Genomic DNA, 458,274 nt, shown 5'->3' on the forward strand with positions numbered 1-458,274 from the left:
TCGGACATGCGCCCCTCCCTGTTTGTGGAATACGCCACCTATGCTCTCAGCTCGTACAGGTGGTCGAGACCATCGCGTTCGAGTCGTCGGTGATGTTCGGGCCGTCGACCGTGTTCGGGTTCGGGTCGTCGGCCATCGGGTGGTCGTGTTCATGGAGCGAGGGGTTGGGATGGCGGGAGAGCGTGTGCGGTGGGGCGTGCTGGCGACCGGTGGGATCGCCGGGGCGTTCACGGCGGATCTGATCGATCTGCCGGACGCCGAGGTGGTCGCGGTGGCGTCGCGCACCGAGGAGTCGGCGAAGGCGTTCGCGGAGCGGTTCGGGATCCCCCGGGCGTACGGCGACTGGGAGAGCCTCGCGGCGGACGAGGACGTGGATGTCGTGTATGTCGCGACTCCGCACTCGGCGCACCGGACGGCGGCCGGACTCTGTCTCGAGGCGGGCCGGAACGTGCTGTGCGAGAAGGCCTTCACGCTGAACTCGCGCGAGGCGGAGGAGTTGGTCGGCCTCGCGAAGGAGCGCGGAAGCTTCCTGATGGAGGCCATGTGGATGTACTGCAACCCGCTGATCCGGCAACTGAAGGCGCTGGTCGACGAGGGGGCGATCGGTGAGGTCCGCACGGTCCAGGCCGACTTCGGGCTCTCGGGGCCCTTCCCTCCCACCCACCGGCTGCGCGACCCGGCGCAGGGCGGCGGCGCGCTGCTCGACCTGGGCGTCTACCCGGTGTCGTTCGCGCACCTGCTGCTCGGTGAGCCCTCGGAGGTGATGGCGAGAGCGGTGCTCTCCGACGAGAGCGTCGATCTCCAGACGGGAATGCTGCTCTCCTGGGAGAGCGGCGCTCTCGCTTCGTTGCACTGCTCTCTGGTGGGCGGCACGTCGACCTCCGCCTCGGTCACCGGATCCGAGGGCCGTATCGACATCCCGTCCGGCTTCTTCCACGCCGACCGCTTCGTACTGCACCGCGACGGCCGCGACCCGCAGGAGTTCACCGCGAGCGCGACCGACGGAACCCAAGCCAGCCTCAAACACGAGGCCATCGAGGTCATGCGCTGCCTCCAGGCCGGCGAGACCGAGTCCCCCCTGGTCCCCCTCGACGGCACCCTGGCAGTAATGCGAACGCTCGACGCGGTACGAAACCGCGTCGGCGTCACATATCCGGGCGAGGTGGCGCCCCTTTAGGGGCGCGGGGAACTGCGCAGTCCTTTGGCTTTCAGGGGCGCGGGGAACGGCGCAGTCCTTTGGCTTTCAGGGGCGCGGGGAACGGCGCAGTCTTTCGGCTTTAAGGGGCGCGGGGAACTGCGCACCCAGCCACGACCGACCCGCACCCGACGAGCCACAGCCACCCACAGTCCCCCACCCTCCAACCCCTCCAAACCGCAGGCACTACACCGGCTTCAGCCCCTGGTCCCCCACCTCGGTGACAAACGACGCGGCGGTCGTGATCGCAGCCCCAGGCGTGGTCACGGCAGCCACCGTCTTGAAGTCCACCCGAGCAAGTTCCCGCCCGAGGCGAACCGTCGAATACCCCCGGTGCCCGTTGTAGTGCTTCATGTGCGGGTTGGCGGCAAGGTAACCGGCCCAGTTGGCGGGCCGGGCGGCCCCGTTCTGCCCGCTGGTGACCGACGTGGCGACGATCTCCGTACCCACCGTCCGCGACCCCGGGTCGGCGAAGTCCCGCTTGAGGTCGAAGGCGTACGACACATGGACGTCGCCGGTGAGCACCATCAGGTTCTCCACACCGGCGGCCTCGGCGCCCGCGAGGAGCCGTCGGCGCGAGGCGGGGTAGCCGTCCCAGGCGTCCATGCTGAGGGTGGTGTTTCCGGCGGTGGCGTGGTTGCGGCGGGCGAAGACGACCTGCTGCGGTATGACGTTCCACAGCGCGTTCGACCGCTTCCAGCCGTCGGTCAGCCAGCGCTCCTGGGCGAATCCGGGCAGGGTCTGCGACTCGGCCTCCGACTCGGGGGTGGGCGTCTTCCAGCCGTCGCCGTTCGCCTGGTCGGTGCGGTACTGCCGGGTGTCGAGGATGTCGAACTGGGCGAGCCGACCCCAGTTCAGACGACGGTAGAGCTTCATGTCGGCGCCCTCGGGCCGCTGCGGGTGGCGCAGCGGCAGGTTCTCCCAGTACGAGCGGTACGCGGCGGCGCGGCGCAGCAGGAACTCCTCCGGCGGTACGTCGTTCTCGGGGATGTCGTCCGCGTAGTTGTTCTCGGTCTCGTGGTCGTCCCAGGTGACGACGAAGGGGTGCACGGCGTGCACGGCCTGCAGATCGGGGTCGGTCTTGTAGAGGGAGTACCGCAGCCGGTAGTCCTCCAGCGTGATCGTCTCCCGGTTGAAGACGTCGGGCAGCACACGGTCGGTGTAGTTGCGCACGCCGCCGACCGAGCTGACCGCGTACTCGTACAGGTAGTCGCCGACGTGGAAGACCACGTCGACGTCGTCCTCGGCGAGATGGCCGAACGGGGTGAAGTACCCGTCGTGGTACGCCTGGCAGGAGACCACGCCCAGCGTCAGTTCGGAGACGTCCGAGCGGGACGAGGGCGCGGTGCGCGTACGGGCGGTCTCGCTGACCCAACTGCCCACGCGGAAGCGGTAGTAGAAGACCCGGTCGGAGTCGAGGTGGCCGACCTCGACGTGTACGGAGTGGTGGAACTCGGGGTGGGCGACGGTCGCACCGCGTCTGACGATGTGTCTGAAGCGATCGTCGCGGGCCAACTCCCAGCGCACGACGACACGTTGAGACGGCAGACCGGAGTCGGCCTGGAACGGGGCGGGCGCGAGCCGGGTCCACAGCACCACGGAGGTGGGCAGCGGGTCACCGGAGGCGACGCCGAGCGTGAAGGGGTTGTCGGTGATCTTCGCCGCGTCGAGTTCCGCGGCACCCGCCACGCCCGCGGTCGGCAGGTTGGTGGCGAAGGCGAGCGCGGCGGCGGCGCCGGTGACCGTGAGGAAACGGCGGCGTCCGAGGTGACGGGCGGCGGCGCGGAGTTCGGGGGCGTGCTGCGACTGTTGCTGGTGGCCTGCGAGTGTCATCTGGCCCTCCCCTGACTGTTGTTGTACTTGGTATTGGAGTGATCAGATTCGACGCCGGACTGTCACGTACACACCAGTCAGATGTCGGACAGATGAGATTCGTGTGGCGGAAGATCGCCTGTCCTCACGTACGCTGCTGGGCCATGAACGCCATGGGAACGAAGATCGCGGTCGTGACGGGAGCGGGCTCGGGGATCGGCCGGGCCGTGGCCGTGGAGCTGCTGCGCACCGGCTGGTCGGTGGCGCTCGCGGGCCGCCGGGCGGAGCGCCTGGAGGAGACGGCGGCGCTCGCGCGGACGGCACGCCCGGGGCAGCCGGCCTCGGAGGACGGCACGTCCTTGTGCGTGCGCACCGATGTCTCGCGCCCCGACGAGGTGGCCGCGCTCTTCGCCGCCGTGCGGGACCGCTTCGGACGGCTCGACCTCCTCTTCAACAACGCGGGCACCTTCGGCCCGGGCGATGTGCCGTTCGAGGAGCTGCCGTACGAGGCCTGGCGGCACGTGGTCGGCACCAACCTCGACGGGGCGTTCCTGTGCGCGCAGGCGGCGTACCGGCAGATGAAGGAGCAGGATCCGCAGGGCGGTCGCATCATCAACAACGGCTCGATCTCGGCGCACACACCCCGCCCGCAGTCGGCCGCGTACACGGCGACCAAGCACGCGCTGACCGGTCTCACGAAGTCGCTGTCGCTGGACGGACGGCCGTACCGGATCGCCTGCGGGCAGATCGACATCGGCAACGCGGCGACGGACCTGACCGAGCGGATGCAGACGGGGGCGCTGCAGGCGAACGGGGAGGTGGTGGCCGAGCCGGTGATGGATGTGGCGGACGTGGCTCGTACGGTGCGGCACATGGCGGAGTTGCCGTTGGAGGCGAACGTGCAGTTCGCGACGGTTCTGGCTACCGCGATGCCGTATGTGGGGCGGGGCTAGGCCGCCGCCGGCCGTACGGGAGAGTGCGGGCCCGCCGTGGCTGATCGCGCCCACGCGGCTGAGCCGCACATCGATACAGCCCCGCGCCCCTGAAGGGGCGGGTACAGCCAGCCAATCTGCACAAACGGAATGGCACCCTCCGGACCATACCTGCCGGTAGCAGGCCTATGCTCGACACTCCTCCACCAGAACTTCACACTTGGAGCACAGGACTTCCGTGCCACACCTCTGGGGGGAGGCGGCAGCCGTTCCGGCGGTTCGGGTGGGGGGATTCCGCGTGGGACCGCGGGATTGCGACCCGGGCCACGGAACGGCTGCCCATCAATCCGGGCTCCGGGCGAGAGCTTGTGCGTGCGCCGCTCAGCGGCCCAGGGCGTCGTCGATCTCGGTCAACTGCCCTGCGGTGAGCGGGCCTTGGGCGAGTGCGCCCGCGTTCTCCTCCGCCTGTGCGACCGAGCGGAAGCCGGGGATGGGCACCGTGCGCGGGCTCCGGGCCCACAGCCAGGCGAGGGCACCCTGGGCGAGCGTACGGCCGTCGCTGGTGAGGACGGACCGGAGGGCGTCGACGCGTGCGAGCCACTCGGGGTCGGCGCCGCCGCCGTCACCGAAACCCGGGAGCCAGGCGGGCGGCCGGCTGCGGATGTCACCCGCTTCGAGGGACCGGCCGGGCCCCCGCCTGCCGGTCAGCAACCCCATCGCCAACGGACTGCGGTTGATGCTCGCGAGGCCCGACTCCTCGCAGAGCACGAGCATTTCGGGCGCGTCCTGGAGGACGTTGAGGCGGTGCTGCACGGCCGCGCAGTGCTCGCCCTGCGCGAAGACCGCGGCCCGCTCCGGGTCGTCGGTGCTCCAGGCGTACGCACGGACGAGCCCCTCCCGGACGAACTCCTCGCAGGTGTCCCGGAGTTGGGCGGCGCGCTCCGGGTCGGCGTCGGAGATGTGGAGCTGGTACAGGTCGACGTAGTCGGTGTCCAGCCGTCGCAGTGAGGCGGCCAGCGCGCGTCGGGCGTACTCCGGGGAGTCGTCGCTGCCCAGGGCGAGCCGGCGCTCCTCGTCGATGACGTTGCCCCACTTGGTCGCGACGACGACGTCGGCCCGCCGCTTGCCCAGCGCCCGCGCCAGGACACGCTCGCTGTGCCCGGTGCCGTACGCGTCCGCCGTGTCGAAGAAGGTGACGCCGAGGTCGAGGGCACGGCGGACCGCCCGTACGGACTCGTCGTCGTCGACCTTGCCCCAGCCCAGGGGCTGCCCGTCGGGGCTCGCCCACTCGCCACCGATGGCCCAGCAGCCGAAACCGAGGGCGCTCACCTCGATACCGCTACGCCCCAGAGTCCTGCGCCCGTCGTCGCTCCGCGTGCTGCTTCCGCTGCTCTCCATGCCTATGGACGCTAGGAGTTGGAGTGCGGGCGAAGGCAAGACCGCGACGGCGGAATCGCCGCGGTCGTTACGCCTGGCCTGTCTCGAAGCGGGAGATCCTGCCGCCGCCGTCGACGGTGAAGCTCCACCGCGTCCGCATCTCGCCCCAGGCGTCGTTGCTGTAGCGGGCGAGGAGGGCGAGGCCGCCGTCCGACTCGTTGTCGACCTCCATATGGCCGTGGGAGTCGAAGATCTCCCGCTCGGTCCACTCGTCGAGGTCGCGGTCCGAGCCGTCGTCGGACATCGTCGCGTCGGGCGTGAGGACCGCCCGGAAGGCGTCCCGGTCATGGGCGTTCACGGCGCTGACGAACTCCCGGACGGCCGGGTTGCTCAGCTTGGCTACCTGAATCGTCATGGACGCCAGACTCACACCGCCCGGCCGCCCCCGCCACCCGAACGGCGGCGCGGGCCAGGACCCGGGATCCCGTTCGGTGCGACGGTGGACAGGCGGCGTACGAGACAGAAGGGGCCGTTCGCGTGAGAACGGCCGACCGGGACACCGGCTGGAAAACGGCTGGACGACGGCTGGGACATCCGAGGAGTGACGACAACCGTGACCTCTTTCGACCGACGCGACCTGGGACTGCTGCTGCTCCGCCTCGGCACGGGCGGGGTGCTCGCGGCGCACGGGACGCAGAAGCTCTTCGGCTGGTTCGGCGGGGGCGGGCTCTCCGGGACCGGACAGTTCATGGAGTCCGTGGGGTACGCGCCCGGCCGGGCGAGCGCCGCAGCGGCGGGCCTGGCGGAGGCAGGCGGCGGCACGCTCCTCGCGCTGGGCCTCGCGACCCCGGCGGCCGGTGCCGCCGCGGCCGGTGCGATGGCGGGCGCGTCGGCGGTGCACGCCCCGAACGGCTTCTTCAACCAGAGCGGCGGCTACGAGCACGCCGCGTCCCTGGGTCTCGCGGCGGCGGGCCTCGCCGTCACGGGCCCCGGCCGGCTCTCCCTGGACCACGCCCTCGGCCACGCGGTCGACCGCCGCTGGATGGTGCCGGTCGCCCTGGCCGGCACGGCAGCCGCGACGCTGGCCGTGGTGGGGCTCCGCAACAAGCGGCTGCGGAGCGAGAAGGAGGGCGAGCAGGGGGAGTTGTTCGACGAGGACAGCATGTCCTACAGCGCATAGGACTACTTGAGACAGCCCAGGACCACTTGGCACCGCCCAGGAGAGGGACCATCACAGGAGAGGGACCGTCAGCGGCACCCGCCCTGGTGCGGCCGGGCTCGTGACAGGCTGATCGTCATGAGCGACGACGATCTCTGGGAGTCCATCGACCGCATCGAGGACCGGCTGACGAGCGCCCAGCCGTCCCGTCCGCACCAAGAGGCCCTGCTCCTGCGGATGTTGAAGCTCTCGGAGGAGGTCGGCGAGGTCGCCGAGGCGGTGATCGGCGCCACCGGGCAGAACCCGCGCAAGGGCGTGTCCCACACGTGGGACGACGTCCAGTCCGAGCTGTGCGACGTGATCATCACGGCCGCGGTGGCCCTGCGGACGCTGACGCCGGAGGCCCGCGAGGTGTTCGCCACGCACCTGGCGCGCGTGACGGACCGCTCGCTCGACCCTGGGGCGTAGGGCTCCGTGCGGGAGATTCCGCGCGCGAAATGTCGTACCGAACCTGCAAGGTCGTCGACGGTCTCAGGACGAGCTCAGGACGAGCTCAGGACGAGTCTCCGTAGCGGGCGACGATCGCGGCGGCACGGTCGCGCAGGGAGGCGCGCAACGACTGCGGAACCAGCGCTTCCGCGTCCGTGCCGAGCTGCCACAGTGCCCATTCGGCGTGCCGGGAGTCCTGGAAGGTCACCTCCAGCCGCAGTCGACCGTCCGCCTCGGGCTCTTCCGCGCGAACGGCCAGGGCGGTGTCCAGCAGTTCCTCCCGCCGCGCCGGATTCACGCGTACCAGCACGGTGAGGTGGTCGCCGCCGGAGAGGAACTGCGCGGAGCGTTCCCGCCAGATCCGGTCCAGATCGACCCGGTTCGGGCGCTGGGCGGGTTCGGGGAGTTCCTCGGCGGCCAGCACCCGCGACAGCCGGTAGGTGCGGTCCGCGCCGGATCTCGTGGCCAGCAGGTAGGCCCGGTCGCGTGCGGTGACCAGGCCGATCGGGTCCACCGTGCGCCACCGCGGCACCTGGCCTGTGGCCGCGTAGTGGATACGCAGCTTGTGTCCGGCGAGCACCGCGCGCCGGACCTCGATCATGGTGGCGCCGGGCACCTCCTCGGTGACCAGCCGGCGTGAGAGCAGGTCGGTCTCCGGCTCGACGAGAAATCGCTGGGCCGCGTCGCTCGCCGCGGCCTGGTGGCTCTCGGGCAGCGCGTCGACCACCTTCCGCATGGCCGAAGCGAGCGCCGAGCCGAGGCCGAACGCCTGCTCGCCGCGCCCCGATCCGGCGGTCAGCAGGGCGAGGGCCTCGTCGTGGTTCAGCCCGGTGAGCTCGGTCCGGAAACCGGGCAGCAGCGCGAACCCGCCGTGCCTGCCGCGTTCGGCGTAGACCGGGACACCGGCCGCGGACAGTGCCTCGATGTCGCGCAGCACGGTCCGGGTGGACACCTCCAGCTCGCGGGCCAGCGTGTCCGCGGTCAATCGACCGCGCTGACGCAGCAGCAACACCAGTGAGACCAGCCGGTCGGCGCGCATACGAGCACGCTATCGAAGACACGACCGAATGCCTGACCGCATGCCTGACTGAATACGTGACTGAGGATGTCGTGATTTGTTGCGAGGCTCGTCAGCAGGACGTCGAAGCCGACGGCTACCGAGCCGATGGCCGTACGTACTCCCCGTGAATCGACATGAGTCGACATGGATCGAATGGAGCTGACGTGGCAGTGGAACGAACGGCGGTCAACCCGGTGGCGTGGTCGGCGGAACTGGGCTTCAACCAGGGCGAGGTCGTCTCCAAACACACCCGGACCCTCTATATCTCGGGGCAGACCGCGATGAGCGGCGACGGCAAGCCCCAGCACGACGGCGACATGGCGGCGCAGTTGGCGCTGAGCATCGACAACCTGGAGGCCGTGCTCGGCGAGGCCGGTATGTCGCTCGCGAACCTCGTCCGGCTCAACGTCTACACGACCGACGTCGATCTGCTCTTCCAGCACTACGGCGTACTGGCGGGGCGGTTGGGCGCGGCCGGGGTGGCGCCGACCACCACGATGCTCGGGGTGACACGGCTGGCGATCCCCGGCCAGCTGGTCGAGCTCGAAGGGACCGCCGTCGCCTGACGCGAGCCCCTTGAGGGCGTCAACTCGGCGGCAGGCAGCGGTCGTCCGGTGCGACGGTCTGCCAGATACGGCGGCCGATGTCGCGCAACTGCCGCTCCTGGGCCCGGGTCAGCGGTTCGAAGACGTAACGGCTCACGGCCTCCGCGTGCCCGGGCGCGGTCGCTACGACCTTGTCCCGGCCCGCGTCCGTGAGGACGGCGAGGGTGTAGCGGCCGTCGGCGGGATCCGGCGTACGGCGCACCCAGTCGCTCTTCTCCAGCCGCTTGACCAGGTGGGAGAGACGGGACAGCGAGGTGCCCGTGAAGCCGGCGACCTCGCTCATCCTCATCGTGCGCTCCGGGGCCTCGGAGAGCATCGCCATCACCTGGTACTCGACGTGGCTGACCCCGGCGTCGCGCTGCAGCTGCGCGTCGAGCGCGCCCGGCAGCCTGACCAGCACGCCGGCCAGCGCGTGCCAGGCCTCCTTCTCGCCGTCGGTCAGCCGGCGAGGCTCCTGCGGGGTCTCCATGGCCGTCACTTTAACGTGACGGTTCAAGTCATCGCCCCGCCCCGCGAGCCCCGTCCCGTACGTGGATTCGCCTACGCCGGCGTACGCGTGAAGGCGAGCGTCGCCGTGACGGTGGTCAGGCCGCGGATCATGCCCAGCTGGTTCCAGCCCATGCCGAACTGCTCCCGGTCCACGGTGAATTCGGCGGTGAGGGTGACCGCGGAGGCGGTCGCGCCGGTGACGCGGGCGGTGACGGTCTGGGGGCGGCTGATGCCGCGGGCGGTCAGCTGGCCGGAGATCTCGACGGTGTCGTCCTGCCGGACCGTGGCGTTGCGGACGGCGAAGACGAGGGAGGGGTGCCGGTCGGCGTCGAAGAAGTCGCCGCCGCGCAGGTGCTCGTCGCGCTTGCGGTTCTTGGTGTCCAGGGACGCGGCGTCCAGGGTGATCGTGCCGCGGGCGGTGCCGTCGGGCTGGACCTCGCCCTCGCCGGTGACGCCGGCGAAGACGCCCTTCACGCCGACCAGGCCCCACATCGTCTTGTGCTTGATGGCGACGGTGGTGCGGGCGGGGTCGAGCTGCCACAGGCCGGTTTCTACGGCGACGGTCATGGGACTTCTCCTGACGGTTTCGAACGATCGACTCAGTAATCCAAATTTGGATGACCCCACGCTAGCCGATTATCCAAAATTGAACAACGGTAGACTTGTGGACTATGGCCGACTCCTCCGCACCCGCCGACCAGCCCGAACGCGAGCCGACGGGCAGCGAAGGGCTGCCGACGGAGGGAAACGGGCTGCCGACGGGCGGAGACGGACTGCTGGCGGGCTGCGACGGGCCGCCGGCCGACGACGCCGGGCTGCTGCCGGCCGAGCTGCGGTCCTGGATGCGCCTGCTGGCCGCGGCCGGGGCGATCGAGCAGTCGCTGCGTTCCCGGGTCAAGGACGCCATGGGGATCTCGCACGACGAGTTCCTGGTGCTGTGCCTGCTGGCCGACCAGCCCGGCTCCAGCCTGCGGATGACCCGGATCGCGGAGTTGCTGGGGCGTCCGAAGACGCGCCTGACCTATCAGGTCGCCTGTCTGCAGCACGCGGGGCTGATCAGCAAGAACTCGGCCTGCGGCGACCGGCGCGGCATCGAGGTGACGCTCACGGACAAGGCCCGCCGCCTGCTGAGCGAGTCCTCGCGCCCCCTGGCCGACGCCGTCTCCGAGGCCATCGCCCGGACGGCCTGCGCCCAGCGATACACGCAACTGCACGACCTGCTGCCGACGCCGCCGGTGTCGCCGGTCCCGGCGACCGAGGGACACGGCACCGAGAAGCCGTAGCAGCCGTAGTCGCTAGTCGCAGTCGCAGTCGCAGTCGCAGTCGCCAAACAGTGAGGGGCTGTGGTGTGCGGGGGCACCCCCGCACACCACAGCCCCTCACCCTCCTTCGCGTACGTACCGGCTAGAAGCCGGGAAACACCTTGCGCAGGTCGTCCAGAGTCAGGCCGTCCCCGGTGAGGGTCACGCCCTTGGGTGTGTTCGCGGGCGCGTGGCGGCCCGTGACGAGCCGCAGCCACCACTCGGCAGGTGTGCTGAGCACGGCGTCGGGCTCGGCCGGTTCGTCGGTGAGCGCGACCGCGTCCCCCAGGTCCAGCCCGAACGAGCGCTCGGGGGACGTGGTGCGGACGGCGACGCGGACGTGCCGGCCGCCGAGGGCGTCGGCCTTGCCGACGAAGCCGATGAGCATGCCGACCTGGTCGAGGAGCGGCTCGGTCGCCGCCCGCGCCAGGCCGACGGTCCGGTCGAAGGCGACCTCCACGTCCCAGGAGTGGTTGGCGAACTCGCTGAGCCGCATGCTCGCGGCGGTGGCCACGTCCACGGGTGCGGGCAGGAACCCGAGGTCGATCCGCAGGTCCTGGCGCGTCTGCGCGTCGAGGTCCTCATAGGCGCGCACCAGCGCCTCGTTGGAGGCGACGAACCCCTCGGCCTGCTCGGCCGGGGGCATCGCGTCCCAGCGCGCCCACACGGACTTGTTGAAGTCCATGTCCTTGGGCCCGGTGCCGCTCAGCGCGCCCTCCAGGGCAGCGAGGCCTATCTCCGCGCCGCTGCCGAGGTGGCTGAGCACCTGGGCGACGGTCCACTCCGACGCCCCGGAGGGCCGGTCGAGGTCGGCGGCGGCGAGGCCGTGCACGACGGTGGTGAGGTAGTCGTGCCCGCTGCGCAGAGCGTCGATGATCCGGTCGGCACGTTCGGTCATGTGTCTCAACTCCGAGGAGATGGGGGTGAATTGGCGGCCCGGTTCGGGCCGCACTCCGAACGGGGCCGGCCTGATGCATCCTTGACTTGCCGCAGTGATTAACTTGAACCTTCAAGCTGGACCGTAGGTCATTCCACTTGAACCGTCAACCGACATCGAGCCGCGCGGGCGCCTGCCGGAAGAGCCGCAGCGGGACGGCCGCGGCCAGCACCCGATAGCCCTCCGGGTTGAGGTGCAGCCAGTCCCCGTCGTGCAGGGTGGACAGCAGCCGGCGCGGATCCCCCGGGTCGCGGACGGCACGGTCGAAGTCGATGACCGCGTCGAACGTCCCGCTCGTACGGATCCAGGAGTTGACCGCCTGCCGGGCCGACTCACGGTGCCCGTCGGGGTCGTCGTACATGGTGTTGCCGCCGAACGGCGTCAGCGTGGCCCCGTACACCCGGATGCCCTGCGCGTGCGCGCGGACCACGATCTGCTCGTAGGCGGCGATCAGTTCGGCGGTGACGCTCCGCTGGGCGGCCGGGGTGGCCGCGGCGGTGCCGAGGTCGTTGACCCCCTCGAAGACGACCAGCCAGGAGACGCCACTGCGGGACAGGACGTCGCGGTCGAGGCGGGCGAGGACGTTGGGGCCGAGTCCGTCGTTGAGGACGCGGTTGCCGCCGGCCGCCTGGTTGAGGACCGCGACGTCCGAGGTCGCGGCCCGGGCGTGCAGCCGGTCCAGGAACCGGTCGGGCCAGCGGTTGTTCCCGTTGGTGGTGGAACCGCGGCCGTCGGTAAGCGAGTCGCCCACGATCGCGACCGCCGCCGTGCCGCGCCCGGAGAGCACCTCGACATCACTGAGCAGGTACCAGTGGTTGACCGGGGTCGCCTCCGGCAGGTCCAAGTCCCTTGTGCGGTCGGCCTTCTGGAGGTACGAGGTGGTGCGTGATCCCGGGTGCGAGGTGAGCGCGAGGGAGGGCTGGCCCTCGGCCAGGTAGGCGGTCACGGTCAGGTTGGAGCCCGGCCGGAGGTCGAAGTCCAGTGCGTCCGAGACGACTTGGGCCCCGGCGGGCACGGTCGCCGAGCCGCGCCCGCCGAAGGTCACCCGCCGCAGCGAGCCGGGCTCGATCGCCGCGACCCCGGCCCGTCCGTCGAGCGGGAGCGCCACGCTCACGGCCGTGAGCGGCAGCGCGGTGTCACCGAAGGCGTTGGAGAAACGCAGCCGCACACGCTCGCCCCCGGTCGAGACACGCACGGTCTGCCGCAGCGTCGTGTCGGCCAGGACGGCACGGTCCTCGGTGAACGGCGGAGGCGGCATGTTGCCCGGCTCGGTGAGCTGCGGCATCGCAGTCCAGGTGTTGACCCAGTGCCGGGCGGCGGCGGGCGACGCGGTCAGACGTCCGGTGCCCCCTTCCTCGGCCCGAGGCCCCTTGACCAGGGCCACCAGGGCGGACGAGGTCACGACGAGGGCCAGGACGAGGACGAAGGGGGTGAGCAGACGGGGGATCAGGTGGGCGAACGGGGCTCTTCTTGATGTGGACGGTCTCGCGGGCATGCTGAACTCCTCCGGAGCGACGGGCGGGGGTCCTGGCGGCCGAGGACGCACCCCCGGCCGCCAGGATGTGACAGAGCATCAAAACGAACGACTACTGATGACCCGTCAACTCACGCTGCATGCCGTTCCGTTGAGGGTGAACGCGGTCGGTGGCCCGCTGTTTCCGCCGTGATTCGCCTGATAGCCGATGCCGACGCTCGCGTTCGGCGCGATCGTGCCGTTGTACGTGGCGTTGGTGGCGGTGACCGCCCCGCTCGCCGGGGCGTAGGTGGCGCCCCAACCGTTGGTGATCGTCTGCCCGGAGGGCAGGGTGAAGGCCAGCTTCCAGCCCTCGATGCGGGCGGTGCCGGTGTTGGTGATCGTCACGGAGCCGGTCAGTCCCGTACTCCACGCGTTGGTCGTGACGGCCACCTTGCAGGCGCCGGGCTGAGGTTGGGGCCCGGGGCCCGAGCTGTCCAGGCCGAAGAACGTGAGGACCCGGGCCGCCATGCCGTACGCGTACAGGTTGTGGCCGACGCCCTGGAGGCTGATGGCCTCGACGGGCGCCCGGTCACCGGTGGAGCCGTACCGGGTGCGGGTCCAGCCGGACTGGGGCGAGTCCGTCGCGGCCGGGGTCTGACCGACGCCCAGCACATTGGTCCACTGTTTGATCTCCTCCCCGAAGTTGGGGTACCGCAGGACGTCGTCCTCGGTGCCGTGCCACACCTGCATCCGCGGCCGGGGACCGGTGTAGCCCGGGTAGGCGGTGCGGACGAGGTCGCCCCACTCCTGCGGGGTGCGGATCACGGTGCCGCCGGAGCACGCGCTGTTCCACTCGGAGCCGTCGGTGGTGGCGAAGCAGCCGAACGGCACGCCCGAGAACGCGGCGCCCGCCGCGAAGACGTCCGGATAGTCGCCCAGCAGGACGTTCGTCATCATCGCGCCGGAGGAGATGCCGGTGGCGAAGATGCGGCTGGTGTCCGCGGAGTAGGTGCGCGTCACCCAGTCGACCATCGACTTGATGCCGACGGGGTCGCTGCCGCCGCCGCGCCTCAGCGCCTGCGGCGAGGAGACGTCGAAGCACTTGCTGGCGCGGGTGACCGACGGGTAGACGACGATGAACCCGTAGCGGTCGGCGAGCGAGGCGTACTCGGTTCCGGAGTACATCGCCGGGCCGGATCCCGTGCAGTAGTGGACGGCCACCACGACCGCGGGGTTCGCGGTGACGCTGTCCGGCACGTACAGGTACATCTGGAGGTTGCTGGGGTTGGTGCCGAAGCCGGTGACCTCGGTGAGTGCGGCGGCGGGTGCGACGATCGGCGCCGCGGCGGGAGCGGCCGTGCGGGCCGCCGCCCCGGACGTGGTCGGCTCCGTGCGGGCCGCGGCCCCGGGTGCGCCGAGAAGCAGGGTGGCGAGGAGGGACACGAGCGCTCCGAAGAGCACTGCGAGCCCCGAACGCGACGGTCTCCTCACGGTGTTGCTGCTGCCAGTGGCGGACATGTCCGTCCCTTCCGGATCGCGGCTCGTGGGGAGGCCGCGATGGAGTGGTGGCGTGATGGAGCGACACCATGCGACGGGGCCGGTCGCATGGCATGGTCATGACTGTCGTGGAAGCGCTCCCACAACGGGAGACCGAAACCGGCCACTGCGTGACGTGCGAACCGCCGGACACTCCCCCTCGCAGACCGTTGCGCGTTCACCCTCGCGGGCATAAGTTACCGATAGGTAACCTCACGAGGGAGTCATCATGCCCATGCTCGACCGCCAGGACGACGTCTTCGTACTCGACCTCGGGGACGGCGAGAACCGCTTCCACCCCGACTGGATCGCGTCGGTCGACTCCGCCCTGGACGAGGTGGAGAAGGCGGAGGGGCCGCGCGCCCTGGTGACCGCCGCGACCGGCAAGTTCTACTCCAGCGGCCTCGACCTGGACTGGCTGTTCGCGCACGCCGACCAGCAACAGGAGTACGTCAGCAGCGTCCAGGAGCTGTTCGCGCGGATGCTCTCCCTGCCCGTGATCACGGTGGCCGCTCTCCAGGGGCACACCTTCGCGGCCGGTGCGATGTTCTCGCTGGCCCACGACTTCCGTGTGATGCGCGCCGACCGCGGTTTCTGGTGTCTGCCCGAGGCCGACATCAACATCCCCTTCACACCGGGCATGTCCGCGCTGATCCAGTCCCGGCTGACCCCGCAGACCGCGCACGAGGCCATGACCACGGCCCGCCGCTACGGGGGCGGCGACGCCCTCACCGCCGCCCTCGTCGACCACGCGGTGGCCGAGGACGCCGTACGCACGACCGCCGTGGAACTCGCCCGGGCCCAGGTGGGCAAGGCCGGCCCGACCCTCGGCACCATCAAGTCCCGTATGTACGAGCCCGTTCTCGCGACCCTGCGGAACGGGGACACCCCCCTCGGCTGAGCCTCAGACGGCGGCCCAGCCGTTGTCGACCGGCAGGATGACGCCGTTGATGTTGCTGGCGGCGTCCGAGGCGAGGAAGACGATGGCCGCCGCCTGCTCGTCGGCGTCCGCCGCACGGCCGATGTTGCCCCGGTAGCCCATGATCACGGACGGGCCGAGGGCATCCTGGTCCAACTGGACCTGGATGCCCGTCACCGTGCCGCCCGGAGCGATGGCGTTGGTCCGTACGCCCTTGTCCCGGTACATGACGGCGAGCGACTTGGTCAGACCGGCGACGCCGTGCTTCGAGACGGTGTACGCGGCTCCGGCGGCGCTGCCGCGCAGGGACGCCTCGGACGCGGTGAACACGATCGCGCCCTTGCCGTTCGCGAGGAGGTGGGGCAGCGCGGCGCGGGTGAGCAGGAACGGCGCGGTGAGGTTGATCCGCAGGACGCGCTCCCACTCGTCGTCGTCCGTCTCCCCCGCGGCGGACATCCGGTCCATGATGCCCGCGTTGTTGACCAGTACGTCGATGCCGCCGAAGGTGTCCACGGCGGTGGCGACGACCTGGTCGACGGTCCGCTGCTCGCTGAGGTCCCCGACCACGGTGACCGCGGTGCCGCCCGCCGCGACGATCTCCTCGGCGGCCCCCTTGGCACCGTCGGCGTTGAGGTCGGCGAGGACGACACGGGCGCCCTCCGCCGCGAAGCGCAGGGCGGCGGCGCGGCCGATGCCGGAGCCGGCCCCGGTGACGACGACCGACTTGCCCGACAGACCTGTGCTGGTGCTCATGACTGGTTCTCCCTCGGGGTGTTCCCGGGCCCGGGGGTCGTGGCCCGGCGTACGTGCGCGGCGATCAGGGCGTACACGTCCCTGGCCGTTTCGGCGTCCTTCTGGTCGTATCCGTGGTCGGCTCCGGGGACGTCGTAGTGGTCGAGCAGCGCACCGGCCTCGCGCAGCCGGTCGGCGTACCGGACGCCCTCCGCGCGCAGGAGGTCGTACTCCGCGGTGACGACGAAGGCCGGGGCGATGCCCGTGAGGTCCGCGGTGTCCGACGGATGCGCGGGCGAGACCAGGGGGTCGGTGCGCCGCCGCGGGTCGGGCACGTACGCGGAGTCGAAGACGTCCGCCATCCAGGGGCGCAGCATCGGCTTTGCGATGGCGGCGCGCTTGTCGCGGGCGTCGGTCGCGAGGTCCAGGGGCGGGTAGTGGAGAACTTGGAGCGCGATGGACGGGGCCTCGCCGTCCTTGGCCTCCAGGGCCTGGCGGGCCACCGCCGCCGCGAGACCGCCGCCCGCGCTCTGGCCCCCCACCGTGAGCCGGTCGCCGTCCCAGCCGTGCTCGGCGCCGTGCCCGGCGACCCATCGGACGATCTCGTACGCCTGACGGGGCGGGGCAGGAAACGGGTGCTGGGGAGCGACGGCGTAGTCCACGTTGACCACCGCGACGCCCGCTTCCGCGGCGAGGAAACGGCACAGGGGGTCGTCGAGTTGGATCGGCGGGAGCACGTAGCCGCCGCCGTGGAAGTTGACGTGCACGGCCGGGGCCGGGGTCGAGACGGAGGCCGTGCCGGTGCCGGGCAGGTAGACGACCGCGCGGGCAGGGCCGGCCGCGGTCGGGACGGTCAGCTCGCGGGTGTTCCCCGGGTACTCCGGATAGCGGCCGAGCAGGGAGGACGCGATACGCCGGTCCGCCAGGGCGGTGAGACGCTGCATCGCCCTGGCGGCCAGGGAGGCGATCGCCGGCCGGGCGAGAAGGGACATGACGGCTCCGTTCGGTGGACCCCCGCCACTATCCAGCATATGTCGGTTAACCAACAAGTGGCGGAAAGGATACGCTCACAGAATGCCCGCACGTCCCATGGATCCCCGCACCCGCCGTTCCCGCTCCGCCCTTGAGACCGCCCTGCTCGAACTCATCGCCGAGCGGGACCTCAGCCAGATCTCGGTCTCGGACATCACCAAGCGCGCGGGGGTCAACCGGTCGACGTTCTACGAGCACTACACCGACGTGCACGACCTGGCCGCCGCCGCGTGCACGACGGTCTTCGACGAGTTGGTCGCGGCCAGCCCCGCGGCGGTCCCGCCGACCACCCCCGACGGCGATCCCCCGGACAACCCCCTGCCGGACCTCTTCGCGCACGTGGCCGAACACGCCCCGCTCTACCGGGCCCTGCTCGGCGACGACGGCAGCGCGCGGGTCATCAACCACCTGCTCCAGCGCATGACGGTGACCGCCCGCGTTCGGAGGAGCCCGGCCCCCGAGGACCCGGCGGACGCCGTCGGCGCCCCGCACGACCCGGCGGCCGCGTTCGTAGCGGGGGCCGTGCTCGGCAGCGTCGTCGACTGGCTGCGCCACGACTGCCCCGGCACGCCTCATGAGATGGGCGCCGCCCTCTGGCCGCTGCTCATCGGTATCGCGGCGGCGGCCGGCTGGGAGACCGAGCGGCCGGGATCCCCCGCGGCCGGCTGACCGTGCGCCGAGGGGCGTATTCCACAGGATGAGGGCGGTCTAGTACCCCGGTACTAGGCCGCCCTGCCGTTTCGCATCTCCGGTGCCGCAGGTGGCCGGGATTCCCTTCCTAGCGTGGGACACGGGTCGCGCAGGCCCTCTTTCTTCCGTCCCGATGCTGATTCCGCTGGGAGTAATTCCGTGGCCACCTTCCTCTACCGGCTCGGCCGGTTCTCGTTCAGGCGACGACGGCTCGTCCTGATGCTGTGGATCGCGGTCCTCGCCGCCGTCGGCATAGGCGCGGCCAGTGTGTCCTCCGGTACGTCGGACACCTTCTCCATCCCCGGCACCCAGTCGCAGAAGGCGCTGGACCTGCTGGAGAAGGAGTTCCCGCAGGCGTCGGCCGACGGGGCCACGGCGCGCGTGGTGTTCGAGGCGCCCGACGGGCAGAAGCTGACGTCAGCGGCGCACAAGGCCGAGGTCGAGTCCCTGGTCGACGACCTGAAGTCGGCGTCCCAGGTGGCGAGCGTCGCCGACCCCTACACCGGAGGCACCGTCAGCAAGGACGGCTCCGTCGCCTACGCCCAGGTGACCTACAAGGTCGTCCCGGACGAGATCACCGACGCCACCCGCGCCGGCCTGGAGCACGTCGCCGAACAGGGCGAGCGGGCCGGTCTCGCGGTCAGCATGGGCGGATCGGCCGTCGCCGAGGAGGCCCACCAGAGCACGGCCGAGCTGATCGGCATCGTGATCGCCGCCCTGGTCATGGTCATCACCTTCGGCTCGCTGGTCGCGGCCGGGCTGCCGCTGCTGACCGCGCTCTTCGGCGTGGTCGCGGCGATCTGCGGGATCACCGTGGCGAGCTCGGTCATCGGCCTGAGCTCCAGCACGAGCACGCTGGCGCTGATGCTGGGCCTGGCGGTGGCCATCGACTACGCCCTGTTCATCGTCTCCCGCTACCGCGGCGAGCTGAAGGAGGGCCACGACCCGGAGGAGGCCGCGGGACGCGCTCTGGGCACCGCCGGATCGGCCGTGGTGTTCGCCGGGCTGACCGTGGTCATCGCACTGGCCGGACTCAGCGTCATCGGCATCAAGATCCTCACCGACATCGGTCTCGGCGCCGCGTTCGCCGTCGTCATCGCCGTGGTCATCGCGCTCTCCCTGCTGCCCGCGATGCTCGGTTTCGCCGGTACGCGGATCTCGGCGGGCAAGCTCAAGACCCGCCGTATGCGGGCGGTCGAGCGCGGCGAGCGCGAGCCGATGGGTGTGCGCTGGTCGCGGTTCGTCCTGCGCAACCCGGTGAAGGTCCTCGGAGCCTCGGTGGCCGGCCTGCTCCTGCTCGCCGTCCCGGCCCTGTCGCTGCAACTCGGCATGGCCGGCGACGAGATGGCCGCCCCCGGCAGCACCCAGCGCATCGCCTACGACACCGTCACCGACGGGTTCGGGGCCGGCTACAACGGGCCGCTGACCGTTGTCGTCGACGCCCGCGGCAGCGACGACCCCAAGGCCGCCGCCCAGGACGCGGTCACCCTGCTCGAAGACCTGCCCGACGTCGCCTCGGTGAGCCCCGCGTCGTTCAACGGGACCGGTGACGTGGCCCTGATCCGCGCCGTCCCCGGCTCCTCCCCCACCAGCGAGGACACGGTCGCCCTGGTGTCCGACATCCGCGACCGGGGCCCCGCCCTGCACGACGACACCGGCGCCGAACTGATGGTCACCGGCACCACCGCCCTCAACATCGACATCTCCGGCAAACTGAACGACGCCCTGATCCCGTACCTGTGCGTGGTCGTCGGCCTCGCGCTGATCCTGCTGATGCTGGTGTTCCGCTCGATCCTCGTACCGCTCAAGGCCGCCGCGGGCTTCCTGCTCAGCGTTCTCGCCACGCTCGGCGTCGTCGTCGCCGTCTTCCAGTGGGGCTGGTTCGCGGATGTCTTCGGCGTCGACCAGACCGGCCCGATCGTGAGCGTGCTGCCGATCTTCATGGTCGGCGTGGTGTTCGGCCTCGCGATGGACTACCAGGTCTTCCTCGTCACCCGGATGCGGGAGGAGTACGTCCACGGGGCCGAGCCCAAGGAAGCGGTGATCGCCGGGTTCCGGCACGGGGCCCGTGTCGTCACGGCCGCCGCGGTCATCATGATCTCCGTGTTCGCCGGGTTCCTCTTCAGCGACACCATGCTGATCAAGTCGATCGGCCTGGGCCTGGCCGCCGCCGTGTTCCTCGACGCCTTCGTCGTACGGATGACCATCGTCCCCGCGGTCATGGCCCTCCTCGGCCGCCGCGCCTGGGCCCTGCCCGGCCGACTGGACCGGATACTGCCCAACGTGGACGTCGAGGGCGAGAAGCTGCGGCACCTGCTGGAGGAGGACACCGAGAGGACCGAGGGCGAGGGGATCCCCGAGCCGGTCCACACCGGCAAGGGCTGAACCGCCCCCGCAGGCAGGGGCCGGGGCCCAGCCGCCTCCCGTCGGTGAGGGCCGAGCCCCTCGCCACCGGCCGCGACTCGGCCGCCGCCACCGGCCAGGGCCCGGCCGTCGGCCGTACGATCCCCAGCAGGGCGTACGGCCGGCGCCGGCCCTGCCCACCCGGCCCCGCCCGCCGGTCCCACTCCCCCCGGGGACCGGCGGGCGGCCCCCGCACAACGAGAGGCCGTCAGGACGTGACCGCACCAACCGCCCCCGGGCCATCGGCTCCCTCCGTCGCGCCCGAGGCCCTGCTGGACGGGACGAACCGGACCACGGACGTCGCGGTCATGAAGTGGCTCATCGGGATCAGGCAGGCGGACCTGACTCATCCGGGGTTCAGACGCTGGGTGGTGCCGCTGCTCTGCGCCGGTCTCGGCATGCCGGCCGTCCAGAACTCGGCGAAAGGCATCGGAGCCCCTGTACCGACGTTGCTGGCCCTGATCGTCGCGTTCTGTGTCCCACTGCTGTGGCGGCAGCAGCGCCCTGTCCTGGTCTTCGCCCTCACCTCCGCCGTCTCCGCGGTGGCCCTCGCCGCGGACGCCGACACGGGCGCGGAGGCCGCGCGGATCGTGGCACTGCTCAATGTGGGCCGCAGCGTCAGGCCCGCCCAGCTGGCGGTCTGTCTGGGGATCGCCATCGCGCAGACGACCGTGGGGGTCGTCGTCCGCGGCGCCGAACAGCCCAACGAGCAGTTCCTGCAGACGCCGGTGCTGGCGATCGTGCAGTCGGCGCTCATCGCGGCGGTCGCCGCGGCGGGCCTGGTCGGCCGGGTCATGAACGCCTACATCCGGGCCCTGCACGAACGCGCCGTCCGCCTGGAGGTGGAGCGCGACCAGCGGGCCCGCCTCGCCGCCGCCGCCGAACGCGCCCGCGTCGCCCGGGAGATGCACGACATCCTCGGCCACACCCTCGCCGTGATCGTCGGCCTCGCGGGCGGCGCCGCCGGACTCACCGAGGCGAAACCGAAGCGGGGCGCCGAGACCCTGCGCATCATCGCCGACAGCGGTCGCGGCGCCCTGGCCGAACTGCGCCGCCTCCTGGCCGTCATCGGCGAGGAACGCGACACCGAGGACGGCCGCCCCCTCGCCCCCCAGCCGGGCCTCGCCGACCTCGACCCCCTCCTGGAACGCGTCCGCGGCGCCGGCCCCACCGTCACCCTGCACACACGGGGCGCCCTCACCGGTCTCGCCCCCGGCCTCCAACTGGCCGTCTACCGCGTGGTCCAGGAGTCCCTGACGAACACCCTCAAGCACGCGGCGTCCGATACGAGGATCCACGTCTCCCTCACCACGGACGACACGTCCGTGCACGCCACGGTCGAGGACGCCGGTCCCTCCCGTACCCCACGCTCCTCCGCCCCGCGGGAAGAGGGCCGCGGCCTGGTGGGCATGCGCGAACGGGCGGCGCTGTACGGAGGAAGCGTCACCGCGGGCCCGAACGCCCAGGACGGCTGGACGGTGGAGGCCCACTTCCAGACCGCCACGCCACCCCCGCCGCACACCACACCCACGGAGAAGCGTCCCGCATGACGACTGTCCTCATCGTCGACGACCAGGCCCTGCAACGCCTCGGCTTCAGCATGCTCCTGGAGCAGCACCCCGACCTGACGGTGGTCGGCGAGGCCACCCACGGCGCCGAGGCGGTCCGCCTGACGGCCGAACTACGCCCCGACGTCGTCCTGATGGACGTCCGCATGCCGGGCATGGACGGCATCGAGGCCACCCGCCGCATCGTGGAGTCCGGCGGCCGCTCACGAGTCCTGGTCCTCACCACCTTCGACCTGGACGAGTACGCCTACGCGGCCCTGCGCGCCGGAGCCAGCGGCTTCCTCCTCAAGGACGCCCTCCCCGACGAACTCACGGCGGGCATCCGGGCGGTGGCCTCCGGCGACGCGGTCATCGCCCCCGGCCTGACCCGCAAACTGATCGACGCCTTCTCCGCCCACCTCCCGGGCACCACCCCCGCCCAGGACCGCCAGCTCACCGCCCTCACCACCCGCGAACGCGAGGTGTTGACGGCCATCGCCACGGGCTGGTCCAACGCCGAGATCGCCACCCGCTTCTCCCTGGCCGAGTCCACGGTCAAGTCCCACGTCAGCCACATCCTCGCGAAGATCGGGGCCCGGGACCGGGTCCAGGCGGTGATCTTCGCCTACGACATGGGGTTGGTACGGCCGGCCTGAGCGGGCCCCGGCCGGTCAGGGACGCGGCAGGCGGGGGTGTTCCGGGCGGCGCAACTGCTGGAAGGCCCGGTCGTGGTAGACGAGCGGTTCGCCCCGGCCGGGGAGGACATGGCGCACGGCGCCCACCAGGATCATGTGATCGCCCGCGGGGTGGCGGGCGTGCACGTCACAGTCCAGGACCGCGAGCGCGCCCTCCACGGCCGGGAGCAGGCGGGGGGTGGTCACGGTGTCCTCGGCACGGAACTTGTCCGCGCCGGTGGTGGCGAAACGGGTGGCGAGAGCCCTCTGCTCCTGGCCCAGCAGACTGACCGCGAAACCCCGGCAGTCCATGAAGGCCTCGTAGGAACTGGAGGTCTCGGCCAGGCAGACCAGGACCAGTGCCGGATCCATGGAGACGGAGCAGAACGAGGTGGCGGTGAATCCGTACGGACGGCCGTCGGTGTCCTCGGTGGTGACGACGACGACTCCGCCGGCGAGCTGGGCCATGGCGGCCCGGAACCCCTCACGGACCTGAGAGGGCTCGACGTCGGCGACGGCCCGCCGGTCGGTGCGGTTCACGGCAGAACCACCACCTGGGAAGCGAAGTTGAGGCCGGCTCCGAAGCCCACGAGGAGCGCGGTGTCCCCGGTGGACGCCTCCTGGGAGGCGAGCAGCGCCTCCAGGGCGAGCGGTATGGACGCCGCCGACGTGTTCCCGGAGCGCACCACGTCACGGGAGACGGCGGTGGCACCGGTGAGTCCGAGCCGCTCGGTCATCAGCTCGATCATGCGGAGATTGGCCTGGTGGGGAACGAAGGCGCCGAGCTCGGCCGGTGTCAGCCCGGCCTCGCCGACCGTCCGGGCCAGGGCGGGGGCCACCTCGTCCATGGCCCAGCGGAAGACCCGGCGGCCGTCCATGCGCATCCACGGCCGTTCGGGGGCGGCCCCGTCGGCCGTGGCCCAGGGGGCGGTCATCCTCAGCGCCTCGCTGTGGGCGCCGTACGCCCGCCGTACGACCGGGCCGATCCCCGGCGTGTCGGAGTCACCGACGACGACCGCGCCCGCGCCGTCCGCGAAGAGGAAGGAGATGGTGCGGTCGGTGGGTTCGACGATGTCCGTCATGCGTTCGGCGCCGACGACCAGCACCCGGCGGGCGCTGCCCGCGCGGACCGCGTCGGAGGCCATGGCCAGCGCATGGCAGAAGCCCGCGCAGGCCGCGGACAGATCGACGCCGGCGGCGGCGCCCGCGCCCAGCTCGTGTGCCACGCGCACGGCGAGCGGAGGCGTCTGCACCAGATTGGACATGCTGGCCACCAGCACGAGATCGACTTCGGCGGGCGTGGTTCCGGCCTGCGCCAGGGCCTTCTCCGCCGCCGTGGCGGCCATCATCAGCAGGGTCTCGTCGTCGTCCGCGAAACGGCGTTCGACGATGCCGCTGCGGGTCTCGATCCACTCCTCGGTGGAATCGATGAGCCGGCAGATCTCGGCGTTGCCGACCACCCGGCGCGGCCGGTAGCCGCCGATCCCGAGAAGCGCGCTGTGGCGGGTCCCGGCTGTCAGGACGGTCCGTGTCATCGCCCTCTCCTCCGTATCGGCTGCGGCATCCGTGAACGGATACGTTCTTCGCGCCCAGCGTCGACGGGGACGGTGGAGAAGCCCTTGAGCTCAGCTCAGGGCGCGGGCGGCGGCGGTGAGCCCGGCGGGCGGACGACTTCCGCGCAACTGCCCGTGCGGTGGCCTCTTTTCACCACGACCCACCCATTTGGAACTCAGGAGGAATATCCGCCATTCGCAAGAGAGTTCACACTACGATGACGGTGGCCGGATGGCTGATGACCAGATGATCGATCCGCTTTCCGGACCGCGCGGATAGGTGAAGAGCGTCTGGAATCGATGGTGTTGACACTCGTTCGACTTCGGGGGGTTCGCGTGCACGCCGAACAGCACACTCTTGTCTTCGCGCCGCATGCCGGACCGGATGGCGGCATCGCCTCTTTTCCGCGGGACCCGCAGCTCACCCGCGTGATCACCGGCCTGCGGGCCAAGAACTCCAGCGGCTCCGGACTCTCCGCACGGCGATCCGGCGCAACAGGGCCGAAGGCGACGAAGAAAGCGATTGCCAGCCCTTTACCACCACATCGAGCCGCTGACGAGTGAGTGAAAGCTGAACAATAAATTAGGGGGAACGGCTCGTGATACGGCTGATCATCGCCGAGGATGTACCCATGCTCCGCGGGGCACTGGTGGCGTTGATGGAACTGGAACAGGACCTCAGCGTCGTGGCGGAGGTGGGCAATGGCAACGACATTCTTCCCACCGCGCTGGAACACCGGCCCGACATCGCCGTGATCGATATCGATCTGCCCGGCACCGACGGGCTCACGGCCGCCGCGAAGCTCCGCTCCTGTCTCCCCTCCTGCCGGGTCCTCATCATCACGAGCCTCGGCAATCCGGCCGCGCTCCGCCGTGCGCTCGCCGCCCAGGTGGACGGATACGTGCTCAAGGACGCCCTGCCGAGCGAACTGGCCCAGGCGATACGCAAGGTGGCGGCGGGTCAGCGGGTCATCGATCCGCAACTCGCCCTGCTGGCCTGGGACGGCCCGGCGCAGCAGCTGACCCCACGCGAGGTCGATGTACTGCGCCTGGCCGCCGCGGGCGAGGACGTGCGCGTCATCGCGAAGGAACTGCACCTGAGCGTCGGCACGGTGCGCAACTACCTCACGACGATCGTCCACAAGCTCGGTGCCCGCAATCGGGTCGACGCGGTCCGGATCGCCAGGGACAACGGTGTCATCTGACCACCCCTCATGTCAGCGTGCGTGGTGAGGCGTGGGCTGCCGTCCGGGACGGGGCTGATGTACGGCGGGCCGGGCCGGCAGAACGGCGCGCAGATGGAACCAGCCCCACTCGGTGGTGACGTTCAGCTCCCCGCCGACGGTAGCCAGCCGGTCGGCGAGATTGCCGAGGCCGCCGCCGCGGCGGCCGGCCTCGGTGCGTGACATCCCGTCCTGGACGCCGTCGTTGGAGATCGCCAGCCACCGCTGCCCGTCGGTCTCGCCGAACTCGATGCGGCAGTGCCTCGCCGCGCTGTGGCGCAGCAGGTTGGTGACGGCCTCCCGCAGCACTATGGCCAGGATCGAGCCGGTTCCCGGGTCGAGGTCACCCGGCTCGCCCTCGATGGTGGTCTCCACGTCCGCCGCGTCGAGCACTCCGGACACCGAGCGCAGCTCCGCCGTGACGGACAGGTTCCGGCAGCCGCGGGCGACGGCCCGGACGTCGGCCAGTGCCTGCCGTGCGATGTTCAACGTCTCGACCAGTTCCTTCCGGGCGCGGTCGTCGTCGACTCCCACCTTCCGCAGCGTCAGTTCACTTTTCAGCGTGATGGCGGAGAGGCTGTAGCCGAGCAGGTCGTGCAGGTCGCGGGCGACGCGGAGGCGCTCTCCGGAGACCGCGGCCAGGGCCGTCCGGTGGCGCAGCCTGTACTGCTCGACGACGATGTCGCTCAGCCGGGTCAGCCCGTAGACCATCAGCCCGATGACCACGGTGGCGAGCGTCAGATAGAGCGACGGGGAGAGGGCGAACGAGCCGAGGGCGAGTCCGAACACGGCGGCGGCGTTGAGGACGAAGAGGACCCAGGCGAGCGCCGATCCCCGGAGCACGACCAGCACGGCCCCCGAGAGGAATCCGCCGAAGCCGCCCCACAGCACGCCGAACATGGGAAACGGCGCATAGGCCAGTGCGGCCTGCGGGACGAGTGTCCAGGGGCCGATCCTGGCCCTGAGATGAACGGCATAGGGATTGCAGTGAAATAGCTGCAGCCCGAAGAATGCGATCAGTATCAGCACGGCGCCCACGAGACTCAGGGATTCGTGGTGCCACTTCAGCAGATTCAGTATCGCCATCAGCGCGTAGCCCAACTGGACCGCGCCGGTGATGAACAGGGCCAGTCGCAGCCCGGTCGCACCTAATTCCACTCCGATTCCCGATTCAGTGCCATCGGAGTCGAAGTCGTAGTCGTAGTGGTGGTCGTAGTCGTGGAGCCGATTCTCTGCGTAGACCACGTAGCTTTCCCCCTGCGCATACATGGACCGACCCCCGCAGTCGTTCACGAGGGCGTGCGAACAACCGTCACATCACGGAGTGGCGGACCCGCCCTTCGGCGGGCCGTTCCCGCGAGAGGCACGCCACGGCGCGCGCCTGCGGACGTCGAATCAGTCTGCGGTGGCAGCGACCGACTGTCGCTCCTGCGCGCCCATGAGCTCCCGCTCGTACACACGCAGGGTGTCGATGAAGGTCTGCCGTTCGGCCGGGCTCAGCGGTTCGAGCGCGACCCGCCAGGCGTTCACACCGTTCTCCAGCCAGGCGCGTACCGCTTCCCGGTACGGCTCGGCGATGCTGACGATCTTGCGACGCCGGTCGGCCTCGTCCTCCTTGCGGTCCACCACCCCGTACCGGTTCAGCTCCCCGACCAGCAGGCTGACCGTGGCCGGGACCAGCTCCAGCCGGGTGGCCAGCTCACTGACGGCGAGCGGCCCGTCGAAGAACAGATAGGCCAGCAGGGACAGATGGCGCGGAGCGAGGTTGTACTCCTCCAACTGCTGAGGCACCGGCGTGCGTTTGGTGCGTGCGACGACACGCGGCATGAGGAGCAGGAGCGTCCGGACCCCGTTGTCGACGCTCAGCCCTGCCCCCTGCCGACCATCGCTTGACATGACGCAGCCCCCGCAATAGCTTTGCTTTGAAAGCAAAACAGATTTGTCTTGCTTCCCTTGCTGCTCCCGAGCCTACCGGAAGGGCCGTCCCATGACGGTGGAAGAACAAGCTGATACGGCGCCCCCCGCGCAGTACAGCCCGAAGCGCTGGGCGACGCTGGGCGTCACCCTGTTCGCGGTGTTCATGGACATGGTGGACAACACCGTCCTCAACGTGGCCCTGCCCGCCGTCCAGCAGGACCTGGACGCCTCCTCCGCCCAGCTCGAATGGTCGGTGGCGGGATACACGCTGGCCTTCGCCGCCGCCATGATCACCGGTGCCCGTCTCGGCGACCAGCTCGGGCGCCGGCGGATCTACCTCATCGGCCTCGGCGCCTTCGTCGTCACCTCGGCACTGGCGGGCGCGGCCGTCAACCCGGAGATGCTCATCGCCTCCCGGATCCTCCAGGGCGCCGCGGCCGCGCTGATGGTGCCGCAGGTCCTGGCGATGCTCCAGGTGGACTTCCCGAAGTCCGAGCGCCCGAAGGCGATGTCCATGTACGGCATGTCGCTGGCCGTCGGCGGCATCGGCGGCCCGCTGCTGGGCGGCGTCCTGCTGGAGGCCGACCTCTTCGGCCTGGGCTGGCGGCCGGTCTTCTACGTCAACGTTCCCGTCGGACTGGCCGCGCTGGTCGCCGCCGCCATCCTGACCCGTGAGTCGCGCGTGGAGACCCGGGAGAGCTTCGACATCCGCGGCACCCTGATCGCGACCGTCGGCCTGATCAGCCTGCTCTTCCCGCTCGTACAGGGACGCGAACTGGACTGGCCCTGGTGGACCTTCGCCCTGATGATCGCCTGCCCGGTGATCCTCTGGCTGTTCGTCCGTTACGAGCACCGGGTCATCGCCCGCGGCGAGTCGCCGATCATCGACCCGGCCCTGCTGCACCACCGCAGCTCGCTCGGCGGCCTGCTCGTCGCCATCCTGTTCTTCTGCGGCATGGCCTACCAACTGGTCCTCACGGTCCACCTCCAGACGGGCGAGGGGTACTCCCCCCTGCGCACCGCGGTCGCACTGGTCACGTTCACCGTGGGTGTGGGCATCGGCTCGGCGGTGGCCCCCCAGCTGATGCCGCTCGGCCGCCGGGTGGTGCTCCTGGGCTGCGCGGTCATGGCCGTCGGCATGGGTGTCATCACCTGGACCGTCGACCACTACTCCGGCTCGCTGGAGTGGTGGCACCTGGCACCCGGCATGATCGTCTCCGGTATCGGCCTCGCCATGGTCGCCGGGACGCTGCTCACCATCGTGCTGGCGCAGATGCCCAAGTCCGCCTCGGGCGCCGCGTCCTCGCTGATCAACACAGCCATCCAGATCGGCGTGGCCACCGGCGTCGCGATCGTGGGCACCGTCTACTTCACGCTGCTGGAGGACCGGCACACGCCCACCGACTCGGCGGTCGTCGGCCTGCTGACCGTCGTCGGCCTCTACACCCTGGCCGGACTGCTCGCCTTCGTGCTGCCGCCGGGACGGGTCGACGTGAGCGACGTCGACGCGGACACGGACACCGATGCCGACTTCGACCACCACCACGCGACGGCCGCCGGCACGGCCCTGCCCCCGGAGGCCGGGACGAAGGCGCGCGTCGCCCCCTGAGAGGGCCCCCCGCCCTCGTCAGGAGTGCCCCGCCGCGGTCGGTCGCGGCGGGGCACCGGCATGTCCGCGCCCAACGCCGCGGACACCCCCGACGCCCCGGACGCCCTCGACCGATCCTCGATCATGACGGACCACAGTGTGCGGCACAGGACCTTCAAGACCCTGGCGGCCTTCAGAGCCTCCAGGACCTTCAGGAAAGGAACGTGCCCATGCTCTCCATACGTTCGCGGCGCCTCGTCCGGGGCGGCCTCGGGACACTCGTCGGCGTGCTCGTGCTCCCGCTGATCGGCTCGGCGCCCGCCGGGGCCCAGCAGGACGCGAGAGGGTCGGCCAAGGCGGTCGCCATGACGGAACTCGACTTCCTGCTCGGCGACTACACCTGCGCCTACACCGACCTCACCCTCGAGGAGCCCACCACGGTCACCCTCAACTGGGACACCAAGAAGACGCTCGAGGGCAAGTTCTACGAGATGCACCTCAAGAGCCCCGCCTTCGAGGGGCGCTGGGTCTTCGGCCTGAACACGGTCGACAACCGGTACACCTCGTTCTACTGGGACACCTGGGGCAACACCGGAACCGCGTCCTCCGTCGGCTGGAAGCGCGACATGCTGCGCTTCCAGGGCCCGTACATCACGCCCGGCGGGCACGCGGACAGCAAGGACGAGTTCCGGGTGGTCAACAGCGACCGGTTCACGGACGACGCCTTCATCCGGTTCGAGGGCCAGCCGTGGAAACAGATCAGCCATGTGGACTGCCGCCGGTCCTGAACCGCACGCGGCGCCCAGGCCGGCCCCGAACCGCACCGAGCGCCGCACAAAGCCCCGCACCCGACTCCCGGGCCGGGGCTTTTACATTCCGGCCAACAGGTCGATAAATGCGCGTTACAAAAGGTTGCCCGGCCCGCCGAAGGTGTGCCAGAATTCACATTACCTGGGTGCGATGCCCGGACCGGCATCGCACAAAATTGGCTGGTTCTCGCCCCACCTTTTCCTCCCCGAGCCGATCACCCGCGCCGGGTATGAGGAATTCATAGGCACAGCCATGGCGGATTCACTATGGCGATCCGAAGTCCTCTGCGAGGCTCCCAATTGGAATTTTCCGACAGGGGGCCTGGATATGGAAATCGAAGTTTTAGGACCGCTCGACATCCGTCTGGACGGCACGTCGATCGTGCCGAGCGCGGGCAAGCCTCGGCAGATACTGGCACTCCTCGCCCTGCGAGCCGGACGGATCGTACCCGTACCGGTTCTCATGGAGGAGATCTGGGGTGACCGAATACCCCGGAGCGCACAGACCACCTTGCAGACCTACATCCTTCAACTCCGCCGCAGGATCAGCGCAGCCCGGCCGGACGTCCGGCGACCGACCGCGAAGGACGTACTGTCCACCCGGTTCGGCGGATACCTGTTGTCCGAACCGGTGCTCAGCAGTGATGTCGGAACGTTCCAACGGCTCACGGCGGAAGGGAGCGCCGCACTGGAGAGGGGCGAGGCCGGCCTGGCCGCCGACGTGCTCGGCAGGGCCCTGAGCCTGTGGCACGGCTCGGCCCTCATCGACGTACCGACGGGGCATGTCCTGGACACCGAGATCCTCGGCATCGAGGAGGCCAGGGCGCGGGCGCTCGAACTGCGGATCGAAGCCGATCTGCGGCTCGGCAGGCACGCCGAACTCCTCGGCGAGCTGCGGATGCTGGTCGCCCAGCATCCGATGCACGAGAGCTTCCACGCGCAGCTGATGATCGCCCTGTGCCGTTCCGGGCACACCTGGCGGGCCCTCGACGTCTACCAGCAACTGCGCTCGGCGCTCGTCGGGGAACTGGGCGTCGAACCGTCCGACCGGATACAGCGGCTGCACCAGCAGGTCCTGGGCGGAGGCCTGGACAAACCGCGAAGCACCTACGTGGAGCGCGATCTCGCCCTCGAACTGCGGTAACTCGCGGTTCGAAGCTCGGTGTTGAACCCTGCGCGCCGGTGAGAACCGGTCGCACGCACAGAAGCGGGGCCGTCGTAGTGCTGACGGCCCCGCTCCCTCATGTCCCGTGATCCGCTCCCCCGGTCAGGGCCTGCGGATCACCTTCGTCCAGTCAGCCCTGATCTCGGAGCCCTGGCCGAAGAGCCGGTTCTCGACCTTGCTCTCGGGGTCGAAGAACTTCTGTGCCACCGGCTCACCGCGCCGCGGATCGAAGTAGAAGCCCTCCTTGTGCTTGAGCCGCACCAGCGCCCCGCCGTCGGCCGCGCCCGGCTTGGCCCCGTCCAGCAGGCTGCCCAGCCCCATGCCGCAGGTGATCTGGTCGAGCTCGACCCGCTCCTCCGTGCCGCCGTGGTCGAGCGTCATGTACTTGCGGTCGAAGGCGCGCGTGCCGATCTTGTCGGTCTGGAGCTTCTGCCGGCCGTCCACGAACCAGGTCACGCGCTTGCCGCTCTGGTCCAGCCGGACCTCCAGTTCGTGCATCGCCCCCGGCGCCGTCTTCGCCAGCGGGATCGCGTAACCGTAGGAGGCGTAGTCCTCCGTGTCGCTCGGCAGGCGCTCGTAGATGGCGTAGATGGTGTCGTTCGTGACCGAGAAGTCGGCGATCGCCCGGGACTCGAAGTCGGCGGTGATCAGCGCGATCGAGGCGAGCCTGATGTCGGACGCCGGGTCCTTGACGGTGCTCCCGAACGGGTTCTCGGTGCCGAAGGTCCGGCCCGCCACCTTGTGCACACAGCTGATGGAGCCGGTGTCCGGCACCTCGAAGCCCGGGACGTTCTCGGCGGTGAACCGGTTGGGGAAGGCGATCCACTTGATGTGGTCGTCCGAGTCCGCGCCGCCGTCCGGTCCGGTGCTGCGGGCGTAGGCCGGGTCGCCCGTCTTCGGGTTGACGCCGGTGGGCACCACGTTGAGCACGCCGCCCGGCGTGGTGACGACGGCGTCCCCGGTCGGCCACTCCGCATCGCCCTGGAGCAGCCAGTTGCCGTTCTCACCGGTGGTGAATCCGGAGCCGTACGTGTCCTGGAACAGGACGGTCCCGCCGCCCGCCCCCGCCCGCGACGCCGTCGGCGCGGACTGCGCGGTCGCCGGCAGCAGCGCCACCACGGCCGCCGCGGCCACCACGGCGTACGCAACCTTGTGTCTCATCGTTCCCCTTGCCACAACTACCCCCTGTTTCAGCGGTTTCCGGTTCCGCGACCGTGCCGGAAGGCACCGGAGTTTCTCTTGAGGACCGCTGCGGCACGGGCTTCGACAGCTCCTCGACCGGGGCTCCAGCGGGGCCGGGGAGGGTGACCAGGCGAGTCAGTTCCCGCACCTCAGGAAGGACACCCCGGACATGGAACGACAGCCCGACCAGCTGCTAGAGGTCAGCGACGAGATCGCCACGGCGCTCGCGGAACGGCGTCCGGTGGTGGCGCTGGAGTCCTCGCTCATCACCACCGACCCCTCGTCCGAGACCGCCTCACTGATCGAGAAGGCGGTACGGGGCGCCGGGGCCGTACCCGCCACCATCGGGATCGCCGGCGGGAAACTCGTCGTCGGTCTGACCGACTCCCTCATCGACCGCTTCGCCTCCACCAAGGGCATTCCGAAGATCAGCGCGCGGGACATCGGCGGCGCGCTGGCCGGCGGCGGCCTCGGGGCGACGACGGTGGCCGGCACCATCGTGATCGCCGAGCGGGCCGGCATCCAGGTCTTCACCACGGCGGGCATCGGCGGTGTGCACCGCCGGGGCGAGGACACCCTCGACATCTCCCCCGACCTGCTCCAGTTCCGCAAAACGAAGATGACCGTGGTCTCCGGCGGCGCGAAGAGCATCCTGGACCACCGGCTGACCGCCGAGTACCTGGAGACGGCCGGTGTCCCCGTGTACGGGTACCGCACCGACAAACTCGCGGCCTTCGTGGTGCGCGAGGCCGATGTGCCGGTGACCCGCATGGACGATCTGCACACCGCCGCGCGCGCCGCCGAGGCCCACTGGCAGGTCAACGGACCCGGCACGGTGCTGCTCACCAGTCCCATCGACGAGCAGGACGCGGTGGACGAGGCGATCGTCGAGGCCGCCATCGCCGAGGCCCTCGCCCAGTGCGACCAGGAGGGCATCGTGGGCAACGCGGTCAGCCCGTACCTGATGAAGGCGCTCGCCAGGGCCTCCGGCGGCATGCTGCCCAAGGCCGGCCGCTCCCTGCTGCTCAGCACCGCCCGGGTCGCGGGAGAGTTCTCCGCCGCCCTGAGCGCCGTACAGGCCGAGCGGTGACCGGCGACCCGGCCGCGGCGGACCGTGGTGTGATCCTCGACCTCGACGGCACGCTCGCGGACACCCCCGCCGCCATCGCCACCATCACCGCCGAGGTCCTGGCGGCGATGGGCACGGCGGTGTCCCGAGGGGCGATCCTCTCCACGGTCGGCCGCCCGCTGCCGGCCTCTCTCGCCGGGCTGCTGGGCGTTCCCGTGGAGGACCCGCGGGTGGCCGAGGCGACCGAGGAGTACGGGCGGCGGTTCGGCGCCCATGTGCGGGCGGCCGGGCCGCGGTTGCTGTATCCCGGGGTCCTCGAAGGGCTCGACCGGCTGTCCGCCGCCGGTTTCCGGCTGGCCATGGCGACCTCGAAGGTCGAGAAGGCCGCGCGCGCCATCGCCGAACTCACCGGTCTGGACACCCGGCTGACGGTCATCGCGGGCGACGACAGCGTGGAGCGCGGCAAGCCGCACCCCGACATGGCCCTGCATGTCGCCAAGGGGCTCGGGCTCGCTCCGGAGCAGTGCGTGGTGATCGGAGACGGGGTGCCCGACGCCGAGATGGGGCGGGCCGCCGGAATGACGGTCATCGGGGTCTCGTACGGCGTGTCCGGCCCCGACGAACTGATGCGGGCGGGAGCGGACACGGTCGTGGACTCCTTCCCCGCGGCGGTCACCGCCGTACTGGACGGACACCTGTGAACGCGCCCCGCACGCCCGGCACTCCGCGCACGGACGCACCGCTGGACACCCCGAACACCCCTAGGAAAGGAGCGGTTCCGATGCCGCGCAGAACGTTCGTCTCCCGGCACGGCCTGCTGCTCGCCGCCGCCGCACTGGGCACCGTCATGACGACGCCGGGGACCTCCACCGCCAAACCCGGCAGCCGTGGCTACCGGATGGTCTGGGACGACTTCGCCGAGGGGTTCCGCACCGAGGGCGAGGGCGCCCGGTGGTTCCACGTGGCGGGCGGCCCCTACCGGGCCGACGACGGCATCGTCACCACCCGCCCGGGCGAGCTGTCCGTACGGGCACGTGGCAGCCACCCCGCGACCGGCGAGCCGGCGTTCACACAGACCATCCCCGCCGAGAACCCGGTCGGCATGCCGGGCTCCGGGGACCACGCCAAGTTCATCGCGTACACCAGTCACACGGCCTCCAGCGGCCACCCGGGTTTCGACGCCCACGAGGGCTACGAGCTCCTCTTCGAGACGCGGCTCTCCGGGCGGACCTACGGCACCGCGGACCACCCCTTCGGGGACGCGGTGCGGGATCCGGAGGACGATCTGCGGCTGGCCTCCGCGATGATGCTGACCACCGACCCGGAGACCTCCGTCTCCTTCGACTTCGTGGTCACCAACAAGCGGATCTACGCCTGGTACGGGCGCCCCACCTTCCTGCGCGGCCAGTTGGGCGACTACGCCTCGTTCGCGCACACCGTGCCGCTGGTCGCGCGGCGGCCCGGCGACAGCCACGACTTCGGCATCGCCTACGACCGCGCCGCCGGGGTGGTGCGCTGGCTCATCGACGGCGAGGAGCACTTCCGGGTGGACCGCATCGGACACCGTCTCGACCGGTCCACCGCGACCCTGGACGAGGGCGGCGAGGAGACGCTGGTCAGGCCCAGGCAGCTCAACGCCGGGCTGGGACTGCTGACCCTGCTGGACGCGTCCTGGCCCACCGACAAGGGCCTCGTACGGCTCTCCGCGCGCAAGCACACCACGTACTACCGGCCCTCGGTCGGTGCGCCGCAGGAGCAGACCTTCGCCGACGAGGACAGCACCGACGCCGGGCGGCTCTTCGGACAGGGCGCGGCCGTGCGGCTCGGCTCCTACCGCGTGACCAGCAGGCGCTCGCGGTGACGCCGGAGGAGGTCGTCGGAGTGTGGCGGCTGGCCTCGTACACGGAGGTGGGCGAGGACGGGGGCACGGTGGCGGGGCCGTTGGGCGAGGCGCCGGCCGGGCTGCTGATCTACACCGCGGACGGCCATGTCGCGGTGAGCATGATGAAGACCGGGGACGCCCCGGCCCTGGAGACCTACATGGGCTACTCCGGGCAGTGGCGGCTGGCCGGGGACCGGATGACGCACCGGGTCCAGGTCAGCGCCCACCCGCGGATGGCGGGCACCGAACAGATACGCCGCGTCGCGCTCGACGGCGAGACGCTGTCGCTGCGCGGCACGGCCGTGACACCGGTGGGGGGCCGCGCGCCGGAGCGCGTACTCACCTGGCGGCGCGCGAACCCGGACGGCATCGCAGCCGACGGCATCGCGACCGACCGCATCGCAGCCGACGGCACGGCATCCGGCAGCACGGCGATCGACAGCACAGCTTTCGACAACACGGCGTCCGACGAGACGGCGAAGCAGCAGGAGAAGGAGACGCACTGATGCCCAACTACGTGGACGCGCCCGAGGGTTGGTGGCGGGAGTTCATCATGGCCGATCCGCCCAGGACCGCGAAGGCCTCGGTGGTCCGCAAGGACGGCAGCCCTCATGTCGTCCCGGTCGGAGTCATCATGGACGGCGACGACATCATCTACACCTGCCAGAAGGACAGCGTGAAGGGCCGCTCCCTGCAACGGGACGGCAGGATCGCGATGTTGTGGGACGACGAGCGCCCGCCGTTCTCGTTCGTGCTGGTGCGCGGGCGGGCGACGCTCAGCGAGGACATCGACGAACTGCGCGCCTGGACCGCCCGGATCGGCGGCCGATACCACGGCAAGCGGCGCGAGGAGGAGTTCTCCGAGCGGTTCACCATCCCCAACGGCGTCGTGGTCCGGGTGAAGGTGGAACAGATCGTCGCCAAGGTGAATCTGTCGGAGACCGTGAACGTGAAGGACTCGTAGCCCTCCCCGGGGGCCTCTCCCGGGGCCTGTGGAGTGACACAACAGTGCGGCGGAGCGGGCCGGTTGGCCGCTCCGCCGCACTGTTGTGTCAGGCACCGTACTTCCGGCGGAGCGCTCAGGCCGCCCCGTACCGGTCGTCGGCCGGTACCCGTCGCGCGGTCGTCCGCAGGTCGTCGACCTGCTGCCAGCGGTCGCCGTAGATGGCGTCCCGCATGGCCGGGAAGCGCAGGAAGTCGTGCGGGAAGCCCGGCGCCACACTGCTGACCCGTTCCAGGCCCGCCAGCCAGTCGTCCTCCAGCACCGCTTCGACGGCCCCCAGGTTGTCGGCGAGCTGCTCGGGCTTCGTGGCGCCGAGGATCGGCACCACGTTTGCGGGCCGGGACAGCAGCCAGGCCAGCGCCACCTGGGCGGGGCTGATTCCGGCGGCCTCGGCGACCCGTACGGTCTCCTCCACGACGTCGTCGCCGGGACCGGTGCCGCCCTGCCCCCAGGCCACGTGGTCCAGCCGCCCCTCCTCGGAGCGCAGGTACTTGCCGGTGAGCCGCCCGTCGGCCAGCGGCCCCCAGGCGAACACCGGCAGGTCGAAGGCGTGGGCCATCGGGAGGAGTTCGCGCTCGACGGTGCGCTCCAGCAGGTTGTACCTGATCTGCAGTCCCGCGAAGGGCGACCAGTCGCGCAGCTCGGCCAGGGTGTTGGCCTGGGCCACCTCCCAGGCGGGCCAGTCGGACACACCGACGTAGAGCACCTTGCCCGCACGCACCTGGTCGTCCAGCGCCCGCATCACCTCGGGCACCGGCGTGAGGGTGTCGCGGGCGTGCACCCACAGCATGTCGATGTGGTCCGTGCCGAGCCGGCGCAGGCTCGCCTCCAGGGAACGCACCAGGTTCTTGCGGTGGTTGCCCGCGGAGTTCAGGTCACCCGGCCGCGTCTGCATCGTGTACTTGGTGCTGAGGACGAACTCGTCGCGGCGGCCGGCGAGCAGCTTGCCGAGCGTCGTCTCCGCCGATCCGTCGCCGTACTCGTCGGCGGTGTCGATGAAGTTGCCGCCGGCCTCGGCGTACTGGTCGAAGATCCGCGTGCGCGTCTCCTCGGGGAGCTTCCAGTCGTCGCCGAAGGTCATGGTGCCCAGTGCCAGCCGGGAGATCCGGACTCCGGTCCTGCCGAGAAGCGTGTAGCGCACGGGTCAGTCCTTCCGGCTCAGTATGACCAGGGGGATCTTCCGTTCGGTCTGGGCCTGGTAGGCGGCGAAGGCCTGCACCTCGGCGGCGGCCTCGGCGAAGAGGCGGTCGCGCTCCTCGCTCCCGGCCGGCACCTCGGTCGCGACGGCCGAGTAGGTCTCCTCGCCGGTCTCGACGGTCACCCGGGGATTCACCCTGATGTTGTGGAACCAGGCGGGGTGGGTGTCCGCGCCGCCGTTGCTGCCGAAGATCAGCAGGCTGCCGTCGGCCTGGGCGAAGAAGAGCGTGGGCACCGTGCGCACCACGCCGGACTTCGCCCCCTTGGTGGTGAGCAGGATGAGCGAACCGCCCTCGAAGGGACCGCCGACCTTGCCGCCGTTCTGCCGGAACTCCTGCATGACCGGGAGGTTGTAGCTGCCCGGGTCTCCTTCGGCGGGGGTGGTGGGCGCGGGGTCGAACTGGTCAGCAGCCACGGGGACTTCCTCTCGGCGAGACAAACGGAGAACTCTCCACATCAGTACGCGCGCCGAGCCTAAGCGGAGAGACTTCCGTATCGCAAGCAACGACCTCGTACGCCGCTGGAGCAGGGGCGAACTATGCTCACGGCCATGGCCGCAGCCCCCTCCGAACGCGCCGACGCGGTGCGCAACCGACAGAAGATCCTGGCCGCGGCGGCCCGCCTGGTGGCCGCCGGAGCGGCCGAGCGGCTCTCCCTCGACGAGGTCGCGCGGGTGGCGGATGTGGGCGTGGGCACGGTCTACCGCCGCTTCGGCGACCGCGCCGGACTGGTCTTCGCGCTCCTGGAGGAACAGCATCAGCTGTTCCGGGCCCGGGTGGTGGAGGGCCCGCCCCCCTTGGGACCGCGGGCCGACGCCGGTGACCGGCTGCGCGCCTTCCTGCACGCGCTCGTCGACCTCTCCGTCGGGCAGCGGGAACTGCTGCTGCTCGCCGAGTCCAGTTCGCCGCCCGCGCGTTACCTCAGCGCCTCCTACGACTTCCAGCACGCGCATGCCGGCCGGCTGATCGCCGAACTGCGCCCGGACGCCGACGCGGACTTTCTGGCGGACGCGCTGCTGGCCCCCTTCGCGCCCAGCCTGATCGACCACCAGTGCCGGGTCAGGGGCTTCTCACCGGAGCGGATCAAGGCCGGCTTCGACCAGCTCCTGCGCAGCACGCTGGAGTCGGGGCGGTGACGGCGGCCGCTGTCGAGCCGACCTCCAGCCGCCTTCCAGCGGAGACCGGGACCGTGGCGGACGACGGGTGCGCGAACGCACGCCGCTGACGGCATGGCCGCCTGGAGCGCGACGTCCATGCCCACGGCTGCTTCCCCGCACGACGCGGTCCATGGGAGGCGCAAGGATGCTGGACACCGAGGAACTGGCCCAACAGGCCGCCGAATCCGCGCGAGGGGCCGAGGAAGCCCGCAAGCTCGACCCCGACGTGGTCAAACTGCTGGTCGAGGCCGGCTTCGCCCGGCACTTCGTACCCCGGGAGTGCGGCGGCGCCGAAGGCACCTTCGCGGAGCTCACCGAGGCGGTGGCGCGGGTCGGCGCCGCCTGCCCCGCCACCGCCTGGTGCGCCTCGCTGGCCGCCAACCTGGGCCGGATGGCGGCGTATCTGCCCGCCGAGGGCTACCGCGAGGTGTGGGCGCAGGGGCCCGACGCGCTCGTCGTCGGATCCCTCTCCCCCTTCGGGAAGGCCGTACCGGCGACCGGCGGATGGACACTGTCCGGGCGCTGGCCCTACATCAGCGCCGTGGCGTACTCGGACTGGCTGCTGCTGTGCGGCACGCTGCCCGACGGAGCCGGGCCCCGGGTCTTCGCGGTTCCCCGGGACGAGGTGGAGGTCGTGGAGAGCTGGGAGAGCGTCGGGATGCGGGCCACCGGCAGCCACACGGTGGTCGCCTCCGGTGTGTTCGTTCCCGAGCGGCGCGCCTTCGCCCGCGCCGACCTGCTGACGGGCCGCCCCACGGCGTCCACGGCGGCCTGTCACACCGTGCCGCTGGAAGCGGCCAACGGTCTCTCCTTCGCCGGACCGCTCCTTGGCGCCGCCGAGGGCGCGCTCGGCCAGTGGTCGGCCTACGCGGTGGTCAAGGCGCGCTCCGTACTCCTGCGGCCCCAGGCGCCGGGCCCCAGCCGCGAGGCGCTCGCCGGCGTACTGGCCCACTCGGCCGGGGAGACGGACGCCGCCCGGCTTCTGTTGGAGCGGTGCGCGCAGGTCGCCGACCTGGGCGCGGAGGTGACTCCCGAGCAGACCCGGCGCAATCTGCGCGACACCGCCCTGTCGGTACGGATGCTGGCCTCCGCGGTCAACCGCCTCGCGGCGAACGGCGGCACCACGGGCTACGGCGAGAGCGCCCCGCTCCAGCGGTACTGGCGGGACGTCAACACCTCGGCCACCCACGTGGCCCTCCAGTTCGAATCGGCGGCACTCGCCTACGCCGAGGGACGACTGTGGACCACGGAGACCCCGGAGACCACGCAGACCAGCAGCCCGGCAGCGGCCCGGTAGCGGCCACGCGGCACGGACAGAGCCGGCCGGCCCCGGGAGACGGGGCCGGCCGGCTCTGTCACGGCAGTTCGCGCGGGGTCACGGCAGTTCGGCCGGGATGTGGGACGCGTCGGCGCGGCGGTGGTGAACTTTCACCACCGCCGCGCCGAGTGTTCTGCCAGGACGGCTCTCAGGCGTGGGAGACGGGAAGTACTCCCCCGTTGTACTCGACCATCTCGCCGAAGACCGACACGACGTCGAGGGCATGGCCGAGCTCTTCGCCGGCCAGTTCCGAGTAGGCCCGGTGCAGGTTGGCCGGCAGCCGCTCGGGGTCGCGGAGGTCGCCGTACGGGCCGGGCCCCCTCTCGCGGGCGAGCTGGAGGGGGGTGAGCCCCGCCGCCCTGCCCTCGGCGGCAAGCTCCGTCAGCCAGTGGAAGTACTCCTCGGTCCGGGTCAGTTCCTCGGGGCCGCTGACGGGTCCGTGGCCGCCGACGACGGTCAACGGGTCCAGCTTCCGCAGGAGTTCCAGGGTGGCGAGGGACCCGGCGACGGAGCCCATCAGCACGAACGGCGTACAGCCGGGAAGCACGACGTCGCCGGCGAACAGCACGCGCTCCTCGGGCAGCCACACCAGCGTGTCGTTGGTGGTGTGCGCGGGGCCCGGATGGATCAGCTCGATCCGGCGCTCCCCCTGGTGGAGGGTGAGCCCCTGACGGTACGTCAGGTCGGGCAGCATCAACTCGATGCCGCCCCACTCGACGTCGGGCCACAGCCCGGTCAGACCGAGTCCGGCGGCTGCCATCTCGCTGCGGGTGCGCTCGTGCGCGACGACGACGGTGCCGGGGCCGGCCAGTACGGCGTTGCCGAAGGTGTGGTCGCCGTGGAAATGGGTGTTGACGATCAGCCGCGGGGACTCGGGCGTGAGCCCGCCGAGGGCGGTCCGCATGGCGCGGGCCCGCTCGTGGGTGGCGGCCGTGTCCACCAGCACGGGCCCACCGCCCCGCCCCGGTTCCAGCAGGATGCCCGCGTTGCTGACACACCAGCCGCCGTCGGGCTGGATGTACGCGAACACGCCGTCCGCCAGCTCTTCCAGCCTTCCCGGGGCGGCGGTCCGGGCCCCGTTCACGGTGCGGCCACTCACTCGGCGGCCCCCTTCTCGAGGTGGCCCCGGGCCGTCCGAAGCGTGCCCCGGCTGTTGGCGCCGATGATGTCCCGGGCCTTGGCGAGGGCCTCGGCGATGGTGGTGCCCGGTCCGAAGACGCTCTCCACCGCGGCGGGATCGAGGGCCACCGTGTGCCGGGCGGTGACCCGGGTGCCCTCCGGCCCGCTGTTGAAGAGCCACTCGCCGGAGTGCGCCAGCAGTCCGCGCGGCGGGGTGGTCTGCTTGTAGACGATCCGCTCGCCCTCGAAGCACAGCCGCACCGACTGGGTGGTGTGCGTACTGCCGTCCGCGGCGGAGGTCTCCATGTCCATCGTCTGCACCTCGGCGCCCGCGGTGGCGGCCTCCGCCGGGTTGGTCTCCAGATCGAGCCCGGCCACGTGCGGCAGCCGCTCGGGCCACAGATCGGCGCGGTACAGGAAGTCGTAGACCTCCGCGGCCGGCGCGGCTATGAGTTCCTCGTCGCTGAAGCTCAGGATCAACTCGTGCGGCTCCTCGGGGCGTTCCGCCCAGGCCCGGAGCGACCCGATCTCGGCGTTGCTGTTGGAGTCCAGCGCGGCGGCGATGCGGTCGGCCGCGCCCGGCTCGCCGTCGGTGGTCCACCGGTGCCCGAGTTCCAGCCGCCCGGGGGTGCCGGGCGAGGCGTCCTGGAACCGCCAGTGACCCGACATCTCCGTGATCGGCGCCGCCGGGGTCTCCTGGGCGAAGTCGATCCGGTTGCCCTCCGGGTCGAGCACCCGCCGCGAGGTCCAGCTGCGCACCCCGTTGCCGACGACCGCCCAGAGCCGGATGCGCTGGACGCCGCCGGTGCGTTCCAGTTCCTGGGACCAGATGCAGGGCGCGAAGAGCAGCGGCCAGCGGCCGACGTCCTCGATGAGCGCGTAGGCGCGGCGGGCCGACGCGGCCAGCTCGGTCACGTGCTCGGCGCTGCGGGTGGGACTGTCCGCGGTCCTCTCGTGCGTCTCCGTGTCCACGCGGTGGTTCTCCTCAGCCTCGGTGATGTGCGAGATCTCAGTGATGTGCGGGGCGGCTCAGTAGTTTCCGAGGCCTCCGCAGACGTTGATCGCCTGCGCGGTGACGGCCGCCGCCGCGTCCGAGACCAGGTACGCCACCATGGCGGCGACCTCGTCGGGGTCGGTGTAGCGGCCGAGGGGGATCTTGGCGTTGAACCGCTCCAGGACCTCGTCCTCGGTGGTGTTCCAGATACGGGCGTAGTGCTGGCGCACGTTGCCCGCCATGGGCGTCTCCACATAGCCGGGGCAGACCGCGTTGACGGTGATTCCGCTCTTGGCCAGTTCGAGGCCGAGGGCCTTGGTGAACCCGACCACGCCGTGCTTGGAGGCCGAGTAGGGCGCCCCGAACACGACGCCCTGCTTACCGCCCGTGGAGGCGATGCTGACGATCCTGGCGCGCTTCAGCTCACGCATCCGGCCGGTGGTCAGCACCTGCTTGGTGACCAGGAAGACGCTGTTGAGGTTGGTGTTGATGACGTCGAACCAGAGCTCGTCGGGGATCTCGGCGGTGACGCCGCCACCGCTGCGCCCGGCGTTGTTCACCAGGACCTCCACCGGACCGAACCGGTCGACGGCGGACTGGACGAACCGCTGCACGCTCTCGGCCGAGGTCACGTCGCACACGGTTCCGTCGGCCGTCACACCGCTCTCCTGGAGCTCCTTGACGGTCTGGGTGAGGGCTTCCTCGTCCCGGGCGCAGAGGTAGACGGGGTGTCCGAGCGCGCCCAGGGAGGCCGCGACGGACCGTCCGATGCCCCGGGTCGCTCCGGTGACGACGGCGGTGCCCCGGGGGGCCTGTACCTGCTCCATGGTGTCGGGCCCGTTCTCTCAGGCGGCCTGGGCCGCGGCGTGGTTGACCCGGTCGAGGAACTCCCGGGGAGTCTCGATCCCGGTGACCTCCTCGTCGGTGAGGTCGACCGCGAACCGCTGCTTCATCAGGGCCGCCGTCTCCAGCAGCGCCAGCGAGTCGTAGCCGAGGTCGGTGAAGGGCACGTCCAGGTTCTGGCCCGTGAGCGTGACGTCGTCGTCGGCGCCCGCGCACTCGGTGAGCACGAGGACCAGGTCGTCGAGGGTGATGGCCATGATGCGAACTCCTTGCGTACGGAATCGGATGGGGGTGGGGGTGTGGTGCGAGTGCGGGTGAGGTGCGGGGTGGAAATGGAGGTCAGGCGGCCTCGGGCGCACGGACCACCACGGCGGCGTTGAAGCCGCCGTGGCCGCGTGCCAGCACCAGCGCGGTGCGCAGCGGCGCCTGGCGGGGTGTGCCGCGCACCAGGTCGAGCCGGTGCTCGGGAACGGGGCGGTCGATGCCCGCGGTGGGCGGGATGACTCCGTCGCGCAGGGCGAGCAGGGCCGCGGCCACGTCGAGCGGGGCCCCACCGCCGAAGAGCCGGCCCGTGAGGGTCTTCGGGGCGGTGACCGGCACACCGTAGGGGCCGAAGAGCGCGCGCAGTGCCGCGGCCTCTTCGTCGTCGGCCGTGGGCAGTCCGGCTGCGTCGGCGAAGACCACGTCCACGTCCTCGACGCCCAGCCCGCCGTCGGCGAGGGCGAGCCGTGCGGCGCGTTCGAGACCGGGCGGGCGTCCGGAGCCCGGCCGCGGCGAGAAGGTGGCCGCGTATCCGGCGATCTCGCCGTACACCCGGGCGCCGCGCGCACGGGCCGCGTTCTCCTCTTCGAGTACGAGCATCGCGCCCCCCTCGCCCGGCACTTGACCGGCGGCGCGGGTGTCGAAGGGCAGGTAGGCGGTGGCGGGGTCGTCGGAGCGGGAGAGCCGGCCGCTCGCGAGGTGGGAGACGAGCCCCCAGGGGTCGAGGGAGGAGTCCATGCCGCCGGTCAGCGAGAGCTTGACGCCCTGTCCCAGCGTGCGGCGGGACTGGCCGATGGCGTCGAGGCCGCCCGCCTGTTCGGAGACGAGGACGCCGCTGGGTCCGCGCAGCTTGTGGCGGATGGAGAGCTGGCCGGTGTTGACCGCGTAGAACCAGGCGAAGGACTCGTAGACGCTGACCTGTTGCGGGCCCTGGGTCCACAGTTTGCGGATCTCCCGGTGGGTGAACTCGAATCCGCCGGTGGCATTCGAGGTGACCACGCCGCAGCCGTACTCGCCGTATCCGTCCTGTTCCGCCAGTTCGGCGGGGTTGGCGTCGGCGTCGGCCAGCGCCTCGGCGCCCGCGACGAGGGCCAGCCGGGTCACCCGGTCGGTCTGCGGCAGCAGCCGTCCCGGGATGTGCTCGGACGCTTCGAACCCCGCGATCCGCCCGACCAGCCGGGACGGGTAGCGGGAGGCGTCGTAGTCGACGACCGGCCCGATACCGCTCGTGCCGCGCAGCGTGGACTGCCACCACTGCTCGGTGCCGAGGCCGTTGGGGGCGGCGACGCCGATGCCGGTGATGACGGCGGTCGGCCGCCCGGTGCGCTCAGGGGTCTCCTGGGCCGCGGGAGTGGCCAGTGTCATCGCGTGGTTTCCTCTCGGGTGATGACCATGGCGGACTGGAAGCCGCCGAAGCCGCTGCCCACACTGAGGACGGCGTCCACGGCGTGCTCCCGGGCCTCGTTCGGCACGTAGTCCAGGTCGCATTCGGGATCGGGCTCGTGAAGGTTGGCCGTGGGGGGAACGGCGCCGTTCTCCATGGCCAGCGCGCAGGCGGCGATCTCGATGGAGCCGATGGCGCCCAGTGAGTGCCCGACCATGGATTTGATGGAGCTGATCGGCACCTCGTAGGCGTGCTGCCCGAGGGTCTCCTTGAAGGCGGCCGTCTCGTGCCGGTCGTTCTGCTTGGTGCCCGACCCGTGCGCGTTGACGTAGTCGACGAGGTCGGGGTTGAGCCGCGCCTGGTCCAGCGAGTGCCGGATGGCCTCGGCCATCTCGTGGCCGTCCGGCCGCAGACCCGTCATGTGGTACGCGTTGCAGCGGGTGGCGTAGCCGCCGATCACCCCGTAGACATGGGCGCCCCGGGCCCGCGCGTGCTCCAGTTCCTCCAGGACGAACATCGCGGCGCCCTCGGCGAGTACGAAGCCGTTGCGGGTGCGGTCGAAGGGCCGGGAGGCGTGCTCGGGGTCGTCGTTGCGGGGCGTGGTGGCCTTGATCGCATCGAAGCAGGAGACGGCGATCGGCGAGATCGGGGTGTCGGCCGCCCCGGCGATCATGACGTCGACGGTGCCCTCGGCGATGAGGTCACGCGCGTAGCCCACGGAGTCCAGCCCGGAGGTGCAGCCGGTGGAGACGACCGTGGCGGGGCCTTCGGCGCCCACGGTCCATGCCACCTCGGCCGCCAGGGAACTGGGCACGAAGGCGTCGAAGAGGTGGGGCGAGACGTAGTCGCTGTCCACCTCCCACAGCCGGCCGCTGTCGCTGAGGACGAGATATTCGCGTTCCAGTCCGGTGGTGCCGCCGACCGCGCTGCCGATGCTCACCCCGGTGCGGTGCGGGTCGAGTTCCACGAATTCGAGGCCGCTGTCCGCCATGCACTCCCTGGCGCTGACGACGGCGAACTGTGCGGCCCGGTCCAGCCGCCTCGCCTCCCGCGGGCTGAGCCCGGACCGCTGCGGATCGAAGTCGACTTCGGCGGCGACCTGTGAGCGGAAGCGGGAGGGGTCGAAGAAGGAGATGGTGCGGGTGGCGGTGCGGCCCGAGACCAGGAGATCCCAGAACGCCTTCTTGCCCACCCCACCCGGCGCGACGACGCCTATCCCGGTGATTGCGACACTTCGGTTCACTGTCCTGCCCCTCGTTCGGCTGCCTTCGACTGTCGGCGCAACCCCTTGACCACGGCTCGAATTCGACTGGCGGCCCCGTCTCGCCGGGTCCAGCGGTGGTCCACTCCAGGTCGAGACGGGTCGGACAGGCTCGGCCCGCCCGCCGGAGGTGCCGGGGGCCGAGGCGAGGGAGGTCCCGTGGAGCGCCGACGAAGTGTGCTGCTGCTGCCCGGACAGGGTGCGCAGCGGGAACGTATGGCCGCCGGACTGTACGGCGCGCGGGAGGAGTTCACCGCGCCCATGGACGAGTTCTTCGGCCGGCTCGGCTCGACGGGATCACGGCTGCGGTCGGCGTGGCTGCGCCCCGCGCCCAACCCGGAGCTGGACGAGTCGGCGGTGGCGCAGCCGCTACTGCTCGCCGTGGGCCACGCGCTGGGACGTGCGGTGGGCGCGGCGGCGGAACCTCCCGCGCTGCTGCTCGGGCACAGTGTGGGCGAGCTGGCGGCGGCCTGCCTGGTGGGCGTCTTCGATCCGGCGGACATCGGCGCGCTGGCCGCCGCCCGTTCCCGGGCGCTGGAGGGTACGGGGCACGGCGGGATGCTCGCGGTGGCGGCGCCGGAGGGGCAACTGGCCGAAGAGCTTGGGGGGTTCGGCGACGGGTTGGCTGTTGGGGCCGATCGGGCGGTTGCCGGGGCCGACGGGTTGGCTGTCGGGGCCGACGGGGTAGCAGCCGGAGCCAACGGGGTGGCTGTCGCGGGGGTGGCCGACAGGGCGGCCTTCGCCGGGGTGGCCGTCGCGGCGCTCAACGGACCGCGTCAGACGGTGCTGGCGGGCCCCCGGGAGGCGCTGGCCGCCGTGGAGCAACACTTGCGGGACCGCGGGATCCTGGTACGCGCGCTGCGGTCGGGGCACGCCTTCCACAGCCCCGTCATGGCAGGGGCCGCGCTGCGCTTCGGTGAGGCGCTGGCGGGTTTCGGGCCGCGTGCTCCCCGGGCGGCCGCCGGCACGGTGGTGTCGACCCGCACCGGGGTCGCGGTGACCGAGGACCAGGCGCGGGATCCGCACTTCTGGGGCGGGCAGTTGGCCGCCCCGGTGCGGTACTGGCCGGCCCTGCGGGAACTGCTGGACACCTTGGGGAGGCGGCCGGGGCTGCTGCTGCTCGACGGCTCCGCGGACCGGAGCCTGAGCGCCCCCGCCCGGCACCACCCCGCGGTGCGGGACGGCGCCAGCGAGGTCGTCCCCCTGCTGGCCGTCGGCCGGGACGCCGGTGGCCCGGCCGACGCGCGGGTGTTCGCCGAGGCGCTGCACCGGCTGGGGGAACAGCGGGATCACACAGGGGATCACACGGTGGTGAGCTGACCTTGGACGTACTGGATGAGGGCGGCGGGAGTGGTGAGCTCGTCGAGCTGTTCGTCTGGCACGCTGACCTTGAAGTCGTCCTGGATGCGGGTCACGATCTCGTACACGGTGAGCGAGTCGAAACCGAGGTCGGTGAACTCGGTGTGCAGCGTGGAATCCTTGATCTCCTCACTGGTGGCTCCGTCGAAGCAGGCGTTCACGACGCTCTGGAACTCGGTGATGGTGAATTCAGCCATGCGGCACACCCTGTGCGGTCGCACTCGACGGCTGCTGGAGACCGGCTCGACGGCAGCGGGACTCCGTGGGCTCCGCCGCCGCTCGATCCGCCCTCCAGTAGGCGCCCGCAGCATCGCCACCATGACGACTGACGAGACGACAGCCGAGACGACGAACGCGCCCAAGCTCCCCTCCCCCGAGCTGTATGTGGAGGTGACCCAGTTCTACGCCCGGCAGATGCACCGGATGGACGGGGACGACTTCGGCGGTTTCGCCGCCACGTTCGTCGCGGGCGCGGAGTTCCGCCTCGCGGGCGGCACCGTACTGACCGGCCCCGAGGCGATCGAGGCGGGCGCGCGGGCGGCGGCGGGCAGGTTCGACGGCGCGCAGCCCCGGCACTGGTTCGACATGATGACGGTCGAGGAGGCCGACGACGGCACGGTGTCCACCAGCTACTACGCGACGGTGACGGTCACTTCCGCAGAGGGTGCCGTCCTGGTGGAGCCGACCTGCTTCGTCCGGGACACCCTGGTCCGGGTGTCCGGTGTGCTGCGCAACCGGTCCCGGGTCATCGAGCGGGACGACCTCGTGGTGCGCGCCCGGACGCAGGGCTGAGCCCGTGTGGTCGGTGGTGCTCCCGGTCAAGTCGTTCAGCAGGGCCAAGAGCCGGCTCGCGGCGGGCCTGGGACCGTGGCGCCAGGAACTGGCCCACGCCTTCTTCCTGGACACGCTCTGGGCCGTACGGAACACCGAAGGAGTCCGTACGGTCGTGGTGGTGACGGCCGATCCACTGGCGGCCTCGCAGGCCCGCACCCTGGGCGCGCTGGTCTGCCCGGACGCACCGGATCCCGACCTCAACGACGCCGTACGCCTGGGGGCCGCCAAGTGCCGCTCGGTGGGCCCCGAGGGTCCGGTGGCGGCGCTCACCGCCGACCTGCCAGGCCTGCGTCCACGCGAACTGGAGCATGTCCTGCGGGAGGCGAGTCACCATCCGCGGGCCTTCGTCGCCGACCACACCGGCGAGGGAACCACCGTCCTGACCGCACTCACCACCGCCGGCCTCGCACCCGCCTTCGGCACGGACTCCGCACACCGGCACGCCTCACTCGGGGCGTTCCCCATCGACATGCCGAGCGACTGCGGCATCCGCCTGGACGTGGACACCCCGGAGGACCTGGCGCGAGTGGCGCTGCGAGGAGTGGGGCCGTACACGGCGGCGCTGTTCCGCCTACGAAAGGCGAGATTCCCGGTGGCGGCGGACCCCGTTGAAGGATTTCAGGGCGTCCAGGACGTTCAGGGTGCTTCGGCGACGGCTTCCTCGTAACGCTGGATGGCATGCACAAATGTCGCGCGCTCCTGCGGACTGAGATCGTCGAAGACCTTGCGCCAGGCCCTGGCCCCGCTGGCCAGCCAGGCGTCGACGGCCGCGCGGGTGGTGGGGTCCTCGGTGAGCGAGACGATGCTGCGCCTGCGGTCGTCGGGATCGGAGCGGCGCTCCACGACCCCTTCGCGCTGCAGGTCGCTGACCATCAGACTGACCGTGGTCGGCGCGACCTCCAGCCGAGCGGCGAGGTCCTTGACGGACGTGGGCCCGTCGAAGATCAGACAGGACAGCAGGGAGAGATGCCGGGGCGCCAGCCGCAACGAGCGCAACTGCTCGGGCACGGGGGTGCGCTTGGCGCGGGAGACCAACCGCGGCAACGTGACGAGCATCGCCCGAACCGCCTCTTCGGCGCTGAGACGACTACCCGCCTCCGCCTCCGGCTCCGTCTCCTCTGACATCGCTTCGACCTCCAGATCCGCCACGGTACCGGACGGTGGGGCGGGGCCGTCCTAGGAGGTGGGGCCGGGCGGGGTCACCCCCAGGGCGGGCAGCAGATACGTCTCCTCGTAGACGAAATGCTCCTCGATCCCGGCCACGGTCCGCTCCAACTCCCCCCGCAGCCAGGTCAGGTCCTGCCCGTCATCACTCTCCACGAGCTTGGTGAGCCGGTCGAGCCCGGCGGCCACCTGCCGATGCTCTTCCCTCAACCGCTCAATGACGGGGGCGATCTCGGGATACCGCTGCTCGAAGACGGGGAAGGCGCCGTCCTCCATGGTGTGGTGGTGGTGAAGCCCGAGGCAGTACTCCAGGCAGCGGGCTCGTAACTGCTGCACGAGGGAGACACCGTCGCCGTTCCCGCCCACGGCCTCCGCGAGCCCGCCCTCTTCGTCGAGCGCGGTCCGCAACGCCGCGAGCTGCGCGCGCAGTTCCCGGTGCCCGACGAGCAACTGCCGCCCGGCGGCTTGGCTGTCGATGTGCTGAGGAACTGGCATGGAGGCCCTCCAGAAACAGTTTGTTTTCAAAGCAAACTCACCTTGAGATTACAGAGGCTCCCGGACTGCCGTCAATCACTCAACTGCCTGACCTGTCCGGCCCTAGCGAGCCACGAGCGGACAGCGGCAGTCCGCCGGCGGCCGTCCCGCCCCACCCCGTAATCCGATCGAGTGGCGCGCGCACTGGGCGCGTACAAACGGGGTTCGGTCTGGTCGGGTGATTGCACCAGGGACGAGAAAGACCGCGGTGCCGACCGGGCCGCGACTGTCCGCTTCCTGGTGACGAGCTGGGCATCCCTCCGCCCCGCACCAGGTCCGTCGGTCGTACGTACGGACCAACTGCCGCTCCCCGAAAGGCCCTTACGATGCCCAGTCCTGCCCCCGCCCCGGGCTCTACACCACCACCTGCCGGCGCACCGCCCCGCACTCCCTGGTGGCGAACGGGATGGGCACGCGTCGGCTTCGTTCTCGCCGTACCGGCACTCGGCGTCCTCAACGCGTTCCTCGGATTCCTCATGCTGGTCCTCGCGCTCGTGCTCTTGTGGTGGGGCAATGTCTGGCGGAAGCGGTGGAAGGCGACCGCGACGGTCGCGGCGGTGATCCTGTTCGGGGCGATCCTGCCGCCCGCGCCCCGGGACAGGACGTCGGACACCGTGGCGGAGGCGGACGAGAAGGCGCGCATCGCCGGAGGACCGGACGGCACCTCCACCCCGGCACCGGGGACGAACCCGAAGGTCGCTCCCAAGGTCCCGGACTACCGGGGCATGCGGCTGGACAGAGCACGAAAGAAGGCAGAGGCCGACGGGTTCACCGTCGGCGACCACAACGCGTCCGACCAGGACGACGCCATCTGGATGCGCTCCAACTGGACCGTCTGCTTCCAGCGGGCCCGCACGTCGTCGAGCAGCGCAAGTACGATCGACTTCGGAGCAGTGCCGACCGACGCTCCGTGTCCCGAGCGTGACGGCGAAGCGATCCCCTGGCCGCCGATGCCGGATCTCGTCGGCGCGACGTGGAAGGCGGCCCAGAAGAAGCTCGTCGCTCTCGGCGTACGACCTGATCGCGCAAACGCGGACACGGCGTACGTGAACGACCAGCTCCCCGACGAGGGCGAGTACGACAAGTGGCAAGTGTGTGCGCATGATCCCGCCCGAAAGCAGCCGGTCACCGACACCACTTGGGTGAGGCTGCGGCTGTCCGCTCCGGACAACGACTGCCCTGCCGGGGCAGGCAGGGACAACGGATCGGCCGAACTGCCCGACCGCGACGACGACGGGGACCCCGACTACCACGACCCGTTCCCCGGCGACCGGAACCGCAACAGCACTTTCCCGGACGGCATGTCCGGCGGTTCGGGAAGCTCGGGAGGCTCGTCGAGTGGCTCATCCGGCGGAGGAGGTTGGGGCGGCTGCCGCTCCCGCTGGTGTTGAGCCGAACGCCTGGGACGGTTCTGCGAACGCGCGGCGCAGGCGCCCCCGAGCGTCCGCCGACTCCCTCACCCGCGGCGTCACGGCCGCGAGCCGAGGGGCCAGTTCCGCGCTCACATAGCGGCCGATCGCCGAGATCTTCTCGTCGTTGACCAGGGGAGCATCAGGAAAGTGAGGCATTTCCCAAACCGCTGTAGAAGTAGGAAGAGGACTCGTCACCGGACTTGGTCATCACGCAGGAGATTTTGACCTGGTCCTGCCCGGAGATGTCGACCGAGAGATCTTCGATTCTGCTGGACTGGATGGACACTTCTTCGCCGATCGGATTCCCCGCAGCGTTGGCAACCTGAATCGATCCCACCGAACCGATCGCGTTGGTCGAGTCGGCCAGAATGCCCACCTTCGCCTCCAGCCGCGTGTATCCGCTGGTGCTGTAGACGACACTCTCGCCTTCGCTGTCGCACGTGAGCCGGACGCTCTTCGCAAAATGCTTACCGCGGATGGTCACCGGCTGGGCGCTCGCATCGCCGCCGCCGTCGACCACGTCACGATCCGCGAGGTAGACGACGGAACCGGGCTCGGGTGACTCCGGCCCACCGGAATCCGACGGATCGACCTGGGTGCGCGGCTCGTCGTCCGCGTTCGTGCTGGGCCCGGGCGTCGCCGTGACCGTCGCTGTCGCGGTGACAGTCACGGCCGGCTTCGGATCGTCGGCTCTGATGACCGTTTCCCGTCCACCGAAGAATCCCGCCGCGATGGTCGCCGCACAGATGGCCAGCAGTTCGAACCATTTCGGAATGACGCCCCATCGGCGTTGAGCACGGCGCTCCTGTTTGGTGAGATCCATTCCCGCCCCTCATTTTTTTTCGGTCTTTCCGGCCAGGGCCGGGACACACGTCACCGTCAATTCCGTCGGACACCCGATTGGGCGTGCGACACGGAAACGGTGGCGATGGAGACGACCGTGCTGACGGCGCAGCGGTATTTCCGGCCTGCCCAGCCCTCCCGCTTCCCCCCGGGTCAGGTCCGTTCACTCGCCGGCGCCTGCACTTGCCGACCGCGACCACAGTAAAGACTGCGCAGCGTGATGACATCGGAGTATGAAATTCCTTTTGCCATCACGGAAGCGCGGGGGCTCTCTTGGGGGCGCTCATTCTTGACTCACGCCCTTTGTGCACGCCCCTTGAACCACTTCGCACGGCCGCGGGAATGCGGACCGGAACTCCGGACGATCTGCCGTCGGCTGACCCATGCGGAAGGGATGATCTCCATCGCCCGGCCGGCACAGTGCGGCCGGCCGACGTTCAGGGCGGAGCACGCCGGGGCCCCTCGTCGTGGCCACAGCCTGCCGGGGGGGCAGAGGCAGACGAGTCGGGCTGTACGCCGGGGAGGTCGGTACCGGACACCACCCGCGGTTGCACCCACCAGACGGGTTCTCCCCGGCAGCCTGTGAACGCTTTCGTATCGCGCTCGTCGACACGGCCCGAAGCCTTCCGAACCGGCAGGGCTCCTGGCGCGCCGGTGAGTCCCGGTGATCATTGCCGTGCCGTCCGCGCTCTCGCACGTCACCTGCGATTTCATCGTCGGTGCAACCAATCCGGGGTCTCGGCGGGAACGGATTACGCCCGGACATGTCCAGACCGTGGAGGCCCTCGGTGAAAGAAGTAGTGCAGATCAGTGGAAATCCCTCGGCGGGGCCTGACTTGCAGGAGTTGGTGAGCCGTGTGGCTCTGGGTGACGAGGACGCGTTCGCCGGCGTCTACGACGCCGTGGTCAGTCCGGTGATGGGTGTGGTGCGCGCCGTGCTGCGTGATCAGGCGCAGTCGGAGGAAGTGGCGCAGGAGGTTCTCGTGGAGGTGTGGCGGACCTCTCCCCGCTACCGGCCCGACGTCGGCACGGCCATCAACTGGATCCTCACCCTGGCGCACCGCAGGGCGGTGGACCGGGTGCGCTCGGTGGACGCCGCGGCCGCCCGGGACCACAAGGCCGCGCTGCTGGAGCAGCTGCCCGAGTACGACGAGGTGGCCGAGCACGTCGAGGCGCGGCTGGAGCGCGAACAGGTACGGCGCTGTCTGCGCACGCTGACCGAGCTCCAGCACCAGTCCGTCACCCTGGCGTACTACCGGGGGCTGACCTACCGCGAGGTGGCGGAGGCGCTGGCGGTTCCGCTGGGGACCGTCAAGACCCGACTGCGCGACGGGCTCATCCGGCTGCGTGACTGCCTGGGGGTGACGGCGTGACGACCATCGATCTGCACCGGCTGACGGGCGCCTACGCACTGCACGCTCTGTCCGACGAGGAGAGTGCCGCGTTCGAGCGCCACCTGCCGGGCTGCGAAGCGTGCGCGCAGGAGACGGCCGAACTGAGCGCGACCGCGGCCCGCCTGGGACTCGCCGTCGCCACGGCGCCCCGCCCGGTGCTGCGCGAACAGGTGCTGCGCCGGATCACCGCGGTCCGGCAGGAGACGCCCGGCCGGCCGGCCCAGGCCCTCCCCCTCCGGGCCCGTCTGCGGGCCGGGGTGCTGTCCAGGTGGGCGCTCGCCGCCTGCCTCGCGGCGGCCACGGCGCTCGGCGGGACAGCTGTGTGGCAGCACCAGCGGGCCGAGGACGCCCGCGACCAGGCGCGCCGCACCGAGCAGGCGGCGGACGAGGTCGCCGCCGTACTGGCCGCGCCGGACGCCAGAACCCGGGCCGCCGGGCTGGCCGACGGCGCGACCGGTACTGTCGTCGTCTCCCGCAGCCGGGACAAGGCCGTGTTCGTCGCGTCCGGGATGGCCCGTCCTCCCGGCGGGAAGGTCTACCAGCTCTGGTTCGACGACGGCGGGACCATGCGGTCGGCCGGCCTGATGGACCCCGACCGCAGTGACCAGACCGTCCTGATGCAGGGCACCGTCGACAAGGCGTCGGGCATGGGCATCACCGTCGAACCCGGCGGCGGCTCGAAGGAGCCCACATCCGCACCGGTCGCCCTGATGACCTTCCCTGGCTGAACGGCCGACCGGCCGACCGGCGACGGCCAGGCCCGATCGTCCACGGTCCCGTCCTGGGAGACGAGCCGTATCGGTTCGTGGGCCGGACCCACTGCGGTCTGGCTCACGGACCGGTGCCCGGCCCGGCCGACGGCGGGTGCCGTACAGCCCGCCGCACGGCCGTCCCGGCACGGCGTGTGATGGGACGGCTGCCGGAGGAGGCCGGGCTCGATTCGGTGATCCGGCGTCAGACGAGGCCCGTGACCGTCACGGTGACCCTGGGCGCCGGGTGCGCGGGCACCAGGGAGTCCAGGCGGCGCTCGACGGTGCGCCGGACGACGCGGGCCACGTCCAGGGTCCTGGCGTGCCGAAGTGCGACGACGTGGATCTCGACGTGCCACGGGCCCTCGCCGTCCGGCCGGGTCATGCGCACTCCGGAAGGTGCCCCGCCGGTGCCTGACGTGGGCCGTGACGGCGCGGAGCGCAGCCGGTCGGCCAGACCCGGTCTGAGGAAGGCCACTCCCGACACGCCCTGAACAGCCGTGGCGACTTCCTCGACGAGCTTCGCGTGCGCGGTGATCTCGTGGTGCGCGGTCATGGCGTACGACCTTCCTGGCCGTCGTCGGCCGTGCCGGCGACGAGGTCGGTGACACGGATGTCCACGGACGCCAGGACCATGCCCAGTTCGCGGTCCGCGGCCTCCCGCACCCGGGCGCGTACCCGGTCGGTGAGTTCCGGTAGGGGGACACCGACCGGAGCGTGGATGTCCAGGCGGACCGCGACGGAATCGCCGGTGCCGTCGGCGCGGGCGTCGACAAGGCGGCAGGAACCCGTCCGGACGCCCGCGACCGTCTCGGCCGCCGCGCGCAGCGTGCGGGCCGCGACGGCCTCCATGATCCACAGATCCTCGGCGGGTTCGCCGAGGGGCAGGGGACGGCCCGGTCGCAGTTCGAGGCGTACGACGTCCATGATCCGCCGGGTCAGCGGCTCGGCGTCGTAGGCGGAGGTGTCCGCCGATTCCGCTCGCAGGCCGCGCACCACGGACTCCAGGTCGTCCAGTCCCCGCACTGCGTCCCGGCAGTGCGGGCACGACCGCAGGTGTGCGTCGTCGGTCTGCTGTTCCCAGTCGTCCCAGGTCCGCGACACCAGCCGTCCGCACGGCAGGAGTTCGTCGTCGTCAGCGTGGGTGAACGCGCTGTTCGACGGGTCGGTGCGGTCGGTCATCGCCAGGCCCCCAGTGCTTGTGTGAGACAACGACGTGCTCGGAAGACACGGGCGCGGACGGCCTCCTGGCTGATACCGACCGCGTCCGCGACGAACTCGTAGGACCGGCCGTCCAGTTCCCGCAGTACCCAGCAGGCCCGTTGTTCGGCCGAGAGCAGGTCGAGGGCTTCCCGCAGTTCGCGGACGGCGTCGCGGCCCTCGGTGATCCGGGCCGGGGAGCTGGTGTACTCGGCCGCGGGCACGTCACCGGCCGCCTCCAGCGGTGCCACGGGCTTGCGGGCCCGCAGCACGTTCAGACAGCGGTTGGTGACGATCCGGTACATCCAGGTGCCGAAGGAGGAGCGCCCCTGGAACTCCGGCAGCCGCCGCCAGGCGCTGAGGAAGGCGTCCTGTACGGCGTCCTCCGCCTCGGCGCCGGTCCCGAGCAGACTGGTGGCGAGGCGGATCAGCGCCGCCGCGTGGCTCTGCACGAGCACGGCGAAGGCGTCCTCGTCCCCTTCCGCGGCACGGACGACCAGCAGGACGTCGTCCGGGGCCGTCGTGTCGGCGCGGGTGTCCGGTGGTTCGCTCTGTGTGCGGGCCCCCGCCACTGCGCGACTCCTCTCGTCCGGTGTTCTGAAGGTTGGACACCGTGGAACCGTCCCCGTTACGGAGAACTTCGGGAAACGGGCACCGTACGGATGCGGGGCGGGGCCGGCACGGGCAGGAAGGCTCCGGTGCGCGTCGGCACAATGCGTTGCCGCTCGACGGCCAGACGACAAGGGGCCCTTTTGGATACCTCTTTGATTCGCGATCCGTAGCCGAAGCGGGCGCGGATTGGTCGGAAAAGGAAATTCATCCGATCGTGGGAGCGACCAATCCGCGCGGCTTTCGGAGCCGGATTCCCCCCGTGACCGAGAACGAGCAGGAACCACGGAGCGGATGTCGCCGCGGCGGCCCGGCCCGACCGCTGCTGGGCGCGCTCAGCGGTGCGTTGACGGGTTTCGCGGCACTCGCGGTCGCCGAGCTGGTGGCGGGCGGAGTGCGTCCGCAGGCCGGTCCGCTTGTCGCGGTCGGCGGCGCGGCGATCGACCGTACGCCCGCCGCGGTGAAGGACTGGGCGATCCGCAATTTCGGCAGCGACGACAAACTGGTTCTGCAGCTGGGAATTCTCGCGGTACTGGCGCTTTTCGCGCTGGCGCTGGGAATTGCCGCGCTGCGGTTCCGGCGGACCGGGGCGGCCGGCGTGCTGCTGTTCGGAGCCGTCGGCGCGGTCGCCGCGACCGGCAGGCCCGACTCGACCGGTGTCGCCGACGCGCTGCCGTCCGTGGCCGGCGCCGCCGCCGGAGCCGTACTGCTGTACGTCCTGGTGGGCCGCCTCACACCCCCGAAACCCGCGCCCGGCGCACCGGCGTCCAACGAGGGATGGGACCGCCGCGGCTTCGTGATCGCGGCGAGCGCTGCGGCTGTCGCGTCCGCCGGCGCCGGGCTGCTCGGCCGCTCCTTGAGCGGTTCGAGCGGCCGGGACGCGGTCGCCTCCCGCAGGAACCTGGTGCTGCCCGCGCCCGGCTCCCCTGCCCGGGCCGTACCCAAGGGTGCCCGGCTTCGGCTCCCCGGGGTCAGTCCCTTCGTCACACCCAACGGTGACTTCTACCGCGTCGACACCGCCCTGGTGGTGCCCAAGGTCGACGCGACCGCATGGCGGCTGCGCATCCACGGCGAGGGTGTCACCCGGCCGGTCACCCTCACCTTCGACGACCTGATGCGGCGCGAGCTGATCGAGCGCGACATCACGCTCACCTGCGTGTCGAACGAGGTCGGCGGCCCGTACGTCGGCAACGCCCGCTGGATCGGCGTACGACTGGTGGACCTGCTGGCCGAGTGCGGGGTGAAGCCGCCCTCGAAAGGAGGCCCGGCGGACCAGTTGGTGGCCCGCTCGGTGGACGGCATGACGATCGGCAGCCCGGTCGAGGACCTGATGGACGGCCGCGACGCCCTCCTCGCCCTGGGCATGAACGGCGAACCGCTGCCCTTCGAACACGGCTTCCCCGTCCGCATGGTCGTGCCCGGCCTCTACGGCTACGTCTCCGCCTGCAAGTGGATCAAGGACATCGAGCTCACGACGTTCGACAGCTACGACCCGTACTGGGTCAAGCGCGACTGGGCCCGCAAAGCACCGATCAAGACCCAGTCCCGCATCGACACCCCCAAGCCGTTCGCCCGCCCGAAGGCCGGCACGGTCATGGTCGCCGGGGTCGCCTGGGCCCAGCATCGCGGCATCGACAAGGTCGAGATCCGCGTCGACGACGGCCCCTGGGCCGAGACCCGGCTGGCAGCGGAGGACTCGCGCGACACCTGGCGCCAGTGGTCCTTCGCCTGGCGGGCCGCCAAGGGCGGTCACACCCTCACCGTGCGCGCCACCGACCGCGACGGCCGGGTGCAGACCGAGAAGCGCACGCGGACCGTCCCCGACGGCGCCAGTGGATGGCACTCCGTCGTCGTCACCGCCGAGTGACACACCGAGCCACTTTTCCCACCCCCGTACGAGCGCGGCCACTGCCGCGCCGACCAACAGGAGAATCATCATGAACACCCGTATCCGCCGTGCCGCCATGACCGTGGCCGCCGCCGCAGTGCTCCCGCTGACCCTGAGCGCCTGCTCGGACGACAGCGGCGACTCCGCCAAGTCGGACTCCTCCACCAAGGCGTCGGCCCCGGCGGCCGACGACGGCATGGGCAGCTCCGGCGATGCCTCCACGACCGACCAGCCCTTCGGTACGGCCTGTTCCGCGGTCCCGAAGGACGGCGCCGGCTCCTTCGACGGCATGGCACAGGACCCGGTGGCCACCGCCGCGTCCAACAACCCCGCCCTGTCCACGCTGGTCACGGCGGTGAAGAAGGCCGGGCTCGTCGACACCCTCAACAACGCCCGGAACATCACCGTGTTCGCGCCGACCAACGACGCCTTCGCGAAGATCCCCAAGGCGACCCTGGACAAGGTCCTCAACGACAAGGCCCAGCTGACGAAGATCCTCACCTACCACGTGGTGGGCCAGAAGCTGGCACCGAAGGACCTGGAGAACGGCTCCTTCGACACGCTGGAGAAGTCGAAGCTCACCACCTCCGGCTCGGGCGAGTCCTACACCGTCAACGACTCCGCCAAGGTGGTCTGCGGCAACGTCAAGACCGCCAACGCCAACGTCTACATCATCGACACCGTCCTCATGCCCACCAGCTGACGGACCGTCGACCTCGGGGCGCCACTTCGGTGGCGCCCCGAGGTCTTTCCGGGTACCCGCGTCACAGACGCGGCCGGGCCGGGTCTGAAGGAGTGAGAGCACATCGGCAACGAGGCAGGACAAGTCGGAAAGGGACATGCCATGACCACGCAGACCGCACCAGTCGCCAAGGAACTTTCCACCCCGCAGACCGTCAGGTCGCCCCAGGCCCAGGCCACGACGGCCGTGTCCGGCGGCACGGCGGGAGCCGACCAGCCGGCCGCGAACCGGGGCCGGACGTCGATCGCCGACGTCGTCGTCGTGAAGGTGGCGGGCATCGCCGCCCGGGAGATCCCCGGCGTGTACGACATGGGCGGCGGCCTCTCGCGCACCATCGGCGCCGTACGCGACCGCGTGCCCGGCGGCCGCCCCAACGTGGGGCGGGGAGTGAAGGTCGAGGTGGGCGAGCGGCAGACGGCCATCGACCTCGACCTGGTCGTCGAGTACGGGGTGTCCGTCATGGACGTCGCCCAGGACGTACGGGAGAACGTCATCTCCGCCGTGGAGCGCATCACCGGGCTTGAGGTCGTCGAGGTGAACGTCACGGTCAACGACGTCCACCTGCCCGACGAGGACGAGCCCGGGACCACGGCCGAAGCCCGCGTGGAGTAGAGCACCCGGTCAGGGGCACCGTCAGGAGTGGATCGGGTGAGAGGTGGATGGGCATGAGTACACCGTTCATGGGGATGGTCGCCGGCATGGCCCTGGCGTTCGCCGGGTACTTCGGCGGGTTCGGCGCGTTCCTGCTCGTGGCCGCTCTCGGCGGCCTGGGCTGGGTGGTGGGCCGGTGGGCCGAGCGCGGCGGCAGCGTCCAGGACGTACGGGACGCGTTCGAGCGGAGCCGTCGATGACCGCCGCCGCTCAGCGGGGCACCACCACCGTCTCGGAGCGGGCGGTGCGCCGGATCGCCGAGCGGGCCACCACCGAAGCACTGCCCGCACCGGGCGGTACCCGCACGGCCCGGGCCGCGACGTCCGTGCGCGGCAGGAGGGCGGAGGTGTCCCTCGGGGTGACGCTGCCTTATCCGGCTCCACTGGCCGACACCGTGCGGGAGGTTCAGCGGCATGTGGTGGAGCGCACCCGGGAGCTGACGGGGCTGGAGGTATCGGCCGCGCGCATCAGCGTCATCGCGCTTGCCGCGCCGACGTCTGCCCAGCCCCTGGTGTCCCCGGCCGAGGACGCCGTCCCGAAGAGCGCTCCCCGGCGCTGGTGGTCCCAGCGCCGTGTCCCGGTCGCCGTCCTCACCTCGGTGGCCGCCCTGGGCTGCGGTGCGCTCGCCCTCGACGTGGTTCAGGTGCACACCGCGCACCTGCCGGCCGCGGCCTGGCGCACCTCCGCCGTGCACTGGCTGGCCGGGCACGGGCCCGGCGACCCGGCCGTCCTCGTCGCGGGCGGGCTGACGGCCCTGGTCGGCGTCTGGATGGTCGTCCTCGCCCTCACCCCCGGCCGCCGTCACCAGTCCACCGTCCGCACCTCGGCGTATCACGTCGACGCGGCAGTGGACCGTTCGGCGGTTCAGTCCCTGGTCCGCGACGCCGTGGGAGACGTGGAGGGCATCGGAGCGGTACGAGTTCGGGTACGACGCCGACGGGTCACCGTGCGGGCCGGGCTCGCCTTCGGCGACCGGGCAGGCGCCCACGCCGCCGCCACGGCCGCCGCCCGAGCCGCCGTGACCGCCTGCCATCTGCGCCGCGACCCCCGGTTGCGGGTGGTCGTGGCTCCGGAACCGGTCTGGCAGCCGCCCGCCCCGACGGCGGACGCGAGCGGGGCGACACCGGGAGACGGTGACGGGCGATCCACACCCGCCTCCGCCCTCGCATCCGCCCCGGGAGGTGACCGGTGATGGCCCGCACCCGTACCGCCGTCAACCGGACCGTCCTCGGCGCCGTAGGACTCTCGCTCTTCCTGGCGGGCTCATGGCTCACCGCCGCGGACCCCGCCTTCGCGGACCGGTTGCCGACGTGGTGGCCCACCGCCGGTACGGGCACCGTCCTTCTGGACGGGGACCGGCTCGCGCAGTTGCGCGGCGAGGGCTGGTGGACGCCCACCGTCGTGACCGCGTCGATCGGCCTCGCCGTGCTGTTCGCGCTCTGGTCCCTCGGGCAGTTGCGTTCGGGCCGAGCCCGGCGACTCGCCCTGCCCTCTCCCGGCTGCACAGTGCGCCCTCAGGCCCTGGCCGAGGCGCTGGCCACACGCGTGGCGACCCTCCCCGGCATCGCCCACAGCCGCGCCCGGGTACTTCCCCGTCGCCGACAGCGGCTGGAGGTGCGTCTGCGCGTCTGGCTGGAACCGGACACACCCCCGGACGCCGTCCTGCCCGCTCTCCGTACGGCGGCGGCAGAGGCCGACAGGGCGGCGACGCCGTACACGGCCCGTACACGGGTCCGCCTGAGTGCCGCCCCACACCGAACACGCCATGTCCGCTGAGCCGTACACCGACGTGCCCGGCGGGGTCCGCCCGGCACGTCGGCCCGGGCGGCCGCAGTGGCCACGGCTGCCGACCACCTGGTGGCCCGCACTGCGGCGCACACCGGCGTCCCTGTGGAACGACGACATCACGGACTACGCGGCGGCACTGACGTACTACGCGATCCTGGCCGTGCTCCCCGCGATGCTGGCCACCGTCCTGGCGTTCGGCATGATCAGCCCGGACACGGCCGAGGAGTTCGTCACCCACGTCACCGCGTACGCCCCGGCCCAGTCCGGTGCCGAGCTGCACGCCGTCCTGACGCGCGCGCTGGGCACGGACGGGACGGCCTGGCCCCTGCTCGTGGCGGGTGCGGCCAGCGCTCTGTGGTCGGCCTCCAGTTATCTCGCCGTCTTCCGCCGCGCCCTGCACCTCATGCACCGTGTCGAGGACCGGCGTTCGCCCTGGCGCAAAGCGCCCCGCATCGTGCTGACCGCGCTCGCGCTGCTCGGCCTGCTCCTCGTCGGCTCGCTCACCCTGCTGCTGACCGGCCCGCTCGCGGAGGCCGTCGGCCGGACCCTCGGCGTGGACACCACCGCCGCCTGGGCGTGGAGCCTGCTGCGCTGGCCGGTGCTGCTGTGTCTGGTCGCCCTGCTGGTCGTGGTCGTCTTCCACACCGGCCCGACCGCAGCACGTCGGCGCGGGCACAGCCTGCCCGGCGGCGCACTGGCCGCCGCGCTGTGGCTGACCGTCTCCGCGGGATTCTCGTCGTACGCCTCGACTCTCGGCGCCTACAGCAGGCTGTACGGCTCGCTCTCCGGCATCGTCGTCTTCCTGATCTGGCTGTGGCTGTCGAACCTCGCGCTGCTGAGCGGCGCGCAGTTCGCCGCGGAACTCGCCAAGGGTGCGGACGTCCGTGCCTGCGAGACCGGTCAGAGCACGGGGAAGGTCCCTGTGCCGTAGCACGCCTCGGGCAGCGGGTCGAGTGCGCCGGACGGGTCGAGCAGGTGGGCGACGACGGCGCCGGTGGTGTCATGCCAGAAGCGGTGGCGGCGCAGCATCGCGTGGTCGCCGTCGGCGATGACCGCCATCCCCGCCAGCGCCGCCTTGTCCCGTGCCCGGCGCACGCCGGCGGCCGACTCGGTGGGCGAGGTCACGCGGTCCCGTTCGCCGTGCAGGACGACGACGTGCCGGTCCGCCGTCTGCTCCACCGGCTCGCCCGGCGGCCACCACGGCGCGAGGGCGACCACACCGTGCACCAGCGGGTGACCGGCGGCGTGCAGGGCCGCCCGGCCGCCCATGGAGTGGCCGAGCAGTACGGTCGGCACGCGGCCGGCGAGTTCGGCGAGGCCGTCCAGCGCCCGCAGGGTGTCCCGTGCAGGGTCGGCTCGTTCGCCGTTCCAGCCGCGGAGGCGGTAGCGGACCTGGGCGACCAGGACGTCCTGGTGCGGCAGGGCGGTGGTCACCGCGCGCACGACAGGGTCCATGCGCAACGCGGCGAGCTGCCAGGGCCGCGCGGAGCGCTCGCTCGTCGCCCGGCCGCCGTGCAGCACCAGGACGGCCGCCCTCGGGCGCGACGGATGCCGTCGCACCGTCAACGGAACGTGTCCGGTGTGCTCCTGTGGCTCGATGAGGCGCTCCTCATGTCTGCGTGCACGCACCCGCGCGGATGGTGCTGTGGTCCTCGGGCAGCCGTATCCTCCCCGGTCCGGTCCGTCACGCCTGCCCCGGCCCCCTCGGTCGAGGCGGGCGGGGCAAGAACCCGCTGGTGCGGGCCCGGTACTCGGCATACCCGGGCCGGTCGGCCATGTGCCGTTCCAGCAGCCGCTGCCCGCTGCCCCGGGTCAGCAGCAGGCTCATCACCACCGGGGACACGACGGACACGGCGGCGGCGCCCAGGGAATCGCAGGCAAGCAGGAACAGGCCCCACCACACGCAGAAGTCCCCGAAGTAGTTGGGGTGCCGGGTCCAGGCCCACAGCCCCCGGTCCATGATCCGGCCCCGGTTGGCGGGATCGGCCCGGAACCGGGCCAGTTGGGCGTCCCCGACCGCCTCGAAGCCGATCCCGACCGCCCACAGCGCCGTACCGGCCCAGGCGAGGGCGGACGGTGGGCCGGGCACGTACTGCGCGGCCTGCACGGGCAGGGACACCAGCCAGACCAGCGCGCCCTGGAGGAGGTAGACCATGCGCAGCGCGTACGCGTTCCGGCTGCCGGGTGCCTTGGCCAGCATCGCCTCGTAGCGCGGGTCCTCGGCGTGGCCCCGGCCCCGGCGGCCGATGTGTACCGCCAGGCGCAGACCCCAGACCGCCGTCAGCGAGGTCACCAGCAGCCGTCGTACGAGATCGCCCTCACCGGTGGAGAGGGCGAAGGTCACGCCGGCCACCGCCGTGAAGCCGATCCCCCAGGCGACGTCCACGATCCGGTGCACGCCCGCGCGCACCGCGACGGCGAACGTGGCGAGCATGACCGTGAACGCCGCGGCGGCGGCCCAGACGAGGTTGGGCACGAACGCGCTCCACGGGAAGCCGTTCACGGTCGGCCCACTCCCCCGGCAGGGTTCTGCTTGGTGAAGAGGTACTGCTGTACGTCGAGGTAGCCGGACCGGAACCCGGCCTCGGAGTAGGCGAGATAGAAGGTCCACAGCCTGCGGAAGACGTCGTCGAAGCCGAGCGCCTCGACCTCGTCGGCCCGTTCGGTGAACCGCTCGCGCCACAGGCGCAGGGTCTCGGCGTAATGGGCGCCGAAGGCGTCGCGGCGGGCCAGGCGCAGCCCGGTGTCGGCTCGGGCGGTCTCCTCGATCGCCTCGGTGGACGGGATGAGGCCGCCGGGGAAGACGTACTTGTGGATCCAGGTGAAGGTGTCGCGGGAGGCGAGCATCCGGTCGTGCGGCATGGTGATGGCCTGGAGTGCCATCCGGCCGCCCGGGTCCAGCCGCTCGTCCAGGGCGCGGAAGTACACCGGCCAGAACTCCGCGCCGACCGCCTCGATCATCTCCACACTGACCACGGCGTCGTATTTCCCGCGGGCCTCGCGGTAGTCGCAGAGCTCGACGGAGACCCGCTCGTCGAGGCCGGCCGCGCGCACCCGCTGACGTGCCAGGTCCCGCTGTTCCCGGGAGAGGGTGAGCGAGGTGACGCGGGCGCCCCTCGCGGCGGCCCGCAGGGCGAGTTCGCCCCATCCGGTGCCGATCTCCAACAGCCGGGTGCCCTCGCCCACGTCGGCTAGGTCGAGCAGCCGGTCGATCTTGCGGTGCTGTGCCGCGGCGAGCCGGTCCCGGCTCGCGGGGAAGCCCCGGAAGACGGCGGAGGAGTAGGTGAGGGTGTCGTCGAGGAAGAGGGCGAACAGGTCGTTGGACAGGTCGTAGTGGCGGCTGATGTTGGCGCGGGAGCCGTCGGGGGTGTTGCGCTCGTCGTGCGGGTGGCGCGGTGCCCACAGGCCGCGCAGCCGTTGCAGCGGGGCCGGGATCAGGTCGGCGGCGTGCCCGGCGAGCACGGTGAGGGCGGCCACCAGGTCGGGAGCGTCCCACTCGCCGGCCATGTAGGACTCGCCGAACCCGACCAGGCCGTGGGTACCGATGCGGGCGTGGAAGGCGGCCGGGTCGCGGACGTCGATCAGCGGCCCGCCCAGCCCGATGTCCTCGGAACCGGCGAACCGGACCCGCAGGGGCAGCCGGTCGAGGGCCCGCCGCACGAGGGCGGCGGTCACGGCGGTACGGAGCCGTGAGGCGGTCGGTACGGCGGGGACGTCGGGCCGGTCGGCGGCGTCGACGGTGGCAGTGTGCACGCGGGGAGCGGCGTGTTCGTCGGGGGCGGAGGGCCTGTCGGGGGTGGTCCCGGGCTCTGCTGTCCTCATGTTGCTTTCTCCGAGGTGCGGTGTTCGGGGCGGGGCTGGACGGGCAGTCCTCGCAGGTAGAGGCGTATGCCGTGGATTCGGATCGCGGCCGACACCGTGAGGGTGGACCAGGGGTGCCGCAGCGCCAGCCGCAGCAGGGAAGCCGGGCTCGGCCGGCGCCGGGTGCCGTGCACGGTCGCGGTGAAGGCCCGGCCGCCCTGGCGGTCCAGGTGCACGGTCAGGTCGAGCCGGGGTCCGGGCACCGGCAGCCGCATGCGGTAACGGCCGTCGACGGGGAAGAACGGCGAGACGTAGAACTCCTTCTCGGTGCGCGCGGTCCCGGACGCGTCGGGGCGCAGCAGGTAGGAGTGCCGGCCGCCGTACGTGTTGTGCACCTCCGCGACCACGCAGCGCGGTTCCCCGTCGGGGCCGTAACACCAGTACAGGGTGAGCGGGTTGAAGACGTATCCGAACACTCGCGCGTGGGTGAGCATCACCACCCGGCCGCCGTCCAGGTCCACGCCGTGCGCGGCCAGGAGGGTGTCCAGGCCGGCTCGGATCGAGGGCGCCTCGCCGGTGAAGTGGTCGCGCGGGTCGAACCGGGCCAACGGTCGGAGCAGGAGCGGCAGTCGGGGCGGACGGTCGGGGTCGATGAGCCACATGTATGTGCGGTGGCGCAGCGAGTACTGCCGGGGCGTGGTCCGCACGTGGGTGATCGCACAGGAATAGAGGGCGGGTGCGGCGTTCACCAGCGCACTCCCAGCGCCGCGGCGGCCGCGACGCCGGAGCGGCAGCCGTCCTCGTGGAACCCCCAGCCGTGATACGCGCCCGCGAACGCGCAGACGCCACTCGCCAGTTCGGGCAGAAGCTGCTGCGCGGCCACCGACTCGGGGGTGTAGACCGGGTGTTCGTAGACCATGCGGGCCAGCACCCGGCCCGGGTCGACGCGGTCCTTGCCGCCGAGAGTGACCACGAACGCCTCGGTGGCGTCCAGGCGTTGCAGGCGGTTCATGTCGTAACTGACACGCACCTGCTCGGAACCGGCCGCGCACGTCGGCATCAGGTAGTTCCAGGAGGCGCGGGCGCCAGGGGCGCTCGGCAGCAGCCGGGTATCGGTGTGCAGGAGGGTCGTGTTGCGCGAGTAGCGGAACGCGCCCAGCACCTCCCGCTCCCGCGTGGTTGCGTCGGCCAGCAGGCGCAGGGCCTGGTCCGGGTGGACCGCGATCACCACCGCGTCGTACGACTCGGTGGTGCCGTCCCGGGCCGTCACGTCGGCGCCGTCGGCATGGCGGCGTACGGCCCGCACAGGCGTGCCGGTGCGTACCTCGCCGATCTGCTTGGCGATCCGGTCGACGTACGCGCCCGAACCGCCGGTGACCGTGCGCCACACCGGTGAGCCGCTCACCGACAGCATCCCGTGGTGCTCCATGAAGCGGAACAGGTAGGCGGCCGGGTAGCGCTGGGCGGTGACGGCGTCGCAGGACCACACGGCCGACACCAGCGGCGTCACGAAGTGGGCGCGGAAGTAGTCGGAGAAGCCGCCGCGCGCCAGGAAGTCCCCCAGCGTGAGCGCCTTCTCGCCACCGCGGGCCAGCAGCCGCCTGGCTCCCCGGTAGAAGACGGGTACCTCGGCGAGCAGCCGCAGATAGGAACCGCGCACGAGGTTCCGGGGCTGAGCGAACAGGCCGGCCATCCCGCGGGCTCCGGCGTACTCCAGGCCGCACCCCTCACACCGGACCGACATGCTCATCTCCGACTCCTGCGTGGGCACGCCGAGTTCGTCGAACAGCCGCAACAGATGCGGGTAGGTGCGCCGGTTGTGCACGATGAACCCGGAGTCGACGCGGTGCACCCGCCCGTCGTGCGGCGACGTCAGCTCGTGGGTGTGCGCGTGTCCACCGAGCCGGTCGTCGGCTTCGTACAGGGTGACGTGACCGGCACGGCCCAGGACATACGCGGCGGTCAGCCCGGACACTCCGGCGCCCACCACGGCCGTCCGCCGCCCGTGGCGTGCCGTGTGCTCCGGACCGGGCGGGGCATCTCTCGGCGGCCGTTCCATCGCTCCTCCTCGCATACCGCCCCTCGTGATCAGGGGCTCGCGGGTAATCCGGAGCAGGTCGAGCGGCGGATTGGCCGAGCGGCGAATCATCCGGGTCGACGCCGGAGGGCGGCCGACACGTACACCGGGAAACGGGCGGGATGCGTGACGGGCGGGGGCACGGTCGGTCCGGCGGCAGGGAACCTCCACGGGGGAGGCCCAGGTTGCTCCAGCTCCGGGCAGGCGTCGAGTACCGCCTTGAGCTTCTGCCTTTCGTCCTCGGTGAGAATGTCCCGGGGGGCGGGTGCTCCAGCCGACGACGGTGCGGACGGACACCGCTGCATCGGTCGGCGGTGGCGTATCGGCCAATGCAGGTGGCTGCCGGCCCAGTCGCGCAGGCTGCTGTAGGGCACCGGGTGGCCGTGGGCAGCGAGCTCTTCGCGCAACTCGATGATCGTGACCTTGCCGTCCGTCTCGTCGATACGTCGTTGCAGGGCGTTCCATCAAGGGACAAGTGACTCGTGCGGGAGGGGGTATGTCCTCGCGCAGGGAAAACCCGCCGGCCCGCAATTGGTACGGGTGATCTGAGTTACCCACGGACGTGTTGGACGAGCCTGCTACGCGGCCAAGCGGCGGATTCCCGCCCGGCTCGGAGTCGCCGTCACGGCCTGGATCCCGGTGACCTCGACCGCGACGCCCCACGCCTCAAGGAGCTTGGCCGTCTGTACGAGGGTGACCTGCGAAAACGGGAAGAGCGTGTCGGCGGTGAGGTGGGTTCCGTTCTTCAGCAGGATCGCGAAAGTGACCTTCGAAGGCCGGAAGCCTTCCGCCAGCCCCCTGCCGGGCCGGGCCATGGCCACCTTGCGAGCGAACCCGTCCATCGCCTCCGGCGAGTGCAGCAGGGTCTGCACGGCGACCACGGCCTGACCGAACAGATGGCTCAGCGCATCGGACCCCTTGGCCCGCTTCACCATGACCAGGACGTCGTCCGGGCTCAGCAGGTCGCAGATCTCCACGCCGTTGCCCCGGTGCAGCGCGGTCCGTACGTTGTCACGGTCGAAGCAGACGTACCCGGGCCGCAGGTCGGGCACCGACTCGTTGTACTTCCGTTCCGTGTCCCCGAGCACCCAGGCCGGAAGGTCGACCGAGGGCGTGCCGGTGATGAGCCGCTCGACCTGCGAACGGATCGCCGCCAGATACGCCTCGCCGATCTCGTACCACTGCCCGTCCAGCAGGAAGAACCGGCGGACGCCGAGCGCCACCTCCGCCTCGATCCAGCGCAGCACGTGCGAGGTCCAGATGACGTCGTCCTTCTCCGCCCGGGTGTGCGAGTAGAGGGTGACCGTGCCGTCCCGGAGCGCGGCGAAGCGCGTTCCACGCCTCTGCACGCGGGCCCGGTTGAGGATGTACTCCAGGCTGAAGTCGTCGGTGAGGTAAGCGTCCTTGCTGTGCACCTTGGTAGCAAACACCTGTGCGGCGGCGTAGTCGTCCCAGTGGTCGGACGGGACGGCGACGGCGATACGTCCGTCCGGCTGCTCGCCGAGCAGGTCGTCAAGCCGCGCCTCCAGCCGCGTGACAAGGTCGTCGTCCTTGACCGGGACGATGTGCTCGACGAATTCCAGTGCCGGGCTCGGGGTCTCGTCCCGGAGGACACCAGCGATGGCCCGGATGTCCGCGACCAGGTCCGCGGCGTCGACGCCGAGCCGCATCCGCAGCCCGGTACCGCCTTCGACGCTGGAGATCTTCGTACGGTTGTCCTGGCCGATCGTGAGCCGCATCCCGTCCAGCCGACCGCCCAGCCGACGCACGATCTGCGCGTGCTCCTGGACGCCCAGGCTCCAGACGGGGGTGCCGCCGGGCACCAGGGTGATGTCGGTCCGTCCGCCGCCCGGCGTGTGGGCGACCAGGTCGCGGATCTGGGCGGGGTCCACTCTGCGGATCACGAACCCCAGTCCGAACCGCCGGTCCTTGATGCGATCGGGCACCAGGCGGAATCCCTGGTCGTATCCGATGGCGTACACCTCGCCGTCGACCGCGAGCATCAGCAGCCCGGCCGACCGGTTCACCGGCCGCGACACCTCGCACCCGGTCGTGCGGTTGATCTCGCCGCACCAACTCGCGACCGGCTGCTCGAAGCTGCCCGTGACCAGCAGCGCCGGAACCCCCAGCCACTCCTCGGGAAGCTGCAGTTCCGCGTCGACGACTTCGAGCTGCTCGGGGGAGAGAACGTCGAACATCGCGTCGACCGTGGGGGCGACACCCGTGAGCCGGTACAGGGTGCGCTTGGAGGTACTGGAGGTACTGGTTGCCATGGCGCCGCTCCATCCAAAGGAGTTGTGGGCAGGGGGAGGCCTGGGAGTCCCGGGGAAGCCGGGAGGCCGAGTGAAAGCACACCCAGTACATCTCCAACTGAAAGCACTGTCAAACACTTCACGACAGTGAGGCGCTGGTATAGAGTGGGACCGTCCAGCCCGCCCGTCCCTACGTCACCGGCAGGAGCCCATGAACCAGCAGGCCAGTGCCCTCGTGACCGCCGCCGACATCTCCCGGCTGGCCGGGGTCACCCGTGCCACGGTGAGCAACTGGCGCCGTCGGCACCCGGACTTTCCCGCACCGGCCGGAGGCACGGACACCAGCCCCACCTACGACGTCGACGCCGTACGCGCCTGGCTCTCCGCCCGTGGCCAGCTCCCCGAGGACACACCGGCGGACGAACTCCGCACCGCGCTGCGCGCCCACCCCGGCGATGGCGAACCGGCCCTGCATCTGCTCCCCGCGCTGCTCGCAGCCGCCCGGCTGGGCCGGAAGGAGCGCGAAGCTCTCCCCGAACTACGTGCCGACGGGCTGCTGCGGTGGGCCCGGTCGGCCACGACCGACGAAGCGGATGACGTTCCCGGAATCGAGGGCCCCGCATACAGCGCCGACGCGGTCGGACCGCTGAGGGCCTTGGTGCGGTGCGTCGCGGCGGACGGCGCCGAGGCAGCGATGGACGTCCTGGCCGAACGCCTGCTTGAGGACACCGGGGGCACCGGCACCTACCGCACGCCACGCCCTTTGGCCGACCTCATGGCCCGACTTCTGACCGACAGCGCGGGCGACCTCCCCACGAGCGTTCTCGACCCCGCGTGCGGCACCGGATCGCTGCTCGCCGCGGCGGCATCCGCAGGGGCGACCGAACTGCGCGGCCAGGACATCCTGGTTGCCCAGGCCGCCCAGGCCGCCGTGCGGCTCCGGCTCAGCACTCCCGGGGCGGCGATCTCCGTACATGCCGGGGACAGCCTGCGCTCCGACGCCTTCAAGGGCCTGACCACGGTCGCCGTCCTGTGCAATCCGCCGTACGGCGTCCGTGACTGGGGGCACGAGGAGCTGGCGTACGACCAACGCTGGGCCTACGGCGTGCCACCCAAGGGCGAGCCCGAACTCGCCTGGGTCCAGCACTCCCTGGCCCACCTCGCGCCCGGCGGCCGTGCCGTACTCCTGATGCCGCCCGCCGTCGCGGAACGCACCGCCGGCCGACGTATCCGGGCGCAGCTCGTACGTGACGGAGCCCTCCGCGCGGTCGTCTCGCTTCCCCAGGGCGCGGCCACCCCGCTCCACATCGGCCTGCACCTGTGGGTGCTCGAACGGCCGGATCCGCAGGCCGAACCTCCGGGGACGGTTCTGCTCGTCGATGCTTCCGCTTCCGAGAACCGGGATCTCGACTGGGCCGCCATCGACGACACCGTGCTCTCGGCGTGGCGGCGTTACCGTGCCGATCGGGACGGCTTCACAGGAACCCCGGGCATCGCCGGCGCCGTGCCGATCACGGACCTCCTCACGGAGGCCGTGGACCTGACCCCGGCCCGCCACATCCGAACCGCTTCCCGACAAGCTCTGCGCCCCACCCTGCTGGCCCGGCAGGCATCGGAGCTGTACGGCCAACTCCACCAAGCCGCAAGGGACCTGACCGACCTCAGCGCCGAAGGCGACTGGCCACCGGCCGACGACCGCCCCCGCGACTGGCGCACAGCGACGGTCGCGGATCTGCTGCGCGGCGGCGCTCTCAGCCTGCTTCGCACCGCGCCCGCAAGCCGCCGGACTCGTAGCGGCGAACCGCTACCGCGGCCCGAACCAGAACCCGGCGGACGTCCGACACTCACGGCGGCCGACGTCGTGCAGAGCCGACCCGCCTCCGGAACGACAGCGGACCTTCCCACCGACGCCCCTCCCCCCTTGATCGAGGGAAGTGACGTGCTACTCACGGAGACACTCCGCGTGGGGCACAGTGTCGTGGCCCGGGTCGTCGAGCCGGACGAGACCGGTTGCTTCCTCGGACCCCATCTGCTGCTCTTCCGTCCGGATCAACGTCGGCTCGACCCCTGGTTCCTGGCCGGGTTCCTCGCGGCGGAACAGAACGTCAACGCCGCGGCCACCGGCACATCCATCGTTCGGGTGGACCCCCGACGGCTCCGCGTTCCCTTGCTCCCACTCGTCGAACAGCAGCGCTACGGCGCCGCGTTCCGCCACCTGCACGAGCTGCGTACCGCCGCACGTCGTACCGACCGGGCCGCCGAGGACGTCACGCGGCTCCTCAGCACCGGCCTCACCGGCGGCGCGCTGTTGCCGCACGGTCACGGATCGGCGTGAAACCTTCGGCCCGGCATCGCGAGCGGCCAGACTTGACCTCTCCGTCCCTCGGGGACGGCGAAACTCCGGAAGGACAGTGTTGAACAGCAGTAAGCACACGGAACTGGCGAACCACGCGTGGTCGGTAGCCGACCTCCTGCGCGGCGACTACAAGCAGTCCGACTACGGCAAGGTGATCCTGCCGTTCACCGTGCTGCGGCGCCTGGAGTGCGTCCTCGCCCCGACCAAGGACAAGGTCCTGGAGGTCGCGGCCCGCTACGAGGGCCAGGACATCAACCCCGACCGCTTTCTGCGCAAGGCGTCCGGCCACAGCTTCTACAACACCAGCACCTACACGCTGAAGGCCATCGCGGGCGACGCCTCGCACGCGGCGAAGTACCTCAACCAGTACTACGGCGCCTTCTCCCCCAACGCGCGGGAGGTCCTGGAGCGGTACGACTTCGCCCAACAGATCAAGCGGCTGGAGGCGGCGGACCTGCTGTACCAGGTGGTCGGACGGTTCGCCGACCTCGACCTGCGGCCGGTGGAGAGGGACGCGGACGGCAATGTCGTGCTCGACGAGGACGGCAAGCCGGTCGAGATCGTCACCAACCACCAGATGGGCTACACGTTCGAGGAGTTGATCAGGCGCTTCGCAGAGCAGTCCAACGAGACGGCTGGTGAGCACTTCACGCCCCGGGAAGTCATCCGACTGATGGTCAACCTGCTCGTCGCCCCGGACAGCGACGCCCTCGCCCTGCCGGGCACCGTCCGTACGGTCATGGACCCGGCCTGCGGCACGGGCGGCATGCTCAGCGCGGCCGAGGAGCACATCACCGCCCACAACCGGGACGCCACGGTCAAGGTCTTCGGCCAGGAACTCAACCCCGAGTCCTGGGCGATCTGCCGGTCGGACATGATGATCAAGGGCCAGGACCCGGAGAACATCAAGTTCGGCAACTCGTTCAGCGACGACGGCCACACCGGCGCCACCTTCGACTACCTGCTGGCCAACCCGCCGTTCGGCGTGGAGTGGAAGAAGGTCAAGGACGCCGTCGAGGACGAACACGAACGCCTCGGTGACAGCGGGCGGTTTGGGGCCGGCCTGCCACGCATCAACGACGGGTCACTGCTCTTCCTCCAGCACATGATCTCGAAGATGAAGCCGGTGGACGCGTCGGGGGCAGGCGGCAGCCGGATCGCGATCGTCTTCAACGGCTCCCCGCTGTTCACGGGAGCGGCGGAGTCGGGTGAGTCCCGGATCCGGCAGTGGATCCTGGAGAACGACTGGCTGGAAGGCATCGTCGCCCTCCCCGACCAGCTCTTCTACAACACCGGCATCTCCACGTACTTCTGGGTGCTCAGCAACCGCAAGGCTAGGGACCGGCGCGGCAAGGTCGTCCTGCTGGACGCGCGCGACTACTGGCGCAAGATGCGGAAGTCGCTCGGCGACAAGCGCAAGGAACTGGGCGAGCAGCACATCTCCGAGATCACGAGGCTCTACACGGAGGCGCTGGCAGTCGTCGACGCGGCGGAAAAGGGCGGCGGACACGACCTGGCCGACCGCGCCGGGAAGATCAAGGTCTTCCGCAACAAGGACTTCGGGTATCACCGGATCACCGTCGAACGTCCGCTGAAGCTCCGCTTCGAGGTGACGGAGGAGACGCTGGTAGCCCTCACCGCGTCGAAGCCGATCGCACGGGCCACGAATGTTGAGGAGTTCGTGGTGGCGCTGCGCCCGCTGGTCGGCAAGGCGTGGACGGCGAAGTCCGACGCGTGGATCGACTTGAAGGATGCGGTTGTTGCGGCTGGCCTGTTGTGGCCTACGGGTGCACCGTTCAGCAAGGCGCTGCGCGAGGTGGTCGGCGTGCGGGACCCGGAGGGCGAGGTCCAGCGCGTCAAGGGCGAGCCTGAGCCGGATCCGGAGCTGCGGGACTACGAGAACGTACCGCTGGAGGAAGACGTGGAGGAGTACTTGCAGCGGGAGGTGCTGCCGCATGTGCCGGACGCGTGGATCGACCACGGTAAGACGAAGGTAGGGTACGAGATCCCGTTCACGCGGCATTTCTATGTATACAAGCCGCCGCGGCCGTTGGGGGAGATCGACGCAGAGCTAAAGGCTATGGAGATCGAGATCCAGGCGCTGTTGGGTGAGGTGACGGAATGACTGATCTTCTCCCATTGAAGCGCATCACCCGCCTGACCTATGGGGACGCGCTTGCCGCGGACAGTCGCGTCGAAGGCGAGTACGCGGTCGTGGGTTCAGGAGGTGTGTCTGGAACTCATAAATCCCGGAATTTCCGGGCGCCGGGAATTGTCATCGGCCGAAAGGGTAGCTACGGCTCCATTCATTGGGTTCCCGGGGGCGGATTCGCCATCGACACCGCTTATTACATTGACGAGACATGCACATCGGCAGATCTCCGCTGGCTCTACTATGCGCTCCAAGCAGTGGATCTGCGCGGAGTGTCGCAAGACGTTGGCGTTCCTGGGCTATCCAGGGAGTCGGCCTACCAAGTACTGCTACCTGCAGCACCGCCACTGGAGGAGCAGCGCCGCATCGCCGACTTCCTCGACGCCAAGACCTCCCGCATCGATGAAGTCACCAATGCGATGCAATCAGAGATTGCCTTGCTTATCCAGCGCCGGGTGCAGACCATCGATCGGATTTGGGAGCCCGCCAGCAGCGTCCCTCGCATGAGGCTTGGATATACGACCAGCCTGGTGACAAGCGGATCACGCGGATGGAGTGACTATGTATCCGATTCGGGCGCACTCTTCTTCCGCAGCGCCAATCTTCAACCTGACAGCATCCAACCAAAGCTGACGAATTCAGTCTACGTTCAGATTCCCGCCGATTCTGCAACAGAGGCTATCAGAGCGCGCATCGCTGACGGCGACGTCCTGGTGGGTATCACGGGCGCAAATTGCGGCTGGGTCGCACTCGCGAATGGCGCAGTCACTGGCGGATACGTAAGCCAGCACGTCTGTTTGGTGCGCCCAGACAGGCACCGAATCAGCAGCAAGTGGCTTGCATACCTCATCGCTTCGCCATCAGTGCAGGACAGACTTATGGGCAGTCAGTACGGCGGAACCAAGACCCAGCTGTCGCTTCCAGACATTCGCGATCTACGCGTACCAGTCATTCCTATTGAAGAGCAGGAGAAGCTGAGCGGCGAGATCACTCTGCAAGTCAACCGGATCGACAGCTTGCGCAGTCTAAGGTCCCGTCAACTCGGCCTCCTCGCCGAGCGCCGCCAAGCCCTGATCACCACCGCCGTCACCGGGCAGATCGATGTGTCCACCGCCAGCGGACGTGGGATCGAGGAATGATCACACGCCATGAGTCCCGCTCCGTCTCACCACCCGATGCCGCTCATCACCCGTGTCCGCGTCGACAACTATAAGTCCATCGCCCATTGCGACGTGACTCTCGGCCCGTTCACCGTGTTGCTCGGACTGAACGCCGCAGCCAAGTCGAACTTCCTGGACGCCCTGCGCTTCGTCCGCGACGCGATGCGGCCGGGCGGGGCTCGCCGAGCACCTAAAGGTCCCGGCCAACAGCGAGACGCGACGCGACTGCAAGGGCTGGCTGACCCACCACCGCCGCGACGGAGTGCCTTACCGCCCACGCGTGGACCAGCCGGCCCTGACCCAGGACATGGAACTCGACCTTGCCCGCGCCAACTCACCGTCCTTCGACAAGTTCTGCCGCGACATCACGTACCTGATCACCGGAAAGCGGGGGAATAACCGCTCATGTCCGTCCACGACGAAGCAGCATTCGGAAACGCCATAGTCGCCGCCTTGTTGGAGCGCGGTTGGACTGAGGGAAACAAGCGGCACTACCAACCCCAACTCGGCCTGGACACCGCCCAGCTCACCGAGTTCATCGGCAAGACCCAAGCTGACGACTGGGCCGAACTGATCGCCCTCTACGGCGAGGATGCCAACGCCGCCCAGGCCGGGTTCGCCAAGCGCGTGGACCAGGCGATTGGAACCGACGGTGTGCTGGACGTACTCCGCAAGGGCGTGAAGGACCACGGCATCCTGATCAGGCTCGCCTACTTCAAGCCGTCGCTCGTCGCCTCGGACACCGTCCTGGACGACTATCGGGCGAACCGGCTGACCTTCGTCAAGGAGTTGCAGTACGCGGCGAAGCAGGCCGACAAGGGCAACGAGCTGGACCTCACCCTGTTCCTCAACGGAATCCCCCTGGCGACCGCCGAGTTGAAGAACGCCCTCACCCGGCAGGGGGCGGAGCACGCCAAGGAGCAGTACCGACTCAAGCGGGACCCCACTGAGCTGATCTTCGCGCGCCGCGTCATCGCGAACTTCGCCATCGACACCGACGTGGTCTACGTCGCGCCCGAACTGCGCGGCAAGCTGACGCGGTTCCTGCCGTTCAACACCGGGTCGGAGGGCCCGGGGAAGCCCGGCGGCGCGGGGAATCCAGCGCCCACCGTCCCCGGGACGTACGCGACTTCCTACCTCTGGGAACAGATCTGGGAGCGGGACACCTGGATGGACCTGATCGAGCGGTTCGTGCATCTCAGCAAGGAGAAGGGGCCGGACGGGCGGACGCGGAAGAAACTGATCTTCCCGCGCTACCACCAGTGGGACATCGTCAAGAAGCTCGCCGGGCACGCGGCCCGTCACGGCGCCGGACACAACTACCTGGGCATGGCCTCCGCCGGCTCCGGCAAGTCGAACACCATCGGATGGCTGGCGCACCGCCTGTCGTCGCTGCACACGCCCACCGACCCCGACGAGATCGACCCCGACGCCCTCGCCGCCGGACTCAAGCACGGTGCGCCCGTCTTCGACAAGGTCGTGATCATCACCGACCGCCGCAACCTCGACGCCCAACTCCGCGAAACCGTCGGCAGTTTCGAGAAGAACGCCGGTCTGGTGGTGAAGATCGACGAGAAGCACGGCGCGAAGTCGGAACAGCTCGCCAAGGCGCTGTCCCGCGAGACCGGGAAGATCATCACGGTCACGCTGCACACCTTCCCCGCCCTCATCGACTACCTGCGCCGCAGTCCGACCGAGATACAGGGCCGCAACTTCGCGATCATCGTGGACGAGGCGCACTCCTCACAGTCCGGCGACGCAGCCACGGCCGTACGCGCGGCGCTGCGTGACCTCGGCCTGGACTCGGACTCCGACGAGGCCGGGGCGACCGAGGTGGAAGCGGCGGCTGGCACCACCGACGCCAAGCTCATCCGCAAGGCCACCCAGCGCAGCAAGGCCTCCAACCTCTCCTACTTCGCGTTCACGGCCACGCCCAAGGCCAAGACGCTCGAACTCTTCGGCACCCTGGACACCGTCAACGGCAAGCCGACGTACATCCCCTTCCACACCTACTCGATGCGCCAGGCCATCGAGGAAGGCTTCATCCTCGATCCCCTGCGCACCTACGTCACGTATGACACGTACTGGAAGCTGGTGAACAAGAACCCCGACGAGCGGAAGGTGGACCCGTCCAAGGCGAATCCGCTGCTCGCCCGGTACGCACTCACGCACGACTCCACCGTAACCCAGCAGGCGCACGTGATCGTGGAACACTTCCGCACGCACACCGCCGGCCGGCTCGGCGGGCGGGCCAAGGCCATGGTGGTGACGGCCTCCCGGCACAGCGCCGTGCAGATGGCCCGTCAGATCAGGAAGTACATCGGTGACCAGGCGTACGCCGATCCCGGCGTCCTGGTCGCGTTCTCCGGGAGCCTGACGTACGACGGCGAGGAGACCACCGAGCCGAAGGAGAACGGCGGCCTCGCCGAGTCCGCGCTGCCGAAGGCGTTCGCGTACACGCGCAAGGACGACAAGGCCGTGCGCACCGGCGGGAGGGCGACTCAGCGCGAGTACCGCATCCTGGTCGTCGCCGAGAAGTACCAGACCGGCTTCGACCAGCCGCTGCTCACCACGATGTACGTGAACAAGAAGCTCGCGGGTATCAGCGCCGTCCAGACCCTCTCCCGTCTGAACCGCACCGCCGACCGCAAGTCACAGGCGGACCTGGCCGTACTGGACTTCGTCAACGACGCCGAGGACATCAAGGAGTCCTTCCGCCCGTACTTCGAGGAGGCGAACACCCTCCCCTCCGACCCCAATCTCCTCTACACCGCGCAGAGCCAGGTCATGCAGCCCGACATCCTCGTCGAGGAGGAGATGCGGGAGTTCGCGGATGCCTATCTGGCGGCTGAGGAGCAGGCGGCGGGCTCGGTGGCCCGCTGGGAGAAGCTCCACGCGGAGCTGTACCGGCAACTCGGCCCCGCCGTCGGGCGGTTCACCGAGTTGCTGGACCGTAAGGACGAGGCGGGCGACCCCGACGAGGAAGCCGCCGAGGCCGCCGAGCAGTTCCGCGCGGATCTCAACGACTACGTACGGAAGTACGGTTTCCTCTCGCAGATCGTGCCCTACCGCGACGCCGACCTCGAATGCCTCTACCTCTACGGCCGCCACCTGCTCAACCGTCTGCCGCGACGCGGAGACGGCGGCGTGGACATAGGAGACGTCGACCTCAGTCACCTGCGCATCCAGAAGACCGGCGAGCACGACCTCGCGCTGACCTCCGAGGGAGCGGCGGAGCTGCGCGGCTTCGGCGAAGGTGGGGGCGGTGCCAAGGAGCCGGAGAAGTCACTGCTGTCGGAGCTGATCGAGAAGTTCAACGACAAGTACGGCACCAATCTCACCGATCAGGACGTGATCACACCGTTCTTGGAGACGAACGCGGAACCGAGGGTCCGCTCAGCTGCCGTCAACGACCTGGAGAACTTCGGTCTCGTCTTCGACGAGGTCTTCGAGGACAAGATGGCCGAACACATCGACACCATCGCCGACCTGGGACGGCAGTACTTCAGCCACGACGACAGTTTCAAGCAGTCCCTGAACCAGAGTGCGCGCCGGGCGGCCTGGCGGATGATCCGCCGGGAGGAGAACATCGACGACGAGGCGGCCTGACCCGCCCGGCCTTCCGTCCCCTCCCTGCCGACCGCTCCGCCTGGTCAGCCTCCCTGATGGAACGAGAGCCCCGCGATCACGGACGTTCCGCGCGTGGGGCGGGGCCGGACGGTCCAGGCTGTGGCGAGGCTCTCGACGAGGATCAGGCCCCGACCGCTCTCGGAGTCGGCGCCCGGGTGGGCCAGTACGGGCTTGCCGGTACCCGGGTCGGAGACGGCCAGCCAGTAGTGCCCGTCGGCCGGCCACAGAACGAGTTCGACGAGGTCCCCGTCCTTCCCGCAGGCGCCGTGACGGATTGCGTTGGTGAGCAGCTCCGAGGTCAACAGGCCCAGGTCGTCGCCGAGTTGTGGACGGAGGACGTCCGGCAGCGATTCGGCGACGGCGTGCCGGGCCCGCCGTACGGAGGCGGGATGGGCGGGGAAGCGCCAGTGGGCGGGGACGAGGGGGATCTCGGGCATGGCGAACTCCACGACTCTGTGAGGGGTTTGGGGTCGCCGGTGGCCTACCGCCCTGGCCGCGGGCACACCCGTCCCAGGGCAGACGGGCATGCTCGCGCGGTGCGCTTCCGGCATTGCGGTGTGTAGCGTGCGCGATACTCACAGTAGGGCAACGGGGATACATGTGCTACCAAGTCCCGAAGGTCCGTTGGAACGAACTTCGCTTCGCGGCAAACTGAGCCGCACGCGACGAGAGGGAACACATGCCGCCGAGGAGCAATCCGACCGCACGCCAGCAGCGTCTGGGCGCAGAGCTTCGCAAGCTACGGGAAGGGGCGGGACTGTCCACCGAACAGGCCGCCGTGCTGCTGGACACGAAACGGACCGTGATCACCAGCACCGAGGCCGGACGCCACGGCGTCAGCCCGGAGCGTGTCCGGCGCATCGCCTTCCGGTATGAGTGCACCGACCAGGCCCTGGTGGATGCGCTGGTCGCCATGTGCGGCGACCGCACGATCGGCTGGTGGGAGGCGTATCGCGACCTCCTGCCCACGACATTCTTGGACATCGCCGAGTTGGAATGGCACGCCCAGGGCTTGCGTGTCAGCACGATGACGCACATGCCGGGACAGTTGCAGACCGAGGCATACGCGCACGCTCTCTTCCAAGCCGCCATCCCGCCGCTGCCCGCCGAGGAGTTCGAGGCCAGAGTCGCCCACCGCGCACAAAGGCACCAGGTCATCGACCGGCCAGGGGCTCCGGACTACGTGCTGGTCATCCACGAAGCCGCCCTACGGATCGAAGTCGGTGGACGCACGGTGCTACGAAACCAACTTGGTCACCTCATGACAGCCGCAGACCGCGGCAACGTCACAATCCAGGCCATCCCCTTCTCCGCAGGGGCGTTCCCCGGTTCGGGCCAGGCGATCCTGTACGCCCACGGCCAGATGCCCCCGCTCGACACCGTGCAGCTGGACCGCACCACGGCAGGAGAATTCCTTTATTCAGGCGCCCACTTGTGCAAGTACCGTCTGCAACTCGACGAGATGCAGAGGATCGCGCTCAAGCCTCAACAGACCCTCGATCTCATGCACACCATTTCCCAGAGCCTTTAGGAGAGTTGGCCATGCCCGACATCAGATGGGAAGCCCCTTTCTGCCAAGATGCGAGCAACTGCTTCCGCCTCGGCACGGACGCCGACGGCAACGGATACATAGCCGTCAACGGCCAAGAAGACCGATACCTCACCGACTCCCTCCAAGCCCTCCGCACCCTCATCACCGACATCAAGGCCGGCAAGGCCGACCACCTCCTGTAACACCTGCCGCACGCCCCGCCAATAGGTACCGTGTACAGCGATCGACTGACGTGGCATCAGGACGACGGGGGCGCAACGCGTGTCGCAGGCCAGGAGAATCGGCGAGCAGGGCCGCTATGAGCTGATCGAGGAGATCGAGTCCGGCGGTATGGGCACGGTCTGGCGCGGCTACGACGCCGTCCTCGACCGGGAGATCGCGGTCAAGCTCATCCGGCCCGACGTCGTCGCAACACCCGCGCAGGCAGAGGAGTTCGCCCGCCGCTTCGAGCGCGAGGCGCGCGTCACCGCCCGGATCGGGCATCACGGAGTGCCGCAGGTGTTCGACGCGGTCCTCGACGAGGCGTCGTACGACCGGCTGTACCTGGTGATGGAGTACGTACGCGGGATCTCCCTGCGCGGGGTGCTGGCAGGCACGGAGGACGGAGCGGCGGCCCGGCTCCCGGTGAGCTGGGCCGCGTCGATCGCGGCGCAGATCTGCACCGTACTGTCGTATGCGCACGCGATCCCGGTCGTGCACCGCGACCTGAAGCCGGACAACGTCCTGATCGCCGCTGACGGCACGGTCAAGGTGCTGGACTTCGGCATCGCGAAGCTGCTGCACACGGACGTCACCCGGCTCACGGCCACCGGGAGCCGGATCGGGACCAGCCGGTACATGCCGCCCGAGCAGATCGACGGCGCGCAGATCACACCGCTGAGTGACCTCTACGCGCTCGGCTGCGTGCTGCACGAACTCCTCGCCGGAGAGCCGGTGTTCAGCGGCGACAACGACTACCAGCTCCTGCACCAGCACATGGACGTGCCGCCGAAGCCACTGCGCACCCTGCGGCCCGAGGTGCCGGAGGACCTGGAGGCGCTGACCCTGGACCTCCTGGCCAAGGTGCCCGAGCAGCGTCCCGTCGACGCATACGCGGTGTACGAACGCCTGTCGCCACACCTGCCGCAACCGGGATCGGCAGCCGAACCCGTGGCCCTCACCAACGGCGGCTCCCCTTCCGAGGTTCCCGACCCGACGGTGGTCTACCGGCAGCCGAACGCACCCTTACGGCGGACCACGACGCCCGCACCCTCATCCGAGCCGACGGCGCCGGTGCCGGCCCCGGCGCGCGTCGACACCGCGCTCCGGGACGCGATCCGGGAGGCCTACGCCCGGTCCGCGGACCTCGCCGAGAACGGGCGGTTCGCCCAGGCCGCGGACGTCCTCAAGGCGGTGATCGCCACGGCGGCCACCACTCTCGGCGCACACAACCCCCGTGTACTCGGTCTGCGGCGGCAGCGCGCGGCGGTCCTCATGGCCGGCGAGGACTTCCGGCGTGCCTTGCCGGAGTTCGACGCGCTGGCCGCCGTTTACGCCCGTACCTCGGGGCCGTCCAGCGAGAGCGCGCTGGAGTGCCGCCGACGCGCCGCCCACTGCCGGGCCAACCTCGGCCAGGCCACCGCCGCCCTGCACGAGTTCCAGGAGGTCCTGGAGGTCGTCTCCGACGCGGACGGGGACGCTTCCGAGACCGCTCTCGACCTGCGCCGCAGCATCGGCCTCCTCCTCTTCTCCGAGGGCCGCCGCACCGAGGCCGAAGGCGTCCTCGACGCCCTCCACGAGGACATGTGCGTCCTCCTCGGCGAGGACGACGAGGAGACCCGCGAGATTGCCGATCTCCTCGCCCGGCTGCGCGGCCCCGAGGGACCACGCCCCTACTGACGTCCTGCCGGTCCGGTGTGCACGCCGTCAGGCCTCGTCATCGGCCTCGTCCTCTTCGCTGTGGATGCGCTGAGCCAGATCCCACAGGCTCAGGCCGTCCGACTGGAACCAGCGAGCCGTTCCCTGATTGGCAACCGGGCGGTCGCCCCAGTCGGCGTCCGCCCACATCTTCGACACCAGCCCGGACGGCGAGTACTGCTTCTCGTCGTACGCCCACAGGATCGACTTGGTCCGGTGATTGACCCAGGTCGCCTGGCGCCGCCGTTCGTCCTGGACAAGCCACTCCTCCATGGCGTCTCGCTCGGGCTCGTTCAGAGCCACGTACCGGAGAGGCGCTCCGTCCTTGATGACACGGCGGTCGACCAGGAGCGGCACGGTGTTGGGGCGACGCGGCTTGCGCTCCTTCACGGGAGGTGCGGGAACGGCGACGCCATCGGCCAGGTCGCCGAGGACGTGCTTCGCGAGCTCCCGACACGTCTCCGCGGTCTGGAAGGTGGTCCTGATCTGGGGACGTGGCCCATAGCGAGAGACGATCTGGTGCGTCAGCCGACGCACCAGATCCGGTGCGAGGGCGGGAATCTTCTCCAGGACCTCGCTGTCCCAGTCGAAGTCGGGGTCATCGATACTCGTGGCGCCTAGATGCTGGAAGAGCAGGTGGGTGACGAGAAAACCACCGTGCTCGGTGGTCGCGGCCTCGCGGCTGTTCTGACCACTGCCCAGTTCGTAGACCGCGCTCCGTGCCGCACGCAGCGTGAGCACGGAGCGCCACACCTTCTGCGGCGAGGGTTCGCGTTTGAACAGCAGGGTGTGGCTGCCCTTGGGGCCCTGCTCCCAGAGGTTCTCCGTCGAACTGGCGGCCCTGGCAGCCTGTTCCGCATCCGGGTGCAGGCATGCGAGTGCGAGAGCGAGTTCGTCCAGTGAACAACCGGTCTCGGGCGCGGCGACCGGCTCGCCGCGCTTGATCACGTACTGCTTGCGCAGTTCGGCGCGCAGGTTGGCCTTGATCGCCTGGTGCACCGGTTCCAGCGCGATGTGATCGCGCTGCTCGATGGCGTTCTGCCGGTTCGCCGCCTGCGAGACCTGGACTCCGAATTCCCGGTCTTCGTGCGTGTTGATGACCTTGATGCTCAGGGTGGCGTTGGCCGCGGCCTCACCGTCCTCATGCATGGCTCTGGCGACCGCCCGTACCGTCTGCGCGCCGTTGACGATGCTCGCCCCCGTCACGGTGAGAGTGGTCGGCTTGCTCTGCGGTGCCCTGGCGCTGTCGTTCTTCGCCGTGAGCGAGTCGCAGATCATGGTGATGCCGTTGTTCAGGTGCCAGAATCTGGTCGGATCGGAGGTAAGGGTCAGACCGATCTCCGCATTGGTGACGGTGGGCCCGAGCGGGGCCCGGAGATTCTGCTCGAACAGACCGGTACCGTGCGTCTCGTACCACTCGGCGACGCTCTCGGCGGAGACCGTCCCCTGATAGGCCTCTAGTGGTCCCTGTTGCTGGTACCAGTCGTCAAGGCGTACGTCCAGACAGATAGGCTCCGGCCGAAGATCCGCATGGATCTGATCATGGAAGTCGGCGGCGTACAGCACCTCGACGCTCATGCGGGCGCCATGCTTGTTGAACTCGTCGAGAGCGTTGTCGAGAACCTCGCGTGCGGGTGGAGAGGGCGCCACAGTGCCCATCAGCGCGATGACCAGAGTGGCTCTCTCGTTGATGATGAACGGCCTGGCCTCCAGGGCGAGCGCGCCGGCACGCTGGTTGAACTGGTCGTACAACTCGTTCTCGATACGGTTCAGGCCGTCCACCATCGCCTTGGCGGCGCCTACGTCGAAGGTCGCCGTGCCCTTGTCGCTCCACTTCGCCTGGACGAGCAGAGCCCGCTGGCTGTCTGGCAGGGGGGCGATGGCGTCCATTCCCTGGTCCGCGATGCCATCCGTGACGAACCGGGCCGCCTCGGCCACGCTGCACTTGGCCACGCGTCGTACGGCGAGGGCTGCAAGGGCGCGAGAGAGGAAACGCTGTTCGTAATTGTCACCTCGGAAGTGAGCGATGTCGCTGTCGTCTATCACCCCGTCAAACGTCTCGTGCAACTGCTCGCGGACCTGCGTGACCTGGCGAGGTGTGTCCGCCCCCGAGGTGACCATGATTAGCCGCTCTCCCCCTTAATGGTGTCCTGTGATTTGGCCTAAGCCCGTATGCCGAGCCCCGCACCGTTGCCACGCGGCCGCCCGTTGAAGTCGACGACCACCAGAGCCGCGCCGACCGTCTCGACGGAGGCCTTCACCGAGTCCGAGGCTATCTCCAAGGGCACGCCGCGAGCGCCGAACCAACCGTCGCGGACCAGGCTTGCGAAGTCGGTCGGTACCAGGTGGCGGGTGAGCGCGTCGACGGAAGAATCGGGGAGACCGGTCTCCACCGCGACCGGGATCGCAGCTGCGAACTGGCTGTAGGGGTAGATCGCGCCGGAGCTCGTCCGGTGCAGAGTATGGGTGAAAGCCACCTGCTCATGAATGCGGAGGAAGAGGGGGTCGTCCAGCAAGCAGTAATCGTCGGTCCTGCGCCGAGCACCTTGTTCCGGCCTGTGGACTCGGCCGTGCAATTCGTCCAGGCTGCGCCGGGCATCGGGCGAGAAGGTCCCGTTCGGCCCGGGACTCAAGTAGCGCAACACGACAAGCGTCCCGGTGTCGTAGTGGTAGTAGAAGGCGTCGAGGGAGCCCTCCGCACCGCCGACCACCCTCGGATTGATGATCGACGTGGCTTCCAGGTCATAACTTCGGCGATTGTCACGGCTCGTGAACGCCTTCATGACGGTGACCCCGATACCGCTGAGCCGCTCCGCCACCCGTTCGCGCTTGTCGTCGAACGTCGGCTGCACCGCAACCCCGGTGAGCCCGCTGATGTAGCTCTCCTCGGCGGCTGTCCTGTCCCAGGGGTGTGCCCGTGTGAAATCCTTCGCGGTCATCCCGGCCGTCTTGGCGAAGAGCAGCAGCGCATCACGCTCATCGCGCCAGCGGAGCTCCTGTTCGGTCGAGCCTTCGACATCGTCGAGCAAAGGCGTCAGCCTCTGGACTTCCGCTGCTACGGCAGCGGAGATCCGCTGGAGACCGGCTAACACGACGTCTGCGCCGACCGTGGCAGGGCCGCTTTCCGGTAACGACCGGGAGAGTGAGTCATCCCCGGCTCCAGCAGCGGACCAGAGCTCTGAGACAGGAACCGGCTCTCGCAACCTTCGAGCATGAGTGACGAAGACCTTTCGGTCCCAGTCGGTCTCGTGAGCGGGACGCACGATCCCCAGTCCCCAGATCCGCTGCCGATCCTCCTGGCCAGTTTCATCGCGGCCAGGTTCATCGTTCTGCCGGTCCGGAGGAGCGAGCAGGATCGCTAAATGCGATTTGACTTCGGGCCAGTCACGACAGCTCTGAGAGTAGGACCTCTCCCCGGTGGGGTCCCGATCCAGGAGACCGAGCAAGCCCATGGCAGGGCGGAGCACCGCCAGCCGCGGCGATCGTGCCGGAGACGGTAACTCTGCCCGCTCTGGTTGTGCGAATGCCATCCACTCCCCCGAACCGCCTGCCACCACACCGAGCCAGGCTCAGGGGGATGGTAGCGCGCCAGTACCAGCTTCCGGCTTACACGTCCCCAGTTCTCGCCGCCCCGCCCAACTCCGTTACTTCTTTCCTTAGTTCCTCGGAGACCAGGCCCACGGACTCACCGATTGCATGGCACCCGGTTCACGGTGCGCGCAGGTCACTGTCCCCCGCGCCAAAACGGGCCACCCTGGAATCGACGTTGTCCCGCACCGAGTCTTTCGGCCCCGCCTACACAGCCCTTCGTCACCAAGGCCGACCTGCACAGGCCAAGTACGCCGTCGATGCCACGCCCGGATCCGCCGCCCTCGCCGCACATCCCCCGGTCATCCTGCTCACCCCGGCCCTGATCAACTCACCATCGTATGCACGGGACTCGTCACGGTGAACAAGGTATGAAGCGATGTAGGAAGACAGCGAGGCCTTGGCGAGGCGGCCAGATCGAGCCCATCTCTTGGCCTTGCTCTCCATCTTCTCCGCGAGTGCGTCGAGCCGACGCAACGCGTACACCTGGGTCGCCGCAATCGCCCCCGGCGTGGCCTGCACCTTCGACCACGTGATCTCGGAAACCCGGCCCACCTGCTCCCGGATGGTCATGGCTTCCTCGATCACGAGCTCCGCTCCGACCATGTCCGACAACGCGGCGTCCTGCTGAGCGCGGAGCACGTCCTCGACCTTCTCGTCGATCGTGGCGAGATAGTCGGTGATCTCGTCCATGGTCTGCTGCATCGCGAGCTGCGCCATGATCCCCGCAGCACGAGCGAGAACCGCTGGGTTACCCAGAAGCGATCGGCGCCCGCTCGCGAATTCGACGAAACCCCTGACCTGGCCCTTGGGCCCCTTCACCACACCGGTGCTGAGGCCCGTCTTCGAGCTTTCCCTCAGCCCGTACTTCTTGACGACCCGTGCCGACTCCCGGGTCAGCTTCACCCAGCAAGCCGATTCGGCGGCAATGTCCGAACCTGCCTGCGCGACCACAGCCCCGGTACCGGCGACGGACTTGAGCCGTCGCAATCCGAGGCCCTTCGACGACAGTCCCTCCGAGACGAGGAAATGTTCGACATCCGCCTCACTCCCTATGACCGTCAGTCCGTCACCGTCGCTGATCAGCTGAATCTCGTTGTCCACCCAGCTGATTCTTCACCAGTCGCCAGCTGAGCCCGCCCGATTTGTGAAACTCCCCCAACAGCGTTGCTGTCAACAGCCCAAGAGACACAGACCCTCAGTCGTCCCTTGCCTCCGGCGCGACAGGCCGGTTCTCGTGAGCGCGCTCGTCCACTGCTCGGCACGCCCGCTGCACGCTTGTCCACCGACTCCCCGACCGGCGGCCCTCGGGCAGGTCAGGGGCAGCGACACCCGTTCACAGAACGCTAATAGGCTCAGGTCAACGGGGAGGCAAGTCCCCGAAAGACCGGACCGGGCCTCCATCACAGATCAGAGGCCCGTTCCAAGGCAAAGCCAGGTGGCGGCAGACGAGTCGGGCTGTACGCCGGGTTCTGTCTCCCGGTCGCCTCGCGGCGGCCGGGGAGACGGCCATCCATCTAGGGCCGGCGTTGCCGCCGGCCTCGTGCGGTCTACCCGCGGACTCGGGCGGGCAGCCCTCGAACGTCCGCGCAGGGCACGTGTTACCGCGCCCCTCTTGACCTTGCTCCGGGTGGGGTTTACCTAGCCGCCTGAGTCGCCTCAGGCGCTGGTGGTCTCTTACACCACCGTTTCACCCTTACCTGGGACCGAGGTCCCTGGCGGTTTGCTTTCTGTGGCACTGTCCCGCGGGTCACCCCGGGTGGCCGTTAGCCACCACCCTGCCCTTTGGAGCCCGGACGTTCCTCGGGAAGCGCCCCCGAAGGGGACTCCACGCGGCCGTCCGCCCGGCTCGTCTGCCGTGTCGACCATGGTACCGGGCTCGCGGCCCGGCCCGGAACGCGAGCGGTCGGAGCCCGCCGTCGCCAGGAACGAGCCCAGGAGGATGAGGGTGAACGCCGCCACCACTCCCGCCGTCAGCTCCTCGTCCAGGAACAGCACGCCCGCCGTCACCGCCACCGCCGGGTTGACGTACGTGAAGACCACCGCCCGCGTCGGGCCCGCCTCCCTGATCAGTTCCAGGAAGACGACGAAGGCCAGGGCCGTGCAGATCACCCCCAGGCCCGAGAGCGACGCCAGCACCGACGAAGAGGGGGCCTGTGACGGCCACGTCAGCGCCGCGGCCGGGGCGTATACCAGCGCCGCCAGGAGCAGGCACGGGGCTATCAGTTGCAGGGTCGGGACCGGCTTCAGGTAGCGGGCCATGATCAGCGGGGCCGTCGCGTAGCCCACCACCGTCACCAGCATCTCCGTCAGGGCGCGGGCGTTTCCGCCTGTCAGGTGTGGGGCCGTCAGGACCGCCACGCCGGCCAGGCCCAGCGCCAGGCCGGACATGCGGCGAGCGCCCAAGCGTTCCGTGTCTCCGAAGTAGCGGGCCAGGAGTACGCCCACGATCGGTACGCCCGCGATCAGCAGGCCCGCCGTCGAGCTGGAGAGGTGGCGTTCGGCGTCTGTCAGGGTCCACCAGGGGCCGATGATCTCTATGCAGGCGAAGGCCAGCATGGGGCGCCAGTGCGCTCGTACGACTCCCACCAAGTTTCCCTGGCGGATTGCGAAGGGGAGCAGTAGGGCCGCGCCCAGTGTGCATCTGGCGAACACCACCATGGACGCGGACATGCCACCGTCCACCGCCACTTTGATCATCAGGTAGGGGATGCCCCAGAGCACTCCCATCAGGGAGAAGAGAAACCAGCCGCGTGCAGTCATGCGCGCAGTCTCGGCCGGGTCAGCGGTGGGTGTCTTGAACGCTGTTGCGGTACGCCGCCGGGGTCACGCCCAGTACCCGGCGGAACCAGCGCGTCAGGTGCGCCTGGTCCGCGAAGCCGACCAGCGCCGCTGTCTCGGCCGGGCGGTGGCCCTTCTCCAGTAGGCAGCGGGCCCGGTTCACGCGGTGCTGGGCCAGCCAGGTGTACGGGGGCATCCCCGTGCTCGTACGGAAGGCTCGGAGCAGTTGGTAGCGGGACAGGTCCAGGTCCGCGGCCAGGGCGGAGAGGGAGGGTGGGGAGAGGAGTTCGTCCGTCAAACGGGCTCGGACCGTCTCGGCTATTCGGTCCGCGCCCGGGATTCTGTCGCACACTGGGCGGGCCGTGGAGTGGCGGCGGGAGAGGGCCGTGAGCAGCCATGGGATGCGGGACTCCGCCTCCAACGGGTCCGGGCAGACGCTCAGTTCGGTGTGCGTGACGCGGAGGGCGGTGGCCAGTTCGGGGTCGTCGATGATGGGGTCGCGGAAATGCGGGATGCCGTACGTGCCCTCCGTGAGCAGGGGGACCTCTGCGTACAGGGCGCGGTAGGCGTAGCCGTCGGATGCCGCCGGGCCGCCGGTGTGCGTCTCGCCGGGGGCGAGAACGACTATCGAGCCGGGGCCCGTCTCGATCCGGCCGCCTCGGTAGTCGATGATCTCGGAGCCGCCGACGCAGACTCCGATGGTGAACTCCTCGTGGGCGTGCGGCGCGTAGCGGTGACGGTCGAAGCGGGCGGTGAGGAGGTCGAGGGGGCGGCCGCTTCGGCCGAGGGTCGCCCGGGTCCAGACTGCCTGCTCGCGCCCGCCCATCGGCTCACGGCCAGTCGCTGGCTCACCGCCACTCACCGGTTCGCGGCCAGCCGCCTGCCCGTACTCGCCCGGCCGGCGAAGCCCATCCGCGCGCTCACCATCACCCCGTGCCCCCATGGCGTCGTACCTCCTCAGGGGTGCAACGCCCCCGTGCCCTTCTTCCATGCCCCGGCCAGGTCGGCGTCGTCCGGAAAGCGGCCGTGGATCTCCAGGATCACCATCCCGTGGGCGAACGCCCAGGTCGCCCGGGCCAGGTCCATGTCGCCGCCGCAGGCCCGGACGAGGGGTGCGGCGGCGCGGTCCTCCAGGCCGGGTGGGAGGAAGGCGCGGGGCAGGGGGCGCTCGGTGGCCAGGCAGTAGAGGTGGGGGTGTTCGAGGGCGTACGCGCGATACGCCTCGGCCAGGGCCGGGATCGAGCCCGGGGCCCGGGCCTCGGCCTCCTCCAGCGCCGCCGCGGACTCGGCGAGCATCTGCGCGATCAGCTCGACCTCTACGGCCGACTTGTCGGGGAAGTGCTTGTAGAGGGATGGGGCCTTGATGCCCAGGTGGTCGGCGAGGGCCCGCATGGTCAGCGCCGCGGGGCCTGACTCCTCCAGGAGCGCCCGGGCCGCCGCCACGATCGAACGGGCCCGCGGGGAGAGCCCACCGGGCCCACCGCCCTGGGCGCCCCAGCCGCCCTGAGGACCCCGCCCGTCACCGACTTGAGTGCCCCGCCCGTCGGCACCTCGGTCGCCCTGCCCGTCAGTCACGCTGGAAGCCCTCCTTCGTCCGCAGGCCGTAGCCGAAGGCGCGATCGTACGAGATGTGGGCGAGCCAGCCGCACAGGGCCGCGAAGGCCGGGGCCCAGGGGACCGGTCCGAAGGCGTACAGCGTCATGAGGGCGAGTGGGACGAGCGCGCGGTGGGCGGCGTTGTAGTACGGGACCGCTCGGGGCTGGAGGCGGCCCTTCGCCATCCCGCGCGCTTCGCCGATGCCGACCAGGAACGTCAGGTCAGGCGCTATGAAGAACGCGACGGCCAGGAGTCCCGCGAGCCAGCCGTGGTTCACGGCTTCCAGCACCGCGAAGGCCGACCAGAAGAGCGCGTTCAGCAGCCAGGCGGTGCGGCGGATGACCGAGAGGACGCTGCGGCGCCGGGGAGCGGTGGCCGTGCCGTCGGCGTCCGCGGCCTCGGCGGTGCCGGGCGCGGTGATCGTACTCATTGCTGCGTTGCTCATTGCTGCCTCCTGCGGCTGGCTGTCGGGCTGGGCGGCGAGCTGGCCACGGGCACCTGGCTAACACCGTTAGCCATGACCGTACGGCTAACGGTGTTAGCCGTCAATGGGTGTCCCGCAACCCGCCGGGAAGGTCGCCACTTGACCCTGCCGCAACGTCAACGTTTCTACTGAGAGCATGCGGATCGGAGAACTCGCCGCGACCGTCGGCGTCACGACGCGGACCGTCCGGCACTACCACCACCTCGGGCTGCTGCCCGAACCCGAGCGGCGCTCCAACGGCTACCGCGACTACGGCCTGCGGCACGCGGTCATGCTCGCCCGGATCAAACGGCTGACCGAGCTGGGGCTCGGTCTAGCCGAGGTGCGGGACGCCCTCGCGGACGACGCGGGGCGCGATCTCGCCGAGGTGCTCGCGGAGCTCGACGACGACCTGGCCCGCCAGGAGGCGGCAATCCGGGAGCGGCGGCTGCGGCTGCGCGCCCTGCTGGACGGGAGCGGGCTGACCGCCGAAGGGCCCGTGTCTCCCGAACTGGCCGCGATCTTCGGCGAGTTGACCCGGAGCCCGGAACCGGCGATGGCCGCGAAGGACCGCGAGATGATCGCCTTCCTCGAAACGGTCGCCGCCCCGGAGGACCGTGAGCAGCTGCTGTCCGCACTGCGCGCCACCGCGGACGTGCCCGGCGCCCTGGAGCGGGCGCACGAGGCGTACGCCCAACTCGACGCGCTCGTCGACGTCGACCCGGCCGACCCCCGCGTCGAGCAGGCCGCCCGCGCCCTCGCCGACTGCCTGCCCGACGAGGCCCTGGAGGGCATGGGCCTCGGCCAACTCGACCTGGAGGGAACCGACATGACCGGCAACGGCAGCTTCTTCCGCGCCTTTCTCGACGACTTCGCCCCCGCGCAGGCCGCGGCGGTCCGCCGGACGATCGAACTGCTCGTGGAGCGTGCGCGATGAGCGCGGCGGCGGACACGGTGACGACGGCGGGCAGCACCCCGGCCGGCGGTGTGCTGGCGACCGGCGCCGTGCGGACCCTTCGGACCGTGCGGCACCTCGTCGCCCACGAGGTGCGGTTGCTGGCGAGCATCGCCCGGTGGGTGGCCCGGCGGCCGCACGGCATCGGGCGTGGGCGGGCCTTCTCGTACGGGCGCGGTCAGGGCGCGATGATGTTCGGCTTCGGGTTCGTGTCCGTCCTCGAAAGCGTCTGTATGGCGGTGCTTCTGCGGAACCATCCCGCCGTCCACCGGGTCGTGTTCGCGCTCGATGTCTACACACTGCTGCTGATCGTCGGCATGCACGCGGCGTCCGTGACCCGGCCGCACGTACTGGACGACACGGGGGACGAGGACGAGGCCTTCCTGCGTATCCGCCGCGCCGCCCACGTCGACGTGCGCGTCCCGCTCGCCGCGATCTCCTCCGTACGCCGCGAGTTGGTCACCACGCACGAGAAGCGCGACGGCCGACTCGACCTGGCCATCGGCGCGCAGACCACGATCACACTCGAACTCTCCTCCCCCGTACGGCACTTCACCTTCCTCGGGCGCCCCAAGGACGTAACCATGATCCGCTTCCACGCCGACGAACCCGAGGCGCTGGTACGGGAGATACGCACCGCTCTGGAGCCGACTCAACGGCCCGCGTAGGAACTCACGCGGGAGCGAACAGCACCTTCGCCGAGCCCGGGTCGGCCTGTGTGAGCCGTACCCGCAGGCGCTCCCCCAGAGGCAGCGGCAGCTTCTCGGCCCCCTCCTCGCTCTTGATACGGGCGACGACGGCGGGGGACTCCAACTGGACGGTTCCCACGGTGGGTTCACGTTCCTGTACGTCCACGACGGTGCCGTCGAAGAGTTCGCCGACGCGGTCCTTGAGCAGCGCCGCCTCGACGATGTCGACGCACTCGCGCTCGGCCGTGCCCGCACGGCGGGTGCCCTCGGCCATCCGCTTCGGCAGGTCGTCGAGGGCGGCGAGCACCCACTCCGGCGGTTCCTCCCCGACTGCCGCCGCAAGGCACAGTTCCGAGGCGTAGCGGTCGACCAGGCGGCGGAGCGGGGCCGTGCAGTGGGTGTAGGGCGCGGCCACGGCGGCGTGGGTGGTGAGGTCCGGGGTGACACGGCCACGAAAGACCGTGTAGCCCGCGCCGCGCAGCAGCGTCGTGCACTCCTGGAGGAAGGCCGCGTGGTGGGGCAGGTGCGGGTCGAGGGAACGGATCAGCTCGGCGTACGAGACGTGGTGCGGCCAGTCGATGCGCAGTGCCCGGGCTGTACGCCGCAATCGGCCGACCGCACCGTCCGGCGCTGCCGGGAGTGTGCGCAGCACGCCCGTGCCGTGCGCGAGCATCAGTTCGGCCGCGGCCATGCCCGTCAGGAGGGAGATCTGCGCGTTCCAGCCGTCGGCGGGGAGCGGGGCGCGGTAGGCGAGTTCGTACGTGCCGTCGCGCTCGGTGATCTCCTGCTCGGGGACGTTGAGGGAGATGCCGCCGCGGGCCACTTCCTGTTGTTCGCGCAGGAGTCCGATGTCCTTGAGGAGGGCGAGCGGTTCCTCGGCGGTGCCCGTGTCGAGCTGCTTCTGCACGGACTCGTAGTCGAGCTTGGCGCGGCTGCGGACGAGGGCGCGGCGGACGTCGGTGGCTGTGGGGCGGCCGTCCGCGTCCAGGTCGATGGTCCACAGGACGGCCGGGCAGGTCTGGTCCGGGAGCAGGCTCGCTGCGCCCTCGCTCAGCAGCGGCGGGTGGAGGGGGATCCTCCCGTCCGGGAAGTAGAGGGTCGTGACCCTGCGGTGTGCCTCCGCGTCCAGGAGACCGCCCGGTACGACGAAAGCCGCGACGTCGGCGATGGCGTACCGCACGCGGTAGCCGTCCGGGCGGCGGGACAGGTGCATCGCCTGGTCGAGGTCGGTGGACGTCGGCGGGTCGATGGTGAAGAGGGGGATGTCCGTCGCGTCGTACGCCGGGAGCGTCGGTTCACGGGCGGCCCGTTCCGCCTCGGCGAGCACCTGCGGCCCGAAGGCCTCGGGTACGTCGAGTTCGGTGCGCAGTGCGCGCAGCGCGGCCCGCAGGGGCGCCTCGGCTGCGCCGGTCACACGTATCTGGCGGCGGGGCATACCGCGAGCGTATGGCGGGGTGGGGCGGGCGGCACCCCGTAGGCTTGCGCGTACCCCTTTCACGTACCGAACGCCGTACCGAATGCCCTATTGAACGCCGTACCGAATGCCGTACCGAACGCCCCAGGGAGAACCGCCGTGCTTGTGCTGCTGCCGCCGTCCGAAGGAAAGGCTCCCTCCGGGCGGGGCGCGCCGTTGAAGCCGGAGTCGCTGTCGTTGCCGGGGCTCGCCGAGGCGCGGCAGGCTGTGTTCGAGGAGCTCGTCGAACTCTGTGCGGGCGACGAGGAGAAGGCCCGTGAGGTGCTCGGGCTGAGCGAGGGCCTGCGCGGCGAGGTCGCCAAGAACACGGAGCTGCGGACCGCGGGGGCGCGGCCCGCCGGGGAGATCTACACGGGGGTGTTGTACGACGCCCTCGACCTGGCCTCGCTCGACACTGCGGCCAAGCGGCGGGCGGCGCGCTCGCTGCTCGTCTTCTCGGGGCTGTGGGGTGCGGTCCGGGTGACGGACCGGATTCCCTCGTACCGCTGCTCGATGGGTGTGAAGCTGCCGGGCCTCGGGGCGCTGGGTGCGCACTGGCGGGCGCCGATGGCCGCCGTGCTGCCCGAGGCGGCCGGGAACGGGCTCGTGCTCGACCTGCGGTCCTCGGCGTACGCGGCCGCGTGGAAGCCGAAGGGGGAGGTCGCGGGGCGCACGGCGAGCGTACGGGTGCTGCACGCGCCGACCCGGAAGGTCGTCAGCCACTTCAACAAGGCGACCAAGGGCCGCATCGTCCGCAGCCTCATGCAGTCCGGTGCCGTGCCTTCGGGGCCCGCCGAGCTGGTGGAGGCGCTGCGGGATCTCGGGTACGCGGTGGAGGCGGCTGCTCCTGCGGGGGCGGGGCGGGCTTGGATGCTGGACGTGTTGGTGGACGAGATTCACTGAGTAGGCGCGATGACTTACTGAGCACGCAAGCTGGCTATTGCAGCATGCGCAACGGCCTTTGCGCATGATGAGTGGCGCGGGCAGGATGAGCGCATGGTTTCGCCGCTGCCCTCGTCGTCGCTGTCCTCGTCCGTGCTCGAACTGGCGCCCGTCGTCCCCGTGGTCGTCGTCGACGACGTCGCGGACGCCGTGCCGCTGGCCCGTGCGCTCGTCGCGGGCGGGCTGCCCGCGATCGAGGTGACGCTGCGGACGCCGGTGGCGCTCGACGCGATCCGGGCGATCGCCGACGGGGTGCCGGAGGCAGTGGTCGGGGCCGGCACGGTCATCTCGCCGGAGCAGGTGGCGCAGTCGGTGGCCGCCGGGGCGCGCTTCCTGGTGAGCCCGGGCTGGACGGACGTACTGCTCGATGCCATGAAGGCGTCCGGGGTCCCGTTCCTGCCGGGGGTCTCCACGACGTCTGAGGTCGTGGCTCTGCTGGAGCGGGGCGTGAGCGACATGAAGTTCTTCCCGGCCCAGGCGGCGGGGGGTACGGCGTACCTCAAGTCCCTTGCGGGGCCGCTCCCTCAGGCCCGCTTCTGCCCGACCGGGGGCATCGGTCCGGCCGTCGCACCGGAGTACCTGGCCCTGCCCAACGTCCTGTGCGTGGGCGGAAGTTGGATGCTCCCGGCGGATGCGATCGCGGCCCGGGACTGGGCAAGGGTGGAAACCCTGGCAAGGGAGGCCGCGGGCTTGGGACGCACCCTCGGCTGAGGCGCGCCCCTTCAGTGGCTCAGCGCAGCGGTGACGTGTCGTTGAGCAGCCGCACGCTCGCGTTGCCGTCCCCGTAGTACGCCACCACCGACAGCGAGGCCGCCGACAGTTCCATGCGGAACAGGGCCTCCGGCGGGGCGCCCAGGGCCAGCCGTACGAGGGTCTTGATGGGCGTGACGTGGGAGACGAGGAGCACGGTTCGGCCGGTGTGCGCCGCGAGCAGCTTGTCGCGGGCCGCGGCCACCCGGTGGGCCACCGCCTCGAAACTCTCGCCGCCGCCGGTGGGTTCGACGTCCGGGGAACTCAGCCAGGCGCTCATGTCGTCCGAGTAGCGGTCGCGGACCTCTGCGAACGTCAGGCCCTCCCATGCCCCGAAGTCCGTCTCGCGGAGCCCGTCCTCGATCCGTACGCCCAGTCCGAGCCGGGCCGCCACGATCGCTGCGGTTTCGCGGCAGCGGGCGAGGGGGGACGCGATGACGTCCTGTACGGTCCCGCGGGCGGCGAGTGCGGTCGCGACGCGGTCGGCCTGGTGGCGGCCCGTGTCCGACAGTGCGGGGTCGCTGCCGCCGCTTCCTGAGAACCGCTTCTGGGGGGTCAGGGGGGTCTCGCCGTGCCGGAGCAGTACGAAGGTCGTGGGGGTGCCGAGGTCCGGGGGTGCGGCTCCGGCTCCGGTGGCCGGCGCCTCGGAGGCCACGTTCCGCGCGGCTCGGATGTCGTCGGTGTCGGGGGTGGTGGCGGGAGTTGTCCGGGTGGGGGTCGGTCGTGGCTGGTCGCGCGGTTCCCCGCGCCCCTTACGGGGCGCTGCCGACCTCGCGGCGGCCCCCGCGTCCAGGTCCGCCGTCGACTGCGACGGCGACCACTGCTCGCCCCTCTTCCCCGCGTCCATCGCCTCGTTCGCCAAGCGGTCCGCGTGCTTGTTCTCGGCTCGGGGGATCCACTCGTACGTGACCCGGTCGGGCGGGAGGATGGCGCGGGCCTCAGCTGCCAGGGGGCGCATGGCGGGGTGTTTGATCTGCCAGCGGCCCGACATCTGCTCGACCACGAGCTTGGAGTCCATGCGGACCCGCACGGTGGCCGTGGGGTCGAGGTCGCGGGCCGCGCGGAGACCTGCGACGAGGCCGCTGTACTCGGCGACGTTGTTCGTGGTGACGCCGAGGTACTCCGCGGCCTCGGCCAGCGTCTCCCCCGTTGCCGCGTCGATGACCACGGCTCCGTAGCCCGCGGGCCCCGGGTTTCCCCGGGAACCCCCGTCCGCCTCGACGATCAACTCCCGCAAGCCGAAGCTCCTTACAGACCGGAACAGGCCTCGAAAGACCCCTACAAACGCCTACAGACGCCTACAGACCCGACTCCGACGTGCGGATCAGGATGCGGCGGCAGTTCTCGCAGCGCAGGACCGTGTCCGGGGAGGCCGCCTTCACGTCGTTGACCTCGGTGATGTTGAGCTCCAGGCGGCAGCCCTCGCAGCGGCGCTGGTAGAGGCGGGCCGCGCCGACGCCGCCCTGCTGCTCGCGGAGCTTCTCGTAGAGCTTGAGCAGGTCGGCGGGGACGGAGCCCGCGATGACCTCGCGCTCCTTCGTCGCCGAGGCGGCCTCGCCGTCGAGGGACTCCTGCGCGGCGTCCCGGCGGGCCGTCGCGTCGTCGATCTTCGACTGGACGGAGGAGACCCGCTCGGTCAGTTCGGCGACCCGCTCCTGCGCGGACTCGCGGCGCTCCATGATCTCCAGGACGACGTCCTCCAGGTCACCCTGGCGCTTGGCGAGGGAGGCGATCTCGCGCTGGAGGTTCTCCAGGTCCTTGGGGGACGTGACGGCACCCGAGTCGAGGCGCTGCTGGTCGCGGGAGGCGCGCTGGCGCACCTGGTCGACGTCCTGCTCCGCCTTGGTCTGCTCGCGGGAGCAGTCGCTCTCCTCGGTCTGCGAGGCGACGAGCAGGTCCCGCAGCTGCGTGAGGTCCTTGGTCAGCGACTCGATCTCGGCGTGCTCGGGCAGCGACCTCCGCTTGTGCGCGAGTTGCTGCAGGCGGGCGTCGAGGGACTGGACGTCGAGAAGTCGGATCTGGTCGGCGGGCGCGGCGTTCAGTTGGGGGCTCCAGGTGAAGGGGAGTGGGAGTTCCACGGGTCGGTGACCGTCTTCGAGACGTGGACCCGCAGGTCCCAGCCGTGACGGTCGGAAATCTCGTCGAGCTGGGCGGCGGCCAGCTCGCACCAGGGCCACTCGGTGGCCCAGTGCGCCGCGTCGAGCAGCGCGAGGGGACTGTGGGCGCGGGCTTCCGACGCCGGGTGGTGGCGCAGGTCCGCGGTGAGGAAGGCGTCCACGCCGGCGGCGCGTACGTCGGCGAAGAGGCTGTCGCCGGAGCCGCCGCTGACCGCGACGGTCCGCACCAGCGCCTCGGGGTCGCCCGCGACGCGGATGCCCTGCGCGGTGGCGGGCAGCCGCGCGGCGGCGCGGGCGGCGAACTCGCGGACGGTCAGCGGATGGTCCAGCTCGCAGACCCGGCCGAGGCCCCGGCGGCCGTCGGCGTCGGTGGGGTCCGGCACGAGGGGGCGTACGACGCGGAGGTCCAGGGCTCCGGCGAGGGCGTCGCTCACGCCCGGGTCGGCGCGGTCGGCGTTCGTGTGGGCGACGTGCAGCGCGATGTCGTTCTTGATGAGGGTGTGCACGACGCGGCCCTTGAAGTTCGAGGCCGCGACCGTCGTCGTACCGCGCAGATAGAGCGGGTGGTGGGTGACCAGCAGGTCGGCGTCCAGCTTCACCGCCTCGTCCACGATCTCCTGGACCGGGTCGACGGCGAAGAGTACGCGGGAGACCTCCTGGTCGGGGTCTCCGCAGACCGTCCCGACCGCGTCCCAGTCCTCCGCGCTCGCGGGGGGCCAGAGAGCGTCGAGCGCGGCGATGACTTCAGACAGACGGGGCACGAACAAAAGGCTACCTGCCTTGTGTCCGTGCCCCACCGGTCGCGGGTTACTTGACCAGCTGTGACCGGCCGACCCCGCAGCGGGCGACTGTACGGCTGTCCGTCCGGCTGTCCGTCCGGCTGTCCGCCCCGCCCCGGCCGCTCGGCGAGGTGGCCGTGCGGTCGTCGTCCTACTTGGCGAGGAAGCCCTTGAGGTCGTCGAGGACCTCACCGGCCGCGGTGACGCCGAGGCCGAGGTACCAGGTCTCGTCGGGTACGTCCTTGGCCTGGCCGTCCTCGACCGCGCCGAGCTTCTTCCAGAGCGGGTTGTCCTCGGCGGTGGCGCGGTCGGTCTTCCTGGCGTCGCCGTAGACGCCGGTGAAGATCCAGTCGGCGTCGGCGTCGTCGATCTTCTCCGGGCTGATCTCCGCCGCGAGGTCGTTGATCTGCTGGTTCTTGGGGCGCGGGATGCCGACGTCCTCAAGGATCGTGCCGATGAAGGACGCCTTCGCGTAGAGGCGGATCATGCCCGGCAGGTAGCGGAGCATGGTGACGGTCGGCTTGTCGGGGCCGAGTTCGTCGCCGAGGGCCTTGGCCTTCTTCTCGTACGCGGCGAGCTGCGTCTTCGCCTCGGCGGTCTTGTCGAGCGCCGCCGCGTTGAGGAGGTAGTTCTCCTTCCAGGTGAAGCCCGGACGGATGGAGAACACGGTGGGGGCGATCTTGGAGAGCTGCGGGTAGAGCTTGGCGGCGCGCAGCTCGCTGCCGAGGATCAGGTCGGGCTTCAGGCCCGCGATCGCCTCCAGGTTGAGGGCGTTGATCGTGCCGATGTCCTTGGGGCTGCCCGCGTCCTTCTTCAGGTACGAGGGGATCCCGTCCGAGCCCTCGGTGGGCGCCCAGCCGACGGGCTTCACACCGAGGGAGACGACGTTGTCGAGCTCGCCGACGTCGAGGACGACCACGCGCTTGGGCTGGGCCTTCAGCTCGGTCTCGCCCATCGCGTGCTTGATCGTGCGCGGGAACTCGCCGGCCTTGGCCGTGGTCCCCATCTTGGCCGTCTCCTCGGCCGCCTTCGCGAAGTCCTCGCCGCCGGTGGCGACGGACTTGCTGCCGGCGCCGTTGTCGGACTTTCCGGAGCCGGAACCCGAGTCCGAGTCGCCCGAACCGCAGGCGGCGAGCGAGAGAGCGGCCGCCACGGCGAGGGCGACGGCGGCGGAACCGCGGCGTCGTAGGGACATCAGGCACACACTCCGGTGGTTCATGATCTGGTTCGGGATCGGGCCCGGGGTCGAGGTCGGCGTCGGGCCCTGCCCCAGGTGGCGCACGAGGGGCACGGCGGGGAACTCAGGAACCCCACAGGCAGCCCTCAGACGCCACTTAGGCAGCCCTAACCATAAACCGCCCCAGCGCCGCTCAGCACACCCGCCCCCGTTCCCTCAGGCGAATCAGAAACGGGCCACTCTTATGTGTGAAGCGGTCACCTGCCGGTCCCACGCCTGTGCGTGCGAAAACTAGGTTTCGTGGCCGGAGGTGACCGAACGATGACGGCCTGTGCCTCCCCCGAGGTCTCGACTTCGCTCGAGCAGGGGGGAACCCCATCGTCCGCGGCGGTGAACGAGAACGAATGGGCCGCACGAGCAGGGTGCGTGATCACCGTCGACGGGTCGTACGCGGCCCGCCTGGCCCGAAGCGGCGACTCCTGGTTCCCGGAGCGCTGGACACTGGACGGCCCCGAGCCGTACGCCGTGCCCCTGCCCGGCAACCAGCCGGAGGAGCCCGGCACGGAAGTGCTGCCGATGGCGGACGGGCGGGTGCTCATCCACCGCCTCGTCGACGGACGGCACACGTTCTCGCTGCTGTATCCGACGGGCCCGGGGACGGGTGAGGTACTGCTCGGCGCGGTGGAATGCCCGGACGTGGGCACGGAGTTGCGGCTGCTGCCGCCCGCACCGGCCGGCACGCGTGCGTACGCCCTTGCCGTTGGCCGGGGTTCGACGGCCGTGTGGCTCGTCGCGGGCGGCGCCTTCGGGCCCGAGCACCTCGCGGAGGTACCGGGCCGCTGCTCGGGCGGGGTGTGGCTGGGCGGCGGGGACCGACTGCTCGCGCTGGACCGGGAGTTGAACGGCCGGACCAAGACGGTCGTGGTCGATCTGGAGCGCGGGGGCGAGGTGTCGCCGCTGTTGCAGATCTCCGAGCAGAGCAACGACCGGCTGCTCCTCGCGGACGCCGACAGCGGGCTGCTCCTGATCCGTTCGGACGCTCCGTCGCCCGGCCAGGAGCGGCTCGGCTGGGGCGTGTTGGGGAGCACTCTGCCGGTGCGCTTCCCGGAGTACCTGCAACTGCCCGGCCGCGCGGTCACTCCGTTCGCGATCCAGCCGGGGCAGGTGCTCACCCCGGAGAGCTGCGCGGTCGCCCTGCGAATCGGCGGGCCCACCGGCAGCTGGCTCGGCATGTGGCGTCCCGCCGAGCGGTACCTCCATCAACTGCCCGCGCCCAACGGATGGTTGGCGGGCTCGGGCCAATGGACCAGGGACGGGGTGCTCCATCTGCCGTACGTGACGGGGGCGGTGCCGTGCGGCGTGTCACGGGTGGGAGCGCCCACGGGGGCGGGGGACGGGGGCCCGGGGGATCCGGACCGTACGGCCGAGGCGCGGGGGGACGCGTCACGGGGGTCGTCGGTCACGGGTCCCCCGGAGTCCGCGGCGACCCGTCCCGTACCGCTCCAACAGGCCCCGCTGACGGGACGCCTGATGGCGAACGCGTTCGCGGGCCGTCGGTTGGCACAGGGAGGGCGGCCGGGAGCGGGACGGCCAACCGGCCCTGGTGCGGGGCCGGTTGGCGCAGGGCCGCTTGGCGCGGCGGGCGGTTCGGGCTGGGTCGCCGCACAGGCCCCGGAGCCGGTCCGAAGGGAGGGCACGGGCTGGACCCCTGTCGAGGGAGTGGGGCAGGTGGGTGCGGGCTGGACTGCCGTCGAGGGCACGGGGCAGGTGGGCACGGGTTGGACTGCCGTCGAGGGCACCGGGCAGGTGGGAGCGGGCTGGACAGCCGTCGAGGACCCAGCGCTGCAGTTGGGTGCGGAGGGCGCAGGCCACTCGGTCGCCGAGCACGCGGGCCGTGCGACCGTCGAGAGTGCGAGCCCCGTGCCGCCCGTCGAGGTCAGCGGCCACACGGGCGCTGAGCGCACGAACCACGCGAGCCACGAGGGCGCGGGCCGCGCACCCGTCGAAGGCGCCGGTGGCGCGGCTGCCGAAAGCCCCCTTTGCATGGTCCCGGCGGATATGGAAAGCACCCTCAGTCTGACCCCGATCGACCCGGACAGCTCCGGCCCCGTGGCCGCCGAGGGGACGGGCTGGGCTCCCGCTGAAAGCATTCGCCCAGCGGTCCGGACGACAGCCCAGCCGGCGGACCACGAGGCAGCCCAGCCGACGGACCAGGCGGCCGACCAGGCGTCAGCCCAGCCGGCGGACCAAGTGGCGGTCCACGCCTCAGCCCAGCCCGAGATGCCGCCCGCGATTCAGGCGACGGTTCAGCCGGTGCCCCCGCCCCCAGCCACACCCCCACCCCCCACTCCACTCCAGGTGAACCCACTCCAAGTCGAGCAGGTAAGTACCGAGTGTCCACCGGCCCTCCGCGCACTCCGTGCTCTCCGGGTGAGCGCCGAAACGACGCCCCCTTCCACCCCCCTCAAAGTGACCACCGAGTAGCCCCAACCACCCCTCAGCACTGTCACACCCGCCCGTTAGACTCGCCCGCGCTGTACCGAAGGATCTTGTTGACACGGGGTGAATTTCCACATGAGCGACACGAACACCATGGAGACGACGGCCACCGACCCGCGGGCGACGGTGGCCCAGGTAGCAGACGACGGTGGCCACGGCCGGCACCGGGGGCCCGTCTCCGCGCAGGAGGGCGAGGCGACCCCTCGCGGCCGGCACCGCAAGCCCGCCGAGTACGGCGACACGGGGGCCTGACGACCTCAGGTCCGTAGCGTCACACGGCCCCGCCCGACACTCGTCGGGCGGGGCCTTTCCGTGCGAGCGGCACCACAACCGGTCACTCGTGCTTGAGCCCCAGCACCTCCGCCGCAGCGAACGTCTCCCCCGCCGGCCGGTCCGCGTAGTGCGGCGTGAGCAGCGCGTCGAGTTCGTCGTACGTGAAGGCGTCCTGCTTGGTGTCGAACTTGGCGGCCACGCGCGGCCGTTCGACGACCGCGACCATTCCGCCGTGCACGACGAGCAACTGCCCGTTGACATGTGCGGCGGCGGGCGAGGCCAAGTAGCCCACGAGTGGGGCTACATGCTCGGGAGCGAGCGGGTCGAGCCGGTCCTCGGACCCGTCGCCCGCCGGTTCCTGGAAGCCCGCGAAGACGTCCGCCGTCATCCGGGTCCGGGCGCGCGGGCAGATGACGTTGGCCGTGACGCCGTACTTCGCGAGCGCCAGTGCCGTCGAGGTGGTGAGGCCGACGATTCCGCCTTTCGCTGCCGCGTAGTTGGGCTGTCCGGCGGAGCCCGCGAGGAACGCCTCCGAGGAGGTGTTCACGATCCGCCCGTACACGGGCGCGTCCGCCGCCTTGGACCGGGCCCGCCAGTGCGCGGCGGCGAAGTGGGTGGTGTTGAAGTGGCCCTTCAGATGGACCCGGATCACCGAGTCCCACTCGTCCTCGGACATCGAGAAGACCATCCGGTCGCGCAGGATGCCCGCGTTGTTGACGAGGATGTCCAGCTGTCCGAACTCGGCGACCGCCAACTCGACCAGTTCCCGGGCCTGTTGGTGGTCGGCCACGTCTCCGGTGTGCGCGACGGCACGACCGCCCGCCGCCCGGATCCCGGCGGCGACCTCCTCGGCGGGCGTGGCGGACGCGGCACCGGAGCCGTCCCGGCCGGGCTGTCCGAAGTCGTTGACGACGACGGCGGCGCCGAGCAGAGCCAGTTCCAGCGCCTCCGCCCGGCCCAGGCCGCGGCCCGCACCCGTGACGATCGCGGACCGGCCCTCAAGTGGCAGTGACATCAAGGTCCTTTCAGGGATCGGCAGTTGGACGTCCCGCTTCGACGGGCGCTCGACGGGCGGGCGCCGGATCTCGACGCACGGGCGTCAGATCTCGATGCACGGGCGTCAGATCTCGATGCACGTACGCAGCGCCACACCCGAACGCATCTGGTCGAGCGCCTCGTTGATGTCGCTCAGCGGCACCCGGTGGGTGATGAGCCCCTCCAGGTCGATGCGTCCGGCGCGCCAGAGCGCGATGGTCCGCTCGTACGACCGCAGGACGTCCCCGCCGCCGTACATGGACGGCAGGATCCGCTTCTCGTCGAAGAACAGCTCGAACATGTTGAGCTGGAGGTGGTCGTCCATGGCGCCCGCGCCGACGACGACCAGCGTGCCGCCGCGGCGGGTGTTGTCGTACGCGGTGCGGGCGGTGGCGGAGCGGCCGACGACCTCGAAGACGTAGTCGAAGCCCTCGCCCGCGGTCACCGTCTGCTTGGCGTCGGGGAGTTCGTCGGGCGATACGGCCCTGGTGGCGCCGAACTTCAGCGCGGCCTCGCGGCGGGAGGCGACCGGGTCGACGGCGACGATCTCGGCGGCGCCCTTGAGCCGGGCGCCCTGGATCGCGGAGATGCCGACGCCTCCGCAGCCGATGACGGCGACCGACGAACCGGCTTCCACGTCGGCGGTGTTGAGGGCGGCGCCGAGTCCGGTGGTGACGCCGCAGCCGATGAGGGCGGCGATGTCGAAGGGCACGTCGTCCGGGATCGGCACGGCGCAGCCCGCGTCGACGACGACCTCCTCGGTGAAGGTCCCGGTGCCCGCGAAGCCGAACACATCGCCGCCGGGGCGCTTGAAGTTGGGCGTGCCCGCGTTCATGAACCCGGCGAGACACAGCTCGGTCTGACCGCGCTTGCAGGCGGGACAGGCGCCGCAGGCGGGCAGCCAGCAGACGACGACCCGGTCGCCGGGCTTGACGTTGGTGACGCCCTCGCCCACCTCCAGGATCTCGCCCGCCCCTTCGTGCCCGGGGACGAACGGCGCGGGCTGCGGCAGCACCCCGGCCATCGCGGAGAGGTCCGAGTGGCACAGGCCGGTGGCCCGCACCCGGATCCTGACCCGGCCGGGGCCGAAGCCCGTCGCCTCGACGTCGTCGAGTATCTCCAGCTTGTCCTGGCCTATCTCGTGCAGTACGGCTGCGCGCATGGTGCGGCTCCCCTCGGAAACGTACGTAAGTCCCTAGTCCCTCAAGTCCCTGGTCCCTCAGCTGTGCTCGACGACGGTGTCGGCGAGGACCGGTGCGTCGTCCCGGTCGGCCGCGCCCACCGTCACGCGGACCGTGCCGTCCCCCTGCCACATGCGGATGCGCAGGGTCTCGCCCGGGTACACGACCCCGGCGAAGCGCGTGGTGTAGGAGCGGACCCGGCCGACGTCGCCGCCGAGTGCCGTGTCCACGACGGCCTTCAGCGTCATCCCGTACGTGCACAGCCCGTGCAGGATCGGCCGGTCGAAGCCGGCGAGCTTCGCGAACTCGGGGTCGGCGTGCAGCGGGTTCCAGTCGCCGGAGAGCCGGTACAGGAGCGCCTGGTCCTCGCGGATCGCACGCTCGACTGTCCTGTCCGGCTCGCCTGTCGGCGGTTCCGGACGGCCCGAGGGGCCGCGGTCGCCGCCGAATCCCCCTTCGCCGCGTACGAAGATCTGGGCGTCGTTGGTCCACAACGGGCCCTCGTCGTCGGCGACTTCGGTGCGCATGACGAGGATGGCGGCCTTGCCCTTGTCGTAGACGGCCGCGATCCGTCCGGTGGCGGTCGCCCGGCCCTCGACGGGGATCGGGCGGTGCAGCGTGACGGTCTGGCCGCCGTGCAGGACGTGCGCGAGGTTGACGTCGATACCGGGCATGGAAAGGCTGTTGATCACGCCCGGTGAGCCCGCGCCCGCGACGGTGGCGAAGCTCGGCAGCACGTGCAGCCGGGACTCCAGGGTGTAGCGCAGCTCGTCGGGGTCCGTCGCGGGGCTGTCCTTGTCGGGGTTCGCGCCGGCGCCGAGGCCGAGGTGGTAGAGCTGGACGTCCTTGTGACCCCAGGCGATCCCGGCGGACCGGGGCTCGGCCGCGAGGGCCTGGGCAACGTCGATGGGCATGGGGCTCCTGACTGCTGGCGGGGAAGACCCCGGTGCGGCCGTCCGCACCGTCGGCCGCACCGAGGTCGACACTGAGCCGAGGAACCCGCCTGTTCTAGAACGCGTTCCAGTCCGGCGACCACCTGTATAGCTCAGGGTCCGGCACATGTGAAGACTCCTGACGGCATGTCAGATGGGCGGCGCGGACGCGGTAGTGACAGCGGCAGTGACATTTGTCCTGCCCGAGTCCGTACATTGCGCATCTGCCCCGCCGGCCCCCGGATTCGTAGCGTCGTACCCATGACGAAGACGGGGACGAAGACGGGGACGGGGACGATGGCGGACACGACGGAGACGGCGGCGGACGCCTCGACGCGCGAGGCCGCTGACCAGGCCGTTTCCTTCGCGGGGGCGGTCAAGGCCTTCGGTGCGGTACGGGCCGTGGACGGTGTCGATCTGGAGATCGCGCGCGGCGAGACGGTCGCGCTGCTGGGCCGCAACGGCGCCGGAAAGTCCAGCACGATCTCGCTCCTGCTGGGCCTGAACGAGCCGGACGAGGGTGTCGTACGCCTCTTCGGCGGCAGCCCGGAGGAGGCCGTACGGGCGGGGCGCGTGGGCGCGATGCTCCAGGACAGCCGGCCGGTGCCGCGGGTGACGGTGGGCGAGCTGGTCGGGTTCGTGGCCGGTACGTATCCCGCGCCGATGCCCGTCGCCGAGGCGCTGGAGCTGGCGGGCATCGCCGAGCTGGCCGGGCGGCGCGTGGACCGGCTCTCCGGGGGCCAGACGCAGCGGGTGCGGTTCGCGGTCGCGCTCGTCGGGAACCCCGCGCTGATCGTGCTCGACGAGCCGACCGCGGCGCTGGACGTGGAGGCGCGGTACGCCTTCTGGGACTCGATGCGGGCGTTCACGCGGCGCGGTCACACCGTCCTCTTCTCCACCCACTATCTGGAGGAGGCGGACGCCAACGCCGACCGGATCGTCGTCATCGACCACGGCCGGATCGTCGCCGACGGCACCGCCGAGCAGCTGAAGCGGGCCGCGGGCGGCAGCCTCGTCGCCTTCGACCTCGCAGGCACCGGCCCGGACGGGCTGGCGGACCTGCCCGGGGTGGTCTCCGTGGAGGTGCGCGGCGACCGGGCGCGACTGCGGACCGACGACTCGGACGCGACGGTGATCGCCCTCGCCGAACGCGGCGCGATACGCGCCCTGGAGGTCGCCCCGGCCTCGCTGGACGACGCGTTCCTCGCCCTGACCTCCTCAGACGCCCCTGTCTCTGCCTCTGCCCCTTCCTCTTCCTCTTCCCGTACCTTCCTGGAGACGGTGTGATGCTCGACTATCTGCGGCTCGAAGTGCGCCGGACGCTGCGTGACACCGGCTTCGTGATCGGCGGTGTCGTGATGCCGGTGGTGATGTATCTGCTGTTCACGAACCTCGGCGACGGCGCCGACAACGAGTGGCGGACCGCCTCGATGATCGGCATGGCGGCGTACGGCGCGATGGGCTCGGCCCTCAACACCGGCGGCGGGGTGGCCGAGGACCGGAGCATCGGCTGGCTGCGACAGTTGCGGATCACGCCGATGAGCCCGCGCCAGGTCGTGACGGGCCGGGCGCTCACTGGTGCGGTGACCGTGCTGCCCGCGATCGTCGCGGTCCTCGTGGCGGGCGGCCTGGTCAACGGCGTACGGCTCGACGTCTGGAAGTGGGCGGTGATCGCGCTGCTGCTGTGGCTGGGCTCGATCCCCTTCACCCTGCTCGGCCTCGGCAACGGCTACCGGCTGACCGCGCAGGCCACAGGCGTGATGAACATGGTGTGCAACCTGACGCTCGCGGTCGTCGGCGGCCTGTGGTTCCCGCTGAGCCTCTTCCCCGAGTGGCTGCGGTCGCTGTCCACCTACACACCGACGAACCGGTTCGCGCAGCTCGGCACATCGGTCGCCGACGGGCACGCGCCGGCCCTCGGTGCGGTGCTGGTGCTGACCGGATGGCTGCTGGCCTTCGGCTCGTACGCTGTGGTCTCGTACCGCAGGACCGCGCGGACCGTCTGAACGGGGGGGGCTGGAGACATGTCCTGGATGCGAAGGACCATCTGCCAGATGTCCGCGTGGCAGGAGAAGCGGACGGACTGGAAGGCCGACCGGGACGCGTTCGTCGCCGACCAGAAGGCCGTACGGAAGACCGGAAAGCTCCCGGAGCACCTGGGCCCGCCACCCAGCGGTTTCGCCCTCCTCCCCTGGCTGCTCATGGGCATGGGCGCCTTCTCCAACCTCTTCCAGGGCAAGACCCCGAACCCGTGGATCGGCGGCATCGGCCTCCTCGTCTTCAACTCCCTCTACATCCATGTGGTGTTCCGGGCCTTCACCAAGGAGGCCCGGGAGGCCCGCTCCACCCGGGGCGCGCTGCTCGCGCTCGGCATCGTGACCTGTCTCCTCGGCGGCCTGTACGGCGGCAGCTGGCTGCTCTTCTTCCCGCTGCTCGGCCTGGCCGCGGGCGCGATCGTCCGGGGCCGGTGGCTCGGCAAGACCGGCCTCGGGCTGAGCGCGCTCGCGGGTGTCGTGGCCGGGCTGCGGGACGGGTGGGGCGCGGTGAACGTCGCGTACGGCACGTTCCTTTCCACCATGGTGACCGCGGCGATCCTGTCCCTGTCCGATGCCGTACGTGAACTGCGCGCGGCCCGCGAGGAGTTGGCGCGCCAGGCCGTCGAGAAGGAGCGGCTGCGGTTCTCCCGTGACCTGCACGATCTCCTCGGCCACACACTCTCCGTCATCGTCGTGAAGTCGGAGGCGGCCCGTCGGCTCGCGCCCCGCGACATGGACGCGGCGCTGGTCCAGGTCTCCGACATCGAGTCCGTGGGCCGCCAGGCGCTCACCGAGATCCGCGAGGCGGTCACCGGCTACCGCGAGGGCAGCCTCGCGGCGGATCTCGACCGGGCCCGCTCGGCCCTCCTGGCCGCCGGTGTCGAGCCGGTCGTCCGCCAGTCCGGGCCGCCGCTCGCCGCCCAGACCGAGGTCCTGCTCGGCTGGGTCGTCCGCGAGGCGGTCACCAACGTGGTGCGCCACAGTGGCGCGGGGCGCTGTGAGATCACGGTGGACGGCTCGGCCGAGCATGTTCGGCTGCGGGTCACGGACGACGGTCGTGGGGCGGCGCCGCCTGCCGCGCCGGAATCGCCCGTGTCCGGCATCGGCGGTACGGGTATCGGCGGCACAGGCCTGAAGGGGCTGACCGAGCGGCTCGCTGCGGCCGGGGGGCTGCTGGAGGCGGGGCCCGGGGCGCGGAACGGGTTCACTGTGACGGCGGAGCTGCCGGTGTATCCGGTGGATCCACCGGATCCGGCGAGGATGGCGGAGCCGGTGGATGCGGTTGGGCGGGTGCGCAGCCTGTAGGTGTGGGGTGGCTCCGCCGGGGGGGGGTGTGTTGATGGCTGCGGGCATGTCGTGGCTGGGTGCGCGGTTCCTCGCGCCCCTGAAGGCGAGCGGTACCCCCATGCTCTTTGGGGGCGCGGGGAACCGCGCACCCCAGCCGCATCCCACCCGCAGCCGAACACCGCAGCCCGGCGGAGCCCTACCCTTGGGCCGTGAACGAGATGCCCCGGGACTACCGGCCCGCCAAGTCCATCCGCGTTCTGCTCGCCGAGGACCAGGGGATGATGCGGGGCGCCCTCGCCCTCCTGCTCGGTCTGGAGGCGGACATCGAGGTGGTCGCGCAGGTCGGGACGGGGGACGCGATCGTGGACGCAGCCCTGGAGTCGCGGCCGGACGTGGCACTGCTGGACATCGAACTGCCCGGGATCAGCGGCCTGGACGCCGCCGCGCTGCTCCGGGACGAGGCGCCCGACTGCCGGGTGCTGATCCTCACCACCTTCGGCCGGCCGGGCTATCTGCGGCGGGCCATGGAGGCGGGCGCCGCGGGGTTCCTCGTCAAGGACGGGCCCGTGGAGGAGCTGGCCGAGGCGATCCGCCGGGTGCTGACCGGTGAGACGGTCATCGACCCCGCGCTCGCGGCGGCGGCGCTGAGTGCGGGGCCCAATCCGCTCACGGCCCGCGAGTGCGACGTACTGAAGGCCTCGGCGGACGGTGCGACGGTCGCCGACATCGCGTCCAAGCTCCACCTCTCCGAGTCGACCGTCCGCAACTACCTCTCGTCGGCGATCGGCAAGACGGCGACACGGAACCGCATGGAGGCCATGCGGGAGGCCCGCCAGCAGGGGTGGCTCTGAGCGGGGTGTGTTTTCGGTGCGGGTGGGTGGGGCCGGAGTGCGCGGTTCCCCGCGCCCCTGAAGGCGAGCGGTACCCCATGCTCTTCAGGGGCGCGGGGCTGTGACATTTGCGGCTCCGCCGCGGGGCGCACCCCAGCCACGACCCACCCGCACCGAACCTCAACCCCGCCCAACAACCCCCCGCGGAAGCCACACCAGCATCAGCACAACACCCCCGAGCAACACACCCCCACCCGTCCGGAACACCAGCGCGTACCCCTCCGTCAACGCCTCCGGCGACCCCCCACCCCCGGTCCGCGCAGCGGCAATCGTGGACATCACCGAGAGCCCGATCGCACCACCCATCGTGCGGGAGGTGTTGACCAGCCCCGACACCAGCCCGGCCTCCCCCGGCTCCGCCCCCGACGTGGCCAGCGCGGCGAGGGGCGTCGCGGACAGCCCCGCGCCGAGCATCATCAGGATCCCGGGGAACATGATCGCGGTGAGGTACGCGCCGTCGGCGGTCATCGTGGACTGCCAGCCGAACCCGGCGGCGGCCACCAGCGCCCCGAGCACGGCGACATTGCGCGCTCCCACAACGGGCATCAGCCGCGGCGCCAGCTTCGAGCCGAGGATCACCGCGAGCGAGCTGGGCACGAGCGCGAGTCCGGCGTCCAGCGGCGAGTAGCCGAGCACGTTCTGCGCGTACAGCGTCATGAAGAACCACATGCAGAACATCGCCGAGCCGCACAGGAACATCGCCACGTTCGCCGAGGACACCGACCTCAGCCGGAACAGCTTCAGCGGCATCAGGGGCGCCTTCGTCCGCGCCTCGACGAGCAGGAACAGCCCGATCAGGGCGGCCCCGGCGGCCAGCGGCACCAGGGTCTCGGCCGAGGTCCACCCCTCGGCCTCGGTCTGCACGATCCCGTAAGCGAGGGTCGCGAGGCCTGCCGTCACCAGCAGGGCTCCCGGCAGGTCGATCCGGCGTCCGCCGCCGGCCCGGCTCTCGACCAGCCAGAGCAGGGCGCCGGCCAGGACCACCGCGCCGATGGGCACGTTGATCAGCAGAACCCACCGCCACGAAAGCCCGTCGACCAGGACCCCGCCGACCAGCCCGCCCGCCGCGCCGCCGCCTCCGCCGACCGCGGTCCAGGTCGCGATGGCCCGCGCGCGTGCCGCGCCCTCGGGCACGGCCGACGTCAGGATCGTCAGCGTCGAGGGCGCGAGGACCGCCGCCCCGAGACCCTGCACGGCCCGCGCGGCCAGCAGTTGCCAGCCCTCCTGGGCGAGCCCGCCCGCGAGCGAGGCCAGCGTGAACAGCGCGAGCCCGATCAGGAACATCCGCTTGCGGCCGTACAGGTCCCCGGCCCGCCCGCCGAGGAGCATGAATCCGGCGAAGGCGATGGTGTACGCGTTGACGACCCACTGGAGCCCTGGGGCGCTGAGCCCCAGGTCGGCCCGCATCGACGGCAACGCCGTATTGACCACGGACACATCGAGGACGACGAGGAACTGTCCCGCGCAGGCGAGTGCGACCACCACCCAGGTGGGCGGCGCGGGACGACGGGACACGGGTATCTCTGCGGCGGCTCTGAGGGTGGGCATGGGTGTCATGCTCGCAGCGGTCCTGTGCCCCGTACATCGGAATTTCGCTGGACGGACCGTCCGCCGCAGGACCTAGGTCCCGGGCAGCACCCTCTCGCCCGCTAGCCCCGCCTCAGCAGGGTCACCACCGCCGCGCCCCCGAGCCCGATGTTGTGCGCGAGGCCCACCCGCGCGTCCGTCACCTGCCGGGCCGCCGCCTCGCCCCTCAACTGCCAGACCAGTTCGGCGACTTGGGCGATCCCGGTGGCTCCCAGGGGGTGCCCCTTGGAGATGAGGCCGCCCGAGGGGTTCACCACCCAGCGTCCGCCGTACGTCGTCGCGCCCGACTCCACCAGCTTCCCGGACTCCCCCTCCTCGCACATGCCGAGCGCCTCGTACGTCAGCAGTTCGTTGACGGAGAAGCAGTCGTGGAGTTCCACGACGTCGACGTCCTCGATGCCGAGCCCGGCCCGCTCGTACACCTGCCGGGCGGCGGCCCGGGACATCGGCTGCCCGACGACGTCGATGCACGACCCGGACGCGAACGACTCCTCCGTGTCCGTGGTCATCGCCTGCGCGACGATCTCCACGGCCCGCTCCCCCAGCCCGTGCCGCTCCACGAACCGCTCCGACACGACGACGGCCGCGGCGGCCCCGTCCGAGGTGGGCGAGCACTGGAGTTTGGTCAGCGGCGCGTGCACGGTACGCGCGGCGAGGATCTCGTCGACCGAGTAGACGTCCTGGAACTGGGCGTAGGGGTTGTTCGCCGAGTGCCGGTGGTTCTTGGCTCCCACGGCGGCGAGCTGCGCCTCCGTCGTGCCGTACTTCTCCATGTGCTCGCGCGCCGCGTTCCCGAAGATCTGCGCGGTGGGCGGAGTCATCTCGAAGCCGTGGCGGGCGGCCATCACCCCATAGTGCCGGGCGACGGGTGACGTCTTGAAGTCACCACCATCGGCCCCGCCCCCCAGCGCGCCCCGCGCCATCTTCTCGAACCCCACCGCCAGTACGCAGTCGCTCGCGCCGCCCTCCACGAACTGCCGGGCGAGCATCAGCGCGGTCGAGCCGGTCGCGCAGTTGTTGTTCACGTTGTAGACGGGCACACCGCTCAGGCCGAGTTCGTAGGCGGCCCGCTGTCCGGCCGTGGAGGCCTGGAAGCAGTAGCCGACGGGCACCTGCTCCACGGCGTCGTACGAAATCCCGGCGTCCGCAAGGGCGTTGGTGCCCGCCTCCCGGACCATGTCCCAGTACTGCCAGTCCCGGGTCTCCGGCTTCTCGAACTTGGTCATGCCCACACCGACGACGTATGCCTTCATGACTCTCCCCGGTCTTCCGCTCGCTCTTCCGCTCGCTGGTCCCTCGGCAGGCCGAGGATGCGCTCCGCGACCACGTTCAGCTGCACCTGCGTCGTCCCGCCGGCGATGGTCAGACACCGGCTGAGCAGGAATCCGTGCACGGCCCGCTCCCCGGCGCCCTCGCGCAACGCACCGGCCGGGCCGAGGAGTTCGAGTGCCAGCTCGGCGACCTTCTGCTGGTGCGCGGTCTGGACGAGCTTGCGTACGGAGGCACCGGCGCCCGGGTCCACGCCCGAGACCTGCCGCATGGTCGTGCGGAGCCCGATGCAGCCCAGTGCGTGGGCCTCCGCGATCAGCGTGCCGACGCGTTCCCGCACGGTGTCGTCGAGGCCGGCGGAGCGGGCGACGATCGCTTCGAGACCGGTGCCGAAGGTCAACTGGTCGGCCATGTGGACGCGTTCGTTACCGAGGGTGTTGCGTGCGACCCGCCAGCCGTCGTCGACCGAACCGACCACGGCGTCGGCGGGCAGCACGACGTCGTCGAAGTAGACCTCGTTGAAGAGCGATTCGCCGGTGATCTCCTTCAACGGACGGATCTCGATGCCGTCCGTCTCCTTCATGTCGACGACGAAGTACGTGAGCCCCTTGTGCTTGGGCGCGTCCGGGTTCGTCCGGGCGAGGAGGATCCCGTAGTCCGCCCACTGGGCCGAACTCGTCCACACCTTCTGCCCGTTGACGCGCCAGCGCCCGTCCGCGGTCCGCTCGGCCCGCGTACGGAGCGAGGCGAGGTCGGACCCGGCACCCGGCTCCGAGAAGAGCTGGCACCACAGCACGTCCCCGCACAGCGTCGGCAGCAGATACCGCTCCTGCTGTTCCGGGGTCCCGTAGGCGATGAGCGACGGTACGACCCAGGTGGCGATCCCCAGATCGCCGACACGCACTCCGGCGGCGGCCAGCTCCTCCTGCACGGCGAGCTGCTGGACGGGACCGGCACCCAGTCCGTACGGCGGAGGCAGGTGGGGTGCCGTGTACCCGGTGGGCGCCAACTCCCTTCGAACAGCTGCCGGTTCGAGGCCGCGTACGCGTGCGATGACGGCCCGGGCCGCCACCCGGTGCCGCGCGGCCTCCGCCTCCGGAAGCTCGGTACGGAGCTCGCGTCTCGCCCCGTTCTCCGCCGCTCCGACCGCCCGCAGGAGATGCCCGCCACCGAGCAACTGCCGTGCCACCAGGGCCCGTCGGAGGTAGAGATGCGCGTCGTGTTCCCAGGTGAAGCCGATGCCGCCCAGCACCTGGACGCAGTCCTTGGCACATGTGAGGGCCGCGTCGAGCGCGACACCGGCGGCGAGGGCGGTCACCAACCCCCGTACGTCGTCGGGTTCTTGTACGGCCCTGGCCGCGTCCCACGCCAGCGCGCCGGCCCGTTCGACGCGGACCAGCATGTCGGCGCACAGGTGCTTGATCCCCTGGAACTGGCCGATGGGCCGCCCGAACTGCTCCCGCACCTTCGCGTACGAGGCCGCGGTCTCCAGCGCCCACGCGGCGGTCCCGCACGCGTCGGCGGCGAACACGGCGGCGGCGAGGTCCCGCACGAGCGCCGAGTCGACGTCGAGGACGCGGTCGGCCGGGACCCGTACAGCCGTGGCCACGACCTCCGCGGTCGCGCGGGTCGGGTCTGCGCTCTCATGGACGCGGACGGAGAGCTGCGAGGCGTCCACGGCCAGCCACAGCGTGCGCCCGCCCGGCACCCCTGCCGCCGACGCCGATGCCGGGACAGACCCAGGCACCGACGCCGCCAGGATCAGCAGGTCCGCGTCGCCGCCGGACAGTACGGGCGGGGCTGCCCCGTCGAGGACGTACCCGCACCCGTACCCGTCCGCGTACTCGTCCGCGTCGGCCACGGCGGTCAGCGTCCCGGTCCCGAGGGCGACCGCCCCGATCCGCTCGCCTCCGGCCATGTCCCGCACCAGTTCCTCGGCCGCGGCGCCCGCCCTCGCGAGCACCAGCGAGGCGAGCGCGTTCGCCGCGTACGGCCCGGGGAGCGCCGCCCGTGCGGCCTCCTCCAGTACGACGGCGAGGTCGAGCACCGTCCCGCCGCCGCCTCCGCACTCCTCCGGGAGGTGCACCGCGAGGAATCCCTGCGCGGCGAGCGCGTCCCAGTGGGCGGGGCGTCCGCCCTGGCCGCCGGGTGCGTCGAGCAGCTTGCGCGTTTCCTCTGGTGGCACCGTCCGGGCGATCCAGCCGCGTACGGCCTCGGCCAGGTCCCGCTGTTCCCGCGTGATCCCGATCCCCATGCGGCGCAGACTAGAACACGTTCCAATCTGACGGAAGGTCAGATACGGACCGATCCACTTCTCCACGTAATGAGAAAGTCAAGAATTCGTTAGCGGCTCGAAGCAACGGAATAGTTGCCTGGGCGCACGGGGTTCACCCTGCACCTACCCCGCTCTCGCCTCTGGAGGCAGCACGTAATGACCCGGACAACGACGGAACCGCGCACGCGAAGGCCCAGCGGCAGCGGAATCGTTCCGGTGCTGGCCTTCGCGGGCATCGTTGTCGCGGTGATGCAGACCCTGCTCGTGCCGGTCATCAAGGACCTGCCCGAGCTGCTGGGCACCTCGCCGAGCAACGCCACCTGGGTCATGACCTCGACCCTGCTCGCGGGCGCCGTGGCCACACCGATCATGGGGCGCCTCGGCGACCTGTTCGGCAAGCGGCGCATGCTGATCGCGAGCCTGGCCGTGATGGTCGTGGGCTCGCTGATAGCCGGCTTCACCAGTGAACTGCTCGTGATGATCGTCGGCCGTGCCCTTCAGGGCTTCGCGATGGGCGCCATCCCGCTCGGCATCGGCCTGATGCGCGATGGGCTGCCCCGCGAGAAGCTCGGCTCGGCGATGGCCCTGATGAGCTCCTCGATCGGCGTCGGCGGCGGGCTGGCCCTGCCGGTCGCCGCCCTGGTGGCGCAGCACGCCGACTGGCACGCGCTCTTCTTCGGCTCCGCGGGCCTCGGCGCCCTCTCGATCCTGCTCACCCTGGTCTTCGTACCGGAATCGCCGATGCGGGCCGTGGGCACCTTCGACGTCTGGGGCGCGCTCGGCCTCTCCGCCGGTCTCGTCCTCTTCCTCCTGCCGATCACCAAGGGCAGCGACTGGGGCTGGACGTCCGGCACCACGCTCGGCCTGTTCGGCGCGGCGGCCGTCGTCCTCCTCCTGTGGGGCCTGATGGAGCTGCGCGTGAAGGCGCCGCTGGTCGACCTGCGCACCACGGCCCGCCCCGCGGTGCTCTTCACCAACCTCGCCTCGATCATGGTCGGCGTCGCCTTCTACGCCGTCTCGCTCGTCCTGCCCCAGCTCCTCCAGCTGCCCACGTCGACCGGTTACGGTCTCGGCCAGTCCATGGTCGTCGCGGGTCTGTGCGTGGCGCCGCTCGGCCTGACGATGATGTTCACGGCTCCGGTGTACGCCCGTATCTCCGCCAAGTACGGCCCCAAGGTCACCCTGATGATCGGCATGCTGATCATCGCGGTCGGCTACGGCGCCGGCCTCGGCCTGATGAGCGCGGCCTGGCAGACCATCGTCATCGCCGTCGTCCTGGGCGCGGGCATCGGCCTCGCGTACTCCTCGCTGCCCGCGCTGATCATCGGTGCCGTGCCCCCGTCGGAGACCGGCGCGGCGAACGGCCTCAACACGTTGATGCGCTCGATCGGTACGTCCGTGTCGAGTGCCGTGATCGGGATGGTCCTGGCGAACACCGCGAACCAGGTGGGCGGTGTGGCCGTTCCCACGATGCACGGCTTCCGGGTGTCCTTCATGATCGCCACGGGTGCGGTGCTGCTGGGCCTGGTGTTCGCGGCGTTCCTGCCGGGGCGGCGGGCGGCTGCCAACGCGGAGAAGCCGCATCTGGTGGCGTCCAGCGAGGACGTCGAGTACGTCGAGGTCTCGCCTGAGCCGGTCCCGGCCAGCCAGGTCGGTCAGACCGCTCCGGCCGGTTTCCGTGGCCGTGTCCTCACCGCCGACGGTGTTCCGGTCGCACGGGCCAAGGTCACGCTGATCGACCGGCGGGGGCGGCAGGCGGGGGCGACGCTCTCCGTGGAGGACGGGAGCTATGCGCTCGCCGTGCCCACCAAGGGGGCGTACGTGCTGGCCGTCACGGCCGGGGGGCATGGGCCGCTTGCCTCGGGGGCGAACCACCCCGGTGGCGCGCGGGCGGTCGAGATGGATCTCGCGCTGCCGAGCGTCGTCCCGGCGTAGCGCTCCGCTGGCCGGGGCGGATTGAGGGTGCGGGTCGGATTGAGAGTGCGGGTCGGTGGGGGCCGGGTGCGCGGTTCCTCGCGCCCCTGAGGGCGGGGGCGCGCCCCCGCCCTGCCACCATGGGGCGCCCGGACACCCGTACGACCTGGAGGAACCCCATGCCCGCCGTGCCCAAGCCGGAGATTCTCGCTGCCTTTGAGGGTGCCAAGGGGTTCATGCCCGTGGGGGAAGGGCTCGCGTTGTACGCGGCCGCCGTCGAGGCGGGGCGGCTGGGGCTGCCGTTGCTGGAGGTGGGTACGTACTGCGGGCGATCCACCGTCCTGCTGGCCGGTGCCGCCCGCGAGGCCGGTGTCACGGCGGTCACCGTCGACCACCACCGCGGCAGCGAGGAGCAGCAGCCGGGCTGGGAGTACCACGACCCGGCGACGGTCGACCCGGAGCTCGGCGTCATGGACACACTCCCGACCTTCCGCCGTACGCTCCACCGGGCGGGCCTGGAGGACCACGTGGTCGCCCTCGTCGGCCGCTCCCCGCAGATCGCCGCCTTCTGGAACTCCCCTCTCGGCCTCGTCTTCATCGACGGCGGCCACACCGACGAGCACGCGACCGGTGACTACGAGGGCTGGGCGCCCCATGTCGCCGAGGGCGGGCTGCTGCTCATCCACGACGTGTTCCCCGACCCGGTGGACGAGTTCACCGGGCAGGCGCCGTACCGCGTGTATCTGCGGGCGCTGGCGTCGGGCGCGTTCACGGAGGTCTCGGCGACGGACTCCCTGCGGGTGCTGCGGCGGACGGGCCCGGGGATCTGAGGCCGAGGGGTGGTCGCGATGTCCGGCCCGAGCCGGCTTACCGAGGCACCCGAATGCACCGTATGAAGATTGAAGTACCCTCCGCACGGGCGAAGTTGGGCGGCGATGCGCCCGGCGGCCGGGGAGGGACGGGGCGGGATGATCGGGACGGTGTTCCGGAGCGAGGACGTACCTGCGGAGCACAGGTTCGACTACTGGCGTGAGCTGGTGCACCGGGCGATCGCACCGAGCGACATCACCAGTGACCACGCCGGCGACTTCTGGGCGGAACAACGCCTGCTGGAGCTGGGGCCGGTGATGGTGTGGCCGACGTCGTTCCTGCCCTCGCGATTCCTGCGCACCGAGAAGATGGTGCGTCAGTGCGACCCCGAGATGTACCACTTGTCCCTGATGCTCGGCGGCGGGCTGGGGCTGGACCACATCGGGCGGACCGACCTGTACGGCCCGCGCGACCTGTGGGTGACCGACACCTCCGAGCCGTACGACGTGCAACCGCCGGACGGCGAGGGCCGCCAACTGATCACGGGTGTGGCCGTGGACTTCCCCAAGGCGCTGCTGCCCCTGTCGCCGGACCGGGTCCGGGAACTGCTGGGCAGGCGACTGTCGGGGCGAGAGGGGACCGGCTCGCTGCTGACGGAGTTCCTCATCGGCCTGGACCGGCAGTCCGCCGCCCTCCAGCCGTCCGACGCACCCCGCCTGGGATCGGTGCTGCTCGACCTGCTGTCGGCCTGGTTCGCCAACGTGCTCGACGTGGAGAACGCCCTGCCGCCGGAGACCCGCCACCGGGCCATGACCACACGCATACGGGCGTTCATCCGGCAGAACCTGCGCGACCCGGGGCTCACACCACCCCTGATCGCCGCCGCACACCACATCTCCGTCAGCTATCTGCACCGGCTCTTCCAGGAACAGACGCCGGGCGAGGACGGCGAGGGCGAGACGGTCGCGGCCTGGATCCGCCGTCTGCGACTGGAGGGTGCCCGGCGCGACCTGGCGAACCCCGCGCTGCGCGCCGTCCCCATCCACACCGTCGCCGCCCGCTGGGGCCTCCCCCGCGCCTCCGACTTCACCCGCGCCTTCCGCACCATGTACGGGCTCACGCCCAAGGAGTACCGGCTCCAGGCGCTCTCCCCGCCGGAGCAGACGGAGTAGAGGCAGAGCGCAGGAACTGTGGACTCATACCTAACGACAGCCCCAGGAGTGACAGACATTCTGATGCGGGGGAAGGCTGCGCAGCCTTCAGGAGGAGCGTCCCACGGGGGAGGACGCCCCTCCTTCCCTTTTTGAGTCTTTTCGAGTCTGCGGAAAGAAGACGAAGAAAGAGATGAGCAGTTGATGCGGAGCAGAGTGCCAGGAACGTCCAGGGTGCGAAGACGAGCCGTCGCCGCGGCGGCCGTCGCACTGCTGAGCGCGCCCGTACTGACGGGGTCCTCACTCACCAGCACGGCGTCGGCGGCGGAGAGCACCGAGACGGCCGGGACGACGGTCGCAGCCGCGGCGGCCGAAGAGCCGGTGTACGCCCGGCTCTACAACCAGGGCACCGGAAAGTGCCTCGCCGTCCCCAGCGCGAATCCGGCCAACGGGGTCGTGCTGATCCAGTGGACCTGCAGTACCAGCGCGAGCCAGTACTGGACGCTCGAACCCGTGACGAACGGCTACCGGGTGCGCAACCAGGCGACCGGCAAGTGCCTCGCCATCGGGAGTTCGAGCACCGACGGGGGCGCCAAGGCCATCCAGTGGCCGTGCAGCGACAACACCGACCAGGTCTGGGCCCACGACGGGACCGACCGGCTGCGGAACGCCAACAGCTCCCTCTGCCTGGCCATCCCCAACAGCACCACGACCAACGGAACCGAGGCCATGCAGTGGACCTGCTCGGGGAGGGACCAGCAGTGGCTCTGGTAACGGGACAGCGGCCCTCGGGAGCACCTCGGCCGATCTACCTGACGACGTTCCTCACCCTCGCCGCCGCGCTGCTCGCGGCCCTCCTCATCGCCCCCGACAGCGCGTCCGCCGCGGGGGTCTCCGACGTCCGGACGGTCCACACGAACCAGGAGACCGAGGGCGACGGCCCCCGCGTCCCCGACATCATCAGCACCAGCGCGGACAACGCGGTCGTGGCCTGGCGGGAGGGCACCCTGCCCGGCAGGGTCGACGAGGGGTACATCCGGTACTCGTACACCACCGACGGCGGGGCGAAGTGGTCCCACCCGAAGGTGCTGGCGCAGGAGACCAGTGAGTACCTCTGGCACTACGTCACCCTCTACCAGGTGGGCGACGAGCTCTTCGCGTATCTCGGCCGCACCCCGGTCCTGGACGACAGCGAGACCGACGGCGACGGGAACAACGACAACGGTCTGCCGATCAACGACATCGTCGTCAAGCGCAGCACCGACCAGGGGCACACCTGGCAGGACTACGCCGTCGACATGCCGCTCGACGACCCGGCCACCACCGCCGACGAGGGCCTGGGCAACCTCGCCTTCGCCGGACGTCCGCTCCAACTGGCCAACGGGGACCACGTCATGCCGTACTGGGCGTCGGGCAGGGAGAACGGGGTGCTGTACTCCACCGACCTCAAGAAGTGGGTCGCCCGCCCCGCCATCCCGGACCCGAACAAGTACATGGGCGGCGAACCGCAGCTCACCGTCTCGCAGGACGACCCGAACAAGCTGATCATGGTCGCGCGCAGCAACTACGCCGTGTCCAAGGTCTCCGCGGTGACGGCCACCAGCGACAACGGCGGCCAGTCCTGGACCGACTGGGCCCTGGACAGCAACGTGCCGTCCAACGACTCCAAGGTGTTCTTCACCACGGACAGCGCGGGCAGGTATCTGACCATCGCGAACACCTCCCTCGATGCCAGTGCCTACCGCAAGGTCCTGAACTACAAGGTCAAGAGCCCCGGCAAGGCGTGGGGAGCCGCCAAGCTGTTCGCCGACGGCCCCGCCGACGACCCGACACCGGCCGGTACGGGCGCCGGCTGGGACACGTACCCGATGGCCGACGAGTACGCGCCCGGCAAGTTCTTCGTCGTCTGGGAGCACGACACGTCCGCCATCAAGGTGAGCAGGCTCGACATCTCCGACACGTAGACGTCCGACACGTAGGCGTCCGGCCCTGCGGCCGTACGTGACGAATGCGGGCCGGAGCACCCCGATCAGGGGCGCTCCGGCCCGCACGGCGTGGTCGCCGACACCGTCACAGACGTGATCGTCGACACCGTCACCGGCATGGCCCAGGGAAACCTGCGGACCCTGAGGGCGGCCCGTAAGGTGGCAGGCGTGTCGTACGTAGGTCCTGACTTCGAACCTCCCCGTCCCCCGCGCCACCCTCTGCGCGGCCCCCTGACCGTGGCGGTCGCCGCGCTCGTGCCGGGCGCGCTGGTGGGCTGGCTGGTGTGGCAGACAGTGGGCGACTCCGGCGGGGACGCGCAGGCGTCGCCCTCGTCCACGTCCTCCTCATGGGGCAGGCCCGCCACGCCGGGCGCCTCGGACGACGGCAAGGAGCAACCCGGCGACCCCGGCGGGACAGGTGCCGGCGAGAAGCCCAACGGGTCGCCCTCCGCCTCGGCCCCCGCCGGCTCCGGCCCGCTCAAGGGCAAGGTCGTCGTCATCGACCCCGGCCACAACCCCGGCAACTTCCAGCACACGTCCGAGATCAACCAGCAGGTGAACATCGGGACAAACTCCAAGGAATGCGACACGACCGGTACGGCGACCAACGACGGTTACACCGAGGCGAAGTTCACCCTCGACGTCGCCCGCCGTATGCGCACCGTCCTGGAGAAGCAGGGCGCCACCGTGAAGTTCACGCAGGACGGCGACCGCTCCTGGGGCCCGTGCGTCGACGAGCGGGCCGAGATCGGCAACAAGGCCGACGCCGACGCCGTGGTGTCGATCCACGCGGACGGCGCGGGCGCCGGCAACCGCGGCTTCCACGTGATCCTGCCCGGCTCCGTGCACTCCGGCGCGGCCGACACCCGTCCGATCGTGGCCTCGTCCCGCGAGCTCGGCGAGCGCGTCGCGGGCAGCTTCCTGCGCGTCACCGGCAGCGCCCCCTCCAACTACATCGGCGGCGGCACCGGCCTGGACGTCCGCAAGGACCTCGGCGGTCTCAATCTGTCAACGGTTCCCAAGGTCTTCATCGAGTGCGGCAACATGCGCGACGGCAAGGACGCCGCCCAGCTGACCAGCAGCGCGTGGAGGCAGAAGGCGGCGCAAGGAATCTCTGAGGGAATCGTGAGTTTCCTGCACGGGTAGTGATCAGCGCACATATACGTGCGGACACCCCTGTGGGCCTGACGATAGTGTCGTCTCTACGATGAGGGGCCACCCCCGCGCTTCACACCGCGGCCTTACGGCGACATGGTGACAGCGACGCCTCCACCGATGACGAGACGACTGACGAAGGACCTGAAGTGAATATCCGCTCCCTCACTCGAGGCGACGGCGTGGTGATCGGAGCAGCGGTTCTGCTGTTGATCGCGTCGTTCCTCGACATTTACTCGATCGACGGGGCCAGCGACAGCGCCGACATTCCCAACGCTTGGGGAAGTGGCCCTCTCCTCCTGAGCGTCACCTTCGCCGGCCTCATCGGCGCCGCGCTGATCGTTGTCGCCCACGGCCTGCCGCAGTTGCCGAAGGTCGCCGGTCTCGAACTCGGCCCGTTCGGCATCGCCTTCACGGTGTTCGCCGCCTGGAGCGCGCTCGGGAACATCTTCGACCCGGCCGGTGGCTTCGACAACAACGGCGGTCTCACCAACTTCGGGGCTGGCACCGGTCTCATCCTCAGCCTGATCGCCACGCTGGCCCTCGCCGGCGCCGCGGTCGCGACTCCCCTCGTGCCGGCCCTCAAGGGCCCCCTCCTCCCCGCCCCCAAGCCGGCCGCCCCGCAGCCGTACGGCGGTCAGCCGCAGGGTGGTTACGGCTACCCGGGCGCCGGTGCTCCGCAGCCGGGCCAGCCCTACGGCGGTCAGCCGCAGCCCGGTCAGCCGGGGCAGCCGTTCGGTACGCAGCCCCAGCCGCAGCAGGCTCAGGCCCCGCAGGCGCAGCCGGCCGGCGGGGACTTCTCGCCGTTCTGGTTCGCCGTTCCGGTGCCGCGTCCGCTGTTCGCGGAGGACGGTTCGCCGACGCCGATCGCCGAACTGGCGCCGGGCACCTGGTACCTGGCCGTCGAGCAGCGCGGCCCGAGCCTGGTGGCGCAGACGCAGGACGGCCGCCGCGGTGTTCTGCAGGACACGTCCGGGATCCAGCGCGGCTGACCCACGGTCGCCGGGTTCCACCACGGCCCTCCACCCTCACGAGCTCTTCGGCGCTCTTCCGGGTGGGGGGCCGTCGGCGTACAGTCGCCGGGGTATCCGGCATCTGACGGACCGTCAGGAGTGGTGTGCATGCGGCTCGGACTCGCTCTCGGTTACTGGGGACGCGGCCCCTCGGCGGACCATGTGCCTCTCGCCCAGGAGGCGGAGCGGCTCGGTTACGACTCCGTGTGGACCGCCGAGTCCTGGGGCTCCGACGTCTTCACACCGCTCACCTGGATCGCCGCGCAGACCTCAAGGATCAAGCTGGGCACGGCGATTGCCCAGATGGCCGCCCGCTCCCCCACCACGACAGCGATGCACGCGCTCACCCTCGACCATCTCTCGGGCGGGCGCGTGATGCTCGGCCTCGGCCTGTCGGGCCCGCAGGTCGTCGAGGGCTGGTACGGGCGTCCGTTCCCCAAGTCGCCGCTCACCGCGACCCGGGAGTACGTCGACGTCGTACGCCAAGTCCTCAGGCGTGAGGGGCCCGTGGAGCTGGACGGGCGGTTCCACTCTCATCCGTACCGGGGCGAGGACGGGACGGGGATCGGCAAGGCGCTCAAGCCGATCACGCATCCCCTGCGTGCCGAACTGCCCATCCTCCTTGGCGCCGAGGGGCCGAAGAACATCGCGCAGACCACCCGGATCGCGGACGGCTGGCTGCCGCTGTACTGGTCGCCGTTCAGGACCGATGTGTACGAGGCCTCTCTCGACACGGCTCCCGAGGGCTTCCTCGTCGCGCCCATGGCCCGGGCCAAGGTCTGTGACGACGTCGCCGAAGGGCTGCTGCCCGTCAAGGCGATGCTCGGCTTCTACATCGGCGGCATGGGGCACGCGGCGCGCAACTTCCACGCCGATCTGATGGCGCGGATGGGCTTCGAGGAGGAGGCTCGCCGGATCCAGGAGCTGTTCCTGGCGGGCCGTCGCGAGGAGGCCGTACTCGCCGTGCCGGACGCCTTCGCCGACGAGATCTCGCTCGTCGGCCCGCGCGAACGGATCGCGGAGCGGCTGGAGTTGTGGAGGAAGGGTCCGGTGACGGACCTGCTGGTGCTGTCACCGGACCGGCTCACCCTGCGCACGCTGGCGGAGCTCAACTCGTAGCGCGTCCAGAAGGGGCGGCAACTCCCCGCCGTCAGCGGAATATGGCGATCGCCTCCAGCGTGACCTCGCGGCTGTCCGACCGCCAGCCGGTCATCTTGCCGAGACAACGCGCCTGGAAGGAGCCGTCGTTGATCCGCTCGCCGCGCAGGCCGCCCGCTGCGCAGGTGACGCGGACGTGGGCGGGCTGCCCGGGATCCCCGTACGGAGCGCGCAGCACGATCTCCTCGGTGGACTCCGACTCCACGAGGAAGCGGCCCCGGACCGAGACGAACTCCTCGATGTCGCTGAGCGCGAGTCCGCCGCGCCCGGCGTCGGGGCCGAGGGTCTCGGCGAGGGCGCGGTTCGGGGTGACGTCCCCGGAGCGGAGGTCGGCGTGGACGATGACGTCGGCGCGCTCGAAGGCGTCCATGAGCATCCCGATCACGGAGATCGGCTCGCTCTTCTGGACGTAACTGCTGAACTTCTCCTGGCTGATGTCCCGGTTGGCCTTGACCGTCCACGGCAGCAGCCTGCCCCAGAGCCCCAGGCTGGTGTTGACGTTGGTCCGGTGCTCGACCGCCTGCTCCAGTGCCGCGCTGTAGTTGCCGATCCGGTAGAGGTCCATCACCGCCTTCTCGTCGAGGTAGAAGCAGATGCTGTACGCGGACCGCTGTCCGAGCGCCCGCCGTCTTCGCTCCCGGACGTGCCGCGCCAGCACGGCACCGAGCGTCACCAGTCCGGCCGCGGTGACCAGCCACACCGTCATCCAGGGCCACCACACACCCCACCACTGCGCGTCAACGACAGCCACGGATCTCCTTGAACGCCTCGGAAAGGGATGAGCCCTGCGCGTCCACCATGCGTCCGCCCGTCTTCGTGGCCGCGCGCCGCAGTGCGCCTGCGTCGGCCTCTCCGAAGTGCACGGGGTAGGTGTGGACCGCGGCGCGGGTCTCGGCAGCCCGCGCCTCGTAGCGGCGTACGAACTCCTCGTACGCGATACCGGAGTTGTTCTCGCCGTCCGTCATCAGGACGATGGACACGGCCCGTTCGGGGTCGTCGGCCACCACGGTCGAGGCCGTGCGGTAGCCGTGGTCGAGGGCGGTCCAGACGGCGGTCGCGTCGCCGTAGCCGCCGCGCGCGACGAGGTCGGCGAGCGTCGTCAGGTCCTTCTGCCCACCGACGGTGACGGTCCTCTCCTCCAGCACTCGGCCGCCGAACCGTACGACGGTCAGCCGCTCGCCCTGGTAGAAGCGGGCGAACTTGCCCGTCGCCGAGGAGTCCGCGCCGCTGAGATCCGCGAAGGCCTCACGCAGGGCCGCCATGCGCTCGCCGCGCATCGACCCGGAAAAGTCGAGCAGGAAGATCACCTGGTCGGCGACCCGTCGCCGGGGATCGCCGTAGTCGTCCAACAGGCTCTCCACGACCGCCAGTTGGTCGGGGAAGTAGAGCGCGTTGCCGACCGGCGCGCGCAGTTGCCCGTCCCGCCGGACGGACGCACTCACCGGCCGCCGCAGGGCCGTGCGCATGATCTTCTCCTGTACGGAGTCCCTCTGAAGCCACTCCACGACCTTGTCGTAGGCGGCCCGTCGGTCCGGGTCGTCCTGGTCGAGGAGCAGTAGCGGGAAGTCTGCGAGGACCATGCCGTCCTCGGGGCGAACGATCTCCAGCTTCTCCTTCAGCCGGCCACCGGAGTTGAGGGCGAGCAGGTCGGACTCGTACGTGATGAGGGCGTTGGCCGTGCCGGGGTGGTCGACGAAGTCGTCGAGCAGGTCGCGGGTGGAGTCGGCGGTGAGTCTCTGGCCGGAGCGGAAGCCGCGCAGCCGGTCGCAGGAGACGTCGTTCTCGCGCAGGGCGCCGCCGGTGCCCGCCGCGGCGGTCGCGACGCCGACGAGCGCGGCGAGCCCGCTGCCCGTCTGCCGGGGGTCGGCCATCCCGAAGCGTACGGTCCCGGTGGCGGCGGCATCGGCGATGTCGGCCCAACTGAGCTTGCCCTCCGGCGACTTGGCGCGCAGCTCGCGTGCGACGTCGGGCCGCAGGCCGACGACGACCGGCGAGAGCATGGTCGGCGTACGCAGCAGCCGCTGGGCGGTGTCCTTGTGGCGCAGCCGGAAGGAGCGGTCGGTGGAGAGCCAGGCCAGATCGTGCCCACCGCCCTTTCCGGTGCCGGGGACCAGGTCGTCACCGGTGTCCGCGTCGGCCCGGTAGTCCATGTCGAGCTCGACACCGGTCTCGTCCCTCAACTCGTCGAGGAGCGGCTCCAGTACGGCGAGGTCGGGGCCGGCGAGGACGCGGAGGGTGGTCTTCTCGTCGTCCTCTCCGGTGCAGCCGGTGACGGTGACGGACAGGGTGAGCGTCAGACACAGGGCCAGGCCCCGTAGCCCGCGTCTCACTTGGGGTCCTTCTGCGGCTCCGGGCAGTCGCCGACGATCTGGATCATCCGCTCCAGGACGGACAGGCTGGGGAGGACCGCCTTGGTGTCGTCGGCGGAGGTGACGGGCGCCTGGATGTGGCGGTCGGTCAGGAACTTCGCCAGCTGGTCGCTCATCTCGTCGGCGGTGGCGTCCCGCGGCCGGAAGCCCAACTCCACGGCCCGCGCCTGGAGTTCGGAGTTCTTCGTGACGAGTTCGCCGAGCCGCTCGCCGTCCTTGGTGAGGGCGACCAACTGGGGTTCCGTGACGAAACGGGTGTCCGGGTAGAGAAGGACGCGGTCGGTGTCGGGCCTGCCCTTGGCCTTCTGGTGGCGGATCTGGTGGGCCAGGTACTGGTGCTCGTAGAAGACCGCGATCGGCGAGATGCTCTTGCCGTTCGGGGACAGATACGTCTCGGCCATCTCGGAGGCGGGCAGGCCCTGTTCCACGAGCAGCGGCTTGATCTCCTGGGCGAGAGCCTCCGCCTCGCGCTTGCCGTTCGGAGCGTCGTTCCCGTGCCGTACGAAGGCGACGAGGCCGAGATACGTGCCGCCGGAGTTGGCCTGGCAGATGTTCGAGGTCTGGGCGAGGATCTTGTTGCCGTTCTCCACGCCATGGTTCTTGATGCCGATGTCCTTCCAGCGTTTGTCATCCTTGGTCAGCTGCAGGAACCTCCCCATGTTGAGCGTGTAGTAGAGCGGCTTGCCGCCGACGCTCCCGTTCCGCTGGGGCTCCGCGACCTTCGCGTCCTTCAGCGTCTCGGCGTACGCCCGGTACGTGCCCAGCACGATCGGGCTGACGAACGGCCGGTAGGTGAGCACCGGGTTGCCGGCCCTCGCACGCTTGTTGGTGATCAGGTCCGCCGCGGGCTGTCCGGAGGGGAACACCACGTCGTATCCCTCGACGTCCTGGTTGGCGATGTCGCGGGAGCCCATGTTCGTGATGTGGACGCGGAAACCGTGCTCCATCAGGATGCGCCGGACTTCGGGATCCTCGAAGAAGTCCCTTTTGGAGGCCATCTTGGCCTCGATCGTGACGACCCGGTCGAGCGGCATCAGCAGATGGCCGGAGGCCAGGAGCAGGACCAGGCCGACCACGGGGACCGGGAGTGTGAGTGCGAGTGTGCGGCGCAGGCGACTGCGCTCGGGTCTGTTGACGACCAGACGGGGTTCCTCTGACACGGATCTGTTCGCGGACACCGGCGTCTCCCCCTAGCGTGGGGCAGGATCGTCGGTGACAGCGCTTACCGCCGAACCACCTCACGACGAACGGCAGTTGGAACCAAGGTTAATCGCTGACGAACCATCACCGGGAGGGCCTGGCACCACCCTTCGACGGCGCCTTGACCTCGAAGGATTCCAACGTGTTCGAACACAACAGGTTTCATTCGGGATTCAAGGGCAACTCGCAGAGCATGTCCTCTCGAACTCGCAGCAACGGTGCCAACCAGGCCGGCACGGTCATCGCGGTCGTCGCCGACATCATGGCCCTCATCCTTGGCCTCTGGATCCTGATGTACCTGCTGGATGCCAACCAGGGCAATGACTTCGTCCAGTTCATCCATGACGCGGCACGCTGGCTCGCCGGCTGGTCGCACGACCTGTTCACCTTCGACGAGCAGTGGGCACGGGTCGTCGCAGGGTATGGCCTCGCGGCCGTCGTGTACCTCTTCGTGGGGCACGCGATCGCCAACCGCGCCCACCGTCACTGACGTACGTACCGAGTACTGACGTACGTACCGAGCAGGTGCGAGCACGTACACGTACCGAGCAGGTGCCCGGCCCCTACTGACAGCAGTCCGGGTCCAGGCCCGTCGGCAGGCGGTCGCCGCTGAAGACCGCGCACGTCGCCTCGTCGCCGCCCAGGGCGGCGACGGCGAGGAGCAGGGAACCGGCCGTCCAGGAGGTCAGCTCCTCGGGCCAGACGGCCTGGGCGTCGAAGACATAGCCCGTCCAGTACAGGCCGGTTCCGGGGTCCCGAAGATGCTGGATCGACTGGAGTATCTCCAGGGCCCGGTCGGACTCGCCCACGGCCCACAGCGCCAGGGCGAGTTCGGCCGACTCCCCGCCCGTCACCCACGGGTTGGGAACGACACATCGCACGCCGAGCCCCGGGACCACGAAGCGGTCCCAGCCCTCCTCGATGCGGTCCTTCGCCTCGGCGCCCGTCAGGGCGCCGCCGAGCACCGGGTAGTACCAGTCCATCGAGTAGCGGTCCTTGTCGAGGAACCGCTCCGGGTGCCGGCGTATCGCGTGGCGCAGCGCGCCCACCGCCAACTCCCAGTCGGGCTGCGGCTCTTCGCGTTCCTCGGCGATGGCGAGCGCGCAGCGCAGCGCGTGGTGGACGGACGAACTCCCGGTCAGCAGCGCGTCGTTGACGGGCGTCCCGTCATCCTCGCGCTTCCAGCCGAGCTGCCCGCCGGGCTGCTGCAGTTCGAGGACGAACTCGACCGCCGCGAACACGGTCGGCCACATCCGGTCCAGGAACATGTCGTCGCCGGTGGCGAGGTAGTGGTGCCACACGCCGACGGCCACATAGGCGCAGAAGTTGGTCTCGCGGCCGCGGTCGGTGACGTCGGCGGCGTCCCCGTCGGCGTAGGCCGCGTACCAGGAGCCGTCCTGGTTCTGGTGCCGGGCCAGCCAGTCGTACGCCCGCCCGGCGGCCTCGTGCTCGCCGGCCGCGTCCAGGGCCATGGCGGCCTCGGTGTGGTCCCACGGGTCGAGGTGGTGACCGCGGAACCACGGTATGGCGCCGTCCGCGCGCTGCACGTCCAGGATGCCGCGGACGGTCTGCGCGGCCTGCTCCGCGGTGAGCACTCCGGTCAGGACGAGGTGCTCCGTGCGCGGTGTCGTCACGAAGGGTCCACCGTGGCGTCGGAGGGGTTCACCGCGGCGGCGTCGGAAGGGGCCACCGCGGCGGCGTCGACGGGCAGGTGGGGCTTGGTCGCGTACGCCACGAAGCTCTTGCCGATCAGCGGGTTCAGCGCCTGTTCGGCGACCCGGGTGGCCAGGGGTTTCTTCATGATGTCCCAGACAAGGAGCTTGTGGTACGCCCGCACCGGCAGCGCCTTGTCGTTGTCGACGCCGAACGCGCACTTCAGCCACCAGTAGGGGCTGTGCAGCGCGTGGGCGTGATGCGTGCCGTACGGCCTGAGGCCGGCCTCGCGGATCTTGCCGAGCAGTTCGTCCGCCTTGTAGATGCGGATGTGGCCGCCCTCGACCTCGTGGTACGCGTCCGAGAGGGTCCAGCAGACCTTCTCGGGCCCGTAGCGCGGGACCGTGATGGCTATCCGCCCGCCGGGCTTCAGCACGCGGACCATCTCGGCGAGTACGCCCTTGTCGTCCGGGATGTGCTCCATCACCTCGGAGATGATGACGACGTCGAACGACTCGTCGGGGAAGGGGAGTTGGAGCGCGTCACCCTCCATGGCGGTGGCGGTCGCGCCCTCCGGCGCCTCCCCCGCCTCCTTCATCGCGGCGAACCACTTGGCGACCTCGCGGATCTCCTCACCGTTCTGGTCCACCGCCACGACATGCGCGCCGCGCCGGTAGCACTCGAACGCGTGGCGCCCCGCCCCGCACCCGAGATCCAGCACACGGTCCCCCGGAGCAAGCGGAAACCGGGAGAAGTCGACGGTCAGCACGTGGTCCTGCTTTCACGGTGAGGGGTGTCCACGGGGGTGGTGGCGGGGGCCACGGACAAGGGGGTGGCGGGGGCCACGGTCGCGGGGGTGGCGGGCGCCGGGGCCGGTGGGGTCGTGGACGCCATGCCCAGAGGGATGGCGGACGCCCCGCCCGGCGGGGTGGCGGACGCCAGATCCGGAGGCGTGGCGGACGCCAGGTTCAACGGGGTGGCCGACGCCAGGGCCGGAGAGGTGGCGGGCGCCGGGGCCGCGTCCTGTGTGGCCGCGGAGCGGCCGGGAAGCTGGGGCGCGGAGCGGTCGTCGCCTGCCGCGGAGCGGCTTTGTGGCTGGGCCGCGGAGCGGTCGCCGCCCGCGATCGCCTCACGGTAGCGGGCTACCGTGCCCTCCGCCGCCTTGGCCCACGTGAACCGCTCCAGCACGCGTGAGCGTCCGGCCGAGCCGAGGCGTTCACGCAACCGGGGGTCCCCCAGCAGCCTACTCAGGCCGGCGGCCAGCGCCCCCGCGTCGCCGGGCCTGACGGCCAGGCAGGTCTCGCCGTCGGGGCCGGTGACCTCGGGGATGGCTCCGCCGGTCGTGGCCACGAGGGGCGTACCGGTGGCCATCGCCTCGGCGGCGGGCAGCGAGAAGCCCTCGTACAGGGAGGGCACGCAGGCGACCTCGGCGGACCGTACGAGGTCGACGAGCTCCGCGTCCGAGATGCCCTTCACGAACTCGACCGAGCCTTCGAGGCCGTACCGCTCGATGAGCTGGGCGACCGGCCCGTCCTCGGCACGCTTGCCGACCACGACGAGGTGGGCGGCGGGATGCTCCGTACGGACCTTGGCGAGCGCCTCCACGAGGAAGACGAGGCCCTTGAGAGGAACGTCCGCGCTGGACGTGGTGACGATCCGGCCCGGCACCTGCGGCACGGACGGATCCGGCGAGAAGAGGTCGGTGTCGGCGCCGATGTGGACGACGTGGATGCGGTCGTCGCGTACGCCGAGGTGGTCGACGATCTCCTGGCGGGACGTGCCGGAGACGGTGAGCACGGAGGGGAGGCGGCGGGCGACGCGCTTCTGCATGCGCGTGAACGCGTACCAGCGGCGTACGGACATCCGGCGGCGCCGACCCTCCGCGGCGTCCAGCTCCAACTGCCGGTCCACGGTGATGGGGTGGTGGATGGTGGTGACCAGCGGGGCGCCCACGTCCCCCAACAGCCCGTAACCCAGGGTCTGGTTGTCGTGCACGACGTCGAAGTCGCCGCGGCGGGCGCGGAGATGGCGGCGGGCCCGCAGGGAGAACGTCAGCGGTTCCGGGAAGCCGCCGGTCCACATCGTGCCGACCTCGATCGCGTCGACCCAGTCCCGGTACTCGTCACGCTTCGGCGTCCGGAAGGGATCCGGGTGGCGGTACAGGTCGAGGCTGGGCAGTTCGGTGAGCGAGAGCCCGTCGAGCCCCTCGCCCTCGTCGAGCACGGGGTAGGGCTGGGAGCCGATGACCTCGACCTGGTGGCCCAGGCGGGCGAGCTCGCGCGAGAGGTGCCGTACGTAGACGCCCTGGCCGCCGCAGAACGGGTTCCCCTTATAGGTGAGGAGCGCGATGCGCAGCGGTCGGTCGGCGTCGGCGGCCGAGCCCGCGTGGAGGCCTGCCTCCATGGCCTCATGGGTCACTCTCGGCCCCCTTCTTCCAGCACGTTCCCGCGAGATTACTTCGGGACGGTAATCTAGAACAAGTTTCAGACTTGATCGTTCAGGGAGCACAGAATCTACCGGCAGGTAGCTCTCCTGTGAGCGGTGGATCAGGTGATTCACGCCACGGCCGGGCTCTACTCTGCTGTCGCCCACTCGTCCCCATCGAGCCCTCTGTTGTACGAATCTTGTACGAACGTCACGGAATCGGGATCCATGCCTGCGGAAGCCAAGACTTCGGCGAAGGCCGCGCAGCCGGCGCTACGGGCCGCGCAGCCGGTCACTCCCCCGCTCACCGAGCGCCAGGAGGCGCGGCGGCGGCGCATCCTGCACGCGAGCGCGCAGCTGGCGAGCCGGGGTGGGTTCGACGCGGTGCAGATGCGGGAGGTCGCGGAGTCGTCCCAGGTGGCCCTGGGCACGCTCTACCGCTACTTCCCGTCCAAGGTGCATCTGCTGGTCGCGACGATGCAGGACCAGCTCGCCCATATGCACGGGACGCTCCGCAAGAAGCCGCCGGCGGGCGACACGGCGGCGGAGCGGGTGGCGGAGACGCTGATGCGCGCCTTCCGCGCCCTCCAGCGCGAGCCGCATCTCGCCGACGCGATGGTCCGGGCCCTGACGTTCGCCGACCGCAGCGTCAGCCCGGAGGTCGACCAGGTCTCCCGCCAGACCACGGTGATCATCCTCGACGCGATGGGCCTCGACGACCCGACCCCCGCCCAGCTCTCCGCGGTCCGCGTCATCGAACACACCTGGCACTCGGCCCTCATCACCTGGCTCTCGGGCCGCGCCTCCATCGCCCAGGTCAAGATCGACATCGAGACGGTGTGCAGGTTGATCGACCTGACGTCAACGGACGATTGACGGGTGCCGTCGAGGGGCTGACCGGAGGAGCTAGCGTGACCGCATGCCCGTGATCACGGTGGAGTTCACCGACCGAGAGATGGCTCAAGTGGAGGCGAGCGCCGCCTCCCTCGGCAGGACGACCAGTGCCTACGCGCACGATGTCGTCATGGCCGACGCACGGCGTACGGCGCTCCCGGAGACCCGCACCCCGTCCGGGACGCCCACCTCGGACGTCCAGACAAAGCCACGCCGAACCGGCTGACATCGCACATCCGAGCAGCCGCACCAGCAGCCACGCCCCAGGGAAGCCGACCTCCGGGACGCAGCCCGCGCCATCACCTCCTGGCGGTAGGGCCCGGCACCCTGTGCGCCCCGCCGCTCACCCGACCCGCCGACCTCCGCGGAACCCACTCCCGCAGCCGATCCGGCCGCCCCCCACCCGGAAAGGGGCGCGGGGCTGTGCCGATGGGCGGCTCCGCCGCGTGGGCGCGGCCGACCCCCACCGGCGGGCAGCCGTACACACACCCCGCGCCCCTCCCCTCACTCCTCCGGAGGAAACACCGCCTCCCCGCTCCCCAGCAGGGTGATCATGATCGCCTCCACCGGACACCCCTCCGCCGCCTCCAGGACCTTCTCGTTGGCGTCGGATTCCGGCTCTGCCGGGTGGGACTGCATGGCGGAGTCGAGGTGGAAGGCGGTGGGGGCGAGGTGGGTGCACTGGGCCGAGCCGATGCAGAGGGAGCGGTCGACCTCGACGTGCCAGCGGTCGCCCATCGGTCAGGCCTCCCAGCCGGCGGGCAGGTGGATCATCTTGTGCTCCAGGTACTCGCTGTAACCCTCGGGCCCGAACTCCCGCCCCAGGCCGGAGTTCTTGTAGCCGCCGAAGGGTCCGAGCATGTCGAGGCTGAAGGTGTTGACGGAGTACGTGCCGGTACGGACCTGGCGGGCCACGTCGATGCCACGGGCCACGTCGCCCGTCCAGACGCTGCCGCTCAGCCCGTACTCGGAGTCGTTGGCGATCTTGACCGCCTCGGCCTCGTCGCCGTACGGGAGCAGGCAGATCACCGGCCCGAAGATCTCCTCGCGAGCGATCCGCATGGAGTTGTCGACGTCACCGAAGAGCGTCGGCTCGACGTACCAGCCGCGCTCCAGGCCGGGCGGACGCCCGCCGCCCGTGAGGATCTTGGCGCCCTCCTCCTGGCCGATGCGGATGTAGTCGAGGTTGCGCTGCTGCTGCCGCTGGGCGACGAGCGGGCCCACCTGGGTCGCCGGGTCGAGCGGGTCGCCGACCACCAGCGCCCCCGCCGCCGCGGCGAACGCCTCCGCGAACTCGTCGTAGCGCGACCGCGGCAGCAGGATGCGGGTCTGCGCGACGCACGCCTGCCCGTTGTTCATCCAGGCCGCCGAGACGATGCCCGGCACGGAGGTCTCGATGTCCGCGTCCGGCAGGACCACCGCCGCCGACTTCCCGCCCAACTCCAGTGTCACGCGCGTGAGATTGCGTGAGGCGACCTCCATGACGCGCCGGCCCGCGGCCACCGATCCGGTGAAGGAGACCTTGTCGATCCCGGGATGCCCGACGAGATACTCGCTCACCTCGCGGTCCGCGGGCAGGATCGACAGAACCCCCTCCGGCAGCCCGGAGTCCTTCGCGATCTCGCCGAGTATGTACGCGTCCAGCGGCGACTCGGGCGAGGGCTTGAGCACGACCGTGCAGCCGGTCAGCAGCGCGGGCGCGAGCTTGGCCGCCGCCACGAACTGCGGGACGTTCCAGGGGGCGACGGCCGCGACGACCCCGACCGGCTCGCGCCGCACGAGGATCTTCCCGAGCACTCCGTCGCGCGTCTCCTCGTACGTGAAGTCCCGCGCGACCGTGATCGCCGCGTCCCACACCATCATCGCGCCGAGGGCCTGCGCGAGGACGCTCCAGGAGTACGGGGAGCCGTTCTCGGAGGAGATGACGCGGGCGATCTCCTCGTGGCGTACGGCGATCCCGTCCTTGATCCGGTTGACGACCTCGATGCGCTCGTCGAGGGACATCCGCGGCCAGGGCCCCTCGTCGAACGCGGTCCGCGCGACCGCGACGGCCCGGTCGACGTCCGCCCGCGAGGCGTGCGGCACCCGGCCGATGACCTCCTCGGTGTGCGGGGAGACCACCTCGATCACGTCCTGGCCCAGGGGAGCGGCCAACTCCCCGCCGATGAACAGCTGTCCGTGTTCCACGAGCTCGGTCATGGCCGACTGCCTCTCCGCGGGACGTTTCCTGACGGTGCATCAGAAACAACAACACTGGAACTGATACCAGTTCCGGTTGGAGGAGTCCACGGACCTCACACCACTTCACCGCTCCCGCGATCGATCGTGATCCATCGCACCGACCCGGTGAGTGACTTGGGCTCCCATTGGAACCGGTTCTAGTTATAGTGGCCGGGAGTCGGCGACAGGGGAACCCATGGCACAGGTGACCGATCACGGCGGCGGCGTACGGTCCGTCGCGGTTCCCATCCCGGACAATCCCCTCGGAACGACACTCGTGTACGTCGTGGACACCGACCGCGGGCCGGTGCTGATCGACACGGGCTGGGACGATCCGGCGTCCTGGGACGCGCTCGCCGAGGGATTGACGGCCTGCGGAACATCGGCCGGGGAGATCCACGGAGTGGTGATCACCCATCACCACCCGGACCACCACGGCCTGTCGGGCAAGGTGCGGGAGGCGTCCGGCGCCTGGATCGCGATGCACGCCGCCGACATCTCGATCGTACGGCGGACACGCGGGACGAAACCCGGGCGCTGGTTCACGTACATGGCGGACAAGTTGACCGCCTCGGGCGCGCCCGAGGAGCACGTGGCGCCGATGCGCACCGCCCGCTCCCGGATGTTCCCCGGTGCGTCCCCCGCGCTCCCCGACCGCGAGATCGTCCCCGGCGAGCTCCTCGACCTGGCCGGCCGCCGGCTCCGCGCGATCTGGACGCCGGGCCACACCCCCGGCCATGTCTGCCTCCACCTGGAGGAGGCCCACCCGGCCCAACTCCCGGGCCACGGGCGCCTGTTCTCCGGCGACCACCTCCTGCCGAGGATCACTCCGCACATCGGCCTGTACGAGGACCCGGACGACGAGACCGTCGCCGACCCGCTCGGCGACTACCTCGACTCCCTGGAACGGATCGGCCGCCTCGAACCGGCCGAGGTCCTCCCGGCCCACCTGCACGCCTTCACCGACGCCCCGGCCCGCGTAAGGGAGTTGCTCGACCACCACGAGTCCCGCCTCACCGACCTGCGCTCCCTCCTCGTCACCCCGCTCACCTCCTGGCAGCTCGCCGTCCGCATGGAGTGGAACCGCCCGTGGGACGACATCCCCTACGGATCACGGAACATCGCCGTCTCGGAGGCGGAGGCCCACCTGCGCCGACTGGTGAAACTGGGCCACGCGGAGGCGGTCCCGGGGAGCGATCCGGTGACGTACGTGGCCGTTTGAACCTGCCCCTCGGGCGGCAGGGCATGGTGCATGCCCTGCGGCTCCAGGTGGAAGCGTCCGCGCAGGAGCCGGGACGGACAGGAGCTAGTCCAGCAACCTGCGGATCAACTCCCCCGCCTCACCCAGGAGTTCGACCTCGTGGCGGCTCATTGTCGGGTTGGCGGCCCGCTGTCCCGTCGCCCAGCCGAGGCCGCCGTCCGGGCCCGTCAGGAGTGCCGGGTCGGGGCAGTCGGCCAGCAGCGCCGACAGCATCTCCTCGGCCAGGGGCGCGCGGGGATCGTCGTCGACGGCCACCTGGGCCACGATCACGGCGGACATGCTCCAGTCGTGGCCGGGCGGGCCCTCGTCGGTGTTGGCCCAGTCGATCACCATGGGTCCGGCCGGGGTGAGGAGCACGTTCTCCGGGTGCAGGTCCAGGTGGAGGACGCGTACGGCGGGGTCCGTGGAGCGGCGGGCCGGGATCGCGTGCAGGTCGCGCAGGAGCCGCGCGAGCGCCAACCCCGCCTCCCCGGCGGTGAGTTGGCCTGCTACCAGCGCCTCGACCACGGTCGGCCCGTACAGCCGCTCCATCACGAGGTCGGTGCGCGGGCGCGCCTCCGCCGCCCGCACGCGCGGCACGGGATAGCCGTGGCCCCGTACGTACTCCATGACGGCCGCCTCGGCCGGCGCGTCCCCGTAGCCGTCCCGGTACCGGCGCAGCACCCACTCCCCGCCGGAGCCGTCACCGAGTCCGTCGTGGCCGTCGCGATCGCCGAGCGCGTAGACATCCGCCGTGCGCCCCGAACCGAGCAGGCGGCCGGCCCCCGCAGGTATCCCCATGGGCAGAAGCTACCCGGAGCCGCCGCCCGGCCTCACAGGCAGCCTCACGGACAGCCCCACAGGCGACCCCACGGCCGCCCCTCAGGGTCTTGCTACGGGCCGGTACAGTGAGCGGGTCGTCATCACAGTCGTACGGGGGGAAGCCGGTGCAAATCCGGCGCTGACCCGCAACCGTGTGCCGCCCGGCCGATCGGTCGATCACTGGATCCGTGGATCAATGGATCAATGGATCAGCCGATCAGGGGCGGTGAGCCGGACTGCCCCGTACGGACGTGACCGGCTCGCGTCACCGGGACCGCCGGTGACCGGCACCGTCGAGGCATACGGGGCCGAGCCGCCTTGGATTCCAGGCTGCCCGGCTCCCTGACCGGGAAAGGCATCCGCCGATCATGTTTGTCCGCCGCAGCGCAGCGGTACTGGCCGCCACCGCCGTGATCGGTACGGCGTTCGCGCCGGCCGCCCTCGCCGACGAGTCGCCCGGCGCGAGCCCGTCCCAGGCGTTCCCCTCCGCCCTGTACGGCAGCACCGACCCCACCTACGACGGCGTCTGGCGGCAGTCGCTCGCGCTGCTCGCCCAGGACACCGTGGATGTGAAGCCCGCGAAGAAGTCCGTCGACTGGCTCGTCGGCCAGCAGTGCGAGAGCGGGGCCTTCACGGCGTACCGCCCCGACCCGAGCGCCAAGTGCGACGCCAAGACCAAGGTCGACACGAACAGCACGGCCGCCGCGCTGCAGGCCCTGGAGGCCCTCGACGCGAGCGACGCCGTGACGGGCGCGGCCGTGAAGTGGCTGAAGTCCGTGCAGAACAAGGACGGCGGCTGGGGCTACTTCCCCGGCACGCCCAGCGACACCAACTCGACGTCCGTCGTGATCGGGGCCCTGGACGCCGGGGACACCGACCCGAAGGACGTGCCCTCGAAGGACGACCGGACGCCGTACGACGCCCTGCTCGGCCTCTCCGTCCCCTGCGACGAGACCGGCGGCGGCGCCTTCGCCTTCCAGCCGGACAAGAAGGGCAAGCTCGCGGCGAACGCGGACGCCACGGCGGCCGGGGTACTGGGCGCGCTCGGCGAGGGCCTGGACGCCGATCCCGACGAGGACGGCGCCGACAAGGCATCCCCGAAGGCGTCCGAGTGCGCGGGCGGTGACTCCTTCACGATCGAGGACGCGGCGGCCAACGGCGCCCGGTACCTCGCGGGCGCGGTCGCCAAGAACGGCTACCTGAAGTCGTCCCTCCCCGGCGCCGAGGACCAGCCCGACTACGGCAACACCGCCGACACGGTCGTCGCGCTCGCCGCCGCCGGCCGCACGGCCGACACCGAGAAGCCGCTGGCCTGGCTGGAGAAGAACTCCGGTACCTGGGCGGCGAAGAGCGGCCCGGCGGCGTACGCACAGCTGATCTTCGCGGCGAACGCCACCGGCACGGACCCGCGCGCCTTCGGCGGCGCCGACCTCGTGAAGCAGCTCGGCGCGACCGGCCCCGCGGCAACGTCCTCCGACGCCTCCACCGCCCCGGCGAACGGCAAGAGTGACGAGGCAGATGCTTCGGACGAGGACGACGGCGGGGTCAGCCTCTGGTGGATCATCGGGGTCGGCCTGGTCGGCGGCATCGGAATCGGCTTCCTCCTCAGCGGCCGTAACAAGAAGCAGCAGCCGTGACCTGCCGCCGCCTGGTTCTGCCGGTCCTGTGTCTCCTGCTCGCCGTCCTCGGCACGGCGGGGCAGGCCCAGGCGGTCGGCTACCGCTACTGGTCCTTCTGGGACCGGAATTCCACCGCCGATACTGCCGATACGGCCGACACGTGGGTGTACGCGACCCAGGGGCCGTCGACCGCCCGCCCCTCGGACGGTGACGTCCAGGGGTTCCGTTTCTCGGTGAGCGAGGACTCCAAGGACTCGGCGAAGCCGCGCGGCACCGCCGACTTCGCGACGATCTGCGCGAAGACGCCCGCACGGGAGGGGTCCAAGCGGGTCGGCCTTGTCCTCGACTTCGGCACGCCCGCGGACGCCCCGTCCGGCTCGACCCCGCCCCGCCCCCGCACGGCCTGCGCCCGCGTGGACGACGACGCCACGACCGCGGACGCCCTCGCCGCCGTCGCCAAGCCGCTCCGCTACGACACGAACGCCCTGCTCTGCGCCATCGCGGGCTACCCGACCACGGGCTGCGGAGAGCCGGTCGCGGACGACCGCCCGAAGGCTTCGGCGTCGCCCGGCGAGGAGGCGGAGAGCAATTCCGCCGACGGGGACGACAACGGCGGCCCCTCGCTGGGCCTACTGACCGGAATCGCCGCGGTAGCAGCCCTGGGCACGGCAGCGGTATGGCAAGCCCGCCGCCGCCGGGGTTGACGGGCCTGTGCAATGACCGCCAGCAAGGACGACCGACACCGGGGACGCAATACCGCAGCTACAAGTGCTGTGGGCAGGCGTTCCGCAGGGCGGAACGGGTGGGCACAGCCCATGGCACCGGGCACCCGATCCAGAAAAGTCCAACACAGACTCACCGCCCCACAAGCAACCAGAACCAACGCAATCCACCCAGGCGCCTGGTGGCTCTGGGCCCTCGGCCTGGGAACAGCCGCCTCCCGCACCACGAACCCCCTCCTCCTGGCCCTCCTGATCGGCGTAGCCGGCTATGTAGTAGCGGCCCGCCGAACAGAGGCCCCCTGGGCCCACTCCTACGGCGCTTTCGTAAAACTGGCCCTCGCCGTCCTGGCCATCCGCCTCGCCTTCGCGGTCATCCTCGGCTCCCCCATCCCCGGCACCCACACCCTCCTCACCCTCCCCGAACTCCCCCTCCCGGCCTGGGCGGAGGGCATCCGCATCGGAGGCCGAGTCACCGCCGAAGGCCTGACCTTCGCCCTCTACGACGGCCTGAAACTCGCCACCCTCCTCATCTGCGTAGGCGCCGCGAACGCCCTCGCGAACCCGGCCCGCCTCCTCAAATCCCTCCCAGGAGCCTTGTACGAAGCGGGAGTTGCCGTAGTGGTGGCCCTCACCTTCGCCCCGAACCTGATCGCGGACGTCCAACGCCTGCGCGCCGCCCGCCGCCTCCGAGGCCGCCCGGACAAGGGCCTGCGCGGCCTGCTCCAGGTCGGACTCCCGGTCCTGGAGGGCGCGTTGGAGCGATCCGTCGCCCTCGCGGCGGCGATGGACGCACGCGGCTACGGCCGCACGGCGGACGTACCACCCACCGTCCGCCGCACCACCACCGCACTCACCCTCGGCGGCCTGGTCGGCGTCTGCGCCGGAACGTACGGCCTGCTCACCGCGGAGGGCGGCAGCTACGGCCTGCCCGTACTGCTCGCCGGACTCGCCGCGGCCCTCGCCGGCCTGTGGCTCGGCGGGCGCCGCTCGCTGCGTACGCGCTACCGCCCCGACGCGTGGGGCGTACGCGCGTGGCTGGTCGCCGCGTCCGGCGCGGCGGTCGCGACGCTGCTGATCCTCTACGCCTCCCACGCCCCGTCCAACTCCGCGGCCCTGCACCCCGGCGTCGTCCCGCTGACCGCTCCAACACTCCCCCTGTGGCCCGCGGCGGCGATCCTCCTGGGCCTGCTCCCCGCCTTCATCGCCCCGGCACCCGAGCACACCCGCCCCAAGAACACCCGCAAGGAACCCTCATGATCCGCTTCGAGAATGTCTCCGTGACATACGACGGAGCGGCAGGGCCGACCGTCCAGGGCATCGAACTCACCGTTCCTGAGGGCGAGTTGATGCTGCTGGTGGGACCGTCCGGGGTCGGCAAGTCGACGGTGCTCGGCGCGGTGAACGGACTGGTCCCGCATTTCACGGGCGGCACCCTGCGCGGCCGTGTGACGGTGGCGGGCCGTGACACGCGGACCCACAAGCCGCGCGAACTCGCGGACGTGGTCGGCACGGTGGGCCAGGATCCGCTGTCGCACTTCGTGACGGACACGGTCGAGGACGAACTCGCGTACGGAATGGAGTCGTTGGGCCTCGCCCCCGACGTGATGCGCCGCCGCGTCGAGGAGACCCTCGACCTGCTCGGCCTCGCCGACCTCCGCGACCGCCCCATCGCCACGCTGTCCGGCGGCCAGCAGCAGCGCGTCGCGATCGGCTCGGTCCTCACCCCGCACCCCAAGGTCCTGGTCCTCGACGAACCGACCTCGGCCCTCGACCCGGCCGCCGCGGAGGAGGTGCTCGCCGTCCTCCAGCGCCTCGTCCACGACCTCGGCACGACGGTCCTCATGGCCGAGCACCGCCTGGAACGCGTCATCCAGTACGCCGACCAGGTCGCCCTCCTCCCCACCCCCGGCGCCCCACTCGTGCTGGGCACACCGTCCGAGGTCATGGCCGTCTCCCCGGTGTACCCGCCGGTGGTGGCACTGGGCAGGCTCGCCGGTTGGTCACCCCTGCCGCTGACGGTGAGGGACGCCCGACGAAGGGCGGGCACACTCCGGGAGCGGCTGGAGAACACCACGTACGAAGCCGCGAGCACGTACGCGAACACGGCACCCCTGCTCCCGGCGGAAAGCACCCCGACGCCCACCCGTCACCCCCGCCCGCGCCCCCGCCTGTTCCGCAAGCGCACCCCCGAACCCGCACCCACAACCACACCCCTCACACCCACAACTCCACACCACTCAGCGACAGTTGAGAACCTCTCCGTCCGCCGAGGCCGCACCGAGGTCCTCCACTCCGTCACCCTCACCGTCGACCCCGGCGAGACCGTCGCCCTCATGGGCCGCAACGGCGCCGGCAAGTCCACGCTGCTCTCCGCCCTCGTGGGCCTGGTCGCGCCGGCGTCGGGATCCGTGCGCGTGGGCGGTGTCGAGCCCCACCGCACGGCACCCCGTGAACTCATCCGCCACGTCGGCCTCGTACCACAGGAGCCCCGCGACCTGCTGTACGCCGACACGGTGGCCGGGGAGTGCACGGCCGCGGACTCCGACGCGGGGGCGGAACCGGGCACCTGCCGGACCCTGGTGTCCGAGCTGCTCCCGGGCATCGCGGACGACACGCATCCGCGGGACCTCTCGGAGGGCCAGCGGCTCGCCCTCGCCCTGGCGGTAGTCCTGACGGCCCGCCCACCCCTGCTCCTACTCGACGAGCCGACCCGCGGCCTCGACTACGCGGCGAAGTCCCGGCTGGTCACCGTCCTGCGGGGGCTGGCGGCCGAGGGCCACGCCATCGTGCTGGCCACCCACGACGTCGAGCTGGCCGCCGAACTCTCCCACCGGGTCGTCATCCTCGCCGACGGCGAACCCGTGGCGGACGGCCCGACGGCCGAGGTCGTCGTGGCCTCCCCGTCCTTCGCCCCACAGGTGACCAAGATCCTCGCCCCGCAGAAATGGCTCACGGTCCCGCAGGTACGCGAGGCACTCCGCGCGACCGAGGGGGAGAAGGAGCCGGGCTCATGAACGAGAAGCCGCACCCCCGCCCCGAGCCTCGCCCCGAGTCTCTCCTCATCCCTGAACCCCTCCCCCAACCCCAAGCCCGCCCCATCCGCCTGGGCCCCCGTTCCCTCGCCGCCCTCCTCCTCGTCAGCCTCGTCGGTCTGGCGGCGCTGACCTGGCCGTTCTTCAGCGGGCCCACCTCCCAGGTGAGTGCGCACGCCAAGGACGCGCCCTGGCTGTTCGCGGGGCTGCTGGTGCTGCTGGTCGGGGTCATCGGGGCGACGATCTCCGAGTCGGGGCTCGGCCCCAAGGCCGTGGCCATGCTCGGCGTGCTCGCCGCGACGGGGGCCGCGCTGCGGCCGATCGGAGCCGGAACCGCCGGCATCGAGCCGATGTTCTTCCTGATGGTGCTGAGCGGGCGAGTCCTCGGGCCGGGCTTCGGATTCGTGCTCGGGGCGGTCACGATGTTCGCGTCGGCGCTGCTCACGGGCGGGGTCGGGCCGTGGATGCCGTTCCAGATGCTGTCCATGGGCTGGTTCACGATGGGCGCGGGCCTGCTGCCGGGCCCGGACAGGCTGCGCGGCCGGGGTGAGCTGTCGATGCTCGCCCTGTACGGGTTCGTCGCGGCCTTCGCGTACGGCACGTTCATGAACCTGGCGGGCTGGCCCTTCATGGACGCGCTGTCGTCGAACGTCGCCTTCGACCCGCACGACGACGTGGACGCCAACCTGGCCCGTTTCGTCGCGTACTGTCTGGCCACCTCGCTCGGCTGGGACCTGGGCCGGGCCGTCGTGACCGTCGTACTGACCCTCACGCTCGGCGCGACCGTCCTCAAAGCGCTCCGACGGGCCACGCGGAGGGCCGCCTTCGAGACCTCGGTCACCTTCGAGGAGCCACGTGATGCGGCGCCCGTCACACCGTCCGGCCGCACACCGTAGACACTTCAACCACTGCGGGTTACACCCACCGTGAGGCGGCCCACAGGACTTAGGTCACTTGCTAAGTGCGGTAGTAGATCATTCCGCTTGTCATGCGCACGCCTTTATCACCCCTGACCTGCGGATTGAGAGCCACGTCACAGAAGGACCTTTTGCGGCGGATACGACCACAACTAGCAAAAGGGGTCATTGCGGACGCCCTTCGAGCCTGTTTCTCTGGAGGAGTCGCAAGGCGCCGACGAGCCCGCCCGGGCCTCGGCGCCAACGCATGCCAAGGCCTTACGGGTCACGGCGTACGAGCGACCGCCATGTCCCCGAAGGAAAAGGTTCTCTGTGTCCATCTCCACCCGCATCCGCCGCATCGCCACTCCGAAGAAGGCCCTCACCGGTGCCGCCGTGGCCGCTGCCACCGCCGGCATGGTGTTCGCGGCGGGCCCCGCTCAGGCCGCGGCCCCCGCGAAGGCTTCCCCCACCTCGGCCAAGGCGATCGCGCAGAAGATGATCCCGAACGACTCGCAGTACAAGGCGTTCAGCAAGATCGTCGAGCACGAGAGCGGCTGGAACGTCACCGCCACCAACTCCTCGTCCGGCGCCTACGGCCTGGTCCAGGCCCTGCCGGCCTCGAAGATGGCCTCGGCCGGTTCCGACTGGAAGACGAACCCGAAGACCCAGATCAAGTGGGGCCTCGACTACATGAACGACCGCTACGGCAGCCCGACCGGCGCCTGGAACTTCTGGCAGGCCAACGGCTGGTACTGACCGGCCGGACGGCGCCCACCAGGCACCGCGCATGACACCCCCGTACGCGAAGGCGGCGGCCCCCGATCCCCGGGGCCGCCGCCTTCGTCATGTTCCGGCGGGGCACATCCGGAATCCCGACGGCCGCCCGTGGTGAACTTGCGAACACCGAGCCCACCCGCGCCGACCGGAGGCCCTCATGAGCGCCGAAGAGACAGAGGAGACAGGCGGCCCCGAGCCCACGCGGACCCCCGACACCGGCCCCGCTCCCGGCCCCGATCCCGAGGCACGCGGCCTGCGGCTGGTCGTCGTTCTGCTGGCCCTGACCGTGGTCAGCGGGCTGATCGACGCGGTGAGCTATCTCGGCCTCGAGCACGTCTTCACGGCGAACATGACCGGCAACGTGGTCGTGCTGGGCTTCGCCGCCGCCGGCGCCCCCGGCTTCTCGGTGTCGCACACGCTGACGTCACTGGGCGCCTTCCTGGTGGGCGCGGCGGCGGGCGGACGCGTCGCGGTACGCCTGGGCAAGGGCTCCCGCCGGACCTGGGCCCGCCTCACGCTGGCCGCCGAGGCGGTACTGGTCGGTGCGGCCTCCGCGGTCGCCTTCGCCGCACCCGACGCGACCGCAACCGTCTACACCCTCATCGCGGTGACGGCCTTCGCGATGGGCCTGCGCAACGCGACCGTACGCAAACTGGGCGTCCCCGACCTGACGACCACCGTCCTGACAATGACCCTGACCGGCCTCGCAAGCGACTCCCGCGCCGCGGGCGGCACCGCCCACCACTCCCCCCGCCGCACGGCATCGGTGATCGCGATGCTCGCGGGCGCCCTGCTCGGCGCGTGGCTGGTGCTGAACCACGGCCTGGCCATTCCGTTGCTGGTCGCGGCGGGGGTGGTGGGGGTGCTGGCGGTCATGGCTTCGGGGCGGGAGTGAGGACGGCAAGATCGTCGAGCACTGGAGCGGCTGGAACGTCACCGCCACCAGCTCCTCCTCCGGCGCCCATGGCGAAGACGGCGGCCCCCGATCCCCGGGCCGGACGCGTCAGTCCCAGTCGCTGCCGTTGAAGCCCCACCAGACGAACCGCGTGATGTCGATGTTGTAGTCCGCGATCACGCTCCAGGGGCTGGTGTAGACGCCGTCACCGCTCGGAGAGGTACGGAGGTAGTTCCCGTTCTGGTTCTGGAAGTAGTCGCCGTCGGCGGTCCAGAACTGTCCGGAACGGTTGCCACAAGGCTCCGTCCGAACAGCGTTCGTCTCGGCCCCGACATCCGTGGTGAGGCAACCACCGTTGGCGTTGCTCACCAGTCGGCGCATCGTGTGGCCGCCCCACTGGTTCGACTCCGTGCCCCAGTGCCACCAGACGGAGCTGTTGTCCGGACAACTGGTGCTCACCCAGACGTTGGTGCTCGCGGTCGACGAGCGGAGACAGGGCTGTCCGAAGTCGTTGAAGTACGACCAGTTGGTCGCCGCCGCCGCGGGGGTGAGGGCACCCGCGACGGCCAGCAGGAGGGCGGAGAGCCCCATGGACAGGCCCAGTCTCAGCGAGGTTCTTCGAGATGTCATGAGCGCGAGAATCGAGGGGAGCGGCAGACTTCCCATGACGCAACTATGAACACGGCATGGCGTTCTCCGGTACCCGAGAAGTCGACCACCCCGAAGCCAGGCGTCAACACCCCTACAGCGACGCGGAGTTACTGCGCCCGACAACCACCCTCACACTCGAACCACACGCTCTTCCCGCCGCCGGACAGGGGATCGACTCCCCACTTGTCGGCCACCGCGTCGAGCAGCACGAGCCCGCGACCGCCCTCCGCCTCCAGCGACAACTCGGCCGGAATGGACGGCAGGCGGGGGCATCCGTCCATGACCTCCACCCGAACCCCCGCCACCTGCCTCAGCAGCAGGAACTCACAGCGCCGGTCCGGGACATGGCGCACGACGTTGGCGAGCAGCTCGGTCACGCCCAGCTCCACGGCATCGGTCAGCTCGGCCATCTCCCACTCGCGCAGGTACGACCGGACAATCCGGCGGACGTACTGCGGCGAGTGCTCGCCGACGGTGAGGCGCATGCGGTACTGGGTGGTGCGGGGGCCCGAGAGGGTGGGGGGAATGATGTAGTTCACCCCACAAGGCTGACCTCGCTTGACTACCCTCGGCTACAGAACGGATACAACTGGTCCGGTGGTGGGCCGAGTTGCACATCGTGCGAGAGAGGTCCGTACGTGACCCACATCAACGTTCTCGACCCGGGCGCATCGCCGCTCGACTACTACGGGTTCGAGTTGCGACGGCATCGCGAGGCCGCCGAACTCACCCAGAAGCAGCTCGGCGACATCGTCAACTACACGGGCTCACTGGTCGGCCAGATCGAAACGGCCCGCAAGCTGCCCACGCAGGAGTTCAGCGAACGGGTGGACGCGGCGCTGGGGACGGGTGGGTTGCTGTCCAGGCTCATCGACCTGGTCATGCGCAGTCAGCAACCCGCGTGGTTCCAGCAGGTGGCGGAGTTGGAGGCACGAGCAGTTGAGATGTGCACCTTCCATACGCACCTGGTACACGGCCTCCTTCAAACCGAGGCGTACGCACGTGGCGTGCTCGGCTCACTGGACCAGAGTGACCTCGACGACCGCACCACTGTACGGCTGGCCCGTCAGCGCATCTTCGAGAAGAAGGAGCCGCCGGTCTTCTGGGCGATCCTCAGCGAAGCCGCGCTCTACCAGATCATGGGCGGCCCGGAAACCATGCGGGGACAACTGACGCATCTGTTGGCCTTCAAGGGCAACCCCCGGATCAACATCCAGGTGCTGCCATTCTCGGCCGGAGCGCACGCGGGACTGCAAGGCTCATTCGACCTCTTCCGCTTCGCGAGCGACCCGGCCATCGTCTACACGGAGGGCTATGGGAGCGGACATCCGACCGCCAACCCGGACACCGTCAAGGACTGTTCACTCCGTTACGATCATCTTCAGGCCGCCGCACTCTCCCTGAATGAATCGGCGGAGCTGATCCGGCGAGTGATGGAGGAACGCTATGGGGAACAACGCGATTCCGACCGGGATCCAGTGGCGTAAGTCCAGCTACAGCGGCGACCAGGGCGGCTCCTGCGTAGAAATCGCCGAAGCCCCCACCACTATCGCCATCCGCGACTCGAAGAACCCGGCGGGGCCAACCCTCACCCTCGACCCCGCCGCCTTCACCACGTTCCTCAACTGGGCCGCTACAACCGCTGGATGATCGTCCCGGTCGCCAGCGCCCCGCCCGCGCACATCGTGATGAGGGCGAACTCCTTGTCCCTGCGCTCCAGTTCATGGAGTGCCGTGGTGATGAGCCGCGCCCCGGTTGCCCCGACGGGGTGCCCGAGTGCGATCGCGCCACCATTCACATTGACCTTCTCCAGGTCCTGTTCGAAGACCTGGGCCCAGCTCAACACCACTGACGCGAAGGCCTCGTTGACCTCGATGACGTCGATGTCCTTGAGCGACATCCCGGCCTTCCCGAGGACCGCCTTCGTGGCGTCGATCGGGCCGTCCAGGTGGAAGTGCGGGTCCGACCCCACCAGGGCCTGAGCCACGATCCGGGCCCGCGGGCGCAGCTTCAGCGCCCGGGCCATCCGCTTCGACGCCCACATCAGGGCAGAGGCCCCGTCGGAGATCTGTGACGAGTTGCCCGCCGTGTGGACCGCCGTCGGCATCACCGGCTTCAGGCCGGCCAGCGCCTCCATCGACGTGTCGCGCAGCCCCTCGTCCCGGTCGACCAGGCGCCACATGCCCTGCCCGGCGCGCTGCTCGTCCTCGGTCGTGGGCACCTGGACGGCGAACGTCTCCCGCTTGAAGCGCTCCTCCGCCCATGCCGCCGCGGCCCGCTCCTGCGAGATGAGGCCCAGCGAGTCGACGTTCTCGCGAGTCAGCCCACGATTGCGGGCGATCCGCTCGGCGGCCTCGAACTGGTTGGGCAGGTCGACGTTCCACTCGTCCGGGGTCGGCTTCCCCGGGCCGTGCTTGGAGGCGGCCCCGAGCGGCACTCGGGACATGACCTCGACGCCGCAGCTGATCCCGACGTCGATGACGCCCGCCGCGACCATGTTGGCGACCATGTGGGAGGCCTGCTGCGAGGACCCGCACTGCGCGTTCACGGTCGTCGCCGCCGTCTCGTACGGCAGGCCCATCGCGAGCCACGCCGTACGGGCGGGGTTGCCGGACTGCTCGCCGGCGTGGGTGACGGCTCCGCCGACGACCTGCTCGACGCAGTCCGCCTGGATCCCCGTACGGCCGAGGAGTTCTCGGTAGGTCTCGCCCAGCAGGTAGGCGGGGTGGAGGTTGGCGAGCGCGCCGCCGCGCCTGCCGATGGGGGTGCGCACGGCTTCTACGATCACGGGTTCCGCGGCCATGGGGAGTTCCTCTCCTCGGGTCACCCGCGCGGCGCGGGCGTCCCGGCCCACCCGCCACGCTGAACTAGTACGCGTTCTAGTTCTGTCTGCAGTCTGCTGACCCGGCGTCCGTCACCGCAAGGGTCGTGCAGCTCCCGAAGTCGCGATCTGCACGACTTCCGCACGCAATTCGGGTCGTCGCGCCTCTTGCCACTTGTAGAACCCGTTACTACCTTCACGGCAATTCCCGGTACCTGATGGACCGTCAGAACACGACAGAACGCCGACTGCCAGAACCCGACCGTCGCACGACCTGGAGTTGCCGATGACCTGTCCAGCGCTGCCCGACGGGTTCGATTTCACCGATCCCGACGTGCTGCACCACCGCGTGCCCTTCCCGGAGTTCGCCGAGCTGCGTCGGACCGAGCCGGTCCGCTGGATCCCCCAGCCGCCCAATCTCGCCGGTTTCGGGGACGAGGGCTACTGGGCCGTCACCCGGCACGCCGACGTCAAGTACGTATCCACGCACCCCGAGTTGTTCTCCTCCACCCTCAACACCGCGATCATCCGCTTCGGCGAGCACATGGAGCGCGACGCGATCGACGCCCAGCGGCTGATCCTGCTGAACATGGACCCGCCCGAGCACACCCGGGTCCGCCAGATCGTCCAGCGCGGCTTCACCCCGCGGGCCATCCGCGCCCTGGAGGAGAACCTGCGCGGCCGCGCGAGCCGGATCGTCGAGACCGCGCTGGAGAACGCGGGCCCCGGCGGCTCCTTCGACTTCGTGACCGAGGTCGCCTGCGAACTGCCCCTCCAGGCGATAGCCGAGCTGATCGGCATCCCGCAGGCTGACCGCGCCAAGATCTTCGACTGGTCCAACAAGATGATCGCGTACGACGACCCGGAGTACGCCATCACCGAGGAGATCGGCGCGGAGTCGGCCACCGAGATCCTCGCCTACGCGATGAACATGGCCGCCGACCGCAAGCAGTGCCCGGCCAAGGACATCGTCACCACGCTGGTCGCCGCCGAGGACGAGGGCAACCTCGGCTCGGACGAGTTCGGCTTCTTCGTACTGATGCTGGCCGTCGCGGGCAACGAGACGACCCGTAACGCCATCACCCACGGCATGCACGCCTTCCTCACCCACGCCGACCAGTGGGATCTCTACAAGCGGGAGCGCCCGTCGACCGCCGCCGAGGAGATCGTCCGCTGGGCGACACCCGTCGTCTCCTTCCAGCGCACGGCGACCCAGGACACCGAACTGGGCGGCAAGCAGATCAGGAAGGGCGACCGCGTCGGCATCTTCTACTCCTCCGCCAACAACGACCCGGAGGTCTTCGACTCACCGGAGGTCTTCGACATCACCCGCGACCCCAATCCGCACCTCGGCTTCGGGGGCGGCGGCCCGCACTTCTGCCTCGGCAAGTCGCTGGCCACGCTGGAGATCGACCTGATCTTCAACGCGATCGCCGACGCGATGCCCGGCCTCCGGCTGGTCGGCGACCCGCGCCGGCTGCGCTCGGCCTGGATCAACGGCGTCAAGGAACTGCAGGTCAGCGCCGGTTGAGCCGCCGGTGACCCGCTACGCGGGAGGCAGGGGCATCCCCCCTACGCCCCGCCCCTGCCTCCCCCGGGGCCAACAGGCTTCCACCGGGTTGCCCCGCGCCCGAATCCGACTGAACGTTTCCGGTCCGTTACGCGTCTTCACGGATGGCACAGCCAACTGACACCTTCGAAGACTTCGAACGGAAAAGCCGAGCCGTGGTCCCAGCCGAACTGTCACTCGTCCGGCCGGAGGGCGCGACCACCTCCCGGAAGCGGGACCTCCGCCCGGTTTGGAGGCGGTACCGCGTCCCCCTCCTCGCCACGCTGCCCACCGTGCCGCTGTACGTGGTGTGGTGGCTGTTCCTCGCCACCGGCGGCGGTGATCTCGCGGCACAGGAGGCCTGGGCCGACTTCGCGTCCCGGCACGGCGGTTCGGCGTACAGCCTGTTCTGGTACGGCGGGATGCACACCGCCAACTACAGCCTGATCTCGCCCTACCTGATGGCCGCCTTCGGCGTGCGGACCGTCACCGTCGCGGCCGGGCTCCTCGCCGCCTGGCTGGCCTCGGTCCTCATCGTCCGTACGGGGATCCGCCGGCCGCTCGGCCCGGCGCTGCTCGCCTCGCTCGCGCTCTGGTGCAACGTCGCGTCCGGGCGGACCACCTTCGCCCTCGGTGTCGCGCTCGGGCTGGCGGCCTGCGTGCTGCTGACCCGGGAGCGCCGCCTGCCGCTCGCGGTGGCGTACGCGGCGCTGGCGGCCATGGCGAGCCCGGTGGCCGGGCTGTTCCTGGTGGTGGCGGGCGCCGGCCACGCGCTCGTCCGGGACCGGGTGCGGGCCGCCACGCTGATCGTCCCGCCGGTCGTGGTGGTGGGCACCACGACCCTGCTGTTCCCGTTCACCGGCGAGCAGTTGATGCCCGCGGCCCGGATCTGGCCGCCCGTCGTGATCGGCCTCGTCGTGCTGACCCTCGCGCCGCGCGGCTGGCGGGTGCTGCGGTGGGGCGCCGTCGTGTACGCGGCCGGGACGGTTCTCACGTATCTGATCCCCTCCCCGGTCGGCACGAACGTGGAGCGGCTCGCGGAACTGTTCGCGCCCGCCGCCCTGTTGGCCGCGCTGCTCGCGGTACCGGCCACCTCGACACCGGCCGGGGCGCCCCGCAGACGCAGCAAGCAGAGACGGGTGGCGCTCGCCATGGCCCTCGTCTTCTCCATCGGCTGGGTGGGCAAGAAGACGGTCGACGATCTGCAGGTGTCGACGGTGGTACCGGCCTGGGCCCACGACACCACCAGCGTCGTAGAGGCCCTGGACCGGCTCGGCGCCGACCGTACGCGCGTCGAGGTGGTCCCGGCCCGCAACCACCGCGAGGCCACCGCACTGGCCCCGCACGTGAACCTGGCGCGCGGCTGGAACCGGCAGCTGGACATGGAGCGGGGCCGGCTCTTCTACGACGGAACGTTTTCCGAGACCACCTACCGCGCATGGCTGGACCGGTGGGCGGTCGGCTTCGTCGTGCTGCCCTCGGGGAAGCCGGATGGTTTCGCGGAGGACGAGGCACGCCTGGTCGCGCGCGGCACCGAGTGGCTTGAGCCGGTGTGGCGGGACGTGAACTGGCGGGTCTACCGCGTGCGCGGGGCGGTGCCGCTGGTGTCGAAGCCCGCCACCGTCGTGCGGGCCGACAGCGCCGCGGTCCTCGTGCACGTCCCGCGGGCCGGCTCGGTGACCGTGCGCGTCGCCTTCTCGCCCTGGCTGTACGCCGAGGGCGGCTGCCTGGAGAAGGCGGGCGAGTTCACGCGTCTGACGGTGACCGAGCCGGGCGAGTACCGGATCAGTTCGGGGTACGGCCCTTCGCCGGGACCGGCTCCGCGATGCTGACCTCCGCGGTCTGAGCCCCCTCCGCCGCCGGTTTGGCGAGTGGCCGCGGGCGCGGTCCCTGGAGCAGGTAGGTCAGCGCGAAGCCCGCGCCGACGACGGCCGCGCCGCCCACCGCGTCCAGGACCCAGTGGTTGGCGGTCGCCACGATCGCGGAGACCGTGAACAGCGGGTGCAGCAGGCCGAGGGCCTTCATCCACCACTTCGGGGCGAGGATCGCGATGACGAGCCCGCACCACAGCGACCAGCCGAAGTGCAGCGAGGGCATCGCCGCGTACTGGTTGGTGAGCGCGGTCAGCGTCCCGTAGTCCGGCTGGGAGAAGTCCTGCACGCCGTGCACGGTGTCGATGAAGCCGAGGCCCGGCATCAGCCGCGGCGGGGCCAGCGGGTAGAGCCAGAAGCCGACGAGCGCGAACAGCGTGGCGAAGCCGAGGGCCGCGCGGGCCCAGCGGTACTCGGCGGGGCGGCGGACGTAGAGGATGCCGAGGACGCTCAGCGGCACCACGAAGTGGAACGACGTGTAGTAGAAGTCGAAGAAGCTCTGCAGCCAAGGCACGTCCACCACCGCGTGGTTGACCCAGCGCTCGACGTCGATCTGCAGGAACTTCTCGATCGCGTGGACCTGCTCGCCGTGCTCCTCGGCGGTGGCCCGGCCCCCCGCGTTGGTACCGCCGGTCGCCGCGAGCCTGACCTGCTGGTACGCGGAGTAGCCGACGCGGATCAGCAGCAGTTCGAGCAGCAGGTTCGGACGGGTGAGGACCCGGCGCAGGAACGGCAGCAGGGGTACGTGCTTCCAGCGCGTGGGCACCGGCTGCGCGTACTCGGTCGGGATGGGCGAGCGGTAGTACTCCGACGTGCGGGACAGAAACGGAACCACGGTGGCGGCGGCGAGGGCAGCGAGCAGGACGACGTTGTCACGCAGCGGGTAGAGGGCCGCCATGTTCGGCAGCATCATCTTCGCGGGGAGTGTCATCACGAGGATGACGGCGACGGGCCACACGTACCGGTCGCCGGCCTTCTTGCCGACCCGGCCGACCAGCGCGAGCAGCACCCACAGCAGTTGGTGCTGCCAGGTGGTGGGCGACACGGCGACGGCGACACAGCCGGTGACCGCGACCGCGAGCAGCAACTGCCCGTCGCGGGCGTAGCGCACGGCGCGGCGCAGGCCCAGGACGGCGACGGCCGCACCCAGCGACAGGAACAGCCCGATCTCCAGCGGCCCTTCGAGGCCGAGCCGCAGCAGCGCGCCGTGCAGCGACTGGTTGGCGAGGTCGTCCGCGGGCCGCCCGAGCCCGACTCCGGCCAGGTGGTGGACCCAGTACGTGTACGAGTCGTGCGGCATCGCCGCCCACGCGAGCGCGGTGCCCGCGGCGAAGGTGATGCCGGTGGAGGCGGCGGCCCTGCGGCGGCCGGTGAACCAGAGGAGCGGCGCGAAGAGGAGGACGGTCGGCTGGAGGGCCGCCGCGAGGCCGATCAACACCCCGCTCGACCGTTCCCCGCGCACGGCAAAACAGCCGAGGAGCACGAGGAGAACGGGAATGATGCTGGTCTGGCCGAGGTAGAGCGTGTTGCGCACGGGCAGCGACAGCATCAGCAGGCTGATCGCGACGGGCGCGGCGAGCAGGGCCGTACGGCGGCTCACGGGCTGGGGCAGGGCGCGCGCGGCGACCAGACCGAGGGCGGCGACGAGCAGCAGTGTGCCGAAGGTCCAGCCCCAGCCGAGGGCCTGTTCTGCCGAACGGGTGAGTGGCTTGAGGACGAGCCCGGCGAACGGGGTGCCCGTGAACTGGGTCGAGTCGTACAGCGAACCCTTCACATGGAGCACGCCGTTGGGTCCGACCCAGGTCTCCAGGTCCGTCAGCCGTTCGCCTTTCGGCGTGCTCAGGACGACGGCGACCTGCCGTACGGCCAGGACCGCGGCGATCAGCCAGAGGCCCGCGCGGACCAGTCCCAGCCGTGCCTTCGCCGCTCCGGGTGCCGCCGTCCCGAAGGCATCCCCTGGTCGCCCACCGTGCTCAACATTCGCCACGCGCCGTTGGCCCTCCCGCCCCGTTCGTCCCCGGTGTCCCATGGGTCTGGGTGCGTCTGTTTCCTGTTCGAATCCTAAGAGGCTCGCACTCCCCCCGCCGTGAGACGCAGGCAACCCCCTCTTCACCTGACGTCCTTCAGCCTTTTGTCCGGATGGAGGTGTTGTACGGCCGGTGAGGCTCCCTCGCAAGTCGCCACGAGACCTCCGCGAGTCGCCTTGAGACCTACGTGAGTCGCCGTGAGACCTACGTGAGTCGCCGTGAGGGAATACAACCACCCAACCTGCCGGTAACCGGCTATATTCGGCGACGGAACTAGTTAGCGCACCTAACTAGACAGACGAAGGGCATACCGTATGACCGAGCCGCAGCTCTGGCAGGACGTGGACGACTACTTCACCGGCCTCCTCGCCCCGCCGGACGACGCCCTGACCGACGCGCTGAACGACAGCGACGCCGCCGGGCTGCCCCACATCAACGTCGCCCCGCCGCAGGGCAAGCTGCTGCATCTCCTCGCCGTGATCCAGGGCGCGACCCGCATCCTGGAGATCGGCACCCTCGGCGGCTACAGCACCATCTGGCTGGCCCGCGCCCTCCCGCAGGACGGCCATCTGATCACGCTGGAGTACAGCGAACGACACGCCGAGGTGGCCCGCCGCAACCTCGCCCGGGCCGGCCTGGACAAGATCACCGAGGTCCGGGTGGGCCCCGCGCTCGACTCCCTGACGAAGCTGGCCGACGAGGGCGACGGGAACACGGCCCCCTTCGACCTGGTCTTCATCGACGCGGACAAGGTCAACAACCCCCGCTATGTGGAGTGGGCCGTCAAGCTCACCCGCCCCGGCAGCCTGATCATCCTCGACAACGTCGTCCGCGGCGGCGCCGTCACCGACCCCACCAGCGACGACCCGAGCGTGCGGGGCACCCGCGAGGCCCTCGACCTGTTCGCCACCCACCCGAAACTGACCGCCACGGCGATCCAGACGGTGGGCTCGAAGGGGTACGACGGGTTCGCGCTGGCGCGCGTACTGCCGTAACCCCTCCCCCGGACCGCTACGAGCCCTCGCCCTTGCAGGTCAGGCCCTCATGCCTCAGGCCTCGTGGTAGAAGCCCACGTTGACGCTGCGGGGTCCCGTGCGGTCGTAGATGATCAGTTCGCCGGAACCGCCGAGGGGCAGTTTGGCCGTCCCGCCGTACGGCAGGATCTGCGGGGCGGCCCCGCCGACCAGGGTGAACCGCACCTCGGACGAGGGGTCGTCGTGCGAGCCCCGCAGCCAGGTCACCTGCCAGCTTCCCTCGGGCCCGCACAGGAACTCCAGGTGCACCCGCGAGACGAACAGCCAGTCGTCGGGCGTCGCGAGGCGGCACACGCCCCGGTCCCGCCCCACCCGCAGCACGGCACCCGGCTCGCTCGGCGCGTCGGCCATCTGCATACCGGCCGTCGCGCCGGCTTCCGTACCGGACACCGTGGCCATGGTGAGTTCGAGCACGTGTGCTCCTTCGTTCCCGCGCGTTCCCGCGTTCCAATTGTCCCGCGCCAGGACGCGGTTGACGCCCCGGCGAGGTGTCGCCGCCGAATGATAATTCGCCCGGCCCCGGACCGTCCGGCGCAGTCCCACACAGCTCGGGGCGGTCGCGCACGGCTTGGCGCTGCCGTACACGGCTCGGCGCGGTCGCGCGCGGCTCGGCGCGGGCATACACGCCGTCCGTCCCGGCACGGTTCGCACACCTTCCGGCACAATGGACGCATGACCGAGCGCAAGCCTCCTGGTGTCAGCTTCGAGTCCTGGGTCGACAAGCAGATCCGCGACGCGGAGGCCCGTGGGGAGTTCGCCGATCTCCCCGGCATGGGCAAGCCGCTGACGAGCGGTCCCGATACGTCGTACGACGAACTGTGGTGGATCAAGCAGAAGATGATCCGCGAGGGCCTGACCGTACTGCCGCCGACGCTGGCCCTCCGTAAGGAGGCCGAGGACGCGCTTGAGGCGGCCGCGAAGGCGCCGTCGGAGCAGGCGGTACGGCGGATCATCACCGAGATCAACAAGAAGATCCGCGAGATGATGTTCAAGCCGCCGCCCGGCCCGCCGCTGGGCCTCAAGCCGTACGACGTCGAGGAGATCGTCCGCGAGTGGCACGAGCGGCGCGCGGGCTGAGGCCGTCCGCGTTCTTCGTCCCCGTCCTCGTTCCCCGTCCTCGTCGAGACCGCGCCGCCCTTTCGGGGCACGGGTGAGGCCCTGCCCCGACACATGGCCCGGGGCAGGGCCTCGCTGCGCAAGTTGCCTATGGCGTACGGGAGTTCGTGGGAGGGGGACGGTGGTTCGCCGGGGCTTGTGGGTTCAGAGCCGCAGGAGCCGTTCCGCCAGTTCCCGGTAGTCCCGTAGGGCCAGGCGGAGTTGTTCGGTGTCGGCCTTGTCCTCGCCGGTGGTCTGCCAGGACGTACGGAGCGTGCGGCGACGCTCGGTCACGGCGTCGGTGAACCGTGCCGCGACCTCTTGCAGGACCTTGTCGGCCTCCTCGACCGACCCGCGGGGCCCGTCGATGAAGCCGGCCACCGCGTGCTGGAGTTGGAGGGACCACTTTTCGCCGGTGTCGGGAGACATCAGGCGTCCGCCTGTGCCTCCGGCTCCGGTTCCGTGGGGCGACTTGGTCTGGGTGGCGGGTGGGGTGCCTGGGACGGGTGTGCTTTCGAGGTCCCTTGAACTTCCCCCAGCCGTGTTGTGCGGGTCGGCTTCAGCTGGCCGCGCAGTTCCCCGCGCCCCTGATGGGGCGGGCGTGGCTGAGCCTGTGCCGGAAGCGGGGGCCCTGCCGGGGGTGACGGGCTGGTCGGGTGCCTCGGCGCGCCTGATGCCCTCGGCCCGGTCGGGTGCCCCAGCCCGGTCAGCAGACCCAGGCCGGTCGGACATCTCGGTACGGCGAACAGCCTCAGCCTGACTGGGTGTCTCGGTCCGGCCAAGAGTCCCGGTCCGGTCGGCAGCCTCGGCCCAGCCGGGCGCCCCCGTCAGGTCAGGTGCACCAGTCTGGCCGGGTGTCTCGACCCGCCTGACGCCCTCGGCCCTGTCAGGTGCCTCGGTCCCGTCGGGAGAATTCCTCCGGTCGGCCATCTCGGTACGCCGAGCAGCCTCAGCCTGGCTGGGTGTCTCGGTCCGGCCAAGAGTCCCGGTCCGGTCGGCAGTCTCTGCGCGGCCGGGAGCCCCGGTCAGATCAGGGACCCCAGCCCGGTCGGATGCCCCAGTCCGGTCCGGTGTCTCGGCACGCCCGGCGCCCTCGGCCCGCCCGGCAGTCTCGCCACGCCCGGGGCTCTCGGTCCGGCCCGCAGCAGCCGCGATCCGGCCGAGTATCCCGGTCCGCCCGGCGGGCTCGGTCTGATCGGGTGCCCCGGTCCCGTCCGGTGTCTCGGTCCGGTCGGGAGACGTCGGCCGGTCGGCGGACGTGGGTCGTTCGGCGGGTGTCGGCCTGTCGTTGCGCCGTTCCGGTGGGGGCGGGGGTGCGGCCGTTGTGTTGTCGTCCGGCATGACTCTCAACTCCCCTTCACATGGCGCCTGTTGAGGGCCCACGGCGCGTGTGTGCGACCGCGGGAGCTGTCGGTGTTGGTGTCCGTATCAGTGTCGGTTCGGGTGGTCGCGGGCACTTCCTCGGTCTTCTCCCGGGGCTCGGCCTTCCCCCGGGACAGCGCCTTCTCGTCCCCGCGGGCCGGGGCCGTCAGGTCCTGGAAGAGCGCGCGGGCCTCTACCAGGGCCTCGCGCAGTTCCTCCGTACCGGCCGCGGGGCCCGCGCCGGAGCCCGCCGTGGGTGCGTGCGCGGCCCGGTGGACGCGGCGGTAGCCGTGGACGTGGTGGGCGTGGTGCACGGAGAGCGCGTCGAGCTGCTCGTCGAAACCGGCACCGTCCGGGAACCCGCGGGCACCGGCCACCTCGGCGATCAGCCGGTCCGCCTCGACGACCGCGTCGCGCGGCGAGTCGACGAACTGCTCCTGGACCGCGGTCCAGCGGACCAGGTACCGCTCCCGCGCAGAGGACTCCAGCGGCTGCTCGCGCAGCGACCCGTGCCGCTTCACCCGCTCTTCGAGTTCGCGCTCGGCGGCCTTGGCGTCGCCGTCGTGCCGGGCGACGGCCCGGTCGTACTCGGGCCCGAAGCGCCGCTTCAGACCTCGCCCGCCGCCGGCCCCGCGGGCCGCCACGGACCGGGCGACCACGGCGGCCACGAGAGCCACCGCGACCACGATCAGAAGGATGATCACGCCTGTGGACATGGAATGCCTTCCGGGTTCTGGGCCCAGTGGGCCGCTTCCCCAGCCGGGTTGCCCGCACAACGCTCCCCAAACAGCGCTCGCGACATCAGTGCGGCAGCGTGTCGACAACGGCGTCCCTCGTTCGACGCATGGGTGAGAGCACGAGTGAGGGGCGGCAACAGGGGCGCCTCCTGATACCGAGGAGAACATCATGAGCAAGGTCGTCGCACGGATCGGCATGTCGCTCGACGGATTCATCACCGGCCCCGACGCGGGCGCCGAGCACCCGCTCGGCATCGGCGGCGAACGCATCCACCGCTGGGTGTACGGACTGCGTACGTTCCGCGAGATGCTCGGGCAGAAGGGCGGGACGGAGGGCCGGGACAACGACGTGGTGGCCGAGTGGGTCGCCCGGTCGGGCGCGGTGGTCATGGGCCACGGCATGTTCATCAGCGGCGAGGTGCCCTGGGGCGACGAGCCGCCGTTCCACATGCCGGTGTACGTCGTCACCCACCACCCCCGCGAGACCGTGGTGAAGGAGGGCGGCACGAGCTTCCACTTCGTCACCGAGGGCCCCGAGCACGCGCTCGCCCTGGCCCGTGAGGCGGCGGGCGACAAGGGGGTCTCCCTGGCGGGCGGCGCGAACCTGATCCAGCAGTTCATCCGCGCCGGCCTCCTCGACGAACTCCTCCTCCACGTCGTCCCGGTCCTCGCCTGCGCCGGCACCCGGCTCTTCGACGACCTGGGCACGGACCAGATCGAGTGGGAGAAGGTCTCGGTCGTCGACTCCCCCGAGGTCACCCACATCCACCTGCGGGCCCTGAAGCGGGCCACCGGCTGAGCCGGCGGTAATTCGCTTGCGGACGGCGTACGGGTCCTCGTGACAATGCCTGCCATGAAGACACGTACGCCCGGTGTCCCGGGGCCCTGGACCGTCGCCCCCGAGCCCTTCGACTCACCGGCCGCGGTCGCCCTCTGGCGGGCGTACTACACGGAGGTCAGCGACCGCTGGTACCGGCTGCACCGCGGGCACGACACCGACCCCGCCGAGCTGGAACGCGAGATCGCCGCCGAGAGCGGGGCCGAATTCGCCCCGCCGGGTGGGGTGTTGGTCATCGCGCGGCACGACGGCGAGGCCGCGGGCATGGCGGGCGTACGGCTCCGGGACGCGACGACGGGCGAGCTCAAGCGTGTCTTCGTACGCGGGGAGCTGCGGGGCAGGGGCGGCGGTGCCGTTCTTCTCGGGGCGGCCGAGGAGGCGGCCCGGGCGCTCGGGGCCGGGCGGCTGATCCTCGACACCCGGGGCGACCTGGTGGAGGCGCGGGCGCTGTACGCCCGGCACGGCTACGCGGAGACCGAGGCGTACAACGACGACGTGTACGCCGAGCACTGGTTCGCCAAGCAACTCACCGCCTGAGGGGCTCGGTTCACTTCGTGAGCCACACCCGGCCGGCCGGCTTCGGGACGGTTCCGTTGTGGGGGCGTTCCTGGTTGGAGCCGCACATCTCGGCGTTGAGCTCCTCCACGAGCCGGACCAGGTCGGTGGGGCGGTCGGGGCCCCACCAGTCGCCCAGGAGCTCGGCGAGGGACTCCTCACGGGCCTTGGCCAGCTTCTCGGCGGCCTCGCTCCCCTCGGCGGTCAGTACGAGGTCGAGGCCCTCCCGTACGGCCAGCTGCCGCTCCTCGACCTGACGGGCGGCCGCGATGACGACGTGCAGGGGCACCGCGCTGCGCTCGGCGAGGACGGCGGGCTCGGCCCAGCCGTAGCGCCTGATCCGCAGCAGGAGCCAGCTCGTGGCGGGCAGCAGGTCGTACCCGGCGCGGGCGGTGATCTTCTTGTAGATCTCGCGCCGCCCCTCGCGGGTGCCGAGCACGGACAGCGCGCGGCACACCTCGTCGTACGAGGAGCGCTCCACGGGGTTGCTGGCCAGCGTCTGGGTCGCGTCGGGTGCCGTCACCGAGGCCCGCAGCCTGTCCTCGCGCAGGAACCAGGCGAGCGCGAAGCCGGCGAGGGCGACCGGGGCCGCGTACAGGAAGACGTCCGTGATGGATGTGGAGTACGCCTCGATGACGGGCGGCCGGAGTGTGGCCGGGAGGTCGGCGATGATCTTCGGGTCGGCCTTGAGCGCGTCCACGCTGAGGCTCGGCGGGAGGTTCTGCCCCCGGAGCGCGGAGGTCAGTTCGCTGCCCAGCCGGCTCGCGAAGACCGTGCCGAAGATCGCGACGCCGAACGAGGCGCCGATGGACCGGAAGAAGGTCGCGCCGGAGGTGGCGACGCCGAGATCCCCGTACGAGACGGAGTTCTGCACGATCAGCACGAGGACCTGCATGACCAGGCCGAGCCCCAGGCCGAACACGAGGAGGCAGGAGCTCATTTCGGCCGCGGAGCTGTTCTCGTCGAGCTGGTGCAGGAGCAGCAGACCGAGCGCGGTGACGCCCGTACCGGCGATGGGGAACACCTTCCAGCGGCCCGTACGGCTGACGATCTGCCCGGAGACGGTCGAGGAGACGAGCAGTCCGGCCACCATCGGCAGCATGTGCACACCCGACATGGTGGGCGAGATGCCGTGGACGACCTGGAGGAACGTCGGCAGGTACGTCATCGCGCCGAACATCGCGAAGCCGACGATGAAGCTGATCACGGCGGCGAGGGTGAAGGTGCGGATCCGGAAGAGTTTCAGAGGCAGCACGGGTTCGGCGGCCCGCCTCTCCACGGCCACGAACGCCACGGCGAGTACGGCACCCAGCACGGCGAGGCCGATGATCTGCGGCGAGCCCCAGCCCCAGGTGCTGCCGCCGAGCGAGGCGACGAGGACCAGGCAGGTGGCGACGGACGCGATCAGGAACGTACCGAGGTAGTCGATCGTGTGCTTCTGGGCGCGGACCGGGATCCGCAGGACGGTCGCGATGACGGCGAGCGCGACGATCCCGATGGGGAGGTTGATGTAGAAGACCCAGCGCCAGCTCAGGTGCTGGGTGAACAGCCCGCCGAGCAGCGGGCCGAGCACGCTGCTCGCGCCGAAGACCGCGCCGAACAGGCCCTGGTACTTGCCCCGTTCGCGGGGCGAGACGATGTCGCCGACGATCGCCATCGACAGCACGATGAGCCCGCCGCCGCCGAGGCCCTGGAGGGCGCGGAAGGCGATCAGCTGGGGCATGTTCTGCGCCATCCCGCACAGCGCGGAGCCGATCAGGAAGATCACGATGGCGGTCTGGAACAGCTTCTTGCGTCCGTACTGGTCACCGAGCTTGCCCCAGAGCGGGGTGGCGGCCGTGGAGGCGAGCAGATACGCGGTGACGACCCACGACAGGTGGTCGAGGCCGCCCAGGTCGCTGACGATGGTCGGCAGCGCGGTCGACACGATCGTCTGGTCGAGGGCCGCGAGGAGCAGTCCGAGCAGCAGGGCCCCGATCGAGACGAGGACGCCGCCCTTCGGGTGCTCCTGACCGGCGGTGGCACCGCGCGAATGGTCCCGGATGGGACGGGCCGCCTTCGGTGTGTTCGTGCCGTTCGTGTCGTTCGCACCGTGCGCATCCTCGGCCATGAAGACCTCCCGGCCACGAGAGTCCCGTTTCCTCTTCCATCCTGGTCGGTGTGACCGGTTATGGCCTGTTGAATGCGCTACGGAGTCCGGGATTCCGGGGGTAACCGGGAGATTGTGTGGAGGGGGTCTGCATAATCGCTGGAGTTCGTACGGGGAGGAACCCACACGTGAACGACCGGAACGGTCACATATGCCCGGAATGCGGGGCGCCCTGGGGGTCTGAGGGCTCCCCCACGTGCGACTGCGCCCGCCGCGCGGCCGACGCCCTCCTGGAGACCCGCTCCGCGGAGACCGCGGCGGCAGAGGCCTTCGACCCGCTGCGCATCCGCCCGTACGTGGACCTGGACCCGGCGACACCGGAGGCGACGCCGACCGACGCCGTTCCCGCGACCGACGGCACCGACGAGGGGCACGCGCAGGGGTACGAGCACGAGTACGGGTACGCACACGGCGCGCCGCCCGAGCCGCCGCCCACGAGCGCGGCGCATGGGTCGTACGAACCGGACCCTGCCGACACGGGCGCCACGGCCCAGCTGCCCCGCGCGACGGCGCTCCCCGGCCCCTCGGCCCCCGACACGAGCCTCTTCGAGGAGGCCCACCAGCTGGACCCCGCCGCGGAACCGACGTCGGAGAACACCGGCCGGCGCCGCCGCTTCGCACTCGTCGGCGCCGGTGCCACGGCGGCGGTGGTCGCGGCGGCCGGGTTCGCGAGCGGGCTGTTCTCGTACGACACGCCGTCGCGGGAGAGCGCGGCCCCGGACGACATACGGGCGAGCGTGCCGGACACGACCCTGGACGAGCCGTCACCGTCGGCCTCCGAGTCGCCCAGCCAGTCGCCGTCGGCCTCACCGACCGAGTCGAGCAGCGCGAGCGTGACACCGTCACCGACGAGGTCGACGGCGTCACCGACCCCGCCCCGCCCGACCGCGACGACCCGAGCCCCGTCGACGGGCGCCCCCACCCCCACGACCACCCAGCCCTCCACCCCACCGGAGAAGGCCGAGCCCGTGACACTCCGCCGCGGCGACGAGGGCCCCGAGGTAACCGAACTCCAGCAACGCCTCCAGCAGGTCGCCCTCTTCACCGGCACCCCCGACGGCGACTACGACAACAAAACCGAAAACGCCGTCCGCAGCTACCAACTAACCCGAAACATAGAAAACGAAGACACAGGCACCTACGACAACCCAACCCGCACACGCCTGGAATCAGAAACGACGGAACCGTAGGCCGGGGCGGCCCCTGGACCTCAGAGGGGCTGGGCAATCAGCCGAACCCAGGGCTTTCAGGGGCGCGGGGAACTGCGCACCCAACCCCGACCCACCCGCACCTACCAACCCACAGCCCACAAACCGACCCCCGGGCTTTCAACAGCGACCGCCCCCGCCCCTTCAATCAGCCGAACCCAGGGCTTTTAGGGGCGCGGGGAACTGCGCACCCAGCCCCCACCCACCCGCACCCAACAACCCACAGCCCACAAACCAACCCCCGGATCACCCAACCCGCAGCCGCACCACCCCACCCCCCACCGCCTCAACAGCCACCTGCCGAAGATCCCGCACCACAACATCCGCCCGATGAAACCCGGCCCGGGGCCCAACCCCGACCACCCGCATCCCCGCGGAGCGCCCCGCCGAGATCCCCGCCCCCGAGTCCTCGAACACCACACACTCCTCAGGCGCGACCCCCAACTCCGCCGCCCCCTTCAAGAACCCCTCAGGATCCGGCTTGCTCGCCCCCACGGACTCGGCCGTGACCCGAACCTCCGGCAACGAAAGCCCCGCCGCCCCCATCCGCGCGGTGGACAGCGCGACATCCGCGGACGTGACGAGCGCATGGGCCACCACCCCCCGCAACGAGGCAAGAAACTCCGCGGCCCCCGGAATCGCGACGACCCCGTCCATGTCCGCCGTCTCCTCGGCGAGCATCCGCGCGTTGTCGGCGTAGTTCTGCTCCATCGGCCGGCTGGGCAGCAGCACGGCCATCGACGCGTACCCCTGCCGCCCGTGGACGACCTTCATGACCTCGTCCCCGTCGAGCCCGTGCCGGTCGGCCCAGCGGCGCCACACGCGCTCGACGACGGCGTCCGAGTTGACGAGGGTGCCGTCCATGTCCAGCAGCAGGGCACGAGCGGTCAGCACGGTTGACGCCGTCATCGGCATGCTCCAAAGCGTGGAAGAGGGTCCCGGGCGGGGCCATTCCGTGACCCCCGGGGGGACAAGGCGGCCCCGCCCGCCGGTCAGGGAGTGCGGACGGGAGCCACTTTGTTTCTCCACGGTACAAAACAAAGACCCGATCCCGCTACCACCCCAGGGACCCCATTCCACACGAACCCACGACAAGAGGGCCGGCCGAAACCCGAAAGTCCCGCCCCGCCCCTTGTTGTGTCATGCCCACGTCATTAACTTCTCACCTGACGCACATCTCCCGGAAACCGGCCACCGCGAGCATTCAGTCGCTCGCAGGTCAACTTCCCCCCACCCCAAGGGAGTTCGCATGCCGAAGATCTACGCGCGTCGACGGCTGAGTCTAGTGGCCGCCTTCGCCGGATTGATAGCCATGGTCGGGCTTTTCAACGGCCCGACCGCCTCCGCCGCGCTGCCCACCCCGGTCAGCGCCGCCACCGCCCGCACCTACCTCGCCTCACTCACCGTGGCGACCGAGGACCGCACCGGCTACGACCGCGATCTCTTCAACCACTGGATCACCATCAGCGGCACGTGCAACACGCGTGAGACGGTCCTGAAGCGCGACGGCACGAACGTCGTCACCAGCTCCGCCTGCGCGGCCACCAGCGGCAGCTGGTACTCCGTCTACGACGGCGCGACCTGGACCGCCGCCTCCGACCTCGACATCGACCACCTCGTCCCGCTGGCCGAGGCCTGGGACTCCGGCGCCGACAGCTGGTCCGCATCCACGCGCCAGGCCTTCGCCAACGACCTCACCCGCCCGCAGCTCATCGCGGTCACGGACAACGTGAACCAGTCGAAGAGCGACCAGGACCCGGCCGAGTGGATGCCGTCCCGCACCGCCTACGCCTGCACCTACGTACGCGCCTGGGTCCAGGTGAAGTACTACTACGACCTCTCCGTCGACTCGGCGGAGAAGAGCAAGCTCAGCTCGGTCCTCAGCGGCTGCTGATCACCAACCGATCCACAGCCGATCCACGGCCGACCGGCGGCAAAAGGCAGCAGATCACCAGCTGACGGACAACCGACGGACAGCTGATGTACGGCCGATCGGCGCCTGATCAACTGCACCATGCACGGAACCTCCCCGCTCACCTCCGTCGTTCCGTACCGTACGGGGCGACGGAGGAGAGTGATCGCGTGGCGGGACTGCGCCTGGGTCCACTGCTGAGGTACGTCGACGGCTCGTCCGCGACCATCTGGGTCGAGGCGAGCCGCCCGTGCACCGCCGAGGTGCGCTGCCCGGACGGCGCGGGCGGTGAGTCCCGCACCTTCCAGATCGCGGGCCACCACTACGCCCTGATCCCGGTCACCGGACTGACCCCGGGCACGACGTCCTCGTACGAGGTACTGCTCGACGGGGTACAGGTCTGGCCCCTCCCCGACTCCCGCTTCCCGCCCTCGGTCATCCACACCCCGGTGGACGACCACGAGACCGTACGGGTCGCCTTCGGCTCCTGCCGCTGGGCCACACCGGCCGCCGACGAGAAGGACCCCGGGGGCCCGGACGCCCTGGACACCCTCGCCGCCCGCATCGCCGCGAACCCGGACGGCGAACGCCCGGACGTCCTGCTGCTGCTGGGCGATCAGGTGTACGCGGACGAGGTCTCGGAGGCCACCCGCCGCTGGCTGGAGGCCCGCCGCGGGCTGAACGAACCGCCGGGCGCCGAGGTCGCTGACTACGAGGAGTACACGCACCTCTACTACGAATCGTGGCTCGACCCCGAGATCCGCTGGCTGCTCTCCACCGTGCCCAGCTGCATGATCTTCGACGACCACGACGTCATCGACGACTGGAACACCAGCGAGGCCTGGGTCGCCGACATGCGGGCCACGCCCTGGTGGAGCGAGCGGATCCTGAGCGGCCTGATGTCGTACTGGGTCCACCAGCACCTCGGCAACCTCCCGCCCGAGCGCCTCGCCGAGGACCCCCTGTACGAGGCGGTCCGCGCCACCCCCGACGGCACGGACGCCCTGCGCACCTTCGCCGCCCGGGCCGACAACGACCCGGCCTCGGTCCGCTGGAGCTACCGCCGCGACTTCGGCCGCACCCGGCTCCTGATGGTCGACTCCCGCGCGGCCCGCGTCCTCGACGAGAAGAACCGCTCGATGCTCGACCCGGCCCAGGAGGCATGGCTGCGCGAGCAGGTGCTGGAGGAGCCGGGTTCGTACGACCATCTCCTCATCGGGACCTCCCTGCCCTGGCTGCTCCCCAACCTCGTGCACGACGCGGAGGGCTGGAACGCCGCGCTGTGCCGGGGTGAACGGGGCGAGCGCTGGGCCCGGTTCGGGGAGAACCTGCGGCGGGCGGCGGACCTGGAGCACTGGGCGGCGTTCCCGTCGTCGTTCGACTCGCTCGCGGAGCTGATCGCCGAGGCCGGCTCGGGACCGCAGGCACCGGCGACGGTGTGCGTGCTCTCCGGGGACGTGCACCACGCGTACATCGCCGAGCCCGTCTGGCGGGAGGGCCTGCCCAGACCCGACGCCCGGGTGCTCCAGCTGACCTGCTCCCCCGTGCACAACTCCATCCCGCTCTCGATAAGACTCGGCTTCCGTTTCGGCTGGAGCGGGGTCGGCCGCGCGATCGGCAGGCGGTTCGCCCGGCACGGCAGACTTGAGCGTCCGCCGGTCGACTGGCGGAAAACCGGCGGCCCCTGGTTCGGCAACCAGCTCATGACACTGACCCTGCGCGGCCGTTCGGCCCGCCTGCGGCTCGACCAGGCGCGGCAGGAACGGGGCGGCGCGGCCCAGCTGCGGACGATCGTCGAATCCGAACTCAGCTGACACACGGACACGGAGAGTCACAACTCCCCCACGCGCAAGCGCTCTTCACGCGACCGTGGCGGGGAGGCTCACGGCGACCGTCCATCGGCCATCGGCCCCGTCCCGCAATTCCCCGATTGCATACGTTTCTTGCGCACGTTGCCCACGTTGCCCAAGTGCTGTCGCGTTGCCCGTGATGCACACGCTTGGTGCCCGTGGTGCTCGTGACGCATCCCACAACCGGCCCGGTTGATCCGTTCCAGGGCTCGGCTCCCGCGGCGCGCGACGGCATGATGATGCGGACCGTCCGCTTCCGGCGGACGGTGTGCTCTGCCCAGCGCCCCAGCGCCCACCTGTCCGGGAGTCACACTTTTGTCTGCAGCGACCGCGGAGCCGACGGACCCGGCACGGACCACGGAACCGGCGGAGACCGCGAACTCCGGGAGAGGTCGGGCCGTGTCCGTCGCGCTCGTCGGCGCTGGCCCCCGCGGCACCAGCGTCCTGGAACGCCTCTGTGCCTCCGCGCCCGAGCTCCTCGCGCCCGGCACGCGTCTGACGGTCCATGTCGTCGACCCGTCGCCGCCGGGCCCCGGCCGGGTCTGGCGCACCGCCCAGCCGGCCGAGCTGCTGATGAACACCGTCGCCTCGCAGGTCACCCTCTTCACCGACGACAGCGTGGACTGCTCGGGCCCGATACGCCCCGGCCCGAGCCTGCACACCTGGGCCGACGGCGAGCTGGGCCCGGACGACTATCCGACGCGCGCCCAGTACGGGCGGTACCTGGAGTGGGTCTTCGGCGAGGTGGTCCGCGGGGCACCGCCCGCGCTCCGGGTCCTGACGCACCGGGCGCGCGCGACCCGCCTCGACGAGACGGCCGACGGCCACCAGATCCTCGTACTCGACAACGGCCGCACCCTCCCGGACCTGTCCGCCGTGGTCCTGGCCCAGGGCCATCTGCCGGCCGTGGCCGACCGGGCACAGCAGCGCCTGACCGCGTACGCCGACCGCCACGGCCTGCGCCATGTCCCGCCCGCCAACCCGGCGGACCTCGACCTCTCCTGCGTCGCCCCAGGCGAGACCGTCCTGCTGCGCGGTCTGGGCCTCAACTTCTTCGACCACATGGCGCTGTTGACGACGGCCCGCGGCGGCCGTTTCCGGCGCACCCCGGCCGGCCTGCACTACCTCCCCTCGGGCCGGGAGCCGCACCTGCGGGCCGGTTCCCGCCGCGGTATCCCGTACCAGGCCCGAGGCGACAACGCGAAGGGCCCGTACGGGCGTCACGTGCCGCTCGTCCTCACCCCGGACGTCATCTCCCGCTTCCGCAAACGCGCGGACTCGGGCGACGCGCCGGACTTCCTCACGGAGATATGGCCGCTGGTGGCGAAGGAGGTCGAAACCGTCTATTACGAGGGCCTGTTGGGGCAGGAGGCCCTCGAGAAGGACGCCGCCTCTGTCCCCACTCTGATACGCGGCTTCCGTGAGCGCTTCCTAGCCGCCCCCCACCGTGACCCCCAAGAGGCCCTGATCCTGGGCGAGTTCGGGGTCGCGGAGGCCGACCGCTGGTCCTGGGACCGGATTTCACGGCCGTACGGCGGCCGGGTCTTCACCGGTACCGGCGACTTCCGGGAGTGGCTGCTGGACCACCTCCGCGAGGACGCCGCACAGGCCGCGCTCGGCAACGTCGACGGCCCCCTCAAGGCGGCTCTCGACGTACTGCGCGACCTGCGCAACGAGTTGCGGCAGATCGTCGACCACGGCGGGCTCGGGGGAGCCTCGCGCCGGGAGCACCTGGACCGCTGGTACACCCCGCTCAACGCGTTCCTGTCGATCGGTCCGCCCCGGCGCCGTATCGAGGAGATGACCGCGCTGATCGAGGCGGGCGTCCTGGAGGTGCTGGGCCCGCGCCTGGAGGTGCGGGCCGAGGGCGGGGCCTGGGTGGCGCACTCCCCGGACGTGCCCGGCTCGACCGTGACGGCGACGACGCTCGTCGAGGCACGGCTGCCGGAACCGGACCTCCGGCGGACGGCCGACGAACTCCTCGCCCGGCTCCTGAAGACGGGCCAGTGCCGCCCGCACACGGTGGACGGTTACGAAACCGGAGGGCTGGACGTAACACAGCGCCCCTACCGTCTGATCGACCGTCAGGGGCGCGCGCACGCAAGGCGGTTCGCGATCGGAGTGCCCACGGAGGGTGTGCACTGGGTGACCGCGGCCGGGGCCAGGCCCGGTGTGGACTCGGTCACGCTGTCGGACGCCGACGCGGTGGCGCGGGCCGTTCTGCGGACGGCCGCAGACCAAGCGGGACAAGGCCGCGAGGCGGAAACGGAACCCACAGCACACGCACAAGCATGGCCAAAAGTTGAACTTGCAAGCATTGATTAGGTCGACCTAACGTGGAGCACTCACTCGGTTCCGTCCCCCACTCCGGCCCCTTTCCGGGACCTGATTCAGACCGAAGGAGTTCCCCCACAATGACCGGACGCCTCAACAGCGCCCAGCCGTACGCCATCGGCCTGTTCCGCATAGTCATCGGCCTGCTCTTCGCCTGCCACGGCGCCGTCTCGCTCCTCGGCGTACTCGGCGGCCTGGACGGCAAGGGCTCCACCGTCGAGACCGGCGCCTGGCCCAACTGGTACGCGGCCGTCATCGAGCTCGTCGGCGGCGCTCTCGTCCTGCTCGGCCTCGGCACCCGCGTCGCGGCGTTCATCGCGTCGGGCGCGATGGCCTACGCGTACTTCAAGGTCCACCAGCCCGAGCACCTCTGGCCGATCAGGAACAACGGCGAGGGCGCGGCCATGTACTCCTGGTCGATGCTCCTGCTGGTCTTCACCGGCTCGGGAGCGTTCGGCCTGGACCGGCTGTTCAAGGGCCGCTCGTCCTCGTCCACCGCGAAGCGCTCCTCGGAGCCGATCGCGGCCTGACCGCACCCGACAAGAGACCGGCGCCCGCCTCTGCCCAATCGGGGGCGGACGCCGTCCTCAGGTGAGGGCCCACGCCCCTCAGGGACGCGGGGAACTGCGCGACCAGCCACAACGCACCCGCAGACAACACACCGGCCCCAGCGGAGCGCTCACGCCGCCCACCCGAAGGGCACGCTGAAGCACGCCAGCCGCGCCCCCGAACTCCCCGGCGCACTGTGCAGCACAACGGACGCGGCCTCACCGAACCGGAAGTTCCAGTTGTGCCGCGCACTCGCCGCACCCGCCCCACGCGAGTCGGCCGTGAAGTCGAGCCACACCTCGTTGTCGGGGTTCACGTCGGCGGGGTCCGTGGACGGCCGGTGCTGGTAGTGCCCACCCGCGGCGGCCGGATCGGCGCCGCACGGCTTCCGGTGCACATGCGCGCCGTACTCGTGACCGGCCTTCAGCCCGGTCACCCGCAGCTTCACCGTCGTGGCACCGCGCTCGGCACTGCGCTGGCCCACCTCGATCCACGAGCCGGCGGGCACGAGCCTCGTGTCGTACGTGACGGCCGCCGACGGGACGAAGGCGCCGGGCGGGGCGAACCGGGCGTCCGTCCGCATCGAGTAGCCGTGCTTGCCGCCGGTACCGCCACCCGGCTCGACCGTGCCGCCGCCGGCGGTCGCGCCGTGGGCACCGCCCGCGCCGGTCACGAGCGCGGCCGACGCCAACGCCAGCGCCATGGCGACGAGACCGACCGCTCCCGTTCTTCCCGGCCGACTCGTCCAACTCGTTCGACCTGTTCGACCTGTTCGTACTGCCGCTGTTCCTGACGCCATCGCCGGTTCCGCTCCTCACACCGTTGGTCGCCCCTTTCCGTTGGTACGGGACGCGGCGTCGGCCCGCCCGCCGGGAAGCGGCAGCCGGGTGAACATGATGTGGCGAACACACGTGCCCCCTGTGGATCTCCTGTCGTACCCGAGGCGTACGCTGTATGGCTGTCACAGGCCGCTCCTGCCGCTCCCCCGCGACATCGCGGCATCACGGCACGGTTCGGGCCTACGGGGGAGACACAGGGGAGTTCGGGTGCTTGAGAGTGTGGGGTCGCTGTCCGGCAGCCCTTGGATCTACAGCCAATGGATCTATGCCGTGGTGGCTGTGTCGGTCCTGTTCGACGTCTTTCTTCCAGTACTGCCGAGCGGCGTCCTCGTCATCACGGCGGCGACGGCAGCCGCGGCCGGTACCGGCGCGGCGGCCGTGCACGTGCCGGACATCCCGACCGCGCACGTGCCGGACCTCCTCGCGCTGACCCTCTGCGCCGCGACCGCCTCGGTCCTCGGCGACCTGGTGGCGTACCGGCTGGCCTGGCGCGGCGGGGAGCGCCTGGACCGCGCCATCGCCCGCTCCCGCCGCCTGAGGGGTGCGCAGGAACGTCTCGGCGCGGCGCTCGCACGCGGCGGGGGCGCCCTGGTCGTCCTGGCCCGCTTCGCGCCCGCCGGCCGCTCGGTCGTCTCGCTCGGCGCGGGCGCCGCGCACCGCCGCGTCCGCGAATTCCTGCCGTGGTCGATCCTCGCGGGGCTCGCCTGGGCCGCGTACAGCGTCGCCCTCGGCTACTTCGGCGGCCAGTGGCTGGGCGCGACCTGGCTCGCCACCGGCGTCTCGCTGGTGGCGCTGTTCGGGGCGGGGGCGGGGGCGGCGTTCCTGATGCGACGACCGTCACCGGCACCTTTGCCCGTACCCGTACCTGTGCCCGCAGCCGTGTCGGTACCGGTGCAGGTTCAGGTGCAGGTACCCGAGGCGGGCCGGGGCGCCTGAGGCGTACGTGACCTGGGCCTGGGTGGCCTGGGGCGTACGCGGGCGCCGGTCAGCCGGCCTGGCGGCTGCCGGCATGGGAACTGTCGGCATGGGGGCCGACGGCCGTCCGCCCTCGTATCTCCAGGCCGTCCAGCAGCTCGGCCGTCGCCTCGGCGATCGCGTCGACCGCGCGGTCGAAGACCTCGCGGTTGTGCGCGGCCGGGGCGCGGAAGCCGGAGACCTTGCGGACGTACTGGAGCGCGGCGGCGCGGATGTCCTCCTCCGTGGCCTCTTCGGGCAGGACGGGCGGTCGGAGAGTCTTGATGCTGCGGCACATACCTCCAGTCTCGCGCGCGGCACTGACATCGCGCCCAGGAACGCCGACGCCTCCACGGCTCACGGAGGAAACGGCCATGGTCATCGGCCCCCGGCTCCGAGCCCTCCGTCAGCCTTCGCCGAGGTCCACCCGCCAGTCGTTCGACGTGATCCAGTGACCCTTCGGGTACTCGAACTCGGCCGTACCGAGCAGTTCGAATCCGGCGCGGCGGCAGACCGCGTTCGAAGCGAGGTGATCCACGCTCGGAAACGCGTGAAGGTACTGGTGCTCTCCGGCCGCCCTCGCCTCCTCGACGACCGCGCGGGCAGCCGCCGCGGCGAACCCGTGCCCCTGGAACTCGGGCAGGACCCCCCACCCGGTCTCCCACACCTTCTCGCCCCGCCACTCCCGCTCCCAGAAGCCGATCGAGCCCACGGTGTCGCCGGTGTCGGCCGACGTGACCCGGTACATGCACCCGGGCCCCAGACCGACGTAACGCCGGTGCCGGTCGATGAGCTTCTCCTCGGTCTCCGGACCGCCCAAGTGCTCCGTCATCTCGGGGCTGTTGGCCCTCTGGAGAAGCCAGAAGTCGCCGTCCGCCCACGCGTGCAGTCTCACCTGCGATGTCTCTGCGCTGTCCATGCCGGCCACCCTAGGACGGGGGTCGGACAACGCCAGGGGTCCGACGGGGATACCGGGGCCCGACAGTGCGCCGCGGCCGTGGAGCGGGCCGCCGTCGCGACACATTCGTGTGAAGTCCCCCAAGGAACTCGCATCCCAAAATCGAACAGGCGTAGCATTGTCGCGTGGCTACGACCTACGACTTCCCGAGTGACCTCCTGGCCGGCCAGGAGGAGCTGCATCAGGTCCGGGCCGAGCTTCTGGCCCTCCTGAAGCGGCTCCCCTGGTCGGTCGAGCCCCTGGACGGCTTCAGCGACGACCACGGCTGGCGCAAGGTGGAGCGCCCCGCCTCCCCCGGCTGGACGGCCGACGAACAGGCTGAGGTGGAGAAACTCCGAGAGCGCGAACGTGAACTGACGGTCTTCGTGACATGCCACCGTTTCTGGGCGGAGGTAGCGGCGGCGGAGAAGGTGGACGCGCGGATGTCACTCAAGCACGTACGGGAGACGCAGACGCACGTACGTGAGGCGGAAGCAGAGGACCGCTCCACCCCCTAAGACACGCGCCCGCCCCTGCCGCTCAGGCCCGCAGGGGATTGGTGCGAGTGGCCGCCAGCAGGTACCACGCGGTGGCCCCCACATGCCGGTACGGGTAGTAGCCGAAGCCGAACCCGGTGTCGAGCGGGCTGCTGGCCGAGACGACACCGGAACGTTCGGGAAGCGCACGACCGCCCACGGTCTGCCCGGCCCCGAGCAGATCCTGGGCCCGCTCGATACTGGCGACCAGCCCACGGGCACGCGTCTCATCACCGGCCCTGCCCCGGTCCCGCAGAGCGAGCGCGAGATGAGCGGTCCCCTCGAACCACACCCCGTTGCGGTCGGGCTTGGGCTGGAACTCGGCGATCGGGGCGTCCTCGTTCGCCACCAGGCTGGCGGAGCTGAAGGTGACGCCTTCGTACGTCTGCCCGGTCGGCACCGTACTGTTCCGCCTCCCGGCGTGGTCGACCACGGCCAACTCGGCCGCCGCCCAGTCCAGCGACCGCGAGTATGTGTGAGACCGGAGAGCGAGATGGGTCCAGGTCTGGGTGTCCTCGGGGATCGGGGACTTGTTGACAGTCACCCCGTCATTGGTACCGGTGTAGAAGAAACCCCCGGCCGGCTCCCACATCTTCTTGACGAAGGCCTCGGCCCGCGCACGCCGCTCCCGCCAGACCCGGTCACCGGTGAGCAGGGCGAGCCGACCGAACAGACAGACCAGATCGGTGTTGTGCTCGGTGGAGGTGAAGGGCAACTTCTCGTCGGCCCCGTTGACCCCGAACTTGTAGCCCCCGAGGGGCTCGTCGGTACGCCCGACCCGCTCGATCCACGCACCGATCCGCACAGCACCCTCAAGAAAACGACGGGCCCCGGTCCGCCGAGCGAGGGCACTCAACGCGATCCCCGCCCAGGCCATGTCACCCACGGCCGTCCCCGTGAACCCGAACTGCGTACCCACGTTGGCAGTTCCGTCGGCCCGCACGAACCCGTCCGGCTGCAGCGACCCGTCGAAGAAGGTGTACGGCCCGACGTTGTAGGCCTGCCGCAACCTGCCGTCGTCGTACACCGGGTCATGCTCCTGGGCGTAGAGCAACGCGTCCCCGAGCACCACCGCTCTACCCAGCCCACCGGCGGTGCGCCCCGCCAACTGCGCCAGAACCGCCAAAGCGTTGTCATACGTGAACGCCGTACTGAAGAGCCCCGCCTGATCGCTGTAACTCTGCGCCAGCCGAACACTCCCATGCTCCGGATAGCCATCCATGGCAGCACCCAAAAACCCGAGCCCACGCCGCTGAGCGGACCCGCCACCACCCCCGGCGGCATACGCCACCCCGGCCCCACCCCCACCGAACACCACGGCCCCAACACCGAGCCCAACACCAATGACCGAACGCCGACCAACCACCGGACCTTGCCTGCCGACCATGACTCTCCCTGGGAACGTACGGACCGAATGCGCGGGCAGAACCACGGGCGAACGCACGGGGAGCACCCACTTTGAGAGCGCTCTCAAGAGCGCGCGCTCATTGTGCTGACACACGGGGCCAGGGTCAACGCCCGCGTCACACGAGCCTGTTGGGCTTCCTCAGACTCGACGGCACGACGCACCACTGCGTCGCCCACTGCTCCGCATCGCATCGCACTCCCACACCGGCACCACCCAGGTGGGCACATCACCCCGAGGCTTCCGCCTCATCCGTCCACCGCAGGGTTTCCGCATGCACCAGGAAGGGAGTAACCCTGGCCATTCCCACCTGAAAGCGGCGCATCCCGTGCCACCCTGGTCAACCACGCCAAGGGGGGCAATGTGTACCAACAGCATGTCCAGAAAGAGGGCGCGAACCACGTCCTACACGTCATCCTCTCGCTCTTAACCTGCGGACTCTGGGCGATCACGGGATGGCCCATCGCGGCCGCCATGGGCCGGAAGAAGGTCACCACGCTCTACGCACCGCCGCCGCTCCTTCCACAGCAGCAGTACGGCTACCCGCCCCAACAGCCGCCCTACCCGCCCCAGCAGCAGAGTCAGCAACCCCCGCAGTACGGGCCACCGCCAGGCTCGACGCCTCCGTACGGCACCCAGCCTCCGGGGCAATACCCGCCCCAGCAGTAGTCCGACGGCCGCGGCGGTGATCAGCACCTCGGCAACGGCCGTGGCCGAGAGGTCGCCGACAAAGATCAAGGCCCAGGCCCGGCTTCACACCGGTCGACCTGGGCCTCGTTCATGCCCTGGGACTGCTTCCTGGGCGCGTGGTCAGGGCCTGACCGCGAACACCATGCCGATGTCGCCGGCCCGCTGCACCGAGTTCTGCTCGGTGCTGACTTTGAAGCCGTGTGTGAGGAGGACCTCGCAGACTGTGTCGCGGTTCTGCTGCCAGCCCTCCACCTCGACGACGGCCTGGCGGACCAGCGGCCAATGCCGTTCCTCGATGCCTCTGAGTACCTCGAGTTCGGCGCCTTCCACATCGACCTTGAGCAGGTCGATGTGGTCGATGCCCTGCTCGTCGAGCACCGATGACAGGGGCCTGACCTTCACCCGGTGCGTCTCAAGGTGCCGCAGCACCCGCAGCTTGCGGCCGATGAGAGGAGTGAGGACGCGGGCGGGTACGCGGCGCAGGACCGGTCCCAGGCCGCCCTGGCGGATCCCTTCGACAACGCTGGCGGTGACCCGGCGCCGCTCATCCTCGATGTTCCCCTGATCCCGCGAGGAGGACGAGAAGATCGTGGCGGCCGGAATGTAGCTGAAATCGAGCTCGTCGTCATGGGACGCCAGGCCGTAAGGGAGCGCGGTCAGACGTCCGTTGAAGAACTCGCGAGCATTTCGTTCGAGTGTCGCGTGGAGTGGCGGCATCGGCTCGAAGGCGTAGATCCGCACGTCCCCGTCCAGCCGCTCATAGACGGCGGCCGAGAACACACCGATGTTGGCACCCACGTCGAGTACCGTCGCGCCCGGCCTGCACTCGATGCCGTGGGTGAAGTAGCCGCCCACCTCCTCGCGGAGGAAGGACGCCTCCCAACGATTTATGCTGTGCAGTTCAATCGCCCTCATGGCCATGACAAAAGGATGTACCAGGGTTGGAGCCAACAAACCAGCCCGCCCCCTTCGCTTCGGCCGCGCCCCAGATTCACAGGGTGTGACATCGGCACTCATCCTCATAACGGTGCGAATGTGCTGGTGAGCGAGGTCGCTGTCCAGTGACCATGGGGCGGAGCGCAGCCGGGACTTGATGAAGTAGGGAAGGCACGTAAGCGGCACGGCACCGAAAGACTGCCGAGAATGATCAAAGCCCAGGCATCCGGATTCACACCGGCTGACCTGGGCCTCGTTCATGTCCTGGGACTGGTGGGCGCGGACGGTTTCGAACCGCCGACATCCGCCTTGTAAGGGCGGCGCTCTACCACTGAGCTACGCGCCCGGGACGAGTCGACAGCCTACATTGCCCGGGGCGGTGCCCCGCAAACCCGTTACCGGGGCAGAAGCCGGTCCGTGCCGGGGCAGACTCCAGTCCCGGAGTCCCTGAGCCGGCACCCTTTCCCAGCCCCCATGCGGGGGTTTACCCCACCCCCAACCCGGGAGTGGCCCGGATCCCCCGGTGAGCCCCGGCTCCGTACGGTCGAAGTATGTCCGGGTCACATCGTGGGGCCGAGGGCATTCGAATCTGGGGGAGTCCCGTCATGAGTGGTTTTGAGCGTCCTTCGAGCAAGCCGTTTTCGAGCAGGGGTGTTGGGTCTGTGGGCGGCGGGCGGGGCGTGGGCCGTGGGCCGCGGCGGTCTCTGGTCGCCGTCGGTGTGGGGGCCGTGGTCGTCGGTGTGTTCGCCACCGGGTGTGGGGCCAGTGCCGGGGACGACAAGGACCCGGAGAAGCGGTCCTTCGCGTTCAGTGGGCGGACGCTGACCGTTGATTCCGATGACTCGGCGCTCGAGCTGGTCGCCGCGGATGTCGACAAGGTTCAGGTGACGCGCTGGTTCGAGGGGCGGGTCGCGATCGGTGGGGACCCCAAAGTGACCTGGGCGATGAAGGACGACACGCTCAAGCTCCGTATGCACTGCTCGGGTGTGGTCGCCGACTGCTCGGCGAAGCACCGCATCGAGGTGCCGCGTGACGTGGCGGTCGTCGTGAGGGGCGACGACGGCAGCGTGAAGGCCGACGGCTTCAAGGACTCGCTGAACATCCGCACGAAGGACGGTTCCGTACGGGTCGAGGACGTGGCCGGGGCGCTCACTCTGCGTACCGACGACGGCTCGGTCAGGGCGAGCGGCATCGACTCCAAGCACGTGGACGTGGACACCAAGGACGGGTCGGTTCAGCTCGACCTCACCGCCGTACCGGACGAGGTCTCGGGGCGCAGCGACGACGGTTCCGTCACCATCGCGCTGCCGGACGCCACGTACCGTGTCACCACCGGCACCGACGACGGCGGAGTGGATGTGTCGGTGCCCCGTGACGAGCGCAGCTCTCATGTGGTGTCCGCCCACACGAAGGACGGGAAAGTCACGGTCCGTACGGCGAACTAACCGGCCCGTGTGTTCGTCCCTACCTGGTGGGAGAATGACACCGGGCCAGGACGGATGACAGCACGGGAGAGGGAAGTGACGGCGACACCTTCGCAGCCGTACACACCGTTTGTGCCATGCGCACAGCAAGTTCCTCGCCCCCGTGCCGGGTTCGGGTCCACGGGGGCGCGCGGTGCTGGCCGCGACCTGCTGGCCCTGGTGCTTCTTCCGCTTCCGCTGCTCGCGGTCGCGCTCTCGCTGCCCGCCGCGTTCGCCGGCGGCGGCACCCGGCGTTGGTTCGGCGGGCGCTCGGAGAGCCAGCGGGCCGAGGCGCAGGCCGCGAAGGACGCCGCGGCGGCCGCGTTCTACGAGCTCGACACCGCGCAGCGCGATCTGCGGATCTCGATCGAGACGATCACGGCCGTCGACGACTCCCCCGCCGCCCGCCGCGCGGTCTCCGACTTCGACGCGCTGGGCCGCCGCATCGACGAGGCCAGTCGTACGTACATCGGTGCGGTCGACGCCCATGACCTCGACCGCGACGACCTCGAGGCCTCCGTCGCCGCCCACGCGCGCACCGAGCTGACCAAGGCCAAGGACGAGCTGGCCCGGGTCAAGCAGGAGCTGGACCGTTTCGAGCAGGGGCTCGGCCCGCTCCTCGGCAAGGCCGAGACGCAGCTGGCCCGCCTCGCCCCGGCCGTGGAGCGCGCCCGCCAGTCCCTGCTCGCCGCGTCGAACGCCCTCGACGCCGTACGGGGAACGGAGCTCAAGGCCGACGATCTCGCCGCCCGGCTGGCCGCCCTCGCCCCGGAGCTGACCAAGCTGAACCAGGGTGCGGGGCAGCACGGCGTGCCGGAGACGCTGGAGCGCGCCGACCGGGTCGCGCGGGACGCCGAGGCGGTGCGCGCGGAGGCCGAGCGGCTGCCGGAGCGGGCCGCCGAGATCGACCGCCGTCTCGTCTCGCTGCGGACCCGCGCGCAGGCGCTCACCACGCGGTCCGGGCAGGTGGAGCCCGTGCTGAGCGAGCTGCGGCGGCGGTTCTCGGCCTCCTGCTGGCAGGACCTGCAGCATGTGCCCGACCAGTCCGCGGAGACCGTCCGGCAGGCCGAGCGGAAGCTCGCGGAGGCGCGGACCGCGCGGGACGAGCAGCGGTGGGCGGACGCCACCTCGCTGCTGTCCACGGTCCGGGCGCTGCTGAACACGACCGACGAGGCCGTGTCCGCGGCCGGGGACCGGTTGCGGCGGCTGAACGAGGTGTCGAAGGACCCGCAGCGGGAGATCGACCGCACGCGGTTCGCGATCCGGGACGCTCAGCGGCTGGCCATGTCCGGGCGCAATACGCCCGACCCCCAGCACGCCCGGCCCCTCGACGACTCGGTGGCTCGGCTGGAGCGGGCGATCGGGACGTTGGAGGGGCGGCATCCGGACTACTGGCACTTCCTGACCGAGCTGGAGGGTGTGCGGGGGACCGTGGGCCGGGTGGTTTCGCAGATACGGGAGGAACGTGGGGGCGGAGCGTGAGCGCTCCGCTGGGGGCCTGGGGATTACGTGCGGGTCCGTGGGGCCGGTGAAACACGTGCGGGCTGCTGGGGGCCGGTGAATCACGTGCGGGTCCGTGGGGGCTGGGTGCGCGGTTCCCCGCGCCCCTGACGGTGAAGGTCGCTGCCCAAGTGTTTGCGGTCTGGCCGCCCCGGGCGGATGCTGAACGTACGTACGGCCTCCGCTCGCACCCGAGGAGGCGGATATGGCCACGCACGTGCTTCGTACGGCGCCGAGGCGGCGGATCAGGCTTGATGAGCATCTGCCGGTCGATCACCGGCTCAGCAAGTTCTACCGGGTCGGCGCGGGGCTCATGGGTCTTGTGCTTCTCGCCTTCGGCATCCTGGGGCTGATCGACAAGGTCGGCTTCTTCGACACCGGCGGGGACACGGTCGCGGGGCTGAACACCAACGGCGCGCTGAGCGTGCTGTCGATCTGCGTCGGGCTGCTGCTCTTCGTCGGCATGGTGATCGGCGGCAACGTCGCCTCGACGCTCAACATGATCCTCGGAGTCCTCTTCATCCTCAGCGGCTTCGTGAACCTCGCCCTCCTCGACACCGGCTTCAACTTCCTCGCCTTCCGTATCCAGAACGTGCTGTTCAGCTTTGTGGTCGGCGTGATGCTGATGTTCTTCGGCATGTACGGACGCGTCGGCTCGGCCCTGCCACACGACAACCCGTACTGGCGCTCCCGCCACCCCGAGCAGGCCGCCCGCGAGCAGCGACTGCGGGCGGGGGTCGGGGCCAGGGCCCTGCCCGGGGCCAAGAGCGACCCCGCTCTCCCGGGGGCCGGAGCCGGACCCGTGGGAGACGGGCCGAGCACCCGCTAACCTGTGCCCATGCCTCGCTACGAGTACCGCTGCCGGACCTGCGGAGACACCTTCGAGAAGAGCCGCCCGATGGCCGAGTCGTCCGCGCCCGCGGCCTGCCCGGCCGGCCACGACGACACGGTGAAGCTGCTGTCGACGGTCGCGGTCGGCGGCTCGGCCTCGGCGCCCGCGCCTGGCCCGAGCGCGGGTGGCGGGGGCGGCGGCGGTTGCTGCGGCGGGGGCTGCTGCGGCTGACCCGCCCGGAACCAGGTTCCCCGCGGTCGTCCTCAGGCTCTCTTCAGCTTCGGTTTTCTAGCGTGGGGGCATGACAGCCATCGCAGCCGCCGCGTCGGACAGCAGTGCCCCGCAGTGGGTCAACAGCCTCATGGACACGCTCGGGGCGCCAGGCGCGGGTATCGCCATCGCCCTGGAGAACCTCTTTCCGCCCCTGCCGAGCGAGGTCATCCTGCCGCTCGCGGGGTTCGCGGCGAGCACTGGGCAGATGAACCTGTTCGCGGCGCTGCTGTGGACGACGGCCGGCTCCGTCATAGGCGCGCTCGCGCTCTACGGCGTGGGGGCGCTGCTCGGCCGCGACCGTACGGTGGCGATCGCGGCCCGGCTGCCGCTGGTCAAGGTCTCGGACATCGAGAAGACCGAGGCGTGGTTCTCCCGCCACGGCACCAAGGCCGTGTTCTTCGGCCGGATGATCCCCATCTTCCGCAGCCTGATATCCGTGCCCGCGGGCGTCGAGCGCATGCGCCTGTCCGTCTTCCTCTGCCTGACCACGCTGGGCAGCGCGATCTGGAACACGATCTTCGTCCTCGCCGGCTATCTGCTCGGCGAGAACTGGTCGGAGGTCACCGGCTATGTGACGACGTACTCGAAGGTCGTGCTGGTAGGGGCGGTGCTCGCGGTGCTGCTCTTCGCGGGCCTACGGCTGTTCAGGCCGGGCCCGGGCGGGCGGCGCCGCGCGAAGGAGGAGACCGAAGAGCGGGAGAAGGCGGCCGCCTGAGCTCTCCAGCACGGCCCCCACTCAGGCCACCCTCAGGCGGCCCTGCCGAGCCCGCCGGCCCATCGGCCCCCACCCCGCCTGCCTCTCCCGGACCTACCAGCCCTACCGAGCCTCCCTCAGGAACTCCCGCAGGATCCGCTCCCCCGCGGCGACTCCCCGTTCCGGGAGGGCCGTGATCCCGGGGGCCGTCCACCCGGCGTCGGCCAGTTCGCCGTGGCCCGGGCGCCAGCCTCGGTCCGCGGCCAGGAGGAGGTCGGCGTCCAGGAGGGAGTCGCCGGCCGCGAGGGTGAGGGTCGCTCCCGTGCGGCGGGCGACCTCCCGCATGGCGGCGCTCTTGGTGAGCGGCTTCGGTACGGCGTAGATCTTGCGGCCCTGGAGGGAGACCGTCCAGCCGCGGTTCTCGGCCCAGACGGCCAGTTCCTTCACCCAGTCCTCGGGGAGCAGTTCACGCTCGACGACGAGGTAGACGAAGAGGTCCTCGGCGAGGCGGTGCTTGCGTACCCAGGCCGGGTCGGCGGTGGCCTCCATGTGCTCGCGCACCTCGTCGAGCGGGGCGCACTCGCGGGCGAGGCGTTCGGTCACCGAGGCGTGCCACTCGGGGTCCGTCACACCGTCCACGAGCAGGTGGCCGCCGTTGGCGCAGATCGCGTACTTCGGGGCGGGGCCGGGGAGTTGGATGCGCTGGTACTGCTTGCGGGTGCGGGTGGTGGTCGGTACGAAGTCGGCCACGTCGCCGAGTTCGGCGAGCAGGCCCGCCGCGGTCTCGGTCATGTAGGACAGCGGCTTGCTCTCGTGCACCTCGACGCTGAGCAGCCGGGGCGCCCGTGCGTCGGGCATGGTCAGGGCCAGTGCGGCCGAGGAGTAGATGAGCGTGCGGTCGAGATCGCTGGCTACCAGCACCTTCGGCGAAGTGGTGGGCAGCGAGCCGGAGTTCGTCAGCGGGGAGGCGTTCGTCATCAGACCGTCACCGCCTTGCCGTCGGCGCCGGTCGCTCCGCGGGTGTACTTGGGGTGGATCAACCCGACGCAGGTGTACGGGAGTTCGGCCACCTCCTCGACGGGTACGCCCCGCTGCTCGGCGAGCAGGCGTACGTGGTCGAGGTCGGCGCCCGCTCCGGCCCTGGCGAGGATCTTCCAGGGGACGCGGCGCAGCAGTACGCGGGTCGCCTCGCCGACACCGGGCTTGACGAGGTTGACGTCGTGGATGCCGTACTCCTCGCTGATCCGCTCGACTGCCGCCCAGCCCTCCCAAGTTGGGCTGCGGTCGGTGGAGAGAAGCTCCTTGACCTGGGCGTCGACCGCTTCGTCGACCGAGTCGAAGCGGTCGGAGACGGCGTCCAGGAAGGCGACGGAGACGTCCGCGGCGGCGAGCTCGCGGTAGAACTTCGCGCCGTGGTAGTCGTGCTCGCCGACCAGGTCGGCGCGGAGGACCGTACGCGAAATGAGGCCGGAGACCGTGGAGTTGAGGCAGGCGGAGGGGATGAGGAAGTCCTCGCGGGTGCCGTACGTGCGCACGCAGGAGCCGGGGTCGGCGAGGACCGCTATCTCCGGGTCGAAGCCGGTGATGCCGTCGGAGGCCTCGAACTCCTCGACGGCCTGGGCGAGTTCGCGGGTGATGGCGCCCTTGCCGGTCCAGCCGTCCACGAAGACGATGTCGGCCGGGTCGTGGTGGGCGGCCAGCCAGCGCAGCGCGTTGGCGTCGATGCCACGGCCACGCACGATGGAGACGGCGTAGTGCGAGAGGTCGACGCCGTGCCGGTGCTGGGCCCAGCGGCGCATCAGGACGCCGACCGGCGTGCCGGCGCGGGCCAGCGAGACGAGGACGGGGCGCGGGGACCGCTCCGCGAGCACGGTCTCCGTGACGACGCCGACGGCCTGGGCGATGCGCGTGGCCGAGACGGCGAGCGCGTTGTGGAACAGCTCCTGGTACGCGTCGCTCGGCTGGTACTCCACCGGGAGCGACTCCGCGTAGTGGGCGCCGCCGCTCTGGATGGCCTCCTCGCGCTCCTCGGTCGGTGCCTCCAGCTTCGTGTCCGAGAGATCCTGCAGCAGCCAGCCGACCTCGTCAGGTGCGTACGAGGAGAACTCGGGGCCACGGAGGGGCTCGGGCAGCATGAATGGCCTTTCAGTGGGCGACTGGGCGGGCGACACGGTGGACGGCCGTGCTGGTGCGTACGAGGGGACGACGGCGAGCAGCACGCTCGGCGTGTGCGCGGAGAGGCGTGCCAGCAGGCCGTCGGGAGCGTGCAGTTCGGGCGTGTCGGCGGTGGAGTCGACCACGGCGACGACGGCGTCGAAGCCGGCGCCCGCGACGTTGTAGGCGTAGCGCTCGCCGGGGCCGTCGGCGGGGTTGTCGTGGGCCGGGAAGACGAGCCGGGTGCGGATCGCGTAGCCGGGGTCGTCGACGGCGAGCACCGGGGAGCGGGTGGTCGTGGAGTAGCGGACCTCGGCTTCGGTCAGCTTCTCCAGGGCGACGCCGAGCCTCAGCGGCGCGTACATCAGTTCCTCGAAGCCGAGGACGAGGACGCGGCCGGCGCCGGACGGAAGCGCGTCGGCGATCCGGGCCGCCATGGCGGGCAGGGCGCCCTCCAGACGTACGCGGTGCTCGGGTGTGAAGCCGTGCCGCCCGCCGTCGGGTATCCCCGCGGGCCATCCCAGCTCGACACGGCGGGCGGGCGTGGCGGGCGCCCCCTGGGCCTCCGGGGCGGTCTGCCCGTCGGGGCCCGCGGAATCGGAGACACCGGAAGCGGAGCCGGTGGAGGCGGCGGACGCCTGCGCCTCGGATTCGTACCGCGCGACCAGCGCCTGCCCCTTCTCCAGGACCCCCTCGGGGAGCCGTACGGTGCCGGAGGCGGCCGTCACGAGGTCCACGCGGGCGCCGACCTCGCGGGCGAAGTCGTCCAGGCGTCCGAGGTCCGCGGCCGAGCGCATGTCGACCAGGGCGACTATGACGTACCGGTCGCGCGGATAGCGTTCGTGCAGGTCACGGATGGTGTTGAGGACCGTGTTGCCGGTGGAGAACTCGTCGTCGACGAGGACCAGCGGGCCGTCTCCGGCCAGCAGGCCGGGGTTCTCCGGGAGCAGCAGGTGCGAGGTGGCGTGCGAGTGGGACTCCTCGAAGCCGCCCGCCCGTGCGACGCCGTCGACCGGGCGCCGCGTCGAGTGCAGATAGGGCGCTAGGCCCACGCCGTCCGCGACGGAGTGTCCGAGCCCGGTGGCCGTCTCGGCGTACCCGAGGACGACGGCCCGGCGTGCCTCGTCCTCGCCGAGCAGGTCGCGCACGCGGAGCCCGAGCGCGAATCCGTACCCGTGCACGACGGCGGGCGACTGGGGTATGTGCTTGCCGAGCACGTGCGACACGAGCAGATGGGCCCGCTTGGGGTTGCGCCGCAGCGCGAGTCCGAGCAGCTCGCCGAGCCCCTCGTCGCCGACGAGTTCGACGCCGAGCCGCTCGGCGACCCAGCATCCGGACCAGATCTCACCGTCGGCTCCGCCCGGCGTACCGGACGGGCTCGCGGCGCCGGGGCCCGCGCCGGCCCCGGCCTTGGTCCCGGGGCGGAATCCGGTCGCCGACCAGACCCCTGCCCCGCCCCCGTCGTTCACAGCGTTCTTCATGGATTCCTTGGGTGTCGGCGGGTGTCGGTGAGCGTAAGCGGGTGTGATGAGGGCGTGATGGGTGTGTCAGCCGGGGATTCCCGCGGCGAGCAGTTCCACGAAGCCGATGTCCTCGTTCGCGACGCCGAAGACCTCGGCCCGCTGGAGGGTGCGCTCCGCCCAGGCGCGGTGCGGCTTCACTTCGTTCATCTTGTTCGTGTACGCGGACCGCAGCACGCCCCCGCCGCCCCGCTCGGGCCGCAGGATGTCCTGGGCGTCGCTGAACTCCTCGTGGCTGACGACGGACAGCGCGTGCACGGGCAGGACGTGCGAGGGGTGGATGCAGGTCTTGCCCTGCAGTCCGTTGGCCCGGTCGAGGGAGATCTCCCGCAGCAGACCGTCCATGTCGTGCTCGATCAGCAGGGCGCGCAAGTCCTCGGCCTCCGGGGTGAAGGGGCTGCGCCGCAGCTGCGGCTTGAACATGCGCTCCTGGACCCTGAAGTACTCCCACACGGGCCCGGTCACCGTGAATCCGGTGCCGTCGGCCCTGCCGAGCACGTTCACCACGTCCGCGATCACGGACGCGACGATCTGCACGTCGTACGCGGTCATGTCGGGCGCCCTGCGCAGTCCGTACGCGGAGCAGAAGTCGGTGACGCCGAGCCGCAGCGCGAGCACCCGGTCGCGGTACTTGTCGACGGCGCGGAAGATCCCGGCGAGGGTCTCCGCGCGCGACTCGCGGTACAGCAGATCGGGCGATTCCAGGACGGGCATCGCGAACAGCCGTCGCCCGCTCGCGGACTCGGCCGCGGTGAGCGCCTCCAGGAACGGGATCCCCCGCTCCTCGGTGAACTTCGGCAGTACGAATCCGGACAACAGGCGGACGGATTCGCCGAGCCGCCCGACCAGGTCGGGGATCTGCTCGGGCGCTCTGACCCGGACGAACAGCAGCGGAAGCTCGGTCTCCGGGCAACGTTCGGCCAGGTCGGCGAATTGCCGGACGAGGTTCGCCTCGGCTTCCGGAACCTCCGCGTCGTCGATCGAGTCCTCCAGGCACAGCACCATCGAGACGACACCGCGGCCGGTCTGCTTCACGATGTCGTCCGCCAGCTTCGGCCTGGTGGCAGGGCTGTAGAGGGTGGCTCCGAGAGCCACGGCCAGCACTCTGGCCGAGGAGTCCGCGGTGAAGACGCACGGCTCCTGGTGGAAGAGGCGTTCCCGCACCTCAGGGGCGATTTGCCCGAAATGACGCATGAGTCTCCCCCGGGGCGGCTAGGCGGCCTGACGATATGTGGCCGGTAATAGTACGTAGAGATCCATGTCAAGGGTTCCCACCGGGCATGAAATTCAGGTAACGCAGGCAAACACCATTGTGTCTCCCGTCCGCGGATCGGGCCGGTCGGGAAATCACCCCCGCGTTGTCGTGACCAGGACCGAGAAGGCAGGATGACCGCATGACGCACGCGATGCTGAAGGGGTCGAACGTCCCGCTGGACGCCACTGCGGTGCGCGCCGTGCTGCGCTGGACGCCGGGACGGGGTGTCCCGGACGTGGATGCCTCCGCGCTGCTCCTCGGCCTCGACGGTCGTGTGCGGTCCGACGAGGACTTCGTCTTCTACAACCAGCCCCGGCATCCCTCGGGCAAGGTCTGGCGACTCGGCAAGAAGCGCGTGAACGAGGGTCTCGCCGAGGGACTCACCGACACGATTCAGTCGGATCTCGTCGGCGTTGACAATGGAGTGGGCCGAATTCTCCTTGTCGCTTCGGCCGACGGCGTCACCTTCGACCGGGTCAGCGCCCTGCGGATCCTGCTGTACGACGCCGTCCTCGGGGACGCCGAGCCGGTGGCGTACTTCGACATCAAGCCACAGACCGGCGAGGAGACCGCGCTGGTCTGCGGCGAGCTGTACCGCCGCGGCGAGGGCTGGAAGTTCCGGGCGCTCGGCGAGGGCTATACGAACGGTCTGCAGGGGCTCGCCTCGGACTACGGCATCTCGGTGGACGAGTCCGAGGTCGCGGACCCATCGGCGTCCGCCCTGCCCGGCCCGCCCGCCGGTGCGCAGCCGCTGCCGCCGGAGCAGCCCACGCAGCTGCCCCCGATGCCCCAGCAGCCGTCGTACGGCTATCCACCGGCCGCGGCGGGCCCGGAGCCCACCCGGCAGCAGCCGCCCGCCGTGCAGCCCGCGTACGGCTACCCACAGCCCACCAGCCAGCCCGCCTACGGCTACCCGCAGACGGCCCCGTCCCAGCCGGCCCCGGCCACCGCCCACTCCGGCTACGGCTACCCCCAGCCGGTGGCCCCCCTGCCCGACCCGGACTTCAGGCTGCCCCCGCAGGGCCCCCAGTTCATCGGCCGCTAGGGAGCACCCTGAGGCGCCCGAAGGGGCGCGGGGAACTGCGCGACCAGCCACAACCAACCCGCAGCCGCCACCGACCCGGACCCCCCGAGCCCTGAGGCGCCCCCGCCAAGCCCAGCGGCAGCGGCCGGTCAGCGGTCGGCTTTCGTCTTGTAGCCGCGGCCCCACTGCAGGCCCCAGCCGTAGAGCCGGTCGAGCTCGGCCTGGAACCCGTACACGAACTTCACCTCGCGGCGCACCACCAGTTCGTTCTTGACGTTCTCGATCATGACCACCGCGCAGGACCTGGCCTGCGAGTGCCGCTCGTCGAGGCCGATCTCGATCCGGGGGCCGTTGCTCGGGTAGAGCGTCACGATCGCGTGCGTACGGTCGAAGGCGGGGGTCTGGTCGTAGATGTAGACGAAGACCAGGAGCCGCTTTATCTGCTCGCGGTGGTCGAGGTTGACGAAGATCGTCTCGCCGGAGCCGGAGCCGAAGCGGTCGTCACCGCTGAGCTTCACGTACGGCGCGCCGTTGAGCTCGCCCAGGAAGCCGCCCAGTGGCTGGACGACTCCCTTGGTGCCGTCCGCGAGCTCGTACATGCAGCCCAGGTCGAGGTCGACGTTGACCATGCTCTGGGTGTGTGCCTGCACCACGTCCGGCTTGAAGGCCTTGAAGGGGTGGCGCAGCAGGCTCTCCCGCTGGGACCCGCCGATGTCGGAGGTGCGCATCCGCCAGGACAGGTTGATGCGGAGGTTGCCGGTGGCGGCGCCCTGTTTGGTGAGCGAGATGGTGTGGTTCCGTTTGGTCAGTTCTATGGCGTTGGTCGCCGCGCTGCCCGAGTCGAAGTCCGTCGACCGGCCGCGCCACAAGCCTTCCCAGAAGCTCATTCCCGCCCCCACGCTTCCCTGTTCACCTCGATGAATGCGCCGGGGCGGCCGCGAGGATTCCCTCGACGGCCGCCCCTCACAGAGCGTTCCTCACTCGGAGCGGTGTCACACCCCGGACGAGATCTCAGCCTTGTCGTCCGAGGCCTCAGCTTTTCCCTCGGCGGCCGCGATCGCTCGGTTGCGGCGCACGGAGGACCAGAAGGACCAGGCGATGAGGACGACACCGATGAGGCCGGTGACGATCTCGTTGACCTCGAAGCGGATCGTGATGAGCAGGATGCCGGCGAGGGCACCGATCGCGTAGTGGGCGCCGTGCTCCAGGTAGACGTAGTCGTCGAGGGTGCCCTGGCGGACCAGGTAGACCGTGAGCGACCGGACGTACATGGCGCCGATGCCGAGGCCGAGGGCCATCAGGATGATGTCGTTCGTGATGGCGAAGGCGCCGATGACGCCGTCGAAGGAGAACGACGCGTCCAGGACCTCGAGGTACAGGAACATGAAGAAGGCGGCCTTGCCGACGAGTGCCCCCGCGGAGACCTGCTTGCCGCTGCGCTTGGCCTCCTCCTCTTCCTCGTGCTCGCGCTCCTCGGCTTCTTCCAGACGGTTCTCGAAGAAGCCGGAGAGCCCGCCGACGATGAGGTAGGTGATGAGGCCGGCGATGCCGGAGAGCAGGACCGTCTCCGCCTTGTCGGCGGACCCGGCGTGCAGGTGGGCCTTCGGGGCGAGGTACAGCGCGGTGATCAGCAGGACGATCAGGGCGATGCAGGCCGACAGCATGTCGACCTTGCCGAGCTTGGCCAGCGGGCGCTCCAGCCAGCCGAGCCACTTGATGTCACGGTCCTCGAAGATGAAGTCGAGGAAGATCATCAGCAGGAACATGCCACCGAAGGCCGCGATCGACGGGTGGGCGTCCGTGACCAGTTCCTGGTAGCGGTCGGCGTCGTTCAGCGCGAGGTCGACCGCCTCGATGGGGCCGAGGGAGGCGCTGATCGCGACGATCACGACGGGGAAGACGAGCCGCATTCCGAAGACGGCGATCAGGATGCCGACGGTGAGGAAGATCCGCTGCCAGAAGGCACTCATCTTCTTCAGGATGCCGGCGTTGACCACCGCGTTGTCGAAGGACAGCGAGATCTCGAGGATGGACAGGATCAGCACGATCCCGAACGCGGTCCATCCGTCGATCAGCACCGCTGCGACCAAGCCGAGCGCGGTGACCGCGAACGACCAGCCGAAGGTTTTCAGAACCACTGGCTACCCAATCGTGAGTATGGGGGGCTACCCCCGGACGAAGTCCGGAGGGGGTTTCCCCCCGCCGTACCCGGCTTTACGAAACATTGACCACAAAGTCTAGAGGGACGACCCCTCGGACGAGAGGGCCGGGCCACCCCACCTGGAGAGTCGCAGGTCCAGAGGGTGCGGACGCCAGTGACGCACCTTCGGCCCCGCCCGCCACACTGCTTTCGGTGCACGGCGGGCGGCGGCCTCTCCTTCGGTCACCGGGGGCACCTTCCCCGGAGCCGACGGCCCTACGAGACGTTGACCCCGAAGTCCAGGGCGATGCCCCGCAGTCCGGATGCGTACCCCTGCCCCACCGCGCGGAACTTCCACTCCGCGCCGTAGCGGTAGACCTCGCCGAAGATCATCGCGGTCTCCGTGGAGGCGTCCTCGGAGAGGTCGTAGCGGGCGAGCTCCTGGCCGTCGGCCTGGTTGACGACCCGGATGAAGGCGTTGCTGACCTGACCGAAGGTCTGGCCGCGGTTGTCGGCGTCGTGGATCGAGACCGGAAAGACGATCTTGTCGACGTTGGCGGGCACCTTGGAGAGGTCGATCAGGAGGGATTCGTCGTCGCCGTCGCCCTCACCCGTGAGGTTGTCCCCGGTGTGCTCGACCGAGCCGTCCGGGCTCTTGAGCTGGTTGTAGAAGATGAACCACTCGTCACCGAGCACCCGCCCCGAGTTGCACAGCAGCGCGCTGGCATCGAGGTCGAAGTCTGCTCCGGTGGTCGAGCGTGCGTCCCAGCCGAGCCCGATCATCACCTGTGTGAGGTTCGGTGCGGCCTTGGAGAGGGAGACATTGCCCCCCTTGGCGAGCGTGACGCCCATGATCCTTGTCCTCCCCGGTCAAGCCATTGGGTTGTCGAGCACGTCCGGCGCCGCACTAGGAGTGTGCGACGCCGGACGGAAAAAAAGGTGAAGCGGATTGAAGCTGTTCGGGGCCGGACCACGACCCCGAGGTGGCTCAGACGTTGACGCCGAAGTCCTGCGCGATGCCGCGCAGACCTGAGGCATACCCCTGACCGATGGCGCGGAACTTCCACTCCGCGCCGTGGCGGTACAGCTCACCGAAGACCATCGCGGTCTCCGTGGAGGCGTCCTCGGAGAGGTCGTAACGGGCGATCTCCGCCTCGCCCGCCTGGTTCACGACGCGGATGAACGCGTTGCGCACCTGGCCGAACGACTGCTGGCGGTTCTCGGCGTCGTAGATCGAGACCGGGAAGACGATCTTCTCGATGTCGGCGGGGACGCCGGCGAGGTTGACCTTGATCTGCTCGTCGTCGCCCTCGCCCTCACCGGTGGTGTTGTCACCGGTGTGCTCGACCGAGCCGTCGGGGCTCTTCAGGTTGTTGAAGAACACGAAGTTGGCGTCACTGCTGACCTTGCCCTCCGCGTTCGTCAGGATGGCGCTGGCGTCCAGGTCGAAGTCGGTACCGGTGGTGGTGCGGATGTCCCACCCCAGACCGATGATGACCGCGGTCAGTCCCGGGGCCTCCTTCGACAGCGATACGTTGCCGCCCTTGCTGAGGCTGACTCCCACGAGTCCTCCCATTGGTGTCCAGGGGCGGTGCGCCCCGTAGTGCGTTGGTATCGGATCAACGTGTCGATCCTAGTGAGGGGTTCCCCACCGCCGCAGGCCCTGGGCGTGAAGAATCCCAGAGTGTCGGCATCACAGGCCGGTCACGGAGCCGGGATCATGCCGGGATCGCGTCGGCATCGCGTCGGAATCGCGTCCGGATCACAGGCTCACGTCCGGATCACAGGCTGTCGAGCGCCGTCACGTACTCGTTCAGGTCACGGGCGTCCGGCAGGGCGTTGACGACGGTCCAGCGGACGATGCCCTCCTTGTCGATGACGAAGGTGCCGCGCACCGCGCAGCCCTTGTCCTCGGCGAAGACCCCGTACGCGCGCGAGACCTCGCCGTGCGGCCAGAAGTCGGACAGCAGCGGGTAGTCCAGGCCCTCCTGCTCGGCGAAGACGCGCAGGGTGTGGATGGAGTCGTTGGAGACGGCGAGCAGCTGGGTGTCGCGGTCGGAGAACTGCGGGAGGTTGTCGCGCAGGGCGCAGAGTTCGCCTGTGCAGACGCCGGTGAAGGCGAAGGGGTAGAAGAGCAGCACCACGTTCTTCGCGCCTCGGAAGTCGGAGAGCTTCACGGTGGCGCCGTGGTTGTCCTTCAGCTCGAAGTCCGGGGCCTTGTCGCCGACCTCGATCGTCATGGTCCTGCATCCCTTCCATGGGCCGTTCGGGGCACCCACCCTACGCAGAGACCCCTTTTCGCCCCCGCCGCCCCTACCCATTCCCGTCCCCTGGGGCTCCGCCCCAGACCCCGCTCCTCAAACGCCGGAGGGGCTGAAATACCTCAGGGGCGCGGGGAACTGCGCAGTCTTTTAGGGGCGCGGGGAACTGCGCGACCAGCCACGGCCCACCCGCACCTGCACAGCCGCCCGCACACCGGCACTCACACTCGGGAGACGAAAAGCGGGGGCCCAGGGGTGCCAACCCCTGAACCCCCGCCCAACTCAGCGGAGCGTCACCGCTTTGACTTGGCCGCCTTCGGCGTAGCCAGCCGGGTCCCGCTCCAGTCCTTCCCCACGCTGATGCTCTTGGTCTGGGACAGACCCGCGGTCGTCGCGGCTTCCGCGATGTCGCTGGGCTCCACATACCCGTCTCGGCCGGTCTTCGGCGTCAGCAGCAGGACGGCGCCGCCCTCTTCGACGTACGTGGTGGCGTCCACCAGCGCGTCCGTCAGGTCGCCGTCGTCGTCACGGAACCAGAGCACTACGGCGTCGGCGACGTCGTCGTACTCCTCGTCCATGAGCTCGCTGCCGATGACTTCTTCAATGGCCTCGCGGAGCTCCTGGTCGACGTCGTCGTCGAAGCCGATCTCCTGGACCACCTGCTCGGGCTGGAATCCCAGCCTGGTGGCCAGGCTCGTCCGCTCCTCCGCGTGGTCCGCGGTCGCGCTCACGGGTTGCCTCCTGATCATGTTCGGTAATGGGGTCTCCCCCTGCTCGGGCGAAGCCTGGAGCTTGGGGAAGTTCAAGCCACGCGCGTGCGCGAAGCATTGGCCGTAGTCCACACGGGCGGGGCGGATCGCGCAAGTACCCGGCCGTCGGGACCGCCGAAACGGTGACGATCCCGACCGTGTCGCCGCAACTCCAGGCAGAGAATCCTGGCCATTGGTGACGCACACCACACCAATCTGCCCCATTTGTGGATTTACGAACCCTACGAGGGTACGGGACTCGAAAGGCTTTGCGGTACGCGTCACGGGTCGGGCGTATCGTTGCGATTTGCCGGGCCCGCCCTTGGGGAGACGGGACGAACGTCTCGGTTACCTCTCGGTAGAGATGACGTTTCCGCCCCCGAGGTACACGATGGGGAACGGTGCAGAGACCCAGGTAACCAGAGAGACCCTCCAAGAAAAAACCGAGAAAAACCGAGAAAAAGCGGCCCCCTGAGAGCGAAGGAACAGCGTGGCTTCCGGACCCGATCGCAACCCGATCATCATTGGCGGCCTTCCGAGTCAGGTCCCTGACTTCGATCCAGAAGAGACCCAGGAGTGGCTCGACTCCCTCGACGCCGCCGTCGACCAGCGGGGCCGGGAGCGGGCCCGCTATCTCATGCTGCGACTGATCGAGCGGGCCCGCGAGAAGCGCGTGGCCGTGCCGGAGATGCGCAGCACGGACTACGTCAACACCATCGCCACCAAGGACGAGCCTTTCTTCCCCGGCAACGAGGAGATCGAGCGCAAGATCCTGAACGCGACCCGCTGGAACGCGGCCGTGATGGTGTCCAGGGCCCAGCGCCCCGGAATCGGCGTCGGCGGCCACATCGCCACCTTCGCGTCCTCCGCCTCCCTCTACGACGTGGGCTTCAACCACTTCTTCCGCGGCAAGGACGAGGGCGACGGCGGCGACCAGATCTTCTTCCAGGGGCACGCCTCCCCCGGTATCTACGCCCGCGCGTTCATGCTGGACCGGCTGAGCGAGCAGCAGCTCGACGCCTTCCGCCAGGAGAAGTCCAAGGCGCCCAACGGCCTGTCGTCGTACCCGCACCCGCGGTCGATGCCGGACTTCTGGGAGTTCCCGACGGTCTCGATGGGCCTCGGTCCGCTCGGCGCCATCTTCCAGGCGCGAATGAACCGCTACATGGAGGCGCGCGGTATCGCGGACACCTCCAAGTCCCACGTTTGGGCGTTTCTCGGTGACGGCGAGATGGACGAGCCCGAGTCGCTCGGCCAGCTGTCCATCGCCGCACGCGAGGGCCTGGACAACCTCACCTTCGTCGTCAACTGCAATCTGCAGCGGCTCGACGGTCCGGTGCGCGGCAACGGAAAGATCATCCAGGAGCTGGAGTCGCAGTTCCGCGGCGCCGGCTGGAACGTCATCAAGCTGGTCTGGGACCGCAGTTGGGACCCGCTGCTCGCGCAGGACCGCGACGGCGTGCTCGTCAACCAGCTGAACACCACGCCCGACGGCCAGTTCCAGACGTACGCCACGGAGACCGGCGCGTACATCCGCGACCACTTCTTCGGTCACGACCACCGGCTGCGGGCGATGGTCGAGAACATGACCGACGACCAGATCCTGCACCTGGGCCGCGGCGGTCACGACCACAAGAAGGTCTACGCGGCCTACGCGGCGGCCAAGGCGCACAGCGGCCAGCCGACCGTGATCCTCGCGCAGACGGTCAAGGGCTGGACGCTCGGCCCGAACTTCGAGGGCCGCAACGCCACGCACCAGATGAAGAAGCTGACGGTCGCCGACCTCAAGGGCTTCCGTGACCGGCTGCACCTGCCGATCTCCGACCAGGAGCTGGAGTCCGGCGCGCCGCCGTACTACCACCCGGGCCGGAACTCGGAGGAGATCCAGTACATGCACGACCGCCGCAAGGGGCTCGGCGGGTACGTCCCGACGCGCGTCGTGCGGTCGAAGCCGCTCGCCCTGCCCGAGGACAAGACATACGCGAGTGTGAAGAAGGGTTCGGGTCAGCAGTCGATCGCCACCACCATGGCGTTCGTCCGGCTGCTCAAGGACCTCATGCGGGACAAGGAGATCGGCAAGCGGTTCGTGCTGATCGCGCCCGACGAGTACCGCACGTTCGGCATGGACTCGTTCTTCCCGAGCGCGAAGATCTACAACCCGCTCGGCCAGCAGTACGAGGCCGTGGACCGGGACCTGCTCCTCGCGTACAAGGAGTCGCCGACCGGGCAGATGCTGCACGACGGCATCTCCGAGGCGGGCTGTACCGCCTCGCTGATCGCGGCCGGCTCGGCGTACGCGACGCACGGCGAGCCGCTCATCCCGGTGTACGTCTTCTACTCGATGTTCGGTTTCCAGCGCACCGGCGATCAGTTCTGGCAGATGGCCGACCAGTTGTCGCGCGGCTTCGTACTGGGCGCGACCGCCGGTCGTACGACTCTGACCGGTGAGGGTCTGCAGCACGCGGACGGGCACTCGCAGTTGCTCGCCTCGACGAACCCGGGATGTGTCGCGTACGACCCGGCCTACGGGTTCGAGATCGCGCACATCGTGCAGGACGGGCTGCGGCGGATGTACGGCTCGTCGGCCGAACACCCGCACGGCGAGGACGTCTTCTACTACCTCACCGTCTACAACGAGCCGATCCAGCACCCCGCCGAGCCGGAGGGCGTGGACGTCGAGGGCATCCTGAAGGGCATCCACCGCTACGCGGAAGGGACTTCGGGCTCGATCCCGGCGCAGATCATGGCGTCCGGTGTCGCCGTGCCGTGGGCCGTCGAGGCCCAGCGGATCCTCGCCGAGGAGTGGAACGTACGGGCCGATGTCTGGTCCGCGACCTCCTGGAACGAGTTGCGGCGCGAGGCCGTCGAGGTGGAGCGGCACAATCTGCTGCACCCCGAGGAGGAGCAGCGGGTTCCCTATGTGACGCAGAAGCTGTCCGGGGCGCAGGGTCCGTTCGTGGCCGTCTCCGACTGGATGCGGTCGGTTCCGGACCAGATCGCTCGCTGGGTGCCGGGGACCTACCAGTCCCTCGGTGCCGATGGGTTCGGCTTCGCCGACACCCGGGGGGCCGCTCGGCGGTTCTTCCACATCGACGCGCAGTCGATCGTGGTGGGGGTGCTCACCGAGCTCGCGCGTGAGGGCAAGGTCGACCGGTCCGTGCTCAAGCAGGCGATCGACCGGTACCAGTTGCTGGACGCGGCTGCCGCGGATCCGGGTGCCGCGGGTGGGGATGCGTAGCGCCCTGCGCTCCTGAAGGGGTGCTCCTGAAGGAGTGCTCCTGACCGGGGGCGTCTAGCACAGTGCGGTAGGGGTGGTGTGGCCACGGGTCACGCCGCCCCTTCGCGTTTTCTACTATGCGCGCATGAAGCAGCAGTCGGCGCAGGACCGTTGGGAGCAGCGCACGCAGCGGCCCTTGTTGGGGCTCGCTGTGGCGTTTGCCGTCGCCTATGCCGTACCGATCGTGTGGCCCGAGGCCGACCGGGAGGTGACCTCCTGGTGCACGAGGGTGGAGTGGGCGGTCTGGGGGCTGTTCGCCCTGGACTATCTCGTACGGCTCGTTCTCACCGAGCGGCGGGGGGAGTTCGTCCGTACGCACTGGCTCGATCTGTGCGCGGTGCTGTTGCCGCTCATCCAGCCGATCCGGCTGCTGCGGCTCGTCTCCACGTTGCTGCTCGTCGGGCAGCGGGCCCGGATGGCGCCGCAGATACGGCTGACCACGTATGTCGTGGGTGCGGTGGTGGCGCTGCTGATGTTCGGCTCGCTCGCCGTGCTGTCCGTCGAACGGGAGTCGCCCGAGGGCAACATCAGGACGCTGGGTGACGCGGTGTGGTGGTCGTTCACCACGATGACGACCGTGGGGTACGGCGATCATGCTCCGACCACGGGGCTCGGGCGGATGATAGCGGTCGGGCTGATGCTGTCCGGGATCGCGCTCCTCGGCGTCGTGACCGCCAATATCGCCGCGTGGTTCATCTCGCGGTTCGAGTCGGACGATGTGGAGGAGCGGCGGCAGACCGCGGCGATCGAGGCGCTGGCGGAGGAGGTTCGCGCGCTGCGGGCGCAGGTTGCCGCGTTGTCCGAGTCGGCTCCGGCCGACTCTTCGTCTGTGTCCGGACGGATTCCGCATCAGGCTGCTGCCGCGGAGGAGCAGTTGAGCTGAGTGCTCTGCGGGTTGGTCGTCGGGTGCGGGTGGGTGGGGTGCTGGTTGCGCAGTTCCCCGCGCCCCTAAAAGAGAGGCACGTCTTTTAGGGGCGCGGGGAACTGCGCAGCCAGCCACGAACGACCCGCACCCGACGACCAACCCGCAGCACGGGCCTTGTCCTTCACTGTGCGGCTAGAACATCCCGGTGCCCGGGCCCGCCGTTCCGGCGATCCATACGATCGCCAGGATCGTGTCAATCGCGCCCAGTACCAGCGCGATCAGCGCCAACGGTGGGCGGGCGCCGTTCCAGCGGCGTCCCATGGCCAGCCATCCGCAGGCGATCGCCAGTGGGCCGAGGATGATCCCCAGCACGAAGAACCCGGCGACCGCGCAGATGACTCCGATGATTCCGAGCGTCGCGCGGTCCGGCCCGCTCCGTGACCCCGTACGGCGACGTGAGCGAGGGTGTTTGCGCGTGGTGTGACCGAAGCCCGCCATCATCAACTCCCTGGACCTCTGAGCCGGCCGCATGCCGGCCGGTTCGGGCTCGGAAGTCGGGTACCCCGGTCCGTTCGGTTCAGACCCGTACTTTTTCTCCCACCGGTTCCGTGGCGCGCCGCCCCCCTCCGGCAGCGCGCCCCGGTCTCACCGAACTGCCCGTTTCGTACGGATCAGTTGAGAGCACTCTGACCTGCGGCACGAGCGGTATGAAAGTCATACGGAACGGCGTCACCCTGATAGGCGAAAGCCCCGCCGAGTGAACTCGGCGGGGCCGGGCCGGAGATGGCCGACAGGGACAAACAGAGAGCGGACTAGATGTGCCCGACTCCCGCGCCCGCTTCCGCGTTGGCCCCCCGCTTGGTGAGGAAGGCGACGAAGATGGCCACGAAGGCGACTCCGGCCGCGACGAGGCTCGCCAGGCTCATGCCGGAGATGAACGTGTCGTGCGCGACGCCCGTGATCTTCTCGGCGATCTCGGCCGGCGTGCCCGGTGCCACCGGCGCCGCGCCGACCTGGACGGCCTCCTTGGCCTGGTCGAGCTGGTCCGGGGTGAGCTGCGGAAGGCCCGCGCCCGCCCAGTTGCCCGCGAGGTCGCCGTCGACCTTGGAAGCCATCACGGCACCCAGGACCGCCGTACCGAGGCTGCCGCCGATCTGCATCGCGGCCTGCTGGAGACCGCCGGCGACACCGGAGAGCTCCATCGGCGCGTTGCCCACGATGACCTCCGTGGCGCCGACCATGACCGGCGCGAGGCCGAGACCGAGGAGCGCGAACCAGATCGACATGAGCCCGCTGCTCGTGTCCGTCTCCAGCGTCGACACACCGAACATGGCGATGGCCGTGAGGGCCATGCCACCCGCGAGCGGGATGCGCGGTCCCGTTTTGGTGATCATCGCGCCGGCCAGGGGCGAGCCGACGATCATCATGCCGGTGAGCGGCAGCAGGTGCAGGCCCGCGTCGATCGGGCTCATCCCGTGCACGTTCTGCAGATAGAAGGTGACGAAGAACAGGCCGCCCATGAAGGCGATCGCCATGAGCACCATCAGGATCACACCGGCCGACAGCGCCACGGAGCGGAAGAGCCCGAGCGGGATGAGCGGCTCGGCGACCCTGTTCTCCCAGTACGCGAACAGTGCGAAACCGACCACCGAGATGGCCAGGAACGACCACGTCATGGCGTCGCCCCAGCCCCACTCCGGGGCCTTGATGAGCGCCCAGACCAGGCAGAACATGGCGCCGGACAGCAGGCCGATGCCGGGGAGGTCGAAGGAGCGCGGCGCGTTCTCCGCGCGGTGGTCGGTGAGGATCACCACGCCGAGGACGACCGCGATGATGCCGACCGGCACGTTGATGAAGAAGACGGACTGCCAGCTGACGTGCTCGACGAGCACACCGCCGAGGATCGGGCCGCCCGCGGTGGAGGCGCCGATGACCATGCCCCAGATACCGATCGCCATGTTCAGCTTCTCGGCCGGGAAGGTGGCGCGCAGCAGACCGAGCGCGGCCGGCATCAGCAGTGCGCCGAACAGGCCCTGGAGCACTCGGAAGACGACCACGAAGGCGATGCTGTCGGAGAGGCCGATGGCGCCCGAGGCCGCCGCGAAGCCGACCACGCCTATCAGGAAGGTCTGCCGGTGGCCGAACCGGTCACCGAGCTTGCCCGCCGTGATCAGCGTGACGGCGAGCGCGAGGAAGTAGCCGTTGGTGATCCACTGGACGTCCGCGAAGCTGGCCTTCAGGTCCTTCTGGATGGCCGGGTTGGCGATGGCCACGATGGTGCCGTCCAGCGCCACCATCATCACGCCCACGGCCACGGTGAACAGGGTGTACCAAGGGTGGCCGCGCAGCCCCTTGCCCGGGGTCGGACCGGAGGCGGCGGGCGGGGCCTTGTCGGCCGGGCCGGTCGTGTCGACGGTGGTCTGACTAGTCATGCGTCGAGGCTAATGACAGCCACTGACAGTTGACAAACCAATTCACAAGTCGGTAACTGTCACGTCACTCACGGATAGGCTCAGCTGGGCGAACGGACACCTGAACGGACACCTGCGGCGCGCCGGAGGAACGAGGCGGACGCGGAAACATGAAGACGGGAAGAGGTTCCATGGACACGGCGTCACGGCCGGGGCTGCGCGAGCTCAAGAAGCAGCGCACCCGGGACGCCCTGGTGCGGGCCTCCCTGGAACTGTTCACGACCCAGGGGTACGAGCGGACGACCGTCGACGAGATCGTCGAGGCCGTCGACGTCTCGCAGCGCACGTTCTTCCGGTACTTCGCGGGCAAGGAGGACGCCGCCTTCGCCGTCCAGGAGATGGCCGAGTCGCATTTCGTCGCGGCGGTGCGCGGGCGCCCCGCCCACGAGGCCCCCCTGGAGGCGCTGCGCCGGGCCGTCATGGCGAGCTGGGACACCATCGGTGAGGCCATCGAGGCCGTCATCCCGCTCGAACTGCACATGCGGGCCTTCCAGTTGATCGAGTCGACACCCGCGCTGCTCGCCGCCCACCTGCGCCGCCAGGAGGGTCTCGAGGAGGAACTCGCGCGAGTGATCGCCGAGCGCGAGGGCCTCGACGTGGACACCGATCCGCGGCCGCGCCTGGTCCTGGCCGTTTTCGGCGGGGTGATGCGGCTGACGGGCCGGCTCTGGGGCGCGGGCGAGGACTTCAGCGTGGCGGCGATGCGAGAGCTGACCGCCTCGTATCTCGACCAGGTGGGGCCCGCGTTGGCGGAGAACTGGCGCACGGGCGGCGGGAACGACCGTACGGACACTGAGTGACGACCGTCGCACGCAGAGTCGAACTCCGCCTGCGGCAGGGCTTGTCACGCACCTACACAGGGTGACCGGACGACTCTATATGTGCCCGGTTTTACCCAATTACCCCTCCTGAAACGTGATCCCCCTCACTCGGTTAACGCGAGACACTCCCGTTCTCCTAGTGTGTCCTTTCAGTGACTTCCTTCGACTCCACCCCCCAACTCAACGTCTGGCGCATGTTGCTCGCGCTGGCCGTGGTGTTCGTGATGCTCGCGACCACCGGCTGGACAGCCGTGCGCAACCACCGGGGAGCGACTACCCCGCTCGCGGCGTCGCTGTCCGCCTGGGAACGCGGTCACATAGGCGGACATCGCCTGCCCGACCCGGACGAGACGACGCCCGCCCGGCTGGCCCACTTCTTCGCCTCGCTCGACGCGCGGCAGCGGGCCCGGCTCGCCGCCCGCTATCCGCTGGCGGTCGGCAACATGAACGGGGCGCCGGTACAGCTCCGCTACCGCGCCAACCACATCGCCCTCGGCCAGGCACGCAAGGTCGAGCTCAAACGCATGCACGACGACCGGCTCTCGCCGACCGGACAGTACGAGGCCGGACGCCGGATGCACCGGTACGAGGACCTGATGAGCGGGGAGCGACACATCCTCGCCTTCGACCCGATGGGCTCCGGCCGGGTCGCGGAGGTCTTCGGAGACCTGGACAGGGCCCAGCGGGTCTCGGTCGTCGTGCCCGGCGTCGACACCAACCTCCTCACCTTCCAGCGCACCAACAAGACGTACTCCGCGCCCGTCGGCATGGCGAAGTCGCTCCACAGCGCCGAGCGGGCCGCGAGCCCGGAGACCCGTACGGCCGTCATCGCCTGGGCCGACTACACGGCGCCCAGCGGGCTCGGGATGGACGCGGCCACCGGGATCCGCGCCGAGGAGGGCGCGGTCCGGCTCAACGCCCTGGTCCGGGCGCTGCCCGGACGCTCCGGCGTGGCCCTGTACTGCCACAGCTACGGCTCGGTCGTCTGCGGCGTCGCCGCGCACTCGCTGCCCTCCCGGGTCTCCGACATAGCGGTGGCGGGCAGCCCCGGCATGCGGGTCGAGAAGGCCGCGCAGCTGCGCACCTCCGCCCGGGTGTGGGCCGTACGGGACTCCGACGACTGGATCGAGGACGTACCGCATCTGGAGGTCGGCGGGCTCGGTCACGGGGCCGATCCGATGTCCTCGGAGTTCGGCGCGCGGGTGCTGTCGGCCCGGGGCGCCCAGGGACACACGGGCTATTTCGTGCCCGGCACCGACAGCCTGCGGAACTTCGCCGAGATCGGGATTGGCGCGTACCGCGCGGTGCGCTGCGCCCGGGAGGATGACGTGTGCCGGGAGGGTTTGTCCGACGCGGCTGAAGTCGGACGCGCGTAGAGAACGAAGAAACTGCGGTCTGCTCAGGGAGGGGACTACGAAGCGCATGCCGCATACGATGGCCCGCATGGGTGACGTACTGGCCGGATTTCATGCCGCCTGGGAGTTCGAGTCCGACTCCGTGCTCATCCGCTTCGAACGGGGGATCCGCACGCCGAAGCTGTTCCAGGCGCTCGGTGAGCGCCGCATCCCGCTCGACGCGATCGCGGCGGTGACGCTGACGCCCGGCAAGCGCGGGACGGTCGTCCTGCGCGCCGAGCCGAGACCGGGAGCGGATCCGCTCATGGAGGCGGCTGCGGGACAGCTCAAGGATGCGTGCGACCCCTACCGCCTTGTGCTGCCCGCCGAGCGGGAGACGCTCGCCGAGTACTACGCGGACGAACTGCGGGCGATGCTCGCGACCAACGATCCCGGGCCTGCCGAGCGCTATCTGGTGCAGCCGCCCGAAACGCCGCTCCAGTTCAAGGCGTACGACGGGAAGGCGTCCTTCGACGGGAAGGCCGTGCACTTCCGGTGGTTCTGGACGGGGGCGTCCTCCGCCAAGTGGAAGGCCGGCGACCAGGGTTTCGCCGTGTCCGACCTGTGTGGTGTCGAGTGGCGGTCGCCCGAGGTCTTCGAGGGGCATCTGCGGCTGCTGCGCCGCGACGGGATTTCACAGCCGCCTCAGGCGGATCAGGATCCGGCCGCCGTTGTCTTCGGGCTGGGGTACGGGCCGGTTCACGAGTCGTTGCCGTTCGCGGCGGCCGTGCTCGCCGCGGTTCGGAGCGGTGGGGCTTCGGCCCCCCTGCCCGAGAGTCCGGGGGCCGGGACCACGGCCGGGGAGGGACCGGGGACTCGGCGGGATCCGGCCGACATCGCCGACCGGATCCGGCATCTCGGCGAGCTTCATGAGGCCGGCCTCGTCACGGATGAGGAGTTCTCGATGAAGAAGGCCGAGCTGCTGGCCGAGCTCTGAGGTGTGAGGGGCCCTTGAAGGGGCGCCCCTCACAGGGCTCGCTACTCCCGGCCCGCCGATACGAACGTCATGTCCGAGTAGCGGTTGCCTGATACCTGGGAGGCGATCGTGTCCAGTACTCCCAGGTCGTCCTCGGTCAGGACGATGCGTGTCGCCGCCGTGTTCTCCTCGATCCGGGTGCGCCTGCGGGTGCCCGGGATGGGGACGACCGGGAGGTCGTGGACGGACGCCTGCTGGTGGACCCAGGCCAGGGCGATCTGGCCGGCGGAGGCGTCGTGGGCCTTCGCGACGGCCCGGATCGGCTCCAGGAGGGCCGCGTTCGCCGCCGCGTTGTCGCCGGTGTAGCGGGGCTGCTGGCGGCGGAAGTCGCCCTCGGTGAGCTCCGTGGCGGCGTCCGTGAAGGAGCCGGTGAGGAAGCCCCGGCCGAGCGGGGAGTACGGGACCAGCGTCACGCCCAGTTCGCGGGCCGCCGGGACCACGCCCGCCTCGATGTCCCTGCTGAACAGGGACCACTCGGACTGGACGGCCGCGATCGGGTGCACCGCCTGCGCGGCACGGAGTTCGCCGCCCGTGACCTCGCTGAGGCCGAGCTGCTTGACCTTGCCCTCGCGGACCAGCTCGGCCATGGTGCCGACGGTCTCCTCGATGGGGACGTTCAGGTCACGGCGGTGCATGTAGTAGAGGTCGATCACATCGACGCCCAGCCGCTTGAGGCTCGCCTCCACGGCCTGCCGGATGTACGGCGGGTCGTTGCGGATGATCCGCTTCGTCGGCTCGTCCGGCGGGATCGTCATGGCGAACTTGGTCGCGATGACGACCTCGTCGCGGTGCGCCCGGAAGAACGGCGACAGGAACTCCTCGTTCTCCCCCTGGCCGTACGCGTCCGCCGTGTCGTAGAGCGTCACGCCGAGTTCCAGCGCGCGCTCCAGCGTGGCCCGGGCCTCCTCGGCGTCCGTCGGGCCGTACGCGAAGCTCATGCCCATGCAGCCGAGGCCCTGTACTCCGACCTCGGGGCCGCCCATACCGAGCTGTGCCTTCGCGATCCTGCTGTCCGTCATCGGGACCTCTCCGACGCCAGGGCCCGCCCGGCGTCCGCATAGAAATTGATCTTCCGGTCGAGCACCGCGAGGGTGTCCTGGAGCTCGGCGATCCGCGCCCGGACATCCCGGCGGGTGGCTTCGAGCAGCTCGAAGCGGTCGGCGTACGTGTGGTCGCCCTCGCGCACCATCTCCGCGTACCGCACCATCCCGGCGACCGGCATCCCGGTCAGCCGCAGCTTGCCGACGAGGTCGAGCCAGTCGAGGTCGCGGTTGCTGTAGCGGCGCTGGCCGGTGTGCGAGCGGTCGATGTGCGGCATCAGCCCGATCCGCTCGTACCAGCGGAGGGTGTGCGCCGTCAGGCCGGTGAAGGCGACGACCTCGCTGATCGTGTACTGGTCCTGGCCGTCCGGACGCCGGCTCACGTGCGGCGGGCCGGCACAGGTGTCGTTCCTGCTGTCCGTGGTCTCGGTCTCCATCACCGTCATGACCTCAACGCTAAAACCTTGGAGTGCACTCCAAGCAAGCGGATTCCGATGAAATTCCGACGACATCGGCCGGGGCCCGTGGCTACCGTGCCGATCATGACTCTTGTACGCCGTGCCGTACCCGAGGACGCCGAGGAACTGCTCCGACTGCGTCAGGTGATGATCGACTCCATGGCCGGGGCGGACACGTCCACCGAGTGGCATGCCGAGTCCCTGACCACCGTACGGGGGCGGCTGGCCGATCCCGACGGGGGTTTCGCGGCCTTCGTCGTCGATCACCCCGAGCGGGCGGGGGCGCTGGGGGCGCTGGTCGTGGGAACGGTGGAGTACCGGATCGGACGGGCCGGGAACCCGCACGGGCGGATCGGTTACGTGTTCAGCGTGGCGACCGATCCCGAGATGCGGCGGCGGGGGTATGCGCGCGCCTGTATGGAGGCGTTGGTGGCGTGGTTCCGGGAGGAGGGGGTCGGGCAGATCGATCTGACCGCGTCGGCGGAGGCCGCGCCGCTGTATGCGGCCATGGGGTTCGTGCGGACGCCTGATCCTTTGATGCGGCTTCGTTTTTGAGTGCGGGTCGGTTGGGGCTGGGTGCGCAGTTCCCCGCGCCCCTGAAAAGACAAACGGGTGCTGCCCGAACCCGGCGTATCAGCATGGTCGTAGGCTCTTGCTCATGTCTTTGGAGAGTCTTGCGCTGATCGAAGAGTGGCCCGTTCCTGCCGTTGCCGCGGCCGTCGTGCGGGCGGACGGCACCGTGCTCGGGGCTCACGGGCCCACCTCGCAGCGGTTCGCGCTGGCCTCCGTGACGAAGCCCCTCGCCGCCTACGCCGCCCTCGTCGCATACGAGGAAGGGGCCGTCGAGCTGGACGAGCCCGCCGGGCCCGAGGGGTCGACCGTGCGGCATCTGCTCGCGCACACCAGTGGGCTGGCTTTCGACGAGCACCGGGTGACGGCGGCGCCGGGGCTGCGGCGGCTGTACTCCAACGCCGGGTTCGAGCAGCTGGGGGATCACATCGCGAAGGCGACGGAGATTCCCTTCGGCGAGTATCTGAAGCAGGCGGTCCTCGAACCGCTCGGGATGACGTCGACGGCCCTCGACGGCTCCCCCGCGAAGGACGGTGTCTCGACCGTCGACGATCTGGTGCGGTTCGCCGCCGAGGTGCAGGCGCCGCGGCTGCTCGACCCGCGGACCGTCGCGGAGGCGATGACCGTGCAGTACCCGGGGACGAAGGGTGTCCTGCCGGGGTACGGGCACCAGAACCCCAACGACTGGGGGCTCGGCTTCGAGATCCGGGACTCCAAGTCGCCGCACTGGACGGGCGGTTCGTCCTCGCCGCGGACCTTCGGGCACTTCGGGCAGTCGGGTACGTTCCTGTGGATCGACCCGGACGCCGGGTGGGCGGGCGGGAAGGGCACAGGGGCGGCCTGCGTGGCGCTGACGGACCGGGCGTTCGGGCCGTGGGCCGTCGAGGTGTGGCCCGCCTTCACGGACGCGGTGCTGGCCGAGCTCTCCAGCACTCCGTAAGAGGCTCCCTACGCCATCTCCCAGAACAGCAGCTCCGCCCCGTCCCGGGCGACCGCCTCCAGGTCCTTCGCGTCCGTGATGCGGGCCGCGTCACCGGGGCTCAGCACCCAGCTGTCCAGCAGGACTTCGCCGCGTACGACATGGGCGTACACGAACGGCGCGTCCGGGACGGCGGTGCGCTCCCCCGGCGCGAGGCGGCGGACGTGGAGCATCGCGGCCGCCTCCGGGACGGCGTACGGGGTGGAGTCGGCGATGCCGTGGACGACCTCGTACGCGGGGTCGCCGCCCGGCTCCAGCGGGGCGAGCCACATCTGGACGAAGAGCAGGGGTGTGTCGCCGTCGTTGCGTTCGACGTGGCGGACGCCGCCCGCCGAGCTGAGGCGCTGGACGTCACCGGGGCGTACGACCGACTCGTGGCCGGTCGTGTCGCGGTGGGTCAGCTCGCCCTCGACGACCCAGGTGACGATCTCGGTGTGGCTGTGCGGGTGCTCGTCGAAGCCGGCGCCGGGCGCGAGGCGCTCCTCGTTGCAGGCGATGACCGCGCCGAAGCGGAGGTTGTCCGGGTCGTAGTGCGGGCCGAAGGAGAAGGCGTGCAGGGACGCGATCCCGGCCGCCGGGTCGCCTCCGCGGTAGCGCTCGTCGGCGCGCCGTACGTCCATCACGGACCCACCGTAGACCCGACTGACGAGCCGTCCGAGACCCTCCGCCGCATACTCCCGTCCTGATAAGGCAGTCTTGTCCCGTGCCCGAACCCGAATCCAGCAACACCGAACGCGCCGCCCGCGCCGCCCATGCGCACGCCGCGACCCTGAAGCGGCTGGAGAAGTCGTCCGGCAGTCTCGCGGCCCAGGCGATCGCGCGCATGGACGAGACGCTGCCGTGGTACCGGGCGATGTCCCCGGAGAACCGGTCGTGGATCGGCCTCGTCGCCCAGGCCGGTATCGCCGCGTTCAAGGAGTGGTTCCGGCATCCGGACGCTCCCCAGGCGATCTCCACGGACGTCTTCGGCACCGCGCCGCGCGAGCTGACCAGGGCGATCACCCTGCGCCAGACCGTCGAGATGGTGCGGACGACGATCGAGGTGATGGAGAGCGCCATCGACGAGGTGGCCGCTCCCGGCGACGAGTCCGTGCTCCGCGAGGCGCTGCTCGTGTACGCGCGGGAGATCGCCTTCGCGACCGCCCAGGTGTACGCGCAGGCCGCCGAGGCGCGCGGTGCCTGGGACGCCCGGCTGGAGTCCCTGGTCGTGAACGCCGTCCTCTCCGGCGAGGCCGACGAGGGCGCGGTGTCCCGGGCCGCGGCGCTCGGCTGGAACTCTCCCGAGCATGTGTGCGTGGTGCTGGGCACGGCGCCCGACGGTGACAGCGAGCTGACCGTCGAGGCCATCCGGCGGGCCGCCCGGCACGCCAAGCTCCAGGTGCTGACCGGGGTGCTCGGGGACCGCCTGGTCGTCATCGCGGGCGGCAGCGACAACCCGCTCGGTGTCGCCAAGTCCCTGATCGGGCCGTATGCCGCGGGCCCCGTGGTGGCCGGGCCCGTCGTGCCCGACCTGCTCGCCGCGACCCGGTCCGCGCAGGCGGCGGCCGCCGGCCTCAAGGCGTGTTTCGCCTGGCAGGACGCCCCTCGGCCGGTTCTGGCGGACGATCTGCTGCCGGAGCGCGCGATCGCCTCGGATCCCTCTGCCCGTGAACAGTTGGTGGAGGAGATCTACAGACCACTGGAGGAGGCCGGGTCCGCTCTCCTGGAGACGCTGAGCGTCTATCTCGAACAGGCGAGCAGTCTCGAAGGGGCCGCTCGGATGCTCTTCGTGCATCCGAACACCGTGCGCTACCGGCTTCGACGTGTGACTGACGTCACCGGCTGGTCGCCTTCGGATGTACGTTCGGCGTTCACGCTGCGGATCGCGCTGATCCTGGGGCGTCTGGCCGATGGAGATCCCCAGCTCTAGGCTTTTGTCGGGGACCTACAATTCCCCCTCCTGTTCTTCGTCCCTGTCCCCACGGGCGGCCGTGCCCGTCCACAAGAGAGAGTGTGAGAGTGCTCGTACTCGTCGCTCCCGGCCAGGGCGCCCAGACGCCCGGCTTCCTGACTCCCTGGCTCGACCTCCCCGGTGTCCGCGGTGCCCTTGAGGCGTGGTCCGACGCCGTGGAGCTCGACCTGATCCGTTACGGCACCGAGGGGGACGCGGACGAGATCCGTGACACCGCGGTGGCGCAGCCGCTCCTGGTCGCGGCCGGGCTGACCTCCGCGTACACCCTCTTCGACGACCCGGCCCAGCTGCCGCTGAAGGTCGGCGCCGTCGCCGGACACAGCGTCGGCGAGCTGACCGCCGCCGCACTCGCCGGGGTGCTCCCCGACGAGGAGGCCGTCCGCCTCGTCCGCGTCCGCGGACTGGCCATGGCGGAGGCGACCGCCGCCACCGCCACCGGAATGTCGGCGCTGCTCGGCGGCGACCCGGAAGTGACGATCCCGCACCTGGAGAAGCTCGGCCTGACCCCGGCCAACGTGAACGGCGCGGGCCAGGTCGTGGCCGCCGGCACGCTGGAGGAGCTGGCCGCCCTGGAGGCCGACAAGCCCGAGGGCGTACGCCGTGTGGTGGCCCTCAAGGTCGCGGGCGCGTTCCACACGCACCACATGGCCCCGGCGGTCGACACCCTCGCCCGCGCCGCGGCCGAGCTGTCGCCCGCCGACCCGAAGCTCACGTACGTGTCGAACAAGGACGGGCAGGCCGTCACCGCCGGCTCGGAGGTCCTGGCCCGGCTGGTCGGCCAGGTCGCCAACCCGGTCCGCTGGGACCTGTGCATGGAGACCTTCAAGGAACTGGGCGTGACCGCGCTCCTGGAGGTGTGCCCCGGCGGCACCCTCACCGGTCTCGCCAAGCGCGCGCTGCCCGGCGTGCAGACGCTGGCGCTGAAGACACCCGACGACCTGGACGCGGCTCGCGAGCTCATCGCCGAGCACGCCTCCGCCTGAGCGCGTAAGGAGCCGACAGAGCATGTCGAAGATCAAGCCCAGCAAGGGCGCCCCGTACGCGCGCATCCTCGGTGTCGGCGGCTACCGCCCGGTCCGTGTCGTGCCGAACGAGGTGATCCTCGAAACGATCGACTCGTCCGACGAGTGGATCCGCTCGCGCTCCGGCATCGAGACCCGGCACTGGGCGAACGACGAGGAGACCGTCGCCGCCATGTCGATCGAGGCGTCCGGCAAGGCCATCGCCGACGCCGGGATCAGCGCCGAGCAGATCGGCGCCGTGGTCGTCTCGACCGTCTCGCACTTCAGCCAGACCCCGGCCGTCGCCACCGAGATCGCCGACAAGCTCGGCACGGCGAAGGCCGCGGCCTTCGACATCTCGGCGGGCTGCGCCGGCTTCGGCTACGGACTGACCCTCGCCAAGGGCATGGTCGTGGAGGGTTCCGCCGAGTACGTACTCGTCATCGGCGTCGAGCGGCTCTCCGACCTGACCGACCTGGAGGACCGCGCGACGGCCTTCCTGTTCGGTGACGGCGCGGGCGCGGTCGTCGTCGGCCCCTCCCAGGAGCCGCACATCGGCCCCACGGTCTGGGGCTCCGAGGGCGACAAGTCCAACACCATCAAGCAGACCATCCCCTGGGACCGTTTCCGGATCGGTGACGTGTCCGAACTGCCCCTGGACTCCAAGGGCGAGATCAAGTTCCCCGCGATCACGCAGGAAGGCCAGGCGGTGTTCCGCTGGGCCGTGTTCGAGATGGCGAAGGTCGCCAAGGAGGCGCTGGACGCCGCCGGACTCACTGCGGACGACTTGGACGTCTTCATTCCCCACCAGGCCAACGAGCGGATCATCGACTCGATGGTGAAGACTCTCAAGCTGCCGGAACACGTCACGGTCGCCCGTGACGTGCGCACCACCGGTAACACCTCGGCCGCCTCGATTCCGCTCGCGATGGAGCGGCTCCTGGCGACCGGCGAGGCGAAGAGCGGCGACACCGCGCTCGTCATCGGCTTCGGGGCGGGTCTCGTGTACGCCGCGACGGTCGTTACCCTCCCCTAGGCACACCGCCCGGATCCTTCCGGGCGGGAGTACCGCCACACCCTCTGGATACACAAGAAGGAGCGCCTGACATGGCCGCCACTCAGGAAGAGATCGTCGCCGGTCTCGCCGACATCGTGAACGAGATCGCCGGCATCCCGGTCGAGGACGTCCAGCTGGAGAAGTCCTTCACCGACGACCTGGACGTCGACTCGCTGTCCATGGTCGAGGTCGTCGTCGCCGCCGAAGAGCGCTTCGACGTCAAGATCCCGGACGACGACGTCAAGAACCTCAAGACGGTCGGCGACGCGACCGAGTACATCCTCAAGCACCAGGGCTGAGCAAACCCCCAGCCCGGACGCTGCTAGCCCCGCCACCCGGCGGTGGCGCCGCTGAATCCTCGTATCCGTTGGAGAAAGAATTCCCGTGAGCCCGACCAATCGCACCGTGGTCGTCACCGGTATCGGCGCAACCACACCGCTGGGTGGCGACGCAGCCTCGACCTGGGAGGGCCTGGTCGCCGGACGTTCCGGTGTCGGCCCTCTGGAGCAGGACTGGGCCGCCGACCAGGCGGTCCGTATCGCGGCGCAGATCGCCGTGGAGCCGGGCGAGGTCATTCCGCGCCCGCAGGCCCGCCGCCTCGACCGCTCGGCGCAGTTCGCGCTGATCGCGGCCAAGGAGGCCTGGGCGGACGCCGGTTACACCGACAAGGCGGGCGAGGACGCAGCGGTCGACCCCGACCGTCTCGGCGCGGTCATCGCCTCCGGCATCGGTGGCGTCACGACCCTGCTCGACCAGTACGACGTGCTCAAGGAGAAGGGCGTACGCCGCGTCTCCCCGCACACCGTCCCCATGCTGATGCCGAACGGCCCCTCGGCCAACGTGGGTCTGCTCGTCGGCGCGCGCGCCGGTGTGCACACCCCGGTCTCCGCCTGCGCGTCGGGCGCCGAGGCCATCGGCTACGCCATCGAGATGATCCGCACCGGCCGCGCCGACGTCGTCGTCGCCGGTGGCACCGAGGCGGCCATCCACCCCCTCCCCATCGCCGCCTTCGGCAACATGATGGCGATGTCCAAGAACAACGACGACCCGCAGGGCGCCTCGCGCCCCTACGACCTCGGCCGGGACGGCTTCGTCCTCGGTGAGGGCGCGGGCGTCATCGTCCTGGAGTCGGCCGAGCACGCCGCCAAGCGCGGTGCCCGCGTGTACGCGGAGGCGGTCGGCCAGGGCATCTCGGCCGACGGCCACGACATCGTGCAGCCGGAGCCCGAGGGGCGGGGCATCGCCCACGCCCTGCAGAACCTGCTGGACAACACCGACCTGAACCCGGCGGAGATCGTGCACGTCAACGCGCACGCGACCTCCACGCCGGCCGGTGACGTGGCCGAGCTGAAGGCGCTGCGCAAGGTCTTCGGGGACGACACGGACCACTTCGCGGTCTCCGGTACGAAGTCCATGACCGGGCATCTGCTGGGCGGTGCGGGTGGTGTCGAGTCCGTCGCCACGGTGCTCGCGCTGTACCACCGGGTCGCGCCGCCGACCATCAACGTCGACAACCTCGACCCCGAGGCCGAGGCCGCCGCCGACATCGTTCGTGGTGAGGCGCGGAAGCTGCCCGTCGAGGGGCGGATCGCCGCGCTGAACGACTCGTTCGGCTTCGGTGGGCACAACGTGGTTCTGGCGTTCCGTACGGTCTGATTTCAGCCGTTTTTGTGCTTACGGTGAGTGGCCCGGGCTCCTCTTTGAGGAGCCCGGGCCACTTGTCGTCGGACGGGTGTTCGTCAGACCACCTGGTGGAGCCAGCGGACGGGAGCGCCCTCGCCTGCGTAGCGGAAGGGCTCCAGTTCGTCGTCCCAGGGCTTGCCGAGGAGCTTGGTGAGTTCGGACTCCAGCTGCGTCTCGCCCTGCTGGGAGCGGACCAGGGCGGCGCGCAGCCGGTCCTCGGGGATCAGGATGTCGCCGTGGATGCCGGTCACGGCGTGGAAGATGCCCAGCTCAGGGGTGCAGCTGTAGCGCTCTCCCTCGGCGGTGGCGCACGGTTCGGCGGTGACCTCGAAGCGCAGCATCTGCCAGCCGCGCAGCGCCGAGGCGAGCTTGGAGGCCGTGCCGACCTCGCCCTTCCAGGAGAACTCGGATCTCCAGGTGCCGGGTGACGCGGGCTGCCGGATCCAGTCGAGGCTGACTCGCGTGCCGAGCACACCTGCGACTGCCCATTCGACGTGCGGGCACAGCGCACGCGGCGCGGAGTGCACGTAGAGAACTCCACGTGTCGTCACTGGGACCTCCGGACAGAGCGGGCATCTTGTACTTTGGCGGAACGTCAGTGGCTGGGCAGCCACGTGGCGAGGCTACCGTGCGGCGGCGCAAGGAGTGTGACGTACCGTCGGTCCCAACGCCCGGAAACACTGAGGTTTCACCCGGCGGGACGCGTGGCGGGCACCCGGCCGGGGGTCCGGGGGTTGTCCCCCGGGAAAACACAGCCACCCAGGGGGACGCTCCTGGGCGGGCCGCCGTTGCGTGACGAACGAGGGGAACTGGGGATGCGGAAGCGTGGTCACGGTTCACGAGGTGTCGCCGCGGCCGCGGTGGCGGCCCTTCTGGGTGTCGCGGGGCTGGCCGGATGCGACGCCAGTGGCGGCAACTCCCCCGGGCCCTCGGGCACCTCCGCACGGGCCGCGAAACCGTCCCCCAAACCCACTCCGGACTGGGACAGCAGCCCCGGTTCGCTGGCCGCGGTCGGCGACTCCATCACCCGCGGTTTCGACGCCTGCTCGGTGCTCACCGACTGCCCCGAGGTCTCCTGGGCGACCGGCACCGACACGAAGGTGAACAGCCTCGCCGTACGCCTCCTCGGCCCGGCCGGTGCCGCCCAGCGCAGCTGGAACTACGCGGAGACCGGCTCCCGCATGGCCGATCTGCCCGGCCAGATGGCCCAGGCCGCGACGAAGAAGCCCGAGCTGGTCACGGTCATGGCCGGCGCGAACGACGCCTGCCGCTCGTCCGTCTCCGCGATGACCTCGGTGGCGGACTTCCGCACCCAGTTCCAGGACGCGCTGACCACACTGCGGGAGGCGCTGCCGAAGACGCAGGTGTACGTGTCCAGCGTGCCCGATCTGAAGCGGTTGTGGTCGGAGGGGCGGACCAACCAGCTGAGCAAGCAGATCTGGAAGCTGGGCATCTGCCCGTCGATGCTCGGTGACGCCGACGCGTTGGACTCGGCGGCGACATTGCGGCGGGACACCGTGCAGGATCGGGTGGAGTCCTACAACTCGGTGTTGCGGGAGGTGTGCGCGAAGGACGAGCGGTGCCGCTTCGACGGCGGGGCGGTGTTCGAGTACCGGTTCGGCACCAAGCAGTTGAGTCACTGGGACTGGTTCCATCCCAGCAAGAACGGACAGGCGCGGCTCGCGGAGATGGCGTACGCGGCGGTGACTTCGCGTACGCCTCCGGCGTGAGCGCGGATGCCGCTTACGGGGCGATGGTTGCCCTCAGCCTGCAGTCGGTGAGCGAGTGCGACGCCTCGATCTCGAACGAACCCTCCAGCGGGGTCCAGGCGTTGGTCTGCTCGTCCCAGGTCTCGAACGCCCGGGTGGGGAGTTCGATCGTGACCTCGGTGCTTTCGCCCGGGGATGCCTCTGCCGTCGCGAAGCCTGCCAGGCGGCGGGCCAGGTAGATCTGGACGGTCTCGCAGCCCTCGCGGGGGCCGGAGTTGGTGACGCGGACCGTGACCGTCCTGCCCGTCACCTTGATCTCGTCGTACGTCCAGTCGGTGTAGCCGAGGCCGTGGCCGAAGGGGTACGTCGGGGTGCGGCCCTCCTTCTCCCAGGCCCGGTAGCCGATGAACACGTCCTCGGTGTACGCGAGTTCGCCGTCGGTGGGGGTGACCCGGGTGACCGGGGCCGAGTCCAGGGAGCCCCAGGTGGTGGGGAGTCGGCCGCCGGGCTCGTGGGTGCCGGTGAGGACGTCGGCGAGGGCGGCGCCGCCCTCCTGGCCCGGGAACCAGCTGAGGAGTACGGCGGACACGTCGTCGCGCCACGGGAGTTCCACCGGGGAGCCGGAGTTGACGACCACGACGGTGTTGGGGTTGGCGGCGGCGACCGCGTGGACCAACTCGTCCTGGCGGCCGGGGAGTCGGAGGTCCTTGCGGTCGAAGCCCTCGGACTCGACGCGTTCCGTCGTGGCGACCACGACGACCGCCGTGTCGGCGGCGCGGGCGGCCTCGACGGCCTCGGCGATCAGCTCGTCGGCGTCGCGCTGCGGCTCCTGGTGGGTGAGCGTGAAGGCGACGACCTTCATGGGGACGTTCTCGGGCACGGAGACGACATGGCGCAGTGAGACCTCGTAGGTGTCACCGGCGGTCAGGTCCACCGTGGCGCGCTCGACCGGAGCGCCGAAGAACGTGACGAAGGGGTCGTCCTTCTCGACCCGTTGTACGTCGTCGAAGTACGTCGTGCCGTCGACCGTGAGCGTGAAGGTGCCGAGTCCCTTGATTCCGAAGGTGTGCCGGCCGCTCTCGCGCGGGGTGAAGGTGCCGGTCAGTTCGACGCTGTGGAGGTTGTCGTGGGTGACGCCTTCGGGCAGGTCGTCGCCCATCCACTGGAGGTGGCCGCTCGGCGAGGAGCCCGTGCCGACGACGGTGCCGGCGGTGTCACGGCAGACCGCGCGCAGCTCGAACCCCTTGTCGGCGGCGGCCAGTTCCTCGTTCGGGTCGGCGCCTACCGCATACGTCAGCGCGCCCTCGGGCAGCGCGGCGGTGAGGCCGTCGAGCGGGGAGACGACGTGGTCGGGGAAGACGACGGCGGAGCCGCCGCCGAGGACACGGGCGTCGCGGGCGGCGGCGCCGATGAGGGCGACCGAGCGCCCCTCGGGGATCGGGAGGGCGCCTTCGTTGCGTACGAGCACGAAGGAACGGCGGGCGATCTCGCGGGCCAGGGCGTCGCCGTCGACGTCCGCCGGGAGTTCGGTGACCGCGGGCTCGGCGCCGTCCAGGATGCCGACGCGGGCGGCCAGGCGCAGCACGTTGCGCACGGCTTCGTCGACCTTCGTCTCCGCCACCTCTCCGGCGCGGACCGCGGCGGCGAGCTTCTCGCCGTACACGGTGGTCGGGCCCGGCATCGCGACGTCCAGGCCGCCCTCGACGGCGTCGACGGTGGAGCGAGCGGCCATCCAGTCGGAGACGTTGAAGCCGTCGAAACCCCACTCGCCGCGCAGGACCTCGTTGACCATGTAGCGGTGCTCGGTCATCGTCGTGCCGTTGACCGAGTTGTAGGCGGTCATGATGCCCCAGGGATGGGCGTTCTCGACGATCGCCTCGAAGGGGGCCAAGTAGAGCTCGCGCAGGGCTCGTTCGGAGACCACGTTGTTCACGGTGAAGCGGTCGGTCTCGGCGTCGTTGGCGACGAAGTGCTTCACGGTGGTACCGACGCCGCCCTCCTGGACGCCGGTCACGTACCCCGTGCCGATCCGTCCGGTGAGATACGGGTCCTCGCTGTACGCCTCGAAGTGACGGCCGCCGAGCGGGGATCGGTGCAGGTTGACCGTGGGGGCGAGCAGGACGTGGACGCCCTTGCGGCGGGCCTCCTGGGCGAGGAGGACGCCTGCGCGGCGGGCCAGGGCGGGGTCCCAGGTGGCGGCGAGGGCGGTCGGGGACGGCAGGGCGATGGACGGGTCGTCGGCGGTCCAGCGCACGCCGCGCACCCCTATCGGACCGTCGGACATGACCAGCGACTTCAGGCCGATCTCCGGGAGGGCGGGCAGGGACCACATGTCCTGTCCGGCGAGCAGCCGCGCCTTCGCGTCCAGATCGAGTTTCGCGAGCGCGGTCTCGACCACGGCCTCACGTGCCTGGTCGGCCGGGGTGGACCGGGTTCCCTGCGTTCCCGCCATGGCGGTGCCTCCTCGTTGAAGTCCGTACCGTCGCTCCATCCTGCATCCGGTACCTGTAGATCGGTAGGTTTCGTTATCTTGCTGTTACTTTCGACGGGCTGGGGATCGATTCCATGTCGTACGGTGACGTCATGACGAGCAAGGCCCCCCGGTCGGCCAGGAGCGTGGAGCGGCGTGCGGAGATCCTCCGGGCGACGCTGGAGGTGATCGCCGAGCGCGGTTACCGGGGCGCGAGTCTGGCCGCCGTCGCCGAGCGGGTCGGGCTCACCCAGCAGGGGCTGCTGCACCACTTCCCCACCAAGGAGGCGCTGCTCGTCGCCGTGATGGCGGAGCGCGACCAGTGGGACGCGGTGCCCGGCACCAGGCTGCGGCTCGATCTGCTGGGCCAGCTGGTCGAGTACAACGCGATGCGGCCCGCCATCGTGCAGACCTTCTCGGCGCTCCTCGGCGAGAGCGTCACGGAGGGGCACCCGGCGCGCGAGTTCTTCACCGAGCGGTACGAGGTGGTGCGCGCGAACATGGCGCAGGTGCTGCGGGCCGAGTACGGGGAGCGGCTGCCGAGCGGGCTCACCCCGGAGCGGGCCGCCCCTCTGCTCGTCGCGGTGATGGACGGGCTGCAGTACCAGTGGCTGCTCGCGCCGGAGTCGGTGGACATGCCTGCGGCGTTCCGTGACTTCCTCACGTTGCTGGGCGAGGGGCCTGGTCCTGGCTCCTCTTCTTCCGGCCCCGGGGCCGACGCCGGCCCGGGCGAGGGCTGACGGCTGCGGCTGCGGCTGCGGCTGCGGCTGCGGCTGCGGCTGCGGCTGCGGCGAGGATCCTCGCGGCCCTCACCTGGCTCTCACACCCCGCTGATCACGCGGCATGGCGCGCGCCCCTTCCGTCACGCATACTGCCGCCATCCGACGACGGCCCCCACTCGCGACGGAAGGACCTGAACTACCTTGACGTACATACGTGTTCAGCTCGGTGCCCTCGGCCTGGCCCTGCTGACCGGCCTCGCGGCCCCGCCCGCCCACGCGGCGGAGGACCCCGCCGCCGCGCCCACCGTGGAGGAGCGGCGACTCGACAAGGCGGCGCCCCAGGAGATCCTGGCCCGCTCCGGATTCGCCACGGTGGCACCGGAGTTCGTACGAGCACTGGGCAAGGCCCGTTCGTACGCGCAGGCCGAGCGTGTGGTCGAACGGCAGGGCGCGCGGCTGTGGCAGCGGGCGGTGGACCGCGCGCAGGGCCGGGGCCCGGCGGGCGGCGACCTGAGCCGGGACGACGACCGGCCTCTGTACTGGGCGCGGCTCGGCATGACCCGTGAAGTACGCCAGTGGGAGCCGCAGTTCGGCCTCACCGAGGCCCAACGGACCCGCCTTCTCGCCTCACTTGAGCGTACGTCCCGCGGGCAGGACACCATCCGCTATCCGCACTCCAAGGGCGTCAAGCGGATCCTGGTGACCGGCTTCGACCCGTTCACGCTGGACCGGGACATCCGGATCTCCAACCCGTCCGGAGCCACGGCCCTCGCCCTCGACGGCACGGTGATCGAGACGGCGGACGGCCCGGCCCGCGTCGAGACCGCCGTCTTCCCGGTCCGCTGGCAGGACTTCGCCGACGGCACGGTGGAGCGGACCCTGCGCCGGCACCTCCCCCGCGTCGACCTGTTCACGACGGTCAGCCAGGGCCGGGTGGGCCGGTTCGACGTCGAACGCACCAACGGGGCCTGGCGCGGCGGCTTCGGGGACAACGAGAACCTCTCCCGCACCGAGACGATCCCGGTCACCGACCCGGCCTCGCAGCCTCAGTGGACGTCGACGACCCTGCCGTACAAGGACATCGTGGCCGCGAGCACGGGCCGCTTCCCCGTGTACGACAACACCTCCGTGACCGAGATCCCGGCCGGCGGCACCACTCCCGTCGTACGCCCCGAAGGGCCGACCCCCGGTTCGACCGCCCGCGCGGGCGGCGGCGGTGACTACCTCTCCAACGAGATCGCGTACCGCGCGACGCTTCTGCGGGACCGGCTGGGCCTCACCGACTCGCTGCCCGGCGGTCATGTCCACACGCCGGTCCTGCAGTTCGGGACGGGCAACACGGATCCGGCGAGCGGGACGGTCACCGACCCCCAGTTCATCCAGAACCGGCTGGACATCATCGCCCAGGTCCGGTCGATCCTGAAGGTGGCGGCGGACGCGGACGTCACCGACTGACGCGGCCGGCCTGCTCTCCGTCGTCCTCGTCCTCTTCCTCGCGGGTCTCCTCGCCCATCAGATCGCGGGCCATCAAAGTGGCGCCCGCGACCGCGCCGGGCATCAGGAACACCGCGACGAAGGGGACGAGGAAGGCGACGGCCAGCGGGGTGCCGAAGCCCCAGATCAGCATCTTGCGGGAACGGAGCAGGGTGAGGCGGTCGCGGAGTACGGCGCCGCGGCGTTGCAGGGCGACCCCCGTCAGTTCCTCGGTGAGGAAGAAGCCGGTGACGAAAAAACCGATCACCGGGACGACGGTCTGCCCGACGAACGGGATGAACCCGAGCGCGAAGAGCAGTACGCCCCAGACCAGGGCCCTCGCCACGATCCTGAGGCTGTCCCGTGCGGAGATCAGCAGCTCGCGCCACAGGGGCAGGCCCGACTCGGGGGCCGTGCCGTCCGGGGAGACGTCCCGGTCCACCTTCTCCGAGAGGTTCTCGTAGAAGGGCTGGCCGAGGAGGAGGGTCACGGCGGTGAACGTGACCACGGAGAGGAGGAGGGCGAGGGCGAAGAGGACGGCCGTCAGGAATCCGCGGAAGAGGCCTAGCCAGGGGCTCGACCAGTCGTCCGCGAAGGGGGTCGCCCAGGCGGTGAAGTCCGTGCCCCAGAGGGCCAGGGCGGTGAGGGCGGCGGCGTACAGGACGAGGGTGATGAGGCCGGGGATCAGTCCGAAGCCGAACTGTTTTCCGTGGCGGGTGACCCACCGCTGTCCCCGCAACAAGTAGCGCAGGCCGACGCCAAGATCATGCATACCTGCACCATACCGGGGGCTCCGCCTGGTGGTTGGGGTGGCTGGGGGCCGCCTTGGCTTGTTGCGCAGTTCCCCGCGCCCCTGAAGGGAGCGGGGGCTGAGGCCTGTTCGCCAGGTGCGGGTTGGCCTGGGGTGCCCGCGCAGTTCCCCGCGCCCATAAAAGGCACCGGTGCCGAGGTCGGTTCGCCAGGTGCGGGCCAACCTGCGGTGCTCGCGCAGTTCCCCGCGCCCCTGAAAAGCACCGGTGCCGAGGTCGGTTCGCCAGGTGCGGGCCAACCTGCGGTGCTCGCGCAGTTCCCCGCGCCCCTAAAAGCACCAGCCTGTTCACCACGTGCGGGCCAGCCTGAGTTGCCCGCGCAGTTCCCCGCGCCCCTAAAAAGCGCCGCCGACCTGGGGTGCTCGTGCCGTCCCCGAGAAGTGGGCGTCAGGGCCTGTCTGTTCAGGGGCGCGGGGAACTGCGCAGTCTTTTAGGGGTGCGGGGAACTGCGCTGCCAGCCCCACCCACCCGCAGACGTCAGGCGGGGTGGACCGCCACCACGACCCCCCGCTCCGCCGCAGGCGACACCGCCGCGGAGACGCGTACCGCGCCGGCCCGAGCCACCTTCCCCACCCTCGACGCGGACACCAGCAGCAGCGGCTGGAGTCGTTCGAGGCCGGACACCACGAACTCTTCCCCGGCGATCAGCAGGGGACGGCCCGCCTTCAGGCCGGCAGCCGCTGCCTCCGTGAGGTCGGCCAGTGGCGGCAGGGCGACCCGCACAACCCCCGCCCCCGCAGCGGCGGCCCGCTCGGCCAAGGCAACCTGCAACGGGACCAGCGGGGCGAGCGCCGCGGTCAACGCGTCGGCGATTCGGCGCAGTTCGGGGGACGAGTCCCGCAGCACGTCCGCCGCGGCACGGATCAGGGGCGCGAGCGCGAGGAGCACACCCGCCACCACACCCGCCGCCGCGGGCAGCAACGGCGAGGTGGCGTCCACGAGTTCGCCCAGCGCCTCCGCCGCCTCCTCCACCGCGGGCTCCACCGCGTCGAGGACCGGCAGCAGGCTGTCCCCGAGCGCCGTGAGCAGCGCCTGCGCGGGCTCGCTGACCGGGTGAACGGCGAGCGGCGCCCCGCTCACCCCCAGCCGCGTCAACGTGTCCACGATCCGGTAGAAGGCCTCCTGGGCCTCCGGCGAGGCACTGGCCTCGGCCAGCTCGGCAGTCGTCTGCCGCACCACCCGCAGCGCTTCCGCCCCGGAACCGTCCCTGGGATCAAAGGTGTTGATCGCGATACGCGTGATGTTCCCCGCGGTGTCGAGCAGTTGCCCGGTGATGTCGGTCGTGTTCCGTGCGATACGCGCCACGTCATCCCTGCTGGGGAGCGACGGAATCGTTGCCATGGACTCTCCTCGCCTCACGCACAGCATGCCCGCTCCACCAACACCCGGACCCACCATCCGCGGCAATCCGCGGCAACCCGTGGCACCGGTGACGGCAACGCCCTCTTGTTGCACGTGAGTCGAACAGGTAGACCTCCGCGTACCGATGTCCAGGCATGTCCACAGCAACTCCAGCGGAGGTACGCGTGCGTCTACCGAGACCCGCCCTGATCGCCACGGCCACCGCCACCGCGGCGGCGGCGCTCCTGCTCACCCCGAACGGCGCCGTGGCCGACCCGACGCCACGGCCCGCTCCCCCGGTCCGTGAGGGATCCGGCCTCTCCGGTCTCTCCGACCGGGCCGCCGCCAAAGCCCCGGAGAGCACCACCGACCGCGCCCTCACCACCCCGGTCACCGAGCTCACGGACGGCACCGGAACCGCCGGAGGCACCCGCGGCTACCCCCGCGAGCAGGTGCTCACCCCGGACCCGGTGAACCCGGCCGACAAGTCCATCAAGCTCGGTCTCACCCCGTACCACGCCATCGCCCCGAAGCTGAACGCACTCCAGCGGCTCGGCGACCGGGTGAGTGTGGAGGTCGCTGGGCGCTCGGCCGGCGGCCACCGGCTCTATCTGGTCACCGTCACCGCGCCGGAGTCCACGCGGCAGGCCCGCGCCCAGGAGCGTATGCGCGAGCTGATCGAGAACGCGCCCTCGGCCGCCGCCAAGGACGCGTCGGTCAAGCGCACGTACAAGACGCCCGTCTTCTTCAACAACAACATCCACGGCAACGAGTGGGAGGGCACGGACGCGGCCCTCAAGCTCATCGAGAAGCTCGCCACGGCCCAGGACCGGTCCACCACCGATCTCCTCGCCCGCAACCGCGTGTACTTCAACATCACCGCGAACCCGGACGGCCGTATCGCCGGCACCCGCGCCAACGCCAACGGCTTCGATCTGAACCGTGACTTCGTGACCGCCTCGCAGCCCGAGGTCCGCGCGATGCGCCAGATCGCGATCGACAAGCAGCCGGCCGTGATGGTCGACCTGCACGGGTACGTCAACGGCACGCTCATCGAGCCCACCACTCCCCCGCACGGCGAGAACTACGAGTACGACCTGTTCCTGAAGAACACCTACGCCAACGCCCTGGGCATGGAGGCCGCCGTCAACGGCCTCGGCTACACACCCGCGAAGGACGGTGTGGAGCCCGCCCAGATCCCGTTCCGGGACCAGGAGGAGGGCTGGGACGACTGGCCTCCGATCTTCACCCCGCAGTACATGCCGTTCCACGGCACGGTCGCGGCGCACACGGTCGAGTTCCCGATGGCGGTGAACAACGACGAGTACGACGACCTGCCCGTCGCCGAGCTGCGCCGCCGTTCGGCGATCAACGTGGACATCGCGGGCGCGGCGATGCGCGCGAGCCTCAACTACACGCAGAGCCACCGCAGTTCGCTCATCGCCGACCAGATCGAGGTCTTCCGGCGGAGCGTGACGGGCGCCGCGCAGGTCCCGGTGTCGCCGGAGACCGTTCCGGGGGTGCCGGGCATCGGCCCGGAGGACGTCTACACGACCGACTTCCCGCGCGCGTACGTGATCCCGGCGGGCACGAAGGCACAGCGCTCGGCCACCGCCGCGGCCCGGCTCGTCGACCACCTGCTCGCCAACGACGTCCAGGTCCGGCGTGCGACAAAGGACTTCAGGCTCGGCGGGAAGACGTACGCGAAGGGGTCGTACGTCGTCGATCTGCGCCAGCCCAAGCGCGGCATGGCCAATGTGATGCTGGCCGACGGGCGGGACATCAGCGACAAGGTGTCGGTGATGTACGACATCTCGGGCTGGAGTCTGGGCCGGCTGTGGGGTGCGACGGTCGACACCGTTCGGACGTCCTCGTCGAAGCTCTCCGTGCCGGGCCGCGCGGTCCACGAGGCCGCGAACGTCGGTTATGTGGCGCCTCGCGGCACGCTTCGGCTGCGGCTCGACGACGCGCGTGAGATCGCGGCCCTCAACTCCCTTCTCGCGGACGGGGTTTCGGTGCGGCGGGCGGCCGACGGCAGTGCGGTCGTGCCCGCCTCGGCCCGCGCGAAGGCGGTGGTCCTGGCGAAGAAGTACGACGTGGCCTTCGACGCGACGAAGGCGACCGGCACCACCCCGCTCCACCGGGTACGGGTCGCCGCGGCCGTCACGCCGGGCGAGCTGTTCGCGCTCCGCGAGATGAACTTCGACGTCGTCCCCGTCTCCACGGCGATCCTCAACGCGGGCTTCGACTGGTCGAAGGCGGACGTCCTGTTCGCCTCCGCCGGTCTGAACCACGCAGGCCTCAACACGGCCGCACGCGCCGCCCTGGACGCCTTCCTGGACCGTAAGGGCCTCGTCGGCCGCGGAGCCACCGGAGCGGCCCTCAACGCCGCCACCGGGCTGCTCTCGGTCGAGCCGGTCGAGGGCAACGGTGACGCCAACGGCGTGGTGCGCGTGGTCAATTCGGGCGGCGGAGTGACCTCCGGCGCCCCGGACCACAGCTTCGTCTACGCGCCGCTGTGGTTCACGGACCTCGGCCCCGGGGTCCGTGTGGAGCAGTCGTACGCGGCCGGGAACCCGCTCGTGTCCGGGCACTGGCGTGCCCTGGAGGACGGCAGCGGCGGTCCGGCGCAGGCGGCGGGCCTGGCCTCAGTGGTCAGCGGGCCGCATGCCGTCCTGTTCGGCACCGAGCCGCTGTTCCGTGATCACCCGAAGGGACAGTTCCCACAGGTCGCGCGTGCTTTGCTGACCGTGTCCTGAGGGACGTTCCCAGGGCACCGTGACACGAGGAGAGTACGGATGACACAGGAGATCCACGGCACCGTCGCCGAAGGCTTCGAGGCGGTGCGCGAGGAGTTCGCGTCCGTCGTCGCCGCCGAACGCCCGGACTACGCGGGCCAGTTGAGCGCGTACGTACGGGGGCGGCGGGTCGTCGATCTCTGGACCGGCGCGGACACGGACGGCGACACGCTGTTCGGTGTCTTCTCCTCCACGAAAGGGGCGGCCCATCTGGTGGTCGCCCTGCTCGTGCAGGACGGCACGCTGGAGCTCGACCGTGAAGTCGCCCACTACTGGCCGGAGTTCGCCGCCGAGGGCAAGGGCGCGGTGACCCTGCGGGAGCTGCTCGCGCACCGGGCCGGCGTGGTCGGGGCGGACGCGGGCTTCACGGTCGAGGAGCTGGCCGACGACCGGGTGGTGGCCGAACGCCTCGCCACCCAGCGGCCGTTCTGGCGGCCGGGGTCGGCGTTCGGCTATCACGCGCTGGTGATCGGCGCGCTCACCGGTGAGGTCGTACGGCGTGCCACTGGTCGTACGCTCCAGGAGCTTTACGAGGAGCGGGTGCGGGCGCCGTACGGGCTCGGGTTCTATCTGGGGCTGCCCGAGTCTGAGGAGCACCGGTATCTCTCGGTCCTGCCGATGGCGCCGACTCCGCCTGAGCAGGCGCTGTTGGACGCGACGCCCAAGGGGCCGCACACGTTGTCGTCCATCGCGTTCAACGAGCATGTGCCGGGGGCCGCGTCGCTGATGGACTTTCCCAACTCCCGTACCGTGCGGGCACTTGGCTCCGCCTCGGCGGGCGGGGTCGCCTCCGCGCGGGGGATCGCCGGGATGTATGCGGCGGCGATCAGTCAGGTCGACGGGCGGGGGGCGTTGCTGAAGCCGGATGCGGTTGCGGAGGTTGGGCAGATCCACTCGGTCGGGTACGACCTGATTGCCCGTGCTCATAAGTCCTACGGGCTTGGGTTTCAGGCCACGGGTGACATGTGGCATCCGTTCTTGGGGGCCGGGGCGTTCGGGCACAGTGGGGCGGGGGGATCGCAGGGGTTTGCTGATCCTCGGAGTGGGCTGGCGTATGGGTATACGCGGCGGCGTTGTGCGTTTCCCGGTGGGGCCGCGCCGGAGAATCAGCGGTTGGTTCGGGTGGTTCATGAGGGGGCGCTCTCTTGAGCGGCCCCTCATGAACCGGGGGTGTTTGAGGGTGCGGGTTGGTGGGGCTGGGTGCGCAGTTCCCCGCGCCCCTGAAAGACCAGGTCGTGTGTCCGGTGGCCGTTGGTCTGTGTTGTTCGCGCAGTTCCCCGCGCCCCTTAAAGACCGGGCCTGTTTGTCGCGTGACCGTTGGCCTCAGTTGCTCGCGCAGTTCCCCGCGCCCCTTGAAGAGAAAAGACACCGGTGCCCAGGCTGCCTGAAAGGGGCTGCCCCGAAGGGCCCGTGGTCAGGTCAGGGTGACTGTGATGTTGCCCTTGGTGGCCTTGGAGTAGGGGCATACCTGGTGGGCCTTCGCCAGGAGGGCTTGGGCTGTGGTGGGGTCTATGTTCGGGATGTTGGCGGAGATCTCGACTATGAGGCCGAAGCCGTCGGCGTTCTTGCCGATGCCCACCTTCGCGGTGACGGTCGAGCCGGTGATGTCGGCCTTCTCCTGGCGGGCGACGACGGCGAGGGCGCCCTGGAAGCAGGCGCTGTAGCCGGCGGCGAAGAGCTGTTCCGGGTTGGTGCCGGTGCCGCTGCCGCCCATTTCCTTGGGCGGGTTGACGATGACGTCGAGCGTGCCGTCGTCGGTCGCGACGCGGCCGTCGCGGCCGTTCTCGGCGGTGGCGACGGCGGTGTAGAGGACGTCGGTCTGCTGGATGGACATGCGGTGGCTTCCTCCTTGGTCCGCCACGATTCGCGCCCACGACTCGCGACAGTTTCGGAAAGAAGTTACCGCATGTCGGAAGTCCAGCAGAAGACCGATGTAACTGTCACCGGCGTCGCCGCTGTCACCGGCGTCCGCCTCAGAGCTTGACGATCATCTTTCCGGTGTTCTCGCCGCGCAGGACGCCGAGGAACGCCTCCAGGTTGTTCTCGATGCCCTCGACGACCGTCTCGCGGTACTTGAGCTCACCGGAGGCGACCCAGGGGCCGACCTCCTGGACGAACTGCGGCTGCAGGTCGTAGTGGTCGCCGACGAGGAGGCCCTCGATACGGCCGCGGGTCGCGATGAGGCGGGCGAGGTTCTTCGGGCCGGGGGCGGGCTCCGTGTTGTTGTAGACGGAGATCATCCCGCAGATCGCGATCCGGCCGTGGAGGTTGAGGGAGCCGATCGCGGCCTCCAGGTGGTCGCCGCCGACGTTGTCGAAGTAGACGTCGATGCCGTCCGGGGCGGCCTCCCTGAGCTGCTCGCTCACGGAGCCGTTCTTGTAATTGAAGGCGGCGTCGAAGCCGTACTCCTCCACCAGGAGCTTGACCTTCTCGTCGGAGCCGGCCGAGCCGATGACGCGCGAGGCACCCTTGAGCTTGGCGATCTGGCCGACCTGGCTGCCCACGGCTCCCGCCGCGCCGGACACGAAGACGGTGTCACCCTCCTTGAAGGAGGCGGTGCGCAGCAGACCCGCGTACGCGGTGAGGCCGGTCATGCCGAGGACGCCGAGGTACGTGCTCAGGGGCGCGGCCTCGGGGTCGACCTTGACGGCGCTCTTGGCGTCGAACGTGGCGTGGTCGCGCCAGCCGAAGAAGTGCAGGACGCGGTCGCCGACCGCGAAACCCTCGGCGTTCGAGGCGATGACCTCGCCGACCGCGCCGCCCTGCATGACCTTGCCGAGCTCGAAGGGGGCGGTGTACGACTTCGCGGCGCTCATACGGCCGCGCATGTACGGGTCCACGGACAGGTACTCGTTGCGCACCAGGACCTGGCCCGGGCCGGGCCGCTTCACCTCGGTCTCGACCAGGGCGAAGTCCTCGGGCTTCGGCCAGCCGACGGGGCGGCTGACGAGGTGCCATTCGCGGCTGACGGCGGGGAGTGCGGAGGTGTCGGTCATGGGGGGCGCCTTTCCGTGGGGACAGCGGCTCTGAGCGGCTCTCGGGGCTCTGGTGTCGCAAATACTTCAGTACCTGAAACAATGATGCGCCTGAATATTTCATGATGTCAAGTAACGGGGGTAACCTGGAGCGCATGTCCACGCAGAAGACTCCCCGAATCGACCCTCTGACGCTCGAGGTCGTCGACCTGATCGGCACGGTGGTGGCGCGTTACCACGAGGAGTACGAGGAGGCGGCGGCGGAGCATGCGCTGACCGGGGCGCAGGCTCGGCTGCTGAGTCTGCTCTCGCTGGAGCCGTTGCCGATGCGGCGGCTGGCCCAGAAGCTGAAGTGCGAGCCGTCCAATGTGACCGGGATCGTGGATCGGCTGGAGGTGCGGGGGCTGGTCGAGCGGCGGCCCGATCCTGCGGACCGGCGGGTGAAGCTGGCCGCCGTGACCGTGGAGGGGTTGGGGGTTGCTCGGAGTCTGCGGGATTCCCTGCGGTTCGCCCGGGAGCCGTTGGCGGGGCTTTCTCGGGAGGAGCGGGTGGCTTTGCGGGGGTTGCTTCTGCGGATGCTGGATGGCTCCGCCGGGGTGGGGGGATCAGGGGGGTCTTAGGCCGGGGTCGGTGGGGGGCCTGTTGCGCAGTTCCCCGCGCCCCTGAGGAACCGGTGGGCTGGCCTGTTTGTCGCGTGGCCGTTGGTCTCTGTTGCTCGCGCAGTTCCCCGCGCCCCTTGAAGACCGGGCCCGGTTGTCGCGTGGCCGTTGGTCTGTGTTGCCCGCGCCGTTCCCCGCGCCCCCAAAAAAGGCCAGGTCGTTTGTCGCGTGGACGTCGGTCTCAGTTGGCCGCGCCGTTCCCCGCGCCCCTGAAGGGCGCGGGCCAGGCCTGAAGTGGCCCTTTAGGGGCGCGGGGAACTGCGCAGGTGACCAACGGCGGGGCGCAGTCGGGCGGCTAACGGTGATCCGCGGCCGGCGACCCGCGGCCCCCAGGGGGCGCCAGGCTGGCGGAGGTTACGAGCACCACCACAGGAAACGGGTGCACGTTTCTGTGGGGGTGGGGTCCGGGGTGGGGTCGTCGGCCGTGGGGGCCGGGGCCTGGGTGGCGGGGGCGGAGGGGGGTGTGTCGCCCGGGGTGGTGTCGTTCGGGGCGGGGGTGGAGGTTCTGGGGTCGGTCGAGCGGGACGGGCTGGCCGATTCCTTCTTGTCCTCGTCGTCCTTGTCCTTCTTGGGCTTCTTCGACTCCGACGTCGAAGGGGACGCCGATGGGTCCGGGGACTCCCCGCCCGCCCCGCCGGAGGAGCCGTCGCCGTCGGACGACGACGAACCGTCCGCGGAGGCCGAGGAACCGGACGACGCGTCGTCCGCCGCTGCCGCCTTCGGCTCGGAGGAGGGGGCCTCTATACCCAGCTCGGCCAGACTGAGCCCGCCCGCCGCGAGCAACAGCCCCGCACCCACGAGCAGCACCCGCTTGCGCCGCCGCCGGTGCAGCGCGGCCCGCCGGTCGCGCCGGCTCGCACGGACCCCGCGACCGCCCCGGCGCCGGGACCGGCGTCCACCCGTCGGCTCGTCGCCCTCCGGGTCGTCGTCGAACTCGTCGACGGCGTCCTCGCGGTCCTCAAGGGAAGCCGCGTACTCCCGGCACGCTTCGGCCGATGTACCGCACCCCGGGCAAGCGAGGGCGCCATTGAGGTGCCTTTGGCACGGGTGGCAGTAGTCCATGACGCCGGAAGACTAAACTCCGCGCAGGTCACGTTCACAGTCACAGCTGTGAAAGTTCTGTGCTGAACTGCCCGTTCCGGTTGGGCGAGTTGAGGACAGGCCGGACCATTCGCCGCCTTCCAGTGCCATCGCGTCGAAACCGTTGTGCGTTCGACCCATTGACACTGCCGCCGCCGAATCCTTACTGTCTGGCCAGCATTTCGAACGTGTGACGAAATTTCGAACAGAGCCGTAGAGCCACAAGGGGCAATTTCCGTGCGCATCACCGGAATCAGCACACACGTGGTCGGGACGCCGTGGCGCAACCTGACCTATGTCCAGGTGCACACCGACGAGGGCATCACCGGAGTCGGTGAGACCCGCATGCTCGGGCACACCGACGCGCTGCTCGGCTATCTGCGGGAGGCGGAGGCCAACCACATTCTCGGTTCCGACCCCTTCGCTGTCGAGGACCTCGTGCGTCGCATGAAGTACGGCGACTACGGGCGGGCCGGCGAGATCGTGATGTCCGGCATCGCCGTGATCGAGATGGCGTGCTGGGACATCAAGGGCAAGGCCCTGGGCGTACCGGTGTGGCAGTTGCTGGGCGGCAAGGTCACCGACCGGGTGAAGGCGTACGCGAACGGCTGGTACACCACGGAGCGCACTCCGGAGGCGTACCACAAGGCGGCCCAGGAGGTCGTCGCGCGCGGGTACAAGGCGCTGAAGATCGACCCGTTCGGGACGGGTCACTTCGAGCTCGACCATGAGCAGTCGCTGTACGCGGTCTCGCTGATCGAGGCCGTGCGGGACGCGATCGGCCCCGAGGCCGAGCTGATGCTGGAGATGCACGGCCGCTTCTCGCCGGCCACCGCGATCCGCCTCGCGCGCGAGCTCGCGCCCTTCAAGCCGGCCTGGCTGGAGGAGCCGGTCCCGCCGGAGAACCTGAAGGCGCTGGAGAAGGTGGCGGCGAAGGTGGACATCCCGGTCGCGACCGGCGAGCGCATCCACGACCGCATCGAGTTCCGCGAGCTCTTCGAGAGCCAGGCCGTGGACATCATCCAGCCGGATGTCGGCCATATCGGCGGCATCTGGGAGACCCGGAAGCTGGCGGCGACCGCCGAGGCCCACTACGTCCTCGTGGCGCCGCACAACGTGGGCGGCCCGGTCCTCACCGCCGCCTCGCTCCAAGTGGGCTTCACCTCCCCGAACTTCAAGATCCTGGAGCACTTCAACGACTTCGCGGACGCGGAGATCAAGAAGGTCGTGAAGGGTGCCCCGCAGGTCGTCGACGGCTACTTCGAGCTGTCGCACGAGCCGGGTCTCGGCGTCGAGCTGGACACGGACGCGGCGGCCGAGTTCCCCCAGCAGCAGGCCCGCTTCGACCTGTGGGCGGACGGCTGGGAGCAGCGCAAGCCGAAGGGCGGCGGCAAGTGACGGCGCCCGGCACCGGGCTGGACCACGGGCCGCGGACGGCCGAGCGGACCCGCCAGGGTCCAGGGGGCCACCGCGCGCCCGGGCGAGCGCACGGCGGTGCCCAGTGCGGCTCCACCGCGGCGGCGTCGGCGGCGAGGGACGACCGTTCGCGGCTTCACCGTCACGTCTCCCGCGGGGCGCTCAGGCACCGCCGTAACGCGCCGCTGTGGTCGAGCAGCGTCGCGGCGGACCCAAGAGGCCGTGGCCACCGCCCTGTTGGCACCCCGACCACCGACACGGAGCAGTCATGAGCGCCGCGCAGGCCGTCGTCATCGAGGGCCCCGGCGAGCACCGGCTGGCCGCCCACGAGCCCGTCGCCCCGTCCGCCGGGGAGGCGCTCGTACGGGTCCACGCGAGCGGTATCTGCGGCAGTGACCGCGAGGTGTACCAGGGCAACCGGCCCGAGGGGTACGTCCGTTACCCGCTGACGCCGGGGCACGAGTGGTCCGGCACGGTCGAGGCGGTCGGTCCGGGGGTCCCGGAGGGCCTGGTGGGCCGCAAGGTGGTGGGTGAGGGCTTCCGCAACTGCCAGGTGTGCGACCGCTGCCACGAGGGCGAGACAACGTTGTGCACGGCCGGCTACGAGGAGACGGGCTTCACCCAGCCCGGCGCCATGGCCGCCACGCTCACACTGCCCGCCCGGCTGCTGCACGTCCTGCCGGAGGACGCCGATCTGACGGCGGCGGCACTCCTTGAGCCCGCGGCCTGCATCGCGGCGGCGGCGCTCAAGGCGAACGCGCGGCCCGGCGAGCGGGTGGCCGTCGTCGGTACCGGGACGCTCGGCATGTTCGCCGTGCAGTTCCTGAAGGCGGGTTCGCCCTCGGAGCTGCTCGTGGTCGGCACTCGCCCGGACCGCGAGGAGCTCTCGAAGACGTTCGGCGCGACCGACTTCCGTACCCGGGACCAGGAGTTGCCCGACGACTTCGACGTGGTGATCGAGACGGCAGGGTCTGCGACCGCCGCGACCACCGCCGCCTCTCTGCTGCGGCGCGGCGGACGGCTCGTCCTCACCGGTATCCCGGCTCCGGGTGCCGAGGGACTGGACCCCACCGATCTCGTCGTACGGCAGCTGGAGGTGCACACCGTGTTCGGGGCGCCGCCGGAGGCCTGGGCGCACACGGTGCGGGTCTTCGGTGCCGGTCTCCTCGATCCCCTTCCGCTGGTCACGCACGAGCTGCCGTTGGACGAGTTCGCCCACGCCATCGAGCTGGTGGGGTCCGGCGACCCGAAGGTCGGCAAGGTGCTGCTGCGGCCCTAGGGCCCGCGGTACCGGCCGCCCCCGATCCGTACGCCGGTACGGAGACCTGACGCTCCGTACCGGCGTACATCCACCGCCACGAACCACGTCCGGCACATCGAACACAAAACCCGCCAAAGCCAGCTCCAGCTAAGGACAGCTCGTGACCGACCCTTCTCCCAAGGCGGCCCGTCGACCCGGTGAGCAGGCGCTCGCCGCGCTCGGCCTGGGCGCACCCGCCCTCTCCCCCGCCGACGCCTCACCGCACGCCTTCCCGGAGGGCGGCCGCTGGCGCACCGAGATCCCCTCGTGCGAGGGGCCGGAGGCGCTCGCCGTGGTCCTCAAGGAGTCCTCGCGGCTCGATGTGCCGATCCACCGGATCAGCCAGGGCAGCGGCATCTGGATGCTGACCGACGCCGAGATCACCGAGATGGTCGAGGCGACCGAGGAGCGCGACATCGAGCTCTGCCTCTTCACGGGCCCGCGCGGCACGTGGGACATCGGCGGCTCGACCCGTACCGACTCGCGGGGCGGCGGGCTGCGCGCCCGTGGTCACGATGCGGTCGCAGGTTGTCTCGAAGACGCCATCCGTGCAACAGAGTTGGGCGTAAAGTGCCTCCTCGTGGCTGACGAAGGCGTGCTCTGGACCCTGCACCGGGCCCGGGTCGCCGGGATCATCCCGGCGGACACCACGCTGAAGGTCTCGGCGCTGATAGGCCCGGTCAACCCGGCCGCGTACGCCGTGTACGAGCAACTCGGCGGCGACTCCATCAACGTGCCGAGCGATCTCACGCTCGACCACCTGACGGAGATCCGCAGGGTCAGCGCAGCCCCCATGGACATGTACATCGAGGCCCCCGACGATCTCGGCGGGTACGTGCGCATGTACGAGGTCGCCGAGCTGATCCGCCGCGGCGCCCCGCTGTACCTGAAGTTCGGCCTGTCCAAGGCTCCCGGGATCTACCCGTACGGCCACCACATGCGGGACGTGACGCTGTCCACGGCCCGGGAGAGGGTACGGCGTGGCCGGCTTGCGCTGGACCTGCTCGCGCGGCACGGGGCGGACGGCGACATGGCGCCGCTCGGCTCCAGGCTCCCGGGCACACTCCAACGTTTTGACATTCCCTCATAACGTTCCGAACACACCCCCTTCACAAAAGACGACGCGGCCGAACACAATCCCACACACTTGCTCTCGGTCCGTTCCTCACTCCGGCTCCTCGAAGCTCCAGACCGAGCCCCGTCAGAACATCAAGGAAGATGATCATGCGCAATCGCAAAGCAGCGCTTTCCGCCATAGCCGCGGCCGCCTCCCTGGCCCTCACCCTCTCCGCCTGCGGGCAGGACAGCGACGGCGGCAGTGAGGACACGAAGGGAGACGCCAAGGGCTCCACCGTCGGCATCGCGATGCCGACGAAGTCCTCCGAGCGGTGGATCGCCGACGGCGCCAACGTGGAGAAGAACCTCAAGGCGGCCGGCTACAAGACCAAGCTGGCCTACGGCGAGGACGACCCCGACACCCAGGTCTCGCAGATCGAGAACATGATCACGCAGGGCGTCTCCGCCCTGATCATCGCGGCGATCGACAACAAGTCGCTCGACAACGTTCTCCAGCAGGCCAAGGACGCCAAGATCCCGGTCATCTCCTACGACCGCCTGATCCTCAACTCGCCGAACGTCGACTACTACGCGTCGTTCGACAACGAGAAGGTCGGCGAGCTGCAGGGCACCCAGATCGTCGAGAAGCTCGGTCTGAAGGACGGCTCCAAGAAGGGCCCGTTCAACGTCGAGCTCTTCGCGGGTTCGAACGACGACAACAACACCCAGTACTTCTTCAACGGCGCGATGAAGGTCCTGCAGCCCTACATCGACAAGAAGCAGCTGGTGGTCAAGTCGGGCCAGACGAAGCTGACCCAGGTCACCACGCTGCGCTGGGACGGTGGCACCGCCCAGAAGCGCATGGAGGAGCTCCTGACCGCGGCCTACCGGAAGGGCAAGGTCGACGCGGTGCTCTCGCCGTACGACGGCATCTCCATCGGCATCCTGTCGGCGCTGAAGTCGGACGACTACGGCAAGAGCAAGCCGATGCCGGTCGTCACCGGCCAGGACGCCGAGGTCGCGTCGCTGAAGTCGATCAAGGCGGGCGAGCAGACGGCGACCGTCTTCAAGGACACCCGTGAGCTCGCGAAGGTCGCCGCGAACATGGTCGACTCGGTGCTCAACGACAAGAAGCCCGAGATCAACGACACCAAGTCGTACGACAACGGCTCGAAGGTCGTGCCCGCGTACCTGCTGACCCCGGTGAGCGTCGACAAGACCAACTACCAGAAGGTCGTCATCGACTCCGGTTACGTCAAGGCCGACGCGGTCAACTAACCGCCACCCCCTAGGGATTGGAAGGCACGACCATGGCGGGACCCGTCCTGGAAATGCGCTCGATCGTCAAGACCTTTCCCGGCGTCAAGGCGCTGTCGGACGTCTCCCTGAGCGTCCGGCCGGGCGAGGTCCACGCCATCTGCGGTGAGAACGGCGCCGGAAAGTCGACCCTCATGAAGGTCCTCTCCGGCGTCCATCCGCACGGAACCTACGACGGGGACATCCTCTTCGAGGGCGAGTCCTGCCAGTTCAAGGACATCCGGGCGAGCGAGCAGCACGGCATTGTGATCATTCACCAGGAGCTCGCGCTGGTGCCGTACCTCTCCATCGCGGAGAACATCTTCCTCGGCAACGAGCACGCCACGCGCGGCTTCATCAGCTGGAGCGAGACGCTGAAGCACGCGACCGAACTGCTGCGGCGGGTCGGGCTGAGCGATCACCCGGAGACCCGGGTCGCCGACATCGGCGTGGGCAAGCAGCAGCTCGTCGAGATCGCGAAGGCGCTGTCGAAGAAGGTGAAGCTGCTGATCCTCGACGAGCCGACGGCGGCTCTGAACGACGAGGACAGCGGCAAGCTGCTGGAGCTCATCCGGGGTCTGAAGGACCAGGGCATCACCTCGATCATCATCTCGCACAAGCTCAACGAGATCGAGGCGGTCGCCGACTCGGTGACGATCCTGCGCGACGGGCGGTCCATCGAGACCCTCGACGTGAAGGCCGCGGAGACCACCGAGGACCGGATCATCAACGGCATGGTCGGGCGCGACCTCGACCACCGCTTCCCGGAGCGCACCCCGCACGACACGGAGGCGGGCGCGGCTCCGGCCCTGGAGATCCGCAACTGGACCGTCCACCACCCGATCGACCAGCAGCGCAAGGTCGTCGACGACGTGTCGATCCAGGTGCGCCGCGGGGAGATAGTCGGCATCGCCGGGCTGATGGGCGCCGGGCGCACCGAGCTCGCGATGAGCGTGTTCGGGCGCACCTACGGCCGGTACGCGAGCGGCACCGTCCTCAAGGACGGCACGGAGATCCGTACGAAGACCGTGCCCGAGGCGGTCAAGCACGGGATCGCGTACGTGACGGAGGACCGAAAGCACTACGGCCTCAACCTCATCGACACGATCAACCGCAACATCTCCCTCAGTGCCCTGGGGAAGGTGGCCAAGCGCGGTGTCGTGAACGAGCACGAGGAGCGGCAGGTCGCCGAGCGCTTCCGCAAGTCGATGAACATCAAGGCGCCGACGGTCTTCGAGCCGGTGGGCAAGCTGTCGGGCGGCAACCAGCAGAAGGTCGTCCTCAGCAAGTGGATCTTCGCGGGTCCGGACGTGCTGATCCTGGACGAGCCGACCCGCGGGATCGACGTGGGCGCCAAGTTCGAGATCTACACGGTCATCGACAAACTGGCCGCCGAGGGCAAGGCGGTCGTCTTCATCTCCTCCGAGCTGCCCGAACTGCTCGGAATGTGCGACCGCATCTACACGATGGCCGCCGGACGGCTGACCGGTGAGGTCCCGCGGGCCGAGGCCACGCAGGAAGTGCTGATGCGCCAGATGACGAAGGACAAGAGGTAAGAGCGATGAGCACGAACGTGACCGCCAAGTCCCCCGCGCCGGCGCCCGCCGGCAAGGGCGACTCGACCGGGGGCGACGGCCTGCTGCAGCTGATGATCGACGGTATGCGCCGCAACATGCGGCAGTACGGCATGCTGATCGCTCTCGGTCTGATCGTGGTGCTGTTCGCGGTGTGGACCGACGGCGACCTGCTGCTGCCGCGCAACGTCTCCAACCTGGTGCTGCAGAACAGCTACATCCTGATCCTCGCGATCGGCATGATGCTCGTCATCATCGCGGGCCACATCGACCTGTCGGTCGGCTCGCTCACCGCCTTCGTGGGCGCGGTGGCCGCCGTACTGATGGTCAACCACGACATCGCCTGGCCGGTGGCCGTGGTGCTGTGCCTGCTCCTGGGCGCCGCCGCGGGGGCCGTGCAAGGGTTCTTCATCGCCTATCTCGGCATACCCTCGTTCATCGTCACCCTCGCGGGCATGCTGCTCTTCCGCGGTCTGACCGAGATCTTCCTCGAGGGCCAGACCATCGGCCCGTTCCCCAAGGGTCTGCAGGACGTCTCCAACGGCTTCCTTCCCGAGGTCGGCCCGGACACCAACTACCACAACCTCACGCTGCTGCTCGGCTTCGCCGTGATCGCGTTCGTGGTGCTGCAGGAGGTCCGGGACCGCAGGCGGCAGCAGGAGTTCGCCCTCGAGGTGCCGCCCGCCAAGCTCTTCCTGCTGAAGATCGTGGCCCTGGTCGCCGCCGTCCTCACGGTGACGATGATGCTCGCCAGCTACAAGGGCGCCCCGGTGGTGCTGATCATCCTCGGCGTCCTCGTCGTGGGCTTCGGCTATGTGATGCGCAACGCCGTCATCGGCCGCCATGTGTACGCGATCGGCGGCAACCTGCCCGCGGCGAAGCTGTCCGGTGTGCGGGACAAGAAGGTCACCTTCCTGGTCTTCCTCAACATGGGCATGCTGGCGGCGCTGGCCGGTCTGGTCTTCGCGGCCCGCTTCAACGCGGCCTCGCCCAAGGCCGGTGTGAACTTCGAACTGGAGGCGATCGCCGCGTCGTTCATCGGCGGCGCGTCGATGAGCGGCGGCGTGGGCACGGTCCTCGGCGCGATCATCGGTGGTGTCGTCCTCGGTGTCCTGAACAACGGCATGAACCTCGTCGGCGTCGGCAGCGACTGGCAGCAGGTCATCAAGGGCCTGGTGCTCCTCGCGGCGGTCGGCTTCGACGTGTGGAACAAGCGCAAGGTCGGTTCGTAACGTTGCAGGTGGGGCCTCGCGGGCGCATGCCCGCGGGGCCCATTTCTCTGTGTACGGCTTCTTTACGTACCGCGGCAGCAGGCAAGCCCTGGAAGACAGTTGGAAGACAGGACGACCGTGAAGGAATTTTTCGGAACGCTCGCCGACGGCACGAAGGTCCACCGCTGGTCGCTGGAGAACGGCGGCACCCGGCTGAAGGTCCTCTCGTACGGCGGAGCCGTCCAGTCGCTCGAACTCCCGGACCGCCACGGCCGGTACGCGAACGTGTCGCTCGGTCTCGGGACGATCGAGGAGTACGAGGCGTCCTCGCCGTACTTCGGCGCCGTCATCGGCCGGTACGGCAACCGCATCGCCGGCGGCAGGTTCACCCTCGACGGCGAGGACCACCAACTCCCGGTCAACGACGGCGGGAACAACCTGCACGGCGGGCCCGACGGCTTCGACAAGCACGTCTGGGCCGTGGAGGAGTTCACCTCCGGTTCCGACGTGGGCCTGGTCCTGCGCCGCACCAGCCCCGACGGCGAGATGGGCTACCCCGGCACACTGACGACGAAGGTCACGTACACGCTCACCGGCAACGGCGACTGGCGCATCGACTACGAGGCCACCACCGACCGGGCCACGGTCGTCAACCTCACCAACCACGTGTACTGGAACCTCGCGGGCGAGAGCGGCGGCTCCGTGCACGACCACGAACTGACGGTCGCCGCGTCCCGCTTCACACCGGTCGACGCGAACCTCGTCCCCACCGGCGAGCTCGCCGAGGTCACGGGCACCGCCTTCGACTTCCGTACGCGGAAGACCGTCGGCGAGGACCTGGGCCGGTCCGACCGACAACTCCTGCACACCAAGGGGTTCGACCACAACCTGGTCCTCGACAAGGGGCTCACCGAGCGACCCGAGCACTTCGCGACCCTGCGCGAACCGGTCTCCGGCCGCATCCTGAGCATCGCCACGACCGAGCCCGGTGTGCAGTTCTACTCCGGAAACTTCCTGGACGGCGCCCTGGTGGGCCCCGGCGGCCGGGCATACGGTCCTGGCAGCGCGCTGTGCCTGGAGACCCAGCACTTCCCGGACTCGCCGAACCGCCCGGAGTTCCCGTCGACCGTGCTCAGGCCCGGTGAGACGTACCGCTCGACGACGGTCCATTCGTTCGACCTGTGATCAATCTTCACAGCGGGTTCACAACTTCCACATGAATTCACAGTCGTTGAACAGAGACACACAGCCACCCGTACTAGTGGGCGGCCCGCGTATCCCCGCTCGGGCCGCCCCTCAAGGACGGAGGGTCCATGGCCGACAATGTCACCTCGCTGTTCCGCACCGGCGCGCACAGCCCCTCGATGGCCGCGCTGGCACGCGAGAGCGGGGAGGCGGGTCCGGTGGACTTCTGTATCCCGTGCAATCCGTACTTTCCCTCGCCCCGGATGATGGACGAGCTGACCAGCCGGCTGCGCGACATCATCACGTACTACCCGAGCAGCGCGGACACCATCACCGCCGAGCTGTGCAACCTGCTCCAACTGCCGCCGCAGTGCGTGGCGATGGGCAACGGGTCCACAGAACTGATCACCTGGATCGACCACCTGCTGGTCCGGGAGTCGCTCGCCATCCCCGTCCCCACCTTCGGCCGCTGGACCGACCAGCCGCTGGAGACCGGCAAGCGCGTCGACATGTTCCCGCTCCAGGAGAGCAACGGCTTCGCCCTCGACCCGGCCCAGTACATCCAGTTCATCCGCTCCAGGGGCACCCGCGCGGCCGTCATCTGCAACCCGAACAACCCTGACGGCGGCTTCCTGCCCAAGCAGACGATCCTGGCCTTCTGCGACGCGCTCGCCGACCTCGACCTGATCGTCATCGACGAGTCGTTCCTGGAGTTCGCCGACGCGGAGAACGAGCCGAGCATCGTCGAGGAAGCGGTGATGCGCCCCAACGTCATCGTGCTGCGCAGCCTCGGCAAGAACTTCGGCCTGCACGGCGTGCGGTTCGGCTACATGGTGGCCAACCCGGGCCTGGCGGGCAAGATCCGCTCGATGCTGCCGAAGTGGAACCTGAACGCCTTCGCGGAGACCGTGGTCTTCATGCTCAAGGACTACGGGGCCGAGTACATGGAGAGCCTGCACATGGTGCGCCGCGACCGGCTCGACATGGCCCGCCAGCTCTCCACGCTGCCCGGCCTCACGGTCTATCCCTCGCAGGGCAACTTCCTCTTCGTGCGCCTCCCCGTGGGCGCCGAAGGCACCGTGGTCCGGGACCGACTGCTCACCGAGCACCGGATCCTGGTCCGCGAGTGCGGCAACAAGATCGGCTCGTCCAGTCGCTTCCTGCGGCTCGTGGTGCGCCCCCAGACGGACGTGCGTCGCCTGGTGTCCGGCATGGAGTCGGTGCTCTACGGGACCAGGAGGGGAGCCGCCGTGCCCGAGCTGGGCACAGGGACCAGCTACAGCTCGGGTACGGCGGCGGTGGACCGGCTCGTCAGTTCGACCAGCGGGCAGGGCTATCCGGGGATCGCCGCCGCGGCCAACGGGATGGCCGGGCAGCCCCAGCCGCTCACGGCCGCCGCGAACGGAATGAACGCAATGATGGGACAGCCCCAGCCGCTGACGGCCGCGGCCAACGGAATGGTGGGCCAGCCCCAGCAGTTCACCCCGGCAGCCAACGGAATGGCCGGGCAGCCGCAGCAGTTCGCCGCCGCCGCGAACGGGATCCCCGGGCAGCCGCAGCCGCTCACGGCCGCCCAGACCCGTGGCACGACGGGCATGCCGGGAGGGCTGACCGCCGTCAACGCTCAGGGTCAGCCGCAGGGGTTCCCGCAACCGCAGCCCCAGGCCATGCCGCAGCCGGTGCCCCAACCCGTGCCGCAGCAGGCCACCGGCTGGCCGAACACGCCGCCGAACGGCGCCGGTTGGCCGGCCGCCGCTGTCGACCGGGTCGGCTGACCACCGGACCGGTTGCCCGAGGGCCCCGCATCCCGCAACGGGACCCTCGCCGGCCGGGAGGTCCAGGACCCTCCCGGCCCCGGCACAAGAGGTGCGGGCCCGCGCCCGGAGGGGAGCCGCGGGTCCGCACCTCTCACCCGCGCCTTCAGGGGCGCGGGGAACGGCGCAATCTTGTGGCTTTTAGGGGCGCGGGGAACTGCGCGACCAGCCCCCACCCACCCGCACCCAACAAGCCACGTCCCCCGCGGAGCGCCATCAATAGGCCACAGGCCACCCCCCGCTCCAGTTCAGCAGGTTGATCCCCAGCTTGGGCGTGCCGTTGTCCTGACCGTCGTAGTAGTGGTAGACGATCAGGTCCCCGTCCGAGTCGGCCAGAATCGACTGCCCACCGGGCCCCACGTACCGCCCGTGCGACTCCAGCACGGGCGTCCCCCCGTTGTTGGTCATCGCGACGCCGCTCTTGTCGTAGTACGGCCCGGTGACACTGCTCGCCCGGCCCACCTTGACCTTGTACGTGGAACTGGTGCCGGCACAGCAGGTGTCGTACGAGGCGAACAGGTAGTAGTAGCCGCCCCGTTTGACGATCGACGGCGCCTCGACGGCCTTCGTGCCGGTCGGGCGGGAGGCGATCGAATAGCGCGTGGTGTTCGACGAGAGCTGCTTGCCGGTCGACGGGTTGATCTGGATCATCTTCAGCCCGGTCCACCAACTGCCGAAGGACAGCCACCACTTGCCGTCGTCGTCCACGAAGAGGTTCGGGTCGATGGCGTTGTAGTCGCTGGACGTGGTGGAGGTGTAGACGGTCCCCTGGTCGCTCCACGAGCCGGGCAGCCCGGTCGGCGAAGTGGCCAGCCCGATGGCCGACTTGTTCGAGCCGAAGGTCGAAACGGCGTAGTACATCAGGTACTTGCCACCGCGGTACGAGATGTCGGGCGCCCACGCCTCGGTGGCGTACGCCGACCACCAGCCGGGCCTGGTGCCGAAGGCGTCCCCGCCCGCGCTGAAGGCGATCCGGTTGGCCGAGGTCTTGTGGGCGAGGCCGCCACCGGTGGCGTACAGCAGGTACTGGCCCGACGAGGTGCGGATCATCGTCGGGTCGTGGACGACGGTCGAACCGGTGACGGTGCCCGGGTTCGGGTACGCGGACGCGGTGCCCGGGACGAGGGCGAGCAGGATCGCCGCGGGAACGGCGAGCAGGGTCGTTCCGCGGGTCCTGCGGCGGCGCATGTCGTGGGGGCGCGTGTTGTGGGGGATGCGGCTCACGAGGGGTCCTCCTGCACGTGGGGAGAGGCAGGGTGCGTTCGAGCGCGTTCGAGGTACCGAACGACGGCCATGACTTCGAACGGGAAAGTAGAATCGAACCCTTTGCGCGTCAACGGTTCACACGGCCCCTCGGGCCACGGGAAACGTCGAAAATGTTTCGGCACCCCAGGCATCCCAGGTGTCTCACAAGCGACTTGACGCCTCGTCACTTTGCCGAACACACAGCACCCCGACAGATTCCGTTCCTACGGTGCCATGTTCATGACAGACACTTCGATCCGACGTCGAACCGTACTCATCGCCGGCGGCGCCACCGCGGCCACGCTGACCGTGGGAGCCACTGCCCCCGAAGCCCCCTCGGCCGCCGGCCCCGCCTCCACGGCCCCCGTGGCCGCCGCGGCCGTCTGCACCCTCACCAAGGAGATGACCGAAGGCCCCTACTACCTCGACGGACAGCTCGTCCGCGCCGACGTCAGCGAGGACAAAACCGGTGTCCCGCTGAAACTCACGCTCACCGTCGTCGACGACGACACGTGCGCCCCGCTCGGCGACGCGCTCGTGGAGATCTGGCACTGCGACGCGCTCGGCGAGTACTCCGGGTTCGTCGGGGGCAACGGGCACGACGAGCCGGACAACGGGACGTTCCTGCGGGGCGGGGTACTCACCGGCTCCGACGGCGTCGCCCGGATCACCAGCGTCTATCCCGGCTGGTACCGGGGGCGGTGCATCCACATCCACGTGAAGGTGCACACCGACGTCACGCTGACCTCCGACGGCTCCTTCGAGGGCGGTCAGGAACTGCACACCGGCCAGCTGTTCTTCGACGAGGGGATCACCGAGGACGTGGCGGAGGTGGCCGCGTACGCCGCCAACACCGTGCCCCGGACGACCCTCGCCCAGGACTCCATCTACGACGACGGAGGCGCCGCCTCGGGCCTGCTGACCCTCACCGCACTGGGCGGCTCGGCCGCATCAGGCTACGCGGGCACCCTGACGCTGGGCGTCGAGACGGGCTGAGCGTCCCGGGGGGGGCGGTCGCCTGCGGTCCGGTGAGGGCTGATTGCGCAGTTCCCCGCGCCCCCTGAAGGGGGCGCCCTTCAGGGGGCGCGGTGGCCTTTAGGGGCGCGGGGAACTGCGCAATCTTTTAGGGGCGCGAGGAACTGCGCGAGGCGACCCTCATGCCACCCGCATCCACGACACGCATCTGAAGCGAACCGCACCCGCAGCGGGTCCACACCGTGTGGCCCGCCGCGGTGCCGTGCCGTGACACCACCTGGAAGGGCTCCGCACGGTCGGGCCAACCGCAGTACGGGCACGCGTCGCCGACGGGCCGGTCATGGGTGTGGGCTGTGCTGGTCATCGGTCTGCAACTCCTTGTGCCAGTGGTCGGGTGGTGGACCGTCGCGACCCCTCCAGCGTGCAACCGAGCCTTCGTGTACGTCCAGGTTGACTTTCCGGACCTCACCTTGAAGCGTGGGCTTCATGATTGATCTGCGTCGGCTACACGTACTGCGGGCCGTCGAGCACTACGGCACGGTGACCGCCGCGGCCCGCGCCCTGCACCTCACGACGTCCGCCGCCTCGCAGCAGGTCCGCCAGCTCGCGCGGGAGCTGGGCGTCGATCTGCTGGAGCCCCAGGGGCGGGGCGTACGGCTCACACCGGCCGCGCGGAGCCTGATCACCCACGCCGACGCGATCCAGGCCCGCTGGGAACGGGCCGAACTGGATCTGCGGGCCGACCACGGCGATCCGGCCGGGCTGCTGCGGGTGAGCGGCTTCCCGATGGCGATCTCGGTGCTGCTCGCCCCGATGGCGGCCCGGCTGCGGGAACGCCACCCCCGGCTCTCCGTACGGATACAGGAGGCGGAGGTCCCGTCGAGCTTCGACCTGCTCTTCGAGGGCGAGACCGACCTCGCGATCGTCGAGGCGACCCCGCGCAACCCGCCGCTCGGCGACGCCCGCTTCGACCAGCAGCCGCTCCTGGACGACCCGTTCGACCTGGTCGTGCCCGACCGTCACCGGCTGGCGGGGCTGCGCCGGGTCGACCTCTCCGAGGCGGCGCGCGAAGACTGGATCGCGCCGGTCCAGGACAGCCCCTGCCGGGTGCACGTGCTCTCGGCGTGCGGTGCGGCCGGCTTCACCCCCGACGTCGTCCACCACGCGCTGGACTGGAACGTGATGGCCCACCTCGTCGCCCACGGTCTGGGGATCGCCCTCATCCCCCGGCTCGCCCATCTCACCCCGCACCTGCCCATCACCCGCGTCCGGTGCACCGGCGACCCGCACCGCAAACTCCTCACCTGCACCCGCGCCGGAGGCCACGAACGCCCGGCCGTCGCGGCGGCGCTGGGCGAACTGCGGTCCCTCGCACCGACGGCGGTGTCCTGACGGAGGCGGGCGGACAGGAACAGCCTTTATGGTTCCGAATTGGAGGTTCGTCGCGGTGGCGGGAAGGTGAGTTGAGCTGTGGAGGCGCTGGGGCAGACGGAGAGTCTCGACGAGCTGCTGCGGCTCGTACGGCGGCACGGGAGCCCCTCGGAAGTGCTGAGGTGGCTCGGCCGGCGGATCGGGGCCGACGTCGCGTGGATCGGACGCCAGGGCGCGGTCGAGGCGGCGACGGCGGGATTCCCCCGGCGGGTCGCCGACGAACTGCGTGACCAGGTGGCACGCCTGACCCACGGACGGCTGGCCGCGGCCACCACGCAGGCCGGCGAGCTGGAGGTGCACCTGGAGGCCTTCGGCGCGCGCGAGCCGCGCCCGGTGCTGGTGACGGTCAGCGCCTCGCCGCTGCCCCGGGAGGCCGTACTGCTGGCGTCGCAGGCCGGTGGCCTCGTCGAACTGCTGGGACGGGCGTCGGAGGGCGACGCCGGCTCACGCGGGTACGAGGCGAAGGCGGCGCAGCTGCGGTTCGCGGTCCTGACCGCCCTGCTGGCCGGGGACGTCACCCTGGCACGGCGGATGACCACCGGTGACGTACCGCCGCTGCTGAACGCGGAGCGCGTACGGGTCCATCTCCTGCACTGCCCGCCCGCCGACCGCGACCGGCTGGCCAGGACCTATCTGGACTCGTCGGGCTATCACGGCCCGGGGCTGATGGTGAACTGCCCGGTGTTCAAGGAGCAGCTGATCTGCCCCGTCGCCGAGGACCCGGAACTCGGCGGCCGTTTCCAGCAGGGCGAGGTGCTGCGCCGGCTGGTCGAGGAGAACCCCGGGTACGCGCTGGGCGTCAGCAGGCCTCACCCGCTGGCCGCCACGGGTGAGGCCTACGGCGAGGCCGTGCACGCCCTCGCCGTCGCCCGCAACTCCCCCGACCGGCTGGCCGCCTACCGGGGACGGCCCTCGCTGGTGCACGTACTGCCCCGCCGGGCGGCCCTCGCCTGGGCGCGCGCCTACCTGGAGCCGCTGCACGACGCCCCCAAGCCCACCGTGGACGTCGTCCGCCTGGCCGTGACGTTCACCCGGTCCGGCGTGGCCCGTCTGCTGCACCTCAGCCGCACCACCGTCACGGCCCACTGCCGCCGGGCGGAGGAGGCCCTGGGCATCGACCTGGGCGAGGTACGCACCCGTGCCACGCTCGATCTGGCCCTGTCCCTCAGTCCCCTCCAGCCCGATCCCACCGACGCCGTCCAGCCGGTCGCGCCACCGCTCGGCGAGCTCCTGCGCACGGCTCCCGCCACCGCGTGGGCGGAGCCCTTCCTCCGTCCCCTCCACGACACCCCGCACAGCGGTCTGTACCGGACCGTGGAGGCCTGGATCGACGCCAACACCGACGCCCAGCGAACGGCCGCGCGGGTGGGTCTGAGCCGCAACACGGTCCGCGCCCATCTGCGCGCCGCCGAGCGCCTGCTCAACCGCGACCTGCTGACCACCGGTTCGGGCATCCACGACCTCGTCCACGCCCTGCGCGTCACGACTGCGCACCGTGCACACCCCACGGACGAATCTGGCCACCGTGCACGGTGGTCCCCGAAGCACGCCGCCTCCTAACGTGCTCACTGGAGGGGCAGTCGGCACGCCGACGCCCCAACCATCCGGTGCGGCGGCGAATGGTCCACGGGGGAGACCATTCGCCGCGCCCGAAAGGGCGCCCTTCAGGGGCGCGGGGCTGTGACATCTGCGGCTCCGCCGCGCGGGCGCGACCTCCGACCCGCACCCACGAACAACCCGCGGCCCCCTACACGGCAACGGCCCGCCGCTCCCCCGCATCCGCCTCCAGCGCCTTCTCCCTCCGGTGCGCCCGGATCGAGTACGTCAGCGCCGCGGCCCACACCACATAGACCAAGCCATAGACGGCCGCACTGACCAACCCCGACGCCCCAACCCAGTCGCTCCTGAGCAACGTACGCACGTTGGTGACGACGATGACCCCGCCCACCGCGGAACCCAGCACCCGCGCGGGCAGCAACCGCACCAGCCAGGCCGCCACCGGCGCCGCCACCATCCCGCCGAGCAGAAACGCGGCGACCCACGCCCAGTTCAGCCCCTGGGAGCCGAGCGAGAAGAGAAACCCGAGACTCGCGGCCACGGCGACAAGGAACTCGCTCGTGTCGATGGACCCGATCACCTTGCGCGGCTCCATCCGGCCGCCGGCCAGCAACGCCGGCGTACCGACCGGCCCCCAGCCGCCTCCCCCGGTCGCGTCCAGGAACCCGGCGACCAGGCCGAGCGGCGACAGGAACCGTTTGCGCAGCGGCTTGCCGAGGTTGCCCTTGGGCAGGCCGCGGAACGTGAACCGGGACAGCACGTACAGCCCGAGCCCGAGCAGGATCAGCGACATCACCGGCTCGGCGGTCCCGGTGGACAGCCCGGACAGCACGGTCGCGCCGAGGAAGGCCCCGACCGCCCCGGGGACGCCGATCTTGGCGACGACCTTCCAGTCCACGTTCCCGAACCGCCAGTGCGAGGCGCCGGACATCAGCGTCGTACCGATCTCGGCGAGGTGCACGGTGGCCGAGGCGGCGGCCGGGTTGGTGCCCATGGAGAGCAGCAGGGTGGTCGAGGTCACTCCGTAGGCCATGCCGAGGCTGCCGTCCACCAGCTGGGCACCGAGGCCCGCCAGGGCGAGCAGTACCAGCGTGCGCATCGTGTCCGTCCCGTCTTGTCGCGTTGTCCCCTCGAAAGGTGGAAGGGACCCACGGGACGGTAGGTGCCGAAGGTGAGGATTGCCTGAGCGGGAGATGAGCACACCGCACAGACGCCCTCACGGGCCCCACAGACAGGTGCCCCGGCCGGAGGGGACCGGGGCACCACAAACCGTCGGACGAGCGGCCGTCGGACAAGCGGCCGTCGGGCGGACAGCCGTCAGGCGGACCGGCCCTCAGGCCAGCCGGATCACGTTCCAGGACAGCGGCTCCAGGGCGGCACTCAGGGTGCCGTCCTGGAGCGTGGTCCCCCGCACGGCCCGCGGAGCGACCCGGTCCGGCTCGGCGAGCGTGTTGCGGGCGTCCGGATCCGCGTCCGCGAGCACGCTGTGCTCGACGACCGAGGTCAACTCCAGCCCGCTGAGGGCGACTTCGAGCGGCAGCGACTCCGTCCGGCTGCGGTTGACCGCGAAGACGGTGACCGAGCCGTCCTCCGCGCGCACGGCGGTGGCGTGCAGCAGGTCGGTCTCCCCGTACTTCTTCGTCTCGTACGTGGGCGAGTCGACCCGTACGTCGAGGACCTGCCCGCGCCCGTACCGCGAGGCCTGCGCGAACGGGAAGAACGTCGTCTGCCGCCAGGCCGGGCCACCCGGTTCGGTCATGATCGGCGCGATGACGTTGACGAGCTGGGCGAGACAGGCGACGGTCACCCGGTCGGCGTGCCGCAGCAGCGCGACGAGGAGCGAGCCGAAGACGACCGCGTCCATGACGCTGTAGTTGTCCTCCAGCAGGCGGGGGGCCTCGGCCCAGTCCCGGTCCGCGGAGTCCTCGATCGCGTGCCACCCCGAGATGTACCAGACGTTCCACTCGTCGAAGGAGAGGTTGATCTTCTTCTTCGACTTGAGCTTCGCACCGATGTGGTCGCAGGTGGCGACGACGTTCTCGATGAACGACTCCATGTCCACGGCGGAGGCCAGGAAGGAGTCGACGTCACCGTCCTGGGGCTCGTAATAGGCGTGCAGGGAGACGTAGTCGACGAGGTCGTACGTCTCCGCCAGGACCGTCGCCTCCCACGCGGCGAAGGTCGGCATGGACTGGCTGGAGGAGCCGCAGGCGACCAGTTCGACGGAGGGGTCGATCTGCCGCATCGCGCGGGCGGTCTCGGCGGCGACCCGTCCGTACTCCTCGGCGGTCTTGTGGCCGGTCTGCCAGGGGCCGTCCATCTCGTTGCCGAGGCACCACATCTTGATGCCGAACGGGTCCTTGTCGCCGTGCGCGATCCGCTGCTCGGACAGGGCGGTCCCGGCCGGGTGGTTGGCGTACTCCTGGAGCTCCAGGGCCTCCGCCACTCCCCTGGTCCCGAGGTTGACCGCCATCATCGGCTCGGCCTGCGGGCCGATCTTCTTCAGGAAGGCGATGTACTCGGAGAGCCCGAAGCGGTTGGTCTCCGTGGACCGCCAGGCGAGGTCGAGCCGCCGGGGCCGCTCCTCGGCCGGGCCGACCGAGTCCTCCCACTTGTAGCCGGAGACGAAGTTGCCGCCGGGGTAACGGACGGCGGTGACGCCGAGTTCACGGACGAGCTCCAGCACATCGGTCCGCAGCCCCGCCTCGTCGGCCGCGGGGTGGCCCGGCTCGAAGATGCCGGTGTAGACGCAACGGCCGAGGTGCTCCACGAACGAGCCGAAGAGACGGGGGTTGACTTCGCCGATGGTGAAGGCGGGGTCGAGGGTGAAGCGGGCGGTGTCGTGCATGGTTGCCTTGTTCGCCTTTCGGGGTGGGTGGTTGTGGTTCGTCGGCGGGTGCGGATTCGATGGGGCTGGCTGCGCAGTTCCCCGCGCCCCTGAAGGCGACGGACCCGACCGCGCCTTTCCAGCTCAGGCGGCTCAACTGGAGGTATACGTGCGGGAGTTCACTGGCCCGCGAGGCCCGTGTGGGCGACGCCGGCGACTATCTGGCGTTGGAAGAAGACGAAGACGATGATCAGCGGCAGGCCCGCCATGAGGCCGCCGGCCATGAGCTGGGCCCACTGGATGCCGTAGGAGTTCATGACGGTCGCGATGCCGTTCGGCATGGTCATCAGGTCGGGGTTGTTGGTCACCATGTAGGGCCAGAGGAAGTTGTTCCAGGACGCGATGAAGGTGAAGATGCCGACCGCGGCGAGGGAGGGGCGGGAGAGCGGGAGCACGATGGTGAAGAAGACCCGCCAGCGGCCCGCGCCGTCGATGAAGGCGGCCTCCTCCAGTTCGCGCGGGATGCCCTGGAAGAACTTGTAGAGGATGTAGACCATCGCGGCGGGCGCGCACTGCGGCAGGATCATGCCCCAGTAGGTGTCGACCATCCCCATCTGCTGGACGGTGGTGAAGAGGGGGACCCCGAGGACGGCGGGCGAGACCATCAGGCCGGTCATGACCAGGCCCAGCAGGAAGCCCTTGCCGCGGAACTCCGTGCGGGCGAAGCCGTATCCGGCGAGGGCACTGACGCTCAGCACCACGGCCGTCACGCACACCGAGACCACCAGCGAGTTCACGAACCAGTTGGTGATGTTGCCGGTCTCGAAGATCGCCGACCACGCCTGGGTCGTCCACACCTTCGGCAGCCAGTGCGGGGGCACCTCGACGGCCTCGGTCTCCGACTTGAGCGAGGTGAACAGCGCCCAGACGAGCGGCGCGAGGAACACCGCGGAGACGGCTGCACCGAGGAGCGTGAGCACGATCTGGCTGAGCGTCCAGGGCTTACGGGCCTTGGCGCGTATCCGTGCCGTGTCGCCTGCCCCTGTCCCATCGCCTGCCCGTGCCTCGGCGCGGATCTGTGCGGCGGTGCTCATCGGCCGCCCTCCTCACGGTTGCGCAGCAGCCACATCCGGGCGAGGGCGACGGCCGCGATGATCACGAAGAAGATGATGGAGATCGCCGAGGCGTAGCCGACGCGGTAGCTGGTGAAGCCCTCTTCGAGGGTGTACTGCACGAACGTCCTGGTGGATCCCTCGGGTCCGGGCAGGAAGTCCATCATCACCACGGCCTGGTCGAAGACCTGGAGCGAGGCGAGGATCTGCAGGGCGACGACGAGTCCTGTGATGTTCCGCAGCAGCGGCAGGGTGATGTGGACCATGCGGTGCCAGGCGTTCGCGCCGTCCAGCCTGGCGGCCTCGTAGAGGTGCGCCGGGATGCCCTGGAGGGCGGCGAGATAGAGCAGGAAGCTGAAGCCGACCGTCCACCACAGGGTGCAGACGACGACGGCGAGCATGGCGTACGACTTGTCGGTCAGCCACGCCGTCTCGATGCCGAAAACGTGGTTGATCATCCCGGTGCCGGGGTTGAACAGCCACTGCCACAGGTTGGCGGCGACCGTGGACGGCAGCAGGAACGGGGCGAAGAAGCACAGCCGCCAGAGCCACTTCCCGCGTTCGATGTGGTGGGCGAGCATCGCGAGGAGGAAGGCGAGGACGGTGATGCAGGGCACGACCAGGAGCGTGAAGTAGGCGCTGTGGCCCAGCGATTCCCACACCAGCGGGTCGTCCAGGGCCTCGCGGTAGTTGTCGAGGCCGATGAAGCTCGTGGCGTCGCCGGAGATGTTGGCGTCCGTGAAGCTGAGGTAGAGGCCGCGCAGCAGCGGCCAGATCACGAACAGCGCGAACAGCACGAGGAACGGGGCGACGAACCAGGCGCCGTGCTGGAAGCCCTGCCTGCGGCGGACGGTGGCGCCGGCCGCGGCGGTCCTCGCACGAGCCGGAGCGATGACGGTCTGTGCACTGGTCGCCGTCATGCGACCGCACCTCCCTGCGCGGCGGTCCTGCCGTCCATGGGGTTCTTCATGGCGAGCAGTTCGGTCAGCGTGCTCCTCATCCGGCGGGCCGCGGCATCCGGTTTGGCGGAGCCCATCGTCGAGGAGACGACGACCGGGCCGACGCGCTGGGCCAGGATGCCGGTGGACCCGGCGAACCACACCTTCGGCTCGGTGGCCTGGTGGTCCATCGCCGAGACGTACTCGCTCTGCGGGTTCAGCTTCTTGTAGGCGTCCGTGGACAGGGTGGGCGTGTAGGCGGGGATGTGGCCGCCGCCCGCCCACTGCTGGGCGTGCCGGACGATGTAGGCGGCGAGTTGGTGCGCGGCCTCGTTGGCGGCTCCGCCGCGGTCGGACTGGTGCGGCAGCACGAAGGCGTGCGACTCGGCGTGGGTGGCCGGCTTGCCGAAGACGGGCGGCAGCGGGGTCGCTCCGTAGTCGAGCTTCGCGCTGTCGAAGACCGGCACCGACCAGTTGCCCTCCCAGACGAACGGGCCGCCGTTGACGAACTGTTCGGCGCCCGCACCGCCCGCGAAGCCCGGGTCGACGTACCCGTCGGTGATGTGCCGGCGCAGGAACTCCAGTACCTGGGTGGCCTTGTCGGTGTCGAAGGTGACCTCGGCGCCGGCCTCGTCGAACCAGGTGCCGCCGAGCTGGGTGTAGAAGGCGACGAAGAACCACCACTGGAAGTTCTGGTCGCTGGACCACATGCCGATGGTCTGCAGACCCTTCTCGGTGGCCTTCTTGGCCTCCTTGAGCACGTCGAACCACTCGTCGACGGAGGTGACCGGCACGATGCGCCCGTCGTCGCCGAGCAGGCCCGCCTTCTTCAGCACGTCCTTGCGGTAGAAGCAGAGTTGTACGTGGATGTCGAGCGGGAGGGCGTAGAGCGTGCCGTCGATGACGGCTCGCTTCCACAGCTCGGGGTTGAAGTCCGCTTCCCGCACGCCGTACTTGGCGAGCAGGCCGGCGTCCCAGGGGTCCAGGAGCCGACCGGGCGAGAAGCCGGTGACCCGGCCCAGGTGCATGACGCCGAGGTCGGGTGCGCGGTTGCCCGCCGCCGCCATGGCCAGCTTTGTGTAGAAGGGACTCCCCCACTGGAGGGTGGAGTCCTTGACGTCGATGCCGGGGTTCGCCGCGCGGAAGGCGTCCAGCATCGCGATCATGTTGTACCCGTCGCCGCCGCTGAAGAGGTTCCAGTAGCGGACGCGGGTGTCCGCACCGGAAGCCAGCGCGTCCGCCCCGGTGCCGAGAACGGCGAACCCGAAACTCCCCGCGACCGTCAGCCCGCTCAGTCCCGCCAGGATCTGCCTGCGATTCAGGCCAGGTCGTCCCATACCTTGCCTAACTGTTCGAGATTTCGATGAATGCTCGCAACATCGAACGGGACCGTAGATAGGAAGCGCTTACTAGTCAATGGTTCGCGCAAAAACAGCGGCCCCCGTCCGACGTTCGGACGGGGGCTACGGATGCTTTTCCGGATACCTTTCCGGTTGCTCTACGGGACGTCGGCCGCGCGATCAGCCGGCGAAGGCGGGCTGCGGCAGGCCCTTCCCCGCGCCCGGGATCACCAGGACCGAGCCCGAGAGCGGGTGCGGGGCGGTCAGCCCCGTACGGGCCGTCGTGATGTACAGATCGGTCAGGTCGGCGCCGCCGAACGCACACGCCGTGGGGCGCGGTACCGGCAGCTCCACGACACGGTCCAGCTTGCCGTCCGGGGTGTAGCGGCGGACCGCGCCACCGTCCCACAGGGCGACCCAGACACAGCCGTCGGCGTCGACGGTGAGGCCGTCGGGAAAACCGTCGCCCTCCTCGATGGCCGCCAACCGGCGCCTGCCGCCGACCCGTTGACCGTCGAAGTCGAAGACGTCGATCCGGCGGGTCGGTGAGTCGATGTAGTACATGAGGCGGCCGTCGGGGCTCCAGCCCGTGCCGTTGCTCACCGCCACGTCGTCGAGAACCGCCTCGACCGTGCCGTCGGGGGCGACACGGGAGAGCGTGCCGCCGCCCGGCGCCTCGTCATAGCGCATGGTGCCCGCCCAGAGGGCGCCGTCGGGCGCGACCGCCGCGTCGTTGGCGCGACGGCCGGGGACGACCTCCCGGTACAGCCACCGAAAGTCACCCAAACTGTTGGAGGACTCCCCTCCGGGCGCGTAAAGCCCCACGCCATCACGGAGGTTGACGACCAGCCCGCCTCCCACGCGCGGCTTGGCGGCGCCCACATGCTGCTCGGTCGCCATGACCGTGCGACGGCCGGACACCGGGTCAAAGGTGTGGACCCGGGAGCCGAGGATGTCGATCCAGATCAGCCGCTGGGCGTCGGCGTCCCAGGTGGGGCCTTCGCCGAGGGCGGCCTCCGCCTGGACGGCCACCTCGTACGCGTACGTCATCCCACGCTCCGGTACCCGAGCCGCTCCGACAGCTCGGCGGCGCCCTTCGCGGCGAGCTGCTCCAGCTCGGCGCGGCGCTCGTCGCTCCAGCGGATCATCGGTACGGAGATGGAGAGCGCGGCCACGACCTGGCCCGTGCGGTCGCGCACCGGCGCGGCGACACAGCTGACGTCGGGGTTCGACTCGCGGCTCTCCACCGCGATGCCGCGGGCGCGGATCTCGGTGAGGGCCTCGCGCAGGGCGGCCGGCTCGGTGATGCTGTTCGGCGTCATCCGGATCAGATCGGCGTCGTCGGGGATCCGCGCGGTCAGCTCGGGCTCGGAGAGCGAGGCGAGCAGCATCTTGCCCACGGAGGTGCAGTGGGCGGGCAGCCGGCGGCCCGCGGCGGACACCATACGCACCGCGTGCGTGGAGTCGACCTTGGCGATGTAGATGACGTCCGTGCCCTCCAGGATCGCCACGTGCACGGTCTCGTCGCAGGTCTCCGCGACGGACCGGGCGACCTGCTGCCCCTCGGCGGCGAGGTCGAGCTGCTCGGAATAACGGCTGCCGAGCTGGTACGGGCGCACCCCGAGCCGGTAACGTCCCGGCTGACCCGGTACGGGCGTGATGTACGAACGGGCGGCAAGTGTCGTCACCAGCTCATGCACGGTGGTGCGCGGCAACTGGAGCTTGCGCACGATGTCGGGGGCGGAGAGCGTGCCGTCTCCGTCGAGGAAAAGCTCGAGTATGTCGAGAGCCCTGGTTACGGCAGGTACGAGGCGTCCCACAACTGGCCCCCTCCCTTGTGTTCGAAATTTCAACAGACGATCGGCATAGCGAACACAGGCTACTCATACCGATTACGGCCGGGCAATGGCCTTGCGACAATGGGTGGGCGAGCGGTTACGGGTGGGCGGGACGGTCACGGGCGAAGTGAACGGTCACCGGCGCCCCGAACGCCCACCCGAGGGCACGCAGTAAACGGGTGGGTGGGCGGGCAAGGGGGTCACTCAACGCCGGGCGCGGGGATCTCCCAGCTCCCCCCGAAGCCGCTGAGCCCGAAGCACCAGCTCCAGTTCGAATCGCCGATCCGGGTCATCGACCTCGTCCCCCCAAAGCTCCCTGATCTGCCGAAGGCGATACCGCACGGTCTGGGGATGGACCCCGAGGCGCGCGGCCACTTCGGGAGCACCGCCCCGCGTCTCCAGCCACGCCAGCAGGGTCTCCGCCAGCCGCCGCCCGTGCGTGGGCCCGCAGTGGGCGAGCGGCTCCAGACACCGCAGCGCCAGGTCGTCGATCAGTTCCTCGGGCTGGAGCAGGACCAGCGCCTCCGTGTGCTGGGTGCAGTACAGCACCTCGCCCGGCGGCAGCAGCCCGCGCTCCATGAGCCGTACGGCCGCCTCGGCCCAGCGCAGCGACTTCGCCGCGTCGGCCAGCGGAACGGGCGGCCCGATCGCACCGGCCCACCCCGTCAGCGCCCGGTGCAAGAGCTCGGGGCGCCCGGCGGCATCAGGCTCGGGCACGACCATCCGGGGCTGCTCGTACTCCATATCCAACAGCACACCCTGTCCGACAGCGGGGGCAACGGCCTCACGGGCGGGCCGCAACAGCACACCCACCGCGACCTTGTCGGGCAGCGGCCAGCCGATCCGGGCGGCCCGCTCCGAGAGCGCCTCGGCCGGATCGCCCCGGTGGTGCTCGGCAAGCAGCAACTCCATCAACCGCCGCTGCAGACGCAACCGCTCTCCGGCCTGCCGGGCGGCGGCCTCGGCGTATCCGCGTACGGACTGGTCGACCAGCCCGTCCAGATACTCGTAACCGGCGTCGACCAGCTCGTACATCGCGGGCGGCGGGATCTCCACGCGCGTGCCGATCTCGGCGAATCGGCGCCAGGCGAGCCGCACACCGAGCCGGTAGATCGCCTGAAGCGAATCAAGGCTGCGGCCGTGCAGGCCCTCACCGCGGCCGAACTCCTGGAAGACCTCGGGGTGGACGCGCGGGCGCCCCTCGGCGGTCTCCAGATGCTGAACGAACACCTCGATGGCCCGCCGGATCCCGACCAGCGCCATCGGCTCCCCGGAGTCGTCGAGCACGACGGGCAGATGAGGGTATTCACGACGTATTTCCTGAAGGATCTCCTCGGCGAGTATGGGCGCCTCGGCCATGGCGAGCGCCGCGAACTGGCGGACCTGGAGGCGCGGCACGTCGTGCCAGGCCGAGCGCACGGTGACGGGTCCCCGGCGTAGGGCCATGATCAGCGCTCCTGGCCGGCCGTCTCATAGGTGATGAGCGGCGTGTTCGGCTGTTCGGGGGTCGCGTCGAGCAGCGCGACGATACCGAGGGCGGCGCCCACGGCGAGTACGGCGGCAGCCGCCACGGTCAGCAGCGCGGCGAGCAGTCTGGGCATCGCGGGTCAGCCTCTCTGTCGGAGGTCGTCCCACCCGAGCGCTCCACCGGGAGCGCCATCCGAAATCTGCGGGCCGTTCATGGCCGATCGCGCAGTTCCCCGCGCCCCTTCCGGAGCACGGCACATCCCCATCTTCACCGGGCCCGTCCGGCGAGCCCCAGTCTCGACAACGCATTGACACTTCGTCAAGGGTGCGCCTACGGTTCCCGCCCCATACCGCACGTGCACCCTCCACCACCGTGCCGGCACAGCCCGTGCCGCGTCACCAAGAGCCCCTGGAGTGCCCGGATGCGCCGTACAACCTCACCCTTTTCACTGGTCGTCCTGGGTCTGGGCGTGTTCCTGCTCGTCCTGGCCCCCCTGCTCGCCTGGTACGTCGAGCCACGTGCTCAACGCACGCCCGTCGACATCGACTCGAAGACGGTCTTCACCGGTACGGGCAGCTATTTCGACACGGACGAGATCGAAACCGTCCGCGACAAGAAGATCACCATCACCCGCCAGGTCCGCGGCGATGTCGCCGACAGCGAGAAGAGCGGCCGGGCCGTCTGGGACGTGTCCACGTCCGTGGACACCGCCAAGTCGCTGCCCGCCGCCGACCCCCACGACTCGCTGCAGTGGACCATGGAGCGCTGGGTCACCGACCGCAAGACGAACAAGCCGGTCCACTGCTGCGACGAGGAGCCGTACTACGAGGGCGAGGCCTACCTGAAGTTCCCCTTCGACGTGCAGAAACGCTCCTACATCTGGTGGGACAGCACGCTCGGCTCGACCGTCACGCTGGCGTACAAGGGCACGAAGAAGATCCAGGGGTACGAGGGCCTCCGCTTCACCGGAACCGTGCGCGCCACCAAGACCGGAACCCGGCTGGTACCGGGCACGCTCGTCGGCGAGAAGGACGCCGGTCAGGTGCTCGCCGAGGAGTGGTACGCCAACCACGGCATCGAGCTCGTGGCCGACCAGCGCACGGGCCGGATCATCTACGCGGCGATCGGCCCCCGCAAGACGCTCCGGGCCCCCGGCGGCGACAAGGATGCCGTGGTCCTGCTCGACAGCGAGCGAATAGCCTTCACCCCCGAGACCCAGAAGGAACAGGTCGACCTGGCCGACAAGGACAGCGGCCAACTGCGCATGGTGGGCCAGACGTTGCCCCTGGGAACGGGTGTGGCGGGCTTCCTCCTCACACTCGCGGGGGTCGTTTTGGTGGTACGAGGGCGTCCACATCCCGAAACGTCCGAGAGCTCCCAGCAGCCGCTCACAATGTGATGAGACGTCAGCTGGATAAAGCCCCGAAATTATCACTTCGGTGAGTAGCCGCATCGAACCAGCGGGCGAAAACTATCCACCCCACCCGAACACAGCCCGACCACATCCCCATCACAGTTCGGCCCCGCAGTCGCAGTACGAAACGGGAGCGGGACGGGTCGGTACGTCGAGCCCGCCGCGTAGGGCTCCTCCAAAAGAGGAGCACCTCCGAAACCCACAGCCGTACACCCGGAGTGCGGCGGGCTCGACGTACCGGCACGGCCCGCGTACCCACAACACACCGCGAGAAAAGACCAAGCCGCACCGCAAAAAGAACCAAACCGCACCGCGAGCCACAACGAACCCGCACCGGGAGACCACCACAGAACCCCACCCCACCCCACTCCACTCCACCCCACCGAGCCCCACCTCACCCCCCACCCCACCCTCACGCTGGTTCCGCACCCCGAGACGAGTTGGAGCACCCATGCCCCAGCACGTGCCTTCGTCGTTGCGCGCCGCCTTCCCCCGCTCCGCGCAGCGACCCCCGGCGCTCCCCCCACAGCCGCGCCGAATCGTTTTCCTCGCCCGTCGTGACTTCGGCAACGAAGCCGCGGGCGGCTCCGAACTCCTCGTAGACAGACTCGCCGAGGGCCTGACCCACCTCGGCCACCAGGTCACCCTGCTCTGCGGCGGCCCCGCCGCGTACCGCGACTACCGCGTCGTGTCGGCGGGCGGCGACCTCGGCCACTACCTGCGCGCCAGATCGGCGTTCCAGCGCCAGATCGGCGACTGCGACCTGCTCGTAGAGGTCTGCAACGGCATGCCGTACCTGGCCCCCCTGTGGCACCGCGGCCCGACCCTCTGCCTGGTCAACCACGTGCACACCGACCTGTGGCGGATGCGGTTCAACGGCCCGCTGGCCCCCGCCGCCCGGCTCGGCCGAAGACTCGAACACTGGGCCCTCGCCGGCGCACAGCGCCACAACCTGCTGGTCGCCGTCTCCCCGTCGACGGCACACGCGCTGCGCGCGATCGGGGTGGAGCGCGAACGCATCCGGGTCGTCCACAACGGCGTGGAGGAGCCGGGCCCGCCCACCGAACGCTCACCGGAACCGCTGTTCCTGGCGATGGGCAGGCTGGTCGAGTACAAGCGGATAGATCTGCTCCTCCGCCTGTGGGAACGGGTCCGCCCAGTGACAGGCGGCCGACTGGTCATAGTCGGCGACGGCCCCGAACGGGAAAGACTCGAACAACTAGCGGGCCCGGGCGTCGAGTTCAGGGGCCATGTCTCCGAGACGGAGAAGCACCGCCTGCTCTGCGCGGCCTGGCTGCTGCTGCACCCCTCGGCCGTAGAGGGCTGGGGCCTGGTGGTGACGGAGGCGGCGGCCCGCGAGACCCCGGCCATCGCCTTCGACGTACCCGGCCTGCGCGACTCGATCGTGGACGGCGAGACGGGCCTGCTGGCCCGCGGCGAGTCCTCGTTCGCGGCGGCCTGGTGCACCCTCGCCCTGTCCACCCACCGTCGCACGCTCATGGGCAAGGCGGCCGGCGACCGCGCCACCCAGTTCCGCTGGCACCGCACGGTCCGCCAGTTCAGAGCGGTGGCAACAGAGGCGGTGAGGAACTGGCCATGACGCCTGCCGGGGGAAAAAACACAAACGCAACCCCATCCCCAAGCCCAAACACGAGCCCAAGCCCAAGCCCCAAAACAGGCTTCAAGGACCCATCCCTACGCCGCTCCCTCGCCCTCTTCCGAGCCTTCCGCCACGAGCAGGCCGACCCCGAGGCCTGCTACTCCCTGCTCGCACGCGACGCGGCGAACCAGGTCGAGGCGTACGACGGCCCCGTGAGGGGCCGGACAGTCGTGGACATCGGCGGCGGAGGCGGCTACTTCACGGACGAGTTCAGGCGGCGCGGCGCACACGGCTACCTCTTCGAGCCGGACATGCGGGAACTCGGCCCGAAACCACCACAGGGCGCGGTGGTCGCGGACGGATACCTCCTGCCGCTCGCCGACGCGGTGGCGGACGTCAGCTTCTCCTCCAACGTCCTGGAGCATGTGGCGGATCCGCAGACCTTCCTCAGCGAGATGGTGCGGGTGACGAAACCCGGCGGCCTGATCTACGTGTCGTTCACCAACTGGCTGTCCCCATGGGGCGGTCACGAGTGGGCGCCCTGGCACTACCTGGGCGCGGAGCGGGCCCGCGCCCGCTACAGCCGTCGTACCGGCAGGCCCGCCAAGCACACCCTCGGCGAGAACCTCTTCGCCGTACACATCGGACCCACCCTGCGGCAGGTGCGCGCCCGGGACGACGTAAAGGTCGTCTCGGCTCGTTCCCGCTACTGGCCGTTCCTCGCCCAGGCCGTCGCGAAGGCGCCGGGGCTGCGCGAGTTCGCCACCTGGAACCTCCTCCTCATTCTCCGGCGGTATCCATGACCAGCACGGTCCAGGCCCCTCCCCCGGCGCGCACCCGTCCGCTCGCCCCCGACCCCGGCCCCGCCCGGGGCCCGCGGTCGCGGCGGTGGCTGCTGGGGTTCTGGGCCGTGGTGTTCGTGCTGTTCCTCGCGGTGGACCCGGGCCGGCAGACGTTCGACACGAAGCTCGGTGTCGCGCTCGACCCGTGGCAGTTCCTGTCCGACCTGGGCCAGCTCTGGCACGACCGGGGCGGCTTCGGCGGCATCGCGGACCAGTACGTCGGCTACGCCTTCCCGATGCTGCCGTACTACGGCCTGTGCGAGCTGATCAACCTCCCGGTGTGGCTGGCCGAGCGGCTGTGGATGTCGCTCATCGTCGCGGTCGCCTTCTGGGGCGCACTGCGGCTCGCCGAACGGCTGGACATCGGAAGCAACGCGTCCCGACTCCTCGGCGCACTCACGTACGCGCTCTGGCCGGTGTTCACGATCGTCGTCGGCTCAACTTCCGCCGCCGCACTACCCGGCGCCTTTCTTCCCTGGGTGCTGCTGCCGCTGACGAACGAGCGCCACAGCGCCCGGGTCGCCGCACTCCGCTCGGCGCTGATCATCCCCTTCATGGGAGGCGTCAACGCGGCCTCGACTCTCGCCTCTCTGCTGCCAGTCGGTCTCTACCTCCTCTCCCGCCCACGCGGCCCCCGGCAGCGCAAGCTGATCGCCTGGTGGATCCCGGGCGTGCTCCTGGCGACCGCCTGGTGGGTGGTCCCACTCCTCATGCTGGGCATCTACGGCGAGAACTTCCTTCCGTACGTGGAGAGTTCACAGACCACGACGGACACGATGTCGGCGACGGAGGCCCTGCGCGGCGCCGGGAACTGGGTCGCCTATCTGCACTTCGGCGAGGCCTGGCTGCCGGCCGGCTGGACGGTCGCGGCCTCGGTGATCGTGATCGTCTCGTCGGCGCTCGCGGCCGGGCTCGGTCTCGCCGGACTGGCCCGCCGTGACCTGCCCGAGCGGCGCTGGCTGGTCCTGACCGTGCTGTCGGTCGCGCTCATCACCCTTGCCGGGTACGGCGGTTCGTTCGGCGCGCCCTTCCACGGCGTCGTCCAGGACTGGCTGGACGGCGGGCTCGTGCCCTTCCGGAACATCTACAAGTTCCAGACGGGACTGGCCCTCGCCCTCGTCTTCGGCCTGATGCACCTGGTCGGCGTCGCCTCGCAGTCGCGCGGGGCCCGCCCCGTGCGCGGCCGTCGGTACGTGGCCCTGGTCGCCGCGATCCTCGTACTCCCCGGTCTCGCCTGGCCCTACCTCAACGGGTCGATCCTGCAGCCGGGTTCGTTCCAGCAGCTTCCCAAGTACTGGCAGTCCACGGCCGACTGGCTGGAGAAGTACTCGCCGGACTCCCGTGCCCTCGTCGTGCCCGCCACCGCGCACGGCATCTACACCTGGGGCTCGCCCATCGACCAGCCCCTCGACGTGCTCGCCGACTCCCGCTGGGCCCAGCGGGACTACGTGCCGTTCGGCACCGCGGGCAACCGGCGCGCGATGGACGCGGTCGAGCAGTCCCTGCTGACGGGCGGCGAAGTCCCGGGCCTGGCCGACTACTTGAGCCGGGCCGGCCTCTACTACGTCGTCGTCCGCAACGATCTCGACCCCGACCAGCTCGGCTACGTACCGACCACGACCGTCAAGCGCACCCTGGAGGAGTCGGGCTACCGGCGGGTGACCGGCCTCGGTCCGGTGATGACGGGCGGGCGCATCGCGGAGAACACCCCCGTACAGATAGAGGGGTTGTACCCGCGGCAGCGGGCCGTCGAGATCTACGAGCCGGCGAGCGCGGACGTGCCGCGGCCCGGGCAGGCCGGTCTGAAGGCGGTCGCCGACACGGCCGTTGTCTCCGGCGGGCCCGAGGCGCTGCTGCCGCTGTCCGCCGACCCGACCATGCGCGACCGGGCCGCCGTGCTGACCGGCGACAACCATCCCGGCCTGGGCGCCCCCGAGTTGCAGGTGGTGGGCGACGGACTGCGGCGCGCGGACACCCGGTTCGGCCTGGTCAACGCCAACACGTCGTACACGTACACCCGCGACGAACGCAATCACTCCGACAGCTTCCAGGACGCCGGTGAGAAGCCGCACCAGATCCTGCCGACCGAGGGCATCGGGCACCAGACGGTGGCCGAACTGCGCGGCGCGCGCTCGGTGTCCGCGTCGTCGAGCGGCAACTGGATGTTCTATCTGCCGCAGTACGACCCGGTGAACGCCTTCGACGGCAATCCGAACACCGCCTGGGCCGAGGGCGCGGCGGGTTCGGCGGACGGGCAGTGGCTGCGGATCGGCTTCACGGACGAGACGGAGATCCCCGACTCGATCCGGGTCACCCCGCTGCCGCAGGACAGCGTGCGCTCGGCGCCGACCCGGGTGCGCGTGGAGACGGAGCGCGGCTCCGAGACGAGCACGCTCCAGGCCAACGGCATGCGCCAGCGCATCAAGGCCCCTGAGGGGGCGACGAGTTGGCTGAAGGTCACCATCGTCGACTCGGCGGCCCGGCGCTCCGACCTGTCCGGCGCGGGCTTCTCCGAGATCACCATTCCCGACGTCCAGGTGACCCGCATGCTGCGGCTCCCGACGGACGCCGAGCGCACCGACGCCGCCGCCGAGGTCGTCTCGCTGCACCGCGCCACCGACCCGGGCGGCTTCTCGCCGACGGGCACGGAGGCGGGGCTGCACCGCCGCTGGACCTCGGAGTCGGCGGGCACGTACGAGGTGAAGGCGAGCGCCATCCCCGTGCCGAGCGACGAGCTCGACGAGCTGCTCTACAAGGTCGCGCCCGAGCAGCGGAACCGGATCACGGCGACCGCCGACTCGACGGCCCTGCTCGGCACCGGGCTCTCACCGCGCAACCTCACCGACGGGAATCTGTCCACGGCCTGGATCGCCGGGGACAACCCGACCATCCATCTGCGCTGGCCGGACAAGCAGGCCGTGGGCGAGATCGTGCTGGCTCCGGCTGGCGGGCTCTCCACCCGGCCGACCGAGGTCAACATCAGCTCGCCGGACGGCTCGACGATCGCGGGCGTCGACGAGAACGGTGTCGTCCGCTTCGATCCGATCACCACGGACCGGCTCGACATCACCATCACCGAGACGGCCCCGATGACCGTCCACAACCCGCTCGCCGACGAGGACCTGCAGCTCCCGGTCGGCCTCACCGAGGCATACGTCCCGGCCCTGGACCAGTACCGCACCCCGCAGCCCCGCAGCACCCGCACCTTCGACGTCCCCTGCGGGGAGGGTCCGACGCTCGCCGTCGACGACGAGCTGTACCAGACCAGCGCGAAGGGCACGGTGCAGGACCTCGTCGAGCGCCGGCCCATCGAGCTGACGCTCTGCCAGGAGGGGCGCGAAGACCCGGAGTTGTCCCTCGGCTCGGGCTCGCACCGGGTCGAGGCGGGCGACGCGGGACCGCTCGCCGTCACCGACGTCACGCTGACGCGCGGCACGCTCACCACACCCACCGCGCTCAACCGTGAACTCGGCATACGGGACTGGCTCGGCGACCGCCGCGAGGTGAGCGTCGGCTCGGGCGCGGCCTCGTACCTGACGACGTACGAGAACTTCAACGACGGCTGGAAGGCCACGCTCAACGGCAAGAAGCTCGACCCGGTGCGACTCGACGGCTGGCAGCAGGGCTGGCGGGTCCCGGCGGGCGCGGGCGGCACGGTCAAACTGTCGTACGAGCCGTCCACGCTGTACGAGGCCGGGCTGATCGGCGGCGGTGTCGCGGTGCTCCTGCTCGCGGGGCTCGTGCTCTTCCGGCGGAACTCGCCCAACACGGACGAGCCCTCGCCGGTGCCGCCCCCGCCCGGTCTGGTCCTGGGCACGGTCGCGCTCACGCTCGTCGGGATCGTGATCGCCGGGTTCTTCGCGCTGCTGGTGCCCTTGCTGGCGCTGCTCGCGTGGCGGCGGCACGCCCTGCTGGTGCCCATCGCGTTCCTCGCCCTCGCGGGGGCCGGGATCGCCGCCGCGACCGGGGCCGGGGAGCCGGTCGCCGAGGGCGCGGGGGCGTTCGGACCCACGGCCCAACTGCTGGCGCTGATCGGGCTGTTCGCCGGGTTGGTGTCGGTCGGGGAGGCCTCGTACGGGGCTCGGAGTCCCGGTGGGGGCCAGGCCTTCGGGACCTCCGGCGCTCACGGGTATCCCGGAGCTCCCGGCACTCCCCCCAGTACGCCTCCCGGCGCTCCTCCCGGCACAGGCACTCCCGCCGCTTCGGGGTATCCAGGTGCTCCCAGTGCCAGCGCGCTGCCACCACCCGCGCCGGGCACCGAGGCGCCGACCGAGCCGCTGCCGCAGCGGCGGCGGGGTGAGAGCGCGGGGCCGGGCGCCTCCGAATCGTCCCGGGCGCCCGAGGCACACCACGGGATGCCCGGAGTGTCCGGAGCGCCGACAGCCCCGGGCACGGCACCGGAGCAAGGGGCCGGACCGGCCTCGGGAGAGGCCGGGACCCCGCCCGCCCCCAGGGTGGCCTCCGGCCCGACGATCTCCGCCCGCGGGCCGGGGTCCGCGCAGCCGGAGCCCGACCCGCCCACCACGCGGTTCGGCTTCCGGAAGCCGAAGTTCAGGGCGACGCCGCCGGAGGAGCCGAGGCCGGAACGTTCCGGAGGGGCGAGTCCCGCGGACCCCGAGGACGCCAGGCCGCCCCGCGCCGAGGACCCGCGGCCCGCACGGCCCGAGGAGACGGGGGAAGGCGAACACACATGACCACGCTGGACCACCCGGCACGCGACGGCACGGACGGCCCCGTGGAGCCGCCCGCCCGCATCCCGTTCCCCGTCGTGGACGAGGTCGCCCGGCACTGCCTCCAGGAGGAGGAGCCGGAGACCGTCCACATCGAGGTGCATCTGCCGGGCCGTCTCGACCCGGACCGGCTGCGGGCGGCGTTCACCGGGGCCCTGCACCGCCATCCCCGCATCCTGATGCGCGAGGCGCGGCGCCCCTGGTACGGGCGGCGGTACGAGTGGGAGCTCACCCCGGACGCGGACGTGGAGGTCGTCCTGTTCCCGCCGCCGGACCGGGACGCCCTGAAGCACGCCCGCGACCGGGCTCTCCAGGACGCCCCGCCGCTGTCGGCCTCGCCGCCGATCCGCCTCGAAGTGGTCCTCGATCCGGAGGCCGACGACACGGTCCTCTTCGTCACGATCAACCACACCGCCCTCGACGGCCCCGCCTGTCTGCGGGTCCTCGCCACCGCCGCCGAGTTGTACGGCGGCAAGGACAACTCCCCTGCGGCGCCCCCGACCCGTACGACGTCCGAGGCGCCGGGCGCCATCGACGCGCCCTCGACCTGGGCCCCGCCCGCGCGGGTGGCGCACGGCGCGCCCGAGCCCTCGCCCGGCAACGGCATGCTCGTCGCCGAGTTCGGCGTCCCGCGCCGGCCCAAGGGTTCCCCGTACACCGTGAACGACCAGCTCATGGTGGCCACCGCCCTGATGATCACCCACTGGAACCGGGAACACGGTGCCCGGCCGCGCCCGTTGCGCATCACGATGCCGGTGGACGACCGCACCCGTGACACCGACATGCCGATCGGCAACGGCACGCGGCTCGTCGAAGTCCCCTTCGCGCCCGGGGAGTTGGACGCCTCGGACATGGCGGGCCTGCTGCGGCGCACTGCGGACCGCACCCGTGCGCTCAAGGCGCTGCCGCGGCCCCAACTCGGTCACGGGGCAGCCCTGTTGACGGCCCCGGTGGTCCCGGTGGCCTGGCGGGCCGCGTTCACCCGGGGGCTGCGGAGGGCCGCCGGGCCCTGGACGTCGACCACGCTGCTGAGCAACATCGGCCGCATTCCGTACGCCCTCGACTTCGGTGAGGGGGCGGGGCGTGCGCACGCGGTGTGGTTCTCGGCGCCGGCCCGGATGCCGCGCGGGCTGACAGTCACAACGGCGTCCACGGCGGGCCGGCTGCACGTGGCGTTCCGCTGGTCCCGCAGGCTCCTCAGCCACGGCGACGGCTCCCATCTCCGCGACCTCTTCGAGCACTACCTGCACGCCACGGAACACGCCACGGAGAGTGCCCCATGACCACGGCTCCGCCCCGCCCGTCCGGCAGCCAACCTCCGCACGGACTGCGGGACTTCTACGAGGACCCGGCCGTGCCGGTCGCCTCCGGCGCGCCCCGCAGTCTGCGCCAGGCCCGGATGCTGGCCGCCGCACTCGGCCCGGCCGCGTCCGGTGCGCGGACGGTCATCGACATCGGCTGCGGCGACGGATCCGCCGCCGCGACCGCGGCGCCGCTGCTGGCCGGCCATCGCATCGTCGGCGTCGACTGGTCCCAGGACGCCCTCAGACGCGCCCACGCCCATCTGCCGTACGCGGTACGCGGCGAACTCACCGACGGCGGGCTGCCGTTCAGGTCCGCCTCCGCCGACGCCGTCCTGTTCAGCGAGGTCGTCGAACACCTCGTGGACCCGGACGCGGCACTCGACGAGATCCACCGGATCCTCCGCCCGGGAGGTCATCTCATGCTCTCCACACCGAACTTGGCCGCCTGGTACAACCGCGCCCTGCTGCTCGCCGGTGTCCAGCCCGTCTTCTCCGAGGTGAGCCTGCGCGCCATCCACGGCCGCCCCGGCAAGGAGGTCGTGGGCCATCTGCGGCTCTACACGGCCCGTGCGCTGCGGGAGTTCGTGACCGCGTCGGGCTTCGAGGTCGTACGGCTGAGGGGCGCGCCCTTCCACGGGGTGCCCCGGCCCATGCGCCCGCTGGACCGGCTGGCGTGTGCCGTGCCGTCGATGTCCTCGATCCTGCTCCTGCACGCGCGAAGGACGTAGACCATGTGGTGGGGGGTGGCCGCGGCCCTGCTCGCGAACGTGCTCTACAGCACCGGATTCGTGCTGGAGAAACGGGCGTTGGCGGCGATGCCCGAGGTGACCGTCCGGCAGCCCGCCCGGCTGCTGCGGCTGGTCCTCGGCAGTCCGCTGTGGATCGGCGGCTCCCTCGCCCTGGCGTCCGGCTTCGGCGCGCAGCTCGTCGTCTACCGCACGCTGCCGATCGCCGCCGCGCAGGGCATCTTCGTCTCCGGCCTGGTGATCCTCGTGCTGCTCTCCTCGGTGCTGCTCGGCGAGGAGACCTCGGGCCGCGAGCGGTACGCGATCGGGGCGATCCTCGTCGCGCTGCTCATGGTCGTCCTGTCCCTCAAGGAGGGCTCCGACACGGTCAGCCGCAGCGCCCCCGCCCCGCTGATCCTGCTCGTCTGCGTACCGTCGCTCGCGCTGGGCGTCTGGCTGTACGCGTCCGCCGAGCGCCGCGCCCGCCACCGGCACCGCATGCCGACCACGGGCGTCGAATACGGCGTGGCGGTGGGCCTGTTGTACGGGGTCAGCTCGCTGGCCATCAAGGGGGTGTCGAGCTACCTCACCTCAAGTGGCCTCGGCGGTGCGGTGGTTGATCTGCTCAGCTCCCCGTACCCCTATCTCCTGCTGTTCACCGGCGCGTTCGGCCTGGTGATGTCGCAGGCGGCGCTGCAGCGCTGTCGGGCCTCGCTGATCGTGCCGGTCTGCACGACGGTGACCTGCCTGTTCACCGCGGTGCTCGGCACGCTCGCGTTCGGCGAGGCGCTGCCGGAGGACCCGCTGCGACTGGCGCTGCGCATCGGCGGTACGGCGCTGGCGGTCTCCGTACTCCTGGCGATGCCCAAGCACGACCCGCCGGCCCAGCCCGGTCCACCGGCACAGCCCGATCCGCCGTCACAGCACGAACCACCGGCCCAGCACGATCCACCGGAGGAGTCCCAACCCCCGCCCCCCACAAGGGAGTTGACCACTGATGAACCCCGACGACCTGTTGCTGAAGATACTGGCGTGCCCGCTGGACAAGGGGCCGCTGCATCTCCTCGAAAAGGAGACGGAGGGTCCGGAGAGTACTGAGGACGCTCTCTACAACCCGCGTCTGCGCCGCCGCTATCCGATCGTGGACGGCATCCCGCAGCTCCTCCCGTCCTCCGGCGAACAGGTGACGGACGACGAACACGAACGCCTGCTGCTGCGTCTAACTGGGGGAAACCCCCAGACCCCCGGGGATGTGACCTCATGACCCTGGCAGCCCGTCTGGCCCCCTTCGTGCCGGTGCGGCTGGTCGCCGCCGCCGCCCGGTTCGTCTATCCGCGCTTCGAGCCCGAACTGGCCCGGCTCGGCGATCTCTGCCCGCCCGGCTGCGGCACGGCGGTGGACGTCGGCGGCTGGTACGGCCCCTGGACGCGCCGTCTGTCCCAGCGGGCGCACCGCGTGGTGACGGTCGAGCCCGTCCCGCACCTGGCCCGGCTGCTGACCGCCGCGACGCCCGGGAACGTCCGGGTGGTACGGGCCGCCGCGAGCGACCGCCGGGGCACGGCCCGGCTGTGGCTGCCATCCGGCGACCAGGGCGACCGGGGTGTCTCCTCACTCGTCCGCCGGGACATCCACGCCCGCGCCCTGGACGTCCCCTGTCTGACTCTGGACAGCCTGAACCTCCACGACGTCGGCTTCGTCAAGATCGACGTGGACGGCAACGAACTGGCGGTGCTGCGCGGGGCGACCACCCTCCTCACCCGTGACCGCCCGGCCCTGTTCATCGAACTGGAAGCCCGCATCCAGCCGATCAGGCCCGTCGTGTCGTTCCTCGCCGAGCGCGGATACAAGGGCTGGGTCCTGCCCGACGACACCTGGCTCCCCCTCGCCTCCTTCGACCTGGAGTCCCACCAGGCCCACGCCTCGCACGTGGTCTCCCAGGGCCTGCTGCGGCGCGTGCTGGCCTTCCGGAGCCCGGGGTACGTCCGGTACGTGAACTCGGTGCTCTTCCTTCCGACCGGCCGCACCCCGGGCGACGCGCACCGCGCCGGACACGTACGCCACGATGGGACGCATGCCTCCCGCCAAGCGACCCGATAGGCCCGCCGGCCCGTTCACCCCGCTCGACTTCCAGCTGGTCCTGCTGCGCCGCATGGCCGACCACAACGCGGACCTCGTGGAGGACGCCCGCCACGCGCTGGGCGTCTCGATCGCGGACATGCGCGAGGCCAACCGCCGTTGGCAGGCGATGCGGCATGTGCCGCGGGGCCGGGGAGCGGTCTCCCGCTACCGCTCGATCCTCGGCGAACCGGAGTCGGTCACGCCCCGGCAGATCGGCGACCTGTCCTGCGAGGCACTCCTGTGGCCGGTCCCCCTCTGGCCGGACCTCCGCTTCGAGGTTCTGGTGGCCCCGAACGGCGCGGCCTGGAACGAGTGGCTGGTCCGCGAGCCGGGCGCCCCCTCCCCCGAGCTGCGCACGCTGGAGGACCTGACCCCCTGGTCCTGCACGGTCGACGAGGCGGCCCGCGCCTTCGCACCCGCCCGGCCGCTGGAGGGGTCGGCGCCGACACGGTGGGGTCTGGCGTTCACAGCGCCGGACTCGTCGGGCGTACCGCACGACTGCGTGGCGGAGTTCACGTACGGGCTGCTGCAGCGGATGGCGGTCACGGGGGCGCGCGGCTGACGTACGGGGCCGGCCTACAGGTGTTGGCCTACAGATGTGGGCCAACACTCATGGGCCCACAGCGGTAGGCCAACAGTCGTGGACCCACAGGCGTTGGCCTACAGACGCGGGCCAACAGGCGTTGGCCTACAGACATAGGCCAACAACCGTGGGCCTGGCAGCGGCGAGGCCGTCAGCCGGTGGTGGCCGCCCTGACGATCGCCTCGGCGACGACCGGCACCGAGGCCTCGTGCAGGAAGAGGAAGAGGTTGGGCTCGACGAGTTCCAGCTCCATGACTCGGGGCGCCCCGTCGTCGCCGTCCACCAGGTCCACGCGGGCGTAGAGCAGTTCGGGGGCGTCCGGCACGGCGGCCAACGCCCGTTCCGCCACGGCGAGTTCGGCGGGGGTCGGCTCCCACGGCGTCAGGTTCGGGTGCGGGACCTTGTCCGCGTCGTACGCGGTGCCGGGTTCCAGGACGGCGCCCTTGCGGATGGCGTGCAGGAAGCGCCCGCCGTAGAACAGCAGGGCCCGTTCGCCCGCCGTGTCGATGCTCCGCATGTACGGCTGCACCATCGCGGTCAGCCCTTCCGCGTGCATCCACTCCAGGTGCCGTACGGCCCTGTCGTGGTCCTCGGGCGTGTAGCGGGCGGCGTTCCGGGCGCCCGCCCCCGAGGTGGGCTTGACGACGTACTCGCGGTCGGCGGGCAGGTCGGCCGGGTCGCCGGGGGCGAGGTACCGGGTGTCGACGACGGGCACCCCGGCGGCGGCGAGGTCGCCGAGATACCGCTTGTCGGTGTTCCAGCGGACGACGGCCGCGGGGTTCGCCAGTGCCGTCAGCGCCCCGCACCGCTCGGCCCACGCCACGAACTCGGCGGCCCGCCAGCTGTAGTCCCAGGTGGAGCGGATGACGGCGAGGTCGAAGCCGTCCCACTTGACGTCGGGATCGTCCCAGCACACGACGGCGGCGTCCGCCCCGGCCCGCTCCACCGCGTCGGCGAGAACGGGCAGGTCACGGTCGTACCCGGACTCCTCGACCTCCCGGCAGGTGACGAGTGCGATGCGGGCGGCGGTGCGTGCCACGGCGGGCTCCTCATGGGTACGTCGGCTCCGGTGATCCCGCTCGCAGACTAACAACCGGCCCGGGAACCGGATCGGGCCGCTTGACCTTCACCTTTGGGGAGGCCACAGCATCGGTGGCGAGACGAGGAACGACGGACCGGCTGACCTGCTGAGTGGTCGGCTGCTCATGGGGGTGCGCGTATGGAGATGCTGACGATCGGGGCGTTCGCGAAGGCGTCACGGCTGTCGCCGAAGGCGCTTCGGCTGTACGACGAGCTGGAGCTGCTGCGCCCCGCGCGGGTGGACCCGGAGACCGGGTACCGCTACTACGCGCCCGAGCAGTTGGAACAGGCACGCCTGGTGGCGTGGCTGCGGCGGCTGGGCATGCCGCTGGCCGGGATCCGCGAGGTCTGTGCGCTGGAACCGCCGGCAGCGGCACGGGAGATCCGCGCGTTCTGGGCGCGGACCGAGTCGGAGACGGCGACCCGCCGTGACCTGGCCGCCTTCCTCGTCGACCACCTGTCACGAACCGTCCCGAGAGACCCGGGTAAACCGGGTACCCCGGACGATCCGAGTAAGGACACCACCATGCTGGAACTCCGTTACTCCGCCCTGTCCGACACCGGCCTCGTACGCCCCGCCAACCAGGACACGGCGTACGCGGGCACCCGCGTCCTGGCCGTCGCCGACGGTTTCGGGTCCGGGGGCGCGCCCGCGAGCAGCGCGGCCGTCGAGGCCCTGAAGTTCCTCGACGACGAGCCGCTCCCCGCCGGGAGCGTCCTCAACCTCCTGGAGGACGCGGTCCAGGGCGCCACGCAGGCCGTCCAGGAGGTGGCGGGCCCGACGAACGAGATCGGCACCACCCTCACCGCGATGGTGTGGACGGGCTCCCAACTGGCCCTGGTCCACATCGGCGACTCCCGCGCCTACCTCCTCCGTGGCGGCGGCCTCTTCCGGATCACCCACGACCACACGATGGTCCAGTCGATGCTCGACGAGGGCCGTCTGACCCCGGAGGAGGCCACCGCCCATCCCCAACGCGCCCTGCTTCTCAAGGCGTTGACGGGCGGCGGATCCGCACCCGCCCCGGCCCCCGACGTACGGCTGCACGACGCCCTCGTCGGCGACCGCTATCTGCTGTGCTCGGACGGACTGTCGGCCGTCGTGTCCGAAGCCACCATCAGGGACACGCTCGCCGCGGCCTCCACGCCGACCGAGGCCGCCCAGGCCCTCGTCGGAGCGGCGAACGACTCCGGCGGCCCGGACAACGTGAGTTGCGTGGTGGCGGACCTCGTGAACGCCGAATCCCAGTAGGTCCCTCACGAGGTCTCGGCCGGCGATCACTGGTCCGCGATGTCGAGGGTGACCTTCGACAACGGGCAGCCCACGCAGGTCAGTACGTATCCGTCGGCCCTCTGCTGTGGCGTCAGGCAGTTCGGCTCGTTCTGTGTGATCTCTCCGGCGCGGAGCCGCACCATGCAGTCGCCGCAGTTCCCGACCGTGCAGGAGTACGGCATCGGCAGCCCCGCGGCCAGTCCCGCGTCGAGCAGCGTCTGGCCGGGCTCGACCACCACCGTGCCGACGGGGCGCCCGTCCTCCTCGACGGTCATCTCCTGCGGCGCTGTCGCCGCCACGGCCTGGGTGTCCGCTCCGCTGGTGTAGCGCTCCTGGTGCACCCGTTCGTCCGGGACTCCGAGCCCGGTCAGTACGCCCTGGACGGCGTCCATCAGCGGCCCGGGACCACAGGTGTAGTAGTGGGCGCCCGGGGCCGGGGAGAGGCCGGTGACCCAACGGTGTACGCCGTCCGCGTCGAGCCGGCCGTCCCGGCCGGTCAGGACGTGGGTGACCGTCAGCCGGTCGGGATTGTCCTTCGCCAGCCGGGTCAGCTCGTCGGCGAAGATGATCTCGTCCGCGCTGCGGCTGCTGTAGAGCAGCGCGATCCGGTCGCGGCCCTGCCGCACGGCGAGCCGCGACCTGATCATGCTCATCATCGGCGTCACACCGCTGCCCGCCGCTACGAGCACGATCTCGCCCGGGGCATCCAGGGCATCGGGGGCATCCGGTGCGTCCGGGAGTTGCGGCCCGGTGTGGAAGGACCCCGACGGGCCGCGCACCGCGAGGCGGTCCCCGACGCGCAGACTCCGGTGCACGTGGGTGGAGAACCGGCCGCCCTCGACGTGCTTGACGGTGACCTCCAGCCGGGCCGAACCGGGCGCCGACGAGGCCGAGTAGGCCCGCCGCACCGGGCGGCCGTCGATGTCGGCGACGAGCGTGAAGAACTGCCCGGGCCGGAAGTCGAACGGTTCCAGATCCTTGCCTGCGTCCTCGAGTACGAGGGTGACCGCGCTCGGTGTCTCCTTGCGCAGCTCGGCGATGCGAACCTCCCGCAGCGGCCTCTCCGTCGCTCCGGCCCCGGTTCCTCCGTCGTCGGCAGGGAGGCGGCGCAGGAAGCCACGGCGCCGACCGCCGCCCGCTCCGGGTTCCACATCCTCGTAACCCTCCTTCCGCAGCCCGGAACGGTAGGCACGGTTCATCACCAGCCGCAGCAACCGGGCCATCCCCGGGATCGCCCCAACCGCCTTGAGCAGGAAGGCGGGTGGCCCGCCCTCGGCCGCGGCCGAACCGGCGGCGAGGTGCTCCCCCGCCAGCGCCATCAGGTCCGGCACCGCGCCGCGGTCCACGTGCGCCCCGGGGGTCCACAGCCGTGAGCGCGCCACGGCGTCGCTGCCGGTCACCTCGGCGTGCTCGACGTCGATGAGCAGCGCCAGGTGCGGGGGCATCCCGCGCAGCGCCATCGTCTCCAGCAGCGCGGGATCGTCGGTGATCGCGCCGCGTCCGCGGACGTGCAGCACGCCGGTACGCCCCGGGACGAGCGCGGCGAACGAGAGCCGGTCGTCCGCCAGCAGGTTGTGGAGCGTGTCGGCGCGCTTGTTGCCCTTCCGGTCCGGGACGACGAGCGTGCGGCCGTCCAGGATCCGTGCCACCTCCTGCCGGTCCCCGCGCGGACTCGTGTCGCTCCCACCGGAGCCGTCCCAGGTGGACAGGGCGAGGAAGGGCGCCGCGGCCAGGAACTCGGCGACGCCGGGCCGGCGCAGGGGCCCGTCACCCGCGAACTCGGCGGCCGAGGCGGCAGGAGCGACCGGGGTGGCAGGAGCGACCGACTCGGCCGGGGCGGGCGACTGCCACAGACAGGACCGGAGGACGGCCTGTGCGCAGTGCACGTACGCCTCCGCGATGTCGACGGTCGTCTCCGCGCCCTTCCGTGCGGCCACCGAACCGTTGACGCGCAGAATCTCCCCTACGCCCGGCAGCAGGAAGAAGAACGAGACCGGACCGTGCGGGTCGCCCGGCTCGGGCAGGGAGAACGACATCCGCGTGGGCGAGTGGACCCGTACGAACCCCGGTGTGCCGCCGATGAAGGTCGTCCTGCTGGTCCCGTCGGCGTCCCGGTAGCCGAAGGCCGCGATCGGACACCGGGCGAGGACGGTCCGGCAGCCCTCGTCCAGGGCGCTGATCTGCTTGAGCATGACCGCCGACGCCGGGAGGCCGACGGTCGACTCGACCTCGTCCGCCGTCGTCAGCCGGCACAGGGCGCTCGGCAGGTTCTCCCGCACATCGGACGTGGCCTTGTTTTCGCAGGTCATGGCACTATTGTGAGCAATAGCTCAGCTCTTTGGCTACTCGCTTTTCGCGCCTTGAGGAGGACCCCGGATGACGTCGGCCGACCGCCGTCTTCAGGCACGTCGCAAGCCCCGCCAGGTGCGCGCGGAGCTCACCCGCGACCGCATCCTCACCGCCGCTGCTCACGTTTTCGCCGAGCACGGTTACGCGGCGGGCACCACCAACCGCATCGCCGAGCGCGCCCGCGTCTCCATCGGCTCGCTGTACCAGTACTTCCCGAACAAGGACGCCATCCTGGCCGAACTGCTGGTGCGGCACATCGACCGTGGCACGTGGACACAGGCCGACGAGCTCGACCTGTCGGCCGGGACCTTGGAGGCGACAGTGCGGGCACTGGTCCGCGACGCGATCGACAACCACCGCGACGATCCGCAGCTGCTGCGGATCATGATCGAGGAGGCGTCCTTCTCGCAGGAAGTGCTCGACACGATCGACCGGCACGGAAAGCACCGCGTCGGCCAGGTGCGCGACCTGCTCGCCCGGCATCCGGACGTCCACGTACAGGACCTCGACACCGCGGCCGAACTGATCGTGACCACCGTGGAGATGAACACGCACATGCTCATGGCCGGCCCGCGGACCATCCCGGTCGAGACGTTCGAGAGCGAACTGGTGGCCATGGTCACTCGCTATCTGCGCGGCGATCAATAGCGAGACCAGTGGCCGGACCAGGGAAGGAATCAGCGGCGAGGTGGGCGCGGAACGCTAGGAGACATCCGGCAGCCTGCGCGGCTCGACGCGTTCCTCGACGGCCGTGTCGCCGTCGCGGGTCACGATGTACGCACCCTTGCCCGGGACTTCGGTGACCGCTTCGACCAGTTCGGTGCCGCGGTAGACCAGGCCCACTCCGTCGTCGGTGCAGTGGGTGGCGGGGAGGGTGCCGTTCGCGACGAGTTCGTGGACCAGGGGGCGGCGGCCGGCGTCGGTGTCGTAGTGGACTCCGTTGCCGTAGGGGAGGAAGCCCAACGCGTCGGTGACCGGGCGGAGTTCGGGGCCGAAGGAGTCCGTGGTGCCGCCCTGGAACCAGCAGATCGAGCCCGCGCTGACACCGCTGAGGACGACGCCCGAACGCCAGGCCCGGCGGAAGATGTCGTCGAGGCCGTGCACCCGCCAGACCGCGAGAAGGTTCGCCACCGAGCCGCCCATGACCCAGACGACGTCCTGGTCGAGGACGGTGCCCTCGACGTCGTCGAGGTTCGGCATCGGGAAGAGGTTCAGGGGCGTGAGGTCGAAGCCCGCCACCCGTGCGGCCTCGGTCATACGGGCCGTGAAGTGCTCCGCGTCGCCTATCGCCGTACCGACGTACAGGACGCGGGGGCGGCGGCCGTGGGCGCCCGAGAGTTCGACCGCGTGATGCACAAGGGAGTTGAACGTCACCATGGTCCGGCCGCCCCCGGCACGGTGACCGCCGGAGGTGGCGAGGATGGTGGGCTCTCGCCCGTTCGCAGGGGGAACATGGGGCGTGGTGCTGGACGCGGTCATGGCACCGGATCCTAACCACGGCCATCAGAGCGCCTGTTCGTCACCACCGCCGTCAGAAGCCCTGTTCGTCACCACCGGCGTCAGAGGCCCTGTTCGTCGTTCTCCTCCGGGTCCCAGTCCAGCAGTCGTACCCTCGCCACCGTCTGTACGTGCCGGCGCATCGCGGCGGCTGCCCGCCCCGGTTGCCGGGCGACGATCGCGTCGAAGATCGCGCGGTGCTGGGTGAGTGAACGGGTGGGACGGCTCGGCTGGCGCAGCGACTCGTGGCGGCTCTCGGTGATCTGGTCGGCGATGGAGCGCATGAACTCGGCGAGGATGCCGCTGTGCGCGGCGGCCGTGACCGCCGCGTGGAAGAGCCGGTCGCCCTCGATTCCGTGTCCGCCCGCCTGGATCTCGTCCCGCATGTGGACGAGGGCGGAGTCCATGGCGGAGACGTCCTCGTCGGTGCGGCGCTCGGCGGCCAGTTCGGCGAGCTTGGTCTCCAGGGCCTCGCGGGCGTCGAGCACATCGGGCAACCGGCGGCGCCGCTCCACGAGTTGCTCCACCGGTTCGGCGTCGAGGGTGTCGCGGACCAGGTAGGTCCCACCGCCGTGGCGGACCTCGACCAGGCCCTGCACCTCCAGGACCACGATGGCCTGCTTCACCGAGGCGCGGCTCACACCGAGGCGGGCCGCCAGGTCGCGCTCGGGCGGGAGACGGTCGCCCGCACCCAGGCCGCCCTCGGCCGCGTAACTGCGCAACCGGTCGAGGACCTGCTCGTACAGGCGCGGCTTGGCCGTCATCGGGCGCAGCGCGTCGGTCATGCCCGTCCCCCTTGTCACCTCTTGCGGGTGGTTCGTCCCCCTGTGGGCGCAGCGTAACACCGGGGGTGACCGGCTCAGCGACTCCTTGGACAAGTGGCCCAGTGGATGAGTGGCTGAGCCAATTTACGTCACTTCTCTTGACGCTCTCCATGAGCACCACCCAATGTGGTTCAGCCACTTGGCCAATCACCACTTGGCCGATCAGCCACCCCGCTCGCCATCCGCTCGACAAGGGACCCAAAGACGGGAGCCCGTATGTCCGCCGAACTGATCTCGATCCTTGTGCTCGTCGTGGTGTTCGTGATCGCCACCACCCGCTCCATCAACATGGGCGCCCTCGCCTTCGCCGCCGCCTACGGAGTCGGCGAACTGGTCGCGGACTTCGACGCCGACAAGATCTTCGCCGGTTTCCCCGGCGACCTCTTCGTCGTACTCGTCGGCGTGACCTATCTGTTCGCGATCGCCCGCGCCAACGGCACCACCGACTGGCTGGTGCACGCCTCGATCCGGCTCGTGCGTGGGCGGGTCGTACTGATCCCGTGGGTGATGTTCGTGCTGACGGGCGCGCTCACCGCGATCGGCGCGGTCAGTCCGGCCGCCGTCGCCATCGTGGCGCCGATCGCGCTGAGCTTCGCCGCGCGCTACCAGATCAGCCCGCTGCTGATGGGCGCGATGGTGGTGCACGGCGCGCAGGGCGGCGGCTTCTCCCCGATCAGCATCTACGGGACGATCGTCAACGGCATCGTCGAGCGCGAGAAGCTGCCCGGCAACGAGATCGCCCTGTTCCTCGCCTCGCTCATCGTCAACCTCGTGATCGCGGGGGTGGTGTTCGTCCTGTTCGGCGGGCTGAAGCTGCGGAACGACGAATCGGTCACGGAGACGGTCTCGGTCCCGGCGTCCTCCTCGGTGTCGTCCTCGGCGTCGTCGGCGGCCTCTTCGGCGGGCTCGGCCTCGTCGTCGGCCGGCGCGGGCGCCGAGGCGAAGAGCGCGCCCGAGGGCCGTGGAGCCGACCTCGAAAAGGACCGTGAAGAGGACCTGGAACAGGACCGCGAAAAGAACCGCGAGAAGGACCGCGAGAAGGACCGTTCGGCGGAAGCCGAGGACGACACCACCCGGCTCAACCCCGCCCGTACGGCCACCCTCGCAGCCCTCGTCGCCCTGGTCGTCGCCGTGCTCGCCTTCGACCTCGACGCCGGCCTCACCTCCATCACCCTCGCCGTCCTGCTCAGCACCTGCTGGCCCGCGGACAGCCGCAACGCCGTCACCCAGATCGCCTGGCCGACGGTCCTGCTGATCTGCGGTGTGCTGACGTACGTCGGCGTCCTGGACGAGATGGGCACGATCGACTGGGCCGGTGAGGGCGTCAGCGACATCGGCGTCCCGCTGCTGTCCGCCGTGCTCCTCTGCTACATCGGCGCGCTGGTCTCCGCGTTCGCCTCGTCCGTCGGCATCATGGGGGCGCTGATCCCGCTGGCCGTGCCGTTCCTGGCGCAGGGCGAGATCGGGGCGGTCGGCATGGTGGCGGCACTCGCGGTGTCGGCGACGGTGGTGGACGTGAGCCCGTTCTCGACGAACGGAGCACTGGTGCTCGCGGCGGCACCCGGCGTCGACCGGGAGCGTTTCTTCCGGCAGTTGATGATGTACGGAGGGATCGTGGTGGCCGTGGTCCCCGCCGTGGTGTGGCTCGCGCTGGTGGTCCCCGGCTGGGGATGACACCGGCCGCGCCAACCGTGTGGACAGCGGCTTTCGGCAGCGGCTTCCTACGGCGGTTCCCTACGGGCGACCTTCGACGAACGACAAAGGAGTACGACGCGTGTCCCCTCTCTCCCTGGATCTCTCCCCGGATCTCTTCCCGGCCCTGACCGAGGCCCAGGCGGACCCGGACGGCCCCGGCGCGCACCGGCCCGCCCTGCGCTTCGGCGACCGCTCCCTGACCTACGGCGAACTCGCGGCCACCGCCTCCGCCCTCGCCGCCCGAGTCGCCGAGGCGGGCCGGATCGCCGTCTGGGCCACCCCCACCCTGGAGACCGCTGTCGCCGTGGTCGCCGCGCTAGTGGCCGGCGTCCCCGCCGTGCCGCTCAATCCGAAGTCGGGCGAGAGCGAGCTGGGGCACATCGTGTCGGACAGCGCCCCGACACTGGTGCTAGCCGCACAGGGCACCCAACTCCCGCCCGCACTCGCCGCGTTGGAGCGGCTGGACATCGACATCGACACCAGCGCCCCCGCCGCCGGCCTCCCTTCCCCGGGCGCCCCGGACCCCGGAACCCCCGCCCTGATCGTCTACACCTCCGGCACCACCGGCCCCCCGAAGGGCGCCGTCATCCCCCGCCGGGCCATCGCCACCACCCTCGACGCCCTCGCGGACGCCTGGCAGTGGACCGGTGACGACGTCCTCGTGCACGGTCTCCCCCTCTTCCATGTGCACGGCCTGATCCTGGGCATCCTCGGCCCGCTGCGCCGCGGCGGATCCGTACGGCATCTCGGCCGCTTCGAAACGGCGGGTGTGACACGGGAGTTGGGCGAGGGCGGCGCCACCATGCTGTTCGGGGTGCCGACGATGTACCACCGGATCGCCGAGACCCTGCCCGACGACCCCGCGCTCGCGAAGGCCCTGTCCAGGGCGCGGCTGCTCGTGTCGGGGTCGGCGGCCCTGCCCGTGCACGACCACGAGCGGATCGCGCAGGCGACCGGGCGACGCGTCATCGAGCGGTACGGGATGACGGAGACCCTGATGAACACCAGCGTCCGCGCCGACGGTGAGCCGCGCGCGGGCACGGTCGGCGTCCCGCTGCCGGGCGTCGAACTGCGGCTGACGGAGGAGGACGGGACGACGGCCGTCGAGGCGTACGACGGCGAGACCGTCGGCGAGATCCAGGTCCGCGGGCCGAACCTCTTCACCGAGTATCTGAACCGCCCCGAGGCGACCGCGGCGGCCTTCACCGAGGACGGCTGGTTCCGCACCGGCGACATGGCGGTGCGCGACCCCGACGGCTACGTACGCATCGTCGGCCGGAAGGCCACCGACCTGATCAAGAGCGGTGGTTACAAGATCGGGGCGGGCGAGATCGAGAACGCGCTGCTGGAACACCCGGGCGTGCGCGAGGCCGCGGTCACCGGTGAACCGGACGCCGACCTGGGTGAGCGGATCGTGGCGTGGATCGTGCCCGCGGATTTCCAATCACCGCCCACCGTCGACGAGTTGGCCGACCATGTGGCCCGCCGCCTCGCACCCCACAAGCGGCCCCGCGTCGTCCACCACCTCGACGCCCTGCCCCGCAACGACATGGGCAAGATCATGAAGCGTGCGCTGACCCATGACTGAGGACGTCCCGCGTTACACGGCCCGCGAGGCGATCGCCCTGGTCACGTCCGGGTTCACCGAACTGCCCGGCCCCACAAGCCCCGTCCACGCAAACCCCGCAGACGCCTCAGACTCATCAGACCCCACCCGGAAATTCGGCCCGGACGGGCCCCTGTCCTGGCAGGGTTACGACGCCTCGCGCGCCCGCGCCGCCGCCCGCACGGGTGAGGAGGAGTCGGTCGTCTGCGGTACGGCGACGATCGGCGGGACGGCAACCGTACTCATCTCCTTCGAGTTCGGCTTCCTCGGCGGATCGCTGGGCGAGCGCACGGGTGATCGGCTGGAGGCTGCCTACGGGTACGCGCGCGAGCACCGGCTCCCGGTCGTCTCCCTCGTCGCCACGGGCGGCAGTCGGATGCAGGAGGGCATGCGGGCCCTGGTCCAACTCCAGCGCGTGGCACGGCAGTCGACGCTCACACGCGAGGCCGGTCTGCCGCAGATCGCGGTCCTGCGCGATCCCACGACCGGCGGCGGCTGGGCAACCCTGGGCGCGGGCGCCGATGTCGTCCTCGCCCTGCCGGGCGCCCAGGTCGGCTTCGCGGGCTCACGCGTACGCCCGCCCGACGCCGACCCGGCGGCGTACACGGCGGAGGCGCAGCTGGCGGCGGGAGCGGTCGACGCGGTGGTGCCACCGGCGGAGTTGCCCGGGCTGCTGGGGCTGTGGCTGCACCTGTTGAGCCACCCGTCGGCCGAGCCGGTCCCGCCCCCGCCCGCCCTGGCCGACACCGACCTGCCGGCCACCGGCTGGGAGGCGGTGGGCAACGCCCGTTCCCCGCAACGCCCGCGCGCGATTGGCTACTTGGACGCATACCTCACCCGTCGAGCGGCGATCAGCGGCGACCGCTGCGGCGGCACGGACGACGGGATGCTCTGCGGATTCGGCGTACTGAAGGACGACGGCCGTACGGTCGCCTACGCGGCCCAGACCGGCACGGCCACCCGCCCCGCCGGCTACCGCACCGCCGCCCGGCTGATCCGGCTCGCGGACCGACTCCGTATCCCCGTACTGACGTTGGTGGACACCCCGGGTGCCGCCAACGACGCGGAGGCGGAGCGGCAGGGCGCGGGCGCGGCGATCGCGGACGTGTTCGGAGCCGTGGCCGCCGCCCGAACACCCGTCACCACGCTGCTGATCGGCGAGGGCGGCTCGGGCGGCGCGCTGGCCCTCGCCGCACCGGACAACACCTGGGCCACGCCGGACAGTTACTTCTCCGTCATCGCGCCCGAGCTCGCGGCGGCCATCCTCAAGCGACCGCCGGAGGAGGTACGCGCCACGGCGGACCAACTCCGCATCCGCCCACAGGACTTGGTGGACCTCGGCGTCGTACGCGGCATCGTGGAACCACCGAAGCCCCAGCCATAGCCGGGCCGTTCCAAGAGCGAAGGCGCCGCCTCCCGGCCCCAGGGGGAGGCGGCGCCGTCCGCGCCCGTACGGTCCGTGCCGTGCCTACCGCACGCCCACCGCCCGGACGATCTCCTGCGTCACCGAACCACCCCGGTCGTCGCTCGCCGAGGCCCGCAGCGACACGTACTCCGTGCCGCGCGGCACGGTGACCGTCCCCTTCCAGACGGCCCCGGCCGAACCGGAGTCGGCTTCGGACAGCCGTACAGTCCGCCACGACTTCCCGTCGTCGTAGGAGACTTCGAGCTTGCCGCCGCCGATGGTCCCCGTGGCGCCGGTGTCCGTCGCGCCCGCCACGTACGAGGAGTGGATCCCCACCGGCAGCCGGCTCCCGCCCCGCACGTTCCCCGCGAGGTCCGTGTCGACGTCGAAGCCGAGGTTGAGCAGCGGCAGTACGGTCCAGCGGTCCTCGGGTGTGGCCGCCGACCGGAACGTCCACTCGGAGTGGCCCTTGGTGGAGAGCTTCCAGCGGTCCGCGTCCAGCGTCGTGTCCGTGACGACCTTGTACATGTGCTCGTCGGCGGGGGCGTCCGAGACGTAGACGCCGGAGCTCATCCGCCGGTCGACCAGTTCCCCGTCGAGGTACACCTCGGTGAACTGGGTCATGCCGGTCTCGTCGCTCCACACGTTGCCGAAGCCCGTGTGGTCGGGTCCGGAGTCGCCCCAGCCCGGGGTGTTGAACTGCAGCCGGCCGCCCGCCCGTTGCTGCCCCCAGCCGAGCCCGCTGCCGAGCCACGGCTGCCAGACGGGCCGGAACCAGTCGAGGTCCGGATGCGTGCCCCCGCGGTAGCGGACGAGGCCGCTGCGCTCCTCCAGGTCCCCGGCGCCGACGTTGACGGACTCGTGCCACAGCTGGCCGGGTCCGGTGGACACGTACTCGGTGCGCTCGGCCGGGAAGTCGATCCGCTCCTGGAAGCCGATGCCGATGGGGAAGGAGTCGTCGGTGAGCGAGTACCGGAACTCGCTTCCGGACACGGGCTTCACGGCATGGAACCTGGTGTCCAGCACGGCGAGTTGGCCTCGCGAGGGCTCGTACGTCAGGTCCCGGGCCGGGATGCTCCCGCGATGCCCTTCCGAAAGGTCGTACGTGTAGGGCGTGTTGCGGGTCCCGTTCGTCTCGGCCTTCCTGGCCGCGCGCAGTCGGGCCGCGTCCGCCGCGTTGACCGTGGCGATCTGGAGCGGTCGGTCGGCGTTGTCGTCGGTGCCGAACCAGGCGTTGAGCCGTCCGGGCACGTCGTCCGTGACGAACAGGGCCTCGGCTCCCGCGTCCTGGGCGGCCTGCGCGATCGCGGCGGGCTCCGCCCCCTCCCGTATCCGGACGAGAACTGCCTTGCCGCGTACGTCCTTTCCGCCGTATTCCCCGGTGCCGACATCGACGAGCGGCAGCTTGCGGCGCCCCTCGACGAGCGTGCCCCCGGGCTGGGCGACGGCCTCCCCGACCCCCTTGACCTCCAGCATCGGCTTCCCGAGCCGCCACACGGTCCGGTACTCGAAGCTGCCCTTCGTCACCTTCGCCGTGGGTGCCGCGAAGACGCTGTCGTACTTGACCGGCACCTGGACGGCCCCGAAGAGGTCCGAGCCGTTGGCCGCGCGGTCGTACTCCATGAGCAGCTGCCGGGTCTCGGTCCGCCGGTCGACACGGGCCGCGACCTCCCTCAACCTGCGTCCGTCCAGAGTGATTTCACGGTCCCGGTCGAGGTCGATCTCGGGTGCGGCGAGAAAGCCGAGCCCGAGCGAGTCGGCGCCACGGCTGCCGCGTACGTCGAGGAAGGTGTTCAGGCTGTACGTGCCGGGCTTCAGCCGCAGTTCCACCGTGCCGGAGTCACCGACCGGGGCCGGGAACGGGTCGACGCCCTCGGCGAGCCGTTGCACGACGAGGTCGGCGGCGGTCGCGTCCCCGGCACGGTCCTTGACGTGGACGGTGAGCGTGTACCGCTCCTCCTCCTTGACCAGGCCGAAGGCGGTGTGCGCGACGGTCGTGCCGTCCGCCGCCGAGGCCACGATCTGCCCGCTGGTGTTGCCCACCGGGGCCTTGCCCCCGTCCCCGGTCACGGTCGTGGCGGCCGTCCCGTGCGCGGGCACGGTCAGCGTGGAGTCGGCGAGTGTCGCGACCCCGTCGGGCGCTCCTCGCACGGCGAGGCTCAACTCGACTGCCGTGTCGGAGGAGTTGGTGTAGGTGACGGTCCTGGTGACCGGCTCGTTCGACTCGTAGGGCCACTGGTAGAAGCCCAGATCGGCACTTCCCGTGGCGGTGACGTCGGCCTTCACGGCCTCCGGCACGCTCACTCGTCCGGCACCCAACACATAGGCGGAGGCATCGAGTTGCTTCGATGTCGACATCAGCGCGTTCTTCAGCTGAGCGCCGGTCCAGTCGGGGTGCCGCTCGGCGAGGAGCGCGGCGACGCCCGCGACATGCGGTGTCGCCATCGACGTACCGCTCATGGCGGTGTAGTCGCCGCTGCCGGCCGCGAGACGGGAGCGGGCGGCGAGGATGTCGACGCCCGGGGCGGACAGGTCGGGCTTCAGGGCGTTGTCGCCGTACCGCGGGCCCGCGCTGGTGAAGTACGCGGCCTCGTCGGCGGAGTCGACCGCGCCGACGGTCAGCGCGGAGTCGGCGGCGCCGGGCGAGCCGATGGACGAGGGGGCGCCGGTGTTGCCCGCGGCGACGACGAAGAGGGCGCCGGTCTCCTTCGAGAGGGTCTCGACGGCCTGGGCCATGGGGTCGGTGCCGTCGCTGGGCTCGGTCGAGCCGAGGCTCATCGAGACGACCTCGGCGCCGACGTCCCGCGCGGCCCACTCCATGCCCGCGATGATCTGCGACTCGCTGCCGGAGCCCTGGTCGCTGAGGACCTTCCCGACGGCGAGCGTGGCGCCGGGCGCGACGCCCTTCTCCTTGCCGTCGGACGCGGCGCCGCTGCCGCCGACGGTCGAAGTGACGTGCGTGCCATGGCCGTTGCGGTCGGCGACCTCCTCGCCCTCGATGAAACTCCGGGTAGCGGAGACCCGCCCGTCGAGGTCGGGATGGCCGACGTCCACCCCCGTGTCCAGCACGGCGACCGTGACGCCCTTGCCGGTCAGCCCCGCCTCCCACGCCTCCGGCGTACCGATCTGGGCATTACTTTCGGCCATGTCGGCGCGGACCCGCCCGTCGAGCCAGACCTTGTCGATCCCGTCCTGCCGGGTCAGCGCCCGCCAGAACGTCCGCCCCTTGTCGGCGTCGACGGCCGCCCCGCGGACGCTGGGCAGCCCACGCGTCTTCTCGGCCCCGCGCGGAGTCGCCACGCGCGCGCCCTTCTCGTACGTGACGATCAGCGGCAGTTCGCCGGTCTTGCCGTCCGTGAGGCCCTGCCGTATCAACTCGCTGACGTCGAACAGCCGTTGGTCGAGGGTTCCCGCCCGCAGATAGGGCAGCGCCTCATCCGGTACGACGGTGACGGCGCCGTTCGCCGTCTGCGTACGGACGGCTCCGGTGGCGCCCCGCGGCCGTTCGACGGTGACCGTCCTCCGGCCGCCGTCGAGGTCGGTGACGGTCACCTTGTCTCCGGTGACGAGGGTGACGGTGTGGGCGGCGGAGGCGGCGGCCCCACGGGTACGGGCCTTGGTTCCGGGGTCCTGTGCCTCGGCGTCCTGTGCCTCGGCCCCGCCCACGGGCAGCAGCGCGAGCACGAGCCCGGCCGACGCGAGCGCCGCCCCACGTCTCGCGGATCCTCTGGTCATCCGTACCTCTCTCATCTCGGATTCATCGCGGGTTCTACGCGGATGCTTCTCGGACCGGGGTGGTGCCCGGGTGCTGCGAAGAGTCTCGGGTGGCCGGTGTTACGGCGGTGCCGACCGGACTTGGCGGAAAGCTGCCCTGGCGGTTTTCCGCCAGAGAGTCGGTGTACGACCTGTGGAGACCGCGACAGCGCCAAGTACCGTCCGTGACAATGGGTGGGTCAGCAGTAACGGACGACGGGGGTTCTGCCACACCATGGACGGTTTAGTGGAGTTCAAGACCGACGACGGTGCCGTGATCGTCGTCGAAGGCGTCGAGGACGAGTCCGGCTCCCGGCTGGTCGCGCGCGCGGACGGCACGGTCCAGGCGGCCCGTACGTTCGAAGGCTCCCTCGAAGGGGTGCGGGCCGCCGCCGAGTCGGCACTCCGGGTCTTCCGGGACGGCTCACTGAAGCCCGACACCGTGGAGATCGAGTTCGGGGTCAAACTGACCGCGGAGGCGGGCGCGTTGATCGCCAAGAGCGCGGTCGAGGGCCATCTCGTCGTCAAGCTCTCCTGGTCACCCGCTGGGTCCGGCGCATCCGGTGGAACCGATGGCTCCCCCGAGCTCGCCGCCGCCCCCGGCTCCCCCGAGGCCACCCCGGTCTCATGAGCAGCGCTTCCTGGCACGCGAGAATCAACTGCGGACGCGACACCGGCGCCGGCTTCCTGGTCACCGAGCAGCACGTCCTGACCTGCGCCCATGTCGTCGCGCACAGCGAAACGGCCCCGATCGCCGTGTCCTTCGCACAGGGCGGCGAGGAAGAGGTGCCCGCCCGGGTGATCGCGCACGGCGGCTGGGACGGCCGTGACACCGACCCGGGCGACCTGGCCGTACTCGAACTGGACCGCCCGGTGTCGTTGAAACCGGCCGAGTTCGCGACACCCTCCGACGCGTACGGGAACCCCCCGCGCAGGCTCCTCGCGTACGGCTTCCCGAAGCGGTACGACGAGGGCACGCTCGCCGAATACCGGGCCACCGCCGACCAGTTGATCGCCGGCGAGTGGGTCCAGCTGGAGGCGTGGGCCGCGCACGGCCAGCCGCTGGCCCCGGGCTTCAGCGGCGCCGCGGTGACCCTCGCCGACACCGGCCGCGTCGTGGGCATGGTCTCCGCCGCCTCCCGCAGCCCCGAGATCCGCAACGGCCGCATGCTCCCCACCCAGATCATGGCCCGCTACTGGCCCCGCCTCGGCGACCTGATCCCCACCCCGGACTACGACCAGCCCCAGAAGGAACGTCTGCGCCGTCTGCTTGAGGCGGCGGAGCTGCTGCAGGGGACAACCGGGCCGAGGCACACCGCCCCTTCAGGGGCGCGGGGAGCTGCGCACCCGACCCCGACAGACCCGCACCGGACACCCAACCGAACCGCCCGCCCCCCGGAGTACAGCCCCGAACGCCTGTACCTGGACGCGGTGGGCCCCCTGGGCCCGCCTCTCCCCCCGCACGGCTTCGGCTCCCTCTGGTCCGCCGCCTGGTACCTCCTCTCGGAGGTCCCGGACCCGGAAGCCACCCCCCGCTTCGCGACCCGCCTCGCCGACTTCGTGGACGACACCCGGCTCCGGGCCGCACTACGAAGCTGGCCGCACCCAGGGGCCCACCGCGCCCCGGCCCCCGCACACGCGCCCGCGACCCCCCGCCCGAGTTCCACGGCGCACACCTGGTCACCGATCCTCGTGGAGATCGCCCCCAGCGGCTCGGGCAACCGGGACTTCCTCGTCGAGGTGTCCGCGTACAACGACCGGCACCGCCGGGTGGTCGGCTCCCGCCGCCTCCCGGCGGACCGCGTACGCCCGTACGCGCTGCAGCGCATCGACGAGGCCTTCCACGAACTGGAGCCGGGTGCAAGGGAGTTGATCGCCTTCGTGCTGCCGCGCCGCTGGCTCAACGCGGACGTGGCGCGCTGGAAGCGCAGCGCCGACGACGACAGCCCGCTCGGCTCCTTCGCGCCGCTCGTCGTGATGGACCTGGAGCGGCGGCGCAGCGGCGGTCTTCAGCACAAGCTGAGACAGAAGTGGCGGACCCTGGACGCACGGCCGGCCTCCAGACTCCACCGCATCGACTGCTGGGCCGTCGGCCAGGACCAGGTGAAACTGACCATCGACCTGCGCCGGGACGCCGACATGGTGGGCTTCGGTACGCCGCCCCGCGCGGACAGCGTCAGACGGCTGTTCCAGGCGAGCCTGAACGCGGCGGTGCCGGTGATGCTGTGGCCTCGCACCGGCTGCCGGGGCGAGCACCGGTGCGGGCGGCCCGCGGACTGCCCGGGCTCGGAGTTCCTGGACCGCCTCGCCGAACACCTGGCGGACCTGCCGGCTCATGAACTTCCGCAGTACGTCCATGAGTTGCGCGAGACGGCGTACGCCTCCGGCACCGTGGAGCCGCACTGGGCGCACGACCTGGCACTCCTCTGGGAGGACCCCGAATGCCTGCCCGACCCCGTCGCCTACGCACACAACCCCGTCGGCTGAGGGGGCCGATGGAAATCGGTTGATGAAAGGCGGCCCGAAGCCGTCGACTGAAGCACGGAATCGCACAACGGAACACGGAACACGTTCGGAGAGACCATGTCCCTGTGGCCCGTCTACACGGGTACGAGCGAACCGCACGACGGTGTCGCCGAGTTGCCCGCGCCACCACCTTGGCGCGCCTTCGACGGCGGCCCGGAGCTGGAGACCCCCGCCGAGGACGACGACGCCTCGGCGACCTCCCCGGACCGTCGGCACCGCGCCCGCACCTACCGCGCCACGGACCGGGCGGTCCAACTGGTCAACGCGGCCCTGTACTTGCGCCGCCCGCTCCTGGTGACGGGCCCGCCCGGCAGCGGCAAGTCGAGCCTCGCGTACGCGGTGGCAAGGGAGTTGCGGCTCGGCCCCGTCCTGCGCTGGAACATCACCAGCCGCGCCACGCTCCACGACGGCCTCTACCAGTACGATCCGCTCTCCCGCCTGTACGCGGCAGGACGCGCCGCCGCACGAGAGGTACCGCCGGACGCCGCACACGATGTGCCGCCGGGCGCCGAACTCCCCACCGACGGCGGTCTCCAGGACCATCTGCGCCTGGGCCCGCTCGGCACGGCGCTCCTTCCGTACGGCCGTCCGCGCGCCCTGCTGATCGACGAGATCGACAAGTGCGACCTGGACCTGCCGAACGACCTCCTCAACATCCTGGAGGAGGGCCAGTACGAGATCCCGGAGCTGGTCCGCGCCGCCCGGCACACCCCCTCCGCCAAGGTCATGGTCGACGGCACGGACGAACGGGTCGAGGTCTCACGCGGCCGTGTCCGCTGCCGCGCCTTCCCCTTCGTGGTCCTCACCAGCAACGGCGAACGGGAGTTCCCACCCGCCTTCCTCCGCCGCTGCGTCCGCTTGGAACTCCACCAGCCGCGCGCCGCCCACCTGGAGAGCATCGTCCGCGCCCACCTCGGCGAACCGGACGCACGCGCACGGGAGTTGATCGACCGCTTCCTGTCCCGCGGCACGGACGGCGAGCTGGCCACGGACCAACTCCTCAACGCCATCTACCTCACGGGCACGGCGGGCATCGACGCGTCATCACGCGACGACCTCGCGGAGCAGCTGATGCCGTATCTGAGCCGTACGGGGGACGAATCGGATGCCTTCTGAGGCCGACGCCGGTTCCGGCACTCACACCGGCGCCGCCCGCCTGGCCGACGTCCTGGCGGAGGCCGGCGCCGGCCCGTCCCCCACCTCGGAAGAACTGGCCGAACTGCTGTGGCTGGCAGGCCACATGAAGGCCCCCGAGACCGAGGCTCCGGCCACGCCCTCGGCCCACTCGGGCCCGGGCCCGGCCTCGGATTCCGACTCGGCACCCCCTGCCTTCAGGGGCGCGAGGAACCGCGCACCCAGCCCTCACCCACCCGCACCAACACAACCGAACCCCGACCATCCCGAAATCCCCGAGCCCCCCAACAGCAGGGTCCCGCTGCACCTCCCCGGCACGCCCACCCCGGCAGACGCATCCCCGGCGGACACCCCGAACACCAACACCTCACACACCTCGCTCCTGGCCCCCGCGCCACCGATGCTCCCCCACCCCCTGAAACTCCAACGCGCCCTCCGCCCCCTGAAGCGGCGCGCCCCCGCCCCGTTCGGACAGGAACTGGACGAGTCGGCGACCGCGCACCGGATCGCCCGGCTCGGAGCCGCCCCCCAGTGGTGGCTGCCGGTGCTGCGCCCCGCGACCGAGCGCTGGCTGACGCTCCACCTCGTGCACGACACCGGCCCGACGATGCCGATCTGGCGCCCGCTCGTCCGCGAACTGCACGCGGCCCTCGCCCAGTCGGGCATCTTCCGCACGGTGGAGCTGCACCGGCTGGAGACCGACGGCACGGTACGCCGCCCCGGCTCGCAGGAGGCGTACGCGGACGGGCGTACGGTCACCCTGCTGATCAGCGACTGCATGGGCCCGCAGTGGCGGGACGGCCCGGCGGGCACCCGCTGGTACGCCACGCTGCGCCGCTGGTCGGCCAGGATGCCGGTCGCCGTGGTCCAGCCGCTCCCGGAACGCCTGTGGCGCACCACCGCGCTGCCCGCCACGACCGCCCGGCTCGCCGCGCCGGGGCCCGCCGTGCCCAACTCCGCGTACGACGTGGACTCGTACGCCATGGAGGACCTCCCCCGGGACGTGCTCCCCCTCCCCGTCCTGGAGGCCTCGGCGCCCTGGCTGGCGAACTGGTCGGCGCTGGTGGCGGGCGGGGTCCGACTCCCGGGCGCGGTAGGCCTGTTGGGTACCGCACCACCCCCCGCGCCGGTCGACGAATGGGGCCGCAGCGATGTCGAACAGCTCTCCCCCGAGGAGCTGTTGCTCCGCTTCCGCTCTCTCGCCTCCCCCGAGGCCTTCCGGCTGGCCGGTCATCTCGCCGTCGGGCGCGCCGAGTTGCCCGTCATGCGCCTGGTCCACGCGGCGATCGAGAGGAACCCCCAGCCGCAGCACCTCGCCGAGGTGATCCTCAGCGGCGCCCTGATCGCGGTCCCGGGGACGGCGGGTTCGTACGTCTTCCGCCCCGGCGTACGCGAACTGCTGCGCCGCACACTCCCCCGCACGGCACTCGGCCGCACCTCCGAACTCACCGCGAGGGTGGGCGCGTTGATCGACGCGAGGGCGGGAGTGGCATCCGGTGATTTCCGCGTCGCCGTGCCGGGCCCCGGGGACATCACGGCCGACGGCGAGCCGTTCGCATCGGTACGGGAGGAGAGCGTACGGAGGATGGGCGGGGCCCCACCGAAGCCGGCCGCCGTCGACACCGCCGGGCTCGTGCTGGGCAGGTATCGGCTCGTGGGGCGGTTGGGGCGGAGCAAGCAGGTGATGCGGGCGGAGGACACGCGGTCCGGACGGGTGGTCGCCGTATACCCGTACTCCATCAGGCCGGAACGGCACGAGAGCTTCCTGAACACCGCGCGCATTCTCGCTGCCATCGAGCACGTCAACGTGATCGGCGTCCACGACTTCGGCGTCGAGGACGATGTCGCGTACCTCGTCACGGAATTCGCGGAGGGAGTCACACTCACCGAGCTGACCGCCGAGGACACCTTCCGGCTGCCCTTCACCATGCTCGCACCCCTGGCACAGCAACTCGCGCGAGGCCTCAAGGCTCTGCACACGCATGGCATCGCGCACAGTCGTCTCACACCGAACGGCCTGCTGATCCTCCCGGACGGCACCGTCAAGATCACCCAATTCCCGCTGGAGCGCATGCGGGGACATGGCGAGTCTTGGGACCTCTACGACTTCGGACGCCTGCTGGTGGAGCTTGCCGAAGGGCGGACACGGGATGAACTGGTCCAGGTTCCCGAGGAGTTCCGGCCGCTGTTCGCCGAAGCCCTGAGTGGCTTGCTCGCTTCGGATGCCTATTCCCAACGCGGTGGAAACGACCTTCTCATGTCCGCGTCCTTCGACGCCGCACTGGATACCGTGACGGCGAACCGGTACCGCTTCCGCTTGCTCGGACCGGTACGGATCAACCAGGGCGACCTCTCCCAGCCCGCGAACTCCCCCCAGGAGCAGGCCCTTCTCTGCCGGCTGCTGCTCCGCAACGGCAGGCCGGTGACGCACGCCGAGCTGACCGAGGGGCTGTGGGGCAACCACCCTCCGCAGAACCCGGGACGCCTCCTGTCCACTTACGCCTCCGCCCTCCGAAAGACCCTGGGACCCGGCGTCCTGGCCACCACCGCAGACGGCTACGCCCTGCACGCGGGGCTCGGCACCATCGATGTGGAGCAGTGCGAAGAGCTCGTCGCCGACGCGAAGTCCCGTCGCGAGGACGGTGATCCGACGGCGGCCCGCGACGCCGTCCAACGCGCCCTCGACCTCTGGTACGGCGAACCCCTCGACGGCGTCCCCGGCCCCGCCGCCGAGGCGACCCGCACCCGCCTGCGCGCCCTGCGCCTCTCGCTCTACGCCACCCGTGCCGAACTCGACCTGGAACTGGGCCACTTCGAGCGCGCGGCCACCGACCTGGACGAGCTGCTCCGTACGCACCCCGAGCACGAGGACTTCCGCCGACTGCGAGTCCTCGCCCTCAGGAACCTGGGCCGCGTCGCGGACGCCGGCCGGCCGACCATCACGATGGAGTGCGCGGACGCGGACGACCGCCCGGGGGCTCACAGCAGGCTCGCCCCCTCCCTGGTCCGGCTGCTCTCGCTCAGCGGCTGGGCTCCCGACGACTACGACATGCGCTCCGACGACAACGGCCACTTCGTGTTCACCGCTGCCGAGGCTTCCGTACGGTCCGTACTGCCCGTGCTGAACGCGACCCTGCGCAACCTGCCGGGCATCCTCCTGGAGGCAGACGACCCGCCCAGGGTCCGGCTGACGTTCTGGCACGGCGCGCAGCCCCCCACACCGGATTCTCTGCCGGCACCGGAGCGGTCGGACATCGCGGTCGTCCTCTCCCCCGTCCTGTACGAGGAGCTCACGAACAGCGACCTCCCCATCGACCTCCTCCGTTTCCGTCCGTTGCATCCGGTCAAGGCCGACGGTCCGCCGGGTCCGGTCCTCGCCTGGTACTGCCCCCTGAACCTCCCGGAGCTCGTCCCGGACCCCGGGACCGAGCAACGCGACCTCGTCCGCGGCCCGTTCGTCACCCGGCCCCCCAGGTGGATCCCCCTCCCGGAGCCCGGCCGCACCGCCGTCGTCGTCCGGCCCGCCGACGGCGCGCTGACGCTCCTCGACCCCGACCGGCTCGACGGCACACCGGCCTCGGACCCGCCGATCGCGTACTACGAGGTCGACCTCACCCCCCAGCAGTCCGTGCACCGGCTCTCGCTCCCCAGCTCCCGCGGCGGAACCTTCACCGCGTCCGTGGAGCTGGCCTGGCACGTCGACGACCCGGTGGCGTTCATGGGCGGCGACACCGGCAACGTGCCCGAACGCCTCCTCGACCACGTCGTCAAAGAGGTCGGCCGCGTCACCCGTCGTCATCCGGTCGACCGTGTGCCCAAGCGGGGCGCGCTGCACAACGGACTGCACAGCTGGCCGGTCCCCGGGCTCTCGGTGACATGCTCGGTGCGGCTGAAGCCGCACGCGGAGCCGCCGGTCCTCCCACCCGCGACCGAGTCGTTCGCCGCACCCCCGGACGCCGCCGCTCCCTTCCTGGTCGGCGTCCCCCACGTACTCATCGGCTTCGACGGCCCCCTCGTACGCCTCTACACCCGGGCCAAGGAGGAGCAGGCCACCCAGGAACTGGCCGCGCTCCTCGCCGAGCTGCGCCACCCCGACGCCGCGCTGAGCGGCGAGCCGCTGTCGCCGGGGGGCGCGCCCGTGTCGCCCCTGGAGGGGCGGTCGAACCCGCTCGACCTGTTGCGGGCGTTCGCCGAGCACCCGCTGGGAGCCGATCTGCGCCGCCGGCTCAACCGCATCGAGGAGCGGGCCGTCTCGACCGCCACGGCCACCCCGTTCTCCGACTCCCTGATCACCACGCTCAGCGCCCTCGGCCGGCGCGTCGCCGTCGTCGCGGACAACGCGCCGAGTGCCGTCTGGATGTATCTGCAGTCCCACGGGCGGCTGACCGGCCTGGTGAGCGGCGGAGTGCACGGCCGCGCCGAGGAGCTGACCCGGCTGATGCCGAACCCCGACTGCCTCCTGCGGGCCCTGGACCAGCTCGGCGCGTCGCCGTCGGACGCCGTACTGGTCGGCTCGTCGGTCGCCGAGCTGACCGCCGCGAACGCCATCGGCCTCCGCTTCCTCGGCTACACCCGCTCGGAGCCGCACAAGCAGCGCCTGCTCCGCGCGGGCTGCGAGCTGACCACGGCCTCATGGGCACCCCTGATCCAGTCGCTCCCCAACGCCTGATCCCCCGTCGGCGGCCAAGACCACCCATCCAGCGGCACCCCACCCGGCCCACCACAAAAGGCGACACCCCGTCAGGTCCCCCACGATGCGAAGGAGGACCGCCGCCCGGCCGAGTCCCACCGTCCGTGCTCTCGGGAGGACCCGCGATGACCGCCAGCCTGGAGCAGTTGCGCCGCTGCCATTTCGCCGTCGACATGGGGGCGGCGAGGACTCGTGTCTTCGTGAAGGGCGCCGGGCTCGTCGTGGACCAGCCGAGCGTCGCCGCCGTGAACACGAAGACCGGCGCCCTGATCGCCGTCGGCGAGTTCGCGGAGAAGATGACGGGCCGCACGCCCGACTACATCCGCGTCGTACGGCCCGTCTCGGGCGGCACGGTCGTCGACATCGAGATGGCCCAGCGCATGCTCCGCCAGCTGCTCGGCGACAAGGTCCGCCGCGCCCTGCGCCGCAAGCCCCGGCTGCGGGCCGCCATCTGCACCCCGCACGACGCCGACCCGCTCGCGGAGCGCGCCGCGGTCGAGACGCTCGTCGGACTCGGTGCGCGGCGCGTCGAACTCGTCGACACGCTCATCGCCGCCGGCGTCGGCTGCGGGCTGCCCGTGGAGCGGCCCGAGGCCACCATGATCATGGTGTGCGGGGCCGCCGCGACCCAGGTCGCGGTGCTCTCCCTCGGATCGATCGTGACCGCCGCCCGCATCCCCGTCGGCGGCGAGGCCATCGACCACGCGATCGTCCAACACCTGCGCCACCAGCACGAGTTGATGCTCCCGTCGCAGTCCGTACGGCCCCTGCAGCTCGCCCTCTCCGGGAACGGGCTCACCCCGCACGGCCCCGCCTCCACCGAGATCCACGGCCGGGACGTGGCCACCGGCCTCGCCCGTTCCGTGCAGGTCGACACGGCCGCCGTGCGCGACGCGATCCAGACCCCGCTGACCGCCGTACTCGACGGCATCGGCAAGGTCCTCCGCGTCTGCCCGCCGGACCTGGTGGCCGACCTCGCCGACCGCGGGATCATGATGGTCGGCGGCAGCGCCCTGCTGCCGGGCCTCGACCAGATGCTGCGGCACGCGACGGGCATGCCGGTCCACATCGCCGAACGCCCCGACGTGTGCGCGGTCCTCGGCCTGGGCGCGATGCTGGAGGGCCGGATCGAGCCCCTGGCCCTCGACCCGCTGGCCACCTGAACACCACCCCGTACGCAGACCGCACACAGAACCGTACGCAGCTCGTACGCAGAGACCGGACCCTCCGCCGCCCGCATGAGCGAAGCCTCCGAACCCCCCGAGCCCGCCGACCCTCCCGAGCCCGCCGACCCCGCCGAGCCCGCCGAACCCGCCGAGGCGTCCACTCCCCGTGGCCCGCTCCCCCGCCTGCTCGAAGCCGTCCTGGGCGTCGGCGTCGACCCGGAGCTGCGTGCCACGCTCCAGCACATCGTGGACACCGCGGCCGAGCTGACCGACGCCCGGCATGCGGCGCTGGAGGCCACCGACCCCGTGCACGGCACCGCCGGCGACGGTCCGACGGAGTTCCGCGCGCCCGAACCACCGACGGCCGGGCGGGCCGCCCACAGCCGCCTCGACGTACCGGTGCGCGTCCGGGACGACACGTACGGAAGCCTCCGCCTCACCGGGAAGCGCGAAGGCGGAGACTTCACGGCCCAGGACGAGCAGCTGGTGCGGGTCCTGGCCACCCAGGCGGGCATCGCGATCGGCAACGCCCGCCTGCACGAGACGGCCCGCCAGCGGGAACGCTGGATCGAGGGCGCGGCGGCCGTGACCACGGCACTGCTCACCGGCGAGACGGCTGCCGACGCGCTGATGACGGTCGCCGAGCGGGCCCGGATGCTCGCCGACGCCTCGGCCGGGGTGATCCTCCAGCCCACCGACGAGGGCGGCATGGAGATCGTGACGGCGTCGACGCCCGACGACCCGCGCGGCCTCGTCGGTACGACGATCGCGCCGGGCAGCGCGGTCCTTGAGCAACTCCTGGGCGGGGAACCGGTGTTCGTGGACGACTCGGCGACGGACCCGCGCATGACGACGCAGGTACGGCACCGGTTCGGGCCGAGCATGCTGCTGCCGCTCCAGGCCGGCGGCCGGCTCATCGGCACCCTTGCCCTCCCGCGTCGGCGCGGCGACCGTCCGTACACGTCCGTGGAGCAGTTGCTGGCCACGCAGTTCGCCTCGCAGGCCGCCCTCGCGCTCGTCCTCGCGGACGCCCAGCAGCGCAGGGAGCGGCTCGCGGTCTTCGAGGACCGTGACCGGATCGCCCGTGACCTGCACGATCTGGTCGTACAGCGGCTCTTCGCGACCGGCATGATGCTGGAGTCCACCCAGCGCCGCACCGCCGACGAGGAGCAGGACCCCGAGGTCCACGCGATGCTGGGCCGGGCCGTCGAGGAACTCCGGTCGACCGTCCAGGAGGTTCGTACGGCGATCTTCGCGCTGCAACAGCCGCCGGCCGACGCCCCCACCACGTTCCGGGGCAAGGTCCTCCGCGAGACGGCGGGCGCCGCGGCGGCGCTCGGCTTCCAGCCTTCCGTCCAGTTCACGGGACCGGTCGACGCCCGGCTCCCGGCCCCGGTGGCCACCCGCCTCCTCACCGCCCTCCGCGCCGCCCTCGCTGCCGCGACCCGCCGCTCCGGCACCACCCGCGTCACCGTCTCGATCGACGCGACGACGACACTCCCGGACGGCCGCCCCGGCGTACGCCTGACGGTGTTCGACGACGGGGAGGGGAAGCCGACGGCGGAAGCAGAGGAGGCCGACGAACCCGGTACCGGCACCGGAACGACGATGACATGGCAGTCCCCCCTGCGAACACATCCGTGAGCAGAACAGCCCCGCTCCACTCCCCTCCAACCGCTCCACTCCCGCACATCACCTCACATCACCCCACAGCCCAACGGCTGTTACACGTGGGAAACCTTGACGATCGCCGCACCGGGTGCCACGATTCCGGCGCCTCGATGTTTACGTAAACATCACCCCAAGTCGAGCCCCTCAGCCGCGCGCGGGCTCCAGCCGTGCGCCGAGCCGCCATCCTCTGAAAGGGCAAGTTGATGCGCAGAACCCCCGCCGGTACCCGCTTCACTCCTCGGCTGCGGGCCGCCTTCGTGGCGCTCCTGATCGCCGGGACCAGCGGCACCACCGTCGCCGCCAGCCCGGCCGGCGCAACGCCGAGTGGACATACGGGCGGACACACGAGCGGGCTGAGCAAGGACACGACCCAGTTCAAGGGCGTGAACTGGGCGGACCCGCGTGACAACTTCGCCGACGACCCGGTCGTGCTGTCGGGCCTGTCGACGTCCGACACCTACGCCCAGACGTACACCAAGGCCAGCAGGGTGATCTCGGCCTTCCGCGCGAACCTCGGTGCCAACACGGTCCGGCTGCCCATCAACCCGTACACGGTCAACGACCGTTACTGGAAGTCGTATCGCGGAGTCATCGACGCGGCCTCGGACAAGGGCTTCAAGGTGATCCTCTCCTACTGGGAGGGAACGGGCCCGCGCAAGGACGGCTTCATCGACGACACGGCCACGTACTGGCCCATGTGGAACACCGTGGTCAAGGCCTACAAGAGCGACAAGCGGGTCTACTTCGAGCCGATGAACGAGCCGCACGGCTACACCGACACGGAGTGGGCGGACATAGCCGCGAAGTGGCTGGACACGTACCGGCAGGTCCCGCGGAACCGGGTCTTCGTCAGTGGCGCGGGCTACAACGACCACGTCACGACCGTCTGCGCGGACCCGCGCCTGAAGGGCACGTATCTGTCGCTGCACCACTACGGGTTCTGGAAGGACTACGCCACCTACGACCAGTGGGTGGCCGACCTCAAGGTCCGCATCGGTGACTGCGCGAACCGGACCGTCGCGGACGAGTTCGGCTCCCCGATGACCACCGGCTTCGACTACAACAAGCCGACCCCCGACAACAACTTCATCAACTACCTGCAGGCCGTCACCGACACGTTCCGCGAACTCAAGATGGGCTCCGTGTACTGGCCCGGCCTGCGCACGGACGACACCTACTCCCTGCAGACCCTGACCGGCCCCCCGTCCCGCCCCTGGCTGACCACCACCAACCAGTCCGGCGCCGACCGCCTCGCCTGGTCCTGGGGCCGGGGCAAGCCCGTTCAGCCGTAGTCCGCCCCTCACCCCACCCACACCACCCAGGCTCCGCCACCCGACACCGGGTGGCGGAGCCTCGTGCTGCGGCACGGCGCTGTTGATCGACCCCGGGCGCGTTCGTACGTCGCGCCGCTGAACTTCCCCCTCACCCCGCGTCCATCCGGAGTGGTTTAGGACGTTTGCGTCAGGATCGGAGCCCTATGGCGGGATTCGGTGGGTAATCTCGCGCTGCCACTGGCCGAATCGTCTCCCAGCAGACTCAGGAGAAGCGTCATCGCCGAGCAGAAGCGAGGAGAGGCCGCCGAGGCCCCTCCGGGGAACCAGCCCCAGGAAGCCGACCAGTTGAGGGACATTCTGCGTCGGCCCGAGTATCTGCGGGCGCTGGTGTTCTGCGCGGTGATCGGGATCCTGGTGTCGTTCGCCGCGTTCTGGTTTCTCGTGCTGCTCCATGAGATGGAGAGTCTGATCTGGGTGGACTGGCCGCACGATCTCGGGTGGACGACTCCGCCGTGGTGGTGGCCGCTCCCCCTGGCTCTGGTGTCGGGGGCGGTCGTCGCCCTGGTCGTCCTGCGTTTTCCCGGCAGGGGCGGGCACATTCCGGCGGGGGGCCTGCATGCGGGAGGCGCGTCGAAAGCGGCCGTTCCCGGGGTGGCCCTCGCCGCGCTGGCCAGCCTGCCGCTGGGTGCCGTCCTCGGACCTGAGGCGCCGCTGATCGCGCTCGGCGGTGGTCTGGCACTGGTCTTCCGTGATCTCGTACGTGCTCCCGCGACCGAGTCGAGCACGGCGCTGCTCGGTGCGGCCGGCGCCGCGGCGGCCATCTCCACGATCTTCGGCAATCCGCTGGTGGCGGCCGTGCTGCTGATGGAAGTGGCCGGAGTGGGTGGCCCTCAGTTGTTCGTGGTGATGCTTCCCGCGCTGCTCGCCGGCGGCGTCGGCGCCATCGTCTTCACCGGGTTCGGCCACTGGACCGGACTGGACGCCGAGAGCCTCAACATCGGGCTGCCCGCTCCGCCCACCCTCGACCTCGGCGACGTCGTGTGGTCCACGCTGATGGCCGTCGTCCTCGGGGCGGCCGTCCACTGGATCATCATGGGCGGCCGGGTCGCGGCACGTTACGTCGCCGGGCACGTCGTACGGAACACGATGCTCTGCGCGCTCGCCGCGGGCGGCTGCGCGACGCTCTACGCGGTCATCACCGGCCGCTCCCCGGCCGAGGTCGCCCTGTCGGGCCAGGCCACCCTGACCGATCTCGCCGCCCACCCCCACGCGTGGTCGGTCGGCAGTCTGGTGGCCGTCCTGGTGTTCAAGGGCATCGCCTACTCCCTGTGTCTGGGCAGCCTGCGCGGCGGTCCGGTCTTTCCCTCGCTGTTCCTGGGCGGTGCGATGGGGGTGCTCCTGTCGCCGCTGCCGGGACTCGGCGTCGTTCCGGGCATGGCGGCGGGCATGGCGGCCGCGTCCGCCGCCGCGCTCCGGCTGCCCGTCAGCTGCGTGGTGCTGGTGGTGCTCATGGTGGGCAACTCGGAGACCGTTCCGGTGATCGTGATCGCCGCTGTCGTGGCGTTCGTGACCACGGAGTTGCTGCCGCAGGGGCCGGGCATCCCGCCGTTCAGTGCGCAACGCGGTCGAGCGCCTCGTCCAGGGTCGTAGCCGCCATGATGAGGGAGAGATGGGTGAAGGCCTGCGGGAAGTTGCCGAGTTGCTCGCCGCTCGGGCCGATCTCCTCGGCGAACAGGCCGACATGGTTCGCGTACGTCTGCATCTTCTCGAAGGTGTAGCGGGCCTGCGGGAGCCGGCCCGCGCGGGCCAGGGCGTCGACGTACAGGAACGTGCACAGGCTGAACGTTCCCTCGGAGCCGCGCAGTCCGTCGGGCGAGGCCTCGGGGTCGTAGCGGTAGACGAGGCTGTCGGAGACGAGGACGCGCTCCATGGCGTCGAGCGTGTTGAGCCAGCCGGGGCTGCGGGGTGACACGAAACCCACCCGGGGGGCCAGCAGCAGGGAGGCGTCCAGGACGGCGCCGCCGTAGTGCTGGACCAGGGCCTGCTCCTTCTCGTCCCAGCCGCGTTCCATGACCTGTTCGAGGATCTCGTCGCGGGCCCGTGTCCAGAGCACGGTGTCGGCGGGCCTGCTGAACTCCGCCGCCAGCTTCAGACCGCGGTCGAAGGCGGCCCAGCACATCACTCGGCTGTAGGTGAAGTCCTTGCGTCCGCCGCGGGTCTCCCAGATGCCTTCGTCGGGCCGGTCCCAGGAGTCGGCGAGCCAGTCCAGGGTGCGGGTCAGGCTCTTCCACCCGTGGTAGCCCGCCTGTTCGCCGACCGCGCGGCCCTCGGCCAGGGCGTAGAGGGCCTCGCCGTAGATGTCGAGCTGGAGCTGGTCGGAGGCGGCGTTGCCGGCCCGCACCGGGTAGGAGCCGCGGTAGCCCTCGAAGTGCTCCAGGATCTCCTCGGTCAGATGCGGGTCGCCGTCGACCCGGTACATGATCTGGAGGGGTTCGTCGTCCGGGCCCTCCCGGGCGCCCAGGCGGTCGCCGAGCCAGTGGGTGAAGCGGGTCGCCTCCTCAACGAAGCCGAGGTCCAGCAGCGCCCGCACCGACAGGGAGCCGTCACGCACCCACGTGTACCGGTAGTCCCAGTTGCGCTCGCCGCCGACCTGCTCGGGCAGTCCCATCGTGGCGGCGGCGACCGGCGCACCCGTGGGCGCGTAGGTGAGGAGCTTGAGGGTGATCGCCGAGCGGTGCACCATCTCCGTCCAGCGGCCGTGGTAGTTCGAGGTGCGCACCCACCGATGCCAGAAGTTGATGTTGCTCCAGAGCTCGTCGGTGATCCGTTCGGTGGTGGGTGGCGGCGGCGCCTCCCCGTCCTGGGCGCACACCGTGAACACCACGGCTGCCGCGTCGCCGTTGTGGAGGGTGATGCTGCCCCGGACGTCCTGCCCGTCCCGTTCGAGCGGGATGCCGCCCTGGAGGTAGGCGGTCGTGCCCGGGGCCCGGAAGGTCGCGGTGCCGTCCGTCAGGTCGAGTTCGTGGGTGGCCCGCCCGTAGTCGAAACGCGGCCGGCATTCGAGGCCGAAGCGCACGGTGCCGCGCACCGCCCGTACGACACGCACCAGTTGGTGCCGGTCGCTCGCCGTCGGGCCGGTCAGCACCGGCATGTGGTCGAGGATCTCGCCGACTCCGTCGGGTGACATGAAGCGGGTCACCACGACGGCCGTGTCCGGGTAGTAGAGCTGCTTCCAGGTGCCCTCGGGATGCTCGGGCGCGAGGAGGAAGTGGCCGCCGCCGTCGTGGTCGAGCAGGGCGGCGAAGACGCTGGGCGAGTCGAAACGCGGTGCCGCGAACCAGTCGATCACGCCCTTGGACGACACCAGGGCCGCGGTCTGCAGATCCCCGACGAGGCCGTGGTCGGCGATGGGCGGGTAGCGATCCATGAGGGTCTCCTTGCTGGTCCCCCTTGCCGGTCCCCTTCTCGGTCCCCTTGTCTGCCGAGCCCTTGGCTGCCGAGCCCTTGTCTGCCGGTCCCCTTGTCGGCCGGTCCCTCGGTCAGGCCGCTTCGGCCTTGACCCGCCCCGAGCGGACGGCGTCGACGAGTGCCTGGTGGTCCTTCTCGTTCTGGTCGGCGTAGCTCTCGGCGAAGGTCGCCAGCGCGCAGTCGAAGGAGTCGCCCCCGCCCAGATAGGCGGCGATGGCGATCCGGTCGCCGGACCGCGCGTGCGCCCGGGCCAGGGTGGCGCCGCACAGCTCGCCGAAGGTCTTCATGCCGGCCGGCACCATCAGCTCGGGTTGGGCGATGCCCTTCCAGTCCCGCAACTGCCGTACGTAGAAGTCACGTCGGCGGCCGTCGATCCCGTCGACCCGCTCCCAGCCGAGGAAGATGTCGCTGGTGGCCTGCATGAGCCGCTGGCCGCAGACCACCCTCTCGCCCTGCGTCGCATGGGCGCTCGCGCCGGCGAAGGGAGCCAGCACCGACTGGTCGGCCTCCTTGGCCTGCAGGAGCAGCGGATCCCTGTCGTCCCGGCCGAGCAGGAGCACGATCCAGCAGCGGGTGCCCACGCTGCCGACCCCGACGACCTTGCGGGCCATGTCGGCGACCCGGTACTGCTGCAGCAGGGCCCGCCGGTCCGGCTGCACTGTGTGGCCGTACCGTTCGATCAGCCGGTGGACCTCCTTCTCCAGCGCATCGCGCTCCACGCCCTGGAGCAGGTCCTGGAGCGGCGTGATCAGCGGCGGAACGGCGGCGATACGGGTCTGCCCGTCGACGATGTGGGTGAGCTTGCCGAAGGCCTGGAGGCTGTCCCGGCCGCGTGCCTTGGTCACGGCCTGCGACCAGCGGTCGCGGGCCCGTGCGCTCAGCTGCGGGCCGAACTGCTGCCGCACCCACGCCTCGTCGAACTGGGCGTACCACACGTCGAGGTTGCCCATCTTGGCGAAGCGCCGCATCCACTCGCGGTAGGACCGCACGGTCGCCCGCACGATACGGGCCCGCTCCTTGTCGCTGAAGTCGTTGGCCCGGCCCGCGATGACGAAACTCGCGGTCAGGCGCTTGACGTCCCACTCCCAGGGGCCGGGCAGCGTCTCGTCGAAGTCGTTGATGTCGAACATCATGCGGCGCTCGGGCGAGGCAAGGAGCCGGAAGTTCAGCAGGTGCGCGTCCCCGCACAGCTGCGCCCTGATCCCGGACCGGGGGGTGTCGTCGAGGTCTCCGGCCATGATGGCGGCGGCGCCCCGGTAGAAGCGGAACGGCGACTCGGTCATCCGGCCGTAGCGGATGGGGACCAGCTCGGGAACCCTCGTCGCCGACTGCGCCTCGATGATGTCCACCGGGTCGGGCCGTTTGGCCGTGGGGGCGAACTCGGCGTGGCTGGAGCGGGGCGCGGTCGAGCGGGCGGCCTTGCCGCGTTCGGCCCGCTCCTGGGGCGTGCGGTGGCGAATGTCGCTTTCTTCCGGGTGGTTGGAGTTCATTGCAGTCGCTCCGCGATGTGGTCGCCGACGCGCAGTGCGTTGGCTATGGCGGTCAACGAGGGGTTGACCGCCCCGATGCTCGGGAAGAAGCTCGTGTCGACGACGTAGAGGTTGTCGAGGTCGTGGGCCTTGCAGTTGACGTCGAGCGCGGAGCTTTCGGGGTCGTGGCCGAAGCGGACGGTGCCCGCCTGATGCGCGGTGGCGCCGATGGGCATGCCCTTGTGCAGGTAGATGCTGTGCGGCAGCAGATGGTGTTCGTGCATGCCCAAGTGGCTGAGCATGCTGTGCAGTTTGTGCCGCAGGCGCTTCAGCCCGGCGATGTTGTTCGTCTCGTCGAGGGCCAGGTGGATGCCGCCGTCCCGGTCCAGGGTGACGCGGTTGTCGGCCGCGGGGAGATCCTCTCCGCACAGCCAGAAGTCGACCGCGTGGTGGGCGAGCACCTCGAAGGGCATGTCGGGGGCTATGGCCCCGGCCCAGCGGGGCGCTTCGCCGTGGATCTGCTCGGAGTCGGACTTGCCCAGCATCTGGATGCCGCCGAGGGGGTAGTCCCAGTCGTCGGATCCCAGATACCAGTCGTGCAGGGCCAGGGTCTTCTGGAACCTGGTGTCGTTGGGTTCCAGGGACACCGCCATCAGGGCCAGGTTGTTGTGGCGCATGTAGTGCCGGCCCACCACGTCCGAGCTGTTGGCCAGGCCCCGCGGATGCCGGTCGTCGGCCGAACGCAGCAGCAGGACGGCCGAGTTGACCGCGCCACAGGCGACGACCACGATGTCGGCGCTGAACTTCACGGTGGCGGCGTCCCCGTCCCCCACCGTTGCGACGACCGAGGTGACGGTGCGGCCGGTCGTGTCCGTGTCGAGGCGCCGCACGTCCGCATGCGTGACCATCTCGACGTTGGCGTGTTCGAGAGCGGGGTCCACGCAGATGACCTGCGCGTCGGACTTGGCGCCGAGCAGGCACGGGAAGCCGTCGACGCGGTCGCAGCGGATGCAGGCGCTGGTGCGGGTGGCCCGCCCCCGGTCGTCCTGGGTGAGGTTCACCCCGATCGGGAGATGGAAGGGGTGCAGTCCCTGTTTCTCCAGATCGTGGCTGAGCTGCTGGATGCGCGGCTCGTGCTGGACCGGCGGGTGGGCGTACTGGCCGCTGGTGGGGCCCTCGGTCGGGTCCTCGCCGTGCCGGCCGTGGACGAGGTAGAGGTGCTCGGCCTGCGTGTAGTACGGCTCGAGTTCCTCGTAGGTCAGTGGCCAGGCCGGGGAGATGCCGTCGTGGTGCCGGAGTTCGCCGAAGTCCTCCGGGCGCATACGGAAGAGTGCGGCGCCGTAGAACTTGGTGTTGCCGCCCACGTAGTAGTTGACCTCGGGCGGGAACTGGTTTCCGTGTTTGTCGTACCAGAACTCCGGAGCGCGGTACTTCCCTTTGACGAAGACCGCGGAGGACTCCCAGTTGTCGCGTTCGCGGGGCAGATAGTCGCCGCGTTCGAGGAGAAGGATCCGTTTTCCGGTGGGGGCCAGCCGGTGGGCGAGGGTGCCACCGCCCGCACCGGTTCCGATGATGATGACGTCGTAGTGCTGTTCGTCAGTCATTCCGGCCACCGTCCTCGGAGCATGCTCCGATTCGCCGGGTGATGGGAACTCCAGATCCGACTACCAACGTATCGCCGGGTCACGCTTCCAGCGAGTTGGGCCGATCGGGTGATCCGAGGCGTCGGGACACGGCTGGTTCCCTGGCGATGACCGCGCCCGCGGTGATGCAGAGGGCCACCACCACGCAGAGCGCGATCAGCCAGGACAGCACGGTGAAGACCGCACCCAGCGACCCGTACCGCTCCAGGCTGCGGTTGAGCGCGGTGGGCACGTACAGCTTCGCGATCACCGTCAGTGCGGTCAGCGCCACCGCGGTGAGGACCGCCCCGGGCAGCAGGGGCAGCCAGGGGACGCGCGCGGCCAGCAGCAGGTGCTGGGTCCACCACCACACGCCCACCTCGACCGTCAGCAGCAGGGGCAGTCCCAGCCACATCCCCACGCCGAATCCCTCCCGCAGCGGACCCTGAAGGGCGATCACGGCCATCCAGACGGCGATCCACACGGGCCATCTCCAGGCGGCGACCCGGGCGCCCGCGCTCGGCATCAGCCAGGCGCGCTGGCACAGGCGCTGCATCGCGCGGCTGCAGGCGGTGGCGGAGAGCAGCACCATCAGCGCGCTCACCACCCCGGTGCTCTGCTGCAGCGTGGCGGGATCGGCCTGGTAGACCTGCTTCAGCTGCTGGTCGGCGGCGCCGCTGATGCCGAGCAGCTCATGCACCGACGAGACGAGCTGGTTGCGCACCCCCTGCGGGGCGAAGGCGGCGACCAGGAAGAGCAGCGGTACGGCCGTCAGGAACGCCTGGGCCGCCAGCCGTGTCGCGGAGTCCAGCAGGTTCACCGCGATCAGGTGGGAGGTGAGCCGGGTGATCACCGGGAACCGCTCCTCGGCGGCACCGCGCAGCCGCAGCAGTCCTGCCCGCAGACCGGCCGCGCGCGCCCGCCAACGGCTCCGCACGCCGTCCGTGGGCGGGCCGGGTTCTCTGCTCGCGCGCATGCTGCCCCCAGGGCGGATCCGGGCGCCACACCCCGAGGCGTGACCGCCCCACCAGAGTGCCGCCCACGACGGCCGACCGGACCCGGGACGCGAGCACCGTTGTGCCGTACGGGTGAGGAGACCGCCGGGCCACCTGAACGGTGGGCCGCCGGACGATCACTGGGCAGCGACGACGACCGTCAAAGGATCGCGAGGGGATTGACCGGCGAGCCGGTGGCCGCGGGCAGCCGGAGAGGGGCGATCACGCAGAGGAACGACCAGCGGGCCTCCCTCGCGCAGATCTCCGCGAGGTCCTCGAACCGCAGGTAGTCGAGCAGATGCAGTCCCATCGCGTGGACGGCGAGCACATGCACCGGGAACGCGACCCCCTCCACCGCGCTGGGGGCCGTGTCGTTGTTGCCGTCGCCGCCGAGCACGGCCACCTCGCGCTCGGCCAGGAACTCCATGGCGGTCGGATGGAGCCCGGCACGGGCGTCGGCCACGTCCCAGGGGCCGAGCTCCTCACGGCGCCGGCGGTGTCCGACCCGTACGAGGAGGATGTCACCGCGGCCGACCCGTACCCCCTGCCGCGCCTCGGCCTCGGCGAGGTCCTCGGCGCTCACGTTCGTTCCGGGTTCGAGCCAGGGGACGCCGTGCAGCCGGGGAACGTCGAGGAGGACCCCGCGTCCGACGATGCCGTCGCGGGCCAGTTCGACGGAGAGCTCACTCGCGCCGTCCGGCGACAGGGCGCCCGCCGCCGGTACACCGCCGTGCAGGGTCCCGTCGTAGATGACATGGCACAGAGCGTCGAGGTGGCTGTCCACGTCACCGTGGACGTTCATGGCGAAGCGGTCCCGCGCGAATTCCAGGCCCTGCGCCGCCGGCCGGGCGTCGGGCGGGGCGGTGAGCCGGTGCTCGGCCGGATCGGCGTCGTCAGGCCCGGGCCGGGTGTTCACCGGGGCCGCGAGGGACACCGTACGTCCCGTACGCACCTCGCGGACGGCCGCCAGCACCTGTTCCGCGGAGATCGTGTCCAGGGCGCCCCGGCGAGTGACGCCGCCCGGGGCCCTGCCGCTCAGGCGACGGTGGAGCGACCGGAAATCGGCCTCGCTCAGCTGGTCGGGCGTTCCCATGTCCCCACCCTCCGACAGGCACCGGGTTCCGGCACACCGAGTTGCCGGGCCCTGGGACCCCCGCGTCAGGCGGACGGCGTAGGTACGGCGCTGTCGTCGTCGCCGGTGTCCAGGAACTCGCGGATCGCGAAGGCGGCCAGCACGATCAGCACCGTCCACAGCACGACCGCCGTGGTCGGGTAGTTCCAGGTGAACAGCACGATCGCGGCGACCGCGAGGATCGCCCAGCCGATCCACCGCTTGTAGCGGTGCACGAACCGGCCCACCGCACCCAGCCGGAGCCCCGCCGACACGGAGACGTCACGCAGAGCGCCGATGCCCTTGCCACAGCCCGTACGGACGACGACGGCGACGCGGGACGGACCGGTGAGGAAGGCCCCGATGGCGGTGACGAGGGCGAGCGCACCGACCGCCCGCACACCGGCCCGCAGGAACTTGATCAGTGAGTCGTACACCGCGCCGGCCGCGGCCTCGGACATCCCGGCAGGCAGATGGTTGAGATAGACCGTCCGCAGGAGGCTGAGCGTGATGCCGAGCAGCAGCATCGCGGCGAACACCCCCAGCGCGGCCCAGATCAGGGCCCGGCGGCGGTGGACGGCCAGGTAGACACCCGCGGCGGCGATCAGTACGGCGATGACGGGGAGCCAGCTGCCGACGATCTCCAGCACCCTCAGGTACCACTTGATCTTGCCGATGTCCTTGGACGCGAAGACCACGAACTGCGTGTGCACGGTCGGGATCAGGGCGGCCGGCTGGAAGCCCGCGCTGACCAACCGGTCCTTGACCTGGGCCACGATCGGTCCCACGTCGATGGTGACCTGACCGTCCTTGACGGACACCGCGCCGTCCGCCTCGCCCGTGAGGGCCTTGTCCAGGGCGTTGTGCGCCTCACGGTTGGCGTTCACCCAGACCGTGTCGAAGGCATCACTGGAGACCACTCGCTCGACGGTCGCGCTGACCAGGCTCTTCAGCCCGCTCTCGATCGGACCGTCCAGGTTGTCGATCAGCTTGGCCGCCTTCGGCGGGACACCCTTCTGGTCCGCGGCCTGCTGCAGCTCCTTGACCAGCGCCTCCACGTCGACCTGCGCCAGGACTGCGGTGGTCACGCGGTCGGTGATCGCCTTCTGCACGTCCGGATTGCTCGCCAGCGGCCCCACGGTGGCGACGTAGCGGTCGGTGTCCCGGACGATGCTGTTGGCCCAGACCGAGACCACGGCGAGCAGGGACAGCAGCGAGGCGAGGAGGATCAGGAGGACGGATCCGGTGGACCGGAGCCAGTGATGCCGCGAGGCCGCCCGGGACCCGCCGCTCTCCAGCGCGCTCACGCGATGCCGCAGCTCGTCCAGCTCGTGGCGTTCACGCGCCGAGAGCTCCTTGCCGCGGGACGCGTCGACGGAGTCGCCGGACGGGCCGGCGGAGTTCTCGTCCGGGTCTGGTGGTGGCGCGCCACTGGTCATGGTCCAAGAAGATCCGTACGGACCTGATCCGGCGACCTGGACGGTCCTGGCGGGTGATGCCCGGCGCCGCCCCGGAGCCCGGCGACTCCGCCGGAATCCTGGTCCACGAGACCTGTGGACCGTGCCTTTCGCCGCCGCCCTGCGCCGCGACGGTACGCAACTGGTGGCCTCCGGGCGGATCCCGGTAGGACCAACTGCTCCTGGACCTGGGCCTCGGCCTCGGCCTGATCGTCGTACTGGCTGCCGGCGCCCTGGCCGGGACGCATCACGTCGGCCCGGTCCGCTTCCGCGCTGCCCGCTTCCCCCCGGCCCGTCAGTGGGCCGTGGGTTCCCCGAAGCCCGGGACGGCGGCCCGCACCCGCGCCAGACCGACCGGAAGACCGACCGTGGCGTCCAAGGTCATGCCCGGCTCGTCCGGTTGCAGTGGCTCCAGCGTCTCGAACTGCGAGTCGACCAGTCGGGCGGGCATGAAGTGGCCGGTGCGGCGGGACACGCGGTCCCACGCGGTGTCCCGGTCCAGGGCGAGGTAGAGGCACCACAGCCGTCCGCCCGCGGCCGCCCGGAGCTCGTCGCGATAGGCCCGCCTGAGGGCCGAACAGGCGACGACCAGCCCCTCTCCGGCCTCGACGGAGTGACGGATGCGGACGGCGAGGGCACGCAACCAGGGCTCGCGGTCGGCGTCGTCCAGGGCGTGGCCGGCGGTCATCTTCGCGAGGTTCGCGGCGGGATGGAAGCCGTCGCCCTCGACGAACGTCAGGCTCAACTGCTCGGCGACCGCCTTGCCGACGGTGGACTTCCCGGAACCCGACACGCCCACGACAAGCACGATCGGCGGTCCTTTCGCCGCCGCGTTAACGGCCCCGTTCGCGGCCCCGTTCGCGGCCCCGTTCACGGGCTCTCGGGCTCCCGTCCGGCCGCCGTCCGCCGCAGGTCCGCCTCGGTGAGTGGCCGGAGGGCTCCGGCGGTGTCCAGCCGGTAGAGCAGGACGAGGGGCGGTCCGACGAGCACCACGGCGACGGCCGTGACCAGCATCAGCCAGCGCAGCGTCGTCGACGCGCCGGCCGCCTGGGACACGGTCAGCGAGGTGGGGATGAGATAGGGCCGCTGGGCCAGCCCCCACGCCAGCACGACGAGGGCCACGCTGCCGATCGCGGTGATCCTCGCCCAGCCCGTGGCGGTGCGGTACAGCAGTCCGGCGGTGGCCAACGCGCCGACGGCGGCGGCCAGAACGAGTGCGAGACCGATTCCGCTGGTCAGTCCGTCGTGGACGTAGCGCGCGTCGTCGTCGGTCACGACGAGGCCGACCACCGCCAGTACGGCGATGACACCGAGGCTGGACCAGGCCCGCAGCCGGAAGTATCCGACCAGGTCGGCGGCGTCGAAGCGGCGGGCGTCGGCGGTCAGGAACACGGCCCCGAGGAAGGCGGTCGCGGCGACGGTCAGCAGGCCGGCGATCACGGACGTCCCGTTGGACCACGCGTCGGCGGACGCCTTCGTCCCGGGAGCCACCCGGCCCGTGGCAAGCCCGCCGACCACCGCTCCGAGGAAGAAGGGCGTCACCACCGAGGAGACGGCGAAGGCGGCGCCGTAGACCCTGCGCCGGGCGAGCCGCCGCGTGGGCTTGCGCAGGGCGAAACCGGCGCCGCGCAGGACGAGTCCCACGGCCGCCAGTGCCAGCGGGAGCCACATCGCCGTGAAGACCGTCTGGAAGAGGACCGGGAAGCCGGTCCACATGACGACCAGGACGAAGATGAGCCAGACGTTGTTGGTCTCCCACACCGGTGCCATGGCGTGGTCGATGAGCCACCTCGGGCGCTTGCCTCGTTCGGCGCCGCCCGCGAACAGGTCCCAGAACCCGGCGCCGTAGTCCGTGCCGCCGGCACACGCGTAGGCGGCGACCGCGGCCAGCAGCACCCAGGCGACGGCGTCCTCGATCATTCGCGGCCACCGTCCACGCCGGCGGTCGTGGACAACGGCCGGGGCCCGTAGGGGGTGTCGCCCTCCGCGTCCCCGGCGGTCGCTCCCGCGAGAGCGCCCTCGTCGGCCAGCCGCCACCCTCTGCTCATCTTCAGGAGGACGGCCAGGAATGCGCCGAAGACGAGTACGTACACCACCACGACGATGCCGAGCATCACCCACAGGGAAGAGGCACGGGTGTCCGTCACCGCCTCCGAGACCCGCATGTTCTGGTAGACGATCCAGGGCTGCCGGCCCACCTCGGTCGTGATCCAGCCGCACTCCACGGTCAGCAGACAGGCGCCGCCGGCGAGAGCCGCGCACCGGAAGAACCACCGCGACCTGGGCAGGTCACGGCGGCGGAGCCAGCACCAGCCGTACCAGAGCGCGAGCAGCATGAGCAGGCTGCCGATGGTCACCATGATGTCGAACGCCCAGTGGGCGATCGTGGCCTGAGTCGGCGTCGGGCGGTCGCTCGCGGGGACCGAGGTCAGACCCGTCACCTTGGTGTCCGGGCTGAAACCGGCGAGGATCGAGTCCAGTTGGGGGATCTTGATCCCGCCGGAGATCGTCCCGTCGGGGTGCAGACGCCCGAACAAGTACTCCGGCACGTGGGTGTCGGTCTTCCAGACGAGCTCGGTCGCCGCGAACTTCACCGGCTGCTTCTGGAAGACGGAGCGGGCGATCGAGTCCCCCAGCACGAACTGCACGGGGGTCAGAATCGCGGCGACGGAGAACGGCACGGTGAAGCCGAGCCGGTGATAGCGGTCCCGCCGGCCCCGCAGCCAGCCGACGGCGTACACCCCGGCCACGACATAGCCGGCGGTCAGGACCACTCCGACCACGAAGTGCCAGTACTCCGGGCCGAGCATCGGCGTGAAGATCGCCTTGCGTACGTCCACGTCCACGGGGTTGCCGGACGCGTCGAGGTCGAAGCCGCGCGGGGTGTTCATCCAAGCGTTCGCGGCCACGATGCCGAACGCCCCCATCAGGGCGGCCAGCGGCAGGGGCAGGCCGAGCCAGAAGTGCGTCCACGGCTTGAGCCGACGCCAGCCGTACAGGTAGATGGCGATGAGGATCGCCTCGAGGAAGAACGCCCATGCCTCGACCCCGAAGCCTAGGCCGAAGACATCACCCCACCGGCCCATCATCCCGGGCCACAGCAGGCCGAGTTCGAAGGAGAGCACCGTGCCGGTCACGATGCCGATGGCGAACTGGACGGCCATGACCGCCGACCAGCGCCGCGCGAGCAGCAGGGCAACGGCGTCGCCCTTGCGCAGTCCGCGGTAGTGCATCAGGAGGGTGATGGCGGGCAGAGCAACGCCGAAGGGCACGAGCAGGATGTGGGAGCCCAGGGTGAAGGCCATCAGCTCCCGGGCCGGCAGCAGCTGTGGAGGGCCGTCCGCCAGAAAGTGGTCGATCACGCTGTTCACATGGTCCTCGGTGGCTCGTACCGGTCGGCTGACGGGTGGTGCGTCTCAGCCGCCCGTGGCGAACCCGGGGAACAGCGTCATGCCGCCGTCGACGTAGAGCGTGGTCCCCACCACGTAGTCGAAGAGGTCGGAGGCCAGAGCGGCCACCACGTTCGCGATGTCGTCCGGGTCGCCGACGCGGTCGTAGGGCACGAGCCGCAGGAGCTCGGCCTCGGCTTCGGGGGTGTCCCAGGCGCTGCGGTTGATGGGCGTGCGAATCGCTCCCGGGGCGACCGCGTTGACCCGGATCCTGTGCGGCGCGAGTTCCTGCGCGAGGGTCGCCATCAGCATCAGTACGCCGCCCTTGGACGACGCGTAGTTCACGTGCCCGGCCCAGGGAATGATCTGGTGGACCGAACTCATGCAGATGATTTTCCCGGCGGAGCGTGAGACCTCCGGGACCACGCCCCGGCGCATGAATTCCTTGGCCGCCTCACGGGCGCACAGGAACTGTCCGGTCAGATTGACGTCCAGCACCTTTTGCCACTGGGCCATGGTCATATCGGTGAGGGGTGCATCGCGTTGGAGTCCCGCATTCGCCACCATGACGTCGATGGTCCCGAACTTCTGGACCATGCGGTCCACCATGTCGCTCACTTGTTTTTCCTGCGACACGTCCGCTTCGTGCGCGTAGGCACGGACGCCGAAACTCTCGATCTCGCGCACCACGTCCTCGGCGGCGTCCCTCCCGGCCACGTAATTCACCACCACATCGGCACCCGCCCGTCCCAGGCCGATGGCCGTGGCTTTGCCGATGCCGGAATTCGCGCCCGTCACCAGTGCCTTCTGGCCTTTGAGGAGCGGGTGGGCAAGGGGCTGGCGACCGTCAGTGCCGCTGGTTTCCACTCGTGTCTCCCTGTGAGTGCCGAAGCGGACATCGAGGAATCCGCCGACAACACGAAACACAAGGGGGAACCCGTACGGCCCGACGGCACGTCCCGCGTCAGCCACTCGGGGGGCTGTCCCGCGCCGAACGGCGCAGTACGCGACACGACCGCCGGGCCGCTCGGAACGACGCGGTCGACTATTCGGTACGAGCCTCCCGGCCCTCCCGGCTCCTTCCGACACACAGCGCCCAGATGACGAAGGCGTCGACGGCGATCAGGACGACGGCCCAGACGGGCTGGTACGGCAGCCACATGAAGTTGGCGATCATCGACAGGCCTGCGAGGCCGATACCGATGACTCGTGCCCACATCGCACCGCGGAACAGAGCGGCACCCGCGAGAACCACGAGAACGCCGAGCGCGAGGTGGATCCAACCCCAACTCGTCAGGTTGAAGTTGTACGCGTAGTTGCGGGTGACCACGAAGACATCGTCCTCGGCGATAGCGGCAATTCCTTGGAATATCGCCATCACCCCGCCGAAGATCATCATGGCGCCGGCGAATCCGGTCCAGCCAGTCACCCACGCCCCTTCGCTGCCACTTCTGGTTCCGTGCCCGTGATGCATTCCGGTTGTGGTCATATCGAGCTCCTCCCACGTGGGCCTCGCCACTGTGGTGCAGCCGGGGCCGTGACGCACATTCAGTTTGACACGTGCAGCACAGGACGGCACAACGCGGCCATATACGCAAGGCGGCGACGGGGTCGAGATGCGGGGCAATTCAAAAAGTGATGCAATGGAAAGGTGCGGTGCGCGCCGATATGCGCGTGCCGCCCGGCCGGATAGGCGCTTTTCGAGCACGCCTCCTGCGGGAAAGGAACGGCCGTGCCGGGTCGCCTCCGCGGGGTGGCCCGCAGAGCCGTGATGGCGAGTACGGCGACCGCCGCGCCGCACCGCGTGCAGCTGAGACAACTCGGAGAGCTCAAGGACCAGAGGGCCCTCACGGAGACCGGACTCGAGGACTAGAAGAGCAGGATCCTGAGCTCCTGAGCTCCTGAGCGACTCCGGCCCAATCCTTGAGCCACTCGGGATGTGATGGGGTGGACCTTTTCGAAAAGGTCCACTCCTGAACGGTGCGACCGCATCCCGATGACCGGCCGCAGAGGAGCAGGGCGAGTCGCCTCGGACGCCCCGTGAAGGTGCTCAACCGGCCTCTGCTCGCCGTGACGGTCCAAGAGGCAGGGCGCCACGGACTGCGCGGCCCGGCGGACGTGAGCCGTCAACTCCGGAGCCACCGGGTGGGGCCTCGTGCAAAAGCCCGTCGCCGGCGGATCGCCCCGGCCGCACCGCACCGGCCCGCATGCAGCTCGCGAGCAACGGATCGAGCCGCTCGACGGAGTCGGCGGCCAGGAGTCGAAGCGGGGCGGCACCTGAGCATGGCGGTGGACGGGCGGGCGGACCTCGCCGTCGTCGGCGCCTGCGCGTGGTGCTGGACAGACAGCCAGGGTGACCTCACCGCCGTCGGCGAATCCGGAGGGTCCAGCGCGTAAGGCCGGGAGACCTGCCCACCCGACCGACCGCCCCTGCCGAAGCCGTGCGGGGCAGAGCCGCCGCCGTGGCCCGCTGCCGCGACACAGGTCGTGGATGGCCCGCCGACTCCCTCGGCCGCGCCCTGAGCCTTCTCTACGACGACAGCGCGTACTCGTGCACCGACACCCCGGGCAGCAAGATCCAGGACCGGACGCTCGCGGCACAGGCCCGCGCCCGGCGAAAGCCGGACGCACCGTCAGGAGCGATGTCGACGGAGAGCCCGCCCCCTGCCCTGCCCCCGCACCGGCAAGCTCTCGCCCCTCGGCCACACCGCCCCGCCCCGGATGCCGACCTCGCCGCCTTCGCCGCCGCCCTCGACCGAGCCGGAGCTTCCTCGGCCACCGCGTCACCGCCGGCGACGCCCACCCGCCTCCACAGCCACCACCCAGTTCCCCACACCACCGGAGTCGTCATCAGGTTGATGCGGCCCCTGTCGTAACTCCGGGGGCACCCCACTGCCACGTAACCGCCACCGAGACCGGCGCCCGCACCGCACCCCACCCAAGTACGCCCCGGACGTCACCCCTCACCCGATCGAGACGCCGTGATGGAGCTCTCCCGTCGACGCCCGGTTCGCCCTGCCCCGACCTCAATCCAAGGGGGTCATCGCCTGCTCAGGCGGAGACGAGTGCCACCGAAGTGCCGCGCGGACCACGTCCAGGGGGCCGCGTCCGGCAGGGGCCAGACCACGCATCACGGCCGCGAGGCCGCCGCACGGCACGCACCAGATCAACCCGAGAAATCCGACAATGGCTCAACATGTCCGACTCGGAGGGTTCGGCGGCCTCGTTCTCGGTCCCGATGTCCTGAAACCATCATCGAGGAGGGCCGCCACGATCCCTCAAGTCCCCCGATCCTCCAGCGAAGTTGCTGGTCGGATCGATTCTTCACGCGTAGCGCCTGGTGGGGCGGGTGGGACTCGAACCCACGGCCGACGGATTATGAGTCCGCTGCTCTAACCGGCTGAGCTACCGCCCCATTACGGCGCGTCGCGCACATTTGTGCGCGCCGTCTGCCGCAGCATAGCCGCTCATACGATCTCCTGCTTCGGATGGTCGACTTCGCCTGCCCTGGAGGACCCCACCTGGGGCGGAGCGGTTCCCGAGGACATGAAAAAGGACCCCGACGGGGTCCTCGTTCGCCTGCTCTCCCGACTGGACTCGAACCAGTAACCTGCCGGTTAACAGCCGGCTGCTCTGCCAATTGAGCTACGGAAGACCGAAGCTCCCCCGACTGGACTCGAACCAGTAACCTGCCGGTTAACAGCCGGCTGCTCTGCCAATTGAGCTACAGGGGATTGCCTCGTTGCATCGAACGTACCTCCCTGGGTATTCGCCAGGGGGCGTGCGCTCGCTGCGACACATACATTAGCGCAAGCAGGGGGGTGCTCCGCCAATCGGTAAGCCCCGCCTGCGACCGACGCCGCCGCAAGGGACCGACTCACAAGAGAAGGGTGGCCGCCATGCGCTACCGGCTCACGTTCGTCGCCGGACTGGCCCTGGGATACGTGCTCGGCACGCGTGCCGGGCGCGAGCGCTACGAGCAGCTGAGGAAGACCGCACAGCAGGTCGCTCAGAACCCGGCGGTGCGCAACACCGCCGAGTCCGCGGCCCAGCAGGGGCGCGAGTTCGCCGGCAAGGCGTACCACGCGGTGAGCGAGAAGGTCGGTGACCGGGTCCCCGACTCGGTGGCCGAGAGGGTCCGCCACCTGCGGGAGCGCAACACGAACGGCACGCGTACCGACGACGACTGGGGCACCAGCAACACGTAACCGGTGGGGCCGCCTCCGCCGGACCGGTACGGCCTGCTCCGGTCGTACGGCAGAATTTCCGCCATGGGGATAGTCGCCGGGTTGGACAGTTCGCCCGATTTCACTCGCATCGTTGTCTGCGACGCGGACAGCGGAGCCGTGCTCAGGCAGGGGTATGCCCCGCATCCGATGGACGGCATGTCCGAGGGTGGCCGGCCCTCGGACGTCGACCCGCAGGCCTGGCTGCTGTCCCTGGGCGAGGCCGCGGGCGGCGGGCTCCTCGAAGGCGTTCAGGCCATTGGCGTGTCCGCGCAGCAGAACGGGCTCGTGCCGGTGGACACCCAGGGCAACACGGTGCGTCCGGCGATGGTCGGCGGTGACAAGCGGGCCCAGGTCGCGGCGGCCGACCTGGTCGACGCCCTCGGCGGACGCGAGGCCTGGGCGCAGGCCGTTGGCTGCGTGCCGCAGGCGGCGCAGCCGGTGACGAAGCTGCGCTGGCTCGCGAGGAACGAACCCGAGGCGGCGCTGCGCACCAGCGTGCTGCTCCAGGCGCACGACTGGCTGGTGTGGCAGCTGCTCGGCCGCCCGGCCCGCCGGACCACCGACCGGGGCGGGGCCTCCGGGACCGGCTACTGGTCGGCGGCGACCGGTGCGTACCGGCCCGATCTCGTGGAGCTGGCGCTCGGGCACCAGGCACTGCTGCCCGACGTGCTGGGGCCGTGGGAGGCCGCGGGGACGACGCCCGAGGGGCTGCTGATCTCGGCGGGGACGGGCGAGACGATGGCCGCGGCGTTCGGTCTGGGCATCGGGCTCGGGGACGCGGTGGTGTCGCTCGGCGCCTCCGGTTCCGTGATGGCCGTGCACCACGAGGCGCTCGTCGACTCCTCCGGAATGATCACCTCGCTTGCGGACGCGACCGGGATGCACCTGCCGGTCGTCACCACGCTCAATGCCGTACGGGCCCTGCGCGGGGCCGCCGAACTGCTCGGCGTGCCGGACCTGGAGGCCCTGTCGGACCTGGCGATGAAGTCGACACCGGGCTCCCACGGCCTTGTGATGCTGCCCTATCTGGAGGGTGAGCGGACGCCCAACCTGCCGCACACGGCGGGGACGCTGGCCGGCCTGCGGCGGGAGTCGATGAAGCCCGAGCACCTGGCGCGGGCCGCCTTCGAGGGCATGCTCTGCGGGCTCGCGGACGCGCTGGACGTGCTGCGCAAGCGGGGCGTGGAGGTGCGGCGGATCTTCCTGCTGGGCCAGGCCGCCGAGCTGAGCGCGGTGCAGGCCTGCGCGCCCGCGCTGCTCGGCACGCAGATCGTGGTGCCGCAGCCCGCGGACTACGCGGCGCTCGGCGCTGCCCGGCAGGCGGCCTGGGCGCTCGGCACCTCGCAGGGCACCATCCAGCCGGGGCTGCCCCCCGTCTGGCAGGGCGCCGCCGCGCAGATCCTGGAGCCCGGCGAGGAGCTGGCGGTGGGCCAGGCCGTGCGTCAGCAGTACGTGTCGGTGCGGAACCAGACCCACCCGGGTGCCTTCCGGCCCTGAGGCCTCGTAGAGCCCGGGCGACCCGGACGGCCTACGGCTTCGGACCGAGGCCCGGTCGGCTCTTGGACCTCTCTTGGCTTAATCAGTTGAGGTAACACGGGTGGAGTGTTCGACGATAGGGGCCAAGGGCAACCAACCGCCCCGCCGCCGACCCCGAGAGACCCAGCGTGCTCATACGACTCCTGCGTACCTATCTCACGCCCTACAAGAAACCCATCGCCCTGCTCGTACTGCTGCAGTTCCTGCAGACCTGCGCCACGCTCTACCTGCCCACGCTGAACGCGGACATCATCGACAACGGTGTCGTCGACGGTGACACGGGCTACATCCTGACCTTCGGTGCCCTGATGATCGGCATCTCGCTGGCCCAGGTCGTCTGCAACATCGGGGCCGTCTACTACGGTGCCCGTACGGCCGCCGCGGTCGGACGGGACATCCGGGCCGGCATCTTCGACCGGGTGCAGTCGTTCTCCGCGCGTGAGGTCGGTCACTTCGGGGCGCCGTCGCTGATCACCCGCACGACGAACGACGTGCAGCAGGTGCAGATGCTCGCCCTGATGACGTTCACCTTGCTGGTGTCGGCGCCGATCATGTGCGTCGGCGGCATCGTCCTGGCGCTCGGTCTCGACGTACCGCTGTCCGGGGTGCTGCTCGCCGTCGTGCCGGTGCTCGGGATCTCGGTGAGCCTCATCGTGCGCCGGCTGCGTCCGCTGTTCCGCACGATGCAGGTGCGGCTCGACACGGTGAACCGGGTGCTGCGCGAGCAGATCACCGGCAACCGCGTCATCCGGGCCTTCGTGCGCGACGGGTACGAGGAGGAGCGCTTCCGGAAGGCGAACGCCGACCTCACCGAGGTGTCCCTCGGGACCGGGCGGATGCTGGCGCTGATGTTCCCCATCGTCATGACGGTGGTGAACGTGTCGTCGGTCGCGGTGGTGTGGTTCGGCGCCCACCGGATCGACAGCGGCGGGATGCAGATCGGCGCGCTGACCGCGTTCCTCGCCTATCTGATGCAGATCGTCATGTCCGTGATGATGGCCACCTTCATGTTCATGATGGTGCCGCGCGCGGAGGTGTGCGCCGAGCGCATCCAGGAGGTCCTGGACACCTCCAGCAGTGTGGTTCCGCCGAAGGCGCCGGTCCTGGAGCTGCGGCGGCACGGGCATCTGGAGATCCGGGGCGCCGGGTTCCGCTACCCGGGTGCCGAGGAGCCGGTGCTGAGGACCATCGACCTGGTGGCCCTGCCCGGTGAGACCACCGCCGTGATCGGCTCGACCGGCAGCGGCAAGTCCACGCTGCTCGGCCTGGTCCCCCGGCTGTTCGACGCCACCGACGGCCAGGTGCTGGTGGACGGCGTCGACGTACGCACGGTCGAGCCGCGGCTGCTCGCGCGCACGGTGGGCCTCGTACCGCAGAAGCCGTACCTCTTCGCGGGCACGGTGGCGACCAATCTCCGGTACGGGAATCCGGACGCGACCGACGAGGAGCTGTGGCACGCGCTGGAGGTGGCGCAGGCCAAGGGGTTCGTGGAGGGTCTTGAGAACGGTCTCGACGCGACGATCGCGCAGGGCGGGACGAACGTGTCGGGCGGTCAGCGGCAGCGGCTCGCCATCGCCCGGACCCTGGTGCAGCGCCCCGAGATCTACCTCTTCGACGACTCCTTCTCGGCGCTCGACTACGCGACGGACGCGGCGTTGCGCAGGGCGCTCGCGCAGGAGACGGCCGAGGCGACGGTCGTGATCGTCGCCCAGCGGGTGTCGACCATCCGTGACGCCGACCGGATCGTGGTCCTCGACGAGGGCCGGGTCGTCGGTTCGGGCCGCCACCACGAGCTGATGGCGACGAACGAGACATACCGGGAGATCGTGCTCTCCCAGCTGACGGAAGCGGAGGCAGCCTGATGGCCGGGCCCATGGGGCGGATGATGGCCGGGACGGGCCCCGACCATCACTCGATGGACTTCAAGGGGTCCGGCAAGCGGCTCCTGTCACACTTCAAGCCGGAACGCACCACTCTGTACGTGATGCTCGTCGCCGTGGTGTTCAGCGTCGGCCTCTCGGTCCTCGGGCCGAAGATCCTCGGCAAGGCCACCGACCTCGTCTTCGCCGGAGTCGTCGGACGGGAGATGCCCGCCGGCCAGACCAAGGCCGAGGCCCTCGCGGCGATGCGGGAACGCGGCGACGGCGGCATGGCCGACATGCTCTCCGGGACGGACTTCACCCCGGGCGAGGGCATCGACTTCGGCGCGGTCGGCGAGGTGCTGGGGCTCGCGCTCGCGGCGTTCCTGGTGGCCGGTCTGCTGATGACCGTGGCGACGCGGCTGGTGAACCGGGCCGTCAACAAGACGATGTACAACATGCGCGAGGACGTGCAGACGAAGCTGTCGCGGCTGCCGCTGTCGTACTTCGACAAGCGGCAGCGCGGTGAGGTGCTCAGCCGCGCCACGAACGACATCGACAACATCGGCCAGACCCTTCAGCAGTCGATGGGCCAGCTGGTCAACTCGCTGCTGACCATCGTCGGTGTGCTCGCGATGATGTTCTGGGTGTCTTGGCTGCTCGCGCTCGTCGCGCTGGTCACCGTGCCGCTGTCGTTCTTCGTCGCCACCCGGGTCGGCAAGCGGTCGCAGCCGCACTTCGTCCAGCAGTGGCGGACCACCGGCAAGCTCAACGCGCACATCGAGGAGATGTACACCGGCCACAACCTCGTCAAGGTCTTCGGCCGGCAGGACGAGTCGGCGGCACAGTTCGCCGAGGAGAACGAGAAGCTGTACGAGGCCGGGTTCCGGGCGCAGTTCAACAGCGGGGTCATGCAGCCGCTGATGATGTTCGTGTCGAACCTGAACTATGTGCTGGTGGCCGTGGTCGGCGGTCTGCGTGTCGCCTCGGGCGCCCTCTCGATCGGTGACGTCCAGGCCTTCATCCAGTACTCCCGGCAGTTCTCCATGCCGCTCACCCAGGTCGCCTCCATGGCGAACCTCGTGCAGTCCGGGGTCGCCTCGGCCGAGCGGATCTTCGAACTGCTGGACGCGGAGGAGCAGGAGGCGGACCCGGTGACGGGCGCGCGTCCGGACGAACTCCGGGGCCGGGTGGCGCTGGAGGGGGTCTCCTTCCGGTACGACCCGGAGAAGCCCCTCATCGAGGACCTGTCGCTGAAGGTGGAGCCGGGGCACACGGTCGCGATCGTCGGCCCGACGGGCGCCGGCAAGACGACCCTGGTCAACCTGTTGATGCGGTTCTACGAGGTCACGGGCGGCCGTATCACCCTCGACGGGGTCGACATCGCGAAGATGTCCCGGGACGAACTGCGGGCCGGGATCGGCATGGTGCTGCAGGACACCTGGCTGTTCGGCGGGACGATCGCGGAGAACATCGCGTACGGGGCTTCGCGTGAGGTCACGCGTGGAGAGATCGAGGAGGCGGCTCGGGCCGCCCATGCCGACCGGTTCGTCCGGACGTTGCCCGACGGGTACGACACCGTCATCGACGACGAGGGGTCGGGGGTGAGCGCCGGTGAGAAGCAGCTCATCACCATCGCTCGGGCGTTCCTGTCCGATCCGGTGATTCTGGTGCTGGACGAGGCGACGAGTTCGGTCGACACCCGTACCGAGGTGCTCATCCAGAAGGCGATGGCGAAGCTCGCGCACGGGCGGACGTCGTTCGTCATCGCGCATCGTCTGTCGACGATCCGGGACGCGGACACGATCCTCGTGATGGAGAACGGGGCGATCGTGGAGCAGGGTGCGCACGCGGAGCTGCTGGCGGCGGAGGGGGCGTACGCCCGGCTTTACAAGGCCCAGTTCGCGGAGGCCGTGGTGGAGGTGGACTGAGGGGCGACCGGGGGTCGACGGACTTTTCTCGCCCCCGCCGCCCCTACCCATTCCCGTCACTACTCAGGGGCTCCGCCCCCGAACCCCCGCTCCTCAAACGCCGGAGGGGCTGATCTTTAGCCCGTCCGGCGTTTGAGGACGAGGCCGTTCAGGCCGAAAGCGGGGGTCTGGGGGCGGCAGCCCCCAGGGACGGGAACGGGAAGGGGCGGCGGGGGCGAGGAAACCGGGCCTCAGTCCAAGTAGCCCCTCAGTTGGTCCGCGAAGGCGTGGTCTCGGAGTTTGTTCAGGGTCTTGGATTCGATCTGGCGGATGCGCTCGCGCGTGACGCCGAAGATGCGGCCTATCTCCTCCAGCGTGCGGGGGCGGCCGTCCGCCAGCCCGTAACGGAGCTGGACCACCTTCCGCTCCCGCTCGCCGAGGGTCGAGAGAACCGCCTCCAGGTGCTCACGCAGGAGCAGGAACGCCGCCGACTCCACAGGACTCGTCGCATCCCCGTCCTCGATGAGATCCCCGAGAGCCACATCGTCCTCCTCACCCACAGGAGCGTGGAGGGACACCGGCTCCTGGGCCAGGCGCAGGACTTCGCTGACCCGCTCACTGGGGAGGTCGAGATGCGCCGCGACCTCCTCCGGCGTCGGCTCGTACCCCCGTTCCTGCAGCATCCGCCGCTGCACCCGCACCACCCGGTTGATCAACTCGACCACGTGGACGGGCACTCGGATCGTCCGTGCCTGGTCGGCGAGGGCCCGGGACATGGCCTGGCGGATCCACCAGGTCGCGTACGTCGAGAACTTGTAGCCCCGGGCGTAGTCGAACTTCTCGACCGCCCTGATCAGCCCCAGGTTTCCCTCCTGGACCAGATCGAGCATGGTCAGCCCGCGCCCCACGTACCGCTTGGCGACGGAGACGACGAGCCGGAGGTTCGCCTCGATGAGCCGGCGCTTGGCCATCCGGCCCATGACCACCAACTTGTCGAGGTCCAGAGCGAGTTGGCTGTCGAGGTCGGAGGCAAGCCGCAGCCGCTCCTCCGCGAAGAGGCCCGCCTCGACCCGGCGCGCCAGCTCCACCTCCTCCGCCGCGGTGAGCAGCGGGATCCGGCCGATCTCCCGCAGGTACTGGCGGAACAGGTCGGACGAGGGCCCACCGGTGTCCGTACGCCCGCGGGGCACTTCCACCGGCTCCGGCGCCTCGGTCTCCACGAGGGTGACGGGCGGCTCCTCGGGCTCGGCCTGCGAGCCCTCCGGCTCCGCCGCCGTCTCGGGGTGGTGCGCGGCACGACTCTGCGCGGGTACGGCCCCGATGACGTCGGAATCCGCGTCCGTGTCGCCGGTGTTGTCGGTCTGGGTGAGGGTCTGGGTCTGCACGGGGGCGACCTCCAGGAATGTCGCTGCTGGGGCGTGCGGCAGCGGTACGTCAGGGATGGGGCCGACGGCCTTGCCGCTGTCCCTCCCGAAGTCATTGAGCGGAACCGCGGGGACAATGGACCCGTCGCGTTCGGGTCGGCCGCGCTCCGAGGACTCAGGCACCGGAACCCAGTGTGGAGTACGACACATCGTCGCCACGAGGGGCGTGCGGTGACTTTTTGAGTCCGGTCCGTGACCGCGTGGTTACCCTCGCGGAAAACTCGCGTGCCCGTTCGCATCCTGATCTGGCACGATCCCCGGGTGTCCGGTTCCCAATACGAAACTCACGTGACGGTCCGCTGCGACAGCGCCGCCGAATCGGAACGGCTGCGGTGCTGGGCGGCCGGGGCCGGTCTCAAGCTGACGCACATCGTGCTGGCACGCGGCCGGATGCCTTCGCAGCCGATGGTCACGTTGACGGGTTCCCCGTCGTACGCCGCCGAATCGGCCCGGGCCCGGGAAGTCGCCGCACGTCTGCGGGCCGACGGATTCGTGCCCGTACGCGTCAAGATCGAGTCGTCCCCGTGGGCCCCCGAGGTACCGCGCGAACCTTGTGGAACCGGCAGCGACGAACGGTACGGCGACGAGCGGTACTTCGAGCATCACGTGAAGCTGCTGCTCGACGCGGACACCGACCTCGACGCCCTCGCCGCGCGGGTCGTCCCGCACGGCGCCCATCTCTCGTGGAACGCCCGGCGGGTGAGCGACCGCGAGATCGACGGCACCGGCGGGCGGCACGAGCGGTTCGTGACCCAGCGGTGCCGGGGCGTGGACGCGGAGGGGGCCGGACGGCTGCTGGAGCTGCTGCTTGCGGAGCTGGACAGGTTCGAAGTGGCCGATGTGGAGCGGGAGTTCGTGCTCCACGACAGTGATCTCTCGGTCGACGACGGGTGGATCGAGGAAGCCGGGGCGCCCGTGGCGCGGATGCAGGTACCGAGAGCGACCGAGGAGGTGCTGGGATGAGCGGGACATGGCGGGAATTCGGCTGGCGGAGCGTCGAGATACCCCGGGAGCCGCTGGACGAGGCCACCCGCCGGGCGCAGGACCTGCCGCTGACGCTGCACTGGGTGGAGGCGGACGACGCGATGCAGCGGCCGGTCTTCGACCCGGCCATGAAGCACCACCAGAACGCCTACCGGGCCACCGACCCCGGCTTCTCCGACCCGGCCCGGGGCGAGGCCTGGCGGTCCGCGCGGCGCCGGGCGCTGGATCTCGTGCTCGCGGCGATCGCCGGCTCGGAGTGGGTCGAGTCGCTGGTGCTGCGCGGCAGTGTGCTGATGTCGGCGTGGTTCGGGGACGCCGCGCGCGAGCCCGGCGACCTGGACTTCGTCGTCGTACCGCGCACCTGGCGGGTCGACGAGGGGCGTACCGCCCGGATGCTCGCCGGGATCGCGGAGGCCGCCCAGGCGCTGGCGGACGAGCGCGGGCGGGAGGTCGGCATCTCGGCGCGGGGTGCGGTGGTCGAGGACATCTGGACGTACGACCGGGTGCCGGGGCGCCGCATGGTGCTGCCCTGGGGTGCGCCGGGTCTGCCCGGCGGGCATGTCCAGCTCGACTTCGTCTTCAACGAGCGGCTGCCCGAGGAGCCGGAGCCGGTGGAGCTGCCGGGCGGCACGGTCGTGTGGGCCGCGACTCCCGGGCTGTCGCTGGCCTGGAAGCTGATGTGGCTGGTCAACGACATGCACGCACAGGGCAAGGACCTGTACGACGCCGTGCTCCTCGCCGAACGGCACCCGCTGCGCCACGAGCTGCTGCACGAGGTGTTCCGGCTGTCGGGCGAGTGGCCCCGGCAGTACCGCGAGGGGGTCTTCCTGGAGGACCTGGTGGAGTCGCTGGGGTATGTGGAGTGGGAGCACTTCGTCACGGAGTATCCGCGGTTCGCGGACGCCGAGCGGGAGTTCACCGACCGGCTGGTGCGGGCCGTGACGCCGACGTTCGACGGGCAGCCGCCGGGTGCGCCGTACAACCCGGCCGGGGACTGACCTCCTCGGAGCGCGGGTCTCACACGTCCCCTCGTCCCGGAGCGCGGGCCGACCGTCTCAGAGCGCGCCCGCGCCCTTCTCGCGCAGGGCCTGGTCGTACTGCTGGAGGACCCACAACTCGTTCTGCACGGCGGCCAGCTGGACCGGGTCCCCTTGGGCGCTGGCGCGGGCGAGGGCGCCCTGGACGTCCCGGACGCGGCGCTCGACGGCGCGGCGGCGGACCGTGACCAGCTGCTCGCCCGCGTAGTGCTCGTCGACGGTCTTGCGCATGATGGCCTCGACGGCCAGCTCGGTGACCATGGCGCGAACCGCGTCGTCCGTGGCGGCCTCGCGGACGCGGATCAGGTACTCCTGCGGGTCCTGGACGCCGTACTCCGCGCCGCCCGCCTCGATGATCGTCTCGCGGACGGCCGCGTACGGCGGGGCGGTGAACTCGTCCACGCCGTACGCGTCGAAGGCCGGGGAGACGAGGTCGGGGCGCTGGAGGGCGAGCTTGAGGAGCTCGCGCTCGGTGGCGAAGACCGGGTTGCGGAGGGTCAGGGCGGGGCCCGAGGACGGTCTGGGGCCGCTGTTCTCGTAGCTCTGCGGGGGGCGGCCGTTGCCCGCCGGCGCGGGGCCCTTGCCGCCGCGGTCGCGGGCCCAGCGGGCCAGCTGGGCGACGCGCTTGACGACGAACTGTGTGTCGAGGATGCCGAGCATGCCCGCGAGCTGGACGGCGACCTCGTGCTGGGCGCCGCTGTTCTTGATGCGGGCGACGATCGGGGCCGCCTCGTCGAGCGCGGCCGCGCGGCCCGCGGGGGTCTCCAGGTCGTAGCGCAGGATGATCTGGCGGAGGGCGAACTCGAAGAGCGGGGTGCGCGGTTCGACGAGGTCGGCGACCGCCGCGTCGCCCTTCGCGAGGCGCAGCTCGCAGGGGTCCATGCCGTCCGGGGCGATGGCGATGTACGTCTCGGCGGCGAACTTCTGGTCGTCCTCGAAGGCGCGCAGGGCGGCCTTCTGGCCGGCCGAGTCGCCGTCGAAGGTGAAGATCACGCGCGCCGAGCCGTTGTCCATCAACAGCCGTCGAAGGATCTTGATGTGGTCGCCGCCGAAGGCCGTGCCGCAGGTCGCGATGGCCGTGGTGATGCCGGCGAGGTGGCAGGCCATCACGTCCGTGTAGCCCTCGACCACGACCGCCCGGCTGCTCTTGGCGATGTCCTTCTTGGCGAGGTCGATGCCGTAGAGGACCTGGGACTTGCGGTAGATCGGCGTGTCGGGTGTGTTCAGGTACTTCGGGCCGTTGTCCGACTCGTACAGCTTTCGGGCGCCGAAGCCGACGACCTCGCCGCCGATGTCGCGGATCGGCCACATGAGGCGGCCCCGGAAGCGGTCGATGGGGCCGCGGCGGCCCTCCTGGGCGAGGCCGGAGAGGAGGATCTCCTTGTCGCTGAAGCCCTTGCCGCGGAGGTAGCGCGTGAGGTGGTCCCAGCCCTGGGGGCTGTAGCCGACGCCGAAGTGGGTGGCCGCGGCCTGGTCGAACCCGCGCTCGGCGAGGAACTTGCGGCCGGTGTCCGCCTCGGAGCTGGTGTCGAGCTGCTCGATGTAGAACTGGGCGGCGATCTTGTGGGCCTCGACAAGGCGGATGCGCTCGCCGCGCTGGTTGGAGGGGTTGTAGCCGCCCTCCTCGTAGCGCAGCGTGATGCCCGCCTGGGCGGCGAGGCGCTCGACCGACTCCGAGAAGGTGAGGTGGTCGACCTTCATCACGAACGTGATGGTGTCGCCGCCCTCCTGGCAGCCGAAGCAGTGGAAGAGCCCCTTGCTCGGGCTGACCTGGAAGGAGGGCGACTTCTCGTCGTGGAAGGGGCAGAGACCCTTGAGGTTTCCGCCGCCCGCGTTGCGCAGCTGGAGGTACTCCGAGACCACGGCGTCGATCGGGACCGCGTCCCGAACAGCCTTCACGTCCTCGTCGTTGATCCTTCCAGCCACGCATGGATTCTACGGGGACGGTGTGACAGTCGAGCGCCGCCGTCGGTCATGGGACCAGACTGTCCAGCGGAACGTGCGGGTCCGCGAGTGCCTCGGAGTCCACCTGGGTCCGGGTCCGGATCAGTTGCTGGATCGGGTCCGTGACGTCCCACACATTCACGTTCATCCCGGCCAGCACCCGTCCTTCCTTCACCCAGAAGGCGATGAACTCGCGCTTGCCCGCGTCTCCCCGGATCACCACTTGGTCGTACGTGCCCGGGGGCGCCCAGCCCGAGTACTCGAGCCCCACGTCGTACTGGTCGGAGAAGAAATAGGGCACCCTGTCGTACGTCAGCTCGCGGCCCAGCATCGCGCGGGCCGCCGCCGGGCCGCCGTTCAGGGCGTTCGCCCAGTGCTCGACGCGCAGGCGGGTGTCGAACAGCGCGTGGTGGAAGGCGGCCACGTCACCGGCCGCGTAGATGTCGGGGTCGGAGGTGCGCAGCTGCTCGTCGACCGCGATGCCGCCGCCCTGCTCGCGGTCGACCATCGTGAGGCCCGCGGCCTCGGCGAGGCCGGTGCGCGGGGCTGCGCCGATGGCGGCCAGGACGTCGTGCGCGGGGTGCTCCTCGCCGTCGTCCGTGCGGGCCGCCAGGACCATGCCGTCCTGGCCGGTGATCTCGGTGAGCCGGGCGCCGAAGTGGAAGCGGACGCCGTGCTCGCGGTGCAGCTCGGCGAAGAGCTGGCCGAGCTCGGGGCCGAGGACCGAGTGCAGCGGGGTCGGCCCGTGCTCGACGACGGTGACCTCGGCGCCGTACTCACGGGCGGCGGCGGCGACTTCCAGGCCGATCCAGCCCGCGCCCGCGATGACGAGGTGGCCGTTGTCCCGGCCGAGGGCGGTCAGTACGTGCTTGAGGCGCTCCGCGTGGGCCAGGCGCCGCAGGTGGTGGACGCCCGCGAGGTCGGTGCCCGGGATGTCGAGGCGGCGCGGTTCGGAGCCGGTCACGAGCAGCAGCTTGTCGTAGTGGACGAGCGTGCCGTCGTCGCCGAAGCGGACGGTCTTGGCGGTCCGGTCGATGGCGTCGACGGTCTGGCCGAGGTGCAGCTCGACGTCGTTGCGCGCGTACCAGGCGGGCTCGTGGACGAAGACGCTGTCGCGCTCCTCCTTGCCGAGCAGATAGCCCTTGGACAGCGGCGGGCGTTCGTACGGGTGGTCGCGCTCGTCGCAGATCAGTATCACGCGGCCGGTGAAGCCCTCCGCCCGGAGCGTCTCGGCCGCCTTCGCGCCGGCCAGCCCGCCTCCGACGATGACGAATGTCTGATCTGCGTCGACCACTTGATGCCTCCTCGTAAGGATGTCGCCACATGCGAGCGTCCCGCACGGAGCGTGATGGGGGAAGAGGGAGTGGCCCGATCAGGCCACGCAGGGTCACGCCCTCCCCGTCCGGACGCCACAGCTACCCCGTGAGCCTCGCATGCAGTGATCGCGCGGAGGCGTCCGTCAGGGACGCGATCTGGTCGACGATCACCCGCTTGCGGGCACGGTCGTCCGGCGCCTGGTCGAACAGGGCTCGAAACTGCGGGTCCAGGCCGTCCGGCGCGCGGGCGGTGAGCGCCTCCGCGAGCTCGGCGACGACGATCCGCTGGTCGGCGCGGAGCCGCTCCTGCTCGGCACGCTGCATGACATACCGGTCGGCGACGGCCTTCAGGACCGCGCACTCCAGGCGTGCCGCGTGCGGGACGACCAGCTCGGCCGCGTACCGCGTGAGCCGGCCCGTCCCGTACGCCGCGCGCGTGGCGCCCTCCGCGGCGAGGCAGAAGCGGCCGATGAGCTGGCTGGTGGCGTCCTTCAGCCGGGCCTGCGCGACCGCCGAGCCGTCGTAGCCGTGCGGCCACCACTCCTGGTCCAGGAGACGGTCGAGGGCCTCGCCGAGCTCGGCGGGGTCGGTGTCCACCGGGACGTACCGCCCGACGGCGACCGCGAAGATCTCCTGCCGCTCGGGCTCCGCGTGCAGGCAGTTGGGGTCGATGTGGCCCGCGTGGAGGCCGTCCTCGACGTCGTGCACCGAATACGCCACGTCGTCGGCCCAGTCCATGACCTGGGCCTCGAAGGTGGTGCGGGTGCCGGGGGCGCCCTCGCGGACCCAGTCGAAGACGGGGCGGTCGTCGTCGTAGACCCCGAACTTCGGGGACTTCGGGTCGGCCGGGTGGGCGCCGCGCGGCCAGGGGTACTTGGTCGCCGCGTCCAGGGCGGCGCGGGTGAGGTTGAGGCCGACGCTGACGAGGTCGCCGCTCACCTCGCTCGTCACGAAGCGCTTGGGTTCGATGCGGGTGAGCAGTCTGAGCGACTGGGCGTTGCCCTCGAAGCCGCCGCAGTCCTCCGCGAACTCGTTCAGTGCCTGCTCTCCGTTGTGCCCGAAGGGCGGGTGGCCCAGGTCGTGGGAGAGACAGGCCGCCTCGACGAGGTCGGGGTCGCAGCCGAGGGCGGCGCCCAGCTCGCGGCCGACCTGGGCGCACTCCAGGGAGTGGGTCAGACGGGTGCGGGGGCTCGCGTCCCAGACCTGGCTCCGGGTGCCGGGGGTGACGACCTGCGTCTTGCCGGCGAGGCGGCGCAGGGCGGAGGAGTGCAGGACGCGGGCACGGTCGCGCTGGAAGGCGGTGCGGCCGGGGCGTTTGTCCGGCTCCGTGGCCCAACGTTCCACCGACGTGGGGTCGTAGCCGGGGGGTGCGATGTGGTGCTCGTACGGGTGTTGGGTGGTTTCGGTGCTGGTGCCTTCCATGTCTTGAACAGTAAGCGGAGCGGCTGACAATTGGGGCGCGGGTCTTTTGCGCCTGCGCGTCTGCCGGGGACCCAAAGACCCGGAGGCGCCGACGCCTGTCTCTTAGGCCGAGGCCAGGGCGGGGGTCGTCGTGGTGATCGAGGTCGCGAGCGCCTGGTCGTAGCGGTGGAGGATCAGGTGGGCCATTGACGGGTGGGCGCCGAGGGGAGCCGAGGCGATCCACGGGGCCGCTGCCGCGCACTCGGTGGAGAAGCGGCCGGGGGCCGTGAAGTAAGAGGCGACGGCGACGCGGTGGCGGCCCCGGGCGGCGAGGGCGCGGACGGCTTCGGGGACGGTGGGGGCCGCGGCGGAGGCGTACGCGGGGAGGACGGGGACGCCGAGCCGCTCGGCCAGGAGGCCCGCGGTGCGGCGGGTGTCGACGGCCGCGTCGGGGTCGCGGGATCCGGCGGCGGCGAGGACGACCCCGCTCGCCCGGCGCTCCGCCTCGTCCCGGGGTGCCCGCCAGCCGGCCTCCGTCAGACGCTCGTACAGCGTCTCCACGAGGAGCGGATGCGGGCCGAGCGGCGCGGCGACGCGGGCGTGGGCCCGCGCGGCGTCCGCGGCTTCGGGGATGTCCCGCTTGACGTGGTAACCGCGGCTGAGCAGCAGCGGTACGAGGACGGCCTCGCCGGTGCCGAGGCCCGCGAGCGTGTCGGGCAGCAGGGGCTCGTTCAGCTCGATGTGCCCCAGGTGCACGGGCAGGCCGGGGCGCAGGTCGCGGATCCGGGCCAGGAGGGTCCGGACGGTGCTCAGGGCGCGCGGGTCGCGGCTGCCGTGGCCCACGAGGACGAGCGCGGGCGGGGCGGGACGCCGGGTGCCGTTGAGGGACACGAGGCTGAGCTGGCTGCCGAGCTGGCTGCCGATCCGGTTCATGAGTTGCGCCGTACTGTCGAGGTGGACGCCACGCGGCGGCTGGCCGCCGGTGCGGGGCTGGGACTCGTCGCGAGGAAGGTTCGACGCCGTCATGCACCGATGGTGCGGGTCGGAGGTTGCCGCCCCGTTGCGCCGGAATGACGGGTGTTTTCCGGCGGTTCACGGTGGGGTGTACGGGGTCTGTGAGGCGCGGCGACCTGCGGTTATGCCTCCCCGGGTGAAGCTGGTCACTGTGCGCCGGGCGAACCGGATCACCGTAACGCGCGTCCTCAGGGTCGAGGCCACCTGGGGAGGGACCGTCCGATGCGTCGTCCGAAGCTGCCGAAGCTGCCGCGGCCACGCCTGCCGAGACCGCACCTGCCGAGACCGCGTCTGCCGCGCACCCGGACAGGGCAGCGCCGGGCCGTGCAGGCCGTGATGGCCGGGTGCGTCCTCGCGCTGCTTCCGTCGACGTGGATGTACGTGGTCGCGGGCGACCGGCTGCGGACCACGGCGGACGTGCCGCGCACCGAGGTGGCGGTCGTCTTCGGGGCGGGGCTGTGGCGCGGCGAGCCGTCGCCGTACCTCGCGCACCGGCTGGACGCGGCGGCCGAGCTGTACAGGGACGGGCGCGTGAAGGTGCTTCTGGTCACCGGCGACAACAGCCGCGAGGACTACGACGAGCCGGACGCCATGCGTACGTACCTCACGGAACGTGGCGTGCCCGACGCGCGGATCGTCAGCGACTACGCGGGCTTCGACACCTGGGACTCCTGCGTTCGCGCCAAGAAGATCTTCGGCGTCGACAAGGCGGTGCTGATCAGCCAGGGCTTCCACATCCGGCGTGCGGTCGCGCTCTGCGAGGAGGCGGGCGTCACGTCGTACGGAGTCGGGGTGGACGCCGTGCACGACGCGACCTGGTACTACGGCGGCGCCCGGGAGGTCCTCGCGGCGGGGAAGGCGCTCCTGGACGCGGTCTTCGAGCCGGATCCCCACTTCCTCGGGCCCCAAGAGCCGGGCGTGGAACGGGCGTTGGCGGCGGGTGGCCGATAGTCGACGAGACGCAGATCACGCGGTCCGCCGGGTTTGACGCGCGCCTGTCACCCTGCCGCGTGAATACGATTACGCAGCGCTCTGTAATCAACTGATTACGGTTAGTGTCTTTTTCAAGGGCTCGGATCCGAACGGGCCCAAGAGAAGGGACACATGATGACTGGTCTGCGTACCGCCTTCGTCGCCGCCATGGCGGCCGCGTTGTTCTCGGCTCCGGCCGCCATGACGACCGCCGTGGCGGACGACGACGCGGCGGCGAAGGAGCCGGGATGCGCCAAGCTCGGCGCCTACGGCAACGGTTGGGCCGACATCCACAACGTGTGCAGCTACACGATCTCCGCCAGTGTCGAAGTCGACGGCTTCGACCCGAGCTGTATCCAGATCGGCCCCGGCGGGGTCGGACGCATCGGTCTGGACCCGGGCGACGTCCCGTACTACGCGTACGTGTGCTGAGTGGGAGCGGCTCCTGAACGGGAGTGCAGTTCCTGAGCGAGGGCGCGGCTGCTGAGCAGGGGCGCGGATTCTCCTGAGCAGGGCCGGGGGCAGGAGCGGCGGCCACCGCTCCTGCCCGCCAGGAACTCCCCCGGGGTATCTCCGACATGCGTGGGTGCGTGGCCCGGTTCAGGATGGATTCATGGACCGCCTGGGCGACGGACTGTTGCTGGGGGTGCTGGACGCGACCCCCGCCTGTGTCGGCATCCTCGATCCCGAGCTCCGCTATCTGTACGTCAACCCGGCGCTGGCCCGGCTCAGCGGGAAGCCCGCCGAGGAACACCTGGGCCGGGCCGTCGAGGAGGTACTGCCGTTCACCGGTCGCGGCAAGGGCGTACTGCGTGAGGTGCTGGCCGACGGGCGTTCCCGCGAGGGCATCAACGACGGCGTGACGCTGTCCGGGGCGGGCCTGGAGCACCACAGCTGGCGCGGCGCGTACCACCGTCTCGAGGCCGACGGGGACGTCGTGGGCGTGGCCGTGGTCATCATGGTGATCAACGGCGTTCGGCATCAGCACAGGGAGCTGGAGCGGGTGCGGAAGCGGCTGGCCCTGCTGGACCGCGCCGCCACCCGCATCGGCACCACGCTCCGCGTCGACGACACCTGCGCCGAGCTGTCCGGCTTCCTCTCCGCGGAGCTCACCGACATGGCCGCGGTGATGATGTACCCGGCCCCGCACGGCTCGGAGCACCTCCCCGAACGCTGCCCGCCGCCCGAACACCGTTCGCCGCCCGAGCGCCACGGTCCGGTCCTGCTGCGTATGGCGGGGGTCGCGGCCGTGCCCCATCTCCAGGACTACCTGGTGGAGATCCGCGCGACCGTGGGCGAGCAGCTGAGCTATCGGCACGGGTCGAGCGTCCAGCGCTGCCTGGACAGCGGCCGGCCCGTGGTGGAGAACCAGCTCAGCGCCGAGGAACTGAGCCGTTCCATACCGGACATGGAACATTTCCCCGCCCATCGTGCGGTCGGTGTCCACTCCGACCTGGTCGTGCCGCTGACCGCGCGCGGCCATCTGATGGGAGTGGTCGTGCTCGTCAGGGTCGGGGACTCGCCGCCCTTCGAGCACCAGGACGTGGTGATGGCCCAGGACCTGGTGGGGCGCGCCGCGATCGGCCTCGACAACGCCCGCCGTTACGCCCGTGAGCACGGCATCGCGGTGGAGCTGCAGCGCGCGCTGCTGACCGAAGGGCTGTGTCCCCGTCCCGGGATCGAGGTGGCCACGCGCTATCTGCCCGCCGGGGACAGCGCGTTGGTGGGCGGCGACTGGTACGACGTCATCCCGATGTCCCGTCGTCGCACGCTGCTCGCCATGGGCGATGTGATGGGGCACGGCGTGGAGGCAGCGGTGGCCATGAGCCACTACCGGGCGATGCTCCGCGTCGTTGCCGACGACGACCTGCCACCGCACGCCATGCTGGAACGCCTGGACGAGCTGATCACCCGCTCCGGCACCGACCGTCCCGCCACCTGTCTGCTGGTCCTGGCCGATCCGGAGAGCGGCGAGTGCCTCTACACCAGCGCCGGCCATTTGCCGCCCGCGATCCTGGACGCCGACGGCAGGGTCGGCCTGTTCCCCGTGCCGGTGGGCCCGCCCCTGGGCACCGGGTTCGGCGGCTACGAGATGGTCACCGGCTGCTGCGCTCCCGACCGGACCCTGCTCCTCTACACCGACGGCCTGGTCGAGCGCCGGGAACAGGACGTCGACGAGTGGCTGGGCCGCCTCACCCGCCAGCGCCTCCCCAGCGACGGCTCCCTGGAGGACCAGTTGGCCGTCCTCCTGGCCGGCCTCGTCCCGGGCGGCACGGCGGAGGACGATGTGGCGGTGATGGCGGCGCGGCTCAATCCCTAGAGTGCGGGGTCGGGATGGCCGCTGGGCCTTGGGGCTGAGGGCTCCGGGCCTGCGGCTCTGACCGGGTCCCTCCGCGTCTCGTGATGCCCCGCCTCAGCGCGTCCGCCAGTCGCCCCCGTCGATGCGCCTGCCCCGCGCCCGCAGCGCCGCCGCGACCGACGGGGCCGCCACGTACACCCAGGCCCGTACGTCCGTGCCGTCCTCGCGGGTCACCTCTCTGGCCACGCGCTCGTAGAGGTTGGCGGGGTCACCCGGGGCGTACTCCTCCAACCGGTCGAGGACACCGAGGAGTTGGCCGTACCGGTCGGGGTCGGCCGTGACGAGTTCTCCGCACACCACGCCGCCGGGTTCCTCGACGGCGTACGGGTAGCCGGGCCCGTCGTAGAGCACCGCGCCGGTGAGCCGCCCCGGCACCTCCGAGCGCGTACGGCCGCGCAGGAAGAGGTCGTGGTTGTGCTCGCCGGGGCGCAGGGTCCCGTAGACGAAGAAGGGCAGTCGGCCGCTCACCCGGTGGTCTCCTCTCCCGGGTCGCTGTCGCATGCCCGGACCTTTGGCCTTTGACCTTTGGCCTCTGACCTTTGCAGAAACGATTCTCACCCCTCACACATCCCCACACATCCCCCGGCAGTCCGCTATGGACATGCCAGGTCCGGGCCACCTAGAACTGTGCGGACACCCCCACGAGCCACTCCCCACTCCCCCCACCACCACGCGTTTCGCGTGCCTTCCCGAGGAGTTCGATGAGTCGGACACGGCACATCCGAGGCTCGCGCCTCGCCACCGTCGGTATATCGGCGGCGGCCACCACTCTGCTGGCGGGGGCGCTGGCCCCGGGCGCGGTGCCGGCCGACGGACCGGCCCGGGACACCGTCCTCGGCAACGCGGCGGCGGTGCTCGCCGACCAGGCCGCCCGGCTGGGCCTCACCTCCGCGCAGGACACCAGGGCGCGTGACGTGGTCGTCGACGCGGACGGCACCCAGCATGTGCGCTACGACCGGACGTACCGCCAACTCCCCGTACTGGGCGGCGACTTCGTGGTCCATCTGACGGCAGCCGGCGACTACCGGTCCACCGACCGGGCCACCACGCGTCCGCTCTCCCTCACGAGCATCACGCCGTCGGTGTCCGCCCCGAAGGCCGCCGACCTGGCCGCCGCGGCACTGCGCCTCGCGAACGTCGGCGATACGCTCCGCAAGATAACTGCCAAGCCCCAGCTGGTCGTTGACGCCCTGCACGGCACTCCGAAGCTGGCCTGGCGCACCGAGGCCGGGGGCAAGGACTCGCTCGGCAACCCCGTCGCCCGCGTGGTCCTCACCGACGCGGTGACCGGCAAGCAGATCGACGCCTGGGACAGCATCGAGACGGCGACCGGCGACGGCCGTTCCCTCTACAGCGGCAAGGTCCCGCTGCAGACGACGCGGTCCGGTTCGACGTACCAACTCTCCGACCCCACACGGGGAAACACGTACACGGGCGACACGAAGAACAAGACGGACTCCTGCATCCTCATCATCTGCTACCAGCGCGCCCCCGCGCCCGTCCTCACCGACGCCGACAACCACTGGGGAACCGGGACGACTTCGAGCCGTGCCTCGGCGGCGGTGGACGCGCAGTACGGCACCGACACCACCTGGGACTACTACAAGAACGTCCACAGGCGCACCGGCATCGCGGGCGACGGCAAGGGCTCGTTCAACCGGGTGCACTACGGCAGCGCGTACAACAACGCCTTCTGGGACGACAGTTGCTTCTGCATGACGTACGGGGACGGGGACGGGAAGACCTTCGGGCCGCTGGTGTCCCTGGACGTGGCCGGGCACGAGATGTCGCACGGCGTGACGTCCAAGACGGCGGCGCTGACGTACTCGGGCGAGCCCGGCGGTCTGAACGAGGCGACGTCGGACATCTTCGGCACGCTGGTGGAGTTCTACGCCAAGAACCCCGCCGACCCCGGGGACTGGCGGATCGGCGAGAAGATCGTGAAGTCCGGCTTCGGCCGCTCCGCCCTGCGCTACATGGACCGGCCCTCCAAGGACGGCAACTCCGCGGACTGCTGGACCTCGACGGTCGGCAACCTCGACGTCCACTACTCCTCGGGCGTCGCCAACCACTTCGCGTACCTGCTTGCGGAGGGCAGCGGCCCGAAGACCATCGGCGGCGTCGCCCACAACGGCACGACCTGCAACGGCGCGAAGGTGACCGGCATCGGCAGGGCCAAGCTCGGCGCGATCTGGTACCGGGCGCTGACGGTCTACATGACGTCGTCGACGAAGTACGCGGGCGCGCGGGTCGCCACGCTGAGCGCGGCGAAGGATCTGTACGGGGCGGGGAGTTCGGAGTACCGGGCGGTGGGGGCGGCCTGGTCGGCGGTGTCGGTGAACTGACGCCGGGGGTGTGGGGCGGGGGCAGCGGGTCGGGCAGCGCGGTAGGGGTTGGATCCCGCCGGGGCTCGGCCGAGAAACCGCGTTGCCCCGGCCCCATCCCGCCACTAGGGTCGATCGGGTGACTGCCGGGTCGGCCTTGGGCCATGCACGAGTGGGGTTCCCGGCCTCGGCGTGAGCGCGAGGCGGGCCAGAGCTCCGCCCTTTCTCCGTGTCTTTGCAGCAGGCGCGCCGTCCAGGCGTGCGTGCGCCATGCCCCAGAGCGTCCATGCGCGCGTTGGCACGCGCCTTTCGTCGCGCACCCGAAGACCCGGAGACACCTCACTGATGTCACATGACCAGCAGCACCCGAACACCCCCGAACTCCCCACGGCCACAGCCCAGTTGAACCACACCGTCGTCTACGCGACGGACCGGCACCTGTCGGCCGAGTTCCTCGCGGCGGTCCTGGAGCTGAAGGTCGGCGCCCCCTTCGGCCCCTTCATCCCCGTCGACCTCGGCAACGGCGTGACGCTCGACTACTACGAGTTCAGGGACGGGCCCATCCAGTCCCAGCACTACGCGTTCCTCGTGCCCGAGGCCCGGTTCGACGCCATGATCGCCCGCCTGGAGGTGCTCGGGGTCACGTACTACGCGGACCCCAGCCACACCGAACCCGGCCGCACCAACGACCTGTTCGGCGGCAAGGGCGCCTACTTCGCCGACCCGGACGGCCACAACATGGAGATCATGACCCGGCCGTACTCCCGTCCCTGACGGTCAGATCACGCGGAAGAGGTCGGCGGCGGCGTGGACGTCGGTGAGGTCCTCGACGGCGCGGAGGTTGTCGCACAGGGCGTCCAGGACCGAGTCGGCCTCCGCGACGCGCGGGGCGCCGATGGCCACGCCGAAGACGCGGAACCCCAACCGGTGCTTGGCGTCGTTCCAGCCGCGCATCCAGCGCCCATTCATTCAACTCCTTGCCCGTGCGGCCCTGTTGGGCCGACGCGACCGGCCCCTCCGCCCTTTGCCCAAGCAAGATAGAGCCGTCCAGGTCCCGAGATCGTCCAGTGGCGATTTCCGGTGTCCCCGGCCACGCCCCTGTGGAACTCTGAACCAATGCCCGAATCCCGGTACCGCGGTGACGCATCCAGCAGGTCCAGCAGGTCGAACGGTGCGCGCCTGGCCACGTACAGCTCCGTCTCCGCCGCCCTGGCCAAGTACGACGACGACGAACTCAACGCCCTCGTGCGCGGAGCGGACCCGCTCGGTTCCGGCATCGGTGGGCGGTCGGCGCTTCTGGAGGTCGACGGCACCCAGGTCTTCGTCAAGCGCGTGCCCCTGACCGCAGCCGACACGCTGCCGGGGAACGTCCGGTCAACCGCGAACGTCTACGGGCTGCCCGCCATCTGTCACTACGGCATCGGCGGGCCCGGCTTCGGAGCCTGGCAGGAACTGGCCGTGCACGAGATGACCACGAACTGGGTGCTCGCGAACGACTTCCAGGGCTTTCCGCTGACGTACCACTGGCGCGTACTGCCGGACTACGAGAGCGGCTCGGGCAACTCAGGCGACTCGGGTGATGCATCGGCTCTCCCCGAGGAGCTGGCCGACGTCGAGCAGGTCGTCGCGTTCTGGGACGGCAGCCCGGAAGTGCGCCGGCGGCTCGAAGGGCTCCGGGAGGCCTCGGCGAGCCTCACCCTCTTCCTGGAGTACGTCCCGGGGACCCTCCACCAATGGCTCGGCGAACGGATGGAGGAGGGCGGCCAGTCGGCGGACCGGGCGTGCTCCTGGGTGGACGAGGCCCTGCACGCGGGCACGTCCTTCATGAGCTCGCGCGGGCTCATCCACTTCGACGCCCACTTCGAGAACATCCTGACCGACGGCCGGCGCCTGTACTTCGCCGACTACGGCCTGGCCCTGTCCTCCGGTTTCGGCCTCTCCCCGGAACACACCCGCTTCTTCGAACGGCACCGGACCTATGACCGCTGCTACACGATCACGTACCTGGTGAAATGGCTGATCACCGCCGTGTACGAGTACGGGAGGGACGAGCGCGAGGAGATGATCCGAGCCTGCGCCCAAGGCGCCCACCCCGCCGAACTCCCCGATGCCGCCGCGGCGATCGTGACCCGATACGCGCCGCTGGCCGCGGTGTTCGCGGACTTCAGCCGCACGCTCCAGGACGAGAGCAGGCGAACCCCGTATCCGTGGGAGGAGATCCACCGGATCGGCGCCGGCCGCGATCTGTTCACCTCCTGAACCCACCATCTCTCAACGACTGACCCACGACTGATCACAGCCGACTACGACTGGCCACACCTGGCCTACGGAGATCCATGCCGCCGAAGACGAAGATGCACGCCGACGAACTCGACATCGACGCTGCGCTCGTCGGCCGGCTGGTGTCGGAGCAGTTCCCCGAGTGGGCGGGGCTGCCCGTCCGGGAGGTCCGCTCGGCCGGGACCGACAACGCCATGTACCGGCTGGGCGACGACATGGTCGTACGGCTGCCGCGGCTGCCCGGTGGGGCCCGGCAGGTGGACAAGGAGCAGCGGTGGCTGCCGCGGCTGGCGCCGCACCTCCCGCTGGCCGTGCCGGTACCGCTCGCCAAGGGGGCGCCCGGCGAGGGGTACGCGCTGCCGTGGGGTGTGTTCCGCTGGCTGGACGGCGACAACATCTTCGACGCGCCCCTCACCGGGCGCGCCGAACTCGCCGACGCCGCCGTCGAGTTGGGCCGGTTCGTCGCGGCGCTGCGGAAGGTCGACGCCACCGGCGGGCCGCCGTCCTGGCGTGGCGGGCGCCTCACCGACGACGGTGAGGACGACGTACGTGGCGCGATCCGCGACCTGGGCGCGGCCGGCACGCTGGACGCGGACCTCGCGACCGCCGCCTGGGACGAGGCCCTGCGGCTCCCCCAGTGGGACGGCGACCCGGTCTGGCTCCACGGCGACCTCCTGCCGGGCAATCTGCTCGCCCACCAAGGCCGCCTCGGCGCGGTCATCGACTTCGGCGGTCTCGGCGTCGGCGACCCGGCGGCCGACGTACTCGCCGCCTGGGCCGTCTTCACGCCGGAGACCCGCGGCCTGTTCCGCGAGGCGGCCGACGTCGACGACGCGACCTGGGCCCGGGGTCGCGGCTGGGCCCTGTGCTTCGGCCTGGCGGCGGAGCACCACTACCGGGTCACCAATCCCGTACTCGCCACCGTGGCGCACCGGGCGGTGGCGGAGGCGCTGGCCGAGTACGAAGCCGTGGGCCGAGCCGCGGGCTGAGACTCGGTTCCGGTCAACCCCCGTACGGGCGAACCGACTTCGCCTCCCGCAGCGCCAGCCCCCACCACGCCAGCTGGTCCAGCATCACCTTGGCCGCCGTGTCCGGGGCCGAGGGGTCCTTGTGGCGGCCCTGGTCGTCGAAGGAGGCGCCCGCGTTGTGGAAGGACACCGTGTCGCGGACGGTGACGGCGTGGAGTTCGGCGAAGACCTGGCGGAGCTGTTCGACGGCGCGCAGGCCCCCCGAGAGGCCGCCGTAGGAGACGAAGGCGACGGGCTTGGCGCGCCACTCGTGGAAGTGCCAGTCGATGAGGGTCTTGAGGGACGCGGGGAAGGAGTGGTTGTACTCGGGGGTGAGGACGACGAAGGCGTCGGCGGCGGCCAGGTGCGGGGTGACCTTGCCCAGCTCGGCGGCCACCTCGGCGGACGGGGAGTGGGAGAGGGCCGTCGGCAGGTGCACGTCGGCGGTGTCGACGACGTCCACCGCGAGGTCGGCCCGGTCCCGGATCCGGTCCAGCAGCCACTCCGCGACGACCGGACCGAAACGGCCCTCCCGGTTGCTCCCGACGATCACCGCGATCCTGAGGGGCTCGGGGTGGGGGACGGCCCCAGGGAGGGAGGCCGGCATGGGGACTGGAACCTCTGTGGTGGAGTTCATGCGCCCAGCCTCATACCTCAACCAAACTTCAGGTCAAGTCGGCCGGTCGGGTGGTCCTCCGGGAGGGCCGGTCACCCGTTCACACGCTCCGCCCGTTCCGTTCGGGTTCTTTTTGCGGATGTGGTGGCGACACGCCGATGACCTGCCGAAACATCCCCGGACGGCCCGCCCGGAACCTCCACCTGACACCCGTTCACATCGTTTCTGACGTCTCATCAGGAGGCGTACGTCCCCGACTGCCACTTTCCTCGGTAGGGCAGGGGCGTGACCGACGCAGCGGCACATGGGGGTGCCGCGGGTCGTGCCCTCTCGGAGGAGCAAGCAACGATGCGCACAGCCCGTCCGCTGACCGGTACCGCGCTCGCCGTCGCCGCGGTGGCCCTCGCCGCCGCCCCCGCGTACGGCGGCGGAACGGGGTCCATCGAGCTGTACCCGGCCACGGTCGCGCCCGGCGCCGAGGTCACGGTGAACACGGCGGCGTGCGGTGCGACGGACGCGGTGTCGGGTGACGCCGGTGCCGTCGGCGCGGGGGCCTTCACGCTGCTGCCCAGCGTGCACGAGGGCGACGCGGTCGGGCTGTTCCGGGTGCCGCCGTCCGCCCAGCCCGGCACGTACGAGATCGTCGCGCGCTGTTCGAGCGGCAAGCGGATGACCGGCGACCTGGTGGTCACGCTCACCTCCACCGAGGAGAGCGGGCAGCAGGTCCACCCGAGAGGAAGCGTGAAGACGGGGGTCGGCGGCGCACTGGGCCCCGACCCCGTGCAGACCGCGGCGGGAGTGGCGGCCCTGGCCGTCGCCGCCGCGGGCGGTACCTGGCTCCTGCATCGCCGGGCGAGAGGCGACGGGATCTGACGGACACCCTCCGCTGTCCGTCCGCCGGTACCGCCGTCCCCTCCCCCTCCGGGCCCGACGCCCCTCGCGGCCCGGAGGGGGACGCGGGACCGGACGACCCGGACACCCCGGACGACCAGGGGTACGGAGACGCCGGGAACCCCAGCCGCCCCCAGGAGAGGAGACGTACGTGCACCGGTTCGCCACCATGTCGATGGTCGCCGTCACCCTCGTCGCCCTCCTCTCCGGTGCCTGGCTGCTGCGCAGTGGGGCCGAGACACATGCCCCGCCGCAGCCCTCGGCCGCGCAGGGGCGCGCGGGCGCTCATGTGGACCGGCCCGCCGCCGCCGCGCTGCCGCCCGCCCCGCCCGAACGCGTCCGTATCCCCTCGATCCAGGTGGACGCCCCGCTCCTGGGCCTCGGCCTCACCCCGCAGGGCAGCCTCGACGTGCCGCCGGCCGACCGGGCGAACCTCGCCGGCTGGTACGAGGCCGGTACCGCGCCGGGCGAGACGGGCACCGCGATCGTCGCCGGCCATGTCGACAACGCCGAGGGGCCCGCCGTCTTCTACAGCCTGGGCGCCCTGGAGAAGGACAGCACCATCGAGGTCGAGCGCCGCGACGGCAGGGTCGCCCTCTTCTCGGTCGACGCGGTCGAGGTGTACGACGCCCGCGACTTCCCGGACGAGAAGGTGTACGGGGCCGCGGGGCGCCCGGAGCTGCGGGTCATCACCTGCGGCGGTGGCTATTCGGAGGCGACGGGCTACCAGGGCAACGTGGTCGTCTTCGCCCATCTGACGGGCAGCCGGTAGAAGCCGGCCGGGACCGCCGCCACGTCGGCCGCTATGCCAGCCACTGCTGGTAGGCCAGGTTCGCCACCAGCGCGAAGACCACCGTCAGCAGCACGATCCGGACGAACCCGCTGCCCTTCTTGAGCGCGGTGTGCGCCCCGACCATCCCGCCGACGAGGTTGAAGACCGCCATCAGGGCGGCCAGCTGCCAGTACACCGTGCCCTGCCAGGCGAACATCGCCAGCGCTCCCGCGTTCGTGCAGCAATTCACGATCTTCGCGGTGGCGGAGGCGGTCACCAGGTCGAGGTGCAGCAGCGCGGTCAGGGCGAGCACGAGGAACGTTCCCGTGCCGGGGCCGACGAGTCCGTCGTAGAAGCCGATGCCGAGGCCCGCGAGGCCGATCGCGGCGAGGACCCGGCGCGGGGAGACCGGCGCGGTCGAGGGGGCGGTGCCGAAGGCGGGCTTCAGGATCACGAAGGCGCCGACGCCGAGCAGGACGACCATGACCACCGGCTTCAGCACGTCGGTGCTCATCCCGGCGGCGACGAGCGCACCGGCCGAGGAGCCGGCGAGCGCCGCGAGACCGATCCGTACGGCCGTGCCGACGTCCACGGGTGCCTTGCGCGCGTAGGTCACCGCCGCGCCCGTGGTGCCGACGATCGCCACGGCCTTGTTGGTGCCGAGCGCGTACTGGGCGGCCGAGCCCGAGTTCGGCAGCCCGAGGAGCAGTACGGGGAGCAGCAGGAGCCCGCCGCCGCCCACCACCGCGTCGATCCAGCCCGCCGCGAGAGCGGTCAGGCACAGGACAACGACCATGGTCAGCGATATGTCGGGCATGATCGCGACACTATGGACGAGGTAGATGTGCCGTCCATGAATCCTGTGAACCTTGAGGATCTTCAGAGGTTCGGGGGCGGTGGGCGGGGGCGCTCGGCTCGCCGATTCCGAGCGCCCTCGCCCGCCGTCTCCAGGCCCTCAGCCCGCCGTCTCCAAGTAGCGCAGGACCGCCAGCACCCGCCGGTTCCCCGTGTCGGAGGGCAGCAGGCCGAGCTTGGTGAAGATGTTGGCGATGTGCTTCTCGACGGCCCGTTCAGAGACGCCGAAGGACGTGGCGACGGCGTGGTTCGTGCGGCCCTCGGCCATCAGCGCGAGCACCTCGCGTTCGCGGGGCGTGAGGGCGTCCAGGGCGTTGGTGCGGCGGCTCGCGCCGAAGAGCTGGGCGACGACCTCCGGGTCGAGGGCGGTGCCGCCGGCGGCGACCCGTTCCAGCGCGTCCACGAACTCCCCGATGTCGACGACCCGTTCCTTGAGCAGATAGCCGACGCCGCCCGGGTTGGTCCCGAGGAGCTGTTCGGCGTACTTCGTCTCGACGTACTGGGAGAAGATCAGCACTCCGGTGCCTGGGTGGTCCGCGCGCAGGCGTACGGCGGCCCGCAGGCCCTCGTCGGTCTGGGTCGGCGGCAGCCGGATGTCGACGACGGCGGCGTCCGGGCGGTGCTCGGCCACGGCGGCGAGCAGCGCGTCGGCGTCCCCGACGGCCGCGGCGACGTCGACGCCCCGCAGCTGGAGGAGCTGGGCAAGCCCGTCGCGCAGCAGGGCGGAGTCCTCGGCGATGACGACGCGCATCTGACCCCCGTGATCAGTTAGGCAGTTTGACGACGCAGCTCAGTACGGCAGCTCGACCGTGACCACCGTAGGCCCTCCCGGCGGGCTGTCGCAGGTGAGCGTGCCGTCGACGGTCCGTACGCGGGTCAGCAGGCCGGTGAGCCCGGAGCCCGCGCCGATCGCCGCGCCGCCGCGTCCGGCGTCGTGGACGGTGAGCCGCAGCAGCCCGGCGCGGGCAGTCACCATCACCGTGGCGCCGGCCGCTCCACTGTGTTTCGCCGCGTTGGCGAGGAGTTCGGCGGCGCAGAAGTAGGCGATGGACTCGACGGCGGGCGCGGGGCGGACCCCGATGTCCGTGACGACCTCGACGGGCAGGGCGCTGTCGGCCGCGAGGGTGGCGAGGGCCGTGTCCAGGCCCTGGTCAAGTACGGGAGGGTGGATGCCCTTGACGAGGTGGCGCAGGTCGGCGATGGCCTGCTTGGCGTTGCCCTGCGCGGTGTCGACGACGGCGAGGAGGCGTTCGCGGTCGGCGTCCGCTCCGACCAGTTCCCTGATCATCGTGAGATGCATCGCGAGTCCGACGAGCCGGGCCTGTGTGCCGTCGTGCAGGTCGCGCTCGATGCGGCGCAGCGTCGCCGCGGCGTCGTCCACGGCCTGGGCGCGCGTCTCCTCCAGCGTGCGGATGCGGCGCTCCGCGTCGCTCGGGCCGAGCGTGGCGGTGAGCAGCGCGCGGTGCGGGGCGAGGGCGTGCCGCAGCAGCCAGGGGGCGGCGGCGAGGAGGACGAGCCCGGCCGTCATCGGGATCAACCACCGTGGCCAGGAGTCGAGTTGGACGCCGAGGACTTCGAGCGACACGTGCCGTACGGAGTCGCCGTCGCGCACGGTGTGGTGGTTCCAGCGCTTGAGGAGCGGGTGCAGGGCGGTCTGGGCCCCGTAGGCGTACGCGCCCAGGACCGCCACGTATCCGAGGACGGCCGTGACGGGTGTGGCCAGCGCGCAGCCGACGGCCCGCCAGCCGGCCCGGCCGAGGAGCAGGGCCCGCCGTCTGCCGAGTACGCCCCGCGCGGGAGGCGTCGGCGGCTCCTCGATCTCCAGGCCCAACAGCCGTCGTGTCAGGGCCCGTTGGGCCGTACCGAGCGCGAGCGCGCCCCGCACGGTCAGCGCCAGCACCCACAGCCCCAGCGTGGTCACGGACAGGGCTCCGCCGACGACCAGCCCCACGAGCGTGAGCACGAAGCCGACGAGGGCGAGCGGGAGCGCGATCAGCGCGTAGAGGAGTACGGCGAGGGCCTTCGGCGTGAAGGCGGCGATCGGCCGCCTCAGGACGTCGAGCACGAGCGCGGCGCTCAGTCTGCGCATGTCGCCAACCTACGGTCGGGCATCAGGTCAACCTAGGGTCGGGCTTCACAAGGACCTACGGTCGGGCATCTCCCGGACGGCCCGGCACCTCAAGACTTCCCTGCCCCGGGCCAGCGATCGATGGTGCTCGCACGACCCCCGGGGGTGGGGACAACCGCACCTCGGCCCTGTTGGGGACAACCGCACCTCGACCCTGTTGGGGGCGACCTCACCGCGCCCCCTCCCTGCCTGCCGAGAACCCTCACATCCGCGCCCCGGCCCCGCTGAGGGCAGCGTTCCCCGTGGGAAACAGAGGGGATGCGACCGGGTAACACCGGCACCGCACGCTGCGACGCATGACCTCGAATACGCGTGTGGTGGTGACCGGCGCCGGCCTCGCGGGCGTACGGCTCGCCCGCAGGCTCGGAGAGCTCGGCGTCTTTGCCGTGCCCGCCGGCGACGAGGAGCACACCCCGTACGACAAGGGCGTCATCGTCGACGACGAGCTGCGCACCACCGTCCGCCACGACCGCTCGGTCGGCGGGGTGGTGCTCGTCGGCGAGATCGGCACCGTCGGCGCGCTCGCCCGCGCCCGGGAGGGCGCAGAGCCGCTGCCCTCCGACGGCGGCCCCCGCTCCACCTGCTCACCAACGATGGAGGCTCCTGAATGACCGCCACCCTGGGGGGCACCCCCACGATCGTGCTCGTCGGCCACGGCATGGTCGGCCAGCGCTTCCTCGAAGCGCTCGCCGAGCGCGGCCTGACCGCGACGCACCGCGTGGTCGTGCTGTGCGAGGAGCCACGCCCCGCGTACGACCGCGTGCAGCTGACCTCGTACTTCTCGGGGACCACGCCCGAGGAACTGTCCATGACGGACATGGAGTTCATCAAGGACCACGGGATCGAGCTGCACATCGGTGACCCGGCGGAGACGGTCGACCGGGACGCGAAGCGGGTAACGGCCCGCTCCGGCCTGGAAGTTGAATACGACACGCTCGTCCTGGCCACCGGCTCGTACCCCTTCGTGCCGCCGGTCCCGAACAAGGACGCCGAGGGCTGCTTCGTCTACCGCACGATCGAGGACCTGCTCGCGATCGAGGAGTACGCGAAGGAGCGGGCGACGACCGGTGCCGTGGTCGGCGGCGGGCTGCTCGGACTGGAGGCGGCCGGTGCGCTCAAGGGGCTCGGACTCACCTCCCACATCGTGGAGTTCGCGCCGCGCCTGATGCCGGTGCAGGTCGACGACGGCGGTGGCGCGGCGCTGCTGCGCACCATCGAGGACATGGGCCTGAGCGTCCACACCGGTGTGGGCACGCAGGAGATCGTCACGGACGCCTCGGGCGCCGTGACCGGCATGAAGCTGTCCGACGGCTCCGAACTCGCCACCGACCTGGTGGTCTTCTCGGCCGGTGTCCGCCCCCGCGACCAGCTCGCCCGCGACTGCGGTCTGACGGTCGGCGAGCGCGGCGGCATCACGGTCGACGAGCAGTGCCGGACCGTCAACGACCCGCATGTGTACGCGATCGGCGAGTGCGCGCTCGCGGCCGACGGCCGGGTGTACGGGCTGGTCGCGCCCGGCTACGAGCAGGCGGAGACGGCCGCCTCGGCGATCGCCGCCGACGAGGGCGAGCAGTTGTCGTTCACGGGCGCCGACCTGTCCACCAAGCTCAAGCTGCTCGGCGTGGACGTGGCGTCCTTCGGCGACGCGCACGGCACGGCCGAGGACTGCCTCGACGTCGTCTACTCGGACTCCCGCTCCGGCACGTACAAGAAGCTGGTCATCGGCCGGAACGGCGAGCTGCTCGGCGGCATTCTGGTCGGCGACGCGGAGGCGTACGGGACGCTGCGCGCGTTCACCGGCTCGGTCCCGCCGGTCTCCCCGGAGCAGCTGGTCCTCCCGGCCGGCGCCGGCGCGTCCGTCCAGCTCGGCCCGTCCGCGCTGCCGGACGAGGCGATCATCTGCTCCTGCCACAACGTCACCAAGGGCGCGATCCGCGGCGCGGTCACCGACCACGAGTGCACGACCGTGCCCGAGGTGAAGAAGTGCACCAAGGCCGGTACGGGCTGCGGCAGTTGCGTCAAGGTCCTCGGCCAGCTGGTCACCTCCGAGCTGGAGGCGAGCGGCGTCGAGGTCGACAAGGGGCTGTGCGGCTGCTTCGCCCAGACCCGCGAGGAGCTGTACGAGATCGTCCTCGCCCTGCGCATCACCTCCTACCGCCAACTCCTGGACCGGTACGGGCGGGAGGGCGCCCGGGACGGCGACGGCTGCGAGGTCTGCAAGCCCGCGGTCGGCTCGATCATCGCCTCGCTGGCGCCCACGATCGGCGCCAACGGCTATGTCCTGGACGGCGAGCAGGCCTCGCTCCAGGACACCAACGACCACTTCCTCGCCAACCTCCAGAAGAACGGCTCGTACTCGATCGTGCCGCGCATCCCCGGCGGCGAGATCACCCCCGAGAAGCTCATCGTGATCGGCGAGGTGGCCCGGGACTTCGGCCTCTACACGAAGATCACGGGCGGTCAGCGGATCGACATGTTCGGCGCACGTGTCGAGCAACTCCCGCTGATCTGGGCCCGGTTGGTGGACGCGGGCTTCGAGTCCGGGCACGCGTACGGAAAGTCGCTGCGGACGGTCAAGTCCTGCGTGGGGCAGACCTGGTGCCGCTACGGCGTACAGGACTCGGTGCGCATGGCGATCGACCTGGAGCTGCGCTACCGGGGCCTGAGGTCCCCGCACAAGCTCAAGTCGGCGGTCTCCGGTTGCGCCCGCGAGTGCGCGGAGGCCCAGTCGAAGGACTTCGGCATCATCGCCACCGCCAACGGCTGGAACCTGTACGTCGGCGGCAACGGCGGCGCGACCCCGCGCCACGCCGACCTCCTCGCCCAGGACCTCTCCGACGCCGAACTGATCCGCCTGATCGACCGATTCCTGATGTTCTACATCCGCACGGCGGACCGGCTGGAGCGCACCTCGACCTGGCTGGAGCGGATCCCCGGCGGCCTCGACCACATCCGCGAGGTGGTCGTGGAGGACTCGCTCGGCATCTGCGAGGAGCTGGAGTCCCTGATGACGGCGCACGTCGCGGCCTACCGCGACGAGTGGGCCGAGACCATCAACGACCCGGAGAAGCTCTCCCGCTTCGTCTCCTTCGTGAACGCCCCGGACACCCCCGACCCGGTCGTCGGCTTCGTCCCCGAGCGCGACCAGATCAAGCCCGACCTGCCGCTGCTGACCATCGGCACGCGTCCCCTGGAAGGAAGCGCCCAGCGATGACCCTGGCCTCCGAGACGACCACGACGACAACCGCGACCACGGCAACGACCACGGCGAACACGGCGAACACGGTCCAACTCCAGCTGACGGACGGCTGGTTCACGGTCTGCGACCTGGCCGTACTGATGCCCGGCCGCGGGGTGGCGGCACTGCTCCCGGACGGCCACCAGGTCGCGCTCTTCCTGGACCGCACGGGCCGTATGTACGCGATCGACAACCGCGACCCGTTCTCCGGCGCGGCCGTCCTCTCCCGCGGCCTCACGGGCACCCACCAGGGCCGCCCGTTCGTCGCCTCACCCCTCCTCAAGCAGCGCTTCGACCTGGAGTCGGGCCAGTGCCTGGACGACGAGACGGTGAGGGTGGCGACGTACGAGGTGCGGGCGCGATAGGCCGCCGTGGCACCGGATTCCGTTCGGCCCACACCGAGTTCATCTTGACCGATCGTTTCAGAAAGGCCTAGGCTGCGGTACGTGGCCAGGACCAAGGAGTTCGATCCGGACGCCGCGCTGCAGTCGGCCCTCGAGCTGTTCTGGCGGCGCGGCTACGAGGCGACGTCGATGGCGGACCTCGTCGAGCATCTCGGCGTCGGGCGCGCCAGCATCTACGCGACCTTCGGCAACAAGCACGACCTGTACCTGAAGGCGCTGGACCGGTACGGGGAGTCGCGCGATGCGCTGATGCTGCACGAGTTGTCGCAGGCGGGGGCCGCGTTGCCCGCCGTGCGGGCAACGGTGCGGCGGTTCGCCGCCGAGGCGACGGACGATGCCCGCCGGCGGGCGGGCTGCTTCGTCACCAACACGGCGGCCGAGCTCGCGCCCCACGACACGGCGGCAGCCCGTCTCGTGGAGCACAGCTGGGACCACGTCGAGACGCTGATGCACTCGGCGCTCGTGCGGGCGCAGGCACAGGGGGAGCTCGCGGAGGACCGGGATCCTCGGGCGTTGGCCCGCATGTTGCTGGTGCTGATGCAGGGGCTTCGCGTGGTGGGCAAGGCGTCGGCGGAGCCCGGGCGGGTTCGGGATGCGGCTGAGCAGGCTCTGACCTTGTTGGATTGATTCGGCGCGTCCTGGTCCGCTGTCGCCTGCTGGGCCGTGGGGGCTTGTCGCGCCGTTCCTCGCGCCTCTAAAAGATTGCGCAGTTCCCCGCACCCTTTGAGGGGCGCGTTTTGGCTGCCCTCATATTGAAACGATCGGTCTAATTAGGGGGAACTTGTGACCGTGACAATGGCGCCTCCTGGCTCCAGCCGGGCTGCGTTCGCGTTGCTCGGTGGTGTGCAGGTCACCCTGATATTCACATTGGCCGCCGTGGCCGTGCCGTTGCCGGGGATCGGGGTGGAATTCGGGGTGCGGCGCGAGGAGTTGATCCTGCTCAGTGCGGCGTACGGGCTGACGTTCGCCGGGCTGTTGCTGTTCGGGGGACGGCTCGCCGACCGGTACGGCGGTCAACGGACTCTCACCGCAGGGCTGTTGGTGTTCGGACTCGCGTCGGCCGCCGCCCCGCTCGCTCCCGGGTACGGCACTCTGCTCGCGGCCCGGCTCACCCAGGGTGTGGGCGCTGCCCTGATCGCGCCGGCCGCGATGGCGGTACTGCGGACGGTGTTCCCCTCCCCCGCCGCGTACGGCGGGGCGATGGCCACCTGGGGCGGTCTGTCCGTCCTCGGCGCCACGGCGGGCAATCTGCTCTCCGGCGTCATCTCCGCACTCCTGTCCTGGCGTTGGGCCTTCGCCGTACCGCTCACCGTGACGGTGGCGGCGCTCGCACTGGCCCCCCGGGTGCTGCCCGCGGCGACCGGGTCCCACTCCGGGACGGGCAGGCCCGAGCACCCGGCCCGCCGCCCCCGTCTCGACCTGCCCGGCGCGCTCTTGGCCACGGCCGGGCTGGCCTCCGCCAGTTATGGACTCGTGCTTACGGACGCCTGGTCCTGGACGTCGGGCCGGGTGCTGGCGCCGCTGGTCGCCGGAGTCGTACTGCTGGCCATGTTCGTCGGGGTCGAGCGGCGGGCGCCCGATCCATTGCTGCCGCCGCGCTTCCTGCTCGACCGGCGGCGCGCGCTCGGGCTCGCCGCCACCGCGCTGACCGCGGCCGGGACCGCCACCGTCTTCGTGCTGTTCTCGCTCCACCTTCAGGACGAACGCGGCTGGTCGGCGCTGCGGACGTCGGCCGCGTTCGTGCCGTTCGCCGTGGCGCTCCTCGCGTCGGGCCGGGTGGCGGGGCGGCTCATCGGCCGGTACGGGGCGCCCGTCGTCACCGGTACCGGGCTGGCCGTCGGCGCCGTTGGCCTCGTACTCCTCGCGCTCCTCGGAATGAACGGGACAGTCCCGTACGCGTACGGGCTTCTCCCCGGCTTCGTCCTGCTGGCCGCCGGGGTCGCCGCCTCCTTCGCCGGGGCAGCCGTGCTGGCCACCGACCGGGTGCCGGCGGAACGGACCGGGCTCGCGGGCGGGGTGCACAACACGGCGATGGAGACCGGGCCGACCGTCGTCTTCGCCCTGGTGCTCGGCGTGGGCGGCGACACGGCGAGCCTCGCGGTGACCGCGGCCCTCTTCGGCACCGCGGCCCTGGCCCTGCGGCTCGCCTGATCCTCACTTCCGCGTTCCTCAACTCACCATGCCCGACACGTTCCTCAACTCACCATGTCTGAAAGGGAGTTAGTTATGAACCGCACCCGCTTCTCGCACCGCACCGTCCTCGTCACCGGGGGCGGAACCGGGATCGGGCGGGCCGTCGCGCTCGCGTTCGCCGCGGAGGGGGCCTCCGTCGTCGTGGCGGGCCGTACCCGGGCGTCGCTCGACGAGACCGTCGACCTCGCCGAACGGGCCGGTGGCACGGCGGTCGCGCAGGTCACCGACGTGGCACGCCCGGCGGACGTGGAGGCACTCGTCCGCACGGCCGTCGACCGGTTCGGCTCTCTCGACATAGCCGTGAACAACGCGGGCGTCTTCCGGGGCGGACAGCCCGTCGCCGACCTCCCCGAGGAGGACTGGCGGACCCTGCTCGACATCAACGTCACCGGTGTACTTCTCGCCCTTCAGGCAGAGGTCCGGCAGATGCGGACCCAGCCGGGCGGCGGCGCGATCGTCAACGTCTCCTCCAACCTGGGCGCGCACAAGCAGTGGCCCAACACCACCGCGTACGCGGCCTCCAAGGCCGCCGTGTCCGCGCTCACCGCCGGTGCCGCGCTCGACCACGTCGCCGACGGCATCCGTATCAACGCCGTGAGCCCCGGTGCCTCCGCGACCACCATGTCCCTGCGGCCCGGCGAGACCGAGGCCGACCGTGCCGCGCGAATGAAGGAGGAGTCACCGCTCGGCCGCGTCTCCTCGACGGAGGAGGTGGCCGAGGCCGTTCTCTACCTGGCATCCGACGCCGCCGCGTCCGTAGTCGGCACGGACCTGGTGATCGACGGGGGCACGTCGCTGTAGTGGGCGGCGACAGGCGATGACGTCGAGTGCGGGCCACATGTGGTTGCTCGCGCCCCATTCAGGGGCGCGGGGAACTGCGCAATCTTTTAGGGGCGCGGGGAACTGCGCAGCCAGCCCCCGCCGGCCCGCACCTTCAGAACACCCGTTGAGCCGCGCTCTCCAGCGGTCTCGGCGGCACCGCCGGGGCACCAACGACAGGCGGCAGCCGAACCACCGCGTCAAGCCCGCCGGAGGCAGAGGCAGCCGGGCGCAGCAGGACATCCCCGCCACTCGCATGGGCAAGGCGCTGGACGAGGGCCAGCCCAAGACCCGTACCGCCCTTCGGCGCGTCGGGGGCACGCCAGAAGCGGTCGAAGGCGCGTCGGCGCTGTTCCTCGGTCATGCCGGGACCCTCGTCCGTGACGTGGAGTTCGACGCGGGCCGGACCCGCAGGGCGGTGACCGAAGCGGCGTTCGTGGGTCTCGGGCCTGCGCAGGTCGATGGAGACGGTGGAGTAACGGGGCGAAACCCGCAGGGAATTGGACAGCAGGTTGTCCAGGATCTGCTCGACCGCGCCGGGCAGGGCGAGGACCGGCCCGCCGTAGTCGCCCAGCAGCACGAGCTGTACCCCGTGCTGCTCGAACATCGGCGCCCAGGCCCGGTGCCGCTCCGCGCAGACCCGGTCCAGGTCCACCTGTTCGCGCACGGCCGCGCTCTCGTCGAGCCTGGCCATCGCCAGCAGCCCCTCGACCATCCTGGCGAGCCGGTCGGTCTCGGTGATCGCGGCGGTCAGGTTGCCCCGGGCGTGCAGGGCGATGTCGGACTCCAGGTTCTCCAGGCGCAGCCGCAGCGCGGCGAGGGGCGTCTTGAGCTGGTGCGAGGCCTCGCCCGCGAAGGCTCGCTGGGAGGCGAGGAGGTGTTCGAGGCGGGCGGCCGTACGGTTGAAGGTCGCCGCGAGACTCCGTACCTCCGGCGGTCCCTTGGTGATCGCCACCGGTGTGGAGGGGCCGCCGTCGGCCAACTCGTGGGTGGCCAGCTCCAGTTCACGGATGGGGCGGCCGGTCCAGCGGGCGATGGCGAAGCCGATGACCGCGACGGCGGTGAGGGCCGCGAGCCCGCCGAGGGCCAGCAGCAGCCAGACGTGGTGCACCCTCGCATGCACCATCTGCGTGGGCAGCGTGATCCACACGGCGCCCTGTTTGTACGAGCCGTGCGCGATCGGCGCCGCGACGGACAGGTACTGGACGCCGCCGATGGTGGAGGTGCGGACGTCCTGCGTCGCGGTTCCCCGCAGGGCCGCCGCGATCCCGGGACGGGCGGCGAGGCCCTGGGTCTCGGCCGCCGTCAGCGTGTGCGAGCTGGTGACCAGCGTGCCCGACCGGTCGACGATCACCACCTTGCCGTCGATGCGCTCGGCACAGCGGCTCACCCTGCCGGGCAGGTCCTGCCCAGCGCGTCCGCCCATGGAGAGGGCCAGCGAGGCGTACGCGGAGACCGACTCCGCCTCGTCCTTCGCCATGTTGGTGACGCGCTCCCGCTCGCCCCTGGAGTACACGAACCCCAGCGGGATCTCCAGGCAGAGCAGGAGCAGCACGGCGAGACTCAGATAGCTGAGCAGGAGGCGACGCGTCACCGGAAGGCCGCCGGCCGGGCTTCATGGGATCCACCGTCCGGGAGGTCGTCGTACGCGCCGCTCGACCCGAACGACTCGAATGACCCGAAGGATCCGTACGAGCCGGAGGCACTGTACGAGCCAGTCGAGCCGGTCGAACCGGATGCGTCGTACGAGCCGTTCGGTCTGCCGGGCTGCTCCCCGTACGAGCCGCCCGGGGCCCTACCCGTTGCACCACCCGCTGCCCCGCCCGCCGAGGGCGGCCGGTTCTGCACGGCCAGCCTGAAACCGACCCCGCGCAGGGTCTGGATCCACGCCGGGTTCCCCAACTTCCTTCGCAGCGTGGCCACATGGACGTCCAGCGTCTTGGTCGGGCCCTGGTAGTGCGGGTCCCACACCCGGTCCAGGATCTGCTGCCGCGAGTAGACCGCTCCGGGGTCCTCGGTGAGCAGCGCGAGCAGTTCGAACTCCTTCGGCGTCAGCGAGACCGGCGAGTCCCCGACCCAGACCTGCCGGGTACGGCGGTCGACGACGAGCGGGCCGGGGGCGGGCGGCGTCTCTGCAACCGGCTCCGACTCCGACTCGGCATCGAGTGCCCCTTCGACGGGCCCTGCCGACGCCGCCCGCCTCGGCCGCCCGGCCGGGACCGGCGGTGCGAACTCGAAGGCGGGCCCGGCGTCGAAGGAACGCGACGACTCGTCGAACGACAGGTGGTCGTACGGGTCCGGCGCCCGGGTGCCTCCGGATGAGCCGTACGAGGCAGATGCGCGGGTGCCCCCGGCCGAGTCGTACGAGTTCGATGCGCGGGTATCCCCGGCTGACTCGTACGAGTCGTACGAGTCCGGCGCGCGAGTCGCTCCGGACGGGCCGTACGAGGATCGCGTGTCGGTGCCGCCGGAGTGGTCGTCGTACGAGGACCGCGCGCGGGTGCCTGTGCCTGTGCCGTCGGTTCGGTCGTACGAAGGCCGCGCGGCCGATGCCGTATCCGCCCCCGCGCCGGCCGACCCCGGTTCGCCCGAACCGGCCCTGCCTCGCCCGGTGTTGCCCGGCTCACAACTGCCTCGCCCAGGCATGTCCGGCCCCGCCGAGAACGACTCGCCCGAGAACGACTCACCAGCGAACGGTTCGCCGCCGAACGACTCACCCCTGAAAGGCTTCTCCTCCCGAGGTTCCGCCGCCCGGGGCTCGTCCCGGGGTTCCGCGTCCCGGGGCCAGGCACTGGTGGACCCGGCACTCGCAGAGGACCCCGACTCGTACGCCCCCTCGGCGCGGGAGGACCGCCAGTCGGACGAACCGACGTCCGAGTACCGGGAATTCGAGTACCCGGCATCCGAGGATCCGCTGTCCGAGGGCCCGGCGTCCGGAGCCCCGGCACCAGGCGCCTCCGCGGCGGCGGCCGGCCCGTCGCCGAGCAGGCCGGTCACCCGCACCCCCGCCCCCAGGGTCCCCGACCCGAGCGGCCCCGTACCGAGGTGGCTCGCGCCGAGCGGACCCGTGCCGAACGGGCCCACCACAGGCGTCCCGCCCGGCGGCGTGGCCATGAACTCGCCCTCGGTCAGGCCCGGTTGGAGGCCCCGGCCCTGCTGGGTGCGCCGGGTGACCGCCCGGATGCGGGCCACCAGCTCCCGCAGGCTGAAAGGTTTCGCCAGATAGTCGTCCGCACCGAGTTCCAGACCCAGAACGCGGTCGGCCTCCTCACCTCGCGCGCTGAGGATGATGACGGGCACGTCGGAGTACTGCCGGATCCCCCGGCAGACGTCGATGCCGTCCATGTCGGGCAGCCCGAGGTCGAGCAGGACGACATCGCCGTACGGCCCTCTCAGCCCCGCGGCCCCGGTCGAGACGTGGTCGACCGTCAGCCCGAAGTGACCCAGACCCTCGGCGAGCGGCTCGGCGATCGTCTCGTCGTCCTCGATGAGCAGCACTCGTACGCCCATAGGTCCTGTCTCCCCATGAATCCGGACAGCACGAATTCCGTGCCGTGGAGGGGACACGCTACAAGAGCCGTCATGACCACGTCGCCCATACCCGAGGTAATGTGACCGGCCGCTCAAAAACCGTCCATGGATGGCTCGTTGACGCTGATTCAGTGCCCGCCGGGACGAAATATGGGCCATTCCTGGCCGCGCTCTAGTGTTCCCTTAACCTTCGCCTGGCAGTGGCCCCCCTACGGTGAGAGCACGACGGGAAAGCCCTGGTCGAACCCCCTGCCGGGAGGAACCGTGAAGGCACTGCTGGACCGCGCCCGCTCGTTCAAGAGGCGCGTCGATTTCGAGAGCGGCGAATACCGGAAGCTGGCCGAAGGCCAATATCCGGAGGCATTGTTCATTACCTGCTCGGACTCGCGGGTCATACCCGCCCTGATCACGGGCGCACGGCCCGGAGAGATATTCGAGCTGCGGAACGCAGGCAATATCGTGCCACCGCACGGACGGCAGGGCGCGTCCGGCGAGGCAGCCACCATCGAGTACGCACTGGAGGTGCTCGGCGTTCAGGACATCGTCGTGTGTGGCCACTCCCACTGCGGCGCGATGGGCGCCCTGAAGTCCGGCGACGACCTGTCCGCGCTGCCCGGGGTGGACGCCTGGCTGGACCTGGCCCGCCCGGAGCTCGCGCCGTTGCTCGACGGGGCGTGCGAGGACCCGTCGATGCCGGCGGTGGCCCAGCTCAACGTCGTCAACCAGCTTGAGGCGCTGCGGAGTTACCCGGTGACCAAGCCACGGCTCGACGCAGGACGTCTGCGGCTGCACGGCTGGTACTACGAGGTCGACACCGGCCAGGTCCACGAGCTGGACGAGGACGGTCACTTCCGGGTGCACGCCGCATGAGCGGGATGCACGCACGCGGACGCGTACCGGCGCACGCCAGGATCCCGGACGCCCCACCCGTCCCGGACTTCCCGGCCCCGGCCGCCCCCGCCCACGCCCCCACGTACGCCCCGGACATCACACCGTCGGCCACCTCCCCGATGGACAAGACGGCCAAGACGGACAGGGCCGCCAGGTCGGACAAGAACGGCAAGGGCCCGAAGGTCGACCTCGCCACCGAGATCACCGCCTCCCTCGTCGTCTTCCTCGTCGCGCTCCCCCTGTGCATCGGTGTGGCCGTCGCGTCCGGTGTCCCTGCCGAGCTGGGGATCATCTCCGGTGTCATCGGCGGCCTGGTGGTCGGCGCGGCGCGCGGCAGCACGCTCCAAGTCAGCGGTCCGGCGGCCGGGTTGGCGGCCCTCGTGGCGGAGACGGTCCTCGAGTACGGCGTCGCCATGCTCGGTGTGATCGTCCTCGGTTCGGGCATTCTGCAGATCGTCCTGGGCCTGGTCCGTCTCGGCCGGATCTTCCAGGCGATCTCGCTGGCCGTCGTCCAGGGGATGCTCGCGGGCATCGGACTGCCGCTGATGTTCAGCCAGTTGTACCCGATGTCGGACTCCAAGGCCCCGGGCACCCCGATCGAGAACATGGCGGGCCTGCCCGGTCTGATCGCCGACACCTTCGCCAACCCCCAGGCGCTGATCGCTGCGGGACTCGGCGTCGTCACCATCGTGCTCAGCTTCCTGTGGAAGAAGATGCCGGGCCCGGTCAAGAAGATCCCGGCCGCGCTCGTGGCCGTCGGGATCGGTATCGGGGTCGCCTCGCTGCCGGGCGTGGACGTGAAGACGCTCCAGGTGGGCAATCTGCTCGCGTCCGTGGACGTCCCCGGTCCGACGGAGTTCGCGGGGCTCGCCGACATCGGGATCATCACCGCGATCCTCACCTTCACGGTGATCGCCTCGGCGGAGAGCCTCTTCACGGCCGCGGCGGTGGACCGTATGCACAGCGGCCCGCGCACCCGCTACAACCCCGAACTCATCGCCCAGGGCGCCGGAAACACCGTGGCGGGCCTCCTGGGCGCGCTGCCCATCACGGCGGTCGTGGCCCGCAGTTCCGCGAACGTACAGGCGGGCGCCAAGACCCGCCTGTCCCGCACCCTGCACGGTCTGTGGCTGCTGGCCTTCGCGCTGCTCCTGCCCCAGGTCCTCGCCCTGATCCCGATCGCCGTCCTCGCGGGTGTCCTCGTACACAGCGGCTGGAAGCTCTTCGCCCCCGAGGAGTTCCCGAAGATGTGGCGCCAGGACCGGGGCGAGTTCGCGGTCATGACCCTCACGACTCTGGTCATCGTGGCGACCGCGCTCCTCGAAGGCGTCCTCTTCGGCCTGGCCGCCGGTATCGTCCTCGCGGCCCTGCGCATGTCGCAGACCGTCATCAAGCAGCACCTGGAGGAGGACACCGCCAAGGTCGTCATGGCGGGCAACGCCACGTTCCTGCGGCTGCCGCAGCTCATCGAGGCGCTGGAGGCCGCCGCGGAGGCGGGCAAGCCGCGCATCCGGCTCGACCTGACGGGTGTGACCCACCTGGATCATGCGTGCCGCAACCAGGTCGAGGAGTTCGTCGCCCAGCAGCGGGGGTTCGGGCTGCGGGTGGAGTTGCTGATGCCGGGTCCGGCGAAGCCGGTTGGCGAGGCTGCGCCTGCGCCTGTGGCGGACTTGGCTGATGAGTGGGATCGGCCGGCCGGGACCGGGCTGCCCCGGCGGCCGTACGCGCCCGCGGCCGCGGGGCCGACGCAGGGGCCCGGGCCCACGGCGGAGTGGTTCTATCTCGACACGCGGCCCATGCCTGAGGAGTACGCCTCTCGGTGAGCTCCGCCCGGGTCGTTTCGTATGTGCGGGTCGGTCGTACGTGCGGGTCGGTCGTGGCTGGTCGCGCAGTTCCCCGCGCCCCTTAGGGGGGCGCGTCCCCCTAAGCCGCGCCTACGCTGTGAAGCCACCCGTACGCGGAGGGAACCAGGACCATGAGCGGCTGGAACGCGCACGACATCCCCGACCAGAGCGGCCGTACCGTAGTCGTCACCGGGGCGAACAGCGGGATCGGGTACGTCACCGCCCGCGAACTGGCCCGGCGGGGCGCCCAGGTCGTCCTCGCGTGCCGCAGTGAGAGCCGTGGCACCGAGGCCGCCGACCGGCTGGCCATCGAAGTGCCGGACGCGGAGGCCGAGTTCGCGCCGCTCGACCTCGAGGACCTGGACTCCGTACGGGAGTTCGCGGCGGCGTACGGGCGGAAGTACGGGCGTCTGGACCTGCTGGTCAACAACGCGGGCGTGATGGCGTTGCCGCAGGGCCGTACGGCGGACGGGTTCGAGACGCAGTTCGGGGTCAACCACCTCGGGCACTTCGCGCTCACCGGCCTGCTCATGCCGACTCTGCTCACCACGACGGGCGCTCGCGTGGTGAGCGTGTCCAGCTTCGTGCACGCGCTGGCCAACATCGACATCAACGACCTCAACAGCGAGCGGAAGTACGGGCGTTGGACCGCGTACGGACGCTCGAAGACGGCCAACCTGCTGTTCGTGCACGAGCTGGCGCGCCGGCTCGCCGCCACCGGCTCCGATGTCGTGGCGGCTGCCGCGCACCCCGGGTACGCCGCCACCAACCTCATGACCGTGGCCCCGAGGATGCAGGGCCGCAAGACCTCCGAACGGTTCATGGAGATCGGCAGCCGCTTCGTCGCCCAGTCCGCGGAGGCGGGTGCCCTCCCCACGCTGTACGCGGCGACGGCACCCGGCGTACGCCCGGACTCCTTCACGGGCCCCTCGATCCTCGGCTTCCGCGGCTCCCCGGCGAAGTCGCGGCGTGCCGGGTGGACCCTCAACGACCGTGCGGGCCAACGGCTTTGGGAGGAGTCGGAGCGGCTGACGGGCGTCACGTACGACGCGCTGAAGGCGTGACGCGGGGATACACGCGGTCGGCGCAAGGCATGACGCACAGGCATACGGGGCACACCAGGCGGTGACGCGTACACGTCACCGCCTGGCCATGGCGCGTCCACCCCGCACTCCTAGGCTCCGGCGGTGCGCGACCCCGTCGCCGACCGGCGAACGGGGCGGTCACAGCACCCCCTTGGAGCGACAGTGGAACGTCGTACCCTCCTGCGCGCGGCCGTCCTCGGCGGTTCGTCCGCCGTCTTCGGCGGAACCCTGTGGCGCGGCGCCGCGTACGCCGCACCCGCCCAGCCCGGCGCCGGCCCGTACGGGGCACTCGGCGCGGCGGACGCGAACGGCGTCAGGCTGCCGAGCGGCTTCACCAGCCGGGTGATAGCCAGGTCCGGCCAGACGGTCACCGGCACGTCCTACACCTGGCACAACGCCCCTGACGGCGGGGCCTGTTACGCCGACGGCACCGGCTGGATCTACGTCTCCAACTCGGAGATCAACCCCTCCGGCGGCGCGAGCGCGGTGAAGTTCTCGTCGGCGGGCGCGATCACGGGCGCGTACCGCGTGCTGTCCGGCACCCGGCAGAACTGCGCGGGCGGCAAGACCCCGTGGAACACCTGGCTGTCCTGCGAGGAGGTGTCCCTCGGGTACGTGTACGAGACGGACCCGTGGGGCGTGAACGCGGCCGTGCGCCGGGACGCGATGGGCCGCTTCAAGCACGAGGCGGCGGCGGCCGACCCGGTGCGCAAGGTGGTCTACCTGACGGAGGACGAGACGAACGGCTGCCTCTACCGCTTCGTCCCCACCACCTGGGGCAACCTGTCGGCCGGCACGCTCCAGGTCCTCGTCGCCGGGACGGCCACCTCCGGCTCCTTCACCTGGGCGAACGTGCCCGACCCGGACGGCTCCCCCACCACGACCCGTACCCAGGTCTCCGGCTCGAAGAAGTTCAACGGCGGCGAGGGCTGCCACTACGCCGACGACACGGTCTGGTTCACCACCAAGGGCGACAACCGCGTCTGGCAGCTCAACCTCGCCACCAACACATACGAGTTGGCGTACGACGACTCGCTCGTGACCTCCGGCACGGCCCCGCTGACCGGCGTCGACAACATCACCGGCACCGCCTCGGGCGACCTGTTCGTCGCGGAGGACGGCGGCAACATGGAGATCTGCGTCATCACACCGAACGACGTGATCGCCCCGTTCCTACGCATCGACGGCCAGTCCGGCTCGGAGATCACCGGCCCCGCCTTCTCCCCCGACGGAACCCGCCTCTACTTCTCCAGCCAGCGCGGCACCAGCGGCAGTTCGTCGGGCGGCATCACGTACGAGGTGAGGGGTCCGTTCCGGTCCTGATCCGTGATTGGCCGGGCATCACCCTGTGCCGCTCATGAACCGATTCATAGACTGCCAAGCTCCTGCGCTCACGACCGACCTCTACTTCTCGACAGGCCGGATGCACATGATCGAGTTGGTCCGGCCTGCCGTGCAGAAGACCGGTTGCTTCCGTTCCTGCTCAACTCATCCGACAGGACACCCGTATGAGACACATCGTTAAGGTTCTGGCCCCTGCCTGCGCCTTAGTGGCGGTGGTGGCACTCGCCACGCCCTCGGAGGCTGCGTTCTCGACGAACGAGACGTGGACGAGCAACCCGTATTTCGGCAACTACGACACCCAGTTCACGGACGTCACCGGTGACGGTCTGGCCGACGCCGTCGCCATCAACGACACCGGCATCACCGTCCGCCGCTCCACCGGGTCCCTCTTCTCCGGCAACGAAGCCTGGACCAGTGGCCCGTACTACGGGAGCAACAGCACACAGTTGGCTGACGTCACCGGTGACGGACGAGCCGACGCCATCGCGATCAACGACACCGGCATCACTGTCCGCCGCTCCACCGGAGCCGCCTTCGCGGCGAACGAAACCTGGACCGCCAACCCGTACTTCGGGAACTACGGCACGTACTTCGCGGACGTGACCGGCGACGGGCGGGCCGACGCCATCGCCGTCAACAACACCGGCATCACCATCCGCCGCTCCACCGGGTCCCTCTTCTCCGGCAACGAAGCCTGGACCAGCGGCCCGTACTACGGAAGCCAGCCCCCTTACGAGGTGTTCGCGGACGTCACAGGTGACGATCTGGCCGACGCCGTCGTGGTCAACTCCGAAGGCATCACCGTCCGCCGCTCCAACGGATCCACCTTCACCGCCAACGAAACCTGGACCAGCAATCCGTACGGCGGAGACCGGGCCCCCTTCGGCGCGTTCACGGACGTCACCGGAGACGACCTGGCCGACGCCATCGTCGTCAACTCCGAAGGCGTCACCGTCCGCCGCTCCAACGGAACCGCCTTCACCGCCAACGAAACCTGGACCAGCGACCCGTACTACGGCGAACACGCCCCCGGCGGCGCGTTCGCCGACGTGACCGGCGACGGCCGGGCCGACGCCATCGTGGTCAACAACACCGGCATAACCGTCCGCCGCTCCGCCTGACCGGCAGACCGTCGAACGAGCGAGGGCGGCTCCCCTGCACGGGGAGCCGCCCTCTCCTGGTGCACCCGAAGCGCTGCCGCGCCGGTGAGGGTCTGGGCATCCGACAAGCCAAGGGGCCGTTCCACGCATAGCGCCCGCCTCCAGGTTTACAGATGACGGACCCATGAGCGGAGAGCTACCGTCCGGTCACGTCACGTTCGCATCACGGGTCCGTCATTCCGCCACCGCACCATCAGCCCCCTAATACTTTCGTCACCTCAAATCCGACTGATCGTCCTCCGTGATCATGCGTACGGATAACGACCCAAATCTGAGGTGCTCTCGTGAAGTTGCTCCGCAAGCCCGCCGCCGTTGCCGTCGCCGCGCTGGCGCTCACCGCCCTGTCGGCCACCACCGCCCAGGCCCACGACGGCAACCACCCGTTCAAGAACTGCACCGAGGCGTACGAAAACGGGTTCTCCGACATCCCCAGGAGCGACACAGAGCACTACGCCGACGACCTGGACCGCGACCAGGACGGCATCGGCTGCGACCAGCCCCCGTCGGACTTCGTCCCCGCGGAGGACCAGGGCACGGGCGACGAGGGCACCGAGGACACCGCCTCCGACAACGGGGGGAAGAACACCGACCTGGCGGAGACGGGCGGCAGCGGGGCCACGGCATACGTCGCGGGTGGCGGTGCGGTGGTCCTCCTCGCGGGAGGCGGCATGCTGCTCGCGGCACGCAAGCGCCGCGACGCCCGCTGATACGTCGGCCGGCACGTCGGCGGACACGTCGGCGGACGCAGACGACGCGGCGGGGACCCTCCACAGGGTCCCCGCCGCGACCATGCCCGAGGGGCGAAGGGCTCAGCTCTCGCAGCTGTCCTTCAGGTCGTTGAGGTCCCCCGTGCAGGTGTCGGTGCCGGCGTCCCCGAAGGAGCGGTCGTTGGCCTGCGTGGAGTCGAGGGCGTCCAGGCGGTCGTTGCCGTTCCTGCCGAACATGACGTCGTCCCCGGTGCCACCGATGATCGTGTCGACCCCTCCACCGCCGAAGATGGTGTCGTGCCCGCCCTGACCGTTCAGGGTGGTCCCCGCTGTGGCGGCGGAGTCGATCGAGATGATGTCGTTGCCCAGGCCGCCGTTGATGATGGCGGGCACACCGCCTGTCACGGTGACGATGTCACCGAGGTCCCCGCTTTCGAGGGTGAGGGTGCGGCCGCCGTACGGGCAGCGGACCGTGTCGATGTCGACCTGGGTGCAGCCGGATCCCGCGGTGACGGTGTCGCCCGCGTCGCTGATGGTGACGGTATCGAGGGACCGGGTGATGGAAAGATCGTTCGCCTTACCCGCCACGGCGGTGACGAAGATGCGAACAGTGCTCACGCTCACACCGGTCGCCGCATGCGCCTGTCCGGCCGACAGCACCGTCGCCGCACCCAGAACCAAGGTCGTCACACCGGCTTGTACCGCTCTGCGCATTGAGGTCTTCAATGCCCCTCCTCTTCCCCCAGATGAACACGGGCTGGTCTTGCCGTGATCGACCCTAGGAGCGGAGCGGTGGGGGCACATGGGGGGAGAACCCCCAGTTACCGACGATGGAACCATGCTCAAGTCCCTTGAATCCGCGTCGAGTTGGACGCGAGGGGCGCATGCACGAAGAGACGGCACCTCCGCACAAGGTGCCGCCCCTTCGTCTTTCGTGCACCGGAGCCGTAATCCGTCGGTGAGGGTGGGATGGCGGACTACGACCCCGGGGTCCTGCGGGCCCGGCCTACAAGTGGGCCGGGGTTCTTCGGCCCCGCCTACCGGTGATCACTTCCCTGCGAGGACGAAGCCGCCCGCCCCGCCTCCAACCGCGCCACCGGAATCCGGAACGGGGAGCAGGAGACGTAGTCGAGGCCCACCTCGTGGAAGAAGTGGACGGACTCCGGGTCGCCCCCGTGTTCGCCGCAGACGCCGAGTTTGAGGTCGGGGCGGGTCTCGCGGCCGGCCTTGACCGCGGACTTGACCAGGGAGCCCACGCCGTCGCGGTCGATCGTCTCGAAGGGGCTGACGCCGAAGATGCCCTTCTCCAGGTAGGCGGTGAAGAACGACGCCTCGACGTCGTCCCGGCTGAAGCCCCACACCGTCTGGGTCAGGTCGTTCGTGCCGAAGGAGAAGAACTCCGCCGCCTCCGCGATCTGACCGGCGGTCAGGGCGGCTCGCGGCAGCTCGATCATCGTGCCGATGGACAGCTTCAGGTCCGTACCGGTCGCGGCCTGGACCTCCGCGATGACCTGGTCGGCCTCCTCGCGCACGATCTCCAGCTCCTGGACCGTACCCACCAGCGGGATCATGATCTCCGCGCGCGGGTCGGCCTTGGCGGCCTTGCGCTCGGCGACGGCCTCGGCGATGGCCCGTACCTGCATGGTGAAGAGACCGGGGATCACCAGACCCAGGCGTACGCCGCGCAGGCCCAGCATCGGGTTCTGCTCGTGCAGGCGGTGCACCGCCTGGAGGAGCCGCAGGTCGTTCTCGTTGGAGTCCTTGCGGGACTCGGCGAGCGCGACGCGGACCGACAGCTCGGTGATGTCCGGCAGGAACTCGTGCAGCGGCGGGTCCAGGAGGCGGACGGTGACCGGAAGGCCGTCCATCGCCGAGAACAGCTCCACGAAGTCCTGCTTCTGGAGCGGCAGGAGCGCCTTCAGCGACTCCTCGCGCTCGGCCTCCGTGTCCGCGAGGATCAGGCGCTCGACCAGCTCACGACGGTCGCCGAGGAACATGTGCTCCGTACGGCACAGACCGATGCCCTGGGCGCCGAAGCGGCGGGCGCGCAGCGCGTCCTCGGCGTTGTCCGCGTTGGCGCGCACCCGCAGGCGCCGCTTGCGGTCGGCGAACGCCATGATCCGGTGCACGGCCTCGACCAGTTCGTCGGCGTCGTTGGCACCCGCGTGCATCCGGCCCTCGAAGTACTCCACCACCGGGGAGGGCACCACGGGCACCTCGCCCAGGTACACCTTGCCGCTCGAACCGTCGATCGAGATCACGTCGCCCTCTTCGACCACGTGCCCGCCCGGCACCGTCATCCGGCGCCGCTTGGTGTCGACCTCCAGCTCCTCCGCGCCGCACACACAGGTCTTGCCCATGCCGCGCGCGACCACGGCCGCGTGGGAGGTCTTGCCGCCGCGGGAGGTGAGGATGCCCTCGGCCGCGATCATGCCGTCCAGGTCGTCGGGGTTGGTCTCCCGGCGGACCAGGATGACCTTCTCGCCCGAACGCGACCACTTCACGGCCGTGTACGAGTCGAAGACCGCCTTGCCGACCGCCGCGCCCGGCGAGGCGGCGATGCCCCGGCCGACCTGCGCCACCTTCGCCTCGTCGTCGAAGCGCGGGAACATCAGCTGGGCCAACTGGGCGCCGTTGACGCGCTGGAGCGCCTCCGCCTCGTCGATGAGCCCCTGGTCCACGAGCTGCGTGGCGATACGGAAGGCCGCGCCCGCCGTCCTCTTGCCCACCCGCGTCTGGAGCATCCACAGCTGCCCGCGCTCGATGGTGAACTCGATGTCGCAGAGGTCCTTGTAGTGGTTCTCCAGGGTCGCCATGATCTGCATGAGCTGGTCGTACGACTTCTTGTCGATCTGCTCGAGCTCGGCGAGCGGGACGGTGTTGCGGATGCCCGCGACCACGTCCTCGCCCTGCGCGTTCTGCAGGTAGTCGCCGTACACGCCCTGGTGGCCGCTGGCCGGGTCGCGGGTGAACGCGACGCCCGTGCCGGAGTCCGGGCCGAGGTTGCCGAAGACCATGGAACAGACGTTGACGGCCGTGCCGAGGTCGCCCGGGATGCGCTCCTGGCGGCGGTAGAGCTTGGCGCGGTCGGTGTTCCAGGAGTCGAAGACCGCGTGGATGGCGAGGTCCATCTGCTCGCGCGGGTCCTGCGGGAAGTCCCGGCCGGCCTCGGTCTTGACGATCTTCTTGAACTTGGTGACGAGCTTCTTGAGGTCGGCCGCTTCGAGGTCCGTGTCGACGGTGACCTTCTTGGCGTCCTTGGCCGCCTCCAGCGCGTCCTCGAAGAGCTCGCCCTCGACGCCGAGGACCGTCTTGCCGAACATCTGGATCAGCCGGCGGTACGAGTCCCACGCGAAGCGGTCGTCACCGGCCTGCTTGGCGAGGCCCTGCACCGACTTGTCGGAGAGGCCGATGTTCAGGACGGTGTCCATCATGCCCGGCATCGAGAACTTCGCCCCGGAACGGACCGAGACGAGGAGCGGGTCGTCGGCCTGGCCGAGCTTCTTGCCCATCTTCGCTTCGAGGGCGTCGAGGTGTGCACTCACCTCGTCACGCAGTGCCGCCGGCTCGTCGCCACTGTCGAGGTAGGTCTTGCAGGCCTCGGTGGTGATGGTGAAGCCGGGAGGGACGGGGAGGCCGAGGTTGGTCATCTCGGCGAGGTTGGCACCCTTGCCACCAAGGAGGTCTTTGAGGTCCTTGTTGCCCTCGGTGAAGTCGTAAACGAACTTCACGCTCGCGACGCCGCTGTCGCCGCTCTCAGCTACGTGGGGATCTTTGTTTTCCGACACGGGTCTCGACTCCTCGAGGACGCGGTGGCTGCCCTGACGACGGGGAACATACCCAGATCGAAGGCGCCTGGGTACGTCCACTTGCGCGTCATACGGTCGTAACCACTCGTCCGCCAGCAGATCGAAAGTCAAGGAGAGGTAAGCCGGGCGACCCGACAGCGTTCACTTCTTGAACGCGCCGACACCCACAGCCCCAGAATTGCGCTCACATGAGCGGCACTCAGCACGCCTGAGTTCACGTCGTAAATGATCAAAGGGTGGCACTGAGTGCCACCCTTTGAGAAGTGCAGCCGCCCAAGATCCGCTCATCTGAGCGAAACCCCGATCAGGCGTGGCGAGAATCACGCAGTTTTCGGCGCCCTGATTTCACCATGCGGACCGGTACGGAGACGGAAACGTGACTGTCACACGCTCATGGCGAGTGACCGGCGGGTGACCAGCGAGTCACCGTCACACGCCCATGGCGAGCAGCCGCTCCTCGACCCGTTCGGGCGCGTACAGATGCTCCACGACCATCGCACCGGCCCCGACCAGGCCCGCCCGCTCGCCGAGCCGCGAGGTGACGACGTCCAGGTGGGCGGTGGAGCGGGGCAGGGCACGCTGGTAGAGGAGCTCGCGGACGCCGGTCAGGAACGCCGTCCCGGCCAGGTCTCCGGCGATCATCAGGACGCCGGGGTTGAGGAGCGTGACCACGGTCGCCAGTACGTCACCGACGTGCCGCCCGGCCTCCCTCGCGAGCGCGGCCGCGCCGGGGTGCCCGGAGGCCAGCAGATCGCGCACATCTGAGCCCGATGCGGCCGGAACGCCCGTCTCCGCCAGCCTGCGCGCGACGGCGCCACCGCTCGCGACGGCGGCGAGGCACCCGAACGAGCCGCACCTGCACAGCGCGTCGGCGCCCTCGGGGACCCGGATGTGCCCGATGTCCCCTGCGCCGCCGTCGATGCCCCGGTAGATCGCACCGCCGACGACCACACCGGCGCCGATACCGGTGGAGACCTTCACGAGCACGAACGCCGAGCAGTCGGGGTGGCCGGTGCGCTGTTCCCCGTACGCCATGAGGTTGGCGTCGTTGTCGACGAGGACCGGGACGGCGCCGGCGCCCGTGTGCTCGGTGAAGGCGCGGGTGAGGCGGCCCCGTATGTCGTAGCCGTCCCAGCCGGGCATGATCGGCGGCTGGACGACCCGGCCGGTCTCGCTGTCCACGGGCCCCGGCACGGCGAGCCCGATGCCGCACACCTCGTGCGCCCGGTGCCCGGCCTTCTCCAGGAGCTCCGCGAACCAGCGGCCCAGCTCGCCGAGGACCGCGTCCGGGCCCTCCTCGATCAGCAGCGACCCCGTGTGCTCGGCCAGCAGCTCGCCGGTCAGGGACAGTACGGCGGCGCGGGCGTGCCGGGTGTCGAGGTCGGCGGTGAGGACGACGGCGTGCGAGTCGTCGAACTCCAGGCTGACCGAGGGGCGGCCGCCGAGCGGCGAGTCCACCGGGCCCGCGGCGCCCTCGCGCAGCCAGCCGGCCCGGAACAGCCGCTCCAGCCGCTGCCCGACCGTGGCCCGCGACAGCCCGGTGACCTGCTGCAAGGCCCCGCGCGTGGTCGCGCGCCCGCTGCGCACCAACTCCAGCAGGTCGCCGGAGCTCGCCTGACTCCCGGTCCTCCCGGCGCGTGTGGCCATTCCGCTACTCCCTGTGGTTCCGGTCATACGGACCCCTTGCGCTCACCAACTCTGCATTACATATTGAGTTTTGCGTGTTAAATAGACGTAACCCTACGGTAGCTACTGCCGAACTGGTCGGCCGCATGTCTTCGGGGAGACCTGAGTGGACCGCACAACCCAGCTCACCGCCCGTCGCACCGGGATCGTGGATCCCGTACGCACCGCGACCTCACCGCCGTTTTCCGGCCATGGTGAGATCGCCCCTTCCAGGGTGGCCGTATACGATCCGGTCCGCCCGGCGGGATCGCTGCACCTCAGGGCGGCCGAGGTACTGCACGGCAACTGGACGGGCACGTCCACGGTGCCCTCGCGCGGTCTGTACCCCCACCAGTGGTCCTGGGACTCCGCGTTCATCGCGATCGGCCTGCGCCATCTGTCGCCGCTGCGGGCACAGGTCGAGCTGGAGACCCTGCTCGACGCGCAGTGGGGCGACGGCCGGATTCCGCACATCGTGTTCAACCCCTCCGTCCCCCTCGACGCGTACTTCCCGAGCCCCGACTTCTGGCGCTCCTCGACCGCGGGGCGCGCTGCGGGCGCCCCGCGCACCGTACAGACGTCGGGCATCGTGCAGCCACCGGTGCACGCGCTGGCGGCCTGGCTGGTGCACGTCTCCGACCCGGGTCTGTCCCGGGCGCGGTCCTTCCTGTCCCGGATCTACCCGCGGCTGGCGGCCTGGCACCGCTATCTGCTGCACCGCCGGGACCTGGGCGGCGGGGGCCTCGCCTCGGTCGTCCACCCGTGGGAGCAGGGCATGGACAACGCGCCGAGCTGGGACGTCCCGCTCTCCCGTGTGACGCCCGCCCCGGCCCGCTCCTTCCGCCGCGCGGACCTCGACCACGGCGCCGCGGAGGACCGGCCGACGGACCTGGACTACGGACGGTACGTGCGGCTGGCGACGGACTACCGGGACGGGGAGTACGCGGACGGCACCGCCGGGACCGACGGCTTCGCGGTGGAGGACCCGGCCTTCAACGCGCTGCTGATCGCCTCCGAGCACGCCCTGGCGCGGATCGCGCAGGAGCTGGGCGCGACGGGGACGGCCCGGCACGCGCGCGCGGAGCGGCTGACCGCGGCGCTGGTCGACCGGCTGTGGGACCCGGCCGAGGGCATGTTCTTCTGCCGGGACGTGCGCACGGACGAGCTGATCCCCGAGCGCGGCGTCTCCGGCCTCGTCCCGCTGCTCCTGCCGACGCTCCCCCGAGACACGGCCGCCACGCTCGTACGGACGCTGTACGGGCCGCACTTCGGGCTCGGCGAATCGACCCGGCTCGTCCCGAGCTACGACCTGACCGGGCACGCCTTCGACCCGCACCGGTACTGGCGCGGCCCGGCCTGGTTCAACACCAACTGGCTGGTGGAGCGCGGGCTCAGGCTGCACGGGGAGCACGCCCGCGCGCAGAAGCTGCGGGGCGCGCTGCTGGAGACGGCGGACACGTCCGGGTTCGCGGAGTACGTGGATCCGTACACGGGCGAGGCCTGCGGAGCGCTCGGTTTCAGCTGGACCGCGGCGCTGACGCTGGACCTGATGCACGAGGCACCCGAAGCGGTGCACAGCACGACGGAAGAGTTCGGCAAGGGCGCCAAGGGAGGGGACCGGCGATGACGGACCGGCATCATCTGCTCGTGCACGGTGGGACGTTCGCGGCCGTGGGCGACAGCGGGGACATCAACGGAGTGCGCGGCGCCAGTTCGCCCCACGGGCTGTTCGTGCGCGACGCCCGGCACCTGAGCCGCTGGCAGCTGACCGTCGACGGGGCGGTGCCCGAGGCGCTGACGCCGGTCGCGGACGGCGACACGGCCCGCTGTGTGCTCGTACCGCGCGGCGGCCGGCAGGAGCCCCCCGCGTACACGATCTTCCGTGAACAGGCAGTGGCGGACGGGGCGTTCGTCGAGTCGCTGCGCGTCACCAGCAACCGCTCGGCACCGACGACGGTCCGGATCGCGGTCACCGCGGACGCCGACTTCACGGACCAGTTCGAACTGCGCTCCGACCACCGGACGTACACGAAGATCGGCGTGGTCCGCTCCCGCCAAGTCCTCGACGACGGCGTGGAGTTCACCTACCAGCGCGGGGAGTGGCGGTCCTGTACGACCGTGACCTCCGAGCCCCCGCCGGACGGCGTGGAGGAGACCGGCACGGGCGCGCGTCGCCTCGTGTGGACCCTCGAACTCCAGCCGCACGAATCGGCCGAGCTGGCCCTCCGGGTGGCGGCGCGCCCGCACGGTATGCCGCACCCGGAGGTGCCCCCTTCCCCGGCCGCCGCCAACGCCCGACTCCTCGCGCTGGAAGGGGAGTTCGCGGAGGGCGTGCCCTTCCCGACGGGCTGGCCCGAGCTGGCCGCGGCCTGTGCGCGGGGCCTGTCCGACCTGGCCGTGCTCCAGGTGCCCGCAACGGGCCCCGACGGAGAGGAACTTCGCGTCCCGGCGGCCGGAGTCCCTTGGTTCCTCACCCTGTTGGGCCGCGACGCCCTCCTCACCTCACTCTTCGCCCTCCCCTACCGCCCCCAACTGGCCGCCGCCACCCTGCCCGCACTCGCCGCGGCCCAGGCCACCGAGGTCGGCGTGGGCACGGTGGCCCAGCCGGGCAAGATCGTGCACGAGATGCGGCACGGCGAGCTGGCCCACTTCGGGCAGGTTCCGTACGGGCGTTACTACGGCTCGGTCGACGCGACCCCGCTCTTCCTCGTCCTCCTCGGCGCGTACGTCGAGCAGACGGGTGACACGGCACTCGCCCGCCGCCTGGAGCCCAACGCCCGGGCGGCGATCGGCTGGATGCTGGACCACGGCGGGCTGACCTCGCGCGGATATCTCGTCTACCGCGCGGACGAGGGCGGCCTCGCCAACCAGAACTGGAAGGACTCCCCCGGCGCCATCTGCTCCGGCGACGGCTCCCGGCCGACCGGTCCGGTGATGGCCGCGGGCGCGCAGGGGTACGCGTACGACGCGCTGCGCCGGACCGCCCACCTGGCCCGGACGGTATGGGACGACGAGGTGTACGCGGCCCTCCTGGAGCAGGCCGCCGCTGATCTCCGTGACCGGTTCCAGCGGGACTTCTGGATGCCGGACCACTCCTTCCCGGCGCTCGCCCTCGACGGCGACGGCAACCACGTCGACGCGCTCGCCTCCGACGCGGGGCATCTGCTCTGGTCCGGGCTGCTGGACAAGGAGTACGGGGAGTTGGTGGGGCGGCGGTTGCTGGAGCCGGACTTCTTCTCCGGGTGGGGTGTCCGCACGGTTGCCTCGGGCCAGCCCGCGTACCATCCGCTGTCCTACCACCGGGGGTCGGTGTGGCCCCACGACAACGCGCTGATCACGCTGGGGTTGGCGCGGTACGGGCTCCATGACGAGGCCCGTACGGTCGCCCACGCGCTGGTGGACGCGGCGACGGCTGCCGGGCACCGGCTGCCGGAGGTCCTGGCCGGGTACGGCCGCGACACCCATGTCGAGCCGGTGCCGTATCCGCATGCGTGCGTGCGGGAATCGCGGTCTGCGGCGGCTCCGTTGGCGTTGTTGACCGCGGTCGGGGGTGCGTGAGGTCTGACATCGGGTGCGGGTCCGCTGTTGCTGGCCGCGCAGTTCCCCGCGCCCCTAAAAGCAGCCCTGCTTTTTAGGGGCGCGGGGAACTGCGCACTCCTCAGCCACGACCCACCCGCACGATGTTCACCGGCCCACAGAGAACACTGCAGGAACCCTCAGCCCCCGGACGTATCCAGTTCCGCGTCCTCGCTGATGCCCGCGCAGTCGTACGGGTCCCTGAGCCAACCGTCCGGCAGGACAACCCTGTTGTTGCCGGACGTACGCCCGCGGGGCCCGTCCGCGCCGACCGGCCAGGGCTGGTCCAGGTCCAACTCCTCCAGCCCCTGGGAGAGTTCGGCCAGTGACGAGGTGATCGCAAGGCGCTTGCGCATCTCGGAGCCGACGGCGAAACCCTTCAGGTACCAGGCGACGTGCTTGCGGAAGTCGATGACTCCGCGTGCCTCGTCCCCGATCCACTCCCCGAGGAGGGTCGCGTGGCGGACCATGACGCCCGCCACCTCCCGGAGGGTCGGGCGGGCGTAGTCACCCCCGCGGCCCTCGAACGCGGCCACCAGGTCGCCGAACAGCCACGGACGCCCCAGGCAGCCACGGCCGACCACGACCCCGTCACAGCCCGTCTCCCGGACCATCCGCAGCGCGTCGTCCGCCGACCAGATGTCACCGTTCCCGAGAACGGGAATCTCCGGCACATGCTCCTTGAGCCGGGCGATGGCCTCCCAGTCGGCGGTACCGCCGTAGTGCTGGGCGGCGGTTCGGCCGTGCAGCGCGATGGACGTCACGCCCTCCTCGACGGCGATACGCCCGGCGTCGAGGTAGGTGATGTGGTCGTCGTCGATGCCCTTGCGCATCTTCATCGTGACGGGCAGGTCGCCGGCCCCGGACACCGCCTCGCGGAGGATCGCCCGCAGCAGGTGCCGCTTGTACGGCAGCGCGGACCCGCCGCCCTTGCGCGTCACCTTCGGCACGGGGCAGCCGAAGTTCAGGTCGATGTGGTCGGCGAGGCCCTCCTCCGCGATCATGCGGACGGCCTTGCCGACGGTCGCGGGGTCGACCCCGTACAACTGGATCGAGCGCGGGGTCTCCGACGCGTCGAAGTGGATCAGCTGCATCGTCTTCTCGTTGCGCTCGACGAGCGCCCGAGTGGTGATCATCTCGCTGACGAACAGGCCCTTGCCCCCGCTGAACTCCCTGCACAGCGTGCGGAACGGCGCGTTCGTGATCCCGGCCATGGGCGCGAGGACGACGGGCGGCTGGACGGTGTGCGGGCCGATCCGCAGGGCGGAGTTCACCGTGGATGTGGGCGTGGACATTCCCCCATTGTCTCGTACGCCGACCGGTGCCACGAAAGCCGCCCGTACCCACGGCCGACAGGCCCCGGTCCACCGACCCGGTTCATTAGTTAGGCACACTACTGAAGCGGGCGTATTCTGGTGGGCATGCCCGAGCTCAGCCACCGGCGACGCATGCTGGTGCTCGCGATCTGCTGTATGAGCCTGCTGATCGTGAGCCTCGACGTCACCATCCTCAATGTCGCCCTGCCCGCCATGCAGAAGGACCTGGACGCGAGTCTGGCCGGGATGCAGTGGACGATCGACGCGTACACCCTGGTACTCGCCGCACTGCTGATGCTCGCCGGTTCGACGGCTGACCGCATCGGCCGCAAGCGGGTCTTCATGGCGGGCCTGGTCGTCTTCACGATCGGCTCGGTCCTCTGCTCGCTCGCGCCCAACCTCGAATCACTCGTCGTCTTCCGCATGATCCAGGCGGTCGGCGGCTCGATGCTCAACCCGGTCGCGATGTCGATCATCACCAACACCTTCACGGACCCGCGCGAGCGTGCCCGCGCCATCGGGGTGTGGGGCGGTGTGGTCGGCATATCCATGGCCGCGGGCCCACTGGTCGGCGGCCTCCTGGTGGACACGGTCGGCTGGCGCTCGATCTTCTGGATCAACCTGCCGGTGGGCCTGACCGCGCTCCTGCTCACCCTCCGGTACGTACCCGAGTCCCGCGCCCCGAAGGCCCGCCGCCCGGACCCGGTCGGCCAGTTCCTGGTGATCGCGCTGCTCGCCTCCCTGACGTACGCGATCATCGAGGCGCCCTCCTCCGCCATCGGCCAGACCCTCGCCTTCGGCGGTGTCGCGCTCGCCGCGCTCGTCACCCTTCTCTGGTACGAGCCCCGCCGCGACGAACCCCTCATCGACCTGCGTTTCTTCCGCTCGGCGCCCTTCAGCGGGGCCACGGTCGTGGCGATCAGCGCGTTCGCGGCGCTCGGCGGCTTCCTCTTCCTCTCGACGCTCTACCTCCAGAACGTACGCGGCCTGGACGCCCTCCACGCGGGCCTGTGGATGCTGCCGATGGCGGTCATGACCTTCGTCTGCGCGCCCCTGTCCGGGCGGCTGGTCGGCAACCGCGGCCCCCGCCTGTCGCTGCTCATCGCGGGGACGGCGATGACCGCGAGCGGCGTTCTCTTCGCCGGTTTCGAGGCCGAGACGGCGAACGTGACCCTCGTCATCGGCTACTTCCTCTTCGGCCTCGGCTTCGGTTTCGTCAACGCCCCGATCACCAACACCGCCGTCTCCGGCATGCCCCGCGCCCAGGCCGGGGTGGCCGCGGCCGTCGCCTCCACGAGCCGTCAGATCGGCCAGACACTGGGCGTCGCCGTGATCGGCGCGGTCCTCGCCTCCGGCGTCGGTTCCTCCTCCTACCGGGACACCTTCGTCTCGGCGGCCCGCCCCGCCTGGTGGATCATCGCCGCGTGCGGGCTGGCGGTGCTGGTACTTGGCGCCCTCACCAGTGGGCCCTGGGCCCGGCGAACGGCCGAGCGCACGGCTTTGCGACTGGAGTCGCCGGAGATCAAGGAGTCGGCGGGGGTTGTCTGAGGGTGCGGGTGGGTCGGTGCTGGCCGCGCAGTTCCCCGCGCCCCTGAAAAGCGGGGCTGCGCCCCTGGCTTTTTGTCTTTAGGGGCGCGGGGAACTGCGCGCTCAGCACCGACCCACCCGCACCAAGCACCCACCCGCCGCACCAAAACTCACCCCCGCTCAACAGCAACCGCATGCAGCTTCTCCAGCCGCTCCCGAGACTCCTCGTCGGCGGGCGCGTACGTCACCATCCGCGGCCCCTCCCCCGGACCGAGCCACAGATCGGTGTGGACCAGGGTCAACCGCCCCACGTGCCGGTTGTCGAAGAACTTGGTCTTGCTGCGCGAGCCGACCACCTCGTGCCGCTCCCAGACCTCGCGGAACTGCTCCGACTCCGCCCGCAGCCGCTTGAGCAGCATCTTCCAGGCGGGGTCGGCGAGATGCCCGGCCATCGAGGCGCGGAACTTGGCGGCCATCAGCCGGATCGACTCGTCGAGCATCACGATCGACGAGCGCCACTGCTCGTTCGTGGTGATGAGGACCATGCAGTTGCGGTCCTCGGCAGGCACCTCGTCGAGGTCGCAGAGCAGACTCCCGTACGTGCGGTTGTACGCGAGGATGTCGTACCGGCTGTTCTGGATGCAGGCCGGCAGCGGCTCCAGCTGCTCCAGTGTCTGCAACAGCGCCGGAGTGATCGTCTGGCAGCGCGAGGCCGGGGTGGGGTCGACGGCACCGGCCAGCTGGAAGAGGTGGGCGCGCTCGTTCTGGTCGAGCATCAGTGTGCGGGCGAGGGCGTCGAGGACCTGGACTGAGACCTGGATGTCCCGGGCCTGTTCGAGCCACGTGTACCAGGTGACGCCCACCGCGGAGAGGTGCGCGACCTCCTCCCGGCGCAGACCCGGCGTGCGCCGGCGACGGCCCCGGGGCAGGCCGACCTGCTCGGGCGTGAGGTGCTCGCGCCGGTGCCGCAGGAAGGCGGCGAGCTCATGGCGCCGGATGTCGGACTCGCGCGAGGCCCCGCTCTCCGGTTCACGCACGCCCTCCGGCTCACGCGCGGGCGCACCCGAGATCCCGGGGGCCTGGGCCACACGCCCCTGCGCTCCGGCCGCCTCGGTGGCCCCGGCCGCCCCGTTCTCCCGTACCGCTGTTTCCTCGGCCATGGTCGTCATGCCTCCAGCGTGCCGCTGCCCTCACCCTGTTTCCAGGTACTCCTTGTAACAGGATAAAGAGACTCTGGTACCAGCCTAAGAGGGGGAGCACTCTCGACAGCGTGACCGAAACCCTCGCTTCCCGTACAGCCCGCTCCACCGTTGTCCCACCCGTGCTCGGCGGGCTCGGACTCTTCACCGTGCTGCTCGGCGCGGCCCTGCCCCTCATCGACTTCTTCATCGTGAACGTCGCCCTGCCCACGATCGGCCACGACCTGGCCGCGGGCGACGCGGTCCTGGAACTCGTCGTCGCCGGATACGGCGTCGCGTACGCCGTGCTCCTCGTCCTCGGCGGGCGACTGGGCGACATGTTCGGCCGACGGCGGCTGTTCCTCGGCGGGATGATCGCCTTCGGGCTGACCTCGCTGGCCTGCGGGCTCGCGCCGAGCGCGTGGACGCTCGTCGCGGCGCGTGTCGCGCAGGGCGCGGCCTCGGCTGCGATGCTCCCGCAGGTCCTCGCCACCATCCAGTCGGCGACCCAAGGCCCGCGCCGCGCCAAGGCGATGGGCCTGTACGGGGCCACGGCCGGGCTCTCCATGGTGGCCGGGCAGATCCTCGGCGGCGTCCTCGTCGCGGCGGACATCGCGGGCACCGGCTGGCGCGCGGTCTTCCTGGTGAACGTGCCGGTCGTGCTGGTGGGCCTCTTCCTGGCCGCCAAGGCCGTGCCCGAGACCCGCTCGCAGCACCCGGCGCCGGTGGACGGCCCCGGCACCGCCCTGCTGGCCATCGCCCTGGTGTCCCTGCTCGCCCCGCTGACCGAGGGCCGGGCGTCGGGCTGGCCCCTGTGGACGTGGGTGTCCCTGGCGGTGTTCCCGGTCGCGGCGACGGCCTTCTACCTCGTCGAGCGGCGGGCGGAACGGCTGGGCCGCACCCCGCTGGTCCCACCGAGCCTGTTCTCCAACCTCCCCCTGCGCCGGGGCCTGGTGATGATCCTCCCCTTCTCGATCGGCTTCAGCGGCTTCATGTTCGTCATCGCGGTGGCGCTGCAGCAGGGGGTCGCCCTGAGCCCGGTCCGCGCGGGCCTCACCCTGGCCCCGATGGCGGTGTCCTTCTTCGTGGTCTCGCTCCTGGGCCCGCGGCTGGTGGCCCGGTGGGGCACGCGGGTGGTGACCGCGGGCGGCCTGGTCCAGGCAGTCGGCGTGGCCGTCCTCGCCCTCACCGTGTGGAGCTCCTGGCCCCACGTCGGCGGGCTCGAACTCTGGCCCGGCGTGATCATCGCGGGTGCCGGTCAGGCCCTCCAACTCCCCATCCTCTTCCGCGTCATACTCTCCGAGGTCCCCCCGGCCCGCGCCGGCGTGGGCAGCGGCGTCATGATCACCGCCCAGCAGTCCGCCCTGGCCCTGGGTGTGGCCACGCTCGGCACCCTTTTCCTGACGCTCACGCCGGGCCACGGCATGCGGGACGCCCTGGTCACGACGCTTCTCGTCCAGCTCGCCGGGGTCGCACTGACCACCGGGCTGAGCCTGCGACTGCCCCGCGCCATCGCCTGAGTGGACGGAACAGTGCGCGGAATTCGCACACAACTCACCACAGTTGTGTCCCTGTTGATGTTGTTCTTGCTGCACACTCCTTAGCGCGCGCAAGCGGAGCGCGACCACCAGGAGGCGTCATGCTGCAGATCAACACCAGCAAGGTGAGCCGCTGGGACCAGCACGGCCGCGAGCACATCGTCCGAGTCCAACGCACGGGCGTGCAGCGGACGATCAGATGCGACACCTGCGGCTGGCGGAAGGCCGCCCAGTTCCTGCCCTGGCTCAAGGCCGAGGAGCATCTCGCGGAGGCACACCAGGCAACAGTGGATCCGTCGGAGGCCTGAGGGAGCACCGACCGAACACGGTCACAGCGCGGCGCGGTGGGGGTCTACCCGGACCCCCACCGCGCCGCGCTCTCCGTTTTTTGGAGCAACATCCAAGATTTGGCCCGATCCGCGGCCGGGTTCTTCTGCGGATCACACGAGCGGGGCATAGTGACGACGGTCACCATGCGGAAGTTCTTTTCCGCATGACAGAAGTCGCTTGGAGGAACACCGTGCCACCGTCTGTACCGTCCCTGCCGCGACGCGCCGTCCGCAAGCTGCGGACCTCGCTGTTCGCGCAGGTCGCCTGCGCACTCGTCCTCGGAATCCTCGTCGGAAAGCTGTGGCCGGACATCGCCACGGCCGCCCAGCCCCTCGGCGACGGGTTCATCCGGCTCATCAAGGCGGTGATCTCGCCCCTGGTGTTCTGCGTGGTGGTCGTCGGCATCACCAAGGCCGGTGATCTCAAGGCGTTCGGACGGATCGGACTCAAGGCCCTGATCTGGTTCGAGGTCGCGACCACGTTCGCGTTGCTGTTCGGGCTGGTCGCCGGGAACCTCGTCCAGCCCGGCGCCGGTATGAACGTCGACCCGTCGAAGCTGGACGCCTCCGCGGTCGACGAGAAGACCGGTGGCGGCTCGCTGCCCTCGACCAGCGAGTTCATCCTGCACTCCCTGCCCGACAGCGCGGTCGGCGCCTTCGCCGAGAACTCGCTGCTGCAGGTCCTGGTGCTGGCCTGTCTGACCGGCGCCGCGGTGCTCCACCTCGGCCACACCAAGGTGCCCGCGATCCTGCCCGCCGTGCAGCAGGCCCAGGAGATCGTCTTCGCGATAGTCGGCTTCGTCATGAAGCTCGCCCCGCTCGCGGTCTTCGGCGCCACGGCCCACCTGGTCGGTCAGTACGGGGTCGGTGTCATGTCCACGTACGGCAAGCTCATCCTCGTCTGCTACGCGACCGCGCTGATCTTCCTGCTGCTGCTCGCCGTCGCCCTCAAGGCGGTCGCGGGCGTCAGCCTGTGGAAGTTCGTCCGCTACACCCGCGAGGAGATGCTGCTCGCACTCGGCACCGCGTCCAGCGAGACCGTCATGCCCCGCATGATGCAGAAGCTCCGCCACGCCGGCTGCCGCGACGACGCGGTGGGCCTGGTCCTGCCGACCGGGTACTCCTTCAACCTCGACGGCGCCTCGATCTACCTCTCCGTCGGCACCCTCTTCATCGCCCAGGCCGTCGGCGTGGACCTCTCCCTGGGCCAGCAGATCACCGTCGTACTGATCCTGATGCTGACCAGCAAGGGAATGGCGGGCGTGCCGGGTTCGGCGTTCCTCGCCCTGTCCGCGACCGCCTCCGCGCTCGGGGTCATCCCCGTGGGAGCCGTCGCCCTGCTCCTCGGCGTGGACCGCATCATGGACTCGATGCGCGTCGCCACCAACCTGCTCGGCAACTGCGTCGCAGTCTTCGCCGTCTCCCGCTGGGAGGGCGCCCTGGACTCGGCTCGCGCCAAGAAGGTGCTCGACGGCGAACTCCCGTTCGTGGAGGAGGAGCAGGAGGAGAAGGGCGCGAAGGGCGCGCCCTCGAAGTCTCCCGCCCCCGAGGGCTCGGACGCGCTCCCCGCCCAGCCCACCGCCCTCACCAAGCAGCCCGCCACCGAAGGAAGTTGACCGGACAGGACATGACGGGACGGGTGGCGGCCGACGGACTTCACCGTCCGTCGGCCGCCACCCGTCAACTGCCCTTCATCACAGGCCAGTTACCGCCCTGATCAGCCCTGGTTCAAGGGCAGCGCGACATCCACCACCTGCCGCCCGTGCGGGAACGAGCCCAGCGAACTCAGCTTCCCCGTCAGCAGGTTGACCCGGAACGACTTGCCGCCCGTCACCGCGTACCCGGTGTTGGTCCCGTTCCGCGCCGAACTGTAGATGTCGAAGCCGGAGTTCAGGGGCGCGTCGACGCCCAGCTTGCCCGTAGGCGCGAGGTTGCCCGCGTTGGCGGGCGACTGCACCGACACCTGGTCCAGCGTGGTGTCGAGGTCGAAGAGGGTGGTGGCCGTCGTCGCGTCGAGGTCGTTGTTCGTGTACGCGGCCCCGGTCACGCCCAGCGCGGTGGCACCCGGGTTCGGGGGCACCGGCGGGTTGGTGAGGGTGCCGTCGACGGCGGTGGTGCCGGGAGCCGGTGCACCGGCCGGGTCGTCGAGGTTGTGGCGGAGGTTCTGCCCGGTGTCGCTGATGACCCGGAGCCGGTTGGCGGCCGGGTTGAAGTCGACGCCGAAGGCCTTGCCCTGGAGGGCCACGCTGAGCTGCGAGACCTTGGTGGCGCGGGCGCCCGCCTCACGGATCGTGTAGATGCCGCCCCGGTCCCCGACCGCGTACAGCTTCCGGTTCTGGACGCGGTAGTCGATGCCGACCAGCGACTTGTCGCCCTTGAGCCCGTCGACCTTCCCGAGCGGCACCGCGGCACCCGGCCGGTCGACGCGGAACAGGACGAGCTTCTGGTCCGCGGTGAGCCCGACGGCCCGCAGCCCGCTGGGCGCGAGCGCCTCCGGCAGCCCGCCCCCACCACCCTTGGCCTCGACCCCGGCTCCGGAGCCGGAGCCACCCTTCTCCGTCGACCCGCCCAATGCCCCGGCACCGACGGCACCGACCGTCCCGAGCGCCACCGCCATCGCCAGTACGCCCATGACTGCTTGCTTGCGCATCCGTACCCCCGTGAAGGTGCCGGCCCGCCCCCTGCGGACCGTCTGCCCCCTCCTTCGGAACCCCCGGCCTCCCGGATTGCAAAAACCCCGGTTCCATTACATCCGTTACGGACGTAACAAAACCGGGGCATTTGAAAGGGGTCCGCACCCCTTCTTCCTCAGGGGCGCGGACCCCTCCGCTTCAGAGCCGCGGCAACCTACTGCTTTCAGGGGCGCGGGGAACTGCGCAACCAGCCACGACGAACCCGCAGTCGGCAGCGAACACCAGCCACGCAGACACTCACCCGCAAAGCAGCCAGCGGCCGGCGACTAGCAGCCGATGAGGCGGCTCGCCAGGTACCCCTCGATCTGGTCCAGCGACACGCGCTCCTGCTTCATCGAGTCCCGCTCGCGAACGGTGACCGCGTTGTCGTCGAGCGTGTCGAAGTCCACCGTCACGCAGAACGGCGTACCGATCTCGTCCTGCCGCCGGTAACGACGGCCGATGGCCCCGGCGTCATCGAAGTCGATGTTCCAGTTCTGACGAAGCGCGGAGGCGAGCCCCTTCGCCTTCGGCGACAACTCGGGGTTGCGCGACAGCGGAAGCACCGCGACCTTCACCGGCGAAAGCCGGGGGTCGAGCCGCAGAACGGTCCGCTTCTCCATCTTGCCCTTGGCGTTGGGCGCCTCGTCCTCGACGTACGCGTCCAGCAGGAACGCGAGCATCGCGCGGCCGACACCGGCCGCCGGCTCGATGACGTACGGGGTCCAGCGCTCGCCGGCCTCCTGGTCGAAGTAGGAGAGGTCCTGGCCGGAGGCCTTGGAGTGCGCGGACAGGTCGTAGTCCGTGCGGTTGGCGACGCCCTCCAGCTCACCCCACTCGTTGCCGCCGAACTGGAAGCGGTACTCGATGTCGGCGGTGCGCTTCGAGTAGTGCGAGAGCTTCTCGGCCGGGTGGTCGTACCAGCGCATGTTCTCCTCGCGGAGGCCGAGGCCGGTGTACCAGTTCCAGCGCTCCTGCATCCAGAACTCCTGCCACTTCTCGTCCTCGCCCGGCTTGACGAAGAACTCCATCTCCATCTGCTCGAACTCGCGGGTCCGGAAGATGAAGTTGCCGGGCGTGATCTCGTTGCGGAAGGACTTGCCCATCTGCGCGATGCCGAACGGCGGCTTCTTGCGCGAGGTCTGCTGGACCTGGGCGAAGTTGGTGAAAATGCCCTGCGCGGTCTCGGGGCGCAGGTAGGCGACGGAGCCGCTGTCCTGGGTGGGGCCGAGGTGCGTGGAGAGCAGGCCGGAGAACTGCTTGGGCTCGGTAAAGGTGCCCTTGTTGCCGCAGTTGGGGCAGTTGAGGTCGGCCAGGCCGTTCTCGGGGGTGCGGCCGTGCTTGGCCTCGTACGCCTCTTCAAGGTGGTCGGCGCGGTACCGCTTGTGACACGAGGTGCACTCGGTGAGCGGGTCGGAGAACGTGGCGACGTGGCCGGAGGCCACCCAGACCTCGGTCGCCAGGATCACGGACGAGTCGATACCGACGACGTCCTCGCGCGACGTCACCATGTAGCGCCACCACTGGCGCTTGATGTTCTCCTTGAGCTCGACACCCAGCGGCCCGTAGTCCCAGGCGGCTCGCTGGCCGCCGTAGATCTCACTGCACGGGTAGACGAAGCCACGGCGCTTGCTCAGGCTGACGATGGTGTCGATCTTGTCGGCGGCCACGGTGCTCTCTTCATTACGACGACGGGCGACGAAGCGGTTGCTTCACAGCGATTGCTTCAGAGCGAATGCTTCAGATTACCGGCGGCCCCTGCCCCCGGATCAAATCGGTTGGGGTCCTGGCCGCACACCGTCCCCACCCCTCGCGCCACACCCCTCCCATATCGGGATGAAGCCCAGATCACAAGACGCGTTATTGACAATCGTTTCCAGACTTGTTGAAAATGGGTGTCATGAACGTACGACGACGTCTTGTATCCGGCACCGCGGTCGCCGCTGCCACCGCCCTGGGTCTCGGGCTCCTCTCCGCCTGCTCGTCCGAGTCCAACGCGGCCGACGGCAACAGCGGGAAGCTCGACGTCGTGGCGTCGTTCTACCCGTTGCAGTTCATAGCCGAGCGAATAGGCGGGGAGCACGTCAGCGTGAGCACGCTGACCGAGCCCGGCCAGGAGCCGCACGACCTGGAGATCAGCGCCAAGCAGACCGCGCAGCTCCAGGAGTCGGACGTGGCCCTCTATCTGAAGAACCTCCAGCCCTCCGTCGACGACGCGGTCGCCCAGTCCGAGATCAAGACGAAGATCGACGCGGCCACCCTCACCAGCCTGGAGAAGCACGGCAACGAGGTCGGCGGCCACGCGGCCGAGCACGACGACCACGAGGGCGAGGAGGGCTCCGGCGAGGACCCGCACATCTGGCTCGACCCCGTGAAGTACGCCGAGGTCGCCGAGGGTGTGGGCAAGGCCTTCGAGAAGGCCGACCCGGACAACGCGGCGGACTACAAGAAGAACACCGCGGCCCTGGTGAAGAAGCTGGACGCCCTCAACACGCAGTTCGAGGACGGCCTCAAGAACACGAGGACGAAGGTCTTCATCACCACGCACGCCGCCTTCGGCTATCTCGCCGAGCGCTACGGCCTCACCGAGGAGGCCATCAACGGCCTGGACCCGGAGAGCGAGCCCAGCGCCAACCGCGTCAAGGACCTTGAGAAGATGGCCAAGGCCGACGGCGTCTCCACGGTCTTCTACGAGACCCTCGTCAGCGACAAGACCGCGAAGACCATCGCCGCGGACGCGAACCTCAAGACCGATGTGCTCGACCCGATCGAGGGCATCACGAAGAAGTCCCGCGGTGACGACTACTTCCAGGTGATGGAGTCCAACCTCAAGGCGCTGCAGTCGGCACTGGGCGCGAAGTGACCAACCCCCGGAGGGTGGCGGTATGAAGGACGGCGGCACGAGGGACGAGCCCGGCGCATCGCCGGTCATCTCCCTGCGCGGTGTGACGGCCGAGCTCGGCTCACGCCCCGTCCTGCGCGGTATCGACCTCACCGTGAACCGCGGTGAGGTCGTCGCGCTGCTCGGCGCCAACGGCTCCGGCAAGTCGACGGCCGTCCGTACGGTCATCGGCCAAGTGCCGGTCACCAGCGGCGAGATCGAGCTGTTCGGCACCCCGCGGCGCCGCTTCCGCGACTGGTCGCGCGTGGGCTACGTACCGCAGCGCACGACCGCCGCAGGCGGGGTGCCCGCCACGGTGACCGAGGTGGTGTCCTCCGGGCGGCTGTCCCGGGCCCGCTTCGGTGTCCTGCGCAGGGCCGACCGCGAGGCGGTCCAGCGGGCCATCGGTCTGGTCGGCCTCGCGGACCGTGCCAAGGACTCGGTGAACGCGCTGTCCGGCGGGCAGCACCAGCGCGTACTCATCGCCCGTGCCCTCGCCGCCGGGCCCGAGCTGCTGATCATGGACGAGCCGATGGCAGGTGTGGACCTGGCCAGCCAGGAGGTCCTCGCGGAGACCCTGCGCGAGCAGGTCGCCCAGGGCGCCTCCGTCCTGCTCGTCCTGCACGAACTGGGCCCGCTGGAGCCGCTGATCAACCGCGCGGTCGTGCTGCGCGACGGCTGCGTCATGCACGACGGCCCGCCCCCGCAGGCGCTCGGCCAGCACGCGCTGCCCGGCCACGACCACGTACACCCCCACGCGGCTCACGACGCCGAACCGATCCGGACGGGACTGCTGAGCTGATCGCCATGAACCTCGAAATCCTCGATTACGCCTTCATGCAGCGGGCCCTGCTCGCCGCGGTCCTCGTCGGTATCACCGCGCCCGCCGTCGGCATCTACCTCGTGCAGCGCCGCCAGGCCCTGCTGGGCGACGGCATCGGCCATGTCGCGATGACCGGCGTCGGCCTCGGCTTCCTGCTCTCCTGGTCCCCGGTGTGGATGGCGACGGCCGTCTCCGTGGTCGGCGCGATCCTGATGGAACTGATCCGCTGGTACGGCAAGACGCGCGGCGACATCGCGCTGGCGATGCTCTTCTACGGGGGCATGGCGGGCGGTGTGATGTTCATCAACCTCGCGCCCGGCGGCTCCAACGCCAACCTGACCTCGTACCTCTTCGGGTCGCTCTCCACGGTCTCCGAGGAGGACGTGACGGCGATCTGTCTGCTGGCGGCCTTCGTCGTGCTCGTCACGGTCGGGCTGCGGCGGCAGCTGTTCGCGGTGAGCCAGGACGAGGAGTTCGCGCGGGTCACCGGGCTGCCGGTGCGCGCCCTGAACCTGCTCACGGCCGTCACCGCGGCGGTCACCGTCACGGTCGCCATGCGGGTCGTGGGCCTGCTGCTGGTCTCCGCGCTGATGGTGGTGCCGGTGGCCGCCGCGCAGCAGCTCAGCCGCAGTTTCGCCGCGACGTTCGCGATCGCGGTGGCGATCGGGGTGAGCGTGACCATCGGTGGCACGGTGACCTCGTACTACCAGGACGTGCCGCCGGGTGCGACGATCGTCCTGCTGACCATCGGCGTGTTCATCCTGCTCACGGCGTTGGCGACACCACTGGCCCGGCGCAGGGCGCGGGCCGCCGCGCAGGCCGCGGCCCAGGAGGCCGGCGATCCGGCGGAGTGCGCGATTCCGGCCACGCGCGCACCCACCGGAAAGGTCGGCGTCTGACTGCGCCCGGTCCGGGCTGGCACAATGGCCCGGCAAGCCGCAGACGTTTGGAGGCAACGGTGACTACCGCTGGACCGCCCGTTCGGGGCCGTTCCACCCGGCAGCGTGCCGCCGTGGCGGCGGCGCTCGACGAGGTGGACGAGTTCCGCAGCGCCCAGGACCTGCACGACATGCTCAAGCACAAGGGCGACTCCGTCGGGCTGACCACGGTGTACCGCACGCTGCAGTCCCTTGCCGACGCCGGCGAGGTCGATGTCCTGCGCACGTCGGACGGCGAGTCCGTGTACCGCCGCTGCGCGAGCGGCGACCACCATCACCACCTCGTGTGCCGTGTCTGCGGCAAGGCCGTCGAGGTGGAGGGTCCGGCCGTGGAGAAGTGGGCGGAGGCCATCGCGGCGGAGCACGGCTATGTGAGCGTGGCCCACACGGTGGAGATCTTCGGCACCTGCGCGGAGTGCGCTGCGCGCGCCAAGGGGTAGGCAGGGAGCGGGAGTTCGCTTTCGGGTGCGGGTCGGTCGGGGTTGCTCGCGCAGTTCCCCGCGCCCCTAAAAGATTGCGCAGTTCCCCGCGCCCCTGAAAAGTGGGGCCGCGCCTGAAAAGCAGGGCCGCGTCCCTGGAACAAAGCAGCCGGTCGGCGTTCATTCGTCGGCCGGCTGAGTCATGCCCGGTTGTGGTCGGCCGTGTTTCAGGGTCGCCAAGTCCTCGCCAAGGCAACGCAAAGTAACGCCATGTGACAGAGGGATAACCCTCGACCTCTCCGGGCGCTAATGACATGACCTCATCAACGCTGCCAGTGTTCCCCCAGCCATCCCCCACGTCTCGCGCACCCCCGCCCCCTCATAGGAGTCCCGAGTGAGACGATCCACCAGCAACGCCCCCCACAGATCCGCCAGACCCTCCCGCAGAGCCACCGCGGCCGGCGCACTGGTCGCCACCGCCGCCCTCCTGGCCGTCGGCGTCCAGACCGTCCCGGCCGCCGCCAAGCCCACGCCGCCGAGCCCCAGCCCCCTGCGCACCGGGGCCCAGGAGGCGAAGCTCACCCCCACCCAGCGCACCGCGCTGATCAAGAGCGCGACGCAGAAGACCACGAAGACCGCCACCACCCTAGGCCTCGGCGCCAAGGAGAAGCTGGTCGTCAAGGATGTCGTCAAGGACAACGACGGCACACTGCACACCCGTTACGAGCGCACCTGGGCCGGGCTGCCGGTGCTCGGCGGCGACGTCGTGGTGCACACCCCGCCCGCCTCACAGGCCTCGGGCACGGTGAGCAGCACCTTCAACACCAAGCAGACCATCAAGGTGCCCTCCACCACCCCGGCCTTCAGCAAGTCGGCGGCCGAGACCAAGGCACTCGGCGCGGCCAAGGCCCTGGACGCCGAGAAGGCCACCACCGACAGCGCCCGCAAGGTGATCTGGGCCGGCAGCGGCACCCCGAAGCTCGCCTGGGAGACGGTGATCGGCGGTCTCCAGGACGACGGCACGCCCAGCCAGTTGCATGTCATCACCGACGCCATCAGCGGCAAGGAGCTGTACCGCTACCAGGGCATCAAGACCGGCACCGGCAACAGCCAGTACAGCGGAACGGTCACCATCGGGACCACGCTGTCCGGTTCGACGTACCAGCTGAACGACACCACGCGCGGCACCCACAAGACGTACAGCCTGAACAACGGCACGTCCGGCACCGGCACCCTGATGACGGACGCCGACGACACCTGGGGCACCGGGTCGGGCTCCAACACCCAGACCGCCGGTGTCGACGCGCACTTCGGCGCCCAGACGACCTGGGACTTCTACAAGAACACCTTCGGCCGCAGCGGCATCAAGAACGACGGGGTCGCGGCCTACTCGCGCGTCCACTACAGCACCGCGTACGTCAACGCGTTCTGGGACGACGACTGCTTCTGCATGACGTACGGCGACGGCACGAGCAGCACGCACGCGCTCACCTCGCTGGACGTGGCCGGGCACGAGATGAGCCACGGTGTCACCTCCAACACCGCGAACCTCACCTACTCCGGTGAGTCCGGCGGGCTGAACGAGGCGACCTCCGACATCTTCGGCACCGGTGTGGAGTTCTACGCCAACAACAGCACCGACGTCGGCGACTACCTCATCGGCGAGAAGATCGACATCAACGGCGACGGTACGCCGCTGCGTTACATGGACGAGCCCGACAAGGACGGCTCCTCCTACGACAGTTGGTACTCCGGCATCGGCAGCGCGGACGTCCACTACTCCTCGGGCCCGGCGAACCACATGTTCTACCTGCTCTCCGAGGGCAGCGGCTCCAAGACCATCAACGGCGTGACCTACAACAGCCCGACCTCCGACGGTGTCGCCGTCGCGGGCATCGGCCGGGCCGCCGCCCTGCAGATCTGGTACAAGGCGCTGACGACGTACATGACGTCCAGCACCACGTACGCCCAGGCCCGCACGGCCGCGCTGAACGCCGCCGCGGCGCTCTACGGCAGCAGCTCCACCCAGTACGCCGGGGTCGGCAACGCCTTCGCCGGTGTCAACGTCGGCAGCCACATCACCGTGCCGACGACGGGGGTCACGGTCACCAACCCGGGCAGCCAGTCGTCCACGGTCGGCACGGCGGTGAGCCTGGCGATCACGGCCAGCAGCACCAACAGCGGCACGCTGACGTACGCGGCGAGCGGTCTGCCCAGCGGCCTGTCGATCAGCAGCTCCACGGGCACCATCTCCGGCACTCCGACCACGGCGGGCACGTACAGCACGACCGTCACGGTGACCGACAGCACGGGTGCCACCGGTACGGCGTCCTTCACCTGGACGGTCAGCGCGAGCGGTGGCGGCTCCTGCACCTCGGCGCAGCTCCTGGGCAACCAGGGCTTCGAGTCCGGGAGCACCACCTGGACGGCCACCAGCGGGGTCATCACCAACTCCAGCAGCCAGGCGGCCCGGACCGGCTCGTACAAGGCCTGGCTGGACGGCTACGGCTCGACGCACACCGACACGCTGTCCCAGTCGGTGACGATCCCGAGCGGCTGCACGGGCACCACGTTCACGTTCTACCTGCACGTCGACACGGCGGAGACCACCACCAGCACGCAGTACGACAAGCTGACGGTGACCGCCGGGTCGACGACTCTGGCCACCTACTCGAACCTCAACGCGGCCAGCGGGTACGTGGCGAAGTCGCTGAGCCTGTCGGCCTACGCCGGTACGACGGTCGCGCTGAAGTTCACCGGTGTCGAGGACTCCTCGCTCCAGACGAGCTTCGTGATCGACGACACGGCGGTGACGACCAGCTGACCCCTGTCCCTCCCCGTATGGCAGCGGCACCCGGCGTGGGAGCGCCGGGTGCCGCTGTGTCAGCTCGTATGTGTTGTGCTCAGCCCTCGATGTTGCCCTTCATGTCCCGTTCCATCTCCAGCAGTTGCTCGTTCGGGACGGCTCCGCCGAAGCGGCGGTCGCGGGAGGCGTACTCGACGCACGCACGCCACAGGTCGCGGCGGTCGAAGTCGGGCCACAGGACGTCCTGGAAGACCATCTCGGCGTAACTGGACTGCCAGATCAGGTAGTTGGAGGTGCGCTGCTCACCGCTCGGGCGCAGGAAGAGGTCCACGTCCGGCATGTCCGGGTAGTAGAGGTACTTCTGGATGGTCTTCTCGGTGACCTTGTCCGGGTCGAGCTTCCCGGCGGCGACATCCGCGGCCAACGCCTTCGCGGCGTCGGCGAGTTCGGCGCGACCGCCGTAGTTGACGCAGAAGTACAACGTCATCGCGTCGTTCTTCTGCGTCTGCTCCTGGGCGATCTGGAGTTCCTGGACGACGGACTTCCACAGCTTGGGCATGCGGCCGACCCAGCGGATCCGGATGCCGAGCTCGTCCATCTCGTCGCGGCGGCGCCGGATGACGTCCTTGTTGAAGTTCATCAGGAAGCGGACCTCCTCGGGCGACCGCTTCCAGTTCTCCGTCGAGAAGGCGTACAGCGAGAGGTTCTTGACGCCGAGCTCCAGACAGCCCTTGAGGACGTCCATGACGACGCCCTCGCCGACCCGGTGCCCCTCGGTGCGCGGCAGCCCGCGCTCCTTGGCCCAGCGGCCGTTCCCGTCCATCACGCACGCCACGTGGTTCGGGATCAGCTCGCCGGGGAGCTTGGGCGAGCGGGCGCCGGACGGGTGCGGCTCCGGCGTCTTGTACTCGCGGCGCTGGCGCCCCAGGATCCCGCGTACCACCATGTGCTTCTCGTCTCCTCTTACGTGACGTGCCTACGGGTACTTCTCTGCTTGCTATTGCCTATTTCTCCACGTAACGCAGCGAGCGCAGTCCGCGCTCCAGGTGCCAGTGCAGATAGGCCGACACCAGACCGCTGCCCTCGCGGACGTACCGCGACTCGCAGGCGTCCGCGGTCGCCCAGTCCCCCGTCAGCAGCGCGGCGAGCAGTTCGAGGGCCCCTGCCGAGGGTACGACGCTGCCGGGCACCCGGCAGTCGACGCAGACGGAACCTCCCGCGGCGACCGAGAAGAACCGATTCGGTCCCGGCATTCCGCACTTCGCGCAGTCGCCGAAGCTCGGCGCGTAGCCGTTCACGGCGAGTGAGCGCAGCAGGAAGGCGTCGAGGATGAGGTGCGGCTCGTGCTCGCCCTGCGCGAGCGTCCGCAGCCCGCCGACGAGCAGCAGATACTGCTGCACGGCCGGCTCGCCCTCGTGGTCGGTGAACCGCTCGGCGGTCTCCAGCATGGCCGTCCCGGCGGTGTACCGCGCGTAGTCGGCGACGATCCCGCCACCGTACGGAGCGATCGTCTCGCTCTGTGTGCACAGCGGCAGCCCGCGCCCGATCAGCTCGCTCCCGCGCGCGAAGAACTGCACGTCCACGTGGGAGAAGGGTTCGAGCCGCGCCCCGAACTTCGACTTGGTCCGCCGGACGCCCCGCGCGACGGCCCGCACACGCCCGTGACCGCGAGTGAGCAACGTGATGATGCGGTCCGCCTCACCCAGCTTCTGGGTGCGCAGGACAACGCCGTCGTCGCGGAACAGGCTCATGGGCCCATTCTCGCGTACGGAGTCAGCGGGTGTGGTCGGGGTGGCTGATCGCGTGCCAGGGCGCCATGTTCCACGGGCTGGCCCGGTTCGCGGGGTCGAGCAGGGACTTCAGATGGGCGTCCGAGACGGCCTGCGGGGGCGGGGCGTCCGGGGTGCCCTGAAGGTTCTCCCGCCAGACCATCCTGCCGAGCAGGTAGTGCTCGGCGTACTCGTTCCAGGAGGCGTACGACCTCACCACCGCCGGGACGATGTTCTTGAGCGCGGTCCAGGCGTCGGCCTCGCCGAGCATCCCGCACGCGAAGCCCCGGCGGGTGATGTCGACGTACAGACCCGCGTCCCACGCCAGGGGCTCGACGCCGAGCCGCCGCCGGGCGCCGGCGCGGTAGCCGGTCCGGGCGAGGCCGTCGAGCCGGCCGACCAGTTCCGCGCGTGAGGTGATCTCCCACTGGTCGGCCAGCCAGCGCCCGGCCTTGTCGTCGTCGATGCGGGTGAACGGGTACAGGGTCGTCCGCGAGGCGTCCCGGTCACGGTTCACCGGCGCGCTGAGCGACACCATCCACAGCTGGTGCATGGTCAGCGGCACGGGGTACTTGCGCGCGGCCTTCCGCCTGCGACGTTTCCATATCCATATCGCCATGGCGCAGCACCCTATGACAGGCACCTCCGGGCGTTTCAGGGGACCTCGCCGCGGCTGCGTGCGTTGGCGTACGCGGTGGCCGCGCTGAGACGTTCCGCCGCGGTGGCTCCCCGGACGGTGTCCGGTGCGCAGTCCCACTCCTTGCCGCCGCCGTACGGCCTGAGCTGTACGTAGGGTCCCTCGTGCCCCATCACCACGCCCACCCTTCCCGTCCTCGTGTCGACGACGTACGTCCCGACCTTCGGCTTCATCCCAGCACCGCCGCGAGTCGCGCCGCCGTCTCGACGGAACACCGTCCCAATTCGACGAGCGGACAAGGGGCCTCCCGCGCCAAACTTGCCGGGTCGATCCCGAGTGTCGGCAACTTAATTCCTGCCGTCGCCAGTGCCGCGCGCAATTCCTTCACCGTTTCCTCCGCTTGTTCGACACACGCCGCTGAGTGCTGTGCGCCGTGGCCGATCCCGTCAGCCTTCACGGTGTTCCCCTTTCCAATTGGGTTTCACGCTTTTCATCTCCACGGTGACGCTTGCCGCTTAGACTTTGGAAGACCTCTACGCTCAGCAACGTCGGTGCAGTACACGGCAGTACAAGGGGGCTTGGCCATGGCCAATGGTTCGCGGCAGGCTGCTTGGGAGTTCTTCGGCACGGAGTTGAAGAGGCGCCGGGAAGACGCCGGGTTAACCCAAGCGGACTTGGGTCATCGCGTTTTTGTGTCGGGCGGCTACATCGGGCAATTCGAACAGGCCATTCGGAAACCGCAGTTGGATGTGGCGAAGCGGATCGACGAGGTCCTGCAAACCGATGGCTTTTTCGAGCGCACGTGGCGAAAGCTCATCGATGATCGGCGGTATGCGGAGTATTTCGCGGAGGTTGTTGAGCTGGAGCGGACGGCGACGAAGATCTCCACGTTCGCGCCAACGCTGGTGCCAGGCCTGTTGCAGACACCGGCCTACACCCGCGCGGTCATGCTGGCGGGCAACCCGTTCGTCACCGACGAGTACATCAAGGAGAAGGTGGTGGCTCGCCGGGAGCGGGCGCAGCTGCTGGACGGCACTACAAAGCCCGAGTATTGGTCGATCCTGCATGAGCACGTCCTGAAGATCCCGGTCGGCGGCGCCGCGGTGATGGCCGAGCAGCTCGACCACATCACCCAACTGATCCGACAGCGGACGGTCCTGGTGCAGGTGCTGCCGTACTCAGTAGGCGCGTACCCGCTCATGGGCCGCATGGTGCAGCTCATGGAGTTCGAGGACGCTCCGCCAACTGCCTATACAGAGGCGGTGTATTCAGGGAACTTGCTGGATGACCCGGCCCTGGTTAAGCGGGTGCAGGGGACATACGATCTGCTCAGGGCCGCCGCACTGCCGCCGGAGGCGTCCCAGGCCCTGATCGAATCGGCGGCGGAGGACCACAGACGATGCGCGAGTACGACCTGAGCAACGCCTGCTGGCGCAAGAGCAGCCACAGCAACGGCGAGGGCGGCAACTGCGTCACGGTCGCCTATGACTTCATAGGCGCCGCCCGCTGGCGCAAGAGCACCTACAGCGACGACAACGGCGGCGAATGCCTCGAAGTCGCCGATGGCATCCCCGGTGTCGTACCCGTGCGGGACAGCAAGGTCGTGGGCGGGGCCGTTCTGCTGGTCGGTGCCGACGCGTGGCTCGCCTTTGTCGGGGGGCTCTTGCGGTGAGCGTCAGCCGGTGAGGGCGACGTACAGTCCGACCGCCCAGAACAGCGTGGCGACCAGGCCGCAGATGACCAGGACGAGTGTCCAGCCGACGTGGTTGACGGTGAGAGGGCCCGTTGCCCTGCTCGGGTCGAGTGGGTCGTAGGTGACATCGACCCGTCCCACCCCCGTCGTGATGCCGCCCACCGAACCGCGTGACTCGACCCGCGCGAGGTCCCTTCCGTCGGCCGTCCGGAAGCTGAGCTGCCGGAAGTAGAAGACGTTGCCCCCGAACCCCCGTACCGTCCCCTCGCTGCGGCCGGAGACGGTGATGCCACGGCGGCGCAGGACGACGAGATCGCGTATCAGCCGGACCCAGCAGAAGTACAGGAGTCCCAGGCCGCCGGGGCCCAGCCAGCCGAATGCCAGGATCACCGGACCGGTGTCACCGGCGCCGTACTGCCCGATGAGCAGGAGCACGGCGGCGTAGGCGACGGCCGCGACGCCGATCATGAGGCCGCGGCGAGCCCGTGGGCTCATGGTCGGCTGCCGGGTGTCCACGAGGACCAGCGCGTGTCCGTCGGGCACGGCGGTCGTGGTGGCCAGGGCGCGCTGGAGCGACTCGGTGAAGGCCCGGGCCGCGTGGGCGTTGCGGGTCGGTATCGAAACACCCGCGCCGAGCCCGTGCCGTGCGGCGCCGGGGTCCCCGCTCAGGTCGACGCGTACGTCACCGTCGGGCGTCAACTCGGCGGCCCGCAGGGCGCGTACGGGCACGGTCCAGGTGGTGGCCCCTTGGACGAGCCGCAGCCGCTGCCCGTCGAACCGTGCCGTGATGCCCCCGCCCGTCAGCACGATCTCGTTGGCACCGTCTCTTGATGATCTGTCTGACATGGCCGGATCGTAGCGGCGGGGGCGGTTCGCGGCGCCGGGATTCCGGGCACCGGCGGCGCCGACCCGGCCGAGGTCGGCCCGGGCAAGGCCGGGACGGCTTTATTCGGTTGCGGCTCCCCATGGCCGCGCCTCACCATGGGCGGGAAACCGGGAGCTGCCCGGTGCTCCACGAGAGGAGGCACGACGGTGACCACGACTGTCCTCGGCCTGCCCGCAGACCGCCTCCCTCTCGCCTCATGGAGTACCTCCAGCGATGTCTCACGACGATCTCTCGCAACACCCTCAGCAGCCTCAACACCCGGCATTTCCTGACGACTTCGGCACCGACACCTACCGCCACGTCCCGCCGCAGGGCGACGCGGTACTGGACGACGTCGACGACCGGTTCGTCTTCGACTTCCAGGCCTACGACGACCTCGAGGACGGCCGGCGCTGGTCGACCTGGCTCAGCGTGGAACCTCTCTGCCGGGGCCCCGAGCCGCTCCCGGACTGGGTGGTGACCTCGCAGGGCGCGATCGACACCGAGCTCGGCGTCCTCAAGACCGGCAAGGAAGCCGACGTCCACCTCATCGAGCGCGCCGATCCGCGAGACCCCGCCGGCGGCGGCGTGGTCATGGCGGCCAAGCGGTACCGCTCCCCCGAGCACCGGACCTTCCACCGCTCCGCGTCCTACACCGAGGGCCGCTCGATGAAGCGCTCACGTGACGAGCGGGCCATCAAGCGGAAGAGCACCTTCGGCCGGCAGGTCGCGGCCGGCGAGTGGGCGGTGTCCGAGTGGGGTGCGCTGGTGCGCCTCTGGAACCTCGGGCTGCCCGTTCCCTACCCGGTCCAGATCGACGGCACCGAGATCCTGATGGAGTGGATCACCGTCGTCGACGAGGACGGGGCCGTCCAGACCGCGCCCCGGCTCGCCCAGACCCGGCCCTCACCCGAGCTGCTGGCGTCGTACTTCGAGCAACTCACCGACGCGCTCGCGACGATGGTGCAGAACGGCCTCGTGCACGGCGACCTCTCGGCGTACAACATCCTGGCGGCGGGCGAACGGCTGGTCGTCATCGACCTGCCACAGATCGTCGACCTGGTAGGCAACCTCAACGGGATGACCTTCCTCCAGCGCGACTGCGCCAACATCTGCGGCTGGTTCCGCTCACGCGGACTCGACGTCGACGAGCACGCGCTGTTCGCGGAACTGATGGCACACGCCTTCTGAACGGACCGGCGGCCGGCCGGCTGATTTGGCCGGCCGACACGGCGGAGTCCGGGCAGCCGGAGAGCTACTGGCTCAGCACGCCCCGGCGCACCACGCGGCGAACCTCTTGAAGGCGACCGTGGCGCTGGGGCCCCAGACTCCGTCGATCGGTCCGGGGTAGCCGTACTCCGCCGTCAGGAAAGTCAGCAACGCCCTGTCGGTGCTGAACTCGGGGACTCCGTTGATCGGGCCGGGGTACCCCCAGTTCGCCTGGAGGAAGCGCTGTATCGCCTTCCAACTCTCGGTGCCCAACTGGCCGTTGAGCGGGCCCGGGTAGCCCCAGTTGTCCATCAGCCAGCACTGGACGTTCCTGGCTTCCGGCGTGGACAGACCGTGGTTGTCGACCGCGAGCGGGCTGACGGCCTCGGCGCTCGCCGCCGACTTCGCCGCCGACTTCGCCGTCGGCTTCGTGGCCGCCTCGGTTGCCGCGAAACTGCTGCTCGCCCCCGCAAGGCTGCCGACGAGGATCCCGGCGACCGCGGTGGCGCTGACTAACGTGCCCGTCAAAGTCCGCATGTGTTTCCCCCATTTCGGATTTCCGACTGGTACGAACCCATGCTCCCGGACTTCCGCCGTTGCTGTCATGCACATACAAGCCTGGTGACACAACGCAGGTCGGAGCTCATGACCACGGGGGAAAAGCTCTGCTCCCCCGGCCGGGAGCGAACGCGTGGAAGCTCAGGCCCGCGACGAGTTGAACCCCCGCGGCCGTCAGGAGCGCGGTGGGCAGTGAGTGCGTCGCGAGCGGGCCCGCGACGGCCGCGCCGAGGGCGAAGCCGGTGATCTTGAGGCTGGCGCCTGTCGTGAAGACCTGGCTGCGGAGGCGTTCCGGTGACTCCCGGTGCCGGATCGCCAACAACGCGGCGAGTTGCGGGCCTTCGGCCACGCCCGTCGTCAGGGCCGCCACCACGACCAGGACCGGGTGGCCTGTCGCCGACAGTACGAGCGCCGCCGCCAGGAGCAGTGTGCTGGACCAGATGATCGTGTCCGGCGCGATGGTTCGGGGCCTGCGTGCGAGTACGGCGTTGGCGGCGAGGGCCGAGACCGCCGTGCAGGTCAGGAGCAGCGTGCCCTCGGCGGCCGAACCGAAAGCCCGCTCACCGAGCAACGGGGTGCAGGTGATCAACATGCCCAGGCCCATGCAGGAGACGACCGAGGCGAGGGTGGCCCGGGCCAGTGGTCGGGTGCGGGTGATGGCGCGGATTCCGGCGGCGAGGTCGGCGGTCAGGGGCGCGGGGGCGGTCGGCGGGGCCTTGTCCCGGCCGCGGCGACGGTCCTCGTCCCCGTCCGTCGGCAGCGTCCATGCCGCAGGCAGGGCACAGGCGATCAGCGCCGCCGACGCCACCACGGCGGCCGGTGCTCCGAGGAGATGCGCGAGCACTCCGGCGAGCGCCGGGCCGACCAGACTCGCCAGGCTGAACGTCATCGCGTCGAGCGCGTTCGCGCGTGGCATCCGTTCGCGGGGCACGACCCTGGGCAGTTGGGCGGTCCAGCCGCCGGAGAGGGCCGGACCCAGGAGTCCCGTGAACACGGCGATCAGGACCGTGAGTTGGAGGGGAAGGCGGCCGAGGCTCAGGAGCATCAGCACCAGGCCCGTCCCGTAGAGGGCGAGGGCGCGGGCCAGCAGGCGGCCCGGCCTCGGGGACCTGTCGAGGAGCGCTCCCAGCAGCGGGCCGCCGACCGCCGCCGAGACCGTGATGCCCGCCAGCAGCGCCGACGCCTCCGTGGCCGACCCTCCGACCGCATAGCCCGCCAGCAACAACGCGGGACCGGACATCTCGTCGCCCGCCCGCGCCGCTGCCGCCCCGGCGAGGAAGGACCCCATCGCGTAACGCCTCTTCATCGGGATGACGTTACGTATGTAACTCAAAACTGCGCAATATGCGTTACATTCGGCCCATGGCAGCCCTCCCCGACGACTGGTCCACACGGCACTCCGTCCTGGCCAACGCCCGGCGCACCGCGGCCCTGATCAACGCCCTGTCCGGTACGGGCGACCAGGAGCCGCAGCCCAAAGCAGCGGACGTCGAGGCAGCGGACGTCGAAGCAGTCGCCGAAGTACTGCGGGAGTACGGCGAGTCGGAGCCCGTCGAGCTCGCCCCGGACGACGTCGTACGGATGCGTGCGGGCGCTCTCCTCCTCCGTGAGGTCTTCGCCGCCGAGGACGTCGACACGGCTGCCGCAGCCCTCAACCGCCTGCTCGCGGAACAGACCGGACCGCTGCGGCTCACCTCGCACGGCGGCAGCACTCCGTGGCATCCCCACCTCGACAGTCACGACGACGCCCCATGGGACGAGTGGTTCCTGACCTCGTCGTGTCTGGCGCTGACCGTCCTCCTTTGGGACCACCAACGCCCGCCGGGCGGCCTGTGCGCATCCCCGGCCTGCCGGAACGTCTACCTCACCTCGGGCCCGGGCCCGGCCCGCCGCTACTGCTCCCGCCGCTGCGCGACCCGCGAACGCGTCGCGGCCCACCGCCGGGGGCAGAGGGCCACGGACACCAAATCGCACTCGGGCTCCGGCTCCGGCAGCTCGTAGTAAGTGGTTCAGTCGCGGACCGGAAAGTACTGCCGAGGCGTGACTCCCACGATCCGTCGGAACGCCGCCACGAAGGAACTGGCGGAGGCGTATCCCACGCGCCGGGCCACCGTCTCCGTCGTCAGGCCCTCGGCGAGGAGCGGCATCGCGAGCTGCATGCGCAGGCGTTCGCGCCACTGGCCGAAGGCGAGGCCCGTCTCGGCGACGAAGAGCCGGGCCAGGGTACGGGCGCTCGCGCCGACCTCCCTGCCCCAGGCCTCCAACGCGCGCCCGTCGTCCGGGCGTTGGGCGAGCGCCCGGGCCACCGCCCGCGTCCGGGGATCCCGGGGCTCGGTCACGGACACGCTCGTCACCGGTACGGGACGCAGTACGTCGAGGAGTACGGCCTCGGCCCGCGACCGGGCGTCCGGGGCGAGGTCGGTGCGCACGAGGTGGTCGACGAGGGCCCGGAGCAGCGGGTCCACGCCCACCACCGTGGGCTCGGTCCAGGTGATCTCCGGGCATGCCGCCGGGTTCACGTACGGAGTCCGCATGACGGCGTCGCCCTCCGCCTCCGTCGTGTGGGCCAGCCCGGCGGGGATCCACAGCGCCAGCGACGGCGGCAGCAGCCAGGCGCCCCGCTCACTGGTCACCCGCAGCAACCCCTTTGCGGCCCAGGCGAGTTGGTGGAACGTGTGCCAGTGCCGGCCGAAGCCGCTGCCCCTCGGCATCGCGAAGTGGCCGATGAAGATCGCGGTGGCGGCCGGTTGTCCGGCCGACGGCCCAACCGGCGGACCGACCGCCTGTCCGTCTGGCGACATGAAACGGCAGCGTAGCCCGTGTCGGACACCGGCGCCCCGCTCGTACCGTCGTCTCATGCCGATGAACCGAGCACACCGCAGACTGTGCAGCTCCGAGAAGTGGGCCCTGACGACCAGGGACCACATCCTCCCCTGGGCCCTGGCGGACGTACCCCTCGGCGACGACGTACTGGAGATCGGTCCGGGCTACGGCGCGAATCTCCGCGTACTGATCGAACAGGTTCCCCGTGTCACGGCCGTCGAGATCGACGAGGGCACGGCCGCCCTGCTGGAGGGGAAGTGGGGTGACCGGGCCACGATCCTGCACGCCGACGGAGCCGCGATGCCGCTGCCGGACGAGAGCTTCTCCTCCGTCGTCTGCTTCGTGATGCTCCACCACGTGCCGACGGCCGCCCAGCAGGACCGGATCTTCGCGGAGGCGCACCGCGTGCTGCGGCCCGGCGGTGTCTTCGCCGGGTGCGACAGCCAGCCGAGCTTCCGGTTCCGGGTGCTGCACTTCCGGGACACGATGAACACGGTGGATCCGGCCGGCCTCCCGGACCGTCTGGCGAAGGCGGGCTTCACGGACGTGTCGGTGGACCGGCACCCCGAATCGGGTGCCGTCCGCTTCCGCGCCACCCGCCGCTGAGGGGCTCAGCAGCCCGCCCGGCCGTAGTGCCGGGCCACCGCGTGGAAGGCCTCCTTCGGCTCCCAGTGCCAGCCGGACTCAGGGTCGTCGGGACGGTCCTTGATGGGCTTGACGATCGCGTACGAGGCCATGTCGAGGTCGTAGAGCGGCTTGTCGGGGCGGTGCGGAGCGTCGGCGGTGACGAACTCGAACGCCATCGCCGCGTGCAGGTTCATGGACTCGAAGACGTCGAGGAGATCGGTGAGGTAGGCGGCCTGTACGCGCTCGCTACGGACCACGTTCCCCTTGATCTCCGGCGGTGTCTTGGTGTGGTCGACGATGCTCCAGCCCATCCCGCCCTGTTCCGGGGCGCCGACGAACGTACAGGTGCCGAACTCGGTGATGGCGAGCGGCTTGCCCCAGCGCTGGAACTTCCTCAACTCACGGACGTAGTCGGCTCGTTGTGGGAAGTACGAGTAGTAGTCGATCCCCACGATGTCGAAGAGGTTCCAGTCGACGTTCTCGAAGGTCGGGTCCTGCATGGCGGCGTAACTGAGCCGCCCGTGGAAGACGGACCGTCCGACCGCCGCCGCCTTCGCGGTGAACGCGGCCAGCCGCTTCTGGACCTTCGCCAGATCGAACTTGCCCTTCTCCAGGTTGTCGATCCGCTCGAAGACGTCGGCCCCCGGCACGATCCCCGGCACGAACAGCCAGAACTCGCAGCCCACGGCGAGGGTGACCCGGGCGCCCTGCTTCCGCAGCCGCTCCCCGTGGCGGCCCGCCTCCGCCAGGTGCTCCAGGATCTCCCGCTGCGGCACGTCCCCCAGCGTCGGCTGCAGCCAGACGTGCAGCCCGCGCTCGGCGACCTCGCTCGCCGTGGCGTTCAGCCGCTCGACCCCGTCCCCGGTGACCTCGACGGTGTCGGCGTGCAGGTCGTCCGCGATCGCCCGGATGTCGCCGCGCATCCTCCGCCCACTCCACGCCGTCCCCGGGGTCTCCCCCGCGCCGACGGTGTAGACGACGCCTCGGTGCGTGAGTCCGCGCGCGCCGCCGTCGGCCGCGGCTCGCGGCGACGGCGATGCCGAAGCCCGGGCGGTCGGGAGGCAGACCGCCGCCCCGACCCCCATGACCGCCGCCGCCCCCATGAACCGCGCCCTGCTGATCCCTGTGCGCCCACCCTTGCCGTACCCCGTGTTCTCCATGCCGTCAGTCTGTTGAGCCGGGGCGTTTCCGGCTGTCGGCCGAAGGTCTACGGCACCCCGACCAAGGGATGAGCGTCCGCCGCCGGAAGTGGCGGGGAGCTGTGTGCGGACCATGACTTCCTGAGTGTTCACCATGTCATTTACAGAATTGTTGACACTTTTCTCGCGATCGAATTACGTTCGCAAGCACAAGATCCGTGGACGTGACCTCCGTGGACGTGGCAGTGGACGTGGGAGAGACATCGTGAAGCACAGGGCAGTGAAGCGCAGGAGTGTCGTCTTGGGGATCGGCGCGACCGCGGGCGTCGCGGCGGCCGGCGGCTTCGCCCTGAGTGCGCAGGCGTCCGGCGAGTCCGGCAAGTCCGGAGCGAAGGCCTCGGGCGCGTCGGGTGCCCTCGCCTTCGACAAGGACGCCTACACGGAACTGACGACGACGATCACGGACGCCGCCGGTGACGAGCACGAGGTGAAGTACCACTTCTACAAGGCCATCACGTACGTCACGAAGCCGGTCGACGAGAAGTACCAGAGCCTGAACGTCAGCGTTCCGGTCGAGATCGACGGCAAGGCCGTGGACGCCACCGGCGCCCCGATCCTCCTCGCCAACTCCGTCGGCGGTTACATGCCCTCGTCCGTCGCGGAGGCCACCGGCGTGGGCGGCGGCGGGATGACCGGCGCCCCCGGCGGCGGCGCGACGGGCGGCGCGAGCACCGGCGCCAGTGCCGCACCCAGCGCATCCGCGTCTGCCTCCGCATCCAGCGGCACCGGCTCGGGCGGGGTCCAGTCCGGCGGCAACGCGATGGTGAACGCCCAGGGCGAGATGGTCAACCTCGGCAAGCTGGCCCTGGTGACGGGGTACGTCGTTGTGGAGCCCGGCGCCCGCGGCCGAACCCTCGTCGACTCGGACGGCACGTACTACGGCACCGCCCCGGCCGCCATCGTGGATCTGAAGGCCGCGGTCAGGTACGTACGCGCCAACAAGGGCCGCATCCCCGGCAACACGGACCGGATCGTCTCCTCCGGGACCAGCGCGGGCGGCGCCCTGTCCGCCCTGCTCGGCGCGTCCGGCGACAGCCCGCTCTACGACAAGTACCTCGAGGAGCTGGGCGCGGCCGACGCGAGCGACGCCATCTTCGCCAGCGGCGACTGGTGCCCGATCACCGACCTCGAACACGCCGACATGGCGTACGAGTGGAACTGGGGCGCCAACAAGCTGAGTTCGGGCTCGCTGGTCGACCGGACCGTGTCCAAGGAACTGAGCACCGCGTTCGCCGACTACCAGGCGTCCCTCAAGCTGAAGGCGAAGGGCTTCGGCACCGTCACGGCCCGCAACCTCGACGAGTACCTGGTGAAGACGTATCTGGAGCCGTCGGCCACCAAGTACCTCGCCGCCCTGTCGGACTCCGCCCGTGCGACCTACCTGGCCGCGAACACGTTCATCACGTGGTCCGGCGGCCGGGCGACCTTCTCCTGGGCCGACTTCCTCACCCACGTGGGCGCCCGGAAGAAGGACACCCCGGCGTTCGACGCCTTCGACCTCTCCTCCGGCGAGAACAACCTGTTCGGTACGGGGACCACGAAGGCCCGCCACTTCACGCTCTACAGCTTGCGCCACGAGGGCAGCGCCAGCGCACGGCTCCCCGGCGACCTGCCCGGGATAATCGACCTGATGAACCCGATGCACTTCATCGCGAAGCGCAACCCGGCCCGCTCGAAGCACTGGTGGATCCGGGTCGGCACCAAGGACAGCGACACCTCGCTGACCGTCGTCGGCAACCTCGCGCTGAGCCTGGAGAACCTGGGCGACGACGTCGACGCCTTCATGTACTGGGACGGCGCACACGGCTCCAACGAGGACCCGGCCGACTTCATGGCCTGGATCGCCAAGGTGACGGGCTACAAGAAGCGCTCCGCGAAGTAGCGCCCGGCCCTCGTCCCACCCCCAGAGCAGCGGGGCCCGTTCCCGTCATGAACCGGGCCCCGCTCCCTCCTCGAACCGACGTACGTACGTCCGTTGCCACGGCGTCTCCACGGCGTGGCGGTCGTAGTTCCGTCGTACGAACTCCACGGCCTCCTCGGGCGGTACGCCGTCCAGGACGGCGAGGCAGGCCAGTGCCGTGCCGGTCCGTCCGCGACCGCCCCCGCAGGCGACCTCGACGCGCTCGCCGGAGTCCGCGGCCCGCCCCCAGGTCGCCGTGAGGACCTTCCGCGCGTCCGCCCTGTCCCGGGGCAGCCAGAAGTCCGGCCACTTCAACCACCGTGTGTCCCAAGGGACTTCGGGCGGCTGCTTGCCGAGGAGATAGAGGCCGTACGTCGGCGGGACCACGGAGGGGTCGAGCCCGTGCCGCAGTCCCCGGCCCCGTACCAACCGCCCGGACGGCAGCCGGAGTACGCCCGCCGTCCCCTCGTCCCAGCCCTCGCTCATCCGACCCCCCGTGACTCCTGCGCGGCCCGCGCCTCGATACCGCGGAAATGGTCCGCCATCGCCTTCTGCGCCCCTTCCACGTCTCCTGCTCTCAGGGCGATGACGATGTCACGGTGACGGCGGACCGTCACGTCGGGTGTCGGATCGTCCGTCCAGCCCCGCACACCGGCGACCCGCCGGAACACGGTCCAGAAGGCGCCCAACAGCTGGGGCACCAGGGCGTTTCCGAGTGACGCGTACAGCAACTCGTGGAATTCGCGGTCGAGTTCGGGGAAGGGACGGCCCGCCCGGCCCGCCTCCTCCATCCGTTCCACCACGGCCTCCAGCCGCGCCAGCTCCGCGTCCGAGAGCGTGCCCGCGACCCGCCGGACGAGCCCCTCCTCCAGGACCTCCCTGATCTGGAGTATCTCGGCCAACGCGCCCGTGTCGTCGCCCTGTTGGGCCAGCGTGCGGAAGGTCAGGCCGTCGACGAGCGGGGTCAGTGACGCCTCGCCTACATAGGTGCCGTAACCGTGTCTGATCTCCACGATGTCGAGGGCCTGGAGTGCCTTGAGGGCTTCGCGGACGGAGTTGCGGCTGACGCCGAGGGACTCCATCAGTTCGGCCTCGGTGGGCAGGGGCGCGCCGGCCCGGAGCCTGCGGTCGAGGATCAGCTGCACGACCTCGCGCTGGATCTGGCTGCTCACCCGCGGCTCACGGACCGAGCGCGGCCGGGGGACGGAGTTCCGGGGGCCGGCGCTCCTGGGCCCGTCATCCTTGGTTCGGCCGTCATTGCTCAGGCCGTCGCCGCTCAGGCCGTCGTTCCTGGAGTCGTCGGATACGCGCCGCTCAGACATGCGCCGCATCGTACGCGCGCCGGACATCCCACGTCCCACCTCCCGACAGGATCAGCCGTCAATCGGTGGTTGACCGTCCGTCAACTCGGCGCGTTCCAGGGCGACATTGGTTGCACCTCTGGAAGAAACGGCATTCGTGCGCGCTCCCTTGACCACCCCCACGCGCCCTCTTATGGTCACGCTGCACCTATGACGTAGGACGTCGTATCTCCCACCCCTTGCTGGAGGAACCGTGCGCGACGCGACCCACGCACCGGCGCTCCACCGCCGGTCGTTCCTGAAGTACTCCGGCGCGCTGGGCGCCGCCGCCGCGATCAGCTCGACGCTCTCCGCGTGCTCGTCGGGACCGGAGTCCACGAACGAGACGGGGGGCGGGGGCGAGGGCGCCGACCGGACGCTCACCGCGGTCATCGGCTACGGCAACGACCAGAGCTGGGACCCGTTGATGACCGCCTCGGCCTTCGCGATGGCCGGCAATCACCACATCTACGAGGGGCTGCTGGACACCGACCCGATCAGCCGTGAGCCGTACGCGGCGCTCGCGACGGCCGTTCCGGCGGATCTCCAGGCGACGACCTGGAAGTTCACGCTGCGCGAGGGCGCGAAGTGGCACGACGGACAGCCCGTCACCGCCGACGACGTGGTCTTCACCTATGAGCGCGTACTGGATCCGAAGACGACGACGCTCGCCAAGAACTTCTTCGCGTCCTGGCTGAAGGAGGTGAAGAAGGTCGACGAGAAGTCGGTGGAACTCATTCTCAAGTTCCCCTTCCCCGACGGCGCCCAGCGGCTCACCCTCGCCAAGATCATGCCGAAGCACGTGTTCTCGAAGGCGGGTGCGCTGGACGAGGCGACGACGGGAAAGGCGGTCGGCTCCGGCCCGTACCGGCAGGCCGCCCACCACCCGAAGTCAAACACCACCTTCGAGGCGTTCGCGGACTACAACGGCCCCCGAAAAGCCGCGTTCAAGAAGATGAACTGGCTGACGATCGTGGACGCCGCGCCGCGCGTCGCGAAGATCTCGGGGTCGAGCGCGGGCGCGCAGATCTCCGACAACATTCCGTACGCCAATATCTCCCAGCTCGAAAAGGGCGGCCTGAAGGTCGAGGGCGGCGCGGGAATGAACCACATCTTCCTCCTCTTCAACACCGCCCACAAACCCTTCGACGACGTACGGGTGCGGCAGGCGCTGCACTACGCCATCGACAAGGAGAAGATGATCCAGGCCGCGCTGCGCGGGCACGGCAAGCCGGCGTCGTCGTATCTCAACGAGGGGAATCCGACGTACCGGAAGGCGAGGGCCGTCTACGACTACGACCCGGACAAGGCCAAGGCCCTCCTGAAGGAGGCCGGGGTCAGCGGGCTCACGGTCACGCTGATGGCGGTCAACGTGAGCTGGATCGTGGACTGTCTGCCGACCATCAAGGCCTCCTGGGACGCGATCGGCGTCAAGACGACCCTCGAACCGCAGGAAACGGCCGCGCTGTTCACGAAGCTCGACCAGAAGAAGGACTTCCAGGTCGTCGCCGCCGCGTCCAATCCGAACCAGTTCGGTCTCGACGCGGATCTGATCATGCATTACAACTACGGGCCCGGAAACACCTGGATGCGGTATGCCCGCTGGGAGAACAACTCCGTGGCGAAGGATCTGTTCAAGCGGATGGATCAGGCCACGCAGGAGCCGGATGTCGAGAAGAAGAAGTCGATGACGCAGGAGTACATCGACATCGTGGCGGAGAACGCCGTGATCTATCCGGTCGTTCACAATGAGCTGATCACCGCGTGGGATTCCAAGGACCTTTCGGGTATTCGACCTCAGCCGTATCCGGGGATAAACGTTCTCCAGGCGAAGTGGGTCTAGTCCGAAACGGCGAGGAGAGAACCACCCGTGGTCGCGATCGTCAGAATTCTGGTCCGTCGTGTCGCCCTGCTCGTGCCGTTGATGCTCGGGATCATTCTGTTCGTGTTCGTCGTGATGCGGTTCTCGGACAGTGATCCGGCGTCCGCGTACTTCCAGGGCGCGAACCCGACCGAGCAGCAATTGCACGACTTCAGGGAGCGGAACGGACTGCTGGATCCGTTCCCGGTGCGGTACTTCGACTTCGTCGGGGACCTGATCCGGGGTGACATGGGGGTCAGCGCGCTGACGCGGGCGCCGGTCGTCGACCAGGTCACCACCGCGCTGCCGCTCACCATGCAGCTGACCTTCCTGGGCCTCGGCATCGCGGTCGTGCTGTCGCTGCTCGGCGGGGTCACCGCGGCGATCTACCGGGACCGGTTCCCGGACCAGCTGATCCGGGTCGTCTCGCTGACCGGTGTCGCGGCGCCCGGCTTCTGGCTGGCGCTGCTGATGATCCAGTACCTGGCCGTGGACCTGGGCTGGTTCCCGACCAGCGGATACGTCAACCCGGCCGACTCGTTCACCGGGTGGCTGAAGACGATGACGCTGCCCGCGCTCGCGCTCTCGCTGCCGGTCGCCGCCCAGCTCACCCGGATCGTCCGCACGGCCGTGGTGGAGGAGCTGGACAAGGACTACGTACGGACGGCGATCGGCAGCGGGCTGCCGCCGGTGGTCGTGGTCGGGCGGAACGTGCTGCGTAATGCCCTGATGAACCCGCTGACCGTGCTGGGTCTGCGGGTCGGCTATCTGCTCGGCGGTGCGGTCGTCATCGAGACGATCTTCAATCTGCCGGGGATGGGAAAGCTCATGATCGACGCCGTGAAGAACGGTGATCCGGCCGTCGTGCAGGGCGGTGTGCTCACGATCGCCTTCGGGTTCGTGGTCGTGAACCTCGTCATCGACATCCTCTATCTGCTGGTCAACCCTCGCCTGAGGAGTGCCGAGGCATGATGCTGATGTACCGGAAGCGGCTGGCGGAGAAGCTCTCCCTGCCCGGCATCCGCCTCAGGAGCTTCAAGCGGCTCCCCCTGATCTCGCGGATCGCGGTCGTGGTCATCGGGATCGTCGTCCTCACGGCCCTGCTCGCCCCGCTGATCGCCCCGCACGACCCGCTCGACCAGGCGACCCTGGTCGACAACGGCCACGGCGAGGGCGCCCCGTCCGGCGAACACTGGATGGGGCAGGACAGCCTGGGCCGCGACATCCTCAGCAGGCTGATGTACGGGGCCCGTTGGTCGCTCGCCATCGGCCTCGGCGCGACAGGGCTCGCGCTCGTCGTGGGGGCGCTCATCGGGGCGATCGCGGCGACCTCGCGCAAGGCGGTAGACGAGACGCTGATGCGCTGCCTCGACATCGTCATGGCCTTCCCGGGCATCGCGCTCGCGGCCGTCTTCGTCGCGGTGTTCGGCGGCAGCATCCCGATCCTCATCGGCGCGATCGCGTTCCTCTACATGCCGCCGATGGCACGGGTCGTACGGGCCAACGTGATGGACCAGTACGGCGAGGACTATGTGACGGCCGAGCGGGTGATAGGAGCGCGTACCCCGCACATCGTGTGGCGGCACGTGGCCATCAACTGTGCCGCTCCGGTCCTCGTGTTCTGCACCGTGCAGGTGGCCGAGGCGATCGTCTTCGAGGCGTCGCTGTCCTTCATCGGCGCGGGTGTGCGACCGCCGGACCCGTCCTGGGGCAGTGTCATCGCGGACGGCAAGAACATGGTGCTGACCGGTGGCTGGTGGGCGACCGTCTTCCCCGGTCTGCTGATGCTGGTCACCGTGCTGTCGCTGAACATCCTCTCCGAGGGCGTCTCGGACGCGTGGGCCGCGCCGGCCGCGCGGGACGTCGAGGCGCGCGAGGAGGAGGACCGTCTCGAGACGCCCGAGCCCGGCAGCGGCAAGGTGCTCGACCTGCCGGGACTGACCGAGGCGGCCCAGCGGCTGCGCGCCCGGGCACGCCCTCTCCCCGAGGGCCGACCGGTGCTGAGCGTGGAGAACCTGGCCATCGGATTCGATGCCCGCCACGGGGGTGTGGACATCGTCGACGGCATCAGTTTCGACGTACAGCCCGGTGAAGTCCTGGGCCTGGTGGGCGAGTCGGGCTGCGGCAAGTCGCTGACCGCGCTCGCCGTGATGGGCCTGGAGCCCAAGGGCGCCCGGGTGCGTGGCCATGTGCGGTTCGACCAGCGGCAGTTGGTGGGCGAGCCGATGCGTGTACGCCGAAAACTCCTCGGCCATGAGATGGCGATGATCTACCAGGACGCTCTGTCCTCCCTGAACCCGGCGATGACAATTCGCGCCCAACTCAAGCAAGTTGTCAGGCGGGGCGGCACGCGCACGGCCACCGAACTCCTCGAACTGGTCGGCCTGGACCCGGAACGCACCCTGCGCAGCTACCCGCACGAACTGTCCGGCGGCCAGCGCCAGCGCGTACTCATCGCCATGGCGCTCTCCCGCGACCCCAAGCTGATCGTCGCCGACGAACCGACGACCGCCCTCGACGTCACCGTGCAGGCGCAGATCATAGAGCTGCTGCTACGGCTGCGCGCCGAGCTGGACTTCGCCCTGATCCTGGTCTCGCACGACCTGGCCCTCATCGCGGACGTCACCGACCGGGTGGTCGTGATGTACGGCGGCCAGATCGTGGAGTCGGGCGTGACGGCCGACCTCGTCGAGTTCCCCGCCCACCACTACACGCGGGGGCTGCTGGGCAGTGTCCTGTCGCTTGAGTCGGCGGCCGAGCGGATGACGCAGATCAAGGGTGTCGTACCGTCGCCCGCCGACTTCCCGGCGGGTTGCCGGTTCGCCGACCGCTGCCCGCTGGTGACGGACGTGTGCCGTACGACGGCTCCCCGGCTGGCGGGCCCGCCGCGCCGCCACGAGGTCGCCTGCCACCACCCGGCGATCGCCCTGCCCATGCCCATGCCCACGGCTTCGACCGGGCCGGCCGGCACCACCGGACTGCCCGAAACAGGGTCGTCCGAGGCGACGGAAGCGAGGCCGTGAGATGACCCGACGTGCCGATGGCCATGAAGTGAGCCGCCCCGAGAGCCCGCCTGTCGACGGCCATGAGGTGAGCCGCCCAGAGAGCCCGCTCGTGGTGCTGTCCGACGCGCACGTCGTCCACAAGGCGCGCACCGGCGGCCTGTTCGCGCGCGACCGGGTGTACGCCCTCACCGGCGCCGACCTCACCATCGCGCCCGGCGAGACGGTGGGCGTCGTCGGGGAGTCCGGCTGCGGCAAGTCGACACTCGCCAAGGTCCTGGTGGGCGTGCAGAGGCCGACGTCCGGCACGGTGTCCTTCCGGGGCGGCGACCTGTGGACGATGCCACCGGCCGAACGGCGGATCGCGGTCGGCGCGGGCACCGGCATGATCTTCCAGGACCCGTCGACGGCCCTGAACCGCCGCCTGACGGTACGCCAGATCCTGCGCGACCCGCTGGACGTGCACAGGCGGGGAACGGCCCAGCAACGGGAGGACCGTGTACGGGAGTTGATGTCCCTGGTGGGTCTGCCCAAAGCTCTGGCGGACGGACTCCCCGGACAGCTGTCGGGCGGCCAGCGCCAACGGGTCGCCATCGCAAGGGCGTTGGCCCTGGACCCCGACCTGGTGGTCGCGGACGAGCCTACGAGCGCGCTGGACGTGTCGGTCCGCGCCCAGATCCTCAACCTCCTCCTCGACCTGAAGGAACGGCTGGGCCTGGCCCTGGTCTTCGTCTCCCACGACATCCAGACCGTGCGGAGGATGAGCGACCGGGTCATCACGATGTACCTCGGCCGGATCGTCGAGGAGTCCCCGGCCGACGAGGTGACGGACCGGTCCCGCCACCCGTACACCCGCGCCCTCTTCTCGGCGACCCCCGGGCTGCTGGACCCGATCGACCCGATCCCGCTGGTGGGCCCCGTACCGTCGGCCACCCGCCCGCCCAGCGGCTGCCCCTTCCGCACCCGCTGCTGGAAGGCGGACCAGGTCTGCGCCGGGACGATGCCGGACTTCGCGGCCGCGTCGAGTCCCGGGCACCGGTTTCGGTGCCACCATCCTGTGGAGGACGGCCAGTCGACACGCGACCTGGTCGCACAGGCCGTCACCACCGTTCCGGAGGCCACCGCCATGGCCAAGACGCCCAGGGAGCCCTGATGCCCGTGCCCGCCCCGCTCACCGGTGTCGTACCGCCCGTCTGCACGCCCCTGACACCGGACCGCGAGGTGGACGTCCCCTCGTTGCTGAGGCTGGTCGACCATTTGGTGGACGGCGGGGTGAACGGCCTGTTCGTCCTCGGATCCTCCTCGGAGGCCGCGTACTTGACGGACCGTCACCGTCGGCTGGTCGTCGAGTCGGTGGTGGGCCATGTGTCCGGCCAGCTCCCCGTACTCGCCGGGGCCATCGACATGACGACCCCACGCGTCCTCGACCACGTCCGGTACGTGACGGAGGCGGGCGCCGACGCGGTGGTCGCGACGGCCCCCTTCTACACCCGCACGCACCCGGCGGAGGTGGCCCGCCACTACCGTCTGATCGCCGCCCACTCACCTGTACCGGTGTTCGCGTACGACCTCCCCGTCGCCGTCCACTCCAAGCTGGGCACCGAGTTGGTCCTTGAGCTGGCCGCGGAGGGGGTGCTGGCCGGGCTCAAGGACTCCAGCGGGGACGAGGGAGGCTTCCGGGCCGTCGTGACCGGGGCCCGCACCCATCCCGGGATCTCCGGGTTCTCGGTGCTCACCGGGTCCGAGCTCGTCGTGGACAGCGCGCTGGCGATGGGGGCGGACGGTGCCGTGCCGGGGCTCGCGAACGTCGACCCGCACGGGTACGTACGGCTGTACCGCCTCTGCCGGGAGGGCGACTGGGAGCGGGCCCGGGCCGAGCAGGAGCGGTTGTGTTCGTTGTTCGGGATGGTGCGGGTGGGGGATGCGGGGCGGATGGGGGGCAGCTCGTCCGCGCTCGGCGCCTTCAAGGCCGCCCTGCATCTGAGGGGCATCATCGCCTGCCCGGCGACGGCCGAGCCCCAGGTCCCCCTGTCCCCGGAGGAGGTCGAAGGGGTGGGGAAGTTCTTGGCGGGGGCGGGGTTGTTGTAGGACGTTTTTTCGCCCCCGCCGCCCCTACCCATTCCCGTCCCGTACTCAGGGGCTCCGCCCCCGAACCCCCAAAAGATTGCGCAGTTCCCCGCGCCCCTAGGTTTTCAGGGGCGCGGGGAACTGCGCAGCCCAGCCACAACACACCCGCACACATCCCACCCCGCAAGCCCCCGTCCACCCAGCCTGTCCGGCGCCTGAGGACGAGGCCGTCCAGACCGATCCCCCACCGATCCACGGTCAACCCACCCACCCCCATTAGCCCCCGCCCACCTCTCAGCCCGTCCGGCGTTTGAGGACGAGGCCGTTCAGGCCGGTCCCCACCCACCCCGGTCAACCCACCCACCCACGCCAGCCCGCATCCCCAGCCCCTCCGGCGTTTGAGGAGCGGGGGTTCGGGGGCGGAGCCCCTGAGTAGGTGACGGGAATGGGTAGGGGCGGCGGGGGCGAAGAAAACCCTCCTACCCCCGCAGCTCCCCCACCGGCACCCGCCTGAACTCGATCGACTCGTACATCCCCGTGGCCCCCGTCTCATAGAGCACCCCCACCTTGTCCGATCCCAACTGCACGAGGTCGGAGTACGCGGCCGGCAGCGCGGACAGGGTCTTCGCCTTGGTGAAGGAATGCCCGCCGTCCGTGCTGCGCCAGACCGCCATGGACTGCCGGACCGTGGGCACGGACGGCCCGGAGAAGAGCAGAGGAGCCCCCGCCCCACGACCACCCGCCGCCACCAGCTGAAGCACACTCCCCTGAACCACAGGCACGTCATTGAGCGTCGGCTGGACCAGATAGGGCCGGTCGAGCGTCAAGCCCCCGTCACTGGAGTAGCTGTCGAGCCGGTTGCCCACACTGCTCCCGTGCTGATCCCGCGAACTGAAGTACAGCCGCCCGTCGGGCAGTTGGGCCACGGCATTCTCGTTCGCGTTCTCGACCCCGTCGTACAGGTCGTCCACGAACCCGACCTTCCACGTCACCCCACCGTCGTCGCTGTAGATCGCGTGCGCCCCGTAGTACTTGGCCTCCTGCCCGGTGTCGGCGGAGCCGGCCGCCGGCGAGGCCGAGTGGTTGGACGGCACGACGAGCCGCCCGGCGTACGGGCCCCGGGTCAGGGCCACCGCGTGCCCGGGCCCGGTGGCGTACCACCGCCACCCCGGCAGCTTCACCGCCGGGGTGATGTCCCGGGGCGCGCTGAAGCGACGCCCGTCGTCCCGGCTCGTCTGCACGAAGACCCGCCGGCTCTGCTCTGCCGTGACCTCCCCGCGCATGATCTGCGCCTCGGTCACAGCACCGCTGTTGTAGGACGTGAGGAGGACGACCTTCCCGGTACGCGGATCGACGACGGGCGCCGGATTGCCGCGCGTGTCCCCCTTCCCGGCCGCGACGACGGACAGCGCCCCCCAGGTGCAGCCACCGTCGAAGGACCGTCTGAGGACGACGTCGATGTTCCCGGTGTCCCCGGCACCGTCACGTCTGCCCTCGGCGAAGGCGAGAACGGCACCGGTGCGGGTCGTCACGGTGGCGGGGATGCGGTAGGTGTCGTACCCGTTCTGCCCGGCCGCGTACGGAACGGAAGAGACACACCCCCGCGACGGCCGTTCCGCGGCGAACGCGGTACCGGTGGACACCATCCCGGAGGCGAGTCCGACGGTGAGCCCCGCGACAGCGGCAAGGGCGATCGGACGAGGACGAGAACGAAGACAAGTACGAGGCGAGGAAGCCACGGTTTCTCCTGAGGACGCGAGGCATGGAGCATGAGACATAGAGACATAGGACGTGGGATGTCTCCGGGAAACGAGAAACTAGTGCGCCCCGAGGGACAGAGCAATGCCCTTGCAGCCAAAGGCAGTTGAGGGGCGCCCCAGCTCAGACGAATTCAGGCAGCCCCGGGTATCACAAGCCCCGACTCGTACGCCACGATCACCAGCTGCGCCCGGTCCCGCGCCCCCAACTTGCCCATGATCCGGCTGACATGGGTCTTCGCCGTCAGCGGGCTGAGCCCCAAGGCCTCAGCGATCTCCGTGTTGTTGAGACCGCGCGCGACCAGCGCGAGCACCTGCCGTTCCCGCTCGGACAGTCCGCTCGGCCCGCCCACCCCGGACGGCGTCGCGGTGTCCGGCGCGCGCAGGAAGCGGGCGATGAGCCGCGCGGTGGGACCGGGCGAGAGGAGGGACTCCCCCGCGGCCACCGTCCGGATGGCGTCGAGGAGTTCGGCCGGCCGGATGTCCTTCACGAGGAAGCCGGACGCCCCGGCCCGCAGCGCCTCGACGATGTGCTCGTCGGTGTCGTACGTCGTCAGGACGAGCACCTTCACACCCGCGAGATCCTCGTCGGCGGCGATGAGCCGGGTCGCCTCGATCCCGTCCAGGTCGGGCATGCGGATGTCCATCACGATGAGATCGGCCCGCGCCGACCGGGCCAGCGCAACGGCCTCCCGCCCGGTCCCCGCCTCGGCGACGACCTCCATGTCCCCGGCCGACGAGACGAGCATCGCGAAGGAGGCACGTACGAGATTCTGGTCGTCGGCGAGCAGTACGCGGATCGTCATCGAGCCTTGTCCTCCCGGGGCAGCGGCAGCGTGGCGGTCACCTCGAAGCCCTCGGCGGGCCCCGGTCCAGCGTCCAGTGTGCCGCCCACGCTACGGGCCCGCTCCCGCATCCCGACGAGCCCGAACCCCGGCGTGCCGTCGGACGAGCCCGCCCCGCCGCCCGCGTTCGCGCCCCCGTTCACTCCCCCGCCCGTCCCGTCGTCCGTGACGCTCACCCGCAGCGCGCCGTCCGCGGTCCACAGACCCACCCGTACGGTCAGGTCCTCGCGGCCACCGTGACGTACGGCGTTGGTCAGCGCCTCCTGCACGATCCGGTAGGCGGCGGCGCCCACGGAGGGCGGTATGCCGTCCGCGCGGACGGACAGTTCGACCTTGGCCCCGGCCACCCGGCCCGACTCCGCGAGACCGGCCAGCCCGTCGATCCCGGGCAGCGGCCCCCGCATGTCCCCGGCCCCGGAAACGGAACCGGCCCCCGCCCCCGGGTCTCCGCCCACTCCCACCACCGCGTCGTGCGCCCGCAGCACCTCCAGCGTCGTACGCAGCTCCCCCCGGGCGGTCCGGCAGGTCCCCGCGATGTCGTCCAGCGCCTGGGCGACGGCCTTGCGGTCGAGGCGCTCGGGGTCGGCGGTGAGGACGTGGGCCGCCACGGACGTCTGCACGCCGATGAGCGTGATGCTGTGGGCGAGCAGATCGTGCAGGTCCCGGGCGATCCGCAGCCGTTCCTCGGCGACGCGGCGCCTGGCCTCCTCCTCCCGGGTGCGTTCGGCGCGCTCGGCCCGGTCGACGATGGAGGCGACGTACCGGCGGTAGTAGCGGACGTCGATACCGATGAACAGGACCGCGATGATCCAGCCGGAGATCCGCAGGAACTCCAACGCCCCCTTCGGATTGGTGAGGCCGTTGAGGATCACCGTCGGGCCGAGGACGGCGACACCGGTGAGCAGCGTGCGACGTACGGTGCCGGTCGCCGCGACCGTGTAGAGCGCCAGGAGGGTCGCGGGGATGGGCAGGGCGTGGTTGTTGTCGAGGGCGTGGTACGGAGCCACGCAGGCCGCCACCCCGATCAGGGCCACCACCGGACTGCGGCGCCGCCATACGAGGGGTACGTGTCCGGCGAGCAGCAGCGTCCAGCCGAGCGGGCTCGGCCAGGTCCCTTTGCCGCCCATCAGGGCGAGGGCGACGGCGAGCACGGCGACGCCCGCCGCGAGGACCGCGTCGTTGCGGGTGCGGTGCGGCGCGGTCAGCGGTTCGCGGTTGATGGCGGCCATGACCCGCTCGACGCGACGGGACCGCCCGCCGCCGCCGACCACCGTCTCCGCCGTCTCCGACACCGACCGGTCGCGTACCCCTGCTGTGGTCGTTCCCCGTTCTTCCACGGCTCCATCTTCCGGTACTCGTGCGGGCACCCGGGCGCCCCTCCGCAAGGAGAGGCGCCCGGGCGAGCCCGCCGGATCAAGGTGCTCGATCAACTTGCTCGATCAACTTGCTCGATCAACTTGCTCGATCACCGTGCTCAGGGCGCGCCGACGGACTCCGGCTGCCGTGGCGGCTCGGCCGGTCCGCCCGGTCCGCTCGACCCGGCCGGTTCGGCCGGCTCCGGCTTCCGTGAGAGCACGCCCGGCCACCACACCTTCCGGCCCAGGGCGACGCTGGCGCTGGTCACCAGGTACGTCCGTACGAGGAAGGTGTCGAGCAGGACGCCGACGGCGATCACGAAGCCGAGTTGGACGAGCTGCACCAGGCCCATGTTCGTCAGGACGGCGAAGGTCGCGGCGAGGACGAGTCCGGCGGAGGCGATGACGCCGCCGGTGGTGCGCAGCGCGGTGAGCGCGGCGGCGGCCGGTTCCGCTCCCGACAGGGACTCCTCCCTCATCCGGTGCATGAGGAAGATGCCGTAGTCGACGCCGAGAGCGACGAGGAACACGAAGGACAGCAGCCCGAGTCCGGGGTCGGTGCCCTCGAAGCCGAGGAGCGGTCCGAAGACCAGCCCGCCGATCCCGAGGGACGCGCCCCACACCGCGACGACCGCGACCACCAGGAGCAGCGGTGCGACCAGACTCCGCAGCAGCCCGATCAGGATGAGCATCACGGAGACGAGGACGAGCGGCACGACGACCTTCGTGTCCCGGGCGTTGGTGTCCTCCAGGTCGATCTGCTGGGCGCTGGCCCCGCCGACGTAGGAGCCCTTCAGCTCGTCCCGCAGCGACTTGATCGTGGCGGTCTCCCCCGCCGACTGGGGCGCGCTCTTCGCGAAGACGGAGATCTCGGTCCAGCCGTCTCCCGTACGCCCCTTCTCCGCGCTGCCGACTCCCGGCGTGCCGCGGACGGCCGCGAGGGTCTCGTCGGCGCGGCCCTGCGGGGTGACCACGTCGATGGGCTGGCTGCCGCGCTCGGGATAGGACTTGCCGAGGGTCTCCATCGCGGCGACGGCCTCCGGCTTGTCGACGAAGGAGTCCTCCTGCTTGACCGGTCCCGGCAGGTTGAGCGAGCCCAGGGCGAGGGCGCCCAGCAGTACGGCACCGCTCGCGAGCACGGTCAGCGGCCTGCGTCCGGCCGAGCTGCCCATCGCCGAGAACAGGCTCCGCCGCTGCTTGGGCTCGCTCCCGAAGGCCGGCACGAGCGGCCAGAACACCCGCCGTCCGACCAGTACGAGGATGGCGGGGAGCAGGGTCAGCATCGCGATCAGCGCGCACAGCACACCGACCGTGCCGAGCGGGCCCATGCCCCGGCTGCTGTTGAGGTCGGCGGCGAGCAGGCACAGCAGTCCGGCGGCGACGGTGCCGGACGAGGCGAGCACGGCGGGCCCGCAGCCGCGCAGGGCGGCGACCATGGCGTCGTACGGGCGCTCGATGCGCCGCAGTTCCTCCCGGTAGCGCGAGACGAGCAGCAGCGCGTAGTCCGTGCCCGCCCCGAACACGAGGATCGTCATCACGCCCGAGCTCTGCCCCGAGACGGTCGTGCCGAAGGCCTGGTTGAGGCCGTAGGCGACACCCATCGACATGTAGTCGGCGATCCCGGCGACGACGAGCGGCACGAGCCACAGCACCGGGCTGCGGTAGATCAGGATCAGCAGGATGGCGACGACCGCGACGGTGGTGTAGAGCAGTGGTCCGCCGAGCGAGTTGTAGACCTCGGCCGCGTCGGTGGCCAGCGCGCCGGTGCCGCCCACCTCGACGCTCAACCCGCCTTCGCCCTGGGCGACTTCGCGGACGTCGTTGACGAGCTCGTCCCGCAACTCCTCGTTCGTCCCCGGCTCGTTGCTGGCGACCGGGTACATCAGGGTCGTACCGTCCTTCGACGGAATCCCCTTCGGGGCGCCGCCGATCAGCTCGTGCTGCCCGGCGATCTCCGCGACCTGACCGGCGGCGGTCTCCCGGTCGGCGGCGCTGAGCCCACCGTCGCGGTGGTAGACGAGCACCATCTCGGTGGTCTCTCCGCCGGGCAACTTCTCCTGGATCTCCGCCACTTGCGTCGAGTCGGCGCTCGCCGGCAGGTAGTCGGTGACCCGGTCGTGCTGCACGTCGGCGAGCTTCGCCGCGAACGGCCCGACGAGCGCGAGCACGGCGATCCACAGCCCGAGCACCGCCCATGGAACGGCTCGCCCGCGCCCCGTCCTCGTCGTGGTTGTCTGTCCGGCCCCCATTGACCGATCTCCCTCCGGGTGACGTCTGCTTCAGTCCCCAGACTTCCGTCGAAGACCACGGCTTACGTCGGGCGGGAGAGCGAGGTGGTGCGTACTGCCGGGGGCGACGGCAAGGGCGCATTACTCCCAGGGGAGTAGCGCACCAGTAGCGGGCGGCGGGCCCGCACCTTTCAGGGCCGCGGGGCAGGCGGACCCGCACCTCCTAGGGGCGCGAGGAACCGCGCACCCAGCCCTCACCGACCCGCACCTACCACTCAGCCCCGGCCCGGAGGGCCCCACCCGGGTGTCACGACGGCGTACGCGCCGCCGTGAGCAACCGAGTCACATCATCCGCACAGATCGTCAGCGCAGCGCCCACCGTCGAGAGCGTCTCGCGCTCCGCAGGCGTATACGGCCCGTCGGCAAGAGCGATACGAGCACCCTGAAGCAGGATGGCCTCGCGCCCGCCGGGAGCCAGATGCGGAGCCAGCGGATCCAGAGCCTCATGGAGCTCTATGGCCAGCCCGGGCCCACAGGGCTCCCCGAAGATCCGGCCGGTGTCGGCGGCGAGCGCCTCCACGAGGGCCGCGAGCTGCTCCTCGGTGCAGTCGTCGAACCCGGCCGAGCGGACGGCGCTCGCGGCGGTCTCCAGGGACGTACGGGCACAGGTGCCGCCGGCGGCCAGGACGGCAAGGGCGACGGTGTGGACGGCGTCACGGAGCATCGCCGAGAAACGGGTCGTGGTCGGGTGGTCGAGGACGTCCGCGCTGTAGTGCTGACCGCAGGCCGCGCACTCGACGACGGGACCCGTCTCACCGCGCGGGAGGACCGGTACGCCGAGGCAGGTGAAGCGGCGGCGGCCGGTGAGGCGCTGGTAGTTGCGGTCGCCTCCGCAGCCGGGGCAGAAGAACTCGCCGTCACCGACGGTGGTCCACGCCGTGCGGGTTCCGAGGAGGCGCGAAACACCCATGGAGCCGGCGCGGACAAACCGGCCGTTTCGTCCCCGTCCTGGCAGCACGTCGCACCTCCGTAACGCCGCGGCAACATCGCCGCGTTGGCGTGATGTTAGCCACATTGTTGAGGAAGAGTCAGTACCCAGGGCGAGACCACTCTGTGACATGGCTTGATACACGCCGCGGTCCCGCCCGCCTGTGAGGCGGACGGGACCGGAGAAACGCAGGTGAACGGCCTTATCGGGTCGCGCGGTTGACCGCGGAGACCACAGCCTTCAGTGAGGCGCGTGTCGTATTCGCGTCGATGCCGATTCCCCACAGAACCTTGTCGCCGATCGCGACCTCGATGTACGAGGCGGCCTGCGCGGACGCGCCCTCGCTCATCGTGTGCTCCTGGTAGTCCAGCAGCCGGGCGTCGATACCGATCCCCTGCAGGGCGTGGAAGAACGCCGAGATCGGGCCGTTTCCGGTGCCGACCAGAACGGTCTCGTTGCCGTCCACCTCGGCCTCGACGGTGAGCGTGTCGACGCCGTCACGGTCGGTCGTGGACTGGCCGTTGCTGACCTGGATACGGCCCCAGGGGTTCTGGGCGTTCGGCAGGTACTCGTCCTGGAAGACCGCCCAGATGTCCTTGCCGGTGACCTCGCCGCCCTCGGCGTCGGTCTTGGCCTGGATGATCTTCGAGAACTCGATCTGCATCCGGCGCGGCAGGTCCAGACTGTGGTCGTTCTTCAGGACGTACGCGATACCGCCCTTGCCGGACTGCGAGTTGACCCGGATGACGGCCTCGTACGACCGCCCCACGTCCTTCGGGTCGATCGGCAGGTACGGAACCGCCCACTCGATGTCGTCGACCGTGACGCCCTTGCCCTTGGCGTCGGCCTCCATCGCGTCGAAGCCCTTCTTGATGGCGTCCTGGTGGGAGCCGGAGAAGGACGTGTACACCAGGTCGCCCACGTACGGATGGCGCGGGTGGACCTCCATCTGGTTGCAGTACTCGGCGGTGCGCCGCACCTCGTCGATGTCCGAGAAGTCGATCTGCGGGTCCACACCCTGGGAGAACAGGTTCATCCCCAGCGTCACCAGGTCGACATTGCCGGTCCGCTCGCCCTGCCCGAACAGACAGCCCTCGATACGGTCCGCCCCGGCCATCAGCGCCAGCTCGGCCGCCGCCACAGCCGTACCCCGGTCGTTGTGCGGGTGAACGGACAGGCAGACGTACTCACGACGGGACAGATTCCGCGACATCCACTCGAAGCGGTCCGCGTGCGTCGACGGCGTCGAACGCTCCACCGTGGCAGGCAGGTTGAGGATGATCTCGCGGCCCGGGCCCGGCTGCCAGACGTCCATGACGGCCTCGCAGACCTCCAGGGCGAAGTCCAGCTCGGTGTCCGTGAAGATCTCCGGCGAGTACTGGTAGCCGAAGGTCGTCTCGGGGCCCAGCAGCTTCTCCGCGTACTCCACGACCAGCCGCGTACCGTCGACGGCGATCTGCTTGATGTCGTCCTTGGAGCCGCGGAAGACGACCCGGCGGAAGACCGGGGCGGTGGCGTTGTAGAGGTGGACGGTGGCGCGCTTGGCGCCCTTCAGCGACTCGACGGTCCGCTCGATCAGGTCCTCACGGGCCTGGGTCAGTACGGAGATCGTGACGTCGTCCGGAATGGCACCCGGCTCCTCGACGATCGAGCGCACGAACGCGAAATCGGTCTCACCGGAGGCCGGGAAACCGACCTCGATCTCCTTGTAGCCCATCTTCACCAGCAGGTCGAACATCTCACGCTTGCGCGCGGGCGACATGGGATCGATCAGGGCCTGATTGCCGTCACGCAGGTCGGTGGAGAGCCAGCGGGGGGCGACGGTGATCCGGTTGTCCGGCCACGTACGGTCGGGGATGTCGACCTGGTCGTACGGGCGGTACTTGTGGATCGGCATGGAGGTGGGCTGCTGGCGGTTCGCCATGATGCGAGGGGCTCCTCTTGGTCCGCTTGATCCTCGGAGAGAGTCCGAGGGACGGCCGACGGCGCAACGCCGAACTCCGCGGGGAGGGGGTCGGCCTCGACTACAGGCCCTCGCCGCGGCAGCTAAGGAGAAGCAGCCCGTAACGCATGATGCTCCGCATGCTAGCCGAGCCAAGCCCCGCGCGAGGGTTCGTATCAGTATGCGGGACACCGAGGGATTGCATAACAAAAGGTGCAGAAGGTCACATCACTACACATCGGCACACTTTCCCTTCGCCGACTCGGGGCCCGCACCCTTCAGGGGCGCGGAGAGCTGCGCGACCGGCCCCCACCGGCCCGGACCCGTAACACAACGCTCACCCCACAGCCCCTCTTATCCGTGCATTTCACCAATCATGGTTGCGGCTAGTGACACCGACATCACGCAGTGCAATGGTGCGGGTCATGACGACAAACGGGGGCTTCGAGCCCGTCTTCTGCACCATCGTTCCACCCCACGTCCTCGACACCCTGGCCCAGGCCGAGGACCCGGCACTCGCCGGCAAGGCACGCCGCACCCTGGAGCGCGACGCCTTCGAGCGCACCCACCGCCGCCTGACCACGGTCATCGGCGCGCCCACCCTGGCCCCGCCGAAGGGCGCCGCCGAGGACAAGCCGAACCGCACGATCCACGACGCGAAGCACCGGCAGGACCTGCCCGGCAAGAAGGTCCGCGGTGAGGGCGACAAGCCCGGCAAGGACGCCACGGTCAACCGCGCGTACGCCGGCCTGGGCGCGACCTTCGAGCTGTTCCAGAAGGCGTACGAGCGGAACTCGATCAACGCCGAGGGACTGCCGCTCAACGCGACCGTCCACTTCGGCGAGGACTACAACAACGCCTTCTGGAACGGCGAGCAGATGGTCTTCGGCGACGGTGACGGCGAGATCTTCCTCGACTTCACCATCCCGGTCGACGTCATCGGCCACGAGCTGGCCCACGGCGTCACGCAGTACACGGCGAACCTCACGTACTTCGGCCAGCCGGGCGCTCTGAACGAGCACTTCTCGGACGTCTTCGGCGCCCTCATCAAGCAGTACACGCTCGGCCAGACCGCCGCCGAGGCCGACTGGCTGATCGGCGCGGGCCTGCTGGCCCCGCGCGTCACGGGCACGGCCCTGCGCTCGATGAAGGCCCCGGGCACGGCGTACGACGACGACGTGCTCGGCAAGGACCCGCAGCCCGCCACGATGGACGACTACGTCCAGACGGGCCGCGACAACGGCGGCGTCCACATCAACTCCGGCATCCCCAACCACGCCTTCTACCTCGCGGCGACCGCGCTGGGCGGGCACGCGTGGGAGCGGGCCGGACGGATCTGGTACGACGTGCTGACCGGCGGCGAGCTGGGCTCGAAGGCCAGCTTCACGGACTTCGCGACGCTGACCGTGGCCAAGGCACGCGCCTCGTTCGGCGAGGGCGACGAACTGCAGGCCGTGACAAAGGCGTGGGAGCAGGTCGGGGTACGGACCCTGTGACCGGGCCCCGCGCCACCGTTTCGCAGTAGCGCCATTTCGTACTAGACAGGACCCATGCGTATTCAGGTGAGGCGCACGGGCGGATTCGCGGGCATCGAGCGGCACGCCGAGGTGGAGACCTCGGGCCGCACCGACGCCCAGGAGTGGCACGCCCTGGCCGAACAGGCGATCGCGTCCGGCCGGGGCACGCCCCCCATAGGGGTTCCGGACGGCTTCAGCTACCAGATCACCGTCAACGGCAGAACGGTGTACTGCGCGGACCCGCGCCTGACGGAGGAGCAGCGCAGGCTGATTTCGCGGGTCCTGAAGGAGGGCGCGTAAGCGCCCTTAGGGGCGCGGGGAACTGCGCGACCAGCCACATCCGACCCGCAACCACCCCGCACAGGACCACCCCTCCCCTTGGGCACCCCAGGGAAGCCGTAACTCCCAGTTCACTTCCTACCGTTGACTTCACCAACCGCCGCTACAGATGATCGCGCGCATGGCGAACACGGCGACGAACCCGATACCCCAGTTCCCGGCCGGCTTCCTCTGGGGCGTGTCCACCTCGGCCCACCAGATCGAGGGCGCGGCGGACAAGCGCGACCCCTCGGTCTGGGACGCCTTCACGGCCGAACCGGGGCACATCAAGGACAACTCCACCGCGGCGGTGGCCTGCGACCACTACCACCGCTACCCGGAGGACGTCGCGCTCCTGCGCGACCTCGGCGTGGACGCGTACCGCTTCTCGATCTCCTGGCCGCGGGTGAACTCCCCCGGCGGCCTGGACTTCTACGACCGCCTGGTCGACGAACTGACCGCGGCGGGCATACGCCCCGTGCCGACCCTCTTCCACTGGGATCTGCCGGTGTCGGTCGAGAAGGCGGGCGGCTGGCTGAACCGGGACACGGCCGAGCGCTTCGCCGAGTACGCCGCCGTGGTGGTCGACCGGCTGGGGGACCGGATCAGCAAGTGGATCACCCTCAACGAGCCTGCCGAGCACACCCTGTTGGGCCACGCGCTCGGCGCGCACGCGCCGGGAAAGCAACTCCTCTTCGACTCACTCCCCGTGGCCCACCACCAGCTGTTGGGCCATGGTCTGGCCGTACGGGCCCTGCGCGCGGCCGGAGTCACGGACATCGGCATCGCCAACTCTCACGGCCCGACCTGGCCCGCGTCCCAGGAACCGGAGGACCTGGAGGCGGCCGGCTTCTACGACCTGCTCCTCAACCGGCTGTTCGCGGACCCGGTGCTGACGGGCCAATACCCCGACGGACTCGGTGAGTTGATGCCCGGAGACGTCGAGGCCGACCTGAAGGTCATCTCCGAGCCGATCGACTGGTACGGGATCAACTACTACGCCCCGACCAGGGTGGGCGCGCCCCAGGGCTCCGAGATCGAGTTCGGCGGACTGACGATGCCAGCCGAACTCCCCTTCTCCGTAAGGGAGATCGAGGGCTACCCCGTCACCGACTTCGGCTGGCCGGTGGTCCCGGAGGCCCTCACGGAACTGCTGGTGGACTTCCACAAGCGGTACGGCGACCGGCTCCCGCCCGTGGTCATCACAGAGAACGGCTGCTCGTACGAGGGCCTCGACGACCAGGACCGGATCGCATACCTCGACGGTCATCTCCGGGCACTGCACCGGGCGTTGGACCAGGGCGTGGACGTCCGCGGCTACTTCGTCTGGTCTCTCCTGGACAACTTCGAATGGGCGGAAGGCTACGCCCGCCGCTTCGGCCTGGTCCACGTGGACTTCGAAACACTGAAGCGAACGCCGAAGGCGTCGTATGGCTGGCTACGGGGTGTGCTCCAGACCCAGCGATGAGTTTCTCGCCCCCGCCGCCCCTACCCATTCCCGTCCCTTACTCAGGGGCTCCGCCCCCGAACCCCCGCTCCTCAAACGCCGGAGGGGCTGAAGATTTCGCGGCCCGGGCCGACACTTTCAGCCCGTCCGGCGTTTGAGGACGAGGCCGTTCAGGCCGATAGCGGGGGTCTGGGGGCGGCAGCCCCCAGTTTCGGGAAGGGGTGGGGCTGGGGAAGGAGGAAAGCCTTAGAAGCCGAGCTTGCGCAGCTGGCGTGGGTCCCGTTGCCAGTCCTTGGCGACCTTGACGTGGAGGTCGAGAAAGACCGGCGTACCAAGCAGCGCCTCGATCTGCTTGCGCGACTTGATCCCGACCTCCTTCAACCGCTTCCCCTTGGGCCCGATGATGATCCCCTTCTGACTGGGCCGCTCGATATAGACGAACGCGTGGATGTCGAGAAGAGGCTTGTCGGCAGGCCGGTCCTCGCGGGGAAGCATCTCCTCGACGACAACGGCGATGGAGTGCGGCAACTCGTCCCGCACCCCCTCCAGCGCGGCCTCCCGAATCAGCTCGGCCACCATGACCTGCTCGGGCTCGTCCGTGAGGTCACCCTCGGGATAGAGCGCGGGCCCCTCCGGAAGCAGCGGCACCAGCAGATCCGCGAGCAGATCGACCTGCTTGTCCCCGACGGCGGACACCGGCACGATCTCGGCCCACTCGAACCCGAGCTCCTTGCCGAGCTGGTCGATGGCGATGAGCTGCTCGGCGAGCGTCTTGCTGTCCACGAGGTCGGTCTTCGTGACGATCGCGATCTTCGGCGTCTTCTTGATCGACGCCAGTTCCTTCGCGATGAAACGGTCACCGGGACCGAGCTTCTCGTTCGCGGGCAGGCAGAACCCGATGACATCGACCTCGGCCCACGTCGTACGTACGACGTCGTTGAGCCGCTGGCCGAGCAGCGTGCGCGGTTTGTGCAGCCCAGGCGTGTCCACGAGGATCAGCTGGGCGTCGGGCCGGTGCACGATGCCGCGCACGGTGTGCCGCGTCGTCTGCGGCTGGTTCGCCGTGATCGCCACCTTCTGGCCGACCAGAGCGTTCGTCAGGGTGGACTTGCCCGCATTGGGGCGGCCCACGAAGCAGGCGAAGCCGGCGCGGTGGATCGCCTCGGACGGCTCGGATGACTCGGTACGAACGCTCATGAGGCCCATTGTCCCTGATCATCGGAGCCCGGCCGCACGCAGCGGCCCCGCACACCGCCCGGCACACCGCCCGGCACCTTACGGCGCAGCCCCCGACGGCCTACGATCACGGGGTTCCGGGGCTAGGCTCCCGCCCCCATCACCCGCATCGCGCAGAAGGCCAGGACCCCGGCATGAAGCTCATCACCGCGATCGTCAAGCCGCACCGGCTCGACGAGGTCAAGACCACCCTCCAGGACCTCGGCGTGCACGGGCTGACCGTCACGGAGGCCAGCGGGTACGGGCGCCAGCGCGGCCACACGGAGGTGTACCGCGGGGCCGAGTACCAGGTCGACCTGGTCCCCAAGATCCGTATCGAGGTCGTCGTCGAGGACGCGGACGCCGACGCCGTCATCGAAGGGATCGTGAAGGCGGCGAAGACGGGGAAGATCGGCGACGGAAAGGTGTGGACGGTGCCGGTGGAGACGGTGGTGCGGGTACGGACGGGCGAGCGCGGTCCCGACGCCCTCTGATCCTCATCCCCACGGCCACGCCGCCGGCGATCCCCAATCCGACCACGACCGCCACGAGCCACGGCAGCGCGAAGAACGACGTACTCGCCGACTCGCGGGTGTCGCGCGCGCTGGCGGTCAACGTCACGTCACCCCAGTCGAGTTGGGGCGCGCCACGCCACGGTTCGCTGAGCTTCACCCGCTGCCCGGGCAGCAGCTCGGAGGGGACCTCGGCCAGGTCTCGGGCGAGCAGCGTACGACCGAAGAGCCCCTCGGCCTTGAGCTCCACCTTGGGGTTGAGGGTGACGTTGCCGGTGTTGTGGAGGGTGTAGGAGACGGTGGCCGTGCTGTCGCCCATGCCCGGGACGAGGGGCTGGTGGTGGGTGATGCGGACGTCCTCGACGGCGACGGCGGGCACGGTCGGCCCGCCCACCCGCAGATAGATCCGGGCGCCGACGGCCCGCTGCACGCCGACCTCGACGGCCCCCGACCCGCCATCGATCCGCTCGTCGAGGGCGACCAGCGCGCCCGGATGGTCCCCGGGTTCGGCCCCCTCGGGCACCCGGATGGTGAACGGCACGGTGACCGAGCCGCGCGCGGGCACGGTCACCCGGGACTTCGCGGGCTTCGCCCAGGCACCGACGCCCCGCTGCTTCTCCTTGCTGGTGCGCACCGCGAACCCGCCGTCCCGGGCGGTGTTGTAGGCGTCGGCCGCGTACAGCCGGAAGGTCAGTGGCCGCCCGGTCTTGTTGGCGACGGTGACCTTGTCCTTAAGGGTCGCCCCCGGATCGGCGGAGAGATGGAAGTAGGGCCGCGAGGCGAGGTCCGTCGAGACGGGGTAGACGGACCAGCTGCCGTTGTCGGCGGCGTACGCGGGCGACCCGGTCAGGCCGAGGAGCAGCAACAGGAGGAGGACGAACGGCTTGCGCATGGGTGCGGACCCCCGGCGGTGAGCGAGTCGGACGAGGCGGACGGGCGGGTGCGCGCCCGACCACCGATGAAACGAGCCTGCTTACAGCTCAGTTGGTGTCTTTGTTGACGATGTGTCAGGTGAGCGTGAGCGTGAGCACGCCGGAGTACGTACCGGGCGGGGTGAACGCCGGAACGTTCAGCGACAGCCTGGCGTCGACGGTGAACTCACCACCGGTCTGCGCGCCGTTGGGGGTGGACGCCAAGGTCGCCCCCGCACTGCCGACCGAGCCGGGCGAACCGGGCTGGCAGGTGCTCGGACTGCCGGTCTTGGTGGCGCAGACCGGGGTCCAGCCCAGTTTGGCGGCGTCGATCTTCACCCCGCCGGGACCGGCGAAGTCGGTGACCTTGCCGGTCAGGGACCAGCCCGCGGGTCCGCCGCGGAAGTCCTTGACGGTGACCGTCTGCAGGGAGCCGCGCGAGAAGCCGCCCTTGCCGTAGTCGACCGCCGCGAGTTCGACGGTGTCACCGGCCTGGGTCATGGACAACGTGCCTGCTTTGACAGAGGAGTTGACCTTCTGGCTGCCTTCGGGGAGAGGCGTGTCGTCGATGACGACGTAGGCGGCGGGACCGGCGCCCTTGGCATCGCTCCAGGCACTTCCCTCGTACGCCACGACCCCGGTCGTCGCCTTGTCGCTGACGACAAGGGTGCCGCTGATGGCGCCCTGTGCGTTCGCGGTGGCGGTGCCCTTGTCGGCGGTCTCGGCGGCGCCGGCCCGTCCGGCGAGGGTGACTGCGGCGCCCGGGGTGAAGTTCGTGCCGGTGACGGTCACGCTGTCACCGGGCTTCCCGGAGGCCGTACCGAGGCTGATGGCACGGTTGTTGGTCTGTCCGCCGTCCGTCGCGGTGACCGTCTCGGAGACGGGGGCGGGCGGGTTGGTGACCGTGCACGGGGTGTCCAGCTCCAGGAGATAGCTGGTGTGGATGTTGTAGTCGCCGGGCGAGAGGGTGATCGCGCCGGGTGTGGTGACCGTGAAGGTGCCGGTCATCGAGAACGACGGGAAGGCGCCCTTCCCCGGTACCGGGTCGTTCTTCTTCGGGCCCGCGACCGTGAAGTCACCGGTCTGCGCGCCACCGAGGGTGACCTTGCCGGTGGGCGTCATGATGTCGGCGGGCAGGGCGATGTCGACCGGGTTGGACGCGGCCGGCTTGACCACCGTGTACGTGACGGTGACCGTGTCGCCCACCTTGGGCGTGGCGTTGTCCACCGCGATCTTGGCGGTGGTCGTGCCGTCGATCGGCGGGATGCCCGCGATGGGCGGTGGGACGCAGTGCGTGGCGAAGTCGACCTGCTGAGGCTCCGCGCTCGCGGGACAGGCGAGCGCACCTCCCCCGGTGACCGCGAGCGCGGTCGCTCCGAGAAGTGCCGCCCAACGGTGGCGTCTTCGGGTTCCTGAACCCATGTTTGCCCCTCCTGAGGATTGCGGGCGCAGCGGCTCTTTCGCGTTCTTCTGTGTGCTTCCGCGTTCTTCTGCGCCGACAGGGGGACATTGATGTGTTGGTTGTGTGAAAAGTCAATGGAATCGCCGGACGTCAACTGATGGGCCATCAGTTCCTGTCAACTTTGTTGCAGGACAGGGCAGTTGAGCGCAACGACCGGACCGGTGCCGCCGCGCGCAGGCGACACCGGTCCATGGCTCGACTTGCTCGTGAGGGGTTGCGTGGGGGGTTACGTGGGGGGAGCTACCGCCCGGGACTCACTCGAAGACGAACGGCCCCGGCGACTGCGCTCCTTCCGCCGTACACGTCACGGTGATGAACCCGAAGATCACCATCTGCAGGGAGCCGCCGAACGCCTCCAGGCTGTCGCCGGGCGCCACCGTGCCGCTCAGCGGGCCGACCGAGACGCCACCGCCCGCGGCTATCGCGGGGTTCTTCGTGCCCGTGAAGGCGGTCGTGCCACCGCTCGCCTTCACCATGGTGAGTGTGGAGACGATCGAGTCCGCGTCGAGGGCGAGCGGGGAGGTGATCTCGGAGGAGCTGAGGGTGATGGTGGCGGAGGTGCCGGTCTGGGTGGCCGTGAGGGTGGCCTCACCGCCGCCGTAGGCACCGCAGTCGGCGATGATCGTGGCGGTCTGGGGGACGACGGCCGCGGCACCAGGAGCGAGGGCCAGACCGGCGGCGAGGGTGCCGGCGGCTAACGCCGCACCGATTCCGAGTCGCTTGCATCTCATTGGGGATTCCCTTCCCTTGTACGGGAATTGCCATGTGGGGACGTACGACGGGCGCGCCGTCGTGCGGGCACGCGTGCTTGCCACCGGTGCCTGTGCGCAGGCCGGCGACGGTGCGGGGATTCACGTGCGCACGGACCAGTCACCGCGAGCGGTGTGCGGACACGCTGCGCGGCGACGAATCTGACGGTCCGTCGGAAGAGCTGTCGTCCATTGATACGCGAGCGGCTCGGGATTGCAAGAGAAGCGGTGGGGAATCTTCCGGTGGCCGAAGATGTGGCCGAAGTCGACCGGTGGGGCCCGCGCCCCTTCAGGGGCGCGGGGAACTGCGCACCCCAGCCACAACGGACCCGCACGTACGTCAGCCCGTCCGGCGTTTGAGGACGAGGCCGTTCAGGCCGATAGGGGGGGTCTGGGGGCGCAGCCCCCAGTTTCGGGAAGGGGTGGGGCTGGGGAAAGAAAACCGCCCGGCCCTCAGCCCGCAGCCACCCGCACCCGAACCTCCCCATCAAGCCCGGCGACCAGCACAACAGTCCCCGCCCCACCAAGATCCCGCACAACCGCCAGATCGCCGTCCGCCAAGGACCCCGCCTCGGTCACCACAGCCCCCGCCTCCAACGACTTCGCCCCGGAAGCCACAGCCATGGCCACCGCGGTCTGCAACGCACTGAGCCGCAGAGAAGGCAGGTCAACGGTCCCCGCAACATACGTACGGCCGGTGTCGTCCCGCACGGCCGCCCCCTCGGGCACACCATTACGGGCCCGTACGGAACGGGCCAGGGTGACGATCTTGCGGTCCTCGGGATCGAGCGCGGTGCTGTCGGTCATGCCCAGAGCATACGAAGCCCCACCCGATCCCCGCGCGGCGGTACGCGACACGGCCCAGCCGTACGCCCGACACACCTGCAAAGCCTGCACACTCACCCTCGCCGCCCCGGACTACCGCCTACCTCCGCCACGCCTGCTACCCGGCAACCGGATACATCGCCCCACGCCGCCCCTCCGCAGAGGCCAGCCACTCCAGCTTCGCCGAGGTGTTCGCTTCGGGCAGCGGCGTATGGAGCACGATCGTGAGGTCGGGCCGCGCAGGCACCTTCATGGCGGTAGCTTCCAGGATCAGCACCCCGACCAGCGGATGGTCGAGCTCCTTGCGGGTCTGCCCCGGAGCCTCGATGTCCCGCCGCTCCCACAGCTCCGTGAACTCGGCACTGGCCGCCTTCACCCGGGCCAGTACGTCCTGGAACCCCTCGTCGTCGGGCGCGGCAGCGCAGGAGGCACGGAACTGGGCGACGACCGTCCGGGCGTTGTCCTCCCAGGTCAGCGACCGGCCCCGGTACAGCGGGTCGGTGAAGAAGTCGAGGAGGCAGTTCTGCATGTCCTTGGGACGCATGCCGAGGACCGCCCCGGCGGCGTCGTTGTACATGACGCAGTTGTAGTAGGCGTCCATGATGTGCGCCGGATACGGCATCCACGTGTCGATCAGCCGCCGCAGCCCCTCGCACATGTCCCGGTCCCCGGGCGCGACCTCGGGCGCGGGCGGATTGAGCCCGGCGAGCAGATACAGATGGCGCCGCTCGGCGTTGCTCAGCCGCAGCACACGGGCCACCGAGTCGAGGACCTGCGGCGACACGGAGATGTCCCGCCCCTGCTCCAGCCACTGGTACCAGGAGGCGCCGACGCCCGCGAGTACGGCGACCTCCTCGCGACGCAGCCCGGGAGTACGCCGACGGGCACCACCGTCCGGCAGCCCGGCCTCGGCCGGGGACACCCGCGCCCTGCGGCTCATCAGGAACTCACGCAGCTCGCTCAGCCGACGGGTCTTGAGCACGTCATCAACCACGTACGAATCCCCCTCCGGGTGGCTGGTGTTGTGACCACCAGCATAAGTTCCGGCTCCCCACCGATATTCCGACGGCCACAAGCTCATGCCATGCCAGCCGAACCCTCCCTCGTACACGAGCAAGAACGCGAACGCGAACACGAACGCGAACACAACCACCAACCACCCAACCAAGAACGGACAGCCCCACCCCAATCTCCGCCCCCCTCTCCAACCCCCCACCTCTCCCCCCGAGACAGACTCGTCCTCTTCGTCCTCTGCGCGGCCCAGTTCATGGTCGCGCTCGACTTCTCCGTACTGAACGTGGCGTTGCCGGTGCTCGGCCAGGACCTGGGCATGAGCCAGTCGGCCCTCCAGTGGGCGGTGACGGCGTTCGCGCTGCCGTCCGGCGGATTCCTGCTGCTGTTCGGACGGATGGGTGACCTGTACGGGCGCCGCAGGCTGTTCCTCGCCGGGCTGGCCCTGTTCGGCGCGGCCTCGCTGCTCGCGACCTTCGCCTGGGACCCGGCGTCGTTCCTGGCCGGGCGGGCACTGCAGGGCCTCGGCGCGGCGGCGATCGTACCGACGGGCATGTCGCTGCTGACGACGACGTTCCCGGAGGGCCCGGCCCGCGACCGTGCCCTCGGTATCAGCGGCACCCTGCTCTCCCTGGGCTTCACCGTCGGCATGGTGGCGGGCGGGGTCCTGACGGACGCGTTCGGCTGGCGCTCCACGATGGGCCTGCTGACGCTCTTCGCCCTGATCGTGCTGCCCCTGGCCCCGACCCTGCTCCCGGAGTCCCGGCACACCGAGCGCCCCCGCCTGGACGTCCCGGGCGCGGTGACCGTCACCGGCGGCCTGCTGGCCCTGATCTACGCCCTGTCGACGGCGGCGGAAACCGGCTTCGGCAGCACGGACGTGATCGCGACCCTGGTCGCCGGAGTCGCCCTGCTGGCGCTCTTCGGGTACGTCGAGTCGCGCACCGCGGAGCCCCTGGTCTCCCTGCCGATGCTGCGCCGCCGCACGGTGGCGTGGGGCAATCTGGGCGGCCTGGTCACCTTCTCGATGATGTCGACGGTGATCTTCGTCCTGACGCTCTACCTCCAGGAGACGCTGCACCTGTCGGCCTTCGAGACGGGCCTGGTCTTCGGCGTCGTGGGGGTGATGTCCGCGGTGGCGGGCAGCTACGCCCCGAGGATCATCGGCCGCCTGGGCGCCCGCCGCACACTGGTCGCCTCGCTCGCCGGCCAGGGCGCGTTCATCGCTTCCCTGCTCGCCCTCGGCACCGGCGGCTGGTCGGTCTGGCTGGCCACGGCCGCGGTGTCACTGGCCTGCATGTGCCACCTGGGCGCGATCATCTCGTACGGCCTGACCGTCACCTCGGGCGTCCCCGACCACGAACAGGGCCTCGCCACAGGCCTGGTGACCTCCACCCAACAGATCGGCCTCACCCTGGGCATCCCCCTCCTCGGCACCCTGGCCACCACGGCCCCGAACCTCCTCTCCGGCGTCCACACGGTGGTGGCACTGGACGCGGCGATCGTGCTGGGGGCGGCGGCGCTGGTGGCGCTGGGCCTGGGCCGCGCGCCGCGCCACTGACTGGGGGCACGACGACGGCCCGCGCCGGATGTCTCAGGCGCGGGCCGTCGTATCGTGCGAAGGAGGTGGGGTGTCTCGCGGCGACGGAGTCGCCATCAGGCCGAGGAAGGCACACCACGCCGTCGGTCCGAGGGCGACGACGCGGCCATGAGAGCGGATCGAGTCGCGCACCAGCACAGCTTCACCGGTCCAGGCGACTTCGACGCAGTTGTTGTTTCCCCCCGTGCTCGCACTGCTCTTGCGCCATGCCCATGAGCCACCCACGCTTCTCCTCCAGCCCGGGTGCAGAAGGCCCCACCGCGGCTTCCCCTCGTACCGCTGGCGCGCGGGCAGGCAGCACCTCTTTCAGGATAGTGCGGGGTCATCCGGACATGGAGAGCTGAAACCCGCCAACGTCCCTCAGAGCAACGCGAGTTGACGCAGCGGCCGACCTGGGAAGCGGTCGTCACTCCGCTTCGTTCTCCAGAAGCGTTTCCAGGTCGTCGGATCCCTCACCCATCCTGGCCGCGAGCCTGGGCAGCACGACACCGGCCTCGTCCTTGATGGCCAGGTCCTCGAGCTCCCAGAACGTCTCCAGATAACGCCCCGTCTCCTCGGCCGAGTTGCCGGCATAAGTGCCGCCACGAGGGTCTTCCAGATACAGCGAGTCCGGCATCTCCTCGGCCTCGAACTCGAAGAGCGTGAAGGGCCCCTGCATGGCCGGATGGGTGCCGACACTGAACGGGAGGACCTGGATGTTGATGTGCGGTTCTGCGGCAAGCTCGGCGAGCCGCTCCAGCTGGGCCCGCATCACACCACGCCCGCCGACGCGCCTGCGCACGACCGACTCGTCGAGGATGAAGAACAGTTGACGCCCGCCTTCGGCGGACAGCACCTCCTGACGGGTGAGCCGCGCCTCGACAGCACGGTCCAGGGCCTCGTCGGAAACTCCCTTGTCGTAGGCCATCATCACGGAGCGCGCGTACTCCTCGGTCTGGAGGAGGCCCGGGATCACCAGCGAGCCGTAGTGCCGGATGATCGACGCCGCCGACTCCAGGGCAAGGAACTGGAGGAACTCCTTGCCGTACACGTCCCGGAACTCCGTGAAGGGCATCTTCCGGCTGCCCCGGGCCAGATCGAGCAGGGCATCGATCTTGCGCCGGTCACCGATCCCGTACGCGGCAAGAAGAGGGCGCAGGTCGTTGACCGAGATGCCGACCTCACCGGCCTCGATACGGATCAGCTTGGAGGGACTCCACTCCATCTTCGCCGCGACCTGGCGCTGCGTGAGATCGGCGGCGACACGTGCCCTGCGGAGCTCCGTACGCAGCCGTAGCCGCTGTAGTGCCGCACTTGGCGCGCTCACGATGGCTCCACCCCCAAACAGACCATGCGAGTTGCAACATAGCAGACTAGCATCTCACTCATCGAGTCCTTCCTGGCTGACAGTTTACTGGGCAGCCGAGGGGAACCTCGAATGGCGCACATAGGTCGGTAATCAGCAGCGCTCCCTCCGGCAGTTTGCCGAACGCTACCTCGCTCCTAGCGATGCAGCCGACCGGATGACTCTCAACGGAGCAACCGAAATTCTTCATGACATCCGCCAACTCGCCGACAGTACTACCCAGAAAAGGACCTGCAGGCTAGGCTGGCTCAAAGCAGTGCTGTACCCAACTGCCAAGCATCACAAGGAGGTTGATCGCCAAGCGATCGCAGAGGTCGGCTCACCCCATCGGGTGCCATCTCCTTCACCGCCTCGGAACCACCCGTTCGTGGCTCACCGCGGTATCCACGGCATCACGTGGAGCCGGGACCGAGGAAGGAGTACAGCCCCATGGCCGAAGAGCCGGACGGGCGTCGCAACATCCGCACGTGGGCCGAATGGGCGGTCATCGCCGCCCCCTGGGCCAGCCTCATCGCCGTGATCTACGAGATCATCGACGACTGGATCCTCCACGTGTGACACACACGTGGCCCCGACCTGAGGGGCCGGGGCCAGGTGAGGTGGACGCCAACACAAGTGTTCCACTCCGAGTCTCCTTGGCCGGTGCCCGGAGTGGAGCCGTCTCGCTTCCACCGGTCCCTCCATTCTGCCGCCCCGCCCACGCGATGGCGAGCCCGTAGGAACAGCTTCCTGAAGCAGGCACGGCCGCCGTGCGCTCCTTCTTCAGCTCCGGTCCAGCCGCAGTCGCTCCGACCGCGGCAGACCCGCCACGACGAGGTCGTACGAGTCCTCGATGAGCTCCCTGACCAGCTGGTCCGGGAGCTCTCCGTCGGCCGTCACCGTGTTCCAGTGGCGTTTGTTCATGTGGTAGCCGGGGATGATCATGCCCTCGTGTTCGCCGCGCAGGCGCACCGCGTCATCGGGGTCGCACTTCAGGTTCACCGTGAGCGGGTGGGCGTCCAGGCGGGTCAGGGCGAACAGTTTGCCCAGCACTTTGAAGACCGAGGTCTCCGGGGTGAAGGGGAAGTCCTCGACGGTCGCGTTGAAGGACAGGCAGAACGTGCGCAGCTCCTGCGGGGTCACTCCGGCTTCTCCTCCTCGGGGGAGCCGGCCGGGCCCACGGGCTCGACCAGCACCGTGACGATCTTGTTCCGGCGGCCGGCCGAGGCCTCTGCCGTGAGCCGCAGTTCGCGTCCGTCGGGCAGTTCGACCACTGACGAGGCGGAGGCGATGGGCACGCGGCCGAGTGCCTTCGCGAGGAGGCCGCCCACCGTCTCGACGTCCTCGTCGTCGTACGCCTCGAAGCCGTACAGCTCGCCGAGGTCGCCGATGTCGAGGCGCGCGGTCACCCGGTAGCGGTCGTCGCCGAGGTCCTCCACGGGCGGCAGTTCGCGGTCGTACTCGTCGGTGATCTCGCCGACGATCTCCTCGAGGATGTCCTCGATGGTGACGATGCCGGCCGTGCCGCCGTACTCGTCGATGACGACGGCGACGTGGTTGCGGTCCTGCTGCATCTCGCGGAGCAGGTCGCCGGCGTTCTTCGTGTCGGGGACGAAGGCGGCGGGCCGCATCGCCGTCGACACCAGCTCGCTCTCGGCGTCCCGGCTGATGTGCGTCTTTCTGGCCAGGTCCTTCAGGTACACGATCCCGACGATGTCGTCCTCGCTCTCCCCGGTGACGGGGACGCGGGAGAAACCGGACCGCAGGGCCAGCGTCAGCGCCTGCCGGATCGTCTTGTAGCGCTCGATGACCACCAGGTCCGTACGCGGGACCATGACCTCCCGTACGAGCGTGTCGCCCAGCTCGAAGACGGAGTGCACCATGCGGCGCTCCTCGTCCTCGATGAGCGACTCCTTCTCCGCGAGGTCGACCATCGCCCGCAGCTCGGCCTCGGAGGCGAACGGGCCGCGCCGGAAGCCCTTGCCGGGCGTGAGCGCGTTGCCGATGAGGATCAGGAGCGGCGGGATCGGGCCCATGATCCTGGCGAGCGGCAGCAGTACGTACGCCGCCGCCGTGGCCGTGTTCAGCGGGTGCTGGCGGCCGATGGTGCGCGGCGAGACACCGACCGCCACGTACGACACGAGGACCATGACACCGATGGCGACGGCCAGCGCCTCCCAGGTCTCGGCGAACTCCTTCAGGCAGGCGTACGTGACGAGCGCGGCGGACGCCATCTCGCAGGCGACACGCACCAGCAGCGCCACGTTCAGATAGCGGGTCGGGTCGGCGGCGACCTGGGCGAGCTTGGCACTGCCGCGGCGGCCGGACCGTACGGCCTCCTCGGCGCGGAAGCTGGAGACGCGGGCGAGACCGGCCTCCGCGCAGGCGGCGAGCCAGGCGACCACGACAAGGGCGATGGCGCCTACGACGAGTTGCGGGCTCATGAGACGGTCGGGGCCGGGGACGGGCCGGTCAGGCCCTTCTCCGCACGCCAGCCGTCCACGATGGCCGCCTGGAGGCCAAACATCTCGGCCTTCTCGTCCGGCTCCTCGTGGTCGTAGCCGAGCAGATGCAGCACTCCATGGACGGTGAGGAGCTGGAGCTCCTCGTCCATGGAGTGCTGCGTGTCGGCTTCCTTGCCCTGCCGCTCGGCGACCTCGGGGCAGAGCACGATGTCGCCGAGCAGCCCCTGCGGGGGCTGCTCGTCGTCGTCCTTCGACGGCGGCCGGAGCTCGTCCATCGGGAACGACATGACATCCGTCGGACCGGGCAGGTCCATCCACTGGATGTGGAGCTGCTCCATGGCGTCGGCGTCCACGACGATCACCGAGAGCTCGGAGAGCGGGTGGATCCGCATCCGCGCGAGGGCATAGCGGGCGATGTCGAGGATCGCCTGCTCGTCGACCTCGGTTCCGGACTCGTTGTTGACGTCGATCGACATGGTCGCGCTGGTCTACTTCCGCTTGTTACGGGCGCCCTTGTGGGTGCCGTTCTCCGTACCGTTCTGGCTGTCGTACTTCTCGTACGCGTCGACGATACGGCCGACCAGCTTGTGCCGTACGACGTCGTGGGACGTGAGGCGGGAGAAGTGGACGTCGTCGAGGCCCTCCAGGATGTCCTGGACCTGACGCAGACCGGACTTCGTGCCGCTCGGCAGGTCGACCTGGGTGACGTCACCCGTGATCACGATCTTCGATTCGAAGCCGAGACGGGTGAGGAACATCTTCATCTGTTCGGGGCTCGTGTTCTGGGCCTCGTCCAGGATGATGAAGGCGTCGTTGAGCGTACGACCACGCATGTACGCCAGCGGGGCCACCTCGATCGTCCCGGCCGCCATCAGCCGCGGGATCGAGTCCGGGTCGAGCATGTCGTGCAGCGCGTCGTACAGCGGGCGCAGGTAGGGGTCGATCTTCTCGTAGAGCGTGCCGGGCAGGAAGCCGAGCCGCTCTCCCGCCTCCACCGCGGGGCGGGTCAGGATGATGCGGTTGACCTGCTTGGACTGCAGTGCCTGCACGGCCTTGGCCATGGCGAGGTAGGTCTTGCCCGTACCGGCGGGGCCGATGCCGAAGACGATGGTGTGCTTGTCGATGGCGTCGACGTACCGCTTCTGGTTGAGCGTCTTGGGGCGGATGGTGCGGCCGCGCGAGGACAGGATGTTCTGTGTGAGCACTTCGGCCGGGGTCTCCTGGCCGTCGCCCTCCCCGTTCTCGCTCGCCCTCAGCATGGCGATCGAGCGTTCCACTGCGTCCTCCGTCATCGGCTGTCCGGTGCGGAGCACCAGCATCATCTCGTCGAACAGGCGCTGGACGAGGGCCACTTCACGGGCTTCGCCGATGGCGCTGATCTCATTGCCCCGGACATGGATGTCGGCCGCCGGGAAGGCCTTCTCGATCACGCGCAGAAGGGCGTCTCCAGACCCCAGCACGGTCACCATGGGGTGCTTGGCCGGGACGGTGAACTGCGCTCGTGACTGCCCCTGCGCGGGGGTGTGAGCTGTGGGTGTCTGCGTCATGGGCCGGCTCTGAAGGCCTGCTCATCCTCCTCGGTGAGGCACGCTTGCCGGTACGGCAGCCTTGTGCTTCCAAGAGTACGACGGGGCACCGACAACGCCGTAGGACTTTTCGCCCGCACCGGTGGACGCGGGCGAATCTGCCGGGGACCCGGCGCGGATCCACCCGCGGCCCGACACGGATCCACCGACGCCCTCACCCGGATCCACCTGCGGACTCACGCGGATCTGCCCGCAGCCTCACGCGGATCGGCCGAACCCGATCGTCGGTACCGCCCGCCGCAGGGGCCACGCCCGGCTCGGCTCCGGAAGGAGGGGTTCCAGGAAGGCGTACCGGCCGAGCGCCGCCGGATCCTGGTGGTCGTACGACTGCACGCGCCGCCACCACCCGGCGATCTCCGACCAGCCGGGGGCCGACAGGGACCCCCCGAACTCCTGGACCGACAGCGCGGCGGTGAGGCCCGCGAAGGCGAGCCGGTCGGCCAGCGGCCACCCGGCCAGGGTGCCCGTGACGAACCCGGCCACGAAGACATCGCCCGCGCCGGTGGGGTCCATGGCCTCGACCTCGATGGCCGGAACCTCGGCGGTCTCCCCGGTCCGTCCGTCCACGGCGTACGCGCCCTCGGCACCGAGAGTGACGACGGCGAGCGGCACGTGCTCGGTGAGCGCGTGGGCGGCGGCGCGGGGACAGGTGGCGCCCGTGTACCGCATGGCCTCCTCGGCGTTCGGCAGGAACGCCTCGCAGTGCGCCAGGTCGGGGAGCCCGGCGAGGTCCCAGCGGCCCGTGTCGTCCCAGCCGACGTCGGCGAAGATCCGCGTCCCCTTGCCCGCCGCCCCGGCGATCCAGGGGGCGCGGGTGCCGGGCGTGAGCGAGGCGACGGCCGCGCGTGCGCGGGGCGGGCAGTCCGGGGCGGGCTCCTCCGGAGGCGGCTCGTGGCCGTGGCTGACCATCGTCCGCTCTCCCTCGTACGCCATCGAGACGGTCACCGGGGAGTGCCAGCCCGGAACCGTGCGTGACGTGGAGAGGTCGATGCGTTCGCCCTGCTCCAGGGCGTCCCAGCAGTACTCGCCGTAGTGGTCGTCGCCGAAGGCGGCGGCGAGGGACGTCTTCAGGCCGAGCCGGGCGAGCGCGGTGGCCATGTTGGCGACCCCGCCAGGGCTGGACCCCATCCCGCGCGCCCAGGACTCGGTGCCGCGGACCGGGGCGGAGTCGAGTCCGGTGAAGATGATGTCGAGGAAGACTGTGCCGGTGAGGTAGACGTCCCAGGGCGGGTCGTCGTGGGCGCGCAGCCCTGCGAGGGGGTCGACCTGGGCGGTCCGGCTGAGCGGTCCCTCTCCGTTGGACGCGGTCACGGTGCGCTCCCATGAGGTGGTGCGGATTCAGGCCAGTGTGCACCAATCACTCCACCGACCGTGGAGTGTCACGCCGGGCCGAAGGGTTTTCGCCCCCGCCGCCCCTACCCAATCCCGTCCCCTACTCAGGGGCTCCGCCCCCGAACCCCCAAAAGACTGCGCAGTTCCCCGCGCCCCTGAAAACCTAGGGGCGCGGGGAACTGCGCACCCCAGCCACAACCAACCCGCACGTACACCCCACCCTGCCCCCGGCCCCGTCACGGGAACTCGTACGCCTCCACCTCCGCGAGGTACCCGGAGCGCCGCTCCTCGTCGTGGTCGAGGAAGGACGCCACGAACGAATTGCGGGCGAGGTCGCGCAGGCGGTCGGGGGACAGCCCCAACGCCTCGCGCACGGCAAGGAAGTTGTCCCCCACGTACCCACCGAAGTACGCGGGATCATCGGAGTTGACCGTGCACAACAGCCCCGCGTCGAGCATCGCCGGCAGCGGATGGTCCTCCAGGACGTCCACGGCCCGGAGCCGGACGTTGGACAGCGGGCACAACGTCAACGGCACCCGCTCCCGCACCAGCCGGGCCACCAGCTCAGGATCCTCCATGCACCGCAGCCCGTGATCGATCCGCTCGACCCCGAGCACGTCGAGCGCCTCGGTGATGTAGGAGGGCGGCCCCTCCTCCCCCGCGTGGGCGACCCGCCGCAGCCCGAGCGCGGCAGCGGCCTCGTACACCTCACGGAACTTCACGGGCGGATGCCCGACCTCCGCGGAGTCGAGCCCGACACCGACGATCCGGCCGAGGTACGGCTTCGCGGCCTGAAGCGTCTCCATCGCGGACTCGGCGGACTCGTCCCGCAGGAAGCACATGATCAGCTGGGTGGAGACCCCGTGCACGGCCTCGCTCCGGTCGAGCGCCCGCCCGAGCCCCTCCACCACGGTCCCGATCCCGACGCCCCGGGAGATGTGCGCCTGCGGATCGAAGAAGATCTCCGCGTGCCGCACCTCCTGCGCGGCGGCCCGCGCGAGATACGCGTCGGCGAGGTCGGCGAAGTCGTCCTCGGTGCGGAGCACGGCCATGAGCTCGTAGTACAGGTTCAGGAACGACTGCAGGTCCGAGAACTGATACGCCTTACGGAGATCGTCGGTGTCCGCGTAGGGCAGCGCGACACCGTTGCGCGCGGCGAGCGCGAAGGCCAGCTCGGGCTCCAGGGTGCCTTCGATGTGGAGGTGCAGTTCGGCTTTCGGGATGGGCATCAGGGCATCGTACGGCCGTTTCATCTGCGCTTCGGTACCGGCACCCGCAGCAGATCGTGCGCCACGGTCAGCTCCCCCTCGAAGCCGGCGGCCCGCGCCTGCCGCTCGAATTCGTCGGGATCGTCGTACCGCTGACTGAAGTGCGTGAGCACGAGATGCCGTACGCCCGCGTCCCGGGCCACCGCCCCTGCCTGACCTGCCGTCAGATGCCCGTGGTCGACGGCGAGTTGGATGTCCCCGTCCAGGAACGTCGACTCGATGACGAGCATGTCGCAGCCCTCCGCGAGCGCGTACACCCCGTCGCACAGCCGGGTGTCCATGACGAACGCGAACCGCTGCCCGCGCCGCACCTCGCTGACCTCGTCCAGCGACACGTCCCCCAGCGCACCCTCCCGCTGGATCCGCCCCACGTCCGCACCCCTGATCCCGTACGAGGCGAGCCGCTCGGGCAGCATCCGCCGCCCGTCGGGCTCGACGAGCCGGTAGCCGTACGACTCGACGGGGTGGGAGAGCTTGTGGGCCTCCAGCACGTACGACTTCGTGGACGCGAGGACGCCGTCGGAGTCGACCGGCGCCTCCGTGAGCGGGACCGTCTCGCGGTAGGCGGTCGCATGCCGCAGCCGGTCGTAGAACCGCTGCCCGGAGCGCGGGAAGTGGGCGGTGATCTCGTGCGGCACCCGGTCGAGGTTGATCCGCTGGATCACTCCGGCGAGGCCGAGGGAGTGGTCGCCGTGGAAGTGCGTGACGCAGATCCGGTGGAGGTCGTGCGCGGCGACCCCGGCGCGCAGCATCTGCCGCTGCGTGCCCTCGCCGGGGTCGAAGAGGATGCCCTCGCCGTCCCAGCGCAGCAGATAGCCGTTGTGGTTGCGGTGCCGGGTGGGCACCTGGCTGGCGGTGCCGAGGACCACCAATTCGCGTACGGACACGTCGAGTTACCCGAGTTTCCCGTGGGCCGCGGCTAGCCCGGCGGCCACTGCATGCCGCGACCGCCCAGCACATGGGCGTGCGCGTGGAAGACGGTCTGCCCCGCCCCGCTGCCGGTGTTGAAGACGATGCGGTAGCTTTCGAGCTTCTCCTCGGCGGCGACCTCACCGGCCTCGCGCACGACGTCGGCGAGGATCGCGGGCTCGGCGACCGCGAGGGCGGCGGCATCCGGGTGGTGGACCTTCGGGATCACCAGGACGTGGGTGGGTGCCTGCGGGTTGATGTCCCGGAAGGCGACGGTCGTTTCGGTCTCGCGGACGACGGTCGCCGGGATCTTCCCACCGACGATCTTGCAGAACAGACAGTCGCCCTGCGCTTCCCCTGCCATGCGGCCTCCTCACGCTGGATGATCGTTGCCCCGGCATGGTACCGAGCGGCGGACATGTCAGCCCGTCCGGCGTTTGAGGACGAGGCCGTTCAGGCCGAACGGGGGGCTGGGGGCGCAGCCCCCGGGGACGGCGCGCCCAGCCCCGGCCGCCCTACTCCGACGGCAACAGCGGAGCCGTCCTCGCCGGGTTCTCCTCCAGCGCGGCGAGCGCGATGCGAATCGCCTCGTCGAGCTGCACGTCACGCCCGGCCGCGTAGTCCTGCGGAGCCTGGACCACCTCGACGTCCGGGTCGACGCCGTGGTTCTCCACGCCCCACTCGTAACCCTCAAGCCAGAAAGCGTACTTGGGCTGAGTGACGAGCGTGCCATCCACAAGCCGGTAGCGGCTGTCGATCCCGACGACGCCACCCCACGTACGCGTGCCAACAACGGGCCCGATACCGAGGGCCTTGATCGCGGCGTTGACGATGTCGCCGTCCGAGCCGGAAAACTCGTTGGCGACGGCGACGACGGGCCCGCGCGGCGCGTCCTCCGGATAGCTGGTCGGCCGCATCCCGCGCGCGAGGTCCCAGCCGACGATGCGTCGGGCGAGTTTCTCGACGACCAGCTGGGAGGTGTGGCCACCGCGGTTCTCGCGGACGTCCACGACGAGGCCCTCGCGGGCGACCTCGATCCGCAGGTCGCGGTGGATCTGGGCCCAGCCGGGCGCCTGCATGTCGGGCACGTGCAGATAGCCGAGCCGGCCACCGGACTTCTCGTGGACGTAGGCGCGCCGGTCGGCGACCCACGCGTGGTAGCGCAGCGGTTCCTCGTCGGAGATCGGTACGACGACGGCGTGCCGCGGATCGCCGCCGCCCGCGGGCGAGACGGTCAGCTCGACGGCCTTCCCGGCCGTGCCGACGAACAGCGGGCCGGGCCCGGTCACCGGGTCGACGGGCCGCCCGGAGACGGCCACGATCGCGTCCCCGGCGCGCACGGCGACCCCGGGCGCGGCGAGCGGCGACTGCGCGTCGGGGTCGGAGGTCTCGGACGGCAGGATGCGGTCGATGCGCCACTGCGGCGCACCCTGGGGGCCGTCCTCGTGGCGGGAGATGTCGGCGCCGAGCAGCCCCTGCCGCTCGCCGCTGCCGTATCCGCCGCGCGGCATGACGTACGCGTGCGAGGTGCCGAGTTCGCCCTGCATCTCCCACAGCAGGTCGACCAGGTCGTCGTGGGTGGCGACCCGTTCGAGCACGGGCCGGTACCGGTCCAGTACGCCGTCCCAGTCGGTGCCGCCCAGGTCGGGCCGCCAGAAGTTGTCGCGCATGAGGCGGCCGGTCTCGTCGTACATCTGCCGCCACTCGGCGGCCGGGTCGACGGTCTGGCGGATGCGCGAGAGGTCGACGGTGATGTTGGTGTCGCTCTCGTCGTCGTTCGAGGCGCGCCGGTCGCTCGGTACGACCTTGAGCTTGCTGTCGGTCCACAGCAGGATCCGCTTGCCGTCGCCGGTGACCATGAAGCCGTCGGCGTCCGAGGCGAGATGCTCCATGCGCTGCTGGACGAGGTCGTAGCGCTCCAGGTCGGTCTTCGGATCCGGGTCGTCCGGGGTGGCGCGGGAGGCGCCGAGCACACCCCGCACGGGGTGCCGCAGCCACAGCAGCCCGTCCTTGGCGGCCCGCAGCCCGGAGTAGCGGGCGGCCTCGACGGGGAACGGCACGATGCGGTCGCCGAGTCCTTCGAGGTCGATGCGGGTCGCCGGGGAGCCCTCGCTGTCGGGTGTCTCGTCCTTGTCGGGCGCCTCGAAGGGCCGGCCGTGCCGCTGCGGCCCGAACGGCGAGGGGGTGGTCGCGGCGAGGGTGATGAGATGCGGCCGCGAGCCCCCGACGAAGGCCAGGTCGAAGACGTGCTCGTCGTAGACGGGGTCGAAGGACCGCGCGGACAGGAACGCCAGGTGCTTCCCGTCGAGGGTGAACGCGGGCGCGTAGTCCCGGAATCGCAGCGGAGTCGCCTCGGTCACGGAGAGATCCGCGGTGTTGGCGAGCTTGAGCTGGCGCAGGGGCCGCGGGCCGGGGTGCGACCAGGCGAGCCAGGCCGAGTCGGGCGAGAAGGCGAGCCCGGAGACCTCGCCGTCCTCGCTGCGGTCGACCTCCCGGACCTCGCCGGTCTCCCGCTCGACGAGCAGTACGCGTCCGTCGTGCGAGGCGACCGCGGCGCGGCTGCCGTCGGGGGCCACCGCGAGCCCGAGCACCCGCCCGAGCTGTCCGGCGGCGAGGCGCCGCGGGGTGGCCCCCGGCGCGACACCGGTGGCGGGCGCGAACTCAAGCGCGTCATCGCCCTCGGCGTCCGTCACCCACACCACGTGCTCCTCGCCGTCCGCGCGGAAGGTGCGCGGCAGCCGGGCCCGTACGCCCTGTTCGGCGGCGAGCGCGCGGGCCGGGCCCGAGCGGTGGGTGACCCAGTGGACGGCTCCGCGCACGGCGACGGCGCTGCCGCGTCCGGTGTGGTCGGGCGCGGCGGCACCGAACCAGCGGGACGCGCTCACGGGATGCGGCTGCAGATCGACGCGCTGTCCGCCGAGCCGGATGTCGAGCCGCCGCGGCTCGGCCCCGTCGAGGTCGTCGAGGATCCACAGCTCACCGGCGGAGGCGTACACGACGCGGGCCCCGTCGGTGGAGGCGTGCCGGGCGTAGAACCCCTCAACTCCCGTGTGCCGCCGCAGATCCGACCCGTCGGCGAGGGAGGAGTACACGGCCCCCACACCTTCATGATCGGAAAGAAAGACAACCCGCTCCCCGACCCACGAGGGGTACTCCAGATTCCCGTCCAGGTCGGCGTGCAGCCGTACGAACTCGCCGGCCTCCCCGTCGCCCTCCCGGTCGATCCACAGCTTCCCGGCCGTGCCGCCCCGGTACCGCTTCCACCAGGCGGCCTCACGGCCCATGGGCGCGGACAGCAGGAGCGTGCCGGGGCCTCCTTGGGCCACATCGCCGACAGGCCCGTACGGAAGCGTGGTCGCGGGCCCGCCGTCGAGCGGGACGGCCCGGGCCCAGCTGCGGCGCAGGCTCGCCTGCCCCTGCGTGCTGAGCGCGAGGACCTCGCCCTCCGGGGTCCAGCCGCGCACCTGGGTCTTCCAACTCCCCCAGTACGTAAGGCGTTTGGTGGAACCGCCGTCGACGGGGGCGATATGCACCTCGGGTGCCCCGTCGCGGGTGGACGTCCAGGCGACGGTCGTTCCGTCCGGGGAGATGCGGGGATGGTTCACCGGGACGTTGTCTGCGCTGACCCGCCAGGCACGGCCGCCGTCGAGCGGCGCGACCCAGACGTCGTCCTCGGCGGTGAAGGCGATCAACTCGCCGTGCAGATGCGGATACCGGAGATACGGGGCAGATGCGGCGGATGCAGTCTGTGTCACCCGATCACCCTATGCAGCGGTTCTGTCCGCGACCAGAGCTTTCGATCACTTGCCCTGGAAGCAGGAGCAGGTGGGGTGCGGGTACTCGGTGACGGTCCTGGTGACGGTGACGGTCGCCCCCGGCCGGTCTGGCGGCGGAGTCGTGTCGTGATCGACAGGCGGCGTCCAGGGGTTGACGGTGCCCGGCGTACCCGCCCGGCAGTTCCCGAGCACATCCACCCGGAACCACTCCTTGCCGCCCACCTTCGCGGTCAGGTCACCCCGTACGCAGGTCCCGTTGACCTCCTGCGTCACCTTGCCCTTGATGGTGATCTCGCGCCCGTCCTGCTCTTCCCCGACACAGTCGACGGTGGCGACGCTTCGGGCGCCGGTCGAACTCCCTGTGGTCGCCCCCTTGTCCCCGTACGAGGCGGTGCAGCTGAGCCACTGGACGTCGACGCCCTGTTTCTCCAGCTCGCGTGTTCCTGTCTGGTCGGTCGTGATCGCCACCGCGGCGGCGCTGATTCCGTTGCCGGGTTCACACGCGACCGCGCCGAACACGGCCACGACGACGACGCCGGCCGCGACCGGTCCTCGCCGCCCGCCCGTCCGACCCCGTAAACGCCTCAATACCCCCATAGACGGCAGCGTGCCACCGTCGAGCGACACCGGATAGACCGCATACAGCCAGGATTACGCCCCCGCCGCCCCTACCCATTCCCGTCCCTTACTCAGGGGCTCCGCCCCCGAACCCCCGCTCCTCAAACGCCGGAGGGGCTAAAGATTGCGCGGCCCGGGCTGAGGACTTCGGGGGCTGGGCTGAAGATTTCGAGACTGGGCTGAACCTCTACAGCCCAGTCCAGGCACATCTCAGCCCGTCCGGCGTTTGAGGACGGGCCGTTCAGGCTGATCTCCCACCCACCCCCGTTCAACCCACCCACCCCGCCAGCCCCGTCCCACCCAGCCCGTCCGGCGTTTGAGGACGAGCGCGGCAGCGCGATACGGGGGTCTGGGGCGCAGCCCCCAGGGGCCGGGAATGGGTAAGGGCGGCGGGGGCGGAATCCGTTTGTCAGGACCAGCGGCCCGTGCGGGTCAACAGCAGGGCCGTCGCAGCCGTGCCTGCCGTGGAGGTACGCAGGACACTGCGCCCCAGCCGGCATGCCTTCGCACCGGCCTCCGCGAAGGCCTCCAACTCCGCAGGGGACACACCACCTTCGGGGCCGACGACGAGCACGATCCGCCCGGCGGACGGGAGTTCGGCCGTCGCGAGCGGCTCGCTCCCGTACGCCCGGTCCTCGTGCAACACCACCCCAAGGTCCGCTTCGGCGAGAAACGAGGCAACCTGCTTCGTCGTCATCGCGTCCGCGACCAGCGGAAACCGCACCCGCCGCGACTGCTTCCCCGCCTCACGCGCGGTGGCCCGCCACTTCCCGAGCGCCTTGAGCCCCCGCTCGCCCTTCCACTGAGTGATGCAACGGGACGCGGCCCAGGGGACGATCTCGTCGACCCCGGTCTCCGTCATGGTCTCGACGGCGAGTTCACCGCGGTCGCCCTTGGGGAGGGCCTGGACGACGGTGATACGGGGAGTCGGCTCAGCCTCCTCACGCACCTCGGCGATACCGGTCACCACGAGCCGGTCCTTGCCCTCGGCCGCCTTGACGACACCCTCGGCCCAGCGCCCGTGCCCGTCGGTGAGGACGACGTCCTCCCCCGCCCGCAGCCGCTTCACGGACACGGCGTGCCGCCCCTCGGGCCCGTCGAGCACGAACTCGGGCCCGCCCGGCACCACGTCCACCACGAACACCGGGGCGGTCAACGGACCGGGCCCCCGCCCGAGTTGGACGACAACGCTGTCTTGGCGGCGGCGAGTTCGGCCGCGAGCACCTCGACCAGTTGCCCGGCGGGCAGCTCGCGCGCGAGCCGGTGGCCCTGTCCCGCCCACAGCGCCATCCCCTGCGCGTCCCCGGCCTTGGCCGCGGCCTTGCGGAGCGCGGAGGTGAGGTGGTGGACGTCCGGGTAGGCGGCGGGCGCGTACGGCCCGTGCTCGCGCATGAAGCGGTTCATCAGACCCCGCGCGGGCCTGCCGGAGAAGGCGCGCGTCAACTCCGTACGTACGAAGAGGGGGTTGGTCAGTGCCTGCTTGTGCACGGCGTTGGCGCCGGACTCGGGGGTGGCGAGGAACGCCGTGCCGAGCTGGGCGGCGCTCGCGCCCGCGGCGAGCGCGGCGGCGATCTGGCTGCCACGCATGATGCCGCCGGCCGCGACGATCGGGATCTGCACGGTCTCGCGGACCTGCGCGATCAGCGAGAGCAGTCCGATGCCGGAGCCGTCGGTCTCCGGGTTGTCCCGGTGGGTGCCCTGGTGGCCGCCGGCCTCGACGCCCTGCACGATCACCGCGTCGGCGCCCGCCCACTGCACGGCCTGCGCCTCCTCGGCGGTGGTCGCCGTGACCAACGTCAGCGTGCCGGCCCGGCTCAGGGAGTCCAGGACGTCACGCGTCGGGCAGCCGAAGTGGAAGGAGACGACCGGTACCGGGTTGTCGAGGAGTACGGCGAGCTTGGCGTCGTATCCGTCGTCGCGTCCGCTGTCGGGGTCGCCCAGTTCGGTCTCGTACCAGGAGGCCTCGCCGGCCAGCTGGTGGGCGTAGACCTCGACCGCCGCCGGGTCGGCGTACTCGGGCTGCGGCATGAACAGGTTCACGCCGAACGGGCGGCTCGTGGCGCCCCGCAACTGCTTGATCTCCTGGTACATGCCGTCGGCCGTTTTGTAGCCGGCGGCAAGGAAACCGAGCCCCCCGGCTTCGGACACGGCCGCTGCGAGCTGCGGCACGGAGACGCCGCCCGCCATGGGGGCCTGCACGATCGGGAGTGGGAAGAGATCGGTCAGCGCGGAGGACATGACGGCATGTTGTCACGTCCTCCGTACAAGTCCGAATCCGGCCTTCCCTCGGGCATAAGCCACGGGAATCAGACCGCGGGGAAGGTTCTTCGCCCCCGCCGCCCCTACCCATTCCCGTCCCTTTTCGGGGGCCAGCCCCCGAACCCCCGCTCCTCAAACGCCGGAGGGGCTAAATACATTGCGGCCCGGGCCGAACCTCTATAGCCCAGTCCAGGCACATCTCAGCCCGTCCGGCGTTTGAGGACGAGGCCGTCCAGGCCGATAGCGGGGGTCTGGGGGCGCAGCCCCCAGGAACGGGATGGGACGGGTAAGGGCGGCGGGGGCGAAACAAACCCCCAGCGCAAACCCTCATCGCCCGTTGAACGCGTCCTTCAGTCTGGAGAACAGCCCCTGCTGCCCGGGTTGAAACTGACCCGTGGGCCGCTCCTCCCCCGAAGCTGCGCGAGCTCGCGCAGCAGCCGTTCCTGCTCGGGATCAAGCTTGGTCGGCGTCATGACCTCGACATGCACGATGAGATCACCACGCCCGCCACCACGAAGGTGCGTGATGCCCCGCCCGTGCAACGGAATCGACTGCCCGGACTGCGTGCCCGGACGGATGTCGACCTCCTCCATCCCGTCGAGCGTCTCCAGCGGCACCTTGGTGCCGAGGGAGGCCGCGGTCATCGGGATGGTGACCGTGCAGTGCAGGTCGTCACCGCGCCGCTGGAAGGTGGAGTGCGCGACCTCGTGGATCTCGACGTACAGGTCACCGGCGGGACCACCACCGGGCCCGACCTCACCCTCACCCGCGAGCTGGATCCGCGTGCCGTTGTCGACACCGGCGGGAATCTTCACGGTCAGGGTCCGACGCGAGCGGACCCGCCCGTCACCGGCGCACTCGGGGCACGGCGTCGGAACGACCGTCCCGAACCCCTGGCACTGCGGACACGGCCGGGACGTCATGACCTGGCCCAGGAAGGACCGCGTGACCTGGGACACCTCACCGCGACCGCGGCACATGTCGCAGGTCTGCGCGGAGGTGCCGGGCGCGGCGCCCTCGCCACTGCACGTCGTACACACGACGGCCGTGTCGACCTGGATGTCCTTCGTGGTGCCGAAGGCCGCCTCGTCGAGGTCGATCTCCAGCCGGATCATCGCGTCCTGGCCGCGCCGCGTGCGCGACCGCGGGCCCCGCTGCGACGCCGTGCCGAAGAAGGCGTCCATGATGTCCGAGAAGTTCCCGAACCCGCCGGCGCCGAAGCCGCCCGCGCCCTGGCCGCCCGCCTGGGACAGCGGGTCACCGCCGAGGTCGTAGACCTGCTTCTTCTGCGGGTCCGACAACACCTCGTAAGCGGCGTTGATCTCCTTGAAGCGCTCTTGCGTCTTCGGATCGGGATTGACGTCCGGATGCAGCTCGCGAGCGAGCCGCCGGAATGCCTTCTTGATCTCGTCCTGGGACGCGTCGCGGCGCACGCCGAGTACGGCGTAGTAGTCCGTGGCCACTTACGACTCCGCCAGGATCTGTCCTACGTACCGTGCCACCGCTCGTACCGCTCCCATCGTTCCGGGGTAATCCATGCGCGTCGGGCCGACCACGCCAAGTTTTGCTACTGCCTCGCCGCCCGAACCGTAGCCGACCGAGACGACGGACGTGGAGTTGAGTCCCTCATGGGCGTTCTCGTGACCGATCCGTACGGCCATGCCCGAATCATTGACCTCACCAAGGAGTTTGAGGAGAACGACCTGCTCCTCAAGTGCCTCGAGGACGGGACGGATGGTGAGGGGAAAGTCATGTCCGAAGCGGGTCAGATTGGCGGTGCCGCCGATCATCAGCCGCTCCTCGGTCTCCTCGACGAGGGTCTCCATGAGGGTGGAGAGCACCGTCGCGACCGTACCCCGGTCGTCCGACTCGAAAGCGTCGGGGAGATCCTGCACCAGCTGCGGGACGTCCGCGAAACGGCGGCCCGCGATCCGGCTGTTGAGCCGCGCGCGTAGATCGGCCACAGAGGCCTCCCCGAAGGGCGCCGGGCAGTCCACCATGCGCTGCTCGACCCGGCCGGTGTCCGTGATCAGTACGAGCATGACGCGGGCCGGGGCCAGCGACAGCAGCTCCACATGACGCACGGTCGAGCGGGTGAGCGACGGGTACTGCACGACGGCGACCTGCCGCGTGAGCTGCGCGAGGAGCCGGACGGTCCGCCCCACGACGTCGTCGAGATCGACGGCGTTGTCGAGGAAGCTGTGGATCGCCCGCCGCTCCGGCGCGGTCATCGGCTTGACGCCCGCGAGTCTGTCGACGAAGAGGCGGTAGCCCTTGTCCGTGGGGATGCGGCCTGCGCTGGTGTGCGGCTGGGCGATGTAGCCCTCGTCCTCGAGCACGGCCATGTCGTTACGGACGGTCGCCGGGGAGACGCCCAGCCGGTGGCGCTCCGTGAGGGCCTTGGAACCGACCGGCTCCTCGGTGCCCACGTAGTCCTGGACGATGGCGCGCAGCACTTCGAGCCTGCGTTCACTGAGCATCGCGCACACCTCCAGCTGGTCTTCCCCGCGGTCTTCGATGCGGTCTCGATGCGGTCCTCGATCGTCCTCGATCGCCTTGCCTGGCACTCAGCGTGCGCGAGTGCCAGCATCCCCGGGCCAAGTGTACGGCCGGTAGGTGCGCCCCGGGCAAGGGCGGCCCTGCGATGTCACGACGACGTGTACGGGGCTGTCCCGCTCTGTCCCGACTACTGTCCGCGCACTTCACGGGGCCTGGAGCTAGCGTCGGCGTATGAGGGTGACTTGGGAAGAGGCCGGGTGGGAGGAACTGGGTCCGCGTGTGGGGCGCTGCCGGCTTCCGGTGTGGGACTGCACGGTGGGGCTCGTGGTGGGCGAGGGTGCGGCGCTCATGATCGACGCGGGGTCGGGGTTGCGGGAGGGCGCGCGGCTGCGTACGGAGGCGCAACGGTTGCTCGGGGGCGGGCGGGTCACCCATCTCGCGCTCACCCACCCGCACTTCGATCATGTCTTCGGCGCGGCGGCGTTCGCGGGGGTCGAGGTCTTCGGGGCGGTCGGCCTTGAGCGGGTGCTCGCCGACGGACGGGACGAGCTGCGGGCGGACGCCGTCCGCAACGGCGCCGACCCGGACGAGGCGGCCGAGGCGGCGGACCTCCTCGTCCGCCCCCGGCATCCCGTCTCCGGCGAGTGGACGCTCGACCTGGGCGGCGGAGTACAGGTCCTGCTGGCGAACGTGGGCCCCGGCCACACCGGCCACGACCTGGCGGTCCTGGTCCCCGGAAGCCCTGGAGCCCCCGGCCGCGGCCCCCATATGGGCTCTCCGGAGATCGTCTTCTGCGGTGATCTCGTCGAGGAGTCCGGCGAACCCCAGGCGGGCCCCGACGCCGTCCCCACCCGCTGGCCCGCCGCCCTGGACCGGCTGCTGGCCCTCGGGGGCGAGGACGCCGTGTACGTGCCCGGCCACGGGGCGGCGGTCGACGCCGGCTTCGTACGGGCCCAACGGGACGCGCTGGCACGGCGTTTCGGCGTGTCGTAGGGAGCTCGTGGGCGCGTCGCAGGATGCTCGTGAGCCTGCCGCAGGACGCTCGCGAGTCTGTCGCGGGTCGCTCGTCGGAGCGTCCTGGGCGGGCTGTCGGCGTGTCGCAGGGGGGCTCGGTGCGGCGGGCGGGGGCCTTCTCCTATCGTCATCCGAATGCGCCAGTACTCAGCGGACCTGACCCCTCCGTGGAAGAAGCCCAAGCCCGTGCCCGAGGTGGCGGCGGAGCCGGGGCTCGTGGTCGAGGAGCCCGGGACCGGGTTCTGCGGTGCCGTGATCCGCTGCGAGGCGGGGACGGTCACCCTGGAGGACCGCTTCGGCAAGCACCGGGTGTTTCCGCTGGAGCCCCGCGGGTTCCTGCTGGAGGGGCGCGTGGTGACTCTGGTGCGCCCGTCGTCCGCACCCGTACGCCCCAGTCGTACGGCTTCCGGTTCGGTTGCCGTGCCCGGGGCCCGGGCACGGGTCGCCCGGGCGGGGCGCATCTACGTCGAGGGGCGGCACGACGCGGAACTGGTCGAACGGGTCTGGGGCGACGACCTCCGGATCGAGGGCGTCGTCGTCGAGTACCTGGAGGGCATCGACGATCTGCCCGCCATCGTCGCGGAGTTCGATCCCGGGGCGGATGCGCGGCTCGGGGTGCTGGTCGACCATCTCGTGCCCGGCACGAAGGAGTCGCGGATCGCGGAGGCCGTGACGAGCGAGTACGCGCTTGTCGTGGGGCATCCGTACATCGACGTCTGGGAGGCCGTGAAGCCGGCGTCCGTGGGCATCCCCGGCTGGCCCCGTGTGCCGCGGGGGCAGGACTGGAAGACGGGGGTGTGCCGGGCCCTGGGCTGGCCCGACAACACGGGTGCCGCCTGGCAGCGGATCCTCGGCTCGGTCCGCTCCTACCGAGACCTTGAGCCGGAGCTCCTGGGCCGAGTGGAAGAACTGATCGACTTCGTCACGGCACCGGAGTGAGCGGGGCGGCCTTGGGGGCTTTTCTCGCCCCCGCCGCCCCTACCCATTCCCGTCACTACTCAGGGGCTCCGCCCCCGAACCCCCAAAAGACTGCGCAGTTCCCCGCGCCCCTAGGTTTTCAGGGGCGCGGGGAACTGCGCAGTCCAGCCACGACTCACCCGCACGCATTTCACCCCGCAAGCCCCACCACCCAGCCCGTCCGGCGCTTGAGGACGAGGCCGTTCAGGCCGATCTCCCCACCCACCCACGAGCAACCCACCCACCCCCGTCAGCCCCCGCCCACCTCTCAGCCCGTCCGGCGATTGAGGACGAGCGCGTTCAGCGCGATAGCGGGGGTCTGGGGGCGGCAGCCCCCAGGGACGGGACGGGTAGGGGCGGCGGGGGCGAGGAAACCCGGCGTCAGTCCACCAGGTCACGCACCACCCCATCCGCCAGCAACCGCCCCCGCAGGGTAAGCACCGCACTCCCGGCCTCGTACGGCCCAGCCTGGAGCAGGCCATCCGCCAGCGCCCTCCGAGACGCCGCAAGCCCATCCGCGTGGAGCAGCGCCAGCGGAACCCCCTCAAGGAGCCGCAACTCCAGCAGGATCCGCTCCACCCGCCGGTCCTCCTCGGACAGAAGCTCCCGCCCCGCCCCGGGCGACCTCCCCGCCGCCAGGGCCCCCGCATACGCCCCCGGATGTTTTACGTTCCACCAGCGAACACCCCCCACATGGGAGTGCGCCCCGGGCCCGGCCCCCCACCAGTCGGCCCCCCGCCAGTACAGCTCGTTGTGAAGGCAGCGCCCGGCGTCGGACCTGGCCCAGTTGGAGACCTCGTACCAGGAGAAGCCCGCCGCGGAGAGGCGGTCCTCGGCGATGAGGTACCGGTCGGCGTGGACGTCGTCGTCGGTCATGGGCACCTCGCCGCGCCGGATGCGGCGAGCGAGCTGAGTGCCCTCTTCGACGATCAGGGCGTACGCCGACACGTGGTCGGGCCCGGCGCCGATGGCCGCGTCGAGCGAGGCCCGCCAGTCGTCGTCGCTCTCACCGGGCGTGCCGTAGATGAGGTCGAGGTTGACGTGGTCGAACCCGGCCGCGCGGGCCTCGGCGACACAGGCCTCGGGCCGGCCGGGGGTGTGGGTGCGGTCAAGGACCTTGAGCACGTGCTGCCGCGCGCTCTGCATGCCGAAGGAGACGCGGTTGAACCCGCCCTCCCGCAGCGCGGCGAGATACGCCGGGTCCACCGACTCCGGGTTCGCCTCCGTCGTGATCTCCGCGTCCGCCGCGAGCCCGAACTCGTCCCGGATCGCCCCCAGCATCCGTACGAGATCGTCGGCGGGCAGGAGTGTCGGCGTACCGCCACCGACGAAGACCGTGCGGACGGGCCGCGGGTCGTCGCCGAGGACCTTGCGGGCCAGGCGGATCTCGTCGATCAGGGTCGAGGCGTAGTTGTCGCGGGAGGCGAGGACGCCCCCCGAGCCGCGCAGCTCCGTCGCCGTGTACGTGTTGAAGTCGCAGTAGCCGCAGCGGGTCGCGCAGTACGGGACGTGGAGGTAGAACCCGAGCGGACGGTCGGCCGCGCCGGCCAGGGCGTGCGCGGGGAGCGCCCCGTCGTCGGGGACGGGCTCGCCGTCGGGAAGTGCGGAAGGCATGTACTCCATTGTCCAGCACCTTCGGCACTCCCCGCCCAGCCCTCTCTGGGGCCGCCTATTCCGCCTGCAGCACCAGCAGCGCCAGGTCGTCCTCCGGCGGCTTGCCGCCGAACTCGTGGACCAGCCGGCGGATCCGTTCGGCGATCAGCTCGGCGCTCAGACCCGCGCACCCGGTGAGCGCGGCGGCGAGGCCGTCGTCGTCGTCGAACTGCCGGTGCCCGCTGCGGCGCTCGGTCACGCCGTCCGTGACGCACAGGAGGCTGTCGCCGGGGCGCAGCTCGAAGGTCCCGCAGAGGTAGCTGGCGTCCTCGAAGACGCCGAGGAGGGTCTGCGGCTGGGCCACCTCGCCGACCTTCCCGGACGGTTGCAGGAGCAACGGCAGGGGGTGTCCGGCGGAGGCGACCGTGCAGTGCACTCCGCCGTCGAAGGGCACCAGCTCGCCGTAGAGGAGGGAGAGGAAGCGGGTCTGCGGCCCCTCGTCGGCGAGCCCGGTGCCGCCCGCGGACACCAGGGCCCGGGCGGCCGCGTCGGCGGCCTCGGTCGCGTCGTCGAGGAGCAGCTGGTTGAGGCGGTCGAGTACGTCGGGCACCTCGTAGCCCTCCCGGGCGAGGAGCCGCAGCCACGGCCGGGCGAGGCCGATCACCACGGCCGCCTCGGGCCCCTTGCCCTGTACGTCGCCGAGGGCGAAGCACCAGCGGCCGTCCCCGGCGGGGAAGAGATCGTAGAAGTCCCCGCTGGGTCCGCCCTTGTCGCACGGTTCGTAGACGAGCGCGCTGCGTACGCCGGGGATCTCGGCGACCGCCCCGGGCAGCAGCCCGCGCTGCAGTACGCGGCTGATGGTGGCCTGGCGCGCGTACTGCCGGGCCGCGCCGATGGCGAGCGCGACGCGGCGGCTGAGGTCCTCGACGAGCCCCGTGATCTCGTCGGGGAAGCGGGTCTGTCCGGCCCGGCCGATGACCAGCGTGCCGAGCGGTCTGCCGCCCGCGATCAGCCGGAACGCGAGTGCCGATCCGCCGGTCGCGCGCGCTCCCAGCGCCTCGGCGGGCCACGGCACGGGTACGGGCCCGGCGCGGTCCGATTCGGGCAGCTCGGGCGGGTCCTTCTCCAGGAGCCGGCGCAGTTCCTCGATGCGGTTCTCGCTGCCGTGCCAGACGCGGGCGAGCCGTGGCCCGCCGACGACACCCCCGTCGGAGCGGCCCGGGGCCTCGTCCTCCAGCCACACCGCGCACCAGTCGGCGAGCCGCGGGACGAGCAGCTGCCCGGTGAGCGCGGCGACGAGGTCCTCGTCGAGCTGCCCGGCGAGCAGGTCGGAGGCCTCGGCGAGGAAGGAGAGGACGCCGCGGCTGCGCCAGTCCTGGTCCTGCATGCCGCGGCGGGGTGCGGGGGCGAGGATCTCGGCGGCCCGCTGCCCGCGCCGCAGCGCGTGTTCGCCGTCGTACGCCTCGGCCTCCTCCTGCTCGACGGCCGCGGTCCCGTCGACGGGCAGGCGTGCCCATACGGTCTTGACGCCGGTGCGGTAGGTGATGCCCCAGGCGTCGGAGAGCGCGGAGACCAGGTGCAGGCCCCGGCCGTACTCGACGATGTCGTACGGCCGCTCGGCCCCGTCGTCGCGCACCACGCGCGCGGGGTGGTGATCCGAGACCTCTATGACGAGGACGCCGGAATCGGGGCCGGGCCCTGGCTTGGATTCGCCGCCCGGGCCGCCGTGCCTGTCGTCGCCCGCGTTGCTGCCCGAGCCGTCGTGTGTGTCGCGGCCCGAGCCGTCGTGCGAGGGGAACGCTCGTGCGGTTCCGGCGGCTGCCGGGCAGTCCTCCGAGCAACGGCCGAGCCGGCACAGCAGCTCCACGTCCGTACCGGCGTGCACCACCGCGTTCGTAACGAGTTCACTGACGACCACCATGGCGTCGGCGACGAGCAGATCGGTGATGAACTCGGCGCCGGGCAGGGCGAGTTCGGTCCATTCGGCGAGCGCTGTGCGGACGAACCGACGGGCGGCGCCCGGCGCGAGAGGGTTGCCCGGTAAGGACGTACGTGCCACCGCCCGCGGGCGCTCTGGCGCACCAGGAGCACGGGACATGGACTCCCGTTGCGTCGGTATGGGCCCCACTGTGCGGCTCCCTGAGCAGTTCGGACGAATACGCCTCAGGCGATGCGGACAGAGTGACAGACTGGCCACGCCCATAAGCGCCGAGTTACCGAAGTTGGGCCACCATGAGTGAGAACAGTGCTACGCATGTGCTCGAAGACGGACAGATTCGGGCATCAGATCTGCGTCCTCTGCTCGCCGCCATGACCGCCGCCCGAGACGGCGACTTCAGCAAAGTGCCCGAATCGGGCCACGGGCTGGCGGCCGAGCTGGTCACTGTGTTCAACCAGATCCTGGACCGCAGCCTGCACTTCAACTCCGAGGTGCAGCGCGTCCGCCGGGAGCTCGTCCGCCACGGCCGGCTCGACGAGCGGCTGTCCGCGAGCCCGGGCCAGGGACACTGGACGACCCGGGTCAACGACGTGAACCAGCTGCTGGACGCGCTGGTGGCACCGGCCGCCAACGCGACCCGTGTGCTCGACGCGGTGGCGGGCGGCGACCTGACCCAGCGCGTCGACCTGCACGACGGCAACCGTCAACTGCGGGGCGATCTGCGCCGGTTGGGCCGGACGGTCAACAAGATGGTCGATCAGCTGTCCCTGTTCACCGGCGAGGTGACCCGGGTGGCCCGTGAGGTCGGCACGGAGGGGCGGCTGGGCGGCCGCGCCAAGGTGACTGGCCTGTCGGGCAGTTGGCGGGACGTGACCGAGGCCGTGAACACGATGGCGTCCCGGCTGACCGCCCAGGTCCGTGACATCGCCCTGGTCACCACGGCGGTGGCGCGCGGCGACCTGACCCGCACGGTGACGGTCGAGGCGACCGGTGAGCTGCTGGAACTGAAGCTGACCGTGAACACGATGGTCGACCAGCTCTCGGCCTTCGCCGACGAGGTCACGCGCGTGGCCCGCGAGGTGGGTACGGAGGGCCAGTTGGGCGGCCGGGCCCAGGTCCGCGGTGTGTCCGGGGTCTGGAAGGACCTGACGGACAACGTCAACTTCATGGCCTCGAACCTGACTTCGCAGGTACGGAACATCGCCCAGGTCACCACCGCCGTCGCCAACGGCGACCTGAGCCAGAAGATCACGGTCGACGCGCAGGGCGAGATCCTGGAGCTGAAGTCGACGATCAACACGATGGTCGACCAGCTCTCCGCCTTCGCCGACGAGGTCACCCGCGTCGCCCGCGAGGTGGGTACGGAGGGAAACCTGGGCGGGCGCGCGCAGGTGCGGGGCGTGTCCGGCGTCTGGAAGGACCTCACCGACAACGTCAACTTCATGGCGGACAACCTGACTTCACAGGTCCGCAACATCGCGCTCGTCTCCACCGCCGTGGCCCAGGGCGACCTCGGCAAGAAGATCACGGTGGAGGCCAAGGGCGAGATCCTGGAGCTGAAGTCCACCATCAACACGATGGTCGACCAGCTCTCCGCCTTCGCCGACGAAGTCACCCGCGTCGCCCGCGAGGTCGGCACCGAGGGAAACCTCGGCGGCCAGGCTCAAGTGCGGGGCGTGTCCGGCGTCTGGAAGGACCTCACCGACAACGTCAACTTCATGGCCCTGAACCTGACTTCACAGGTGCGGAACATCGCGCAGGTGACGACCGCCGTGGCCAACGGCAACCTCGGCAAGAAGATCACGGTCGACGCACGCGGCGAGATCCTGGAGCTGAAGGACACCGTCAACACGATGGTGGAGCAGCTGCGCGCCTTCGCCGACGAGGTGACCCGCGTGGCCCGCGAGGTCGGCACCGACGGACGGCTCGGTGGCCGCGCCCAGGTCCTCGGTGTGTCCGGCGTCTGGCGGGACCTGACGGACAACGTCAACTACATGGCAGACAACCTGACTTCACAGGTCCGCAACATCGCCCAGGTCACCACGGCCGTGGCCAACGGCGACCTCTCCAAGAAGATCGACGTCGACGCGCGCGGCGAGATCCTGGAGCTGAAGACGGCGATCAACACGATGGTCGACACGCTCTCCTCCTTCTCCTCCGAGGTCACCCGCGTGGCCCGCGAGGTCGGATCCGAGGGCCAACTCGGCGGCCAGGCACGGGTGGAGGGTGTGTACGGCACCTGGAAGCGCCTGACGACGAACGTGAACGAGCTGGCGTCCAACCTCACCACCCAGGTCCGCGCGATCGCCGAGGTGGCGTCCGCGGTGGCCCAGGGCGACATGTCCCGCTCGATCACCGTGGAGACACAGGGCGAGGTCGCCGAGCTCAAGGACAACATCAACCTGATGGTGTCCAACCTCCGCGAGACCACCCGAGCGAAGGACTGGCTGGAGTCCAACCTGGCCCGGCTGGCCGCGCTGATGCAGGGCCACCGCGACCTGATGGAGGTCGCCGACCTGCTCCTGCGCGAGCTGACCCCGCTGGTGAACGCCCAGTACGGCGCGTTCTTCCTGGCCGACCCGGACGAGGAGAGCGCCTCCCTGCGCACAGCCGTTCCCACGAAGGGACTGGCGTTCATCGCCGGGTACGGCTCGGCACAGGGCGCCACGGTCGAGACGGGCGGCCTCCCGGTGCACGGCCTGGTCCAGCAGGCGGCCCGCGAGAAGAAGCGGATCCTCGTCGAGGAGGCCCCGCCGGACTACATCAAGATCAACAGCGGGCTCGGGGAGGCGGCCCCCGCCAGCGTGGTCATCATCCCGATCCTCTTCGAGGACAAGCTCCTCGGAGTGATCGAGCTGGCCTCGTTCTCCCGCTTCTCCGACGTGCACCTGGCGTTCTTCGACCAGTTCGTGAACACCATCGCCGTCGCGATCAACACCATCATCGCCAACTCCCGTACGGAGTCTCTGCTCGGCGAGTCGCAGCGCCTGGCCATGCAGCTGCAGGAACGCTCGGACGAACTCCAGATGCAGCAGGCCGAGTTGCAGCGCTCCAACGCCGAACTGGAGGAGAAGGCGGCCCTGTTGGCGACCAGCTCCCAGTACAAGTCGGAGTTCCTGGCGAACATGTCGCACGAGCTGCGCACCCCCCTCAACTCGCTGCTGATCCTGGCCCGGCTGCTCTCCGACAACCCGGACGGTCATCTCTCGGACCAGGAGGTGCAGTTCGCGACGACGATCCACCGCTCGGGCTCCGACCTGCTCCAGCTGATCAACGACATCCTCGACCTGTCGAAGATCGAGGCCGGCCGGATGGACGTACGCCCGAAGAAGCTGCCGCTGATCAAGCTGCTCGACTACGTCCACGCCACGTTCCGGCCGCTCACGCTGGACCGTGGGCTCGCCTTCGAGGTGTCGGTCGGCGAGGACGTACCGCGCGAGATGTACTCGGACGAGCAGCGGCTCCAGCAGATCCTGCGCAACCTGCTCTCGAACGCGATCAAGTTCACCGCGACGGGCCGGGTCGAGCTGCGCGTCAGCCGCGTCAAGGACACAGAGCACCGCTACACCCGTGAGAAGAGCGACCATGTGATCGCCTTCGCGGTCTCCGACACCGGCATCGGCATCGCCCCGGAGAAACTCCCGGTGATCTTCGAGGCGTTCCAGCAGGCCGACGGCACGACGAACCGCAAGTACGGCGGCACGGGCCTCGGTCTGTCCATCAGCCGGGAGATCGCGGGCCTGCTGGGCGGTCGCATCATCGCCGAGAGCATGCCCGGCAGGGGTTCCACCTTCACGCTGTACGTGCCGGTCGTCAGCCCCGGGCACTCGGCGACCGAGCCGGGCGCCGAGGAACGGACCGTCCCCATGCCCGAGCAGCTGTCCTCCGAGCCCTACACCGTCCACGACCAGGACGACAGCTGGCCGGCACCCACCAAACTGGAGGCGTGGAAGGCCGGGCGGGCGGGTCAAGTCCTGCCCGGGCGGCGGGTGTTGATCGTGGACGACGACATCCGCAACGTCTTCGCGCTCACCCACGTACTGGGCCGGGTCGGGATGCCCGTCCTGTACGCGGAGAACGGGCGCGAGGGCATCGAGACACTGGAGCGCAACCCCGATGTCCAGCTCGTACTGATGGACATCATGATGCCGGAGATGGACGGCTACGAGACCATCTCCGCCATCCGCCGCACCCCGCGCTGGGCCGGACTTCCCATCGTCGCCCTCACCGCCAAGGCGATGCCGGGCGACCGTGAGAAGTCCATCGCGCGCGGTGCGAACGACTACGTACCCAAGCCGGTGGACGTCGATCAGCTACTGACCGTCGTCTGTGCGCTCCTGGACCCCGAGAGCACGGATGCCGAGGAGCAGGGCCTCTCCGTCGCGACCGGTGCGGCGGAACCCGTCGGTTCCGGTGCGCCCGAGTCCGTCGCATCGGAGGAGCCCACCGTCCCGCCGGCGACCCAATGAGGCAGGCAGTCAATCACCATGAGCACTGAGGCATCGACCGACGAGCGCGCCAGCATCCTCCTCGTGGACGACATGGAGGACAACCTGATCGCGCTGGAGGCCGTCCTGGGGTCCCTCAACGAACCGCTCGTACGCGCCCGTTCGGGCGAGGAGGCGATGAAGGCGCTGCTGCGGCAGCGGTTCGCCGTCGTTCTGCTCGACATCCGGATGCCGGGCATGGACGGCTTCGAGACGGCCGCGAACATCAAGCGGCTCGACCAGACCAAGGACGTCCCGATCATCTTCCTGACCGGCACGGACTCCGACGCGGGCTACGCGTTCCGCGGGTACGCGACCGGGGCCGCCGACTATCTCACCAAGCCGTTCGACCCCTGGGTGCTGCGTGCCAAGGTGACCGTCTTCCTCGATCTGCACCGCAAGAACCGGCAGTTGGAGCGGATGCTCGCCCGCGAGCAGGCGCAGTTCGACGAACTCGCCGACCGCCTGCGCGCGATCGAGACCCACATGGCGACCAGCGACCTCAACGACGTCCTCGAACTGCGCCACCACATACGCCACATGGAGGACCTGCTCCGCGAAATGCGAAGGGGGCGGGGTCTGTGACCCCGCCCCCCATCACCCTTCGCGCGGCTAGGCCTCGCGCGACCCCGCGTACATCTCGTCGATCAAGTGCTTGTACTCCCGCTCAACGACCGGGCGCTTCAGCTTCAGGCTCGGTGTCAGTTCGCCGTGCTCGATGTCGAGGTCGCGCGGGAGGAGCTTGAACTTCTTGATGGTCTGCCAGCGCTGGAGGCCCTCGTTGAGCGTCTTGACGTAACCGTCGATGAGCTCGACCGTCGCGGGGGCGGCGACGACCTCGGCGTACGACTTGCCCGACAGGCCGTTGTCCGCGGCCCAGCCGAGGATCGACGGCTCGTCGAGGGAGATGAGCGCGGTGCAGAAGTTCCGGTCGGCGCCGTGCACGAGGATGTTGGAGACGTACGGGCAGACGGCCTTGAACTGGCCCTCGACCTCGGCGGGCGCGATGTACTTGCCGCCCGAGGTCTTGATGAGGTCCTTCTTGCGGTCCGTGATGCGCAGATAGCCGTCGGGGGACAGCTCGCCGATGTCGCCGGTGTGGAACCAGCCGTCGGACTCCAGCACCTCGGCGGTCTTCTCCGGCAGCCCGTGGTAGCCCTCCATGATGCCGGGGCCGCGCAGCAGGATCTCGCCGTCGTCCGCGATACGCACCTCGGTGCCGGGCAGCGGCTTGCCGACCGTGCCCGTGCGGTACGCCTCGCCGGGGTTCACGAAGGAGGCGGCGGACGACTCCGTGAGCCCGTACCCCTCCAGGATGTGGATGCCGGCGCCCGCGAAGAAGAAGCCGATCTCGGGCGCGAGGGCCGCCGAGCCGGAGACGCAGGCGCGCAGGTTGCCGCCGAAGGCCTCGCGGATCTTGGCGTAGACGAGCGCGTCGGCGACCTTGTGCTTGGCCGAGAGGCCGAAGGGCGCGGAGGCGGTGCCGGTGCGGCGGAAGTTGTCCTGCGTGGCCTTCGCGTACTCGCGGGAGACGCCGGCCGCCCACTGGAAGATCTTGTACTTTGCGCCGCCGCCCGCCCGCGCCTTCGCCGCGACCCCGTTGTAGACCTTCTCGAAAATGCGGGGCACGGCAGCCATGTACGTCGGCTGCACGACCGGCAGGTTCTCGATGATCTTGTCGACGCGGCCGTCGACCGCGGTGACGTGTCCGACCTCGATCTGGCCGGACGTGAGCACCTTGCCGAAGACGTGCGCGAGCGGCAGCCACAGGTACTGGACGTCCTCCTGGCCGACCAGACCGGTCGCGGCGATGGCCTTCGCCATGTACGACCAGTTGTCGTGCGGCAGCCGGACGCCCTTGGGGCGGCCCGTGGTGCCGGAGGTGTAGATGAGGGTGGCCAGCTGCTCCTTGGTGATCGCCCCGACCTTCTCCTTGATCAGGTCGGGGTTCTTCTCCAGGTACGCGGCGCCACGGGTCTCCAGCTCGGCGAGCGTAAGGACCCACTCGCTGGACTCCACACCCGCCGAGTCGATCACGACGACATGGGTGAGCTCGGGCAGGTCACCGCGCTTGTCCCGGGCCTTGGCGAGCTGCGCCGCGTCCTCCGCGATCAGCACCTTGCTCTCGGAGTCGGCCAGGATGAAGGCCGATTCCTCGGCGTTCGTCTGCGGGTACACGGTGGTCGTCGCCGCGCCCGCGCACATGATGCCGAGGTCGGCGAGGATCCACTCGACGCGGGTCGAGGAGGCGAGCGCGACGCGCTGCTCCGGCTGTACCCCCAGCTCGATCAGACCGGCCGCGATCGCGTAGACCCGGTCGGCCGCCTGCGCCCAGGTGAGGGACTTCCAGTCGTCCGGGCCCTCGCCCGAGGCGGGCGGCACCGGGTAGCGGTACGCCTCCGCGTCCGGCGTCGCCGCCACGCGCTCCAGGAAGAGGGCCGCCACGGACGGCGGACGGTTCTCGATCAGGGTCTGTGTGTCGCTCACGACATCCTCCGGGGCCCGCGACAGTGCGTGTGGCTGGCTGATTGCGGTTGGCTCTGACAGTTGGCTCAGGGGCAGGCTGGTGCTGGTGACTCACTGGCGACTGGCTCAGCGCACTCGTTGTTTAACTCACGAGTAACCAACGAGTGGTGATCAGAGTAAAGCCCGTCCGCCCGGTGCGTAAGGGGCGGCGTGCTGTCACTTCCTACAGAGCGTGGGCGGAACGCGGCAGTCCGTTGACGCGGCGGGCCCGCCGCGCGAAAGCGCGACGGGCCCGTGATTCCGCGGCCGTCCGACGACCGGGCCGGCGGCTACTTCTTGCCCTTGCCCGAGCCGGCCGCGTCGTCGCTGGACAGAACGGCGATGAAGGCCTCTTGCGGAACCTCCACAGAGCCCACCATCTTCATCCGCTTCTTGCCTTCCTTCTGCTTCTCCAGCAGCTTCCGCTTACGGGAGATGTCACCGCCGTAGCACTTGGCGAGGACGTCCTTCCGGATGGCACGGATGGTCTCGCGGGCGATGACCCGGGACCCGATGGCCGCCTGGATGGGGATCTCGAAGGCCTGGCGCGGGATGAGCTCGCGCAGCTTGGCGACGAGCCGCACTCCGTACGCGTACGCCGCGTCCTTGTGCGTGACGGCGGAGAAGGCGTCGACGCGGTCGCCGTGCAGCAGGATGTCGACCTTCACCAGCGAGGCGTCCTGCTCGCCGGTGGGCTCGTAGTCCAGGGAGGCGTACCCGCGGGTCTTGGACTTCAGGTTGTCGAAGAAGTCGAAGACGATCTCGGCGAGGGGAAGCGTGTAGCGGATCTCGACCCGGTCCTCCGACAGATAGTCCATGCCGAGGAGGGTGCCGCGGCGGGTCTGGCAGAGCTCCATGATCGAGCCGATGAACTCGCTGGGCGCGAGGATCGTGGCCCGGACGACCGGCTCGAAGACCTTGTCGATCTTGCCCTCGGGGAACTCACTCGGGTTGGTGACCGTGTGCTCCTTCCCGTCCTCCATGATCACGCGGTAGACCACGTTGGGCGCGGTGGCAATGAGTTCGAGGTTGAACTCGCGCTCCAGGCGCTCACGGATGACATCGAGGTGCAGCAGGCCGAGGAAGCCGACACGGAAGCCGAAGCCGAGGGCCGCGGAGGTCTCCGGCTCGTAGACCAGGGCGGCGTCGTTGAGCTGGAGCTTGTCCAGCGCCTCGCGCAGGTCGGGGTAATCGGAACCGTCCAGCGGATACAGACCCGAGAAGACCATCGGCTTGGGGTCCTTGTACCCGCCGAGGGCCTCGGTGGCGCCCTTGTCCTTGCTGGTGATCGTGTCACCGACCTTGGACTGACGGACGTCCTTCACGCCGGTGATGATGTAGCCCACCTCGCCGACGCCGATGCCGTCGGCCGGCGTCATCTCGGGGGACGAGACGCCGATCTCAAGAAGCTCGTGCGTGGCACCGGTCGACATCATCTTGATGCGCTCGCGCTTGTTGAGCTGCCCGTCGATGACACGGACGTACGTGACCACGCCCCGGTACGAGTCGTAGACGGAGTCGAAGATCATCGCGCGGGCGGGCGCGTCGGCGACCCCGACCGGGGCCGGGACATCACGGACGACCCGGTCCAGGAGCGCGTCCACACCCATGCCGGTCTTCGCCGAGACCTTGAGCACGTCCTCGGGCTGGCAGCCGATGAGGTTGGCGAGCTCCTCGGAGAACTTCTCGGGCTGGGCGGCCGGCAGGTCGATCTTGTTCAGTACGGGGATGATCTTGAGGTCGTTCTCCATCGCCAGGTAGAGGTTGGCGAGAGTCTGCGCCTCGATGCCCTGGGCGGCGTCCACGAGGAGAACGGTCCCCTCGCAGGCGGCGAGCGACCGGGACACCTCATACGTGAAGTCCACGTGCCCGGGGGTGTCGATCATGTTGAGGATGTGGGTCTTGCCCGGATCCTCGGTCGGGGCCCAGGGCAGCCGGACCGCCTGGGACTTGATCGTGATGCCGCGCTCGCGCTCGATGTCCATGCGGTCGAGGTACTGAGCGCGCATCTGCCGCTGATCGACCACGCCGGTCAGCTGGAGCATCCGGTCGGCGAGCGTGGACTTGCCGTGGTCGATGTGCGCGATGATGCAGAAATTGCGGAGCAGCGCCGGGGCGGTACGGCTCGGCTCGGGCACATTGTTAGGGGTCGCGGGCACGCAGGGTCCTGTCTCTTGAGGCGCCTGTCGCCTCGGGTCGGATCGATACGTAGGCTCCATGGTCCCACGGGCGGGGGCGTGCGACCGGTTTGGGCCACTCGTGCGGTGGCTGGTAGCCTGAACAGCTGTGTCTCATGCCCTCTCTGCAGGAGGCACATCCTCAAGAAACCAAACGGCGCGTGAGGCGTGTGGGTGGGGCGTGTTTCGTTTCCCGTTCTCGTTTCTCGCGTGCCAGAACCTGAGAAGGCTCATTCGTGGCGAACATCAAGTCCCAGATCAAGCGGATCAAGACCAACGAGAAGGCTCGGCTGCGCAACAAGGCCGTCAAGTCTTCGCTGAAGACCGCGATCCGCAAGGCCCGTGAGGCTGCTGCCGCGGGTGACGTCGAGAAGGCCACGGAGGCCGCGCGCGAGGCTTCGCGCAAGCTGGACAAGGCTGTCTCGAAGGGCGTCATCCACAAGAACCAGGCCGCCAACAAGAAGTCGGCGCTTGCTTCCAAGGTCTCCACCCTCAAGGGCTGAACTCACTTGATTTGACCGCCGGAAGGACCTGAGCGGGCCCTCTCTAATCCGCTCCCGACCGGCACCCCGACTCGTACGCGATCTGCGTTCGCCACGCGGGTACGAGTCCCCCGCACAATCCGAGGCCCCGGTCTCTCCCCCTTCCCCAGGGGGAGGGCCGGGGCTTTTGGCGTGTGGGGGGCGGTCCGCTGGGGGCGTGGCCTGCACTCTTCAGCCCGTCCGGCGTTTGAGGACGAGCGCGGCAGCGCGATTGCGGGGGCCTGGGGGCGGAGCCCCCAGAAAGGGACGGGAATGGGTAGGGGCGGCGGGGGCGAGAAAAGGCCTGGCGGCAGCTATCCGCGGCGCGCGCGAGCCGCCCGGGCAATGGCGACGACGGCCTTCTCAAGCGCGTACTCGGGATCGTCCCCCCCGCCCTTCACCCCCGCATCAGCCTCCGCAACCGCCCGAAGCGCAACAGAAACCCCATCCGGAGTCCACCCCCGCATCTGCTGCCGAACCCGATCAATCTTCCAAGGCGGCATCCCCAGCTCCCGAGCAAGATCAGCAGGCCGCCCCCCACGAGCCGACGACAGCTTCCCGATCGCCCGCACCCCCTGCGCCAACGCACTGGTGATCATCACAGGCGCGACCCCGGTCGACAGAGACCACCGCAGAGCCTCCAACGCCTCCGCCGCCCGCCCCTCGACCGCCCGATCCGCCACCGTGAAGCTGGAGGCCTCGGCCCGCCCCGTGTAGTACCGCCCGACGACGGCCTCGTCGATCGTCCCCTCGATGTCGGAGACGAGCTGCGTCACGGCGGACGCCAGCTCCCGCAGATCGCTCCCGATGGAGTCGACAAGGGCCTGGCAGGCCTCAGGCGTGGCGGACCGCCCCAGCGCCCGGAACTCGCTCTTCACGAAGGCCAGCCGATCCGCCGGCTTCGTCATCTTGGGGCAGGCGACCTCCCGCGCACCCGCCTTGCGCGCGGCATCGAGCAGCCCCTTGCCCTTGGCCGCCCCCGCGTGCAACAGCACGAGCGTGATCTCCTCGGCGGGAGCGCCCAGATACGCCTTCACGTCCTTGATCGTGTCGGCCGACAGATCGTGGGCGTTGCGCACCACGACGACCTTGCGCTCCGCGAAGAGCGACGGACTGGTCAGCTCGGCGAGCGTGCCCGGCTGCAACTGGTCCGACGTGAGGTCCCGTACATCCGTGTCCGCGTCGGCGGCCCGCGCGGCGACCACGACCTCCCGAACGGCGCGGTCGAGCAGGAGATCCTCCTGCCCGACGGCGATCGTGACGGGGGCGAGCGGGTTGTCCTGTGCAGAGTTCCTGGCCATCGCGCCAAGCATCCCACGCACCACTGACAACGAACTCCGCCCACGAGGTGGCCGGCCGCCAAGGGCAGGACCGTGGGGGTGGACGCCCGCCATGGGGTGGACCGTCAGCCGAAGGGCGACCCGACGCCAGCGGGAGGCAGACAGTCGAAGGGCGACCCGACACCAGCGGGAGACAGGCAACTGGAGGGCAAGCCGTCGACCGCGCTGAGGCCCGCCGCCCGCACGGAGGCCCGCCCGCCAAAGGCCAAGCCCCCGGTCATGCGACGGCGGCTGCCGAGCCGGTCCTCACCCGCGACCGCGCCCTACGGCTCCTCGCGCCACCCGTCCCACTCCCCCGCGAACTCGTCCAGCTCCCCCGCATCGAGCCGCCCCTCCGAGTCCCGCAGGACCAGCAGCCACTGCGCGTCCTCGGCGTCGTCCTCACCGGCCAGGGCGTCCCGTACGAGCTGCGGCTCCTCGTCGAGTGCGAACCGCTCCCCGAGCGCCTCCGCCGCCTCGTGCGCGGCA

Annotated in this window: 392 protein-coding genes, 4 tRNA genes, 1 other RNA gene, 10 pseudogenes and 1 riboswitch (2 of these 408 cut by a window edge); of the genes and pseudogenes, 207 read left to right on the forward strand and 200 right to left on the reverse strand. The window is 70.5% G+C overall.

Annotated features, from left to right (window positions below):
* Positions 1-8, reverse strand: partial view of a multidrug effflux MFS transporter gene (locus ACN20J_RS15625; RefSeq protein WP_190228157.1) — the start only. The gene continues 1,360 nt to the left of window position 1, outside the view; 8 of the gene's 1,368 nt are visible here — the first part of the coding sequence; it begins with the start codon at positions 6-8; the stop codon falls past the left edge of the window.
* Between the two features lie 161 nt (positions 9-169).
* Here ACN20J_RS15625 and ACN20J_RS15630 point away from each other — a divergent pair, with 161 nt between their 5' ends.
* Positions 170-1,177, forward strand: a complete 1,008-nt coding sequence (locus ACN20J_RS15630; RefSeq protein WP_190228156.1) for a Gfo/Idh/MocA family protein — start codon at positions 170-172, stop codon at positions 1,175-1,177.
* Between the two features lie 204 nt (positions 1,178-1,381).
* Here ACN20J_RS15630 and ACN20J_RS15635 read toward each other — a convergent pair whose 3' ends face one another.
* Complete coding sequence (locus ACN20J_RS15635) at positions 1,382-3,028, reverse strand: alkaline phosphatase D family protein (RefSeq protein ID WP_189838219.1); 1,647 nt, start codon at positions 3,026-3,028, stop codon at positions 1,382-1,384.
* Positions 3,029-3,171: 143 nt separating this feature from the next.
* Between ACN20J_RS15635 and ACN20J_RS15640 the strand changes: the two genes are divergently transcribed.
* Positions 3,172-3,960, forward strand: coding sequence for an SDR family oxidoreductase (locus ACN20J_RS15640; protein ID WP_190228155.1), 789 nt, complete (start codon positions 3,172-3,174; stop codon positions 3,958-3,960).
* Positions 3,961-4,320: 360 nt separating this feature from the next.
* On the opposite strand, the gene ACN20J_RS15645 is transcribed toward ACN20J_RS15640, so the two are convergent.
* Both ACN20J_RS15645 and ACN20J_RS15650 read right to left on the reverse strand, forming a co-directional pair.
* Positions 4,321-5,337 carry an aldo/keto reductase gene (locus ACN20J_RS15645; RefSeq protein ID WP_419666111.1) on the reverse strand — a complete coding sequence of 339 codons (1,017 nt, stop codon included), beginning with the start codon at positions 5,335-5,337 and terminating at the stop codon, positions 4,321-4,323.
* 67 nt (positions 5,338-5,404) lie between these two features.
* Positions 5,405-5,731: a nuclear transport factor 2 family protein gene (locus tag ACN20J_RS15650; RefSeq protein WP_189838216.1), complete on the reverse strand. Its 327-nt coding sequence runs from the start codon at positions 5,729-5,731 to the stop codon at positions 5,405-5,407.
* A 198-nt stretch (positions 5,732-5,929) separates the two neighbouring features.
* On the opposite strand from ACN20J_RS15650, the gene ACN20J_RS15655 reads away from it, so the two are divergent.
* Positions 5,930-6,496, forward strand: coding sequence for a DoxX family membrane protein (locus ACN20J_RS15655; RefSeq protein ID WP_419666112.1), 567 nt, complete (start codon positions 5,930-5,932; stop codon positions 6,494-6,496).
* A 117-nt stretch (positions 6,497-6,613) separates the two neighbouring features.
* Positions 6,614-6,943, forward strand: coding sequence for a MazG-like family protein (locus ACN20J_RS15660; protein WP_419666113.1), 330 nt, complete (start codon positions 6,614-6,616; stop codon positions 6,941-6,943).
* Between the two features lie 85 nt (positions 6,944-7,028).
* Here ACN20J_RS15660 and ACN20J_RS15665 read toward each other — a convergent pair whose 3' ends face one another.
* Positions 7,029-8,003: a helix-turn-helix transcriptional regulator gene (locus ACN20J_RS15665; protein ID WP_419666114.1), complete on the reverse strand. Its 975-nt coding sequence runs from the start codon at positions 8,001-8,003 to the stop codon at positions 7,029-7,031.
* A gap of 191 nt (positions 8,004-8,194) precedes the next feature.
* On the opposite strand from ACN20J_RS15665, the gene ACN20J_RS15670 reads away from it, so the two are divergent.
* Positions 8,195-8,590 (forward strand): RidA family protein, encoded by a 396-nt coding sequence (locus ACN20J_RS15670; RefSeq protein WP_419668886.1) that lies wholly within the window; start codon positions 8,195-8,197, stop codon positions 8,588-8,590.
* Between the two features lie 19 nt (positions 8,591-8,609).
* Here ACN20J_RS15670 and ACN20J_RS15675 read toward each other — a convergent pair whose 3' ends face one another.
* Together ACN20J_RS15675 and ACN20J_RS15680 are read right to left on the reverse strand one after the other, a co-directional pair.
* Positions 8,610-9,098, reverse strand: a complete 489-nt coding sequence (locus tag ACN20J_RS15675) for a MarR family winged helix-turn-helix transcriptional regulator (RefSeq protein WP_361895935.1) — start codon at positions 9,096-9,098, stop codon at positions 8,610-8,612.
* Positions 9,099-9,169: 71 nt separating this feature from the next.
* Positions 9,170-9,685: a YceI family protein gene (locus ACN20J_RS15680; protein ID WP_190228150.1), complete on the reverse strand. Its 516-nt coding sequence runs from the start codon at positions 9,683-9,685 to the stop codon at positions 9,170-9,172.
* A gap of 104 nt (positions 9,686-9,789) precedes the next feature.
* Here ACN20J_RS15680 and ACN20J_RS15685 point away from each other — a divergent pair, with 104 nt between their 5' ends.
* The gene (locus tag ACN20J_RS15685; RefSeq protein ID WP_419666115.1) at positions 9,790-10,401 is read left to right on the forward strand and encodes a MarR family winged helix-turn-helix transcriptional regulator; all 612 of its coding nucleotides are present in this window, start codon (positions 9,790-9,792) and stop codon (positions 10,399-10,401) included.
* A gap of 121 nt (positions 10,402-10,522) precedes the next feature.
* Here ACN20J_RS15685 and ACN20J_RS15690 read toward each other — a convergent pair whose 3' ends face one another.
* The 3 genes from ACN20J_RS15690 to ACN20J_RS15700 all read right to left on the reverse strand — a co-directional run bounded on the left by ACN20J_RS15690 (position 10,523) and on the right by ACN20J_RS15700 (position 14,330).
* Positions 10,523-11,317 carry a maleylpyruvate isomerase family mycothiol-dependent enzyme gene (locus ACN20J_RS15690; RefSeq protein ID WP_189838209.1) on the reverse strand — a complete coding sequence of 265 codons (795 nt, stop codon included), beginning with the start codon at positions 11,315-11,317 and terminating at the stop codon, positions 10,523-10,525.
* A 145-nt stretch (positions 11,318-11,462) separates the two neighbouring features.
* Positions 11,463-12,851, reverse strand: coding sequence for an SGNH/GDSL hydrolase family protein (locus tag ACN20J_RS15695; RefSeq protein WP_419666116.1), 1,389 nt, complete (start codon positions 12,849-12,851; stop codon positions 11,463-11,465).
* 105 nt (positions 12,852-12,956) lie between these two features.
* A complete protein-coding gene (locus ACN20J_RS15700) occupies positions 12,957-14,330 on the reverse strand; it encodes a PHB depolymerase family esterase (protein WP_419666117.1) in 1,374 nt (457 codons plus the stop codon).
* A 247-nt stretch (positions 14,331-14,577) separates the two neighbouring features.
* On the opposite strand from ACN20J_RS15700, the gene ACN20J_RS15705 reads away from it, so the two are divergent.
* Positions 14,578-15,249: an enoyl-CoA hydratase-related protein gene (locus ACN20J_RS15705; RefSeq protein WP_189838206.1), complete on the forward strand. Its 672-nt coding sequence runs from the start codon at positions 14,578-14,580 to the stop codon at positions 15,247-15,249.
* Between the two features lie 3 nt (positions 15,250-15,252).
* Here the strand turns inward: ACN20J_RS15705 and ACN20J_RS15710 are convergent, their stop codons facing one another.
* Positions 15,253-16,020: an SDR family NAD(P)-dependent oxidoreductase gene (locus tag ACN20J_RS15710; protein ID WP_189838205.1), complete on the reverse strand. Its 768-nt coding sequence runs from the start codon at positions 16,018-16,020 to the stop codon at positions 15,253-15,255.
* Positions 16,017-16,991 carry an alpha/beta hydrolase gene (locus ACN20J_RS15715; protein WP_419666118.1) on the reverse strand — a complete coding sequence of 325 codons (975 nt, stop codon included), beginning with the start codon at positions 16,989-16,991 and terminating at the stop codon, positions 16,017-16,019. Before ACN20J_RS15715 ends, ACN20J_RS15710 begins: the two co-directional genes overlap by 4 nt.
* An 82-nt stretch (positions 16,992-17,073) precedes the next feature.
* Here ACN20J_RS15715 and ACN20J_RS15720 point away from each other — a divergent pair, with 82 nt between their 5' ends.
* The 4 genes from ACN20J_RS15720 to ACN20J_RS15735 all read left to right on the forward strand — a co-directional run bounded on the left by ACN20J_RS15720 (position 17,074) and on the right by ACN20J_RS15735 (position 22,327).
* Entirely contained in the window at positions 17,074-17,700 is a 627-nt protein-coding gene (locus tag ACN20J_RS15720) for a TetR/AcrR family transcriptional regulator (RefSeq protein ID WP_419666119.1), read from the forward strand.
* Positions 17,701-17,880: 180 nt separating this feature from the next.
* The gene (locus ACN20J_RS15725; protein ID WP_419666120.1) at positions 17,881-20,106 is read left to right on the forward strand and encodes an MMPL family transporter; all 2,226 of its coding nucleotides are present in this window, start codon (positions 17,881-17,883) and stop codon (positions 20,104-20,106) included.
* A gap of 233 nt (positions 20,107-20,339) precedes the next feature.
* Entirely contained in the window at positions 20,340-21,674 is a 1,335-nt protein-coding gene (locus ACN20J_RS15730) for a sensor histidine kinase (RefSeq protein WP_419666121.1), read from the forward strand.
* Positions 21,671-22,327 (forward strand): response regulator, encoded by a 657-nt coding sequence (locus tag ACN20J_RS15735; protein ID WP_055613705.1) that lies wholly within the window; start codon positions 21,671-21,673, stop codon positions 22,325-22,327. Before ACN20J_RS15730 ends, ACN20J_RS15735 begins: the two co-directional genes overlap by 4 nt.
* Positions 22,328-22,342: 15 nt before the next feature.
* Here the strand turns inward: ACN20J_RS15735 and ACN20J_RS15740 are convergent, their stop codons facing one another.
* On the reverse strand, positions 22,343-22,885 hold the full coding sequence (locus ACN20J_RS15740; protein ID WP_361919089.1) for a flavin reductase family protein: 543 nt from the start codon (positions 22,883-22,885) through the stop codon (positions 22,343-22,345).
* Complete coding sequence (locus tag ACN20J_RS15745) at positions 22,882-23,880, reverse strand: beta-ketoacyl-ACP synthase 3 (RefSeq protein ID WP_362000542.1); 999 nt, start codon at positions 23,878-23,880, stop codon at positions 22,882-22,884. The genes ACN20J_RS15740 and ACN20J_RS15745 overlap by 4 nt, the downstream gene beginning before the upstream one ends.
* A gap of 354 nt (positions 23,881-24,234) precedes the next feature.
* Between ACN20J_RS15745 and ACN20J_RS15750 the strand changes: the two genes are divergently transcribed.
* Both ACN20J_RS15750 and ACN20J_RS15755 read left to right on the forward strand, forming a co-directional pair.
* Positions 24,235-24,462 (forward strand): hypothetical protein, encoded by a 228-nt coding sequence (locus ACN20J_RS15750; RefSeq protein WP_419666122.1) that lies wholly within the window; start codon positions 24,235-24,237, stop codon positions 24,460-24,462.
* 35 nt (positions 24,463-24,497) lie between these two features.
* A complete protein-coding gene (locus ACN20J_RS15755; protein ID WP_189838197.1) occupies positions 24,498-25,103 on the forward strand; it encodes a response regulator transcription factor in 606 nt (201 codons plus the stop codon).
* Positions 25,104-25,115: 12 nt separating this feature from the next.
* Here the strand turns inward: ACN20J_RS15755 and ACN20J_RS15760 are convergent, their stop codons facing one another.
* Entirely contained in the window at positions 25,116-26,366 is a 1,251-nt protein-coding gene (locus ACN20J_RS15760; RefSeq protein ID WP_419666123.1) for a sensor histidine kinase, read from the reverse strand.
* A gap of 150 nt (positions 26,367-26,516) precedes the next feature.
* Positions 26,517-27,017 (reverse strand): MarR family winged helix-turn-helix transcriptional regulator, encoded by a 501-nt coding sequence (locus tag ACN20J_RS15765; RefSeq protein ID WP_189838195.1) that lies wholly within the window; start codon positions 27,015-27,017, stop codon positions 26,517-26,519.
* Between the two features lie 91 nt (positions 27,018-27,108).
* On the opposite strand from ACN20J_RS15765, the gene ACN20J_RS15770 reads away from it, so the two are divergent.
* The 3 genes from ACN20J_RS15770 to ACN20J_RS15780 all read left to right on the forward strand — a co-directional run bounded on the left by ACN20J_RS15770 (position 27,109) and on the right by ACN20J_RS15780 (position 30,579).
* Complete coding sequence (locus tag ACN20J_RS15770) at positions 27,109-28,647, forward strand: MFS transporter (RefSeq protein ID WP_361919095.1); 1,539 nt, start codon at positions 27,109-27,111, stop codon at positions 28,645-28,647.
* A gap of 209 nt (positions 28,648-28,856) precedes the next feature.
* Complete coding sequence (locus tag ACN20J_RS15775; RefSeq protein ID WP_419666124.1) at positions 28,857-29,414, forward strand: hypothetical protein; 558 nt, start codon at positions 28,857-28,859, stop codon at positions 29,412-29,414.
* Positions 29,415-29,763: 349 nt separating this feature from the next.
* Positions 29,764-30,579, forward strand: coding sequence for an AfsR/SARP family transcriptional regulator (locus ACN20J_RS15780; RefSeq protein WP_189838192.1), 816 nt, complete (start codon positions 29,764-29,766; stop codon positions 30,577-30,579).
* Positions 30,580-30,702: 123 nt separating this feature from the next.
* Here the strand turns inward: ACN20J_RS15780 and ACN20J_RS15785 are convergent, their stop codons facing one another.
* On the reverse strand, positions 30,703-31,761 hold the full coding sequence (locus ACN20J_RS15785) for a DUF6081 family protein (RefSeq protein ID WP_361895884.1): 1,059 nt from the start codon (positions 31,759-31,761) through the stop codon (positions 30,703-30,705).
* Between the two features lie 190 nt (positions 31,762-31,951).
* On the opposite strand from ACN20J_RS15785, the gene ACN20J_RS15790 reads away from it, so the two are divergent.
* From ACN20J_RS15790 to ACN20J_RS15810, 5 genes are all read left to right on the forward strand, one after another.
* A complete protein-coding gene (locus ACN20J_RS15790) occupies positions 31,952-32,872 on the forward strand; it encodes a pseudouridine-5'-phosphate glycosidase (RefSeq protein ID WP_359856811.1) in 921 nt (306 codons plus the stop codon).
* A complete protein-coding gene (locus ACN20J_RS15795; protein WP_419666125.1) occupies positions 32,869-33,552 on the forward strand; it encodes an HAD family hydrolase in 684 nt (227 codons plus the stop codon). The genes ACN20J_RS15790 and ACN20J_RS15795 overlap by 4 nt, the downstream gene beginning before the upstream one ends.
* An 80-nt stretch (positions 33,553-33,632) precedes the next feature.
* The gene (locus ACN20J_RS15800) at positions 33,633-34,712 is read left to right on the forward strand and encodes a DUF6081 family protein (RefSeq protein ID WP_055613717.1); all 1,080 of its coding nucleotides are present in this window, start codon (positions 33,633-33,635) and stop codon (positions 34,710-34,712) included.
* The gene (locus ACN20J_RS15805) at positions 34,709-35,239 is read left to right on the forward strand and encodes a lipocalin-like domain-containing protein (RefSeq protein ID WP_419666126.1); all 531 of its coding nucleotides are present in this window, start codon (positions 34,709-34,711) and stop codon (positions 35,237-35,239) included. The genes ACN20J_RS15800 and ACN20J_RS15805 overlap by 4 nt, the downstream gene beginning before the upstream one ends.
* A complete protein-coding gene (locus tag ACN20J_RS15810; RefSeq protein WP_055613718.1) occupies positions 35,239-35,697 on the forward strand; it encodes a PPOX class F420-dependent oxidoreductase in 459 nt (152 codons plus the stop codon). The genes ACN20J_RS15805 and ACN20J_RS15810 overlap by 1 nt, the downstream gene beginning before the upstream one ends.
* Before the next feature lie 115 nt (positions 35,698-35,812).
* Here ACN20J_RS15810 and ACN20J_RS15815 read toward each other — a convergent pair whose 3' ends face one another.
* Positions 35,813-36,877 carry an aldo/keto reductase gene (locus ACN20J_RS15815; RefSeq protein WP_361895873.1) on the reverse strand — a complete coding sequence of 355 codons (1,065 nt, stop codon included), beginning with the start codon at positions 36,875-36,877 and terminating at the stop codon, positions 35,813-35,815.
* 3 nt (positions 36,878-36,880) lie between these two features.
* Entirely contained in the window at positions 36,881-37,348 is a 468-nt protein-coding gene (locus ACN20J_RS15820; RefSeq protein WP_246575023.1) for a nitroreductase/quinone reductase family protein, read from the reverse strand.
* Positions 37,349-37,483: 135 nt separating this feature from the next.
* On the opposite strand from ACN20J_RS15820, the gene ACN20J_RS15825 reads away from it, so the two are divergent.
* Together ACN20J_RS15825 and ACN20J_RS15830 are read left to right on the forward strand one after the other, a co-directional pair.
* A complete protein-coding gene (locus ACN20J_RS15825; RefSeq protein WP_246575022.1) occupies positions 37,484-38,068 on the forward strand; it encodes a TetR/AcrR family transcriptional regulator in 585 nt (194 codons plus the stop codon).
* 166 nt (positions 38,069-38,234) lie between these two features.
* A complete protein-coding gene (locus ACN20J_RS15830; RefSeq protein WP_419666127.1) occupies positions 38,235-39,386 on the forward strand; it encodes an acyl-CoA dehydrogenase family protein in 1,152 nt (383 codons plus the stop codon).
* A 169-nt stretch (positions 39,387-39,555) separates the two neighbouring features.
* On the opposite strand, the gene ACN20J_RS15835 is transcribed toward ACN20J_RS15830, so the two are convergent.
* The 6 genes from ACN20J_RS15835 to ACN20J_RS15860 form a co-directional block, all read right to left on the reverse strand.
* Positions 39,556-40,506 (reverse strand): MBL fold metallo-hydrolase, encoded by a 951-nt coding sequence (locus ACN20J_RS15835; RefSeq protein WP_419666128.1) that lies wholly within the window; start codon positions 40,504-40,506, stop codon positions 39,556-39,558.
* Positions 40,503-41,498, reverse strand: a complete 996-nt coding sequence (locus tag ACN20J_RS15840; RefSeq protein ID WP_419666129.1) for an aromatase/cyclase — start codon at positions 41,496-41,498, stop codon at positions 40,503-40,505. Before ACN20J_RS15840 ends, ACN20J_RS15835 begins: the two co-directional genes overlap by 4 nt.
* A 57-nt stretch (positions 41,499-41,555) precedes the next feature.
* The gene (locus ACN20J_RS15845; protein WP_055613724.1) at positions 41,556-42,347 is read right to left on the reverse strand and encodes an SDR family NAD(P)-dependent oxidoreductase; all 792 of its coding nucleotides are present in this window, start codon (positions 42,345-42,347) and stop codon (positions 41,556-41,558) included.
* A gap of 18 nt (positions 42,348-42,365) precedes the next feature.
* Positions 42,366-42,620 (reverse strand): acyl carrier protein, encoded by a 255-nt coding sequence (locus ACN20J_RS15850; RefSeq protein WP_190228132.1) that lies wholly within the window; start codon positions 42,618-42,620, stop codon positions 42,366-42,368.
* An 82-nt stretch (positions 42,621-42,702) separates the two neighbouring features.
* A complete protein-coding gene (locus ACN20J_RS15855; protein WP_190228131.1) occupies positions 42,703-43,989 on the reverse strand; it encodes a ketosynthase chain-length factor in 1,287 nt (428 codons plus the stop codon).
* Entirely contained in the window at positions 43,986-45,251 is a 1,266-nt protein-coding gene (locus ACN20J_RS15860; protein ID WP_361997704.1) for a beta-ketoacyl-[acyl-carrier-protein] synthase family protein, read from the reverse strand. Before ACN20J_RS15860 ends, ACN20J_RS15855 begins: the two co-directional genes overlap by 4 nt.
* Positions 45,252-45,428: 177 nt before the next feature.
* Between ACN20J_RS15860 and ACN20J_RS15865 the strand changes: the two genes are divergently transcribed.
* Positions 45,429-46,589 (forward strand): acyltransferase domain-containing protein, encoded by a 1,161-nt coding sequence (locus tag ACN20J_RS15865; protein WP_246575020.1) that lies wholly within the window; start codon positions 45,429-45,431, stop codon positions 46,587-46,589.
* On the opposite strand, the gene ACN20J_RS15870 is transcribed toward ACN20J_RS15865, so the two are convergent.
* Positions 46,571-46,825, reverse strand: a complete 255-nt coding sequence (locus ACN20J_RS15870; RefSeq protein ID WP_055613729.1) for an acyl carrier protein — start codon at positions 46,823-46,825, stop codon at positions 46,571-46,573. The two genes, ACN20J_RS15865 and ACN20J_RS15870, sit on opposite strands and share 19 nt — an antisense overlap.
* A 121-nt stretch (positions 46,826-46,946) precedes the next feature.
* On the opposite strand from ACN20J_RS15870, the gene ACN20J_RS15875 reads away from it, so the two are divergent.
* Complete coding sequence (locus tag ACN20J_RS15875; RefSeq protein ID WP_419666130.1) at positions 46,947-47,420, forward strand: nuclear transport factor 2 family protein; 474 nt, start codon at positions 46,947-46,949, stop codon at positions 47,418-47,420.
* A 13-nt stretch (positions 47,421-47,433) separates the two neighbouring features.
* Positions 47,434-48,129, forward strand: a complete 696-nt coding sequence (gene cofC, locus ACN20J_RS15880) for a 2-phospho-L-lactate guanylyltransferase (protein ID WP_419666131.1) — start codon at positions 47,434-47,436, stop codon at positions 48,127-48,129.
* Here the strand turns inward: cofC and ACN20J_RS15885 are convergent.
* Together ACN20J_RS15885 and ACN20J_RS15890 are read right to left on the reverse strand one after the other, a co-directional pair.
* Positions 48,099-48,587, reverse strand: coding sequence for a MarR family winged helix-turn-helix transcriptional regulator (locus tag ACN20J_RS15885; protein ID WP_359847628.1), 489 nt, complete (start codon positions 48,585-48,587; stop codon positions 48,099-48,101). The two genes, cofC and ACN20J_RS15885, sit on opposite strands and share 31 nt — an antisense overlap.
* Before the next feature lie 51 nt (positions 48,588-48,638).
* A complete protein-coding gene (locus tag ACN20J_RS15890) occupies positions 48,639-49,121 on the reverse strand; it encodes a hemerythrin domain-containing protein (protein ID WP_189838175.1) in 483 nt (160 codons plus the stop codon).
* Positions 49,122-49,486: 365 nt separating this feature from the next.
* Here ACN20J_RS15890 and ACN20J_RS15895 point away from each other — a divergent pair, with 365 nt between their 5' ends.
* Positions 49,487-50,551 carry a hypothetical protein gene (locus tag ACN20J_RS15895; RefSeq protein ID WP_419666132.1) on the forward strand — a complete coding sequence of 355 codons (1,065 nt, stop codon included), beginning with the start codon at positions 49,487-49,489 and terminating at the stop codon, positions 50,549-50,551.
* A 160-nt stretch (positions 50,552-50,711) separates the two neighbouring features.
* On the opposite strand, the gene ACN20J_RS15900 is transcribed toward ACN20J_RS15895, so the two are convergent.
* Positions 50,712-51,395 carry an NPCBM/NEW2 domain-containing protein gene (locus ACN20J_RS15900; protein WP_419666133.1) on the reverse strand — a complete coding sequence of 228 codons (684 nt, stop codon included), beginning with the start codon at positions 51,393-51,395 and terminating at the stop codon, positions 50,712-50,714.
* Between the two features lie 808 nt (positions 51,396-52,203).
* Between ACN20J_RS15900 and ACN20J_RS15905 the strand changes: the two genes are divergently transcribed.
* Together ACN20J_RS15905 and ACN20J_RS15910 are read left to right on the forward strand one after the other, a co-directional pair.
* Positions 52,204-52,788: a sigma-70 family RNA polymerase sigma factor gene (locus tag ACN20J_RS15905; protein ID WP_189838171.1), complete on the forward strand. Its 585-nt coding sequence runs from the start codon at positions 52,204-52,206 to the stop codon at positions 52,786-52,788.
* Positions 52,785-53,537 carry an anti-sigma factor gene (locus ACN20J_RS15910; protein WP_361910865.1) on the forward strand — a complete coding sequence of 251 codons (753 nt, stop codon included), beginning with the start codon at positions 52,785-52,787 and terminating at the stop codon, positions 53,535-53,537. Before ACN20J_RS15905 ends, ACN20J_RS15910 begins: the two co-directional genes overlap by 4 nt.
* A gap of 226 nt (positions 53,538-53,763) precedes the next feature.
* On the opposite strand, the gene ACN20J_RS15915 is transcribed toward ACN20J_RS15910, so the two are convergent.
* Genes ACN20J_RS15915 through ACN20J_RS15925 form a run of 3 tightly spaced genes read right to left on the reverse strand, consistent with a single transcriptional unit; the run spans position 53,764 to position 55,330 of the window.
* On the reverse strand, positions 53,764-54,114 hold the full coding sequence (locus ACN20J_RS15915) for a hypothetical protein (protein WP_189838169.1): 351 nt from the start codon (positions 54,112-54,114) through the stop codon (positions 53,764-53,766).
* On the reverse strand, positions 54,111-54,740 hold the full coding sequence (locus tag ACN20J_RS15920; protein ID WP_419666134.1) for an Asp23/Gls24 family envelope stress response protein: 630 nt from the start codon (positions 54,738-54,740) through the stop codon (positions 54,111-54,113). Before ACN20J_RS15920 ends, ACN20J_RS15915 begins: the two co-directional genes overlap by 4 nt.
* Positions 54,737-55,330: an RNA polymerase sigma factor gene (locus ACN20J_RS15925; RefSeq protein ID WP_361910859.1), complete on the reverse strand. Its 594-nt coding sequence runs from the start codon at positions 55,328-55,330 to the stop codon at positions 54,737-54,739. Before ACN20J_RS15925 ends, ACN20J_RS15920 begins: the two co-directional genes overlap by 4 nt.
* Before the next feature lie 359 nt (positions 55,331-55,689).
* Here ACN20J_RS15925 and ACN20J_RS15930 point away from each other — a divergent pair, with 359 nt between their 5' ends.
* The 7 genes from ACN20J_RS15930 (at position 55,690) to ACN20J_RS15960 (ending at position 61,367) form a co-directional block, all read left to right on the forward strand.
* Complete coding sequence (locus tag ACN20J_RS15930) at positions 55,690-57,234, forward strand: molybdopterin-dependent oxidoreductase (protein ID WP_419668887.1); 1,545 nt, start codon at positions 55,690-55,692, stop codon at positions 57,232-57,234.
* A gap of 70 nt (positions 57,235-57,304) precedes the next feature.
* Positions 57,305-57,958 (forward strand): fasciclin domain-containing protein, encoded by a 654-nt coding sequence (locus ACN20J_RS15935; RefSeq protein ID WP_361910856.1) that lies wholly within the window; start codon positions 57,305-57,307, stop codon positions 57,956-57,958.
* A gap of 141 nt (positions 57,959-58,099) precedes the next feature.
* Complete coding sequence (locus tag ACN20J_RS15940; RefSeq protein WP_189838164.1) at positions 58,100-58,609, forward strand: Asp23/Gls24 family envelope stress response protein; 510 nt, start codon at positions 58,100-58,102, stop codon at positions 58,607-58,609.
* Positions 58,610-58,662: 53 nt separating this feature from the next.
* Entirely contained in the window at positions 58,663-58,848 is a 186-nt protein-coding gene (locus tag ACN20J_RS15945) for a hypothetical protein (RefSeq protein ID WP_189838538.1), read from the forward strand.
* Positions 58,845-59,840 (forward strand): DUF6286 domain-containing Asp23/Gls24 family envelope stress response protein, encoded by a 996-nt coding sequence (locus ACN20J_RS15950; protein ID WP_419666135.1) that lies wholly within the window; start codon positions 58,845-58,847, stop codon positions 59,838-59,840. The genes ACN20J_RS15945 and ACN20J_RS15950 overlap by 4 nt, the downstream gene beginning before the upstream one ends.
* Entirely contained in the window at positions 59,840-60,424 is a 585-nt protein-coding gene (locus ACN20J_RS15955; RefSeq protein ID WP_419666136.1) for a hypothetical protein, read from the forward strand. The genes ACN20J_RS15950 and ACN20J_RS15955 overlap by 1 nt, the downstream gene beginning before the upstream one ends.
* Complete coding sequence (locus ACN20J_RS15960) at positions 60,414-61,367, forward strand: YihY/virulence factor BrkB family protein (protein ID WP_419666137.1); 954 nt, start codon at positions 60,414-60,416, stop codon at positions 61,365-61,367. Before ACN20J_RS15955 ends, ACN20J_RS15960 begins: the two co-directional genes overlap by 11 nt.
* Here ACN20J_RS15960 and ACN20J_RS15965 read toward each other — a convergent pair.
* From ACN20J_RS15965 to ACN20J_RS15990, 6 genes are all read right to left on the reverse strand, one after another.
* Positions 61,337-62,002, reverse strand: a complete 666-nt coding sequence (locus tag ACN20J_RS15965) for an alpha/beta fold hydrolase (protein WP_419668888.1) — start codon at positions 62,000-62,002, stop codon at positions 61,337-61,339. The two genes, ACN20J_RS15960 and ACN20J_RS15965, sit on opposite strands and share 31 nt — an antisense overlap.
* 118 nt (positions 62,003-62,120) lie before the next feature.
* On the reverse strand, positions 62,121-62,939 hold the full coding sequence (locus ACN20J_RS15970) for a DUF1295 domain-containing protein (protein WP_419666138.1): 819 nt from the start codon (positions 62,937-62,939) through the stop codon (positions 62,121-62,123).
* Positions 62,936-64,258 carry a class I SAM-dependent methyltransferase gene (locus ACN20J_RS15975; RefSeq protein WP_419666139.1) on the reverse strand — a complete coding sequence of 441 codons (1,323 nt, stop codon included), beginning with the start codon at positions 64,256-64,258 and terminating at the stop codon, positions 62,936-62,938. Before ACN20J_RS15975 ends, ACN20J_RS15970 begins: the two co-directional genes overlap by 4 nt.
* A complete protein-coding gene (locus tag ACN20J_RS15980; RefSeq protein ID WP_419666140.1) occupies positions 64,255-64,986 on the reverse strand; it encodes a DUF1365 domain-containing protein in 732 nt (243 codons plus the stop codon). The genes ACN20J_RS15975 and ACN20J_RS15980 overlap by 4 nt, the downstream gene beginning before the upstream one ends.
* Entirely contained in the window at positions 64,983-66,296 is a 1,314-nt protein-coding gene (locus tag ACN20J_RS15985) for an NAD(P)/FAD-dependent oxidoreductase (RefSeq protein WP_189838157.1), read from the reverse strand. The genes ACN20J_RS15980 and ACN20J_RS15985 overlap by 4 nt, the downstream gene beginning before the upstream one ends.
* 596 nt (positions 66,297-66,892) lie before the next feature.
* Positions 66,893-68,587 (reverse strand): TIGR04141 family sporadically distributed protein, encoded by a 1,695-nt coding sequence (locus ACN20J_RS15990; protein WP_419666141.1) that lies wholly within the window; start codon positions 68,585-68,587, stop codon positions 66,893-66,895.
* Between the two features lie 190 nt (positions 68,588-68,777).
* On the opposite strand from ACN20J_RS15990, the gene ACN20J_RS15995 reads away from it, so the two are divergent.
* The 4 genes from ACN20J_RS15995 to ACN20J_RS16010 all read left to right on the forward strand — a co-directional run bounded on the left by ACN20J_RS15995 (position 68,778) and on the right by ACN20J_RS16010 (position 77,843).
* Positions 68,778-70,901 carry an N-6 DNA methylase gene (locus ACN20J_RS15995; RefSeq protein ID WP_419666142.1) on the forward strand — a complete coding sequence of 708 codons (2,124 nt, stop codon included), beginning with the start codon at positions 68,778-68,780 and terminating at the stop codon, positions 70,899-70,901.
* Between the two features lie 79 nt (positions 70,902-70,980).
* Positions 70,981-73,047 (forward strand): type I restriction-modification system subunit M, encoded by a 2,067-nt coding sequence (locus ACN20J_RS16000; protein WP_419666143.1) that lies wholly within the window; start codon positions 70,981-70,983, stop codon positions 73,045-73,047.
* Positions 73,044-74,213 carry a restriction endonuclease subunit S gene (locus tag ACN20J_RS16005; protein WP_419666144.1) on the forward strand — a complete coding sequence of 390 codons (1,170 nt, stop codon included), beginning with the start codon at positions 73,044-73,046 and terminating at the stop codon, positions 74,211-74,213. The genes ACN20J_RS16000 and ACN20J_RS16005 overlap by 4 nt, the downstream gene beginning before the upstream one ends.
* A 426-nt stretch (positions 74,214-74,639) precedes the next feature.
* On the forward strand, positions 74,640-77,843 hold the full coding sequence (locus ACN20J_RS16010) for a type I restriction endonuclease subunit R (protein WP_419666145.1): 3,204 nt from the start codon (positions 74,640-74,642) through the stop codon (positions 77,841-77,843).
* A gap of 44 nt (positions 77,844-77,887) precedes the next feature.
* On the opposite strand, the gene ACN20J_RS16015 is transcribed toward ACN20J_RS16010, so the two are convergent.
* Positions 77,888-78,301: an ATP-binding protein gene (locus ACN20J_RS16015; protein WP_419666146.1), complete on the reverse strand. Its 414-nt coding sequence runs from the start codon at positions 78,299-78,301 to the stop codon at positions 77,888-77,890.
* Positions 78,302-78,543: 242 nt separating this feature from the next.
* On the opposite strand from ACN20J_RS16015, the gene ACN20J_RS16020 reads away from it, so the two are divergent.
* From ACN20J_RS16020 to ACN20J_RS16030, 3 genes are all read left to right on the forward strand, one after another.
* On the forward strand, positions 78,544-79,395 hold the full coding sequence (locus ACN20J_RS16020; protein ID WP_419666147.1) for a helix-turn-helix domain-containing protein: 852 nt from the start codon (positions 78,544-78,546) through the stop codon (positions 79,393-79,395).
* 11 nt (positions 79,396-79,406) lie between these two features.
* Positions 79,407-79,598, forward strand: coding sequence for a hypothetical protein (locus tag ACN20J_RS16025; RefSeq protein ID WP_365564749.1), 192 nt, complete (start codon positions 79,407-79,409; stop codon positions 79,596-79,598).
* 79 nt (positions 79,599-79,677) lie between these two features.
* A complete protein-coding gene (locus tag ACN20J_RS16030; RefSeq protein WP_419666148.1) occupies positions 79,678-81,294 on the forward strand; it encodes a protein kinase domain-containing protein in 1,617 nt (538 codons plus the stop codon).
* A 27-nt stretch (positions 81,295-81,321) separates the two neighbouring features.
* On the opposite strand, the gene ACN20J_RS16035 is transcribed toward ACN20J_RS16030, so the two are convergent.
* The 8 genes and pseudogenes from ACN20J_RS16035 to ACN20J_RS16070 form a co-directional block, all read right to left on the reverse strand.
* Positions 81,322-83,433 (reverse strand): AIPR family protein, encoded by a 2,112-nt coding sequence (locus tag ACN20J_RS16035; protein ID WP_419666149.1) that lies wholly within the window; start codon positions 83,431-83,433, stop codon positions 81,322-81,324.
* Positions 83,434-83,474: 41 nt separating this feature from the next.
* On the reverse strand, positions 83,475-84,341 hold the full coding sequence (locus ACN20J_RS16040; protein WP_419666150.1) for a hypothetical protein: 867 nt from the start codon (positions 84,339-84,341) through the stop codon (positions 83,475-83,477).
* 781 nt (positions 84,342-85,122) lie between these two features.
* Positions 85,123-86,004 carry a hypothetical protein gene (locus ACN20J_RS16045; RefSeq protein ID WP_419666151.1) on the reverse strand — a complete coding sequence of 294 codons (882 nt, stop codon included), beginning with the start codon at positions 86,002-86,004 and terminating at the stop codon, positions 85,123-85,125.
* 341 nt (positions 86,005-86,345) lie between these two features.
* An RNA gene (rnpB, locus tag ACN20J_RS16050) (RNase P RNA component class A) lies at positions 86,346-86,752 on the reverse strand.
* Between the two features lie 128 nt (positions 86,753-86,880).
* A pseudogene (locus tag ACN20J_RS16055) lies at positions 86,881-87,663 on the reverse strand (DMT family transporter); the annotation flags it as partial.
* Between the two features lie 19 nt (positions 87,664-87,682).
* Positions 87,683-88,507, reverse strand: coding sequence for a helix-turn-helix domain-containing protein (locus ACN20J_RS16060; protein WP_419666152.1), 825 nt, complete (start codon positions 88,505-88,507; stop codon positions 87,683-87,685).
* Positions 88,508-88,638: 131 nt separating this feature from the next.
* Positions 88,639-89,127, reverse strand: coding sequence for a TetR/AcrR family transcriptional regulator (locus ACN20J_RS16065; protein ID WP_419668889.1), 489 nt, complete (start codon positions 89,125-89,127; stop codon positions 88,639-88,641).
* Between the two features lie 121 nt (positions 89,128-89,248).
* Positions 89,249-89,722 (reverse strand): DUF4260 family protein, encoded by a 474-nt coding sequence (locus ACN20J_RS16070; protein WP_419666153.1) that lies wholly within the window; start codon positions 89,720-89,722, stop codon positions 89,249-89,251.
* A gap of 175 nt (positions 89,723-89,897) precedes the next feature.
* Between ACN20J_RS16070 and ACN20J_RS16075 the strand changes: the two genes are divergently transcribed.
* Together ACN20J_RS16075 and ACN20J_RS16080 are read left to right on the forward strand one after the other, a co-directional pair.
* Entirely contained in the window at positions 89,898-90,677 is a 780-nt protein-coding gene (locus ACN20J_RS16075; protein ID WP_419666154.1) for a MerR family transcriptional regulator, read from the forward strand.
* Entirely contained in the window at positions 90,674-91,363 is a 690-nt protein-coding gene (locus tag ACN20J_RS16080) for a hypothetical protein (protein WP_419666155.1), read from the forward strand. Before ACN20J_RS16075 ends, ACN20J_RS16080 begins: the two co-directional genes overlap by 4 nt.
* 4 nt (positions 91,364-91,367) lie before the next feature.
* Here ACN20J_RS16080 and ACN20J_RS16085 read toward each other — a convergent pair whose 3' ends face one another.
* The gene (locus ACN20J_RS16085) at positions 91,368-92,819 is read right to left on the reverse strand and encodes an RNB domain-containing ribonuclease (RefSeq protein WP_419666156.1); all 1,452 of its coding nucleotides are present in this window, start codon (positions 92,817-92,819) and stop codon (positions 91,368-91,370) included.
* Between the two features lie 138 nt (positions 92,820-92,957).
* Between ACN20J_RS16085 and yaaA the strand changes: the two genes are divergently transcribed.
* Both yaaA and eda read left to right on the forward strand, forming a co-directional pair.
* On the forward strand, positions 92,958-93,740 hold the full coding sequence (gene yaaA / locus ACN20J_RS16090; protein ID WP_419666157.1) for a peroxide stress protein YaaA: 783 nt from the start codon (positions 92,958-92,960) through the stop codon (positions 93,738-93,740).
* Between the two features lie 93 nt (positions 93,741-93,833).
* The gene (eda, locus tag ACN20J_RS16095) at positions 93,834-94,490 is read left to right on the forward strand and encodes a bifunctional 4-hydroxy-2-oxoglutarate aldolase/2-dehydro-3-deoxy-phosphogluconate aldolase (protein ID WP_419666158.1); all 657 of its coding nucleotides are present in this window, start codon (positions 93,834-93,836) and stop codon (positions 94,488-94,490) included.
* A 19-nt stretch (positions 94,491-94,509) separates the two neighbouring features.
* Here eda and ACN20J_RS16100 read toward each other — a convergent pair whose 3' ends face one another.
* The 4 genes from ACN20J_RS16100 to ACN20J_RS16115 form a co-directional block, all read right to left on the reverse strand.
* Entirely contained in the window at positions 94,510-95,766 is a 1,257-nt protein-coding gene (locus ACN20J_RS16100; RefSeq protein ID WP_419666159.1) for a bifunctional RNase H/acid phosphatase, read from the reverse strand.
* 61 nt (positions 95,767-95,827) lie between these two features.
* Positions 95,828-96,571: a zinc ribbon domain-containing protein gene (locus ACN20J_RS16105; RefSeq protein ID WP_189838515.1), complete on the reverse strand. Its 744-nt coding sequence runs from the start codon at positions 96,569-96,571 to the stop codon at positions 95,828-95,830.
* Complete coding sequence (locus tag ACN20J_RS16110) at positions 96,568-97,407, reverse strand: Nif3-like dinuclear metal center hexameric protein (protein ID WP_419666160.1); 840 nt, start codon at positions 97,405-97,407, stop codon at positions 96,568-96,570. Before ACN20J_RS16110 ends, ACN20J_RS16105 begins: the two co-directional genes overlap by 4 nt.
* Before the next feature lie 169 nt (positions 97,408-97,576).
* Positions 97,577-98,620 (reverse strand): ABC transporter substrate-binding protein, encoded by a 1,044-nt coding sequence (locus tag ACN20J_RS16115; protein ID WP_419666161.1) that lies wholly within the window; start codon positions 98,618-98,620, stop codon positions 97,577-97,579.
* A 303-nt stretch (positions 98,621-98,923) separates the two neighbouring features.
* Here ACN20J_RS16115 and ACN20J_RS16120 point away from each other — a divergent pair.
* Together ACN20J_RS16120 and ACN20J_RS16125 are read left to right on the forward strand one after the other, a co-directional pair.
* Positions 98,924-100,135: pseudogene (locus tag ACN20J_RS16120) on the forward strand (hypothetical protein); the annotation flags it as partial.
* 1,041 nt (positions 100,136-101,176) lie between these two features.
* Complete coding sequence (locus tag ACN20J_RS16125) at positions 101,177-101,353, forward strand: hypothetical protein (RefSeq protein ID WP_419666162.1); 177 nt, start codon at positions 101,177-101,179, stop codon at positions 101,351-101,353.
* Positions 101,354-101,435: 82 nt separating this feature from the next.
* Here the strand turns inward: ACN20J_RS16125 and ACN20J_RS16130 are convergent, their stop codons facing one another.
* The 3 genes from ACN20J_RS16130 to ACN20J_RS16140 all read right to left on the reverse strand — a co-directional run bounded on the left by ACN20J_RS16130 (position 101,436) and on the right by ACN20J_RS16140 (position 104,504).
* Positions 101,436-102,389, reverse strand: coding sequence for a 3-oxoacyl-ACP reductase (locus ACN20J_RS16130; RefSeq protein WP_419666163.1), 954 nt, complete (start codon positions 102,387-102,389; stop codon positions 101,436-101,438).
* A 105-nt stretch (positions 102,390-102,494) separates the two neighbouring features.
* Complete coding sequence (locus ACN20J_RS16135) at positions 102,495-103,571, reverse strand: Zn-dependent alcohol dehydrogenase (RefSeq protein ID WP_190228104.1); 1,077 nt, start codon at positions 103,569-103,571, stop codon at positions 102,495-102,497.
* A gap of 57 nt (positions 103,572-103,628) precedes the next feature.
* Complete coding sequence (locus ACN20J_RS16140; RefSeq protein WP_361910789.1) at positions 103,629-104,504, reverse strand: MaoC/PaaZ C-terminal domain-containing protein; 876 nt, start codon at positions 104,502-104,504, stop codon at positions 103,629-103,631.
* Positions 104,505-104,819: 315 nt separating this feature from the next.
* Here ACN20J_RS16140 and ACN20J_RS16145 point away from each other — a divergent pair, with 315 nt between their 5' ends.
* The 4 genes from ACN20J_RS16145 (at position 104,820) to ACN20J_RS16160 (ending at position 108,696) form a co-directional block, all read left to right on the forward strand.
* Positions 104,820-105,809: an ABC transporter ATP-binding protein gene (locus tag ACN20J_RS16145; RefSeq protein ID WP_419668890.1), complete on the forward strand. Its 990-nt coding sequence runs from the start codon at positions 104,820-104,822 to the stop codon at positions 105,807-105,809.
* Complete coding sequence (locus tag ACN20J_RS16150; protein ID WP_361895740.1) at positions 105,809-106,528, forward strand: ABC transporter permease; 720 nt, start codon at positions 105,809-105,811, stop codon at positions 106,526-106,528. The genes ACN20J_RS16145 and ACN20J_RS16150 overlap by 1 nt, the downstream gene beginning before the upstream one ends.
* Positions 106,529-106,546: 18 nt before the next feature.
* Positions 106,547-107,863, forward strand: coding sequence for a sensor histidine kinase (locus ACN20J_RS16155; RefSeq protein WP_419666164.1), 1,317 nt, complete (start codon positions 106,547-106,549; stop codon positions 107,861-107,863).
* A 200-nt stretch (positions 107,864-108,063) separates the two neighbouring features.
* The gene (locus ACN20J_RS16160; RefSeq protein ID WP_419668891.1) at positions 108,064-108,696 is read left to right on the forward strand and encodes a response regulator; all 633 of its coding nucleotides are present in this window, start codon (positions 108,064-108,066) and stop codon (positions 108,694-108,696) included.
* Positions 108,697-108,855: 159 nt separating this feature from the next.
* Here ACN20J_RS16160 and ACN20J_RS16165 read toward each other — a convergent pair whose 3' ends face one another.
* The 3 genes from ACN20J_RS16165 to ACN20J_RS16175 all read right to left on the reverse strand — a co-directional run bounded on the left by ACN20J_RS16165 (position 108,856) and on the right by ACN20J_RS16175 (position 113,845).
* The gene (locus ACN20J_RS16165) at positions 108,856-110,292 is read right to left on the reverse strand and encodes a DHA2 family efflux MFS transporter permease subunit (protein ID WP_419666165.1); all 1,437 of its coding nucleotides are present in this window, start codon (positions 110,290-110,292) and stop codon (positions 108,856-108,858) included.
* Positions 110,293-110,384: 92 nt separating this feature from the next.
* Entirely contained in the window at positions 110,385-111,575 is a 1,191-nt protein-coding gene (locus ACN20J_RS16170; RefSeq protein ID WP_419666166.1) for a lipid-transfer protein, read from the reverse strand.
* Positions 111,572-113,845, reverse strand: coding sequence for an acyl-CoA dehydrogenase (locus tag ACN20J_RS16175; protein ID WP_419666167.1), 2,274 nt, complete (start codon positions 113,843-113,845; stop codon positions 111,572-111,574). Before ACN20J_RS16175 ends, ACN20J_RS16170 begins: the two co-directional genes overlap by 4 nt.
* Before the next feature lie 177 nt (positions 113,846-114,022).
* Between ACN20J_RS16175 and ACN20J_RS16180 the strand changes: the two genes are divergently transcribed.
* The 8 genes from ACN20J_RS16180 to ACN20J_RS16215 all read left to right on the forward strand — a co-directional run bounded on the left by ACN20J_RS16180 (position 114,023) and on the right by ACN20J_RS16215 (position 123,013).
* Positions 114,023-115,801 carry an MFS transporter gene (locus tag ACN20J_RS16180; protein WP_419666168.1) on the forward strand — a complete coding sequence of 593 codons (1,779 nt, stop codon included), beginning with the start codon at positions 114,023-114,025 and terminating at the stop codon, positions 115,799-115,801.
* A 158-nt stretch (positions 115,802-115,959) separates the two neighbouring features.
* Positions 115,960-116,610, forward strand: a complete 651-nt coding sequence (locus ACN20J_RS16185; protein WP_419666169.1) for a class I SAM-dependent methyltransferase — start codon at positions 115,960-115,962, stop codon at positions 116,608-116,610.
* Between the two features lie 138 nt (positions 116,611-116,748).
* Positions 116,749-117,762 carry a helix-turn-helix domain-containing protein gene (locus ACN20J_RS16190; protein WP_419666170.1) on the forward strand — a complete coding sequence of 338 codons (1,014 nt, stop codon included), beginning with the start codon at positions 116,749-116,751 and terminating at the stop codon, positions 117,760-117,762.
* A 213-nt stretch (positions 117,763-117,975) separates the two neighbouring features.
* Positions 117,976-118,515, forward strand: coding sequence for an RICIN domain-containing protein (locus ACN20J_RS16195; protein ID WP_246575017.1), 540 nt, complete (start codon positions 117,976-117,978; stop codon positions 118,513-118,515).
* Positions 118,503-119,705, forward strand: coding sequence for a sialidase family protein (locus tag ACN20J_RS16200; protein ID WP_189838134.1), 1,203 nt, complete (start codon positions 118,503-118,505; stop codon positions 119,703-119,705). The genes ACN20J_RS16195 and ACN20J_RS16200 overlap by 13 nt, the downstream gene beginning before the upstream one ends.
* A 189-nt stretch (positions 119,706-119,894) precedes the next feature.
* The gene (locus ACN20J_RS16205; protein ID WP_190228284.1) at positions 119,895-120,872 is read left to right on the forward strand and encodes an N-acetylmuramoyl-L-alanine amidase; all 978 of its coding nucleotides are present in this window, start codon (positions 119,895-119,897) and stop codon (positions 120,870-120,872) included.
* Positions 120,873-121,030: 158 nt separating this feature from the next.
* The gene (locus tag ACN20J_RS16210; RefSeq protein WP_190228093.1) at positions 121,031-121,873 is read left to right on the forward strand and encodes a hypothetical protein; all 843 of its coding nucleotides are present in this window, start codon (positions 121,031-121,033) and stop codon (positions 121,871-121,873) included.
* A 129-nt stretch (positions 121,874-122,002) separates the two neighbouring features.
* A complete protein-coding gene (locus ACN20J_RS16215; protein ID WP_419666171.1) occupies positions 122,003-123,013 on the forward strand; it encodes an LLM class F420-dependent oxidoreductase in 1,011 nt (336 codons plus the stop codon).
* 31 nt (positions 123,014-123,044) lie between these two features.
* Here the strand turns inward: ACN20J_RS16215 and ACN20J_RS16220 are convergent, their stop codons facing one another.
* From ACN20J_RS16220 to ACN20J_RS16230, 3 genes are read right to left on the reverse strand one after another with little or no spacing between them, the layout of a single operon-like run.
* Complete coding sequence (locus ACN20J_RS16220; RefSeq protein ID WP_189838131.1) at positions 123,045-123,803, reverse strand: hypothetical protein; 759 nt, start codon at positions 123,801-123,803, stop codon at positions 123,045-123,047.
* The gene (locus ACN20J_RS16225; RefSeq protein ID WP_419666172.1) at positions 123,790-125,382 is read right to left on the reverse strand and encodes a substrate-binding domain-containing protein; all 1,593 of its coding nucleotides are present in this window, start codon (positions 125,380-125,382) and stop codon (positions 123,790-123,792) included. Before ACN20J_RS16225 ends, ACN20J_RS16220 begins: the two co-directional genes overlap by 14 nt.
* Positions 125,379-126,599: a hypothetical protein gene (locus tag ACN20J_RS16230; protein WP_361910749.1), complete on the reverse strand. Its 1,221-nt coding sequence runs from the start codon at positions 126,597-126,599 to the stop codon at positions 125,379-125,381. Before ACN20J_RS16230 ends, ACN20J_RS16225 begins: the two co-directional genes overlap by 4 nt.
* 215 nt (positions 126,600-126,814) lie before the next feature.
* Here ACN20J_RS16230 and ACN20J_RS16235 point away from each other — a divergent pair, with 215 nt between their 5' ends.
* On the forward strand, positions 126,815-127,111 hold the full coding sequence (locus ACN20J_RS16235; protein ID WP_055617873.1) for a hypothetical protein: 297 nt from the start codon (positions 126,815-126,817) through the stop codon (positions 127,109-127,111).
* Positions 127,112-127,184: 73 nt separating this feature from the next.
* Here the strand turns inward: ACN20J_RS16235 and ACN20J_RS16240 are convergent, their stop codons facing one another.
* The 3 genes from ACN20J_RS16240 to ACN20J_RS16250 are packed head-to-tail and all read right to left on the reverse strand — an operon-like array spanning position 127,185 to position 130,692.
* Complete coding sequence (locus ACN20J_RS16240; RefSeq protein ID WP_419666173.1) at positions 127,185-128,255, reverse strand: prenyltransferase; 1,071 nt, start codon at positions 128,253-128,255, stop codon at positions 127,185-127,187.
* Positions 128,252-129,043, reverse strand: a complete 792-nt coding sequence (locus tag ACN20J_RS16245; protein ID WP_419666174.1) for a class I SAM-dependent methyltransferase — start codon at positions 129,041-129,043, stop codon at positions 128,252-128,254. Before ACN20J_RS16245 ends, ACN20J_RS16240 begins: the two co-directional genes overlap by 4 nt.
* Entirely contained in the window at positions 129,037-130,692 is a 1,656-nt protein-coding gene (locus tag ACN20J_RS16250; protein ID WP_419666175.1) for a glycosyltransferase family 4 protein, read from the reverse strand. The genes ACN20J_RS16245 and ACN20J_RS16250 overlap by 7 nt, the downstream gene beginning before the upstream one ends.
* Positions 130,693-130,926: 234 nt before the next feature.
* On the opposite strand from ACN20J_RS16250, the gene ACN20J_RS16255 reads away from it, so the two are divergent.
* Together ACN20J_RS16255 and ACN20J_RS16260 are read left to right on the forward strand one after the other, a co-directional pair.
* Positions 130,927-131,574: a TetR family transcriptional regulator gene (locus tag ACN20J_RS16255; RefSeq protein ID WP_189838127.1), complete on the forward strand. Its 648-nt coding sequence runs from the start codon at positions 130,927-130,929 to the stop codon at positions 131,572-131,574.
* 43 nt (positions 131,575-131,617) lie between these two features.
* Complete coding sequence (locus ACN20J_RS16260) at positions 131,618-131,818, forward strand: hypothetical protein (protein ID WP_189838126.1); 201 nt, start codon at positions 131,618-131,620, stop codon at positions 131,816-131,818.
* Between the two features lie 278 nt (positions 131,819-132,096).
* Here ACN20J_RS16260 and ACN20J_RS16265 read toward each other — a convergent pair whose 3' ends face one another.
* A complete protein-coding gene (locus tag ACN20J_RS16265) occupies positions 132,097-132,330 on the reverse strand; it encodes a ferredoxin (protein WP_055618707.1) in 234 nt (77 codons plus the stop codon).
* A gap of 3 nt (positions 132,331-132,333) precedes the next feature.
* Positions 132,334-133,791 (reverse strand): aldehyde dehydrogenase, encoded by a 1,458-nt coding sequence (locus ACN20J_RS16270; RefSeq protein ID WP_189838125.1) that lies wholly within the window; start codon positions 133,789-133,791, stop codon positions 132,334-132,336.
* Positions 133,792-134,008: 217 nt separating this feature from the next.
* Between ACN20J_RS16270 and ACN20J_RS16275 the strand changes: the two genes are divergently transcribed.
* Positions 134,009-135,034 carry an MBL fold metallo-hydrolase gene (locus tag ACN20J_RS16275; RefSeq protein ID WP_189838124.1) on the forward strand — a complete coding sequence of 342 codons (1,026 nt, stop codon included), beginning with the start codon at positions 134,009-134,011 and terminating at the stop codon, positions 135,032-135,034.
* Positions 135,035-135,118: 84 nt separating this feature from the next.
* On the opposite strand, the gene ACN20J_RS16280 is transcribed toward ACN20J_RS16275, so the two are convergent.
* Entirely contained in the window at positions 135,119-135,853 is a 735-nt protein-coding gene (locus tag ACN20J_RS16280; protein ID WP_419666176.1) for a phosphotransferase, read from the reverse strand.
* A 96-nt stretch (positions 135,854-135,949) separates the two neighbouring features.
* A riboswitch (cobalamin riboswitch) is annotated at positions 135,950-136,134 on the forward strand.
* Between the two features lie 108 nt (positions 136,135-136,242).
* Between ACN20J_RS16280 and ACN20J_RS16285 the strand changes: the two genes are divergently transcribed.
* The 7 genes from ACN20J_RS16285 to ACN20J_RS16315 all read left to right on the forward strand — a co-directional run bounded on the left by ACN20J_RS16285 (position 136,243) and on the right by ACN20J_RS16315 (position 143,818).
* Complete coding sequence (locus ACN20J_RS16285; protein WP_419666177.1) at positions 136,243-137,511, forward strand: prenyltransferase/squalene oxidase repeat-containing protein; 1,269 nt, start codon at positions 136,243-136,245, stop codon at positions 137,509-137,511.
* Positions 137,508-138,197, forward strand: coding sequence for an SCO2322 family protein (locus ACN20J_RS16290; protein WP_419666178.1), 690 nt, complete (start codon positions 137,508-137,510; stop codon positions 138,195-138,197). Before ACN20J_RS16285 ends, ACN20J_RS16290 begins: the two co-directional genes overlap by 4 nt.
* 111 nt (positions 138,198-138,308) lie before the next feature.
* Positions 138,309-139,472, forward strand: coding sequence for an energy-coupling factor transporter transmembrane component T (locus ACN20J_RS16295; RefSeq protein ID WP_419666179.1), 1,164 nt, complete (start codon positions 138,309-138,311; stop codon positions 139,470-139,472).
* Complete coding sequence (locus ACN20J_RS16300; RefSeq protein ID WP_419666180.1) at positions 139,469-141,229, forward strand: ABC transporter ATP-binding protein; 1,761 nt, start codon at positions 139,469-139,471, stop codon at positions 141,227-141,229. The genes ACN20J_RS16295 and ACN20J_RS16300 overlap by 4 nt, the downstream gene beginning before the upstream one ends.
* Positions 141,226-142,143 (forward strand): ECF transporter S component, encoded by a 918-nt coding sequence (locus ACN20J_RS16305; protein ID WP_419666181.1) that lies wholly within the window; start codon positions 141,226-141,228, stop codon positions 142,141-142,143. The genes ACN20J_RS16300 and ACN20J_RS16305 overlap by 4 nt, the downstream gene beginning before the upstream one ends.
* 333 nt (positions 142,144-142,476) lie before the next feature.
* On the forward strand, positions 142,477-142,902 hold the full coding sequence (locus ACN20J_RS16310) for a transglycosylase SLT domain-containing protein (protein WP_055618274.1): 426 nt from the start codon (positions 142,477-142,479) through the stop codon (positions 142,900-142,902).
* Positions 142,903-143,080: 178 nt separating this feature from the next.
* Positions 143,081-143,818, forward strand: coding sequence for a YoaK family protein (locus tag ACN20J_RS16315; protein WP_419666182.1), 738 nt, complete (start codon positions 143,081-143,083; stop codon positions 143,816-143,818).
* Positions 143,819-143,926: 108 nt separating this feature from the next.
* Here ACN20J_RS16315 and ACN20J_RS16320 read toward each other — a convergent pair whose 3' ends face one another.
* Both ACN20J_RS16320 and ACN20J_RS16325 read right to left on the reverse strand, forming a co-directional pair.
* Positions 143,927-144,448: a hypothetical protein gene (locus ACN20J_RS16320; RefSeq protein WP_189838118.1), complete on the reverse strand. Its 522-nt coding sequence runs from the start codon at positions 144,446-144,448 to the stop codon at positions 143,927-143,929.
* Between the two features lie 128 nt (positions 144,449-144,576).
* Positions 144,577-144,954: an ATP-binding protein gene (locus tag ACN20J_RS16325; RefSeq protein WP_190228280.1), complete on the reverse strand. Its 378-nt coding sequence runs from the start codon at positions 144,952-144,954 to the stop codon at positions 144,577-144,579.
* Positions 144,955-145,107: 153 nt separating this feature from the next.
* On the opposite strand from ACN20J_RS16325, the gene ACN20J_RS16330 reads away from it, so the two are divergent.
* On the forward strand, positions 145,108-145,956 hold the full coding sequence (locus tag ACN20J_RS16330) for a helix-turn-helix domain-containing protein (protein ID WP_361895665.1): 849 nt from the start codon (positions 145,108-145,110) through the stop codon (positions 145,954-145,956).
* The gene (locus tag ACN20J_RS16335) at positions 145,916-146,119 is read left to right on the forward strand and encodes a DUF397 domain-containing protein (RefSeq protein WP_419666183.1); all 204 of its coding nucleotides are present in this window, start codon (positions 145,916-145,918) and stop codon (positions 146,117-146,119) included. Before ACN20J_RS16330 ends, ACN20J_RS16335 begins: the two co-directional genes overlap by 41 nt.
* On the opposite strand, the gene ACN20J_RS16340 is transcribed toward ACN20J_RS16335, so the two are convergent.
* Positions 146,103-147,272 (reverse strand): steroid 3-ketoacyl-CoA thiolase, encoded by a 1,170-nt coding sequence (locus ACN20J_RS16340; protein WP_189838115.1) that lies wholly within the window; start codon positions 147,270-147,272, stop codon positions 146,103-146,105. The two genes, ACN20J_RS16335 and ACN20J_RS16340, sit on opposite strands and share 17 nt — an antisense overlap.
* A 304-nt stretch (positions 147,273-147,576) precedes the next feature.
* On the opposite strand from ACN20J_RS16340, the gene ACN20J_RS16345 reads away from it, so the two are divergent.
* Together ACN20J_RS16345 and ACN20J_RS16350 are read left to right on the forward strand one after the other, a co-directional pair.
* Positions 147,577-148,821, forward strand: a complete 1,245-nt coding sequence (locus ACN20J_RS16345) for a cytochrome P450 (protein WP_419666184.1) — start codon at positions 147,577-147,579, stop codon at positions 148,819-148,821.
* A gap of 143 nt (positions 148,822-148,964) precedes the next feature.
* The gene (locus ACN20J_RS16350) at positions 148,965-150,671 is read left to right on the forward strand and encodes a hypothetical protein (RefSeq protein ID WP_246575014.1); all 1,707 of its coding nucleotides are present in this window, start codon (positions 148,965-148,967) and stop codon (positions 150,669-150,671) included.
* Here the strand turns inward: ACN20J_RS16350 and ACN20J_RS16355 are convergent.
* On the reverse strand, positions 150,625-152,697 hold the full coding sequence (locus ACN20J_RS16355; RefSeq protein WP_419666185.1) for a bifunctional glycosyltransferase 87/phosphatase PAP2 family protein: 2,073 nt from the start codon (positions 152,695-152,697) through the stop codon (positions 150,625-150,627). The genes ACN20J_RS16350 and ACN20J_RS16355 overlap by 47 nt on opposite strands.
* A 354-nt stretch (positions 152,698-153,051) precedes the next feature.
* Between ACN20J_RS16355 and ACN20J_RS16360 the strand changes: the two genes are divergently transcribed.
* Entirely contained in the window at positions 153,052-153,732 is a 681-nt protein-coding gene (locus tag ACN20J_RS16360) for an O-methyltransferase (RefSeq protein WP_419666186.1), read from the forward strand.
* Positions 153,733-153,786: 54 nt separating this feature from the next.
* On the opposite strand, the gene ACN20J_RS16365 is transcribed toward ACN20J_RS16360, so the two are convergent.
* Complete coding sequence (locus ACN20J_RS16365) at positions 153,787-154,185, reverse strand: hypothetical protein (RefSeq protein WP_189838110.1); 399 nt, start codon at positions 154,183-154,185, stop codon at positions 153,787-153,789.
* A gap of 258 nt (positions 154,186-154,443) precedes the next feature.
* On the opposite strand from ACN20J_RS16365, the gene ACN20J_RS16370 reads away from it, so the two are divergent.
* A complete protein-coding gene (locus ACN20J_RS16370) occupies positions 154,444-154,848 on the forward strand; it encodes a DUF1992 domain-containing protein (protein ID WP_419666187.1) in 405 nt (134 codons plus the stop codon).
* A gap of 183 nt (positions 154,849-155,031) precedes the next feature.
* Here the strand turns inward: ACN20J_RS16370 and ACN20J_RS16375 are convergent, their stop codons facing one another.
* Complete coding sequence (locus tag ACN20J_RS16375) at positions 155,032-155,295, reverse strand: hypothetical protein (RefSeq protein WP_055617235.1); 264 nt, start codon at positions 155,293-155,295, stop codon at positions 155,032-155,034.
* 917 nt (positions 155,296-156,212) lie between these two features.
* On the reverse strand, positions 156,213-156,944 hold the full coding sequence (locus ACN20J_RS16380; RefSeq protein ID WP_419666188.1) for a hypothetical protein: 732 nt from the start codon (positions 156,942-156,944) through the stop codon (positions 156,213-156,215).
* A 190-nt stretch (positions 156,945-157,134) separates the two neighbouring features.
* Here ACN20J_RS16380 and ACN20J_RS16385 point away from each other — a divergent pair, with 190 nt between their 5' ends.
* Entirely contained in the window at positions 157,135-157,764 is a 630-nt protein-coding gene (locus ACN20J_RS16385) for a dihydrofolate reductase family protein (RefSeq protein WP_419666189.1), read from the forward strand.
* Between the two features lie 54 nt (positions 157,765-157,818).
* Positions 157,819-158,340 (forward strand): GNAT family N-acetyltransferase, encoded by a 522-nt coding sequence (locus tag ACN20J_RS16390; protein WP_419666190.1) that lies wholly within the window; start codon positions 157,819-157,821, stop codon positions 158,338-158,340.
* A 10-nt stretch (positions 158,341-158,350) separates the two neighbouring features.
* Here the strand turns inward: ACN20J_RS16390 and ACN20J_RS16395 are convergent, their stop codons facing one another.
* Positions 158,351-160,468 carry a DHA2 family efflux MFS transporter permease subunit gene (locus tag ACN20J_RS16395; protein ID WP_419666191.1) on the reverse strand — a complete coding sequence of 706 codons (2,118 nt, stop codon included), beginning with the start codon at positions 160,466-160,468 and terminating at the stop codon, positions 158,351-158,353.
* A 167-nt stretch (positions 160,469-160,635) separates the two neighbouring features.
* Here ACN20J_RS16395 and ACN20J_RS16400 point away from each other — a divergent pair, with 167 nt between their 5' ends.
* Positions 160,636-161,697 carry a peptidoglycan-binding domain-containing protein gene (locus ACN20J_RS16400; RefSeq protein ID WP_419666192.1) on the forward strand — a complete coding sequence of 354 codons (1,062 nt, stop codon included), beginning with the start codon at positions 160,636-160,638 and terminating at the stop codon, positions 161,695-161,697.
* A 264-nt stretch (positions 161,698-161,961) separates the two neighbouring features.
* On the opposite strand, the gene ACN20J_RS16405 is transcribed toward ACN20J_RS16400, so the two are convergent.
* Positions 161,962-162,630 carry an HAD family hydrolase gene (locus ACN20J_RS16405; RefSeq protein ID WP_189838103.1) on the reverse strand — a complete coding sequence of 223 codons (669 nt, stop codon included), beginning with the start codon at positions 162,628-162,630 and terminating at the stop codon, positions 161,962-161,964.
* A 334-nt stretch (positions 162,631-162,964) separates the two neighbouring features.
* On the opposite strand from ACN20J_RS16405, the gene ACN20J_RS16410 reads away from it, so the two are divergent.
* From ACN20J_RS16410 to ACN20J_RS16425, 4 genes are all read left to right on the forward strand, one after another.
* Positions 162,965-163,609, forward strand: coding sequence for an HNH endonuclease family protein (locus ACN20J_RS16410; RefSeq protein ID WP_189838102.1), 645 nt, complete (start codon positions 162,965-162,967; stop codon positions 163,607-163,609).
* Between the two features lie 188 nt (positions 163,610-163,797).
* The gene (locus tag ACN20J_RS16415) at positions 163,798-165,441 is read left to right on the forward strand and encodes an alkaline phosphatase D family protein (protein WP_419666193.1); all 1,644 of its coding nucleotides are present in this window, start codon (positions 163,798-163,800) and stop codon (positions 165,439-165,441) included.
* Positions 165,442-165,876: 435 nt separating this feature from the next.
* Positions 165,877-167,802: an FAD/NAD(P)-binding protein gene (locus ACN20J_RS16420; RefSeq protein ID WP_419666194.1), complete on the forward strand. Its 1,926-nt coding sequence runs from the start codon at positions 165,877-165,879 to the stop codon at positions 167,800-167,802.
* A gap of 89 nt (positions 167,803-167,891) precedes the next feature.
* Complete coding sequence (locus tag ACN20J_RS16425) at positions 167,892-168,341, forward strand: DoxX family protein (protein WP_189838100.1); 450 nt, start codon at positions 167,892-167,894, stop codon at positions 168,339-168,341.
* 149 nt (positions 168,342-168,490) lie between these two features.
* On the opposite strand, the gene ACN20J_RS16430 is transcribed toward ACN20J_RS16425, so the two are convergent.
* Positions 168,491-169,063: a superoxide dismutase family protein gene (locus ACN20J_RS16430; protein ID WP_419666195.1), complete on the reverse strand. Its 573-nt coding sequence runs from the start codon at positions 169,061-169,063 to the stop codon at positions 168,491-168,493.
* Between the two features lie 343 nt (positions 169,064-169,406).
* Between ACN20J_RS16430 and ACN20J_RS16435 the strand changes: the two genes are divergently transcribed.
* Positions 169,407-170,135: a DedA family protein gene (locus ACN20J_RS16435; RefSeq protein WP_419666196.1), complete on the forward strand. Its 729-nt coding sequence runs from the start codon at positions 169,407-169,409 to the stop codon at positions 170,133-170,135.
* Positions 170,136-170,184: 49 nt separating this feature from the next.
* Here the strand turns inward: ACN20J_RS16435 and ACN20J_RS16440 are convergent, their stop codons facing one another.
* Positions 170,185-170,451, reverse strand: a complete 267-nt coding sequence (locus tag ACN20J_RS16440; RefSeq protein ID WP_419666197.1) for a DUF2277 domain-containing protein — start codon at positions 170,449-170,451, stop codon at positions 170,185-170,187.
* A gap of 108 nt (positions 170,452-170,559) precedes the next feature.
* Positions 170,560-171,072, reverse strand: coding sequence for a GNAT family N-acetyltransferase (locus tag ACN20J_RS16445; protein WP_361895626.1), 513 nt, complete (start codon positions 171,070-171,072; stop codon positions 170,560-170,562).
* A 164-nt stretch (positions 171,073-171,236) separates the two neighbouring features.
* Between ACN20J_RS16445 and ACN20J_RS16450 the strand changes: the two genes are divergently transcribed.
* The gene (locus ACN20J_RS16450) at positions 171,237-171,608 is read left to right on the forward strand and encodes a hypothetical protein (RefSeq protein WP_189838095.1); all 372 of its coding nucleotides are present in this window, start codon (positions 171,237-171,239) and stop codon (positions 171,606-171,608) included.
* A 22-nt stretch (positions 171,609-171,630) separates the two neighbouring features.
* On the opposite strand, the gene ACN20J_RS16455 is transcribed toward ACN20J_RS16450, so the two are convergent.
* Positions 171,631-173,013, reverse strand: coding sequence for a Tat pathway signal sequence domain protein (locus tag ACN20J_RS16455; protein WP_419666198.1), 1,383 nt, complete (start codon positions 173,011-173,013; stop codon positions 171,631-171,633).
* A gap of 381 nt (positions 173,014-173,394) precedes the next feature.
* On the opposite strand from ACN20J_RS16455, the gene ACN20J_RS16460 reads away from it, so the two are divergent.
* Positions 173,395-173,700, forward strand: a complete 306-nt coding sequence (locus tag ACN20J_RS16460; protein ID WP_189838093.1) for a hypothetical protein — start codon at positions 173,395-173,397, stop codon at positions 173,698-173,700.
* Positions 173,701-173,841: 141 nt separating this feature from the next.
* Here the strand turns inward: ACN20J_RS16460 and ACN20J_RS16465 are convergent, their stop codons facing one another.
* Together ACN20J_RS16465 and ACN20J_RS16470 are read right to left on the reverse strand one after the other, a co-directional pair.
* Positions 173,842-174,738 carry an FkbM family methyltransferase gene (locus ACN20J_RS16465; RefSeq protein WP_214665945.1) on the reverse strand — a complete coding sequence of 299 codons (897 nt, stop codon included), beginning with the start codon at positions 174,736-174,738 and terminating at the stop codon, positions 173,842-173,844.
* A gap of 190 nt (positions 174,739-174,928) precedes the next feature.
* Positions 174,929-175,003 (reverse strand) — tRNA-Val (locus tag ACN20J_RS16470).
* Positions 175,004-175,337: 334 nt separating this feature from the next.
* Between ACN20J_RS16470 and ACN20J_RS16475 the strand changes: the two genes are divergently transcribed.
* From ACN20J_RS16475 to ACN20J_RS16495, 5 genes are all read left to right on the forward strand, one after another.
* Positions 175,338-176,102, forward strand: a complete 765-nt coding sequence (locus ACN20J_RS16475; protein WP_419666199.1) for a DUF4097 family beta strand repeat-containing protein — start codon at positions 175,338-175,340, stop codon at positions 176,100-176,102.
* 75 nt (positions 176,103-176,177) lie between these two features.
* Positions 176,178-177,602, forward strand: coding sequence for a hypothetical protein (locus ACN20J_RS16480; protein ID WP_361994353.1), 1,425 nt, complete (start codon positions 176,178-176,180; stop codon positions 177,600-177,602).
* 223 nt (positions 177,603-177,825) lie between these two features.
* Entirely contained in the window at positions 177,826-178,449 is a 624-nt protein-coding gene (locus ACN20J_RS16485) for a DUF4383 domain-containing protein (RefSeq protein ID WP_361994350.1), read from the forward strand.
* A gap of 9 nt (positions 178,450-178,458) precedes the next feature.
* On the forward strand, positions 178,459-178,683 hold the full coding sequence (locus tag ACN20J_RS16490; RefSeq protein ID WP_189838075.1) for an FmdB family zinc ribbon protein: 225 nt from the start codon (positions 178,459-178,461) through the stop codon (positions 178,681-178,683).
* A gap of 70 nt (positions 178,684-178,753) precedes the next feature.
* Positions 178,754-179,440 (forward strand): DedA family protein, encoded by a 687-nt coding sequence (locus ACN20J_RS16495; protein ID WP_189838074.1) that lies wholly within the window; start codon positions 178,754-178,756, stop codon positions 179,438-179,440.
* A 102-nt stretch (positions 179,441-179,542) separates the two neighbouring features.
* Here ACN20J_RS16495 and ACN20J_RS16500 read toward each other — a convergent pair whose 3' ends face one another.
* From ACN20J_RS16500 to ACN20J_RS16510, 3 genes are all read right to left on the reverse strand, one after another.
* Positions 179,543-180,397, reverse strand: a complete 855-nt coding sequence (locus ACN20J_RS16500) for an HAD family hydrolase (RefSeq protein WP_190228059.1) — start codon at positions 180,395-180,397, stop codon at positions 179,543-179,545.
* The gene (locus ACN20J_RS16505; protein ID WP_419666200.1) at positions 180,397-183,054 is read right to left on the reverse strand and encodes a phosphoribosyltransferase; all 2,658 of its coding nucleotides are present in this window, start codon (positions 183,052-183,054) and stop codon (positions 180,397-180,399) included. Before ACN20J_RS16505 ends, ACN20J_RS16500 begins: the two co-directional genes overlap by 1 nt.
* A gap of 66 nt (positions 183,055-183,120) precedes the next feature.
* Entirely contained in the window at positions 183,121-184,287 is a 1,167-nt protein-coding gene (locus ACN20J_RS16510) for an HpcH/HpaI aldolase/citrate lyase family protein (protein ID WP_419666201.1), read from the reverse strand.
* Positions 184,288-184,487: 200 nt separating this feature from the next.
* Between ACN20J_RS16510 and ACN20J_RS16515 the strand changes: the two genes are divergently transcribed.
* Positions 184,488-185,393, forward strand: coding sequence for a TerD family protein (locus ACN20J_RS16515; RefSeq protein WP_189838070.1), 906 nt, complete (start codon positions 184,488-184,490; stop codon positions 185,391-185,393).
* A 128-nt stretch (positions 185,394-185,521) separates the two neighbouring features.
* Here ACN20J_RS16515 and ACN20J_RS16520 read toward each other — a convergent pair whose 3' ends face one another.
* The 6 genes from ACN20J_RS16520 to ACN20J_RS16545 all read right to left on the reverse strand — a co-directional run bounded on the left by ACN20J_RS16520 (position 185,522) and on the right by ACN20J_RS16545 (position 190,504).
* Positions 185,522-186,259, reverse strand: coding sequence for a TerD family protein (locus tag ACN20J_RS16520; protein ID WP_189838069.1), 738 nt, complete (start codon positions 186,257-186,259; stop codon positions 185,522-185,524).
* Between the two features lie 105 nt (positions 186,260-186,364).
* Complete coding sequence (locus ACN20J_RS16525; RefSeq protein WP_190228056.1) at positions 186,365-187,510, reverse strand: DUF475 domain-containing protein; 1,146 nt, start codon at positions 187,508-187,510, stop codon at positions 186,365-186,367.
* A gap of 278 nt (positions 187,511-187,788) precedes the next feature.
* Positions 187,789-188,364 carry a TerD family protein gene (locus ACN20J_RS16530; protein ID WP_055617906.1) on the reverse strand — a complete coding sequence of 192 codons (576 nt, stop codon included), beginning with the start codon at positions 188,362-188,364 and terminating at the stop codon, positions 187,789-187,791.
* Between the two features lie 136 nt (positions 188,365-188,500).
* Positions 188,501-189,076: a TerD family protein gene (locus tag ACN20J_RS16535; RefSeq protein WP_055617911.1), complete on the reverse strand. Its 576-nt coding sequence runs from the start codon at positions 189,074-189,076 to the stop codon at positions 188,501-188,503.
* Positions 189,077-189,293: 217 nt separating this feature from the next.
* Positions 189,294-189,752 (reverse strand): peroxiredoxin, encoded by a 459-nt coding sequence (locus tag ACN20J_RS16540; RefSeq protein ID WP_055617905.1) that lies wholly within the window; start codon positions 189,750-189,752, stop codon positions 189,294-189,296.
* 314 nt (positions 189,753-190,066) lie between these two features.
* Positions 190,067-190,504 carry a DUF3052 domain-containing protein gene (locus tag ACN20J_RS16545; protein ID WP_055611766.1) on the reverse strand — a complete coding sequence of 146 codons (438 nt, stop codon included), beginning with the start codon at positions 190,502-190,504 and terminating at the stop codon, positions 190,067-190,069.
* A gap of 508 nt (positions 190,505-191,012) precedes the next feature.
* On the opposite strand from ACN20J_RS16545, the gene aceE reads away from it, so the two are divergent.
* Positions 191,013-193,760 carry a pyruvate dehydrogenase (acetyl-transferring), homodimeric type gene (gene aceE, locus ACN20J_RS16550; RefSeq protein WP_190228055.1) on the forward strand — a complete coding sequence of 916 codons (2,748 nt, stop codon included), beginning with the start codon at positions 191,013-191,015 and terminating at the stop codon, positions 193,758-193,760.
* A 124-nt stretch (positions 193,761-193,884) separates the two neighbouring features.
* On the forward strand, positions 193,885-194,682 hold the full coding sequence (locus ACN20J_RS16555) for a potassium channel family protein (RefSeq protein WP_189838065.1): 798 nt from the start codon (positions 193,885-193,887) through the stop codon (positions 194,680-194,682).
* 174 nt (positions 194,683-194,856) lie between these two features.
* On the opposite strand, the gene ACN20J_RS16560 is transcribed toward ACN20J_RS16555, so the two are convergent.
* A complete protein-coding gene (locus ACN20J_RS16560) occupies positions 194,857-195,165 on the reverse strand; it encodes a small hydrophobic protein (protein ID WP_189838502.1) in 309 nt (102 codons plus the stop codon).
* Positions 195,166-195,476: 311 nt separating this feature from the next.
* Positions 195,477-197,096, reverse strand: coding sequence for an MFS transporter (locus ACN20J_RS16565; protein WP_361994337.1), 1,620 nt, complete (start codon positions 197,094-197,096; stop codon positions 195,477-195,479).
* Between the two features lie 170 nt (positions 197,097-197,266).
* Between ACN20J_RS16565 and ACN20J_RS16570 the strand changes: the two genes are divergently transcribed.
* The 3 genes from ACN20J_RS16570 to ACN20J_RS16580 all read left to right on the forward strand — a co-directional run bounded on the left by ACN20J_RS16570 (position 197,267) and on the right by ACN20J_RS16580 (position 200,287).
* Positions 197,267-197,935: a TetR family transcriptional regulator gene (locus ACN20J_RS16570; RefSeq protein ID WP_189838063.1), complete on the forward strand. Its 669-nt coding sequence runs from the start codon at positions 197,267-197,269 to the stop codon at positions 197,933-197,935.
* Between the two features lie 173 nt (positions 197,936-198,108).
* The gene (locus ACN20J_RS16575) at positions 198,109-199,332 is read left to right on the forward strand and encodes an alpha/beta hydrolase (protein ID WP_190228052.1); all 1,224 of its coding nucleotides are present in this window, start codon (positions 198,109-198,111) and stop codon (positions 199,330-199,332) included.
* A gap of 58 nt (positions 199,333-199,390) precedes the next feature.
* Complete coding sequence (locus ACN20J_RS16580; RefSeq protein ID WP_361994438.1) at positions 199,391-200,287, forward strand: DUF4429 domain-containing protein; 897 nt, start codon at positions 199,391-199,393, stop codon at positions 200,285-200,287.
* 41 nt (positions 200,288-200,328) lie between these two features.
* On the opposite strand, the gene ACN20J_RS16585 is transcribed toward ACN20J_RS16580, so the two are convergent.
* Both ACN20J_RS16585 and ACN20J_RS16590 read right to left on the reverse strand, forming a co-directional pair.
* Entirely contained in the window at positions 200,329-201,345 is a 1,017-nt protein-coding gene (locus ACN20J_RS16585) for an aldo/keto reductase (protein ID WP_419666202.1), read from the reverse strand.
* Positions 201,342-201,812, reverse strand: a complete 471-nt coding sequence (locus ACN20J_RS16590) for a MerR family transcriptional regulator (RefSeq protein ID WP_419666203.1) — start codon at positions 201,810-201,812, stop codon at positions 201,342-201,344. The genes ACN20J_RS16585 and ACN20J_RS16590 overlap by 4 nt, the downstream gene beginning before the upstream one ends.
* Before the next feature lie 96 nt (positions 201,813-201,908).
* Here ACN20J_RS16590 and ACN20J_RS16595 point away from each other — a divergent pair, with 96 nt between their 5' ends.
* Together ACN20J_RS16595 and ACN20J_RS16600 are read left to right on the forward strand one after the other, a co-directional pair.
* Positions 201,909-202,379, forward strand: a complete 471-nt coding sequence (locus tag ACN20J_RS16595; RefSeq protein ID WP_189838058.1) for a GNAT family N-acetyltransferase — start codon at positions 201,909-201,911, stop codon at positions 202,377-202,379.
* 103 nt (positions 202,380-202,482) lie between these two features.
* A complete protein-coding gene (locus tag ACN20J_RS16600; RefSeq protein ID WP_189838057.1) occupies positions 202,483-203,334 on the forward strand; it encodes a serine hydrolase domain-containing protein in 852 nt (283 codons plus the stop codon).
* Positions 203,335-203,342: 8 nt separating this feature from the next.
* On the opposite strand, the gene ACN20J_RS16605 is transcribed toward ACN20J_RS16600, so the two are convergent.
* Positions 203,343-203,996 carry a pirin family protein gene (locus ACN20J_RS16605; RefSeq protein WP_189838056.1) on the reverse strand — a complete coding sequence of 218 codons (654 nt, stop codon included), beginning with the start codon at positions 203,994-203,996 and terminating at the stop codon, positions 203,343-203,345.
* 80 nt (positions 203,997-204,076) lie between these two features.
* Here ACN20J_RS16605 and fasR point away from each other — a divergent pair, with 80 nt between their 5' ends.
* The 5 genes from fasR (at position 204,077) to ACN20J_RS16630 (ending at position 209,038) form a co-directional block, all read left to right on the forward strand.
* Entirely contained in the window at positions 204,077-205,282 is a 1,206-nt protein-coding gene (gene fasR / locus ACN20J_RS16610; protein WP_189838055.1) for a fatty acid biosynthesis transcriptional regulator FasR, read from the forward strand.
* A gap of 89 nt (positions 205,283-205,371) precedes the next feature.
* Complete coding sequence (locus ACN20J_RS16615) at positions 205,372-206,307, forward strand: ACP S-malonyltransferase (RefSeq protein ID WP_189838054.1); 936 nt, start codon at positions 205,372-205,374, stop codon at positions 206,305-206,307.
* Between the two features lie 22 nt (positions 206,308-206,329).
* Positions 206,330-207,361, forward strand: coding sequence for a ketoacyl-ACP synthase III (locus ACN20J_RS16620; RefSeq protein ID WP_143631651.1), 1,032 nt, complete (start codon positions 206,330-206,332; stop codon positions 207,359-207,361).
* 71 nt (positions 207,362-207,432) lie between these two features.
* A complete protein-coding gene (locus ACN20J_RS16625; RefSeq protein WP_055611752.1) occupies positions 207,433-207,681 on the forward strand; it encodes an acyl carrier protein in 249 nt (82 codons plus the stop codon).
* Positions 207,682-207,766: 85 nt separating this feature from the next.
* Complete coding sequence (locus tag ACN20J_RS16630; RefSeq protein ID WP_189838052.1) at positions 207,767-209,038, forward strand: beta-ketoacyl-[acyl-carrier-protein] synthase family protein; 1,272 nt, start codon at positions 207,767-207,769, stop codon at positions 209,036-209,038.
* A gap of 83 nt (positions 209,039-209,121) precedes the next feature.
* Here the strand turns inward: ACN20J_RS16630 and ACN20J_RS16635 are convergent, their stop codons facing one another.
* Positions 209,122-209,616: a DUF3145 domain-containing protein gene (locus ACN20J_RS16635; protein ID WP_055611750.1), complete on the reverse strand. Its 495-nt coding sequence runs from the start codon at positions 209,614-209,616 to the stop codon at positions 209,122-209,124.
* Between the two features lie 264 nt (positions 209,617-209,880).
* Here ACN20J_RS16635 and ACN20J_RS16640 point away from each other — a divergent pair, with 264 nt between their 5' ends.
* Positions 209,881-210,795 (forward strand): SGNH/GDSL hydrolase family protein, encoded by a 915-nt coding sequence (locus ACN20J_RS16640; protein WP_189838051.1) that lies wholly within the window; start codon positions 209,881-209,883, stop codon positions 210,793-210,795.
* Positions 210,796-210,808: 13 nt separating this feature from the next.
* Here the strand turns inward: ACN20J_RS16640 and ACN20J_RS16645 are convergent, their stop codons facing one another.
* Positions 210,809-213,226, reverse strand: a complete 2,418-nt coding sequence (locus tag ACN20J_RS16645; protein ID WP_190228049.1) for a glycoside hydrolase family 3 protein — start codon at positions 213,224-213,226, stop codon at positions 210,809-210,811.
* A gap of 113 nt (positions 213,227-213,339) precedes the next feature.
* Between ACN20J_RS16645 and ACN20J_RS16650 the strand changes: the two genes are divergently transcribed.
* Together ACN20J_RS16650 and ACN20J_RS16655 are read left to right on the forward strand one after the other, a co-directional pair.
* Positions 213,340-213,984 carry a TetR/AcrR family transcriptional regulator gene (locus ACN20J_RS16650; protein WP_419666204.1) on the forward strand — a complete coding sequence of 215 codons (645 nt, stop codon included), beginning with the start codon at positions 213,340-213,342 and terminating at the stop codon, positions 213,982-213,984.
* A 183-nt stretch (positions 213,985-214,167) separates the two neighbouring features.
* A complete protein-coding gene (locus ACN20J_RS16655) occupies positions 214,168-215,421 on the forward strand; it encodes a pyroglutamyl peptidase (RefSeq protein WP_362304434.1) in 1,254 nt (417 codons plus the stop codon).
* On the opposite strand, the gene ACN20J_RS16660 is transcribed toward ACN20J_RS16655, so the two are convergent.
* Positions 215,411-216,211, reverse strand: coding sequence for an EI24 domain-containing protein (locus ACN20J_RS16660; RefSeq protein WP_190228046.1), 801 nt, complete (start codon positions 216,209-216,211; stop codon positions 215,411-215,413). The two genes, ACN20J_RS16655 and ACN20J_RS16660, sit on opposite strands and share 11 nt — an antisense overlap.
* A 514-nt stretch (positions 216,212-216,725) precedes the next feature.
* Complete coding sequence (locus ACN20J_RS16665; protein ID WP_419666205.1) at positions 216,726-217,589, reverse strand: hypothetical protein; 864 nt, start codon at positions 217,587-217,589, stop codon at positions 216,726-216,728.
* A 155-nt stretch (positions 217,590-217,744) separates the two neighbouring features.
* On the opposite strand from ACN20J_RS16665, the gene ACN20J_RS16670 reads away from it, so the two are divergent.
* Positions 217,745-220,348 (forward strand): M14 family zinc carboxypeptidase, encoded by a 2,604-nt coding sequence (locus tag ACN20J_RS16670; RefSeq protein ID WP_419666206.1) that lies wholly within the window; start codon positions 217,745-217,747, stop codon positions 220,346-220,348.
* 39 nt (positions 220,349-220,387) lie between these two features.
* On the forward strand, positions 220,388-221,536 hold the full coding sequence (locus ACN20J_RS16675; RefSeq protein WP_361896605.1) for a serine hydrolase domain-containing protein: 1,149 nt from the start codon (positions 220,388-220,390) through the stop codon (positions 221,534-221,536).
* Positions 221,537-221,801: 265 nt separating this feature from the next.
* Here ACN20J_RS16675 and ACN20J_RS16680 read toward each other — a convergent pair whose 3' ends face one another.
* On the reverse strand, positions 221,802-222,221 hold the full coding sequence (locus ACN20J_RS16680; RefSeq protein WP_419666207.1) for an organic hydroperoxide resistance protein: 420 nt from the start codon (positions 222,219-222,221) through the stop codon (positions 221,802-221,804).
* A gap of 139 nt (positions 222,222-222,360) precedes the next feature.
* A complete protein-coding gene (locus ACN20J_RS16685) occupies positions 222,361-223,383 on the reverse strand; it encodes an NADP-dependent oxidoreductase (protein WP_419666208.1) in 1,023 nt (340 codons plus the stop codon).
* Between the two features lie 134 nt (positions 223,384-223,517).
* Between ACN20J_RS16685 and ACN20J_RS16690 the strand changes: the two genes are divergently transcribed.
* Positions 223,518-223,982, forward strand: coding sequence for a MarR family winged helix-turn-helix transcriptional regulator (locus tag ACN20J_RS16690; protein WP_190228041.1), 465 nt, complete (start codon positions 223,518-223,520; stop codon positions 223,980-223,982).
* 393 nt (positions 223,983-224,375) lie between these two features.
* Here the strand turns inward: ACN20J_RS16690 and ACN20J_RS16695 are convergent, their stop codons facing one another.
* Positions 224,376-225,083: an SCO2400 family protein gene (locus ACN20J_RS16695; RefSeq protein ID WP_190228040.1), complete on the reverse strand. Its 708-nt coding sequence runs from the start codon at positions 225,081-225,083 to the stop codon at positions 224,376-224,378.
* A gap of 255 nt (positions 225,084-225,338) precedes the next feature.
* On the opposite strand from ACN20J_RS16695, the gene ACN20J_RS16700 reads away from it, so the two are divergent.
* The 8 genes from ACN20J_RS16700 to ACN20J_RS16735 all read left to right on the forward strand — a co-directional run bounded on the left by ACN20J_RS16700 (position 225,339) and on the right by ACN20J_RS16735 (position 235,914).
* A complete protein-coding gene (locus tag ACN20J_RS16700; protein ID WP_143631699.1) occupies positions 225,339-226,499 on the forward strand; it encodes a mandelate racemase/muconate lactonizing enzyme family protein in 1,161 nt (386 codons plus the stop codon).
* Positions 226,500-226,785: 286 nt separating this feature from the next.
* The gene (locus tag ACN20J_RS16705) at positions 226,786-227,796 is read left to right on the forward strand and encodes a zinc-dependent alcohol dehydrogenase (protein WP_189838039.1); all 1,011 of its coding nucleotides are present in this window, start codon (positions 226,786-226,788) and stop codon (positions 227,794-227,796) included.
* Positions 227,797-227,938: 142 nt separating this feature from the next.
* Positions 227,939-228,907, forward strand: a complete 969-nt coding sequence (locus ACN20J_RS16710) for a hypothetical protein (RefSeq protein ID WP_055617380.1) — start codon at positions 227,939-227,941, stop codon at positions 228,905-228,907.
* 134 nt (positions 228,908-229,041) lie between these two features.
* Complete coding sequence (gene chvE / locus ACN20J_RS16715; protein WP_189838038.1) at positions 229,042-230,151, forward strand: multiple monosaccharide ABC transporter substrate-binding protein; 1,110 nt, start codon at positions 229,042-229,044, stop codon at positions 230,149-230,151.
* A 32-nt stretch (positions 230,152-230,183) separates the two neighbouring features.
* Entirely contained in the window at positions 230,184-231,725 is a 1,542-nt protein-coding gene (gene mmsA / locus ACN20J_RS16720; RefSeq protein WP_361910593.1) for a multiple monosaccharide ABC transporter ATP-binding protein, read from the forward strand.
* Between the two features lie 5 nt (positions 231,726-231,730).
* Complete coding sequence (mmsB, locus tag ACN20J_RS16725) at positions 231,731-232,975, forward strand: multiple monosaccharide ABC transporter permease (protein ID WP_190228036.1); 1,245 nt, start codon at positions 231,731-231,733, stop codon at positions 232,973-232,975.
* 117 nt (positions 232,976-233,092) lie between these two features.
* Positions 233,093-234,139: an aldose epimerase family protein gene (locus tag ACN20J_RS16730; protein WP_361994302.1), complete on the forward strand. Its 1,047-nt coding sequence runs from the start codon at positions 233,093-233,095 to the stop codon at positions 234,137-234,139.
* Positions 234,140-234,267: 128 nt separating this feature from the next.
* Positions 234,268-235,914 (forward strand): pyridoxal phosphate-dependent aminotransferase, encoded by a 1,647-nt coding sequence (locus ACN20J_RS16735; RefSeq protein ID WP_189838034.1) that lies wholly within the window; start codon positions 234,268-234,270, stop codon positions 235,912-235,914.
* Positions 235,915-236,169: 255 nt separating this feature from the next.
* Here the strand turns inward: ACN20J_RS16735 and ACN20J_RS16740 are convergent, their stop codons facing one another.
* Positions 236,170-237,141 (reverse strand): arabinan endo-1,5-alpha-L-arabinosidase, encoded by a 972-nt coding sequence (locus tag ACN20J_RS16740; RefSeq protein ID WP_419668892.1) that lies wholly within the window; start codon positions 237,139-237,141, stop codon positions 236,170-236,172.
* 297 nt (positions 237,142-237,438) lie between these two features.
* On the opposite strand from ACN20J_RS16740, the gene ACN20J_RS16745 reads away from it, so the two are divergent.
* Complete coding sequence (locus ACN20J_RS16745) at positions 237,439-238,194, forward strand: intradiol ring-cleavage dioxygenase (RefSeq protein ID WP_190228033.1); 756 nt, start codon at positions 237,439-237,441, stop codon at positions 238,192-238,194.
* A 127-nt stretch (positions 238,195-238,321) separates the two neighbouring features.
* On the opposite strand, the gene ACN20J_RS16750 is transcribed toward ACN20J_RS16745, so the two are convergent.
* On the reverse strand, positions 238,322-238,537 hold the full coding sequence (locus ACN20J_RS16750; RefSeq protein WP_190228032.1) for a hypothetical protein: 216 nt from the start codon (positions 238,535-238,537) through the stop codon (positions 238,322-238,324).
* A gap of 122 nt (positions 238,538-238,659) precedes the next feature.
* Between ACN20J_RS16750 and ACN20J_RS16755 the strand changes: the two genes are divergently transcribed.
* Both ACN20J_RS16755 and ACN20J_RS16760 read left to right on the forward strand, forming a co-directional pair.
* On the forward strand, positions 238,660-239,565 hold the full coding sequence (locus tag ACN20J_RS16755; RefSeq protein WP_190228031.1) for a LysR family transcriptional regulator: 906 nt from the start codon (positions 238,660-238,662) through the stop codon (positions 239,563-239,565).
* A gap of 78 nt (positions 239,566-239,643) precedes the next feature.
* Positions 239,644-241,164 carry a helix-turn-helix domain-containing protein gene (locus ACN20J_RS16760; RefSeq protein ID WP_190228030.1) on the forward strand — a complete coding sequence of 507 codons (1,521 nt, stop codon included), beginning with the start codon at positions 239,644-239,646 and terminating at the stop codon, positions 241,162-241,164.
* Between the two features lie 187 nt (positions 241,165-241,351).
* On the opposite strand, the gene ACN20J_RS16765 is transcribed toward ACN20J_RS16760, so the two are convergent.
* From ACN20J_RS16765 to ACN20J_RS16805, 9 genes are all read right to left on the reverse strand, one after another.
* Complete coding sequence (locus ACN20J_RS16765; RefSeq protein ID WP_189838030.1) at positions 241,352-242,260, reverse strand: sulfite exporter TauE/SafE family protein; 909 nt, start codon at positions 242,258-242,260, stop codon at positions 241,352-241,354.
* 234 nt (positions 242,261-242,494) lie between these two features.
* Entirely contained in the window at positions 242,495-244,009 is a 1,515-nt protein-coding gene (locus ACN20J_RS16770) for an alpha-N-arabinofuranosidase (protein ID WP_419666209.1), read from the reverse strand.
* A 158-nt stretch (positions 244,010-244,167) separates the two neighbouring features.
* Positions 244,168-245,082 carry a carbohydrate ABC transporter permease gene (locus ACN20J_RS16775; protein ID WP_419666210.1) on the reverse strand — a complete coding sequence of 305 codons (915 nt, stop codon included), beginning with the start codon at positions 245,080-245,082 and terminating at the stop codon, positions 244,168-244,170.
* A complete protein-coding gene (locus ACN20J_RS16780) occupies positions 245,079-246,020 on the reverse strand; it encodes a carbohydrate ABC transporter permease (RefSeq protein ID WP_190228028.1) in 942 nt (313 codons plus the stop codon). Before ACN20J_RS16780 ends, ACN20J_RS16775 begins: the two co-directional genes overlap by 4 nt.
* Positions 246,017-247,375: an extracellular solute-binding protein gene (locus tag ACN20J_RS16785; RefSeq protein WP_419666211.1), complete on the reverse strand. Its 1,359-nt coding sequence runs from the start codon at positions 247,373-247,375 to the stop codon at positions 246,017-246,019. Before ACN20J_RS16785 ends, ACN20J_RS16780 begins: the two co-directional genes overlap by 4 nt.
* Positions 247,376-247,558: 183 nt before the next feature.
* A complete protein-coding gene (locus tag ACN20J_RS16790; protein WP_419666212.1) occupies positions 247,559-248,428 on the reverse strand; it encodes an SMP-30/gluconolactonase/LRE family protein in 870 nt (289 codons plus the stop codon).
* Positions 248,425-249,198, reverse strand: coding sequence for an IclR family transcriptional regulator (locus ACN20J_RS16795; RefSeq protein WP_189838025.1), 774 nt, complete (start codon positions 249,196-249,198; stop codon positions 248,425-248,427). Before ACN20J_RS16795 ends, ACN20J_RS16790 begins: the two co-directional genes overlap by 4 nt.
* Positions 249,199-249,420: 222 nt before the next feature.
* Entirely contained in the window at positions 249,421-250,662 is a 1,242-nt protein-coding gene (locus tag ACN20J_RS16800) for a PucR family transcriptional regulator (RefSeq protein WP_190228025.1), read from the reverse strand.
* Positions 250,663-250,664: 2 nt separating this feature from the next.
* Positions 250,665-250,817 (reverse strand): hypothetical protein, encoded by a 153-nt coding sequence (locus ACN20J_RS16805; protein ID WP_169801995.1) that lies wholly within the window; start codon positions 250,815-250,817, stop codon positions 250,665-250,667.
* Between the two features lie 288 nt (positions 250,818-251,105).
* Here ACN20J_RS16805 and ACN20J_RS16810 point away from each other — a divergent pair, with 288 nt between their 5' ends.
* From ACN20J_RS16810 to ACN20J_RS16855, 10 genes and pseudogenes are all read left to right on the forward strand, one after another.
* Positions 251,106-252,083: a DUF3068 domain-containing protein gene (locus tag ACN20J_RS16810; protein WP_189838023.1), complete on the forward strand. Its 978-nt coding sequence runs from the start codon at positions 251,106-251,108 to the stop codon at positions 252,081-252,083.
* 466 nt (positions 252,084-252,549) lie between these two features.
* A complete protein-coding gene (locus ACN20J_RS16815; RefSeq protein ID WP_055618681.1) occupies positions 252,550-253,698 on the forward strand; it encodes a glycosyltransferase family 4 protein in 1,149 nt (382 codons plus the stop codon).
* A gap of 83 nt (positions 253,699-253,781) precedes the next feature.
* Positions 253,782-254,501, forward strand: a pseudogene (locus ACN20J_RS16820) (class I SAM-dependent methyltransferase); the annotation flags it as partial.
* A complete protein-coding gene (locus ACN20J_RS16825) occupies positions 254,498-259,234 on the forward strand; it encodes an alpha-(1->3)-arabinofuranosyltransferase domain-containing protein (protein WP_419666213.1) in 4,737 nt (1,578 codons plus the stop codon). The pseudogene ACN20J_RS16820 and the gene ACN20J_RS16825, both read left to right, overlap by 4 nt.
* Complete coding sequence (locus ACN20J_RS16830) at positions 259,231-260,553, forward strand: condensation protein (RefSeq protein WP_189838020.1); 1,323 nt, start codon at positions 259,231-259,233, stop codon at positions 260,551-260,553. The genes ACN20J_RS16825 and ACN20J_RS16830 overlap by 4 nt, the downstream gene beginning before the upstream one ends.
* Positions 260,550-261,302 carry a class I SAM-dependent methyltransferase gene (locus ACN20J_RS16835; RefSeq protein ID WP_361910556.1) on the forward strand — a complete coding sequence of 251 codons (753 nt, stop codon included), beginning with the start codon at positions 260,550-260,552 and terminating at the stop codon, positions 261,300-261,302. The genes ACN20J_RS16830 and ACN20J_RS16835 overlap by 4 nt, the downstream gene beginning before the upstream one ends.
* Positions 261,303-261,305: 3 nt before the next feature.
* The gene (locus ACN20J_RS16840; RefSeq protein WP_419666214.1) at positions 261,306-262,397 is read left to right on the forward strand and encodes a hypothetical protein; all 1,092 of its coding nucleotides are present in this window, start codon (positions 261,306-261,308) and stop codon (positions 262,395-262,397) included.
* Positions 262,297-262,563, forward strand: coding sequence for a Trm112 family protein (locus ACN20J_RS16845; protein WP_419666215.1), 267 nt, complete (start codon positions 262,297-262,299; stop codon positions 262,561-262,563). The genes ACN20J_RS16840 and ACN20J_RS16845 overlap by 101 nt, the downstream gene beginning before the upstream one ends.
* Positions 262,560-263,396, forward strand: a complete 837-nt coding sequence (locus ACN20J_RS16850; RefSeq protein WP_189838017.1) for an FkbM family methyltransferase — start codon at positions 262,560-262,562, stop codon at positions 263,394-263,396. Before ACN20J_RS16845 ends, ACN20J_RS16850 begins: the two co-directional genes overlap by 4 nt.
* Entirely contained in the window at positions 263,362-263,979 is a 618-nt protein-coding gene (locus ACN20J_RS16855) for a hypothetical protein (protein ID WP_419666216.1), read from the forward strand. The genes ACN20J_RS16850 and ACN20J_RS16855 overlap by 35 nt, the downstream gene beginning before the upstream one ends.
* A 172-nt stretch (positions 263,980-264,151) precedes the next feature.
* On the opposite strand, the gene ACN20J_RS16860 is transcribed toward ACN20J_RS16855, so the two are convergent.
* Entirely contained in the window at positions 264,152-265,039 is an 888-nt protein-coding gene (locus ACN20J_RS16860) for an ATP-grasp domain-containing protein (RefSeq protein ID WP_372505619.1), read from the reverse strand.
* A gap of 180 nt (positions 265,040-265,219) precedes the next feature.
* Here ACN20J_RS16860 and ACN20J_RS16865 point away from each other — a divergent pair, with 180 nt between their 5' ends.
* A complete protein-coding gene (locus ACN20J_RS16865; protein ID WP_419666217.1) occupies positions 265,220-266,332 on the forward strand; it encodes a MerR family transcriptional regulator in 1,113 nt (370 codons plus the stop codon).
* 26 nt (positions 266,333-266,358) lie between these two features.
* Here the strand turns inward: ACN20J_RS16865 and ACN20J_RS16870 are convergent, their stop codons facing one another.
* On the reverse strand, positions 266,359-268,662 hold the full coding sequence (locus ACN20J_RS16870; RefSeq protein WP_419666218.1) for a 2Fe-2S iron-sulfur cluster-binding protein: 2,304 nt from the start codon (positions 268,660-268,662) through the stop codon (positions 266,359-266,361).
* Between the two features lie 67 nt (positions 268,663-268,729).
* Between ACN20J_RS16870 and ACN20J_RS16875 the strand changes: the two genes are divergently transcribed.
* Positions 268,730-269,350 (forward strand): TetR/AcrR family transcriptional regulator, encoded by a 621-nt coding sequence (locus ACN20J_RS16875; RefSeq protein WP_419666219.1) that lies wholly within the window; start codon positions 268,730-268,732, stop codon positions 269,348-269,350.
* A gap of 54 nt (positions 269,351-269,404) precedes the next feature.
* Here ACN20J_RS16875 and ACN20J_RS16880 read toward each other — a convergent pair whose 3' ends face one another.
* Complete coding sequence (locus ACN20J_RS16880) at positions 269,405-270,181, reverse strand: Type 1 glutamine amidotransferase-like domain-containing protein (protein ID WP_419666220.1); 777 nt, start codon at positions 270,179-270,181, stop codon at positions 269,405-269,407.
* An 80-nt stretch (positions 270,182-270,261) separates the two neighbouring features.
* On the reverse strand, positions 270,262-270,984 hold the full coding sequence (locus tag ACN20J_RS16885; protein WP_189838012.1) for a FadR/GntR family transcriptional regulator: 723 nt from the start codon (positions 270,982-270,984) through the stop codon (positions 270,262-270,264).
* 255 nt (positions 270,985-271,239) lie between these two features.
* Between ACN20J_RS16885 and ACN20J_RS16890 the strand changes: the two genes are divergently transcribed.
* From ACN20J_RS16890 to ACN20J_RS16900, 3 genes are all read left to right on the forward strand, one after another.
* Positions 271,240-272,697 (forward strand): SLC13 family permease, encoded by a 1,458-nt coding sequence (locus tag ACN20J_RS16890; protein ID WP_419666221.1) that lies wholly within the window; start codon positions 271,240-271,242, stop codon positions 272,695-272,697.
* A 100-nt stretch (positions 272,698-272,797) separates the two neighbouring features.
* Positions 272,798-274,306, forward strand: a complete 1,509-nt coding sequence (locus ACN20J_RS16895) for an acyl-CoA synthetase (protein ID WP_419666222.1) — start codon at positions 272,798-272,800, stop codon at positions 274,304-274,306.
* Complete coding sequence (locus ACN20J_RS16900) at positions 274,299-275,708, forward strand: carboxyl transferase domain-containing protein (RefSeq protein WP_419666223.1); 1,410 nt, start codon at positions 274,299-274,301, stop codon at positions 275,706-275,708. The genes ACN20J_RS16895 and ACN20J_RS16900 overlap by 8 nt, the downstream gene beginning before the upstream one ends.
* Positions 275,709-275,792: 84 nt before the next feature.
* On the opposite strand, the gene ACN20J_RS16905 is transcribed toward ACN20J_RS16900, so the two are convergent.
* A complete protein-coding gene (locus ACN20J_RS16905) occupies positions 275,793-279,464 on the reverse strand; it encodes a S8 family serine peptidase (protein ID WP_419666224.1) in 3,672 nt (1,223 codons plus the stop codon).
* A gap of 253 nt (positions 279,465-279,717) precedes the next feature.
* Between ACN20J_RS16905 and ACN20J_RS16910 the strand changes: the two genes are divergently transcribed.
* From ACN20J_RS16910 to ACN20J_RS16945, 8 genes are all read left to right on the forward strand, one after another.
* Positions 279,718-280,113, forward strand: a complete 396-nt coding sequence (locus tag ACN20J_RS16910; protein ID WP_419666225.1) for a CU044_2847 family protein — start codon at positions 279,718-279,720, stop codon at positions 280,111-280,113.
* Positions 280,110-281,969: a trypsin-like peptidase domain-containing protein gene (locus ACN20J_RS16915; RefSeq protein ID WP_419666226.1), complete on the forward strand. Its 1,860-nt coding sequence runs from the start codon at positions 280,110-280,112 to the stop codon at positions 281,967-281,969. The genes ACN20J_RS16910 and ACN20J_RS16915 overlap by 4 nt, the downstream gene beginning before the upstream one ends.
* 96 nt (positions 281,970-282,065) lie before the next feature.
* Positions 282,066-283,124, forward strand: coding sequence for an AAA family ATPase (locus tag ACN20J_RS16920; RefSeq protein ID WP_419666227.1), 1,059 nt, complete (start codon positions 282,066-282,068; stop codon positions 283,122-283,124).
* Positions 283,114-287,811 carry an SAV_2336 N-terminal domain-related protein gene (locus ACN20J_RS16925; RefSeq protein WP_419666228.1) on the forward strand — a complete coding sequence of 1,566 codons (4,698 nt, stop codon included), beginning with the start codon at positions 283,114-283,116 and terminating at the stop codon, positions 287,809-287,811. The genes ACN20J_RS16920 and ACN20J_RS16925 overlap by 11 nt, the downstream gene beginning before the upstream one ends.
* Before the next feature lie 146 nt (positions 287,812-287,957).
* Complete coding sequence (locus ACN20J_RS16930) at positions 287,958-288,995, forward strand: rod shape-determining protein (RefSeq protein WP_055618758.1); 1,038 nt, start codon at positions 287,958-287,960, stop codon at positions 288,993-288,995.
* A gap of 75 nt (positions 288,996-289,070) precedes the next feature.
* Complete coding sequence (locus ACN20J_RS16935; RefSeq protein ID WP_419666229.1) at positions 289,071-290,642, forward strand: GAF domain-containing protein; 1,572 nt, start codon at positions 289,071-289,073, stop codon at positions 290,640-290,642.
* Between the two features lie 230 nt (positions 290,643-290,872).
* Positions 290,873-291,961, forward strand: a complete 1,089-nt coding sequence (locus ACN20J_RS16940; protein WP_419666230.1) for a glycoside hydrolase family 5 protein — start codon at positions 290,873-290,875, stop codon at positions 291,959-291,961.
* 336 nt (positions 291,962-292,297) lie between these two features.
* Positions 292,298-293,593: a chloride channel protein gene (locus tag ACN20J_RS16945; protein WP_419668893.1), complete on the forward strand. Its 1,296-nt coding sequence runs from the start codon at positions 292,298-292,300 to the stop codon at positions 293,591-293,593.
* Here the strand turns inward: ACN20J_RS16945 and ACN20J_RS16950 are convergent.
* From ACN20J_RS16950 to ACN20J_RS17000, 11 genes are all read right to left on the reverse strand, one after another.
* Entirely contained in the window at positions 293,553-295,370 is a 1,818-nt protein-coding gene (locus ACN20J_RS16950; RefSeq protein ID WP_189838003.1) for a glycoside hydrolase family 15 protein, read from the reverse strand. The genes ACN20J_RS16945 and ACN20J_RS16950 overlap by 41 nt on opposite strands.
* A 112-nt stretch (positions 295,371-295,482) precedes the next feature.
* Positions 295,483-296,901 carry a DUF2252 domain-containing protein gene (locus tag ACN20J_RS16955; protein WP_190228006.1) on the reverse strand — a complete coding sequence of 473 codons (1,419 nt, stop codon included), beginning with the start codon at positions 296,899-296,901 and terminating at the stop codon, positions 295,483-295,485.
* On the reverse strand, positions 296,898-298,484 hold the full coding sequence (locus ACN20J_RS16960; RefSeq protein WP_419666231.1) for a GMC oxidoreductase: 1,587 nt from the start codon (positions 298,482-298,484) through the stop codon (positions 296,898-296,900). The genes ACN20J_RS16955 and ACN20J_RS16960 overlap by 4 nt, the downstream gene beginning before the upstream one ends.
* A 79-nt stretch (positions 298,485-298,563) precedes the next feature.
* A complete protein-coding gene (locus ACN20J_RS16965; protein WP_419666232.1) occupies positions 298,564-299,478 on the reverse strand; it encodes a YhjD/YihY/BrkB family envelope integrity protein in 915 nt (304 codons plus the stop codon).
* A 179-nt stretch (positions 299,479-299,657) separates the two neighbouring features.
* Complete coding sequence (locus ACN20J_RS16970; protein ID WP_419666233.1) at positions 299,658-300,590, reverse strand: cyclase family protein; 933 nt, start codon at positions 300,588-300,590, stop codon at positions 299,658-299,660.
* Positions 300,591-300,655: 65 nt separating this feature from the next.
* Positions 300,656-302,047 carry a hypothetical protein gene (locus ACN20J_RS16975; protein WP_259333370.1) on the reverse strand — a complete coding sequence of 464 codons (1,392 nt, stop codon included), beginning with the start codon at positions 302,045-302,047 and terminating at the stop codon, positions 300,656-300,658.
* 313 nt (positions 302,048-302,360) lie between these two features.
* On the reverse strand, positions 302,361-302,873 hold the full coding sequence (locus ACN20J_RS16980) for a gluconokinase (protein ID WP_246575010.1): 513 nt from the start codon (positions 302,871-302,873) through the stop codon (positions 302,361-302,363).
* A 62-nt stretch (positions 302,874-302,935) separates the two neighbouring features.
* Positions 302,936-303,985: a cytochrome d ubiquinol oxidase subunit II gene (locus ACN20J_RS16985; protein WP_419666234.1), complete on the reverse strand. Its 1,050-nt coding sequence runs from the start codon at positions 303,983-303,985 to the stop codon at positions 302,936-302,938.
* Positions 303,982-305,370 (reverse strand): cytochrome ubiquinol oxidase subunit I, encoded by a 1,389-nt coding sequence (locus ACN20J_RS16990; RefSeq protein ID WP_419668894.1) that lies wholly within the window; start codon positions 305,368-305,370, stop codon positions 303,982-303,984. The genes ACN20J_RS16985 and ACN20J_RS16990 overlap by 4 nt, the downstream gene beginning before the upstream one ends.
* Positions 305,371-305,481: 111 nt before the next feature.
* Positions 305,482-306,321: an SDR family oxidoreductase gene (locus tag ACN20J_RS16995; RefSeq protein ID WP_361896470.1), complete on the reverse strand. Its 840-nt coding sequence runs from the start codon at positions 306,319-306,321 to the stop codon at positions 305,482-305,484.
* Between the two features lie 178 nt (positions 306,322-306,499).
* Positions 306,500-306,943, reverse strand: a complete 444-nt coding sequence (locus tag ACN20J_RS17000) for a DUF7144 family membrane protein (RefSeq protein WP_189837994.1) — start codon at positions 306,941-306,943, stop codon at positions 306,500-306,502.
* 243 nt (positions 306,944-307,186) lie between these two features.
* Between ACN20J_RS17000 and ACN20J_RS17005 the strand changes: the two genes are divergently transcribed.
* Complete coding sequence (locus ACN20J_RS17005) at positions 307,187-307,327, forward strand: hypothetical protein (RefSeq protein WP_419666235.1); 141 nt, start codon at positions 307,187-307,189, stop codon at positions 307,325-307,327.
* 568 nt (positions 307,328-307,895) lie between these two features.
* Positions 307,896-308,330 (forward strand): hypothetical protein, encoded by a 435-nt coding sequence (locus ACN20J_RS17010; RefSeq protein WP_419666236.1) that lies wholly within the window; start codon positions 307,896-307,898, stop codon positions 308,328-308,330.
* Positions 308,331-308,792: 462 nt separating this feature from the next.
* Here the strand turns inward: ACN20J_RS17010 and ACN20J_RS17015 are convergent.
* The 3 genes from ACN20J_RS17015 to ACN20J_RS17025 all read right to left on the reverse strand — a co-directional run bounded on the left by ACN20J_RS17015 (position 308,793) and on the right by ACN20J_RS17025 (position 309,188).
* Positions 308,793-308,869, reverse strand: a tRNA-Ile gene (locus tag ACN20J_RS17015).
* Between the two features lie 167 nt (positions 308,870-309,036).
* A tRNA-Asn gene (locus ACN20J_RS17020) sits at positions 309,037-309,109 on the reverse strand.
* Positions 309,110-309,115: 6 nt separating this feature from the next.
* Positions 309,116-309,188 (reverse strand) — tRNA-Asn (locus ACN20J_RS17025).
* 165 nt (positions 309,189-309,353) lie between these two features.
* Between ACN20J_RS17025 and ACN20J_RS17030 the strand changes: the two genes are divergently transcribed.
* The 4 genes from ACN20J_RS17030 (at position 309,354) to ACN20J_RS17045 (ending at position 315,009) form a co-directional block, all read left to right on the forward strand.
* Positions 309,354-309,662, forward strand: a complete 309-nt coding sequence (locus ACN20J_RS17030; RefSeq protein WP_055615009.1) for a YtxH domain-containing protein — start codon at positions 309,354-309,356, stop codon at positions 309,660-309,662.
* Between the two features lie 63 nt (positions 309,663-309,725).
* Positions 309,726-311,180, forward strand: coding sequence for an FGGY family carbohydrate kinase (locus ACN20J_RS17035; protein WP_189837991.1), 1,455 nt, complete (start codon positions 309,726-309,728; stop codon positions 311,178-311,180).
* A gap of 167 nt (positions 311,181-311,347) precedes the next feature.
* Complete coding sequence (locus ACN20J_RS17040; protein WP_189837990.1) at positions 311,348-313,081, forward strand: ABC transporter ATP-binding protein; 1,734 nt, start codon at positions 311,348-311,350, stop codon at positions 313,079-313,081.
* Positions 313,081-315,009, forward strand: coding sequence for an ABC transporter ATP-binding protein (locus tag ACN20J_RS17045; protein ID WP_189837989.1), 1,929 nt, complete (start codon positions 313,081-313,083; stop codon positions 315,007-315,009). Before ACN20J_RS17040 ends, ACN20J_RS17045 begins: the two co-directional genes overlap by 1 nt.
* A gap of 230 nt (positions 315,010-315,239) precedes the next feature.
* Here ACN20J_RS17045 and ACN20J_RS17050 read toward each other — a convergent pair whose 3' ends face one another.
* Positions 315,240-316,535 carry an RNA polymerase sigma factor gene (locus ACN20J_RS17050; protein WP_189837988.1) on the reverse strand — a complete coding sequence of 432 codons (1,296 nt, stop codon included), beginning with the start codon at positions 316,533-316,535 and terminating at the stop codon, positions 315,240-315,242.
* Between the two features lie 138 nt (positions 316,536-316,673).
* Here ACN20J_RS17050 and ACN20J_RS17055 point away from each other — a divergent pair, with 138 nt between their 5' ends.
* Together ACN20J_RS17055 and ACN20J_RS17060 are read left to right on the forward strand one after the other, a co-directional pair.
* A complete protein-coding gene (locus ACN20J_RS17055) occupies positions 316,674-317,375 on the forward strand; it encodes a hypothetical protein (RefSeq protein WP_189837987.1) in 702 nt (233 codons plus the stop codon).
* Entirely contained in the window at positions 317,372-318,394 is a 1,023-nt protein-coding gene (locus ACN20J_RS17060; protein ID WP_189837986.1) for a nucleotidyl transferase AbiEii/AbiGii toxin family protein, read from the forward strand. The genes ACN20J_RS17055 and ACN20J_RS17060 overlap by 4 nt, the downstream gene beginning before the upstream one ends.
* A 57-nt stretch (positions 318,395-318,451) precedes the next feature.
* On the opposite strand, the gene dnaG is transcribed toward ACN20J_RS17060, so the two are convergent.
* The 4 genes from dnaG to ACN20J_RS17080 form a co-directional block, all read right to left on the reverse strand.
* A complete protein-coding gene (gene dnaG, locus ACN20J_RS17065; protein WP_189837985.1) occupies positions 318,452-320,359 on the reverse strand; it encodes a DNA primase in 1,908 nt (635 codons plus the stop codon).
* 46 nt (positions 320,360-320,405) lie between these two features.
* Positions 320,406-321,671 (reverse strand): NAD(P)/FAD-dependent oxidoreductase, encoded by a 1,266-nt coding sequence (locus ACN20J_RS17070; protein ID WP_189837984.1) that lies wholly within the window; start codon positions 321,669-321,671, stop codon positions 320,406-320,408.
* A 121-nt stretch (positions 321,672-321,792) separates the two neighbouring features.
* Positions 321,793-323,115, reverse strand: coding sequence for a deoxyguanosinetriphosphate triphosphohydrolase (locus ACN20J_RS17075; RefSeq protein ID WP_189837983.1), 1,323 nt, complete (start codon positions 323,113-323,115; stop codon positions 321,793-321,795).
* A 102-nt stretch (positions 323,116-323,217) separates the two neighbouring features.
* Complete coding sequence (locus ACN20J_RS17080) at positions 323,218-324,120, reverse strand: sirohydrochlorin chelatase (RefSeq protein ID WP_189837982.1); 903 nt, start codon at positions 324,118-324,120, stop codon at positions 323,218-323,220.
* Positions 324,121-324,330: 210 nt separating this feature from the next.
* Between ACN20J_RS17080 and ACN20J_RS17085 the strand changes: the two genes are divergently transcribed.
* The 3 genes from ACN20J_RS17085 (at position 324,331) to ACN20J_RS17095 (ending at position 327,400) form a co-directional block, all read left to right on the forward strand.
* Entirely contained in the window at positions 324,331-325,059 is a 729-nt protein-coding gene (locus ACN20J_RS17085) for a SanA/YdcF family protein (RefSeq protein WP_189837981.1), read from the forward strand.
* Between the two features lie 153 nt (positions 325,060-325,212).
* Entirely contained in the window at positions 325,213-325,512 is a 300-nt protein-coding gene (locus ACN20J_RS17090; protein WP_189837980.1) for a hypothetical protein, read from the forward strand.
* Positions 325,513-325,693: 181 nt separating this feature from the next.
* Positions 325,694-327,400, forward strand: coding sequence for a SpoIIE family protein phosphatase (locus ACN20J_RS17095; RefSeq protein ID WP_189837979.1), 1,707 nt, complete (start codon positions 325,694-325,696; stop codon positions 327,398-327,400).
* A 93-nt stretch (positions 327,401-327,493) separates the two neighbouring features.
* Here ACN20J_RS17095 and ACN20J_RS17100 read toward each other — a convergent pair whose 3' ends face one another.
* The gene (locus ACN20J_RS17100; RefSeq protein WP_419666237.1) at positions 327,494-327,907 is read right to left on the reverse strand and encodes a gamma-glutamylcyclotransferase family protein; all 414 of its coding nucleotides are present in this window, start codon (positions 327,905-327,907) and stop codon (positions 327,494-327,496) included.
* A 233-nt stretch (positions 327,908-328,140) separates the two neighbouring features.
* Here ACN20J_RS17100 and ACN20J_RS17105 point away from each other — a divergent pair, with 233 nt between their 5' ends.
* Complete coding sequence (locus ACN20J_RS17105; protein WP_419666238.1) at positions 328,141-329,784, forward strand: M4 family metallopeptidase; 1,644 nt, start codon at positions 328,141-328,143, stop codon at positions 329,782-329,784.
* A gap of 324 nt (positions 329,785-330,108) precedes the next feature.
* The gene (locus ACN20J_RS17110; protein WP_419666239.1) at positions 330,109-330,537 is read left to right on the forward strand and encodes a VOC family protein; all 429 of its coding nucleotides are present in this window, start codon (positions 330,109-330,111) and stop codon (positions 330,535-330,537) included.
* Between the two features lie 3 nt (positions 330,538-330,540).
* On the opposite strand, the pseudogene ACN20J_RS17115 reads toward ACN20J_RS17110, so the two are convergent.
* A pseudogene (locus ACN20J_RS17115) lies at positions 330,541-330,720 on the reverse strand (hypothetical protein); the annotation flags it as partial.
* 159 nt (positions 330,721-330,879) lie between these two features.
* Between ACN20J_RS17115 and ACN20J_RS17120 the strand changes: the two are divergent.
* Both ACN20J_RS17120 and ACN20J_RS17125 read left to right on the forward strand, forming a co-directional pair.
* Complete coding sequence (locus ACN20J_RS17120; RefSeq protein ID WP_419666240.1) at positions 330,880-332,022, forward strand: protein kinase family protein; 1,143 nt, start codon at positions 330,880-330,882, stop codon at positions 332,020-332,022.
* A 77-nt stretch (positions 332,023-332,099) separates the two neighbouring features.
* A complete protein-coding gene (locus tag ACN20J_RS17125) occupies positions 332,100-333,032 on the forward strand; it encodes an aminoglycoside phosphotransferase family protein (RefSeq protein ID WP_419666241.1) in 933 nt (310 codons plus the stop codon).
* Positions 333,033-333,045: 13 nt separating this feature from the next.
* Here ACN20J_RS17125 and ACN20J_RS17130 read toward each other — a convergent pair whose 3' ends face one another.
* Positions 333,046-333,657, reverse strand: a complete 612-nt coding sequence (locus ACN20J_RS17130) for an NADPH-dependent FMN reductase (protein WP_419668895.1) — start codon at positions 333,655-333,657, stop codon at positions 333,046-333,048.
* A gap of 357 nt (positions 333,658-334,014) precedes the next feature.
* Between ACN20J_RS17130 and ACN20J_RS17135 the strand changes: the two genes are divergently transcribed.
* A complete protein-coding gene (locus ACN20J_RS17135) occupies positions 334,015-334,539 on the forward strand; it encodes a hypothetical protein (protein WP_189837974.1) in 525 nt (174 codons plus the stop codon).
* Positions 334,540-334,726: 187 nt separating this feature from the next.
* On the forward strand, positions 334,727-335,329 hold the full coding sequence (locus tag ACN20J_RS17140) for a class F sortase (RefSeq protein ID WP_190228269.1): 603 nt from the start codon (positions 334,727-334,729) through the stop codon (positions 335,327-335,329).
* Positions 335,330-335,360: 31 nt separating this feature from the next.
* On the opposite strand, the gene ACN20J_RS17145 is transcribed toward ACN20J_RS17140, so the two are convergent.
* The 3 genes from ACN20J_RS17145 to ACN20J_RS17155 all read right to left on the reverse strand — a co-directional run bounded on the left by ACN20J_RS17145 (position 335,361) and on the right by ACN20J_RS17155 (position 338,273).
* The gene (locus ACN20J_RS17145) at positions 335,361-336,146 is read right to left on the reverse strand and encodes a sulfite exporter TauE/SafE family protein (RefSeq protein WP_189837973.1); all 786 of its coding nucleotides are present in this window, start codon (positions 336,144-336,146) and stop codon (positions 335,361-335,363) included.
* 138 nt (positions 336,147-336,284) lie between these two features.
* Positions 336,285-336,935: a response regulator transcription factor gene (locus tag ACN20J_RS17150; RefSeq protein WP_361896424.1), complete on the reverse strand. Its 651-nt coding sequence runs from the start codon at positions 336,933-336,935 to the stop codon at positions 336,285-336,287.
* Positions 336,936-336,974: 39 nt separating this feature from the next.
* On the reverse strand, positions 336,975-338,273 hold the full coding sequence (locus ACN20J_RS17155) for a sensor histidine kinase (protein ID WP_419666242.1): 1,299 nt from the start codon (positions 338,271-338,273) through the stop codon (positions 336,975-336,977).
* Between the two features lie 362 nt (positions 338,274-338,635).
* Here ACN20J_RS17155 and ACN20J_RS17160 point away from each other — a divergent pair.
* The 6 genes and pseudogenes from ACN20J_RS17160 to ACN20J_RS17185 form a co-directional block, all read left to right on the forward strand.
* Positions 338,636-338,919 (forward strand): annotated as a pseudogene (locus ACN20J_RS17160) (NAD(P)/FAD-dependent oxidoreductase); the annotation flags it as partial.
* On the forward strand, positions 338,920-341,526 hold the full coding sequence (gene nirB, locus ACN20J_RS17165; protein ID WP_361896418.1) for a nitrite reductase large subunit NirB: 2,607 nt from the start codon (positions 338,920-338,922) through the stop codon (positions 341,524-341,526).
* A complete protein-coding gene (gene nirD, locus ACN20J_RS17170; RefSeq protein WP_419666243.1) occupies positions 341,523-341,915 on the forward strand; it encodes a nitrite reductase small subunit NirD in 393 nt (130 codons plus the stop codon). The genes nirB and nirD overlap by 4 nt, the downstream gene beginning before the upstream one ends.
* Before the next feature lie 81 nt (positions 341,916-341,996).
* Positions 341,997-342,581 carry a TetR/AcrR family transcriptional regulator gene (locus ACN20J_RS17175; RefSeq protein ID WP_190227982.1) on the forward strand — a complete coding sequence of 195 codons (585 nt, stop codon included), beginning with the start codon at positions 341,997-341,999 and terminating at the stop codon, positions 342,579-342,581.
* A 168-nt stretch (positions 342,582-342,749) separates the two neighbouring features.
* Positions 342,750-344,105, forward strand: a complete 1,356-nt coding sequence (locus ACN20J_RS17180; protein ID WP_419668896.1) for an MFS transporter — start codon at positions 342,750-342,752, stop codon at positions 344,103-344,105.
* Between the two features lie 75 nt (positions 344,106-344,180).
* Positions 344,181-344,948: an SDR family NAD(P)-dependent oxidoreductase gene (locus tag ACN20J_RS17185; protein WP_419666244.1), complete on the forward strand. Its 768-nt coding sequence runs from the start codon at positions 344,181-344,183 to the stop codon at positions 344,946-344,948.
* Positions 344,949-345,081: 133 nt separating this feature from the next.
* Here ACN20J_RS17185 and ACN20J_RS17190 read toward each other — a convergent pair whose 3' ends face one another.
* The 3 genes and pseudogenes from ACN20J_RS17190 to ACN20J_RS17200 all read right to left on the reverse strand — a co-directional run.
* Positions 345,082-346,560: a sensor histidine kinase gene (locus ACN20J_RS17190; protein WP_419666245.1), complete on the reverse strand. Its 1,479-nt coding sequence runs from the start codon at positions 346,558-346,560 to the stop codon at positions 345,082-345,084.
* Positions 346,557-347,612 carry a winged helix-turn-helix domain-containing protein gene (locus ACN20J_RS17195; RefSeq protein ID WP_419668897.1) on the reverse strand — a complete coding sequence of 352 codons (1,056 nt, stop codon included), beginning with the start codon at positions 347,610-347,612 and terminating at the stop codon, positions 346,557-346,559. Before ACN20J_RS17195 ends, ACN20J_RS17190 begins: the two co-directional genes overlap by 4 nt.
* 435 nt (positions 347,613-348,047) lie before the next feature.
* A pseudogene (locus tag ACN20J_RS17200) lies at positions 348,048-348,476 on the reverse strand (response regulator transcription factor); the annotation flags it as partial.
* A gap of 285 nt (positions 348,477-348,761) precedes the next feature.
* Here ACN20J_RS17200 and ACN20J_RS17205 point away from each other — a divergent pair.
* From ACN20J_RS17205 to ACN20J_RS17230, 6 genes are all read left to right on the forward strand, one after another.
* The gene (locus ACN20J_RS17205) at positions 348,762-349,367 is read left to right on the forward strand and encodes a carbonic anhydrase (RefSeq protein ID WP_055616742.1); all 606 of its coding nucleotides are present in this window, start codon (positions 348,762-348,764) and stop codon (positions 349,365-349,367) included.
* On the forward strand, positions 349,364-351,211 hold the full coding sequence (locus ACN20J_RS17210; protein ID WP_419666246.1) for a SulP family inorganic anion transporter: 1,848 nt from the start codon (positions 349,364-349,366) through the stop codon (positions 351,209-351,211). Before ACN20J_RS17205 ends, ACN20J_RS17210 begins: the two co-directional genes overlap by 4 nt.
* A 152-nt stretch (positions 351,212-351,363) precedes the next feature.
* Positions 351,364-352,296: an oxidoreductase gene (locus ACN20J_RS17215; RefSeq protein ID WP_419666247.1), complete on the forward strand. Its 933-nt coding sequence runs from the start codon at positions 351,364-351,366 to the stop codon at positions 352,294-352,296.
* Between the two features lie 183 nt (positions 352,297-352,479).
* A complete protein-coding gene (locus tag ACN20J_RS17220) occupies positions 352,480-353,640 on the forward strand; it encodes an alkaline phosphatase PhoX (RefSeq protein WP_419666248.1) in 1,161 nt (386 codons plus the stop codon).
* A 185-nt stretch (positions 353,641-353,825) separates the two neighbouring features.
* On the forward strand, positions 353,826-354,782 hold the full coding sequence (locus ACN20J_RS17225; RefSeq protein ID WP_419666249.1) for an FG-GAP repeat domain-containing protein: 957 nt from the start codon (positions 353,826-353,828) through the stop codon (positions 354,780-354,782).
* 323 nt (positions 354,783-355,105) lie between these two features.
* Positions 355,106-355,528 carry an LAETG motif-containing sortase-dependent surface protein gene (locus ACN20J_RS17230; protein WP_419666250.1) on the forward strand — a complete coding sequence of 141 codons (423 nt, stop codon included), beginning with the start codon at positions 355,106-355,108 and terminating at the stop codon, positions 355,526-355,528.
* Between the two features lie 102 nt (positions 355,529-355,630).
* Here ACN20J_RS17230 and ACN20J_RS17235 read toward each other — a convergent pair whose 3' ends face one another.
* The 3 genes from ACN20J_RS17235 to ACN20J_RS17245 all read right to left on the reverse strand — a co-directional run bounded on the left by ACN20J_RS17235 (position 355,631) and on the right by ACN20J_RS17245 (position 360,984).
* The gene (locus ACN20J_RS17235) at positions 355,631-356,146 is read right to left on the reverse strand and encodes a calcium-binding protein (protein WP_361910429.1); all 516 of its coding nucleotides are present in this window, start codon (positions 356,144-356,146) and stop codon (positions 355,631-355,633) included.
* 419 nt (positions 356,147-356,565) lie between these two features.
* Positions 356,566-359,316, reverse strand: a complete 2,751-nt coding sequence (ppdK, locus tag ACN20J_RS17240; RefSeq protein ID WP_419666251.1) for a pyruvate, phosphate dikinase — start codon at positions 359,314-359,316, stop codon at positions 356,566-356,568.
* Between the two features lie 450 nt (positions 359,317-359,766).
* Positions 359,767-360,984, reverse strand: coding sequence for an ROK family protein (locus tag ACN20J_RS17245; RefSeq protein ID WP_189837961.1), 1,218 nt, complete (start codon positions 360,982-360,984; stop codon positions 359,767-359,769).
* 253 nt (positions 360,985-361,237) lie between these two features.
* On the opposite strand from ACN20J_RS17245, the pseudogene ACN20J_RS17250 reads away from it, so the two are divergent.
* Positions 361,238-364,557: pseudogene (locus ACN20J_RS17250) on the forward strand (MGH1-like glycoside hydrolase domain-containing protein); the annotation flags it as partial.
* A 161-nt stretch (positions 364,558-364,718) separates the two neighbouring features.
* On the opposite strand, the gene dusB reads toward ACN20J_RS17250, so the two are convergent.
* Positions 364,719-365,873 carry a tRNA dihydrouridine synthase DusB gene (gene dusB / locus ACN20J_RS17255; RefSeq protein ID WP_189837959.1) on the reverse strand — a complete coding sequence of 385 codons (1,155 nt, stop codon included), beginning with the start codon at positions 365,871-365,873 and terminating at the stop codon, positions 364,719-364,721.
* 126 nt (positions 365,874-365,999) lie between these two features.
* Here dusB and ACN20J_RS17260 point away from each other — a divergent pair, with 126 nt between their 5' ends.
* Positions 366,000-367,442 (forward strand): MFS transporter, encoded by a 1,443-nt coding sequence (locus tag ACN20J_RS17260; protein ID WP_189837958.1) that lies wholly within the window; start codon positions 366,000-366,002, stop codon positions 367,440-367,442.
* Positions 367,443-367,591: 149 nt separating this feature from the next.
* Here the strand turns inward: ACN20J_RS17260 and ACN20J_RS17265 are convergent, their stop codons facing one another.
* On the reverse strand, positions 367,592-368,590 hold the full coding sequence (locus ACN20J_RS17265; protein WP_419666252.1) for a helix-turn-helix transcriptional regulator: 999 nt from the start codon (positions 368,588-368,590) through the stop codon (positions 367,592-367,594).
* 101 nt (positions 368,591-368,691) lie between these two features.
* On the opposite strand from ACN20J_RS17265, the gene ACN20J_RS17270 reads away from it, so the two are divergent.
* The 3 genes from ACN20J_RS17270 to ACN20J_RS17280 all read left to right on the forward strand — a co-directional run bounded on the left by ACN20J_RS17270 (position 368,692) and on the right by ACN20J_RS17280 (position 372,082).
* The gene (locus tag ACN20J_RS17270) at positions 368,692-370,119 is read left to right on the forward strand and encodes an MFS transporter (protein ID WP_189837956.1); all 1,428 of its coding nucleotides are present in this window, start codon (positions 368,692-368,694) and stop codon (positions 370,117-370,119) included.
* A gap of 119 nt (positions 370,120-370,238) precedes the next feature.
* Entirely contained in the window at positions 370,239-370,445 is a 207-nt protein-coding gene (locus ACN20J_RS17275; protein WP_189837955.1) for a hypothetical protein, read from the forward strand.
* A 212-nt stretch (positions 370,446-370,657) separates the two neighbouring features.
* Positions 370,658-372,082 carry a cation:dicarboxylate symporter family transporter gene (locus ACN20J_RS17280; RefSeq protein WP_419666253.1) on the forward strand — a complete coding sequence of 475 codons (1,425 nt, stop codon included), beginning with the start codon at positions 370,658-370,660 and terminating at the stop codon, positions 372,080-372,082.
* Between the two features lie 101 nt (positions 372,083-372,183).
* Here the strand turns inward: ACN20J_RS17280 and ACN20J_RS17285 are convergent, their stop codons facing one another.
* On the reverse strand, positions 372,184-373,116 hold the full coding sequence (locus ACN20J_RS17285; RefSeq protein ID WP_189837953.1) for a DUF4394 domain-containing protein: 933 nt from the start codon (positions 373,114-373,116) through the stop codon (positions 372,184-372,186).
* Positions 373,117-373,425: 309 nt separating this feature from the next.
* Positions 373,426-374,808, reverse strand: a complete 1,383-nt coding sequence (locus tag ACN20J_RS17290) for a glycine--tRNA ligase (RefSeq protein ID WP_055613410.1) — start codon at positions 374,806-374,808, stop codon at positions 373,426-373,428.
* A gap of 230 nt (positions 374,809-375,038) precedes the next feature.
* Here ACN20J_RS17290 and ACN20J_RS17295 point away from each other — a divergent pair, with 230 nt between their 5' ends.
* From ACN20J_RS17295 to ACN20J_RS17315, 5 genes are all read left to right on the forward strand, one after another.
* Positions 375,039-376,001 (forward strand): metal ABC transporter substrate-binding protein, encoded by a 963-nt coding sequence (locus ACN20J_RS17295; RefSeq protein ID WP_190227972.1) that lies wholly within the window; start codon positions 375,039-375,041, stop codon positions 375,999-376,001.
* A gap of 22 nt (positions 376,002-376,023) precedes the next feature.
* Positions 376,024-376,821 carry a metal ABC transporter ATP-binding protein gene (locus ACN20J_RS17300; protein WP_190227971.1) on the forward strand — a complete coding sequence of 266 codons (798 nt, stop codon included), beginning with the start codon at positions 376,024-376,026 and terminating at the stop codon, positions 376,819-376,821.
* 5 nt (positions 376,822-376,826) lie between these two features.
* Positions 376,827-377,741 (forward strand): metal ABC transporter permease, encoded by a 915-nt coding sequence (locus tag ACN20J_RS17305; protein WP_055613413.1) that lies wholly within the window; start codon positions 376,827-376,829, stop codon positions 377,739-377,741.
* Positions 377,742-377,800: 59 nt separating this feature from the next.
* A complete protein-coding gene (locus ACN20J_RS17310; protein ID WP_189837949.1) occupies positions 377,801-378,220 on the forward strand; it encodes a Fur family transcriptional regulator in 420 nt (139 codons plus the stop codon).
* Positions 378,221-378,593: 373 nt separating this feature from the next.
* On the forward strand, positions 378,594-381,023 hold the full coding sequence (locus tag ACN20J_RS17315) for a M4 family metallopeptidase (RefSeq protein ID WP_419666254.1): 2,430 nt from the start codon (positions 378,594-378,596) through the stop codon (positions 381,021-381,023).
* Positions 381,024-381,102: 79 nt separating this feature from the next.
* On the opposite strand, the gene ACN20J_RS17320 is transcribed toward ACN20J_RS17315, so the two are convergent.
* From ACN20J_RS17320 to ACN20J_RS17340, 5 genes are read right to left on the reverse strand one after another with little or no spacing between them, the layout of a single operon-like run.
* Complete coding sequence (locus tag ACN20J_RS17320; protein WP_361910378.1) at positions 381,103-381,951, reverse strand: isoprenyl transferase; 849 nt, start codon at positions 381,949-381,951, stop codon at positions 381,103-381,105.
* A 58-nt stretch (positions 381,952-382,009) separates the two neighbouring features.
* Positions 382,010-382,756, reverse strand: coding sequence for a DNA repair protein RecO (gene recO, locus ACN20J_RS17325; protein ID WP_055613416.1), 747 nt, complete (start codon positions 382,754-382,756; stop codon positions 382,010-382,012).
* Positions 382,757-382,778: 22 nt separating this feature from the next.
* On the reverse strand, positions 382,779-383,393 hold the full coding sequence (locus tag ACN20J_RS17330; RefSeq protein ID WP_361896354.1) for a DUF1266 domain-containing protein: 615 nt from the start codon (positions 383,391-383,393) through the stop codon (positions 382,779-382,781).
* Between the two features lie 35 nt (positions 383,394-383,428).
* Positions 383,429-383,644, reverse strand: coding sequence for a hypothetical protein (locus ACN20J_RS17335; RefSeq protein ID WP_055613418.1), 216 nt, complete (start codon positions 383,642-383,644; stop codon positions 383,429-383,431).
* Positions 383,641-383,868, reverse strand: coding sequence for a hypothetical protein (locus ACN20J_RS17340; protein ID WP_189838536.1), 228 nt, complete (start codon positions 383,866-383,868; stop codon positions 383,641-383,643). The genes ACN20J_RS17335 and ACN20J_RS17340 overlap by 4 nt, the downstream gene beginning before the upstream one ends.
* Before the next feature lie 127 nt (positions 383,869-383,995).
* On the opposite strand from ACN20J_RS17340, the gene ACN20J_RS17345 reads away from it, so the two are divergent.
* Positions 383,996-384,829 (forward strand): helix-turn-helix domain-containing protein, encoded by an 834-nt coding sequence (locus tag ACN20J_RS17345; RefSeq protein ID WP_419666255.1) that lies wholly within the window; start codon positions 383,996-383,998, stop codon positions 384,827-384,829.
* Positions 384,811-385,083 carry a DUF397 domain-containing protein gene (locus ACN20J_RS17350; RefSeq protein ID WP_419666256.1) on the forward strand — a complete coding sequence of 91 codons (273 nt, stop codon included), beginning with the start codon at positions 384,811-384,813 and terminating at the stop codon, positions 385,081-385,083. The genes ACN20J_RS17345 and ACN20J_RS17350 overlap by 19 nt, the downstream gene beginning before the upstream one ends.
* Positions 385,084-385,086: 3 nt before the next feature.
* Here the strand turns inward: ACN20J_RS17350 and ACN20J_RS17355 are convergent, their stop codons facing one another.
* The gene (locus ACN20J_RS17355; protein WP_419666257.1) at positions 385,087-385,950 is read right to left on the reverse strand and encodes a hypothetical protein; all 864 of its coding nucleotides are present in this window, start codon (positions 385,948-385,950) and stop codon (positions 385,087-385,089) included.
* Between the two features lie 253 nt (positions 385,951-386,203).
* Here ACN20J_RS17355 and ACN20J_RS17360 point away from each other — a divergent pair, with 253 nt between their 5' ends.
* Positions 386,204-387,160, forward strand: coding sequence for a serine protein kinase RIO (locus ACN20J_RS17360; RefSeq protein WP_189837941.1), 957 nt, complete (start codon positions 386,204-386,206; stop codon positions 387,158-387,160).
* Positions 387,161-387,232: 72 nt separating this feature from the next.
* Here the strand turns inward: ACN20J_RS17360 and ACN20J_RS17365 are convergent, their stop codons facing one another.
* A complete protein-coding gene (locus ACN20J_RS17365; protein ID WP_419666258.1) occupies positions 387,233-387,715 on the reverse strand; it encodes a peptidoglycan-binding protein in 483 nt (160 codons plus the stop codon).
* A 106-nt stretch (positions 387,716-387,821) separates the two neighbouring features.
* Complete coding sequence (locus tag ACN20J_RS17370) at positions 387,822-389,042, reverse strand: MFS transporter (protein WP_419666259.1); 1,221 nt, start codon at positions 389,040-389,042, stop codon at positions 387,822-387,824.
* Positions 389,043-389,098: 56 nt separating this feature from the next.
* Here ACN20J_RS17370 and ACN20J_RS17375 point away from each other — a divergent pair, with 56 nt between their 5' ends.
* The gene (locus ACN20J_RS17375; protein ID WP_189837938.1) at positions 389,099-389,737 is read left to right on the forward strand and encodes a CGNR zinc finger domain-containing protein; all 639 of its coding nucleotides are present in this window, start codon (positions 389,099-389,101) and stop codon (positions 389,735-389,737) included.
* A gap of 8 nt (positions 389,738-389,745) precedes the next feature.
* On the opposite strand, the gene ACN20J_RS17380 is transcribed toward ACN20J_RS17375, so the two are convergent.
* On the reverse strand, positions 389,746-390,537 hold the full coding sequence (locus tag ACN20J_RS17380; RefSeq protein ID WP_189837937.1) for an AraC family transcriptional regulator: 792 nt from the start codon (positions 390,535-390,537) through the stop codon (positions 389,746-389,748).
* Between the two features lie 55 nt (positions 390,538-390,592).
* Here ACN20J_RS17380 and ACN20J_RS17385 point away from each other — a divergent pair, with 55 nt between their 5' ends.
* Positions 390,593-391,165, forward strand: a complete 573-nt coding sequence (locus ACN20J_RS17385) for a class I SAM-dependent methyltransferase (protein ID WP_419666260.1) — start codon at positions 390,593-390,595, stop codon at positions 391,163-391,165.
* Between the two features lie 5 nt (positions 391,166-391,170).
* Here ACN20J_RS17385 and ACN20J_RS17390 read toward each other — a convergent pair whose 3' ends face one another.
* The gene (locus tag ACN20J_RS17390; RefSeq protein WP_419666261.1) at positions 391,171-392,346 is read right to left on the reverse strand and encodes an abortive phage infection protein; all 1,176 of its coding nucleotides are present in this window, start codon (positions 392,344-392,346) and stop codon (positions 391,171-391,173) included.
* A gap of 133 nt (positions 392,347-392,479) precedes the next feature.
* Between ACN20J_RS17390 and ACN20J_RS17395 the strand changes: the two genes are divergently transcribed.
* Positions 392,480-394,267, forward strand: a complete 1,788-nt coding sequence (locus ACN20J_RS17395; RefSeq protein ID WP_419666262.1) for a subtype B tannase — start codon at positions 392,480-392,482, stop codon at positions 394,265-394,267.
* A 45-nt stretch (positions 394,268-394,312) separates the two neighbouring features.
* Here the strand turns inward: ACN20J_RS17395 and ACN20J_RS17400 are convergent, their stop codons facing one another.
* Together ACN20J_RS17400 and ACN20J_RS17405 are read right to left on the reverse strand one after the other, a co-directional pair.
* A complete protein-coding gene (locus ACN20J_RS17400; protein WP_361910331.1) occupies positions 394,313-394,771 on the reverse strand; it encodes a protein-tyrosine phosphatase family protein in 459 nt (152 codons plus the stop codon).
* Positions 394,768-395,607: a FadR/GntR family transcriptional regulator gene (locus ACN20J_RS17405; protein WP_361910328.1), complete on the reverse strand. Its 840-nt coding sequence runs from the start codon at positions 395,605-395,607 to the stop codon at positions 394,768-394,770. The genes ACN20J_RS17400 and ACN20J_RS17405 overlap by 4 nt, the downstream gene beginning before the upstream one ends.
* A gap of 232 nt (positions 395,608-395,839) precedes the next feature.
* Between ACN20J_RS17405 and ACN20J_RS17410 the strand changes: the two genes are divergently transcribed.
* The 5 genes from ACN20J_RS17410 to ACN20J_RS17430 all read left to right on the forward strand — a co-directional run bounded on the left by ACN20J_RS17410 (position 395,840) and on the right by ACN20J_RS17430 (position 402,576).
* Positions 395,840-397,468 (forward strand): ABC transporter substrate-binding protein, encoded by a 1,629-nt coding sequence (locus tag ACN20J_RS17410; protein ID WP_419666263.1) that lies wholly within the window; start codon positions 395,840-395,842, stop codon positions 397,466-397,468.
* 27 nt (positions 397,469-397,495) lie between these two features.
* Entirely contained in the window at positions 397,496-398,458 is a 963-nt protein-coding gene (locus ACN20J_RS17415; protein ID WP_190227965.1) for an ABC transporter permease, read from the forward strand.
* On the forward strand, positions 398,458-400,509 hold the full coding sequence (locus ACN20J_RS17420; RefSeq protein ID WP_419668898.1) for a dipeptide/oligopeptide/nickel ABC transporter permease/ATP-binding protein: 2,052 nt from the start codon (positions 398,458-398,460) through the stop codon (positions 400,507-400,509). The genes ACN20J_RS17415 and ACN20J_RS17420 overlap by 1 nt, the downstream gene beginning before the upstream one ends.
* Positions 400,510-400,576: 67 nt before the next feature.
* On the forward strand, positions 400,577-401,641 hold the full coding sequence (locus ACN20J_RS17425; protein ID WP_419666264.1) for an oligopeptide/dipeptide ABC transporter ATP-binding protein: 1,065 nt from the start codon (positions 400,577-400,579) through the stop codon (positions 401,639-401,641).
* Positions 401,641-402,576, forward strand: coding sequence for a dihydrodipicolinate synthase family protein (locus ACN20J_RS17430; protein ID WP_419666265.1), 936 nt, complete (start codon positions 401,641-401,643; stop codon positions 402,574-402,576). The genes ACN20J_RS17425 and ACN20J_RS17430 overlap by 1 nt, the downstream gene beginning before the upstream one ends.
* Before the next feature lie 458 nt (positions 402,577-403,034).
* Here the strand turns inward: ACN20J_RS17430 and ACN20J_RS17435 are convergent, their stop codons facing one another.
* The 6 genes from ACN20J_RS17435 to leuA form a co-directional block, all read right to left on the reverse strand.
* On the reverse strand, positions 403,035-404,201 hold the full coding sequence (locus ACN20J_RS17435; protein WP_419668899.1) for a sialidase family protein: 1,167 nt from the start codon (positions 404,199-404,201) through the stop codon (positions 403,035-403,037).
* A 245-nt stretch (positions 404,202-404,446) separates the two neighbouring features.
* Positions 404,447-405,118 (reverse strand): response regulator, encoded by a 672-nt coding sequence (locus ACN20J_RS17440; RefSeq protein WP_189837927.1) that lies wholly within the window; start codon positions 405,116-405,118, stop codon positions 404,447-404,449.
* Entirely contained in the window at positions 405,115-406,386 is a 1,272-nt protein-coding gene (locus ACN20J_RS17445) for a sensor histidine kinase (RefSeq protein WP_419668900.1), read from the reverse strand. The genes ACN20J_RS17440 and ACN20J_RS17445 overlap by 4 nt, the downstream gene beginning before the upstream one ends.
* A gap of 245 nt (positions 406,387-406,631) precedes the next feature.
* On the reverse strand, positions 406,632-408,761 hold the full coding sequence (locus ACN20J_RS17450) for an MMPL family transporter (protein ID WP_419666266.1): 2,130 nt from the start codon (positions 408,759-408,761) through the stop codon (positions 406,632-406,634).
* A gap of 286 nt (positions 408,762-409,047) precedes the next feature.
* Positions 409,048-409,758, reverse strand: coding sequence for a TerB family tellurite resistance protein (locus ACN20J_RS17455; protein ID WP_189837925.1), 711 nt, complete (start codon positions 409,756-409,758; stop codon positions 409,048-409,050).
* A 172-nt stretch (positions 409,759-409,930) separates the two neighbouring features.
* Positions 409,931-411,652 carry a 2-isopropylmalate synthase gene (leuA, locus tag ACN20J_RS17460; protein ID WP_419666267.1) on the reverse strand — a complete coding sequence of 574 codons (1,722 nt, stop codon included), beginning with the start codon at positions 411,650-411,652 and terminating at the stop codon, positions 409,931-409,933.
* Between the two features lie 443 nt (positions 411,653-412,095).
* Here leuA and ACN20J_RS17465 point away from each other — a divergent pair, with 443 nt between their 5' ends.
* From ACN20J_RS17465 to ACN20J_RS17475, 3 genes are all read left to right on the forward strand, one after another.
* Positions 412,096-413,166 carry a M4 family metallopeptidase gene (locus tag ACN20J_RS17465; RefSeq protein WP_189837923.1) on the forward strand — a complete coding sequence of 357 codons (1,071 nt, stop codon included), beginning with the start codon at positions 412,096-412,098 and terminating at the stop codon, positions 413,164-413,166.
* A gap of 54 nt (positions 413,167-413,220) precedes the next feature.
* Positions 413,221-413,487: a protealysin inhibitor emfourin gene (locus tag ACN20J_RS17470; protein WP_189837922.1), complete on the forward strand. Its 267-nt coding sequence runs from the start codon at positions 413,221-413,223 to the stop codon at positions 413,485-413,487.
* Between the two features lie 160 nt (positions 413,488-413,647).
* Complete coding sequence (locus ACN20J_RS17475) at positions 413,648-414,973, forward strand: GH1 family beta-glucosidase (RefSeq protein WP_419666268.1); 1,326 nt, start codon at positions 413,648-413,650, stop codon at positions 414,971-414,973.
* 225 nt (positions 414,974-415,198) lie between these two features.
* Here ACN20J_RS17475 and era read toward each other — a convergent pair whose 3' ends face one another.
* A complete protein-coding gene (gene era, locus ACN20J_RS17480; RefSeq protein WP_189837920.1) occupies positions 415,199-416,158 on the reverse strand; it encodes a GTPase Era in 960 nt (319 codons plus the stop codon).
* A gap of 164 nt (positions 416,159-416,322) precedes the next feature.
* On the opposite strand from era, the gene ACN20J_RS17485 reads away from it, so the two are divergent.
* Entirely contained in the window at positions 416,323-416,661 is a 339-nt protein-coding gene (locus ACN20J_RS17485; protein WP_079053597.1) for a P-II family nitrogen regulator, read from the forward strand.
* Here the strand turns inward: ACN20J_RS17485 and ACN20J_RS17490 are convergent.
* The 5 genes and pseudogenes from ACN20J_RS17490 to ACN20J_RS17510 all read right to left on the reverse strand — a co-directional run.
* Positions 416,558-417,571 (reverse strand): annotated as a pseudogene (locus ACN20J_RS17490) (WxL protein peptidoglycan domain-containing protein); the annotation flags it as partial. The gene ACN20J_RS17485 and the pseudogene ACN20J_RS17490 overlap by 104 nt on opposite strands.
* Positions 417,572-417,686: 115 nt before the next feature.
* Entirely contained in the window at positions 417,687-419,012 is a 1,326-nt protein-coding gene (locus ACN20J_RS17495; protein WP_419666269.1) for a beta-xylosidase, read from the reverse strand.
* Positions 419,013-419,306: 294 nt separating this feature from the next.
* Positions 419,307-419,783, reverse strand: coding sequence for a hypothetical protein (locus tag ACN20J_RS17500; RefSeq protein WP_190227958.1), 477 nt, complete (start codon positions 419,781-419,783; stop codon positions 419,307-419,309).
* 471 nt (positions 419,784-420,254) lie between these two features.
* Positions 420,255-420,608, reverse strand: coding sequence for a cytidine deaminase (locus ACN20J_RS17505; protein WP_361905194.1), 354 nt, complete (start codon positions 420,606-420,608; stop codon positions 420,255-420,257).
* Between the two features lie 136 nt (positions 420,609-420,744).
* Positions 420,745-421,566 carry a helix-turn-helix transcriptional regulator gene (locus tag ACN20J_RS17510; protein WP_419668901.1) on the reverse strand — a complete coding sequence of 274 codons (822 nt, stop codon included), beginning with the start codon at positions 421,564-421,566 and terminating at the stop codon, positions 420,745-420,747.
* A 267-nt stretch (positions 421,567-421,833) separates the two neighbouring features.
* On the opposite strand from ACN20J_RS17510, the pseudogene ACN20J_RS17515 reads away from it, so the two are divergent.
* Positions 421,834-423,198: pseudogene (locus tag ACN20J_RS17515) on the forward strand (MFS transporter); the annotation flags it as partial.
* A gap of 33 nt (positions 423,199-423,231) precedes the next feature.
* On the opposite strand, the gene ACN20J_RS17520 reads toward ACN20J_RS17515, so the two are convergent.
* Positions 423,232-423,462: a DUF397 domain-containing protein gene (locus tag ACN20J_RS17520; RefSeq protein ID WP_189837914.1), complete on the reverse strand. Its 231-nt coding sequence runs from the start codon at positions 423,460-423,462 to the stop codon at positions 423,232-423,234.
* Positions 423,463-423,643: 181 nt separating this feature from the next.
* On the reverse strand, positions 423,644-424,543 hold the full coding sequence (locus tag ACN20J_RS17525) for a helix-turn-helix domain-containing protein (RefSeq protein WP_189837913.1): 900 nt from the start codon (positions 424,541-424,543) through the stop codon (positions 423,644-423,646).
* A gap of 468 nt (positions 424,544-425,011) precedes the next feature.
* Between ACN20J_RS17525 and ACN20J_RS17530 the strand changes: the two genes are divergently transcribed.
* Positions 425,012-425,140: a hypothetical protein gene (locus tag ACN20J_RS17530; RefSeq protein ID WP_257678097.1), complete on the forward strand. Its 129-nt coding sequence runs from the start codon at positions 425,012-425,014 to the stop codon at positions 425,138-425,140.
* A gap of 204 nt (positions 425,141-425,344) precedes the next feature.
* Here ACN20J_RS17530 and ACN20J_RS17535 read toward each other — a convergent pair whose 3' ends face one another.
* From ACN20J_RS17535 to hrcA, 14 genes and pseudogenes are all read right to left on the reverse strand, one after another.
* Complete coding sequence (locus ACN20J_RS17535) at positions 425,345-425,704, reverse strand: MmcQ/YjbR family DNA-binding protein (protein WP_189837912.1); 360 nt, start codon at positions 425,702-425,704, stop codon at positions 425,345-425,347.
* Positions 425,701-427,005 carry a hemolysin family protein gene (locus ACN20J_RS17540; protein ID WP_189837911.1) on the reverse strand — a complete coding sequence of 435 codons (1,305 nt, stop codon included), beginning with the start codon at positions 427,003-427,005 and terminating at the stop codon, positions 425,701-425,703. Before ACN20J_RS17540 ends, ACN20J_RS17535 begins: the two co-directional genes overlap by 4 nt.
* Positions 427,002-427,502, reverse strand: a complete 501-nt coding sequence (ybeY, locus tag ACN20J_RS17545) for an rRNA maturation RNase YbeY (RefSeq protein ID WP_055612361.1) — start codon at positions 427,500-427,502, stop codon at positions 427,002-427,004. Before ybeY ends, ACN20J_RS17540 begins: the two co-directional genes overlap by 4 nt.
* Positions 427,503-427,514: 12 nt before the next feature.
* Positions 427,515-428,573, reverse strand: a complete 1,059-nt coding sequence (locus ACN20J_RS17550; protein ID WP_189837910.1) for a PhoH family protein — start codon at positions 428,571-428,573, stop codon at positions 427,515-427,517.
* Between the two features lie 237 nt (positions 428,574-428,810).
* Positions 428,811-429,923, reverse strand: coding sequence for a carbohydrate kinase family protein (locus ACN20J_RS17555; RefSeq protein ID WP_419666270.1), 1,113 nt, complete (start codon positions 429,921-429,923; stop codon positions 428,811-428,813).
* 257 nt (positions 429,924-430,180) lie between these two features.
* Positions 430,181-431,173, reverse strand: coding sequence for an adenosine deaminase (locus ACN20J_RS17560; RefSeq protein WP_419666271.1), 993 nt, complete (start codon positions 431,171-431,173; stop codon positions 430,181-430,183).
* Positions 431,174-431,193: 20 nt separating this feature from the next.
* The gene (locus ACN20J_RS17565) at positions 431,194-432,099 is read right to left on the reverse strand and encodes a ribonuclease Z (RefSeq protein WP_361923494.1); all 906 of its coding nucleotides are present in this window, start codon (positions 432,097-432,099) and stop codon (positions 431,194-431,196) included.
* 32 nt (positions 432,100-432,131) lie between these two features.
* A complete protein-coding gene (locus ACN20J_RS17570; RefSeq protein ID WP_189837906.1) occupies positions 432,132-432,485 on the reverse strand; it encodes a histidine triad nucleotide-binding protein in 354 nt (117 codons plus the stop codon).
* Positions 432,486-432,636: 151 nt separating this feature from the next.
* Positions 432,637-435,876 carry a S41 family peptidase gene (locus ACN20J_RS17575; RefSeq protein ID WP_419666272.1) on the reverse strand — a complete coding sequence of 1,080 codons (3,240 nt, stop codon included), beginning with the start codon at positions 435,874-435,876 and terminating at the stop codon, positions 432,637-432,639.
* 45 nt (positions 435,877-435,921) lie between these two features.
* Positions 435,922-436,494, reverse strand: a complete 573-nt coding sequence (locus tag ACN20J_RS17580) for a hypothetical protein (RefSeq protein ID WP_419666273.1) — start codon at positions 436,492-436,494, stop codon at positions 435,922-435,924.
* Positions 436,495-436,924: 430 nt separating this feature from the next.
* Positions 436,925-437,671: a 16S rRNA (uracil(1498)-N(3))-methyltransferase gene (locus tag ACN20J_RS17585; RefSeq protein WP_419666274.1), complete on the reverse strand. Its 747-nt coding sequence runs from the start codon at positions 437,669-437,671 to the stop codon at positions 436,925-436,927.
* Positions 437,668-438,753, reverse strand: coding sequence for a nitronate monooxygenase (locus ACN20J_RS17590; protein WP_189837902.1), 1,086 nt, complete (start codon positions 438,751-438,753; stop codon positions 437,668-437,670). The genes ACN20J_RS17585 and ACN20J_RS17590 overlap by 4 nt, the downstream gene beginning before the upstream one ends.
* A 348-nt stretch (positions 438,754-439,101) precedes the next feature.
* Positions 439,102-440,237: pseudogene (gene dnaJ, locus ACN20J_RS17595) on the reverse strand (molecular chaperone DnaJ).
* Positions 440,238-441,254 (reverse strand): heat-inducible transcriptional repressor HrcA, encoded by a 1,017-nt coding sequence (gene hrcA / locus ACN20J_RS17600; RefSeq protein ID WP_189837900.1) that lies wholly within the window; start codon positions 441,252-441,254, stop codon positions 440,238-440,240. It lies immediately after the preceding pseudogene.
* Positions 441,255-441,504: 250 nt separating this feature from the next.
* Between hrcA and ACN20J_RS17605 the strand changes: the two genes are divergently transcribed.
* Positions 441,505-442,266: an MBL fold metallo-hydrolase gene (locus ACN20J_RS17605; RefSeq protein WP_419666275.1), complete on the forward strand. Its 762-nt coding sequence runs from the start codon at positions 441,505-441,507 to the stop codon at positions 442,264-442,266.
* Positions 442,267-442,422: 156 nt separating this feature from the next.
* The gene (locus ACN20J_RS17610; protein WP_361923509.1) at positions 442,423-443,226 is read left to right on the forward strand and encodes a DUF3097 domain-containing protein; all 804 of its coding nucleotides are present in this window, start codon (positions 442,423-442,425) and stop codon (positions 443,224-443,226) included.
* Between the two features lie 399 nt (positions 443,227-443,625).
* Here ACN20J_RS17610 and hemW read toward each other — a convergent pair whose 3' ends face one another.
* Both hemW and ACN20J_RS17620 read right to left on the reverse strand, forming a co-directional pair.
* Positions 443,626-444,858 (reverse strand): radical SAM family heme chaperone HemW, encoded by a 1,233-nt coding sequence (gene hemW / locus ACN20J_RS17615; RefSeq protein ID WP_419666276.1) that lies wholly within the window; start codon positions 444,856-444,858, stop codon positions 443,626-443,628.
* A gap of 55 nt (positions 444,859-444,913) precedes the next feature.
* The gene (locus ACN20J_RS17620) at positions 444,914-446,935 is read right to left on the reverse strand and encodes a SpoIIE family protein phosphatase (RefSeq protein WP_419666277.1); all 2,022 of its coding nucleotides are present in this window, start codon (positions 446,933-446,935) and stop codon (positions 444,914-444,916) included.
* Positions 446,936-447,147: 212 nt separating this feature from the next.
* Between ACN20J_RS17620 and ACN20J_RS17625 the strand changes: the two genes are divergently transcribed.
* Entirely contained in the window at positions 447,148-451,245 is a 4,098-nt protein-coding gene (locus ACN20J_RS17625; protein WP_361919584.1) for a HAMP domain-containing protein, read from the forward strand.
* Between the two features lie 18 nt (positions 451,246-451,263).
* Complete coding sequence (locus ACN20J_RS17630) at positions 451,264-451,848, forward strand: response regulator (RefSeq protein WP_189837895.1); 585 nt, start codon at positions 451,264-451,266, stop codon at positions 451,846-451,848.
* A gap of 27 nt (positions 451,849-451,875) precedes the next feature.
* On the opposite strand, the gene ACN20J_RS17635 is transcribed toward ACN20J_RS17630, so the two are convergent.
* Positions 451,876-453,750 (reverse strand): AMP-dependent synthetase/ligase, encoded by a 1,875-nt coding sequence (locus tag ACN20J_RS17635; protein WP_361899159.1) that lies wholly within the window; start codon positions 453,748-453,750, stop codon positions 451,876-451,878.
* 308 nt (positions 453,751-454,058) lie between these two features.
* Positions 454,059-455,927, reverse strand: coding sequence for a translation elongation factor 4 (gene lepA / locus ACN20J_RS17640; RefSeq protein ID WP_055615122.1), 1,869 nt, complete (start codon positions 455,925-455,927; stop codon positions 454,059-454,061).
* A gap of 254 nt (positions 455,928-456,181) precedes the next feature.
* On the opposite strand from lepA, the gene rpsT reads away from it, so the two are divergent.
* On the forward strand, positions 456,182-456,448 hold the full coding sequence (gene rpsT / locus ACN20J_RS17645) for a 30S ribosomal protein S20 (RefSeq protein ID WP_055615123.1): 267 nt from the start codon (positions 456,182-456,184) through the stop codon (positions 456,446-456,448).
* A 332-nt stretch (positions 456,449-456,780) separates the two neighbouring features.
* Here the strand turns inward: rpsT and holA are convergent, their stop codons facing one another.
* Positions 456,781-457,767, reverse strand: a complete 987-nt coding sequence (holA, locus tag ACN20J_RS17650; protein ID WP_189837893.1) for a DNA polymerase III subunit delta — start codon at positions 457,765-457,767, stop codon at positions 456,781-456,783.
* Between the two features lie 302 nt (positions 457,768-458,069).
* Positions 458,070-458,274, reverse strand: the 3' portion of a protein-coding gene (locus ACN20J_RS17655) for a hypothetical protein (RefSeq protein ID WP_189837892.1). It continues 41 nt past the right edge of the window; the window shows 205 of its 246 coding nt (coding positions 42-246); its start codon lies off the right edge, out of view — the gene reads right to left on this strand; the stop codon is at positions 458,070-458,072.

Source organism: Streptomyces sp. 2-1 (assembly GCF_048564895.1).
Taxonomy (GTDB): Bacteria; Actinomycetota; Actinomycetes; order Streptomycetales; family Streptomycetaceae; genus Streptomyces; species Streptomyces phaeochromogenes.

What these genes read in the sequence shown, in the direction of transcription:
- ACN20J_RS17245 (WP_189837961.1), bottom strand. Translation starts at nt 360,984, where the DNA reads ATGGCCACACGCGCCGGGAGGACCGGGAGTCAGGCGAGCTCCGGCGAC.
- ACN20J_RS15995 (WP_419666142.1), top strand. Translation starts at nt 68,778, where the DNA reads ATGAACCAGCAGGCCAGTGCCCTCGTGACCGCCGCCGACATCTCCCGG.
- ACN20J_RS15845 (WP_055613724.1), bottom strand. Translation starts at nt 42,347, where the DNA reads ATGGAGCAGGTACAGGCCCCCCGGGGCACCGCCGTCGTCACCGGAGCG.
- ACN20J_RS16295 (WP_419666179.1), top strand. Translation starts at nt 138,309, where the DNA reads ATGGCACCGGGCACCCGATCCAGAAAAGTCCAACACAGACTCACCGCC.
- ACN20J_RS16145 (WP_419668890.1), top strand. Translation starts at nt 104,820, where the DNA reads ATGGCGGACACGACGGAGACGGCGGCGGACGCCTCGACGCGCGAGGCC.
- ACN20J_RS17150 (WP_361896424.1), bottom strand. Translation starts at nt 336,935, where the DNA reads ATGCGCGTCGTCATCGCCGAGGACTCCGCCCTGCTGCGCGACGGGCTT.
- ACN20J_RS15700 (WP_419666117.1), bottom strand. Translation starts at nt 14,330, where the DNA reads ATGTCCGCCACTGGCAGCAGCAACACCGTGAGGAGACCGTCGCGTTCG.
- ACN20J_RS17470 (WP_189837922.1), top strand. Translation starts at nt 413,221, where the DNA reads ATGCGTATTCAGGTGAGGCGCACGGGCGGATTCGCGGGCATCGAGCGG.
- ACN20J_RS17285 (WP_189837953.1), bottom strand. Translation starts at nt 373,116, where the DNA reads ATGCGCAAGCAAGCAGTCATGGGCGTACTGGCGATGGCGGTGGCGCTC.
- ACN20J_RS16905 (WP_419666224.1), bottom strand. Translation starts at nt 279,464, where the DNA reads ATGACCAGAGGATCCGCGAGACGTGGGGCGGCGCTCGCGTCGGCCGGG.
- ACN20J_RS15735 (WP_055613705.1), top strand. Translation starts at nt 21,671, where the DNA reads ATGACGACTGTCCTCATCGTCGACGACCAGGCCCTGCAACGCCTCGGC.
- ACN20J_RS15800 (WP_055613717.1), top strand. Translation starts at nt 33,633, where the DNA reads ATGCCGCGCAGAACGTTCGTCTCCCGGCACGGCCTGCTGCTCGCCGCC.
- ACN20J_RS15900 (WP_419666133.1), bottom strand. Translation starts at nt 51,395, where the DNA reads ATGGATCTCACCAAACAGGAGCGCCGTGCTCAACGCCGATGGGGCGTC.
- ACN20J_RS16060 (WP_419666152.1), bottom strand. Translation starts at nt 88,507, where the DNA reads ATGGGCGGGCGCGAGCAGGCAGTCTGGACCCGGGCGACCCTCGGCCGA.
- ACN20J_RS16565 (WP_361994337.1), bottom strand. Translation starts at nt 197,096, where the DNA reads ATGACTAGTCAGACCACCGTCGACACGACCGGCCCGGCCGACAAGGCC.
- ACN20J_RS16915 (WP_419666226.1), top strand. Translation starts at nt 280,110, where the DNA reads ATGAGCAGCGCTTCCTGGCACGCGAGAATCAACTGCGGACGCGACACC.
- ACN20J_RS16390 (WP_419666190.1), top strand. Translation starts at nt 157,819, where the DNA reads ATGAAGACACGTACGCCCGGTGTCCCGGGGCCCTGGACCGTCGCCCCC.
- ACN20J_RS17080 (WP_189837982.1), bottom strand. Translation starts at nt 324,120, where the DNA reads ATGACGGCGTCGAACCTTCCTCGCGACGAGTCCCAGCCCCGCACCGGC.
- ACN20J_RS16490 (WP_189838075.1), top strand. Translation starts at nt 178,459, where the DNA reads ATGCCTCGCTACGAGTACCGCTGCCGGACCTGCGGAGACACCTTCGAG.
- ACN20J_RS17630 (WP_189837895.1), top strand. Translation starts at nt 451,264, where the DNA reads ATGAGCACTGAGGCATCGACCGACGAGCGCGCCAGCATCCTCCTCGTG.
- ACN20J_RS16835 (WP_361910556.1), top strand. Translation starts at nt 260,550, where the DNA reads ATGACCACGGCTCCGCCCCGCCCGTCCGGCAGCCAACCTCCGCACGGA.
- ACN20J_RS16775 (WP_419666210.1), bottom strand. Translation starts at nt 245,082, where the DNA reads ATGAGCACCGCCGCACAGATCCGCGCCGAGGCACGGGCAGGCGATGGG.
- ACN20J_RS15945 (WP_189838538.1), top strand. Translation starts at nt 58,663, where the DNA reads ATGAGTACACCGTTCATGGGGATGGTCGCCGGCATGGCCCTGGCGTTC.
- ACN20J_RS16940 (WP_419666230.1), top strand. Translation starts at nt 290,873, where the DNA reads ATGCGCAGAACCCCCGCCGGTACCCGCTTCACTCCTCGGCTGCGGGCC.
- ACN20J_RS16620 (WP_143631651.1), top strand. Translation starts at nt 206,330, where the DNA reads ATGTCGAAGATCAAGCCCAGCAAGGGCGCCCCGTACGCGCGCATCCTC.
- ACN20J_RS16215 (WP_419666171.1), top strand. Translation starts at nt 122,003, where the DNA reads ATGCGGCTCGGACTCGCTCTCGGTTACTGGGGACGCGGCCCCTCGGCG.
- ACN20J_RS15645 (WP_419666111.1), bottom strand. Translation starts at nt 5,337, where the DNA reads ATGGAGAGCAGCGGAAGCAGCACGCGGAGCGACGACGGGCGCAGGACT.
- ACN20J_RS16855 (WP_419666216.1), top strand. Translation starts at nt 263,362, where the DNA reads ATGGGACGCATGCCTCCCGCCAAGCGACCCGATAGGCCCGCCGGCCCG.
- ACN20J_RS16385 (WP_419666189.1), top strand. Translation starts at nt 157,135, where the DNA reads ATGAGCAAGGTCGTCGCACGGATCGGCATGTCGCTCGACGGATTCATC.
- ACN20J_RS16305 (WP_419666181.1), top strand. Translation starts at nt 141,226, where the DNA reads ATGAACGAGAAGCCGCACCCCCGCCCCGAGCCTCGCCCCGAGTCTCTC.
- ACN20J_RS16735 (WP_189838034.1), top strand. Translation starts at nt 234,268, where the DNA reads ATGGCCGACAATGTCACCTCGCTGTTCCGCACCGGCGCGCACAGCCCC.
- ACN20J_RS17435 (WP_419668899.1), bottom strand. Translation starts at nt 404,201, where the DNA reads ATGGTGTCCACCGGTACCGCGTTCGCCGCGGAACGGCCGTCGCGGGGG.
- ACN20J_RS17035 (WP_189837991.1), top strand. Translation starts at nt 309,726, where the DNA reads ATGGGGATAGTCGCCGGGTTGGACAGTTCGCCCGATTTCACTCGCATC.
- ACN20J_RS16970 (WP_419666233.1), bottom strand. Translation starts at nt 300,590, where the DNA reads ATGGGAACGCCCGACCAGCTGAGCGAGGCCGATTTCCGGTCGCTCCAC.
- ACN20J_RS16690 (WP_190228041.1), top strand. Translation starts at nt 223,518, where the DNA reads ATGTCCACGCAGAAGACTCCCCGAATCGACCCTCTGACGCTCGAGGTC.
- ACN20J_RS16485 (WP_361994350.1), top strand. Translation starts at nt 177,826, where the DNA reads ATGGCCACGCACGTGCTTCGTACGGCGCCGAGGCGGCGGATCAGGCTT.
- hrcA (WP_189837900.1), bottom strand. Translation starts at nt 441,254, where the DNA reads ATGCTCAGTGAACGCAGGCTCGAAGTGCTGCGCGCCATCGTCCAGGAC.
- ACN20J_RS16185 (WP_419666169.1), top strand. Translation starts at nt 115,960, where the DNA reads ATGCCCGCCGTGCCCAAGCCGGAGATTCTCGCTGCCTTTGAGGGTGCC.
- ACN20J_RS16900 (WP_419666223.1), top strand. Translation starts at nt 274,299, where the DNA reads ATGACTGAGGACGTCCCGCGTTACACGGCCCGCGAGGCGATCGCCCTG.
- ACN20J_RS16455 (WP_419666198.1), bottom strand. Translation starts at nt 173,013, where the DNA reads ATGGTCGGCAGGCAAGGTCCGGTGGTTGGTCGGCGTTCGGTCATTGGT.
- ACN20J_RS16500 (WP_190228059.1), bottom strand. Translation starts at nt 180,397, where the DNA reads ATGACGAACGCCTCCCCGCTGACGAACTCCGGCTCGCTGCCCACCACT.
- ACN20J_RS17335 (WP_055613418.1), bottom strand. Translation starts at nt 383,644, where the DNA reads ATGAAGCCGAAGGTCGGGACGTACGTCGTCGACACGAGGACGGGAAGG.
- ACN20J_RS17590 (WP_189837902.1), bottom strand. Translation starts at nt 438,753, where the DNA reads ATGTCCTCCGCGCTGACCGATCTCTTCCCACTCCCGATCGTGCAGGCC.
- ACN20J_RS15850 (WP_190228132.1), bottom strand. Translation starts at nt 42,620, where the DNA reads ATGGCCATCACCCTCGACGACCTGGTCCTCGTGCTCACCGAGTGCGCG.
- ACN20J_RS15960 (WP_419666137.1), top strand. Translation starts at nt 60,414, where the DNA reads ATGTCCGCTGAGCCGTACACCGACGTGCCCGGCGGGGTCCGCCCGGCA.
- ACN20J_RS17140 (WP_190228269.1), top strand. Translation starts at nt 334,727, where the DNA reads ATGTCGATGGTCGCCGTCACCCTCGTCGCCCTCCTCTCCGGTGCCTGG.
- ACN20J_RS15665 (WP_419666114.1), bottom strand. Translation starts at nt 8,003, where the DNA reads ATGCGCGCCGACCGGCTGGTCTCACTGGTGTTGCTGCTGCGTCAGCGC.
- ACN20J_RS17195 (WP_419668897.1), bottom strand. Translation starts at nt 347,612, where the DNA reads ATGCCTGGGCGAGGCAGTTGTGAGCCGGGCAACACCGGGCGAGGCAGG.
- ACN20J_RS17045 (WP_189837989.1), top strand. Translation starts at nt 313,081, where the DNA reads ATGGCCGGGCCCATGGGGCGGATGATGGCCGGGACGGGCCCCGACCAT.
- ACN20J_RS17295 (WP_190227972.1), top strand. Translation starts at nt 375,039, where the DNA reads ATGAACGTACGACGACGTCTTGTATCCGGCACCGCGGTCGCCGCTGCC.
- ACN20J_RS16005 (WP_419666144.1), top strand. Translation starts at nt 73,044, where the DNA reads ATGACTGATCTTCTCCCATTGAAGCGCATCACCCGCCTGACCTATGGG.
- ACN20J_RS17390 (WP_419666261.1), bottom strand. Translation starts at nt 392,346, where the DNA reads ATGGAGAACACGGGGTACGGCAAGGGTGGGCGCACAGGGATCAGCAGG.
- ACN20J_RS16935 (WP_419666229.1), top strand. Translation starts at nt 289,071, where the DNA reads ATGAGCGAAGCCTCCGAACCCCCCGAGCCCGCCGACCCTCCCGAGCCC.
- ACN20J_RS16745 (WP_190228033.1), top strand. Translation starts at nt 237,439, where the DNA reads ATGACAGACACTTCGATCCGACGTCGAACCGTACTCATCGCCGGCGGC.
- ACN20J_RS16840 (WP_419666214.1), top strand. Translation starts at nt 261,306, where the DNA reads ATGTGGTGGGGGGTGGCCGCGGCCCTGCTCGCGAACGTGCTCTACAGC.
- ACN20J_RS17510 (WP_419668901.1), bottom strand. Translation starts at nt 421,566, where the DNA reads ATGAGCCGCAGGGCGCGGGTGTCCCCGGCCGAGGCCGGGCTGCCGGAC.
- ACN20J_RS17265 (WP_419666252.1), bottom strand. Translation starts at nt 368,590, where the DNA reads ATGACGACCATGGCCGAGGAAACAGCGGTACGGGAGAACGGGGCGGCC.
- ACN20J_RS17345 (WP_419666255.1), top strand. Translation starts at nt 383,996, where the DNA reads ATGGCCAATGGTTCGCGGCAGGCTGCTTGGGAGTTCTTCGGCACGGAG.
- ACN20J_RS16880 (WP_419666220.1), bottom strand. Translation starts at nt 270,181, where the DNA reads ATGACCGCGTCCAGCACCACGCCCCATGTTCCCCCTGCGAACGGGCGA.
- ACN20J_RS16410 (WP_189838102.1), top strand. Translation starts at nt 162,965, where the DNA reads ATGCCGAAGATCTACGCGCGTCGACGGCTGAGTCTAGTGGCCGCCTTC.
- ACN20J_RS17300 (WP_190227971.1), top strand. Translation starts at nt 376,024, where the DNA reads ATGAAGGACGGCGGCACGAGGGACGAGCCCGGCGCATCGCCGGTCATC.
- ACN20J_RS15770 (WP_361919095.1), top strand. Translation starts at nt 27,109, where the DNA reads ATGACGGTGGAAGAACAAGCTGATACGGCGCCCCCCGCGCAGTACAGC.
- ACN20J_RS17405 (WP_361910328.1), bottom strand. Translation starts at nt 395,607, where the DNA reads ATGTCTGAGCGGCGCGTATCCGACGACTCCAGGAACGACGGCCTGAGC.
- ACN20J_RS16625 (WP_055611752.1), top strand. Translation starts at nt 207,433, where the DNA reads ATGGCCGCCACTCAGGAAGAGATCGTCGCCGGTCTCGCCGACATCGTG.
- ACN20J_RS16510 (WP_419666201.1), bottom strand. Translation starts at nt 184,287, where the DNA reads ATGCGTCATTTCGGGCAAATCGCCCCTGAGGTGCGGGAACGCCTCTTC.
- ACN20J_RS16640 (WP_189838051.1), top strand. Translation starts at nt 209,881, where the DNA reads ATGCGGAAGCGTGGTCACGGTTCACGAGGTGTCGCCGCGGCCGCGGTG.
- ACN20J_RS15705 (WP_189838206.1), top strand. Translation starts at nt 14,578, where the DNA reads ATGCCCATGCTCGACCGCCAGGACGACGTCTTCGTACTCGACCTCGGG.
- ACN20J_RS16035 (WP_419666149.1), bottom strand. Translation starts at nt 83,433, where the DNA reads ATGGTCACCTCGGGGGCGGACACACCTCGCCAGGTCACGCAGGTCCGC.
- ACN20J_RS17485 (WP_079053597.1), top strand. Translation starts at nt 416,323, where the DNA reads ATGAAGCTCATCACCGCGATCGTCAAGCCGCACCGGCTCGACGAGGTC.
- ACN20J_RS17135 (WP_189837974.1), top strand. Translation starts at nt 334,015, where the DNA reads ATGCGCACAGCCCGTCCGCTGACCGGTACCGCGCTCGCCGTCGCCGCG.
- ACN20J_RS17350 (WP_419666256.1), top strand. Translation starts at nt 384,811, where the DNA reads ATGCGCGAGTACGACCTGAGCAACGCCTGCTGGCGCAAGAGCAGCCAC.
- ACN20J_RS17360 (WP_189837941.1), top strand. Translation starts at nt 386,204, where the DNA reads ATGTCTCACGACGATCTCTCGCAACACCCTCAGCAGCCTCAACACCCG.
- ACN20J_RS16170 (WP_419666166.1), bottom strand. Translation starts at nt 111,575, where the DNA reads ATGAAGGCATACGTCGTCGGTGTGGGCATGACCAAGTTCGAGAAGCCG.
- ACN20J_RS16780 (WP_190228028.1), bottom strand. Translation starts at nt 246,020, where the DNA reads ATGACGGCGACCAGTGCACAGACCGTCATCGCTCCGGCTCGTGCGAGG.
- ACN20J_RS15885 (WP_359847628.1), bottom strand. Translation starts at nt 48,587, where the DNA reads ATGTCAGAGGAGACGGAGCCGGAGGCGGAGGCGGGTAGTCGTCTCAGC.
- ACN20J_RS17105 (WP_419666238.1), top strand. Translation starts at nt 328,141, where the DNA reads ATGAGTCGGACACGGCACATCCGAGGCTCGCGCCTCGCCACCGTCGGT.
- ACN20J_RS16165 (WP_419666165.1), bottom strand. Translation starts at nt 110,292, where the DNA reads ATGACACCCATGCCCACCCTCAGAGCCGCCGCAGAGATACCCGTGTCC.
- ACN20J_RS15810 (WP_055613718.1), top strand. Translation starts at nt 35,239, where the DNA reads ATGCCCAACTACGTGGACGCGCCCGAGGGTTGGTGGCGGGAGTTCATC.
- ACN20J_RS16070 (WP_419666153.1), bottom strand. Translation starts at nt 89,722, where the DNA reads ATGAGCAACGCAGCAATGAGTACGATCACCGCGCCCGGCACCGCCGAG.
- ACN20J_RS15870 (WP_055613729.1), bottom strand. Translation starts at nt 46,825, where the DNA reads ATGGCTGAATTCACCATCACCGAGTTCCAGAGCGTCGTGAACGCCTGC.
- ACN20J_RS16585 (WP_419666202.1), bottom strand. Translation starts at nt 201,345, where the DNA reads ATGACGGACAGCAGGATCGCGAAGGCACAGCTCGGTATGGGCGGCCCC.
- ACN20J_RS16340 (WP_189838115.1), bottom strand. Translation starts at nt 147,272, where the DNA reads ATGGCCGCGGAACCCGTGATCGTAGAAGCCGTGCGCACCCCCATCGGC.
- ACN20J_RS15710 (WP_189838205.1), bottom strand. Translation starts at nt 16,020, where the DNA reads ATGAGCACCAGCACAGGTCTGTCGGGCAAGTCGGTCGTCGTCACCGGG.
- ACN20J_RS16255 (WP_189838127.1), top strand. Translation starts at nt 130,927, where the DNA reads ATGCCTGCGGAAGCCAAGACTTCGGCGAAGGCCGCGCAGCCGGCGCTA.
- ACN20J_RS17030 (WP_055615009.1), top strand. Translation starts at nt 309,354, where the DNA reads ATGCGCTACCGGCTCACGTTCGTCGCCGGACTGGCCCTGGGATACGTG.
- ACN20J_RS16155 (WP_419666164.1), top strand. Translation starts at nt 106,547, where the DNA reads ATGTCCTGGATGCGAAGGACCATCTGCCAGATGTCCGCGTGGCAGGAG.
- ACN20J_RS16150 (WP_361895740.1), top strand. Translation starts at nt 105,809, where the DNA reads ATGCTCGACTATCTGCGGCTCGAAGTGCGCCGGACGCTGCGTGACACC.
- ACN20J_RS16920 (WP_419666227.1), top strand. Translation starts at nt 282,066, where the DNA reads ATGTCCCTGTGGCCCGTCTACACGGGTACGAGCGAACCGCACGACGGT.
- ACN20J_RS17075 (WP_189837983.1), bottom strand. Translation starts at nt 323,115, where the DNA reads ATGGAAGGCACCAGCACCGAAACCACCCAACACCCGTACGAGCACCAC.
- chvE (WP_189838038.1), top strand. Translation starts at nt 229,042, where the DNA reads ATGCGCAATCGCAAAGCAGCGCTTTCCGCCATAGCCGCGGCCGCCTCC.
- ACN20J_RS17085 (WP_189837981.1), top strand. Translation starts at nt 324,331, where the DNA reads ATGCGTCGTCCGAAGCTGCCGAAGCTGCCGCGGCCACGCCTGCCGAGA.
- ACN20J_RS16445 (WP_361895626.1), bottom strand. Translation starts at nt 171,072, where the DNA reads ATGGACAGCGCAGAGACATCGCAGGTGAGACTGCACGCGTGGGCGGAC.
- ACN20J_RS17275 (WP_189837955.1), top strand. Translation starts at nt 370,239, where the DNA reads ATGCTGCAGATCAACACCAGCAAGGTGAGCCGCTGGGACCAGCACGGC.
- ACN20J_RS16380 (WP_419666188.1), bottom strand. Translation starts at nt 156,944, where the DNA reads ATGTCCACAGGCGTGATCATCCTTCTGATCGTGGTCGCGGTGGCTCTC.
- ACN20J_RS17305 (WP_055613413.1), top strand. Translation starts at nt 376,827, where the DNA reads ATGAACCTCGAAATCCTCGATTACGCCTTCATGCAGCGGGCCCTGCTC.
- ACN20J_RS16675 (WP_361896605.1), top strand. Translation starts at nt 220,388, where the DNA reads ATGACACAGGAGATCCACGGCACCGTCGCCGAAGGCTTCGAGGCGGTG.
- ACN20J_RS16580 (WP_361994438.1), top strand. Translation starts at nt 199,391, where the DNA reads ATGGCCCGCATGGGTGACGTACTGGCCGGATTTCATGCCGCCTGGGAG.
- ACN20J_RS17180 (WP_419668896.1), top strand. Translation starts at nt 342,750, where the DNA reads ATGGCGCCTCCTGGCTCCAGCCGGGCTGCGTTCGCGTTGCTCGGTGGT.
- ACN20J_RS16530 (WP_055617906.1), bottom strand. Translation starts at nt 188,364, where the DNA reads ATGGGCGTCACGCTCGCCAAGGGGGGCAATGTCTCCCTCTCCAAGGCC.
- ACN20J_RS15630 (WP_190228156.1), top strand. Translation starts at nt 170, where the DNA reads ATGGCGGGAGAGCGTGTGCGGTGGGGCGTGCTGGCGACCGGTGGGATC.
- mmsB (WP_190228036.1), top strand. Translation starts at nt 231,731, where the DNA reads ATGAGCACGAACGTGACCGCCAAGTCCCCCGCGCCGGCGCCCGCCGGC.
- ACN20J_RS16985 (WP_419666234.1), bottom strand. Translation starts at nt 303,985, where the DNA reads ATGATCGAGGACGCCGTCGCCTGGGTGCTGCTGGCCGCGGTCGCCGCC.
- ACN20J_RS17000 (WP_189837994.1), bottom strand. Translation starts at nt 306,943, where the DNA reads ATGACCACAACCGGAATGCATCACGGGCACGGAACCAGAAGTGGCAGC.
- ACN20J_RS16430 (WP_419666195.1), bottom strand. Translation starts at nt 169,063, where the DNA reads ATGGCGCTGGCGTTGGCGTCGGCCGCGCTCGTGACCGGCGCGGGCGGT.
- ACN20J_RS15695 (WP_419666116.1), bottom strand. Translation starts at nt 12,851, where the DNA reads ATGCCCGCGAGACCGTCCACATCAAGAAGAGCCCCGTTCGCCCACCTG.
- ACN20J_RS16930 (WP_055618758.1), top strand. Translation starts at nt 287,958, where the DNA reads ATGACCGCCAGCCTGGAGCAGTTGCGCCGCTGCCATTTCGCCGTCGAC.
- ACN20J_RS16515 (WP_189838070.1), top strand. Translation starts at nt 184,488, where the DNA reads ATGACGCACGCGATGCTGAAGGGGTCGAACGTCCCGCTGGACGCCACT.
- ACN20J_RS16085 (WP_419666156.1), bottom strand. Translation starts at nt 92,819, where the DNA reads ATGCCCCGCCGCCAGATACGTGTGACCGGCGCAGCCGAGGCGCCCCTG.
- ACN20J_RS16505 (WP_419666200.1), bottom strand. Translation starts at nt 183,054, where the DNA reads ATGAAGAACGCTGTGAACGACGGGGGCGGGGCAGGGGTCTGGTCGGCG.
- ACN20J_RS16770 (WP_419666209.1), bottom strand. Translation starts at nt 244,009, where the DNA reads ATGCACGACACCGCCCGCTTCACCCTCGACCCCGCCTTCACCATCGGC.
- ACN20J_RS16560 (WP_189838502.1), bottom strand. Translation starts at nt 195,165, where the DNA reads ATGATGGCGGGCTTCGGTCACACCACGCGCAAACACCCTCGCTCACGT.
- ACN20J_RS16975 (WP_259333370.1), bottom strand. Translation starts at nt 302,047, where the DNA reads ATGACCAGTGGCGCGCCACCACCAGACCCGGACGAGAACTCCGCCGGC.
- ACN20J_RS16370 (WP_419666187.1), top strand. Translation starts at nt 154,444, where the DNA reads ATGACCGAGCGCAAGCCTCCTGGTGTCAGCTTCGAGTCCTGGGTCGAC.
- ACN20J_RS17625 (WP_361919584.1), top strand. Translation starts at nt 447,148, where the DNA reads ATGACCGCCGCCCGAGACGGCGACTTCAGCAAAGTGCCCGAATCGGGC.
- ACN20J_RS16285 (WP_419666177.1), top strand. Translation starts at nt 136,243, where the DNA reads ATGTTTGTCCGCCGCAGCGCAGCGGTACTGGCCGCCACCGCCGTGATC.
- ACN20J_RS17185 (WP_419666244.1), top strand. Translation starts at nt 344,181, where the DNA reads ATGAACCGCACCCGCTTCTCGCACCGCACCGTCCTCGTCACCGGGGGC.
- ACN20J_RS16275 (WP_189838124.1), top strand. Translation starts at nt 134,009, where the DNA reads ATGGCACAGGTGACCGATCACGGCGGCGGCGTACGGTCCGTCGCGGTT.
- ACN20J_RS16555 (WP_189838065.1), top strand. Translation starts at nt 193,885, where the DNA reads ATGAAGCAGCAGTCGGCGCAGGACCGTTGGGAGCAGCGCACGCAGCGG.
- ACN20J_RS15675 (WP_361895935.1), bottom strand. Translation starts at nt 9,098, where the DNA reads ATGGAGACCCCGCAGGAGCCTCGCCGGCTGACCGACGGCGAGAAGGAG.
- ACN20J_RS17605 (WP_419666275.1), top strand. Translation starts at nt 441,505, where the DNA reads ATGAGGGTGACTTGGGAAGAGGCCGGGTGGGAGGAACTGGGTCCGCGT.
- ACN20J_RS16115 (WP_419666161.1), bottom strand. Translation starts at nt 98,620, where the DNA reads ATGTCCCTACGACGCCGCGGTTCCGCCGCCGTCGCCCTCGCCGTGGCG.
- ACN20J_RS16135 (WP_190228104.1), bottom strand. Translation starts at nt 103,571, where the DNA reads ATGCGCGCAGCCGTACTGCACGAGATAGGCCAGGACAAGCTGGAGATA.
- ACN20J_RS17580 (WP_419666273.1), bottom strand. Translation starts at nt 436,494, where the DNA reads ATGGGGGTATTGAGGCGTTTACGGGGTCGGACGGGCGGGCGGCGAGGA.
- ACN20J_RS15920 (WP_419666134.1), bottom strand. Translation starts at nt 54,740, where the DNA reads ATGACCGACCGCACCGACCCGTCGAACAGCGCGTTCACCCACGCTGAC.
- holA (WP_189837893.1), bottom strand. Translation starts at nt 457,767, where the DNA reads ATGGCCAGGAACTCTGCACAGGACAACCCGCTCGCCCCCGTCACGATC.
- ACN20J_RS17500 (WP_190227958.1), bottom strand. Translation starts at nt 419,783, where the DNA reads ATGAGATGCAAGCGACTCGGAATCGGTGCGGCGTTAGCCGCCGGCACC.
- ACN20J_RS16425 (WP_189838100.1), top strand. Translation starts at nt 167,892, where the DNA reads ATGACCGGACGCCTCAACAGCGCCCAGCCGTACGCCATCGGCCTGTTC.
- ACN20J_RS17095 (WP_189837979.1), top strand. Translation starts at nt 325,694, where the DNA reads ATGGACCGCCTGGGCGACGGACTGTTGCTGGGGGTGCTGGACGCGACC.
- ACN20J_RS16825 (WP_419666213.1), top strand. Translation starts at nt 254,498, where the DNA reads ATGACCAGCACGGTCCAGGCCCCTCCCCCGGCGCGCACCCGTCCGCTC.
- ACN20J_RS17505 (WP_361905194.1), bottom strand. Translation starts at nt 420,608, where the DNA reads ATGACCGACAGCACCGCGCTCGATCCCGAGGACCGCAAGATCGTCACC.
- ACN20J_RS16645 (WP_190228049.1), bottom strand. Translation starts at nt 213,226, where the DNA reads ATGGCGGGAACGCAGGGAACCCGGTCCACCCCGGCCGACCAGGCACGT.
- ACN20J_RS17210 (WP_419666246.1), top strand. Translation starts at nt 349,364, where the DNA reads ATGAGCGGGATGCACGCACGCGGACGCGTACCGGCGCACGCCAGGATC.
- ACN20J_RS17365 (WP_419666258.1), bottom strand. Translation starts at nt 387,715, where the DNA reads ATGCGGACTTTGACGGGCACGTTAGTCAGCGCCACCGCGGTCGCCGGG.
- ACN20J_RS17215 (WP_419666247.1), top strand. Translation starts at nt 351,364, where the DNA reads ATGAGCGGCTGGAACGCGCACGACATCCCCGACCAGAGCGGCCGTACC.
- ACN20J_RS17475 (WP_419666268.1), top strand. Translation starts at nt 413,648, where the DNA reads ATGGCGAACACGGCGACGAACCCGATACCCCAGTTCCCGGCCGGCTTC.
- ACN20J_RS17125 (WP_419666241.1), top strand. Translation starts at nt 332,100, where the DNA reads ATGCCGCCGAAGACGAAGATGCACGCCGACGAACTCGACATCGACGCT.
- ACN20J_RS17445 (WP_419668900.1), bottom strand. Translation starts at nt 406,386, where the DNA reads ATGGCCGCCATCAACCGCGAACCGCTGACCGCGCCGCACCGCACCCGC.
- ACN20J_RS16345 (WP_419666184.1), top strand. Translation starts at nt 147,577, where the DNA reads ATGACCTGTCCAGCGCTGCCCGACGGGTTCGATTTCACCGATCCCGAC.
- ACN20J_RS17430 (WP_419666265.1), top strand. Translation starts at nt 401,641, where the DNA reads ATGCCCGTGCCCGCCCCGCTCACCGGTGTCGTACCGCCCGTCTGCACG.
- ACN20J_RS16335 (WP_419666183.1), top strand. Translation starts at nt 145,916, where the DNA reads ATGGGGAACAACGCGATTCCGACCGGGATCCAGTGGCGTAAGTCCAGC.
- ACN20J_RS16890 (WP_419666221.1), top strand. Translation starts at nt 271,240, where the DNA reads ATGTCCGCCGAACTGATCTCGATCCTTGTGCTCGTCGTGGTGTTCGTG.
- ACN20J_RS16405 (WP_189838103.1), bottom strand. Translation starts at nt 162,630, where the DNA reads ATGCCGATGACGGCGTCAACCGTGCTGACCGCTCGTGCCCTGCTGCTG.
- ACN20J_RS17260 (WP_189837958.1), top strand. Translation starts at nt 366,000, where the DNA reads ATGCCCGAGCTCAGCCACCGGCGACGCATGCTGGTGCTCGCGATCTGC.
- ACN20J_RS15765 (WP_189838195.1), bottom strand. Translation starts at nt 27,017, where the DNA reads ATGTCAAGCGATGGTCGGCAGGGGGCAGGGCTGAGCGTCGACAACGGG.
- ACN20J_RS16965 (WP_419666232.1), bottom strand. Translation starts at nt 299,478, where the DNA reads ATGCGCGCGAGCAGAGAACCCGGCCCGCCCACGGACGGCGTGCGGAGC.
- ACN20J_RS16130 (WP_419666163.1), bottom strand. Translation starts at nt 102,389, where the DNA reads ATGTCACTGCCACTTGAGGGCCGGTCCGCGATCGTCACGGGTGCGGGC.
- ACN20J_RS15680 (WP_190228150.1), bottom strand. Translation starts at nt 9,685, where the DNA reads ATGACCGTCGCCGTAGAAACCGGCCTGTGGCAGCTCGACCCCGCCCGC.
- ACN20J_RS17130 (WP_419668895.1), bottom strand. Translation starts at nt 333,657, where the DNA reads ATGCCGGCCTCCCTCCCTGGGGCCGTCCCCCACCCCGAGCCCCTCAGG.
- mmsA (WP_361910593.1), top strand. Translation starts at nt 230,184, where the DNA reads ATGGCGGGACCCGTCCTGGAAATGCGCTCGATCGTCAAGACCTTTCCC.
- ACN20J_RS16465 (WP_214665945.1), bottom strand. Translation starts at nt 174,738, where the DNA reads ATGAGTGCCGATGTCACACCCTGTGAATCTGGGGCGCGGCCGAAGCGA.
- ACN20J_RS15975 (WP_419666139.1), bottom strand. Translation starts at nt 64,258, where the DNA reads ATGAGGACAGCAGAGCCCGGGACCACCCCCGACAGGCCCTCCGCCCCC.
- ACN20J_RS16075 (WP_419666154.1), top strand. Translation starts at nt 89,898, where the DNA reads ATGCGGATCGGAGAACTCGCCGCGACCGTCGGCGTCACGACGCGGACC.
- ACN20J_RS15955 (WP_419666136.1), top strand. Translation starts at nt 59,840, where the DNA reads ATGGCCCGCACCCGTACCGCCGTCAACCGGACCGTCCTCGGCGCCGTA.
- ACN20J_RS17380 (WP_189837937.1), bottom strand. Translation starts at nt 390,537, where the DNA reads ATGTCGCCAGACGGACAGGCGGTCGGTCCGCCGGTTGGGCCGTCGGCC.
- ACN20J_RS16815 (WP_055618681.1), top strand. Translation starts at nt 252,550, where the DNA reads ATGCCCCAGCACGTGCCTTCGTCGTTGCGCGCCGCCTTCCCCCGCTCC.
- ACN20J_RS16600 (WP_189838057.1), top strand. Translation starts at nt 202,483, where the DNA reads ATGTCTTTGGAGAGTCTTGCGCTGATCGAAGAGTGGCCCGTTCCTGCC.
- ACN20J_RS15990 (WP_419666141.1), bottom strand. Translation starts at nt 68,587, where the DNA reads ATGGCAACCAGTACCTCCAGTACCTCCAAGCGCACCCTGTACCGGCTC.
- ACN20J_RS15855 (WP_190228131.1), bottom strand. Translation starts at nt 43,989, where the DNA reads ATGACACTGGCCACTCCCGCGGCCCAGGAGACCCCTGAGCGCACCGGG.
- ACN20J_RS16320 (WP_189838118.1), bottom strand. Translation starts at nt 144,448, where the DNA reads ATGACATCTCGAAGAACCTCGCTGAGACTGGGCCTGTCCATGGGGCTC.
- ACN20J_RS16950 (WP_189838003.1), bottom strand. Translation starts at nt 295,370, where the DNA reads ATGGATCGCTACCCGCCCATCGCCGACCACGGCCTCGTCGGGGATCTG.
- ACN20J_RS16785 (WP_419666211.1), bottom strand. Translation starts at nt 247,375, where the DNA reads ATGGGACGACCTGGCCTGAATCGCAGGCAGATCCTGGCGGGACTGAGC.
- ACN20J_RS17090 (WP_189837980.1), top strand. Translation starts at nt 325,213, where the DNA reads ATGATGACTGGTCTGCGTACCGCCTTCGTCGCCGCCATGGCGGCCGCG.
- ACN20J_RS17420 (WP_419668898.1), top strand. Translation starts at nt 398,458, where the DNA reads ATGCTGATGTACCGGAAGCGGCTGGCGGAGAAGCTCTCCCTGCCCGGC.
- ACN20J_RS16235 (WP_055617873.1), top strand. Translation starts at nt 126,815, where the DNA reads ATGTCCTCTCGAACTCGCAGCAACGGTGCCAACCAGGCCGGCACGGTC.
- ACN20J_RS16925 (WP_419666228.1), top strand. Translation starts at nt 283,114, where the DNA reads ATGCCTTCTGAGGCCGACGCCGGTTCCGGCACTCACACCGGCGCCGCC.
- ACN20J_RS17355 (WP_419666257.1), bottom strand. Translation starts at nt 385,950, where the DNA reads ATGTCAGACAGATCATCAAGAGACGGTGCCAACGAGATCGTGCTGACG.
- ACN20J_RS16750 (WP_190228032.1), bottom strand. Translation starts at nt 238,537, where the DNA reads ATGACCAGCACAGCCCACACCCATGACCGGCCCGTCGGCGACGCGTGC.
- ACN20J_RS16160 (WP_419668891.1), top strand. Translation starts at nt 108,064, where the DNA reads ATGCCCCGGGACTACCGGCCCGCCAAGTCCATCCGCGTTCTGCTCGCC.
- ACN20J_RS17060 (WP_189837986.1), top strand. Translation starts at nt 317,372, where the DNA reads ATGAGCGGGACATGGCGGGAATTCGGCTGGCGGAGCGTCGAGATACCC.
- ACN20J_RS16755 (WP_190228031.1), top strand. Translation starts at nt 238,660, where the DNA reads ATGATTGATCTGCGTCGGCTACACGTACTGCGGGCCGTCGAGCACTAC.
- ACN20J_RS15950 (WP_419666135.1), top strand. Translation starts at nt 58,845, where the DNA reads ATGACCGCCGCCGCTCAGCGGGGCACCACCACCGTCTCGGAGCGGGCG.
- ACN20J_RS16375 (WP_055617235.1), bottom strand. Translation starts at nt 155,295, where the DNA reads ATGTCTCCCGACACCGGCGAAAAGTGGTCCCTCCAACTCCAGCACGCG.
- hemW (WP_419666276.1), bottom strand. Translation starts at nt 444,858, where the DNA reads ATGCCTTCCGCACTTCCCGACGGCGAGCCCGTCCCCGACGACGGGGCG.
- ACN20J_RS15935 (WP_361910856.1), top strand. Translation starts at nt 57,305, where the DNA reads ATGAACACCCGTATCCGCCGTGCCGCCATGACCGTGGCCGCCGCCGCA.
- ACN20J_RS15890 (WP_189838175.1), bottom strand. Translation starts at nt 49,121, where the DNA reads ATGCCAGTTCCTCAGCACATCGACAGCCAAGCCGCCGGGCGGCAGTTG.
- ybeY (WP_055612361.1), bottom strand. Translation starts at nt 427,502, where the DNA reads ATGTCGATCGACGTCAACAACGAGTCCGGAACCGAGGTCGACGAGCAG.
- ACN20J_RS15895 (WP_419666132.1), top strand. Translation starts at nt 49,487, where the DNA reads ATGCCCAGTCCTGCCCCCGCCCCGGGCTCTACACCACCACCTGCCGGC.
- ACN20J_RS16395 (WP_419666191.1), bottom strand. Translation starts at nt 160,468, where the DNA reads ATGGCCGAGGATGCGCACGGTGCGAACGACACGAACGGCACGAACACA.
- ACN20J_RS16260 (WP_189838126.1), top strand. Translation starts at nt 131,618, where the DNA reads ATGCCCGTGATCACGGTGGAGTTCACCGACCGAGAGATGGCTCAAGTG.
- ACN20J_RS17465 (WP_189837923.1), top strand. Translation starts at nt 412,096, where the DNA reads ATGACGACAAACGGGGGCTTCGAGCCCGTCTTCTGCACCATCGTTCCA.
- ACN20J_RS15985 (WP_189838157.1), bottom strand. Translation starts at nt 66,296, where the DNA reads ATGGAACGGCCGCCGAGAGATGCCCCGCCCGGTCCGGAGCACACGGCA.
- ACN20J_RS15690 (WP_189838209.1), bottom strand. Translation starts at nt 11,317, where the DNA reads ATGACCGAACGTGCCGACCGGATCATCGACGCTCTGCGCAGCGGGCAC.
- ACN20J_RS17570 (WP_189837906.1), bottom strand. Translation starts at nt 432,485, where the DNA reads ATGGCAGGGGAAGCGCAGGGCGACTGTCTGTTCTGCAAGATCGTCGGT.
- ACN20J_RS17400 (WP_361910331.1), bottom strand. Translation starts at nt 394,771, where the DNA reads ATGAGCGAGGGCTGGGACGAGGGGACGGCGGGCGTACTCCGGCTGCCG.
- ACN20J_RS15720 (WP_419666119.1), top strand. Translation starts at nt 17,074, where the DNA reads ATGCCCGCACGTCCCATGGATCCCCGCACCCGCCGTTCCCGCTCCGCC.
- ACN20J_RS16440 (WP_419666197.1), bottom strand. Translation starts at nt 170,451, where the DNA reads ATGTGCCGCAGCATCAAGACTCTCCGACCGCCCGTCCTGCCCGAAGAG.
- ACN20J_RS17110 (WP_419666239.1), top strand. Translation starts at nt 330,109, where the DNA reads ATGTCACATGACCAGCAGCACCCGAACACCCCCGAACTCCCCACGGCC.
- ACN20J_RS15715 (WP_419666118.1), bottom strand. Translation starts at nt 16,991, where the DNA reads ATGTCCCTTCTCGCCCGGCCGGCGATCGCCTCCCTGGCCGCCAGGGCG.
- nirD (WP_419666243.1), top strand. Translation starts at nt 341,523, where the DNA reads ATGACCCTGGCCTCCGAGACGACCACGACGACAACCGCGACCACGGCA.
- ACN20J_RS16990 (WP_419668894.1), bottom strand. Translation starts at nt 305,370, where the DNA reads ATGGCCTTCACCCTGGGCTCCCACATCCTGCTCGTGCCCTTCGGCGTT.
- ACN20J_RS16955 (WP_190228006.1), bottom strand. Translation starts at nt 296,901, where the DNA reads ATGAACTCCAACCACCCGGAAGAAAGCGACATTCGCCACCGCACGCCC.
- ACN20J_RS16020 (WP_419666147.1), top strand. Translation starts at nt 78,544, where the DNA reads ATGCCGCCGAGGAGCAATCCGACCGCACGCCAGCAGCGTCTGGGCGCA.
- ACN20J_RS17440 (WP_189837927.1), bottom strand. Translation starts at nt 405,118, where the DNA reads ATGACGATCCGCGTACTGCTCGCCGACGACCAGAATCTCGTACGTGCC.
- ACN20J_RS17530 (WP_257678097.1), top strand. Translation starts at nt 425,012, where the DNA reads ATGGCCGAAGAGCCGGACGGGCGTCGCAACATCCGCACGTGGGCCGAA.
- ACN20J_RS16175 (WP_419666167.1), bottom strand. Translation starts at nt 113,845, where the DNA reads ATGGGGATCGGGATCACGCGGGAACAGCGGGACCTGGCCGAGGCCGTA.
- ACN20J_RS17145 (WP_189837973.1), bottom strand. Translation starts at nt 336,146, where the DNA reads ATGCCCGACATATCGCTGACCATGGTCGTTGTCCTGTGCCTGACCGCT.
- ACN20J_RS16350 (WP_246575014.1), top strand. Translation starts at nt 148,965, where the DNA reads ATGGCACAGCCAACTGACACCTTCGAAGACTTCGAACGGAAAAGCCGA.
- ACN20J_RS16650 (WP_419666204.1), top strand. Translation starts at nt 213,340, where the DNA reads ATGTCGTACGGTGACGTCATGACGAGCAAGGCCCCCCGGTCGGCCAGG.
- ACN20J_RS17395 (WP_419666262.1), top strand. Translation starts at nt 392,480, where the DNA reads ATGTCATTTACAGAATTGTTGACACTTTTCTCGCGATCGAATTACGTT.
- ACN20J_RS16540 (WP_055617905.1), bottom strand. Translation starts at nt 189,752, where the DNA reads ATGACGATCGAGGTCGGCGACAAGGCCCCGGACTTCGAGCTGAAGGAC.
- ACN20J_RS16270 (WP_189838125.1), bottom strand. Translation starts at nt 133,791, where the DNA reads ATGACCGAGCTCGTGGAACACGGACAGCTGTTCATCGGCGGGGAGTTG.
- ACN20J_RS15635 (WP_189838219.1), bottom strand. Translation starts at nt 3,028, where the DNA reads ATGACACTCGCAGGCCACCAGCAACAGTCGCAGCACGCCCCCGAACTC.
- ACN20J_RS16265 (WP_055618707.1), bottom strand. Translation starts at nt 132,330, where the DNA reads ATGGGCGACCGCTGGCACGTCGAGGTCGACCGCTCCCTCTGCATCGGC.
- ACN20J_RS17610 (WP_361923509.1), top strand. Translation starts at nt 442,423, where the DNA reads ATGCGCCAGTACTCAGCGGACCTGACCCCTCCGTGGAAGAAGCCCAAG.
- ACN20J_RS15825 (WP_246575022.1), top strand. Translation starts at nt 37,484, where the DNA reads ATGGCCGCAGCCCCCTCCGAACGCGCCGACGCGGTGCGCAACCGACAG.
- ACN20J_RS16180 (WP_419666168.1), top strand. Translation starts at nt 114,023, where the DNA reads ATGACCCGGACAACGACGGAACCGCGCACGCGAAGGCCCAGCGGCAGC.
- ACN20J_RS16665 (WP_419666205.1), bottom strand. Translation starts at nt 217,589, where the DNA reads ATGGCAACGATTCCGTCGCTCCCCAGCAGGGATGACGTGGCGCGTATC.
- leuA (WP_419666267.1), bottom strand. Translation starts at nt 411,652, where the DNA reads ATGGCGAACCGCCAGCAGCCCACCTCCATGCCGATCCACAAGTACCGC.
- ACN20J_RS16800 (WP_190228025.1), bottom strand. Translation starts at nt 250,662, where the DNA reads ATGGCCCTACGCCGGGGACCCGTCACCGTGCGCTCGGCCTGGCACGAC.
- ACN20J_RS16520 (WP_189838069.1), bottom strand. Translation starts at nt 186,259, where the DNA reads ATGAGCTTCTGGGAAGGCTTGTGGCGCGGCCGGTCGACGGACTTCGAC.
- ACN20J_RS16875 (WP_419666219.1), top strand. Translation starts at nt 268,730, where the DNA reads ATGACGTCGGCCGACCGCCGTCTTCAGGCACGTCGCAAGCCCCGCCAG.
- ACN20J_RS16015 (WP_419666146.1), bottom strand. Translation starts at nt 78,301, where the DNA reads ATGCCCGAGATCCCCCTCGTCCCCGCCCACTGGCGCTTCCCCGCCCAT.
- ACN20J_RS15650 (WP_189838216.1), bottom strand. Translation starts at nt 5,731, where the DNA reads ATGACGATTCAGGTAGCCAAGCTGAGCAACCCGGCCGTCCGGGAGTTC.
- ACN20J_RS16495 (WP_189838074.1), top strand. Translation starts at nt 178,754, where the DNA reads ATGACAGCCATCGCAGCCGCCGCGTCGGACAGCAGTGCCCCGCAGTGG.
- ACN20J_RS16845 (WP_419666215.1), top strand. Translation starts at nt 262,297, where the DNA reads ATGAACCCCGACGACCTGTTGCTGAAGATACTGGCGTGCCCGCTGGAC.
- ACN20J_RS16315 (WP_419666182.1), top strand. Translation starts at nt 143,081, where the DNA reads ATGAGCGCCGAAGAGACAGAGGAGACAGGCGGCCCCGAGCCCACGCGG.
- ACN20J_RS16705 (WP_189838039.1), top strand. Translation starts at nt 226,786, where the DNA reads ATGAGCGCCGCGCAGGCCGTCGTCATCGAGGGCCCCGGCGAGCACCGG.
- ACN20J_RS16325 (WP_190228280.1), bottom strand. Translation starts at nt 144,954, where the DNA reads ATGCGCCTCACCGTCGGCGAGCACTCGCCGCAGTACGTCCGCCGGATT.
- ACN20J_RS16595 (WP_189838058.1), top strand. Translation starts at nt 201,909, where the DNA reads ATGACTCTTGTACGCCGTGCCGTACCCGAGGACGCCGAGGAACTGCTC.
- ACN20J_RS16865 (WP_419666217.1), top strand. Translation starts at nt 265,220, where the DNA reads ATGGAGATGCTGACGATCGGGGCGTTCGCGAAGGCGTCACGGCTGTCG.
- nirB (WP_361896418.1), top strand. Translation starts at nt 338,920, where the DNA reads ATGACCGCCACCCTGGGGGGCACCCCCACGATCGTGCTCGTCGGCCAC.
- ACN20J_RS15660 (WP_419666113.1), top strand. Translation starts at nt 6,614, where the DNA reads ATGAGCGACGACGATCTCTGGGAGTCCATCGACCGCATCGAGGACCGG.
- ACN20J_RS15775 (WP_419666124.1), top strand. Translation starts at nt 28,857, where the DNA reads ATGCTCTCCATACGTTCGCGGCGCCTCGTCCGGGGCGGCCTCGGGACA.
- ACN20J_RS17450 (WP_419666266.1), bottom strand. Translation starts at nt 408,761, where the DNA reads ATGGGGGCCGGACAGACAACCACGACGAGGACGGGGCGCGGGCGAGCC.
- ACN20J_RS17155 (WP_419666242.1), bottom strand. Translation starts at nt 338,273, where the DNA reads ATGCGCAGACTGAGCGCCGCGCTCGTGCTCGACGTCCTGAGGCGGCCG.
- ACN20J_RS16685 (WP_419666208.1), bottom strand. Translation starts at nt 223,383, where the DNA reads ATGACCGACACCTCCGCACTCCCCGCCGTCAGCCGCGAATGGCACCTC.
- ACN20J_RS17330 (WP_361896354.1), bottom strand. Translation starts at nt 383,393, where the DNA reads ATGGCGATATGGATATGGAAACGTCGCAGGCGGAAGGCCGCGCGCAAG.
- ACN20J_RS17540 (WP_189837911.1), bottom strand. Translation starts at nt 427,005, where the DNA reads ATGAGCCCGCAACTCGTCGTAGGCGCCATCGCCCTTGTCGTGGTCGCC.
- ACN20J_RS16025 (WP_365564749.1), top strand. Translation starts at nt 79,407, where the DNA reads ATGCCCGACATCAGATGGGAAGCCCCTTTCTGCCAAGATGCGAGCAAC.
- ACN20J_RS16300 (WP_419666180.1), top strand. Translation starts at nt 139,469, where the DNA reads ATGATCCGCTTCGAGAATGTCTCCGTGACATACGACGGAGCGGCAGGG.
- ACN20J_RS16885 (WP_189838012.1), bottom strand. Translation starts at nt 270,984, where the DNA reads ATGACCGACGCGCTGCGCCCGATGACGGCCAAGCCGCGCCTGTACGAG.
- ACN20J_RS17495 (WP_419666269.1), bottom strand. Translation starts at nt 419,012, where the DNA reads ATGGGTTCAGGAACCCGAAGACGCCACCGTTGGGCGGCACTTCTCGGA.
- ACN20J_RS16805 (WP_169801995.1), bottom strand. Translation starts at nt 250,817, where the DNA reads ATGCCCAGACTGCTCGCCGCGCTGCTGACCGTGGCGGCTGCCGCCGTA.
- ACN20J_RS16790 (WP_419666212.1), bottom strand. Translation starts at nt 248,428, where the DNA reads ATGACGTACGCGTACGAGGTGGCCGTCCAGGCGGAGGCCGCCCTCGGC.
- ACN20J_RS16765 (WP_189838030.1), bottom strand. Translation starts at nt 242,260, where the DNA reads ATGCGCACGCTGGTACTGCTCGCCCTGGCGGGCCTCGGTGCCCAGCTG.
- ACN20J_RS17375 (WP_189837938.1), top strand. Translation starts at nt 389,099, where the DNA reads ATGGCAGCCCTCCCCGACGACTGGTCCACACGGCACTCCGTCCTGGCC.
- ACN20J_RS17120 (WP_419666240.1), top strand. Translation starts at nt 330,880, where the DNA reads ATGCCCGAATCCCGGTACCGCGGTGACGCATCCAGCAGGTCCAGCAGG.
- ACN20J_RS15685 (WP_419666115.1), top strand. Translation starts at nt 9,790, where the DNA reads ATGGCCGACTCCTCCGCACCCGCCGACCAGCCCGAACGCGAGCCGACG.
- ACN20J_RS17370 (WP_419666259.1), bottom strand. Translation starts at nt 389,042, where the DNA reads ATGAAGAGGCGTTACGCGATGGGGTCCTTCCTCGCCGGGGCGGCAGCG.
- ACN20J_RS16080 (WP_419666155.1), top strand. Translation starts at nt 90,674, where the DNA reads ATGAGCGCGGCGGCGGACACGGTGACGACGGCGGGCAGCACCCCGGCC.
- ACN20J_RS16680 (WP_419666207.1), bottom strand. Translation starts at nt 222,221, where the DNA reads ATGTCCATCCAGCAGACCGACGTCCTCTACACCGCCGTCGCCACCGCC.
- ACN20J_RS17550 (WP_189837910.1), bottom strand. Translation starts at nt 428,573, where the DNA reads ATGACGCAGACACCCACAGCTCACACCCCCGCGCAGGGGCAGTCACGA.
- ACN20J_RS15780 (WP_189838192.1), top strand. Translation starts at nt 29,764, where the DNA reads ATGGAAATCGAAGTTTTAGGACCGCTCGACATCCGTCTGGACGGCACG.
- ACN20J_RS17320 (WP_361910378.1), bottom strand. Translation starts at nt 381,951, where the DNA reads ATGGTGGTACGCGGGATCCTGGGGCGCCAGCGCCGCGAGTACAAGACG.
- ACN20J_RS15785 (WP_361895884.1), bottom strand. Translation starts at nt 31,761, where the DNA reads ATGAGACACAAGGTTGCGTACGCCGTGGTGGCCGCGGCGGCCGTGGTG.
- ACN20J_RS16830 (WP_189838020.1), top strand. Translation starts at nt 259,231, where the DNA reads ATGACCACGCTGGACCACCCGGCACGCGACGGCACGGACGGCCCCGTG.
- eda (WP_419666158.1), top strand. Translation starts at nt 93,834, where the DNA reads ATGGTTTCGCCGCTGCCCTCGTCGTCGCTGTCCTCGTCCGTGCTCGAA.
- ACN20J_RS16140 (WP_361910789.1), bottom strand. Translation starts at nt 104,504, where the DNA reads ATGCCCATCGACGTTGCCCAGGCCCTCGCGGCCGAGCCCCGGTCCGCC.
- ACN20J_RS16010 (WP_419666145.1), top strand. Translation starts at nt 74,640, where the DNA reads ATGTCCGTCCACGACGAAGCAGCATTCGGAAACGCCATAGTCGCCGCC.
- ACN20J_RS15640 (WP_190228155.1), top strand. Translation starts at nt 3,172, where the DNA reads ATGAACGCCATGGGAACGAAGATCGCGGTCGTGACGGGAGCGGGCTCG.
- ACN20J_RS17560 (WP_419666271.1), bottom strand. Translation starts at nt 431,173, where the DNA reads ATGCCCATCCCGAAAGCCGAACTGCACCTCCACATCGAAGGCACCCTG.
- ACN20J_RS16850 (WP_189838017.1), top strand. Translation starts at nt 262,560, where the DNA reads ATGACCCTGGCAGCCCGTCTGGCCCCCTTCGTGCCGGTGCGGCTGGTC.
- ACN20J_RS15875 (WP_419666130.1), top strand. Translation starts at nt 46,947, where the DNA reads ATGACGACTGACGAGACGACAGCCGAGACGACGAACGCGCCCAAGCTC.
- ACN20J_RS16740 (WP_419668892.1), bottom strand. Translation starts at nt 237,141, where the DNA reads ATGCGCCGCCGCAGGACCCGCGGAACGACCCTGCTCGCCGTTCCCGCG.
- ACN20J_RS16870 (WP_419666218.1), bottom strand. Translation starts at nt 268,662, where the DNA reads ATGACCTGCGAAAACAAGGCCACGTCCGATGTGCGGGAGAACCTGCCG.
- ACN20J_RS16960 (WP_419666231.1), bottom strand. Translation starts at nt 298,484, where the DNA reads ATGACTGACGAACAGCACTACGACGTCATCATCATCGGAACCGGTGCG.
- ACN20J_RS16670 (WP_419666206.1), top strand. Translation starts at nt 217,745, where the DNA reads ATGTCCACAGCAACTCCAGCGGAGGTACGCGTGCGTCTACCGAGACCC.
- ACN20J_RS16660 (WP_190228046.1), bottom strand. Translation starts at nt 216,211, where the DNA reads ATGCATGATCTTGGCGTCGGCCTGCGCTACTTGTTGCGGGGACAGCGG.
- ACN20J_RS16570 (WP_189838063.1), top strand. Translation starts at nt 197,267, where the DNA reads ATGGACACGGCGTCACGGCCGGGGCTGCGCGAGCTCAAGAAGCAGCGC.
- ACN20J_RS16910 (WP_419666225.1), top strand. Translation starts at nt 279,718, where the DNA reads ATGGACGGTTTAGTGGAGTTCAAGACCGACGACGGTGCCGTGATCGTC.
- ACN20J_RS16360 (WP_419666186.1), top strand. Translation starts at nt 153,052, where the DNA reads ATGACCGAGCCGCAGCTCTGGCAGGACGTGGACGACTACTTCACCGGC.
- ACN20J_RS16125 (WP_419666162.1), top strand. Translation starts at nt 101,177, where the DNA reads ATGAGCGACACGAACACCATGGAGACGACGGCCACCGACCCGCGGGCG.
- ACN20J_RS15790 (WP_359856811.1), top strand. Translation starts at nt 31,952, where the DNA reads ATGGAACGACAGCCCGACCAGCTGCTAGAGGTCAGCGACGAGATCGCC.
- ACN20J_RS16695 (WP_190228040.1), bottom strand. Translation starts at nt 225,083, where the DNA reads ATGGACTACTGCCACCCGTGCCAAAGGCACCTCAATGGCGCCCTCGCT.
- era (WP_189837920.1), bottom strand. Translation starts at nt 416,158, where the DNA reads ATGGGCCTCATGAGCGTTCGTACCGAGTCATCCGAGCCGTCCGAGGCG.
- ACN20J_RS15745 (WP_362000542.1), bottom strand. Translation starts at nt 23,880, where the DNA reads ATGACACGGACCGTCCTGACAGCCGGGACCCGCCACAGCGCGCTTCTC.
- ACN20J_RS16590 (WP_419666203.1), bottom strand. Translation starts at nt 201,812, where the DNA reads ATGACGGTGATGGAGACCGAGACCACGGACAGCAGGAACGACACCTGT.
- ACN20J_RS16810 (WP_189838023.1), top strand. Translation starts at nt 251,106, where the DNA reads ATGCGCCGTACAACCTCACCCTTTTCACTGGTCGTCCTGGGTCTGGGC.
- dusB (WP_189837959.1), bottom strand. Translation starts at nt 365,873, where the DNA reads ATGTCCACGCCCACATCCACGGTGAACTCCGCCCTGCGGATCGGCCCG.
- ACN20J_RS16280 (WP_419666176.1), bottom strand. Translation starts at nt 135,853, where the DNA reads ATGGGGATACCTGCGGGGGCCGGCCGCCTGCTCGGTTCGGGGCGCACG.
- ACN20J_RS15830 (WP_419666127.1), top strand. Translation starts at nt 38,235, where the DNA reads ATGCTGGACACCGAGGAACTGGCCCAACAGGCCGCCGAATCCGCGCGA.
- ACN20J_RS17385 (WP_419666260.1), top strand. Translation starts at nt 390,593, where the DNA reads ATGCCGATGAACCGAGCACACCGCAGACTGTGCAGCTCCGAGAAGTGG.
- ACN20J_RS17225 (WP_419666249.1), top strand. Translation starts at nt 353,826, where the DNA reads ATGAGACACATCGTTAAGGTTCTGGCCCCTGCCTGCGCCTTAGTGGCG.
- ACN20J_RS17620 (WP_419666277.1), bottom strand. Translation starts at nt 446,935, where the DNA reads ATGTCCCGTGCTCCTGGTGCGCCAGAGCGCCCGCGGGCGGTGGCACGT.
- ACN20J_RS15915 (WP_189838169.1), bottom strand. Translation starts at nt 54,114, where the DNA reads ATGACCGCGCACCACGAGATCACCGCGCACGCGAAGCTCGTCGAGGAA.
- recO (WP_055613416.1), bottom strand. Translation starts at nt 382,756, where the DNA reads ATGAGCCTGTTCCGCGACGACGGCGTTGTCCTGCGCACCCAGAAGCTG.
- ACN20J_RS16190 (WP_419666170.1), top strand. Translation starts at nt 116,749, where the DNA reads ATGATCGGGACGGTGTTCCGGAGCGAGGACGTACCTGCGGAGCACAGG.
- ACN20J_RS15940 (WP_189838164.1), top strand. Translation starts at nt 58,100, where the DNA reads ATGACCACGCAGACCGCACCAGTCGCCAAGGAACTTTCCACCCCGCAG.